Here is a 456,558-nt window from a genome sequence, read left to right as displayed (position 1 = left end):
TCTTCGGCCGCGCCCTTCGCGCCTGCCTTCGCCTTCGCGGCGCCGGCCTTGGCGGGAGCGCTCTTCGCGGTCGCCGCCTTGCCGGTCGTAGCCTTCGCGGCACCGGTCTTGGCCGATGCCTTCTTGGCCGCAGCAGCCGGCGTCTTCGTCGGCGTCACCTCGTCGACGACCTCAGCGGTCTCGATGTCTGCGGTGCTGCGGGAGCGGGTGGTGGTCTTCGTGCCTGCGGTCACGGTTCGCCTTTCACCGGCGGGCGAGTGTCGACGCCCATCAGTCGTGTTCGGACACTAGTAAGACCCTTGTCAAGTCCTTTGTCCTCGAGAAGGCTCGGAGACATCGGTTGACAACGGGTCAGGTCCTCTAGTATCGCATACGTTCTGCGCCCGACATCACGTGCCGTGCGCGAGACACGAGAAAGACAACGAAATCCGGCGCCCGGGTATTCCGTTCAGGACCCGCGCTTGTCGTCGTCCCCGGACGGCCGGCTCGCGAGGAACCGCTCCAGCTCGGCCGCGAGCTCGTCCGCGCTGGGGAGATCCCCGGTGTGGATGATCGGGGTGGCGAGGGTCGAACCCGCCATGTAAGCGTCATACCGCTCCTCGAGGCCCTGGAGCATTCGCGAGAGCTCTTCGCTCCCCTCGACCTGCTCTTCGACCTTCGCGAGGTATTGCCGGTTCTCCTCCCGCAAGTCCTCACCGGTGAAGACGAGTCCGGTCGCGACGGTCAGCGCGTCCAGCGCCGCCAGCGTCGCAGCAGGGAACTCGGTGTCGCCGAGGTAATGCGGCACGAGGAGCACGAATCCCGCGACGGATGCTCCGGCTTCCGCGAAGCGGTACTCCAGAAGGTGTCCGACCGTGGCGGGCACCTGGGTGTGCGGCTGCCACACCGAGTGCGCCTTCGTGAGGTCGCTGCGCGTGCCGCTCACGGTCGTTCCGATCGGACGGGTGTGCGGAACAGGCATCGGGATGGCGTGGACCCAGGTGACGGACGACACGCCGAGCGAGTCGGCCAAACCGAGCACGGTCTGGGAAAAGGATTCCCATGCGAAATCAGGCTCGTAGCCGGCCAGCAGGACGAAGGGCTGCCCCAGCGCGTCGTGCACTAGTGAGAGCTCGAGGCGCGGGGGCCGATAGTCGGTGAGATGGTCCTGGTCGAACGACACGAGCGGGCGTCTCGCGCGGTAGTCCAGCAGTACGTCGTTGGAGAACACCGCGAGGGTGTGGGGCGCGAGGTCGTCGCGGAAGTATTCCACGAGGCGTGCGACGGCGTTCCCCGCGTCCGTGAACCCCGTCAGCGCGATCACCAGCGGCAGCCCGCGCGGAACGGGCGGCGCCGACGCGACGCGTTCGAACAGAGGCTCGGACAGGGGCATGTTCCCACTCTACGAGCCGAGTCCGCGGAGGGCGCGGCAACCGTCCCGCTCAGAGCGAACACACCCGTACCTAGGATGGAGGTCATGTCGTTCCCCGACCTCGTTTACAGTCCGCTGCCGATTCGAGAGACGGAGGACGACGCGATCCTCCTTGCTCTCCCGCCGTTGGAGGGAGACGACCCGGCCGTCGTCGACGAGTGGCCCGGTCTGCGTGAGGCTCTCCTGGCGATCGGGTTCAGCGGCGCCCCGTCGTCATACCACCGGGTGTTCGCACCCGAGAGCACATCCCTCCCGCTCGCGATCGTGGGCACAGGGACGCGACCGGATGCCGCGGCTCTGCGCAACGCCGTGGGCACCGGCATCCGCACCCTCACCGGGTTCGCGAACGTCGCCGTGAGCGCGCCGGCGGCGGAGCCGTCGTCGTGGCGGGCCGTCGCCGAGGGAGCCGCGCTGGGCGGGTATCGGTTCGACGACTACAAGACGTCCGCGCCCAAGCCGCGCGCGGCGCGTGTGACCGTGCACGGCATGGTGGAGACCGTCGATGCGGACCAGATCGCAGCCGTCACCGCCGCGGCTTCGGCCGTCGCCCTGGTGAAGGACCTGGTGTCGATTCCGGCTGAATGGCTCGGCCCCGCCGATTTCGCCGAACGCGCGATCGAAGCCGTCGCGGGCCTTCCCGTCGACGTCGACGTGCTGGACGAGGAAGAACTCGCCGCCGGCGGATATGGGGGCATCCTCGGAGTCGGCCAGGGGTCGGATCGGCCGCCGCGACTCGTCCGCCTCTCGTACTCCCCCGCCGGCGCGGCACGCCACGTGGCGCTCGTCGGAAAGGGGATCACCTTCGACACGGGCGGGCTCTCCCTGAAGCCCCCCGCAGGCATGGTCGGAATGAAGTACGACATGTGCGGCGCCGCGACGGCCCTGGCAGTCCTGAGGGCCGTGGCGACCCTGGGTCTGGCGGTACGGGTGACGGCGTGGCTCTGCATCGCCGACAACATGCCGTCCGGGCGCGCGACGCGCCCGGGAGATGTCCTCAGGATGCTGGACGGCACGACCGTCGAAGTCCTCAACACCGACGCAGAGGGCAGGCTCGTCATGGCCGACGGACTCGTCGCGGCCAGCCGCGAGCATCCGGATGTCATCGTCGACGTGGCCACTCTGACCGGTGCCATCACCGTCGCGCTCGGCACCCGCCACGCCGGTGTCATGGGCGACGACGCCGCCGTGCGCGCGTACCTCGCGTCGTCGGCGCGCGTCGGCGAACCGGCATGGCAGCTCCCCCTGCCCGCCCACATGAAGGAAGACCTCGATTCGCCGATCGCCGACCTTCAGAACGCCAAGATCGGCGATCCCGCGGGTGGTTCGCTCTTCGCCGGCCTGTTCCTGCAGCACTTCGTCGGACCCGTCTCGGATGAGGTCGACGCCCCGCGCATCCCCTGGGTGCATCTGGACATCGCGGGCGTCGGAATGAACAAGGGCGCAGGGTACGGCTTCACGGACAAGGGACCGACCGGGGCCACCGTACGGGCTCTGATCGACTTCGTCGGGACTGATTCGGCAGAGGGAGCATCACGATGACCGAGCACGCATTCGATCTGGTCGTCCTGGGCGGTGGTAGCGGTGGCTACGCGGCGGCGCTGAGAGCGGCAGAGTTGGGCCGCTCGGTCGCTCTGATCGAGCAGGACAAGGTCGGCGGGACCTGCCTGCACCGTGGGTGCATCCCGACGAAGGCTCTCCTGCACGCCGCCGAGGTCGCCGATATGACGAGGGACGCCGCGACTGTCGGAATCCGCGCCCAGCTCGACGGCGTAGACCCGATGGGCCTGCGCGACTACCGCGAGGGCATCGTGGCGAAGAAGTACAAGGGCCTCGAGGGTCTGGTCAAGGCCCGCGGGATCATCGTGGTCCGTGGCGAGGGCAGGCTCGAAAGCGGGCCGGCGGTGCGCGTGGGCGACGACCTGTACCGCGGCACGGACGTCGTCCTGGCCACGGGGTCGTACAGTCGCTCGCTTCCCGGCTTGGAGATCGGAGGCCGGATTCTCACGAGCGAGCACGCGCTGGAGCTCGACGAGATTCCCGAGCGGGTCGTCATCCTCGGAGGTGGTGTGATCGGCGTCGAGTTCGCCAGCATCTGGAGGTCGTTCGGTGTGGACGTCACGATCGTCGAGGCGCTGGATCACCTTGTCCCCAATGAGGACATCACCTCGAGCAAGACGCTGGAGCGCGCCTTCCGCAAGCGCGGGATCACGTTCTCGCTGGGCGTTCGATTCGCACGCGCGACCCAGTCGGACGCCTCCGTGACCGTCACCCTCGAGAACGGCACGGAGTACACGGCCGACTACCTGCTCGTCGCCGTCGGGCGGGGGCCTGCGACGGCAGGACTCGGCTACGAGGAGTCGGGTGTGGTGCTCGATCGCGGCTTCGTCGTGACGGATGAGCGCCTTCGCACCGCCGCTGATCACGTGTGGGCGGCCGGTGACATCGTTCCGGGGCTGCAGCTGGCTCACCGCGGATTCCAGCAGGGGATCTTCGTCGCCGAGGAGATCGCCGGACTTCATCCGGTGCTGGTCCCCGATGTCCAGATCCCGAAGGTCACCTACTCCCACCCCGAAGTGGCGTCCGTGGGACTTTCCGAAGCCCAGGCGGTCGCCGCCCACGGGGTCGACGCGGTCGTCTCATACGAGTACAACCTCGCGGGCAACGGCAAGAGCGAGATCATCGGTACAGGTGGAATCGTCAAGGTCGTCCGCGCAAAAGAGGGTCCGGTGCTGGGTGTGCACCTGGTCGGCGATCGGGTCGGCGAGCTCATCACCGAGGCGCAGCTCGCCGTCGGCTGGGAAGCGCACCCCGAAGACATCGCCCCGTTCATCCACGCGCACCCCACCCAGAGCGAAGCGCTGGGCGAGGCGTTCCTCGCCCTCGCGGGCAAGCCACTGCACGCGCTGTAGCGCGGAGCGCCGCCGCGGCACCGGGTGCCGCGGCAACACTAAGCTAGAAACGAAATCGGCATCCCTGAAGGAGACACCGTCATGAGCACTTCCGTCGTCCTCCCCGCGCTCGGAGAGAGCGTCACCGAGGGAACGGTGACCCGCTGGCTCAAGAAGGTCGGCGACACCATCCAGGCGGATGAGGGCCTGCTCGAGATCTCGACCGACAAGGTCGACACCGAGATCCCTTCACCCATCAGCGGCGTCATCGAAGAGATCCTCGTCCAGGAGGACGAGACAGTCGAGGTCGGAGCAGTCCTCGCCAAGATCGGCGACGGATCGGCCGCTCCCGCCGAGGCACCCGCCCCTGCGGCAGCCGAGCCCGAAGCGGCCCCCGCGCCGGAAGAGTCTGAGGGGTCTGCTCCGGCAGAGCCCGCACCCGCAGAGCCCGCACCTTCGGAGGCTGCACCCGCTGAAGCATCTTCTTCCGCGCAGGGCGGCACGGAGGTCGTCCTTCCCGAGCTCGGTGAGAGCGTGACCGAGGGCACCGTCACCCGCTGGCTCAAGCAGGTCGGTGACAGCGTCGCGGTCGACGAACCGCTCCTGGAGATCTCCACCGACAAAGTCGACACAGAGATCCCTTCGCCGGTCGCCGGCACCCTGCAAGAGATCCTCGTGAAGGAAGACGAGACCGTCGCCGTCGGATCGGCCCTCGCACGAATCGGCGACGGTGCATCGGCGCCCGCTTCAGCTCCCACCGAGTCCGCTCCCGTCGCCGAAGCAGCCCCTGCTGCCGAGACCGCTCCCGAAGCGCCCTCGACGGAGAAGCCGGTGGAGGCCGACAAGCCCGTGGCTCCCGCACCCGCTGCGCCGGCGCCCGCCGCACCCGCTGCGCCTGCGCCCGCGCCCGCCGCACCCGTTGCCGCCACGCCGGCGGCGTCATCCCTTGCAGCGTCCGACGAGGATGCGATCACTTACGTGACGCCGCTCGTGCGTCGCCTCGCGCAACAGCAGGGGGTCGATCTTGCAACGGTGACGGGTACCGGCGTCGGCGGTCGCATCCGCAAGGAAGATGTGCTCAAAGCCGCTGAGGCTGCCTCCGCACCCGCGGCGTCGCCCGCTTCGGCGCCCGCAGCCGCGCCGGCCGAGGTCGAGATCTCGCCGCTGCGGGGAACGACCCAGCCGATGTCGCGCCTGCGCAAGGTGCTCGCGGAGCGCGCCGTCGCATCGATGCAGGCGACCGCTCAGCTCACCACGGTGATCGAGGTCGACGTCACGAAGCTCGCGACCTTCCGCGATCGCACGAAGGGCGACTTCCTGGCCAAGACGGGTGACAAGCTGTCGTTCCTGCCCTTCTTCGCCTTGGCCGCCGCTGAAGCGCTGCGTACCTACCCGGTGATCAACGCCACTGTCGACGGCACCTCCATCGTCTATCCCGCGACCGAGAACCTGTCGATCGCCGTAGACACCGAGCGCGGCCTGCTCACCCCGGTGCTGCGGGATGCGGCCTCGAAGAGCATCGCCGAGATCGCGCACGAGATCGCCGATCTCGCGGCGCGCACGCGCGACAACAAGCTCAAGCCGGACGAGCTCGGCGGTGGCACGTTCACGCTCACCAACACGGGCTCACGTGGCGCGCTCTTCGACACTCCGGTCGTCTTCCTCCCTCAGTCTGCGATCCTTGGGACGGGCGTTGTCGTCAAGCGGCCCGGAGTGGTCTCGGTCGACGGCAAGGATGCGATCTCGGTGCGCTCCTACGTGTACCTGGCCCTCTCGTACGACCACCGTGTCATCGACGGCGCGGATGCTGCGAGGTTCCTCGGGGCGGTCAAGAGCCGCCTCGAGGCCGCGCAGTTCGAGAGCCAGCTGGGCATCTGAGAGCCTCACGCCTTCTTCTCTGCGACGGCATGGATGTCGCGGAGGAGAAGGCGTTCTCGTGCGCGGACCACAACGACGAGCTGGGGTGATGCCTGGGGATCGGCCGCGTCTTCCAGCCGGAGCACGGCCGCTCCCCCGAACTCGTCGAGCAGCGTGATCCGTATGTCCGCGCCCTGCTTGTCCGCCACACCCGCCGGGAACGTCCGCGCCGGATCTTCGATCACGTCCGCGAGACAGCTGAGCTGACCCGCGCACGCCGCACGACGCGTGAGCAGCCCCGACGCCGCTGTCACCCAATCGATCGTGTCGCCCCCCTCACCCGGGGTCTGAGCGGTCATCTCGCCGGTACTCTCGCCACCGGCCGCACGGTCACCGAGTTCCGGGGTGCCCTGCGCCGTCTCGGAGACATCGGGGGGTGCCGACGTCATGGTCGTGGGCACGGGAGAGCTCTCGGCAGTGGCGGGGCCTTCACCGGATGGCCAGACGAGGCCGATGACGGTGATACTCGCGGCGAGCGACGCCGCGAGCAGCCAGGGCCTGCGCCGACGCGTCGTCCGCGGGCGACGCAGACGCCGCCACACCCGCATGGCCGCATCGGAGACGAGCTCGGTGAACTCCGCATCGACGTGCCTGGCGAGGACGTCGGCCCAGCGCGGCGCAGCGGCGCGCTCGGGCTCAGTGGACTCGCGGACACGGGCCGCCTCGCGCGCGTACATCGGAGCCAACGCGCGTGTTGCAAGAGGGCTCGGTGCGGCGATGGCGAACAACGCCGACTCGCACTCCTCGATGTCGCGCAGAAGAATGCGGGGATCGCGCGCGGCGGTCGCAGCATCCGCGACCGCGCGCGCCAGCCAGTCGTCGACGGATGCGGCGAGAGAGTCGAGAATCTCGGAGGTCGTGCTGCCGGTGATGTCGGTCACGAGGACCGGGCACCCCGCGTCTGTGAGCCACCATTCGCCGACCGCGGCGTCATCGCGCCACACCCGGGCCGCCTCAGCCGCGCCGCGCAGCAGGCTGACAGCGAGCGTGACGGTCTCGCCCTCTTCGAGAGCGTCACGCCCACGCCCGCGCCGTGCGAGGAACGTCTCGACTCGTTCGCGACAGATCGGCAGGGCGACGTCGTGCCCGTCCAAACGGCGCGCAACGTCCACCGGAGCGAGGAGATGTCCCCCGGCTTCGGCCCGCCAACCACGCCACGCGTCGCCCAGGTCCGCAGCATCGACGAGAACACAAGACTGGCCGTCCGGCGTGCGGGCGAGTGTTCCCGGCCACGGTGACTCGGGCGGTGAGACGTGCCGCATCAAGCGATAGCCCGCGCGCAGCGCGTCACCTGATGTCTCGCGATCCTCCGTGTGCATGCATCGAGCATGTCGTGGTGGCTGCGTCCTCTTCCTCGTCCGCCAGCGATCTGTGGATGGAGGAACCGAGCGCACGCATGTGCAGGAGCCGACGGGCTGCCCGACGCGAAACGGTACTCTGGATGACATGGCAGCACGTACCGCCGCGCCCGAGAAGCGCCCCGGCTTCTTCTCGCAGCTCCGCACCCTCTTCACATTCACCCGCCAGGCCTACTCATGGCTCCCCTGGCTGCTGATCGCAATCCTTCTTGTCGGCATCGGCATCGGGGTCGGACTCGGCTTCCTGATCCCACCGGTCGCGATCTGGTCGGTGATCCTGTGGGGTGTCACTGGCCTGCTGCTGGGCATCCTGGCGTCTCTCATGACGATGACGCGGCTTTCCACAACAGCCATGTACAAGAAGATCGACGGGATGCCGGGCGCCGCCGGCCACGTCATGTCGACCTCGCTCGGCCGTAACTGGCAGAGCAGCGAGACCCCGGTGGCGATCAATCCGAAGACGCAGGAGGCGGTATATCGCGCGATCGGTCGCGGTGGGGTCGTGCTCGTCGGCGAAGGGTCGCGCGGTCGCCTCACTCGGCTGGTCAACGAGGAACGCTCGAAGGTGCAGCGCGTGGCGCAGGGCGTTCCGGTGACCGTGCTCTACGTGGGGCACGGCGACGACGACGTGACGATCGCCAAGCTCGGCAACGCGATCAAGGCGCTGCCGAAGAAGATCGATCGCGGAACGATGGCCGCCGTGATCAAGCGGATCGACTCCGTGTCGCAGTCCCTCGCCTCCTTGCCGATCCCGAAGGGAATCGACCCGACGAAGGCACGCGCCCCGCGACCGCGCTGATCGGTTCGCCCGGCCTTCTCGCGCGTCATGCGCGAACGAGCACCGTTCCCGCGGCCTTGTCGTGCAACCCGCGCTGGTCGGGATCCCAGATCACGGCGGGAATGACGAGAACGAGCAGGATCGTGCGCACGATCGGGCGCCACAGACCAGTCCAGGCCCCGTTGACCTGCATCACCCTCAGTCCTACGAGGCGATGGCCCGGACTCCCGCCGATCGTGGGGATGAACAGCATCTGCACGATGGCGAAGACGATCAGGGTGGCCAGAGAGTCGTACGCGAAGAACGCGATCGAGATGACGACCGCGCAGGCCCAGTCGATCGCCAGTGCCCCCGCGCGACGACCGAGGCGGGCGATGCTGCCGCGGCCGTTCTGCGGGAGGCCGATCCGTTCGCCCGGATACGACGAATCCGACGTGCGATCGCTCATTCATCGAGCCTACCCGGCGACGCGTAACGTGCCCGAAACATGAGGGATACTGAGGGGCAATGCCGCTTCGATAGCGTCGGGCGAAGCCCGTGCGAACGGGCAGTGATCCCGAATGCCCTACCTCTGGAGAGTTCATGTTCAGTGATTCATCCGAGGTGCTGAAGTTCATCAAGGACGAGGACGTCAAGTTCCTCGATATCCGTTTCACGGATCTTCCTGGTGTGCAGCAGCACTTCAACATTCCCGCCTCGACCGTCGACGAAGAGTTCTTCACCGTCGGTCAGCTGTTCGACGGCTCTTCGATCCGCGGCTTCGCGAACATCCACGAGTCAGACATGCAGCTCATCCCCGATGTGTCGACGGCGTACGTCGACCAGTTCCGGGAGGCGAAGACACTCATCATGATCTTCGACATCTACAACCCGCGTAACGGCGAGATCTACCACAAGGACCCGCGCCAGGTGGCCAAGAAGGCCGAGAAGTACCTCGCCTCGACGGGGATCGCCGACACGGCGTTCTTCGCCCCCGAGGCCGAGTTCTACATCTTCGATGACGTGCGCTTCGAGGTGAAGCAGAACTCGAGCTTCTACCACGTCGACTCGGAAGAGGGCGCGTGGAACACCGGCCGCGAGGAGGAGGGCGGAAACCTCGCCAACAAGACCGCCTACAAGGGCGGCTACTTCCCCGTCAGCCCCGTTGACAAGACCGCTGACCTGCGCGATGACATCACGCTCAAGCTGATCGAGGCGGGCTTCACCCTCGAGCGCTCGCACCACGAGGTGGGCACCGGTGGCCAGCAGGAGATCAACTACCGCTTCGACACGATGGTGCACGCGGCCGACGACATCCTGAAGTTCAAGTACATCGTGAAGAACACGTCGGAGCAGTGGGGCAAGGTCGCGACCTTCATGCCCAAGCCGCTCTTCGGCGACAACGGCTCGGGCATGCACGTGCACCAGTCGCTGTGGAGCGAGGGAAAGCCCCTCTTCTACGACGAGGCCGGCTACGGCGGACTCTCCGACACCGCGCGCTGGTACATCGGCGGCCTGCTGGCGCACGCGCCCTCGGTGCTCGCGTTCACCAACCCGACGATCAACTCGTACAAGCGCCTCGTGAAGGGCTACGAGGCACCCGTCAACCTGGTGTACTCAGCCGGCAACCGCTCGGCTGCGATCCGCATCCCGATCACGGGCACGAACCCCAAGGCCAAGCGCATCGAGTTCCGTGCACCGGATGCCTCGGGCAACCCGTATCTCGCCTTCGCGGCGCAGCTCATGGCGGGCCTGGACGGCATCAAGAACCGCATCGAGCCGCACGAGCCGGTCGACAAGGATCTCTACGAGCTTCCCCCCGAGGAGGCCAAGAACATCCCGCAGGTGCCGAACTCGCTGCTGGACTCGCTCGACGCTCTCGCGGCTGACCACGAGTTCCTGCTCGCGGGCGGCGTCTTCACGCCCGAGCTGATCGAGACCTGGATCGAGTACAAGATCGAGAACGAGATCAAGCCGATCGCAGCGCGCCCGCACCCGTTCGAGTACGAGCTGTACTTCGGCGTTTGAGGCGGACGGCGCCGCATTCCTGACGGTGAGGCCATCCGCTTCACCTCAGTCCTCCCCACGATCGCTGCCCCCCGAGCTCAACTCGGGGGGCAGCACGCTGACCTCTCATGCGGTCAAGATGATGACTGCTACAGCATCCTATGAAGTAGAAAGTCCAATTGATCATTCCGTACCGGTATACCGGGCGTGAATCACCTGATATATCGTGTCCTCTTGTGCCTTTATTTCAGCGCGAATTTCTTTCACTCGATTAAGCGACCTCTCATTTTTCCATATGAGGGACATGTTCACCATCCACTGCTCCGTGCTGTACGCGTTGCGTGTGAAGGTCTTCCAAGTATTCCTCAGAATACGAACGGGATCCCGCGGCATCGCGCTTTTCAATAGGTTGACGATCTCACTCGGCAACGAGGGAAGCTCTGTACTGCCATCTGTAAGAGACTGCCACAGTCCCTTCTTAGCAACCTCTCGCGTTTTATCCGCGAGTCGCAGTTCAGCCTTCCCCGTGACTAATGGAAGCAATGTTTTTCGCCCTTCCTCAAGGTATCGCAGAGGGGCGTCTGTGATTCGACCGTCAGGGAATTCTGTGGTTGCGGCTACCGTCACTCCACGTTCTCTAAGGGGCCTGATATCTTTTAATCGCACTTTCGGCTTCGTCAGCGCCTTGCGGACGGATTTCACGCTAGCCAGGGCGCCGAACGCTCCGACGCCGACCGCGATATCGACGGCGGTCAGTATCGTGGCGGCCTCGTCGCTCATGAAATCGACCACATAGTCGTCGATAAGCACGGCAGTGGCTGTTGCGATGGTGACCGCGTCAGCGACCAAACCGGCGATTGCGAGGCCTGATAGCGAAGCGCCCATCGTATAGGCAGCGGAGACGATGCTGATGGCGGCGAAGACGACGGCCAGCCCGCCGGCGACGCCGTTGATTGGGCCTACGGCGCCGTGGATCGTGTTGACGATGTCGTCCCACATCGGAGTGTTGCCGGTCGGATCCACCATCATGACGGGATTGAGGTGGGCGTAATTGTAGGTGTTGTGCAGTTGCGCGGTATCTTGCGTGGTGAACCGCATCGTGTTCGGGTCGTAGGTGCGAGCCTGAAGGTATTGCTCTCCGCCAGGTGCGGTGTGTTCGGCTGAGTACTGGAACGGTTGGTAGGACACGTTTCCTACCCACCCTGTCGCGCCGTCGCTCCCCACGGACTCCCCCGTGCCCGAAATCGTGGGGGTGCCGTAGTCGGAGTAGCTGTACCGAGTGGTCGGTGTGCCGTCAGCCGCGGTCAACGCCGAGATGCTCCCATGCCTGTCCTGGGTGTAGTAGACCGTCTCTCCCCCCGCAGACTCGCCCGCGGTGGTGCGAGCGTGCCGCGTAGCACCGATCAGATAGGACGCGGTGCCAGCCGGTGAACCGCCTTGGGTGTGGGTGTCGTTGATCAGGGTGGTGTCGTCCCAGTAGAACGCTGCCTCTCCGGGTTCGTCTGCGGCGCCGGTGGTGCTGAGAACGGCGCGTTGCCCGGTAGCCCAGTACCCGGTGGTGAGCGACTCGCCGGTCGGGGTGATCTCGGCGACGCGCTGATTGAGGGCGTTGTACGTGTAGCGGGTGCCGTCCACCGCGCGGGTGAGGTTACCGGCCGCATCGTAGGTCGGCGTGACCGTGGACGATGTTCCGTCCGGATAGGTGGTGGTGAGGGTGCCGATCCGCCCGGTCGGGGTATACGTGAACTCCCGCACCGTCTCCCCCATCTCACCGGTGTCGGGGTCTGCGGTGGTGACCGTCTCACGGGAGATGTCACCGGACACAGTCGCGACGTAGGTCGTGTCCGACGACACCGCCCCCTCGACCGTGTCGCCTTCGTGGACGGTGGAGTGGATGAGCCGATCCTGGGCGTCGTACTCGTAAACGGTCGTCGTCGATCTGGTCGTGCCCGGGTTGTCTTCGCTGAGAGTGGTGTCGGTGCGGCGCGAAAGGCTTCCGCGCTCGTCGTAGGTATACGCGCGAGACTCATGGACAGTTCCGTCCGGTCCGGTCGTGGTCTCGGTCGCGATCTCATTCATCGAGCTGTACGTGTACCGGGTGATGACCCCGTTCCCGCGCGATAGGTCCGTCACCCTGGCGTAGTCGTCATAGGCATATCCCACGCGGCCGATCTCGGCCCCATCCGCATCCGTCTGGACCGCGGTGGTGAGCAACCCCGCCTTGTCGTACCCGTACGACGTCTTGTTCCCCGCGATGTCGGTCGTGGACGCTTTCCGACCGCTGTCGTCGTAAGTGTGGACAACCTGCTCCCCGGCGGGGTAAGACTTACCGGTCGTGTTCCCGAATCCGTCATACGTGTACGCGATCTGTGTGCCGGCCCGATTGGTCGGGTCGAACACCGCCAGCACATTCCCTGTGACCGGGTCATAGTCGAACCCGGTTCGCACCTGCTCACCGATCGGTGACGTGGTTACCGTTTCGATCAGCTCCCGGGTGACCGGGTCGTACGTGTTGACCGTGACGGCCCCGTATCCCGTGGTGGTCTTGGCGACGAACCCATCGGGCGTGTATTCGAACGTAGATACCAGACCATCCTGGTCGGTTTCGGACACCGTCTGCCCGAGACTGTCCAGGGTGCGGGTACCGCCGGAGCGGGACTGGTCACCCTCGGTGAGGGTCTTCTCCACGCTCGTGCCGAACGCGTCGAACCGGCGCTCGGCGACCAAGGGCGCTCCGCCGGAATTCTGGGGGGTGACCGTGGTGGTGGTCGGGTTGCCGAACACGTCGAGATCCGTGCGGGTTGCCGTGGTCCCGTCGGTGGTGGCGGTCTGCCGGCCGAATCCGTCGAACACCGAGGCGATCGTCGGGACGGGCTTCTGGTCGGCGCGGGTGCCGCTGGTCTGAGTGGCCTGTCCGGCCGCATCCATCGTCTGCGTGCTGGTCTGTTCGGCGTCGGAGAGATCCCCGGTCGGGGTCAGCGCGGTGGTGACCGTATGGGCGATGTCGTCGTAGCGGGTGATCTTCGCCAACCCGGTCGGGGCGACAGTCTCGATCTCGCGGCCGAAGACGTCCTGTTTCGTGACCGTGACCGCTCCCCATGCGTCGGTGATCTCGACGATGCCGGGGTTCGGGTATGCGCGGGATTCCACGACCCGTACGTGTCCGTCGACGGGGTGGCCGTCTTTGAGGTTGTCGGTGGTCTTCACGACCCGGCCGAGCACGTCGGTCTCAGTGGTGGTGGCCACCCCGTCGGGGGTGGTCACGACTGTCGCGTTGATGCCGTCCGCTTGCACGGTCGAGTATGCGGTGCGGGCTGTGTTGGCTGCCGGGTCGGTCTGCGCGATGATGCGGCCGGCGGCGTCGTACTCGGCCGTCCCGGTGTTGCCGAGCGCGTCCGTGGCTGCCACCGGCTGCCCCGACAGCAGGTCTGATGTCTGCGACCCGGTGACAGCAAGGGGCGTGCCGGCTGCGACCGTGTCGAGCACGGTCACCGTGCCCGCATCCAGGTCGACATCCTTGGCATGCGTGGTCACCACGGGGGTCCCGTCGCCACCCTGCCCGAAGGCGCGTTCTTCGGACACGAACCCGTCGGCCTGGACGGTGTACTCGACCCGGCCGGTGCGGGTCAGCTCTTCCCCGACCTTCCCAGTGAACGTCTCGGCGACGACGGGGGCGGTGCGTTCCGGGTTCAGCTCGTACCGGGTCTGCGAGACCAACCCATCCGTGGTGGTGACCGTCTCAGACAAGGGCAACCCCACGGGGAGTACTCCCCCGGCCGGGACCATCTCGTCATACACCGTCTTGGTGACCGCACCGTCCACGGCGATCTGCGATGTCGGCCGCCCGAACGTATCGAACTCATACTCCTCCGACGTCGACCGTTCCCGTCCGGCCGCGTCACGGAACGTGACCTCGGTCTCGGTGGGCCGATTGAACTGCTCCGGCAGATCCCACGGCAACGGCACCCCGTCGCCCTCCGTGCCGAGATAGGCGAACCCCTGCTCCTGCAGCACCACCGGCCCGTTCGGAGTCGTCACCTCCACCGACCGGTCGATGAGGAGGTGGGTGGAGTTGTACTCCGAGACCACCCGAGTCGCCCCATCCGACACCACCGTCTGGTACCGGAACCGGCTGTCACCGGAATCGAACACGTCCCGCTCGCCCGCATACACCGGCCACCCCGACGCGACCCCCGACACCGCATCCCACTCCCGCGCCGACAACTCCGCCCCCGTCAGCCCATCAACGACCCGCACCCGATCCACCGCTGAGGACCCATCAGCGAGGGTCTGCCACGCCACCTCCGTGACCGCACCCGAGACCCCCGCGATCCGTGAAATCAACCCGGACGGGTGATACCCCACAGCAGTCCGGCCACCGACCGCGTCAACCACCCCAGTCACCAGCCCCCCATCCAACTCCACCACACCCGCCACCACAGACACCCCACCCACACCACGAGTCACCCGCACCACGGCAGGGTCAGACCAATCCAAACCCGTCACCACACCCACCTGGTCGATGACCCGCTCAAGCCGACGCGACCCATCCCGCGCCCACGTCCAATCCGTACGGTTCCCGAACACATCCACCTGCGCCACCGGATCACCCACCGCACTGAAATACGTCGTCGTCCCCCCGGTCTGCGACAACACGAACCCGTACTCCCGATCCCCCACCGACCCATCCACCCGACCCGGCAACACCCCCACGATCTGCGAAAACACCACATCACCCAACACATACCCCGCCATACCCGACGGCACACTCGCATCCGCGTCATACACCCCACCCGACGCCGGGAACACCTTCACCCCACCGGTCACCCCCACACGCCCCAACCCCGACACCACCCAACCCGAACCAAACCCCACCTGATCGACCCCCACCGACCGGGAATCCCACCGCAACCCCAAACCCTTGATCGGCACATCCAACGAGAGCGACCCCACCCGCTCATCGATCAAACCCTCCACCCCATCACCCAAACCAAACCCACCCACCACCGGCGACACCGAACCACGCCCCTCCCCGTCAGCCGCACGCGCCGACACCACATCCGACCCCAACACCAGACAGGACACCAACACGACAGCAACGCCCACGCCACACACGTTCGCACCACGACGCACACCAAAGACAGACACCACAGCAAGCTCTCCAGACGATAGGTTCTGCGCAATAGTACATCGGTATATTGCGTATCACTCAATCGACATGTCCGTTCGCCGCTCTTCGCCGCGGCACGAAGTGCCCGACGCTCAGCCGTAGAAGAGCTTCTCGAAGATGCGCCGAGCTCGCCGCGTGGTTGCGAAGTACCGCTCCTCGATCTCCGAGGCCGAGCGCGGTGGGTAGCCCAGGATGCGGGCGATCCCGTCGAGCTGCTGCCTGTCGGTGGGGAGCACGTCGCTGGTCTGCCCTGACCAGAGGGTGTTCGCGGAGCGGAGCCTGCTCGCGAGCCGCCACGCCTCCCCCAGCCGCTCTGCCGCGACCGGCGAGAGGAGCCCGGCGGCCTCAGCCGCATGCAGTGCGCCCATCGTCGAGGTGGTCCGCAAGCCGGGGATGCGCGCACCATGCTCGAGCTGGAGCAGCTGCACGAGCCATTCCACATCGCTGAGTGTGCCCGGCCCGAGCTTCAGATGGCGCGCACGATCGATTCCCTGCGGCAGCCGTTCGTTCTCGACCCGAGCCTTGATGCGCTTGATCTCGCGGATCCCGTGCGGATCGACAGTCGCCGGGTACCGCACCGCGTCGGCCAATGCGGTGAAATCTCTGATCAGGTTGACGCTCCCCGCGAAGCCCCGCGCGCGAAGCAGCGCCTGAGCTTCCCACGACATACTCCAGCGCCGGTAGTACTCGGCATAAGCCTCGAGGGATCGCGCGAGCGGCCCGTTCCTGCCCTCCGGCCGAAGATCCGCGTCGAGGTCGAGGGGCAGTCGGAAGTCCTCCGAGCGGCGCCGCAGTTCGGCCACGATATCCAGCGCGAGCCTCTGCCCGCGATCTGGATCCATATCGGGCGCTCGATATACGTACAGGATGTCGGCATCCGACCCGAATCCCAGTTCTCGCCCACCGAACCGACCCATCGCGATGATCGCGAAGTCGAAGTCTCCCGCGTCCGGAGGAACGAGTTCGCGCCGCACCGCCCTTAGTGTCGCCTGGATCGAGACCTCGGTGATCGTGGTGAGGGATCCGGCGACCTCCTCGATGCTCTGCACGTCGAGGAGTCCCCCCATCGCGGTGCGGAGAATCTCCCGCCGGCGGATCGAGCGCACGGCGCGCACAGCGTCCTCGACACCCGAGTGCCGCTGCTGGATCGCTCGCGCTTCATCCTGCAGCAGTACCCCCCGCCGCGGATGCAGCTGCTCCTCGTCATCGAGCCACGCCGATGCCTCCGGGATCCACTCCATCAGCTCGCCGATGAAGCGCGACCCGGCGAGCACCCGCGTCAGGCTCTGGGCCGCAGCGGACGAATCGCGGAGCATCCGCAGGAACCACGGCGAATCGCCCAGGCGCTCGCTGATGCGGCGGAAGGCGAGAAGCCCGTAGTCGGGGTCGGCGCCCTCGGCGAACCATTGGATCATGACCGGCATGAGGTGGCGCTGAATCGTCGCTTTGCGTGAGAGCCCCGAGGTGAGGGCGCCGATGTGCCGCAGTGCGCCCGCGGGATTGCGGAACCCGATCGCGGCCAGTCGATCGTGCGCCTGCTCGGTGGACAGCGAGCGCCCCTCCTCGGGGAGGGATGCCACCGCACTCAGGAGCGGCCGGTAGAAGAGGCGGACATGGATGTCGCGCACTTCGCGCTTGATCGCCTCCCACAGCTCCCACAGCTTCTGTCCGCCGTCGGCGAGCCCGCTCGCACGTGCGAGGATGCGGAGTCCCTCGGGTGTCGCGGGCATCAGGTGGGTGCGGCGCAGCGCGCGCAGCTGCATGCGGTGCTCGAGCACCCGCAATGCCCGGTAGTCGTGGGCGAACACCCCCGCTTCCGGGCGCCCGATGTAGCCGCCCGCGACGAGCACCTCGATCGCGTCGAGCGTGCCCCGCTGCCGGATCCGATCGTCGGTGAGCCCGTGCACGAGCTGCAGGAGCTGGACGGTGAACTCGATGTCACGGATGCCGCCGGGACCGAGCTTGAGCTGGTAGGCGACCTCATCGGGCGGAATGTGCTCGGTGACGCGTTCGCGCATGCGCTGCACGCTGTCGACGAAGTTCTCGCGGGCAGCGCTCGTCCAGATCTTCGGCTGCACCGCTGAGACGTACTGCTCACCGAGCTCGGGATCGCCCGCGAGCGGCCGCGCCTTCAGCAGCGCCTGGAACTCCCAGCTCTTCGCCCACCGGTCGTAGTACGACAGATGCGAGTCGAGCGTGCGCACCAGGGCGCCCTGCTTGCCCTCGGGGCGGAGGTTGGCATCCACCTCCCACAGCGGCGGCTCGATCTCGACGCTCGAGATCCCCCGCATCGTCTGCACCGCCAGCCGAGTGGCGATGTCGATCGCGCGGCTGTCATCGATCGTGTCTTCGTCGGCTCCCCCGACGAAGATCACATCTACGTCGCTCACGTAGTTCAGCTCGCGCGCACCCGACTTGCCCATGCCGATGATCGCCAGTCGCGTGGCCGCGACCTGCTCACGTGGGAACAACCCACCGACTGCCCCTCCGGTCGAGATCCTCGTCCGTGCGACCGCGAGCGATGCCTCCAGCGCCGCGCCCGCAGCATCCGCCAGTCGCGCAGCGACATCCTTCACCGCGCCGACGGGGTCGGCGTGCAGCAGGTCGTAGCCCGCGATCGCGGCGAGAAGTCGCCGGTAGCGCACGCGGAGCGCGACCCATTCCGCCTCGGTCCCGCCCGACGCGAAGCCCTCCACCGCGCCGACGGCCCCGAGGAGCTCCGAAGTGAGCTCTTCGGGAGTGGGCAACCTCTCGCCGGCATCGCGCAGGTGGAGCAGTTCGTCGGGATGCCGGAGGTAGAAATCCGCGAACCCATCGGATGCTCCGAGCAGCGCCCACACGACTCGCGAGCCTCGTTCGGTGCCGAGGACATCTCGCACCGGCGCGGCCGATCGGCGCGCGACTCGGACCATGCCGGCCAAGGCGGCATCCGGGTCAGCCGCGCCTCCTGCCGCCGCGATCAGGTCATGGCGGGGAACGTCGATCGCCGCCTCGAGTTCGTCGAGCAGGGCGTCGACCGTTCCCAGATCGCTGAAGCCGAGCCTGGCGAGCTCGGTGAGTGCCGATGACCGATCGCCGGAGGACATGGGGCGAAGCGGGGTCAGAGCATCTCGAGGTTGCTCTTCAGCTCGAAGGGCGTGACCTGGGAGCGATACTCCTGCCACTCCTTGCGCTTGTTCAGCAGCACGTAGTTGAAGACCTGTTCGCCCAGCGTCTCGGCGACCAGCTCGGACTCCTGCATGTACTCGAGCGCGTGATCGAGACTCGCAGGCAGTGGCGCGTAGCCCAGCGCGCGGCGCTCGGCATCGGTGAGCGACCACACGTTGTCTTCCGCCTCGGCAGGAAGCTCGTAGCCCTCCTCGATGCCCTTGAGGCCTGCCGCGAGCATGAGCGCGTACGCGAGGTAAGGGTTGGCCGCCGAGTCGAGCGCCCGGTACTCGACTCGCGACGACTGTCCCTTGTTCGGCTTGTACAGCGGAACCCGCACCAGGGCGGAGCGGTTGTTGTGGCCCCAGCAGATGAAGCTCGGGGCCTCGTCACCACCCCACAGTCGCTTGTAAGAATTCACGAACTGATTCGTGACGGCGGCGATCTCGTTCGCGTGGCGGAGGAGGCCCGCGATGAAGTGACGCCCGACGGTGGACAGCTGGTACTGCGCGCCCTCCTCGTAGAACGCGTTCACATCGCCCTCGAACAGCGACATGTGGGTGTGCATTCCGCTGCCGGGCTTGCCGCTCAGCGGTTTCGGCATGAACGTCGCGTAGACGCCCTGCTCGATCGCGACCTCTTTGATCACGGTGCGGAACGTCATGATGTTGTCGGCCGTGGCCAGGGCGTCGGCGTACCGCAGGTCGATCTCGTTCTGACCGGGACCGCCCTCGTGGTGGCTGTACTCGACAGAGATGCCCAGGTCTTCCAGCATCCGCACCGACCGGCGACGGAAGTCGTGCGCCGTGCCACCCGGAACGTTGTCGAAGTACCCGGCCGAATCGACCGGCTCAGGGCCGTCCGCACCGTATGCCGACGACTTCAGCAGGTAGAACTCGATCTCGGGGTGCGTGTAGAACGTGAACCCCGCGTCGGCAGCCTTCGCGAGGGTGCGCTTCAGCACGTGGCGGGGGTCGGCGACTGCGGGCTGGCCGTCGGGTGTGGAGATGTCGCAGAACATGCGTGCGGTCGGATCGATCTCGCCCCGCCACGGAAGGATCTGGAACGTCGTCGGATCGGGATGCGCCAGCAGATCGGACTCGTACGAACGCGTGAGCCCTTCGATCGCGGAGCCGTCGAATCCGAGCCCCTCGGTGAAGGCGCCCTCGACCTCCGCCGGCGCGATCGCGACGGACTTCAGCGTCCCCACCACGTCTGTGAACCACAGCCGGACGAACTTGACGCCCCGCTCCTCGATCGTCCGCAGAACGAAGTCACGCTGCTTGTCCATCGCATCCTCTCGGGTGGCCGGCATCGCCGGAATTCAGCCTACTGGTCGGCGTCGCCGCAGTCCGACGGGGACGACGGTCAGCCGTCTTCGCGGGCTTCTTCCTCGGCCCATGCCCGAGAGCGCTCACGCAGGAGCTGGGGCGCCGCGGCGGCCTCTTCCCGGGTGTCGAACGGGCCGGCGCGATCGATCGCGGGCGATTCGAAGCCCTTCTCCACCTCGCCCGTGGTCAGGTTGTACCAGTACTTTTCGCTGTCGCTCGACACGATGACTCCTTCGTAGCCCGCACCCGTCAGGATCCGCTGTCCCGATCCTACCGATCGGCCTGCTCGTCCTGGCTAGGCTGAGCGCATGGCATCGAAGACTGCGGTCGGCGTCGACATCGGCGGTACAGGAATCAAGGCGGGGCTCGTCGATCTCGAGAAGGGGGTGCTGCTGAGCGATCGCATCAAGGTTTCGACACCCGAAGGCGCCGAACCGCCCGATGTGCTCGCGGCCGTGAAGGAAGTGCTCGGCAAGCTCGATGTGACCGACGCCGACATTCCGCTCGGAGTCGCCTTCCCCGCCATCGTCAAGAGCGGACGAACCCTCTCTGCGGCGAACGTGTCGCAGAAGTGGATCGGGTTCGAGGCCGAGAAGTTCTTCGAGGATGGGCTGGGCCGCGACATCCACTTCGCAAACGATGCGGATGTCGCGGGGATCGCCGAAGTGCGCTACGGCGCCGCGAAGGGTCAGGCGGGTCTCACCATCCTCACGACGCTGGGAACCGGTATCGGATCGGCGCTGCTCTACAACGGCGTGCTCGTCCCCAATTCCGAACTCGGTCACGTGCAGCGCGCCAAGCACGGCAAGGATGCCGAGGCATTCGCGGCGTACTCGGCGATGGAACGGGACGAGCTCAGCTGGGAGCAGTGGGCTGAGCGGCTGCAGTGGTACTACTCGTACATCGAGTTCCTGTTCAGCCCGGACCTCTTCGTGGTCGGCGGCGGAGTCTCGAAGCACGCCGACCAGTTTCTGCACCTGCTGGATCTGCGTACGCCCATCGTTCCGGCGGTCCATCGCAACAACGCCGGCATCATCGGTGCGGCCGCGCTCGCGCTCGTGACGGATGCTCCCGAGCTCGCGCAGGCCGAGACACCTCTTGAGGCGGAGCCGGACAGCGCCGCCGGCTGAGAGGGCGAATGGGCCGGCCTGTACGCCGGGTTCTGTCCGGGGGCGTGAGCCCCGTGGACGGTCATCTCTCTCGGCGACACGTTGCCGTGCCGCTCCAGCGGCCTACCCGAGGACTCGGCGAGCCGCGTCAACATCCTCTGTCTGGCCTTGCTCCGGGCGAGGTTTACCTTGCGGGTCGTGTCACCACGACCCCGGTGGTCTCTTACACCGCCGTTTCACCCTTACCGCGGTCCCTCGACATGCGAGGTTCCCCGGCGGTCTGTTTTCTGTGGCACTGTCTCGCGGATCACTCCGGGTGGGTGTTACCCACCGCCCTGCCCTGCGGAGCCCGGACGTTCCTCGGCGCTGCGGCGAACCGCAGCGACGCGACCGTCCAGCCGACCCATTCGCGTCGCCGAGTCTATCCTCGCGACCCGTGCTGGCGATTCCCAGGCGCGATTTCGCGCTGATGGGCTAGCCTGGGGTTGCCGATCTGTCTTCTGGGGAGACAGCGGCATGCCTGGGGAGGCAGTAATCATCATGCGTAAATTCGTTTCAATTCTGGGGATTTCACTTCTGGCCGTACTGGCCGTGCCGTCGGTTGCCTACGCAGCCGATGACGACTATCCGCCGACGCCACCGACCACCGCGAGCCTCTCGGGGTCGACCGCGATGGCCGAGTGCGAGGCGGACACTCCGTGGATCGACTACTCGGTCACGCTGACGGATCCATCCAACGTGTCGACAGGTCACACGGCCGTGCTCTTCATGACGGACGGCACCAACAGCACCGAGATCCCGCTGGGCGAGCTGCAGAACAACCACCTCGAGGGTCGGGTCCTGTGGCCCGGTGCGTCGGTCGGCGCAGACGGACGCGGAAACGGCTGGCCGGGATGGGCGTTCGAGAACGGCCAGTGGGTCAAGACATCGGGCAACTTCGCGTGGACGCGCGGGAGCATCACGGCCGAGATCCGGGTCAACCCGCAGCTGACCGTGGCGCTCTCGTATCCGCCCTCGACGCCCCAGTGCCTGACCGACCCGGCCGGCGTCGCCGCGGTGACGTCCGGATCGCTCCCGGCCACCGGGATGAGCTCCATGGTGCTGCCGCTGGGTGTGGCAGGCGGCGCGATCGTCGTCGTCGGACTGGTCGTGCTGCTGGCTCGACGGCGCTCACGGGCCTGAGTTCGTTCGCACGGGGGTGAGCCGGATCGGGCCGCCCCCGGCGCTCGGCGTGCGCCATCCCCCCACACCGAACCACCCCCTCAGTGCAGAGCCGCCCCTGTGATCGCAGGAGACAGGGGGTGGTTCGGCGGGAAGCGGGTGGCTCGGCGAAGCGGCCATTGACGCTGACGGAGTCTCAGGACTTGTCGGCGGTGTCAGCGATACGGACGTCGAGCGGGAAGTCGATCGGGAACGCACCGAAGAGCAGGGCGGCGGCGGCGTCAGCAGCCTCCCGGACCGCATCGGCCACAGCGGGTGCGGCCGGCTCCGGCACGTGCACGATCACTTCGTCGTGCAGGAACAGTGCCAGATGAGGTCGCCGGGCGAAGACTCGACCGGAACGAATCGCCGCGTCACCTTCACTCGCGAGGGGCATCGCGGCGAGTCGTCCGCGCAGGTCGGCGAGCCATGCCAGCGCCCACTCGGCCGCGGTGCCCTGCACGACGAAGTTGCGTGTGAAGCGGCCGCGATCGCGTGCCCAGCGACGCGCACGGTCCTCATCGCCGCGCGACGAGCCCACATCACTCGCTTTGGCCTGCACGTCGTGCCAGCTCGCCGACGGCGGCGGCGAGGAACGCCCCAGCCATGTCGACACGACCCCACCATCGTCGCCCACGCGTGCAGCCTCGTCGACGAGCGCCATCGCGCGCGGATAGGCGGATCTCAGTCTCGGGAGCAGCCGTGCGCTGTCGCCGGTCGTTGCGCCGTACATCGCTCCGAGGAGCGCGATCTTCGCCTCCGCACGGGTCGCCACCACCCCGCTTTCGACGATGCCGACGTACAGGTCGCGCCCGCGCGCCGCGGTCGCCAGCGCGCCGTCGCTGGCCATGGCGGCGAGCACCCTGGGCTCGAGCTGGGCGACGTCGGCCACGACGAGCTTCCAGCCGGGATCGGCCCGCACCGCCGAGCGCAGCTGCCGAGGCAGCTGCAGCGCTCCCCCGCCCGATGAGGCCCACCGGCCGGTGACCACACCGCCCGGCACGTACACGGGACGGAACCTTCCCTCGTGCACCCATTCGTCGAGCCACGCCCAGCCGTTGGCGGTGTAGAGCCGCGACAGGCGGCGATACTCCAGGAGCGGCGCGATGACCGGATGCTCGTACTCGGCCAGTGCCCATTTACTCGTCGACTCCGCGGGGATGCCGATGCGATGCAGCGACCTCAAGAGCTTCGGCTGGGAATCGAGGCTGGCTGCCGGATCGCCCAGGGCGCTTCGCACTTCGGCGGCGACCTCCTGCATCCGGCGGGGCACCGCACCGGCGACGGGCCGCGGACCGAGCTGATCGGTGAGGAGGCGATCGTGCGCGACCGCATCCCAGGGCAATCCCGCCGCGCGCATCTCGACGGCCAGGAGCGCGCCCGCGGACTCGGCCGCGATGAGGAGCCGGAGCCGTGCGGGGTCGTCGCTCCTCGCGACGGCGATGCGCTGGCGCTCGAATTCCTGCAGAGCGGCGTCCATTCCGTCCGGCGGCCCCGTGGCGAACCCCGAACGGTCACCCTCCAGGGAGAAGAGTGTCGCAGCGGCGTCGAATGCCGTGGGTTCGGCCGGCGCCCCGTCCCACTCATGCGCGGCGCGCAGCGAGGGCGCCTCCCTGACCGACACGGCGTCGCGGAGGATGGCGTGGGCGAGCCTGAGATCGTGACAGCGTCCTACCCGCACCCCATCGGCGAGCAGGCCGGCGTACCACCCGGGGGTGTCGTTCCAGACCCATCGCGGAGCGGCGGCCCCTTCTCGGTCCCGCACCCATGAGGAGAGCGCGTGCGCGCCGAGTCGGGTTCGTGCGATCTCAGAGCCGTCCGCGGCGAGCTCCACAGCCTCGACGTGCTCCCCCGTGGCCCCGCCGGCGCCACCGAGGACGATCCACGCCGTGGCCTCAGGCGCGTCCACCGTCGAGGTCCCGGCGGAAGCTCTGACGCGAGTCCATCGACTCGTTGGCCGCAGCATCCGCCCGGCTGTTGGACGAGCGCGGCACCCACTCGAAGGTCACATCGCGGCCCGCGATCAGCGTCATCGCTTCTCTGGCGAGCACCTGCATATCGGGGTGCTTCACCTTCCACCGGCCCGACATCTGCTCGACGACGAGCTTCGAATCCATCCGCACATGGACGGATGCCTCGGGGTCGCGCTCGTAGGCGGCCCCGAGCCCGGCGATCATGCCCCGGTACTCGGCGACGTTGTTCGTGGCGATGCCCACGTAGACCCCGAGTTCGGTGAGCACAAGACCGGATTCGGGATGGATGACGACCGCCCCACCGGCCGCGATCCCGGGGTTGCCCCGCGATCCGCCGTCGGCTTCGACGATCAGCCGTCTACTCACGCGTCCGGCTTCGCGGAACCTACGAGGCCCGACTCCTCGGTGCGCACCAGGATCGTGCCGCACTCGGGGCACATCACGACCGCGTCCTCAGCGGCGACTCGAAGAGCCTGCATATCGGTGCCCGCCAACACCATCCGGCAGCCCTCGCATGTCCCCCGCCGAAGCAACGCTGCGCCGGAGCTGCGCACAGCCGCACGGTCGTACAGCGCGAGGAGGTCGGCGGGGACCGCGCCTGCGATCGCCGCGCGGTCTCGGGATGCCGCGTCGTACGCCGCGGTCGCCTCGGCGATCACGCGCTTGGCCTCCGCACTCAGCAGAGCCCCCTCGGCATTGGTCTCAGCGATCAGCGCCTCCTGCGCGACGACGGCGGCGTCGGCCTGCTCGAGGCGATCCATCACCTCGAGCTCGGCGTCCTCCAGCTCGCTCTTGCGACGTGCGAGGGACGCGATCTCACTCTCGAGACCCTGCGCCTCTTTCATGTTGCTCGATGTCGCAAGACGATCGGCGTCGCGGGCGGCGCGGGCATCGACGACGGCCACGTCCGACTCGATCCGCGAGAGCTCCGTTCGAAGATCGTCGCGTGTGCCGAGTCGGCGAGCGAGCTCCTGCGAGAGCTCCTGCCGCCGGGCCATGAGGTCGTGGACGCGGGCCGCCTGCGGCGGGTTCTTCCGCGCGTGATCGGACTGGCTCATGCGCGCGTCGAGCTCGGCGAGGTCGAGCAGGCGGCGCTGATCTGCGGGGCTGGCATTCACGTGGGCCCTGCCGGGATCGAACCGACGACATCCACGGTGTAAACGTGGCGCTCTACCAGCTGAGCTAAAGGCCCTCCGTCCCCCAGTCTAGGAGCGTCGAGCCCGATAGCGGTTCCGCAAGGTCGCGCGCGAGAATCCTCGACGCATCCGACTCGCTAGGCTGAGAGGCGGTGCTTTTGTGCATGGCGAACAAGCCCAGCACCCGTGCGGTTGTGAACTCCTGGCATGATCTGCCAGACGACGAAAGGTCTCCCGTGACTGTCCACGATCAGGATCCGTACTCTCAGGGCTCCATCGACAGCGATCCAGAAGAGACCGGCGAGTGGCAGGAATCCCTGCAGCAGCTGGTCGCGGCCAAGGGCCACGGCCGTGGCCGTGAGGTGATGCTGAGCCTGCTGAAGACCTCACACGATCTTCACCTCGGTGTACCGATGGTGCCCACGACGGACTACCTCAACACGATCGCGCCCGAGAACGAGCCCGACTTCCCCGGCGATGAAGAGATCGAGCGACGCTACCGCGCCTGGATCCGATGGAACGCGGCCATCACGGTTCACCGCGCACAGCGACCGGGCATCGGGGTCGGCGGCCACATCTCGACCTACGCGTCGTCGGCGGCGCTGTACGAGGTCGGTTTCAACCACTTCTTCCGCGGCGCCGACCACCCTTCGGGCGGCGATCAGATCTTCGTGCAGGGTCACGCGTCACCGGGCACCTACGCCCGGGCCTTCCTCGAGGGCCGGCTCACCGAGGCCCAGCTCGACGGCTTCCGTCAAGAGAAGTCGGCCTCGCCCAACGGCATCCCCTCGTATCCGCACCCCCGCCTCATGCCGGACTTCTGGCAGTTCCCGACCGTCTCGATGGGCCTCGGCCCGATCAACGCGATCTACCAGGCGATGACCAACAAGTACCTCGCGAACCGTGGCATCAAGGACGTGGGCGACTCCCACGTGTGGGCATTCCTCGGCGACGGCGAGATGGACGAGGTCGAGAGCCGCGGTCAGCTCCAGGTCGCGGCGAACGAGGGGCTCGACAACCTCACCTTCGTCGTCAACGCGAACCTGCAACGACTCGACGGCCCCGTGCGAGGCAACGGCAAGATCATCCAGGAGCTCGAGAGCTTCTTCCGCGGTGCCGGGTGGAACGTCATCAAGGTCGTGTGGGGGCGTGAGTGGGACGACCTGATCGCACGCGACACCGACGGCGCGCTGCGCAACCTCATGAACGTCACGCCGGACGGCGACTACCAGACGTTCAAGACGGAGAACGGCGCCTACGTGCGCAACAACTTCTTCGGTCGCGACGAGCGCGCGCTCGCGCTGGTCAAGGACTACACGGACGACCAGATCTGGAGCCTCAAGCGCGGCGGGCACGACTACCGCAAGGTGTACGCGGCATACAAGGCTGCCGTCGAGCACAAGGGTCAGCCGACCGTCATCATCGCCAAGACGATCAAGGGCTACGGGCTCGGCCCGCACTTCGAGGGTCGCAACGCGACCCACCAGATGAAGAAGATGACGCTCGAGGACCTCAAGCAGTTCCGCGACTCGATGCACATCCCGATCACGGATGCTCAGCTCGAGGAGAACCCGTACCAGCCGCCGTACTACAACCCGGGCCCGCAGGACGAGACGATCCAGTATCTCCTCGAGCGCCGTCGCGCACTCGGCGGGTTCGTGCCGGCGCGCACGGCGACCCACGCACCGCTGACTCTCCCGGATGACGCCGCGTACGCGCTGCCCAAGAAGGGGTCTGGCACGCAGGAGATCGCCACCACCATGGCGTTCGTGCGACTCCTGAAAGATCTGCTTCGGGCGAAGGACTTCGGCCACCGGATCGTGCCGATCATCCCCGATGAGGCTCGGACGTTCGGAATGGACGCGTTCTTCCCGACGGCGAAGATCTACAACCCCAACGGGCAGCACTACACGTCCGTCGACCGCGAGCTGCTCTTGGCGTACAAGGAGAGCCCGCAGGGTCAGATCGTGCACGTCGGCATCAACGAGGCGGGCGCTGTCGCCGCCTTCACGGGGCTGGGTACGTCGTACTCGACGCACGGCGAGCCGCTCATCCCGGTCTACGTCTTCTACTCGATGTTCGGGTTCCAGCGCACCGGCGACGCTCAGTGGGCTGCGGGCGACCAGATGGCGCGCGGCTTCATCATCGGGGCGACGGCGGGGCGCACCACCCTGACCGGCGAGGGCCTCCAGCACGCCGACGGGCACTCGCACCTACTGGCCTCCACCAACCCGGCGACGGTGTCGTACGACCCCGCTTACGGCTACGAGATCGCGCACATCGTGCGTTCCGGCATCGAGCGGATGTACGGCGGCGAGCACCCCGATCCGAACGTGATGTACTACCTGACGGTCTACAACGAGCCCTACGTCCAGCCGGCCGAGCCGGAGAACGTGGATGTCGAGGGCATCGTGCGCGGCATCCACCGCATCTCCGTCGCGGAGGGTGACGGGCCGAGGGCACAGCTCTTCGCGTCGGGGGTCGGCGTGCCGTGGGCGCTCGAAGCGCAACAGCTGCTCCGGGACGACTGGGGTGTGCAGGCGGATGTCTGGTCGGTCACGTCGTGGACCGAGCTGCGCCGCGACGGGCTGGACGCCGACGAGCACAACTTCCTGTACCCGCACGAGGAGCCGCGGACGGCGTACCTCACAGAGAAGCTCAGGGATGTGCCCGGCCCCGTGATCGCGGTCAGCGACTACATGCACGCCGTGCAGGATCAGATCCGCCCGTGGGTGCAGAACAACTTCTGGACGCTCGGAGCCGACGGGTTCGGGTTCTCCGACACGCGGCCGGCGGCCCGGCGCTTCTTCAAGATCGACGGACCCTCGATGGTCGTGCGAACCCTTCAGGCGCTCGCGGCGGAGGGTGCGGTGGATCGCAGCCTCGCCGCTCAGGCGATCGACCGCTACCGACTGCACGACGTGACGGCCGGCACCAGCGGAAACGCGGGCGGCGAGAGCTGATCCCGCACATGGCAGACGGTCCGGCGACGATGGACAAGCCGGAGACGCTCGCGTGGCTGCGACGCATCTCCGGCGACCTCGCCACGGCGACCACCCAGCGGCTCGAGGACTCGCTTCCCTGGTACGCCGAGATGCCGCCGGCGCGCAGATCCGCCGTCGGCCTCGTCGCCCAGGCGGGGATCACGTCGTTCATCCAGTGGTACGACGACCCGAACTCCACTCCGTGGATCGCGGCCGACGTGTTCCTCGCCGCGCCCCGCGAGCTGCTGCGCAGCGTGAGCCTGACGCAGACGCTGCAGCTCATCCGGGTGACGGTCGAGGTCACCGAGGAGCGCCTGCACGGCAAGGGCGAGCACCTTCGCGAGGCCATCCTGCTGTACTCGCGCGAAGTCGCGTTCGCCGCGGCGGACGTCTACGCACGCGCGGCCGAGGCCAGGGGGCTGTGGGATGCCCGCCTCGAGGCGCTCGTCGTCGATTCGATCCTCACCGGCGAGGCCGACGAGGAGCTGCCGAGCAGGATCGCCGCGCTGGGCTGGCACGGTCACGGCGAGGTGTCGGTTCTCGTCGGTACGACGCCCCCGCTCTTCGATGTGGACCAGCTCCGCCGCACGGCGCGCAAGCTCGGAGTGGACGTCCTCATCGGCGTGCAGGGGTCACGGCTCGTTCTGGTCATCGGGCGGGCGGAGACACCCGGACGCGAAGAGGGCGAGCCCGAGCTCGCGTTCGCCGAGATCGCACGCAGGCTCGAGCCCGGCTTCGGCACCGGCTACCTCGTACTGGGCCCCGCCGTGCCGGCCCTGGTCGACGCGGGGCAGAGCGCACGGGCCGCGCTCGCGGGCTTCGCGGTCGCCCGCGCCTGGCGGGGCGCCCCTCGGCCTGTCGAAGCCGACGACCTCCTCCCCGAGCGCGCGCTCGCCGGCGACCCGCTGGCGAAGCAGACGATCGTCGAGCGGATCTTCCGGCCCCTTCAGGCGCACAGCGCCGATCTCGTGACGACGCTCTGGAGCTACCTCGACAACGGTCGCTCGCTCGAGGCCACCGCACGCGAGCTGTTCGTGCATCCCAATACCGTCCGCTATCGGCTGAAGCGCGTCTCTGAGGTCATCGGGTGGGACGCGACAGGTCCGCGCGAGGCGCTCATCCTGCAGACTGCACTGATCCTGGGCTCGATCGGGTCGGACGCGGCGCGCCGGCGTGCCCCGGCGACGCGGCGCAGCTAGGCCGAGAACGAGGGACAACTCCCTCCTCGGCATGTGCGGCTCGCACAAAGCTTCGCGGCATTCTTGTGACACGATCGCCATAATCCGCCGACTCATCCTTGACAGGATGGGATGGTGATCATTGCCGTCTTCCCCGGACAGGGTTCCCAGACGCCCGGTTTCCTCGCACCCTGGCTCGAACTGCCCGGAGCACGCGCACGTGTAGAGGCGTTCTCGGAGTGGGCGGAGGTCGATCTGATCGCTGCGGGTACGACGTGGGATGCCGACGCCATCCGCGACACGAACGTGGCACAGCCGCTGATCGTGGCGGCGAGCATCCTCTCCTGGAACGCTCTGCCGAATCGCGACGGCTTCGGTGGCGTCGCGGGCCATTCGGTCGGCGAGTTCGCCGCGGCCGCCGCATCCGGAATCCTCTCCGATGAGGACGCGCTGCGCCTCGTCGGCATCCGCGGGCGGGCGATGGCTCAGGCCGCTGCCGCCGAGGCCACGGGCATGAGCGCGGTGATCGGTGGGGACGAGGCATCCGTCGTCTCGCGTCTCGAAGAACTCGACCTCACTCCCGCGAACTACAACGGCGGGGGTCAGATCGTGGCCGCCGGCTCGCTCGATGCGCTGCAGGCGCTCGCTGCTGATCCGCCGAAGGGCACGCGCGTGATCGCACTCCAGGTCGCCGGTGCCTTCCACACGCGCTACATGGCACCCGCCGTCGAAGTCCTCCGCGCAGCGGCGGCCGACGTCACCGTCGCCGACCCTCGGGTCACGGTCTGGTCGAACCGTGACGGCGCCGTCGTGGGTTCCGGCGCGGCGTTCCGGGATGCGCTCGTCTCACAGGTCGCCTCACCCGTCCGCTGGGATCTGTCGATGTCGTCGTTCGCCGAAGCAGGGGTTTCGGGCATCATCGAGCTCGCTCCCGCGGGTACGCTCGTGGGATTGGCCAAGCGCGCGCTGCGCGGCATCCCGTCGGTCGCGGTCAAGACTCCCGACGACCTTGCAGCGGCCACGGCATTGCTCGAAGGAGACCCAGAATGATCCTCCGCCAGGCCACCGGGCCCGCGTTCACCCGCATCTACTCGTACGGCGCCGCTCGCGGCGAACTCGTCGTGCCCAACGACGACCTGATCGGTCCGATCGACTCGAGCGACGAGTGGATCCGCCAGCGGACAGGCATCGTGACGCGCACCCGCGCGCTCCACGACACCGACGCGATCGATCTGGCGACGGATGCTGCGACCGAGGCGATCGCCCGTTCGGGCGTGGCCGCGGATCAGATCGACGCGGTCATCGTCGCGACGATCAGCAACCCGAAGCAATCGCCGTCGGTGTCGGCGATCGTGGCCGATCGGGTGGGCTCCAACCCCGCCGCTGCGTACGACCTCAACGCCGCATGCGCCGGCTTCGCGTACGGCGTCGCCCAGGCCGATGCCCTGATCCGTGCCGGATCGGCGCACTACGCCCTGGTGATCGGCACCGAGAAACTCAGCGATGTCGTGGATCCCGCCGATCGCAGCATCTCGTTCCTCCTCGGAGACGGTGCGGGCGCGGTCGTGATCGGCCCGAGCGAAACGCCCGGGATCGGCCCGACCGTCTGGGGCTCGGACGGCTCCAAGGCCGAAGCGGTCGGCATGAACGGCACGCTCACGCAGTTCCGCGACGGGGAGGTCCCCTGGCCGACACTCCGTCAGGAAGGGCCTACGGTCTTCCGCTGGGCGGTCTGGGAGATGGTCAAGGTCGCCCGGCAGGCCCTCGAGGTGGCTGGTGTCGAGGCATCCGACCTCGCCGCCTTCGTGCCCCATCAGGCCAACATGCGCATCATCGACGAGTTCGCCAAGCAGCTCGGACTCCCCGAGACGGTCATCATCGGCCGCGACATCGAGACGACGGGCAACACGTCCGCGGCCTCGATCCCGCTCGCCACGCACCGCCTGCTCGAGGAGCACCCGGAGCTCAGTGGCGGACTCGCGCTGCAGATCGGCTTCGGCGCCGGCCTGGTGTTCGGCGCACAGGTCGTGGTCCTCCCCTGACGGCGAGCCCGCGAACCATAGACTGACTGTCGGCCCCGCCTGGGCCGGCGAACCCCGAGGAACAGGAGAAACCATGGCATTCACCAACGACGAGGTGCTGGCAGGACTTGCCGAGCTCATCACCGACGAGACGGGGATCTCGGCCGACGAGGTCGCCCTCGAGAAGTCGTTCACGGACGACCTCGACATCGACTCCATCTCGATGATGACGATCGTCGTCAACGCCGAGGAGAAGTTCGGCGTGACCATCCCCGACGACGAGGTCAAGAACCTCAAGACCGTCGGCGACGCCGTCACCTTCATCACGTCGAACCAGGCGTAGTACGACCGGTGGGGACGTCACGTCCCCACCGGACCCCACCTGAGGATCCACACATGAACACCCCACGCATCGTCGTCACAGGGATCGGCGCGTCCAGCCCCATCGGCGGGACCGCGCCCGAGAGCTGGGCCGCCCTGTTGAGCGGCGCCTCCGGCGCACACACCCTCGACTACGACTGGGTCGATGAGTTCCAGCTCCCCGTGACGTTCGCCGCGCAGGCCGTCGTGAGGCCGGACACCGTGCTCGAGCGGCCGGAGGCGAAGCGGCTGGACCCTTCCTCCCAGTTCGCGCTCGTCGCCGCCCGTGAGGCCTGGGCGGATGCCGGGAGCCCCGATGTCGAGCCCGAGAGGCTCGGCGTGGACTTCGCCACCGGAATCGGTGGGCTCTGGACGCTCCTGGATGCGTGGGACACGCTCAAGGAGAAGGGCCCGAGGCGGGTCATGCCGATGACCGTCCCGATGCTCATGCCCAACGCTGCCGCGGCCGCGATCTCGATGCATCTCGGGGCCCGCGCCTATGCCCGGACGGTCGCGTCGGCATGCGCGTCGAGCACCGAGTCCGTCGTCAACGCGATGGAGCACATCCGCGACGGCCTCGCCGACGTGGTCATCGCCGGGGGCGCCGAGTCGGCGATCCACCCGATCACCGTCGCCGCCTTCGCCTCCATGCAGGCGCTCTCCAAGCGCAACGACGACCCCGAACACGCCTCACGCCCCTACAGTGTCGACCGTGACGGATTCGTCATGGGCGAGGGTGCCGCCGCGCTCGTTCTCGAGCGCGAAGATCACGCCCTGGCGCGGGGCGCCCGGATCTACGCCGTCGTGGTCGGCGGCGGCGTCACCGCCGACTCGTACCACATCACCGCTCCCGAGCCCGAGGGCCTCGGCGCGTCGCGCGCCGTCCGGCTCGCGCTCGAATCTGCGGGCGCCGGAGTGGACGATGTGACGCACATCAACGCGCACGCCACCTCGACCCCGACCGGCGACATCGCCGAGTACAAGGCGCTCCTGAGCGTCTTCGGCGAACGGCTCCACGACCTTCCGGTCTCGGCGACCAAGGGCTCCACAGGTCACCTGCTCGGTGGTACGGGGGCCCTCGAGGCGATCTTCGCGGTGCTCGCGATCCAGGACCGTGTCGCTCCCCCGACGATCAACCTCACTACGCAGGATCCGGATATCCCGCTCCGCATCTCGGGTGAGCCGACGCCCCTCGGCGCCGGCGACCAGCTCGCGATCAGCAATTCGTTCGGTTTCGGCGGCCACAACGCCGTGGCGGCATTCGCCTCGGCATAGCCCACGACACACGAAGATGCCCCGCGGCGAAGCCGGCCGCGGGGCATCTGTCGTGTCAGACGGGGATTCGATTTCCCGAACTCCGGGGCTGTTCACCGAAGTCGGTAGTGGCGCCTCCGCCGCCTGAAGTCTGCGGGGCGGGTCTCAGCCCACCTTGTGCAGCCAGACGACCGGTGCGTCATCGCTGGCGTGGCGGAACGGTTCGAGCTCCTCGTCCCATGAGGCTCCGAGTGCGATGTGCAGCTCGCGCTGCAGCTCGAACGCGTCGCCGGCGGCGACCTCGATCGCGTAGCGCAAGCGATCCTCGCCGATCACGACATTGCCCGCGGCGTCGGTCTGCGCATAGTGGATGCCGAGACCGGGCGTGTGCAGCCATCTGCCGCCGTCGCTCCGTGCGGACGGATCCTCCGTGACCTCGAAGCGCAAATGCTCCCAGCCCCGGATCGCCGTCGTGAGCGAAGCGCCGGTGCCCACCGGGCCTTCCCAATAGAACTCGGTACGCCTACTGCCTGCCAGCACCGGCTGGTCTATCCAGTCGAAGTTGACCGCGCGCCCGAGCGCGCGACCCACTGCCCACTCGAGGTGGGGGCACAATGCCCGTGGCGCGGAGTGAATGTAGATCACTCCACGCGCCTGTGGTGTCGCCATCATCTCTCCGTTCATCAGGTGCGTCTTCCCCAACGACCTGAACCGGACCATGAAAGCGTGTGTTCGATTGTGTGACCCAATTATCGCCCAGTGATGCGCGGAATCACAAGCGTGTCATTCCGTGTCATGAGATCGGAGAGATATCGCCCGAGCCGGAAGGGTCACCCGCCAGGGGTGAGGAGCCCGTTCTCGTAGGCGAGGATCACCAGCTGCGCGCGATCATGAGCGCGCAGCTTCGTCATCACCCGATTCACGTGGGTCTTGGCGGTGTGCGGCGAGATGGTGAGGTGGCCCGCGATCTCCGAGTTCGAAAGACCGCGCGCCACGAGCAGCAGCACCTCGCGTTCGCGCTCGGTCAGGTGCTCGAACGCCTCCGGTGTCTGGACACCGACCGGCGCTCCGGGACGCACGTAACGGGTGATCAGACTTCGCGTCGCCGTCGGTGACAGCAGAGCGTCGCCGGCATGCACCGCGCGCACCGCACGCGCGATCTCTTCGGGCTCGGAACCCTTCCCGATGAATCCGCTCGCGCCGGCCTGTAGCGCCTGGACGAGATACTCGTCCTCTTCGAACGTCGTCAGGATCAGCACGCGGGTCGTCACGAGGTCGACGTCCGCGCAGATCTGAGCCGTCGCCGCGATCCCGTCGAGCACCGGCATCCGGATGTCCATCACGACGACATCAGGACGGTGGGATGCCGCCATGACGACCGCCTCGGCACCGTCGCGGGCCTCGCCGACCACACTGATATCGCCCTCGCTGGCGAGGATCTCCCCTACGGCGGTGCGGATGAGCGACTGGTCATCCACGACCATGACGGTGATCACGAGCTCACCCCCCGGTCGAGCGGCAATGACGCGTCCACACGGTAGCCGCCCAGGCTCACACCCGTCTCGACGCTGCCGCGGACGGAGCCGACTCGCTCTCGCAGGCCGATCAGCCCGTGACCGCTCAGACCCGTTCCCGCCGCAGCAGCCGAGGTGCCGCCGCCGACCGGATTCGTCACGAGGATGCGGAGCGAGTCCGGATCGTGCGAGATCAGCACATTCGCGCGATGATCGTCGCCGTGTTTGAGGGCATTCGTCAATGCCTCCTGAACGACCCGGTAGGCGACCCGATCGGTCGCCTGCGGGAGCGGACCGGTGGAGCCCTCGACCCGGAGTGTGACCTCGAGGCCGCCGTCGCGAAACTGCCTCAACAGGTCGTCGAGTTGACCGAGGCCGGGTTGCGGAGCGGCCGCGACAGGGGTCGCAGCATCCGACTCATCGATCCGGAGCATGGCCAGCAGCTCTCCGATCTCGGCCAGGACGGTTCGCGAGGCCTCTCTGATCGTCGCAAGCGCCTCGCGGGTCTTGTCGGGTCGTGCATCCAGAGAGGAGGTCGCGACCCCCGCATTGAGACTGATCACGGCGATCTGGTGAGCGACGGCATCATGCAGATCGCGCGCGATCCGAAGCCTTTCGAGCGTGATCCGGCGGTTGGCCTCGGCCTCGTGGGTCTCCTCCGCACGAAGAGCTCGCTCGTGCATCGCGATGATGTACTCCCGACGGGAGCGGGTGGCATCCCCGCTGGCTGCGGCGAATGCGAGCGTCGCGGCGATGGGGAACACGCTGGGATCGAACACACCGTCGATCGCGGTGAGCAGACTGAGCCCGACCATCGCGGCGATCGTGAGGGCCGCCGTGAGGATGGTCTTTCGCCGGGGCGAGCGGTTCGCGACCCCGAAGAGGGCGATCGCCGTCGCGAAGGTCGGCGCGATCGCTTCGGCGCCGCTGAGAGTGGCGACGCCGAAGCACACCACGCAGGCGGCGAGCACCGGCATCGGCCACTTCCGCCGGAGGGGTAGCAGCGCGGCGGGAGCGAGCGAGAAGATCAATGCGATCAGCGTGGGCGCATTCATTCTCGGGATGAAGACGGGCGCTGCCGCCGTCAGGACGATGAGCGCCACAGCGAGGACGTCGCCCATCCACGGCTTCATCCGCGCGAGCTCACGGGGAGGCGCCGCAGTCACTGCGCGTCCGCCGGCCGAGGTCATGGACCCAGTCTGCCGCGGGCGGCCCGCCTCGTCGTCGCCCCGGCGCGGCATCAGGCATACCGCGGACGCGGTATGCAGGTGACGACGACGGGATGATGCGCATTCCGATGCGGGCGACGATGCTCGGAGCATCCCACTTCAAGGAGCTCGCATGACCGCCCCCTTTCTCTCCGTCACGGACGTCCGCAAGTCGTACGGCCGCGGCTCAAACCGGTTCGATGCCCTCCGGGGGGTGAGTCTGGACATCCATCAGGGCGAGAGCGTGGCGATCATCGGCAAGAGCGGCTCGGGCAAGTCCACACTGATGCACCTGCTCGCTCTGCTCGATCAGCCCACCGACGGCACGATCGCACTGGAGGGTGTCGACACCCGTTCGCTGCGGGGTCGCGCTCTCAATCGCACGCGCAACAAGACATTCGGATTCGTCTTCCAGCAGTTCTTCCTCACCGCGAACACGTCGGTGCTCGAGAACGTCGTGCTCCCCATGAAGATCGCGGGCATCGGTCGCGGTGAGCGAAAGCGCCGCGGAATGGCGGCGCTCGAGCAGCTGGAACTGGCGGACAAGGCACGCAACAAGGCGCTCAACCTGTCCGGCGGACAGAAGCAGCGCACCGTCATCGCCCGCGCGCTGGTGAACAACCCGCGCGTCATCTTCGCGGACGAGCCGACCGGAAACCTCGACTCGGCCACCGGCGCCGTCGTCGAAGACATCCTGTTCGACCTGAATCGAGAACACGGCATCACGCTGATCATCGTCACCCACGACGAAGAGCTCGCCGCCCGCTGCGACCGGCGCATTCACATCCGCGATGGACTCATCATCTCGAACGAGGCGTTGGCAGCATGAGAACACTCGATCTCCTCTCTTCCGCCGTCTCGAACACCTTTCGCTCGAAGACCCGAACGATCCTGACGATCCTGGCGATCTTCGTCGGAGCCTTCACCCTCACCGTCACGAGCGGCCTCGGCACCGGCATCAACCGCTACATCGACGAGACGGTGACGTCGATCGGCGCGTCCGACGTGCTGACCGTCACGAAGGCACCGGTATCGAGCGGCGTCGCGAACAGCGGACCCACCGAGTACAACCCCGACGCGATCGCCAGTACCCAGCCGGGGCCTCCCGGATCCACAGTCGTGGCCATGACCCCCGCAGATCTCGACACCCTCTCGGGGATCGAGGGTGTCGAGCGCGTCCAGGCGACCAAGGCGGTGTCGGCCGACTACATTCAGCTCGGCGACGGCACGCGCTACCTCGTGACCGTCGGCTCGCTGGTGGCCGGTCAGACCGTGAACCTGTCGGTCGGTTCGACGCCCGACAACTCGTCGAGCGGTCTGCAGCTGGCCCTCCCCGAGGATCTCGTCGTGCCGCTGGGGTTCGCCGACGCGGATGCCGCCACCGGCGCAACGGTGAAGATCGCCGTCACGGACGCACAGCGTTCACAGCACCTGGTCGAGGCCACCGTCGTGGGTGTGGTGCAGCCGGGCCTCGCCGGCACCGGATCGAGCATCGTGCCGAATCAGGCCCTGACCGATGCGCTCTTCGCCGCCAAGAACGTCGGAGTGGCCGCCGACCAGCAGGAGAGGTTCGCGCAGGCGAGCGTCTGGTTCAGCCCGGACGCCACCACCCAGCAGGTCAGCGACCTCAAGACGCGGCTGGCTGACGCCGGCTACAAGGGCACGACGGTCGCCGATCAGCTGGGTACGTTCAAGACCGTGATCGACGGTATCGTGCTCGTGCTGAACGCGTTCGCGATCATCGCGCTCCTCGCCGCGAGCTTCGGCATCGTGAACACGCTGTTCATGTCGGTCCAGGAGCGCACGCGCGAGATCGGCCTCATGAAGGCGATGGGCATGGGGAGCGGCCGGGTCTTCACACTCTTCAGTCTCGAGGCGATCTTCATCGGCTTCCTGGGAAGTGCGATCGGCGCGGGGATCGGCATCATCGCCGGCACCGCGATCAGTTCCGCTCTTTCCAGGTCGGTCCTGGCTGGCCTTCCGGGGCTGACACTGGTCGCCTTCAATCCGGTCTCCATCGCGACGATCATCCTGATCGTGATGGCCATCGCCTTCCTGGCGGGAACGCTCCCCGCCGCCCGGGCCGCGCGCGCCGATCCGGTCGAGTCGCTGCGCTACGAGTAGCACCCGAAAAGGAAGGCCCAGGTCGATCGACCTGGGCCTTCCGCGTTACGCCGGAACGATCACGCCTCGCTCATGGCGCGGACTTCGGCCTGGCCCTTGGCTGCGTAGTACGCCGCGCGCGCCGCATCCTTCCTGGCCTGCTCGGCGTAGCCGGCATCCAGCACGTCCTGTGCGACCTCGACGCTGTCGACGTGGTTCACGCCGTGATACTTCTCGATGTACGCATCGAGTTCCGGACCGGACGTCCACGACGTGATGAGGCAGTATCGGGGGTCGGTGCCGTTGTGGGTCGCCGCGTGCCAGAGACGCTGGGTGTCGATGATCAGCTGGGCGCCGGCGGGCAGGGCGATGCGCGTCTCGCCCTGGGGATCGGTGCGGTTCTCGCGGAGCACGAAATAGCTCTCGGTGTCGTCCGTGAGGTTGAAGAAGCCGCGGACGACCCAGCCCGTCCCGTCAGGGTTCAGGCGGTTGTTGTCGTCCTGGTGCAGGTTGTAGAGGCATTCCCCGTACGGGGTCGGCTGCAGCTCGATGACACGGCACCGACCGACGTTGGCACCCGGCTCCTGCGCGCGGCGCGTGAGATTCGGAGCCTTCTCGGTCTGCGACTCGATCCAGACGCCGTCCTTGTCGGTGCGCGGCGGCTTGTGGTTCCAGAAGCCATTGCACTCGATGTCGCCGAAAGCGCTGGCGAGCGGCGCGAAGCGCGTGTCGCCGGAGGACTTCCAGTCGTTGTACTCGATGTCGAGCCACTCCTTCGGATCGAGCTCCTGGTTGTAGCGGTCGAGGACGACATAGCCGGTCTCTTCGAGAGCGGCGGACTTGATGTAACCCATGAGGTGGATCGGCCTTTCGTCGGGGGCCAGCACGTTTTAACAGGCCCAACTTAGGCAAGCCTACATCCGGGGTCTGCGCGGCCCCCGAGGGCTCGACCGTGAATAATCGGCACCCGCGTCGGCCCGCATAGGGTAGGTGAGTGCGCGCCGAGAGGCTTGCAGGAGGACCCGAGTGAGACGAGATCATGGGAAGTGCGACCAACGTCGATGCCGTCGCGGTGAACACCATCGCCTGGCTGTCATCCGCCGAGACCACGATCATGGTCCCCGTCTACCAGCGCCAGTATCGCTGGGACATCGGCGGTTGCGAACAGCTGCTCGCCGACGTCCGCGCCGTCGCCGACGGCGATGAACGCACCATGCACTTCATCGGATCGATCCTCTCCACCCAGACTGCAGGCGCGGGAGTCTCAGAGCTCGTTCTGATCGATGGTCAGCAGCGGATCACCACGCTCATGCTCCTCGTCGCCGCGCTGCACCACTCGATCGGCGATTCCGATCCGGAGCTGGCCGCAGAACTGCAACGCGTCCTGGTGTCCGCGTCCGATCCCTCTCACACCAAGCTGCGACCGCACCGCGAATGGGCAGACGTGTTCGAGAGCGTCGTCCTCGACCGCCGCTCCCCCGAAGATGCACAGCGCGAGTCGCGGTTCGACGACAACTACGCATTCTTCCGAAGCCAGGTGGCGCCCGACGAGGCGCCGACGATCTGGCGCGGCATCCAGAAGCTCGAGCACGTGTCGATCACCCTCGGTGCGGGCGCGAACGCGCAGCAGATCTTCGAGAGCCTGAACTCCACAGGTGAGCCGCTGCGCGATCACGAGCTGATCCACAACTACATCCTCATGGGGCTGTCACACACGGAGCAGACCGAGATCGAAGAGCAGTACTGGCTGCCGATCGAACGGGCGACGGGCGAGCAGATCGGAAGTTTCTGGCGCCACTTCCTCATCATGACGTCCGGGCGCGAAGTCACGGTCGCGGGCGAGCGAGGGGTGTACGACGCCTTCCGACAGCGCTTCCCGCGACTGGACGTCGCGAGTCTGCGTGACCGCGCCGCCGAATGGCGCGCGTACGCGGAGGTCTACCGGGTTCTCCTCGATCCGGCTCAGGAGCCCGACGCGGAGATCTCGCGGCAGCTCGGATACGCCAACACCTTCGGACGGGGAATGTACCCGCTGGTGATGAGGGCGTACAACGATTTCCTCACCGGCCAGGCCGATCGCACCCCCACCATCGAGCTGCTCGAGAATGTGCAGGCGCTCCTGCTGCGCAGGACGATCGTCGGGATCGGGAACGACAGACTCGTGGCCCGGCTCTGTCGTGCCCGTGAGACCGGGCCGGAGAGCTTGACGCACGCCATCTCCAGGATCATGCCCTCCGACGAGCGCGTGCGCGTCGCGCTGAAGTACAGCGATCTCCCTTACGCCTCGTATGTGCTCGGCCGCCTTTCGGGCGTCGATCCCCTCGACGGCCTGGAGGTGGAGTACATCTTCCCCCTCGCACCCGGCGACGACTGGACCGGCGACGGTGTGCGCACGTGGTCGGAATTCACCGAGGATGAGCAGAACAGCCATCGCGCCCTCGCCGCGTCCCTCGGCAACCTGGCACTCCTCGAGCAGCACCTGGCCGAGCGCGTCTTCGGCGCGTCGTTCCCCGACAAACGCTCGGTATATGCCCGCAGCGGCATCGACCTCACCAGGGCGGTGGGCGCAGCATCCGCCTGGGGCACCACCATGATCAGCGCACGGACCGCGGAGCTCACCGGCCGGATTCTGGAGATCTGGCGCCGCCCCGAGACGATCCTGATCGACGACGACGGACTGACGCCTGTACTCGACGCGAAGCGACGCCGCGGCTGGCCGCCGGGGTGGGAGCGAGAGTGGGAGTACGTCGAGTATCGCGGTGAGCACTGGGAGGTGCACGATGTGCGGTACTTGTTCAATCGCATCTTCAAGCGCCTCTGGTCCGACTCACGCGATGCCGTGGTGACCTTCAGCGCTCGTCACGGCGGGCCGATCTTCCCTGCACGTGCGTGGGGCGGGCAGTGGGACGTGATCGATGACGAGCACTACCTCTACATGGGCTGGGACTCGAAGTACATGCTGACCGCCGTACAGGGAGTGCTGGACGAGGCCGGCATCGCGCCGGAGGTCTTCGTCAAGTACTCGTACATCGGCGCGGCGATGAACTGACTCGGTAGGGCGGGCGGGACTTGAACCCGCGGTCGTCGGGTTATGAGCCCGCTGCCTTAACCAGCTTGGCCACCGCCCCTCGACCTTCGAGCCTACCGGTGACGCGACAGTGGCTCAGCCCCGGCGCGGCGGATCGTCTGCTTCCGGGCCACGCCAGACCTTCGCGACGACCTCGTTCACCCGAGCCTCACCCGGCCTCTGCGCAGTCTCGGAGGTCCTGTCACTCCCCCGGCCGATCGGCACCTCCTGGCTGTGGCTGGCCACGACCTGCGGATGGAAGCGCGCCAGCTGGACGACGCCCCAGACGGCGAGGGCGCCGGCTGCCACGAACCCGAGGTATGCCCACAGCGGCGCGCCTGACGCCTCGCCCAGTACGAGGAGGCCGATCAGCACGGCGACGATCGGGTCGACGACAGTGAGGCCGGCGATCACGAGGTCCGGCGGCCCGGCGGAGTACGCCGTCTGCACGAAGTAGGCGCCGACAGCGACCGCCGCCAGCAGGGCGACGAGACACGTCAGCGTGAGCCACTCGAAGTCGCCGGCTTGAATCCGCTTGATGACGACCTTGGCCAGCGTCGCGACGAATCCGTAGATGACGCCGGCCGCCATGATGTAGAACAGGGCCTGCGTCCGCTTGCGCAGCCAGATCCAGAGACCGGCGAAGATCACGATGACCACGGCCAGGATGAGCAGGATGGTGATGAGCTGCTCCTGCGTGATCGGGTGCTCCTCTGCGAACAGCGCAGCGATCGTGACGAAGATGAAGATGCCGCCCACGCACGCCGCGATGGCCACGATCGAGCGCCGCGTAGGTCTGACGCCCGAAACGCGAGCGTTCAGCAGCGTGGTGATGACCAGCGCGATCACGCCCAACGGCTGGACGAGGATGAGAGGCGCGAAGGCGAGCGCGCTGAGCTGGCAGACGATCGCGAGGCCGAGCAGCACCGTGCCGATCACCCAGGACGGTCGCTTGAGAAGGGCCAGCAGCTGACCGCCGGTCAAGCCTGAGGTACCGGCCTGCTTCGACAGCCGCTCGACCTTCATGACACCGCGGTGCTGGTACTGCGCCCCTACCGACATGAACACCGCCCCGAGGAGGGCCAGAGGGATGCCGATCAGGATCGCAGGGTCGCGAAAGACGCCGACCAGATGATCGGTGACATCGTTGAGCGAAGCTCCGGCAAGGGGCACCCCTCGACCCTAATCGCACGGATGCCTCGCTAGGCTCAAGGCGTGGCCGTTCTGCCGATTCGCATCGTTGGTGACCCTGTCCTGCACGCTCCCGCTGCCGCGGTGGAGGAGGTGACGGACGAGATTCGTCAGCTTGTCGCCGACATGTTCGAGACGATGGATGCCGCCCCCGGCGTCGGCCTGGCCGCACCGCAGGTGGGAGTGGGACTCCGCATCTTCACCTACAGCTACAACGACGATGAGGGACTCCCCTGGCGCGGCGTCGTGATCAACCCCGAGCTCTGGATGCACCCGCTCGTGCCGGGCGCTCCAGACCCCGACGACGAGTCGGAGGGGTGCCTGTCGTTTCCCGGCGAGCGGTTCCCGCTCAGGCGCTCGGAGCGGGCCGTCGTCACCGGAACCGATCTCGACGGCGCCGAGGTGCGCATCGAGGTCGACGGTTGGCGAGCAAGGATCCTGCAGCACGAATTCGACCATCTCGATGGCGTGATCTACATCGATCGCCTCGATGACAGCGACTGGAAGACCGTGCAGAAGATCGCCCGCAAACGCGGATGGGGTCGGCCAGGGTCATCGTGGACTCCCGGTGTCGACGACATCGACGCCTGAGCAGAACCGGCAGTCAAATGAAGAACGGCCCCGGAGTGGAGTCCGGGGCCGTTCGCTCCCCGGCTTGGACTCGAACCAAGAACCTGCCGGTTAACAGCCGGCTGCTCTGCCAATTGAGCTACCGAGGAATGCGCCCGCCTGCGCGGGCAACTCGAATAGCTTAGCAAACCGGCGGGCGTGCTCGTGAATCGCGGCGGCGTCGGTTCGAGATCAGGAAGCCATCATGCGATGTTCCGGCGCGACACTCGGCGTCCACAGCAGATCATCCGGACCCGAACCGTACGCGATCGCGTGACCGCCCCGGATCACGAGGACCGCCGCGCTGAGATCGTTCGCGACATCGGGCTCATTCGTCACGACGAGAGACGACATGGCGTGCGCCTCGCGACGCCGGATGATCGCATCCCGCGCAGCCTGCCGTACTTCGACGTCAAGGTTCGCGAACGGTTCGTCGGCGATCAGAATGCGCGGCTGGAGCACGAGCGCGCGGGCGAGGGCGACCCGCTGTCGCATGCCGGCGCTGAGTTCATACGGATACTTGGCCGAAGCCCCGAGGGGCAGCTGCAGCTCGTCGAGCAAAGTCGCCACGCGCACGGCCAGAGCCCGGGCGTTCACTCGGCGGTCGCGGCTCGTGATCGGCTCGGCGATCACCTCGGCGACGGTCAGCCGAGCGGGCAACCGCGCTCCGGCGCCCTGGGGCATGTAGCCCACGACGTATGTCAGCGTGCGGTGGGCCCGACCGGGCCGCCGGACAGCGATGCCCTCCACCTCGGCCGTGCCGCCGACGACAGCCAAGCCGGTCTCGTCCGCACCGGCGAGCACCGCAGCGAGGCTGGACTTGCCGGCTCCTGTCGGGCCCATCACGGCGAGCGACGCGGCGCGCAGCAGATCGAACGAGACACCGTCCACAACGCGTGAGCTGCCGCCGGACCGCGCTGACGCACGGGCGACCGAGAGATCGATGCAGCGGATCGCGACGGCATCGTCCGGTCGGTTCGGCATTCCCTCATCCTGCCGTGTGTGCGGCGCGCGCGCCAGCGCTACACGTCGCCGACGAACCGGCGCCGCTCGGTCTCGAGGTCGCGCAGCCGCACGTTGAGGGCGCGTCCCTCTGCGGAATCCGGCGACACGCGCTGGATCGCCCCCCGCAGCTCGGCCTTCTCACGATCGAGCCCTCGAGCGACGATACGTCGCGCGAGATCGGTCGCAGACGCCACCGCATGGGCATCGTCGCGCGCCGGGAACTCCCCCGTGAGCAGTTCGGCCGCCAGCGTCCGGTACGGCTCCCGCACCGACGTGACGGCTTCGACGGCCCACCCCGCGCGCGACATGTCGGCCCCGACCAAACTCTGGCGGACGGCCTCGAGCGCCGGATGCTGGAAGGGGAGCGCGAGCGCGCGCGCGACGAGCTCGGCATCCAATCGATGGCCGAATTGAAGGAACCCCATCAGCGTCTGACGCTCGATGTCGGCCGAACGGGGAAGCGATGCGATCGTGACGCGCAACGCGGGATCGGTCGTTCCCTCGGACGCGCTGGGCGCGCCGGCCGCCCCTCGCGGCGTCGAGGGCGAGGTCGAGGTCGAGCCGGTGCGCGCGGCACGCTCAACGGCGCGCTCGACCTCGGGCAGGTCCAGGCCGAGCCGGCGGGCGAGCACCCGGGTGTAGCCGGGTCGCAACGCCGGATCGCGGATATCGGCGACGATGGGTGCGGCGGCGCGCAAGGCTCCCGCCCGCCCCTCGACGGTGGCGAGGTCGAACCCGGCCAGGCGCTGGTCGATGACGAACTCGAACATGGGGGCTTTGGCGTCCATGAGAGCTCGCACGGCGCCGTCGCCGCGGTGCAGGCGCAGGTCGCACGGGTCGAGTCCACCGGGGGCGACGGCGACGTAGGTCTGCGCGGCGAAGCGCTTCTCGTCGGCGAACGCGCGCAGCGCCGCCTTCTGCCCCGCAGCGTCCGGGTCGAACGTGAAGATCACCTCCCCCGCGGCGGTGTCATCGCCCATGACTCGTCGGAGCACGGTGATGTGGTCGGATCCGAAGGCTGTGCCGCACGTCGCGATCGCCGTCGTGACCCCGGCCAGGTGGCACGCCATCACGTCGGTGTACCCCTCTACCACGACGACCCTGTGCTCGCGCGAGATCTCGCGCTTGGCGAGGTCGAGCCCGTAGAGCACCTGCGCCTTCTTGTAGATCGGGGTCTCGGGCGTGTTGAGATACTTCGGGCCGTTGTCGTCGTCGTAGAGCCGTCGCGCGCCGAACCCGAGAACCTGGCCGGTGACGTCGCGGATCGGCCACACGAGCCGTCCGCGGAAGCGGTCGTACACGCCCCGCTGCCCCTGGGACACGAGGCCTGCCGTGGTCAGCTCCTCCCTCGTGAATCCCTGGCCGATCAGGGCGTCCATGAGCCCGGACCAGCCTTTCGGCGCGTACCCCACGCCGAAGTGCGCCGCGGCACCGGCATCGAACCCGCGCTCGCCCAGGAAGCGGCGGGCGGCATCCGCGTCGGGGGCGAGCAGCTGCGCGCGGAAGTGCTCGGCAGCCGCCGCGTTCGCCGCATACAGCCGCGTCCGCCCCGCCGTCTCGGGCGCCGGGCCCCCATCCTCGTAGTGCAGCGTGAAACCGATGCGGGCGGCCAGTCGCTCGACCGCCTCCGTGAAGGAGAGGTGATCGAGATTGCGCAGGAACGAGTACACGTCGCCGGATTCGCCGCAGCCGAAGCAGTGGTAGAAGCCGACCTGCGGGCGCACGGTGAAGCTCGGGCTGCGCTCGTCGTGGAACGGGCAGAGACCCTTGAGCGAGCCGACGCCTGCGCTCTTGAGCGCCACCCGCTCCCCGATGATGTCGGCGATGTTCGTGCGCGACTTCACTTCGTCGACGTCCGCCTGCAGGATCCGCGGCATCAGAAGCCGTCCAGCGGTTCCGGCAGCGCGTATGTGCTCGGCGGGATGGGCCGGACGCCCGGCACCCACACCCCGAGTTCGGCGACATCGAGGTCGCCGACGAGGCGCCCATGCCACGAGATCGCAGAGCGGTCGGTGAGGCTTGCGACCTGATCGACGATGACACGTCGGCGTGCGGCATCCGAATCGGCTGCCGTGAAATCCGCGGTATGCACGACGTCGAGATGTTCAGGCGCCTCCCACAGCGCGTTGGCGAGCCGCTTGAGAACGCGCCGCTGCTCTTTGTAGAGCGACTTTCGCCCCTCGATCGACACGACGAACGCGCCGATCGTGCCCTTGAGCACCGCCATCTCGGCGGCGATCACGTGAGGCACGACCACCTGGCCTCGATAGCGCGTGAGCGTCGGGGTGTCGTAGGCCTCACGGGTGGCCGCGGTGGCGGCACGTGCGAACCTGCCGATGAGGTCGGATGTCAGATTCTTCAGTATCGCCAGGGAGGAGCGGCTGCCGTCGAAGGCGCGGATCCATTCCGGCATCCGGATCAGCCGGTAGAACGCGTCGGCGAGGTCATCGCGGGTGAAGTCGTACCCCACCCACGTCTGGATCGCGCTGAGGAGCGCGGAATGCTCCCTGACATCCGACAGCCGGCGCGGGTCGAGGTAGCCGTTGACGATCGCGTCTTCGAAGTCGTGCACGGAGTAGGCGATGTCATCCGAGAGGTCCATGACCTCCGCTTCGATGCACCGGACCCGACCGGGAGCGCCTTCGCGCATCCATCGGAAGACGGGCTCGTCGTCGGAGTAGACACCGAACTTGAGCCGGCCGCTCGGATCGGGAACGGGATGCTCCGACGTCCACGGATACTTGCAGGTCGCGTCCAGGCTCGCCCTCGTGAGGTTGAGCCCGAAGCTCAGCCCCTCCTCGTCGACCACCTTGGGCTCGAGTCGGGTGAGGATGCGCAGGGTCTGGGCGTTGCCCTCGAAACCGCCGATGCCCTCCGCCCAGTCGTTCAGCGCTCGTTCGCCGTTGTGTCCGAAGGGCGGGTGACCGAGGTCGTGACTCAGACACGCCGTGTCGACGACATCGGGAGACAGACGCAGCGTCGTGGCGAGTTCGCGGCCCACCTGCGCGACCTCGAGCGAGTGGGTGAGACGGTTGCGAGCGAAATCAGCGGGACTCGCGGGACTGAGCACCTGGGTCTTGGCGGCCAGGCGGCGCAGCGCGGCCGAGTGCAGCACGCGGGCGCGATCGCGCGCGAAATCGTCGCGCTGGGAGCGATGGCGCTCGGGGTGGAAGCGGGCGGCGTCGATCTCGTCGTAGCCGGACGGCCGGCCTTGAGAGACCCCGACCGCCGCGAAGGACTCAACCGCCACTGTGGTCCAGTTCCGCATCCGCGAGGGCGACGGATGCTTCGGCGCCGAGCTCGCGCGACGCGAGCCACCCGTCCGGAAGCGCGGGACGCTTCGGGGTACCTGCGCGGCCCCGCTGACCTTCGGCGGCGGCGCCGGGGTACGGCGCGTCGAGGTCGAGCGTGTCCAGGAGCTCGTCGATCTCGTCGAGAGTCGACGCGGTCGCCAGAGCGGCACGGGTGTCACCCCCGACCGGGTATCCCTTGAAATACCACGCCACGTGCTTGCGGATGTCGCGGCAGCCGCGCCCCTCGTCCTCGAAGAACTCGACCAGGAGCTCGGCGTGGCGCCGGAAGGCTCGCGCGACGAAACCCAGTGTGGCGTCGACAGGTTCGGCTGTCGTGGCGCCGGGACCACCGAGCGCGCGCGCGAGATCACCGAAGAGCCAGGGCCGGCCGAGGCACCCGCGGCCGACGACGACACCGTCGCAACCGGTCTCGGACATCATGCGCACCGCGTCCTCTGCGGCCCAGATGTCGCCGTTGCCCAGAACGGGCACACTCGTCACCGCGTCCTTGAGAGAAGCGATCGCGGCCCAGTCCGCCGTTCCCGAGTAGAACTCCGAGGCGGTGCGGGCGTGCAGCGCGATGGATGCGACGCCCGCATTCTCTGCGATCCGGCCCGCGTCGAGGTAGGTGAGATGGTCGGAGTCGATGCCTTTGCGCATCTTCACGGTGAGCGGGACCTCGCCGGCGGCCTTCACCGCGCCCTCGACGATCTCGCGGAACAGGCCGAGCTTCCACGGCAGCGCGGCGCCGCCGCCCTTGCGCGTGACCTTGGGGACCGGGCATCCGAAATTCAGGTCGATGTGATCGGCGTGGTCTTCGGCGACCAGGATCCGTACGGCCTCGGACATCGTCTTCGGGTCGACGCCGTAGAGCTGGATCGAGCGTGGGGTCTCGGACTCGTGATGGCGGATGAGCCGCATCGTCGTGGCGTTGCGCTCGACGAGCGCGCGCGACGTGATCATCTCGCTCACGTACAGGCCGGCGCCGTACTCGCGGCAGAGCCGTCGAAACGCCGTATTCGTGATGCCTGCCATCGGCGCGAGCACCACCGGCGCATCCAGCGCGATGGGCCCGATGCGCAGCGGCGCGGCGGAAGTCAGGACGGAGGACACCTCACCATTGTCCCAGACCGGTGACCGGCCGGTCCGCATCCCACAGGGCAAGACGCCTAGGCTCACATCGTGGATTCCGCCTGGCCCGACCCGCCGCGTCTCGCGGTGCTCGGTCCCGTGCGCGTCCGCCGAGCAGACGGCGCGATCGTCGAACCCTCGGGGCGGCTCGCACCTGCCCTCCTGATCGCCCTCGCCGCGTCTCCGGCGACGGGTTCCGCCACGGCCGTCTCCGTGAGCGCGCTCATCGACGACGTGTGGGGAGACGCCGCCCCCGCCGGAGCCCACCAGGCGTTGCAGACGCTCGTGTCTCGGACGCGGGCGTCGCTCCCACCGGACCTCATCGTGAGTCGGGCGCAGGGATACGCTCTGGCTCTGGCGCAGCCGGATATCGATCTCGGTCGGGCAATCCTGCTCGCGCGCGACGCACGTGCGCACGTCCGTGCGGGCGATCACCGTGCGGCGCTCGAACTCGTCGGACATGCGCTTGCGCTCTGGACCGGCGAGCCGGGCGCCGATGCCGGCGAGGCACCTTCCGCCGCAGACCTCGCACGACGTGCCGGGAGTCTCCGCGACGAGCTCCTCTCGCTGCAGGCCGAAGCGCTCGTGCGCACAGGGCAGCCGGAGGCGGCGGCGGTGGTGCTCGATGCGCTGGTGGCCGCCCGTCCGCTCGACGAGCAGCGCGTGCGCTCGTTGATGGACGCTCTGGCTGCGGCGGGCCGCCGAACCGAGGCGCTCGCCCTCTTCGCATCCACGCGGGTACGTCTGCGCGACGAACTGGGAGTCTCTCCCGGGCAGGCGCTGGTGGAAGCCAACGCGGCGCTGCTGGCGGACATCGATCGCGACGAGACGCCCCGAGTCTCGTCGGTGCCGACGGCGGCGAATGCGCTGATCGGCCGCGAGGCGGACGTCGCGGCGGTGACGGCACTGCTGAACAGGGCTCGACTGGTCACCATCCTCGGAACGGGAGGGCTCGGCAAGACGCGGCTCTCGCTCGAGATCGCGCGGGGGGTGTCGATTCCTCGAGTGGTGTTCGTCGAGCTCGCGGGCGTCCGCGCGCCGGAGGATGTCCCGCTGGCATTCGCATCCGCCCTGGGCGTCCGAGACGTCGCCGCCGCCCGTCGCCTGGGCGAGGCACGACCCGATGACCGCACGCGCATCCTCGGCTCGCTGCGCGACAGAGCGACGCTGCTCGTGATCGACAATTGCGAGCACGTCATCGACTCGGCGTCGGGCTGGGTCGCCGATCTGCTGTCGGAAGTCGGGGATCTCAGGGTTCTCACCACGACTCGCACCCCTCTCGATATCTCGGGTGAGCACATCTATGCGCTGGAGCCACTCGGATCCGACACGGTGGACGGAGACATCCCTCCGGCGATTCGCCTGTTCATCGAACGCGCTCGAGCCGCTCGCTCTGACGTGCACCTCCCGGTCGACATCGTCGGACGCCTCTGCGCGCGCCTCGATGGTCTGCCGCTGGCGATCGAACTGGCCGCCGCGCGGGTTCGCACGATGTCGGTGGATGAGATCGAGGCGCGACTCGTCGACAGGTTCGCGCTTCTGACGACAGGCAGCCGGAACGCCCCTGACCGCCACCGCACGCTCCGCGCCGTCGTGGAGTGGAGCTGGGATCTCCTCGGCGAGGATGCGAGGGACGCATTCTGCGTGCTCGCCGTCTTCCCCGACGGATTCTCGGGTGATACGGCGCACGCTGTGCTCGGTGATTCGATCGACATCGTCTCCGTCCTGGATTCGCTGGTGACGCAGTCTCTGATGTCGGCGCGCGACTCGCCGGACACCGGAATGGTCCGGTTCCGAATGCTCGAGACGATGCGCGAATTCGGCCTGGCGGAGCTGGAGCGACGCGGCTCGATCGACGACGCCGTCCAGCGGGTGATCGAGTGGGCCGACCGGATGTCACGCTCGCTCTTGAGCAGGTGGAGCGGGCCCGACCAGCCCGCGGTGATCGCGCGTACGCAGGCCGACCAGGAGAACCTCCTGTTCGCGCTCCGTGCGGCGATCGCACGCACTGATCCTTCCGCCACCTCGGGGATCTTCGCCCTGATCGCCTGCATGCTCACCGTGACCGACGGTCACGCCGATGTGGCCGCGTTCGCGCCACAGGTGACCGCCGTGACCGCCGGGTGGACTCCCGACGACGACCACGCCGCGGCCGCAGTCATCGGGATGCTCATCGCCGCCGTCACCGCGGGGATCACGAGCGACGTCCGAGTGGCACTCCGCGCACGCGCGCGGCTCGTTCGGTGGTTGCGCGCCGAAGTGCCGCTTCCCTCGGCGATCGCAGCCGCTGCGCGCGTCGTGAGCGGCGTGCGCCGGCCGGAGCAGGCGCCCGCCCTGCTCGCCGACCTTGCTCTGTCGGACGACCCGGCGACCGCTTTGGTCGGGACCCTCATGAGCGGCCAGATCGCCGAGAACAGCGGCGACACCCCCGCAGCGCGTCAGTTCTACCTCGCGGCGTGGGAGCTGGCCAGTCGGCGCGGCGACGTGTGGGTCGCGGCGATGTGCGCCGGGAGCCTCGCCGCGATCGAGGTGCAGGCGGGTGCCGTCGAGTCGGCGATGGAGTGGGTGGAGGAATCGTCGAAGGGCATGGCGCTCTTGCGCATCGGCGCCGCATACAGCGAGTGGACACGGGCGCTCGTGCTCATCGCCGGGAGCCGCCACCTCGAAGCGCGTGCGGTGCTCGAACGCCTGCAGGATTCCGCCGACGCCCGCGCGAGGCAAGCGGAGTTCCTCGCGGTCGCCCACCTCGGGCTCGCCGAGCTCGCTCGCATCGAGCAGGCGGTCGATCTCGCGTCCGCGGAGTACCGGGCTGCGCGGCATGCGATCGATCAGGAGATGGGCATCCCCAATCCGTGGCGCCTCATCATCCTCGCGTGGGGCGCGATCGCGGCGCGCACGACCGACGGACTCCTCCCCCATGACGAATGGGTGCGCGACGGCGATGTCCTGCGCGCGCTCACGCTCGAACTGGCTGCGGTCCGCAGCGGGATGATCGATCTGCCCGTGCTCGGTGTCGCCGTCCTCGGCATCGCTGCGAGCGAGTCCCCCATCGCGACAGGAGATCCTGCACGCACCGCCGAGCTCGTGGCTCTGGCAGAGCGCCTGGGGCCCCGGGCCGATCTGCCGCTCCTGCGGGTCGATGCGTTCATCCAGGACCTGGAGGCTCGCGGATGGGATCTCCACAGCGCCCGCGAGGCGGCGTCGACACTCACGCGCGAGGAAGCGGCCGCTCGCGCGATCGCGATGATCGCCGAGCGGCCGCTTCCGGAGAGCTGACCTACGCGCGCCGCATGTAGGCGCGCACGGTGAGAGGAGCGAACACCGCGACGATGACGAGCGCACCGATCAGGGTGGACAACACGTCGCCGCTCGCATCGAGGCCACCCGTCAGAGCGCGTGCGGCCGAGACGAGGTGCGAGATCGGGTTGACGTCGACGAACCACTTCAGCGCCGGCGGCAGCGTGTCGGCCGGGACGAACGCGTTCGACAGGAAGGTGAGCGGGAACAGGACCAGGAACGAGATTCCCTGCACGGACGCGGCCGACCTCGCGATCACGCCGAAGAAGGCGAAGATCCAGCTGATCGCCCACGCTGCGACGATGACGAGCAACCCCGCCTCGAGCATGCCCGCGAGACCCCCCGCCGGGCGGTACCCCATGACGTACCCGGTCGCGAAGGTGATCGTCGTGGCGAGCGCGTACCTGACGGTGTCGCCGAGCAGCGCGCCCGCGAGGGGCGCCATCCGTGCGATCGGGAGCGAGCGGAATCTGTCGAACACCCCCTTGTCCATGTCTTCGCGCAGCTGGACGCCGGTCACGACCGAGGTGGTGATGACCGTCTGCACGAGGATGCCGGGCAGGAGGAACAGGAGGTAGTCCGACACGCTCCCCGCGATCGCCCCGCCGAAGATGTACGTGAACATCACGGTGAAGACGATGGGCTGCACCGTGACGTCGATGAGCTGCTCCGGTGTCCGGCGCATCTTGATCAGCCCGCGCGCCGCCATGCTCAGCGCGTTCTGGATCGACTGTCCGACACTGACATGGTTCTTGAGCGACCGGGCAGAGGCCGGAGTGATGGTGAGAGTGGTCATGCGAGGCTCCCTTCGAGCTCGTCTTCGGCGGCATCGGCGGCATCCACCCCGTGGCCGGTCAGAGTGAGGAACACCTCGTCGAGCGTCGGCTTCTGCACGCTCAGTTCGGTCAGATGAATACCCCTCTCGCGGAACTCCAGCAGCAGATCCGCGACGCGGTCCGCGTCGCGCATCGGCGCGGTGAGGCGTCCGGCCTCGGGCGACACGACGGCGGCCACTCCGAGCATCCTCTCGATGGCACTCGCGGCGGCACCCAGATCTGCGGTGTCTCTGATCCGCAGCTGCAGGCTCGATTCGCCGATCGAGGCCTTCAGTTCGTCCGCCGTGCCTTCGGCGACCACCCTGCCCGTGTCGATGACGGCGATGCGATCGGCGAGCTGATCGGCCTCGTCGAGATACTGCGTCGTCAGGAGCACGGTCGACCCGGTCGCGACGAGCTCGCGGATCGTGTCCCACATCTGGCCGCGCGTGCGGGGGTCGAGGCCGGTGGTCGGCTCGTCGAGGAAGATCAGGGGCGGCTGGGCGATGAGCGACGCGGCGAGGTCCAGCCGGCGCCGCATGCCGCCGGAGAAGTTCTTCAGTGGGCGCCGCGCGGCTTCGGTGAGGCCGAACCGGTCGAGCAGTTCCGCAGCCTTCCGGCGAGCGTCGGCGCGAGAGAGCCCGAGCAGCCGGCCGAAAAGCATGAGATTCTCGTTCGCCGAAAGCGTCTCATCGACCGAGGCGTACTGACCCGTGACGCCGATGAGCTGCCGCACGATCTGCGGCTCCTTCACGACATCGTGGCCGAAGATGCGCCCGGTTCCGCCGTCGGGACGCAGCAGCGTCGCGAGCATACGGATCGCGGTGGTCTTTCCTGCGCCGTTGGGTCCGAGAACGCCGTAGATGGTGCCGGTCCTGACCTGGAGGTCGACGCCGTCGACCGCGCGGTTCTTGCCGAACACCTTCACGAGCCCTTCGGCCTCGACGGCCCAGTCAGCAGTGGGAGTGGAAGTTGTCATGACCACAGAATCCGCGGCCCCGCTTACCGATCGCTCACGCGTGGCTGACACGGCCTGACACGCCGCTGACGCGGAGCCCGCCCGTCCGGCGAGACCTAGAATCGGACCATGACGAGCCCTGTGCAGACGGCGATCCGCGACATCCCCTTCACCAAGGCGGACGGGGGTGAAGGCACGCTCTCGGACTTCGGCGACGACGTCGTGATGGTGGTGAACGTGGCCTCGCGCTGCGGTCTCGCGCCGCAGTACGAGACGCTCGAGAAGATGCAGAAAGAGTACGGCGAACGCGGCTTCACGGTCGTGGGCTTCCCCAGCAACCAGTTCCTTCAAGAACTGTCGAAGATGGACGACATCCTCGAATACTGCTCGACGACCTGGGGCATCACCTTCCCCATCGTCGACAAGGTACGCGTGAACGGCAAGAACGCGGCGCCCCTCTACAAGGAGCTCAAGAAGGCCGAGGATGCCGGTGGCTCCGCAGGCCGGGTGACGTGGAACTTCGAGAAGTTCGTCGTGCTGCCGAACGGCGAGGTGCACCGGTTCCGCCCGAAGACGCTCCCCGACGATCCTGCCATCGTGTCGCTGATCGAGGCGAACCTTCCGCGCTGACGCGCGTCAGGTCACGCGTCGACCACGGCGCCTTCGCCCTTGCGCTCCGCCCACACCTGGCGGGCGATCTGGGCGAACGCCTCGGCCGGCTGCGCGCCGCTGACACCGTACTTGCCGTCGATCACGAAGAACGGCACGCCGTTGATGCCGTAGGCGGAGGCCTGCGCCTGGTCGGCGCGCACGTCGGCCAGATAGCGCTCGGTCTGCAGCGCTTCGCGCGCGGCATCCGCATCGAGTCCGACATCGGAGGCGAGAGCCACCAGCTCGTCTTCGCGTCCGAGGTGACGTCCTTCGGTGAAGTACGCCGACATGAGCCGCTCGGCGAGCTCGGCCTGTCGCCCGTTCGCCTTCGCGAAGTGCAGAAGTTCATGGGCCTTGACGGTGTTGGTGTGCTTGAGCAGGTCGAAGCGGTACTCGAGTCCGGCTTGGCCGGCCACTCCGGTCACATTCGACAACATGGCCGCCACCTGGTCCCGCTCCATGCCCTTGTGCGTCGCGAGGAAGTCGAGTTCGTCGCCCTCGAAGTCGACGGGCGTGTCGGGTGACAGCTCGAACGAGTGGAACGTCACATCGACGACGGGCGCGTCGTCGTCGGCGGATACCGCTGCCAGCCCACTCTCGAGGTTGCGCTTGCCGATGTAGCACCAGGGGCAGGCGATGTCACTCCACACGTCGATCTTGATCGCATCCGTCATACCGGACACAACCGCAGGGACGGCCGATCGTATTCCGGATCCGGAAAGTGCCGCGATGAACGCTTCAGAGCTGCGGTGCGTCGACCGCGCCGCCGAACCGGCGGTCGCGATCCAGGTAGAGCTCGATCGCGCGCCACAGATCAGCGCGGGTGAAGTCGGGCCAGAGCGTATCGAGGAAGACGAACTCGGCGTACGCCGACTCCCACAGCAGGAAGTTCGATGTGCGCTGCTCGCCACTGGAACGCACGAACAGATCGACGTCGGGCATGTCCGGCAGGTACAGCCGCTTCTGAATCAGCTTCTCGGACACGGCCGACGGCTTCAGGCGCCCCGCGGCGATGTCGTCGCCGATCGAGCGCATCGCGTCCACGAGTTCGACGCGCCCGCCGTAGTTGACGCACATCGTGAGGGTCAGCACGTCGTTGGATTCCGTCATCCGCTCCGCAAGCTGGAGCTCTTTGATGACCGACCCCCACAGACGCGGCTTGCGGCCCGCCCAGCGGACCCGCACGCCCCACTCGTTCAGCTGATCCCGCCGACGGTGCAGCACGTCGCGGTTGAACCCCATGAGGAATCGCACCTCGTCGGGTGAGCGCGACCAGTTCTCGGTGGAGAAGGCGTACACGCTCAGGTGCTTCACGCCCGCCTGGATCGCGCCCGCCACGACGTCCAGCAGCGCAGCCTCGCCCGCGCGGTGCCCCTCGATCCTGGTGAGGCTGCGGCGATTGGCCCATCGCCCGTTGCCGTCCATCACGATCGCGACGTGCGCGGGCACGGCCTTCGCGGGGAACGCAGGCGGGTACACGCCCGTCCAGTCGAGCGGGCGGTAGGGCACCGCGTCCCGATGCGTGTACGGCTTCGGACTCACCGCGCCCCCTCGACGTGTTCGAGCGAACGGATGCCGCGCTCCAGGTGCCACTGCGTGTACGCGGCGATGAGGCCCGACGCAGCGGCGTTCGTGCCGGGTGCCGCCGCATCGACATCGGTCCACTCCCCTGCGATCAGAGCGGTCAGAAGTCCCCGGGTGGCGAAATCGACCCGGGCGGCACCGACGGGAGCGCATTGCCCGCACACCATTCCGCCGAGCTGGGCGACGAAGGCATCATGCGGCCCCGCAGCACCGCAGCGCGCGCAGTCCGAGAGCCCTGGGGCCCACCCTGACAGAGCCATGGCCCGCAGGAGATACGAATCGAGGATGCTGCGAGAGTTGTGCTCCCCGAGTGCAAGGGCGCGCAGGCCGCCGACCAGAAGGAGGTACTGCTGGGGGGTCGCCTCGGCTTCGTTGAGGCGGTCGGCGGTTTCGACCATCGCATTCGCCGACGTGTACCGGTCGTAGTGGTTGGCGATGTCGGCGCCGTACGAGCCGAGCGACTCGGCCTGCTGCACGATGTCGAGGCTGCGGCCCTCGTACAGCTGCACGTCAGCGACCATGAAGGGCTCTAGCCGCGCTCCGAAGCGCGACGACGTCCGGCGCACGCCCTTGGCGACCGCGCGGAGCTTGCCGTGTCGGCGGCTCAGCATGGTCAGGATGCGATCGGCTTCACCCAGCTTGTGGGTGCGCAGGATCACGACCTCGTCACGGTAGGTGGGCACAGTCCATTATCGACCGCCCCGGCGAGGATGAGCCGGAGGCACGAGGAACGGCGATGCGTCCCGGCATCCCGAATCTGCGTCGCACAATGGATGCGTGGACCAGCCGATCTTCGTGATCCCCCTGTGGGCCGACCTCACCGCCGTCGGCCTCGGGGGTATCCAGGGCGCGCTGTTCGCCTCCGGATTCCGCGGTGACCGCCGCCTCGATCTGCTCGGAGTGGCGATCATCGGCGTCGTGATGGGCATGGGCGGCGGCCTCATCCGCGATCTGCTGCTCAACGTGCAGCCCGTCACGCTGCAGAGCAACTGGTACTTGATCACCGCGACGGTCGCGGCGCTGATCGGGATGCTGCTGGCCGGCGTCTTCCAGCGCTTGAACACGCTCATCGTCGTGCTGGACGCGGTCGTGATCGGCATGTTCGGCGCGTTCGGGACGAGCAAGGCGCTCGCCCTCGGGCTTCCGCTCGTTCCCGCCGTCTTCGTCGGTGTGTGCGCCGCGGTGGGCGGTGGCATCCTACGCGACGTCATGATGGGGCTGCCGGTTGCAATCATGCACGTGGGCTCGCTCTACGCCGTCGCCGCAGGGGCGGGGTGCCTCGTCCTGGCGGTCTCGAGCGCCTTCGGACTGGCGCTCGTTCCCGCCGCCGTCATCGGGATCGCGGTGACCACCGTCATCCGCATCCTCGCCGTCCTCTTCGACGTGTCGCTTCCCGAACAGCGGATGCTGCACCGCCGCAAGGTCGCGGTCGAGACGTCCGCGATCCCGACCGTCCGCCCCTGACGCACCGCGAGACCGGATAGGCGCCACGAGACCGGGGTCTTTCGTCCCTGTTTCGCGGCGCCTATCCGGTCTCGCGGAGGAGAACGGGGGCGGGAGTCAGACCGCGGCCAGCTCGGCGGAGCGCTCGCGGGTGCGGATCGCGCGGTTCACGCCCGACACGATCGCCTTGAGGCTCGCCGTGGAGATGTCGCCGTCGATCCCGACGCCCCACAGACGCTCGCCGTCGACCTGCAGCTCGACGTAGGCGGCGGCCTGCGCGTCGCCGCCGGCGGCAAGGGTGTGCTCGACGTAGTCGTACAGGGCGATCTCGAACCCGCGGGCGCGCACGACCTCCAGGAACGCCGCGATCGGGCCGTTGCCGTGGCCACTGACGTCTTCGACATCATCGCCGTCGCGCAGACGTGCGTGCAGCTCGACGTCGCCGGTCATGTCGCTCGCGGTCCGGGTGCCCAGGAGCTCGAACCGCCCCCAACGTTCTTCGGCGACGGGAGAGGGCAGGTATTCGTCGGTGAAGATCGACCAGATCTGGTCGCTGGACACCTCGCCACCCTCCGAATCGGTCTTGGCCTGGACGACCCCGGAGAACTCGATCTGGAGGCGCCGGGGAAGATCGATCGCGTGGTCGGCCTTCAGAAGATATGCGACCCCGCCCTTGCCCGACTGGGAATTGACGCGGATGACGGCCTCGTACGAACGCCCGAGATCCTTTGGATCGATCGGCAGGTACGGAACAGCCCACTCCAGGTCGTCGACGGTCACGCCGTCGGCGTCCGCGCGGGCGGCCATCGCCTCGAACCCCTTCTTGATCGCATCCTGGTGCGATCCGCTGAAGGCGGTGAAGACAAGGTCACCGGCCCAGGGGCTGCGCTCGTGCACCGGGAGCTGATTGCAGTACTCCGCCGTGCGCTTGACGTGATCGACGTCGCTGAAGTCGATCTCGGGGTCGATGCCCTGGGTGAGCAGATTGATGCCGAGCGCGACGATGTCGACGTTCCCGGTGCGCTCCCCGTTGCCGAACAGGCACCCCTCGATGCGGTCGGCGCCCGCCATGTAACCGAGTTCTGCGGCCGCGATCGCCGTGCCGCGGTCATTGTGCGGATGCAACGAGATGATGACGTTCTCGCGGTGGTTGAGGTGGCGCCCCATCCACTCGATCGAGTCGGCGTAGACATTCGGAGTCGCCATCTCGACAGTGGCGGGCAGGTTGATGATCACCTTGCGGTCGGGCGTCGGCTCGAAGATCTCCAGAACCTGATTGCAGATGTCCACCGCGAACTCGAGCTCGGTGCCGGTGTAGCTCTCGGGCGAGTACTCGTAGAACACGTTCGTCTCCGGGACGGTCTTCTCGTACTCGCGGCAGAGACGCGCCCCCTCCAGCGCGATGTCGATGATGCCCTGCTTGTCGGTGCGGAAGACGACGTCGCGCTGCAGCACGCTGGTGGAGTTGTAGAGGTGCACGATGGCCTGCTTCGCGCCCTTGATCGACTCGTACGTGCGGGCGATCAGGTGCTCCCGCGCTTGCGTCAGCACCTGGATCGTGACGTCGTCGGGGATGACGTCGTCCTCGATGAGGTGCCGCACGAAGTCGAAGTCGGTCTGGCTCGCGCTCGGGAAGCCGACCTCGATCTCTTTGTAGCCCATGCTCACGAGCAGATCGAACATCACGCGCTTGCGCTCCGGGCTCATCGGATCGATGAGGGCCTGGTTGCCGTCGCGAAGATCCACGGCACACCAGCGCGGCGCCTTCGTGATGCGGCGGGACGGCCACGAGCGGTCGGGCAGATCGACCTTCAGCTGCTCGTGGTATGGGCGGTACTTGTGGATCGGCATGCCCGAGGGCTGCTGGGTATTGCGCATTAGGAGCTACTTCCTCGTCTGAATGGGCGGGCCAACGCCGATCGCCGCGACGAGGATGGCCCTAGATCGAGGCCTCGTCGCGGCGGCTAAGAAGGAGCGAGCCTGCACGCATGCGATCAGGATACACGTGTCTTGGCGACGGAACGACCCTGAAGGCCATACGTTCTTGTTGCCCTGACCGCGGACACTACGTCAAGGTGAGGGACGAGCGCCACGTGCCGTACGCGGCCCTGAACGGGAGAATCATGGTCACCGACCTCGTCGTCACCGCCAAGACCGTCATCACGATGGACCCCGCCACCCCCCGTGCGGAGGCCGTCGCCGTCGATACGGGCAGCGGCCAGATCACCGCTGTGGGCACACGGGCGGAGCTGGCTGCGGCCCACCCCGGCGTCGCCGTGCACGATCTCGGCGATGCGACGCTGCTGCCGGGCTTCATCGATGCGCACAACCATCCGATCATGAGCGGGATGCTGTGCCGCGAGCCCGCCCACTGGATCGCCCCCTACGTGGGCTTTCCCCACTACGACGACGTCGCAGCGCTGTTCCGCTCCCTCGAGGCAGATACTCCCGCCGGTGTGGGAATCCTGTTCAACGGCCTCGACCGCACGCTCCAGCATGCGCCCGAACTCACGAACACCGATCTGGACGCGTTCTTCCCCGACCGACCCGTCTTCGTGCTGGACAATTCCGGGCACGAGGGATACTTCAACTCCGCTCTGATCAGCCTGCTCGGCTGGGAAGGCGGCACGCCGCCGGCGGATCCGGTCGGCGCGAGGTTCGGGCGCAACTCCGACGGCACCTCGAATGGTCGATGCTACGAGCTTCCCGCCGTGCTCGCGGTCGCCTCTCCGCTGATGGCCCGTGTGCTCACCGATCCCCTCCTCTCGGCGGCCAAGTGGTATCGCTACATGGCAGAGAACGGCATCACGGCCACGAGCGAGCACACCTACAACGCGAAGCTCCTGCCCGCCATCACCGCGCTCGCCTCACTCCCCGACAGCCCGCTGCGCCTGTCGATCTACCACATGTCGACCGAACCGGACGCGGCCGAGCCCCTGGTGTCGACGGCGCCGACCGACATGGTGCGGAAGGTCGGGATCAAGCTGTGGGCCGATGGGTCGCCGTGGGTCGGCAACATCGCCACGACTTTCCCGTATCTGGACACCCCGACGGTGCGGGATGCCGGCATCCCGCTCGGTCCGGGGGGCGAAGCGATGATGAACTACACCAGGGCGGCGCTGGACGCACTCCTGGATTCGTATGCGGGCGCGGGATATCAGATGGCCTTCCACGTCAACGGCGACCTCGGGCTCGACATCGTGCTGGACGCGTACGAACGCGCCCTGACGAAACAAGGCCTGATCGGCACCGACCACCGGTGGCGTGTCGAGCACGTCGGCGCGGCGCGCGCCGAGCAGTTCCCCCGGGCAGCCTCGCTCGGGGTGGCGGTGTCGATGAGCCCGTTCCAGTACATCTACTGGGGAGACGTGCTCGACGGCACCCTCTTCCCGCCCGAGATCGGGTCGCAGTGGCAGAGATTCGCGGATGCCGTCAACAGCGGCGCGACGGTGAGCTTCCACAACGACGGCACCGTGAGCCCGCCCATCCCCCTCTTGAACGTGCAGGCCGCCGTGACCCGGCTCTCCAGCAGCGGCACGCTGCACGGACCCGAGCAGCGGATCTCGCTCGATGATGCGTTGAAGGCCGAAACGGTCTGGGCCGCCGCGCACATCCGACGCGATGACCTCGGCTCGATCACCCCCGGCAAGCTCGCGGACTTCGTGGTTCTCTCGCGCGACCCGTACGAGGTCGATCCATCGACACTGGCGACCGAGGTCGTCGTGAAGGGCACCTGGCGCGGCGGGCATCCGATCGATCTGGACGCCTTCCTCCAGCAGGTCGCCGCGGTGGATCCTGCCGCGCACCGTGATCTGCACACCCACGCCGTGACCCATCACTGCTGACCCGATGTCATCAGCGACCGCGGCTCCGCCGGTGCGTTCCACGTTCATCCCGTTGGCCTACCTGGGTCTGCTCGCCGGGATCCAGGGTGCCGACCCCAACATCGCGTCGACGGCGCTCCTGTCGGCATCCAACGCCCTGCACATGGGCACGCTCGACGCGATCGCGGCGAGCATCAGCACGCTGATGCTCGCCGCGACGGTCATCACGACCGGCATGATGGCCGATCGCTGGGGACGCAAGCGGGTCTTGATGGCCGCGCTCATCGTGGCGATCGCGGGAGATCTGGTCGTGGCGACCGCCTCGAGCCCGATGATCTACGTCGTGGGGCGCGCGATCGCGGGTGTGGGCCTCGGAGCCGTTTTCGGCGCCTCGTTCGCGTATATCAAGACGTTTGCGAAGCCGGGCGGCCTCGCGTCGGCCATCGGCGTCTACGTCGCGTGCACCGGCGTCTTCGCGCTCGTGCTCACCTTCGCCGGTTCGAGTCTGGTGGGTGTCGACTGGCGCGTGGCCTTCATGTTCATCCCGGCGATGGCGACGCTTGCGCTGATCGGCGGCCTGGTCGTGCTGCCTCGGGACGCCGCTCGCACGGGCGAGAGGTCGCCGTGGGACGCGCTCGGACAGGTGCTGCTGGCCGGAGGGATCGTGCTGTCGCTGTACGGCATCTCGCACGCCACGAACGGAATCGACTCCGTCCTGACGATCGTGCCGTTCGTCGCGGGGGTCGTGCTGCTGGGTCTCTGGGCATGGCGGGAGCGCACCAGCCCGGGGATCCGGTTCTTTCCGATCGCACTGTTCCGCGAGCCGGTGTTCATCGCGGCCGTCCTGGCGGGCCTGCTGTATAACCTGAGCTCGGGAGTCATGCTCCTGGCCTTCAGCAATCTGTTCCAGTACTCGATGGGGGTCACCGGGCTGGCTCTGTCGCTGTCGCAATTGCCCTATCTCATCGCGGGCATTCCCGCCGCCCTCGTGGTGGGCAGGCTCCTGGGATCGGGAAGGTTGTCGCGCAGGGCCGTGCTGATCCTGGGTGCAGCGATCATCGTCGCCGGAACGGTGGTGTTCGGCCTCACAGCGCAGGGGCGACCCGACGACGTGTGGGCCTACGTCCCCGCACTGGTGATCGTCGGCGTCGGCGTGATCCTCCCTTCGGTGCCGTACGGAAGCATGATCCTGGAAGCCGCTGACGAGAAGCACTACGGCGTGGTGTCCTCATCGCGGACCACGATCGGCCAGTACTGGTACTCGCTGGGACTGGCCGGCGCGACGATCGTGCTCGATGGCCTCACACGCGTCGGTGTTCGCGACAAGCTCGGGTCCAGCGCGGTCACTCAGTTGGATGCCTACGCCGCCAGCGGCACGCGGCCCGCCGACACGACGGTGCTCGCTGTCGCGGCCGACTCCTACCTGGATGCCTTCGCGGTGTTGATGTACGGCCTGGCCGCGGTCATCACGGTTGCGGCCGTCGTGATCTTCTTCCTCTTGCGGGCGCGGCCCGCGGGACGGCTTCCGGCGGACGCTCCGGTGACGCATCCGCACCACCCGGTGCGCTGAGCGGTCGCAGCCGCACCTCGTGAAGATCGCCCCGCGATGTATCTGGCCCCGCCGCACCGTGCTCACTACTGTGTGGACAGCGGGCTCGCACGACCCCGCGCGACAGCGAGTGGAGTGCCGCATGGGAGCGACCGAGGCACGGGCCGTCGAGGTGGTCGTGCTCGCACGCGTCTTCGCGGATCCGCGCGGGCGGGCCTACGTCGCCGAGATCCTCCCGCCTTCCGTCGTCGACCTCTTCGACGCGGCCACCCTCGACCCGCAGTGGGCGGCCGCGACCGACCTGACCGCACGCGCCCTGATCCTGGCGCGCGTGCTGCAGAGCACGCCAGACCTCGATGCCCGCTATCAGGCCGACGTCGATGCGGGTCGGATCGGGTTCGGTGCCGGCGAGGACACTGAAGCGGATGCCGCGATCCGGGCCGTGCGGCGCGCGCTCGAGCCGCAGGCCGACATGGAACCACCGAGCGACGGGCTCCTCGGTGGTGATGAGTCCGCCGGCGATGCGTGGGTCCCGGGAGCCACTCCGCCTCCCGCGCCGCCCCCGCCTCCCGCGCCGCCCCCGCCTCACCCGGTACCCGTGCCCGCGCCGCCGTCGGAAGCTCGTCGCGTCCCTCCTCCTCCGGCACCCGCTCCCCTGCCGCCTGCGCCGGACCTCGCACCACCCGCGGTGGGCGGCGACGACGGTCTTGCGGAAGCAGCGGTGTCGACCTGGCTGAACGCCGAACTCGATCAGCCCGATGTCGCCCTGAGCGCCGCGGCCGCCCGCACGCTCGCGGTCTTCTTCGGCGCCCAGAGTACGACCGCGGCAGCTGCCGAGCCGGCGACGGTCACCTTCGCGGCCGGTCAGGCGACACTCGATGTGAGCGTTCAGCTCGTCAGCGACGATTTCACGGTGCCACCGGTCCCCCAGCTGCTGCGTGTGACGCGCGAGGGGACGTCGGTGAATCGCGCACTGTTCGAGATCACTCCGCTGCACCCGGGCCGCTCCACTCTGAGCGTGCTCGTGACGGTGAACGGCAACTTCCTTCAGCGGCTGGAGGTCACCTTCGACGTGGGATCGACGAGTTCGCCCGAGGTCACCAACTTCGGACGACCCGTCGGAGCGGCCAGCGTGCTGGAAGAACGCAGAGCCGCGCTGCAGTTCATGCCCGCCGTCGGCGGATACCAGCTGATCGCACAGCAGGTCTCGCCGGATCCGATCGCCATCCGCATCACCCCCGACGAACTGGGGGCACGCATCGCCGGGGTTCGCGATGTGCTGCTGGCCACGGTCAAGAAGAAGCAGATCGCACTGGAGATGACGATCTCGCCGGCCGACGGGGCGCAGTTCCTGCAGGATCTGGCGTTCGCCGGATTCCGGCTGTTCCAGTCGATCTTCGCCGGCCCCGAGGCGTCGGAGGATCTGAGGAAGGTCGGCGTGTGGCTGCGCGAGAGACTCGCCGGCGATCTGACCACGCTGCAGGTCGTATCGAGTGGATTCCCCGTGCCGTGGCCCCTGATGTACCTGACGGACCGCTTCGATCCTGCGACCCTGTCGTGGGACAACTTCATCGGCATGCGCCACGTCGTCGAGCAGATCCCGATGGCGGAGATCCGCGCGCTGCCCCCGGCGACCTCGATCGACTCGACACCGGACATGGCGGTGCGGGTGCTGTACAACGACAGCATCGACGACAGCATGCCTTCCAAGCCCGTCGCGGCGCAGCGCCAGTACTGGGAGGGACGCGGGGTGGACCTCGCCGAGGGGACGGCCGTGGACGATCTGGTGAAGACAGCGCTCGCACCCAGTGCCACCGACAAGGTCCTCTACCTCTACTGCCATGCGGAAGCAGCAGATGACTCGGATGCTTCGAAGCTGATCTTCACGGGGTCGCAGAGCGTGACTCTGGGTCAGCTGCAGGTCTTCGCTCCCCTCGAGGACGCGCTCCCGAGCCACCCCCTGGTCTTCATCAACGCCTGCGAGTCGGGGACGCTGACTCCGGACTTCTACGACGGGTTCGTTCCCTACTTCCTCGCGAAGGGTGCCCGCGGGGTGATCGGCACCGAGTGCAAGACTCCCGGTCTGTTCGCGAGCGAATGGGGCAAGGCGTTCTTCGACGAACTCTTCGCGGGAAAGCCGCTCGGTGAAGTCGTGCTGGCTCTGCGGAGGCGGTTCCTGACCGACTTCAACAATCCCCTTGGTCTGCTCTACGGCGTGCACTGCGACACCGATACCGTCGTCACTCCCGCGCTCACGGCTGCCTCACCGGTCGTACCCTCTGCTCCCGCTCCCGTCTGATCTCTCGCCGTCCACTGGAGGAACAATGTCACTGCGCAGGATTCCGGGGACTTCGCAGTCCTACCACCTGATCTCATTCGACGGGCACGGCGACGAGGTGAGAGACGCCGACGGCACGATCGCCAGCGAGGTCGCCCTCGCCGCGCTGACCGACCCCGCTGCGGGGATCACCGACGTCTTCATCCTCAGCCACGGATGGCAGGGGGACTACGACGACGCGATCAGCCAGTACGACAGGTGGCTGGGGGCCGCGAATCCGGATGGCGTCGGCGACGGCATCCGTCCTTTCGTGATCGGCGTGCACTGGCCGAGCAAAGCCTGGAGCGATCGCGAGCTCGAGGCCGCCCCGAGCGGCCTGCTCGGCGACGAGCCGCCCGCGGGCGGGATGAGCGTGGCCGATGCCGTGGACGAGTACGCCGCGGCGTTCGGCGACAGCGAGGATGTCCGGGAGGCCCTGACCACCGTGTTGCAGCACGCAGCCGACACCGACCCCCGGCAGGCGATCGGGAAAGACGACGCGCTGCCGACGGAGGTGACCGAGGCGTATCGCACGCTCGCCGCGCATGTCGGCGCGAACGACTCCGACGATTCGCTCCTCGGCGGCGGATGGACGCCCGACGACGCGTTCGAGGCCGTCAAAGCCGACCGTGATGGCGATGACGGGCTTCTGGGCGGGGGCGGGTTCTTCCGCAAGCTCCGGGATGCTCTGCTCACGCCCCTGCGCCAGCTCGCCTTCTGGCACGGCAAGAACCAGGCCCGTGAGTTCGGTGAGCGCGGGGGCGCGCAGCTGCTCCGCGCCATCCTGGCAGCGACTGCTCCTGCCGTCCGCGTCCACCTGATGGGACACAGCTTCGGCACGATCGTCGTCTCGAGCGCCGTGCGCGGCCCCGGAGACGCACCGAGCGCTCCCGCACGCCCGGTGACATCGATGTTCCTCGTGCAGGGTGCCGTCTCGCTCTGGGCGTTCGCCGAGCACGTGCCCGACGGCGTGGGCGGCGGTCGCGGATACCTCGCCGACGTGGTGCGAGGCGAGTTCGTGTCGGGCCCGATCGTGGCGACGACCTCGAAATGGGACTACGCCGTCGGGCGCTTCTACCCCCTCGCTGTGGGGATCGCGGGGCAGTACCTGCTCGGCGACGAACTGCCCAAGTACGGCGGTATCGGAACCTTCGGCATCCAGGGCGCGGGGGCGGTCGATCTGCCCGACCTCGTGCCGGGGTCGACCTCGGACGACACCGCGTTCCGCCCGGGAACGGTCTACAACATCGACGCCAGCCAGGTCATCCACACGCTCGACGGCGCCTCGGGGGCACACAACGACCTTGCCCACGCGGAACTGTCGTGGCTGGGATGGCGTGCCGCGCTCGTCGGTGTGCAACGCCCCGGAGCGTGAGACCGGGCGGCTCCCTCAGAATCCGAGCCGGCCCAGCTGCTTCGGATCGCGCTGCCACTCCTTGGCCACCCGAACGTGCAGCGACAGGAACACCCGCGAGCCGACGAGGGGCTCGATCCCGGCACGCGCCCGCCGTCCGACATCCGCGAGCCGCGAGCCCTTGTGGCCGATGATGATCGCCTTCTGGCTGTCGCGCTCGACGACGATGTTCGCGTAGATGTCGGTGAGGTCGGAGTCGGCACGCGGGGCCATGTCTTCGATCGTGACGGCGATCGAGTGGGGCAGCTCGTCACGCACACCCTCCAGGGCCGCCTCGCGGATGATCTCGGCCACACGGTCCTCGACGGATTCGTCGGTGACGACGTCGGGATCGTAGAGCGCCGGTCCGAGCGGCATGAGTGCCAGGACCTCGTCGGTGAGCACGTCGAGCTGATCGTCGGTCAGTGCGGACAGCGGGATGACGGCGGCCCAGTCGTCGCGGAGCGCATCGACCTCGAGCAGGCGTTCGGTGACCTGGTCGCGGGAGGCGGCATCCGTCTTCGTGACGATCGCGACCTTCTTGGCTCTCGGATAGCCGCTCAGGGATTCCGCGATGCGACGATCGCCGGGTCCGACCTTCTCGGTGGCAGGAACGCAGAACCCGATCACGTCGACGTCGCCCAGCACCTGCTCCACGAGGCTGTTGAGGCGCTCGCCCAGAAGCGTACGCGGCTTGTGGATGCCGGGAGTGTCCACGATGACGAGCTGGCCACCCGGGCGATTGACGATCCCGCGGATCGCCCGCCGGGTGGTCTGCGGTTTGTCGCTCGTGATCGCGACCTTCTCACCGACGAGGGCGTTTGTCAGGGTCGACTTGCCCACATTGGGCCGCCCGACGAACGTGACGAATCCCGACCGCCCTGCAACGTTGTCGTGCTCGGCCTCAGCCACGGCGATCACCCTTCTTCGTTCTTCTGGTCTTCGCGTCGGCAGGTTCGGTCCCGGCGAGTTCGACCTCTTCGGCGCTCGGCGGCGACACCTGGACCTCACCCGTCCGCGGATGGCGGCCACCGAACGCGTCCTCGGCAGCCGTAAGAGACTCGGCCCGCTCGACGAACACCGTCGCGATACCTCGACCCCTGCCGCGCGATGCGCCGCCGGTCATCGTGAGTCCCCCGTACTCGGCGGTCGAGCCGGGTTGCGGGAACCGGCCGAGAGCTTTGCCCAGCAGCCCGCCGATCGAGTCGACGTCGTCGTCGTCCAGCTCGATGCCGAAGAGATCGCCGACCTCGTCGAGGGCGAGGCGTGCGCTCACCCGGTAGTGGCCGGGCGCGAGCTCGACGACCTCGTCCGACCGTGGGTCGTACTCGTCCGCGATCTCGCCCACGAGCTCTTCGATCAGGTCTTCGAGGGTCACCAAGCCCGAGATTCCGCCGTACTCATCGACGACGAGGCACACGTGCACGGCGTCCCGCTTCATCTGCTGAAGGAGCGTCTCGGCCTTCATCGATTCCGGAACGAACACGGCGGGCCGTGCGATCCGGGTGATCGGCGCATCGCGCCAGCCGGACTCGTCACGGAAGCCGAACTGCACCAGGTCTTTCAGGTACAGCATCCCCACCACGTCGTCCGCCTCATCGTCGACGATGGGGATGCGCGACACGCCCTTCTCGAGGAAGATCGCCATCGCCTCGCGGGTCGAGGCGGATGCATCGACGGTGACCATGTCGGTGCGCGGCACCATGACGGCGCGCACGAACGTATCGGTGAAATCGAACACCGAGTGGATCAGCTCGCGGTCGTCCTCTTCGATCAGGTCCTGCGACGCGGCTTCGTCGACCATGCTGAGCAGCTGCTCTTCCGAGGCGAATGAGGCTCCGCGCGCGACACCGGGCGTGACGCGCCTGCCGAGCGCGACGAGCCCATGGGCGATCGGACCGAGAAGGATCCGCACGCCGCGGACGACAGGTGCGGCGCCCCTCAGCAGGCCCTTTGCGTGCTGACGGCCCACCGTACGCGGGCTTGCGCCCACCACGACGAACGAGATGCCCGTCATCAGCACGGCCGCGGCGAGCATCGCCCACCAGATGTTCTCGAAGATGATGGTGAACGCAACGGTCACCAGCACCGCGGCGGCCGTCTCGGCGAGGATGCGGATGAAGACGACCGAATTCTCGTGCGCCTCGGTGTCGTCGGAGATCTTGCTCAGCGACCGTGCGTTGCGCCCGGTCGCGGCGAGCTCGATGAGGTCGGCACGGGAGGTGACGCCGAGAGCGGCGTCCACCGCCGCCATGAGTCCCCCGAAGGCGACCAGCAGAACCGCGGCGAGGAGGAGCAGATACGCCGTCATGCGCGAGGTCGGTGACGCTCGGAGTGCTGGAACCCGACGATCAGGTCCTTCTGCAGCCCGAACATCTCGCGCTCCTCTTCAGGCTCGGCGTGATCGAAACCGAGCAGGTGCAGGAGGCCATGGGTGGTCAGCATGACGAGCTCGTCCATCGTCGAGTGCTTGGCCGCGACCGCCTGGGTCTCGGCCACCTGCGGGCACAGCACGATGTCGCCGAGTAGGCCCGCCGGGGTCGGGGTCTCTTCGGTGCCGGGGCGCAGCTCATCCATGGGGAAGCTCAGCACATCCGTCGGTCCCGGCTCGTCCATCCACTGCAGGTGCAGCGCCTCCATCGCGCCCTCATCCACCAGCACGATCGCGACGTCGGCGTCGGGGCTGACGTGAAGTTCGCGGAGGTTGTACTCCATGAGGCGCAGCAGCACCGTCTCGTCGACGCCGATGCCGGACTCGTTGTTGATGTCGATCGTCATGAGCGCCCTCGCTTCGGAAGATGGTCGCGCGGCCCGCCCGTGCGCGAGGCGCCGCGCCTGTCGGCCCGGCTGGCGAAGTCGGATGCCTCGTCCCGCTCGCGACGGAGGGCGAGGCGCTGCTCGTCGTAGACGGAGTACGCGTCGACGATCCGCCCGACGAGGGTATGCCGGACGACGTCGTCGCTCGTGAGATAGGCGAAGTGGATGTCGTCGATGTCGGAGAGCACCCGCGTGACCAGGCGGAGGCCGGAAGTGCCCTGGGGCAGGTCGACCTGAGTGATGTCACCCGTGACGACCATCTGCGTGCCGAATCCGAGGCGTGTCAGGAACATCTTCATCTGCTCGGGAGTGGTGTTCTGCGCCTCGTCGAGCACGACGAACGAGTCGTTCAGGGTGCGACCGCGCATGTACGCCAACGGCGCGACCTCGATCGTGCCCGACGCCATGAGCTTGGGGACGAGCTCGGGGTCGATCATCTCGTTCAGGGCGTCGTACAGCGGGCGCAGGTACGGGTCGATCTTGTCGGTCAGCGTGCCGGGGAGGAACCCCAGTCGCTCCCCGGCTTCCACGGCGGGCCGGGTGAGGATGATGCGGCTCACCTCCTTGCGCTGGAGCGCCTGCACGGCCTTCGCCATCGCGAGATACGTCTTACCGGTGCCGGCAGGACCGATGCCGAACACGATCGTGTTCTCGGCGATCGCGTCGACGTAGGCCTTCTGACCCAGCGTCTTCGGCCGGATGACCTTGCCCCGCGACGAGAGGATCGCCTCCCCCAGCACTTCGGAGGGGCGCGGGCCGTTGTCCGAACGCAGGATGCGGTCGGACGTCGCCACGTCGGACGGCGCGATGTCATGGCCGGCACGGGTCATCGTGATGAGCTCGTCGACGAGCTGCCGCGCCTTCGCGACGGCCGCCTGCTCGCCGGACAGCGTGATCTCGTTGCCGCGGACATGCACGTCGACGTCGGGATGCTCGCGCTCCACGACGCGCAGAAGACGGTCCTGGGGACCCAGGAGCTGGACCATCGCGACGCCGTCGACGTAGACACGGTCCACCGACGGCTCCGCCGACTGCGCGTGATCGGAGTCAGGCACCGAGCCCCGCTTCCGTCAGCGATCCCGCGAGGACGTGCGCATGCACGTGGAAGACCGTCTGACCCGCGCCCGCGCCCGTGTTGAAGACGAGTCGGAAATCGCCGTCCGCGTGCTCCGCCGCGAGAGTGTTGGCCAGCCCCACGATCTCTGCGAGAAGCGCGGGATCGCCGGCGGCGAGCTCTACCACGTCGCGATAGTCCGCGGACTTCGGGATCACGAGCAGGTGCACGGGAGCTCGCGGCGCGATGTCGCGGATCGCGAACACGTTCTCGGTCTCTGCGACGATCTCCGACGGGATCTCGCCCTCGAGGATGCGGGTGAAGATCGACGGCTCGCTCATAGGGCCAGTCTACCGGGGGCGCTCACCAGCGGCCCAGGGAGGCGTTCAGGACGGCCAGGGCGGCGGGCCCCGCCGTCGAGGTGCGCAGCACGGTGTGCCCGAGCCGGACCGTCTCGGCGCCGACCGCACCGAAGGCTCTGAGCTCCTCGGGGGCGATCCCGCCCTCCGGACCGACGATCAGCACGAGCTCGCGCGGATCGTCGGCACCGATCGATGCCAGCGACTTCGTGGCCGTGGGTTCCAGCACGAGGGCGCGGGATGCCGCGATCCGGCGCACGAGCTCCGCGGTGGCCTGCACGGGGGCGACGTGCGGAACCCACGCGCGATGCGCCTGCTTCGAGGCTTCGCGCACGATCGTCTGCCACCGGAGGCGGCCCTTCTCCGCTTTTGCGGCGTCCCACCTCGACACGCTCCGGGTCGCCTGCCACGGCATGATCTCGTCGACCCCGAGCTCAGTGGCGGCCTGGATCGCCAGCTCGTCGCGATCGCCCTTGGCCAGCGCCTGCACCAGCACGATCCGGGGAGCGGAGGGCGCGACATCCGTTCGTGCCGTGACGCGCACGATGACCTCTCGAGCGGACACTGCTTCGCACGTGCCCTCGAGCCACGCGCCCCGGCCATCGCCGACCGTGACTTCTTCGCCGACGCGCAGGCGGCGGACGGCGGCGGCGTGATGCGCTTCTGGGCCTGTCAGCACGACGGTCTCACCGGGCTGCGCGTCGGTCGGCACGGCAGGGCCGTCGATCCCGCCCAACAGGAAATGCAGCGGCATCCGTCACGCGTTCCGGAAGCGATCGCGCAGCTTCGCGAACAAGCCCTGGTGGAACTCCGCGAGGTGCGGCGCAGGGGCCTTCGTCTTCTTCGCGAACTCCTCGATGAGGGCGCGCTCCTTGGCATCGAGCCGGGTCGGCGTGACGACGTGCACCCCGACTCTCAGGTCGCCGCGCTGGGTGCCACGCAGAGGCGTGATTCCGCGGCCCTTGATCGTCAGCACATCGCCCGCCTGCACGCCCGCGCGTACTTCGAGGTCGACCGGGCCGTCCAGCGACTCGATCGTCGTCGTCGTGCCGAGGATCGCGTCCGACATCGACACCTCGAGGGTCGCGAGCAGATCGTCGCCATCACGACTAAACACCTCGTTGGGCGTCACGGTCACCTCGATGTAGAGGTCGCCGTTCGGTCCGCCGGCGGGGCCGACCTCGCCCGAGCCGGGCAGCTGCAGCCGCAGGCCGGTCTCAACCCCGGCGGGGATGTCGATCGAGACGGTGCGGCGTGCCCGCACCCGCCCCTGACCCTGGCACGTCGCGCACGGGTACGGGATCGTGGTGCCGTGACCCTGGCACGAGCCGCAGGGCTGGCTGGTGACGACGTTGCCGAGCAGGCTGCGGACGGTGCGCTGCACATGTCCGCTGCCGTGGCAGATGTCGCAGGTGACCTCGGTGGTTCCGGGCTGGCAGCACGAGCCCTGGCACGTCTCGCACAGCACGGCCGTATCGACGTCGAGGTCGCGGTGAGCCCCGAAGACGACGTCCCCCAGGTCGAGGGTGACGCGCACGAGAGCGTCCTGCCCTCGCTCGCGGCGCGATCGTGGGCGGCCGGCCCGCTGGCCGCCGGTCGCTCCGAAGAACGTCTCGAAGATGTCACCGAACCCGCCGAAGCCGCCGCCCTGCGCGCCGCCGAACGGCGAGTCGCTGCCACCCATGTCATAGCGTCGACGCTGTTCGGGATCGCTCAGGACGTCATAGGCGTGCGTGACGAGCTTGAACCGCTCTGAGGCGTCCTCACCCGGGTTGACATCGGGATGCAGCTCCCGCGCCAGGCGGCGGTACGCCTTCTTGATCTCGTCGAGCGTCGCTTCGCGCGACACTCCCAGCACCTCGTAGTGGTCAGCCACGGATCGCCTTCCTGCCCGCGCAACAGCGCGGGGATCGTTCGGTCACGGATGCCTCAGCGGGCGTTCTCGTCGTCGTCCAGCATCCGGCTCAGATAGCGCGCGACGGCACGGACCGACGCGAGATTGGAGGGGTAGTCCATCCGGGTGGGGCCGAGCACTCCCACGCGGGCGGTGCCGCCGGTGGCGTCGTAGTCGCTGGTGACCACGGATGCCTCGGACAACCCGAAAGGTTCGTTCTCGCGCCCGATGCTGGCAGCGAGCCCGTGCTCATCGGCGACCATCTCGCCCATCAGACGCAGCAGTGTCACCTGCTCCTCGATCGCCTCGAGCAGCGGGTAGATACTGCCTCGGAAGTCGGATTCGCGGCGCGCGAGATTCGCGGCGCCCGCCAGCAGCAGACGGTCCTGACGGAACTCGTCGAGTTCTTCGGCGAGCACCCGGGCGATCGCCCGTGTCGCCCCATCCGGCGCAGACCCATCCGCTGCGCTCGCCTCGTCGTCGGCGAGGAGAGCGCCCACCCGCTGTGCGCCCTCGCGCACCGAGCGGCGCACGACGAGATCTCCGAAGAGGGCACGCAATCGCACGATGTCGGTGTCGTCCAGCTCGTCGTGCACGAGCGCGAGCCGCTGCGATACACGGCCGGTGTCGGTGACGACCACCACCAGCACGCGCCCACCACCGAGGTTCACGAGCTCGACGTGCGACACGCTCGCCTGCTCGAAGGACGGGTACTGGACGATCGCGACCTGCCCGGTCACCTGCGTGAGTGCGCGCACGGTGCGCATCAGCACGTCGTCGAGGTCGGTCGGCCCCTCGAGGAACGACGAGATCGCGGCGCGCTGCGCATGCGTCAGAGGCCGGAGCTCGGCGAGATGATCGACGAAGACGCGGTACCCCTTGTCGGTGGGCACACGACCGGAAGAGGTGTGCGGAGCGGTGATCAGCTCTTCATCCTCGAGCAGCGCCATATCGTTGCGGATCGTCGCCGCCGACACCCCGAAGGCGTGGCGTTCGACGATCGTGCGGCTGCCGACGGGCTCGTGCGTGTCGACATAGTCCTGCACGATCGCGCGCAGCACCTGGAGACCACGTTCGGTGACCATCTCCCGCCTCCTCCCGCATCTGGCACTCCCACGACCGGAGTGCCAATTCTATCCGATCGGGATGGGCCGCGTCCGAAGACGAGGATCAGGTCGTCAGGGCGCGGACGACCGCGTCGGCGAGAAGGCGTCCACGCAGAGTCAGCACGATGCGCCCGCGCACGGCCTCGCCGCCGTCGATGAGCCCGTCGGCGATCAGGGCGGCCACCGCGTGTCTGCCCGCCATGCGCAGCTCCGACACCGGCATCCCCTCACGGATGCGTGTGCGCAGGAGCACCTCCTCCAGCTCACGTGAGGCAGCGTCGGGGCGCTCCCTGCCAGCGGCCGGCGACTCGCCCGCCGCGAGGCGCTGCGCGTAGGCCGCCGGATGCTTGACGTTCCAGAACCGCGTGCCGGCGATGTGGCTGTGCGCTCCGGGTCCGAAGCCCCACCAATCCGATCCGCGCCAGTACGCGAGGTTGTGGCGGGAGCGATGCTCGCTCCCCCGCGACCAGTTCGACACCTCGTACCAGTCGAATCCCGCGGCGCCGAGCAGTTGATCGGCCAGCTCGTACATATCGGCCTGCAGGTCGTCGTCGGGAGCGGGCACCTCGGCGCGACGAATCTGTCGGGCAAGCTTCGTGCCGTCCTCGATGATGAGGGCGTAGGCCGAGATGTGGTCCGGCTCGAGGCCGACGGCCACCTCTAGGGACCGTCGCCAGTCGTCGAGAGACTCACCGGGGGCGCCGTAGATGAGGTCCACGCTGACATCGAGCCCCGCACGACGCGCGGCGGCGACGGCGGTCGCAACGTTCGCCGGTTCGTGCGTGCGATCAAGGGCCGCCAGCACGTGCGGAACGGTCGATTGCATGCCGATCGACAGTCGAGTGACACCGGATGCGCCCAGCTCGGCAGCAACGGCATCCGTCACCGTGTCGGGGTTGGCCTCGATCGTGATCTCGGCATCCGCGGTCAATCCGAACGCGCCACGCGTGCCATCGAGCATGCGCGCGAGGTCGCCCGCGGGCAGCAGCGTCGGCGTCCCGCCGCCGAAGAAGACGGTGGACGCCGGCCGCAAGGGCGCCGTCGCGGCGAGCACGTCGCGGGCCAGCGACACCTCTCGGAGGAGGGTGTCTGCGTACTCCTCCTGCTTCGCTCCGCGCAGCTCCGTGGCCGTATACGTGTTGAAGTCGCAGTATCCGCACCGCACGCGGCAGAACGGCACGTGCAGATAGACACCGAAGTCGGCCGAGGTGTCGATGCGCACGTCGTCGGGGAGCATCCCGTCCGCCGGCGCCGGCTCACCCAGCGGGAGCGCGGAGCCCATCAGCCGGACGTCGTGTACAGCGGCGAGATCGCCCGGAGGTAGCGAGTGAACAGCGCCCTGCGCCTCCTGCGGGTCAGGGCCGGGAACATCCTGTACATGCCGGCGACGGGCGCATCGAACGCACGGACGGTGAACCACACCTCGTCATTGGCGAGCCAATCGAGCATGAACGACTCTTCACCACTGACGACCGAGTCCCCGACGGTCCCGAGCGCGAAGCCGATGCGGCGGGGCTCCTCGACGGCGAAGATCACGCGTAGCTCGGCATCGGCGCGCATGCCGTCGACTCTGCCGTGCAGGCGGACGGTCGTGCCGCCGCTGACGTACGGCGTCCCGTCGGAGTCGAAGCGCTGATCGGCCTCGAGCCGGCTGGGCGCGACCGGATTGCCCTCGTCATCGAAGCTGACACCGGAGTACATCGGGCCCGACGCCGGGCGCACATCGGTGAGGTGCAGTTCGCCCGAGCGCTGCGCGCTCCACGAAAGGAGCGCATCGCCGGCGGTCGCGAACCTCGCCTCGCCGCTGCCGATCCGCCACGAATCCTCGGCCGGGATGCTGCGCTCCGGTGGGTACTGCATCAGGTCGGGCGCCTGCGTCGCCCCGACGGCGGCGTAGTCGACTGTTCCATCTCGGAAAGTACCGCGGCGCATGAGACGAGCCTATCCAGCCGGAACGCGACCAACCTGAGAGTCGGCGAGATGCGGCCCGTTCGAACTCGTCCACGAGACATGCGTCGACTCCACTATCGTGACATCCACCAGCGGGTCCGACCCTTCGAGGGGGAGTGCAGATGCCGGTATCCGTGACTCGGGCGAGGGCGTCGCTTCGCGCGCTCGCCGTCACCGTGGCGGCCTTCGCTGTGCTGACATCGACGGGCTGCACGATCGTCGGCACGCACCCGCCGTCCTCGCCCACCCCGGCAGCATCCCCCTCCGACCAGACGCGGATCGGCGTCATCGCGGGCAGCGATCCACGGGCCGCAGAGATCACAGGGATCGTCGAGGCGGCGATTCCCGAACTCGCACTGCAGTCGGTGGTGTTCGGCGTTTGGGTGGGCGACGACGAGATCGTGCGCGGCGCCGTCGACTCACCCTCTGCTCCGCTGCCGACGGCGACCGATGCGCTCGTGCGGGTCGGGCAGCCCATGGAGGCGATGCTCGGGACGATTCTGCTGCAGCTCGGGACGGAGGGTGTGGTCGACCTCGATGCTCCGGTCTCACCGTACGTCCCCGAGCTCGTCAATGCCGACCGGATCACCCCGCGGATGCTCGCCAACACCACGGGCGGAACCCCGGACTACGTCACGAACGCCGATTTCATCGCTCGCGTCCATGCCGACCCCTTCGCCCACTACACGTTCAGCGAGCTGCTCGGGTACGCGCAGCAGTCACCCCCGCTGTTCGCACCGGGAACCGGCTGGGCGTATTCGCACACCGAGATGGCTGCTCTCGTTCAGGTTCTCGAGCGGGCATCAGGGCAGTCGCTGGAGGACCTGATGCAATCACGCATCTACGGACCCTTGGGCATGACGCGCAGCTCGGCACATCAGGACAGCGAGATCGGCCAGCCGGCGATGCACGCATACACCAACCAGCGCGGGGTGTACGAGGATTCCACATCCTGGGATCCGACCTGGGGGTTCGACGGAGGGATGAACGCGCCGGTCATCGACCTCGGCCGCTGGCTGCGCGCGCTCAACGACGGAGACCTTCTGACCGCCGCAGACGCAGAGACGTCCCTGGCGCCGGTCTCCGCGGGGCTCGGCGGAATGTCCGCCCAGCGCTACTTCGCGTACGGGTCGCTGGTGGCCGACGGCTGGATCGTCGGCAACCCGATCCTGAACGGCTACCAGGGGTTCACCGCGCAGGAGAGGAATCCTTCTGTCACCATCGTGGTGTGGTCTGCCGTGGCGCCGGCGAACACCGAAACCTCGAACGCTTCTCAGACCATCGCTCAGCGGATCGCCGCGATCGTGAGCGCGACGCCGTTCACGATGTGAACCGCCACGAGGCGACCGTCCGACCCTATTTGGCGTCCTTCTTCTCAGTGTCGCCCGAGAGGGCTGCGATGAAGGCTTCCTGCGGCACCTCGACCCGGCCCACCATCTTCATGCGCTTCTTGCCCTCTTTCTGCTTCTCGAGGAGCTTGCGCTTGCGGGTGATGTCGCCGCCATAGCACTTGGCCAGAACGTCCTTGCGCATCGCGCGGATCGATTCGCGGGCGATGATGCGCGCGCCGATCGCGGCTTGGATCGGCACCTCGAACTGCTGGCGGGGAATGAGTTTCTTCAGTCTCTCGGTCATGAGCACGCCGTAGGCGTAGGCCTTGTCGCGATGCACGATCGCGCTGAACGCATCCACCGGTTCGCCCTGCAGCAGGATGTCGACCTTCACGAGATCGGCCTCCTGATCGCCGCTCGGCTCGTAGTCGAGCGAGGCGTACCCGGCCGTCTTCGACTTCAGGTTGTCGAAGAAGTCGAAGACGATCTCGCCCAGCGGCATGCTGTAGCGGATCTCGACCCGATCCTCCCCGAGGTACTCCATGCCGAGCAGCGTGCCGCGGCGGGACTGGCAGAGCTCCATGATCGTGCCCACGTAGTCCTTGGGCGCCAGGATCGCGGCCTTGACCATCGGCTCGGTGACGCTCGCGATCTTCGTGCCCGAGGGGAACTCGCTCGGGTTGGTCACCGTGTAGGTCTTCCGGTCATCGGTCGTCACTTCGTAGGTGACGGACGGCGCGGTGGAGATCAGATCGAGACCGAACTCGCGCTCGAGACGCTCGGTGATGATCTCGAGATGCAGAAGGCCGAGGAAGCCGCAGCGGAAACCGAACCCGAGGGCGACCGACGTCTCGGGCTCGTAGTTGAGTGACGCATCCGACAGCTTCAGCTTGTCGAGCGCCTCACGAAGGATCGGGTAGTCGCTGCCGTCGATCGGGTACAGCCCCGAGAAGACCATCGGCTTCGGATCGGTGTAGCCGGGCAGCGGCTCTTTGGAAGGCTTGGTCGCGGTAGTGACCGTGTCGCCGACCTTCGACTGTCGCACGTCCTTCACGCCGGTGATCAGGTAGCCGACCTCACCCACGCCGAGTCCCTTGGTAGGAGTCGGCTCCGGGGAGGACACCCCGATCTCGAGAAGCTCATGGATCGCTCGGGTCGACATCATCTGGATGCGCTCACGGGGATTCAGAGAGCCGTCGATCATGCGCACGTACGTGATGACCCCGCGGTAAGAGTCGTAGACGGAATCGAAGATCATCGCCCGGGAGGGGGCATCCGGATCGCCCTTCGGAGCGGGGATCTGCGCAACGACCTGATCCAGGAGCTCTTCGACCCCCATGCCCGTCTTCCCGCTCACCCGCAGGACGTCTTCCGGCTTGCCGCCGATGAGACTCGCGAGCTCCCTGGAGTACTTGTCGGGATCCGCCGCGGGAAGGTCGATCTTGTTCAGCACCGGGATGATCTGCAGGTCGTTCTCGAGCGCGAGGTAGAGGTTCGCGAGCGTCTGCGCCTCGATACCCTGGGCGGCATCGACCAGGAGGATCGCCCCTTCGCACGCTGCGAGCGACCGGCTGACCTCGTACGTGAAGTCGACGTGGCCGGGCGTGTCGATCATGTTGAGCGCGAATGTCTGCCCGTCGACCGACCACGGCATGCGCACCGCCTGGCTCTTGATCGTGATGCCGCGCTCGCGCTCGATGTCCATGCGGTCGAGGTACTGCGCACGCATGTCACGGTCCGAGACGACGCCCGTGATCTGCAGCATGCGGTCGGCCAGGGTCGACTTGCCGTGGTCGATGTGGGCGATGATGCAGAAGTTTCGAAGCAGCTCGGGCGGGGTGGCGGCGGGCTCGAGGGGCTTCAGGGCGCGGGGTGACATGTTCCGACGATTCTACGGGGCGGATGCTGGGCCGCCACGCTGCGTCACACGCTCGCGCGCGAGATCTGACACTGAACCAATCCACTCGCGTGCTAATATTCTGATATCCGCCATGTGGAGACCTTCGAAGGAGAAGTCATTTTGTCAAGAGTTCGAAACACTCTTTTGGGTGCCGCAGCGATGACTTGCGTGGCGCTGCTCGGAAGTGCGGTTACCGCACCCATGGCAACTGCGGCGGAAACCAGCGAGAGCAGCACCACCGGCGGGACATGGGATCCCATCACCGGCGGGACGTGGGACCCGACCAACAACACCAATACGTTTGGTTATGAATTCACGTTCTTGTTCCAGACCATCAATAACCAGACACTCAAATGCCCTGCAGGCTATCGACTTCGACAAACCGACGACTCGCCAGGAAGGATCGTTCCTGCCGGAGTCGAAGTAAAAGAAGACGGCGGGGTTGGCGCCAGTGCAGATCATGCGATGGACCAGTACGGCAACAGCGTCGGCGCTCTCGCAATGTCAATGGGGAACTGGACACCCGCCGAACACTATGTGACAGTCGTCCTCCACTGCGAACCGTTCACACCCACCACCCACACCGTCGAATGGTCGATGACCCTCTCTCACGTGATCGCGAATCTTCGCACAAGATCAGTCAAAGTCGAGTGCCCGGCCGAAGCTCCATACCTGACGAACTTCACGACTACCTCCAAAGGCGTTGGAGGCATCATCGACGATACCTACGCGCCCGAATACCTTCACAAATTGTACAAATCGGGCTTTACGATCCGGAATCTAAAAAACTATCCGCCCTCCCTGGATCCGAATAGCTTCACCATTAGCTTCAACCTTTCCTGCACCAACATTCCCAAAGCCGGCCGGACGTAGTCGGTCAATCACGACGCGTTCGCGGGAGCGGCAAGCAAGGTGTGGATCAGATCGCGGATCTGATCCACACCTTGCTTGGCCCCGGCTTCCGCACCATTACCCGCGCAACACCACGCGAGAAGTCGACAGGGCACGCGTTGAGCTCAGCCTGAGTTCGCCGGAGCTATTCGCCGGGTGCAGGTCGTGCTGGTGCACGGCATCCGCACGTCCGCCACGATGTGGCAAGCGCAGCTGCAGAATGCCGCAGTTCAGCGCGTAGCGCGCCATCGGCCCGCCCCGCCTCGGATGAGGCCTCCCGCCGGGCCCCGCACCGTGAACTCGAGGGTATGCCGAACGCGCAAATCGGGCATCGAGGCGACACGCGGCGCGAGATCGAGCCCGCGCCGTCGCGCGGCGATGGTGCGAACCGGTCGCGATGGCGGTTGCGGGGGGCGGACGAGCCGCGCACGGCTCTTGGTCACGAAACGTTCACGGAGAGAATCGGCGCAACCCCTTGCCGAGCTGTGCGTCTGCTGTGCATGGTGGAGCGGGGAGTCACACGGGGAACCGAAAAGAGCGCCTACCGGAATCGGTGGGAATCGCAGACGAAGGAGTACCCCGAAGTGATACACCCTCTCGGACGGCGCCGGCTCGCGGCATCCGTCATCGCCGCATCAGCCCTCATCGTGTCAGGACTCGCGGCACCGGCAACAGCGCAGGCCGAGGTCGGAACCACGGCCCGCGTGCTGATCAACGAGGTCTACGGTGGCGGCGGCAACAGCGGGGCAACGCTCGCCAACGACTTCGTCGAGCTGTACAACCCGACCGACGTCGCCGTCGACCTGTCGGCCTGGTCGGTGCAGTACGCCTCCGCGGCGGGCGTCACCTTCCAATCGACGCCGCTCACCGGGACGATCGCACCGCACGCCTACTTCCTCGTGGCCGAGGCCGCGGGGGCCGGCGGGACCGCATACACGTTCGACCTGAAGGGCTCTATCCCGATGAGCGCGGCCTCGGGAGTCGTCGCTCTGGTGGGCACCCAGACGGCGCTCACCGGGTGCGGTACAGCCTGCGCGAGCAGCCCCGACGTGATCGATCTCGTCGGGTACGGCGCCACTGCGAACGCCGCGGGCGGTTCTGCAGCGCCGAGTCTGTCGAATACGACCTCGGCATCGCGCAGCGCCGATCACGCCAACACCGCCGTCAACAGCGCCGACTTCACGTCCGGCGCCCCGAGCCCCACCACGGCGGCAGGGCAGGCGGTGCCGATCGTGGTGAACCCGCCTGACCCCGGTCCCGACCCCGTCGTCGCGACGATCGCCGCGATCCAGGGCACCGGGGTCGCCTCTCCACTCGCGGGGCAGACCGTCACCACGCGCGGCACCGTGACGGCGAGCTACCCCACGGGGGGCCTCGTCGGCTACGTCATCCAGACGCCGGGAACCGGCGGCGCTCTGGACCTCACGTCGCATACGGCATCGGACGCGCTCTTCGTCTACTCCCCCGCGGCCCCGATCCAGCCGATCGGCGCATACGTCGAGGTGACCGGTTCCGTCACCGAGTTCGGAGCAACCGCGGGCAACCCTGCGACCCTGACCGAGCTCACCGCCTCGTCGGTGACCGTGCTGACCGACGTTGTCGCCCCGCCGACCCCGGCCACCGTGGCGTGGCCGGCGAACGACTCGCAGCGCGAATCACTCGAATCGATGCTGGTCAGCCCCCAGGGTGCGTTCACCGTGAGCAACACGTTCTCGACGAACCAGTACGGCGAGGTCGGGCTGGCTTCCGGAACCACGCCGCTGCGCCAGCCCACCGACCTTGCTGCACCGGGAACCCCTGAGGCGGCAGCGGTCGCCGCCGACAACGCCGCGCGGGCGGTGGTGCTCGATGACGGCGCGTCGACCAACTTCCTGAGCGCGGCCAACCGCGGGCTCACCCCGGCGTACATCGCCCTGAACGAGCCGCCGCGAGTCGGAGCATCCGTCACCTTCACCGCACCGGTGATCGTCGACTGGCGCAACAGCGCGTGGAAGTTCAACCCCACCGCTCCCGTCGTCGGCGACGGGTCGGGAGTGGACGGCGTGGTGTTCGCGAACACCAGGACCCCCGCGCCGGCGGAGGTCGGCGGCGACTTCTCCGTCGCGTCGTTCAACGTCCTCAACTACTTCACGACCCTCGGCGACCTCTCGCCGAGCTGCAAGCCGTTCACCGACCGTGTCGGCGACGGGGTCACGGTCGACGGCGCCGTCAGCAATGACGTCGTGTGTCTGCCGCGCGGAGCGTGGGACGCCCCCGACCTCGCGCGCCAGCAGGCCAAGATCGTCGCGGCGATCAACGCCCTCGACGCCAGCGTGGTCGGGCTGATGGAGATCGAGAACTCGCTCGTCGTCGACGAGGCCACGGCGACGCTGGTGGACGCGCTCAATGCGGCCGCCGGTGCGGCGAAGTGGGCCTACGTCCCGTCGTCGGCCGACCTGCCCCCGGCGTCGGAGATGGATGTCATCACGAACGCGATCATCTACCAGCCCGCGAAGGTGACACGCGTGGGGGCGTCGCGTGCGCTCGGCACACAGTCAGCAGCCGACGAGGCGTTCGGCAACGCACGTGAGCCGATCGCCCAGGTCTTCCGCCCCGCCGCCGGCGGCGAAGACGTGCTGTTCGTCGTGAACCACTTCAAGTCCAAGGGCTCGGCAGGGCCGTGGCCGGGCGACGCGGACACCGGTGACGGGCAGGGTTCCTCGAACGAGTCGCGTGTTCGTCAGGCGACGGCGCTGCGCGATTGGGTCGAAGAGATCCGGGGTGGTGTGACGAGCGTGGCGCTTGCCGGCGACTTCAACTCGTACGGTCAGGAAGATCCTCTCCGAGTCTTGTACGCGGCGGGATACTCCGATGCGGAACGCGCCCTGGGGATCCAGAAGTCGTCGTACTCGTTCTCGGGACTGTCAGGATCGCTCGACCATGTGCTCCTCAGCGGCCCCGCGCTGACCCGCGCTACGGGCGGCGACATCTGGAACATCAACTCCGGCGAGGCGGTCGCGCTCGAGTACAGCCGATACAACTACCACGGCACCCTGTTCTACGCACCGGACCCGTACCGCTCGTCCGACCACGACCCGGTGAAGGTCGGCCTGGACGCGGGCACGGTCGCCTCGACCACGACACTCGCCCTCGATCGCACGACGTTCGAGTACGGTGCGGCCGGCACGGTGCGCGCCATGGCCACCGTGGCTGCGGACGGAGGCATCGCGGCTGAGGGCTCTGTGGAGTTCGCGGTCGACGGAACCGTGGTCGGCACGGCGGCCCTGGCCGCCGGGTCGGCGACGATCGCACTCGGCCTGCCCGGCTCGCTTCCGGCCGGTGCTCACACGATCGAGGCGCGATTCACCGGGTCGGCCGGCGTCGCCCCGTCGACGTCGGCCCCGGTGACGATCACCGTCGCGCCGGCGCATTCGACCACTTCGCTGCTCGCGCTCCCCCCGCTCCACCTGAACCGGCTTCTGCCCGCGACGCTCGTCGCGCGCGTGACGCTCGGCTCCGGGATCGGGGCGCCGGGCACTGTCGAGTTCCGCGAGGGCTCGACCGTGATCGGCACATCCGCGCTCGTCAACGGACGGGCGACGTTCCGTCTTCCGAACACGCTCGGCCGTGGCATCCACGGCTATACCGCCGTGTTCGTCCCGGCCGACGCGGTGAGCATCGCCGGTTCGACGAGTGCGACGGCACCCGTGATCGTGCTGTGGTGAGGCACGGGGCCGTGTGAGGTTGAGGATCCGTTCGGTACCGGCCGGTCACGTGACCGGCCGGTACCGATGACCCTTCCGCCGGGCGCACTCGCTTAGGCTCGGGTCGTGGTCGTCCAGGTCGTGCTCGTTCACGGCATCCGCACGTCCGCCACGATGTGGCGCGCGCAGGTGCAGCACCTGTCCGATCGCGGCATTCCGGCGAACGCTCTCGACCTCCCTGGCCACGGCACGCGTATGACCGAGGAGTTCACGCTCGACGGGGCCTTCGCGACGATCGACGAAGCAGTCCGGTCCGCGGCCGCGCGCGGTCCGGTCCTGCTTGTCGGGCATTCGATGGGCGGGCTGCTCTCGATCGCCTACACCGGGCGGGAAGAGCGTCCGCCGGTCTCCGGCTTCATCGCCGCCTCGTGCACGGCGATCCCGCGAGGTGCCGGGCTGGCGACATACCGGCTGCTCGCCCGGAGCGTCGACGCCCTGCCGGGGCGGGGAATGTGGCTCGCCGACAGGGTGCTCGACCGCACGCTGCCGCCCGAGACCCGAGATGACTTCGGCGCGGGCGGTTATGCGTTCGACACACAGGATGTCGCGCTGCGCAGTCTCTCGGTGCTCGACCTTCTGGCCGCCCTGCAGCGCATCGAGGTGCCGCTGTGGTTCATCAACGGTCAGTACGACCAGCTCCGGGTGAACGAACGCCTTTTCGCTCGACTGGCTCCGGATGCCGAACTCATCGTCGTGCCGCGTACGACGCATCTCGTGACCGCCATGCGTCCACGAGTCTTCAACGCACTCCTCGACCTGGCGATCGCGACATTGAATGCCCGAGTCTCGGGGGCCGACGGATAGCTGGTAGACTCGGTGATTGGCTTGCGTGTGGGTTGCCCCCTCACGACCGCTGAGCGACAGCCCTCTTCTGCCGCCGGCATCCCATCGATCACTCCCAAACGAAAGACGTCGACACGTGGCGAACATCAAGTCGCAGATCAAGCGCAACAAGACCAACATCAAGGCGACCGAGCGTAACAAGGCCGTGAAGAGCGAACTTCGCACCGAGGTGCGTCGCACGCGCGAGGCGGTCGCCGCCGGCGACAAGGCTGCCGCCGAGAAGGCTCTCGCGAAGGCCACCAAGAAGCTCGACAAGGCTGCGAGCAAGGGTGTCATCCACGCCAACCAGGCCGCGAACCGCAAGTCGGCCATTGCGAAGCAGGTTGCTGCACTCTGAAGCAGGTTGCTGCACTCTGAAGCAGGTTGCTGCACTCTGACTTACTTCCTGTCGAATGCCCGTCCCTGAGGGGGCGGGCATTCGTCATTGTCCGTAGGGTGCGCGCGTCGCGATCACCGTGACAAGGCGCTCGAGTGCGAACACCGGGTCACGTGAGGCGCCTTTGACCTCGGCGTCTGCTCGTGCAGCCGCCTGGATGGCCATTCCCAGCGTCGCGTCGGTCCAGCCCGAGAGATCGCGGCGGGCACGGTCGACCTGCCAGTCCTTCATGCCGAGGCGCGCTGCCAGCGACTGAGACGACTCGCGGATGCCGGCGACCCGTGCCATCGTCCGCAGCTTCATCGCGATCGCGGCGACGAGCGGGACGGGATCAGAACCCGACGCGAGGGCCTGACGCAGCGCAATGAGCGCTTCGCCGTAACGCCCGGCGATCGCGGTGTCGGCGACCGTGAACGCGGATGTCTCGACCCGCCCCCCGTAGTAGCGTTCGACGACCTGCTCGGTGATGTCGCCTGGGACGTCGGCGATCAGCTGCTGACACGCTGCGGCGAGCTCGGTGAGGTCATCAGAGAACGCCGAGACAAGCGTACGCAGCGCGATCGGGGCGATCCGTCGACGAGCCGCGGTGAACTCGCCCGCCGCGAAGTCGAACCTGTCGGAGTCGCGCTTGACCGCAGCGCATGGAATCTCGATGCCACCCCCCTCGCCCGCTCTGATTGCATCGAGCAGCTTCTTGCCCCGTACCGTGGCCCCGCTGTGCCGGAAGACCACCGTCGCGCCGTCCTGCGGATGGGCGAGATAGGAGACAGCCTCGGCGAGGAACGCGTCCGAGCACTTCTCGACGCCCGTGATGCGCACCAGGCGCGGCTCGCCGAAGAGCGAGGGCGAGGTGACGGAGAGCAGGGCGCCGGGGCTGTAGTCGTCGGCGCGCAGGTCGGAGACCTCGAGGCTCTCGTCTTCGGCCCGCAGATAGTCGCGGAGGGCAGCGGTCGCACGTTCGGCGCATACCTCTTCCGGACCGGAGACCAGCACGACCGGGGCGGGCTGGGGGTCTCGCCACGACACCTGCGGAATCGCCGTACGCGCCTTGCTCGCAGGAGCTCTTCGCGCGGTCGTCGCCATTCCCCCAGCCTACTGAGCGGTACCGACAGGCGGCGGCGCCCGCTCGCGCCACACTCCCACGCCCGCGTCGGTACGCGAGACAGCGACGATGCCGCTCTGATCGGTTCGCGCGATCACACACCCCAGCTCTTGTAGAAACGCGAGCGTCACGCTCCGCGGGTGGCCGTAGTCGTTTCCGGCGCCGACGGATATCACCGCGACTGCGGCGTGGATCGCGGCGTAGAGCCGAGGGTCCTGATCCGCACTCCCGTGGTGGGCGACCTTCACGACGTCATACGCGGGGAGAAGCACCCCGGACGCCGCCAGTGCCGCCTGAGACGATTCGGACATGTCGCCGAGGAAGATCGCCGTGGGCATGCCGCTTCCCCGCACTTCGAGCACGACGCACGCGTCGTTGCCCGCGGGAAATGCCCGGCTCAGCGCCGGGGGCCGCGGCCACAACACCCTCCACTCCGCGGCGCCCAGCGTGCCGTGCATGCCTAGGGCACCGGCCGTCGTTTCGGCGCCTCCGGCTCTGAGCCCGTCGACGACCGCCTGATTCGCCTGCGAGGCGGGCGGTCCGTAGATGACGGCACCGACCATACCTCGCACGGCCGCGACGCCGCCCGCGTGATCCTTGTCATAGTGCGTGAGAACGAGGAGGTCGAGATGACCGATGCCGAGGCGCGAGAGACAGCGGGCGAGCGGCTCAGGGGCAGGCCCGGTATCGATCAGTGCATAGCTCGTACCGGAGCGGATGAGGACGGCATCCCCCTGACCGACGTCGCACGCGAGGATCGACCAGTCCTGGGGAAGCGTCCAGCGCCCCGCCACCGATGTCAGAGCGGCCGTGCCCGCAGTCACCCCGATCACCGCGGACAGCAGGGCGATCGAGATCGCATGAAGGGGACGGGCACGACTCCGGAGAGCACCTCGCCCGATCACGATCACGCCGATGGCGATCCCCACTGTCGCGAGGACGGCGACCCCGGCCCACCCCTCCAGCCACGGAACCTGCCCACCGGGGAGCGCCGTCGTGGTCGATGCGGTGGCCGCGATCCAGGATGCGGGGAGCCACGCGATCGCGGCCAGACCCGACTGCAAGAGCGGCACACCGACCGTGAGGCACGCGGCAAGCCCCACGATGGTGGCGACGGGCGCGGCAGGGGCCGCCAGAAGGTTCGCGACCACCCCGTAAAGGGGCACAGTGGGCGTGATCAGGACCAGGAGCGGACCACACGCGAGCTGGGCGGCGAGCGGTACGGACAGGGCGAGCGCGAGGCCCCGGGGCAGGTGGCGCGACAACCCCACCGCCAACGGACGCGCGAACAGCAGGAGCGACGCGGTGGCCGCCGTCGACAGTGCGAACCCGAGCGATCCCGCCAGCCATGGGTCGCCGACCAGCAGCACCGTCACAGCGAGCGTGAGGATCGACATTCCTGCCGCCGGCCTGCCCAACTGCACGCTCAGCATCGCGATCGCGGCCATCGCCGCCGCTCGTACGACGCTCGGCTCGGGAGTCACGAGCACCACGAATCCGGTCAGGGCAGTGAGTCCCGCGACCACCCGGAGGCTCCGACGCAGCCCGGCCAGAGCCGCAGCGGCGAAGGCGAGACCGACGACGATCGCACAGTTCGCCCCTGAGACCGCAGTCAGGTGAGACAGACTCGACGCCTTCATCTCGGCGTCCAGCGCCGGGTCGACCGCCGACGTGTCACCGACGGCGAGCCCTGGTACCAGGCCCGCGCCCGGCTCGGGCAGCCCACGAACCGCGGAGAGGAGCCCGCGACGAAGATCGGATGCCGCGGCCAGCACGCCGTCCGGCGGCTCATCCACCTCCACCCCACGGCCCGCAGAGACTCCCAGCACCTCGCGCTGCCCCGGCCTGGTCGCCCACGCGGTGCCGCGTGCCGTCACCGCAGACCCGACATCCAATGCATCGGGACGATCGACGAGCGCGGGGGCGACGCGGATCGCGACAGGGACATCGAGAGGATGGGAGGTGCTCCCTGCGTCGATCTGGAAGGCCACGGCATCGAATGCGAGCTCCCCGGCACGGTTCTCGACCTTGCCGACCACTCGCGCGTGGACCGCGATCGCCCGCCCCCCGCCGAGTCCGCGGGCCAGGGCGGCATCGCGGTCGGGTTGTGCGAGGGCGACATGCGAAGCGACTGCCGCGCCGGCCGCGACGCTGACGATCGCGACGACGAGCGCACGCATCGCTCCGTCCCCCCTGGTGCCGTCTCGAGACCGAGTCCGCAGCACGAGCGCGCCCAGGATGGCAAAGGCAGCGATCCACCCGCAGAGTGCGGTGACCTGCGCCGCTTCCGGAATCACCGTGATGACCCCCGCCACGATCCAGGCCAGGGCGGCAACGGGCAGCAGGCGGAGCGTTCGCCACCATCGTGCCGTCGAGGTGGGGTTCGCCGACCTCATATCGTCACGAGTTCACGGAGCGACTCGAGCATCTTGTCGCCGATACCGGGAACCGCCAGAAGATCCTCGACACTCGTGAATCGCCCGTTCGCCTCGCGCCACTGGATGATGCGCTCGGCCATCGCGGGCCCGATGCGCGGCAGAGCATCGAGCTGCGTGGCATCCGCGGTGTTGAGATTCACCCGCGGGTCCGTCTGCCCACCCCGCTCCGACGGCGCCGCGGGTGTCGACACCTCGCCGACGGAGGGAACGTGGAGCTGCTCCCCGTCGCTGAGCGGCCGCGCCAGGTTGAGGCCGTTCGTGTCGGCGCCGTCGGCGAAGCCTCCCGCCGCAGCGACGGCGTCGACGACCCGCGCGTCACCGGCCAGCACGTAGAGCCCCGGCGCGACCACCGATCCAGACACGTGCACGTACAGCGCTGCCTCCGGCGGCGCGGAAGGTGCCGCCGTGCTCACGCTCCCGCCGACGGACTGCACCGGCGCACCAGCGCCGCGGAAGATGCCGATGCCGACGGTGACAGCGAGTGCGAGCAGTACGACCACGACGGCGGCGCCGAGCCCCAGTCGCGTGCGCCGCGACGCGGCATCCGGTTCGTCGGGGGCAGTCACCGGACCACGGTAGGTCCGGGTCCGCCCCCATCTGCGCGCAGGCGCCGAAGTCGTGGACGAAGGCGGTGCGCGCAGCACCTGGGGAGGAACTACGTCGTGCTGAAGCTGACGACCTTCGGGGCTCGGACGACCACCCGGGTGATCTCGCGACCGGCCAGCGAACGCACGACCCGCTCATCCGCTCGCGCGAGACGCTCGAGCTCTGCCGTGTCGATGCGGCCCGACACTTCCAGGGTCGCGCGCACCTTTCCATCGATCTGCACGACCGAGGTGACCGTTTCTTCGACCAGGAGCATCGGATCCGCCTGCCGCCACGGCACCAGCCCCACGAACGGCTCGTAGCCGAGGATCTCCCAGAGCTCCTCGGCGGTGTGCGGCGCGAACAGATCGAGAACCATCGTCATGACCTCGGCGGCCTCGCGGACGGCGGGGTCGGTGGGACCGGCTCCGGTGTCGATCGCCTTCCGAGTGGCATTCACGAGCTCCATCAGGCGAGCAACGACGACATTGAACTTGGTCTGCTCGACCAGCCCCGGTGCATCTGCGAGCAGACGATGCGTGACGCGACGCAGAGCCTGGTCGCCCTCCGCCCACACGACGTCCGGGCTGCTGTCGACGTCCTTCGCGACGCGCCAGGCGCGGGCGAGGAACTTCTGCGCGCCGGTAGTCGAGACATCCTCCCAGTTGATGTCGTCCTCGACGGGGCCGGCGAATGCGATCGCGACGCGGACAGCATCCGCTCCGGGGTCCATCATGCTCGAGGCGAACTCGACGAGGTTGCCCTTGCTCTTCGACATCTTCGAGCCGTCCAGCAGCACCATGCCCTGGTTGATCAGGCTCGAGAACGGCTCGGTGAATTCGATCAGGCCCTCGTCGAAGAGCACCTTGGTGATGAACCGCGCGTACAGCAGGTGGAGGATGGCGTGCTCGACGCCCCCGATGTACGAATCGACCGGTGCCCACTTGTTCGCCTCGCGCGAGGAGAAGGCCTCGTTCGCGTCGCCCGGGGCCAGGAACCGCAGGAAGTACCACGAGCTGTCCACGAACGTGTCCATCGTGTCGGGGTCGCGCAACGCCGGTTCGCCGGTCGCCGGATCGACGGTGGCCATCCAGTCGGATGCTCCGCCCAGCGGCGACGTGCCCTTCGGCGTGAGATCGAGCCCCTGCGCATCCGGAAGGGTCAGCGGCAGCTGATCAGCCGGAACGGGAACGATCCGCCCGTCCTGCGTGTGGATCATCGGAATGGGCGTGCCCCAGAACCGCTGGCGCGAGATCAGCCAGTCTCGGAGGCGGAAGGTCTTGGCAGCGCGCCCCGTTCCGGCCGCCTCGAGCTCGTCGATCATCCGCGCGATCGCCGTGCGCTTGGACATGCCGTCGAGCGATCCGGAGTTCACCATCCGGCCTTCGCCGGTCAGGGCGATCCCGGTGACTGCGGGATCGAGCGCATCGAGGGCGCCACCGTCGGCACCCGGATCGATCGGGACGCCGTCGGCGTCGATCTCGATGACCGGGATCGCCCCGGTGATCGGGGCGGTCGTGTCGACCACGACCTTGACGGGCAGGTCGAACGCGCGGGCGAAGTCCAGGTCGCGCTGGTCGTGCGCGGGGACGGCCATCACCGCGCCGTGACCGTAGTCGGCCAGCACGTAGTCGGCGGCCCAGATGGGCAGGCGCTCACCGTTCACGGGGTTGATCGCGTAGCGCTCGAGGAACACGCCCGTCTTGGGGCGGTCGGTGCTCTGCCTGTCGATCTCCGTGATCTTCTGGACGCGCTCGAGGTAGTCCTGGAAACGCATCCGCACGTCGGCGGTCGATCCGGCCACCAGCTCTGCGGCGAGATCGGAATCGGGTGCCACGACGAAGAACGTCGCGCCGTGCAGCGTGTCGGGCCGGGTCGAGAACACCGTGATCTTCTCGTCGCGGCCCTCGATGACGAAGTCGATGTCTGCGCCGACGGAACGACCGATCCAGTTGCGCTGCATCCGGATGACCTTCTGCGGCCACGATCCCTCGAGCTGGTTCAGATCGTCGAGGAGCCGGTCGGCGTAGTCGGTGATCTTGAAGTACCACTGAGTGAGCTTCTTCTTCACCACTTCGGTGCCGCAACGCTCGCAGCGACCGTCGACGACCTGCTCGTTCGCGAGCACCGTCTGGTCGTGGGGGCACCAGTTGACCGGGCTCTCTTTGCGGTAGGCCAGCCCGCGCTCGTAGAGCAACTGGAAGAGCCACTGGTTCCAGCGGTAGTACTCCGGGTCGCTCGTGTGCAGCACACGGCTCCAGTCGTACGACGTGCCGAAGTTCTTCAGGCTCGCCTTCTGCTGCGCGATGTTGGAATACGTCCACTCGCGGGGATCCGCGCCCCGCTGGATCGCGGCGTTCTCGGCGGGCAGGCCGAACGAATCCCATCCGATCGGGTTGAGCACGTTGTACCCACGATGACGCCAGAACCGGGCGACCGTGTCGACGTAGGCGTAGTTCTCGGCGTGCCCCATGTGCATGTCGCCGGACGGATAGGGGAACATCCCCAGCACGTACTTGCGAGGGCGGGTGTCTTCACCGCCGGCGGCGCGGAACGGGTCGCGCTCGGTCCAGACCTTCTGCCACTTCTCCTGGATCGCATAGGCGTCGTAGCCGGTGCCCTCGGAGGTGGGAGCAGCGGGCGGGGAGATCTGCGACAAGGGAGAGACCAATCGTGGGATGCCGGGAAAGCGCGCGGAACGCGTCTTCCAGGTTACCGGACGGCGGCGTTCACCAGCCGGGCGGGAGTTCCGCGCCGATCGCACGGAGCGGCCCGCGCGCCTTCACCCCGACCTCTGCGACCTCGGCCGCGGCGTCCGACCCCCACGTGATCCCTCCCCCGGCACCCACGTACGCGCCTCCGGGGTGGAACACGATCGAGCGGATGATCATCGCGAGGTCGGCGGCGCCGTCGTCGCCGACCCAGCCGAAGCACCCCGCGAAAACGCCGCGCGGCGCGGCCTCCAGCCCGTGCAGGATCGTCATCGCAGAGAGCTTCGGGGCGCCCGTCATGCTGCCGGCGGGGAATGCGGCATCGAGCAGGTCGCCGAGGGTCGTCCCCGGGCGGAGGATGCCCGAGACGGTGCTGACGAGCTGGTGGACCGCCGGATAGCTCTCGACATCGAGAAGACGATCGACCGCGATGGAACCGGCGACGCTGACGCGCGACAGGTCATTGCGCATCAGATCGACGATCATCACGTTCTCGGCGCGTTCCTTCGGGCTCTCCAGAAGCTCCGCTGCGAGGAGTGCATCGCGAACGACATCGTCGCCGCGCGGGCGGGTGCCCTTGATCGGATGCGTGCGGACCACGCCGCCCTGCACCTCCAGGAACCGCTCCGGGCTCGCACTGGCCAGTGCGACGGAGCCGCTGCGAACGAACCCCGCATGATGCGACGCCGTGGCCGCACGGAGCGCCCGGAAGCTCTCCGCCGGGTCGATGTCACCCGCGACGGAGAATCGGGTCGTGAGGCACAGTTGGTAGGCGTCGCCCTCGCGGATGGCATCGCGGCACTCGGCGATGAGATCGGCGTACGCGCCGGGCAGGTGCCGGGCGACGGCCATGCCGCGTGAGCGGGGCGCCGAGGCCGGTGGCGGCGCGGCTCCCGCCCATCCCGCGGCTTCGGTCGCGAGGGTCTCCGCGTCGGCGGCGAAGGCCCAGACGCGGCGGCGGGCATGATCGAACGCGAGGAACCGCTCGGCGCGGAGCCAGACCGTCTGAGGCGCGGCACCGTCCGGGGCGCCCGTCGGGGCGCCGGCGCGGTCCGCGGCGTCGTCGTAGCCGCTCCAGCCCACCCACCCTCCGCGGAAGGGCCCGGCCTCGGCATCCGGTTCGACTCCCCCCTCCGCTCCCGCGGTGAGGTCGGTGAGACGCACCGCATCGGCGTCCGCCTCCGGTCGGCCCGACCCCACCCAGCTCCAGCCGATCGCCGCGTCGGGGCCGGCATCCAACCAGAAGGAATACGGATGCTCCGCGAAACCGGCCTGGAACGCGCGGTCCGGATCCAGCCAGGTGGGAAGCGCCACGGCGGCCAGCGGAGCGATCACATTCCCAGGCTAGAGGAGGGGCGCCCGCCTAGGCTCGGGGTGTGAACGAGTTCCTCACGTGGCTCCTCGACGCCGTGCAGGGTGTCGATCCGCTCGTGCGGACGCTGATCGCGGGGCTCGCGATGCTGCTGGAGACGAGTGTTCTCGTCGGACTCGTGGTCCCGGGTGACACGATCGTGATCGTCGCCGCGACCGCCGTCTCGTCTCCTCTCGAAGGCGTTCTGCTCGGCATAGCGGTGGTGATCGGCGCCTTGATGGGCGAGAGCATCGGCTTCGCACTCGGCCGCTTCCTCGGCCCGCGGATCCGCACCTCCGCTCTCGGCCGGCGGATCGGGGAGGCGAACTGGGAGCGCTCGGAGCGCTACCTCCGCCGGCGCGGTGGACCGGCGATCTTCCTCTCGCGCTTCCTCCCGGTGCTGCACTCGCTCGTGCCCCTGACCGTGGGGATGAGCGGGTACCCATATCGACGATTCCTCGCTTGGACAGCGCCCGCGTGCGCGCTCTGGGCGGGCCTCTACATCACCGTCTCGGCGCTCGCGGCCGGAACCTATCGCGATCTGGCGAGCCGATTGCACTGGGCCGGGTACCTCTTCGTCGGGGTGATCGTGGTCTTCCTGGTGCTCATCTACGTCGCCAAGAAGATCATCGAACGCGCTGAGCGCAAGCACTTGGCCGATGAGCCGCCGGCGTCAGGGCCTGTGCCCTCCGCGGCGGATGGCGGGCACCCGGACGCTCCGGTGCCCGATGGTGCCGTGAGCGACATGGAAGACTGAGGGAGTGTCCCCCGATTCCTCTCCCTCGTCGCGACCGAAGGTGATGTGGTTCGCTCGGCTGGAGTACAGATTCCACTCCTGGCGTGAGCGCCGCGCTCGTCACCGCGGGCTGAGGCCCGCGGTCACCCCGTTCCCGGGGTACGGGGGCGACGGGTGGGTACGCGTCCTCGGGCGCGTCCTGATCGCACCGCCCGCGCCCCGCACCGGCTCCGGCGACTACGCGAGCGTGCGCGGATGGCGCAGCTTCGTCGCCGTTCCCGTCGGATACGCGACGGTCGCGGTCACGATCGAGGGGCACACGCACGATGTGTTCTCCGATCGTGGCGGAGTGATCGACGTCGTGCTGCCCTCTCGACTCGCCTCGGGGTGGCAGACGCTGACGATGACCGTGGAGGGCGGGGCGCCGGTCGAGTCGCGCGTGTTCATCGTCGGAGCGGACGTGCGCTTCGGCATCGTGTCCGACATCGACGACACCGTCATGGTCACGGCGCTCCCCCGTCCCTTCGTCGCGGCGTGGAACTCGTTCGTGGTGGACGAACACGCGCGCCAGCCGGTGCCGGGCATGGCCGTCATGATGGACCGCCTCGTCCGCGACAATCCCGGATCGCCGCTGATCTACCTGTCGACCGGCGCCTGGAACGTGGTGCCGACGCTCTTGCGATTCCTGAGCCGCCACGTGTTCCCGCCCGGGGCGCTGCTCCTCACCGATTGGGGGCCCACCCACGATCGGTGGTTCCGCAGCGGCAAAGAGCACAAGACCACGAACCTGCAGCGGCTGGCGAAGGAGTTCCCGCACGTGCGGTGGCTTCTCGTGGGTGACGACGGGCAGCACGACGACGACATCTACACGAGGTTCACCCGCGAGCATCCCGAGAACGTCGTGGCCGTCGCGATCCGGAGGCTCTCGCCCGCGGAGGCGGTCCTGGCGGGTGGCCGCACCGTCGTCGACGACCACAGCGCGGCGGGAGTCCCGTGGGTGACCGACTCCGACGGCGCCGGCCTCCTCGAGCGCCTCGAAGAGGTGGGCGTCATCAGGAGCGATTCGGGTCCGGCGCGCTGACCGCGTGTCGGAAGCACCGCGTACGCTGGCGAGCATGTGCGGTCGATTCGTGGTGGCGAGTGCGGGTTCGGAACTGGTCGGGATTCTGCGGGTCGACGTCGAGGGCGACGATCTGCCCGCCCCGTCGTACAACGTCTCGCCGACGGATCGTGTGGCCATCGTGCTCGATTCCGCGAAGACCGAGCCGCCGACGCGGCGCCTCGAATCAGCTCGATGGGGGCTCATCCCGGGCTGGGCGAAAGATCCCAAGATCGGTGTCAGGGCCTTCAACGCGAGGTCTGAAGAGCTCGAAGACAAGCCCATGTTCCGCACCGCGCTCGAGAAGCGCCGAGCGGTGGTCCCCTCGACCGGCTACTACGAATGGAAGACCGTCGACGGCGAGAAGACGCCGCACTTCATCCACCCCGCCGACGGCTCACCGCTCTTCATGGCCGGCCTCTACGAGTGGTGGAAGAATCCCGCCCTGCCCGACGACGATCCCGCCCGCTGGGTGCTGAGCTTCACCATCCTGACCCGCGATGCGATCGGCCACCTGGGCTCGATCCACGACCGGATGCCGCTTTTCCTCGACGCCGACTACGCCGACGCGTGGCTCGACCCCACCGTCGACAATGTGCGTGACGTGCTGGACGCCGCAATCGATGCCGCGCCGGCCTTGGCCGAGACCCTCGACGACCACGTCGTGTCGAAAGCCGTCGGCAACGTCCGGAACAACGGCCCGGAGCTGATCGAGCCGGTCGAGGGGTGATCTGCGGGTTCAGTGCCGCGCGACAATCGCAGCGGCATCCGTCCCGCGCGGAAGCACCCCGTACTGCGCGGCCCGGTCCTCGCCGAGGCGCACCGCGATGAACGTCTCGGCGTCGAGCGAGGGCGCGTGCCGCAGCATGAGGGACGACTGGAAAGCCAGAGCGAGCCACTCGCTGAGGCGACGCGCGTCGCGCTGCGCCTCGGACGGTTCGGCGCCCGCGAGCTCATCGAGCAGACGCAGCGTCCGGTCGACATGCGCGTCCAACAGCGGGGACGCGCCCTTGGTCGAGTCCAGCTCGTTGGCGAACGCCAGCGTCGACTCGTTGTCCCGCGTCAGCGCGCGAAGCACATCGAGGGCGATGATGTTGCCGGACCCCTCCCAGATCGCCATGACGGGCTGCTCGCGATAGCGGCGGGCAAGCGGGAAGGTCTCCGTATAGCCGTTGCCTCCGAGACATTCGAGCGCTTCGTAGGCGTGGTGGGGCCCGCGCTTGCTCACCCAGTACTTCGACACCGGCGTCGCGAGGCGCCGGAGGGCCACATCGCGGTCGCCCGCGTCCGACTCGAAGAGCTGGGCGAGCCGCAGGCCCGTGAGCATCGCGGCCTCGGCCTCCAGAGCGAGGTCCGCCAGGACAGCGGTCATGGCCGGTTGATCGACGAGCTTCGCGCCGAAGGCCTCCCGACCGCGCGCATGCCACGTCGCCTCGGCGACGGCTTGCCGCATACCCGCCGCCGAACCGAGCACGCAGTCCAGACGCGTGCGCTGCACCATCTCGATGATCGCGCGAACTCCGCGGCCCGGCTCCCCCACCAGCATCCCGACCGTGCCGTCGAATTCGACCTCGGCCGACGCGTTCGACCGGTTGCCCAGCTTGTCTTTGAGCTTCTGGATGCGAAAGACATTCCGCATCCCGCGCGGGAGGAGCCGCGGAACAAACAGGCACGAGAGCCCCTCCGCTGTGTTGCCCCTGCGGGTCTGCGCGAGCACCAGGAACCCGTCCGACATCGGCGCTGAGCAGAACCATTTGTGACCCGTGATCTGGTACGAGTGTCCGCCCATGTGCACACCGGTCGTCGTGTTGGCGCGGACGTCTGAACCGCCCTGCTTCTCGGTCATCGCCATGCCGATCAGCGCACTGTTCTTCTCTTCGTTCGGCAGCAGCCGCGGTTCGTACTCGCGCGAGTACACCCGCGGGAGCCACTCGTCCGCGACCCAGGGCGAGTCTTTGATCGACGCGACAGCGGCGTGCGTCATCGACACGGGGCACGCGTGGCCCGGTTCGACCTGCGCGAAGAGCATGAACATCGCCGCCCTCGCGACCGACGCGCCCTCACGCGGTTCGGCCCACGCAGACGTGTGCGCGCCGCGCGCGACCGCGGCCGACATCACGCGATGGTACGAGGAGTCGTACTCGACCTCGTCGAGTCGGAATCCCCAGCGATCGTGCGAATACGCGACGGGAGTGTGCACATTCGCGGTATGCGCGTCCTGCTGGAACGAGGTCGAACCGACCAGCGTCCCGGCCTCGCGGAGGTCGGCATCCGCCCATCCCGCTCCCATGGCCTGCACCGCGTCGACGAGCGGGGTGTTGAGCGCGTACTCGTCGATCTCCGTCCGGAACGGAGGCTGGTTCAGCACGTAATGGGGCGATGCTCCGATCACCCGCTGGCCGCGTGAGAAGGAGGTCATGTCGGCTCCTCCTCGAGCATGGGCGCCGCCCAGGCGACCGCTGCCTGCTCCTCCCTGGTGAGCGGGGCGCGCGTGACGAGATCGTGGATGAAGCCGAGCTTCCGCTTGACCGGGGCGACGAGGTCGAACGGATAGAGGTCGCCGAACCCCATCGATCGGTTGATGCGGTTGAACGCCTCGGACATCCAGTCCCAGTCGGACAGGAGCAGGTTCACCGCCTCGTCCTGATAGCTCTCGAGCGGGATCACGTCGGTGTCGCGCAGATTGGTCGCGCTCGCATCGAGATGGATGCCGATGGATGCTGCCGTGGCGAGCGTGCCGGTGATGTGCAGGTAGTGCGCGAAGCTCTCGGCGAAGTCCTCCCAGGGGTGCATCGTCGCGTATTCCGAGATGAACGTGTCGCGCCAGTCGTCGGGGGCACCGTTGGCATAGTGCCGCTTCAGCGCATCCTGATAGCTCGAGCGTTCGTCGCCGAAAAGCGCGCGGCATCGGCGCCACGTCTCGTCGTCGGTGATCAAGACGTTCTGGTAGTAGTGCCCGACCTCGTGACGCAGGTGGCCGAGCATCGTCCGGTACGGCTCGCCCAGCCGCACGCGCAGCGCTTCGCGTCGATCGTCGAGGCTCTCCGCAAGATCGAGCGTGATGATGCCGTTCGCGTGGCCGATCATCACGCGCTGCCCCGACGAGAGACTCGAAAGCAGATCGAAGCCGAGGCCGCCCCGCTTCGTGTACCAGGGCGAGATCGGCAGGCCGAGGTCGCCGAGCTGCAGGATCAGGCGCCGCTTCGCCTGCTCGGTCTTCGCGAGCTTCTCCATCGCGATCGTGTCGTCGGCATCCGGCTGACGCCGCGTGAGACGGCACGACAGGCACTTGCCGTTCGGCGCGTCTTCGCGCACGAGCCAGTTGCAGTCCCACGCACGATTCGAGCAGGCGTACCAGGTCGTCTCTCCGATCTGCACTTGACCACGGCGAAGTCCGTGGAACTGGCGGGTGACCAGGTTGTACGCGACTTCTGCCTCGCAGTTGGGGCAGATCAGCATGTCCAGGTAGAGGAAGTGCCGGCAGTGGGGGCACCGTGGAGCGGAGTTCACGCTCTCACCGTACTGGCCACGCCGTCCGGAGCGGTCGAAACCCGAAGTCGCGCTTACACACACATGCTCCGTGGTCCAGGCAAGGGCCCTCGCCGAAACAGGCTCGCGCGCCGCTGTGCTTCGGCGCGATCCCGTGTTTCGGCGCGATCCGCCGCTGCATACGACGAAAGCCCCGGCGGGTGGCCGGGGCTTCATCGTGTCGCCGAGAAGCGACTCATCACACGGTGGACCTGAGGGGACTCGAACCCCTGACCCCCTGCATGCCATGCAGGTGCGCTACCAGCTGCGCCACAGGCCCGTTTCGCTGCCCTCGCTCGCGCGGGGCAACCCCACAAGATTACTACATCCGGCGGTCGGTGCCGAACCGGCGCCGAGGTCGAGGGGTCGGTTACGCGCCTGTCGCTTCGGCGGGCGCTGCGAGCTCGATGGGGACGACGGGGCAGTCCTTCCACAGGCGCTCCAGGCCGTAGTACATCCGCTCCTGCTCGTGGAACACGTGCACGACCAGGTCACCGAAGTCGAGCAGGATCCAGCGCGCCTCGTTGCGTCCTTCCCGGCGCAGACGCTTGTGACCGGCTTCGAGGAGACGATCCTCGATCTCGTCGGCGATCGCCGCAACGTTGCGTTCGTTGCGCCCGGTCACCAGCAGGAAGATGTCGACGAGCGGAAGCGGCCCCGACACATCCAGTGCGACGAGATCCTCCCCGCCCTTGGCGTCTGCGGCGGTGGCGGCGATGTTGAGCATCGTGCGCGAGTTCTCGGTAGCCACTATCTGAACACTCCCGTGGCGAAAGCCAGGATCAGGACGCCCACCAGCGCGAGGGCGAGAACGCCCGCCGTGATCGCCAGCGTGAGCATGAGTCGGTTTCCCTTTTCGGGGGCAGGCGGACGGATGATCTCGCCATTGGTCTTCACCGTGCTGATCGCAGCGCTCGCGGCGATCGGCGTGGGCGACGAATGCGCCGGCAGCTCACCGTCGATGAGCACAGCATCCGCCTCACGGCCGTCCGCTGCGCCGGGCACGTGCCCCTGCGATCCGAGTCCTTCGGGGAGAGCGAACGTGCCGGTGATGAGCACCTCGCCGGTCGCGGCGATCGGCGACATGAGCGGCGCTCCCTCGCCCTGGGAGAGGATCAAGGCGTTGGGCGTGGCTATCGACCCCGACGCGGCACTCTCGCGTGCGATGAGCTGATCGAAGGACGCCGGTACCGCCGGAGAAGTCACCGGCTCACCGGAGAGAAGCTCCGAGCCGAACTGAGGATTCACAATCGGCCGGTCGGCCTCAGGAGCCTCTGCGAAGACTTCGGCCGCCGCATCCGGTGTCGAGTCCTCCGATGTGGAATCCGCGACCTCGAGGGGACGGTCGGCCGGCACGGCAGGCGCCGCTGCCGCGCTCGCGGCGAGCACCTCGGGGGTGATGACCGGCACCGACGCGGTGCGGATGCGCTCCTGCTGGCGGGCCTGGCGGCGTGTGAGGGGCGAAACTCCCAGGTCGACGCTCGCGTCCGGTGCGGGAGCGGGAGCCACGACGACGGGCTCGGCGGCCCGTGCGAGCGGTGCGACGGGTACGGCATCCGCGGCAGGCGACTCCTCGGAGGCGTCGCGTGCGGTCGGCACAGCGGCATCGGTCGTCGGGGAATCCGCCGCCCCCGCCGTCTCCTCCTGGGGACCCGGCCCATCGCCCGTGACGATCGGGTTCGACGCGGTGTTGCGGATCTCCCGCATCTGCTTGCGGGTCAGCGGCTGGTTGTCCGTCTGCTGGTTCATGCCTTGCTCCGGTAGAGGTGATGCTTCGCGATGTACTGGACGACCCCGTCGGGAACGAGGTACCAGACAGGATGGCCCTTGCGCACGCGCTTTCGGCAATCCGTGGATGAGATCGACAGCGCCGGGATCTCGAGCTGACTCACATCATCGCTGGGAAGCCCCGCGGTGCTCAGCACGTGACCAGGGCGGGATACGGCGACGAAGTGGGCCAGTTCCCACAGTTCATCATGATCCCTCCAACTGAGAATCTGCGCTACGGCGTCGGCGCCGGTGATGAAGAACAGCTCGGCATCGGGACGCTGTGCCTTGAGGTCCTTCAGTGTGTCGATCGTGTAGGTGGGGCCGTCGCGATCGATATCGACGCGGCTGACCGTGAACTGCGGATTGGATGCTGTCGCGATCACCGTCATCAGGTAGCGGTGCTCGCTCTCGGTCACGTCCTGCTTCTGCCACGGGCGGCCGGTCGGCACGAACACGACCTCATCGAGGTCGAAGTTCTGAGCGACCTCGCTCGCCGCCACGAGGTGTCCGTGGTGGATGGGATCGAACGTGCCACCCATGACCCCGATCCTCGGAGCCTTCGTCGAGGTCATACGGTCGACCTAGTGGCCGTGCCCCGCTTCGTGCGTGTCGTTGGCTTGCGCTCGAGCGTACGCATCGGCCTTGTGCGGGTGTCGGTTGGCGACATGGCGGTAGGAGAGTGTCACGAGACCGAGGGCGGCGAAGACGACGATCGCGGTGATCCCGAAGCCGACGGTCTCGAGCGCGACGTTTCCGTGCCCCTCTTCAGCGGCGAGGACGAGGATCGTGGCGAAGGTCATCGGGATTCCGTTTCGGGTTCGTTGACGTGCGGGTTCGACCAGTTTAGGCGCTCACGCCCTGACTTGCCCGGCACCCCGCGCGAGCCATTTGGTGCTGGTCAGTTCGGCGAGCCCCATGGGTCCGCGGGCGTGCAGCTTCTGGGTGGAGATGCCCACTTCCGCGCCGAAGCCGAATTCGCCGCCGTCGGTGAAGCGCGTCGATGCGTTGACCATGACGACCGCGGAGTCGACCTCGGCGAGGAATCGATCCGCGTTCATGCCGTCCTGGGTGATGATCGACTCGGTGTGGTGCGTCGAGTACTGCCGGATGTGGGCCAACGCCTGATCCAGGTCGTCCACGATTCGCACCGAGATGTCGAGACTCAGGTGTTCCGTCGCCCAGTCCTCGTCCGTCGCGGGGACGATTCCGTCCGCGAGGCGGGAGACCTGCTCGTCGCCGTGAACGGTCACGCCCGCACTGTGCAGCGCAGCGACCACGGGCGGGACGAGGCGCTCAGCTGCGCCACGCACCACCAGAACCGTCTCGACGGAATTGCAGACGCTGGGGCGTTGCACCTTCGCGTTGACGACGATGTCGCGCGCCCACTCCAGCGGGGCTGTCTCGTCGAGCACGATGTGCACGATCCCTGCGCCCGTCTCGATCACCGGGACAGTGGATTCGGTGACCACCGTCTCGATCAGCTGCGCACTGCCGCGCGGAACCAGGACGTCGACGATGCCGCGGGCGTGCATCAACTCGCGAGCGCCCTCGCGACCGAAGTCATCGACCGTCTGAACGGCCTCGGGGTCGATGCCCTCGTGCGCGAGCGCTCCGCGCATCACGGCGACGAGCGCGCGATTGGTGGATTCGGCAGCCGAGCCACCGCGGAGCACGACGGCATTCCCCGATCGCAGGGCCAGAGCAGTGATGTCGACCGTCACGTTCGGTCGTGCTTCGTAGATCGACCCCACGACACCGAACGGCACCGACACCTTCTGCAGGCCCACTCCGTTTGCGAGCACCCGCTCATCGAGAACCCGCCCGACGGGATCGGGCAGGTCCGCAACGTCGCGGACGGCCTGCGCGAGCGCGGCGACGCGGCCCTGATCCAAGCGCAGGCGATCCTGCAGCGCCGTCGAGAGCCCCGTCGCGCGGCCTCGCTCGATGTCGTCGGCGTTCGCCGTCACGATCTCGCCCGCAGCGGCTTCGATCGCCGAAGCGATCGCCCGCAGCGCCGAGGCCTTGGCTGCGTCGGAGAGGAGCCCCACCTGCCGCGAGGCGGTCTTCGCCAGGAGCATCCGCTCCTGTGCCGTCGTGGTCGTGGTCGTCATCGGCCCAGTGTATCGGCGGGGAGAGGCGTGCCCGCGGCCGTTCGGATCGGGCCCGTGGCGGACGGCGCACCCGGCTCGGGGTTCGGGTCGAACCAGGTGCCGATCGCGTCGCCGTCAAGGGCACGCGAGACCAGATCGGCACTGGTGACCAGAACCCCGACACCGGATGCTGCGGCCACCCGCGCCGCAGACACCTTGGTCGCCGCTCCCCCGGTGCCGACGCTGTTGACGACGACGGAGCCGAACTCGAACCCGTGCAGGTCGTCGCCGTACGCCACCCGATCGATGGGGATCGCGCCCGGCTCACCGGGGGGGCGCGTGTAGAGGCATTCGATGTCGCTGAGGAGCACGAGCGCGTCGGCGCCGATGAGCTCGGCGACCAGCGCCGCCAGGCGGTCGTTGTCCCCGAACCGGATCTCGTGCGTGGCGACGGTGTCGTTCTCGTTCACGATCGGGAGGATGCGAAGCCCGAGAAGCCGCTCCATGGCCCGCCGCGCGTTGGAGCGATGCGTCGGATTCTCCAGATCGCCTGCGGTCAGGAGCACCTGGCCCGCGACGATCCCGAAGGGGCGCAGAGCGTCCTGGTAGCGATAGATCAAGACGTTCTGGCCGACTGCGGCCGCCGCCTGCTGTGTGGCGAGGTCGCTCGGTCGCGCGTCCAGAGCGAGGAAGGGCATACCCGTGGCGATCGCACCGGACGAGACGAGGACCACCTCGGTGCCGCGGCCGTGAGCGACGGTCAGCGCTTCCACGATCGTCTGGATCTTGCCGGCGTTCTCACCGCTGATCGACGAAGATCCCACTTTGACGACGACGCGCCGCGCGGCACGGATCCCCTCACGGGTCAGAGTCGTCACTCGGGATCCTCTTCGTCGACGTACACCGCCCCGCGCTCGGCATTGAGCTCGGCGCGGGCTTCAGCCTTGGCATCCATCATCTCGTGGTAGCGCTCACGCCGTTCGGAGGTCGTGCGTCGCGGGTTCTGCACCAGACGGGGATCGGTTCCGCGGGGAGCGGTCATCAGCTCGGCGACCGATGACAGCGAGGGCTGCCAGTCGAAGACGACGCCGTCGCCCTCGCCGATGACGACCGTGGCGCCGGGGGCGGCGCCTACGCGGTAGAGCTCCGTCTCGACGCCCAGCTTGTCGAGTCGGTCGGCGAGGTAACCCACGGCCTCTTCGTTCTGGAAGTCGGTCTGGTGCATCCATCGGACCGGCTTCTCGCCGAGAATGCGATAGATGTCGCCGTACGAACCGCCCTCGACGCGGATCGTGAACTCCTTCTTCGCGCCGCGCGGTCGGATCACGACGCGCTCCTGCACCGGCTTGAGCGCTTCTTGCGCGCGATGCTGGGCGATGATGTCGGCGAGGGCGAACGTCAGCTGACGCAGGCCGTCGTGGCTCACCGTCGAGATCTCGAAGACGCGGAAGCCGCGCGCTTCGAGATCGGGCCGGACGAGCTCGGCGAGGTCGCGCCCCTCCGGCACATCGACCTTGTTCAGGGCGATCAGCTGCGGGCGCTCCAGGAGCGGAACCTGGCCCTCGGGAACGGGGTAGGCGGCGAGCTCGGCGAGGATGACGTCGAGATCCGTCAGCGGGTCGCGCCCGGGTTCCAGCGTCGCGCAATCCAGGACGTGCACGAGTGCGGTGCAGCGCTCGACGTGACGGAGGAACTCGAGCCCGAGACCCTTGCCTTCGCTGGCGCCCTCGATCAGACCCGGCACGTCGGCGACGGTGAAGCGGATGTCGCCGGCCTGCACCACCCCCAGATTGGGGTGCAGGGTCGTGAACGGGTAGTCGGCGATCTTCGGCCGCGCCGCAGAGATGGCCGCCACGAGGCTGGACTTGCCCGCGGACGGGAAACCCACCAGAGCGACGTCGGCGACCGTCTTGAGCTCGAGCTGGACGTCACCCTCCCAGCCGGGTGTTCCCAGCAGAGCGAAGCCGGGGGCCTTGCGCTTGGGTGTCGCGAGCGTCGCGTTGCCCAGACCCCCGATGCCGCCGGGCGCCACAACGAAGCGCATGCCGGGCTCGATCATGTCGACCAGGGTCTGGCCGTCCGCATCCTTCACGAGGGTGCCCACCGGAACGGGGAGCTCGATCGACTCGCCGATCGCGCCGGAGCGATGGTCGCCCATGCCGAAGCCGCCGTTGCCGGCCGAGCGGTGCGGTGAATGGTGGTACGACAGCAGGGTGGTGACCTGCGGGTCGGCGACCAGCACCACATCGCCGCCGTTGCCGCCGCTGCCGCCGTCAGGACCGGCGAGCGGCTTGAACTTCTCGCGCTTGACCGAGACGCAGCCGTTGCCGCCCTTGCCCGCGCGCAGGTGCAGCGTCACGCGGTCTACGAATGTGACCATGCGCTTCTCCTGACTTTCGTGGGGTGATGGAGCGGAAACAGAAGGGGGCGAGCCGAAGCCCGCCCCCTCCGCTGAAAGCTGTGTGAACCTCGGATTACTCCGCGGCTGCCGTCACGATGTTGATGACCTTCCGGCCGCCCTTGGTGCCGAACTCGACAGCGCCGGGAGCCAGAGCGAACAGCGTGTCGTCGCCGCCACGGCCCACGTTGGCGCCGGGGTGGAAGTGAGTACCGCGCTGGCGGATGATGATCTCGCCGGCGAGCACCTTCTGGCCGCCGAAACGCTTCACGCCGAGGCGCTGAGCGTTGGAGTCACGACCGTTACGGGTGGAGCTTGCGCCCTTTTTGTGTGCCATGTCCTGAGTCTCTTCCGGTTACTTGATGCCGGTGACCTTGACGCGCGTGAGGTCCTGACGGTGCCCCTGGCGCTTCTTGTACCCGGTCTTGTTCTTGAACTTCTGGATCACGATCTTGGGGCCGCGCTCTTCGCCGAGGACCTCGGCGGTCACGGTGACCTTCGCCAGCTTGTCGGCGTCGGTCGTCACGGCATCGCCGTCGACAAGGAGCACTGCGGCAAGCTCGATCGAGTCGCCGATCTTCGCGGACTGACGATCGAGGACGACGATCGTGCCGACCTCGACCTTCTCCTGCCGGCCACCGGCGCGCACAACTGCGTAGACCACTTCATACCTGTTTCTTCGGGGAGCGCGCGGCTCCGAATGCCTGAGCAAGACTCGGTGCGGAAGCAAGAGTGTCGTCGACGCACCAAAGGAATACTTTACCGGATGCTTCACCCAGGCGCAAAAGGAGCGCCACCCGCGTGTCGTGGCGGGCCTGTGCACGGCTCGCCATGGGTAGCATCACGACGTGTCCATTCTCATCGATGATCCGCGGTGGCCGGCGCACGGACGCCTCTGGGCGCACCTGATCAGCGACGCGAGCCTCGACGAACTGCACGCCTTCGCCGACGCGAACGGGATTCCGCGCCGCGGATTCGACCGCGACCACTACGACATCCCCGAGGAGTCGCACGCGCGCATGGTGGCGGCGGGTGCGCGCCACGTCGACGGGCATGCGCTCGTGCGCGCCCTGATCGCCTCGGGCCTGCGCATCACCGCCCGCGAACGTCGCGGACTCTGAGCGCAGGCCGGACGGTCGTCAGTCCGCGGTCGGGGTGTGGACGACGGGCGTGCCACTGAGCCCCGCCGTGGTCACGCGGCGGCTCCGCGAGCGCCCTTGACCCGGTGCCTTCGGCTCGGGCAGCGCATTGAGCACCGTGTCGAGCAGCTGCTCCTTCTCGGTGCGCGGGGACGACTGCGACGGGCGCTTCTTGCGGGCCTTCTTCGGGCGCTCGACCTCGTCGGGCGCGACGGGGGCCGGTGCCTCCGCCGCGGGAGCCTCGTCCTGCGGGGAATGGATCGTGGATGCCGCGATCTGCGCGAGCGCCGACTTCACACCCTCCGTGATCATGTGCGTGCCGCCGTTGCCGGCCCCGTTCCCGGAAGGCTGCGATGCCCGCGGGCGGCGCGGCCCCCCACCCTGGGGGCCGTTGGACACCCCCTGCGTGCGATGGCGGGCGACGGGGTCGTGGTGCACGACGACCCCGCGGCCCGCGCAGACCTCGCACGGCTCGCTGAAGGTCTCCAGGAGGCCCAGACCGAGCTTCTTGCGGGTCATCTGCACGAGACCGAGCGATGTGACCTCGGCGACCTGGTGCTTGGTGCGGTCACGGCTCAAGCATTCGACCAGGCGCCGCAGCACGAGGTCCCGGTTGGATTCGAGCACCATGTCGATGAAGTCGACCACGATGATGCCGCCGATGTCGCGCAGACGGAGCTGCCGGACGATCTCTTCCGCGGCTTCGAGGTTGTTCTTGGTCACGGTCTCTTCGAGGTTGCCGCCGGTGCCGACGAACTTGCCGGTGTTGACGTCCACGACGGTCATGGCCTCGGTGCGGTCGATCACGAGCGAACCGCCCGACGGCAGCCAGACCTTGCGGTCCAGCGCCTTCTCGATCTGCTCCGTGACCCGGAATGCGTCGAACGGGTCAGCATCGCCCTCGTACTTCTCGATGCGTTCGAGCAGATCGGGAGCGACGCTGGCGAGATAGCTCGAGATCGTCTGCTCGGCTTCGTCACCCTGGATGAGCATCTTCGTGAAGTCTTCGTTGAAGACATCGCGGACGATCTTGACCAGCAGGTCGGGCTCGGAGTGCAGCAGCGCGGGCGCAGAGATCGACTCGATCTGCGCGCTGATGTGCTCCCACTGCGAAGTGAGGCGCTGCACGTCGAGGGTGAGCTGATCCTCGGTGGCGCCCTCGGCCGCGGTGCGCACGATCACGCCGGATGACTCGGGAAGCACCTCCTTGAGAATCTTCTTGAGCCGCGCACGCTCGGTATCCGGGAGCTTGCGCGAGATGCCGTTCATCGCGCCGCCCGGCACGTAGACCAGGTAGCGGCCCGGCAGCGAGATCTGGCTCGTCAGTCGCGCCCCCTTGTGCCCCACCGGGTCTTTCGTGACCTGGACCAGCACACGGTCACCGGACTTGAGGGCGAGCTCGATGCGGCGCGGCTGATTGCCCGTCTCGACCCCGTCCCAGTCGACTTCGCCGGAGTACAGCACGGCGTTGCGGCCGCGGCCGATGTCGACGAAGGCGGCCTCCATGCTCGGCAGCACGTTCTGGACACGTCCGACGTAGACGTTGCCGATCAGTGACGCGTCCTGGTTGCGGGCGACGTAGTGCTCCACGAGCACGTTGTCTTCGAGGACCGCGATCTGCACGCGACCGTTCTTCGAGCGCACGATCATCACGCGGTCGACGGCCTCGCGCCGGGCGAGGAATTCCGCCTCCGTCACGACAGTGCGTCGTCGTCCGGCTTCACGTCCGTCGCGGCGGCGCTGCTTCTTCGCCTCGAGCCTGGTGGATCCCTTGATCCGCTGCGGCTCGGTGATCAGCTCGACAGCGCGCTGGCGCGGCGGGGCTGCGGGCTGATCGGATGCCTCGTCGCGGCCTTCTGCTCCCCCGCGACGACGGTTGCGCCGGCGCGCACTGCTTGGCGCCGCGTCGTCGACGACGACCGCGGGCTCGGGCTTTGGAGGGAGTGCGGCGAACTCGGGAGCGTAGAAGTGCAGCTGCGTGGAGACCGTCGACACGAACACCTCGGGCAGAAGTCCCAGCGAGACGGCGGTGATGACCTCGGGTTCGGCGGGGCTCTCGACAGTCGTCTCGGCGGGCGACTCGATAGCGCCTTCCGCCGCGATCTCGGCAGGGGAACCCGTAGACGCGTCGTCTGAGGTGTGCGGTTCTGTGGGCGACGGCCCCTCGGGCATCTCGATGTCCGGACCTTCGAGGGGCTCGGTGAACGGTGCCTCGGGCGCAGCCGGGGCGTCCGGCTCTAGAGGCTCGACGGAATCCGGCGCGGGAAGCGCAGCATCCGGCGTGTTCTCGGGTTCTGTCTGGTCATTGGTGTCTTCGGCCATCACTGGCGTACTCCCTGCGGACGCACCGCGCGTCGCCCGGCAAAATCTCGTGCGACGGCGGGTCTCGCTGCCGCGAACTCATCTCGGTCTGCAGCCGGCTCACGGGCTCATGCTGCCAGGGGCTCTCGTCGCCCCGAAGTCTTCGTGTGATGCGGAGTGCGGCGCGGCCGCAGAGCATCGACGACCATTATCGCACTTTCGACCGACGAGTGCGCGCCGGACACGTCGGGGCGCGCCCATAGCGCGCAGTGCCATAATCCGAGGCATGCCTCAGCAGCAGACCCACACCCGACCGACCGTGCTCGCCATCTGGCTGATCATCGCGGGTGTGATCGGGTGGATCGCCGCGTTCGCGCTCACGATGGACCGGTTCGCGCTGTTGAAGAACCCCGACGCCGTACTCGGATGCAACCTGAGCGTGCTCGTCCAGTGCGGCAAGAATCTCGAGTCGTGGCAGGGTTCCGTGTTCGGCTTCCCGAATCCGATCCTGGGTCTCGCGGGCTGGGTCGCACCGATCGTGGTCGGCGTCGCGATCCTCGCCGGGGCACGGTTCGCGCGCTGGTTCTGGTTGCTCTTCGAGCTCGGGATGCTGTTCGCCATCGGCTTCGTGATCTGGCTCATCAGTCAGAGCATCTTCGACCTCAATACGCTGTGCCCCTGGTGCATGCTCACCTGGTCGGTCACGATCCCGACGTTCTACGCCGTGACGATCCACCTGTTCCGCGCGGGGATCGTGCCCGCTTCGGCCGGCGTGCGGCGAGGCGCGGAGCGTCTCATGAGCTGGGTGCCGCTGATGACTGTGGTGACCTACGCGATCATCGCGATCATCGCCCAGCTGCGGCTGGACGTGCTCGGCTCGCTGTTCTAGAACCAGATCCCGAGCTCGCGGGCGGCCGACTCGGGGCTGTCGGAGCCGTGCACGAGGTTCTGCTGAACCTTGAGCCCCCAGTCACGCCCGAAATCGCCGCGAATGGTGCCCGGCGCCGCCGTCGTGGGATCGGTGGTTCCCGCCAGCGAGCGGAATCCCTCGATCACGCGGTTGCCGGCGAGCCGGATCGCCACGGACGGCCCCGAGAGCATGAACTCCAGAAGCGGCTCGTAAAAGGGCTTTCCCTCGTGCTCGGCGTAATGTTGTTCGAGCACGTCGCGGTCGGGCTCGACCAGCTTGATGTCGACGAGCGCATAGCCCTTCGCCTCGATCCGCGCGAGGATCGCGCCGGTGAGGCCCCGCGCCACGCCATCCGGCTTCACCAGGACGAGAGTCTCTTCGGTGGCCATGTTCAGTCTCCGTTCGGGATGCCGGGATCCTGCGCGAGTCGCGCATTCCGCGCGTCGAGCGACGCTCCCTTGATCGTCGCATACGCCCACATGCCACCGAAAATCAGTGCCACGATCAGGAAGGCGGGGACCAGGAACGCCGCCAGCGCGACGATCACCTGGAGCACCCACCCCAGGACGATCCCCCAGCGGTGCCGGAGGACGCCGCCCGTGAGCAACATCACGATCGCGAGCACGGTCCCGCCGACGACTCCCCACCACGGCTCGATCGCGTCGGGCAGTGCGCGCAGCCCGAACACGACGAGCCCGCCGAGGAAGACGATCACCGCCTCGGCCGCGAGGACGATCGAGCCGAGCGACTCGGCGGCCCCACGGGCGCGGCGAGGTCGACGGGGCTTCGGCGCATCGGCGCCCCCCGTCGGGTCGGCAGGATCGGCGGATGCGCTCACGCGCTCCACCCCGATTTCCAGTCCTGGGCGCTCGACAGCGTCAGCGCCTCACCGGCGAGCACCACCGACCCGGCGATCACCACGGCGCGGCGGTCACCCGAGGCCGCCCACTCCCGGGCGGCTTCGGCTGCAGCATCCAGGTCACCGTGCACCGTCACCGCAAGGCCCGCCGCCTCAGCGAGATCCGCGAGGAGATCGGGGTCGCTCGCGCGCTCGGACGCGGGGGCCGTCGCGAACACGTGCGCGGCCGATGGAGCGATCGCCGCCACGATTCCGGCGGCGTCCTTATCGCCCAGCACGCCGAGCACGATGCCCCACTCGTCGAAGTCGAACGCTTCGCCCAGGGCGGTGGTGAGGGCACGGACGCCGTGCGGATTGTGGGCGGCGTCGACCAGCACGGTCGGGTCGATACCGACCAGCTGCAGTCGCCCGGGCGAGGTGGCGTTGCTCAGGCCCTCCGCGAGAATGTCGCCCGCGATCGGCTGCGCCGCTCCCCCGATGAGCGATTCGACGGCTGCGATCGCCAGCGCCGCGTTGAAACCCTGGTGCGCGCCGTACAGCGGCAAGTATTCCTCGTCGTAGGTTCCCGCGAGTCCTCGGACGCTGATCAGCTGGCCACCGACGGCCAGGGTGTCGGCGGTGAGGGCGAACTCCGCGCCCTCGAAGGCGATCGTCGCACCGTGGGCGGCGGCCGCTGCCCGGAGGACGGCCTCGGCCGCAGCATCCTGCCGAGCCGAGACCACAGCCGCCCCGTCCTTGATGATGCCGGACTTGACCGTGGCGATCTCGGCGATCGTGTCGCCGAGGCGGTCGGCGTGATCGAGGTCGATCGGCGCGAACACCGCGACGTCGCCGTCGGCGGTGTTCGTCGAGTCCCACGCCCCGCCCATCCCCACTTCGAGGACGAGGACGTCGACGGGCGCGTCGGCGCAGGCGACGAACGCCAGGACGGTCAGGAGCTCGAAGAAGGTGAGCGGGGCATCGCCCGCAGCCTCCAGCTCGGCGTCGACGAGCCCCACGAACGGCTCGATCTCGTCCCACGCGTCGGCCACGGCCGCATCGGCGACCGGTTCGCCGTCGATCATGATGCGCTCGGTGAATCGCTCGAGGTGCGGGCTCGTGAACAGCCCGGTCCGCAGGCCGTGGGCGCGGATCAGGCTCTCGATCATCCGACTCGTCGACGTCTTGCCGTTCGTCCCCGTCACGTGCACGACGCGATACGTGCGCTGGGGATCGGCGAGCAGCTCCAGCACGCGGCGGGTTCGCTCCACTCTGGGCTGGACCCACTGCTCGCCCTGGCGGGCGAGCAGCGCGGCGTAGACCGCATCCGCGCGATCGCGATCGCTCATACGGCGCGCCTCACTCGCGTGACGGCGACATGGAAGCCGCCCTCGTTGGCATACGTACCGGCGGGGACGTAGGTGACGTGCTCGGGCAGCGCTCCGAACACGACCGGATGCCATGTGTCCGGCGGCGCATCGACGGGCATGGGCACGTCGCGCCCCACGACCTGCACGCGGTGCTCGAGCGAAAGCGTCTCGCCCGCCACGTCGGCGATGCCGAACGCCGACGCGACCTGGTCGCCATCGCCCTCATGGGCGAAGAGCAGGTCGAGGCGGATGCGGTCGCTCACGTCGAAACCGGCCGCCTTTCGCGTGTCCTGCACGGCGCGGATGATGTCTCGGGCGAGCCCCTCCGCCTCCAGTTCGGGGGTCGTCGCCGTGTCCAGCAGCACGAATCCATCACCAGGAAGAACCGCGAGGGCCTCTCCGTCCGGTCGGCCGGTCGTCTCGAGAACGAGCTCGTACTCCCCCGGCTCCAGGGCGATCGACCCTTCGGCGGTGTGCGCCGTGACGACTCCCCCCTCGTCCGTCCACGAGCCCGCCTTGGCCGCCTGAATGACCTGCTGCACTCGCTTGCCCAGGCGTGGTCCGGCGGCGCGCGCGTTGACCGACAGCCGGTGGGTGATGCCGTATTCCGCGGCGGCGCCCGACTCCAGCTCGACCAGGTCGACGGTCTTGACGTTGAGCTCGTCGCGCAGGATGTCGTCGAACTGCGCGAGGGATGCCGCATCCGAGAGGACGACCGTCAGTCTCGCGAGAGGCAGCCGCACGCGCTTGCCCTCGCGCTTGCGCAACGCGTTGGCGACCGACGAGACCTCGCGGACGGCATCCATCGCCGTACGGATATCGGCCGACTCGGGGAACGCGCCGGCATCGGGCCAGCCTTCGAGGTGAACGCTCCGGCCACCGGTCAGCCCCTGCCAGATCCGCTCGGAGATCAGCGGAATGAGCGGTGCCGCCACGCGCGTCACGGTTTCGAGCACCGTGTACAGCGTGTCGAAGGCCTGTGTCGAGTCGGCGTCGGCCGTGACGCCGACCCAGAACCGGTCGCGCGAGCGCCGGATGTACCAGTTCGTCAACGCTTCGGCGAAGTCGCGGAGCCGCGCAGCAGCCGTCGTCGAGTCGAGCCGCTCGAGATCGGCGGCGACCTCGCGGACGAGCTCGCCGGTGAGCGCAAGGATGTACCGGTCGAGGACATCGGTGGAATCTGTGCGCCAGGTCGCCTCGTAGCCCTCGCCGTCCTGGCCGCCGGCCGCGTTGGCGTAGGTCGAGAAGAAGTACCACGCGTTCCAGAGCGGCAGCATGAACTCCCGCACTCCCGCCCGGATCCCTTCTTCGGTCACGACGAGGTTGCCCCCGCGCAGGACGCTCGACGACATCAGGAACCACCGCATCGCGTCCGAGCCGTCGCGGTCGAAAACCTCCGAGACGTCCGGGTAGTTTCGCAACGACTTCGACATCTTCTGGCCGTCGCTGCCGAGGACGATGCCATGGCACGACACTCCGGTGAACGCCGGGCGGTCGAACAGCGCCGTCGACAGGACGTGCATGAGGTAGAACCAGCCGCGCGTCTGCCCGATGTACTCGACGATGAAGTCCGCGGGTGCGTGCTCGTCGAACCACTCGTGGTTCTCGAACGGATAGTGGACCTGTGCGAACGGCATGGAGCCCGAATCGAACCAGACGTCCAGCACATCCTCGATGCGGCGCATCGTGCTCCGGCCGGTCGGGTCGTCGGGATTCGGGCGGGTGAGCTCGTCGATGTACGGGCGATGAAGATCGACCTCGCCCGCGGAGTTCATCGGGAGGCGCCCGAAGTCCTTCTCCATCTCAGCCAGCGAGCCGTAGGCGTCGACGCGCGGATAGGCGGGATCGTCGCTCTTCCAGATGGGGATCGGCGAGCCCCAGTACCTGTTGCGACTGATCGACCAGTCGCGGGCGCCTTCGAGCCACTTGCCGAACTGGCCGTGCTTGACGTTCTCGGGCGCCCACGTGATCAGCTCGTTGTTGGCGAGCATCCGGTCTTTGATGTCGGTCACCCGCACGAACCAGCTCGACACGGCCTTGTAGATGAGGGGGTTCCGGCATCGCCAGCAGTGCGGGTAGGAGTGCTCGTAGCTGGCCTGACGGAGCAGCCGGCCGTCTCGGCGGAGCAGGCGGATGAGGGGCGTGTTCGCGTCCATCCAGAGCTCCCCCGCCACGTCCGCGACCTGGGGAAGGAAGCGCCCGCCGTCGTCGAGGCTCATGATGAGCGGGATGCCGGCGGCCTCGGTGACCCGCTGGTCGTCCTCGCCGTAGGCGGGAGCCTGGTGCACGATCCCCGTACCGTCGGATGTCGTGACGTAGTCGTCGACCAGGATGCGCCAGGCCTTCTGCGTTCCCCACGTCTCGGCATCGGCGTAGTAGTCGAAGAGCCGGTCGTAGGTGACGTCCGCGAGGTCCGAGCCGAGCACCGTCTTGACGACGGCGGCACGCGCGGCCTCGGGCGACTCGTACCCCAGGTCTTTCGCGTACCCGCCGAGGAGCTCCTCGGCGAGCAGGTACTGGTGCGACTCGGCTTCGGCGTACTCGTCGTCGCGATGCACGTCGGCCGCACCCTCGGGTCCGCCGGGGACGACGACGTATCGGATGCTCGGGCCGACCGCCAAGGCGAGGTTCGTCGGGAGCGTCCACGGCGTGGTCGTCCAGGCGAGTGCCCGCACCGCAGTGAGCCCGAGCGCTTCGGCCTTCACACCCGTGAGCGGGAAGGTGACGGTCACGGACGGGTCCTGCCGCATCTTGTACACATCGTCGTCCATGCGCAGCTCGTGGCTCGAGAGCGGCGTCTCATCGCGCCAGCAGTAGGGCAGCACGCGATATCCCTCGTAGGCGAGGCCCTTGTCGTACAGCGTCTTGAACGCCCAGAGCACCGACTCCATGTAGGTGGTGTCGAGCGTCTTGTAGCCCCGCTCGAAGTCGACCCACCGCGCCTGACGCGTGACGTAGTCCTGCCACTCGGCGCTGTACTCCATCACCGACGCCCGGGCCTTGTCGTTGAACGTCGCGATGCCCATTCGCTCGATCTCGGCCTTCTCCGTGATGCCGAGCTGCTTCATCGCCTCGAGCTCGGCCGGCAGACCGTGGGTGTCCCACCCGAAGACGCGGTCGACCTTGTTGCCCCGCATCGTCTGGAAACGCGGGAAGAGGTCCTTGGCGTAACCGGTGAGCAGATGCCCGTAGTGCGGGAGTCCGTTCGCGAAGGGTGGTCCGTCGTAGAACACCCACTCGGGCGCGCCCTCGCGCTGCGAGATCGAGGCGCGGAACGTGTCGTCCGCCTCCCAGAAGGCCAGGACCTCCTGCTCGATCGCCGGGAAGCGCGGGCTCGGCACGACGTCATGCACGGCGGTACTTCCCCCGGCGGTGCCATCCGCGGCGGGACCGAATGCGGATTTCGGGTAGCTCATGTCACTCCAGCAGGTTGCGATGCTTCCTGCGAGGACGACTCTCCGGATGAGAGAACCGCGGTACCACCCCGCTTGGCGGATGCCTCGGCATCCACCCTCTTGCACTGCGGCTGTGACGGGCCTGCCCCGCTCGGTTCTACTGAGGACTCGCGCCCGGTTCTTCCGAGAGCTCCCCGGTGATGGCCGGATCGATGCTCGTGCGTCGATTCTAGCCGCGATCCCGCGACCCCGCGCCGCGAGTCCGACCGTGCGCAGGGAGACGTGCCCGAGCGGCATCGCACGCGCCCCGTCTGCCCCATCCGTCACATCCCACCCTGCAGATGGACGCGCGTGAGACGCGTAGCGTGAGGGGATGGCACGACCCGTCACCCCTCTGCCTCCGCGTGTTGCGGCGCCCGACCTGCCTCCGCACCTCCGGCCTGCCCGCCTCGAACCGCGCGGCGATGTGCACGCCGGATCGCTCGACGATCTGACGGGCGACGTCGATGCGCGCACGGCCCACATCGTCGAGAGCGTCATCCGCCGAGCGGATGTCGGATCGCTCACGCTGAGCGGTGCCACCCTGACCGACGTCGCGATCGAGGATCTGAGGGCGGTGGACGCGTCGTTCCGCGAGTCCCGGTGGCAGACCGTGCGCGTGACCGGCGGCCGCATCGGCACCCTCGACCTCTCACGTGCCGAACTGACGGGGGTCGAGCTGCGCGGCATCCGCATCGATTACCTGAACCTCTCGGGTTCGACGGTGTCGGACGTGCTGTTCGCGGACTGCATCATCGGTGCGCTGGACGCACCGCAGTCGACGCTTCGGCGCGCGGCGTTCGAGGGATGCCGCGCCGATGAGATCGACAACCGAGGATGGCGGATCGAGAACCTCGATCTGCGGGGACTCGAAGCCCTGCACTTCCTCGACATGGCCGCTCTGCGCGGGGCGACGATGACACAACGCCAGGTCGAGAACCTCGCGCGTGGTTTCGCGATCGCCGCCGGAGTCGATGTGCGCGACTGAGCCCCCTGATCGCGCCGTGTCGCCCCGTACAATGGAGCGACATTCCACACTCAGGCACGCACACACCGTGCCGCACATATCGCAGGAGACGCCATGACCGACGCGCACATCCCCGACAAGCCCGCCCTCGAGGGTCTCGAAGCGAAATGGTCGCAGAAGTGGGATGCCGATGGCACCTTCCTGTTCGACCGGCTCCGTGCCGCCCAGGCCGGGCGCGCGGGCATCTTCTCGGTCGACACTCCCCCGCCGACCGCGTCGGGATCGCTCCACATCGGTCACGTCTTCTCGTATACCCACACCGACGTGAAGGTGCGCTACGAGCGGATGCGCGGCAAAACCGTGTTCTATCCGATGGGCTGGGACGACAACGGCCTGCCCACCGAGCGCCGTGTGCAGAACTACTACGGCGTACGCTGCGACCCGTCGCTCCCCTACGATCCCGGATTCACCCCGCCCTTCGAGGGCGGCGACAACAAGAGCTCGCGCGCGGCCGATCAGATCGCGATCAGCCGCCGCAACTTCATCGAGCTCTGCGAAACGCTCACCGTCGAGGACGAGAAGGCATTCGAAGCTCTCTGGCGCACACTCGGCCTGTCGGTCGACTGGACGCAGACGTACCGCACGATCTCGAGCGACACGATCCGCACGTCACAACTCGCCTTCCTCCGAGGGCTCGAGCGCGGCGAGGCGTATCAGTCGCTGGCTCCCACGCTATGGGACATCGATTTCCGCTCCGCGATCGCTCAGGCCGAGCTCGAAGACCGCGAGCAGCCCGCCGCGTATCACCGCCTCGCATTCCACGGGCCTGCGGACGACGTGTTCATCGAGACGACGCGCCCCGAACTGCTCGCGGCGTGCGTCGCCCTCGTCGCGCATCCCGACGACGAGCGCTACCAGCCGCTGTTCGGAACGACGGTGCGCACCCCGGTGTTCGGCGTCGACGTGCCCGTGCTGGCCCACCACCTGGCCCAGCCGGACAAGGGCTCCGGAATCGCCATGATCTGCACGTTCGGCGATGTCACCGACATCATCTGGTGGCGTGAGCTCGATCTGCCCAACCGCACGATCCTGGGGCGCGACGGCCGCATTCTCCCCGATGCGCCGGACGCCATCTCGAGTAAGGCGGGGTTGACCGCGTACGCCGAGCTCGCCGGAAAGACGGTGTTCAGCGCCAAGAAGCGCATGGTCGAACTGCTTCAGGAGTCGGGCGAGCTCATCGGCGACCCGAAGCCGTTCACGCACGTCGTCAAGTTCTACGAGAAGGGCGACCGCCCGCTCGAGATCGTTTCGACGCGCCAGTGGTACATCCGCAACGGAGCGCGCGACGCCGACCTGCGTGAGCGCCTGCTGTCACTCGGGCGCGACGTGTCGTGGCATCCCGACTTCATGCGGGTGCGATACGAGAACTGGGTGGGCGGGCTCACCGGCGACTGGCTGATCTCGCGACAGCGCTTCTTCGGCGTGCCGATCCCCGTCTGGTACGGCCTCGATGAGAACGGCGAGCGGATCGACGGCAGCGTCCTCGTGCCGGATCCCGCGCAGCTCCCGGTCGACCCTTCGACGGATGCGCCCCCCGGGTACAGCGCTGCGCAGCGCGGCGTCCCCGGTGGGTTCGAGCCCGAGCTCGACATCCTCGACACGTGGGCGACCTCGTCCCTCACGCCGCAATTGGCGGGCGGGTGGGAACGGGATGCCGAGCTCTGGAACCTCGTCGCACCCTTCGACCTGCGACCGCAGGGTCAGGACATCATCCGCACGTGGCTCTTCTCGACCATGTTGCGCAGCGCGCTGGAAGACGATCGCGCCCCGTGGACGGATGCTGCGATCTCGGGCTTCATCGTCGACCCCGACCGCAAGAAGATGTCCAAGTCGAAGGGCAACGTCGTGACCCCGGCCGACATCCTCGAGCAGCACGGCTCGGATGCGGTGCGGTACTGGGCGGCGTCCTCGCGGCTCGGCACCGACGCCGCCTTCGACCCGCAGAACCCGACGCAGATCAAGATCGGGCGACGGCTGTCGATCAAGGTACTGAACGCCGCGAAATTCGTCTTGTCGTTCCCCGTGCCCGGAGGTGCGGAGGTGACGCACGCTCTGGATGCCTCGATGCTCGCGACCCTCGACGGTGTCATCGCCGAGGCCACGAAGGCGTTGGATGCCTACGACCACGCGCGCGCGCTCGAGGTGACGGAGCAGTTCTTCTGGACCTTCTGCGACGACTACCTCGAACTCGTGAAAGAGCGTGCCTACGACCGCGCCGACGTCGGACAGGCCTCCGCCGCACTCGCACTGCGGATCGCGCTGTCGACGCTGCTGCGACTGCTCGCCCCCGTGCTCGTCTTCGCCACCGAAGAGCCGTGGTCGTGGTTCAACGAGGGCTCGGTGCACACGTCGCCGTGGCCGACGCCGCTCGGCATCGACGGTGACCCCGCCGTCCTCTCGGTCGCGAGCGCGGCGCTGATCAGCATCCGTCGCGCCAAGACCGAGGCCAAGGCATCGCAGAAGACCCCGGTGTCGATCGCCGCCATCGCCGCACCGCCCGCCGCACTGGCCGCTCTGCTGCTCGCGGAAGGCGATCTGCGAGCGGTCGGGCGGATCGCTCGGCTCACCTTCACCGAGGGTGATGAACTGACCGTGACCGGCATAGAGCTCGCGCCGGCGGAGGAGAACTGATGCAGCTGGGAACCCGGTGGACGGCAGGGCAGACCCCTCCGGCTGCGGTGCCCGTCGCGCTCCGCGACGCGATCGCCGCTGTGGACGCGGTCGTCCTGACGAGCACGGACGGATCACCCGCGCCGCGGTGGACGCTGACGTGGCTGGAGAATCGCGCACGCGCCGAACTCGACACGGGTGTGGTGGTGCGACAGGACGCGGACGGCGAGGTCGTCACCGAGCACGACGCCGACGACGAGTTCGCCTGAACCGAGCGTCAGTCTTCGAGCGGTCCTGAGAAGGTGGATGCTCTCAGGATCAACCGTGCGAAGAAGGCGGTGGCGATCAGAGTCACAACCGCCGCGATCAGATAGGGCAGACGCAGGTCGATGCGGGCGATGAAACCGCCGAGGAGCGTGGCGAAGGGGAAGAGCCCCCACGTGAAAGAGCGGATGATCCCGAGGACGCGCCCGAAGATGTCGCCCGGGACGATCGTCTGTCGCAGGGCGCCCCACGGGACATTCCACGTGGAGACGGCGAAGGCCATTCCCGCGTAGGCGATGACCGCGGTGATGACCTCGGGGGCGAGTCCGACGCCGACCAGGAACAGCCCGGCAGCGATGTTCGCGCCGAGCATCACCGCGCCGCGGCCGAAACGCTGCACCAGCGCAGGCGCCACGAGCGAGCCGCCGAGCGCACCGACACCGATCCCCGCGGTCACGAACCCGATCGCCGCGGGCTGCACGTGCATCGTGTCGAGGAAGTACAGGATCGTGGGCGCCTGGGCGAACGAGAAGGCACAGCCGACGATCGACGTGAAGACGACGATCGCGCGCAGATACCGGTGGCGCCACAGGTATGCCGCGGCGACTCTGGCGCTCACCGGATCGCGGGGCGCCTGATCGGCGCGACGCAGTGAGCGCGCGGCCGACAGGGGCAGCAAGATCGCGAGGGCGATCGGAATGATATAGCCGGCCGCGCCCACCCAGAGGGGCAGCACCATCGAAACGGCGAACAGGACGCCGGCGATCGGTGTGGCGATGAAGCTGTCGATCGTGACCTGCGCCGCCTGCATGAAGCCGTTCGCCCTGTCGAGCGCAGGTTTCTCGACGATCGAGGGGATCACCGCATTCGTCGCGTTGTCGAAGAGCGTCTCCCCCACGCCGAACACGAGGGTCGCGACCAGCAGACTCCAGATGGTCATCGTGCCGGTCACCATCATGAGCGACAACGCGAGCGCAACGCCTCCGCGAAGGGTGTTGGCGACGGCCATGATCCAGCGCCGATCAAAGCGATCGACGAGCATGCCGGCAGGCAGTCCGAAGACGAGCCACGGCAGGAAGGCGAGTGCGCCGATCGCGGCGATCGCCACCGGGTCACGGGTGAGAGTCGTAGCGATCAGCGGCACTGCGGTGCGGCCGACACCGTCGGCGAGGTTGCTGAAGGCGGCGGCGGTCCAGAGCTTGCCGAAGTCGGATCCGAGCCGCGGGCGCTTCAGTGGCGACGACGCGCGATCCGTGACGACATCGCTCATCGGGGAAGCATGCCCGCGTACACCATCGCGGCCGCGCTGAGTCGGTGTTCGTCGGTGCGTCTGGTGTGGTCGGATCGGGGCCCGATCATCGTCGTACGTCGCTGCATCCGGGCGATCGCTGCCGCCTCCAGGACCCGAGCCATCCTCAGCAGAGCACGATCCATCGCCGTCGGCCGCCCGTCGACCAGAACGGGGAGTGCGTGCGAGGCGGTCATGGTGGTCATCGATGTGCTCCTTCCTCGGGAAGCGGGAAGACGTCGACGTGCATCGTCACAGGACGCACGCCCTCTCCCCGTTGATCGCGATACTTTCCGACGGTCTCGTCGAGCAGCGCCTGTAGCTTCTCCGCGAGTTCCTGCATCTGCGCCGACGTCAGCCGAGCGTTCGCGGTGGAGATGAGCGACCCGTCCTGCCAGTCCTCCGGCTCACTCTGCAGCCCGCGCGCGGCGTACTGCATGAGCTGCTGGTGCCGGCGGTTCAGGAACTCGGTCATCACCACCTGCGTCGCTGCACGTCCGGACGGAGTCTTCATCGCCTCGGGGTTGGCGAACGAAACGCCGCCGACAGGCCGCTCCCACCAGCGCTCGCGAGCGGTTCCACGCCCATCGACTTCGCGGATGAGGTCGTGCTTGGCCAGAGCGCGCAGGTGATAGCTGGTCGCTCCCGAAGACTCGCCGGTCAGGCTCGCGAGCGAGCTCGCCGTCTGCGGACCGTACTGGCTGAGGATGTCGTAGATCTGCACGCGGAGGGGGTGAGCGAGCGCGCGGAGCGCCCCCGCATCCAAGATGCGGTCGTTGCGGTCGAGCAGCCTCCGGGCATCCGTCTGATCTTGCATGGATACAAAGATAGCTTTGCATTCTCTTCTTTGCAACATATTCTTTGCAAGATTTCATTTGCAACCGCGAGGCACGGATTACGCTGGCTCTATGACGGATGCATCGCTCAACCCCCTCCTGACACCCAGCACCCTCCCCTACGCGCTGCCGCCCTATGGCGACATCCGTCCCGAGCACTACCTGCCCGCCTTCGAGCAGGCGTTCGCCGACCATCGCGCCGAGATCTCGGCGATCACCCGCGTGCGGTCCATGCCGACTTTCGAGAACACGATGGAAGCTCTCGAGCGGAGCGGCGAGCTCCTGGGCAGCGTGGCGCGAACCTTCTACACGGTGAGCTCGGCCGACGCCACTGACGCGATCCAGGAGATCGAAGAGACCCTGGCGCCGCTGATGTCGGCCCATAACGATGCGATCCAGCTGGACGGTGAGCTGTATTGGCGGGTGAAGACGCTCCACGATCACCTCGACACCACCGACCTCGAGCCCGAGCAGCGCTACCTCGTGGAGCGGCACTATCGCGAGATGTCGCAGGCGGGCGCGGGTCTCGATGACGCGGCGAAAGCGCGTCTCACCGAGCTCAATCAGCGCCTGTCGACGCTCACCACGACCTTCGAGAAGAATCTGCTTGCCGACACGAACGATCTCGCCGTGGTCTTCAGTGACCCCGCAGAGTTGGACGGCTTGACCGAAGGCGAACTCTCCGCCGCCGCCCAAGCGGCCGCGGATCGCGGCCTGGACGGGAAGTACGTCGTCACGCTCACGCTCTTCACCGGGCACCCCTACCTGTCCACGCTGACCGATCGCGAGAGCCGCCGTCGGATCATGGACGCCTCCCGGCAGCGCGGCTCGCGCGGCGGAGCGTATGACAATCGCGAAGTCCTCCTGGAGATCGTCCGGCTGCGTGCGGAGCGCGCGCGCCTGCTCGGCTACTCCTCGCACGCCGCCTACGTCACCTCCGACGAGACGGCCGGATCACCAGAGGCAGTGCACGACCTCCTCCGCCGACTCGCCGCACCGGCTGCCCGTAACGCCGCCCGCGAACAGCAGGCACTGCAGGCGATCATCGATGCCGGGGACGCACCGTTCGCCCTCGAAGCGCACGACTGGGCCTACTACACCGAGCGCGTGCGTGCGGCAGAATACGACCTCGATCGCACAGCACTGCGTCCGTGGTTCGAAGCCGAGCGCGTGCTGCGCGACGGGGTGTTCCACGCGGCGACCGAGCTCTACGGAGTCACGTTCACCGAGCGTCACGACCTCGCCGCCTATCATCCCGACGCGCGGGTGTTCGAGGTGCACAACGCCGACGGCTCTGCTCTGGGCCTGTTCATCCTCGACCTGTACACACGCGACTCGAAGCGCGGTGGAGCGTGGATGAACTCGATCGTGTCGCAGTCGCGTCTGCGCGGCACCGCGCCCGTGGTCGTCAACAACCTCAATGTGCCGAAGCCCGCGCCGGGCAAGCCGACGATGCTGACGCTCGACGAGGTCACCACCCTCTTCCACGAGTTCGGCCATGCCCTGCACGGCCTGTTCGCGACCGTGACGTACCCCCACTTCGCCGGCACGGCCGTCTTCCGCGACTTCGTCGAGTTCCCGAGCCAGGTAAACGAGATGTGGATCTACTGGCCCGAAGTGCTGGCGAACTACGCAAAGCACGTCGACACGGGCGAGCCGCTCCCGGCCGAGGTGCTCGAGAAACTGCAGGCCTCAGAGGTCTTCAACCAGGGGTTCGCCACCAGCGAGTACCTCGCGGCGTCCTGGCTCGATCAGGCATGGCACTCGCTGAGTGCCGATCAGGCCGCGACCGACATCGATGTCGCCGCGTTCGAGGCATCCGCTCTGGCCGACATCGGTCTCGATAACCCCGTCGTGCCCACGCGCTACTCGTCGACCTACTTCGCTCATGTCTTCTCCGGCGGCTACAGCGCGGGCTACTACTCGTACATCTGGAGCGAGGTGCTCGACGCCGACACCGTCGAGTGGTTCCGCGACAATGGCGGGCTCGAGCGCGCGAACGGTCAGCGCTTCCGCGACCGGCTGCTCGGCGTCGGCGGCTCGAAGGATCCGCTCCAGGCCTATCGCGAGTTCCGAGGGCGGGATGCTGAGATCGAGCCGCTCTTGAAACGTCGAGGGCTCGCGGACTGAGCCTCGGCGCGGTGCACGGGATCACAGCGCGAGCGCCGCGTAGACCCCCGTGCACCCGCCTTCACCCGGATCGAGGCGAATCCGATCGAACTCGAGCCGCTCAGCCGATCCGGCCCGGCGGGAGCGACGGAAGCCGTCGGGTCAGGCGGTCTTGCGGTTCTCGCGAAGCACCATCGTGGGCGCCTCGCCGTCTTCGACCGACGCACGGGTGATGACGACCTTGGCCACGTCTTCGGCCGACGGAATGTCGAACATGATCGGGCCGAGGACATCCTCGAGGATCGCACGGAGGCCGCGGGCGCCGGTCTTGCGCAGCACCGCCAGATCGGCGATCGCGCGCAGTGCGTCCTCGTCGAAGTCGAGTTCTACGCCGTCCAGCTCGAACATCCGCTGGTATTGCTTGACGAGCGCGTTCTTCGGCTCGGTCAGGATCTCCATGAGCGCGTCCTGGTCGAGCTGATTGACCGACGCGACGACGGGAAGACGACCGATGAACTCAGGGATCAGACCGAACTTGTGCAGATCCTCCGGGAGAACCTCGCTGAAGAGGTTCATGTCGTCGCCCTTGTTGTGCAACGGGGCACCGAACCCGATGCCATGCTTGCCGACGCGACTCGAGATGATGTCTTCGAGACCCGCGAAAGCGCCTGCGACGATGAAGAGCACGTTCGTGGTGTCGATCTGGATGAATTCCTGGTGCGGATGCTTGCGGCCGCCCTGCGGCGGCACCGATGCCACTGTTCCCTCGAGGATCTTCAGGAGCGCCTGCTGCACGCCCTCACCCGACACATCACGCGTGATCGAGGGATTCTCGGCCTTGCGGGCGATCTTGTCGACCTCATCGATGTAGATGATTCCGGTCTCCGCGCGCTTCGTGTCGAAATCGGCGGCCTGGATCAGCTTGAGGAGGATGTTCTCGACGTCCTCGCCGACGTAGCCCGCCTCGGTCAGCGCCGTGGCGTCGGCAACAGCGAAAGGTACGTTGAGCCGCTTCGCCAGAGTCTGTGCGAGGTAGGTCTTACCGCAGCCGGTGGGACCGATCAGCAGGATGTTGCTCTTCGCGATCTCGACCTCGTCCGCCCGCTGCTCGGCCGACTGGATCGTGCCGTGGGCGCGAATGCGCTTGTAGTGGTTGTACACGGCGACCGACAAGGCGCGCTTCGCGTCTTCCTGACCGACCACGTACTCCTCGAGGAAGGAGAAGATCTCGCGCGGCTTGGGCAGATCGAAGTCGGAGACGACTCCGGACGCCGACTCGGCCATGCGCTCTTCGATGATCTCGTTGCAGAGTTCGACGCATTCGTCGCAGATGTAGACACCGGGGCCGGCGATCAACTGCTGAACCTGCTTCTGGCTCTTGCCGCAGAAGGAGCATTTGAAGAGGTCGGCGCTCTCACCGATGCGTGCCATCAGACTCCCCCAACTGACCGCGGGCCGTTCCCCGGACTGATTTCGAGCCTAGCCGCTGATGCGGACAACGGCGGGGATTGCGTCGCACTTGTGGAAAGTCCCCCACCTCGTGCCCCGAGAAACGAGACGGCACCCCGTCGCGAAGGCGACGGGGTGCCGTTCCTGTGGTTCGGTGCGCTACGCGGTGAGCGCCGCCTGGCCGCGCTTGCGGGTCGTGAGCACCTGGTCGACGATTCCGTAGTCCTTGGCTTCCGCGGCGGAGAAGATCTTGTCGCGGTCGATGTCGCGGTTCACCTTCGCGACGTCCTGACCTGTGTGCGCCGCCATCGTCTCCTCCAGCCACGTCCGCATGCGGAGGATCTCGGCTGCCTGGATCTCGATGTCGGAAGCCTGACCGTGGCCGGACTCGCCCATCGCGGGCTGGTGGATGAGGATCCGCGCGTTGGGCAGGGCAAGTCGCTTGCCCGGCGCCCCCGCTGCCAGCAGCACGGACGCCGCCGACGCGGCCTGGCCGAGCACGACAGTCTGGATCTGCGGGGACACGTACTGCATGGTGTCGTAGATCGCCGTCATGGCGGTGAACGATCCGCCGGGCGAGTTGATGTACATGATGATGTCGCGATCGGGATCCTGGCTCTCGAGCACGAGCAGCTGGGCCATGACGTCGTCGGCCGACGCGTCGTCGACCTGCACACCGAGGAAGATGACGCGGTCCTCGAACAGCTTGTTGTAGGGATCCTGACGCTTGTAGCCGTATGCCGTGCGCTCCTCGAACTGCGGGAGGACGTAGCGGCTGCCCGGCATCTGCAGGCCCTGGGGGGCGCTGCCCTGTGACGGCATCGAGCCGAAGGTGGGGGTGATCATCCTGATATCTCTCTCTTTCGCCTTCGGTCCGTCAGGCCGTCGTCCCGGCGCCGCCGACGACGTCGGTCAGGTGTGCACGGATGTGGTCGACGAAGCCGTACTCGAGGGCTTCCTCAGCGGTGAACCACCGATCGCGGTCACCGTCTTCGTTGATCTGCTGGACGGACTTGCCCGTCTGAGCGGCGGTGATCTCGGCGAGGCGGTTCTTCATCGAGATGATGAGCTGAGCCTGGGTCTGGATGTCGCTCGAGGTTCCGCCGAACCCACCGTGGGGCTGGTGCAGGAGCACGCGCGCGTTCGGGGTGATGTAGCGCTTGCCCTTCGTGCCGCTGGTCAGGAGCAGCTGACCCATCGAAGCGGCCATCCCGATGCCGACCGTGACGATGTCGTTCGGGACGAACTGCATCGTGTCGTAGATCGCCATCCCCGCGGTGATCGAACCGCCGGGCGAGTTCACGTACAGGAAGATGTCCTTCTCTTGGTCCTCGGCCGCGAGCAGGAGGATCTTGGCGCAGATCTCGTTCGCGTTCTCGTCGCGCACCTCCGATCCCAGCCAGATGATGCGGTCTCTCAGCAGCCTGTCAAAGACACTCGTTGCGACCAGTGGTTCGGCCATTGTTGCTCCGTTTCGTTGTACGTCTGCGTCGAATCTACCGGCGCGTCGCGGGCGACCCGCCCGTGTTCGCCGTGGGCAGATCAGAGACGAACAGAGGGCGGATGCCGCAGCATCCGCCCTCTGTTCGTCATATGTGGTCGCGACTACTCGGCGGCCTTCTTGGAGCTCTTGCGCGGCTTCTTGGCCGGAGCCTCTTCAGCCTGGATGATCTCGTCGGCGTCGGCCGCAGCATCCGCGAGGTCCTGCGCCTCGTCGACGACTTCTTCCTCTGCCTCGTCTTCGGATGCGACGAACCCGGTCAGGTCGACGGGCTTTCCGTTCGTGTCGACGACAGTCGCCTTGCCCAGCGCGACGGCGAGGGCCTTGTTGCGCGACACCTCACCCACGAGAGAAGGAAGCTGACCGTTCTGCTGGATCGCGTCGACGAACTCCTGCGGCGCCATGCCGTACTGCGCGGCGGACTGGATGAGGTACTGCGTCAGCTCGTCCTGCGAGACCTTGACGTCGACGCGCTCGGCGATCGCGTCCAGGACCATCTGGGTGCGGAACTGCTTCGTGCTCGCCTCGGTGACCTCGGCGCGGTGCACGTCGTCTTCGAGGCGGCCCTCGCCCTCGAGGTGCGTGTGCACCTCGTCTTCGATGAGCTGCGGCGGCACGGGGATCTCGACGGCGTCGAGAAGGGCCTCGATGAAGCGGTCGCGCGCCTGCGAACCCTGGGTGAAGACGGACTGCTGCCCGACCCGCTCCGACAGGCTCTCACGCAACTCTGCAATGGTGTCGAACTCGCTTGCGATCTGTGCGAAGTCGTCGTCGGCGTCGGGCAGCTCGCGCTCCTTGACCGCGGTCACCACCACGGCGACCTCGGCCTCTTCGCCGGCGTGGTCGCCGCCGATCAGGGTGGAGCGGAACGTCGTCTCCTCGCCTGCGGTGAGCGAGTCGATCGCCTCGTCGATGCCCTCGAGCAGCTCACCCGAGCCGACCTCGTACGACACGCCCTCGGCGCGATCGATCTCGGCGCCGTCGATCGTGGCGACGAGGTTCAGCTCGACGAAGTCGCCGGTGGAGGCGGGGCGGTCGACGGTGATGAGCGTGCCGAAGCGCGCACGGAGCTTGTCGAGCTCCTCGTCGATCGCAGCCTCGTCGACAGCGGCCGCGTCGACGGTCACGGTGATGCCCGCGTACGAGGGAAGCTCGAACTCGGGGCGCACGTCGACCTCGACCTCGACGAGGAGGTCGCCGGTGAAGTCCTTCTCGTTCGGCCACTCCTTCACATCGGCGCTGGGGCGACCGATGACGCGGACGCTCTCGGCCTCGACGGCCTGACGGTAGAACGTGTCGAGCCCTTCGCTGACGGCGTGCTCGAGCACGGCGGTGCGACCGACGCGCTGATCGATGATCGGCGCGGGGACCTTGCCCTTGCGGAAGCCCGGGATCTGTACGTCCTGCGCGATGTGCTCGTAGGCGTGCGCGATGCTCGGCTTGAGCTCATCGGGCGAAACCGTGATGGTCAGCTTGACCCGGGTGGGGGTCAGCTTCTCGACGGTGGTGTTCACCATTGCTGTTCGTTCTCCTCTGGTTTCCGCGCGCGTGCGCGGCGGCTGAAGGTGTGGGTTCTGGGGGCCGTGATGTCGGGGCGACAGGATTTGAACCTGCGGCCTCCCGCTCCCAAAGCGGGCGCTCTACCAAGCTGAGCTACGCCCCGGGCAGGGTCGCGCGCGTACGCGGACGCGAAACGGCCCTGAGAAGTCTAGCCGACCCACCTGAGGACGGAACCCGGCCCGCGTCACGATCGCCGCGCGCAGTCCGTTAGACTTTCCTACGCACATCCCGGCCGGATCGGCCGGATGTGGGGCTGTAGCTTAGTGGTAAAGCCTCTGTCTTCCAAACAGATGATGCGAGTTCGATTCTCGTCAGCCCCTCCACATATTTGACCCGGTCAGCGCGGCGATTCCGTCCACGTATGTCCGCGGATCGATCGCACCGGCCATCGCGCACGTGACGACGTACCCCTGGCACAGGCTGAGCATCGACTGCGCCGCGGACTCTGCAAGTGCCCCAGCCGCGGACTCGTCGACGGAGGACCGCCGCGCCCACGGGGTCACCGCCACCCGCATCCCCTCCCGCAGCTGCTGGAGGCGCTGTCCCGCGATCTCGCCCATATCCGGATCGATCGTCGACTCCGCCCAGAGCTGCAGGATCACCTCGATGGGGATCATCTGCGCCCTGAGCCCCTGCAGGATGAACGCCACCGCATCCAGCGGGCCCATTGTGGGGTCCGTCAGCGCACGCTCGGTGAGCGCGCCGACCTGACCGCCGACCACGCGTTCAGCGACGAATCTCGCGATGTCCGCCTTCCCGCTGAAGTGCGAGTAGATGGATCCGGCCGACGCCCCCGACTCGGCGATGATGTCGGCCATCGTCGTGCGGGCGAAACCGTTGCGCTGGATGCATGCGAGCGCCGCGCGGGCGATCTCTGCGCGCTTGGCGTCGCGGTACTCGTTCGTCACCCTCGGCATGTCGTCATCCTCTCACGCTCCATCTTTCAAACAGAACGTTTATTTCGTATAGTGGGTCTCCCGACCGACGTTCACCCTGGGAGCATCCGTGAGCACTTCGACGTCCGACCACACCGATTCCACGCGCCGAACCGCGCACGAGCCCGCCGCCCCGACCGTCCGGCACACCAAATGGGGGCTCGCCGTGGCCTTCGGACTCGCGGGCGCTGTCGTCGTCGCGCTCATCGTGCTGGCCTTCCTCTGGCCCGTCGCCACAGCCGAACCGCGCAACCTTCCGATCGCGATCAGCGGTCCCTCCGCTCAGGTCGATGGACTCGAGGCGGCCCTCGACGAGAAGACCGGTGGGCTCTTCGCCTATACCCGGGTCGATGATCGCGCTGCGGCGGTCGCGGCGATCCAAGACCGCAGCGTCTACGGAGCGATCGTGCTCGGACAGGCTCCCGAGGTGCTCACCGCAGGCGCGGCGAACGTCTCCGTGGCCCAGCAGCTCACCGGGCTCGCGGCCCAGCTCCAGCAGCAGCTCGCCGCCCAGGTGGCCGCAGCCGGCGGAGATGCGTCGCAGGTGAAGGTCGCCGTCACCGACGTGGTCCCGCTGTCGGCGAACGATCCCAACGGGGCCGCGCTCGCCGTCGCCTCCTTCCCCCTCGTCCTCGGGGAGATGCTGGGCGGCATCCTCGTGTCGTTCCTGGTGGTGGGCACCTGGCGTCGCGTGACAGCGCTGGTCGTCTACGGCGTCGCCGCCGGCCTGGCGGTGACCGCGATCCTGCAGCCCTGGTTCGGGGTGCTGCAGGGTGACTTCCTGATCAACGCGCTCGCGCTCGGCCTCGCGATGTTCGCCACGGCGTCATTGATCGTCGGGCTGAACGCGCTCATCGGACGCGCCGGAATCGCGGTGGGCGCGATCCTCACCATCCTGGTCGCGAACCCGATCTCGTCCGCGACGCTCCCCCATCAGTTTCTCGCGGGACCGTGGGGAGACATCGGGCAGTTCTTCGTCCCGGGAGCGGCCTCGACCCTGGTGCGGAGCCTGAGCTACTTCCCCGCCGCCGACACCGCTGCGCAGTGGCTCACACTCGTCGCCTGGGCGGCCGCGGGGCTGCTGCTCAGCATCCTCGGGCACTTCCGCAATCAGGCCCCCGTCGCGCTCCCCGAGTCGGAGCTGGATCCGCTCCCTGCCAACGCGGCCTGAGAGCGCGCATCTCATCCTGTCCGGGCGATTCCCTCGCGCATCGCGACGGGCATGGTTGGTGCCGGGCGCGTTCGCACGACACGGCGGAGCGGGCCCCAGGGAAGGTGGTCGCCATGGTCAAGAATCCCGAGAAGGCCTCGTACCAGCACCGGGGACGCATGCATCCGCGCCGGCCCGCGTCCACCCTGGCCGAGCGGTGGACGATGGTGGACGGCGTCGACATCTTCTACCGCGAATCGGTCAATCCCCCGGATGCACGGGTGATCACGCATCTGCACGGATTCGGTCTGTCCGGCCGATATCTTCTCCCGACGGCCGAACTGCTCGCCGACGAGTTCCACACCCTCGTTCCCGACCTCCCTGGCTTCGGCCGGAGCGCGAAGCCGCGGAATGTGGCCCTCGACATTCCGGATCTCGCCCACGCGGCCGCCCGCTTCCTCGACGCGAAGGACATCGCAAAGACCAGCCTGGTGGGCAATTCGATGGGGTGCCCCGTCATCGTCGAGTTCGCCCGCCGCTACCCCGAGCGCATCGACAGGGCGGTGCTGGTCTCGCCCGCGGGAGGCCTGCACAATCAGCCGCTGCGGCGCGCCGTCGGGCAGCTCGCGAGAGACGGCGGTCGCGAGCCGCGCAAGATGGTCGGGGTCGCGACCCCCGACTACCTTCGATTCGGCGTGCCGAGCACGTTCAAGATGTTCCGGGCACTCACCCAGTACCCCTCCCTGCAGCGCCTCCTCGAGCTGAAGGTGCCGACACTCGTCGTGCTGGGGACGAGGGATCCCCTCCTGCCGGGGCCGGCCCGCATTAAGGAGATCGCGGCCCAGGACGAGAACCACGTGCTGATCGTGGTGCTGGACGGCGCCGCGCACGCCATCAACTTCAGCCACCCGGCGGAGCTCGCCCACGTGATCAGACTGTTCATGGACGACAGGCCGATCGTCGATGTACCCGGTTCTCCGCGCACCCGGATCATCGAACTGCACCGCGGAGCCAATCACCCCGAGGCGAGAGAGGAGAAGTCTTAGCCTTGCGCGGCCACCGCATCGCGGTGATTCGCCGTGTGCGTCCGATAGATCTGCGCATTGCGCAGCAGTCGCTGCTTCTCGTCATCGCTGAGTTCGCGCCGCACCTTCGCGGGGACGCCGGCCACGAGTGACCCGGGCGGCACGATCGTGCCCTCCAACACGACCGCTCCCCCGGCGACAAGACTCCCCTCGCCGATGACAGCACCCGACAACACGACGCTGCCCATCCCGATCAGAGAGCCGTCGCCGATGGTGCAGGCGTGCACGACGGCGTTGTGCCCGACCGACACGTTCTCGCCGATGACGACGGGCTGCCCTGCGTCGACGTGTACCGAGACATTGTCCTGGATGTTGCTGCCCGCGCCGATCGCGATCGACGCGCTGTCGGCGCGGAGGACCGCGTTGTACCAGACGCTCGCACCCTCCGCGAGCCGGACATCCCCGATCACGCGGGCACCCGCCGCGATGAAGGCGGTGGGGTGCACCACGGGCTCGAGCCCGGTGACGGAAAGGACGGAAGAGTCGGGGTCGATCGTCATGACGGGATCCTCTTCATAGGGTGGTCAGGGTTTCTGGGCGGCGAGGGCGGCCTTGATCGCCGCGGTGTACTGGGGCGCGAGCGTGTCCACGAACGACACGGTCAAGTGGTCCTGGTCGCGGTAGAGGTTGGCACCGCCGACGACGGGGAAGCACGTCGTGTCGTCGCAGAACACGTCGGTGAAGTCGAGCAGGGTCACGCCGTCGACGCCGGTCGCGGCATCCCGCAGCGGGTCGTCCTCCGTCAGAAGATCGGTCCGGGCTCCTGTGCAGTCGGCGGCGTCGCGAGTGCGGAGGCACTTGTTCGGATCGGTCTCCCACGCGGGATTGTCGACGACGGTGATCACGGGGATGCCGCGATCGAGAACCTCGTTCCACGCATCACGGTAACCGGCGACCGCTGCCGCGTGAGAAGAGTCGTAGCCCGCACTCGAGTACGGCGTGCTCGAGATCGCCGCAGTGAACACAGCGTCGAGCGGAGCATCCTTCATCGCGGCCGTCACGCCGTTGCGCCAATCGGTGCACGCATCCCCGAACGCGCCTGCGGTCGACAGGGGCGTCGTGTTCCACGGGCACGCGCCCTTGAAATACGTCGTCAGGTGCCACCCGTTCGCGTCGGCCATGCGCTGGAACGTCGAAAGCAGCTGATAGGCGTGACTGTCGCCGACGAGTGCGATGCGCGGTGCGTTCGGATCGCTCGATCCGAACTCGCACGATACCGGCCTCGAATCGTTGAGCTGCACGAAGCACTGCTCGTCGGTCGGGCGATCCGCGCCCGCGAAGCCGGGTGCCGGAAGGACGGTGGTGCCGAAATCGGTACCGGCGCACGACGGGTCCAGAACGACCGCTCCCCCGAAACACGCGGGAGGATCGGCCCGAAGCTGCTCGATCGCCTGTACGCCCTCGCGGTAGGCGGGCGCGTTGATCGCCCACGCGGCGCCGGCGGTCCCGGCCACCAAGACCATGGCGGCGAGCGACGACCAGAGTGTCACCCGGGCGCGTCGCGAGGTGAGCACCTTCCACGAGCGCGCGGGATCTTCAACGAACCGCTTGGTGAGCCACGCCAGGATGAAGCAGATCGCGAGCAGCGCCACCCGATGGTAGATCGTGAGCCCCCAGAACGGTACGGAGGGCGCGATGATGATGAGCGGCCAGTGCCACAGGTACAGCGAGTACGAGATGTTGCCCGTGAACTGCGCCGGACGGATCGAGAGGATCCGGGTGGGGTACCACCAGCGCTCGGTGTTGGACGCCGCGATCACCGCGGCCGCCCCCAGAGCGGGGAGAGCGGCGGCGTAGCCCGGGAACGGCGTCTGCGCGTCGAACGTGAATGCCGTGTACAGCAGGGCGACGATGCCGGCCCATCCGAGCACGAAGCTCGCGACCGGGTTGCGCACGCGCAGAGCCGGTACCAGCGCGATCATCGCCCCGATCCCGAACTCCCACATCCGCCCGAACGTCACGAAATATGCGGGCGCGGGATTCGTGATCGTGAACGCGACGCAGAAGATGAAGGACGCCACGCTGACGGCACCGAGCCCGACGATCACGGCGGTGCGCCGACGGCCCTTGAACCACTTCACGGCGACCCATGCCGCCAGCAGCATGATGAGCGGCCACAGCACGTAGAACTGCTCTTCCAGCGAGAGCGACCAGTAGTGCTGCACCGTCGTGGGGTTTCCCGCGTGGTTCAGGTAGTCGGCCGAGTTGAAAGCGAGATACCAGTTCTCGACGTAGAACGTGGACGCGATGATCTCGCGCACCTCGTTCGGGAGCGCCGAGGTCGGCATCAGATACGCCGAGCCCGCCACGATCGCGCAGAACATCAGGACGAGGAGGGATGCCGGCAGCAGGCGCCGCGCACGACGTGCCCAGAACTGCGCCAGGCGCACCGAGCCGGTCGCTGTGAGCTCCCGCATGAGATGGCCGGTGATGAGGTAGCCCGAGATGACGAAGAAGACGTCGACTCCGACATATCCACCGGAGAGCCGGCCCGGCCAGAAGTGGTAGAGCACGACCAACAGGACGGCGATCGCACGCAGGCCCTGCACGTGCGGCACGAACCGCGACGGTTCGGCGTGCTCGGGCGAGCGGTCGGAGGGCTCGCGACGGACGGTCGCCGACGGGCTGCCGAGGTTCTGGGGGCCGAGCTCGTGGTCTGCGGATGGCACCCCTCGACGCTAGTCGGTGGTTGCCGCATCCCTGACATTTCCGCATGATTCCGCGTAGATAAGCCCAGCCTCAGCTTGCTTGCGGAATGTCACGGCGTGAGTAGCGTTATGTCCATCGCCATAAGAGACGAGCCACGGAGGCACATCATGACAGACACCGAGAATGTCTCACAGACCATTTCGCAGACCGCCAGCAACTCGGACGCCGTGACGGCCACCGCGCAGTTCCTCGCCCCGGTCGTCCTCGGCCTTCAGGCCCTCACGATCAACGGCAAGCAGGCGCACTGGCACGTCCGCGGCGCGAACTTCATCGGCGTGCACGAGCTGCTCGACACGGTCGTCGCACACGCCGGCGACTGGGCCGACCTCGCCGCGGAGCGCATCGTCGCACTCGGTCTCCCGATCGACGCACGACTGGCCGCTGTGGCCGAGAAGGTCGCGCCCACGGCCGTGCCGGCGGGCTTCACGAAGTCGGGCGAGATCGTCCGCGACGTGATCGCCGACATCGACAAGGTGCTCGCCGACGTGAAAGCCGCGATCGACGGCCTCGACGAGTTCGACCTGTCGAGCCAGGACATCGCGATCGAGATCATGCGCGGCCTCGAGAAGGACCGCTGGTTCCTCTTCGCCCACGTCGCCGAATAGAAGGACCGCACGAAGGCCCCCGGGGATGACCCGGGGGCCTTCGTCGTCTCAGCAGTGAGTGAGCCTGCCACCCAGGAGGGTCGCGCTCACGGTCATGGCACGCATCTGCGCGTCGTCCGCGGCGAGCGGATTCCGCTCGCACAGCGCCAGGTCGGCGATCGCTCCGGGCTCTATCCGCGCGCCGGCGGCCGATCCGCCATGGGTGGATGCATCGAGAGCGGTCGCCGCATCCACTCCCTGCTCGATCCGCCACGCCTCACGCCCCTCACGGGTGCGGAAGACGGCCGCCGCGATCGCCGCCCACGGATCCAACGGCGACACCGGAGCATCCGACCCGAACAGGACGTTCGCTCCGCTGTCCGCGAGAGCCCGGAGCGGGTACGCCATGGCGGTCTGCTCGGCCCAGATTGTGTCGGTCAGGTCGCGGTCGTCGATCGCGTGTTCGGGCTGCACGCTCGCACCGACGCCGAGCCGTGCGAAGCGCGGGATGTCGGCGTGCGCGACGAGTTGCGCGTGCTCGATCGTGCCCCACGCGCCGGTCGTGGCGAACGCGTCGAGCGCGTACGAGTTCGCGACATCGCCGATCGCGTGCACGGCGCATGCGAGGCCGGCCCCCGTCGCGCGCGTCATGAGGTCGACGAGTTCCGCGGGCTGCACGTTCAGCAGTCCGTGGTTGTGCGGATCGCCCGGATAGGCGTGCGAGCATGCCGCCGTTCGCGTGCCGAGCGAGCCGTCCGTGATGATCTTGAACGGCCCGACGCGGGCGAGATCGGATGCCGCGCCCCGCGCCGGATCGCCCGTCCGCAGTCCTTCGGCGATGGCCCGGTCGAGCGCGTCGGGGTAGATCCCGAACTCCACCCGAAGGGAATCGAAGCCGCCCTCGAGACGTCGCACCCACGCGGCCTCGTTCCACGCCATATCGAGGTCGACCAGACCGACGATGCCGCGGGACGCGGCATCCCGAGCCATACGCGTCACGAGGGCGTCGCCCACCGCCGGCTCGACCTCGTTCAGGCGCCGCGAGATCTCGAAAGCCGGGCCCTCGCGCAACAGCCCGGATCCGTCGGACTCGAACCCCTCGCGCCGGAGCGCCGCGGAGTTGAGCCACACGCTGTGGACGTCGGCGTTGATCAGGTAGGTCGGGGTCTCACCGGTCGCCGCGTCGAGCACGGGGAGGGTCGGTACGTCGCTCCAGAACGCGTCACGGAAACCAGTGCCGATCCGGCGATCCCCCGCCAGCACGGGGGCCGCGCCCATGATGGCCGCGGCGTGCGCGGCGGACGTGGCATGCCCCAGCGGCTCGCGCTGCGCCACGAGTGCCCATTGGACGACGTGCACGTGGTGGTCCCAGAGGCCGGGGATCAGCCACGCGCCGTCCGCGTGCAGGATCTCACCGCGAGGTCGGAGGTTTCCGGACGGCGCGATGTCGGCGACCACTCCCCCCTCGAGGAAGACGTCGACCGGCTGCTCGGAGAGCACGGAAGTGACCCCTGCCGGAATGCGGGCATCCGTGATCGTCGAGACGGTCTGACCGACCGCGGTCATATGCCCGGCTCCTGTCGACGCGCTGCCATCGCCTCGTGCGCGCGCCGCATCTCGGCGGCCAGGTCGGCGTTGGCATACGGGCCCGACCCGGAGAGCTCGGCCATCACCGTCTCGACGACGTCCGGGGTCTTGTTCTGACTGAGCTTGCGCTTCGCGACCACCTTGGTCGGCGTGAGCCGGAACCCGACGGTACCCCGCTCGAGTCGCTCGATGAAGGGGGCATCGTTCGGGCGCTCCCACATCATGCGCGGCTCGGGCATGGCGCCCTCGAAGCGGGCCACGAGCCTGTCGAGCACCCGCAGGTTCTCTTCGGGGGTGAGGACCTCGGGGATGCCGGTGAGGTGCGCCGACACGAAATTCCACGTCGGCACACTCGGCGCGTCGCCGTACCACCCCGGCGAGATGTAGCCGTGCGGCCCCTGGACCACGAGCATCAGTTCGCGTTCACCCAGTCCGTGGATCAGATCGTCGGGCTTGCCGACGTGACCGACGACCGTGAGATCGTCGCGGCCGTCGTCCAGGAGCACCGCGTAGTGCGAGGCCACCAGTCCGTCGGAGGTGTGACTGACCAGCGTCATCCACGGATTTCGATCGATCAGGCGGCGCAGTTCGGCGACGTCCGTCATCGCGAACGAGGGGTTCTGGCGCATCCCCTCAGCCTAGATCGCGGGTGCGGTCTCGATACGCTCGCAAGCTCGCTCCCCGACCCCGATGGGAGGAATCACTCCCGCTTGTCGAGGACGGAACGCCAGCGAGTGTGCCGGACGCGTTCGCACTGAGGTGAACCGGGTCACGCCTGGCAGGAGGGGCACCAATAGAGCTTGCGGGTCGCCATCTCTTCCACCACGATCTCGGTGCCGCAGACGCGACACGGAAGTCCGGCGCGGTGATACACCCAATGGCGATCGTCTCGGCTCGCCATCGCGGCCCGATAGGCGGCCGGATCCAGGTCGTCCATCGTCATCATCTGGCCGGTCTCGACACCGATCGACAGCAGCCGCACCCAATCGCGCCACAGATCGCGCACGACCTCTTCGCGCACATCGCGTCCGGGCGTATGCGGATTCTGTCGGGCGCGGAACAGGAGCTCGGCGCGGTAGACGTTGCCGATGCCGCTGACGACGCTCTGATCCATCAGGAGCTGACCGATCGGCGTGGGCTTGCGCCGCACGGCCGCCGTGAAGCGCTCCTCGCCCTCCGCGACGTCGTCGACGAGCGGGTCGGGGCCGAGCTTGGCGACCGTCGCCAGCATCTCATCGGGCGTCTGCAGCTCGCATGCCGTGGGGCCGCGCAAGTCGGCGCAGGTCGAGTCGGTCAGAAGTCGCAACCGCACCTGGCCGACGATCGGCGGCGGCCATTCCGGTTCCTGCTCGGGCAGCCCGGTGGTCTGCTCCGACATGCGGACGCGCACGCGGGCGCGCCGTGGGGCTCCGATCGAGGTGAGCGAGTTCTCCCCCGCCGAATCCAGCACGGTGCCGCGCTGGTTGGTCTGCCCCATCCGCCCGTTCGCCGACGCGATGGTCGGATCGACGACGATCTCACCGGCGAAGTCCCACGCGCCGTACATGCCCAGGTGCACCCGCAGCCAGAGCTCATCGTCGAACTCGAGGAACATCTGCTTGCCGACAGCCCTCACCTCGGTCGCGGTGCGGCCGCTGAGGATCGCGGCGCCCTCGGCGAATCGGCCCTGCGGACTCGACGCCGACACCTCGCGCCCGACGATGTTGCGGTCGAACTGCCGGGCGATCCGGTGGACCGAATGCCCCTCCGGCATCAGCCGGCTTCTGGATCGAACGCGTCGACGTCTTCGCCGCCGGTGGGCGCCGGCACGCCCGCGCGAGGGTCGGGCACGAGCGAGCCGTCGGACTCGAACGCGGCGATCTGGGCGATGCGCCGGACGTGGCGCTCCTCGTTCGAGAACGGCGTCGCGATGAAGCGGTCGATGAACGTCGCCGCCTCTTCGAACGTATGCTGGCGCGCGCCGATCGCGATCACGTTGGCATCGTTGTGCTCACGGGCAAGCTCTGCCGTGGCGATGTTCCAGACGAGGGCGGCACGGACACCGCGCACCTTGTTGGCAGAGATCTGCTCGCCATTGCCCGATCCGCCGAACACCACGCCCAGGGCCTCGACACCGGCCTCCTGGTCACGGACGACCGCCTCGGCGGCCCGGATGCAGAACGCGGGGTAGTCGTCGAGCGGCTCGTAGTCCAGCGGCCCGTGGTCGACGATGTCGTGGCCGGCCTCGGCCAGGTGGTGCTGCAGCTGAGTGGAGAACTCGAGGCCCGCGTGGTCGGTCGCGATGTGGATGCGCATGGGGTCGATTCTAGGGATCGGGTCAGGGAAGGATTCCCGCGGCGGCGGGTTTGAAACCGGCGCGCACGTTCTCGCAGCATCCGGGTCGGCAGACGTCGAACCACGGTCCGAGGCTCGTCACGTGCGGACGCTCGGCCGTGGGCGTGCCGTGCAGGCGCTCCTCGACCAGGTCGATGAGCCCCGACACGTACGCGGGGTCGACTCCGGGGGTCGGGGTCCGCACCGCGCGGAGGCCCGCTTCGGCGGCGGCATCCATCGCTTCGGTATCGAGGTCCCACAGCACTTCCATGTGGTCGCTCACGAAGCCGAGCGGCACGATCGCCACAGCTTCGACTCCGTGCTCCGGGAGCGTGGCGATGACATCGCAGACATCAGGTTCGAGCCACGGCTGCGACGGCGGCCCCGAGCGCGACTGGAAGACGAGGTTCCATTCGATCGCCGCGGCGGCCGGGATCTCTTCCGCGATGCCCGCCATGATGTGGGCGGCGACGGCCTCGTGCTGGGCGGCGTACGCGCCTCCGGCGCCGAAGTCGCGGAAGTCGGCATCGCCCTCGCGCGGACCCGAACGCGCGGCATCCGTCATCGGGATGCTGTGCGTCGAGAAGAGCACCCGCACGGCCTGCGGCGGTAATCCCTCGTTCAGAAACCCTTGAACCGCCGCGCGGACGCCTGCCGCGAAGGGTTCGACGAACCCGGGGTGGTCGAAGAACTGGCGCACCTTGTCGATCGTGACGGGGTTGTCCCCTTCGCCGAGGCCCGTCTCGATGAGCACGCGCGCGTAATCCTCGCGGTACTGACGGCAGCTCGAGAACGAGCTGTACGCGCTGGTCGAGATCGCCAGCAGGGTGGTGTGACCGGATGCCGCGGCATCCGTCACCGCTTCGTCGAGGTACGGCGCCCAGTTGCGATTGCCCCAATAGACCGGGAGCTCGATTCCCCGGCGGTCGAGCTCGGCCTCGAGCGCCGACTTGAGCGCGCGGTTCTGGGCGTTGATCGGGCTGATCCCGCCGAAGTGCCGGTAGTGGTGTGCGACCTCTTCGAGGCGTTCGTCGGGGATGCCTCGGCCCCGCGTGACGTTGCGCAGGAAGGGGATCACGTCTTCCTGGCCCTCGGGGCCGCCGAAACCGGCGAGCAGGATGGCGTCGTAGGCCACCGGAGTCTCCACGTGCGCGGCGCCGCCGCGGGCTGCCGCTGAGGCGAACCGAACCTCCACGCTCGAATCGGTTCCGACGGGGTGGGTCTGATCGTCCGGTGCGCTCACGGATCCATCCTGACACCGACCGGGGACCCGAGGCGCCTGTCGGGGCGCTGTCGTAGGCTTGTCAGGTTGTCGCCGGCGCCAGCAGCGCCGTACCGCGGCATCCGACCCTCACCCTCGGGAGCAACTCAGTGCCTGGAGAGAACCTCACCCGCGTCGAAGCCCAGCAGCGCCGCGCGATCGTCGACACCCACTCGTATGAGGTCGCGCTCGACCTCACCAGAGGTGACGAGATCTTCGGCTCACGCACGGTGGTGCGGTTCGCCGCCACCGAGGGCGCGGACACGTTCATCGACCTGATCTCGGGTTACGTGCGCACGATCACCCTGAACGGCCGCGACATCCCGGTGTCGGCACATGTCGATTCCCGGATCGCCCTGAACGGGCTGGCGAGCGAGAACGAGCTCATCGTCGACGCCGATTGCAGCTACACGAACACCGGCGAGGGCCTGCACCGCTTCGTCGACCCCGTCGACGGCGAGGTGTACCTCTACTCGCAGTTCGAGGTGCCCGACTCGCGCCGCATGTTCACGGTCTTCGAGCAGCCCGACCTCAAGGCGACGTTCCAGTTCACCGTCACCGCGCCCGAGCCGTGGCAGGTCGTCTCCAACTCCCCCACTCCCGAGCCGAAGAAGCACGGCGACGGCACCGCGACGTGGCGGTTCGAGCCGACCCCCCGGATCTCGTCGTACATCACCGCCTTGATCGCAGGGCCCTACGAGTCGACGTTCTCCGAGCTCACGAGCGCCTCGGGCCGCGTCATCCCGCTCGGCGTCTACGGCCGCAAGAGCCTGTGGCAGTACCTCGACGCCGACTACATCTTCGACAAGACGCGTGAGGGCTTCGCCTACTACGAAGAGAAGTTCGCCTACCCGTACCCGTTCGCGAAGTACGACCAGCTCTTCGTCCCCGAGTTCAACGCCGGTGCGATGGAGAACGCCGGGGCTGTCACGTTCACCGAGACCTACGTGTTCCGGAGCAAGGTGACGGATGCCGTCAAGGAGCGCCGCGTCGTCACGATCCTGCACGAGCTCGCCCACATGTGGTTCGGCGATCTGGTCACGATGAAGTGGTGGAACGACCTCTGGCTGAACGAATCGTTCGCCGAGTGGGCGTCGACGATCGCCACCGCTGAGGCGACCGAGTGGACGGCCGCGTGGACGACCTTCAACGCGATGGAGAAGACCTGGGCCTATCGGCAGGATCAGCTCCCCTCGACCCACCCCGTGGTCGCCGAGATCAACGACCTCGAAGACGTGCAGGTCAACTTCGACGGGATCACGTACGCCAAGGGCGGATCGGTTCTCAAGCAGCTGGCCGCCTGGGTCGGCATCGAGCAGTTCTTCGCCGGAGTGGCCGCCTACTTCGCGAAGCACGAGTGGGGCAACACCGAGGTCGGCGATCTTCTCGCAGAGCTCGAGACGACGAGCGGACGGGAGCTCGGCACCTGGGCGAAGAAGTGGCTCGAGACCGCGGGCGTCAACACGCTGACTCCCCTCATCGAAGAGGCTCCGGACGGCACCATCTCACGCTTCGCGATCGTACAGACCGCGCCGGCCGACTACCCGACGATCCGCCCTCACCGCCTCGGCGTCGGCTTCTACAGCCTGCGCGGCGACGCGCTCGTGCGGGTGCACCGCATCGAGCTCGACGTCGACGGCGACCGCACCGACGTTCCCGAGCTGAAGGGCATCGCCCGCCCCGACCTCGTTCTGCTCAACGATGAAGACCTCGCCTACGCGAAGATCCGCCTCGACGAGCGTTCGCTGCAGACGGCGATCGATCACCTCGGGGCGATCAGCGACCCCCTCGCCCGCTCGCTGGTCTGGGGTGCCGCGTGGGACCAGACGCGGGATGCCGAGGCATCGGCCAGCGACTATGTCGACCTCGTCCTGCGCAACATCGGGGCGGAGACCGAGTCGACGACCGTCCGAACGACCCTCGCTCAGCTGCAGCTGGCCGCGAACTCGTACGTGTCACCCGAGAAGCGCGACGCCACGCGGGAGAGGGTCGCCGACGGTCTGTGGGCGCTGGCGCAGAGCGCCGAAGCCGGTAGCGACAGCCAGCTCCAGTTCGTCACGGCCTTCGCCAGCGCAGCCTCGACGGCGCAGCAGTGGGAGCGCGTCCGCCAGGTGCGCGACGGTGAGGTGACCTTCGCGGGGCTCGACATCGACACCGACCTTTCGTGGCAGCTCCTTGTTTCGCTCGCCGCCGGAGGTGCCGTCACGGCGGCCCAGATCGACGCCGCCCAGGCGGCCGACAACACCGCGAAGGGCGGAGAGTTCGCCGCGCAGGCGAAGGCAGCTCTGCCGAACGCCGAGGCGAAGTCGATCGCTTGGGAGTCACTCGTCTCGCGCGACGACCTGCCCAACACGATCGTGCGCGCCGCCGCCCTCGGCTTCACCCAGCCCGCCGGCGTCGACGTTCTCGGCGAGTTCGTGCCGCGGTATTTCGACATGCTCCTGCCGGTCTGGAACTCGCGCACGTACCAGATCGCGGCGTACCTCATCACCGGCCTCTACCCTGCCGCGCTCGCCAACGTCGCCCTGCGCGACGCGACGCGTGCCTGGCTCGCGGCGAACGGCGAGGCGGCACCGGCCCTCCGCCGGCTCGTGAACGAGAACCTCGCGGGCGTCGAGCGCGCCCTCGCCGTACAGGAGCGCGACGCGCAGTAGATCCCCCTTGCGATGGACGCGGGACCGCCCGTCGTTTCCGTACGGTGGAGTCATGATCGTTGCAGAAGGACTCACGAAGCGGTTCGGCGATAAGACCGCAGTAGACGACGTCTCGTTCACCGTGCACCCCGGGAAGGTCACGGGATTCCTCGGACCGAACGGGGCGGGCAAGTCGACGACGATGCGCATGATCGTCGGACTCGACCGGCCCACCGCCGGGACGGTGACCGTCGGCGGAGGCGCGTACCGCACCCTGCGGTCGCCACTCACCGAGGTGGGGGTGCTGCTGGACGCGAAGGCTGTGCACACCGGCCGAACGGCCCGTGAGCACCTCCGTGCGATGGCCGCGACGCACGGCATCGGACGCGATCGGGTGAACGAGGTCATCGAGCTCACCGGGATCGGATCGGTGGCGGGCAAGCGCGCGGGGAAATTCTCGCTCGGCATGGGCCAGCGCCTCGGCATCGCGGCGGCACTCCTCGGTGACCCGCACACGTTGATCCTCGACGAGCCGGTGAACGGCCTCGACCCGGAGGGCGTGCGCTGGGTGCGTCAGTTCGTGCGCCACCTCGCGTCAGAGGGTCGCACGGTGCTGTTGTCCAGCCATCTCATGAGTGAGATGTCGCAGACCGCCGATCACGTGATCGTGCTCGGTCGAGGCAAGGTCCTTGCCGACGCCCCCCTCGCCGAGATCGTGCGCGCATGGACGCGGGCGAGCCTCGTCGTCCGCTCGCCCCGACTCGCCGAGCTGGCGCAAGCGGTCGCCGGCCCCGACGTCGTCGTCACACCTCTGGATCCCGGCGCAGCCGAGATCACGGGGATCACCGCCGCAGTGGTGGGAGACCTCGCGGCTTCGCTCGGCATCCCGGTGCACGAGCTGACGCCCCGATCCGGGTCGCTGGAAGATGCCTACCTCGCCCTCACCGGCGAGTCCGTCGAATACAAGACCAAGGAGATCGCATGACCGCCCCCGCCGCCGTCGCACCCGCCCCGACGACACGGTCGCGCTCCGGATCTCGCTACCGCCTGAGCTTCGCGCACCTGTTGAGCAGCGAGTGGATCAAGATCTGGAGCGTCCGCTCGACCTGGTGGGCGCTCGCCGTCGCGGCGGTGCTGTCGATCGGCATCTCGATGCTGATCGCCGCAGCCACCGCGAACTCGCCCTCACCGTTCCCCGCGATCAGCACGATCCTCCTCCCGACGCAGTTCACGATGCTCGTGGCGGGGATCCTCGGTGCGATCGTCGTCACCGGTGAGTACTCCACCGGGATGATCCGTTCGACGCTGACCGCAGCTCCGCGCCGCGGGGCGGTGCTCGTCGCCAAGGCGATCGTGATCTCGCTCATCGTCGCGATCACCACGATCCTCATCTACGCGATCGCGATCGCCGCGACGTCATCGATCGTTCCCCAGGGGATCGACTGGTCCGAGCCCTCGCAGTCGATCGTCCCGCTCATGTACGGCGTCCTCGCGATGGTCGCGTATACCTTGATCGGACTCGGCTTCGGATTCCTCATCCGCAACGGCGCGGGCGCGATCGCCGCGACGGTCGGCGTGCTGTTCGTGCTGCCGATCGTCCTCAGCCTCTTCTCCATCGCCGGCGAAGGGTGGCGCTGGATCGTCGATCTGACAAAGTACCTCCCGTCGAATGCGGGGGGCGCCCTCGCGACACCGGGCGCAGAAGACGTCGTCCCCTCGCTACTCGCCCTCGCGGGCTGGGTCGTCGTCCCCGTGGTGCTCGGCTGGCTGGTTCTCAGGTCGCGCGACGCGTAGTCCGATAACGGAGAGGAGTGCGTTTCTGAACACGTTCAGAAACGCACTACTCTCAGGGTATGGAAGATCCTCAGCATCCCATCGCCGTCATCGCGGGCGCGAGTGGCTTCATCGGCACGGCCGTCTCGAAGGCTCTCACCGAGGACGGCTACGAGATCAGGCTCATCGGTCGCAGCGCCGCCTTCCGCTGGGGTGATCAGGCTGCACTGAGGCGTGCCGTCGATGGCGCGGCACTTCTGGTCAACCTGGCCGGAAAGTCCGTCAACTGCCGTTACACCGATCGGCATCGCGACGAGATCTTCCGCTCGCGCATCGACACGACCCGCGCGCTGCGCGAGGCTGTCGCGGCGGTGGAGCATCCTCCGATCGTGTGGATGAACGCGTCGACGGCCACCATCTACCGGCACTCGACCGACCGCCCGAACACGGAAGCCGACGGACGCGTCGGCGAGGGCTTCTCGGTCGACGTCGCCACCTCGTGGGAGCGTGAGTTCTTTGCCGGCTCACTCCCCCGGACCCGCCGAATCGCTCTGCGCATGGCGATCGTGGTCGGCGACGGGCCCGCCACTCGGCTTCTGTTCGGCCTCGCCCGGCTCGGACTGGGCGGGACGCAGTTCGACGGCTGGTGCCCACCCCATCGCCGATACCGCGGCATCGGCGCGCACCCGACGGGCCCGGATCGAGCGCCGTGGCACCGCACCCACGGGCACCAGCGGTTCAGCTGGGTGCACATCGACGATGTCGTACGCGCGATCCGCTTCATCCGCGACGATGTCCGGCTCGAGGGGGCTGTCAACATCGCGTCGCCGAACCCGACCGACAATCGCACCCTGATGCGCACGCTGCGCAGCGTCGTCGGCGCTCCGATCGGCGTGCCCACCCTCCGGTGGATGCTCGAACTGGGCATGTGGGTGATGCGCTCCGAGTCCGAGCTCATCGTCAAGAGCAGGTGGGTACTGCCCGAGACACTCACGACTTCGGGATTCACCTTCGCCCACCCTGTTCTGGAAGAGGCGCTCCAAGAAGTACATGCCGACAGCATCCGTGGATCGCGCATGAGCCGTGATGAGCCGAGGAGTCAGCCCCATGTCCGCTGACGAGCTGGGGAGAAAGGGCGACCGTACGCGGATGCGCATCCGCACTGCGGCGCTCCGCTCGTTCCGCGAGCACGGCTACGACGCGACGACCATCCGCAGGATCGCGGATGAGCTCGGCCTGTCGGTCGGGGCGACGAACTATCACTTCCCGTCGAAGAACCACCTCATCCAAGAGCTCTACCGCGATGTGCAGGAGGCCCATCGTGCGGCCGCGGAGCCGGCCCTCGCGGTCGAGACGAACCTGATCGAACGCCTGCGGATCGTCTATTCGGTAGGGCTCGATCAGCTCGAGCCGTACCATCCGCACGCCGGCGAGTTCCTCTCCGCGGCCGTGTCGCCGCGCTCGCCCATCAATCCCCTGTCTGAGCAGTCCGCCGAATCACTGACGATCGTGCAGAATCTGTTCATCGAGGCCATCGACGGCGCGGCGGCGACCGGACTCCCCAACGATGTGCGCACGCTCCTCCCCCGCGCACTCGTCCTCGCCCATCTCCTACTTGCGATGTTCTGGGTGTACGACAGCTCGGACGATCGGATACGTACTCGACGGCTGCTCGATCGTGGGCTGGGCCTGTTGAAGACCGCCCTGCCGATGGCACGCCTGCCGATCCTCCGCGGCCTCGTCAAGGATCTGCTGTCGCTGGTCGGCGAGGTGCGGGCCTAGCGTCGAATCGCGACGTCAATCACTCCATGCGCTCGCGCTCTGATGTCGCTACGAAGCAGTGGGACTCGTAGCGGTGATCCGTTCGTCTGCTCCGCGAATCACGAAGGCGACACCGATGAAGGCGACCACGATCGCGATGATCTCGAGCGTGCCGCCGAGCGCGAAGAACGGGCCGGGCGTGCCGTGACCGAGGCCGAAAGTCGAGAAGTCCCACAGGCCGTGGAGCACCATGGCCCAGATCAGGCTGCCGGTCACGCGCCGGAGGATGTAGAAGATCGTGCCGGCGCCGAACGCGAGCCCGACCTGCTGCACCGTCGGGCCGATCGCTTGACCGGTCAGCGCATTCACAAGGTGCATGAGGCCGAACAGCGCGGAGGTGAGCAACCACACCCACACCTCTGAGAGTCGGCTGCGCAGACCAACGATCAGCAGTCCTCGCGTGGTCAGCTCCTCCGTGAAGCCGACCAGGAGAAGGACGATGGATGCCGCGAAGAAGGCCCCGTCGTACGACCCCCAGTCGGTGGATGCGAGGTTGAGCACCAGGGCGACCACCATGAGAAACGGTGCGATGATCGGCCACTTGTGAGCCGACCGGTGCCGGTCGAACAAGGCCGGACGCCACCAGCCGAGGAGGGTGGTGGTGATGGCGAGGAGGATCGCGCTGACGATCAGCGAGAGCCCCGCACCGAGGAAGAGGTTGATGCCGCTCTTGCCGAAGTCGGTGTACGGGATCCCGAAGATCTGCTGCACGCCGAAGACGACGGCGACATAGGCGAGGTAGATGACGACGCCGATCCACACGCGGGGGCGGACACGGTATCGATCAGTGGCGTTCAGAGTCATTCGGACTCCTCGTGCGCCTCGACCTCTCCGAGCAGGTCCTTGAGCCCGAGGCCCCCGATGTTCTGCGCCTCGACCTCGAGGGTGGTGCCCGTCGTCGTGTCGGTCAGACCGATGACCAGGACGGTGCCACGGCGGTGCTTCGTGACCTCGAGGTCTTTGCGTTCGATGTGAGCGACCGGGTGCAGGTTCTTCCAGCCGCCGACCAGCCCGGTGCTCTTGCGCCCGAGAACATAGAGGCGCTCGGGCGACAGCGCCAAGACGAGGGAGGGGTAGCTGCCCCTGGATGCGGCGTTCACCCGCTCGCCGATCATGCCGCCCGCGACACCCCACGCCATCGTGTTGTTCCCGCCGCCTGCGACGCCCGCCGCGGCGCCGAGCACGCCGGCGAACGTGGAACCTCGCGGCATGACAACGGCCACATCGAGAACCTCGTCATCGGGAATCACTGCCTGCGCGCCCTCGCGGGCATGTTCTTCTCTGGACATCGGCTTTCTTCCCATCCGATCGACCGTCGACCCGGATGATCGACGAGTGCTCACCTCCACGCTACGCGAAGAGCAAGACATTCCTGAGCAAAAGACGCGGGCTTGACCGCACCGGCGGGTTGCCCGACAATCCGCCTGGTTGAATGGACGCGGAGGGGGCGTGCGCAAGGATGAATGCGACAGCGCGAGACCGCGGGATGGCGCTGCTGGGGCAATTCAGCGACGCGATGACGCACGTCTTCGATGACGCATTCGGGACGCGCTGGGCCGAGATCGACGACATCCTCGCGATGGCCGTGATCGTGGGCGACCACGGTGCGACGACCCGACAGCTCGCCGACACCAGCGGTCTGGGCAGACGCGCGATATCCCGCATGGTCGCCCGCTTATGCTCGGAGGGATTGGTCGCTACACGGCCATCGGGCAGTGACAGGCGCGCTGTAGAGGTGGTTCTCACCGACCGCGGCGAACGACGCGCAGCGGTGCTGCGCGACTCGATCGATGACTTCTTTCGCGAGAGCACCGAGATCGCCCGCGAGATCAGCGAGGGGCTGCGAACCACCCGGACCCCGCACGCGCGCGCGGTTTCCGTCGACCCGATCGATCTGCTTCAGCGCGTCTGCGAAGCGGGCGTATCGCTCGTGCGCGCCATGCCGGATGCCGCAAACCAGGGACAGCTCGCCGCTCGCCAGCGAGCGGCGCTCGTTCAGATCGCCACTCAGAGCGTCGTACGCCCGAACGACCTTCCGCCCTCCCTCGGAGTTTCGCGAGCGGGTGTGGCGTACATCGTCGACCAGCTGGTCGCCAAGGGATTCGTCCACCGTCGACGCGGAGCCATACCCGAAGACCGGCGAGCCGTCGTCCTTGAGGCCACCGAAGAAGGCGTCAGCGCCGTATACGCCGTGATGGACGCAATCGAACACCAGCGCGACATGCTTTCAGAGCTCTTCGCCGAGGTCGCGCTCTGGCGCCAACGGGCGATCATCCATGTGAGCGACCTCGTCAGGGACGAACCACAGCCGTGAAGTCCACGCCATCACCCGCTCGTCACGGCGGCGGTGCTCAGGTGATCGCGAGCCGCCAGCTACGGCACCATCCGTCTTCCCATACCGTCGACGACTACCTGGCTGCCGCGGGCGTGCACCCGAACTTGCGCCGAAAGGCTCGATGGAACGTGGTGACGTCGTCGAATCCGCATTCCGCCGCCACACTGCCGATGGTCTTCGCCGATGACTGGGGTGCTCTCAATACCGACCACGCCCGCTCGAGGCGTTCGTCTCGCAGCCATGCCGCGAATGTCTCGTGATTTCCGGCGAAAGCCGCTTGAACCGTACGGATGGAGCAGGAGAAGGCCCGCGCGATGTCCTCCGCGGATAGCCGCGGGTCCCGCATCCGCTCTGTCGCAAGGAGCTTGAACTGCTCGAGGCGGTCTGGTCGAGCAGCACCGTCGGGACGTGCAGAGTCGCCGAGGAGTGCGACGACGGCCGACGCCATGCTTGCCGCCACGCGGGTACGGCCGCTGCGGAGCATTTCCGTGACCAGACCCATTTGAGCGGCGACCTGCCGGCCTAGTGCCGCGGTCGCCATCATGTCGTTCACCCGCCGTGTGGCCGCATAGTCCAGCATCAGATCAGACCGAGGAATCCGGAGCGAGAACAGATTCAGGCGCTGGCGGGCGTCGGCCAAGACGTGAAATGGAGCGGTGTTGTCGAGGAGAAGCGCCGATCTGGCCGGCCGGGTCCATTCCTCTCCCCGTTGCCGAAGCCCCCACGGGCCGATGCTGTAGTTCAGGAAGTACGCATCGTCCGGTGTACGCGATACGGACTGACGATCCCGGCGGCCCTGGACGCCCGGAGTGTTGATCCAACCGAGCGACAATCCGCCCAGATCGAACAGGGCGAAATCCGCGTCGAATACTCCGCCCTCAGCCGGGCGGTCCGGGCGGACGCCGACATAGACGTCGGCGATGCCGTCGCAGAACGCGTCGAAGTCGCGCCCGCGGCTCAGACCGCGGGTGGTTCCGGTCACGTACGCCGCGGACCACATTTCGCCTACTGCCACAACTCTGCACCCGACGCCACTGTCGGGCCCCTCCCGTCTGCCTATTGTGGACCTCGGATCAGAGCCGATCAACGTACGAAGGAGCCGCAATGGCGAACGAATCAACCATTCTTCTCGTCCACGGTGCGTGGCACGGTTCGTGGGCGTGGGAGCCGCTCGCGGTGATCCTGCGTTCCCGGGGCTGGGAAGTCAGGACGGTAGACCTCCCCACCGTCCACTCGCAGCGGAAGGCCGACCTTTCCCTCGCCGACGACGCGGATGCCGTCGCCGCTGCGATCGCCGACATCGATGGGCCTGTGACCGTCGTCGCCCATTCGTACGGCGGCGTACCCACCACTCAAGGGGCCACGGATCCTCGCGTGCAGCACATCGTCTACATCGCCGCGTTCGTGCTGGACGAAGGCGAGTCGCTCCTCGCGGCCGTCGGCGGGGTCGCGCCCGATTGGTGGCATATCGACGGCCCGCTCGCCACCGCAGGAGACAGCAGCCAGCCGCCGGCGAGCCTGTTCTACGGCGACCTCGGCGACGCAGAAGCCGCTGAATACTCGGCGATGCTCTTGCCGCAGAGCGTGAAAGCCTTCACCGATCCCGTCTCGACCGTCGCGTGGCGCGACCGACCGACGACCTACGTGATCACGGAGCAGGACGCGATCTTCCCCGTCTTCGCTCAAGAGGCGCTCGCCGAGCGTTCCGGCTCGGCGACGCACCGCCTGGTCGCCAGTCATTCGCCGTTTCTCAGCATGCCCGGAGCCGTCGCCGACATCATCGAGAGCGCCGCTCGGGGGTGAGCTCCCGCGCAGCAATCCGCCCTAGCGGTGAAGCGAGGGGATGATGTGGGCGCCGATGCGACGACCCCACCGCGCGTAGGTGCGAGGAGTGAGGTCGTTCGCGGCATCCAGATCGATCATCGGTGTCCCCGACCGTGCGCAGACCTCGCGGGTCTCTGCGTCGAGCAGTCGTGCGTGCTTCCCCGTGATCCGACGTGCGACGGGTGTGAGCGACCTCGTCAGGTGCATGCTGGCCGCGCTCGTGACGAACACTGACGCCGGCCCCGAAGACGTCAAGAACTCCACCAGTTCGGTCATGCTGCGTTGCCAACTACGGCGACCTGTCAGACAGAAGGCATCGGTCGTCGCGAGCATGAGGACGACCGCGTCATAGTCCGCGAAATCGACTCCGGCAAGACACCCGAGCGTCGAACGAGCGGACGCATCCGGCTGCGCGATGACGGAGACCACGGCTCCGCGTGCGGCGTGTTCTGCGACATAACGTGCCAGAGTGCCGGCGATCCCCAGCTCGTGGATCAGCACGCCGCAACCCGCGGCCGGCCCGTCACCGATGATGAGGATCCGGATCGGATCGACCCCGGGGATGCTGACCACGGCCGGCTCTGCCGGATAGCACCATCCGCGTTGCTGCCGGGTCGATGCTCTGAACAGGCCCCAGAAGAGTGGACCGAGCACCACCTCCGGGTTCTCCCACATCCCGCCGCGACCGGGCGAAGCCCTCCGGGCGGGGGCGCGCCTGGGGTCGACGGCGCGCTCACCGGCGACGAGTGCGGATCGCGGACGGACCGGCATCTGGGGACTCATCGGCTGTCGCCTTTCCGGAGAACGTCGCTTGCCGCTTCTGCGGCGTCTAACCGTATGGACACGAGCACGACGATCGATATCCGATTCGCGCACCAGAGCGTCCGATCTGCGCATGCGCATGCCGTCGGCGCGCAGTGGCGGCGCGTAAGATCCATGGTGGATCAGAGGTGAGCGAGATGTTTGAGAGCCACCGCGTCGCAACCAGTCGCGACGCCGAATCTGCCCGGCAGTCCCTCAGCGAAGTCTTCCTCCCCGTCGACTTCGCCTCGGTACCTGCATCGACGACCTTCGAGATGCACCTCAACGCGCTGACGGTCGGTCGAGTCACGTGTGGCTACATGAGTTTCCGCGATGCCGTGCACATCGAGACGGCGGAGGCCGAGAACTATCACGTCGACATTCCGACGGAAGGCCGAGCGATGATGCGTGCGGGACTCGGCTCGCCGCTGTACGGAACGAACCAGACTGCGGGTATGTTCATGCCGGGGCGTCCGGTGCAGATCCGGAGCGAGGATCGCTTCTCACAGCTCTCGCTGATGATCCCGCGCGACCACCTGCAGCTGGAGCTCCAGAACCTCCTGGGCCGGGAGCTCTCGCGCCCGCTCGAGTTCGGCGGCGAGATCGACCTCGCAACGCAGGGTGCTCAGGCGATGCTGCACGTCGTGCGGATCATCGACGAGGCATCGTCCCAAGCGGGAGGACTGCTGGCTCATCCGCTGGCTGCGCAGAAGCTTGAGCAGGTTCTCATTCACAGTCTGCTGTTCGCGCAGCCGCATAACCACTCGGCCGAGTTGGCCGGCCGCACCCCCTCCGTCGGGACTGAGCCGGTCTCGCGCGCTGCGGAGATCATGCGCGCCGACCTGGGGCATCCGTGGAGCGTCACGGAACTTGCCTCGGCGGTATCGGTGAGCGTTCGCGGCTTGCAGGACGGTTTCCGGCGGTCCCTCGGCACGACGCCCATGGCCTACTTGCGCGACCTTCGACTAGAACGCGTTCATGCGGAACTCGCCGACGCCGTGCCTGCGACACACAGTGTGACCGGAGTCGCCGCGCGCTGGGGTTTCGTCCATCTGGGGAGGTTCGCGGCGGCCTACCGTGCACAGTTCTCGGAGAGTCCGTCTGAGACCCTGCGGTCACGACCCCCGCGGCGCCCGGAGTCGGCTTAGACACCCGTCTCTGCCGGGAGGCGTCCGGATGCGACGGCTCGCCGCAGCAGCTCGAAGTCGGCCTCGGCCACATCGGCGTAGGCGGCCGACCATGCCGTCGTCGCCTCCGCGAATTCCGCGGATCGCCCGAGGTAGCTGACGATCGCGGCCGACGCGGGAGACTGCCCGTGCGCCCGGGCCAGGAGCGAGGCGCAGAGCGCCCCGTACGAGCTGAACTGGTCGGCGTCGAGCTCCGTCAGTTCGATCGATCCCTTCATGTCGCGGAACTGCCGCCAGTAGTAGTCCACGCGGTGACGATCCGCCGAGTCCCCGGCCCAGCCCCGCATCCATCCGACGAAAAGGTCGGAGTTCGCCTGAAGGATCCGCTGGGCGGCGACCACGCGATGACCCTCGATGAAGTCGCTCTCGCCATGGCGGCCGGGAATGATCGACCGCCGGCCGCCGTACGTCGTCAAGACGGACGGCGGGGCCTCCTTCACCTGCAGGAACAGCATGTCGCCGGTCGGACCCTCGACGGCGAGCAGGTAACAGCGGGTGCCGACACTGCCGACACCGACGGCCCGCAACGCGAAATCGACGACGCGGTACTGCTCCAGCAGGAACGCGATGTCTTCGCGCAGGGTCGCACGGTACTGGATGAACAGGTCGGTGACCTCGCCGAGGGTCGCGTGGTCGACGTGGCGCAGGATGGGAGGCTGGTCCACGATGCGGATGCCCCCGTCCACCGAGAACGTCGTCAGGCGCTGCAGGAGACGCTCGGACGTGCGTGCGCGAGCCTTCTTCGCCGCTTTGCGGACCGTTCTGGCGCCTTTCTCCCCGAGGCGGCGAGCGACCGTGGAGGTGTCGACCCGCGTGTAGTAGCGCTCCCGCGTGGAGAGGCGGCAGTACCCCCGCAGCATCTCGCGGTAGGCATCGGCCGCGGCGAAGACTGCGTCGCGGCATGCGTCCTCACCCAGGCCGATGTCGCGCCCGCTGATGTGCACGCTCGCGGTGAGCCGGCGCACGTCCCACTCCCAGGGCGCCACGCCGCCCTCGTCGAAGTCGTTGAGGTCGAACACGAGGGCGCGTTCGGGTGATGCGAAGAACCCGAAGTTCGATATGTGGGCGTCGCCGCAGGAGACCACTTCGAGGTCGGTGGTGGGTGCATCGCGTAGATCGGCGGCCATCACCGCGGCCGTCCCACGGTAGAACGAGAACGGGGATTGCAGCATCCGTCCCACCCGCACCGGCACAAGATCCTTCAATCTCGATGCGTGCTGTTCGTCGAGGATGGCGAGCGGGTTCCGGTCGACGGGGAGGACGAGCTCGGCCAGGCCGCGCCGAGGGATACGCTTGCGCACCGTTCGGCCGACTTCGTGCGCGGATGACCGTCGCTCCTCGTTGCTCATGGGGCACGTTACCGCGTGACGGCAGCCGTCGGAGGGGAATCGTCGAATGATGCCCGCCAGCACCGCATCGAAAGAGCCTGCATCGCGTCGAAAGAGGAGCGGTTCGTGGAGACGGAGGGAATCGCATCGGCACAACGTCGTCGTTCGCCGCCGCGCCCGAGCAGTCCGGTGTCGAGCGACTCACGCCGCACGACCTCCGCCACACAGCAGCGAGCCTCGCGATCTCGTCCGGTGCGAACGTGAAGGCGGTGCAGCGCATGCTCGGCCGCAAGTCGGCGGCCATGACCCTCGACACCTACGCCGATCTCTTCGAGGACGACCTCGCCGACGTCGCGCTCGCCTCAACCAGGGCGCTCTCACCGCTGACGTCGCGCGGATCGTTCAGGTATGAATGTGGGCAAGCCCGAAGAGTGTGGGCAAATCGCGAAACGGCACCGCACACGATCAAACGAAAAGGGCCAGAGACCCGCGTGATTCCGCGGATCTCTGGCCCTCTTCCGTGACAGCGGTTCGTGGAGATGGGGGGAATCGAACCCCCGTCCATCGCTGAGTCTCTGCGCATTCTCCGGGCGCAGTCTGTGAAGGCGTTCTGCTCGGCTCCGACATTTGTCACAGACACCTAAGTCGACGAGCCCAGCCTGGGAAGAGTCCCACGCGACGTCCAGACGCCGTCACGCAGCAAGTCCCCTAGATGACGCAAGGGTCCGTAGCGGGAACGCCTACGGTCTTACGGAGTTCAGGCTCGCTTAAGCAGCGAGGGCGAACTCATTGCGATTTGCATCGGCAATTATATTTTTGCAGAGGTCGTTTACGAGATAACCCTGCATCCTCGGCCCGCTTCTCGCAGATCATAAGACGATGTCGAAACCGATCATCCCCGTGATCCTTCTTTCGAAGGCGGCCGCTGTCACGCTGTTGACTTGTCACACCCGCCACCGAGGTGGCGAGCATCCCAGTCTACAACGGATGCCGCATCCCGCCCATTCCCCCGCGCGCTCCGTCAGACGACGCGGCCGTCGAACCTGAGCTCACCACGAACGATCGAGTCGCCGGAGTGGCTCGGATTTCCGTCGATCTTCTCCTGCGAGATGTCGACCAGCACGTAGTCCTTCAGGTTGACGCCCGCGGGGATCGGGAATGTGCCTTCCGTGCCGTCCAAGACCCCGAGGCTGATGAGCGCCGACGCATCGGCCGTAATCAACCACACTTCCCGGTAGGTGTCGGGCGTCTGCGATGCTTCCAGCGTCACTCGCACGACCTGCTCGCCGTCGCGCTTCTGCTCGACGAGAGCAGAACCTTCGGCACCGGGATGATCGGGAAATGGCGCGAGCGCGGCCTCCGCGACCGGGACGAGCGCCGAGCGCTGACCGAGCGCCCACCCGCCGAGGCCGATCCCTGCGAGCAGCGCGATCGCAGCAGCGAGCGACCAGAACGTGCGTAGTCGCGACGCTCGGGATCGACGGACGGCCCCCGCCGCGACCTTCTCGTCGGCGCCTTCATCGGAGGGCGCACTGAGGTGCAGCTCCTGCGCGATCCGCGTCCACACCACGGGGTCCGGCGTCTCGATCTCGCCGACGTCGATCGTCGCGCGACCGACCTGAACGGCGCGCGTCAGTTCCTGGAGCTCTTCGGCGCACGTGGCGCATTCGACGAGGTGTGCAGAGTCGGCGCGGGACGCGACCGGCTCGCCCATCGCCAGAAGCGCGAGCTGGTCCGGGTCGAGGTGATCATCGGGGCGCGGCATGGGTCACCTCCAATCTGGTTCGCAAGCGGGAAAGACTTCGTCGGATATGGCTCTTGACCGTTCCCAGTGGCATTCCCAATCGCGTCGCGATCTCCTGATGCGACAGGTCATCGAAGAACGCCATGCGTATCACCGTGCGGGCATCGGGTTCCAGTCGCTCCAGCTCGCTGGCCACCAGGATCGTGTCGCCGAGGTCTGCGGTCGGAGCAACGACGAGCTCTTCCGGGCTGACCGTCCGCTGCAGCTGGTCCTGCAGCATCCGGATGCGCGTGCGTGTCTCATGCGTATCGGCGATGCGGCGTTTGGCGATCACGACCAGCCACGTCGACAAGCGACCCTTGTCAGGATCGTACGACCCGCGCGATGTCCACGCCGAGACGAACGTGCGTTGCGTGACATCCTCCGCGTCGCTGCGGTCACCCAGCGATCGCAGGGCCAGCGTGTAGACCACCGGCGACCAGCGTCGGTAGACCTCTTCCAGTGCGCGCTCGTCTCCGGCGGCGAAGCGCATGCTGAGTGCTGCCTCGCGGTGGGGAGGGGATGCGGCATCCACGGCGTCTTCCTCGATCATGTGCGCGGACCGATCATGCGACGGGCTTCGCGATCATGACCACGTTATCCCGGTAGTGACCGGTCGAGGAGTCGAACTCTCCCCCGCACGTGATGAGGACCAGCGCGGGAGGACCCGTCCGTTCGAACAGCGCGGCGGTGGGCAGCTCGGCCTTCGGATAGTAGGTGATGCTCTCGACGGCGTAGCGGAGCATCCCCCCGCCCGTCGTCGCGACGACGACCTCGGAGCCGGCGGGCACGTCACGGAGCGAGGCGAAGGGGCCGATGGGATAGTCCGGCGAGTCGATGTGCGCGGCGATGACGGTATTGCCTTGCCCGGTCGACGGGTCGGGGCCGTAGCGGTACCAGCCCGCGATCGCCGGATCCGGGGGGAGCTCCATGAAGCCGTCACTCTCGACCCCGACCGGAATCACGGGCACGTCGATCCCGATCGCGGAGATCGCGACGCCGACGGGAGGATCGCCCTGCGTCGGGGGCGCGAGCGTCGCCGCCGACCTCGGGATATCTGCCGGTGCCGTCTGTCGAGGGGGCGGAGTCGTCGCCGACTCGCTGACGATGGGCGGCGCGGCGGCCGGCGCGGGCGACGAGCACCCCGACAGCACAACAGCTGTCAGGGCGATCGCGATCAGGGAGGCCTGACTTCTTCTCATCGGCGTAGGGAACTTCCTCGGGGAGAACCGACCGCGGGCAGCGAACACGCGAAGCGTCTGGGGGGGTCGCGCTGCCCGCGGTCGGGGGTCAGGATTCGATGCGGCGGCGGCGGACGATCACGACGGCTGCGACGAGGGCAGCGAGCGCCACGGCGGCTCCGCCGATCCAGATCGCCCGAACCATCTCATCGCGCTGAGCTGCGTAGCCCGCGGTTCCCGAATTGACGCCGCCCGGGTTGGTGTGGGCGACGGTGATCTCCTGCGTGGCGAGCGCGAGGTTTCCGTCTTCGGCGCTTCCCCACGCGTACACGATCGTGAGAGTGCCGTCCTTGATGACCACATCCGCGGGTCCGATCACCGGAGCGGTCGTGCCTGCCAGGGCGACAGCGGCCGAGACGGTCGAGGCGGGGAGCACGAGGCTCGCCTCGTTCGGGTTGGTCAGCCCTGAGACGACGGCGGCGCCGCCGGCCAGGATGTCGACGGCCGGAGCCGCCGCGACATGCCGCACCGTCAGGCGACCCTGACCTGCAGGGGTGGCGCTGATGTCGTTGGTGAAGTTGGTCACCGTGGGGTTGCCGCTCGCATCCAGGTGAGCCACCGCTGTGTAGCTCGACCCCGCCGCGAGGCTGAGGGTGATCGGTCCGAGCACGGGAGCGCTCGCGTCTGCCGCATCCGCTGCCGTGATGGCGACGACGTGGTCACCCGCGGGAACATCGAGCGGCCCCGCGAGGGTGCCCGGAGTGAAGTTGTCGAGAGTGAGCGCACCATCGACGTAGACGTCGACCGTCAGTCCTGGGATGGCGTGGAGAACGGAGAGGTCCGCACTGGTCGACGAGATGGCCTGAGCGGGGGCGACGAAACCGATCGCCGCCACGATGCCGGCCGCGAGGCCGAGAGTGAGTGTCTTGCGCACGAGTTCCTCCTTCAGCGAGCGGCCGATCCGCCCGTCATGGAGTTCTTCCGCCGGAGCGGCCGATTCGGATGCAGGTGGATGCGATTTCTTCGAAGGACCCCGGGCCGCGGCGTAGGGTCGTGCCATGAGTGAAGTCATCATCACCGTCCGCGGCGAACACGAGACGCGCATCGCGCCGGAGGAGGGCGTCGCCCGTATCACTGTCAAGGCCGAGGGCCCCGAGCGGGGCAAGGTGGTCGAGCGCATCGCCGCACTGGCGTTCCCGCTTCGCGACGACCTGAGCGCACGCGAGGAGCAGGGCTCGATCGTCGAGTGGTCGAGCCAGCGAACCACGGTCTGGGCGAACCGTCCATGGAACAACGACGGCAAGCAGCTCGCCCTCGTGCACTACGCATCCGTCGAGATCACGGCGACGTTCAGCGACTTCGCCGCTCTCTCGTGGTGGGTGAGCGACGTGGCCGAGCGCGAGGGCGTGCAGGTCGACGGGGTGACGTGGCGACTGACTCCCGAGACGGCGAAGAAGACGGAAGCCGACGTCGCGACCGAGGCCGTCCGCGTCGCGGTGGATCGCGCCACCGCATACGCCGGAGCGATCGGGCTGAGCGCGATCACTCCGCTCGAGATCGCCGATCTCGGGCTGCTGACCCATGCCGCTCCCGACAGCGGCGGAGCGCCCGCCCCGAAGATGATGCGGGCGATGGCGATGGGCGCGATGGACTCGGGGCCCGCGGTCCAGTTCCAGCCAGAGGACATCGTCGTCACGGGCGCCGTCGAGGCGCGTTTCATGGCACGCTGAGCCCGCCTGCGACCGGATATCTTGGCTCGATGAGCTCCGCGACGATACGCCTCGGGATCGCCGAGCGACTCTCCCGCATGATTCAGCTTCCGACGGTGTCGGCCGAGCTGGAAAAGCGCGGGTCCGCGCCCTTCGACGATTTCGTCGCCCTTCTGGCTGAGCTGTATCCGCTCACTCACGCCCACCTCGTCCTCGAGCGCCACACCGAGTTCGGACTTCTCTTCCGGTGGAAAGGCAAGGGAACAGCATCCGATGGACCACTCGTCCTGATGGCGCACTACGACGTGGTGCCGGTCGACGAGAGCGACGACTGGACCTATCCGCCTTTCGAGGGACGGATCGCCGGTGGCTCGGTCTACGGGCGGGGCGCCCTCGATGACAAAGGCCCCCTCATCGTGATCCTCGAGGCGGTCGAGAACCTCCTCGCCGACGGCTTCACGCCCGCCCGAGACGTGTACCTCTCGTTCGGCGGGAACGAAGAGACCTACGGCGCTGCGGCGCAGGCGATCGCCGACGCCTTCCGCTCACGCGGCATCGTGCCCTGGCTCGTCGTCGACGAGGGAGGTGCAGTCGTCGACTCTCCGCTGCCGTTCGTACCGGGGCGTGCCGCCATGATCGGCGTCGGCGAGAAGGGCGTGCTGACCGTCACGATCACCGCGAGGGGCGAAGGCGGCCACGCTTCCGCTCCCCCGCAGCTCACCGCCGTCGCCCGCATCGCGCGCGCGATCGACCGCCTCGACGCGCGCACGTTCCGCCCGAGGGCACCGAAGGCCATCACCCGGATGCTGTCGCAGTTCGCCGGACAGTCTTCGGGCCCCGCTCGGCTTCTCCTGCGCGTGCTCGGCTCGGTGCCGCCGCTCACGGCGCAGGTCTTCGCACGCCTCGGCGGCGAGCCCGCCGCGCTGGTGCGGACGACCGTCGCGGCCACGATGCAGTCCGGCGGAACGGCCGCGAACGTCCTGCCGTCGCAGGCGTCCGCCACGGTGAACCTGCGGATCGCGCTCGGCGAAACCGTCGCAGGCACTGTGCGGCGGATCCGACGCCGCCTTCGTGATCCGCTCGTCGTCGTCAGGGTCGAAGAGTCCAGCGAGCCATCTCCCGAGTCCGCCACCGACAACGCCCAGTTCGCCCTGCTCGCCGACGCCCTCGCTGCCTCGCACCCCGGCATCCCCGCCGTTCCCTACGTGATGATGGCCGCCACCGACTCGCGCCACTTTCACCGCTTCTCGCCCGCGGTCTACCGGTTCGCCCCCCTGGAGATGTCCAACGCGCAGCGCGCATCGATCCATGGCGTCGATGAGAGCGTCGAGATCATCGCCCTCGAGCGCGGCGAGAAGTTCCACCGGACGCTGATCGAACGCCTGCGCTGACCGGGCGCTACAGTGATCGCACCCGATTCCCCGGCCTACGAAGGAGCACGATGACGCGCGCCAAGACTCTGGGCGCTCTGGCGAGCGTCGTGGGATTCCTCGCCTTCGTCGAGTTCACGAGCGGAATCCTCCAGGGGTACTACACCCCGATGCTGACGAACATCGCCCGCAACCTCGGCATCCACGACGCTGACGTGAACTGGCTCGAAGGCACCCAGCTCATGCTGTCGGCGCTCGTGGTGCCGGCATTCGCAAAGCTGGGCGACATGGTCGGCCACAAGCGGATGCTCTTGATCTCGACCGCCATCACCGCCGCCGCCTCGCTCGTCCTGCCGTTCACGGACGTCTTCGCGGTGTTCCTCGTGGCCTGGGCCCTGCAGGGCTTCTACGTCGTATGGCTCCCCCTCGAGATCGCGCTGATCTGGTCGCGGTCGCGCTCGATGAGCGGACGTTCGGGCATCACGGCGCGCGCCGCGGGCCTGCTCGTGGCAGCCCTCGAGCTGGGTGCGATCACGGGGGCGCTCGTGGGGGGCGCTCTGGTGGACGCGCTGCCGCTGACCGTCGTCCTGCTCGTCCCGGCGATCGCCGTCACGGTGTGCTTCTTCGTGATCTGGTTCGGGGTCAAAGAGTCGCCCGAACCCACGGGCGGCCGCCTCGACACGGTGGGACTCGTCATCATCTCGCTCGCGCTGATCTCACTCACCGGCGGTCTGAGCTTCCTGCGACTGAACGGCGTCGGCGACGTCCTCGCGTGGTCGCTCGTGGGACTCGGCGTGCTGCTCGTGTGGCCCTTCGCCATCTGGGAGCTCCGGCACGACGACCCGCTCATCGACGTGCGGATGTTCCGCTCCCCCGCCCTCGGTCCCGTGTTCCTCACGGCCGGACTCTTCGGCGTGAGCGTGCTCGGCGCGCAAGCTCCTCTCTCGACCTTCGCCCGCACCGATCCGGCGGTGTACGGGTACGGCCTGGGAACATCCGGCTTCGCGACCTCGCTGATCATCGGCATCTACTTGATCGCGATGATCGCCGGTGCGCTGCTGTTCCCGACGATCGCGCGCCTCGTCACCCCCAGAGTGACGCTGATGGGTGCGTCCGTCCTCGTCGCGGTCGGCTTCCTCCTGTTCCTGCCCTTCCACGCCGCCTACCTGCAGCTCATCACCAACATGGTGATCGTGGGCCTGGGGTCAGGGGCGCTCGTCGCTGCGCTGCCGGCGGCCGCGGCATCCGCTGCTCCCCCGACGCAGACGGGCGTCGCGACCGGCCTCACCAACTCGGTCAAGACGATCGGCGGTGCGGTCGCCTCGTGCGTGTTCGGCATCGCCCTCATCAATCACGCCGCGGGCGGAGCCACCGAAGGCACCGCGGGGTCGCTCTCGGGCTACATCACCGTGTGGATCGTCTGCGGTGTGACGGCACTGGCCGCCGCCGTCCTGCTCGCCTTCGTCCCCAAAGAGGCCTTCACCGACAAGGCTGTGGTCGAGGCCGAGAGTCAGCCCGCGGTTCCGTGACGTGAGCGTCAGTCGCCGAGGCGGTTCTTCGAGCGCATCGCGCGCTCGGCCTCACGCTTGTCCTGGCGTTCGCGCAGAGTCTGCCGCTTGTCCCACTCGTGCTTGCCCTTGGCGATCGCGATCTCGACCTTTGCCCGCCCGTCCGAGAAATAGAGCTTCAAGGGGACGAGCGTGTACCCCCCTGCCGAGACGGCGTGCGAGAGCTTGATGATCTCGTCCTTGTGCAGGAGCAGCTTGCGGGTGCGCTTGGTGGCGTGATTCGTCCAGTGACCCTGCGAGTACTCCGGGATGTGCACGGCGTCGAGCCACGCCTCACCGCCGTCGATGTAGGCGTAGCCGTCCGAGAGGTTCGCACGCCCCTGGCGCAGCGACTTGACCTCGGTGCCGGTGAGCACCAGACCCGCCTCGTACGTCTTCTCGATGTTGTACTCGTGGCGCGCGCGACGATTGGTCGCGACGACCTTCTCACCGCGTTCCTTGGGCATGGGGATTCTCCTGGTTCGATACCGGTCCCGGGCGAGGTCCCGGGGCTGCGGCAGCCCACCAGCATACCCCGCGGATGGCGATCGGACGGCGTCAGGCGCGCAGCCAGCGCCGGATCGCGAATCCGGCCGACAGGGCCGCGAGGACGATTCCGAGACCGATGATCACCGGGACGACGATCCACGCATCGCCGACACTCACCCATGTGGTGACGAAGTCGATGCGCGTACTGAGGTACCCGTCGACGCCGAAGTGCACGCCGAGCAGCACGGCTGCGCTCGCGAGCACAGACCCCACGAACGCGGCGATCACCCCCTCGAGGATGAAGGGTGTCTGGATGAATCGATTGGATGCTCCGACGAGCCGCATGATCCCGATCTCGCGCCTGCGCGCGAACGCCGACAGCCGGATCGTCGTCGAGATCAGCAGAACGGCCGCGATCAGCATGAGGGCTGCGATCCCCACGGCGATGTAGGTGGCGACCGTGAGAGCGGAGAAGAGCGGATCGAGATACTGCAGCTGGTCTTTGACCTCCTCCACGCCGGCGGTGCCGGAGAAGGCTTCGATGATCACGTTCGATTGACGCTGGTCGACGAGGTTGATCCAGTACGTCTGATTGAACTGGTCGGCATTCAGGATGCCTGCGTAGTCGCTGCCGAGCAGCGTGAGCGCGTTCTGATAGGCCTCGTCGCTGCTTTCGAACCGCACATCGCGGATGAGGGGAGCCAGAGCCGGTCCGTCGAGCTTGGCCTGCACCTCGGCGAGCTGATCGGCGGTGGCCGCACCCCCCGTACAGGTGTCGGTGGTCGACGTCGCCGTGCACATGTAGACGGCGACCTGGGCGCGATCCACCCAGTACGACCGCATCGCACCGATCTGCATCTGCATCAGGATCGCCGCCCCGACGAAGGTGAGCGACACGAAGGTGACGAGCACGACCGAGATGACCATCGACGCGTTGCGGCGGAGCCCGGTGAATGCCTCACCGAGGATGAGTCCGAGCCTCACAGCGCCGACCCCCGCACAGCGTCCCTCGAGATGTTCGAGCTCATGATGTCGGCCCCACTCCGTGATCTTCGTCCGCATCTCCGCCGAGCCCGAGGCGGTCGGCCACACCGAGGTCGACGAGGTCGAGTTCGGGCAGGTCGACGAGCGGAATCGGCTGAGATGCCGGGTGGGCGGCTTCCCCGGCAGGGTCCTCCGCGGGGGCGACGGATGGCTGCACAGTGTGCGAGAGGGTGGCGGCGACGGATGCGGAAGCCAGCGCCTGCGCCTGGGCTGCGGCATCCGCATCCAGCGCCTCCTGCGCGGCGTCGTGCACCGCGGCACCGGCGGCCTCCTCGGCCGCTTCCACCGCGGCGGCCACAGCGGCGGGGGCGACCGCGCCCTCTTCGCTCACCTCGCGCTGCACCTCGAGCACGGCCGTGAGGGCGGCAAGCGCCGCCGCGCCCTTCACGGGTTCGGGGGCGAGGCTCGGCAGCCCCGACGTGTCTCCGTACCCGCCGTGACGCTCGTCGCGCACCATCTCGCCCATGCTGAGCTCGATCACGCGGCGCTGCATCTGATCGACGAACCCTGCCTCGTGCGTGGCCATCACGACAGTTGTTCCGCCGGCGTTGATGCGCGCGAGCAGCTGCATGATGTCGACGGACGTGCCGGGGTCGAGGTTACCGGTCGGCTCATCCGCCAGCAGCACCTGCGGGCGGTTGACGAGCGCCCGTGCGATGGCGACGCGCTGCTGCTCACCTCCGGAGAGCTCGTGCGGGAAGCGCTTCTCCTTGCCGTCCAGTCCGACGAGGGCAAGGGCTTCGGGAACCGCCTGTCGGATGAAACCGCGCGACGAGCCGATCACCTGGAGCGTGAATGCGACGTTCTGGAAGACGGTCTTGGTCGGGAGCAGGCGGAAATCCTGGAAGACCGCGCCGATGTGCCGACGGAAGTAGGGCACCTTGCCGTTCGAGAGCGTCCGGAGGTCGCGGCCCAGAACCACGACACGCCCGTCGCTCGGATTCTCCTCCCGCAGGATGAGGCGCAGACACGACGACTTGCCCGACCCCGAGGCTCCGACGAGGAAGACGAACTCGCCCCGCTCCACCTCGAAGTCGACATCGTCGAGTGCGGGCTTCGCGGTTCCGCGATATCGCTTGGTGACGTTCTCGAACCTGATCATGGCTCATCGAGCCTACGTGCGGGCCCGTCAGAGGCGACGAGCGACACCCGGCAACGGCATCCTATGAAAACCGTCGCCCGTCGGGTCGGTCAGTCGTCGATGGGGCGCTTGCGCCAGCGGATCCCCGCCGAGATGAAGCCGTCGAGGTCTCCGTCGAATACCGCGGTCGGGTTGTTGACCTCGTAGTCGGTGCGCAGATCTTTGACCATCTGGTACGGGGCGAGCACGTACGAGCGCATCTGATCGCCCCAGCTGGCCGTGATATTGCCCGCGAGGTCCTTCTTGATCGCGGCCTCCTGCTCTTTCTGCAGGATGAGCAGGCGTGACTGCAGTACGCGCATGGCGGCCGCACGGTTCTGGATCTGCGACTTCTCGTTCTGCATCGACACGACGGTGCCGGTCGGCAGGTGGGTGAGGCGCACGGCGGAGTCGGTCGTGTTGACGGACTGGCCCCCCGGGCCCGACGAGCGGAAGACGTCGACCCGCAGGTCGCTCTCGGGGATCTCGACCTCGACGGCCTCGTCCAGCAGCGGGATGACCTCCACCGCCGCGAAGGACGTCTGCCGCTTGCCGGCGGAGTTGAACGGGCTCATCCGCACAAGCCGGTGCGTGCCGGCTTCGACGCTGAGCGTGCCGAATGCATAGGGCGCATCGACCTCGAAGGTCGCGGACTTGATCCCCGCTTCTTCTGCGTAGGAAGAGTCCATGATCGTGACGGAGTACTTGTGCTGCTCGGCCCATCGCAGGTACATGCGCAGGAGCATCTCGGCGAAATCGGATGCATCGACGCCACCGGCCCCGGCCCGAATCGTGACGACCGCGGGGCGCGCGTCGTACTCGCCGTCCAGCAGCGTCTGCACCTCGAGCTGCCCGATGATCGCGCCGAGGTCGGTGAGCTCTTTGCGAGCCTCGTCGGCGGACTCTTCATCGCCCATCTCGTTCGCGAGCCCCACCAGCACCTCGAGGTCGTCGAGGCGACTCTCGATGCTCTGGATGCGCGCCAGCTCGGACTGCCGGTGGCTGAGTGCGCTCGTGACCTTCTGCGCGGCGTCCGGGTCGTCCCAGAGGTCGGGAACCCCCGCCTCTTCGCTCAGCCGAGCGATCTCGGAACGAAGTCCCTCGACATCGACCACCTCGCGGATATCGGCGAAAGTGGAACGCAGCGCCTGGATGTCGGCGGACAGATCGAGTTCGAGCATGGCCCCCCCAGACTAACGTGGATGCACGTGACCGATCGCCCGAACGCAGGCCGCGCCTCCGCCGTCCTCTGGCGGTTCGGCCCGATGATCTACGGGCCGACGGTGCTGTTCGCCCTCGGCGAGGGCGCGATCATCCCCCTCCTGCCGGTGGTCGCCGAGCGTCTCGGTGCCGACATCGCCCTCGCGGCGCTCGTCGCGTCTGCTCTGGTCGTGGGTCAGCTGATCGGAAACCTCCCCGCAGGCTGGGCCGTGGCTCGCCTCGGCGAGCGGTATACCCTCGCGATCGCCGGAGCCCTGGCGATCGTGGGAACGATGGGGATGGTCTTCGCGGTGAACGTCGCCATGCTCGCGTCATCCGTATTCGTCATCGGATTCTGCACGGCTGCGTTCGGACTGGCCCGCCACGCGTTCATGACGACGCGAGTGCCGCTCGCCTTCCGCGCGCGTGCTCTCTCGCTGCTGGGCGGCACGTTCCGGCTCGGAACCTTCGTGGGCCCGTTCATCTCGGCAGGCCTCATCGCCCTGTTCGGCAACATCACGGCGTCGATCTGGTTCTTCACCGCGTGCCTGGTCGCGACGGTCCTCCTCGTCCTGATCGCGTCCGATCCCGAAGAGAGGCTGAAGGCGGACGAGCGCGCCCGGCGGATCACGGATGCCGCGACCTCCGGCGCGACAGTCGACACCGGCGAGCCGATCACCGGCGGTGTGCGCACGGTCGAGCGCCGAGGCGTCTTCCGCACGATGTGGGAGTACCGGGCGGTGCTCTCACGACTCGGCGTGGCCGCAGCGTCCCTCTCCGCCGTGCGCTCGGCGCGGCAAGCGGTTCTGCCGATCTGGGGTGTGTCGCTGGGGCTCGATGCCCAGACGATCGCGATCGTGGTGGGGATCTCCGGCGCGATCGACTTCACGCTGTTCTACGCGAGCGGCCAAGTCATGGACCGCTTCGGGCGCCTATGGGCAGCGCTGCCGTCGATGATCCTGATGGGGCTCGGCTTCCTCGCGCTCGCGTTCACACACGACCTGCCGTCGTCGGCGATGTGGTTCGCGATGTTCGCCGCAGTTCTCGGCGTCGGCAACGGGCTCTCCAGCGGTATTCTGCTGACCCTCGGCGCCGACGTCGCGCCCCGCGACAACCCCGCCCCCTTCCTCGGGTCATGGCGCACGCTGTCGGATGCCGGCGGCGCGGCAGCGCCACTCCTCGTCGCGGGCCTCGCGGCCGTGTCTACGCTGGCAATCGCCACGGGAGCCATGGGCGTGATCGGCCTCGCCGGCGCACTCGCCTTCACCAGATGGGTGCCGCGATTCGTGCCTCGTGCCCGGCCCGACTCGGGCTGAGCGGCCTGCGCGCTTCGTCAGTGCAGCCCGGAACGGCTCGTCGCGGTGGACTCGAGAGCGACTCCCCCCGGGACGAGCAGGGTGATGATCGGCGGATGCCAGGTGGTGGCGACTGTCACGCGGGCTGAAATGCCGTCGAGCGCGGCCGCGGAGACCAGCTCGGCGCCGGTCCCGGCGTCCGCCACGAGCGCACCTGCTTGCGCCTGCACATCCGCGTCGGTGAGATCGGCGGTCGGCCCACCGGCAGCACCACCCGCCAGCGTGAATCCGTCAGAACCCGCCAGTGCGGCGGCATCGGCCAGCGAGTCGAGACGCTTCTGCGCGAGGTACATGCTCGTCGCATCCACGCAGACCATGACGGCCACGAGGGCGAGCACGGCATAGCCGATCGTCAGCAGAAGGATGCTGCCGTCATCGCCGCACGCGTGGGCGAAGGTTCGCGCACGACGGCGGTACGCGCAAGCGCTCACGGCGCGCCCCAGAACTGCGACACTCGCTGCATCGCGGAGGCCTCGACCGGCACCGTCGCCAGGCGGTCCAGACCCAGAACGGGCGGAATCAGCGGAAGAGAGACCTTCGCGGAGAGGGTGACGATGAGCGTCACTCCGGCCTCCGGGCACGCCGCCCCCGCCGGACGGCACGACATCTCGATGCGCACGGAATCGCGATCCAGTCCGTATTCGCCGACGACGGTGGCGAGCGCTGCCCGCGCCCGCGTGGCGGCGGTCACGGCATCGGGAGCGCTCGACACCGAGCGTGCTATGTGCCGCGCGCCGGCTTCGACACCGAGGGACTGCTCTTGAATCAGCCCGAGCGAGACGACGAGGTAGACGACAGGTACAAGCAGGAGTAGCCCGGCGACGATGAACTCGAGGGCCGCTGAGCCCGTCTCTCCGAGTGCGCGCCTCGCAGACTGCGTCTCGCGCACATCCCGCTCCGCAAGGGCTTCGGCCTCATTCGAGCGTCTCGACCGGAGCACGCGCGCTCACCTCCATGGTGCGCGGGATTCCGAGCAGGCCGAGCAGGGGCAGGGCCGCTCGCACAGTGATCTCCACCTGACGGCCTGCTGCAGCATCCACTTCGCGCGCAGCGATGTCGGACGCGTACTCGGCCCCCACCGCCCGAGAGACGATGACCGCCGTGCGCTCGGTGCCGTCGGCGAGCGATGTGTCGGCGAGCGCCGCATGGAACGCGCCCTCCACAGCCGCATCGTGTACGACGTTCCGCACGTAAACGGCGAGGCCGAACTGCAGGACGGCCAGCGTCAGGACGGTGAGGAGCACCCCGACCAGCACGAACTCGACCGGGCTAGAGCCGGCTTCATCGTCGGTGAACGATCGGATGCTGCGCATCGCCTACAGCCCTGACACCCGTGAGATCGCCTGCTGGAAGAGGTCGCCGAGCGCAGGGCCGGCGAGCGCCCAGATCACCACCACCAGCCCCGCGGTCATCAGAGTGATCAAGACCCAGCCCGGCACATCTCCCTGTTCGTCACGGACCGTTTCGCCCCACACCGATCGGATGCGGCTGAGAACGCCGTCCTCGGTCATATTGCTCATGTCATTTCTCCTTCCGACCGCGAACGGTCAACCGATCCCGAGCCGAAGCATGAAGATTCCGGGGAAGACCGCGAACAGGACGCTCAGCGGCAGAATCAGGAACACCAGCGGCACCAGCGCCCCTGCTCGGATGGCTTGCGTTCTGACACCTCTCCGGGGAGGAACATCGAGGGGTCGAGCACCCCGTGGATTGTGATCGCCTGGGGCCGTCCGGCCACGACGTCCGACACGATCACCCGGACATCGAGCAATTCCACGACCTCCCGGCGCATCGCCGGACTCGCGTTCTCAAGACGCCCGCGCGCACGTTCCGCAAGAGCCGCGACATCGGTGATCCGCTGCGCCTGCTCGACTCGGTTCGACGCCATCGCGACCAGCCCGGCCAGGCGCTCACGGAGCTCCGACAGTTCGCCCCGGAGCCGCTCCACGCGGACCAGGTGCTCTGCAGGATCGTCGGCCATCAGATAGAGGTCCTTCGCCCGATCGAGGGCGCGGAGCAGGGTTCCCTCCTGCTTCCGGAGCGCCGCGAGCATCGGGGCCTCGTCGTTCAGGTCGGCATCGTCATCCAGCTCCAGCCACTGCCGTGCGAGCCGCTCCAAGCGCTCCGGGTCGGCCAGCATCGCGGCCAATTCCGCCCACACCGGCTCATCGATCGCCGGGCCCTTGATCTGCGGGCAGGAGCAGCGCACCTGCTCCTTCGACCGGTACCTCCGCCCCGAGCACACGTAGTACGGATTCGGCCGGGACTTCGTGGTCACCCCGTCATAGTGCTTGTCCATGTCGCACGCGCCGAACAGTCGCCCGGTGAGCATCTGCCGCTGCGGTGCCGAGGGCGTCCACGCGGCCTTCCGGTTGACGGCGCGCTGAAGCGCTTGCCACTCCTGCTTCGTGAACACCGGGTCACCGAGCTTCACCGTGACCGTCTCGCCGTACTTCGGCGTGCCGTCTCTGTTGGTCTTCGTGACGTGAGCGTGTGGCCGGTAGCTGCGAGTCGCGGCGCTCCCCCAAGTCGTCTCCCCGGTCCACAAGGTCGGGTTGGTGACGGTCTGCCGGACGGTCTGGTACTGCCAGGTCGCGGCCATCCGCGGGGGCATACCCATGAGGTTGAGCCGCTCGGCCACCTCCGCGGTGGACAGGCGCTCTTTCACGAACAGCCGGTACATCGTCCGGAGCACATCGCGTTGGCGGTCGTCGCGGACAGGCCGGGCATCCTTCTTGAGCCCTTCGAGCTTCCAGCCGAACGGCGGCTTGGAACCCGGCCACCGCCCCATGCGGGCAGCGCTCCGCTGCCCAGTAGCCGTGCGCCCCACGAATGTGTCGCGTTCCATTTCGGCAAACCCCGCCATGAGCGTCCGCATCATTTTGCCCTGCGGGGTGCTCATGTCGATCTGCTCTTTGACGAGCACCAAATCCACGCCCATTTCGGTGAGACGGTCAGTCTCGCGGATGGCGTCACCGGCCTTGCGGGCGAACCGGTCGAGCTTGGAGACGACGACGGCGTCGATCTTGCCGTCGCGGGCGTCCTGGAGCATCCGCCGCCATTCCGGGCGGTTGGAGTCCGTTCCGCTGAGTCCCTCGTCTACGTATGCGGCGACGAGTTCCCAGCCGCGGGCCTTGATCGTGGCCTCGCAGATTTCCTTCTGCTCGGGCAGCGAGGTGTTGTCGACCTGCATGTCGGTGCTGACGCGCGCGTAGTAAGCGGCGCGCTTCCGACCGGTCACCGGGTCACCGCCGCAGCGGGGGTGTATTTACACCACAGAGCTACACGGTCCCGGGATTGACGGTTGCACCGGCGTGTCGTAAACCATGGTGTCGGAATTCGTCCATAGCCTTGTGCCAACCGCGGGAAACGTCTTGCGGCAAGGCGAAGCTCGGCCTCAACCGGGTGGGTCGGAGGGAGGTGATTGATATGACCAAGGGAAAGAGCGGCAGCTCCGGGAGCGGGAACTCCCGGAGCGCCATCACCGGTCGATACGTGAAGCCCAGCACAGCTGCGCGTCACCCGAACACGACGGTGACTGAGAAGCGCGGCAAGAAGTAATTCTTGACCGCTGAAGGTGGGGGCTCGTCCAGTGGACGGGTCCCCATCCGCCTTGTTGCGACGAAACGCTACCGCAGATTCACGTATATCGGCGGACATTCTCATCATTTCGGTGTGTCTGTTGTTACTGGAGTGACTCATCGACCGGCCTCCTGCTCGGCCTTGATGAACACACCCGCTTCCGCGAGGATGCTGCTCGCAGCCACGATCCCGACGGGTTCAGTGATGGTGACCCCGTGAACCTGCGCGACTGCCTCAGCAGCGGGCCAGACCTTGCGCCAGGTGTCGATGGTTTCGATCATCAGGTCCGCGCGGGTCAGCGGTTCGAGTTCTGCGGCGGCGATGCAGAGGTGGCCGATGATCAGTTCCTCGACGCTGATCGAGTCGGGTGGGTCGGTGACGTTGAGGTCAGACATTCCGGGCTCCTTTCCGGCTTCGGAGGCGCTCGGCCTCGCATTCCTTGCACTTCGGTCGTAGCCAGTCGCGGTCGGCGCGAACCCTGTCGAAGGCGGCGAACGGCTTGCTTTCACCACATCGCGTGCAGACCTTCGTGTCTGTGGCAGTCATGGTCACCTCAACCATCAGCGCGTCTCACCAGCGCGGGTGTCGCCTTGATCGAGTTGGGTTACGTAGCTGGGCTCGATTTCGAGGGCTTGGTCGATCTCGGAGGGGATGGGTTCGAACCCGCTGGAGTCGGTGAAGCGTGAGTCGGTCATGCATTGGCCTCCATCTTCTTCACTGCCTTCGCCTCGTCTGCTGCGACCTTCGCCATCAGCCGCTCGGCGGCGTTCCGGAACTTGGCCTGCAGGGGCGCGGAGGGCAGGTTCTTTGCCTCCTGAGCGATGAGCGCCTTTGTGATCGGGCGACCATCAGCAACTTCGTTGACGAGACCCTGCAGCAGCATCGAACAGTGGGCCGCATCATGCCCGCTCCTATAGGACGCTTTCGCAGAGACTGTCTGACCGCATCCGCAGAGGCAGTTCTTGGCTTCGGCGGCGGTGATCTTGGCGTTCATGGGTATCCGATCTTCGTAGGGTTTCCGGGGGTTTGTTTTCTCCCCTTACAAACAATCCAAACACGCGTATGCGTGTCGCCACAATTCCCGAATTTCACTTCGATCTGGGCTTTTATTGGAGAAACTGCCGGAGCTTGGCTTGCAATCCAGGCGTCCCGTGGAGCGCCCCAATCGCATGACTCACATGCAGCTCCCGCCTCCGAACAGCCGCGAGTAGTGCAGCAAGGTGGACTCCGTCATGACCGGAGACATACCAGCCGCCCCTCGTCATGACACCGCAGCCGCACGTACAAGGACCCGGTGCGGGCCGCTTCTTAGGTCGGACACCCTGCTTCCTGTGTGCCCTCACCGGACCGGATTCCCGGACCTGGCCACCCCACACCCCGGCGCGCTCCCCCGCCAGAGATGCGTACGCACCACAGAGCGCGAGCGCTGGACAATCAAGGCACCGGTCGGCGGCAAGCTCCTGGTCTTCGCGATCGTCCGAAGTCCAAGCCTCACCGCCCGGCCCGACACACGGCACCTCCTGACCAGCCGCGACAGCGGCGGCGATCGTCCCCATGAGTCGCGCATACATCTCCCCGGGGTCCGGCGTTGTCTCGCGCGACCTCGGGGGCTCGGTGACGGGTACGGCGGGGGTGCGCGGATCCCACGTCGCCGGAAAGGCGTCCAGCGCGGAAGCCGGTGCCGGGACCGACATACTCACTGCAATCCGCCGCTCACGGGTTCATCCGCGGCGACCCCAGCGCAGCGAACAACGCTTCCTCAGTCGACGTGCCATCCGGCACCGTCATGTTGACGATGTTGGTTGTGCCCGCCAGGACTGGAGCCGTCGACGACACCCGCGACCCCGAGAACAGGCCACCCTCCCTTGGCACCGCGAAAGCCTGCGCGAACATCGCATCCACCTCAGGTTTCACCGCCCCAAGGCCCTGAATCATGCCCTCACCGATGTTGATACCGAACGCCCGGAACACCCGACTGGGACTGTGAATCCCGAACAGGTTCGCGACCGTGTCGATGATCCCGCCGAACGTCGACTCGAACCACGACGACACCGACGACCAGATCGACTTCAAACCGTTCCAAAAGCCGTTCAACACATCGCGCCCGATCGAATACAGCCACTGCCCCGCACCGGACAGCAGCCCGCCGATCGCACCCGGGATCGACTGGAACCACGCCACGATCCCGTTCCACGTGTCGGAGATCACCCGCCCGACCTGAGACCAGATCAGCGACCAGCCGGTGAGGAAATTGCGCACCACCGAGAGAATCCAATCGACTGCGCCCTGCCATACGCCCTGGACCCACGACACGATGCCATTCCAGATCCCGGTGAAGATCGAGCCGACCTGCTGCCAAATGGCATCCCAGTTCTGGACCAAGAACACGATGATGTCGATCAGCCACCCGATGTAGGCCTGCCATACCGTGCGGGCGAACGCGACAATCCCGTCCCAGACCGAGGTGAAGAACGCCGAAATCCCGCCCCACACCTCACCCCACCAGCTGGCGATCCCGTTCACGATGTCCCCGAGCCAGCCGACGAAACCACCCCACACGTCGGTGATCCACGCGGTAGCCGAGTCCCAGTTCTGGACCAGCCAGACGACCGCCGCGACCAGCGCAACTATCCCCACGATGATCCACGTCATCGGGTTGGCAAGCAGCGCGACCGTCCACGCGGTTGTCGCCACGACCGCCGCCCAGATCGCCGGAGCGAACACGACTAACAGCGCCACGCCGATACCCGTCAGCAGCGGCGTGAACTGACCGATGTTGGTGATGAACCAGGCGAGGCCGTTCTGGAAATCGGTGATCGGCCCCTTGACGATCTCCAAAGCTTGCACGAGCTTGCCCTGAATCGCTGCTGAGAGGTTGCCCGCCGCGCCTTCGAACGTCGCGGTGCTCTTGGCGGCTTCCACCGCGATCGGGTCTGTGCCGACCAGCATCAACGCGGCATTGAACTCCTGCGCCGTGATTTGCCCCTCAGACATCGCGTCCCGGAAGTCCCCTGTGAACGCACCCGCTTGGAGCAGTGCGCCCTGCAGCTTCCCCGACGCCCCCGGGATCGCTTCCGCCAGCTGCTGCCAGTTCTCTGTCGTCAGCTTCCCGGCCGCGGTGGTCTGGGTGAGCACCGAGCCGACACGGCCGAACGTCTCAGCGTTACCACCGGCAATCGCGTTGAGGTTGCCGAGGGCGACGGCTAGAGCGTCGGGGCCTTGCACGCCGTTGGAGGCCAACTGTGCGGTGATGTTCTGGATGTCGCTGAGGCTGTAGACGGTGGCGTCGGCGTACGCCTGGGTGGAGGCGAGGTATTGGTCGATCACCGACGAGTCGAGCCCCGCAAACTCCAGGGTCTTCTTGAACTTGTCGGTGGCGTCGGATGCCGAGGCGGCTTCACCCACGAACGAGACCAGGGCGGATGACGCCTGGGAGATGGCGTCAGCGGCGATGTTGCCGAACGCGGATCCGATCGCCGCGCCCCTGGTGGACCAGCTCGAAGTCTTCTTGTCGAAGTCCGAGTCGTCCACTTTCATCGTCGCCACGAGAGTGCCGATGTCGAATGCCATGTCAGTTTTCCTCGGGGGTGTCGGCCTCGCCAGCGTCGAAACGCTCCGGGCCGGTGTCGGTGTTGTCGAAGCGGTCGTCGCCGCTTCTGACCTCGGCGCGCGGACCGCTCTCGCGGCGGCGGTGCATTTGGATGCCCATGTGCGCTTGTCCGTTCTGATGGATGATCTGGGGGAAACTTCGATTCCATCGAAAATTTCTCGATGGCCTCGCGGCAAGACGACACGTCGAGCGAGCGCGAGATTTACCCGGAGTCACGCGGGCCGGGAGTGGGACCCGGCCCGCGCTCCGTCACGCCCTCTGCTGGTCGTGGCCGGCTGCGTGCAGCGCATACCCAAGCGAGTACAGGACGTGCTCACGAGCGAGCCGGTACCCCGGCACCTTCCGATCGTTCTTCGGTGAGCGCATGACCGCCGTGACTGCTTCCAGCAGTAGCCCCAACTGCGCCACTGTGATCTGTCGGCCGTCGAGCAGCGCGACCACTCGCCTGTTGTCGCGGACTTGCGAGGCAATTGTGTCGAGCGCCCGCGTCGTACGGTCCACGTCGTGGTGGAGATGGTCGAGGATGGGGTGATCGCTCATTGGACTCCCCCGGCCTTGTGTGTTCGCGGGTCCATACACATGTTGCCGAGCGCGTTCGAAAGCCGGTAGGCGTCCTCGCGGGTCGGCACGTCGTCGAGGCCGTAGCCAAGCTTCGATGCACAGAGCCGAAGGTAGAACCGGGCGTCATCGACGCTCCCACCGATCCACTGGGTGAACATCACCCAGCCCTCGTTGACCTGCTCGAAGGTGTAGATGAGTTGCGCGATCGTGCGCTGCTCGTACGGCACCCTGGGCATCGGGTCGTCTGGGTGGATGAATCGCTCGCTCTTGATGGTGCTGGTCTTGCTCATGTTGTTCTCCTAGTAGCGGGTGTGCCGGGGCGGCAGCGAGTGACCGCCGCCCCGGCGACGGTGGGTCAAACGGCCCAGTTCTCGATCGCCTCATAGACCTGGCGTCGCAGGGCGTCGAGCGCGAAGAAGGCACCCGCGGCGAACTGCGGGTCGTCGGGCACGCCGATCGCGCCCAGTCCGAGGTTGTAGTCGGCGTGCTCGTTCTCGGACCCGAGCAGATACAGCAGGTGATGTGCCGCGAGCAGCAGCAGCTCGCGCGCACTCTTCTGCTGAGTCTCCGCGTTCCACTCGAACCGTTCGTCAAGGAAGAAGTATCCGGCGGCACGCTCGGACGAGTACGACTTCCTACCCTTGTTGCGAGCCCTCGTCCACACGTCATCATTCACCGCCGCCAGGCGCTTGATCGCGGCGCGGATTTCCTCAGGCGACGTCGGCTCGGTGACGGGCTCGGACTTGATGACCGGAGCGGTCGGGTTGGTAATAGGCATTGCTTGTCCTTCCTAGGACGGTTTGATGGTTGGGTTCGGGTCGGAAGCAGGGCGGCACGGCGGCGACCGGCCACGGCCGACGAAGGCGATCACGGCGCGGTTTCCTGCCGGGACGGTCGCCCCGGCGCAGGCTTGCGAGCCAGATGTGCCTCATGCGGCGTCGGATTCCACGCCCTCTTTGCCCGCCGGTGATGCGCCTTGCACAATCCGTGCAGGTGTACATCGCGCGGGCAGTTCGGCACAAAGCATCCGCGAGCCACAGGAGCCGGACCCCACGTCAGAATCTCCGCGAGGTTGTCGGCCAGCCACGGAGGCAAGTCCGCAGGGACAGCGCGTTCTGAATCGGTCATGATCGACGCTCCTTGCGCGCGAAGGTCGGGAAAGCGGTGGTCAGCTTGTGTCGTCGAGGACTGCCCCGGGAATCTCCCCACTTCCCCGCCCCTAAAAGGGGGGCGGGGAGATTGGTTGGGGCGACTGGCGGGGAGATTCGGGGAGATTCGGGGAGATCCCGTCGTGACGGGCAGAGCGGGCCGGGGAGATTCCGGGGAGGTCTGCTTGGGGAGATTCTGGGGAGATTGCATCAGAACCCCACCTCCGTCATGCCGGACAGCGGCGATTTCGTTTCGGCGTCGGGATGCCCGGCTGGGTACCAGCGCGAGGAGTTGCCGTCACCCTTCGCCCAGCCGATACGGCCCGCTTCGAACATCGCCTTGAGGGTGCGTGTCTCGTCGCCCTTCTGGAACCTGGCCTTGACGGCTCGGAGCGATTCGGTGATCGCACCCGATTTGATCCCGGGCTCGTCTGCGACCAGTGCGAGGATCCTCGGTTCGAGGTCGGCGCTCTTCTGCTGCTGTTTCACGTCACGTCGCGACCCCTCCCCTGTGAGGCTGAGACGGTACGTCTCGGGGTCGAAGGCCAGCTGCACCTCATCGAGGTCCACGTCTCGACCGAGCGCGGCGACGTAGCTGGACTTGTCGCCCTCGGTGCGGTCGCCGCCGCGGAGCCAGATGATCGAATCCGGGTGGTCTTCCAGCGCGGATGCTCCACGCGAGCGGTCGCCGTTCCATCCGGCGTGGACGTTGAGCACGACATCTTTGATGCCCGCCTCCGAGCGCGCGAACACATCAAGGTCGTTGAGGAACGCTTGCACCTGGGTGTTGTCGTTCCCGTTGTCGCCGTAGAACGCGCGGCTGAACGGGTCGACGAACATGAATTCGACGGACCGGTCGCGGAGGTACTTCGCCAGCTCGGCGCGATCCTGCGGGACCAGGAGCGGATTCCGCCGGCCCCTGAGCGTGATGATTTCCAGCTTGTCGTGGTCGAGCCCGATCAGGTTCGCCCAGTGCGCGACCTGCTTCGCAGCGACCTCGAAGTTGAGGATGGCCACGCGACCGGTAACTGGGTCGACGGGGAATCTTCCGAGGAAGTCCGAGCCGGTTATCAGCGAGTGTGCGAGGTTCAGGTTGAAGGTGGTCTTGCCGGTCTTGCGAGCGGCGACGACAGTGGTGAACCCTTCGCTGAGGATCAGTTCGGCGACACGGAACCGCGTGGTGTCGGGGCGTTGCAGAACCTCGCCCAACGACCCGGCGTCGAACGGTTCCGCCGGGTCGAGTGCAGCGAGAGTCCGAGCGAACTCGCCCTTGGCCTCGTGCTCGATGAGCTTGGACTCGACGCGTTGCGCCACCGCCCAGGCGCGCTCCCCCTCTTTCGAGTGCTCGGCATCCCAGATGGACCGCTTGACTTTCTCGATCTCCGCGGTGTCCATCGGCGGTACCTGCCGCGCCGCGAACACGTCCGCGTGGTACGCGAACATTTCGTAGTCGTCGCGATATGTGCGGGCGTAGTGGCCGACCACGGTCGCGAACTGGACGTTTCGACCACTCTCGGAGGACGGATCACGAAGAGCTTCGAGAACCTTCGACGGCCCGAAGTGTCCGCTGCCATTGAAGAGGTCACGGGACGGCGACGGAGGTACCGTCCCTGCCTGCTCGATTCGCTCCCCCGGCAGCTTCGCGCCGTAAGCCGACCAGATCGCGCGGATCTCATCGTCGGTTATGAAGTGTTCGGGCTGGTCGTCCAGCACCGTGTACTCGCCGCCAGTGTCGGGGTGTTTAGTGCCCGGCATCGCAATGTACGAGCCGGGGCCGGTTTTGATATCGACGCCGGTGATGATCTTCCCGGATTTGATCTGCTGGGCAAGCTCGGACCTACCGAGCCGGTAGATCCGGTGGGTGTTGCCGTTGCCCCGGCCGGTCAAGTGCGTTCGCGTCGGCGGCAGGACGTCGACCTCGTAGCCCCCGCTCTGCAGGTCGATGTCGATCACCAGGCGGTCGGTCGTCGCTCCCCCGATACCTGCACCGGGGTGCCCCTCGAACATCACGCGGATCTTGGAGGGGTCGCGACTCGCGTCGTGGACGCCGTGCCCGAACCTGCCGCACTGCCCTTTGCACTTCCCACGGAGAGGGTCACCGTCGGGGTGCGCGTTGGGAATCGCGGGCATCTTGCTGCGGCGCGCGAGCGCGAATGTCGGCCACCCCGCGTCCGCCCATTTCAGGGCCCGAGTGACAGTGTCCTGGTCGAGGATGACGGCTGCGGTCGCGGGGGCCAGCCGTGCTGCGGTGTCCGTGGCGACCTTCATGCGCCACCCCCGGAGAGGTTGGCGAAGGTGAAAAGGAGCGCTGCGTATTCGAGAAGGATCGCGAATGTGAGCAGCCCGTAGCCCCTGCTGGTTGGGTTGACCCGGCGACGGCGGGGCGTCGGCGCGTTCATCGCGACACCTCACTGGCGTCGTTCGTGGGTCCGAACAGCCAGGACAACAGGCGTCGAACGTCTTCCGCGGGAAGCGGTCGAGCTTCCCATTGTGTGATCGGTGAGGTAGCCACCGTGTCTCCCCTACTGGGTCGTCCAGGCGAGCTCTGAAGACGACAAAGCACGCCTGTATCCGGTGAGGGAAAGCCCCGGTCGATTTCTCGTCCTGGACCGATCTAGAGTCAGATCTTCCACAGAGCCGCGGTTGCGACTCCCCGCCGAAGCGGCCTCATGGGATACGGCGTGCAAAGTAGGGTTGCGACACCGCCGCGGGTTGACCCCGCCAAAGGCCAGTGAACTGACCTCTGCCGCAGGGACAGGAACCAGAGCCCCTGCGGTTCATTCGGTACCTTTCGGTGCCGAACGCCGCCGACCTTACACGACAGCGGTACCGCTCGCAATTTCGGAACTACAGGCTTGTAAGCCTCCATAATTCGAGTTGTAGATCTTGAATAATGCCCAGCGGACTCGAACAATTGTGCGAATCTTATCCGCCTGATTGAATCGTTCCGATGGTGGCGGATCGGGTCCGCGCGACCCCAAGTGGCTCAAGTAGCGGGGCTACTGGGGGTCGTTCAGTCCGCATCTCGCCTAGGCGACAAGCGCAAGTATCAGCGGAATCACGATCGTCGCGGCCACCCACGCGATGACGATTCCTGCGATCTTGAACCGCCTGCGTCCTGCAGCCTGACTCTCATCCTTCACGAGTTCGAACGACTTCACCATCTTCCGTACACCCCAAACGGCGAGTGAGAAGAGGCCGACGACGACGACGCTCAGGATGCCAGTCGTTCCTATCGGCGGGAACCCCAAGTTGAACATCCAGACGCCCAATATCGCCGACGTAATGGCCGCCATGGCAAGAAGAACCAACGCACCTGGGCCTTCGTCAAGCCACCAATACCAGGGACGCTGTCGCCTGAACTCCTCCTCCAGTCGTTTGGCAGCGAGGTCGACAAAAATCGGCTCGGGACCTCGGAACTGTGCGTTTGCACGACGCTCGTCGAGGGTCACAACCAGCATGTACTTGCTGACAAGTGAGTTGTAACCCTCGCCGAACGCAATCTCAATTTCCGTCACGTCCTCGACGTCCATATCAGCAATCACATCTTGCGGTTCGCCCGAATGCTGGAGGGACCACCTCTTCTGCTTGGCCTTCATCGTGATCGCGGAGATGCTCTCGACTTCCGAGCGAAGGTTTGCTTCAAGGGCAAGCCATCGGCGCTGCCGCGACTCGTCGTCCGCCTCCCACGCATAATCGACGTCGAACTTCCCGCGACGCGTCGCGATTCCATCAACGAGTTCCGCGAGCTGCTGTTGCCGAGCGTAGTCACGAATGTCGCCAACAGCCTTGACCAGACGATAGAGAGCATCGGGATCACCGACCCATATGCCCTGCGTGACTTCGCCGCGGGCTTCCTGCTTCTTATCGGTCAATGGGCTGATCCTCTCCGGGGATTTACGTCGAAGCCTAGGAGCATCATGCCGACAAGGCGGTTACGACGCGGGATGTGCCCGCCACATGGGACACCAACGTGCGCGACACGTCGGCGCGACCATTGTGCCGTTGGGCTTCGAATGGTTGAGTTGCGCCCGCCGGTCAGTGCTGGCAGTGGTGATGGGGTTCACAGCCCCCGGCGGGTCTCCTCCTGGGCCCGCCGGGGGCGTTCCCATACCGGGTTGAACTAGTCGAACCTATGTTCGATACTTGGCAGATGAGCCCCGCCGAGTGGCACCCGATCCTGACCGCCCAGGAAGGGCCGACCGGTACGTGGCGGATGCTGGACCCGGACGGCCGGGTTTACGGCGTCATCGAGATACGTCGACTCAACAACGAGATTCGGTATCGGGCGAAGCTTGGTGACGAGGTGATCGGCTGGGCGACGTCGTTGAGGCTCGCCACCCACCGGACGCACCTGGAGCACATGCGCCGAAACGGCGCTAGGCGTGGAGCGCCGAACGCGCCCTACTGACCGCGTGGTTTGACAGACAAAATCATCCGGTGCATGCTTAGCCCAGCAAACACAATTCAGCGCGGGTCCCCTGCCGCTCATTGGAAATCAAGACGTGTGCATTCGCATACGTCTACCTTTGAGTGGGAGTGCTGTGGACTTGCTAGAGGCGTTGAGAGTCTTACTCCCCTCCACTCCTGTGTTTGCAGGCGTCTGGCTTCTTATTGTCTTCCTGCGACATCTCAAGGTGGCAGACTTCCTCGCTGAGTGGGTGCGCCCCTGGCTGGGCCTTCGCTGGGCGCGTCGACTCCAAAAGTACGGCGCATCCGATAAGGAAGTGCGCGAGTTTCTCAAGGCGTACGCCCTCAAGGGACAAGGCCAGTCGCCATAGTGAGTCAGCGGCGGCAACGCCACAGCTCCGATGCGACCGACGCCCAGACAGTTCGCGGTGACGTGGGTCGCGAGCGAGGCCACACCCGGAGTCGTCATACCCCACCGATAACCTTGCTAGATGGCGTCATTCTCAGAGCGGCAAGGGTTGAAGGAAGTGAGGTCGCTCGTCCAGCGCGACAGCCTCGACGCGGACACGAGACGAGAGATCTGGAACCTTCTCGCCGTGCTACCGCCCGAGTTCAATAGTTTCTACCGCGACGAGACCGAACGCCAGACCTTAGAGTCACTCTGGATTTGGCATTTTGAGAAAGCTCGCGACGAGATGCCGACGCTGGGGAAAATGTGGGTCTGGATCAAGGAGGCTGTGTACTCAGCCCCGTGGAACGAAGTCCTCGACCTACTCGAACGCTTTGCGAAGTATTGGGAACGCAACGAGACAGGTGCCTCCGCACCGCTTAGACGCGCGTTCGTTAGCGCCCTCAACGACACCTTCGAATCCAACCTGGTCGCGTACCGGGTGATCGGGTTGGAAATCACGCCGGTTGACTCCAACGCCGAAGCTGAGGCTGTCTCAGCGGCGCTCTTGGATGCGGACCCCATAGCGGGAGCGCGTCACGCGCTGGACCGAGCCCTGGAACTACTTGCCGATCGCCAGACGCCCGACTATCCCAACTCGATCAAGGAGTCGATCTCTGCGGTTGAGGCGGTCGTTAGGATGATGACCGGCGAAGGCACGCTCGGCGCCGGACTGTCCAAGCTGGAAGCGGCCGGGCTGAAGCTCCACTCCGCGCTCAAGGGTGCGTGGTCCAAGATGTACGGCTGGACCTCCGATGAGGACGGTGTGCGCCACGGGAGCATCGAAGCCGCGTCCGCTGACCAGGCTCTCGCCAAGTATGTATTGGTGACGTGCTCAGCGTTCGTCTCCTATCTCATAGAAGAGGGTCGGAAGACGGGGTTGCTCAAGTAGCAGGGCGTCGTGCGTTAGTCCGACTCGATACCGCCGATAGCGTATGGTCGTGATCCCGTTCGCAGACTCTTGCTCTACGCCACTAATCTGCGCGATTGACGGCGTCGCCAACGCACTTGATGTTGACCCTTTGCCAGGGTTCTTTCTCACACTGACAGCGACCTTCCTCGGTGCCGTAACCGGTGCATTTGTAGTGTGGCTCCTCTCCCGCGGGCGACAGAAGCAGGACCGAGAGGACCGGAAAGAAGAGCGTAAGCAGGACCGACTAGATCGTGAGGCCGAGCGCGAGCAAGCGCGAATAGATCGCTCGTCAGAGCTGACCAGTGAACGAATGCTGCGACAAATCGAGCGCGAACAGGATCGAGGCTTCAGGGCTCACGAACGATTTGATGTAGCGGTCGCGGCAGTGATCGAACGAATTGGAGCGGCGCAAGCTGCGACGCTTTTGTACAGACACGAATTGAGTGCGGGCGGTGCGGCACTCCCGCCGCACGGTGCGCAAGCGCAGATGCACTCTGCAATTCGCATCGCACAGATGACCGCTACTCACCCCGACGATGTAAAACCCCTGGATGCAACGTTTGCCGTTGTGACGGCGCGCAACGAGCGAACGTCACAGCAAACGGCCCTGAACTACCAAAACGCCGCTGACACACTGGCCGAGTGGCGACGCGGCTTGCTGACCGCCGATCAGGCTGCAGAAAAGATACGACACCGCCCCGCGCCTAGGCCACCTGCCGACGACGAGGCCGACGACCTATCCCGCTAACGCTCCGTGGGGTCTTCCTGGACACGAAAGAGCCGCCGGGCCTTCCCAGGCGTCCGGCGGCTCTCAGGTCGCGGAAGAGGCGCAGGGCGCTCCTACTCGTAGAACTCAGCGTGGTCAGGGTTCGGCGCAAGAGTGTTCTCGCTGTACTTCGCCCGAAGCCCCACCAGCACCATGTCGAGCACCGAAGTAACGCCCTTCATGTCCGGACCGGCCTTCGCATCCTGCACTGTCAGGTCCGCATAAGCCCCCGTATGATTCCGGAGCGCCTGCGAGAGGTACTGACGCTCACGCGGGTTCCTCGACGACTGGAGCAGATCCAGGGTCCGCTCCGTCTCATCGAGGATCCGCTCCGACAGCGCCGCGCGACGGTTCCGCGCGTAATCGCTCATCACTCCCCTGGCGTTCGCCATCGACTCCGGAGTGCCGTTCGACCCACCCCCAACCTGAGCGAACTCAAGGCCGGGCGTGGAGCGGACGATCCGCGAGACGGTCTGCATATGGACGCCGGTCGCGGTCGCCACCTGACGACGGGAATGCCCCTCCCCGACCAGCCGAATTACCTCCGCCTCGACCTCCGGAGCGGTCTTCACGCCCGAGACCACGCTCAGATCACCCCCACGATGTCCGTGGGCTTGGTGGACACCAGCTGGTCGAGACGCGCCGCCTCACGGTCGATTTCGCCCGCAGGGTTCAGTTGTGAGTTCACTGCCAGCACCGCCTCATAACCGTCACGGTCGAACTCGTACAGCCCCTGAATCGAAGCGTTGCCCTTCCCCTCGATCGTGTCTGACAAGAACTGGTGCCACGCTGCCGTCGACCGATACGTCTGGTCGACCACGGTCGCACCCACCGCCTCTTCGTGACCCATCGCGACTAGACGGTCGAACACGAACTCGCGGACATCCTGCGCGAACCCCTCCGGGCTGTTCGTGTTCAGTCCGTAAGCCCAGATTTCGACGTTGTTCGCGATCGCCGCCAGCCGCTCCACCGTGGTCGCGTCGTGCGCGATCTGCTGGATCGTGAGGCCTGCCTTCAGCATTGCCTGCACCTTCGCCCACTCCCGTCCATCGAGCGCGACCTGGTCGGCGTTCGTCGGGGCGAGCTTCGCCAGCACCCCGGGACGGCGATCTGTAAGCAGAGACGGATCGGGCGCTGAAGGGATCTTGCTGACCAGTTCAGCGCGGGCCTTCATAATGTGCGCGTGCCGTTGCCGCACCGTCCCCGTGTTGGTGAGGTCACGATGCGTGTACCTCACCGCCGACGCGATGTCTGAGCGGTACTTGGCGTAAGCATCCTGGAACGCCTTTGTGGATATCGTCATTTCATTGCTTCCTGTTCCCTGGGCGGGCCTCGCGGCCCTGTGGGTTGACCCGGCGACGGTCGCCGCCGGGGGCTTGTGGGCCCGCTAGGCGGCTTCCCGGAGGCTGACCTCGAACGGGAACTTGGGGAGCGTCGGTGCGCTAGGCGCAAGCCCACCAAGTAGGGATGAGCATGTAGATCTCCTTGCGGCCCGCCTGCTCGATGAGAGTGCGCTTAGCGTCTTCTCTCGCATCGACCGCCTGGGCGTGCAGCACGTGAGCCAGAGGCGCGCCGCGATCTATCGCGGCGACGAGATGATCGATGCACCGCGACAGTGAAGGGATCTGGAGATCGCCGGCCGAGCGAGTCAGCGCCTCGGCGAGGGAGGACCCCGTGCCCACGGCGAGGACCACCCCGCGCAACTCGGTGGTGAGGTCTCCGGCGCCGACGGCACCGACTCGGCGAACGGAATCCAGAAGCCCCTCTCCTGCCGCCAGGCAGAGGGCGAGGAACTCCAGGACGGTGGGCAGTTCGTCCTGAATGCGCCCGACGCGCACCCGCGCAGCGCGAGTCAAGCGGTAGTCCGCTGCGATCGCGGCGGTGACGCCGAGAACCGGGGGAAGCAGGACGGCGAGAGCGGAGAATCTGTCGAGCAGTGCCAGGACGACCAGGACCGCGCCACCGACCACGAGACCACCGATCGCCCACACGAGCTGCGTGCCACGGAAGGATGCGACATCCCCCGACAACCCCGCCTGGCGCAGCCGCCGGGTCGTGCCCTCCGAACCGCCGACTACGCCCGCGAATCGATGCTGCACGTTCCGCCAGATCGACGGTGCGTCGAAGGCAGCCGCGCTCGCCCATGCCGTCGTACCTCTCGGGTCGGTCACGTCACGGATGTAGGGCGCGATGCGGCGCGAGAGATTCGCCGCGCCCCATCGCGGTGCGAGCGACACGAGGAGACAGACCCCTGCGCCGAACGTCGTGCCCAGGACGATCGCCGTCGCAAGCTGGGTGAGGGCGAGCGTGTTCAGCCGAACCACCGCCTCGATTCGGGCAGGCGCCCGATCCGGAGCATGATGCGAAAGGCGACCGCCGATACGAGTGCGCCGGCAACGATCAGCACGACGCCGTCCGGGCTGCCGTAGGCCCGGGCACCTTCCGGTCGCAAGGCGAGGAGCGCAAGGATCACCCAGGGTGCGGTGACGCCGAGCACCGCCGCTCCCCGCACCCATGACTGCCGGGCTTCGACCTCGGATCGCAGCGCCGCCTCTGCGCGCACCGACGTCGAAAGGGCCTGAAGGACGGTCGTCAGCTCAGTGCCACCGACCTGACGCGCCATGCGCAGCGTTTCGATGATGCGATCCGCCACCGGATCTGCGAGCGCCTCCTTGAGGCGCACAGCACCGGAATCGAAATGTCCGGATGCCGAAAGATCGCCGGCGAAACGCCCGAAAGCCGGTCGGAGCGCGGACGGCGCCGACTCTGCCAGGCTGGCCACGGCATCCGGAAGCCCCATCCCCGCGCGCACCGATGCGATGAGCAGGTCGCAGATGTCCGGCCAGAGGTTTCGTCGGGCTCGGCGCACGCGCGCGACCCGAGCGCGCAACCACGCAAGCGGCGCAAAGCCGGATGCGACACCCGCGATGCCCGCGAGTACCGGCACAGGGATGACCAGCCAGACGATCGCCGCACTGAGCACGGCGCAACCTGCACTGGCACAGAGGATTCCCCGCGCCGGGACATGCCCGAGGCCCGCGGCTGACAGCAGTCGTGACAGTCGGCTCGGGAGCAGCGAGCCTGCCGGCCTCGAGCGATGCGGCCACAGCCATGGAGACAGCGCGAGCAGGATGCCTGCAGCCAGGAATCCGCCGAGGACGAATGTCATTACGCGTCCCACCGGTAGAGCGTGCGCACATCGATGCCGCCCGCATCGACACCGGCAGGCTCGACGATCTCGATAACCCTCCGGCGGCCGTCGGCATCCCTCACGCAGTGCGCAACGATATGGACGGATGCGGCGACCGCCGGCAGCACGAACCCTGAGTCGATGTTGCGGCCGGCCAGCAAGGGCAGCGCCGCGAGCTTGCTAAGAGCGTCGCGCGCGGAGTTCGCGTGAATCGTCCCCGCCCCCGGAACACCCGTATTGAGGGCGAGGAGCAGATCCAGAGCCTCCGCCTCTCGGACCTCGCCGACCACGAGGCGGTCGGGTCGCATGCGCAGTGCTTCCTTCACGAGGCGCCGGAGCGTGATCTCTCCCGTGCCCTCGAGGCTCGGCTGTCGGCCCTGGAGCGCGACCACATCGGGCGCATCGACGCCCAACTCGAATGTCTCCTCGACCGTGACCACGCGTGTGTCGATCGGGCACTCGCCGATGAGCGCGGCCAGCAGCGTCGTCTTCTCCACTTGGTGCATCTGACGCACCTAGTCAGTGGAGGTGATCGGCGTGGATGTCGAAGGCAAGAGGAACGTTGCGGTGTACGTGCGGGTTGCTCGAACGCGGCCCGTTGGCGGGGGCACGGGGGCGCAGCGACGAGCCATTGAGCGGTACTGCCGCGAGAACAACCTAGTGGTGGCGGTAACGCTGGGGAGAGCCCGTCTGACTGTCGATCGTTCCTCAACGGTGATGCTCCGGGCACTGACTCGGTGCCCGGTCGCGACGTCTGCAAGGCAGGGATTCGATCGGGGTGATCGCCATGCTCTTTAGGGCGACGACCACCAGTAGCAGCACGATCACGGAGCAGGTGCTGGTGTATCTGCGGATCAGTGAGGACCGCACCGGGGAGGAAGCCGGCGTCGAGCGACAGCGGGACGACTGTCTCGCGTTGTGCGCCCGGCTGGGCTTGGACGTCGCCGAGGGCGACGTGTTCATGGACAACGACACGTCCGCCTACCTCGACAAGAAGCGACCGGACTTCGCACGGATGCTCGCCCGGATCAAGCTCGGCCCCTCACGGGTCGTGGTGTGGCACGTGGACCGCCTTTACCGGCGACCCCGCGAGCTCGAGGACTTGATCGACCTCGTGGAGACGCATCCGATCCGCATCGAGGCAGTCATGGGCGGGGCGTTCGACCTGAACACTCACGAGGGTCGGCTGATGGCGCGCCAGCTGGTCGCGATGGCCGCCTACGAGTCCGGGCACAAGGCAGACCGCATCCGCCGCGCGAACCGGCAGAAGGCCGAGCGCGGCGACTGGCACGGAGCGGCCAAGTTCGGCTACGGCACCGGCGGCGTGCTGATCCCCGAGCAGGCCGCGGTCATCCGCGAAATGGCCGACAGGTTCCTGGCCGGCCAGTCCCTGCGATCCATCACCGCATGGCTGAACGAAGAGTCCGGGTTCCCCGCACCGCAGGCCAACACGGGGAAGACGCTCGGCGTGTGGCACGCGACCACGGTGAAGTCGATTCTCGTCTCCGCACGGATCAGTGGACAGCGAGCGTATGAGCCTGGCCGGAGGCACGGCGACGCCCCCAACGGACGGGAGATTCTCGGGCCGGGGAACTGGCCCGCGATCATCACCCCGGAGGAAACGACCCGCATCAGGGCGATGCTCTCTAACCCCGACCGGCGCGTCGGAGCGTCCTCGATCAATCTGCTCTCGGCGATCGCCACCTGCGGCAAGTGCGGGTCAGGACTTGTGTCCGGCAAGAATACCCATGGCCCCTCAGACGCCAAGCGTCGCTACTACCGCTGCATGCCCGTTCCAGGTCACCCCGAACGAGGCGGTCTGTCGGTCAGCGCCTCCGGTCTGGAAGCAGTCGTCAAGGAAGCGGTGATCGCCCGCCTGGCCGCGACCACGCTCCCGGCCGACACTCCCGAGACGGGTGGCGCGGTCGCGGCGGCTATGGGACGCATCCTGGCCGCGCGCGAGCGGATGGAAGACCTCGCCCGTGACTACGGGGCAGGAATGTTGAGCCGCAGCGAGTACCACGCCGGTCGTGTCGCGGCGCAGAGCGCCGTACACGACGCGGAACTTGCTCTCGGAAGGGTGAACCGTGGGTCGGCCCTCAAAGGGCTCCCAATCGGCGATGAGGCGGCTCTGCGGCACGCCTGGGACCACGAGTGGACGGTTCCCCAGAAGCGGGCGATCCTGACCGCGCTGGTCGACAGTCTTGTCGTGCAGCCCTACGCGAACGGTGGTTCCCGCTTCCGACCCGAGCGCGTCGAGCTCACCTTCAAGGCATGACGGCAGGGTGCTGGGTCAGGCCGGATGCTCCATGAGCGCGCAGAGTCGGCCCAGGACTACCGGGTCTTCGACGGCGAACGGCACCCCCGACGCCTCGCATGCCTGTCGCGTCCAGGCCACGACGTCGAAGGTCGGCGGGAGCGGATCGTTCGCGAGCCCTCCGGGAGCGGCATGGTCGGTTCTTGTCTCGCCCATGACGTACAGGTGCGCGCAACTCCCCCGCCTCGACGACGCGCACCTTCATGGTGCGGGCGTCTGCCCGCGGCGAAGAAGCGGAGCAGCATCATGGCGACCCCTCGATACCGGCCGGAGCAGTTCGTCGACTCGGGCTGGGGCTCGGGCACCCCGGAACGCAAGGCGCGGTTCGTGAACTCGCTGCTGCGGTTCATCGCCGACGACTTCCCTCGCGAGCAGTTCACGCGCCCGCTGTATCTGGGGCTCTCGACGCACGGCTACTTCGGTTTCATCGCGCACTACGACATTCACGGATTCTACGACGAGCAGTTGTCGACGCCGGCGAGGCGTGAGCGGTTCCTGAGCGACCTGGCTCGCGACTGCCAGAAGGACGCGCACCTGGACCGCCCGGATCTGTGGAGCGACGTCAAGGCGGTGCTGGCGAGCCGCCTCATGCCAGAAGAGCCGCTGCGCTCCCCACGCCGGCTGGCGCCGGCCTCGTCGTTCGGGGCGCGGCCGACCGCGGCCCGCCCGGACGCCCCGACCTTGTTCTGACGCACGGCGTCAGAGGCCGAACTGCGGTCCTTCACGCTGCGGGGCCAGCGAGCGTTCGACCACGGCGAGGTCGACCACCGCTCGGTCGGGGTCGGCCCGCACCCCGAGCGCGGGCCGGTGAGCGCGGACGGCCTCCACAGTGATCCGCGCCTCCTCGACGGCGGGCGGCTGTTCGCCGCTATCCTGCATCGCGGCCAGCTGTACCTCGACGCGGCTCAGGTCCGTCTCGGCATCGGCGAGGGCAGCCGCATAGCGGAACGGCTGGCCGATGCGTTCCTCGGTCTCCGAGATGGTCTGCTCGGCGACGGCGAGGTCGTCGCGCGCGTGCCCAAGCAGGGTGGGGATGCCCGAGACGCGGTTCTCGATGCGCTGGATCACGCCGACGCCTCCCTCGAGGAACAGCTCGCGGGAGATGGTAAAGCCGCTGCGGGGCACGTCGTCGAGCCTGACCTCCATGAGCAGGTCGCCGAGCATCGGGCGGGTGCCCAGGTGGACGTCGAATCCGCTGATGCGTCCGATGACGCCGTAGTCTCGGGTCGCGTACTTGGGCGCCCACTTCAGGTCGGAGTCGTGCGCCCACCGGGCGAGGGCGTGCCCGGCGTCGACCCGCGAGTCGTAGTGCGTGCCGCGCAGCTCGATGCGGAAGTTGTCGCCGGAGGTGTCGCGGATGCGCGGCACCGCGGCCTCCAGGTGCTCGATGTCGTTCTCGGCGCGCCGCGCGTCGCCGCGGGCACGGTCGCGGGTGTGGATGAGCATCGACTCGTTGCGGTGGTAGGCGCGTTCCAGCCGGCGCAGCCTTGTGACCTCGTTCTGGATCGTGGAGTGCTCCAGCAGCAGCGGGTTGCCGGAGCTGATCGCCTTGGCTTCCGCGGCGGACAGGGCCGAGGAGTCGATCTCCTCGATCTCGCGTGTGTCGAGCCGGCCCCGCATGAGCTGGGCGATGAACGTCGCCTTCCGCTCGACGCCTTGCCACATGTAGGAGTCGAAGGATCGCTCGGTCACGAATCGGACGATCGCGACCTCGGCGTTCTGATTGCCCTGCCGCATGATCCGGCCCTCGCGCTGGGCGATGTCGGACGGACGCCACGGGCAGTCCAGATGGTAGAGCGCGACCGCTCTTGCTTGGACGTTGGTGCCCACGCCCATCTTCTCGGTCGAGCCGAGCAGCACGGCGATGTGCCCCGCGCGGGCGGCGGCGAACAGGCGGGCCTTGTCGGTGTCGGTCTTGGCCTCGTGCATGAACCGGATCGCCTCGCCCGGCATCCCGCGCAGGACGAGCTGGGCGTGCAGCTCGTCGTAGGCGTTCCAGCGGTCGGGGTTCGGCGTGCCGATATCGGAGAACACAAGCTGCAACGCCCCGCGCACCGGCGAGGGCTGCCCGGTGATGACGTCGAGGTACTCGTTGTCGCGCGTGCGCTCCCAGACCCGGTGGATCGCGTCGGCGGCGGCGTCGATCTTCGTCGGGCCGGAGGGTCGGTTGGGGACGATCATGCGAATGTCAAGCGCGGCCTTGCGGCCGTCGGTGGACACGTTGAGCATGTTGTCCTCGTTGGGCGGGACCGCCTTCGCGGCGATCTTCTCCGCCCGCGCGCCCAGGTGCTCGATGAACCGTTCGAGCTCCACGGTCGGCTGCACCGGCACCGTGGCCGGCACCCGCTGCCCGTCGTCGCGGGCAACGAGGTCGGGGGTGGGCAGTTGCAGGTCTTCGGCGGTCTTCACGTCGGCGAAGATCGACCACATCTTGAGCATCTCCGGCACGTTGGAGAACTTCGCGAAGCGGGTTTTCATGCGGAACGTGTTGTTCCCGGTCGGGGCCATCTCCATCTGCGTGACGGTCTGCCCGAACGTCGCCGCCCAGGCGTCGAACGCCCCGATCCCGGCCGCGTCGAGCAGGTCGGGACGCAGGTAGCGCTGCATCACGTATGCCTCGGTGACCGAGTTGGAGATCGGCGTCGCGGTCGCCCCGGTGACGACCCGCTCACGTCCTTGCGAGCGCAGATACTCGAGCTTCATGTGCAGATCGGTCGCCCGGTCCGAGCCCTCAATCGAGGCGTCACGGATGTTGGACTCCGTCGCCAGGTTCTTGTACATATGCATCTCGTCGACGATCACGTAGTCGATGCCGGTGTCCTCGAAGCAGACCCCGACGTCGCGGGCGGTGTCGGTGCGGTCCTTGAGCTTGTTCTCCAGGGCCAGGAGCTTGCGCTGGATGCGCTTGACGCTCATCCGGTCCTCGCCCTCGGCCTGGTCGAGCACCTGCTTGACGTCATCGACCTGTGAGCGGATGTACGCCTGCTGGGTCTCCGTGCGCAGCGGGATCTTCGCGAACGCCCCCTGGGTCAAGATCACGGCATCCCACTCGTTCGCCGCAGCGCGGGCGACGAAGGTGCGGCGCTTGTCCGCGGTCAGGTCACCGCTGGAGACGGCGAGGATTCGCGCCTGCGGGTAAATCTGCAGCCACTCCCGGCCGACCTGTTCGAGCATGTGATTGGGCACGACGACGACGGGCTTGGCGATCAGGCCCATGCGGCGCATCTCCATCGCGCCCATCACCATCTCGGCGGTCTTCCCGGCACCGACCTCGTGGAACAACCCGGCCGAGGGCTCGGCGATCATGCGGGCGACCGCGGCGCGCTGATGCGGGCGCGGCTCGAAGCTCGCCGCCATGCCGGGCAGCGAGAGGTAGTCGCCGGCCTCGCTGTAATCGCGCAGCACGATCGAGTTGAAGCGCCGGTTATACTCGTCCACGAGCGCGGCGGCGCGGGCGGGGTCTTCCCACACCCACTCGCCGAACCGCTCCTGGATGAGGTCGGCCTTCTCCTGCGCGGCCGTCGTCTCGATCGGGTTCAGGACGCGACGGACCTTCCCGCCGACGTCTTCCACCTCGTCGTAGACGAGCAGGGTCTTCTGCTCCATGACGGCCTGGGCGATGTCGGGCGCGGGGCGCCGCTCGGTGCCCCATTCGCTCGTGGACAGCACGCCTGCCCGACCGCCGCGGACCTCCCACATGCCCGGCAGCGAATTCTCCACCCGCACGTCGGAGGTCTTCAGGATCGCGTTGAGGAAGACCTCGTGGATGCGTTCGCTGATCCACACGGCGCCCAGCCGGGCGGTGATGTCCTCCACGCCGAGCGCGGCCGGCAGCACGGCCGTCAGCGCGTCGACGTTCGCCTGGAACGCGGGCTCGTCGGCTGCGCGCGCCTTGGCGGCCTCGAGCTTCCCGCGCACGTCGCCGGACAGGTAGGCGGGGGCGTGAACGAGCTCGCCGCCGACCGGATCGGTGAACACCATCCCGTCCAGCGCCGGACGGGCCTCGTGCTCAGGCATCCCCAGCAGGTCGGCGATGAGGGTCAGGTCGATGCCGCCGGTGCGGTCCAGGCTCACCGCGATCGCGTCGGCGGGCGTCTCCACTCCCTGTACCTCTGGGCGCGGGGCGACGACGCGGCGGGTCATGATCGCCGCCGGAGTGGCCGTCTGCTCGGTGTCGTCGAACTGCTCCAGGGCGAGCACCAGGGGTCCGAACGGGTCGGAGCGCAGCAGCCGGATCGGGGTCGGCACGATCCGCGCGTAGGTGTCGTCCCCGGCCGGGTTCTGGCGCCCGGTCGGACGCAGCGTGTAGCGGTTGAGAGGGCCGTACTTGCCGAGGTACTTCTGGTAGTCGCGTCGCAGCGCGGCCCGCGCCTCGGTGACCTCGGCCGTGTCGTCCACCGTGGCCGATTCCAGGGTTAGCAGGGCCGTGGCGCGGTCGCGCAGCCCGAGGAGGGAGCGCAGCTCGGTCGCCGCCGACCTGGGTACGGCGAACGGTTCCAGCGCGCCGGAGGCGACGGTCGCGAACTCGCCGCCGTCGACCGGGACGATGCTGCCGTCCCACGCGGCCGGCGCCGACGGGGTGAACGCGGCACGGCGGGATTGCTGCGCCTCGGTGCGTTCGCTCATCGTCAGCCCGAGCCGGCGCCCGGCGAACACGATCTCGTCCACGGCGAGTGCCAGTGTGCTCTCCAGCTCGGCGAGGTCGCCGGTGACGGTGAGCGTGTCCGCCCCGTACATGCCCTGCTGCACGCCGACGGTGCCGAGCATCCGCTCTGGCCGGTGGTCGAAGTAGGCGTTGATCTTCACCAGCCGCCCGTCGATGTTGACCGGCGTGACGGTCTCCCACAGGTCGTCGGCTGGCGGTCGGTCGTCCTCGCGGCGGCGGAAGATGAGCAGGTCGGTGAGCACCTCCGTGCCTGCCGCGCGGCGGTGCGCGCCGGTGGGCAGGCGGATCGCCCCGACGAGATCCGCCAGGGCGTTCATCTCCCGGCGCGCGCCGGGGTTCTGCGCGTCCATCGTGTAGTGCGAGGTCAGCACCGCGACGAGCCCGCCGGGCCGGGTCAGCCGCAGCGACTTGAGGATGAAGTGGTTGTGCATCGTCTGCTTGGTGCCGTTGTGGACCGGATCGTGCAGGACGACGCCGGCGAACGGCACGTTGCCGATCGCGGCGTCGAAGTGCGCTTCGGGCATGCGGGTGTCGGCGAACGACTCGGCGCGGATTGTCGCGTGCGGGTAGAGGCCCTGGCTGATCGCCGCGGTCACCGGGTCCAGCTCCACGCCGGTCATCTGCGCCGTCGCCGGTGCGAGGCCGATGAACGTCCCCGCCCCGGAGCCGGGTTCCAGCACGGCGCCGCCGGCGAAGCCGAGCGCGCTCATCGCTCGCCACATCTGCCGGACGATCAACGGGTCGGTGTAGTGGGCGTTGATCGTCGTGCGCGCCGCGGCGTCCCACTCCGTCTCGTCCAGCAGGCCACGCAGCTCGGCGCGCTCGGCGTCCCAGCCGTCCTTGGCCGCGTCGAACACATCGGGCAGCGCCCCCCAGCTCGACCAGCGGGCGAGCACCTGCTGCTCCTCCGCGGTCGCGGCCCGGTCCTCGGCGGCCAGCGTGCGCGCGAGCCGGATCGCGGCGGTGTTCGCCTGGAACCTGGCCTTCTGCCCGGAGGGCGCCAGGTCGTCCTGCGAGGCGGGGACGAACCTGGCTGGGGCGGCTAGCTCAGTTCGCGCAGGAAGCGAATCGTCGCCGCCTCCTGAAGTACCGCCTCGTTCTCCCGCAGGTAGTCCCGCGGCGGCTCGGTCGCCACCAGGCCCTCGAGGAACGTCACCGGCACCGCCCAGTCGGCCGCCATCTGCTCCAGCTCGACCGTCGAGGGCATCAAGTCCGGGGAGTCCTGCATCCGCTCGGCCCAGGTCACGAGGTTGTCGTCTGAGGTCCGGGTCTGCTCCCATTCCTCGCGGGCCTGCTCCAGCGGCAGCTCCGGGTCGCCGATCCACACCAGCTGTGCCATCACGACCTCCTCCGCTATCCGCCGGGCCGTCACCAGCCGGGCGACCTCCTGCAAGTAATTCTGCTCCGAAGAGCGCGTCCCAGCCAGCATCGCCGTCAGGTCCGACACTTCCGCCTGCACCTGAAGGCCCAGGTTCGTGAAAAACTCCTCCGGGTTCTCCAGTGCGTGAAGCCTCGTCGGGGCCGTCTTCTCCCAATGCGCTCGGGCTGCTGCCGCGTACTTGTTCATCGGCGTGTTCCTCCCCGGCCGCCTCGTCCGGCACCTCGGATGCGAGCGCGCCGGCCAGCGACTCGTCGGCGGTGCGCTCGTCCAGCCCCCACAGGTCGAACGCGAGCTGACCCGGGTGCGGGTCGCGGTTGCGGCGCGCGGCCATCAGGTCGCCTCCGCGTCAGGACTGCGCGGCGAGACTGGCATGGATGCTCCCGTGATCGGACGCCGACGCTCAGGGGTGGATCTCGCCCGTGTCCGGGTCGAGGTTGCGGTAGAACTCGTCCTCGGCCGCCCGGCGTCGGGCAACGTCGTCGAGGACGTGCTGCACGAAGTCCGCGTCCCGGTCGGTGATCGGGGTCTCCTCGACCGGCGCGGCGGGTTCCTCGCCGGGCCACACGGTCTGCCGGGTCGGGCGGTCGCGGTCCAGGCGGGTGCCGGATGCGGCGACCCACTCGCGCAGCCGGTGCCGGGCGTCGGCGAAGTCCCGGTGCCAGCCCAGCGGCGCGGAACCGTTCTGCTCCGGGTCGTAGGCGCCCAGCCAGTGCAGGTGCAGGGCGCTCAGTTCCCATACGAGCTCGGGGTGCCGGTGCCACAGCGGCGGGATCACCGCGGCCGGCAGCCCGTAGGTGCGGCGCAGCCAGTTCACCCAGGCGTTGAGCTCCAGCCACTCGGTCTCGGCCTCGTCGGCGGTCAGGATGTTCCAGTTCACCGGGTGCGGCGGCTCCGGCAGCAACTCGGGACCCGCGTCGGGCGCAGGCTCGCGCAGGGTCTCGTCGGGGGTGCTCATGGCAGGCCCGTCCTTCAGAGGGCGACCGCGGTGGACTCTGCGGACGGGCGCTGCGGCGCGTCGCCGATCGGGGCCGGCTTGCGGCGCGGTCGCGGCGAGGGGCGCTCGGCGGCGTCCGCCTCCACGGCCTGCCCGGCGCGTCGGCTGCGGTCGACGCCGTACCGGGTGCGCAGGCTGTCGTGCCCGATCGCGGTCGCGATGAACTCCTCGTCGGGGACCGTCTTCCCGTCCCGCTCGTACGTGAAGGCGTGAACGCGGCCGCTGGCGACGAAGCTGTCGTCCTTTGCGAACTGGGCGTGAGCGCGCTTAGCGGCGGCGCGGAACAGGACGAGGTGGTGGAACGTCGGCTCGAGGTCGGTCGTGGTGCCGTCCGGCTCCACGCGCTGATGCCGCACACCGACCCTGGCGTAGAACCGGGCCTGGCCCTTGGAGGTCGTGGTCAGCTGCGGCTCGGTCGCGATGAACCCGGTCAGTGACTGCTGGGTCTGGATGCTCACGTCGTGCTCCTTGCCTGTCGTGACAGCCGCCAGCCGCGGCCGTTCCCATCAGGCAGGTGCGCGCCCGCTGCCAGTCATGCGGGACGACGCAGCGATGCCTCGATCTCGGCACGGTCGGCCTTCAGCGTCGCGGCGTCCTCGCGGCTCGTCCACGACCGCAGATCGGTGACGATGGGCGGGGCCGAGCGCAGCAGTGTGATCCCGGTGCCGAACGGCAAGGTTCTGATCGTCTCGGGCGGCATCACGGCCACGCGGCGCACGGAGCGTTGCGAGGAGCGCGATCCGCGGTCGCCGATCGTGTCCGAGTGGGTGGTCTCGTCCCGCTCCCCGATGAGGGTCGACAGGTCTTGCAGGTCGCGTGAGCCGGACGCGCCGCCGAGGACGATCTTGACGATGGAGGCGTCCCAGATCGCCGCGGCGGCGTTTTCGCCCCACTTCTCCCGCGCCTGGGCGAGGGATTGCAACACGGGCATGGTCGTGATCCCGGTGCCGCCCCCCTCCGCCATCAGCGTGGGCAGGCTCGGCAGGGGCGCGAGGTTCCCGATCTCGTCCAGCGCGAGCAGCAGCGGCGGGTCCAGGCGAGCGCCGGGTGAGGTCGCGGCCAGGTGCCTGGCGGTCTCCACAAGGTCTTCGACGAACGCGGACACCAGCGCCGAGGAACCGCCGGCGCCCGCGGAGGTCGCCAGCAGGTAGAGCGTCCCGCGCTGGGTGAGGAACGCCGCGGGGTCGAAGTCCTCGCCGGGGCGCGGGGTGACCGCTTCCAGCACGCGCGGGTCGGCCAGGCAGCTCAACGCGAGGGAGACGCCTTGCCAGATCGAGTCGCGGGTGCGGGGGTCGGCGTGGATCATCGCCTCCAGCGACTCGGCCCATCCGGTCGCCGCCTGCGGGTGGGCGGTGAGGATCGCGACGGCCTCGGCGGCGGCAGTCGGGTCCAGGGTCCAGCGGAACAGCTCGGCGGCCCCGCGGCCGTCGAGAGCCGCGGCGTGCAGCAGCGCCTGGAGCGCGGTGCGTGTCTTGCCCTCCCAGAACCCGCCGCCCTCGACTCCGCCCGAGGAAAGCCCGGTGCCGGCGGCCAGGCCCGTCGCACGGATCATCGCCGTCAGCGGGGTCTCGCAGCCGCGCACGGGCGACCAGCGCAGCCCCGCCGGCACGCCTTCGGCCAGGTGCTGCGGGTCGAACACCGCGACGGGGCCGCGCCGGAGCCTTGCGCGAAGCGTTGCGGTGAGGTTGTCGGGTCGGGTCGAGGTGGTCACGACCGCGCCCGGGGCGTCGAGGATGGCGTTGATCGCGACGAACATGCCCTTGCCCGCCCGAGGCGGGCCGATCAGCAGGATGCTGTCCTCCACCGACGCCCACACTTGGCGCCCGTGCGAGCGGCCGAGCAGGTAGCCGACGTCGGCCGGCTTCGGCTCCGAGAGGGACGGGCGAAGCGTGGAGGCGCGGCGCAGAAGCGCCCGGCTGGAGGCGGCCTGGGCGACCTCCGCTCCGGTCGCGGTGCCCTGGATGCGGTGTGGGTCGCGGCGGGTCGTCGTCGAGTGCCGGCGCAGCAGCGACCAGCCCCACCAGCCTGCGACGCCGAGGACGGCGAGCAGCAGGGCCGTGACGATCCAGTAGACGACCGGGTTCAGCCTCGGCGCGCCCAGTGGATCGCCGGGGTCGCCGGGACGCAGCAGCACGCCGAGGCCGGCCTCGATGCCGCCTGCCGGCTGTGGCGCCCCGGTCAGGAACGCCGCGATCGCCCCGGCGACCCGAAGCACCCCGGCGAATCCGGCGACGGCGACGAGTAGGCCGATGCCGAGGTTCGCGAGCAGGTCTTCGGGGCCGCGTCCCGTCGTCGTGCTCACGGGCGGTCCCGGTCGGGATGGTGGACGGACAGGGTGCCGGAGATGCGGCCTAGCAGCAGCACCTCGCGTGTCGGGGCCAGCTCGAGCAGGTGCCGTTGCAGCAGGGCGCGGCCGTGCCCGGTCGGGCCGGCGTCGGAGTGGGCGACGATGACGGCCAGGGCGACGTCCTCGCCGGGCACGAACCCGTCCGCGCTCACCTCGAGCAGCGCAGGGACCGCAGCCGCCGGAGCCGAAGCCTGCTGGGGAAAGGCAGGCTCGGGAGGGGCGAAGCGGCTCCGGCGGCGCGGTGGCGTGAGGATGTCGGTGAAGGTCGAGCCGTCCGCCTCACACACCTCGACGCGGATCGGCCCGTTGAGGGCGGTGGTGAGGTGGTCGGCGAGCGCCCCGAAGGTGTCGCGCCGCAGCGGCGACAGCGCCTCCGGTGGGGTGAGCGGAGCGCCGTCGACCGTGACGGCCAGGGCACCGTCGGGTGCGACGTCGACCCGGACGTGCGGGACGTGGATGATCGGCTGGGCGGTCATCGCCGTGTTGTCGGGCTCGTCGGCCGCGTCGCTGCCGCGCCGGTAGCGGGGCTTCACGCCACGCCCCCGGTCATGCGGGTGGCCGTGTTGAACAGTTCGAGCTCGGCCGGGTGCAGCTGATGCTGCGTGACGTAGGAGTGATCCTTGACTCGCCAGAGCCCTTGCCCGGTGCCGAGGGTGGGCAGCAGTTTCTGCTCGGTGCCGGTCAGCCCGAGGATCTCGCCGGTGACGCCGAGTTGGTCGCTCTCCTGGCGGTAGATAATCCTCGTCTCCGCATTGGCGAGCAGCGAGGAGGCCAGGGCGCGCATCGCCGAGCCGCTGTCGCCTACGTTGTCCAGGTCGGTGAGCTTGTGGAACACGAGCGCATTTGCGATGCCGTAGTGACGGGCGAGCCGCCATTGTGCGTCCATGCGGCGCAGCAGCGGGGCATGGGACATGAGCCGCCATGCCTCGTCGTAGATCACCCACCGTTGCCCGCCGTTCGGGTCCAACAGCGCGGCCTCCATCCACGCCGAGGAGCACGTCATCAGCACCGAGATCAGGGTGCTGTTCTCCGCGACGCGGGATAGGTCGAGGCTGACCATCGGCAGCGACGGGTCGAAGCTGACGGTCGAGGGGCCGTCGAACAGCCCGGCGAGGTCGCCGGCGACGAGCCGGCGCAGCGCGTGCCCGGCCAGACGTCCGTCCTCGGCGAGACGTCCGTCCGGGTCGTCAGCAGCAGCCGGGTTCAGGATGCGGTCCACGACCATCGGCAGGATCGGCGTCTCGGCCGATCGCACGGCGTCGGCCAGGGCGATGTCGATCGCGGTGTGCTCCAGCGGGGTCAGCCGCCGGTCCAGCACCGTCTCGGTCAGCGCACCGATCAGGTCACGGCGGCGTGCGGCGACCTGGGTCGCCCATTCGCTGTCGGACACGTCGGAAGGCCGGTGCCCCTCGTCGAGCGGGTTGAGCCGGTTGCGCAGCCCGTGCCCGAGCACGATCGCCTTGCCGCCGACAGCCTCGGCGACCGCGGTGTGCTCTCCCTTGGGGTCGCCCGGCACGTACACGCGACGTCCGAACGCGATCGACCTCGTGTAGAGGGACTTCACCAGGGACGACTTGCCCGAGCCAACGATCCCGGCCACGACGATGTTCGGGGCCGTGATGACGCCACGCGCGTATAAGACCCACGGGTCGTAGACGAAACTGCCGCCGGAGTAGAGATCCTGCCCGACGAAGACACCGGCGGAGCCGAGGCCGCCTTCGGCGAGGAACGGGTACGCCCCGGCCAGCGTCGCCGAAGTGTCCTGGTGGCGCGGCAGCCGCAACCGGCCGGGGGTGCGCAGCGCCGCCGGGCCGGCCTCCCCGGCAGGCGGGAGGTAGGTGGTGCGTCGGCGTTCGGTACGCTCGGCCTCCCACCGCTGGTGCGCCTGCAGCTTGCGGGCGCGCTGTTGCTCGGCGAGCAGCTCCGCTGCGGCCCGCGCGCGGGCCTTGCGGTGCTTGCGGCGCTCGTTCTGCGGCGAGACGAGCACGCTGGTGTGCAGGCGTCCGTCATCCTGACCGGTCACAGCGCGAGGCCCTGACCGGGCCGTGCGCTCTGCGCGGCAGCACCGAACAGGCGCGGGTCGGCGGGCCGCGTCCGCCCGGCCGGCACGACCGGCGCGGGCTCGGCGAGCGCCGGGTCCGGCGGGGCGTCATGCGTTCGCAGCAGGCTGACGTGCCCGAGGGTCGGGTTGTAGGTCAGCGTGTACTCGGCGACCGTGACCGAGCGGTCCAGCGCCCCGACGGGCGGGGCGTCGTAGACGTACCCGTTGACCAGGGCTGCGTCGGTCGTCTCCCGCCCGTAGTCCCACTGGGCCAGGTGCGCGACGGCCGCGTCGGGTCCGTCCCGGTCGATGAGGGTCAGCACCTCGTCGGCCTCCTCGCCCTGGAGGAACACGACGCTCACCCACCGTGGCGCCGCCTCCGGCGCGCGGGTCGGGCCGTCGACGGCGATCCCGGCCAGGTCGACGCCGGCGGGCTGCCAGGCGATCCGGGAGGCGTGCTGCGAAGCCAGGTCGAGCCGCACCTGCACCTCGTCGAGCGCGTTCGCGGCGAGGTTGAGTGCGTCGGCGGCGGCGAGCGCGTAGACCCGGCCGAGGAACGGGTCGCCGTCGTCGGTGCGGGCGAGCTCATGGGCGTCGACGTGGCTGCGGGTGAGCTGGTCGAGCACCTGCCGCAGCGACCGGGTGCCGGCGATCAGCTCGCCGAGGACCGGGTAGGTGCTGGTCGGCGGCATGTCCCGCGTGGCGTGCGCGAGGCCACGCAGCGCGACGGCGCTCTCCTTGGCGTCCGCGAGCGGGTCGGTCAGAGTCGGCATGGCGTTGTCCTCCGGTGGATGGGCTGTCGGAAGACAGGTGCGCGGGGCCGGTCAGACGGTGCGGCACAGCGGCAGTGCGGCGGCGGCGAACGCGGCCGCCTGCTGCCCGACCAGGCGGCGCGTCTCGCACGACGCCTGGATCGCTGCCTGCTCGAGGGCGGACACGGCGCCCTCCAGCTCGTCGAGGGTCGGCGCGGACACGGCGATCAGGCCCGTGTAGCGCAGGATGCCGTGGCCGCTGGTTAGGTCCGCTTCCTGCTGGAGGACATCCTCGAACTCGGCGGACTGCTGCGCATCCTCGATCTGGCCGATCCGCTGACGCTGGTGTGCGTCGCTGATGTACTCGGTCTTCTTCTTGCGGATGTCGCGGGCGGCCTGGTCGGAGCGGATCGGGGTGGCGATCAGCGAGAACGCGCGCCGCACGCCCGAGGACAGCAGGATCGGGGCGAGGAACCCCGGATACACCAGCGACCGGGGCCATTCGGTGATCCACAGCACCGCGTGGAAAGCGGAGTCTGAGCGCAGGTGCTGCCAGCTCTCGGTGAGTGCGACGGGGCCGGCTGTGGCGAGGTTGCGGCCGAGGTCGCGGTGCCGTTCCAGGGTCGCCGCGACGGCTGGGTCATACGCCGAGCGCAGCATGACGGCGATCTCGCCGGGGCCGGCCCACTCCGAAGGGGTCAGGTCCGCGGCGCGCAACGCAGCGGACAGGGTGGTCATTTCCTGGCGCAGCACGGCGGCGGCGCCCCTCATCCCGCCGCCAGCGGTGCGGATCGCGCGGGCTGCGGCGCGCATGTCGAGCGCGACCGAGAGCGTCGTGGCGTGCAGCTCCCCGGCGGGGCCGGCGCGGTCGATGAGCTCGGCGTACACGGTCGAGGTCCACGAGCCGTCGGCGCGGCCGTGCTCGGACCACCACTCGGCCAGGCCGCTGCCGGAGTCGGGCAGCGTGCGCTCCAACACTTGCACGCGCGCGAGCCGTCCCGACCGGCAGCAGGTCGCCAGCACCCGACCCCAGCCCGTGACGCGGCGCTCCTGCTCGCTGGGGTCCAGCAGCACGAACGCGGGATGGGTTACGGTCAGCACCGCCGTCAGGGTCTGGGCGTGCGGGTCGTGGATCATCGCGGCGTCAGTCGCCGGGTCGAGGTACTCTCGCAGCGCCGCGGCGTCGCCGGGCAGAGCGAGCGTGCCGGCCGGGCGAGGCTTGACGATCCGGGCGCGGAACAGCAGTTGCCCGCCCGTGGTCCGCCAGACCCAGCGCAACGCGATCGGCACCCACTCGATGAGCTTCCGGCCGCCGGCAGGCACCCAGGCCAGCACGGCGCAGAGCAGGCAGATCGGGGCGGCGTAGGCCAGCAGGATGCCGCCGCCCATGTAGAGGGCGACGACGATCGACAGCGCCGCGACGGCGAGGACGAGCAGTTGCGACAGCGACAGGCCCAGCAGCACGCCGCGGCGGGTGAGCCGGCTGAACTTCACGGGGTGCAGCTCGGGTTCGTCTCGATGGCCGCCTCGGGTGCGAGATGCCATGACCTACTCCTTCTTCGCCGGGGGCTGCGGACGGGCCGGCGGGTCGGGCTGCCGTGGCGGCGGCGATGCCGGCGCGGCCGGCCGCGCCGGAGCGGACGGCGGGCTGCTCGGCGGTGCGGCCGGGGTGGGCGCGGTCGGCTCGGCGGCGTCTGCGTGCCCACCGACTGCGGCGGCGACGGCGTTGCCGGCCTTGGGTCCGGCAGTCGCGGCGGCTCCTGCGACCTTCGCGCCGACAACGACGGCCGCGCCGATCGGACCTGCAGCGGCCGCGCCGCCACCCGCCGCGGCCGCACCACCGCCCGCAGCACCCGCGCCGGCGCCTCCGCCCGAGGCGGCGGCGCCACCAGCGGGAGCGGCGGCTCCAGCCTGTGCGCCGGCGCCCGCTCCACCCGCTGATGCGCTGCCACCCCCGGTCCCGCTCGGGGGTGCCCCGGTGGGGGCCGCAGGCCGGCCGCCACCAGAGGGGGCGTCGCCGCCGTCGAGGATCTTCTTCGGGGACGCGCCGTTACCGCCCCCGCTCGGGACCGGCACGGGCCGGTTCATGGCGGACTTGGCCTCCTGTTCGGCCGACATCGCGTGGTACATGTCGAACCCGACGAAGGAGATGAACTTGTAGGTCATGTACGGCGCGAACGCGGCGACGAGCATGAGGACGACGCCGGCGATCGGGTCGCTGATGGAGGCGAGGTCGAGGTCGATTGGTTGGGAGACCTGGGCGACGGCGACGAGGAAGACGACGACGAGGACGAGTTTGGACAGGATCAGGGCGATCACGAACGTCGCCCACTTGCCGAACCAGCCGCGGGTCGCATCCCATGACGCGCCGGCCAGGGCGACCGGGGCGAATACGATCGCGACCAGCAGCAGCGCTTTGCGCACGAGCAGGGAGAACCACACGATCGCGGCGGCGGAGATCGCAAGCCCTGCCAAGAAGATCGTGATGATCGCGCCGACGCCGGGGGCGGCGATGTTGATGCCGGCCAGCGCCCCGCCGAGGAGGGCGATCTTGTCGCCCATGTCTTCCATCGAGTTGCCGGTGGCTTGGACGATGCCGATGCACAACTGGTCGGTGATTTCCAGCAGCGTCCCGGTCAGGGTGAGGACGACGAAGGAGCCGAGCACGGATTTCGCCAGCCCCAGCGCGGCACGGGGCAACGCGCCGGGGTCGCGGCGGATCAGGCCGGTGATGAGCTGGAGGCAGAAGAAGATGAGCATCACGAAGATGGCGACGCCGAACAGCAGGTTGTAGACGCCGACGTACTCGGCGCCGGTGACGTCGACGAGGGTCGTGGTGTCGAACACGGACCACACGGCCTCGAACAGCCATCCCGCGGCGGCGCCCATTGCCTGCGCGAGCCAGTCGAACGGCGCGGCGACCAGGGAGGCGACGCCTTCGCCGACGGCGTCGCAGACGCCGGAGATCACGGGGATGTCGCACACGCTCATGGGCGGCGCTCCCGGTGCGCGCTCGGGCGGCCCGTCATACGCTCTGGCCCACGTTCCAGAAGAAGTTGATGAGGGTGACGCTCGCGCCGCAGATGATCGCCGCGCCGCAGCTGACCAGGACGCCGACCTTGCCGCGGCTGGCGAGGTGGGGGTTGCTGCTGTTCGCGCCGAAGCCCCAGATGATCGCCGAGACGATCAGGGCCAGGACGCTGAGGATCAGGCCCACGGTCATGATCGCGCCGACGATGGTGCGCAGCTGCTCGATACCGGGCAGGCCGGTGCCGTTGGGGTCGATGTCGATCACGGTGGGCTCCTTGACGTTCGCGAGGGATGGGTTCTCGCGAGTCAGGTGCGCGGGCCGTCCCGCGGGGGCGTCAGAGACCGGAGCCGAGGGTGATCAGCCAGTTCAGCCACGCGACGCCGGCGCCGGCGAGCACGGCGGTGCCGAGCGCGACGAGCAGTCCCGTCCGTGCGCGGGTGGCTGTCTGATAGTTGCCGTGTGAGGACGCCAGCGCCCAGGTGATCGCGCAGACGATGAGCATCAGCACGGCGATGATGAGCACGAACATCAGCAGGGCTCCGATGACCTGACGCAGTTCCGTCGCGCCCCCGGTGGCGCCGAAGTCGGGGAACACGTCCATCAGGCCACCCCCGCGCCAGGGCGACATGCAGAGGTGCTGGCGGCGTCCAGGTCGAGCGCGCCATGTTCGGCCAGCCACGGCTCGGAATCAACGGCAGCGGCGTTCGACCCGCCTTCGCGGATCTCGAAGTGCAGGTGGGCTCCGGTGGACTGCCCGGAGGAGCCGACGTCGCCGATGTGCTGTCCGGCCGTCACGGTCTGCCCATCGGTGACGTAGATGGCGTTGGCCCACATGTGCGCGTAGGCGGACGCCACCCGTTGCCCTCCGACCGTGTGCTCGATGACGATGAGGTTGCCGTAGCCGCCGGATGGTCCGGCGTGGGTGACCACGCCGTCGGCGATCGCGAAGATCGGGGTGCCGTCCGCGGCGGCGAGGTCGGTCCCCGTGTGCATCGACCGCTCACCGGTGATGGGGTGGATGCGCATCCCGAACGGGTCGGATCTCACCCAGGTTCCGGTCGGCAGCGGAAACACAATCCTGGTGGTCTCCGGCACGATCGGGGTGGCCGAGCCTCCGCCTCCTCCGCGTGGCGGGGTGGTCAGGACGCGCAGGATCGTCTCGGCCACCGGCCGGTAGTTCTGATAGCGGTCGGGGTAGGCGCTAACCTCGACCGCTTGCGCAGCCTCGCCGGGGTCCATCTGCTGCCAGCCGGGGATGTCGAGCAGCCCGCGCGGGCTCGGGTAGTTGGGGCCGTCAGGTCCGCCGTAGAACGCGCGCGCCTGGTAGTCGGGGTCCATCAGTTCCGCGACGGTTCCCCAGCCGGAGGCGGGTCGCATCTGGAACAGCCCGAGGCTGTCGTGGTCGGCGCCGTTCCCGTCGTTCGGGTAGTCGCCGGACTCGGGATAGGTGCCGGTGTTGGCGAGCATCCGCAGCCGCGATTCGGTCAGGGCAGCCATCAACGCGATGACGACGCCCGGCGCGCCAACGCCACTGGTGCGCCCGCCGACCGTGATGATCGTGGCCGCATGGGTCAGCTGCGTTCGGGTCAGCGTGATCGAGGTGCCGTCCGCCGCGGTCGCGGTCAGCTCCTCCGGGATGGCACCGACCGTCAGGGAGCCGGGCAGGCATGCCGCGGCCTGCATGGCCGGGTTGACCAGTAGCCCGACGGCCAGCAGCGCCGGCGACGGGCCGAGGAAGATCAGCAGCGCGAGGGCGAGGGCGAGCTTCTTCACGCCGATCACCGCAGCGGGTTGTCGAGCTGCGAGAGCCGCAGCAGCCGGCACGGCCCGGTGGAGAACTCCGGCGCCGGTGGGGAGCAGACGATGAACACGGTGAACGACACCGGATGTTCGGAGGTGATCTGCTGCCCGTTCCAGATGCCGGTGCGGTGCCGGGTCGCGTCGATCGTGAACGCGGTGGTGCCCGGTAGCAGTTGGCCGGGCCGGGCCTGCGCGAGTGCGTCCGCCCACCCATCCGGCACGCCGATGCTGTCGATAGTCAGGCTCTGCCGGGTGGCGTAGCCGCGCAGTTGCGCCCAGGCGGAACTCGTCGGCAGGTAGCCGGTGATGTCCGAGGCGAGGCCGTTCTGCTCCCCGGTGCTGGTCTCGACGACCTCGAGCAGGACGTCGGCGATGTCCAGCGGCCCGTAGCCGGCTCCGGCGTCCCAGGTGAACAGGGTGGCCGCGACCGACCGAGCGAACTGCTCTGGGTTATGGGTGAGCCGCACGGCGGCGGGCTCGTCCGCCGTCGGGAATGTCTCGGACGGGTTCGGTGTGGAAGAGGTGCTCGGGGCCGGGGCGGGCGGGGCGTCGCGGCGGGGGCCGGCCAGCAGCCCGTACACGCCGACACCCGCCAGGATCAGCAGCAGGCCGGCGGCGATCAGCGCGAGGATCAGGCGGGTGCGGCGTCCGGGTCGGGTGGTCAGCTCCATGCTGTCCAGGTGCGCGGGGCGTCCCCGCGCTCGCTCAGAGGGCGATCAGACGGTGGGCGCGTGCCGAGCGCATCTGCTCGGCCATCTCGTTCAGCGCGTCGAGCACGGCCTCGAACCCGGCCCACTGCTCCTCGTCGAGCGCGGCGGCGAGCTCGACGGGATCGAAGTGCGAGGTGAAGCCCTGCAAGTCGTCCACGGTGGCGACGAACACCCGCACCGGGTAGCGGGCTGCCTCATCCGGCCCTGCGGCTGTCAGTGTCTGGGCGGGGCGACGCTTGGTCGCCCCGCGGACGCGGGCGAGCGTCTCGGCGGCGACGCGCTCCAGTCCGGCCGCGCGGGTGGTGGCCTGCTGGCTGCGCAAGCGGGCGAGCGCGCGGGCCGCGGCGTCGCGGACCCCGCCGGGCTCGGTGTCGTCCTCGGCCAGACGCTCCAGTTCGGCGAGGGACTGCTCGGCCTGCGCCCGCCGGTAGGCGGGGCTGACGGGTCCGCCCTGGCCGATCGCGTCCAGCCCGGCCTGGGCGGATTCGCGCACGGACGCCGGCTGCGCCGCATCGGCGGCGAGTTCCTCCAGCCGGCCGATCTGCTCCAGCTTCGTGTATCCCTTCTTGCCGGTGACGATCAGCGCCGCCTGCTCGCGGGTGTCACCGGCTTCAGTCTGCGGTGCCGTCGATTCGGCGGCACCGTCTGACCTGGGGTTTCTTCCTTCCGCGGTGAACCTGCTGGCCTCCTGGCGGCGGGCGGCGTCCGCGGCGAGCTCGGCGCGCAGCTCCCGGTACAGAGATGCCTTTTCCAGGTCGGTGTAGTCCAGGCGGAGCTGGTTCTCGTCCTGCTCCGCCAGCAGCAGGGAGAGCTTGTCGGAGATCCCGGTGCGCACCCACACGTTCACGGTCTTCAGCCCGAGGTACTGCGCCGCCAAGTAGCGCCGTCCGCCACAGATGAGCAGCCCGTCAGGGGCGATCGTCAGCGGGTGCAGGAACCCCTGACGACGGATCGACTCGGCCAGGCCGGGGATGTCGCCCTGCTCTTGCCGGTGCCGGTAGCCCATGCGGATCGCGTCGAGCGACCATTCCAGTTCGATGTGTCCCGCGGTCGGGTCGCTCGTGCTCATGTCAGCTCGCCACCGCGCACGGTGATCGGGTTGGCGAGGATGATCGTCAGCGCCAGGTCGTCGTCGGCGGCGATCTCGGCGACCGGATACCCGCGGGTCAGACGCAGCAGCACCCCGCGGCCGGTGTTCGTGGCCACCAGAGTCGGGTCAGGGCTACCAAGCACGACGCGTAGCAGCGTCGTCCACGACACCCGCGGCATATCCAGCAGCGCGCGGGCGTGCTTGTCCCGACGCAACGACTCGTAGGCAGCCCGCCGCGATCCGGTCTCGATGAGCCGTCCGCTGATGTACTCGATCGACGCGCGGGTGACGTCCTCGGGCCAGTCCAACGCGACGAACAAGGCGATGGTCTCCTCGAGGGCGCGGCGGGCCTGCTCGGAGCGGTCGTCGCTCTCGTCGTCCGTGTCCTCGGGCGCCTCGACGCGGAACGCCGGGTGGTACTCGGTGATCGAGGTCTCCCGGTCGGAGAACCGCTCGGCCTCATGGAAGCCGGAGTATTCTGCGCGTCGCGCCTGATGGGTGGAGCACAGCATCCCGGCGGCCTGCTCGTCGGCCTTCAGGGTGATGTCCACGGCGCGGGTGACAACCGCCCAGGGGTCGTCGGCGCCGCGCACCGAGGACGTGCGCATCGCATCGAACGCGGCCGGGGCTGCGTCCTCGGGCTCCTGGCGGTGCTTGCGGGCCAGGCCCGCGTACTTGCGGATCGTGTACTGCATCAGCGCCGCCGCCTCCGGGTCGGTGCGCCAGGCGCCGGGGCCGGCGTCGTGCAGGCGGACGAGCAGGACGCGAAGTCCCTCGCTCGTGGCGAACGCGGGCTGAGTGGTTTGCAGCATGATCGGGCACCTCCTGTACGTCAGGCAGGTACACGGACGCTCCCCAGCGGCCGGCCGGACGCTGGGGAAGCGGTGCATGCTGGGGCTCCGGCCTACTTCAGCTCGAGGGGTTCGAGCGAGGTCTGTGCGGCCGGGGTGTTCACACCGAACGCGGTCACCGGGGCGAGCCGGTGCGAACGCCGCGCGATCCCGCGACGGGACACCGCGACTGCGTTCGACGGCAGCCGGCGGGTCCGGCGTGCCAACTCCGCCTGGAAGTCGATGCCCCGGCCCGAGGCGCGCCCGCTCAGGCTGACGAACAGATCGGTCGGCCGCACCCACGCGACCGTGCTGCGCCCCGACGCCGCAGCCGGAGCCGGTCCCGGAACGGCCTGACGGGACGGGTCGCCATGCACCGCGAACTCGGAGACGTCCGGCTCTGGCCGCTCGATGGGGGCGCGGGTCGGCTGCGAGCCGGCCTCACGCGATTTGTCGTGAGGCGGCTGCGCGTCTCGGATCGCGTCGATCATGGTTGCGTTCCTTCCGTGTCGGCGGTCGCGGTGATGGCTATCGGAGAGGTACGCGCTCCGAGCCACCGTCCGACAGTCGAGGGATGCACGCCGACGTGCCGGGCGATCCGCTTGTTCGACCAGCCCTCATCCCGCAGCACCACCGCGAGCTCCCGCCCGGACGTCGGCGGGTCCGTCTCCGCGACCGGCTCGACCTCGACCGCGAGCGCGGGCTCGGCGACGCTCTGCTCGGACGGGCCGACCGGGCGCGCGCGGGTGAGGACGACGGTGAGATGGGTGATCGCCAGCAGCACCAGCGGCGGCACGGCGGCCACGGAGGCGGCGAGCACCGCCGGCACGTCGGCATCGGCGGCGACAATCGCGTGGATCGCGTTCGCGGTGACCGACACGAGCGCCCCGGCCATCAGCAACAACCACGGATACCAGGCCGTTCGCTGCCCGGCCAGGGCGACGACCGCGACCGTGGCGACGACGATGATGCCGTCCACGATGAGCGGCCACGCCCACGCCTGCGCGTCGTCGATCCCGGAGCGGCGCGCCAGATCCGCCAGCGCCGTGAAGGACAGCCAGAACGCGCCGATCGCGATGAACACCGTGCCCGCGATGGCGGTGCCCACAACGAATCGCCGCACCTGGGGCTGACCGTTCACAAGACCGCCCGGATCGAGGGCTGCACAGCGACCGGGGACATTCCGGCAGGCACGGGCCGGGCCGCGGCCTGCGGGTGTGCGATGCGATACGCGGAGCGGATCGTCGTAGTGATCTCGGGAACCGGCAAGCCGGCGCGTTCGGCGGCCGGCCCAAGGACGGCGTGGGCGTCGGCGGAGGGGACGCCGGCCTCGGCGGCGCGGCACGCGGCCCAGAACAGGGCACGGTTGCGTTCGCCCTCACCGCGCGCGGCAACCCAGCGTGCCAGCCGATCGGGGTCGAGGTCTCCGACGCGCTCCCGCGGCCCCGCCCACGGGACCGGCTCGGGGCGCGGGTCCAGCAGCTCCCGCAAGGCGCGCGCGTCGACCGGCGCGCCGTCGGAGGTCGCGGTGGCGACCACCGTATAGGAGCGCTTCCCAGCCCGCCCGATCACCGTTGAGGGCGGCACGACGATGTAGCCGCCGTCGCCACGGAAGTCGATGTGCGCGGCCGGCGCCTGCCAGGAACGGTGCGGATCGTCCGGGCTTGCCGGGTAGTAGGCGTGCAGCCCGCCGGACGGGGTGCGCACGAGCGCGGCCCATCCGTCGACCAGGCCCTCGCGCTGCGCTCGCCCGAACGCGGCGTATCCGGTTCCGGCCGGGTGGACGTCGACGTCGACCACCTCGAAGCCCGAGACCGCGCCGGTCGGCACGCCGATGTTCGCGGTCGGCCAGCGCCGCCACCACGCGGCCACCTGTCGCAACTCGGCGCTCGCGTCATGGAACCCGTGCTCGGTGCGCGGCTCCTTCCCCAGACGCCGGCACGGGAAGACGGGGACGCCGGCCTGGGCGAACGACCTCGCCGCATCCGACAGCGGCATCGCCGCGGCGGCGCGTAGCACGGCGCCGATGTCCATAGCCGGCCTCCTCCCTACGCCCCCGATACCAGGGCTCGCTTCATGGCTTGCGACTATGAGGTGCGCGAGGTTCACCACGCAGCAGGCAGACGGACGAGCAGCGAGTACGCCCGTCAGGCGCAGCGGTGGACCTGACGTATCAACCCGGCCTACCGGGAGGGCGCGGAGATCGTCTAGGAAAGCCGCCGAATGTGCGCGTCGCGGCGCGAATCACGCGACACCGCACGAGTTACGGGCTCAAGGACCGGAGTGAGGGCGCACACACCACGGCACGACTCGCACGGCATGGCGCCGGTGCAAGAAGGGTGCGGATGCCGCCGGTACTGCGTGGGGGTGATTCCGAAGCGCTTGCGGAACCATACTGCCGCAACTCGCGCGTCGTTCCATCCGACTTGCCGGGATGCATCGGCGATCGGCAGGTCGGTTTCCTCGATCAGTCGCGTGAACTCCGTCAGGCGGGTCTCGATGAGGAACCGCATGGGGGCGACACCGACCTGCTGGGTGAAAACGCGTGTGAGATGGGCGCGGGAGACGGCCACCTCCGCGGCGAGCCTGCCGACCGTCCACGGCTCGGTCATGCGCGAGCGCAGCAGGACGACCGAGCGGCGCACGGGGCGAGCGATTGGCGGCTGCGCGAGCCGGCCGCGCACCGGGAGGACGAACCTCTCGGGCACGGCGCCGTCGTCGGCGAGCAGCGTCGGTAGGGCAATCTCGACGGCGCGGGAGAACAGAGAGATCAGTCGGGTGGTCGCGACCTCCGGTGGCGCGGTCTCGTTCACGAGGCTGATCTGGCGCCACAGCGGTTCGATGCGGTGCAGGATGTCCACGCCAGGCTGCAGCACGAGTGCCGAGCCGTCCCAGGCGTCAGGATGCACGCCCGGACGGACGCGCGTGGTGTCGGCGAGCACCCATCGCATGTGGGAGCGGAGGAAGGACTCGTCGAAGTAGAGCGTCCATAGCCGCACAGTCGGGTCTGGGCGCACTGAGCACCACATGCCGGCCCCGAGAGCCATCGCGTAGCCCGGTGTCAACTCGTGGATGCCTGTGGCTGTCTCAATGTGTGCGGCGCCCTCGAGGACGTGGACGATCTTGGCGTGCCCAAACACGGCGCGGTGGATGCGTTCGGCGCGCACGCTCTCCACCGCCGACAACGGCGGACCGGCCGGCCGGCCAATAACGTAGCCGCGGCCGGTATCGTCACGATCCCGCAGGGGTGGGACCGCATCCCGTCCGATCAATGGCGCCGTCACGCGTTCATCGACACGACCAGTTCCGTGGCCTCCGGAAGGTTGCGCCGTGGTCACGCCCGATAGCCGATGACAGTGGTCATGCCGGTTTCGGCGTGGTAGATGTTGTGGCAGTGGGCGACCCAGAGACCTGGGTTGTCAGCGTCGAAGTCGACGGTGAGGGTCTGCTTGGGCAGGATGATCGACGTGTCTTTCCGCGGGCCGCCACCTTCATGCTGGTAGGTGTGACCGTGTAGATGGAATGGGTGCCACATCTCGGTGTCATTAGTGATCGTGAACCGGACGCGTTCGCCTTCGCGGATCTCGTGCGCGCCGTCGAGGGGCTGATTCATATCGAACCGTCGCCCGTCGATGCCCCAGTCGTATTCGGCCATACCTCCGGTGAGAGTGATCGCCACGGTCCGATCAGGCTGCCGTGAGGACAGCGCAACGCTGCTATCTGACGTCAGCAGCTGTGCGGTCCCGATCCGGCTGCTAGTGAGCTCCGGGATGCTCACATCGGCCGTCGGTGCTGCCGCGGCGCTGCCGGTGCGGATGACGGCGAAACCGCGATCGCGTTTGCCCTCGGCCTGAGCGATGAGGGGGAACGCGCCGTCATCCAGGGTAATGATCGCGTCGTAGCGTTCGCCCATGCCGATGAGGATGCTGTCGACTTCGACCGGTTCCACGGGGAATCCGTCGGTATTGGTGATGGTGAGCGTGTGACCGCCGATGGCGAGGCGGAACGCGGTGTCGCTGCCGGCGTTGATGATCCGCAGCCGCACCTTCTCGCCGGCCCGCCCGGTGAACTGGGTCGGGTCGGCGGGGGGCTTCCCGTTGACGAGGTAGAGGGGATAGTAGACGTCGCCGGCGTCGCCGCCGAGCAGGTCGGAGGTGGCGCCCATGAGGGTGTTGCCCATCCGCATGAACATGTCGCCCATCCCGCCCATGTCGCCCATCCCGGCGGACAGCTCGTCAAGGACGTCGTCGGGGGTGGCGGTGACGCCGTCGAGCCAGTCGTCGAGGATGATGACCCACTCGTCCTCGTACCCGCCGGGCTCGGCGGGGTCCTCGACGATCAGCGCCCCGTACAGGCCACGGTCCAGCTGCACCCCGACGTGGGGGTGGAACCAGTAGGTGCCGGGATCGGGCGCGATGAACTCGTAGTCGAAACTGGCCCCGGCCTTGATGGGCTGCTGGGTGACCGGCGGGACGCCGTCCATGTCGTTGCGCAGCGCGAGCCCGTGCCAGTGCACGGAGGTGTCCGCCTCGAGCTGGTTCCGGACGGTGGCCTTCAGAGTGTCTCCGGCGCCGAGACGGATCACGGGCGCCGGAAGAGACCCGAACGCCCAGGTCGGCGCGGTCGCCCCGGCTAGGTCCAGCACGGTCGGGGCGGCGGTGAGGGTCGCGGTGGTGACCTTCCCGGTGCCGCCGCGGCGCCGCTCGGCGCCTTGGACCTGGGCGCCGTCGGGCTGCACCCAGTTCGCCGCCGGCGCGCAGGATGCCAGCGCGACCGTCGCGACGGCGCCAATGCTGACGCCGAGGAACCCTCGCCGAGTTAGGAGGAAGCGGGGGCGTGGGGCGGGCGACGGGTTCATCGTTGTTTCCTTTCCGGCCGGGAGCGCGGGCCGTGGTTTTCGTCAGGGAGGCCGTCCGGGTCGGACGTCGCATGATCGGCGGAGGCTCGTGGGGCACGATTGCCGGTTGCCGTGACGGCCGAGGGCTCTGAGCGCCTGGATCCGATGGCGAGCAACGCCATTGCGATCAGCACGATCACGGTCCCGATCCAGCCCCACAGGCCCGGGTCCTCGCGCAGGATCAGCAGCGACAGCAGGATCCCGAAGACCGGCACGAGCAGCGTCCACGCGGCGAGGAGGTCGAGCCGGGCACGTCCGATCTCGGTGAACCAGGCGACCGTGGTGGCGGCGGTGCCGACCAGTGATAGGGACAGCAGGGTGAGGATGAACCGGATGTTCCAGTCGATCGTGGGCGGCCCTTCTGTGACGGCTGCGGTGCCGGCGAGGATCGCACCTCCGATGAGCAGCTGAGCTGCCGCCACGACTCGGACGTCTGCGTGCACGATCCGGCCGATGAGGGTGCCGGCGGTGATCGCGGCGGCGGAGGTCAGTGAGAGCCACGCTCCGGTGCCGAGCCCGGAGGGAAGGACGATGATGAGTAGGCCGGTGAAGCCCAGGCCGATCGCGGCGATCGCGGCGGGGGTGGGACGCTCGCGGTAGAGCCACCACGCGGGCAGCAGGATCAGGATTGGCTGCGCGTTGGCGAGCACCGAGGCGATCCCGGTCGACAGTCCGGTCGCGGCGACGAACATCGTCGCGAATGCCAAGGCGATGTTCACCAGTCCGAGGCAGCCGATCAGTGCCCATGTCTTCGGGTCGCGGGGAAGAGGTGCCCGCTGGATGCCGGCGACGGTTGCGAGCGCGACCCCGGCGATGAGGGCTCTCAGTGCCGCGAGCCACAGCGGCGGGGCGTCTTGCAGGCCGACGGTGATCGCGACGAAGCACGACCCCCAGGCGAGCGTGACCCACAGCATCCGCAGCGGTCGGGGGTGCCCGTGCCGGCTGGCGTCCGCGAGGGGGCGGACGACGGTGTTCACGACGACTCTCGCGTGTCGGTCCCGCTGTCGCCCCCGTGGCGTCGATGATTCGAGTCGTGGGCGCCGGTGTGGTGGCGGTGGCCGAACAGGTGCATGGCGGCCATGCCGATGATCGCGACGTAGGGCAGCACTGCGACGACGTGGGGAAGGTGGTCGATGAACAGGTAGATCGCGATCCCGAGCACGGAGATCCCGATGATCAGCCACGCCGTCACAGGCATCCGTCGCCGCGGGTCGCCTTCGCCGGGATGGTCGGCGGGCGGTTGGTGGTCACCGGTCATGGTCGGGCTCCTCCGCCGGTGTGAGGAAGTCCTGGCGCATGCCGAGGCTCTCGTCGGTGAGGCGGATCGAGGTCGCGGCGTCGGGGACGGTGCCCGTCAGCGCGCGGATCGCGTCGATCGTCTCGGGCACGACGATGGCCTCGTTGTAGACCTGGTAGGCGAGGTAGGCCTCGCTGCCGTTCACGGTGACCAGGTCCTCCCACACGGCGACCTCCCACATGTCTCCCCGGGGGCGGCCGAGATCGCGCATCAGCTCGACGGTGGAGTTGAGGGCGACCAGGCCGTCGGACATCCGGATGAACGCGATGCGGGGCGCGGCGCGCAGGGCGTCCAGCACCTCGTCGCGGGTCGCCTCCCGGGTCAGTTGCAGCGTCCAGTAGTGGCTGTGGGTCTGCGTGTGGGCGCCTTTGGCGGCGATGGTGACGACATCGAGTCCGGGGAGCACGGTCTGTGCGTCGGGGCCCTGATGAGAGGGGATGGTCGGTTCTGGGACCATCGTGTTCATGATCCCGCCGAGGTGCGATTCCCACGGGTCGGTGGCGCGGCGGATGAGCACCCCGCGGGCGCGCAGCAGGAGTCCGGCCGCATCCAGCGCGCCGAGGATCCGCACGATGCTGGTGGTGTTGCAGGAGACCACCCGGGTGCTGTCCCTGCCGATGGCGCTGGCGTAGTTGGCTTGGGCGACGAAGGAGTGGCCGGTGGTGGAGTGGGACTCGCCCCCTTGGAGCACTGCCTTGACGCCGAGGGCGCGGTAGCGCTCCAGGTTTCCCGCTGCCACATGCTTGGGGGTGGTGTCGACGACGACGTCGCACTGCGCGAGAAGGTCGTCGAGCACTCCCTGTGCGGGCACGTCGGCGCCCCGCATGGCCTGCTGCGCCTCGATGGTGGAGGCGAACACGGGCAGGCGGTTCGCTGCGGACTTGATCCGCCAGTCAGTGGCGATGTCCGCGACGCCGACCAGGTCCATGTCCGACTGCAGCAGGACCGCGTCGGCGACGCGCTTGCCGATGACGCCGTAGCCGTTGACGCCGACTCGAATGGTGTTCATGTGCGTGCCTTTCTGATGAGGGATGGGAGCCGCGGCGGTCATCGCCGTAGCCGCGTGGTCCAGAGCAGGTAGCCGCCGAGTGCGGTGACCACGCTCGCGCCGGCGCCGATCATGACGCCTTCCCGCGAGCGCCATCTCGTGTTCCCGCTGACGAGTTCGCCGATGCCGTTGATCAGGGCGGCGGTGATCATGCCGGCGATCAGGCGATTGCCGATCCGTTCAGCCCGTCCCACGAGCGGTTCCAGTTCGGCCGCGCGCAGGTGCACCTCGAGGCCGCCGTTCTCCAGCACCCGCCGGAGCTGCTTGAGTGTTCCGGGCAGCTCGAGCAGCAGTGCTCCGGCATCCGCGGATGCCTGTGCCCAGCGTTTCGCCAGGGCGGGGAGGGAGAACTGTCGCTGCACGATCCGCTCCGAGAAGGGGGTGAGCGCCTGCAGCATCTCGAACTCAGGGTCGAGCCGTGCCGCCAGTGCCTCGCCCATCATCAGGACCTTGAACAGCAGAGCGGTCTGCTGCGGCAGCTGGAGGTGGTGGTGTCGCAGCAGGGCGAGCAGCTCTCCGAGCAGGTGGCTGAGGTTAATGTCGGACAGGGGGCGTCCGAGATACCGCGACACGAAGACGTCCAGGGAGCGGCCGAGCTCGCCGCGGTCGGAGGTGTTCTTGGTGATCGAGAGCGCGAGCAGGGCGGTGGCGAGCGCGTTGGAGTCTCCGCGGGTGAAGGCGAGCAGCACGTCGGAGAGCTGCTCGGTGACCTCTTCGTCGAGTTGGCCGACCATGCCGAAGTCGATGAGGGCGATGGATCCGTCGGTTTGGATGAACAGGTTGCCCGGGTGCGGGTCGGCGTGGAAGAAGCGGTTCTCGAACACCATGGTGAGGATGAGGTCTGCGCCTCGCCTGGCCAGCTGGTTCCGGTCGATGCCGGCCGCGTCCAGGGCGGGCGGGTCGTCGACTCGGATGCCGTGCATCCGTTCCAGGGTCAGCACGCGTGACGTGGTCGTCTCCCAGAACACCTGAGGGACGGCGACGTCGGGTGAGTCGGCGAAGTCGGCGGCGAACCGCTCCGCGTTCCGGCCCTCCTGCAGATAGTCGAGCTCGGCGCGCAGCGTGCGGGAGAACTCCTCGACGATGCCCGGCAGGTTGTACTGGCGGGCGGCATCCCACCGCTTGTCGGCGCGCTCGGCGAGGTTCTGCAGGATCTCCAGGTCTTCGTGGATCTGGGCGACCGCGCCGGGTCGGCGGACCTTCACGACGACCTGGGTGCCGTCGTGAAGGGTCGCGGCGTATGCCTGCCCGATCGACGCGGCGGCCAGCGGTTGCGGGTCGAACTGTGCGAAGAGCTGTTCGGGGTCCGCGCCGAGCTCCTCGCGGATCACCGCCTTCATCGGCTCCCAGGCCTCGGGCGGCGCGGCGTCCTGAAGCTTGACCAACTCGGCGAGGTAAGCGGCGGGCAGCAGGTCGTTGCGGGTGGACAGCAGCTGGCCGAGTTTGATGAAGGTCGGTCCGAGCTCCTCGAGGGCGAGTCGGAGGTGTTCCGGACTGGTGTAGGGCTCGTCCCGGCGCGCATGCCCGAGAACGCCTTTGTTGAAGGGAATCCACTTCTCCAGTCCGAGCAGCCCCAGGCCGAGCCCGAGTCCGTGGTGCTCGAGGATGGTGGCGATGCGCCGATACCGGCTCCGATGCGTGCTCATCAGTCGAGGCCTCCTTCGCGGTTGGTCGCGTCGCGGGCCGAGGTGCCCGGGCCGATCGCGAACGTCTTGGTCTGTCCGGCCGAGAGCGGCACGGCGACCGCGCCGACGCGCACGTGGATCGCGGGTGCTGAGCCGGCGTGCACGCGAAGCTCCAGGCTGCGGTCACGGAGCATCACGTCGACGAGGTGGCCGCGGTATCGGATCTGGAACCCGACCCGGGTGAGGTTCGGCGGCAGTCGGGGGGCGAAGACGAGCTCGTCGTCACCGAGGGCCATGCCGGCGAAGGAGCGGACGGGCAGGTCGATGGTGCCGGCCATCGCGCCGAGGTGGATCCCTTCGCGGGTGGTGCCGCCCTGGGAGTCGTCGAGATCGGCGATCAGCGCCTCGCGGAACGCGATCCAGGAGCGGGACGGGTCGATGCCGGCCAGGACGGAGGCGTTCACGACTCGGCTGAGCGTCGACCCGTTGGCGGTGCGGGCGAGGTAGTACTCGACCGTGCGGGTCAGGTCCTGCTCGGAGAACGGGTAGCCGAGCGTGGCGAGCTGCGCCCGGAGCCCGTCGTGACCGAGCAGGTAGACCAGCATGACGACGTCGGGCTGCTTGGCGAGCTTGTACCGGTTGGTGCTGTCGTTCTCGGACTCGAGGATGAGATCGAGCCGGCCGATGTTCCCGTACTCCTCGCGGTAGTGGTCCCAGTCCAGCTCCTGCAGGCTCTCGTAGCCGTCGAACTGGGTGAGGATGCCGTCGCGGTGGAACCCCACCGCCAGTCGTGTGCTGAGCCGGGCCCATCCCGCGATCTCCTCGTCGGTGACGCGGAGCCGGTCGCGGAGGCCCTCGCCGCGGTGCCCGTGGAGCAGGGCGAGTGTCCGGGCCGCTCGCGTGGCGACCCACGAGACGAGGACGTTGGTGTACGTGTTGTCGCGCAGGCCGCTGCCGGGAGCGTCCGGGGCGCCGTCGTGGAACTCGTCGGGTCCCATCACCCCGGCGATGTGGAAGCGGTCGGTGGCAGTGTCGTGCTCGGCGAGCGAGGCGAACAGGCGGGTGACCTCGATGATGAGCTCGCCGCCGCGTTCGGCGAGCCACTCGAGGTCGCCGGTGGCCTGGTAGTGCTGCCAGGCGTTGTAGGCGATGGCGAGGCCGACGTGGCGTTGACGGTGGGAGTTGTCCGGCATCCACCGACCGGAGCGCGGGTTGTAGAGCGCCTCGGGCGTCTCCTCGCGACCGTCGCTGCCGCTCTGCCAGGGGAAGAGGGCTCCGCGGAGTCCGGCGGCGGTCGCCGCGGCGCGGGCGGCGTCCAGTCGCCGCCAGCGGTAGTCGATCAGCGCCCGGCTGATCTCGGGCGTGCGCAGAGCGATCACGGGCAGGACGAACACCTCGTCCCAGAAGACGTGCCCCCGATACCCCTCGCCGTGCAGGCCGCGGGCGGGCACCCCGGCGTCGAGCTCGACGGTGTGCGGCGAGAGGGTCTGGAGCAGGTGGAAGACGTGCAGGTTCAGGATGAGTCGGCTGTGCGTGTCGGCGTCCAGGGTGACCGCGAAGCGTTCCCAGAGTCGCCGCCACGCCGCCGCGTGGCGTTCCCGCAGCGCCTCGACGTCGCCACCGCGTTCGGTGAGCAGGGTCAGGGCGGCACCACCCGGCTCGCTGATGGCCCGATCGTGGGAGGTGTAGATCGCGGCCGTCTTGGTGAGGGTGACCGGTCGACCCTGCTCCAGAGGGATGCGCAGCTCCCGGGTGGGCTGCGATGGCGTGTCGATGCGGTGATCGGTCGCGCTGTCGGTTCCGGTGAGGGTCGTGCGGACGGCGGTGGCGATGTGGACCCGGCTCTGTCGGGTCCGCACCTCGCAGAGGGTGGTGTCGCCGACGTGGCGGAACGTCGGCTGCGTGAGGTGGGTGGCGTCCGATCCGAGGTACGCGGCCACGTTGCTGTTGCGCACGCCGGCGTCGATCCCGGCGCGAAGGGTGACCGTGCCGCTCCAGTCGGGGGCGGTGAGCGTGGTTTCCAGCACGGCAAGGTGAGGTTCGTCCAGGGAGGTGAACGTCGTCTGCACGAAGTCGAGTCGATCCCCGTTCGGAGCGGTGAGGACCGCGCGGCGGACGACCAGGCCGCGGCGCAGGTCGAGCTCGCGTCGTTCGCTGTGCGCGACGACCTGGCCGGTGGACAGCCACGGCCCGCCTCCGATGCGGAGGTCCACCGGAAGCCAGTTGGGCGTGTTGACGAGATGCTCCTCCTCGAGCTCGCGCCCGTGGATGGTGCTCGCCAGTCGGTTGTACACGCCGGCGAGGTAGGTGCCGGGATAGTGGATGCCGTCGTCGTGGTGCTCGGGCCGGGCGCCACGGGTGGCCAGGTAGCCGTTCCCCAGCGCGGTGAGCGCCTCCCGGTGCCCTTCGTGCGCGGGGTCGAAGCCGTCGTAGACCAGCTGCCACGGATCCGTGGTGGAGACGCCCAGGTCGAGCTCGGCGACATCGGCCAGGACGAGGTCGGCGCCCGCGGCCTCGAGCTGCTCCCGCGCTCCGGCGCGGTCGATGCCGACGACGAAGCCGAAGCCTCCGCGCCTCGCGGCCGCTACGCCGGCGACCGAGTCCTCGACGACCGCGGTGCGGGCCGCGGCGACACCCAGTCGCCGGGCCGCCTCCACGAACATGGCGGGATCCGGCTTGCCTTTCAGGTGATGCGTGAGCGCGATCCGGCCGTCCACCACGGTGTCGAAGCAGCCGGCCAGTCCTGCGGCGGCGAGCATCTGCTGCGCGTTCCGGCTCGCGGTGACCAGCCCGACCGGCACGGCCGCGTCCCGCAGGCGATGCAGCAGCGCCGCGGTGCCCGGATAGACGCGCAGCCCACGGGTGCCCAGCTCCGCCAGGAACAGCTCGTTCTTGCGCGCCGCGAGCCCCGCGATCGTCCACGCCGTTGGTGGGTCGTCGGGATCTCCGGCGTCCAGGGCGATCCCACGGGTCGTCAGGTACGCCGATACCCCGTCCTCGCGGGTTCGCCCGTCCACATAGCGGCGGTAGTCGGCGACCGGGTCGAAGGTCGTCTCGGGGTCGTCCACCTGCACACGCGGGTCTCGCAGCACCTCGTCGAACAGCTGCTTCCACGCGGCGGCATGGATCGCGGCGGTGTTCGTGACCACGCCGTCCATGTCGAACAGCACCGCGTCGTAGACGGCATCGAGGTGGTGAGTCCCGTGCTCTGCCGACCGCGGAGTCATCGCGGCGCCTCGCGTCCGGTCATGAGGCGCCGCCGGGCGTCGACGCCGGGGCGAGGCTGCTCGCCTCTGCCGGGGCCGCGGGGGCCTGCTGGGCGGGCAGCCGGAGCCGCTTGAGCAGGAGCGCGTTGACGGCGACGATCACGCTGGAGCCGGACATGCTGATGGCGGCGATCTCGGGGGTGAGCATGATCCCGAACGCGGGGTAGAACACGCCGGCGGCGATGGGCAGCGCGATGGCGTTGTAGCCGATGGCCCAGCCGAGGTTCTGCCGCATCTTCCGCAGCGTGCCCTTCCCGATCTTCAGCGCGATCGCGACATCGAGCGGGTCGGAGCGCATCAGGACGACGTCTGCGGTCTCGATGGCGACGTCGGTGCCGGCGCCGATCGCGATGCCGAGGTCCGCCTGGGCGAGGGCGGGGGCGTCGTTGACGCCGTCGCCGACCATCGCGACCTTCTTGCCGGATGCCTGGAGCTCGGCGATCTTGGCGGACTTGTCCTCGGGGAGCACGTCGGCGATCACGGTGTCGATGCCCAGCAGCGAGGCGATGCGCTCGGCGGTGGGCTTGTTGTCGCCGGTGAGCATCGCCACCTCGATGCCCTGCTCGTGGAGTGCGTCGATCGCGGCTTTCGCGGTGTCGCGGGGGGCGTCGGCGAGGGCGATCACGCCGGCGATCTGCCCGTCGACGGCGAACATGATCGCGGTGCGGCCGCCGTCTGCGAGGGCCTGCTGCTGCGAGACGACCGGGCCGGTGTCGATGCCCTGCGCGGCCATCAGCCGGGCGTTGCCGAGCACCACCTGCTTTCCGTCGACGGTGGCGATCGCGCCCTGCCCGGTGACGTTGCGGAACGCGGACGCGGTGCGACGCGGGATGTTCCGGCTCTCGGCGTATGTGACGATCGCCTTGGCCAGCGGGTGCTCCGACTCCCGCTCGAGCGCCGCGGCGAGGGCGAGTAGCTCGAGGTCGTCCATGCCGATGGGGATGTAGTCGGTGACCTCGGGCTCGCCCTTGGTGAGAGTGCCGGTCTTGTCCAGCACGACGGTGTCGATATGCGCGGCGGTCTCGATGCCGGTGGCGTTCTTGAACAGGACACCACGCTTGGCGCCCAGGCCGGTGCCGACCATGATCGCGGTCGGGGTGGCGAGCCCGAGGGCGTCGGGGCAGGTGATAACGACGACGGTGATCGCGAACAGGATCGCCATCGGCACATCCGCCCCGGCGAGGAACCACACCAGGAAGGTCAGAGTGCCTCCGACGAGGGCGAGCAGGACGAGCCAGAACGCGGCCCGGTCGGCGAGACGCTGCCCAGGGGCCTTGGAGTTCTGCGCCTCCTGCACCAGCTTCACGATCTGCGCCAGCGCCGTGTCGGCGCCAACCTTCGTGGCGCGCACCCGGAGGGTGCCGACGGTATTCACGGTCGCGCCGATCACCTCCGAGCCGGGCGCCTTCTCGACCGGCATGGACTCGCCAGTGACCATCGACTCGTCGATCTCGGACTCGCCGTCCTCGACGACGCCGTCGGTGGGGACCTTCGCGCCGGGGCGGATGAGCATGAGGTCCCCGGGGACGACCTCGGAGGTGGGGATTTCGACCTCCTCGCCGTCGCGGAGGACGACCGCGCGGGCGGGAGCGAGCTCCAGCAGCCGTCGGATGGCGTCGTTCGCGCCGCCCCTGGCGCGCATCTCGACCCAGTGGCCGAGGAGCACGAAGGTGGCCAGCACGGTCGCCGCCTCGTAGAAGACCTCGCCGCCGCCGGTGAGGGTGATGATCAGGCTGTAGATCCAGCCGGCGCCGACGCCGACCGCGACCAGCACCATCATGTCGAGGGTGCGGGCCCGCAGGGCTCGGTAGGCGCCGTCGAAGAAGATCCAGGCCGAGTAGAAGATCACCGGCAGCGACACGATCAGCATGAACACGTCGTCGCGCAGCCCGAACGGGGCCGGCACTTCGAAGCCGATCACCTCCCGGCCGATCGGGGACCAGAGGGTGATCGGGATCGACAGGATCAACGCGACCAGGAACCGGTTGCGCATGTCCCGGATCATCGCGTCCATCGACATGCCGCCGTGATGCCCGCCGTGGCCCATCACATCCTGCGCGCTGCGGCCGGCCGGCTGAGCCCCGTGATCGTGTCCGCCCTCGGTGGCCGGAGCGTGACCGGCATGCGCGCCGGCGTCCATGGCGGAGTGGTCCGCGTGGTCCGCTGCCGGGTGCGGGTGCGGGTGCTCGTGCCCCGCCGGGGTGTCATGACCGGTGGAGACCGCGCGTCCCTCGTGCTCGGCGTGGTCGTGGTGGTCGGCGTGCTCGTGAGGTTCGTGGGCGGGGTCGCAGATGTGGTCCGGGACGGACTGCCCGGCGCAGTGGTAGCCGCATTCGATCACCCACTTCTGCAGGTGCGCGACCGAGGTGGTCTGCGGGTCGTAGGTGACGGTCGCGGTCTGGGAGACCGGGTTCGCGTCGACGGACAGGACGCCCGGCTGGCGGGCGAGGTGGGCTTCGGTGACGTTCTTGGAGGTCGCGCGGATCATGCCGCTGACCTGCAGGGTCACGGTCTTGGTGTCGGTCATCGGATTTCCTTCGCGGTGGAGGGGCGGTTCAGGTCGGTGTCGGGGTGGGGCCAGCGCCAGTCGGCGACGGCGGGGATGTCGGTGCCGTGCTCGCGGGTGTGGGCGCGGGCGCGCAGGCGGGCGTCGACGAGTTCCTGCCGCAGCTGCGCGTGTGTCGCAGCAAGGCCCGGGACGTGGTCGAGGACGTCGATCGCGAGCCGGTAGCGGTCGAGGTCGTTGAGCATGACCATGTCGAACGGGGTCGTGGTGGTGCCCTTCTCCACGAAGCCGTGCACGTGCAGGTTCTGGTGCCCGGCGCGCTTGTAGGCGAGCCGGTGGATCAGCCACGGGTAGCCGTGGTACGCGAAGATCACCGGCTTGTCGGGGGTGAAGATCGCGTCGAACTCCCCGTCCGGCAGCCCGTGCGGATGCTGGTCCTCGGACTGCAGACGGGTCAGGTCGACCACGTTCACGACCCGCACGGACAGGCCCGGGATGTGCTCGCGCAGCAGCGCGGCCGCGGCGAGGACCTCCAGGGTGGGCACGTCGCCGGCGGCGGCGAGCACCACGTCCGGCTCGCTCCCCTCCGTCTCGGTGCCCGCCCACGGCAGGATGCCGAGACCCCGGGTGCAGTGCTCGATCGCCTCATCCATCGTCAGCCACTGCGGGGCGGGCTGCTTTCCGGCGACGACGACATTGATGTATCCGGTGGAACGCAGGCAGTGATCGTACGTGGACAGGAGCGTGTTCGCGTCGAAGGGGAGGTAGACCCGCACGACGTCGGGGCTCTTGTTCAGAGCGAGGTCGATGAACCCGGGATCCTGGTGGCTGAACCCGTTGTGGTCCTGCCGCCAGACGTGGCTGGAGAGCAGGTAGTTGAAGCTCGGCACCGGTTCCCGCCAGGGCACCTCGCGGGCCGCTTCGAGCCATTTGGCGTGCTGGTTGAACATCGAGTCGACGATGTGGGTGAACGCCTCGTAGCAGTTGAACAGACCGTGCCGGCCGGTCAGGACGTACCCTTCCAGCCACCCCTGGCACTGGTGCTCGCTGAGCACTTCCATGACCCGCCCGGTCGGGGCCAGATGCTCGTCCACCGGCAGCACGGTCGCGTTCCACTGCTTGCCGGTGGCCTCGAACACGGGCGGGGCGAGCCGGTTGGAGGCGGTCTCGTCGGGGCCGAAGATGCGGAAGTTGTCCGGGTTGTGCCGGATCACGTCGGCGAGCCATTCGCCGAGCACCCGGGTCGCCTCCCCGGTTTCCGCGCCTCGCGCCTCGGGGTCGACCGGGTGGGCGTGGTCCCGGAAATCGCCCAGGCGCAGCGGGACGGTCAGCTGCCCGCCGTTCGCGACCGGGCTCGCGCTCATCCGCCGCACTCCCGCCGGGGCGACCGCGACCGTGGCGGGGAACGGGGCGCCGTCGGCGTCGAAGAGCTCGTCGGGCCGGTAGGAGGCCAGCCAGTCCTGGAGGATCTGCAGGTGCTCGGGGGTGTCGCGGACCTCGGCGAGCGGCACCTGGTGGGACCGCCAGGTGCCCTCCACGGGGAGCCCGTCGATCACCGGCGGGCAGGTCCAGCCTTTCGGGCTGCGCAGCACGATCGCTGGCCACGCAGGCCGGCCCTCCAGGGTGCCGGCCGCCGCGGCGGTCTTGATGTCCGCGATCCGGTCCAGCACCTCGTCCAGCACGCCGGCGAACCGGGCGTGGGACTCCCGCGGGTCCTCGCCGTCGAAGCCGACGGTGACCACGAACGGCTCGTGGCCGTAGCCGCGCAGCAGCGCGACCAGCTCGTCCTCGGGGATGCGGGACAGCACCGTCGGGTTGGCGATCTTGTACCCGTTCAGGTGCAGGATCGGCAGCACCACCCCGTCCGCGGCGGGGTTGAGGAACTTGTTGCCGTGCCACGCGGTCGCCAACGGCCCGGTCTCCGCCTCCCCGTCGCCGATCACACAGGCGACCAGCAGATCCGGGTTGTCGAACGCGGCGCCATAGGCGTGGACAAGGGAATAGCCGAGCTCGCCGCCCTCGTTGATCGACCCCGGCGTGTCCGGGGACGCGTGCGAGGGGATGCCGCCGGGAAAGGAGAACTGCCGGAACAGCGCCCGCAGTCCCTCCTCGGTGCGGTCGATCCGCGGGTACAGCTCCGTGTACGTGCCGTCCAGGTAGGCGTTGGCGACCATGCCCGGCCCGCCGTGCCCCGGCCCGGTCACGTACAGGGTGTTCAGGTCCCGATCGGTGATCGCCCGGTTGAGGTGGGCGTACAGGAAGTTCAGGCCCGGGGTGGTGCCCCAGTGCCCCAGCAGCCGCGGCTTGATGTGCTCCGCGGTGAGCGGGTCGCGCAGCAGCGGGTTGTCGAGCAGGTAGATCTGCCCGATGCTCAGGTAGTTCGCCGCCCGCCACCACGCATCCACCTCCTCCAGTCGGTCCAGGGTGACGTCGGTGGTGCGGTGGGCCCAACGGGCCGCTGCGGTGCTCATGGTAGGACTCCTCGCGGTTCGCGGCCGAGGCCGCCGAATGTGGTCATGGTGATAGCGGTCATTGTGCGGTCCCTGTCGGGAGGACGACGGTGGTCTCGGTGCCGTGGATCCAGACGACGCCGCGGTCGTCGACGAGCACGACCGCCCCATCTGCGTTCCCGAGCGCCTGGACGGTGCCCGTGGCGGCACCGACGCTGTCCCAGGATCCGGTGCCGGTGAGTCGCCAGAGGGTGCCGTCGGTGTCGACGCCGACCAGCCCGCCCGTGGAGTCCGCCTCCACCAGGTAGAGCGGCGGCGCATCCGCGACGAGGTCGAAGGTGGCGCCCGCATCCCGGCTCTCCTGCAGGCCCTGCCGCGTCGCGGCGTAGAGGGTGCCGTCGGTGGTGACGGTCAGGTCGGCGGCGGGGAGCTCGGCGCCGTCGATCCAGGTGGTCCCGCCGTCGGTGCTGGTGCGGATGGTGATCGAGCTGGACCCGATCCCGTGGATCGCACGGTCTCCGGCGGTGAGGACGTGGAAGTCCTCCTGCCCGGTAAACGCGACCGGCTCCCAGGTGGTCCCGGCGTCGGTGCTTCGGATGAGTCCCAGGTTGTGCTCGCCGAGCTCCGCCGGGGTGTTCGGTCCGGGGTGCCCGGAGGCGTAGAGGACGTCGCCGTCGGCGGTCAGGCCCATCGCGTCGAAGTCCGCGCCTCCCAGGGGGCCGGAGATGTCGCCGGTGTCGGTGAGGGTGTAGAGGCCGATGTGGGTGCCCAGCAGCACGGTGCTCCCGCCGAGGTCGACGATGCCGTGCACATGACCGAGACCCGTGTCCGGGGCGGGTGCCGAGATGGCGGTCGGCGTGGAGGTGCAGCCGGTCAGCAGCAGGCCCGCGGCAGCGGCGACGGCAGCGGCCGTGATCGTGGTGGCGTTGCTGCTCATGCGATCGCCTGGATGAAGAGGATGGTCGCCGCGGACAGGATGATCAGGGCGAGGATGATGCCCACGAAGCACGCGGCCAGAGTCCGGGAAGTCATGATGGGCCTTTCGACGGGCCGGCGCTGTCGGTCAGGACGGATGCGCCGGGCCTCGGGCGGGGCCAGGTCAGGGGTGGTCGGCCCCGCCCGAGGGGTTCGGGTCAGAGGGTGGCGAGGATGTCCTGCATGGTGGTGATCTCGGCGGTCTGTCCGTCGATGATCTGCTGGGCGAGCGCGGCCACGTCCGGGTTCTCGCCGTTGTTCAGCACCATCTGGGCCATGGTGACGGCGCCCTGGTGGTGGCCGACCATGCCCTCGAGGAACAGCCGGGTCGCCTCGACCCCGGTGGCGGCGTCCAGGGCGGCCATGTCGTCGTCGGACATCATCCCGTCGCCGTGGTCCATGCCGCCCATCCCGCCCATCCCGCCCATGTCGGACATGGAGTCGTCGTAGGGGATTCCCCAGTCCTCGAGCCAGCCCTTCATGGTCTGGATCTCGGGGCCTTGGGCGGCTTTGATCTGCTCGGCGAGGGTCACGACCCGCTCGTCGATGCCGTCCTTGGCCAGGATCTGATCGGCCATCTCGATGGCCTGTTCGTGGTGCGGGATCATCATCGTGACGAACATCTCGTCAGCGGAGTTGAACGATGCCTGCTCGGAGGGGGCGGGGGTGCCGCTGGTCATGCCGCCGGGGCCGTGGTCCATGCCGGGCATGGATCCGTCGGTGGGCGCGCAGCCGGCGAGCACGAGCGCAGCGGCGAGCGCGGCGGTGCTCAGCGCGAGAATGCGGAAACGCATGGGTGGGTGTCCTTGTCTAGTCAGTCGAATGGTGAGTTGATTCCCGAGCCGTATGCGGGCACGGCGCAGCATCTCCCGGCACAGCGGCGACGGGAGGGCGGGGAATCAGGTTCGACTGATCGACAGGACGATGAGGGAAGGTGGTCGGGGGTGCGGTAACGCGGTGAGCACATTCCGCCCGTGCAGGCGTAGCAGGGCGAGGACGGTGCCCAGGCGGGCCAGCAGCGCCGGGGCGAGCAGCACGATGGTGGCGGCCAGCAGCGCCAGCACGCACGCCATCATCAGCATCGAATGGTCCGGCATTCCGCCCGAGCTGTCGCAGTCGCCCTCGCAGTGCCCGCCCGAAGCCTCGGTGCCTGTCCCGATGGTGTTCTCGAGCATGCTCCCGGTCGCGACGGTGCCGCCCAGGTCAGAGTCGGGCGCGGCATGGGCGGCTTCGGAGGCCGCTGCGGGGGTGTCGGCGTGCCCGCTGGTGAGCGTGCCGGTGAGGGTGTGCATGGCCAGCAGGCCGGCGATCAGCAGGAGCGCGGTCGCGAAGGTCAGCAGCAGCCGGTGCAGCCCGGATGGGGCGTGCACCAGGGTTCGGATGTGGTTCACCGCCGACCTCCTTCCCGCGTCCAGCGTACCCCGGTGTGCCTGGATCCCCGCCGGCGCCGATCGGGCGCACGGCGGTCCTGCCCAGCCTGGTCGCCCGACCGATGCCTGGCCAGGGGCGATGGTCCCGGATGGGGACCGGTGCGCGGCAACCGGCTCATCGGCGGCCCGTTCCGGCACGGTGGGCCTTCTCCATCAGAGCCAGCAGCCCGAGGGTGTCGTCCTTGATCTGGGTGCGACCGACGACGGCCCAGTTGCGGGCGAGGTGATCGCGGAGATAGTCGAGGATGTGCTCGAGGGGGACGGTGTGCCAGGAGCCGGACCGATGGGGGCGGGCGGTGTTGCCGAACGCGACCGTGCGGATCAGGTGGCCCTCCGGGGCGAGGACCTGCCCGGCCGTCAGCAGCTCCTGGACGAGGGCGGGCGCGTCGGCGGGGGTGCAGCAGCCGAACCGGGCGAACGCGGCCTCCAGCACCGCGGGGTCGCGCATCGCGGGGTTCAGCTTCGGGGCGCCCTCCTTGACCTCGCCGACGATCATGTCCGGCGCCCCGGGGCGGGCGCCGAGGGCCGGGTCGGGGTCGTCGCCGGGGATGTGGTGCAGTCGGATCGCGAGGATGTCCAGGTCGGTGACGGTGCGCGGCCCGTCCGGACCGGTCGCGTCCAGCACCGGGTACTCGGCGACGGTGAAGTACCCGTTCACCCGCAGGTAGGCCTGCACCAGACCGACCGCTGTATCCATCCCGCGCCCCCTTTCCCTGCCGTCGTGGGTCAGGCGGCGTTGGCGTAGCGGGCGGGGTCGCCGTCGAACAGCGGCCCGCACTCGGGGCAGCAGAACCAGTACCGCGCGCCTTCGTAGTCACGGAACAGGCCGCGCTTCTCTGCCCACGCCGGGTCGACCTGATTGCCGGGCATGACCGGGCAGGTGACGAGGTTGGTCGCCCCGGCCGGGGGCTCATGGTGATGGTGCTCGTGGGATCCGTGATCGTGCGCGGCGTGCTCGTGGCCGGTGTGGTGCTCGTGGTCGTGCGTCATGGCGGTCTCCTTGCGTGGGTGTCAGGCGTGGACGGGGGTGGTGTCGCGGCTGGGCGTCAGGACGGTGGGCGTCGGGGCGGGCAGGAGGCGGAAGCGGCGCAGTCGGAGGCTGTTGGTGACGACGAACACGCTGCTGAACGCCATCGCGGCGGCGGCGAGGATGGGGTTGAGCAGGGCGAGCATCGCGACCGGGATCGCGGCGACGTTGTACGCGAACGCCCAGAACAGGTTGCCCTTGATGGTGCCCAGGGTGCGGCGGGCGAGCCGGATCGCGTCCGGGACCAGGAGCAGGTCGCCGGAGACGATGGTCAGGTCCGCGGCGGTGATGGCCGCGTCGGTGCCGGTGCCCATTGCGATGCCGAGGTCCGCTTGGGCGAGGGCGGCGGCGTCGTTCACGCCGTCGCCGACCATCGCGACCACCCGTCCGGATGCCTGCAGCTCGCGGATGGTGTCGAGTTTGCCCTGCGGGGTGACTCCGGCGCGGACGTCCTCGATGCCGGCGTCGTCGGCGATGGTGCGGGCGGCGCCGGGGTTGTCGCCGGTGAGCAGGATCGGGGTCAGCCCGAGCCCGCGCAGTCGGGCGATGGCCTCACGGCTGGTGGGCTTGATGGTGTCGGCGACGCTGATCGCGCCGCGCGCCTGCCCGTCCCACGCCACGACGGTCACGGTGGCGCCCGCGGCCTCGTCGGCCGTGATCGTCGCGGCGAGCTCGTCGGGGATCGCGATCGCCCATTGCCCGGTGATCCAGGTGGCGCGGCCGGCGGCGACCATGCGGCCGTCGACGATGCCCTGCACGCCTTGACCGGCCTCGGCGGCGAATGACTCCACGGCATCCGTCGGGCCGTCGGCTGCGGCGGTGATGGCGCGGCCGATGGGGTGCTCGGAGCCGTGCTCGAGCGCCGCGGCGAACCGGATCAGCTCCGCCTCATCGGTGCCGGGAGCGGGGTGGATGCCGGTGACGGTCATGGTGCCGGCGGTGATGGTGCCGGTCTTGTCGAGCACGACGGTGTCGATGCGGCGGGTCTGCTCGAGCACCTGGGGTCCGCGGATGAGGATGCCCAGCTGGGCGCCGCGGCCGGTGCCGACCAGCAGAGCGGTCGGCGTCGCCAGCCCCAGCGCGCACGGGCAGGCGATGATCAGGGTGGTCACCGCGGCGGTGAAGGCGACCTCCAAGGGCGCCCCCGCGATCAGCCACCCGGCGAACGCGGCCAGGGCGAGGACAATGACGATGGGGACGAAGACGGCCGACACCCGGTCGGCGAGGCGCTGCACCTGGGCCTTGCCGGTCTGCGCCTCCTCGACCAGCCGCGCCATCCGGGCCAGCTCGGTGTCGGCGCCGACGCGGGTGATCTGCACGAGCAGGCGCCCGCCGGTGTTCACAGTCGCGCCGACCACGCGGGAGCCGGGGGCGACTTCGACCGGCACGGACTCGCCGGTCAGCATCGACTCGTCCACCGCGGACATTCCCTCGGTGACGAGGCCGTCGGCGGGGATCTTCTCACCCGGCCGCACCACCACGACATCACCCGGAACGAGCTGTGCGACGGGGACACGCTGCTCAGTGCCTTCGCGGAGGATCACTGCGTCCTTGGCGCCGAGCTCCAGCAGGGCGCGCAGGGCCTCGCCGGACTGCCGCTTGGCACGAACCTCGAGGTAGCGGCCGAGGAGGATGAACACGGTCACCAGCGCGGCGACCTCCAGGTACACCTCGTGGCCACCGGCCTGCGGGGTGCCGACGAAGGTGACGCTCATCCGCATTCCCGGCATCCCCGCACCGCCGAAGAACAGCGCGTACAGCGACCAGCCGAACGCGGCCAGCACCCCGACGCTGATCAGAGTGTCCATCGTCGCCGCCCCGTGCCGGGCATTGATCGCCGCGGCGCGGTGGAACGGCCACGCCCCCCACACCACCACCGGCGCGGCCAGGGTGAGCGTGAGCCACTGCCAGTAGGTGAACTGCAGGGCGGGGATCATCGACAGCACCGCGACCGGCACCGCCAGCACCGCCGAGACGATCAGCCGCTGCCGCAGCGACGCCAGCTCATCGTCCCGCGGGATGGTCTGCTCAGCCGTGTCGGGCACAGGCGGGGCTGGGAGGCTCGCTCCGTACCCCGCCTGCTCGACCGCCGCGATCAGCTCCTCCACCGGCACCGGGGCCTCCGAGTGCACGCGGGCCTTCTCGGTGGCGAAGTTGACCGTCGCCTCCACCCCGGGCAGCTTGTTCAGCTTCCGCTCGACCCGCGTCGCGCACGACGCGCAGGTCATCCCGGTGATGTCGAGATCGACGTCCAGCGTGCTCATGAGGCTGCGGCGAGGCTGTACCCGGCCTCCTCGACCGCCTCCCGCACCCGCTCCGCGTCCACCGGGGCGGTGCTGGACACGGTCACCGTGGACACGCCGCCGGCGTGCAGGTCGACCTCGACGCCGGAGACCCCGTCGATCGCGGAGACCTCCTCGGTGACGCTCCGCACGCAGTGCGAGCACGTCATCCCCTCCACCAGGAACTGCGCCGACACCTCGCCCGATGCCGGTTGCGCCGTCGCGGAGGCGGTGGTGTTGGCCGTGGCGGCGTGGGAGGTGGGGGCGCAACAGGCGCAGCCAACGCCGTTCGTCGCCTGCAGGCCGAGGTCCTGGAATCCTTGTCCGGTCATGTTGTGCTCCTTTCGTGAGCGTGTCGATGCGTGTGGTGTGAACGTTCTAGGAGCGGACCAGCCGCGCGATCGCGGCGTTCGCCTCGCGGAGCTTCTCCTCCGCGATCGGGCCGCCCTGCGCGGTCGCCTGCGCGACGCAATGCCCGAGATGGTCCTCCAGCAGCGTCAGCGCGACCGACTCCAGCGCCTTCGTCGCCGCCGAGACCTGGGTCAGGATGTCGATGCAGTACACGTCCTCGTCGACCATCCGCGCGATCCCGCGCACCTGCCCCTCCGCGCGTCGCAGCCGCGCCAGCAGCGCCTGCTTGTCGTCCACATATCCGTGTGCCATTCCGACCACCTCCGATCCCGATGCTATACCCGCTGGGGGTATAAGGTGCTTTCGCGGTCGGATATTCCCGACCGCACAGACAGGAGGGCGAACGTGACCAGCTGGTACGTGATCACGGGTGGGCCGAGCTCGGGGAAGACCACCACCGTGAATCTGTTGCGCGACCGCGGCTACACGACGACGATCGAGCACGCCCGCCACTATCTCGACCTGCAGCGCATCGCCGGTCGCACCGTCGAGGAGGTCCGCGCCAAGCAGCGCGAGTTTCAGCGCGGCGTGCTGGACATGCAGCTCGCCGAGGAAGCCGCCCTCGATCCCGCCACGACGGTGTTTCTGGACCGGGCCATCCCGGACTCGCTGGCCTACTACCGCTTCCTGCAGCTCGAACCCGACCCGATCCTGGTGGCCGCGCTCGAGCAGGTGGACTACCGCACGACGTTCATCCTGGACCTGCTGCCGCTGGCGCCGGACTACGCCCGCACCGAGGACACCGCCGCCCAGCAGCGGATCCATCACCTGCTCACCGAGGTATACGCGGCGCTGCCGTTCCCGATCGTGCACGTCCCAGTGCTCGGGGCGCAGGAGCGGGTCGACTTCATCCTCGACCGGCTCTAGCGCCGGTCGCCGCTCCCGGGCACCTACTGCCCGGGTGTGGAAGGCAGGACTCCTCATAACATACCCGCCTAGCGTATGCAAGCCGGTCGCCGACCGCTGCGGCCCCGCCTACGGTTCTTCGCAACCGACCCGATACGGGCCGACGAGAAGGAGGACTGAGATGACCATCGCAGATCAGATGCTCCGGACCCACCCGAAGGATCTGGGAGACCTCGATCAGGCGGCACTACTGGCCTGCATTCAGGCCTGCGTCGACTGCGCCCAGGCGTGCAGCGCGTGCGCCGACGCCTGTTTGAGCGAGGACATGATCGCCGACCTCACCAAGTGTGTGAGGACCAACCTCGACTGCGCGGACCTATGCGAGACAACCGGTCGCATCCTGTCGCGGCGCACCGGCTACGACGCGAACGTCACGCGAGCCACCCTGGAAGCCTGCCGCACCGCGTGCGCGGCCTGCGCCGACGAATGCGAACAGCACGCCGGCATGCACGAGCACTGCCGGGTGTGCGCGGAAGCCTGCCGGACGTGCGAGCAGGCCTGCGAGAAGCTGCTCGGCCTGCTGTGAGCGACCACACCCCGCACGAACGGGCCTCGCACACCGGCGGTGCGAAGAGCTACCTCCGCCTGCTCATCGCGCTGGCCCTGAGCCTGGTGGTGATGTACTTCTTCACGTTCGCACTGATCAACGTCGTCGGCGATCTCTACCTGAACATCAGCAACCTCTACATGGCCCTGATGATGGTGTTCCCGATGGGCATCATCATGATCGCGATCATGTGGCGCATGTTCCCGAACAAGCCGCTCAACATCGGGCTCATCGTCGCATTCGCCCTGCTCACGGTCGGCGCGTTCTTCATGGGAAGGGCCGCGACGTTCGTGGGAAATCAGCAGTTCCTGGACTCGATGATCCCCCACCACTCCCGAGCCATCCTGCTCTGCGAACAGTCGAACATCACCGACCCGGAGATCAAAGACCTCTGCGGCGAGATCGTCGAGTCCCAGCAACAAGAAATCGATCAGATGAAGGACATCCTGCAGCGGCTCGGGAACTAGACCGGCCCTGCTGGATCAGCGTCGGGCCGAGTCACCGCGGCTAGAGACTGCCGGGCGATCTCGAGCTCCTCGTTTGTGGGCACGACCAGGACGGCGGTCGGGGAGCGGGAGTCGGAGACCGTCCGCGCCTCCCGCCCCGCCGTCGCGCGGTTGCGCTCGTCGTCGAGGCGAATCCCGAGACGCTCCATGCCGGAGACGGCGGCGGCGCGGGTCGCCGGGGCATTCTCGCCGACACCGCCGGTGAACACGATCGCGTCGGCGCCGCCGAGCTGGCCGAGATAGGCGCCGAGGTAGTGCCGCAGCCGGTGGTGGTAGACCTCCAGCGCCGCGGTCGCGGCGGGATCACCGGCGACCGCGGCCGCGTGAATGTCCCGCATGTCCTCGGTGCCGGCCAACGCGCGCAAGCCGCTCTCGCGGGTCAGCAGCTCCTCGAGCTCGTCCCACCCGAGGCCCGCTCGGCCGAGGGCGATGAGCACTCCGGGATCGACGTCGCCGGCGCGGGTTCCCATGACGAGTCCTGCCAGGGGCGTCAGGCCCATCGAGGTATCCACGGACCGCCCGCCGGCGATCGCGCAGGCGGAGGCGCCGTTGCCCAGATGGAAGACGATCAACCGCAGCTCCGACAGCGGCCGCCCCAGCAGCTCGGCCGCGCGGGCGGAGACGTACTGGTAGGAGATGCCGTGGAACCCGTACCGGCGGATCCGATGCTGCCGGACGAGCTCCGCCGGCAGCGCGTAGACGGCGGCTGCCGGCGGCAGGGTGCGGTGGAACGCGGTGTCGAACACCGCGACGTTCGGGATGCCGGGGAACACGGCACGGGCGGCGCGGATGCCCGCGAGATTGACCGGGTTGTGCAGCGGTGCCAAGACGGCGAGCTCGTCGATCTGCTGCTCCACCTCGTCGGTGATCAGCGTCGCGGAGTCGAACCGGCTGCCGCCGTGCACCACACGGTGGCCGATGACCGCGACGGGTTCGTCGCGCAGCTTCGCAAGCAGATCCCGGATCACGGCGTCATGCGCCGCCGGCTCGCCGCGATCCGTGTCGAGCCGTTCCACGAGGCCGCCCCGGATCGACGCGCCCGACTGCCCGTCGACCAGCTGCCACTTGACCGAGGAGGAGCCCGCGTTCAGCACCAGCACGACGGTCATCCGCAGCTCCCCAGGTGCCTCATCGTCATCGTCGTCGGATTCTACGGGGGCGCGCACCCCACGCCTTGCGCCCTTCGACCAGTCCAGCCTGGCCGCCGCCCCGGCCCCGGATCGCTTGATCGGCTCGAGGCTGTGGCCGCCGCTGGGATTCCGTCGCGTGAGGGCTGTACCCGGAGGGGGTACTGTTGAGGGTAGAAAGGCGGACAGGAATGCGAGGAATCCGGGCGGCGCTGCAACCAGCCGGCGCCACACGTCGCATCGCCTTGCTCGGCTTCGGTGTGGCCATCGCCGTGATCGCCGGCATCCTTGCCATGCATTCGTTGAGCCTGGAGGACAATCAGACCGGCTCCGTCACACCAGCCGTGTCGGTCGGGTCAGCCCAGGCGGAGCCCGTCGCGGCGACCGCGCCAGTGTCGTCATCCGATTCGGAGGGATGCGACACCATCGTCTGCACGCCCGGCCATGCGCTGGGCGCGATCGCCTGCATCCTTGCCTTGCTACTGACACTGTCGCTCCTGATCTTGGTGGATCGGTCCCGTTGGGACGAGCTCCTTGCGCTGCTCCGGCGTCACCTGTCGGTGATGCCGACGCCGCGGGGCCTTGCGTTGCGGGCTGCTCCTTCCCTCGTCACCCTGTCGATTAGTCGCACCTGATCCACGACGTCGCGCCGCGAATGGTGCGCGCGAGAGCTCGGTGCGTGTTGGTTCACTGATTTCGCCGGAGTACGCGCCCGGCTGAACCGCCCCTGGCTGCACCAGGGCGTCACCGCGAGTGGGTGGCTGCGCGAACGTTCACGCACAGCCCTGCCTCTCCGACCTAGCCGCCCGCGGCCGGCGCACCCTCGTCATGGCGAAAGCATGCTTGCCCGCGAGCGCCGGGACGGTGTCGCCGGCGCCGCGGCGGCCACGCCCCCGATCTACGACCCGTGAAGGATCTGATGTTCCGTTCTATGCCCTTCGTCCTCACCGCATTGGTGCTGCTCGCGGTACTCGCTGGTGGTGCGATCCTGTACTTCGCATTGGCGGTCCTCGCATGATCGCGGGTACCGCCGGGCACGACATACCGCCAACCCGTCGCCGCATTCGTGAGCGCGCCGCCGCAGCGCAGCAGGCGGCGCACGCGGCGCGACGACAGTCGCGCGCAAGGTGGCTACGCCGTCGCGGGGTCGCGCTCGTGGCAATGGCCGCGGTGCCCGCGCTTGCCGTCCCGCTGTCGCTCCCTTCGCCGTCCCCGGCCGAGGCTCTCGCTGCGCAGCAGCCGGAGACGGTGAGCTCACAGCCGCAGTCACTCACAGTCGGCGACCGCGCCGCGCCGGTGGTGCTGGACCGCGACGGCTTCTCCGCTAGCGTGCCGCTGCCCGATGGCGCGGAGCCGTATGCGTTCACTGCGGCCACCTTCGTGAACGATCCCGCCTCGCCGGTGCAGTGGCCGTTCACCACCGGGGTCCCGGTCAGTAGCCCGTTCGGCTATCGCATCCCGCCGTGCTCGTCGTGCTCGAGCTACCACAACGGGGTCGATCTGACCCCGGGGATGGGCACCTCGATCCAGGCGATGGCGGATGGAGTCGTGACGGTCGCGACCGACGAGGGCGGCAGTTACGGCACCTATGTGGTGATCCAGCACGAGATCGACGGGCAGCTGGTCGAGAGCCTCTACGCACACCTGATCGAGGGCTCGATCGCGCTTGAGGTGGGGGAGCGGGTTCGGGTCGGGCAGCTGGTGGGTTTGGTGGGTAACACGGGCCTGAGCACAGGGGCGCATCTGCACTTCGAGGTGCGGCCCGACGGCGAACCGGTCGATCCGTTCGTCTGGCTGCCGCCGAGGGTACGGTCGTGATGCCGCTCGACGTGCTGCCGGCCCTGATTCCGAGCCAGGACATCAGCTACATCCAGCTCGGGCCGCTGCGAATCCACTTCTACGCCGTGTTCATCCTCACCGGCATCGTGCTCGCCGTCGTCATCGCGGCGCGGCGGCTGCAGCGCGCGGGGCATCCGCGTGGCGCGGTGCTGGATGTGGCGATGTGGGCGGTGCCGCTGGGCATCGTCGGCGCCCGCATCTATCATGTGCTCACCCATCCGGGCGATTACTTCTATCCGGGCGCGGACCTGCTGCGGGTGCTCTACCTGTGGGAGGGCGGCCTGGCGATCTTCGGGGCCGTGCTCCTCGGCCTGGTCGGGATCATCATCGGCACCCGCCGGGCCGGGATCCCGCTGCTGCTGTTCCTGGATGCGCTAGCCCCCGGCATGCTCGTCGCGCAGGCCGTCGGGCGGCTGGGCAACTACTTCAACCAGGAGCTGTTCGGTCCGCCCACCACGCTGCCGTGGGGGCTGCAGATCGACCCGGGCAGCCCCGCGATCCCGCCCGGCACCCCGGAGGGCACGCTGTTCCAGCCGCTGTTCCTGTACGAGCTGCTGTGGAATCTGCTCGGCGCCGCGGTGATCCTCATCGTCGAGCGCATCCGCCGCCTCGACGGGCACCCCGCAGCGGGGACCGGGCTGAGCCTGGGCCTCTACCTGCTGTGGTACGGGTTCGGGCGGGCCTTCCTGGAGTGGATCCGGCTGGACCCGACCGAGCTGCTGGCCGGCGGGATCAAGGCGAACATCGTCACCGCGGTGATCGCGGCCGTGCTCGGCGTCGGCGTCATCGTCTACGCCCAGTGGCGCACCCGACGGGCCGCGGCCGTACCGGCCGGAAACGAGGCGGTGCATGCCGACGCCGAGTAGCACACCCGAGACGGACACCACCTTGCCGGGCGACCATATCGACCGCGCGGGAGAGTCCCCGAGCGGCCCGCGCCTGGGCGTGGTCGGCTGGTTGCGGTGGGGGTGGCGGCAGCTGACCTCGATGCGCACCGCGCTGATCTTGCTGTTGCTGCTGGCTCTGGCGGCGATCCCGGGGTCGTTGATCCCACAGCGGTCCTCCGATCCCAACGGGGTCATCCAGTTCGACCGGAACAACCCCGGCTGGGCCTGGGCAGTGCAGCTGCTGCAGCTGCATGACGTGTTCGGGTCCGTATGGTTCTCCGCCGTCTACCTGCTGCTGTTCGCCTCCCTCGTGGGGTGTCTCATCCCGCGCATCCGCCACCACGCCCAGGCTCTGCTGGCACAGCCGCCGGCGACACCCCGCAACCTCCAGCGCCTGCCGGCGCACGACCGTCGCCGCGTGGACGGCCCGCCGGAAGATGTGCTGCGCGCCGCGGAGAAGGAGCTGCGCCGCCAGCACTACCGGCTCCGCAGGCTCGACGCGGGCGGGGAGTGTTCGATCGCCGCCGAACGCGGCTACCTGCGCGAGACCGGGAACCTGCTGTTCCACCTCGCCCTGCTCGCGGTGCTCGTCGTCCTTGCGGTCGGCACCGGCTACCGCTTCACCGGGCAGCGCATCCTCGTCGAGGGGCAGACCTTCGCCAGCACGCGGATCGCATACGACTCCTTCACCCCTGGCCGGTTCGTGACCGACGCGCAGATCCCGCAGTTCACCCTCACCCTGGACCGGTTCCGCGTCGACTACGTCGAGGACAATCTCAACGCGCTGGGCATGCCGCGCGACTTCGACGCCCAGGTCACCGTCACCGCAGACGGCACGCAGCAGTCCTCGAGCATCCGGGTGAACGAGCCGCTGTCGGTAGCCGGCACCGACATCTACCTGCTCGGCAACGGCTACGCCCCGACCCTCACCGTCCGCAACCCGGCCGGCGACGTCGTCTTCAGCGACTCGATCCCGTTCCTCCCGCAAGACGCCAACCTCACCAGCCTCGGCGTCGTGAAGGTCCCTGACGGGCTGGCGAAGCAGGTCGGGATGATCGCCCTGTTCTACCCGACCCGCGCGATCGCGCCCGGAGGCGCCTCCTACTCCAGCTACCCCGACCTGCTCGACCCGGTCGTCACCCTGGACGTGTATGTCGGCAACCTGGGACTGGACAGCGGTGTTCCCGTGTCGGTCTACTCGCTCGACACCTCCGCGATGACCCAGGTCGCCGGCCGCGGCACCGCGACCCCGGCCCTCGAGCTCACGCCCGGCACCACCGCCCCGCTGCCGGACGGGCTGGGCACGATCGAGCTCACCAACATCCCGCGATTCGCGTCGCTGGACATCGCCCACGACCCGACCCAGGCGCCCACCCTGATCGCCGCGTCCGCCGCGGTCGCCGGCCTGGCCCTCTCGCTGTTCGTGCCCCGGCGGCGCATCTGGGTGCGCGTCGCCGCCCGCGGCGACCAGACGCAGCTCGAGGTCGCCGCGCTCGCCCGCGGCGACGACCCCCGCCTGCAGTCCACTGTCGACGCCCTCGCCGCCCGCCTTGAAACCGCGCCCCGACCACCCGGAGGATCCGATGACCCCGTTCCTTGACGCCCTGTCCCTGCTGCTGGTGTACTCGGCGATCGCCGTCTACGCGGCCGGCTTCATCGCCTACACCCTCGACCTCGCCCGACGCACCGCCCCGCGCCCCACGTCGGCGCCGGCCAAGGAACGGGTCCTCGCCGGGCCAGCCACGATGCCTCCTGCACCGCCCGGGGCCACGGAGCCCACGACGGAGCCGGCACCCGGCAGGTCGAAAGCGATCCGGGTCGGCTACGCGCTGACCGTGCTCGGCTGGGTGCTCCACGTCGCGGCCACGGTGCTGCGCGGCATCGCCGCCGAACGGGTGCCCTGGGCCAACATGTTCGAGTTCTCCCTGACCGGCACGGCGCTGATCATCGGCACCTTCCTGGCCGTGTCCATCCGGGGTCGCCTCGCGTTCCTGGGGACCGCGGTCCTCGGACTGACCGTGCTGCTGCTGGGCGTGGCGACGGTGAGCTTCTACGTGCCCGTGGTGCCGCTGATGCCCGCACTGCAGTCCGGGTGGCTGGTGATCCACGTCCTGGTCGCGCTGCTGGCCACCGCGTTCTTCGGCCTGGCGTTCCTGGTCAGCATCACCTATCTGCTCAAGTCCCGCCGCCATCCCGAGCAGACGACTCGGCTGCAGCGTCTCCTGGAGGCCACCCCGTCGGCCGAGGACCTCGACCGCCTCGCCTACCGGCTGACCATCGTCGGCTTCATCCTGTGGACCTTCACCCTCATCGCCGGCGCGATCTGGGCCGGGCGCGCCTGGGGCCGGTTCTGGGGGTGGGACGTGAAAGAGGTCTGGACCTTCATCATCTGGGTCCTCTACGCCGCCTACCTCCACGCGATGGCCACCCGCGGCTGGCACGGCCGCCGCGCCGCCGGGCTGTGCATCACCGGCTTCGCCGCCGTGCTGTTCAACTTCGGCGTCGTCAACGTCTTCTTCACCGGCCTGCACTCCTACTCCGGCCTCTGACCACACTCCCGAAAGGACCGCACCCCATGACAAGAAAGACCACCCCGCGCCCGAACAAGCCCGACGACTTCGAGGCCCGCTGGCGCAAGCACCGCCTCCTCGTCCGCCTCGGCCAGGTCCTGATCGGCGCCGGCGCGCTCGTCGCGATCATCCACTGGCTCGCCCACCTCGAAGCGTTCGGACCCGGCCAACCACCCGGCTGGCTCGACCTCGCCGCCGGCTACCCGACCGGGCTCGTCCTCGTCATCGCCGGCGCCATCCTCGCCGGGCGCAAGCGCCCCACCGCCAAGTCCTAGACCACCGGCTCACCACCGCTGCCTGAAAGCCCATAGCCATGCCCCCGAAACCCGACTCCGCCCACCCGCGCCGACGCTGGATCGCGGCACCAGTCGGTGGCAGCCTCGCCGCACTGCTCCTGCTGGCCGGATGCGCCGCCCAGCCGCCCGACATCACCCTCCCGCAGACCCCGAACGGGTACACCTCAGCCGACGACACGGTCGTGGAGATCCCCGCCGCCGAGCGCGACGCCCCGGTGACCTTCGGCGGTCCGCTGGACACCGGCGGCCAAGCCGACTCCACCGACTGGCTCGGCTCGGTCGTCGTCGTCAACTTCTGGTACGCCGCCTGCCCACCCTGCCGCGCCGAAGCCCCCGACCTTCAGGCGACATATGAGCAGTACGCCGACCAGGGCGTCGTGTTCATCGGCGTGAACGTGCGCGACACCGGCGCGACCGCGACCGCGTTCGCCACCGAGTTCGACATCACCTACCCGTCGATCCTGGACGCCGCGACCAGCGACGTGCAGTTCGCGTTCGCCGGCAAGTCCGCCCCGAACGCCGTGCCCACCACGATCGTCCTCGACCGTGACGGACGGATGGCCTCCCGAATCCTCGGCCGCATCCCCTCCCAAGGCACCCTCGCCGCCCTCATCGACACCGCCTTGACCGAGAGCCGCACCCCGTGAACGGCATCGTCGCCAACGGCGAACTCTGGCTCGCGATGCCGATCGCGTTGCTGGCCGGCCTCGTCTCCTTCGCCTCGCCCTGCGTGCTCCCGCTCGTACCCGGCTACCTCGGCTACGTCACCGGCGCATCCACCACCCGCTCCCGCTGGAGACCCCTGATCGGGGCCGGCCTGTTCACCCTCGGGTTCTCGCTCGTGTTCATCGCCTACGGCGTCGCCTTCGGCGCCGTGGGCAGCTGGCTGATCCGCTGGCAGGACATCCTCATCCGCATCCTCGGCGCCGTCGTCCTCATCATGGGGCTGGTGTTCATCGGCCTGCTGCGCGTCTTCCAGCGCACCGCGAAACCCGCCATCAAACCCCCTACCGGCCTGGTCGGCGCGCCGCTGCTCGGCATCGCCTTCGGCCTCGGCTGGACCCCCTGCCTCGGCCCCACCCTCGCCGCGATCTCCGCACTCAGCATCAGCACCGCATCCGCCGCCCGCGGAGCACTCCTGGCCGTCATCTACTGCATCGGCCTCGGTCTGCCGTTCCTCGCCGTCGCCGCCGGCCTCGGATGGGCAACCACCGCCACCGGGTTCCTTCGCCGACACATCCGCGCCATCAACATCGCCGGCGGAACCGCCATGATCCTCACCGGCATCCTCATGATCACCGGACTCTGGACAATGCTGATCTACTCACTCCAAACCCTCATCGGCGGAACGCTCCTGCCGATCTGAGGATCGCGGCTTAGGTTGCATTTGCGTCCACGGACGAGCGAGGTTCCCGGAGGGTTGGCTAACCTCGAAGGAGATCCCGGATTTCATGCGAAGAGGAACTGGTTTCGCCTAAGTGTCAGGATTCCACTGAAGAACATGAAGGGCTCGGACCGCCTGGCGAGGTAGAACGCCGTTGCCGAGCGCGGTGAGCTGTTCGCTGCTGCTCAGCTCGAGGTCGGGGTCGGTGACCCAGCCGTCTGGCAGGCCCATGAGCCATTCCACGAAGCGCGGCGCGGGACGGAGCTGACCGTCATGGTTCAGCACCGCCGGAGCTGGGGCGGGTCGTCCGCTGAGGTGTTCCCATCGTCGGATGGCTCCGGCGTAGTGTCCCCATCGTCGAACAGCTGCTCGATCAGCGGCCACAGTCCGACCGGCTCCTGGCCTCGCCTGCGTCGGGGGCCATTCTGCGCCAGGTCGATGATCTGATGCGAGAGGGCGATCGTGCCGCGTCGGGCTCGCACCTGTTCCAGCGTCTCCCCACCGCGGGCGACGTCCGAGGCTAGCGGGGTGCGGAACAGCGCGCCGAGCGAGGATGAAGATCCGAAATCGGGTGTGTGGTGCGCCGACGTGGGAAGCGGGTAGGCCAACCCAGCGAGCGTCGTACCGGAGGTCGGCCAGATCGCCGAGTACGGCTCCAAGTGCCCGTAGAGGTCGGGCTGGTGCGTCTCCCAGATCCCACGGGTCGGGTTCCATTGCGCGAAGGGCAGCCCGTGTCGCGGGGGTTGCGCGTTCGAGGACTGCGGAGAGGGGGTTGCGTTCATCGTGGTCGTCCTGCGGGTCGGGGCGGCGTGCGGTGGCGGAGAGCAGGCCGCGGACGTTCTCGGCGACGACCCACTCGGGTTGCAGCACGTCGATCGCCGCCGCCATCTGCGCCCACAGGCCCGAGCGGGTGCCCGGTGCGAGGCCGGCTCGCTTGCCGACCGTGGAGACGTCCTGGCAGGGGAACCCGCCGCAAATCACGTCGACCGGCGCGACCTGCCGCCAGTCGACCTGCGTGATGTCGCCAAGGTTGGGGATAGCGGGCCAGTGATGCGCGAACACGCGGGCCGGGGCGGGGTTGAGCTCGGAGAACCAGGCCGTGCGTCCGCCGAGGACGTGCTCGACGGCGAGGTCGAGGCCGCCGTAGCCGGAGAACAGCGATCCGATCCGCAGCGGGGCGGCCGGGGCGGGGGCTGAGTCGGGCATCGAGGTTCCTGTGCGGTCGGCGCGTCCCGGTTGAGGCACTCGCCGGGCTGGTCACCTTCCAGGTGCGCGCGACTCCCACAAGCTCCGCGGCTCCGCCCTCGTCTTCCCGGCGTCGATCGTTCGGCGCGGTGGCCTCGGATCGCGTTGCTGGGAGCACTGTTCGGCGCGGGCGGTCAGCCTGCCTTCGGTCGGCCCACGCCTCTTGCAGACGAGGTTCGGACCCGGCGCGAGCGCCGGGTCCGAAGGCGGTGGTCCCGTTCGCACCTGACGGGCATGACGGTCTCGATGCGGGTGATGAGCGCGGGCGAGGGTTACAAGTACCTGCTCAAGACGGTCGCCGCGGGCGACGGGAACCGTGCCTTGTCGACCCCGCTGACGCGGTACTACCTCGAGGAGGGAACCCCGCCCGGTCGTTGGATGGGCAGCGGCGTGCCTTCGCTTGGCGGCGGCAGGATTGTTTCTGGCGATCAGGTCTCCGAGGTTCAACTTCAGCTGCTCGTCGGCATGGGCCGTGATCCGGTCACGGGCGATCCGCTCGGCCGCGCCTACCAGGACTTCTCGACTGCTGCCGTTCGTGTCGAGGCGCGGATCGCATCGCTGGACCCGAGCCTGGGCCTGGTCGCTCGGGCGGAGGCGATCGCGCAGATCGAGGCCGAGGAAGCTGCGCGCGGGACGCGGCGCGCGGTCGCCGGGTTCGACTTCACGTTCTCGATCCCGAAGGCTGCATCGGTCGTGTGGGCGGTTGCGGACGCCGGCACGCAGGCGATCATCGCCGACGCGCACCATGCGGCCGTTGCGGAGGTGGTTGCGTTCATGGAGCGGGAGATTGCGGCCACGCGCGTCGGCGCAGCCGGACGCGACGGCGCCGTTGCACAGGTCGGCGTCGGTGGACTCATCGCAACCGCGTTCGATCACTACGACAGCAGGGCCGGCGACCCCCACTTGCACACGCACGTCGTGATCTCGAACAAGGTGCAGACGTTGCTCGACGGCAAGTGGCGGTCGCTGGACGGGCGGCCCCTGCACGCGGCGGTCGTCGCCCTGTCGGAGCTGCACGAGGCGGTGTTCGCCGACCATCTCACCCGCGTTCTCGGCGTCGAGTGGGAGGCGCGATCTCGTGGCCGGGACCGGAACCCGGCTTGGGCGATCACGACCGTCCCGGAGTCGCTGATCGCCCTGTTCTCCAGCCGGTCACGGCACATCGACGAGGAAGCCGACCGGCTGATCGAGCGGTACATCGCCGAGCACGGGCGGCGTCCGTCGCCGGCGACGATCGTGAAGCTGCGCGCGCAGGCGACGTTGACGACGAGACCGGACAAGCAGGTGCAGTCCCTCGCGGCGCTGACGGCGCAATGGCGTCGTCGTGCGAGCGCGACCCTGGGCGAGGACGCGACCGAGTGGGCGCGCCGGATCACCGACGCCTCGTCGCCGCCGCTGTTGCGCGCCGACGACATTCCCCTAGACGTGATACGCGAGCTCGGGCAGAGGGTGGTCGAGGTCGTCGGCGAGAAGCGGGCGACGTGGCGACGGTGGAACCTCTACGCGGAGGCCGCGCGGCAGACGATGGGCTGGCGGTTCGCCAGCACGACCGATCGCGACGCGATCGTCGGCATGGTCGCCGATGCCGCCGAGGCGGGGTCGCTGCGGCTGACCCCGCCGGAGCTGGCGAGCAGTCCGGCGATCTTCCGACGCTCGGACGGGACGAGCGCGTTCCGTCCGAAGCACGCCACGGTCTACTCCTCCGAGCAGCTCCTCGCGGCCGAGGATCGGCTGCTCGAACGGTCCCGGATGCTGACCGCGCCCACGCTCGACCTCGCCCAGCTCGAGCGCGTCACCCGCAGGCCCGACCGTCGTGGTCTCGTGCTCGGCGACGACCAGGCCGCCGCCTTGGCGACGGTCGCGGTCTCCGGTCGCGTCCTCGACGTGCTGGTCGGCCCGGCCGGCGCCGGGAAGACGACGGCCATGAGCGCCCTGCGGCGGGCCTGGGAGATGCAGCATGGGCACGGATCGGTGGTGGGATTGGCGCCGTCCGCGGCGGCGGCGCAGGTGCTCGGCGACGACCTTGGGATCGTCACCGAGAACACGGCGAAGTGGTGGCAAGACCACCTCGTGCGTGGCACGACGTTCGCAGCCGGGCAGCTGGTCATCATCGACGAGGCATCCCTCGCCGGGACACTCACGCTGGATCGGATCACCGCGCTCGTGGCACAGGCCGGCGCGAAAGCACTGCTGGTGGGCGACTGGGCTCAGTTGCAGTCCGTAGACGCCGGCGGGGCGTTCTCGATGCTCGTCCACGACCGGGACGACGCCCCCGAGCTGGTCGACATCCACCGCTTCACGCACCGCTGGGAGAAGGCGGCGTCCCTTGGGCTGCGCCACGGCGACGCCTCCGTGATCGACGAGTACGACGCCCACGGTCGCGTCCACGACGGCGACACTGACGCCATGACGGACGCCGCCTACACCGGCTGGCGCGGCGACATGCTCGCCGGGCGCGAGTCGGTGCTGATCGCGGAGACCCACGAGTCGGTCTCCGCGCTGAACCAGCGAGCACGCGCGGACCTGATCCTCGACGGCGCCGTGACGCCGCTGCGCGGCTCGGTCCAGCTGCACGACGGCACCCTCGCATCACCGGGCGATGCCGTCATCTCCCGCCACAACGACCGGCGCTTGCGGGCCGGGCGCGGCTGGGTCCGCAACGGCGACCGCTGGACGATGACCGCCGTGCGCAGCGATGGCTCGGTCACCGTCCGCCGCGCCGGCCGACGCCGCGGCGCGTCCCTGGTGCTGCCGGCCGGCTACGTCCGCGAACACCTCGATCTCGGCTATGCGGTCACGGCACACCGGGCGCAGGGACTCACCACCGACACCGCGCACGCCCTGATCGAGGCGACGACGACGCGGGAGAACCTGTACGTCGCGATGACGCGCGGACGCGACGCGAACCACGCCTACGTCGCCACCGGCCGACCGGACGGCGTGCATGCCGGCCCGCATCCCGGCGACAACACCGCGGCGAGCGCACGCACGGTGCTGTTCGGCGTCGTGCAGCACTCCGGCGCCGAGCTCTCCGCGCACGAGACGGTCACCTCCGAGCAGGAGGCATGGTCGTCCATCCGGCAGATCGCGGCGGAGTACGACACGATCGCCACCGCCGCGCAGCAGGATCGCTGGGTCGCCCTGATCCGCGCCAGCGGCCTCACCGAACGCGAGGCCGAGGACGCCATCGCCTCCGACGCCTTCGGCGCGCTCGCCGCCGAGCTGCGCTACGCCGAGGCCAACCATCACGACGTCGCTACCCTGCTGCCACGGCTGGTCGCCTCCCGCAGCCTCCACGACGCCCAGGACGTCGCGGCGGTCCTGCACGCGCGCCTGTCCGCCGTGACATCCAGGCCAGCCGGCGCGGGCCGCGCCCGCCGTGCGCCACGACTGATCGCCGGGCTCATCCCCGAGGCGGCCGGGCGGATGGACGCGCAGATGCGGCGCGCGCTCGATGAGCGCCGACAGCTCATCGAGGACCGCGCCCAGGCGCTCGCCCGCGCCGCCCTGGCCGAGCACCGGGCCTGGGTCGGGCACCTCGGGCAGCCGCCGGCCCGGCCGGCGCCGCGCGCCCGATGGTGGCAGGCGGCCGCCACCATCGCCGCCTACCGGGATCGGTACGAGGTCACGGCGGACACTCCGCTCGGGCCGGCCCCCGACGCGGCCGCACAGCGACTCGACGCCGCACGGGCGCGCGCCGCTCTGGAGCGTGCCCGCACGCTCGCCGACACGGGCGAGCGCGACACTTGGACACCGCCGGACCCTCGCGCCGAGCGCACCGGACCCGGCCTGTGATCGGCAATGCGCTTCCGATGTCGCACCTGTCGGCGTATTCTGCCTGCAGGCAGTTCCTTTCGGCGCCGTCGCTTGTCGCGAAGGCATGACCGCACCGTCAGCCGGCCGGTCCTTCTAGTTACTCGCTGCCGAGTCACTAGGAGAGGACCGCCCTCATGATCCGGCTACTCTGGACCCTCAGCGTCCGTACCCGTGCGTTCCTGCGCCGCTACATGCCGACCAACATCCTGCTCGACCGGATCCGCACCCGTCGCGGCCTCAAGTGGGGCGTCCCCGCGATGCTCATCGCCGTCCCCTACCTGCTCATCGCAGCGACCCTCGCCGCCGCGGTCGCCGACGGCGGCCCCGGCTGGCTGAACTTCCTAGTCGTGCTGTTCCTCTGGAACGCCGCGAAGTTCGCGTTCATCGGCCCGGTCAGCCTGATCCTGCTGGCCCGGACCCGCCTGCACGAGGCCCGCGCCCGCCGCGCGCAGGCCCGCTACGCCACCGCTTGACAGGACGCTCCCACCCATCTCTGGGCAACCCCTCGCCTAGTGGATAACGGTATTATCCCCTTGTGGGCGAGGTGAGACGACAAGGCGACTCCGGCAGAATGGACGGGTGCCTGAACACGTTCGCCCCGACCTGCCTCCTGCGGTCGGTGACGCCGTGAGCGCGTTCGGCTACGGCGTCCGGGTCGCCATCATCGGCTACATCCACGAGCATGGCCCCGCCACCCGCGGACAGCTCGCCACCGCCCTCGGCCTAGTGCCCAAGACCGTGCAGTTCCATCTCACCGGGCTCACAGCCCTAGGCGTCGTCATACCTGACCCACCCCCTGAACAAGCCCGACGCGGCCAGCGCACGCGCTATGAAATCGACGCCGGTCGAGTGCTGGAGCTGTACGCCGAACTCGGTAAGCATCTCGGCATCGGCGGCTGAACGCTCCCGAGGCGTTTGGCGCTTCGGTCTCGACTGCACGAGTCCCACTCCGACGCTGGACGCGACAGTGCGGGCACGGTCATCGACCGTGCCCGCACTGTGATTCGGGTCAGCTCTGCTCGTCAAACAGCGCCAAGAAGTCTTCGTCCTCCTCTCGCACGTAACCGTGACGCTCGCGGTAGATCGCCAGGCGTCGGCCGAACCACAGTGTGAGGATGCCGGCCAAGGCGAAGATGCCGCCGGCGATCCCGAACGGGAACATCCAATCCCCAGCGCCGGTCAGCGCCAGCGACGGCGGCAGCTCCGGGGTCTTCGGGACGGTCGGCACGGAGACGACGGTTGTGGTCTCGTCGGGCGCTCCGCACAGCCCACGGTGGATCTCATCGCCGTTCGCGTCGAACAGCGTCTCGATCCAGTAGTACGTGCCGGCCTGCTCGAAGACGACAGCCTCGGAGGTGTAGTCGCCTGGACCGTCGAGGGCGATCGGGTCGCTGCGGAACGCGAGCTCGGCGTCCGTGCAGGTCGCGGTCTCCCCGTCCTGCCGGTATGCCTCGAACACGAGCGTCGAACCGTCCGGGACCGTCCCGCTGACACGGGCGAGGTCATGCGCGGGCTCGCCGAGGGTGACCTCGGCAACGGCCTGTGTCGTGACCGTCAGCTGCTCGGGCTGCTCGGTGATGACGGTCGTCTCGCCGGGCGCCCCGCAGGTGCCCTCGACGAGGATCGTCCCGTCCGCGTCGTAGAGCGTCTCGATCCAGTACACGTTGCCGGGCTGGTCGGTCGTGGTCTGGCCCGAGGCGTAGACGCCGGGCTGGGTGACCGCGATCTGCTCGCTCTGGTAGAACGCGCTCGTGCAGTTCGGCTCCGCGTCGGCCGGCTCGGGGCCGTAGGCGCGGAACTGGAGATACGCCCCCTCGGGGATCGTGCCCTGCACCAGGGCGGTGTCCGCGAACGGCTCGCCCACCCGCGCGGTCGCCGTCGCCTGGGTGATGACCGTGACGGGCAGCTCGACCTCCGGCGTCGGCGGGACGAAGAACCTCTCGAGCACGTCGGCCGGCGACGAGCGATACGGCTGCACTCGGTCGTCGCCGTCGAAGGTCGTGACCAGCACGTAGAAGCCGGGCTCAGACGGCTCGATCCGGTCGGCATCGGTGTAGCCGAGCCGGTAGACGCCGTTGCGCGCCGGGGTCGTGATCGAAGTCAGCAAGGGCGCGTCGGACAGGTCGAGGTCGTCCGTAAGCACGGCATCCGTGGCGAACGGCCCATAGACCGTGTGGGTCACCTCGTCGTTGTCGGCCTGCCAGTACCCGTCGCCCGCGAACTGCCCGTGGTTGGCGGGGAAGCCCGTGACCGTCACCGTGTCGAACGCCCTGCCGCCCGGATGGACGTTGTACTCGCGCATCAGCGAGGTCGTCACGATGGGCCAGCGCACCGAGGTCGTCTCGACCGTGATGCCGTACTCGTCGGTCCAGTCCGCCGCGAGGTAGTCACGCACCCACTCCGGCTGTGTCGCCTTGTGCGCCCGCCACACCCAGGTCACGAATCCGCCCTGCGGTGCCACGACCTCCGGCGAGGTGTAAACGCCGGGACCGTCGGCCGTGATCGTCACCGTGCCAAGCGGCACCGCGCCCGTCTCGGCGAGGACGGCCTGCGTCGGCGGCAGGGTGCCCGGCACCTGATAAGCGGTTCCCTCGAACACGACGGGGATGAACGCCCCGTCGCGCTTGAGCCACGCGCCGTTCGCGCTGGACACCGTGATCGTGTCGGTCAGCGCGTCACCGGGCACGGCGAGGTGCTGATCCGCCTCCGACATGGCGACCGGCTGGAACGGCACGACGCTGCTCTCCGGCATCTGCCCGAAGCGATCCGCGAACGAGTCGGTCAGATACCGGCCGTTCACACCCTGTGCCGCCTTGTCGATCGTCCAGACCCAGGTGTAGAAGCCGGACTCGGCCGCGACGACCGTGCCCGGCGAGGTGTACGAGCCCGCGCCGGTCAGCGTGACCGTCTCCTGCCCGGCCACCGGCGCGCCAGCAGGCGCCGCGTCGGCCTCGGCGGGCTGCTCGTCGAACGGGCCGAACAGCGTGCCGGTCGCGGTGATCGGAATCGGCACGCCGTCGAGCCTGATCCACGTCCCCTTGGAGAGCGTCACGAAGAGCTGGTCGGTGAAGGCGTCGCCCTCGGCGACGTAGCGAGAGGACACCTGCGTGGCGATCTGCGGCTGGAAGTCCAGGTCGATCATCGGCGTCTGCGCCTGGACCGACAGCCCGGTCGAAGAACCGGCGACGGCGGCGATGAGGCGCTGCGCGCCCGGTGTCGTGTAGAGGTCGACCTGCGCCCCGTAGCCGGCCGCGGCGACGCTCATGCTCGCCTCGATCCGGTACGACGGCACCCCGTCGGCCGGGGTGCCCGTGATGCCGTACTGCCCGACGCCGAGCGTGCGCGACGACGACCCGTCGACGAACACCGCGCCCGTCAGCGCCGCCCCGCCCTGCAGCGACGCGGGATGAGCGGCGACCGTCACCGTGCCGGCGTACTGGTCCGACATGGCGATGCTCACCGACAGCGACGGATCGGTGACCGCGTTGACGGCGGCCTCCTGCCGCATGACGGCGAGGTTCGCCAGGATCGTGCCGCGCACGCCGACAGGCGCGCGGGCCACGTAGTAGTCATCGCCGGACATCCCGTGGCTGTTGTAGACGCCCGGATCGGCGACCGACCACACATACAGCGCGACCGCCGCCGTGAGATTCGGGTCGCCGGACTGCCCCCACCTGTCCAGCACGTAGTTCAGCTCCGCGAGCTGCTGACGCGAGAGCGAGTCCAGGGAGGTCACCGTCTGCGGCCCCGATGTGGGATCGAACGGGGAGTTCGCGCCGAGGTCGATGCAGTACCCCTGCCTGCCGTCGACGTCCGTGTTGTACGCCCCCAGGAAACCCGAGTCACCGTAGTAGCCCGTCCCCAGGCTGCCCGCGTGAGCCGGCACCGCACCGAGCACGACCGTCCCAGCCAGCACGAGTAGCGCGACGAGGACCGCAGCGAGACGACGGATCACCGCGCCGGGCGGATGCACACCTGGGGGCTCGGGTGGGGATGCGATCGACATTGACATGGGCCGTCCTCCTGACTCTGCAAAGGACGGTGGGAAGCGACCGTCCTCAGAGCAGGTGCGCGGATCGGCCCACGCGACGTCGCACAGCCGCAGCCGAGTTCTGGCCTCTGCGGACGACCTGGCTGTTGCTCAGAGCGCCCGCAACTACCTGGGTCAGAGATTCCATGTGGTATTCGCTGCAATACCCCCTACATTTTCTCCGCTTAAGTAGCCTCTGATCGGGACTTACCCGCTCCTAGAGATGGCCGGAGAATCGCCTGGATTCTCAGCCATCCCTGTAATGGAGCTGCCGGAGCGGGAGCTTGGGAAGGCTGGTTCCGAACCTCGCCCAGAGGCCACTGCAGACGTGTAGTCCCTCTGTGACGTCGCGGTCCTCGTACCGATACATGAGCCAAAGATGAACGTCCACAAGGGGCGGATTCAGTTGCGGGGGCATCAGGTCGCGCGGATTGGGCGGGGGCGAGTAACGGCTGAACGCTGCCGTCAGGTTCCCGGGCGGACCGAATGGGTACATCACGAGGTGCTTATTCGGGTACCCGTCCAGCTTTTCACCTATGGCTCGCACTCCCCCTCGCTGCTCCTTATCGACGATGTGCAATGACTGTCGAATCAACGCCCATGGATCATCGGGCGACGGTGCATGCGTAACAGACCACCTGATCTGATGAGGCTCCGTGTGCGGATGCTGGCAGCGCTGAGCACACATCACTTGGACACCGTCGTCGTAGACCGCGAGTCCGAGGATCGGGACAGGATCTACCCCCGGGAGCAACAGTCACTCGTCGCGAGATGACCAGTGATATTCGCAGCCGGCTTCGACAGTCCACCGAAGGACATCCGCCCTGATCTTGCTGCGCACGTCTCTAGTTGCGCCTCCCAAGATCATGTACGGGATCATCACCCACACGCAGTGCGGCAGTGTCGGCTCCGCCGTCGGAGCGAGGCGTTGTTCTGCTTCGCGAATGGCAGACGGTGTGGTCGTGATCACTTCCGCGACGTGTTTCCCGTCCTCGGATAGCAGGTCGGGCATGTTCGACTTGGAGCCGTCGTCATACAGTCGAAACTCCACACCGAGCTCATCCGACAGCATCAGCCTCGCGTGTTCTTCTTCCCTTCTGGACACCAGCCTCACGCCTTCCTCGCACACACAGCGATCGTCAGGGCGTGCGCCAGATGGGGACGCCCGCGGCTCGCAGCGCCTCGGGCAGACGGTCGTGCACGTCGCGCATTGCCGACGAGAGTGCTTCATAGCCGGCGTGCGTCTCGGTCACCACCTCTTCGAGCACGGGCGGTACGTAGTCCGAGAACGTCGACACGCTCAGGGTCAGCGTTCCCGCGGCCTGGTCGGTCGCCCACGGGTTTACAGACGGCACCCCGCCTTCGATGCTCTGGGGTCGCAGGCGGTGATATCCCGCGTCTCGCCGGGCTGCCAGCGCAGCCCAAGCTGCGCTTTTCACGAGATCGTCCAGCGGCTCGACGAGATCCGCCAGCGCGACCGTTCCCGTCTGCCGGGCAGCCGCCAGGATGTACTTCACTGTCTCCGGATTGAGGGAGAGGTTTGCGAGTCGTCCGGAATCGAACGGCGCCGGGAGGCCGGTCCAGCTAAGCTTCACGTCGAGACCCGCAGCTTTGCTGTGGATGCGGACGACGCGAGCCACCACGTTCACTACGGCATGGCCGGCACTCACAGCCCACAGCCCGGATGCTTCGGCGACTGCACGGCCGGCGATATTGCGATGGTTTGCGGTCGCGGGCTCTGTAGCGGTATCGCGCCAAACCTCAGCATCACGGAGCGCAGCGAACGCGAGTCCAAGCTGCTCACCGGCGGCGGCCGCACGGCCCAACAGATCCGCGAAGTAGCCGTGAGGCAGTCCCTTGCTCACGCCGTGTATTTCTGCCCACTCGTACTGAGCACCCAGCATCTGCCAGTCGTGCGAGACCATCGCTCGTATCCGGTCAGCGTCGGTGAACGGCTTGCCCACGTCGCCGGGCAACAGCGTCCCCACGACCGCGGCCACCACTGGGCCTTTCGACTCCGGCTCACTCATAGAAAACATCGTGACGCGACCGACTCCCCCACCACAACCGATGCCGAGGCCCATGTCGCGTTCGCTGTCATCCCACCGTCGGGATACATAATAGTTGAGACACGTCAAACCATTTCCGTGGTATACTTGTTCTATGGACAACAATTTCGAGGGCTGCGGGAGCGGCTCATGAGGCTCGGCGGGCTGAGCGAAGTGGCGGAAGAACTGGGAGTGACGCCCCAGCGGATCGCTGCGCTGCGACAGCGACCCGACTTCCCGGATGCGGTCGGGGAGATCGCTCAGGGCCCGATCTGGGATCTGGACGTGGTCAAGGCCTGGAACGGATCCGGCCTGCGTCAGAGGAAGGCCGGACGCCCGAAGTCCGACCTCACCGTCAGGACCCTGGGCGGGCGGTTCATCCTCGAACTTCCGGCAATCGGAAGCGGCGGATTCGCCGACGTCTTCCGCGCGACCGACCGGAAGACCGGGAACCTCGTTGCGGTCAAGGTCCTGCGGGACACGGCAACCGTGGACCCGGAGGCGATCAGCCGCTTCAAGCGAGAACTGCGGCTGCTGGAAGGGCTTACCCATCCCAACGTGATCTCCGTGATCGCGCAGGGCGAGACAGACGAGCAGGACGTCTGGTACGCGATGCCGTTGGCGCAGGGCAGCCTGGCGGACTTCATCGAGAAGGTCGACGGCAACCCGCCACTGATCGTGGACATCATGCGCCAGATCTGCGCCGGACTCACATACATCCACAGCAACGGCGTCTACCACCGTGATCTGAAGCCGGCGAACGTGCTCCGTCTCGAGAGCGGCGAATGGGCCGTCTCCGACTTCGGGCTGGCGGTCGAGGCCGAGCGGGGCACCACGCCTCTGACATCGACGCTCCGGGCAGGCATGGGCTCCTGGGTGTACGCAGCCCCCGAGCAGTGGGCGCGAGCGCGCAGCGCCGATCACCGCTCGGACGTCTACAGTCTCGGCAAGATCCTGCAGGAACTCGTGACCCAGGAGTACCCGGTGAATACCGAGATGGCAGCAGGGCCCCTGCGACCCGTCGTCGAGCGCGCCACCGCGAACAACCCTGCCAGCCGGTACGGTTCTGTCGCCGAGTTCCTCGAGGCGCTCGAGCGTTCGCTCGGCACTCACCAGGAGTACGAGACCTGGGAATCGCGCGAACAGACCGCTGAACGACTCCGCGACCGGATGCTGAGCCCGTCGACGACACCGGCCGATCTGATCGAGATGCTCGAGTGGGCCACGCTTCTCGACGAATCCGACGAGGATGACATGAAGGCGCTCAGCCGCGTCCTGCCGTGGTGCACCTCGTCGTCCATCGAGTTCCTGTGGAACCGGGACCGTGGCGCGTTCCGTCGTCTGTTCGAGCGGTTCACCGACTACGTCAAGCGCACAGGCTTCTCGTTCGAGTACTGCGACGTGCTCGCGAACTTCATGCGCCGCGCCGTCGATGTCACCGGCGACTCCAGCATCCTGCGCATGGCGGTCGCCGCCCTTGCCATCCTCGGCCCGGACCACAACCGCTGGCACGTGCGGGACGTGCTGGTCTCAGTCCTGCAGGACGTCAAGTCGGAAGAGATGTCGATGGCCGCCATCGAGGGGTTGCGATCGGTAAGCCGCAACCAGGTCGCCTGGTCGATCACCGACTTCACCGTTCGCACGCTGCCGCCGGCGATCCGGATCGGCATTGCGGACTGGATAAGCGAGGCCAGTTGATGACCCCTCGCACGACCTCAAGGAAGGGGGTGACAGACATGCCCAAGGGAAGACCGGCCGCGTCACGCGGCCACGCGCGCAGCGCCGTCTCGGGACGCTTCGTGGAGCTCAGCTACGCGAAGCGCAACCCGAGAACGACGGTAGTCCACAAGAAGAAGAGCTGAGCGGCTGAGACTTCGCGTGAACCAAGCGGGGCCGCCTTGGAGGGCGGTCCCGCTCCCAGCATAAACAACAACCCATCAGCATCATGTTCGGAGCAGTAAGTGAAGACCGACCAGTACGTCGTCGTGCAGCCCACGGTTGCCGGCAATCCCGAGCTGCGCGAGCCGCAGATCCTCGCCTATGAGGCGATCGAGAACCACGACTTTCAAGCTGCCGACGCCCGCGAGGTGTCGGTCGTCCTGCCAGTGGGGTGCGGCAAGTCCGGACTCCTCGCCCTCGCGCCCTTCGCCGCGAGGTCGAGGCGCACCCTGCTCGTCGCGCCGAACCTGAAGATCGCCGACCAGTTGCTTGGCGACCTCACACCGAGCAACCCGAAGTATTTCTACACGAAGCGGAAGGTCCTCGACCGCGAGCCGTTCCCTGAGCCCGCGGAGATCCGCGGCGCCTCGAGCAACGTCGGCGACCTCGAGGAAGCCGACATCGTCGTCACGAACATCCAGCAGCTGCAGCGCGAGAACAACAAGTGGCTCGCGAAGCTCCCCAGCGACTTCTTCGACCTGATCCTCTTCGACGAGGGCCACCACAACGTCGCCGAGAGCTGGGACGTGCTGCGACGCAAGTTCCCCGATGCGCGAATCCTGAACGTGAGCGCGACCCCGGCTCGAGCAGACGGAAAAGTGATGACCGGCGAGGTCATCTACAGCTACCCGATCTCCAAGGCCGTCGAGAAGGGGTACGTCAAGCGCATCAACGGATACCGGCTGAACCCGACGACGCTGCACTACGTTCGCCACGAGGGAGACGCCGAGGTCGAGGTCTCTCTGGATGAGGTGCGCCGTCTCGGCGAGGAGGATGCCGGCTTCCGACGCAGCATCGTCAGTTCCGAGGCCACCCTCACCACGATCGCCGAAGCATCCATCCGCAAGCTCCAGGAGATGCGAGAGGCCACCGGACAGCCCCGCCTGAAGATCATCGCCTCCGCTCTCAACATGGAGCACTGTAAGCAGGTCGTCGCGAAGTACCGCGAACTGGGGATGCGTGCCGACTTCGTCCATAGCCAGCTCGCGGAGAAGGCGAACGAGCGCATCCACGAAAAGCTCGACAACCACGAGCTCGACGTCATCGTGCAAGTGCGGAAGCTCGGCGAAGGCTTCGATCACCCGTACCTCAGCGTCGCCGCGGTGTTCAGCATCTTCAGCAACCTTGGCCCGTTCATGCAGTTCGTCGGCCGCATCATGCGCACCATCCCCGGCGTGGATCCCTTTGACCCCGTCAACGACGGAGTAGTGGTCTTCCATGTCGGAGGCAACATCACCGGGGTCTGGACAGACTTCCAGCAGTTCGCCGAAGCCGACCAGGCGTTCTTCGCCAACCTGATCGACGAAGACCTCATCGAACCCACCCCGACCCGCGAACCCGGCCCCGGAGGCAACGGCGGAGGCGGCAGCCTTCCGGTGATCACCGCTCAAGACGATGTCCTGCTCGAGAGCCTCACCCTGCTCACCGCCGACCCCAAGGTCGCAGCGGCGCTCGCAGTCCTGAAAGACGCCGGCATCAGCACGGGTGAGCAGTTCGACCGCCTGCAGCGGATCACCCCCACCAAGCAGGCGTCCCGCAAGGCGAAGCGGGCGCTTCTCGACGAGCTCGTGAAGACCGCCGTCGGCAAGCTCCTCGCCAAGCACAGCCTCAAGCACGCCGGCCGCGACTTCGATAAGACCCGTGAGAACTTCAAGGTCGTGAAGTCCGCGATCGACCTCCGGATCAAGAAGACGGTCCCCAGCGGCGCAACCACCCGCAGCGAGTACTCCGCCGCAGACCTGGACCATCTCATCAACGAACTGCCGAAGATCGTCGACAGCGTGGAAGAGGAGTTGCGTCATGGGTAGCCAACGATCCCTGCTCAAATCGCTCACTGCGGGTGTCGCGGGCAAAAAGCACTACTGCAAAGGGAACAAGCGCCACGTCCTCCTCAAGGGCGACCGCATCTTGGTGATCAAGATCGAGCGCGATAGCTTTCACTATTGCCTCGACTGCGGGCTCAAGTTCATCGCCACGGCCCGGAAAGACCTTGCCGCGCTTGAGACCGACCTGCTGGCGACACCATGACATTCGGCCCGCACCCGACAGCCTGGACCTTTGCTCTCGACAAACGATCCACGCACTCGTCGATCGTTGTGACCGGCAATGAGTCTGGCCCGATCTTCATGACCCCTGAGACGGTGTCAGTACACGCCCAGACCTTCCCTCGCACGACGAGTACCCCCGCGAATGTAGCCGCGCTCCTTCAACTGTCCGTCGACCTGCTCGAAACGAGTGTTATCCACTACGAGTTCGCGGCCCTCGCGATGGAGAAGAGTTTGCAGGCTGTCGAGGCCGCTCTTCGTCACCGTTTCACCGCGGGCAAGAACACCACATATAGCCAACTGATTGCACGTTTCCAACGAGAGACTGACCCTGAGTCCGATGTGGTTGAGACGCTGACGTTTGCCCGAGAGTTGAGGAACATGGCTGCGCACCCGATGACTGCCCCGGCCTTTCCGATCGTCGTCACCGTTTCCTCCGTTCGCCGCTCCCACGACCTCGTGGCTGAGATCTTTCCTGAGCTCTGAGGTGCCATGAACGTCGTCCTTTATCGCGTCGCGGACGGCGCCGAGCTGGATGCGTTCCACCGACGGGCTCAGTTATCGGAACGCATGACCGTCGCCCTGCGTCGGGATGAAGTTCCTGGTGCCGGCAGCGTGCGGCTATGCATCGTGCTCGCTGACTCCGATGCGATGGAGTACTCCGACGGGGGCGCCGCCCCGTCCCCTGGGGTGTACATCGTCGGTGCCGGCGTTATGCGACCCGCGGGTCGCGCCACTACCGTGCAGACACGGTATGCATTCGATCCGCTGATCATGTTCGACTTCTTGCTCGATGTCGAGGAATTGCGCGCAGAGATCGATCTCACGACAGACCAGAAGCGCGTCTTCGAGGAGGGGCTCGACGGTCGACTCCTGTCGCCGAAAACCTCGCAGCTGGTTTGGGACGGACTTCTTCGAATCGCGGAGCCCACCCGCGCGAGGCTGAGGTTCTTGTCTGATTCCGTTCGTCCCTTCACGCCCCCAAGCGCTGCAGAAGGGCGCATACTTCTCCAGGAACGCGACGCTGTGATGGTCGCCACGGAGATTTTCGGAGGCAGCACCAATCTTCGAGGGGGCCTGCGATACATGTCGCGGGAGACCTCCTCGGCCCCCTTTCTCGCCCGGCTTGCGGATGCTCATCAGCTTGAAGACCAAGTGATCGATAAGGACGCCCGGAACTTCCTGGACTGGGTTGGCCTCGAGACAGAGCACGCAGCGGCGATGACCTTTCATAGCGGGCAGCGGACGCTGACTGTAGTGAACGCAAACAAAGGTCCGATCGAAAAGGCAACCGGCGCCGATCTCATCTACTACAACCACTCGAACGAATCGTTCGTGCTCGTCCAGTACAAGATGATGGAGCACCGCACCGCCGAGTGGGTCTACTACCCCGACCAACAATTCGAACTCGAGCGCCAGCGGCTCGTTGCAGTGGAGTCGATCCATCAGCAGGCCGCATTCGACTCGTCGAACCACTTGAACTACCGGCTGGGCGCACCCGTCACCTACTTCAAGTTCTGCCGCCGAAATGCGGCATTCGACGTAAACGATCTCAAGCTGATGCCAGGCAGCTACGTGCCCACCGACTATGTCCAATCGCTCATGGCGTCCATGCACGGCGAAAGAGGCGCCGCCCGCATCGTAGAAGGACCACTCAAGGCGAGATCTCTGGGCAACACATCCTTCGCTGCGCTGGTCAGCACGGGACTTATCGGGACACGCGGAACGGCAACCGAGGACCTTGTATCCGTCGTCCAAAACGCTCTCGACGCTGGCCGCAGTATCGTCATCGGGGTGGAGACCGGGGCACCGGACTCATGATCACGTGAACGACTTGAACCTGGACAGGGCCGAACGGGCCGCTGCGGCGGTGTATCTACGGATCTCGCAGGATCGCGCCGGGGTGCGTGCCGGGGTGCTGCGCCAGCAGGAGGACTGCCTGGCCTTGGCGGCGCGGTTAGGTTTCGATGATCCGCCGGTATTCATCGACAACGACGTCTCGGCGTTCGACGGGGGCCGGCGCCCCGGCTATGACGCCCTCATCGCGCAGGTGGAGGGCGGTGTCACCCACATCGTGGTGTGGCATGTCGATCGCCTCTACCGGCAGCCGCGCGAGCTGGAGGGCCTCATCGACCTGGTCGAGCACCATCCGGTGCGGATCGAGTCGGTGCAGGGCGGCGGGTTCGATCTGAACACGAGCGAGGGCCGGCTGATGGCCAGGCAGCTCGTCGCGATCGCCGCCTACGAGTCCGGGCACAAGTCCGACCGGGTCAAGCGCGCGAACCAGCGACTGGCGGAGCAGGGCCGCTGGCACGGGCCGGCCCGCTACGGCTACGGGCCGGGCGGGGTGCTCATCGCGGAGCAGGCCGCGGTGATCCGGCAGATGGCCGACCGCTTCCTCGCCGGCGAGTCGATCCGATCGATCACCGCCTGGCTGAACCGCTCACAGATCCCTCCGCTGCGCGCCGGGAGCGACACGTCGGGGCTGTGGCACCCGTACACGGTGCGCAGCGTGCTGGCCTCTGCGCGCATCTCCGGGCAGCGCGCGTACTCCCCCGGCACCCGCGCGGATCCCGCCGGCGGGCGGGAAATCCTCGGTCCTGGTGATTGGGAGCGGATCATCACCCCGGAAGAGACGGCGCGGATTCGTGCGATCCTCGCCGACCCGGCCCGGCGGCGCACCACGACGGCGCGGCCGAGCCTGTTGGGCGGGATCGCACGGTGCGGTAAGTGCGGTGCAGGCCTGACAATCGCCGGCCACACATCCGCCCCCGGCGCGAACCCAACCCTCCGATACGTCTGCCAGAAGGACCCTTCCCATCCGGAACGGGGCGGTCTGAGCATCAGCGCCCCATTGCTTGACGACGAGGTCACCAGGGGCATCCTCCACCGGCTCGGGCGGCCCCGGCCTGCCTCCGACACCTCGCCGATCAGTGCCCTGGTGGAACAGATCGTGGAGACCAACCAGCGGATCGCACTGCTTGAGCAGGACAGCGCCGCGGGGCTCATCACCCCAAGGGAACGTATGTCCGGGCAACGGGCAGCCGAGGAGGCGCTGCAGGCGGCGCACCGGCAGCTCGCCGCGGCCGGCGCCGTCGGGCTGCTAACGGTGCCGATCGGCGATCCTGCCGGGCTGGAATCCTGGTGGCGGCGCCTGAACGTGGCCGATCGACGCGCGGTGATCACGACGCTGATCCGCAAGCTCACCATCGCCCCCGGCCGCCCGGGTCGCGGCTTCGACCCTGCCCGAATCCGCATCACCTACGCGTCCTGACCTCGCGCCGCTGCGCACCCTCATGCCCCACAGCGGAGTGGCGACCAGGAGTGCGCGGCGGCGCCGGAGCCTGCCATCCAGCCCGACACCGCCCTGATCTACCTACGAATCTCCGCCAACCGCACCAGCGAGCACGCGTCCATACAGCAACAGCGCGACGATTGCACCGCCCTCGCCGCCCGCCTCGGCTACATCCGCACCGTCGAGTTCGTCGACGAAGCGGTCTCCGCCTACGGAGAACGAACCCGCCCCGGCTACCAGCAACTGCTGCAGCGGATCGCGGTTGCGCCGGCGACGGTGGTCGTGTGGCATCTGGATCGGCTCTACCGACGCCCGAACGAGCTCGAGCAGCTCCTCGATCTGCTCGACACCAGCCAAGTGCGGATCGAGGCGGTCCAGGGCGGCTCGTTCGACCTGAACCGACACGAAGGGCGACTGTTCGCGCGGCAGCTCGTCGCGTTCGCGAACTACGAGTCCGCCCACCGGGGAGCTCGCGTCGCCCGAGCCCAGCAGCAACGTGCCGGACGCGGGCTGCTACACGGCGGAAGCCACTACGGTTACCAGCACAACGGCGCGCTCGAGCCGTTCCAGGCCGGGATCGTGCGGCAAATCGTCGACGACTACCTCATCGGGCTCTCCCCCACCGCGATCGCCCACGAACTGACCCGAGACGGTGTGCCCGCCCCACGAGGCGGAAAGTGGAATGGGACAACCGTCAGCGAGATCCTCACCAGCGACCGACTCCACCACCGGCGCTTTCATCGCCCGACCGCGAACCTCATCGTTGCCATCTGGGACCAGCTCATCTCCGACGATGAATCGACGCTCGTCCAGCTAGGACTACTCCTCCCGCCGCGCGATGCAAGCCGCTCCTCAACCACCCTCCTGGGCGGCATCCTGCGCTGCCGAGGGTGCGGTCGGCGGCTGGTTGCTGGGGTGACCCGATTCGGGCGACGGATCTACAGCTGCCGCACTGCGCTCGCCCGATGTCCCGGCCCAACTCTTGATGCCTGCCAGATGGATGAGCAGATCACCATCGCGGCCGTGGAGCAGTTCAGCCACGCGTGGCGCCCTCATGTGCCACCCCCGGAAGAGCTGCTGCAGACTATACGAACTGCCCGCGAGGACCTCGCTTCGTTCGCCATCAGCTTCGGCGCCGGTCGCCTCGACCACAACGGCTACCTGACCATGCGTGATCCGCTCGACCGGGTGTTGACCGTCGGCGGGATCGGCTTCGCCGCGCACCGCCAAGCCCGGGTTCTCCGTCTCGCGACCGCCGAGTTTCACCACCGTTGGGCGACGTCGCTGCCCTTCCGGAGAGCGGTCATTTGCGCCCTACTCCCCGACCTCGACGGCACTAGTCCGCTCGAGCCGCGCGCTGATCTATCCGGGTGAAGGATCGGTGACAAGCTTCAACGTCGGCCGGGGATCGTCGACACCCAGGACTTCGCGCACCCGTGCCGGGTGCCAGCGCAGCTCGCGGGCGAGGTCGATCTGGGCGAAGCCGATTTGATCGGCAAGCCGGGCAGCCTCGGCCAACATCGATGGCATCTCACCCGGGTACGCGTTCACCGGCTCGGAGGCATCCAGTGAGGAGCTGCGCAGCTGGTTCAGCTTCTGATAGCCCCGACGGATCGAGGCGTCGGAGACCGTACCGGTCTCCTTCATCCGCAGCAGCAGCGAATCCACCGACACACCCCAATGTCGCGAGAGCTCATCGAGCCGGGAAAGATTCACCGTCCGCGGCAGCAAGTTCACGATCTGGGAACGTGGCGTCAGAAACTCAGCAGCGAACTGATCGGCTTCACGCTCCTGTTGCTGATCGCCCGGCACAGCCTCGCCATGCAACAGCAGGTGCCCCAACTCGTGGGCAACCGTGAACCGATAGACGAACACCGACTTCGCACGCTCGGGCGTCACCACGATGACCGGGCGAGCCAACCGAGACGTCGAAAACGCACCCACCCGGGCCACATCGGCATTCGCCAGCGTCAGCAGGCTCACGACGATCCCATGCGACTCCGTCAAAGCCACCAGATGCTTGACCGGCTTCACGCCCAGGCCCCAATGCTGGCGAAGCGCCCGCGCCGCGGAAACGGGATCTGCTTGCTGTCGATCCACCGCGGGCAAGTCGACCTCGGGGAACCGAACCTTCTTCTCCAGCGCGAACGTCAGCTCCCAGACCTGCTCAATGAACGCGATCGCCTTGGACCGATCCCGTGCAGTGGTCGAGCGCAGGCTACGGAAATGCGCCTCGGAACCGTCGACACGGCCGATCGGCCGACCCGTCGCGAAGTAGTCCACGGGAACATCGAGCTCACGCGCGAGCACCGGCAGCAAGTCACGACGCGGCGTAACCACCCGCGACTCGTACTGACCGATCGCCGCAGGCGTGACCCCGACAAGCTCGGCCAGTCTCGCCTTCGACAGGCCGGCTGCGAAACGTGCCTGTGTCAGACGGGCCGGATCGAACGCATCAGCGACGGCATCAAGATCGGGACGGTCGGCTGACCCGAGGAGCGAGAACAGGGTGTCACGGTCGTCCATCAGCCTCTCCGTCCACCTCGTCGCCCTTCACCCCCAGATCCGGGCGCGGGATCGGCCCGTCGGAGAACGACTCGTCCGTCAGGTCCACATCCACCAGCGAGCCCGTGCCCACCTCAAGCAGCGACTCCATCGATGCAAAGGTGAGATACCCGTCCCCACCCAAGGTCGCCTCGCCCCAGTCGACGCTGTAGAGCGCGAACGGGTTGCTCGCGTACGGCACGACGACCACGCGGGAATGCGTCGACAGCGCCTCCTCTAGCGCCTTGCTCTCGGTGTCGAGTAGCTCCCGTTCTTCCTCGGTCAACTCGGGGTGCTCGAACTCGATGTCCAGCTGCTGGGACGACTCACGCTCCTCACCGAAGAGGGAGACCCGCGTGTCCGACACGGCGAACGGGCGCGACCCGATGTCCGTGGACCGCTCCCGTGCGAACCGCCACGGGAACAGGATCACCCCGTTGAACGAGACCAGCTTGTAGCCCCGACGCGGAACGATCTCGGCCGAGGGCAGGCGGCCGAGCACAGTGACGAACTCGTCCAGGCACTTCCGCCAGATCTGCCCGTACACGCCGGTGTGCTTCATCTCGGCTTCCGCCTGCGCATTCGCCATCTTCTCGTGGCAGTCACGGATGATGGACGAGATCTGCTCTCGCACCAGCACACCGTCGGCTCCCAGCGTTCGCAGCGCCCACGCGCGCCCCTCGTCGATCGTCACAATAGGCTCCCTTCATCCGGATGCCCAAAATCTACCACATTGCTTTAGTTTTCGACGCCAAACGCTCAAATGGGGCTGTCGCGGGTCGCCGACGCGGTGTCTAGTGGAGTCAGAGATGCCATGTGGTATTACCCGTATGCGTCGCGCCCGAGACGAGCACGCTGCGGCCGTCGATCATCGCCGCTCGGAGGAGTCGCGCCGCAGCGGGCTGTACGGACCCCATCCGGACGAGGGCCTCGAGGGTGCGGAAAGCGGGCAGGAACTTGCGGACGTTCACCGACCAGTGCCTTCTCGTGACATCCGGGATGACCACGTGCAGACGCGATCCGTCCGGCAGCGAAGCATCGACGAAGGGTTGACTGAGGTCGACCCGGCGACCGCTGGCATGCAGCATCCGCTCGACGAGGTCTCGCACGGCGGAGTCGGTGAGGGTGAGCGGCACGCGCTCGGATCGGCCCGCCCGCGCGATGAAGATGCGGTCGGGCGCGTTGATCCACAGCTCCTCGACTTCCGGATCGTCGAGATAGGACTGGAGGGGCCCATAGCCTGCCACCGCGGCCAGAACGTCGCGCACGCACGACGCTTCGTCGTCGACCGTCGCGAAGCCCCGCGCGAGCGCGAAGTCGTTGTGCCTGCGCACCTCTGCGCGTGCGACCTGGGCAGCGACATCAGGCTGACGCGCCGGATCGGTCTGCTCAGACCGCAACCGCTCACGAACCCGCTCGGTCACCACCGAAAGCGCACTGGGCGACACCGTCACTGAACTCATCGCAGCATCCTCGCAAGAACGCGAGAGGAGCCGTGGAAGTTATCCACAGCCCGGCGGCGGGGGTTACTGCGGCGCGGTGCGGTGCGGCGTGACTGATTGGCCGCGCCATGGCTGTACTGACCCGGATCGTTGTCGACGTTGGAGGGACCTCCGCAGTCGAGTGGGAGCTGTCCCGGTTCCCGTCGAGTCCGCGGGGGCCTCTCGTGGCCACGCTGATGCTCGGCTGGCTCCGGCCGGCAGGTTAATCACGATTCAGCGCATCAGAGCGGGGCGTGCGGTCGCGCATGTCGCGGCGGAGATGCGTATCTCGCGCACGACCGCGTGACGGTGGTGCGCGGGTCCCAGGAACACGGCCCGACAGGTCTGCAGGATCGTTCGGGCGTCGCTCATTCGCACCCGCGCAGGATGGGGCATGCGTGGAGACGCGGGTGCGGATCATGCGTCGCCTCACCGGTCGCGGTCCGGTGTTCATCGCGGGCAGGCTCGGCCTGCAGGCTTCGACCGTGGGGCGGGTGCTGCGCCGTCACCAGACCCCGCTCGTGCGGGAGTCGGACGCAGTCACCGCGACCGTGATCCGCGCGACCCGCCGGTCCGCGGAACGGTATGAGCACAGCCATCCGGGCTCGCCCTCGCCGTGCGGGTCGAACGTGTTATCAGCGACAACGCGTTCACCTACCGCCACTCCACCGCATTCCGCACGGTGATCGAGCACCACGACATCGCAGAGAAGTTCCTCAAACCGCCTCTCACGCACGCCGCAACCTCGATGCGCGCTTTGCGCCGTCCGAAGGCTTATCCCGGTAGTGCGCTTTGGAAGACGAATGACGAGAGTGCCCAACCGATGAGGGTCAAAACCACACCAGAGACCGGAATCCACACGAGACGGAAAGACCTCGGCAGCTCGCTCCGACGTCTCCCGAGCACGAGAAGGGCTAGGCCGCTCGCCACCAAGAGCGTGATCGCGTAAGCAAAGAACACATTTCCTGCCGCCCAGAGGAGATCGAAATCACAGCTTTCCCCAGAACACGCGGCCACGCTCAGCCTTTGCAACCAGACAACAAGGCTGGCTGCTGCCGCAACGGCGAGTTGCACAGCCCACCAGGCAGATGCAGCGTCGTAGGGAGAGTGAGCTCGCGGGTGAGTCATCGTTCAAACGTACATAGACCTAGAACGACGTCGTCAGGTATTGGATCCACTCTTTCGCATCCCATGCATTGTCCGTTCCAGCATTTGCGTGGACTTCTGCGGCGTTCGGTCCATCGCTGCCGGCACACCAGTAGTCATCTGTGCTGCACCAGGATCGAACTTTGTACACCCAACCTTGGGTACCCCCGGGTGGGGGCCAACCCCAGTATCTGTAGGACGCAATCTCTTCCTGCTGTTCGGTAAGGATTCCCCCAAGCCGCCCCCAGCCTGTCGTTGTCGAATTTGGCGCGTTGTATGCCTTGTTCGGTACGTAGTATGGATCCGCAATATCTGCCACCGCCATGATTGCCACTCTGGCGCGGGCGGCGAGATTGGGGCTACCGTCGTAGGCGGTCGTGAGGGCGGCCAGAGCGACCGCCCCGCCCTGCGAGTATCCGACGATGACGATCGCCGGAGTGTACGACCCACACTGCTCAACCAGCCAGTTGATCTCGTCGACAAGGGTATTGCGTCCTTGCCTGACACTGCCGAAGAAGGACGCACCGCCACTGGCCGGGTAGTTGAGGGCGACGAAGTACAGCGGCACCGTGCCGAAGTTGATGAGATGCGAGCGGAGAACCTCTACTCCGCCATATCCGCCTGAGTTGTATGCGCGTCCGCCGTGAATCGCACCCGCGCCCGCCGGAGTATCCGTTCCTCGAATTCCGATGAAGACTCCGTAGTCGCACATGTTGTTCGCGGCCACCGCGTTGGCCGGCGCGGCTCCTCCTACTCCAAAGCACATCAGAAGTGCGGCGCACAGCGTTGCGACGAGACCACTCCAACGGGATCGCGACGCTCGCTCATCTCTCACTCTCTCCTTCAATCGCGTGTCTCCTCATCTATCGCGAAGCCCCGCGCGAGCGCGAAGTCGTTGTGCCTGCGCACCTCTGCGCGTGCGACCTGGGCAGCGACATCAGGCTGACGCGCCGGATCGGTCTGCTCAGACCGCAACCGCTCACGAACCCGCTCGGTCACCACCGACAGCGCACTGGGCGACACCGTCACGGAACTCATCGCAGCATCCTCGCAAGAACGCGAGAGGAGCCGTGGAAGTTATCCACAGCCCGGCGGCGGGGGTTACTGCGGCGCCGACAGACCCAGCACGGGGTACAGCACGGAGAATCCGGCTTGGAGGCCGCCGTTCAAGCCGTCGATGACGTGTCCGGCGCCGGGTATCTCCACGTAGGTCACGGTCATGCCCGCCTCCTTCGCAGCAGCCGACACCTTCTGCGCCGCGGGTATGAAGCCGGGGTCGTTCCCACCCACGGTGAAGACGGCAGTGACTCCTGCGTACGTTCCCGCACCCGCCGCGAGGATGTTCACGGGTTTCGAGGCCTCGAACTTCGCGGCGTCGCCACCGTAGATGTTCGCGATCACGTCGTCGACATCCTCCGATCCAGGGAACTCCTCCCCCGATATGTCGAGGATGTTCTTGAAGACGTCCGGCTCCTCAGCGCCATACTTGATCGCACATCCCCCGCCGTTCGAGTAGCCGGCGATGACCCAGTACTTCGGATCCTGGAGGATGGGCAGATTCTTTTTCGCCCAGTTGACGACATCCGTCTTGATGTACGTCTCCGCGTTGCCATAGGCCTGCGAGTCCGCGCACGCCGGGTCGTTTCCGTTTCCGATCTGATCCGCAACCACGACGATCGGGGCGAGGCCCTTGTTCTTGGCAGCGAAGTCGTCCAGGACAGCCCCGATGTAACTGGGATCGGGATTGCCCGGATAGCCCATCATCATGATCACGAGCGGGAGAGCGGGAGCATCCTTCACCTGCGCCGCCGGCGGCAGATAGATCCCGGCTGGGCGAGCATCGAAGCCCGAGGTCGTGGCGGGGATGACCTGAGTGCCCTGCGTGCCCTTCTCCGGCATGTCCGCCGGCGGGGTCCACGATTTGTAGAGCGGTCCGGTGGTGGTTTCACTCGGCTTGGGGCTCGGGAGCGGAATCGCATTGCCGGAAACGATTCCGAAGATGCTCCCAAAGGTCGCATTCAGTCCGTAGAACGCATTGACACCGATGAGCCCCGACAGAGCGAACCAGATGATCGCGAACGAGGCGACGACCTTCCGCCAGACTTTGGAGTCCCACAGGCTGACGACGGCGAGACCCATCGCGGCGAGGGTCCCCACGGCCCACACCCCGACAGCGTGCGGAAGCGGAGACCCCAGGGCGTTGGTGGCGTTGACGAGCAGATAGATCCCCAGGCCGAGCCCCGCGCCGATACCCACGCCGAGCACGGCGGTCAGCAGCCATCGGGGTGTGATCCTGCGCGCCAGCAGGGTGATGATCAGCGCCACCGAGATGGCGTAGACGATCCATGGGACCGGCCCGTCGATGACGGGAAGTCTCCACAGAACGTCCAAGGCGCACTCCTACGGGCAGACGCGGGCGATATCACGCTATCGTCCCGCGAGCGGAATCCGGGCATTTCATCGCCGCAGCGAAACCGGCTTCCCACAGTCACCGCACAGGGTCACAAGTAGACTGATCGCACCCGCGGGAGTGGTGAAACTGGCAGACACGCAGGATTTAGGTTCCTGTGCCTCCGGGCGTGTGGGTTCAAGTCCCACCTTCCGCACGACGGGGGCTCACTCCTGCTCTGACCGCCGACCCTTACGACCGACGGGAATCACCGTGCACCACATCGCTCTCATCCCCTGGCTCGACCCCACTGCGATCATTCAGGGCGCCGGTCCGTGGGCGCTGCTGGTGGTGTGCTTCATCGTGTTCGCCGAGACCGGTCTGCTCATCGGATTCCTGCTGCCGGGCGACACCCTCCTGGTCATCTCGGGCCTGCTCACCCACACGAACAACATCTTCGGCGTCAACATCTGGGTGGTGAGCCTGCTCATCGCCTTGGCCGCGTTCATCGGCGGCGAGGTGGGGTATTGGATCGGCCACAAGGGCGGGCCGGCGATCTTCGAGAAGCGCGACTCGGGTCTGTTCAGCGTCAAGAACGTCGAGCGCACGAACGCGTTCTTCCTCCGCTACGGCGCTCTGGCCGTCATCCTCGCGCGCTTCGTGCCGATCGTTCGCACCTTCGCACCCGTCGCCGCCGGCATCGGCCACATGAACTGGCGCAAATACTCGCTGTACAACGCCGTGGGGGCGATCCTCTGGGGCTTCGGGCTCACGATGCTCGGCTATGCGATCGCGTTCGTCCCGTGGATCGCCGATCTCGTGACGAAGTACATCGACATCATCCTGTTGGTCGCGGTAGGTGGCACCGCGATCGTCACGCTCATCCACTACCTCAACGAGCGGCGCAAGACCAAGAAGGAGCGCGCGACGATCACGGACGCGCAGGCCGAGGCTCTCGCGCTCGATCCCGAGGTCTTCCAGCGCGGTCCTGAGCACCACGACGGCCCCGCCGTCGGCGGCGAGACTCCGCGCCCGTAGCGCGGGTCACGAGGCCTTCGCGGCCTTCTTCGCCGCCGGCTTCTTCGCGGCCGTCTTCTTCGCGGGTGTCTTCCCCGATCCCCGATCTGTCTTCGGTGGCGCCGACGCCGGCGCATCCGCTCCCCCTTCGCGGGCGGCGCGCGAGCGCTCCACGCTCGCGCGCAGCGCCTCCATGAGGTCGATGACCTCGCCGCCCGTGTCTTCCTTCTCGTGGTCGGCGAAGGTCTCCGACGTGTCGAGCGCGTCACCCTTCTCGATCTTCGCGTCGATCAAGGTGCGCAGCTCTTCCTGATATTCGTCGACGAACTCGGACGGGTCGAAGTCGCTTGCGAAACTCTCGACGAGGGATGCCGACAGCTCGAGCTCTTTCGCCGAGATCCGCACCGACTCGTCCAACGCCGGGAATGCAGCCTCGCGCACTTCGTCTGCCCAGAGCAGGGTCTGCAGCACCAGCACGTCACCGCGGACGCGAAGGGCGGCCAGTCGGGTCTTCTGGCGGAGCGAGAACCGCACGATCGCCGTACGGTCGGTCTGCTCGAGCGTCTTGCGCAGAAGCACGTATGCCTTCGGCGAGACCGAGTCGGGCTCGAGGTAGTACGCACGATCGAGGGTGAGCAGGTCGACCTGCTCTGAGGGGACGAACTCGACCACATCGATCTCGCGGCTCTTCTCGGCCGGGAGCGAGTCGAGGTCTTCCTTCGTCAGGATGACGGTTCGCTCGCCGTCGTCGTAGGCCTTGTCGATGTCGGCGTAGGGGACCACCTCACCGTCGATCTCGCAGATGCGCTGGTAGCGGATGCGTCCACCGTCCGCACTGTGCACCTGGTGCAGCGAGACATCGTGGTCTTCGGTCGCGCTGTACACCTTGACCGGCACGTTCACCAGCCCGAAGGTCAGCGCGCCCTTCCAGATCGCTCTCATCACACCAGTACACACCGGTCACACCGGTCGCGGCTAGTCCGCAGGCGCCCCCGGACGGCAGGATGGGTTCATGGCTGCTGGCGGGGGTGCGAGTGAGCAGCTCGTACGCGTCGGCGGCCGGCGCCTGCGCGTCACCAATCTCGACAAGGTGCTGTACCCGGAAACAGGCACGACCAAGGGCGAGGTGATCGACTACTACACGCGCATCGCCCCCTTGCTGATTCCGCACGTGATCGGCAGGCCCGTGACCCGCAAGCGCTGGGTGGAGGGGGTGGGAACCCAGGACCATCCCGAACCCGTCTTCTTCGCCAAAGACCTCGAGCGCGGCGCGCCCGCGTGGGTCAAGCGGGCGCCGATTCAGCACTCCGGTGGCGCGAAGGACTATCCGTTGGTCGGCGACGTGCCCACGCTGGTGTATCTCGCCCAGGTCGCGAGCCTCGAACTGCACGTTCCGCAATGGCGCTTCACGCCCGAGGGCGAGCGCGGCGACGCCGATCGGCTCGTCCTGGACCTCGACCCCGGACCCGGCGTGGGGCTGGCCGAATGCGCCATCGTCGCGGGCTGGGCCCGCACGATCCTGACCGATATGGGCCTCGAGCCCTATCCGGTGACGTCGGGAAGCAAAGGTATCCATCTCTACGCCGCACTTCCGCCCGGGCAGTCCACCGAACGCGCCTCCGCGCTCGCGCACGAGCTCGCCAAGGCGATCGAGTCCGACCACGTCGACCTCGTCGTCAGCTCGATGAAGAAGGCTGACCGTGCGGGCAAGGTGCTGATCGACTGGAGCCAGAACAACGGCGCCAAGACCACGATCGCGCCGTACTCCCTCCGCGGGCGTCCGCATCCCACCGTCGCAGCCCCCCGCGACTGGGACGAGCTCGCCGACCCTCACCTGCGGCAACTGTCGTTCGATGAGGTGCTGGCCCGGATGGACGAGATCGGCGACCCGATGGAGGCACTGGGTTTCCACTCCGGCGGCCGGGACGCCGAGGTCGGGCCGCTCTCGGCCTACATCTCAAAACGCACCGCAGGGCGCACCCCCGAGCCCGTGCCGACGAACCCCCTCGGCGAGACGCCCCACGGCGAGAAGCCGACGTTCGTCATCCAGGAACACCACGCGACCGCGTTGCACTGGGACTTCCGTCTCGAGCACGACGGCGTGCTCGTCAGCTGGGCGGTGCCACGCGGAGTCCCGCACTCGTACACGCGCAACAACCTCGCGATCCAGACCGAAGACCACCCGATGAGCTATGGGTCGTTCGAGGGTTCGATTCCCGCCGGCGAGTACGGCGGCGGGTCGGTCACGATCTGGGACGACGGGCGCTACGACCTCGAGAAGTGGCGCGACGACGAGATCATCGCCACCCTCGAAGGCCGTCCGGGCGGCCCGCTCGGCCGCGTACGCCTCGCGTTGATCCGCACCACCGGCGAGGGCGAGAAGTCGAGCTGGCTGCTTCATCGGATGAAGACGGATGCCGACGGCCGTACGCAGCCGGACGGCACCGTCGTGGTGGCCAGCCCACAGGGCGACGAGCCCGATCCGCACGACGAGCCCACCGCATCCACTTCTGAAGGACCGGCTCCGACGCCCGCCACGTGGCCGCCGCACGCGGAAGACCTCCGCCCCATGCTCGCGACGTCCTCGACGCGGGCTCTGGCCCGGGCAGCGGCGAGCCGGTGGGGTGGACAGCCGTGGGTCGAAGCCAAATGGGACGGCATCCGTGCTCTCGGGGTCTGGGACGGCGCGCGCCTGCGCCTCTTCGCCCGCAGCGGCAACGAACTCACCCACCGCTACCCGGAGCTGACCGAGGTCGACCTCGGTCTCGGCACCGATCGTGCGGTGCTGGATGGCGAGCTGGTGGCGCTCGAGCCCGGCGGGCGCCCGAGCTTCCCGCTCCTTCAGACGCGCATGAACCTGGAGCGGCCGGGCGACATCGCCCGCGAAGCGCAGCGGACCCCGGTGCGCTACTACTTGTTCGACGCGCTCGTCGAGGGCGACCGCGATCTCACGACGCTGCCGCTGCGCGAACGCCGTGAGGTGCTCGAAAGGGTGGCCGCGGCATCCCTCCCCGTCGTGGTGCTGCCGCCGGTCTTCGATGATGTGGATGCTGCGCTCGACGCGAGCGATCAGCTGCGCCTCGAAGGCGTCGTCGTGAAGGATCCGCGGTCGGCATACCTTCGTGGAGGCCGATCGGAAGCCTGGCTCAAGGTCAAGATCACCCGCACGCAGGAGGTGGTGATCGCCGGGATCCGCCCGGGCAAAGGCGGCCGAAGCGGCACGTTCGGCTCGCTGCTGCTCGGCATTCCCGGCCCCGACGGCCTGCAGTACGCCGGGCGTGTGGGGAGCGGATTCAGCGACTCGACCCTCTCGACGCTGCTCAAGAAGCTCACCCCGCTCCGCACCGACGAGAATCCCCTCATCGGGGTGCCCGCCCTCGACGCGAGCGACGCCCTCTGGGTGCGCCCCGAACTGGTCGGAGAGGTCGAGTTCGGCGAGTTCACTCCGGGCGGGATCCTGCGGCACTCGCGCTGGCGGGGCCTTCGGCCAGACAAGTCTTCGTCGGAGGTCGTCCGCGAGGACTGAGATCTCAGGCGTGCTGGGCGTCGTCGTGCTCGATGTGCCCCGCGGGCTCGAGCTGGAAAGTGCTGTGCTCGACATCGAAGTGACTGTCGAGGCATCCCTGCAGTTCGCTCAGGATGCCGGCGGCCCGGCCGTCCGCGAGCGCCGCCTCTTCCACCACGACGTGAGCGGTGAAGACCGGAGCCCCTCGGGTCAGCTGCCAGACGTGCACGTCGTGGACGGCGACGACACCGGGCGTTCCGAGGATGTGATCGCGGATCTCCTGCACCTGCACGCCCTTGGGCGCGCCCTCGCTGAGCACCGAGGCGACTTCGCGGAGGAGCCCGATCGCGCGGGGCACGATCATCCCGGCGATCAGCAGCGATGCGATCGCATCGGCGGGCGCCCATCCGGTGAACACGATGACGATCGCCGCAACGATGACAGCGGCCGAGCCGATCATGTCGCCGAGCACCTCGAGATATGCCCCGCGGACGTTGATGCTCGTCCGCTGTGCTGCGCTGAGGAGCCACATGGCGACCGCGTTGGCGATGAGCCCGACCACCGCGACGATGAGCATCAGGCCGCCGGCGACCTCGGCTTCGCCGGGGTGCAGCAGGCGCAGCACCGCCTCGACGCCGATCCAGACCGAGAGCACGATCAGGATCACCCCGTTCGCAAGTGCCCCGAAGACCTCAGCGCGCTGATACCCGAAGGTGCGCCGGTCGTTGGCGGGTCTTGCCGCCACCGTACTGGCGATCAGCGCGATCACGAGGGCCGCGGCATCCGTGAACATGTGCGCCGCGTCAGCGAGGAGCGCGAGCGACCCCGAGAACGCCGCCCCGACGACCTGGACGATCATCACGACGGACGTGATCGCGAGCGAGACGGCCAGAAGGCGTCGGTTGCTCGCGCCGCGGATGCCGTCGGTGCTCGGCGCGTGATCGTGCATGAGGCAAGGCTAGAACGTCGCAGTGACGATCAGGGGGCTTTCGGACAAGACGGGAATGAGTCCGGTTCTCAACAGGTGGGCGCGCTCACTGCTCACGGCTCGCGGCCGATCGGGTGGCGGTGATCAGCGAAGCTGCGACGTCGAGCATCGGCCCGGAATCCGGATCCCGCGTCACCGGCCGACCCCGTGAACCCAGGAGCATCCGCAGCACGATCCCGGTGATGGCGGTGGCCACGAGCGCACCGAGCGTGCCGAATGCGGCGAACCCCCGGTCGCCCTCGACGGCGAGAGTGCTGATCGCGGCGCCGATCGCCCATGCCGCGGCGGTCACTGCGGCCCAGATCCCGGTCGTCCGGCCTCGGTGACGAAGAAGGAAACCTTGGATGATCCCCACCAGGATGCCCGTGAGCGCCGCTCCGGCGATCACCGACCCCAGCGGTGCGATCACGAACGAGATCAGGATGTCCAGCGATGTCCCGACGGAGATCGCGAGGGCGGTCCCCGCGAACCATCGCCATCCCGCGCGGCGCCCGAGCGCCAGCCACTGCGCACCGCCGACGAGTGTTCCGATGATGAGACCCGCGGCGAGACCGGCCAGCGGATCACGCGCGGGGCCGAAGACAGCCGCGGTGATCACCCCGCCCAGGGGGAAGGCGAGGAACGTGATCATCCATCGCACGAGCGACATCGCGCCTCCATCGGCATGCGCATCCGTACCCGCACGCTACCCCTCCCGGGCGGCGAAAGGTCAGAGCGTCGCCAGCAGAGGCACGAGAGCGGTGAACGCGCGCGACCGATGCGATGCCGCGTTCTTCTCCTCCGGCGACCATTCACCGACGGTGCGCTCGGCATCGGGATGCTGTCCGTCCGGGATGAAGATCGGGTCGTAGCCGAATCCGCCCCCGCCCGAGGCGGCCGCGGCGAGCCGGCCCGGCCACCGGCCTTCCACGACATGCTCGGTTCCGCCGGGGGTCACGACGGCGATCGTCGAGACGAAGGAGGCCGTGCGGTGCGGATCGGCGATGTCCGAGAGCTGGTCGAGCAGCAGGGCGAGGTTGGCCCCGGCGTCCTTCGCGTGTCCCGCCCAATAGGCCGAGAACACGCCGGGCGCGCCGCCGAGCACGTCGACGCAGATGCCGGAGTCGTCGGCGAGGGCGACCAGACCGGTGTGCGCCGCCGCGGCTCTCGCCTTGATGAGGGCGTTCTGGGCGAAGGTCACGCCGTCCTCGATCGGCTCGGGGCCGTCGTACCCGATCACCTCGAGGTCGGGGCGCGTCGCCGCGACGATCGCTTGGAACTCGTCGACCTTGTGCGGGTTGTGCGTCGCGAGGACGATGCGGCCCGGCACGTGCTACTCCCCCGCAGCGAGCGACGCGGCCTGCAGGTCGCGGAGGTCGGCGCAGCCGGCCACGCCCAGCTCGAGCAGCGCATCGAGCTCGCGCTTGTCGAACGGCGCACCCTCAGCGGTGCCCTGCACCTCGACGAACAGCCCACGGCCCGTGACGACGACGTTCATGTCGGTCTCGGCCCTGACGTCCTCGACGTAGGCGAGATCGAGCATCGGCTCGCCATCGATGATGCCGACGGAGACCGCGGCCACCGAGTCGATGAGCGGTGTCGCCTTCTGACCGATGAACTTCTTCGCGCGGCCCCACTCGATCGCGTCCGCGAGTGCGACGTACGCACCCGTGATCGCCGCGGTGCGGGTTCCCCCATCGGCCTGCAGCACGTCGCAGTCGATGACGATCGTGTTCTCGCCCAGCGCCTTCGTGTCGACGACGGCGCGCAGCGCGCGGCCGATGAGGCGAGAGATCTCGTGCGTGCGCCCGCCGATCTTGCCCTTCACGCTCTCGCGGTCGTTGCGGCTGTTGGTGGCCCGCGGCAGCATCGCGTACTCGGCGGTCACCCACCCCTTGCCCTTCCCGGTGAGCCAGCGCGGCACGCCGTTCGTGAACGACGCGGTGCACAGCACCTTCGTGCCGCCGAAGCTGATCAGCGCCGACCCTTCGGCGTGCGCGCTCCAGCCTCGTTCGATCGTGATCGGCCGGAGCTCGTGGACGGCGCGGCCGTCCGCACGGATGATGTCGGTCATGGTCTTCCTTTCATAGGACGGCTCACCTGTCGCGACACGCCCGTCGGCGCGCGGCTCGTAGGCGTGTCGTGTCAGGTGAGCCGTCCTCGGGCGGGGGTAGGAGAAGGTGCGGATGCTGTGGGACGGGCGGGCAGGTCGATCGCACCCGTCTGCACGAGCTGGACTTCGCTCACCTCGCGCCCCATGAGGCGGTGCGCAAGGCGCAGGAACTCGGCGGCCGAATCGCCGGTGGCTTCGTAGACGTGGCGGGCGACAGCATCCGGACCGGCAAGGAGATCGCGACCGACCAGCTGCCGATACACGTCCTTCGCCGTCTCGGTGTCGCTCGAGACGAGCGACACGTCCGGACCCATCACGTAGCTGATCGCTCCCTCGAGAAACGGGTAGTGCGTGCAGCCGAGCACGAGCGTATCGACGTCGGAGTGCCGGAGCGGCGCGAGGTACTCCTCCGCGACAGCGAGGACTTCGGGTGAGTCCGTGACGCCTGCCTCGACGAACTCGACGAATCGAGGGCACGCCTGCGCGAAGACGGTGAGACGCGCGTTGACCTCCAGCATGTCCTGGTAGGCGCCGGAGCCGATCGTTCCCGCGGTGCCGATCACACCGATCCGACCGTTACGCGTCGTCGACATCGCCGTGCGTACGGCCGGGCCGATCACCTCGACGACGGGGACGTCGTAGCGCTCGCGCGCGTCGCGCAGCATCGCCGCCGAAGCCGTGTTGCAGGCGATCACGAGCATCTTCACACCCTGATCGACGAGGGAGTCGAGGATCTCGAGCGAGTAGCGGCGGACATCGGCGATCGGCTGGGGACCGTAGGGGGAACGAGCGGTATCGCCGATGTAGAGCATCGATTCGCGAGGCAGTTGAGCCGAGATCGCCCTCGCCACGGTGAGTCCCCCGACACCGGAGTCGAAGATCCCGATCGGCGCGTCATCCACGATCACCCACCCTACCCGCGCCGCGATCGCCGCTCCGCGGTTGCAGCCGATCAGTAGGCTCGCTGCATGAGCCCGCAGCGCCTGCAGAGCACCGCCCTCCACACCGACCGGTACGAGCTCACCATGCTCGATGCGGCGCTCCGCGACGGCACCGCCGAGCGCCACTGCGTGTTCGAACTGTTCGCCCGGCGCCTCTCTGCCGGCCGCCGCTTCGGCGTCGTCGCCGGCACCGGGCGACTGCTGAGCCTGATCCGTGATTTCCGATTCGGCGACGACGAGCTGCGATACCTGCGTGACAACCGGATCGTGGACGCTTCGACGATCGACTATCTCGCGGGATACCGCTTCACCGGCTCGGTCGAGGGCTACCGGGAGGGCGAGCTGTACTTTCCCGGCTCCCCCATCCTGACGGTCGAAGGCACCTTCGCCGAGGCCGTCATCCTCGAGACGCTCGCCCTCAGCGTGCTCAATCACGATTCGGCCGTCGCGACCGCCGCGGCACGGATGAGCATCGCGGCGGGCGATCGGCCCCTCGCCGAGATGGGATCGCGTCGCGCCGGCGAGAGGTCGGCAGTCGCGGCGGCCCGTGCCGCCTACATCGCCGGATTCGGCGCGACGTCGAACCTCGAGGCGGGGCGCACGTGGGGCATCCCGACGATGGGAACCGCTGCGCACTCGTGGACACTGCTCCACGACACCGAGGAAGAGGCGTTCCGCGCGCAGATCGCCGCGCTCGGTGCCGGTACCACCCTCCTCATCGATACCTATGACATCCAGGAAGGCGTCGCGACCGCTGTGCGGGTGGCCGGGCACGAACTCGGCGGCGTACGCATCGACTCGGGTGACCTGCCGCTCGTGGCAGCCGCGGTGCGCGCCCAGCTCGACGAGCTCGGCGCGACGGCGACGCGCATCACCGTCACGAGCGACCTCGACGAATTCGCGATCGCCGCACTCGCCGCCGCACCCGTCGACGCCTACGGGGTGGGTACCTCCGTCGTCACGGGGTCGGGGACTCCCACGGCGGGGATGGTCTACAAGCTGGTGGCGCGACAGGATGCTGTCGGTTCGTGGATCTCGGTCGCCAAGGCGTCGCAGGACAAGGGGTCGAAGGGCGGCCGCAAGGCCGCGTTCCGGACCCTCGATGCCGGAACCGCGACGAGCGAGCTGATCGCCGTATCAGATGGTTACGAACAGATCGCCACGGCGGCCCAGTACCCCGACTCGCGCGATCTGCGGGTGCCGCTCATCGTCGCCGGCGAGATCGACACCGCTTTCGAGGGACCTTCGGGCGTCAGCGCTGCGCGCGCTCACCACGCGCGAGTGCGCGAGGAACTGCCCGTGCGGGGCCTCGCGCTCAGCCGTTCGGACCCTGCGATTCCGACGGTGTTCGTCGACGCAGACCCGGTGAGAAGTCAGCCGACCATCGATTCGTAGATCTCTTTGCAGGTCGGGCACACCGGGAACTTCTCGGGGTCGCGCCCCGGCGTCCACTTCTTGCCGCAGAGCGCGCGCACGGGCTTCCCGGTGATCGCCGACTCGAGGATCTTGTCCTTCTTGACGTAGTGCGAGAACCGCTCATGATCGCCCGGCTCGACGTGCTCTTCGCGAAGGAGCTCCTCGAGCTCGCGGTCGAGGGTTGCGGTGCCCCCCTGGTCGGGGCGGTCGAGGGGGGTGCTCATGGTCAGTCAGTTTAGCGGCGACAGAGCTAGGTGGACTCGGCGAATTCCATCAGGCGGGCACCGCTGCGGCGGAAGGCCACGGATCCGATGACGACGCCGATCACCAGCGCGCCCAGTCCGATGCCCGCACCGACCCACAGCGCGGTGATCGCCGCGTCGACGTCGACGGTCAGTGCCAGCCAGGCCCACCAGAACGCGGGGGCGCTGAGCACGATGGCACCGACGAGCACGAGCCCCTGCGCGAGTGCGCTCGCCGACCCGGCACGCTGCGGCTGCTGGAAGGGGCTGTCGCCCGGCCGCGCAACGGCGTAGGGCGAGACCACCGACGAGATGCTCGAGAGCCCGAGACCGCTGAGGAACAGCGCGGCACAGACACCGACCATCGCGGGGAGCATCGCCCACCGGCCGTGCACCAGCACGGCCAGGGGGATCGCGACCGCGAGCACGGGCACCGCGATCAGCAGAATCGGCACAAGACGACCAACCCGGTCGGACACGCCCTTCACCCCGCTCGCGACGTGCATCCAGATGGCGGTCGAATCGTAGGCGAGGTCGTTGTGCGGCAACCAGCCGAAGAAGAGGGCAGCGATCGGCACGGGGACGAGGGCGACGATCGACATCGGGACGCCGACCACGAGCAGCGGCACCATCGCGAGCGCCGCGGTGATCGGCACGACGATGATGTTCACGAGATACCGGCGGTCGCGGAACCAGTAGATCAGGCTCCGCGCGGCGACGCCTCCGCCCGGCGTGCCCGGGGCCACGGCGAACCAGCCGAGCCCTCCCCGCTCGCGCACCGACACCGGGCGCTCCGTCGTGGTGAGGACCCTCTGCACGAGCCAGCCCCACGCCGCCGCGAGCACGACGACCGTGGCGAGCGAGATCACGACGCTCCCCCACGCGGATGAGGCTCCCTGGCCGATACGGGCAGGGAACGCGATCGCGGCGCCGAGGGGTGTGAGCGAGAGGGCCGCTACCGCCTCACTCAACTGAGTCGGAACGGTGCCTCGCCACTCGAGTGACGCGAAGAACACTCCGACCGGCACGACCACGACCAGGATCGCAAGGGCGAACACGCCGCTCAGCTCTCTCGAACGTCGATCGCGAAGGAACAGCGAGGTGAGCGCCATGCAAACCCGAGCGAGCAGGGCACAGGTGAGGATCGCCAGGATCGCCCCGATCACGCCGATCGGCCACGCGACCCCGTGCGCGCTCCACACCAGGACGAGGCACACCGCGAGGGCCGTCAGAACCATGATCGGCACGCTGACCAGCCCCGCCAGTGCGAGGATCGTCGCAAGGCGGCCCGAGGGCAGTCCGAAGGCTGTGAAACGACGCGGGTCCAGCGGGTCGGTCGCTCCCACCACCAGCGGTGCCAATGCGAATCCCAGAGTGACTGCCGAGCCGCCGAGCACGGTGACGGCGAGCACGACCTCGATCGGCGCGGTTCGCAGCGACAGGAGTCCCCAGCAGGTCACGACGGTGGCGGCAACGAGCATCGCGATGCCGATGCTCATGCGGATCACGTGCGCCCGATCACCCCGCAGCGCACCGAACAGGAGCGCCGCCCTCAGTCGGAGAACGTATGCAGCCACTCGAGGCCTTCCACGTCGCTGAGCCCGCCCGCGAGTTCGATGAAACGCTGCTCGAGCGTGAGCTCGCCACGCACCTCGTCGATCGTCCCTTCTGCGAGCACCTGACCTGCGACGATGACCGCGACGCGCGAGCACACGCGCTCGACGAGGTCCATCCCGTGGCTGGAGAGGACCACGGTGCCGCCGTGCGCGACGTAGGTGCCGAGGATGTCGAGGATGATCGCGCTGGAGACCGGATCGACGGCCTCGAACGGCTCGTCCAGCACCAGAAGACGCGGCGAATGGATCATCGCGCCTGCGAGCATGACCTTCTTGGTCATGCCGGCCGAATAGTCCGAGACGACCCTCCCCAGAGCATCCGTCAGATCGAATGCTCTCGCAAGGTCGGCCGTCCGGCTCTCGACGACCGCAGGAGATAGTCCGCGCAGCACGCCGTAGTAGTACAAGAGCTGACGCCCCGTCAGACGATCGAACGTGCGGAGGCGATCGGGGAGCACGCCCATCATGCGTTTCGCCGCCCCCGAGCGGTCCGTCGCGTCGATGCCGTTCACCGTGATCGTTCCGCGTGTGGGGCGCAAGAGTCCCGCGATCATCGACAGGGTGGTGGTCTTCCCCGCACCGTTCGGGCCCACCAGACCGTAGAACGTGCCGGCGGGGACCGTCAGGTCGATGCCGTCCACCGCGCGCGTCTCGCCGAAGAACTTCGTCACGCCCCGCACCGCGAGGGCCGGGGTGGCCCCCTCACCCAGCGGTTCGGAGATGTGCTCGGCATCGAACACCATGGCAAGGGCAGCGACACCCTCACCGGCGGCGCGCGGTGCCGACGCTTCGGGCGAGAGATCCTCGATCGGGGCGTCCTCGATCGTGACACCGTCGATCGCGGCATCCTCGATTGCGACGTCCTCGGTCACGACGTCCTCGGTGACGACGTCCTCGGTCACGACGTCCGCAGTGACGACGTCCTCGGTGACGACGTCCTCGGTCACGACGTCCTCGGTCACGACGTCGACGGTCGGGACGGTGTCAACGGCGGCGACGTCCGCGCCGACGGACGGATGCTCAGCACCGGCAGTCTCCGCGACGCTCTCGGTCGGCGGCTCGACGTCGGCCGTCTGCGCGGCGACGACCAGCCCTTCGATGATGGCAACATTGTCGGGCTCCGCATCCCCGGCGTCCTCGACGAGGGGCGGGTCAGGCTCGACGACCGCGCTGTCCGGTTCGGCGGGTGAGTGAGCGTCGGCTTCACGCTCGAGGACGTCCGAGTCCATGGTCACGTCGAGGTCGGCCGATTCCTGGACCGGAGCGTCGGCCGACGCCGCGACAGCCTCCGCGACCGGGTCGGGCGGGACGGACTCCGGGAGCGGCGGGCGCGGCGGCACGACGATACCCGCCGCGAGGTCGGCGGGGAGAGGGGGTGGCGGCCCGGGGTCGACGACCTTCGGGGTCGTCGCGCGCGGACGCCGCGGTTTCGCGGGCGCTTTCGCGCTGTTGGCCGTCGTAGGACGAGGAGGGCGCGGCGCACGCTTCCGGGGGGGCGTCGACGTCGCCGCCTTCTTGGCAGGGGGTGGCGGCCCGTCGGGGGCCGACACGTGATCGGACTCCTCCTCTGAAACGGATGCCTCGTCCGCGCTGCCCTCCTTCGCCTCGGCGACTTCCGCGGCCACCGCCGCCGAGATGCGCGGCTTGGGTGGCAAGTCGGTGATCCGGCCACTGTCCGAACGCGCGCCTTCGACAACGCTGTCCGGTTCATCCGGATATGCGTCCTGCGGCATCGGCAGAGAGGCTGTCACCGGACCAACTTACCAAGCGATCTTGATACCTCTACCGCGGGCGACGCACGAGCATCCTCGACGCGCGCCGTCAAGCCCAGGCGGCTCCCATCGCCCGCCCGTAGGATCGCCGTGATGGCCGAGAAGGTTCACCGCATACACACGCTGCCCGACGATTCGCCGTGGGTGGGCGGTATTCCGCCTGCCGGCTCGGACGAGCATCCGCGCGTCATCCGGGCGCTCGATCGCGTGATGGCGATCCAACGCCCCGTGGTCCTCGCACATTTGCGGAGCATCAGGCTCCGTCACCCGCACGCGTCCGCGGCGGAGATCGTCCGCATGCTGGAGCGGCGCTACCTCACTGCTGTCACCACCGGCGGTGCGGCCGTCGGAGCCACCGCCGTGGTGCCCGGGATCGGCACGGGGGTGACGCTCGCACTCAGCGGTGTCGAGACGGTCGGATTCCTCGAAGCGACCGCCCTCTTCGCGCAGTCCGTCACCGAGGTGCACGGCATTCCGATCGAGAATCCGGACCGGGCGCGGGCTCTGGTGCTCACGCTCATGCTGGGCAAAGAGGGGATCGACCTCGTCGCTCAGCTCGCGGGACAGGCGACCGGCAAAGGGGCCCCGCGCGATAAGTACTGGGGCGAGCTGATCACCAAGACCCTCCCTCGCGTGGCCGTCGGCCCGCTCGTGGATCGACTCAAGACCGCGTTCGTCCATCAGTTCGCGGCGAAGGGCGGCGCGTCGATCGTCGGCAAAGCGCTTCCGTTCGGGATCGGCGCAGTGATCGGCGGGACGGGGAACCACATCCTCGGCCGGAGGGTCTTGGTCAACTCGCGGCGAGCGTTCGGTCTGCCGCCGCTCGTGCTTCCCGCAGACCTCGAGCCTCGCCCGGGAGCGCTGCCGCTGGAGCGCGCCACCACGTACGGACTCCGGCGCGCGGGCGGCGCGATCGCGGGTGGCGTCACGCGAGGAGTGTCTGCCGTGGGCGGCGCGAGTCGTTCGGTCGGTCGGGCGATCACCCCGAGGCGGAAGAGTTCCGGCAGTCATGAGATCGACCCCGGATCACCAGGGACATCCGTGCCGACGGCACCGCGCGCGGAGCCCGACGACGTGGGCGCCTGACCGATCCGTCGGGTCGCATCGCCTCCTCCCCCGAACTCTTTCGAAACGTCTCATCCACAGCTCGGCCCGATCACCGCTTCCACGCCCCTCCACGCGTCGGATGCCGCGCCTACCGTCGCCCGCATGCCACGAGCCATCGAACCCGACGAATTCCGCCCTCCGCCCGCCTACCGAGTACCCTGGCGCGTCCATCATGTGTATGAGAAGCACCCCCTCATCACGAATGTGAGCGCAGCCGCGACGGACTTCGTGCGCGTTTTCATCGACGGCGCACACGTCACGGTCGACACGCAGCTCTGGGGTCAGATGCTGCCGGGTGAGACGGCCGAGCTGTGCCTCTGTGATCTCGATCTGGAGGACGTGGTGGTCACCATCGCGTGGTTCCGCCCCGAAACCGGTGTCGAGTACCTCTGGCGGTTCGTGCTGTGACCGGCGACAACGGGTCCCCCACGCGCATGAAGAGGCAGAATGGACCCACTATGGGCCTCTTCGCATCTCGTCCCGAAGAGCCGACCGAATGGGCCGGCCTTCCCTCCGAACCGTTCGAGCAGTCCGCCACGGAGAGTATCGCGGATGGTGCGACGTCGACGACGTCCGCGTCGCTTCTGATCGGGATTCCCGTCGAGTCCGTGGTGATCCCGCTCCCTTCCGTGGGAGAGACCGCGGAGCACGACCAGGGCTGAGGCTCGTCAGAGCGAAGGATCGAGAACGAGCTTTCCCGTCGTCCGACGCGCGCGGAGGTCCTCGTGCGCACGGCGCGCCTGCGACAGCGGGTACTCGCCCCCGGCGATGACCCGCAGAGAGCCGTCTTCGACGAGGCCGAACAGCTCTGTCATGACGCGGGGCATGAGCCCGGGCACGGTGAACGCGTGGGGAAGCCACATCCCCCCGACGGTCGTCGAGTGGGCCAGCAGGCTCGTCGGCGCGATCGGCGCGGGCGCCTGCCGAGACGCCATTCCGTAGAAGGCGAGGCGGCCGAAGGGCGCCAGCGCCGCGACGCTCTGATCGGTGATCGAACCCCCCGTCATATCGAGTACCACGTCGACCCTCCGGCCGCCGTTCGCCGACCGGAGTGCTGCAACCAGGTCGGGCGTGTTCGCGTCGATCGCAACGTCCGCTCCGAGCGAGAGGGCCAGCTCACGCTTCTCCGGCGTACTCGCCGTCGCAATGACGTTCCGCGCCCCGAGCGCCTTCGCGAGCTGCACGGCGAGCGAACCCACCCCGCCCGCTCCGGCGTGAACAACCACGGTCTCCCCGGCCTCGATCCGCGCAGTCCGGCGCAGCAGGAGCCACGCCGTGGCGCCCTGAACGATCAGCGCCAGAGCGCTGACGTCGTCGACACCATCCGGAACCTCGAAAGACTGTGATTCGAGAGCAGCCGCGCGCTCGGCATATCCGCCGCCGTCGACGAGCGCCACGACGCGTCTTCCGTCGTCAGTGCGCCCGACCACCTCTCCGCCAGGCACCATCGGCACGGTGCTGCGCGACAGGTAGGTGTTCTCCGCCTGATGCGTGTCCGCGTAGTTCACCCCGGCCCGATCGACGTGGACGAGGATCTGCCCCTCCCCGACCCGCGGCTCGGGAACATCCGCGGGGCGGAGGACTTCGGGACCGCCGAATTCGAGAACCTGGATAGCGCGCATGCGTTCAGCCTGTCACGTTCACGCGCGGGGCTCAGCGATCATGCCGCGCGTGGGCTCAGCTTCTCCTGGAGGAATTCGAGCACTCGGTTCACGCCCTCCTCCTGACGATCGCCGGTCAGCACGGAGTGCCCCTTTCCTTCGAACTCGACCGCGATGAAGCGGTCGCCGAGCTCGCGGGCCAGAGTGTCGAATCGGGTGCCGGTCGCGGCATCCGTCCGATAGCGCAGGCCCAGAACCTCGCACCCGGCTGCGGCCTTGCCCTTCACCGCTTCCATGTCAGCGGGGCTCAGCCCCAGGTCGGCTCCACGCTTCGCCCCGACGGCGAACGGCAGCGAGGGTTCGGCGAGCACAGGTGCGATCACCGGTGCATCGGCCATCATCGCGAGCGCGAACCCGCCCGTGAAGCACATCCCCACGACCCCTACTCCTTCTCCCCCGGTCTCGTCGTGGAGTCGGCGGGCCAGTGCCCGCAGCCAGCCGGCGATCGGGCTCGTCCTGCCGCGGGCGAACAGGCTGAACTCGCGTCGCACGCAGAACTGGGTGATGTCGCCGAGCACATTCCGCGCACTGAAGCCCGCGCCCGGCGTCCCGAATAGCCTCGGCAGCAGCACGGTGTGGCCACGCGCGACCACCTCTTCGGCGAAGCGGATGAGCGCGTCGTCGATCCCGGGGATCTCATGGATCACGATGACGCCCGGGCCGCTGCCCTTCCGCCACACTTCACGCGTCTCGCCGACGAGCGTCAGGTCGTCGTGGGTCCAGCTTTCCAGTGCCTGCATGGCCTCATCGTGGCACGTCTTGCGCCGGTTAGCCTCGTAGGGTGACCATCGCCATCGCCCTGCTCCTGTTCGCCAACGCGGTCTTCAACGTCGTCGCGTGGCCGCAGTTCCTCCGCCGGGTCGCGAACGATCCGCGATCTCGCGATGCTGCGGGCAGGGCGACCCCGTTTCTGCGGGTGCACATGATTCTGGTGGCGATCGCACTGGTGCTCGCCGCGGCATCCCTCGCCGGCGGAATCTGGATACTCGTCGCCTGAGCGATCAGCCTCGTTCGGCGACCGCCAGCACATCGTCGTAGATCGACAGGGCCCGACCGACCTCGTCGGCGGTCACCACGCACGGCGGCACCACGTGGATGCGGTTGTCCTGCACGAAGGGCAGCAGCCCGCGCGTGAACAAGCCCTTCTTGATCTGCCCCATCGCACCGGCCGACAGCGGAGCGCGCGACGCGCGGTCCGAGACGAGCTCGATCGCCCAGAACACGCCTTCACCGCGCACCTCGCCGATGAGCGGATGCCGCGACTCGAGGTCGCGAAGCCCTGGACCGATCGCATCGACGCCGATGCGGTGCGCGTTCTCGACGATTCCCTCCGCCTCCATCGCGTCGATCGAGCCGACGATCGACGCCATCGCGAGCGGGTGCCCGCTGTAGGTGAGGCCGCCCGGGAAGACCGTCTCATCGAAGTCGGCGGCGATGTCGTCCGAGAGGATGACCCCGCCCACGGGCACGTAGCCCGAGTTGACACCCTTCGCGAAGGTGATGAGGTCGGGCACGACGTCGTATCCGTCGAACGCGAACCAGCGACCCGTGCGTCCGAAGCCCGCCATCACCTCATCGAGGATGAGGACGATGTCGTAGCGGTCGGCGAGCGCGCGGACGCCGGCGAGGTACCCGGGCGGTGGAACGAGAATGCCCGCGGTGCCGGGCACCGTCTCCAGGAGGATCGCAGCGATGCCGGCGGGGCCCTCGGACTGGATCACCCTCTCGAGATGGCGCAACGCTCGCTCGGCCTCCTGCTCGGGCGAATCCGACCAGAACTCGGAGCGATACGGATACGGGCCGAAGAAGTGCGCGTGGCCGTAGGCGTACTCGTTGGGGATGCGGCGCCAGTCCCCCGTCGCGACGATGGCGGCACCCGTGTTGCCGTGATACGAGCGGTATGTCGAGAGCACCTTGTCTCGGCCGGTGTGCAGCCGCGCCATGCGGATCGCATTCTCATTCGCGTCGGCGCCACCGTTCGTGAAGAAGACCTTCGAGAACCCCGACGGCGCGTGGGCGGTGATGCGGCGCGCTGCTTCACCCCGCACGAGAGCGGCAGTGGACGGGGCGACGGTGGTAAGCAGATCGGCCTGCTCGTGGATGGCCTTGACGACCGCGGGATGCTGGTGCCCGATGTTGACGTTCACCAGCTGGCTCGAGAAGTCGAGCCATCGATTCCCCGCGTGGTCCCAGACGGTGCTGCCCAGCCCGCCCGCCAGCACCGGTGGGTCCAGCAGCGCCTGCGCCGACCAGGAGTGGAAGACGTGTGCGCGGTCGAGCTCACGGGCGCGGACGTCGAGTTCGGGGTGTGGCGTGTCGCTCATGCAGTGATCCTCTCACTCACGCCGTGGCTCCACGACGTGCACTCACGACTTGGCGGTGATGTGATCCGACAGCGCCGGGATCACCGTCTCGCCGTACACGCGGAGGGTCTCCTCCTTGTTGTCGTGCTGAAGATACCCGGCGAACTGCGTGACGCCGATCGCGCGCAGTTGCTCGAGCTTCGCGATGTGCTCGTCCGCCGTACCGAGGATGCAGAACCGGTCGACGATCTCGTCGGGAACGAAGTCGACGTGGTCGTTCTCGGCTCTGCCGTGGCTGTTGTAGTCGTAGCCCACGCGACCTTCGATGTACTCGGTGAGCTCATGCGGCACACCGCTCTCGTCGGCATGATGCCCGTACTTGGCCACGATGTCCGCCACGTGGTTTCCCACCATCCCGCCGAACCACCGGCACTGGTCGCGCATGTGCGCCCAGTCGTCGCCGATGTACATCGGCGCGGCAACGCAGAACGCGATCGAGTCGGGGTCGCGGCCGACGTCGGCTGCAGCATCCCGCACCGTCTTGATCATCCAGGCCGCGACATCGAGGTCGGCCAGCTGGAGGATGAAGCCGTCACCCACCTCGCCGGTGAGTTTGAGCGCGAGCGGCCCGTACGCCGCGACCCACACGTCGAGCTCTGAGCCGCGACTCCACGGAAACTGCAGGGTCGCGCCGTTGTATTGGACCGAGCGCGAGTTGCCGAGCTCGCGGATCACATGGATCGACTCGCGAAGCTCCTTCATGGACACGGGCTTGCCGTTCGTCACCCGGACCGCCGAGTCGCCGCGGCCGATCCCGCAGATCGTGCGATTGCCGTACATCTCGTTGAGGGTCGCGAAGACGGATGCGGTGACGGTCCAGTCTCTCGTCGCGGGGTTCGTGACGAACGGACCCACGGTCACCCGTCTGGTCTCGGCGAGGATCGCCGAGTGGATGACATACGGCTCCTGCCACAGCAGGTGGGAGTCGAACGTCCACACGTGGGAGAAGCCGTGGGCCTCGGCCAGCTTGGCGAGCTGCACCGTGCGGGCTGCAGGCGGGTTGGTCTGGAGAACGACGCCGAAATCCATCGGGTGACCCTTCCGGTCGGTCAGCGGGTGAGAAGAGCGACGCTCGTGTCGGGTCAGGTCAGGTACTGGCTGAGACCGCGCTTGATGTACGCGCCGTCGCCCTTGGTGCCGACGTAGCCGGTCTCGTCGACGATCACCCGGCCCCGGCTGAGGACGGTGTCGACGTGCCCGTCGATCTCGAAACCCTCCCACGCGGAGTAGTCCATGTTCATGTGGTGGGCTTTTCCGAGGCCGATCGAGGTGTGTCCGTTCGGGTCGTAGACGACGATGTCGCCGTCTGCGCCCGGTTGGATCACGCCCTTCCTGCCGTACATCCCGAACATGCGCGCCGGCGTCGTCGAGGTGATCTCGACCCATCGGGAGAGCGAGATCCGGCCCGACACGACTCCCTGGTACATCAGGTCCATGCGGTTCTCGACACTGCCGATGCCGTTGGGGATCTTGGAGAAGTCGCCGATCCCCATGTCTTTCTGATCCTTCATGCAGAACGGGCAGTGGTCGGTCGAGACCATCTGGATGTCGTTCGTGCGCAGAGACTGCCACATGTGATCTTGATGACCTTCGTGCTTCGAGCGGAGCGGAGTAGAGCACACCCACTTCGCGCCCTCGAAGTCACCCCACTGCTGGCTCCACGCCCCGAGCTGGTCCTCCAGCGAGAGATACAGGTACTGCGGGCAGGTCTCGCCGAACACGTTGAGGCCCCGGTCGCGGGCGGCGGCGATCTGGTCGACAGCCTGCTTCGCGCTCACGTGCACGACGTAGAGGGGCGCCCCGGTGAGATCGGCGATCATGATCGCTCGGTGCGTCGCTTCCTCCTCGGCCTGCCACGGGCGGCTGGTGCCGTGGAAGAACGGTGTGGTATTCCCCGCCTCGAGGGCCTGCTTCACGAGCACGTCGATCATGGCGCCGTTCTCGGCGTGCATCATCATGAGGGCGCCGTTCGAGGAGCCCTTCTGAAAAGCGCGCAGGATCTGGCCGTCGTCGCTGAGAAACACGCCCTTGTAGGCCATGAAGAGCTTGAAGCTCGTCACGCCCTCCTCGATCAGCTCGTCCATGGCCGTGAGACTCGAGTCCTGCACGTCCGAGAGGATCTGATGGAAGCCGTAGTCGATCGCGCAGTTGCCCGCCGCCTTCTCATGCCATGCGTGGTACTGGTCGAGGATGTTCTGGTCGGGATACTGCACCACGAAATCGACGATGCTCGTCGTGCCGCCCCATGCGGCAGCTCGTGTGCCGGTCTCGAAAGTGTCGGACGCGAACGTGCCGCCGAAGGGCATCTCCATGTGCGTGTGCGCGTCGACACCACCCGGGATCACGTACTTGCCGGCCGCATCGATGACCCGATCGACGTTGCCCTCGATGTCGAACCCGAGAAGCATCGACCCGGGTGCCAGAACGGCCGCGATCGTCTCACCGTCGATCAGTACGTCTGCCGCCCCGGTGCCGGTCGCATTGACGACAAGGCCGTTCTTGATCAGCGTCTTCGCCATGTGCGGATGCCTTTCCTGAGCGTTACGGCCGGGTGATCGACGTGTACGAATCCGGCCTGCGATCCCGGTAGAACTGCCAGTCGTCGCGCATCTGCTGGACCATGTCCATGTCGAGGTCGCGGATGAGGACCTCCTCGTCGGTGCCCGACCCGCGCTCTCCGACGAAGTTGCCACGGGGATCGATCACCTGGCTCGTGCCGTAGAAATCGACGGCGAGCTCGCCGTACTCGTTGTCCTCGCGGCCGACCCGATTCGGCTGGAGCACGAAGTAGCCGTTCGCGACGGCGGCCGCGGGTCCTTCGACCTCCCACAGGCGGTTGGACAGCCCTGGCTTGGTCGCATTGGGATTGAAGACGATGTGCGCGCCATTCAACCCGAGCTCGCGCCATCCCTCCGGAAAGTGCCGGTCGTAGCAGATGTAGACGCCGATCTTTCCGATCGCCGTGTCGAACACCGGGTAGCCCAGGTTGCCCGGCCGGAAGTAGAACTTCTCCCAGAACCGGTCGAGGTGCGGGAGGTGATGCTTGCGGTACTTGCCGAGGATCGTGCCGTCGGCGTCGACAACGACCGCCGTGTTGTAGTACACGCCCGTGATGTCTTCCTCATAGATGGGGAGGATCATCACCATGCCCAGTTCTGCGGCGAGCGCGGCGAAGCGGGTGACGATCGGCCCGTCGGCGGGCTCGGCGTAGCGGTAGTACTTCTTGTCTTCGGTGATCCCGAAGTAGGGGCCGTAGAACAGCTCCTGGAAGCAGATCACCTGCGCACCCTCAGCCTTCGCCTGACGCGCGAAGCCCTCGTGCTTATCGAGCATCGATGCCTTGTCGCCTGTCCAGGTCGTCTGGGTGATGGCCGCACGTACGATCGCCATGTCTCCTCCGTTGCTGTCCCTCCCGAACGTACACCGGAGCACCCGCACGACACCACGACCGCGCAGGTTGCCGCCACGCCTCGACAGAGTCGCGAGTGCGCAATAGCCTCGAAGCATGGACAGCACCCTGGCGTGCCTGGCTGCATGGATGCCGCGCCAACGCTGGTACGCCGCCAAGGGACGCACACCCAACCTCCGATTCATCGCATCATGGGACCTGCCGGGAGACGACGCGAGGGTACGCGTACGCACTCTGCTCGTGGCCGATGAGGTCTCGCTCCCGCCCGTCCTCTACCAGGTGCCCGTCGTGGCTCGCGCGACGGCCGCTGTCGCCGACGCGGTCGGGGTGATCGGCAGCCCTGAACCGGGAACCACTCTCATCGACGGGCCCACCGACCTGGCCTACACGGACGCACTCCGGGAGCTCGTCACGGTGGGCGGCCACGGAAGAGGGTTCCGCACGATCGCGGTCGGCAGGCCCGCTCCTTCGGCGCCGCCGACGGGTTCCGCCTACACCGCGCGCGTCCTGAGCGGTGAGCAGTCGAATACGTCGCTCATCTACCTGCCGGACGGCGATGGCACCGCCATCATCTGCAAGATCTTCCGACAGATCCATGCCGGGCTGAACCCCGAGATCGAGCTCCAGACGGCGCTCGCAGCGTCGGGATCGCCCTTCGTGCCCCGTGCGATCGGGTCGGTCGACGGCGAATGGCCGGACCCGGCATCGGCGTCGGGAGCCGTGCGCGGATCGCTGGCTTTCGCGCAGGAGTTCTTCTCCGGCGTGGAGGACGCCTGGCGTGTGGCGTTACGCGCCGCCGACGTCGGCGAGGACTTCGCCGATCGCGCACGCGAGATGGGGATCGCCACAGCGAGGGTGCACCTCGACCTCGCCGCCCTGTTCCCGACCGTCGCCCCTCTGCCGGCGGACCGTGAGGCGATCGCCGCCGTGTGGCGGCGGCGCCTGTCGACCGCTATTGCAGAGGTGCCTGCCCTGGCCCCGCACCGCGACGACATCAGTGCCGCCTACGATCGCGCAGTGGGGTCTGTGTGGCCCGTGCTCCAGCGCGTCCACGGTGACTACCACCTCGGACAGGTGATCCTCGTTCCGGGTCGCGGCTGGGTTCTCCTGGACTTCGAAGGCGAGCCGTTGAGGCCCATGAGCGAGCGCGTGCGACCGGACATCGCTCTGCGCGACGTCGCGGGAATGCTGCGGTCCTTCGATTACGTGGCGGGCTCGATCCGGCTCGATCAGCCCGACCGGTCGCCCGTGGCCGCACGGGAATGGGCATCGAGCGCCCGGAGCGCGTTTCTCGACGGGTATGCCGCAGCATCCGGTCTCGACCTCGGCGATTCCATGGCGCTGTTGGAAGCGCTCGAGCTCGACAAGGCCGTGTACGAAGCGACCTACGAGGCGCGCAATCGTCCCACCTGGGTTCCGATCCCCCTTCAGGCCGTCCAACGACTCCTGGGGACCGGGAGTTCGCCGACGGTCTCGTCGTCGGCGGCGGAGGGCCACACGCGCTGATGCACGCAACGCCACCCCGGCGAGCGGGGTGGCGTTGCGTGCACCCGTCCGGCGGGCGAACGTGCTGCTACGGAGCGAGGGTTCCGAGTGTCACGTCTACCGTGTTGCTCTTGCCTCCGCGGACGTACGTGACGGTGGCCTTGCTCCCGGCGGCGGCTGCACGGACCTGTGCAGTCAGATCGGTCGCATCGGTGACGGGAACCCCGTTGAACGCGGTCACGACGTCACCGACCTGGAGTCCGCCTCCCGCGGCGCCCCCGCCCGCGGTGACCTCGGAGATGTAGGCACCGGTGGTCGTGGCATCCGCCACGGATGCGGCATCCTTCACCCCTGCCCCCAGCAGACCGTGGGTCGCACTTCCCGTGGCGATGATCTCGTCGGTCACGCGCTTGACGATGTCGGAGGGGATCGAGAACCCGACACCGATCGAGCCCGACTGACTGGCACTCGACGTGCCGCCCGCCGTCGCGATCGCGACATTCACGCCGACGAGCTTGCCTTCGCCGTTCACAAGCGCGCCGCCCGAGTTGCCGGGGTTGATCGCCGCGTCGGTCTGAATGACGGCGATCTTGATCGTCGTGGTCGGCGTCTGACCGGTCGACCCCTGGCCGTTGTCGAACAGGAAGGGACCGTTCTGCCCGTTCTGACCGCCGGAGTCGCCCTGCGTGTTGTCGCCCGTGCTCGGGGCGGCGGACGAGGCGATCTCGATAGAACGGTTGAGCGCACTGACGATGCCGGTCGTGACGCTGTTGGAGAGACCGAGGGGTGCGCCGACGGCGACGGCCTGGTCGCCGACGTTCAGCTTGGCGGAGTCCGCGAATTCGATCGGAGTCAGTCCGGATGCGTCGGTGAGCTTGATGACAGCGAGGTCGTACGTCGGGTCGGTGCCGACGACGGTGGCGTCGTAGACGCGGCCGTCCGACGTGGTGACCCTGATCGTTGCATTACCCGACGCACCGTCGAGGGTCACCACGTGCGTATTCGTGGCGACATAGCCGTCCGAGGTCAGCACGACACCCGAACCGGTGCCGCCCGAGCTGCCGCTGGACGCCTCGATCGTGACGACGCTGGGTACGACCTTCGTGGCGATGGCGGTGGTGGCATTCACGGAATCCGTGTTGTTCACCGTGACCGTCGTCGGACCGGCCGGGGCCGCTGTTGTCGAGCTGCTCCAGAGGTTCACTCCGGCGTACGCACCACCGAGGCCGGCTGCACCGCCCACGAGGGCTGCCGCCACGATCAGGCCGACGACCTTTCCGGCACCCGACTTCTTGGGCGGCGCGCCGGTGGTCGTGGTGTTCGCACCCGCGACCGGTACGGTCGGCTGGGTCGCGGTCGGCTGACCGGCGTGGACGCCGAACGCCTGGCCGTAGGCATAGCCGGGGGTGGGCTGCGCGGGCTGACCCGCGTAGCCCTGCTGGCCCGGCTGGTACTGCGGGCCGGGCTGGTACGGCTGACCCTGCTGGCTGGGCTGGTACGCCCCCTGGTACGCCTGCGGCGTGCCCTGGTAGGCCGGGTACTGCGGCGGCTGCGGGGCGGGTGGCTGCGGGGGCACGGGCTGCGCGGCAACGGGCATCACAGGAGGCGTCGGCGCCTCGTTCGCGTCCGGCGCGACGGATGCGGCTGGGGCAGCGGCGGCTTCCGGCGCCGGAACTGCGGATTCGGTCGACGCCGCGTCGGACGGCGCGGCGGGAAGCGATTCGTCGGTGGATTCGGGAGTGGACTGTTCCGGGCGGTCGCCCTGGTTCTCGCTCATGGTGTTCTCCTTCTGGCAGGCACACATCAGGTTGTCAACGATGTCTGTGTGTTCCCTATGCCGAGGATGGGACTGCGGTATGCGAGTAACGTGAGCGCGATGCAAGAAATCCCCGGCGCGTGGCGCCGCACCTCAGCAGGCGCCGGACTGCTTGCTCCCGACGGTTCGGCCCGCCCCACCATCTTCGCGGAGATGAGCGCCCTGGCGGCCGCCACGGGGGCGATCAACCTCGGTCAGGGCTTTCCCGATGAGGACGGACCGGATGCGGTTCTCACCGCCGCGCGCGACGCCATTGCGCACGGGGTCAACCAGTACCCGCCGGGTCGCGGGATCCCCGATCTGCTGTCGGCCATCTCGGAGCACCAGCTCCGCTTCTACGGGCTCCGCATCGATCCGCACCGCGACGTCATCGTGACCGCCGGCGCGACAGAGGCTCTCGCGTCGACCCTGCTGGCCCTGATCGACGGACCCGACGACGAGGTGGTCGTCTTCGAGCCCTACTACGACTCGTACGCCGCGTGCGTCGCACTCGCGGGCGCCCGGCTCGTGACTGTTCCCCTCCGATGGCCGCACTTCCAGCCCGACCTCGACCAGCTCCGCGACGCCGTCAGCGACCGCACCCGGATCATCCTGGTCAACGACCCGCACAATCCCACCGGTGCGGTCTTCACCGCGGAGGTCCGCGACGAGGTCGTCCGCCTCGCTGAGAAGCATGACGCGGTCATCGTGACCGACGAGGTGTACGAGCACCTCATCTTCGACGAACCTCACGTGCCGATCGCGACTCTTCCGGGCGCATGGGAGCGCACGCTCACGATCTCATCCGGAGGCAAGACCTTCTCGACCACCGGGTGGAAGATCGGGTGGGTCAGCGGTCCCTCGGCCCTCGTGGATGCAGTCCTGGCGGTCAAGCAGTTCCTGACCTATGTGAACGGAGCACCGTTCCAGCCCGCGATCGCGACCGGACTCCGGTTGCCCGACACCTACTTCGCAGCGATCGCCTCCGCGCTGCGGGCCAAACGCGACCTTCTCGGCACGGGTCTGCGCGCGGCAGGCTTCGAGGTGTCGGTCCCGAGTGGCTCGTACTTCACTGTCGCGCGGATCCCCGACCGGGGCGACGGCCCGGCCGACGCGGCCGACTTCTGCCGCGCCCTCCCCGCCCGCGCGGGTGTCGTGGCGATTCCTCTGACCGCGTTCGCCGGTCCGGAGCATCGCGGTGACTACGCCGAGCTCGTCAGGTTCGCGGCGTGCAAACGGGTCGAGGTCCTCGAAGAGGCCGCGGCACGGCTGGGCGCAATGCTCTGAACGCCCCTCAGTCGCGCGGGGCCACCACGAACCGGCGCAGCGTGAGCGCGGGGTTGACCCTGCGCACCCGTGCGATCGCTTCGGAGTCGAGGTGTGCCACGGCGACGTCGGTGGGAGTGCCGATCGCCGCGATCTCGACCCCCTGCGGGTCCACGATCATCGAATTGCCCACGCCGAGCGGCGGGGGGTGGTCGGATGCAGCGACGAAGAGCGTGTTCTCGATCGCCCGAGCGTGGATCAGCGTGCGCCAGTGGTGCTCTTTGAGCGGCCCGCGCACCCACTCTGCCGGCACGAGGATCGCGTCGGCTCCGGCATCCGCGATCCTTCTCGCCGACTCGGGGAACCGCAGGTCGTAACAGGTCATGAGTCCGAAGCGCATGCCGTCGACCTCGAAGGTCTCCGGAGGCTCTATCGCGCCGGGCTCGATCCAATCCGACTCACGTTGCCCGAACGCGTCGTACAGGTGGAGCTTGCGATAGGTCGCCAGCACCCTGTCCGCGTCGACGGCGACGACGGCGTTGCGCACTCGGCGCTGGTCGGCACCGCGCTCGATCAGGCCGGAGACGATCACGACCCCGTACGTGCCGGCGATTTCGTGGAGGCCTGTGACGAATGATCCGTCCAGACCTTCGGCGTGCGTGCGGAGCGTTTCGTCGAACGGGTCGACGAAATAGCTCGAATACTCGGGGAAGACCACCACCCGGGCACCGCGACCGGATGCTCGGGCCACGAGTTCTCCGATATGAGCGAGGTTCACCGACGGATCGGCGGTGGGCGCGAACTGCGCGATCGCCAGGGCGGTCATCGGGCGCCTTTCGTCGAATTGCGGATGCGGATGATGATCGGTGCCACCACCCACAGTACGGCGACCAGGACTCCGAGGATCACGATCACGATCACGGCCGCCGGAGCGCCCACCACGACGTCGAAGACGAAGGCGACCACGCCGACCAGAAGCAGCGCCACGGCGATCAGGGACGCGACGAGCGCGACGTGCCCGTACATGACGACGTGCGCCTTGGCATGTTGCCGGAAGACGAGCCGGTGCAGGGCGACCGGCGCAAGTGCGAAGATCGCCGCCACCGTCGCCAGGACGACGAGCGTGAGATAGACGACGCGCTGCGGGTCCGTCAGACCGGCGAAGGACGGCTGGAAGGCCAGGGCGAGCAGGAATCCCGTAAGGATCTGCGTTCCGGTCTGCAGCACTCGCAGCTCCTGCAGGACCTCGTTCCAGTTGCGATCCGCTCGCTCGACGGCCGTCTCGTCGCGCCCGTCGACCAGGTCGTCCACACGCTGCTCGCGGTGGTCGTCACGGCGCGGGGTGGACATTCCCTCATCCTCGCCCGCCGCGGGCTGCCACGGCAACCTGCGTATGCGTGTGCCGCCTAGCGCCGGTAGGCCGTCACGCTCTCGGACAATCGCACCCTGTCGCCCTCGGTGTTCGTCTCGCCGATCGCGATTTCCAGCCCCTCGTCGATCGTCAGGGCGATCGGTCCGTCCGACCCGGACGGAGATGCGCTGTCGGAGCACGTGACCGAGTCGGGCGAGCCTGCGCCCCTTCCCGAGCCGAAACCGAGGATGCAGACGCCGTCGTAATCGGCCGGCCGCGCGACGGCGATGAAGTGCCCGTCGATCACCGCGATGAACCGCACGGTCGCCGGATCGACTCGCTGATCGCCGACGAGGAAGCGCGCGGGCACCATGTCTTCGTCGGTCTGCACGGTGTCGAACTCGGGCAGCGTGCGCGGAGCGGACGCACCGGCCCACGCTGATCCGCCCCACGCTGATCCGGCCCACACCCCGAGCGCCAGCGTCGCGGCGGCTCCGGCGGCGACCGCCAGCCAGCCGACACGTGACAGGCCGCCGACCGGTTGCCCAGGATGTGGGTGAGTAGACGCCGGCGGTTCGCCGGCCTCGGGATCACCCCCTGGCCCCGGCTCGGGCGGATCGGCGGTGGCCGGCGATGGCTGGAGCGTCGGCCGGTCAGCGGCATCGCTCCGTTCGGCGTCCTCCAGTTCTCGCAGCCGACGCAGGTCGGCGTCTGTGACCGCACCCTCCTCGTCGGGCCCGTACACCTTCCGCCGAAGGTCCATCAGCTCGCGGTCGTCGTCTTCGCTGGCCGGCATCCAGCCAATATGCCACGGCCTGAGCGGTGCGGGACCGCCGCACCGAGGACGCGAGGGCGCTCGAGGGTCGTACGACGAAGGCCCCGGGGGTACCGGGGCCTTCGTCTTTTCGTTGCGGGGACAGGATTTGAACCTGCGACCTCTGGGTTATGAGCCCAGCGAGCTACCGAGCTGCTCCACCCCGCGGCACAAGAATCGAGCTTAGCACGCGATCTCAGCCCGCGTCGACACGGGTGGGCTTTGCGTGACGGGCGTCGGGGTCGATCGCGACGCTCATGTCAGCCATGAACCGAACGATGACCTGGAGTTCTTCGGTGGTGTACTCGTCGGCGACACCGCGCATGGCGCGCAGATTCTCGCCGAAATGACGGAAGAAGGAGGTCTTCGATTCGTCCGTGAGAACCACGACGCGAGAGCGTCGATCGCGTGGGTGCGCGCGCCGCTCGAGGTGGCCCGACGCAGTCAGGCGGTCGAGGAGCTTGGTGGTCGAGGCGGTCGAGATTCGCAGATGCCTGGCCAGTTCATGGGGACTGACGGTCTCGTCACGCTGCTCGCGCATGATGAGCATTCGCAGAGCCGCGAGGTCGGTGGCGTTGATCGCCATGTCGTCCTTCATCCCGCCGTTCATGCGGTCGATCGCGTCGCTGAAAGCACGCACGCCCTGCAACGCCTCGATCACCGCGCGGTCGTGCTCCGATTCAGCGACCCAAGGTCCTGTCATGTGGACACCCCCTCCCGCCGCTTGTATTATCGTCTCACTGCCATCGCTAGAAAAACTAGCGATTTCAGCGAGCAAGATGGAGACACCGTGACTGATGCCGACATTGTGATGGACTCCGACTCGGTGGTTCTCCTGGATGACGCAGGCCGTGAGATCGGAACGGCACCGAAGAGCAGTGTGCACAGCACCGACACGGCATTGCACCTCGCATTCTCCTGCTACGTGCTGAGCGATGAGGGCAAGCTGCTCGTGACCCGCCGCGCGCTCTCGAAGACCACGTGGCCCGGCGTCTGGACCAACTCGTTCTGCGGTCACCCCCGGCCGGACGAAGCGATGATCGCCGCCGTCGAGCGCCGGGCCGACTTCGAGCTCGGGATCACCCTGAGCGAGATCGAGCTCGCGCTCCCCCAGTTCCGCTACCGCGCGGTGGATGCGAGCGGGATCGTCGAGCACGAGGTCTGCCCGGTCTACATCGCCCGCACCTCCGACGCCCCCGCCCCGAACCCGCTCGAGGTGGCTGACACGGAATGGGTCGATCCCGCCGACCTCGCCGCATCCCTCACCGCCACCCCCTGGGCGTTCAGTCCGTGGCTGGTCCTCCAGGCTCCGCAGCTGCGCATGTTCGGGATGACGCTGCCGACGGAGCGTCGACGAGCATCATGATCGTCCTCGCCGCGGATCCGACCGCTCGCGTCGCCATCGACGAGACGATCGACACGGCCCTGGCGCGCATCCGCGTCCGGTCTCAGGAGCTCGGCGACGGCGCGGCCGCACTCGCCGAGGCGATCACACGCGCGGCGGCGGGCGGCAAGCGATTTCGCCCTGCGCTCGTCGTGGCGGCCTTCGAAGCGTTCGGCGGCGACGCCGCATCGACGCCGGCGCTCTACCCCGTCGCCGCCGCCTTCGAGATCCTCCACACCGCGTTCGTCGTGCACGACGACGTCATCGACCACGACACCGAACGACGCGGCATCCCCGACGTCGCCGGAGAGTTCCGACAGCGCGGACGGATGCGTGGGGCGGATGCCACGGGTGCGGCCCTGCTGGGAGATGCGGCCGCCATCCTGGCCGGAGACCTGCTGCTGCACGAGGCGGCGCGCCTTCTCGCCCTCGCCGACACCACGCCCGCCGTGCGCGGGGAGCTCATGGACCTGCTCGACGACGCCGTGTTCGTCTCGGTCGCCGGCGAGCTAGCCGACGTCGAGCACGCGGTCGCGTGGGACCACGCCGACTCGGACGCCATCCTTGCGGCCGCACACGACAAGACCGCCGTGTACTCGTTCAGCGCGCCGCTGCGCGCCGGAGGGGCTCTGGCCGGAGCTTCCCCCGAAGCCCTCGCCGCCCTGGAGCGGTTCGGGGGTCGACTCGGCCTCGCGTTCCAGCTCGTGGACGATCTGATCGGCGCGTTCGGCACGTCGAGCCAGGCGGGGCGGGCCACCGGCGGTGATCTGCGCGAAGCGAAGCGCACTCCACTTGTCGCGATGGCCCGCGACACACCCAGCTGGCACCTCGTCAACGATGCGTTGGCCCTCGCCCACACCGGACCGATCGCGGTGCGCGAGGCCCAGCGGATCCTCGACGAGAGCGGCGCGCGCGAACGGCTCGTCGACGTGATCGACGAGACCCTTGCGTCCGCGCGCGAGGAGGCATCGTCCGCTGCGCTCCCCGCAGAGGTCTGCGGGCTGCTGCGGAGTCTCACGACCATGGTCGCCGGGAGGATGCCGTGACGGCGCACCCCACGGGCCTCGCCCTCTACGACAAGACGGCGCGGGATGCCGCGGCCGCCGTGATCGCGTCCTACTCGACGTCATTCGGAATGGCCAGCCGGCTGCTCGGGCCGCGCGTCCGCCCGCACGTCCGCAACGTCTACGCGCTCGTCCGCGTCGCGGACGAGATCGTCGACGGACCCGCGGCCGCCGCGGGACTCTCCCCCGAAGCCGAACGGTTCGTGCTCGACGAGCTCGAGGCTGAGACGCTCACGGCCGTGGACCGGGGCTTCAGCGCCAACCTGATCGTCCACGCGTTCGCCGCGACCGCGCGCGAATGCGGCATCGGCGCCGACCTCATCCGGCCTTTCTTCGCGTCCATGCGCACCGACCTCACGACGCACACGCACGACGCGGCCTCGCACGACGAGTACGTGTACGGATCAGCCGAGGTGGTCGGGCTGATGTGCCTCCAGGCGTTCGTGAACGCGGGGCGACAGCATCCCGTCGTTCCCGCCGATGACCTCATCGACGGCGCGCGACGGCTGGGCGCGGCATTCCAGGACGTCAACTTCCTGCGCGACCACGCCGACGACTCGGAGGGGCTGGGGCGCGACTACCTGGGCCTCGGCACGGCAGGGCAGACGCGCGCGAGCGTGCTCGACCGCATCGACGGCGACCTCGCCGCCGCCTCGGCGGTGATCCCGCGCCTACCCGCGGACTGTCGACGTGCCGTGGCCGTCGCGCACGATCTGTTCGCCGAACTGGCCACCAGGCTCCGTCGTCAGGGTGACTCCGGCACGCGCGTACGGGTCCCCGACCCGGTCAAGGCGGTTCTGGCCGCACGCGCCGTCCTGGGCCTCTCGCCCCGAGGGGCTCGCGCGTGAGCCGGCGGTCGAGCGGGCGCCCTCTGGGTGCGCGCAACGTCGTCGTGATCGGCGGTGGCATCGCCGGGCTCGCGACAGCATGCCTCCTGACCCTCGACGGGCACCGTGTCACGGTCCTGGAGGCGCGCGACGAACTCGGCGGACGCGCCGGCACGTGGGAACGCGACGGGTTCCGGTTCGACACCGGGCCGAGCTGGTACCTCATGCCCGAGGTGTTCGAGCACTTCTTCCGCCTCATGGGAACGACTGCCGAGCGAGAGCTCGACCTCGTCCCCCTCGAGCCTGCCTACCGCGTGTACACCGAGGGGGCGGACGCCCCCCTCGACATCCGATCGGGGCGCTCCGCCGCGACCGGACTGTTCGAGTCGGTCGAGCCCGGCGCCGGCGAACTGCTGGACGACTACCTCGACTCCGCCGGAGACGCGTACGAACTCGCCGTCACGCGGTTCCTCTACGACACGTACGAGACGACCGCGGGGCTCCGCGACCCCGCACTCCTGCGGCGCCTGCCGCAGCTCGCTCCGCTCTTGACCAGATCGCTCGCCTCGTACATCGACACGAGATTCACCGATCAGCGCCTGCGCCAGGTCCTCGGCTACCCCGCCGTGTTCCTCGGCGGTTCGCCGTACGGGGTACCGAGTCTCTACCACCTCATGAGCCACCTGGACCTCGACGAAGGAGTCCTCTACCCCCAGGGCGGCCTGACCACGGTCATCGAGGCGGTCGAGCGACTCGCTCGGGCGGCCGGCGTGCAGATCCGCACGGGCGCAGACGTCGTCGCCATCGAGACGACCAGCCCAGGCAGGTCGGGTGCGGTGGCCACCGGCGTCCGTCTCGCGGACGGATCGATCGTCGCGGCCGACCTCGTCGTCTCCACCGCAGATCTGCACCACACCGAGACTGCGCTCCTCCCCCGCGCTCTGCAGACCTATCCCGAGACGTGGTGGGCGAAGAAGACCCCGAGCCCCGGAGCGCTGCTGATCATGCTCGGAGTGCGGGGCGGCATCCCCCACCTTCCCCACCACACCCTGCTGTTCACGGCGGACTGGCGGGCGAACTTCGAGGCGATCTTCGGCGAGGACGCGCACATCCCCGACCCGGCGTCGATCTACATCTGCCGGCCGAGCGCGACCGACCCCGCCACCGCTCCGGCGGACTCCGAGAACCTGTTCATCCTCGTCCCGATCCCGGCAGACCCGGCCCTCGGCCACGGCGGCGTCGACGGCGACGGCGATGCCCGCGTGGAGGCCGCTGCCGATCGCGTGATCGAACAGATCGCGGAGTGGTGCGGCATCCCCGATCTCGCAGAGCGGATCGTCGTTCGCCGCACGGTCGCCCCGGGCGACTTCGCCGATGACCTGCACGCATGGCGAGGCAACTCGCTCGGACTCGCCCACACTCTCGGGCAGAGTGCGGTGTTCCGCCCGCGGAACGCGTCGAAGCACGTCGAGGGCCTCTTCTACGCCGGCGCGTCGACGCTCCCCGGAATCGGTCTGCCCATGTGCCTCATCTCGGCGGAGCTGGTGCTCAAGCGACTTCGGGGCGACCACACGCCCGGCCCCCTCGCCGAGCCGATCGTCGCTGTGCCCCAGCCGTGAGCCGGTCATGACCCAGGTTGCGACGTGCCCGGAATCTATCTGATCGCAATCCTCGTGTCCGCCGCGGGGATCGTCGCGATCGACGCTCGTCTGTCGCTCGCGTTCTGGCGGGCACCGGTGCGCACCACCGTGTCGATCGTCATCGGCACGACGTTCTTCCTCGTCTGGGACGCCGTCGGGATCGCGACAGGCGTGTTCGTCAAGGGTGGGAGCGCCCTTCTCCTCGGCATCGATCTGGCGCCGCAGCTTCCGATCGAAGAGCCCTTCTTCCTCGCCTTCCTGTGCTACCTCGCTGTGGTCGCATCGGGCTGGGCGAACCGGCGGCTCGCGCGGAGACCCGGGCGCTCGGCACCGGGTGATGAGGACGGACGAGATTCATGACCTATCCGCTCATCGTCCTCCCCTTCGTCATCGCCACACTCGTGGTGACACTGTGCACGGTGCGGCGACCGGCTTTCGGGCGCCGGATGCTGGCATCCACCATCGCCGCGGTGATCCTGGTCGTCCTGACCGCCGTCTTCGACAACCTCATGATCGCGGCCGGGCTGTTCACCTACCCGACCACGCACGTGAGCGGCATCCGCATCGGGCTCGCACCGATCGAAGACTTCTCGTACCCCCTGTGCGCCGCGTTCCTCGTGCCTGCGCTCTTCACCCTGATCGGCCGCCGGCCGCGGAAGCCGCGGGTGACATGATCGAGCATGTGGATTCGCCCCCCGAGAAGCTGAGAGCAGGATCCGTCCTGCGCGAGCTCTTCATCGCGTCGCGGCCGGTCAGCTGGATCAACACGGCCTACCCGTTCGCGGCGGCCTACCTCCTGACCACGCGGCACATCGACCTGACCCTCGTCCTCGGCACGATCTTCTTCCTCGTGCCGTACAACCTGGCGATGTACGGCATCAACGACGTGTTCGATTACGAGTCCGATCTGCGCAACCCCCGCAAGGGCGGTACTCACGGCGCCGTGCTCGATCGGCGGATGCACCGCATCACACTGTGGGCTGCCGCGCTCACCTGCATCCCCTTCGTGGTCTACCTCGTGATCGTCGGCTCACCGCTGTCGTGGCTGGTGCTGGCCATCAGCCTCTTCTTCGTCGTGTTCTACAGTGCTCCCCCGCTGCGGCTGAAAGAGGTGCCGTTCGCCGACTCGGCGACCAGCAGCATCCACTTCTTCTCACCCGCCGTGTACGCGCTGGTGCTCGCGGGCGCACTGTGGACCCCGCAGCTCGCGGCGATCATCGTCGCGTTCGCGCTCTGGGGTGTGGCGTCGCACGCGTTCGGAGCGGTGCAGGATGTCGTGGCCGACCGCGAGGCCGACATCTCCTCGATCGCGACCGTGCGCGGGGCGCGCTGGACGGTCTGGTTCGCCCTCGTCTGCTATGCCGCGGCGGGCGTGGCGATGCTCATCACGGCATGGCCCGGGCCGCTGGCCGCACTCCTCGTCCTGCCGTACCTCGCGGCCGTCTGGCCGTTCCGCCGGATCACCGATGACACGGCGTCCGACGCGACGAGGGGCTGGCGTCGATTCCTCTGGATCAATCAGATCGCCGGATTCGGCGTCACCCTGCTGCTGATCTGGTTCTGGCTGCTGACGGGCTGACGGCCGGGGTCGGACGAAGAACCCCGCACGACGCAGGTGCGGGGTTCTTCGTGGAGGCCGGATCAGCCGCCGAGGGCGATGAGCTGCTGGACCGCTGCCGTCAGGCGCGCATCGGCTTCGCCATACGCCGTCCAGTTGCCCGCCTGCAACGCGGCCTGCCGATCGATCATCGCCTGGGACGCCGCCTGGAGCGCGGCCTGATAGGCCACGGATGTCGACGGCGACGGCGACGGGGACGGGGACGACGTGTCGCCCGGTGTCGGGGTCGCCCCAGGAGTCGGGGTCGTCTGGTCGCCGGGCTGGACGGTCTGGTCTCCTGCTGCGGCTCCGGAACTACCGCCGAAGAGCGTGTTCAGGGCGTCATTCAGCGTCGCCTCGAAGGCGACCTGCGTACCGAAGGCGACGAGCACCTTCCTCAGCTGCGGCAGCTGAGTCCCCGTCGAGGCCTGCACGAAGACGGGCTGGACGTAGAGGAATCCGCCACCGACCGGCAGGGTGAGCAGGTTGCCGTTCAGCACCTGCGACTGGCCCTGTTTGAGCAGGTTGATCTGCGACGAGATCAACGGATCGGAGTTGAACGTGTTCTGCACCTGCCCCGGGCCGGGGATCGTCGTATCCGCGGTGATCTCGAGCATCCGCAGTTTGCCGTAGTCGGCGCTCTTGGTGCCCGCATCCGCACCGGCGTTGGAGTCGACGGCGAGATAGCCCATCAGGACGTTCCGCGAGTTGGCGCCCTCTGACGACGGGATGAACGACGTGAACATCGAGTACGCCGGATCGGTCTGCCCCGGCATCTGCATCGTCAGGTAGTACGGCGGCTGCAGGCGGTTGGGATCCTGCGGGTCGTCCGGTGTGGCCCACGCGTTGTCGCGCTGGTAGAAGGACTGCGCGTCGTCGACGTGGTAGACCCCGAGCATAGAGCGCTGCACCTTGAACAGATCGGTGGGGTACCGCACGTGGCTCATGAGCTGGGCCGACATGTCGCTGATCGGCTTGAGGGTGTTCGGGTAGACCTTCTGCCACGTCTGCAGGATCGGGTCGGTCTCGTCCCACGCGTAGAGCTTGACGCTGCCGTCGTAGGCGTCGACCGTGGCCTTGACCGAGTTGCGGATGTAGTTGATGTTGTCGAGGGCGAACCGCGGTGTGGGGTTGTTGGTGTCGGCGATGGCTGAGGCGAGACTCACGGTCGTCGAGTACGGGTAGGTCGCGCTCGTCGTGTAGCCGTCCACGATCCATACGATCCTGCCGTCCACCACGCTCGGGTACGGGTCGCTGTCGAGCGTCAGGTAGGGCGCTGCCTTCTGCACGCGGGTCACGGGATCGCGGTCGTACAGGATCTGCGAGTCCTGGTTGATGTAGTCCGAGAACAGGATCTGCTCGGACTGGAACTTCAGCGCGTACAGCAGCCGATCGAACACGTTGCCGACGCTGGGTCCGCCGTTTCCGGTGAACGTCGTCTTGGTCTCGTTCGCCCCGTCCTTGCCCGACGGGTAGTCCAGCTCGATCGGATCGGTCGTGCTCGGTGCACCCACGATCGAGTACGGCGGCGAGTTCTCGCCGAAGTACACGCGCGGCTCGAACGAATCCGACGAAAGGAACCCACTGGCAGGGATCCCGCTCTCCAGGAAGACCGGGTCGCCGTCCACCGTGCGCTCGTTGCCCTTGGCGACGACGAGTCCGTAACCGTGCGTGTAGACGAGCGCGGTGTTCTGCCATGACGCCGCCTGACCCAGCGCACCGAGGTTCAGGTCGCGCACCGACACGATCGTGTCTTGCGACTGCCCGTCGATCGTGTACCGATCCACGTCGAGCGGATCCTTGAACTGGTAGTACGACCGGTACTGCTCGAGCTGCGCGACGGTCGGGTTGATGATCGCGGGGTCCATGATGCGGATGGATGCGGTCGTCTCGGCGTCCGAACGCAGCTGCCCGGCCGAGGCGGTGGTGACCGCGTCGTAGTCGCTCTTGACGAGACCGTCGATGCCGTAGGCGGCCTTCGTCATGTCGATGTTGCGCTGGTAGTACTCGCGCTCGAGTGCGAGCTGGTTGGGCTTGACCTGGAACGTCGTGACGATCCACGGGTAGCCGACGCCGAGCACGATCGCCGAGACGACCAGGAGCGCCGTGGCGATGAGCGGATAGCGCCAGCGCCCGATGAGCGCGGTCACGAAGAACAGGATGGCGACCAGCACGGCGACGATCGCGAGGATCGTCATACCCGGGATCGTCGCGTGAACCCCGGTGTAGCCGGGGCCGGTGATGCGATCACCGGGCTCGACGAGCGTCTTGTAACGATCGAGCCAGAGGCTCACCCCCTGCACGAGGATGTAGAGCCCGGCGATCACGGCGAGCTGGATGCGGGCCGATTTCGAGATGCGCAGCTCGCGCTGACCGATCCGCACCGAACCGTACAGGTACGACACGATGGCCGTCACGAAGAGGCAGATCAGGAGCACCGCAGATGCGAAGCCGAGGAGCGAGCTGTAGAACGGCATCGCGAACATGTAGAAGCCCGTGTCGAGACCGAACTGCGGGTCGGTGACGGACGTCTGGACGCCGTTGAACCAGAGCCATGTCGTGTCCCACTGGGCGGACGCGGCGAAGCCCGCGAAGAATCCGAAGAAGACCGGGATGCCCCACATCGCCAGGCGACGGAGCGGTTCTACCACTTCCTGGTAGCGGTCCAGCTGCGAGCTCAGCCGGGCGTACACCGGCCGCAGGCGGTAGGCCAGCTGGATCGCGAGCCAGACCGGCACGGCCATGCCGAGGAACCCGACGACGAACATGATGACGCGCGCCGTCCATTGCGTGACGAGCACCGAGTCGAACCCGAGCTGGCGGAACCACAGCCAGTCCGTGTACAGGTTCGCGAAGATGAAGAACGCCACGACCAGTCCGACGATGATCGCGAGCGAGATCGCGATGATCCGGCGAGTGCGGTGCGGGGCGGCTGGCCCTGCGGCAGATGAGGCTGGAGAGGACGACGTGGTCACCGTCTCATCCTAGGTTGGCCGTTCTGGGCATATGCCGAGGAAGCGCTATGGGGACTCACGGTTACGCAACGTTCGCGCATCGATCGCGATCGTGCTCGTCAGCTGGTCGTGCTGGTGGCGGTGCAAGTGGGCAGTGCATCGAGGTCGCCTCCCGATGAGATCGTCTGGAGCACCTTCATCGAATCGGACAGAGTGGCGACCGAGAACACTCGCAAACCCGGCGGAACATGACCGACGACCTCGTCGCAGTTGGACGCCGGCGCGAGGAACCACTGCGCTCCCGCACCCTTGGCACCCCAGAGCTTCTGCTGGATGCCACCGATCGGTCCCACCGTGCCGTCGGCGGTGATCGTGCCCGTCCCGGCCACGTTCTGCCCCCCGTTGAGCTCGCCGGGAGTGAGCGTGTCGATGATGCCGAGCGCGAACATCATCCCGGCGCTCGGACCTCCGACATTGTTCAGCTGGATAGTCACGTCGATCGGGAAGACGTAGTCGTTGACGAGGGTCACCCCGATCAGCCACACCTGCTCGCCGTTGGAATCGGCCTGCTTCGGCGTGACCGAAACGGTCTGCGCGACCCCGTTGCGCTCGATGTCGAGGCTGACGGGCGCGCCGTCGCCCGCATTGACGATCTGGCGCAAGGTCATGGCATCGGTGACTTTCTGGCCGTTCGCGGACAGGATGACATCGCCCTCTTCGAGCACGCCCGCCGCTGCCGACCCGTCCACGATCGAGTGCACCGTCAGGTCGGCCGTGATCGTGTAGCCGAGTTCGGTGAGCGCGGCCGCGGTGGCCTCCTTCTGCGAATCGACCATCATGGCGGCGCTTTCCTGATTCCGCTGATCCGTGCTCTGACCGATCGGGAAGATCGAGTCGATCGGCAGAACGGCGCGGGACGGATCGAACCATGCCGAGGCGAGCTCGAACCACGACGGCGTCCGCTCGCGATTTCCCACGACCTGCACGGTGAGGAGGTCCAGGGCACCGGCGGTCGGGTATGTCTCGGCACCAGAGATCGAGATGAGCGGCACCTCCGAGCCGTCTGTGCTCTGCACCGTGCCCAGCGTGTTGTAGACGGGACCGGGCTGCTGGATGACGTACGCGGTGGGCAGGAACGTGATGACCAGCAGCACAACGAGGGCGACGGCCAGTGCCCAGACTCCGGCCACCGTCGACCGGCCCATCCTCCGCCGCGGGGCAGGGGTGATCGTCACGTTCTCGTCGAACAGCGCCACGGGAGCCCTTTCTTTGCCTGGTCGTTCGCGACCGGCGTAAGCGAGGAAGGTCTCGGCCGGGAGGTGCGATGATCCGTGCGACTAGCGTAGATGGAGAGGTCTTGACCTGGCTGAAAGGCGGCTGAAGTGGCGGATGAGGATCGCAGTCCTGAAGAGGAGTTCCAGGAGCTGATCCGGCAGCTGTTCGGCGGCTCCGGTGGAGAGATCGACCCGGAGCAGCTCGAGCGGCTCGCGGGCATGCAGATCGATCCCGCGATGATGCGGGCGGTCATGCAGCAGCTGCAGGGCGCCTTCGCGGCCGGCGGGACCGACGGCGGAATCTCGTGGGATGCCGCCAAGCGACAGGCCCTCCACATCGCCAACCAGGACGGCCTCGGCGTCACCGACGGGGAGCGCACCGACCTCGATCAGGCGTTCGCGCTGGCCACGCTCTGGCTCGGCGAGGCGACCGCGATCTCAGAGCTTGCCACGCCTCCCCGCGCCCTGACTCGCGGCGGATGGGTCGAAGAGACGCTGCCCGTCTGGCAGGAGCTCGCCGAACCCGTCGCCACGAGCATCGCCGACGCGCTCACGGCAACGCTGAGCGAGCAGGCTCCCGAAGAGATGCAGGACCTCGTGAAGGGCGCGGGCCGCCTGATGCGCACGGTCGGCGGATCGCTCTTCGCCTCGCAGCTCGGCCAGGTGCTCGGGCGGCTCTCGACCGAGGTCGTCAGCGGCGGAGACGTCGGCATCCCGGTGATGCCTGCCGGTGAGGCGGCGATCCTGCCGCAGAACTTCGCGGATTTCGGGCGAGACCTCGAGATCCCCGAAGACCAGCTCGCGCTGTACATCGCAACTCGAGAGCTCGCGCACGCGCGCCTGTTCCGTCATGCCCGCTGGCTTCGGCTGCACGTCATGTCACAGGTGAACGACTTCGCGCGGGGCATCCACGTCGACACCGACGCGCTGGAGGAACTCGCCTCCCGTTTCGATCCGTCCGAACCGGAGGAGCTGCGCCGCGCGCTCGAGAGCGGTGCGCTCATCCCTGCCCGGTCGGACGCACAGAACGCCGCGCTCGCCCGGCTCGAGAACCTGCTCGCCACGATCGAGGGCTGGGTGGATGTGGTCACGGGAGCCGCAACGTCACGGCTGCCGTCCGCCGATCGGATCGCCGAGGCGGTCCGCAGGCGTCGCGCGGTCGGCGGCCCCGCCGAACAGGCGCTCAATTCGCTGGTCGGCCTCGAGCTGCGCCCGCGCCGGATGCGAGAAGCGGCCGCCATGTGGCGCGCCGTGACGGATGCCGTCGGCATCGCCGCACGGGACGCCCTCTGGGACTACCCCGACCTCATGCCCACCTCCGACGACATCGACGATCCGGCAGCCCTCGTCGCACGGCTCGAGGCACGGGCGCGCGGCGAAGAACCGGTCCGCGACGAGTTCGACGACGCGCTCGACCGGCTTCTGGCCGGTGAGGGCGACGGCGGCATCGATTCCCCCGGGCAGGACGACCAGGGCTCGGACGACCCGAAGCCGGTCTAGCACCCGCTCCTCCCCAGGCGCCCTGTCGGGGGCCTGGGCGGCCGGCTCTGTGGACAGTCGTGCCGACGCATGCGACGGCGGGCATGATCGGGGGATGCCCCGTGTCGACCCCGATCATCCTCCGCTCTGGCGCAGTCCCTCGAGCCTGCAGTTCGGCGCCGACGCCGTCGTCGTGATCGACGACCCGAAGCCGTGGCAGCAGCGGCTCGTGCACGAGCTCGTACGCGGTGTGCCCGACGAGGCCTTCGAGGCGGTCGCGCACGTATCCGGAGCGACGCTCGCGCAGGCGCGCGAACTGCTCAGCCAGCTCACGCCCGCGCTGACACGCGCGCAGTCCTCACATCCGGGTGCGAATCACGTCGTGACAGTGCAGACGTCCGAGCACCACCCGCCCGCCGTCGCCGACGAGATCGCACGCGCCGTCGCGTGCGCAGGATGGAGCGTCCAGAAGTCGACCTGGTACGGCGCGCCCCGCGAACCACCGCCCGACGCAGGACCGCTGATCGTCGTGGGTGACCATCTCATCGAGCCACGCCGCGTCACCCCGCTGATGGCGAACGACATCGTCCACCTGCCGATCGTCTTCACCGCCGGCCGCGTCGAGATCGGGCCACTCATCGTCCCGGGGGTGACCGCGTGCCTCGCGTGTCTCGCCGCCCGTCGACGGGACACCGACCCGTCGTGGCCGCTCATCGCCGCGCAATTGGTCGGGCGACCGGGCCCCTCCATCGAGTCCGCGACCGCGGGCGAGGCCGGCCTGGTCGCCGCGCGGATGCTCAGCGCGCTCGGCGAGGTCCCTCGAGTGGGGCACTCCCTGACCCTGCACGGCGATTCGCTGCGCCGGACGTGGCGCGCGCATCGACCGCACGAAGACTGTCTGTGCTGCTCGTCCCCGTGCCGATCTCCTGGAGGAACCGCGACGGCGATCGCTCCCGTTGTCCCTCACCCCGAGACCACGACATCGAGAGCGTTCGCCCGGCCCGCGTGATTCCCACGTAGGCCAGTCGCCGCTCTTCGTCGATCTGCTCGAAGGTCGTCGCATAGCTGATCGGGAGGAGGCCTTCGGCGACCCCGAGCAGATGCACGTGATCCCACTCCAACCCCTTCGCGGCGTGGAGTGTCGCCAGCGTGATCGTGCGCATCGCCGGTTCGTGCTGCGCCCGCGCCCTCGCCATGAGGTCGTCGGTGAACGCACGGAGGGTCGTGCCGGGGGGCGCCTCCTCGGCGAGGCGAGCGAGCGCGGAGCGCGCCTCCCATGCGTCTCTGAGCGCACCTCCCGCCGGGGGCGGCTCCTCGGTCAGACCGAGCGAACGCAGCACGTCCCTCACCCCGTCGAGGAAGCCGCGTTGCTGCGGAGCAACGGATGCTCCGCGGAGTGCCATGACGGCCTGGCGCACTTCCGGGATGTCGAAGAAGCGCTTGCCACCGAGCACGGTCGCCGCGAGCCCCGCATCGGCGAGCGCCCGCACAAGCTCGGCGGACTGCGCATGGGCGCGGTACAGGATCGCCATCCGTCGCGGGTCCACTCCCGACCGGACCCGGGCGGCGATCTCCGCGGCCACGCCCTTCGCTTCGGCGACCTCATCCGGATAGGCCGTGACAGTCGGCGGCGCGATGTCCATCGTCCTGCCGGGCGGCCCCGAGGGCGCAGGCTGCAGGTGGAGCGCCCCGGGCCGGTCGCGCATGAGCGCGTTGGCCACCGCGAGGATCGACGCGTCCGATCGGTAGTTCGTCTCCAGGCGCACGACGTGCGCATCGTCGTAGCGGCGATCGAAATCGAGAAGGAAGCGCGAGTCCGCACCCGCGAACGAATAGATCGTCTGGCTCGCGTCGCCGACGACGCAGATGTCACGGCGATCGCCGAGCCACAACTCGAGCAGGCGGTGCTGCAGGGGCGAGACGTCCTGGAACTCGTCGACGGTGAAGTGACGGTACTGCTCGCGGACCGCCGCAGCCACGTGGGGCTCTGCCTCGATCATGCCCGCGCACGCGAGCAGGACGTCTTCGAAGTCGAGCTGGCGACGTTCGTCCTTGAGCTTCTCGTACGCGCGCTGCAGGTCGGCTACTCGGCCGGCCTCGAGCCTGCCGACGCCCCCCGGCCGTGCAGCCGCGTGCGCCTCGATGCTGCGCATCGTCACCTTGCGCCACTCGATCTCGCTCGCCACATCGCGCAGAGTCGCCGTATCTGGCTGGATGCCGATCGTGTCGGCCGCATGCGCGAGGAGGCGGACCTTGTTGTCGACGATCGTGGGCGCCGAATCCCCTGCGAGCGTCGGCCAGAAGAAGTTGAGCTGCGCCAGGGCCGCGGCATGGAATGTGCGGGCCGCGACGCCTTCCACGCCGAGCGCGCGCAAGCGGCCGCGCATCTCGCCGGCGGCCTTCGAGGTGAAGGTCACCGCCATCACCCGACCGGGCGAATACGCGCCGGTGTCGACGCCATGAGCTATTCGATGCGTGATCACCCTGGTCTTGCCGGTGCCTGCACCGGCAAGCACGAGCACGGGTCCGCGCAGCGCTGTCACCGCCTCGAGTTGGCGCTCATCCAGACCGTGGAGGGCGCTTTCGCTCATGACCGGCTCTTCCTCACGAGGCTCCCCCGAGCCAGTCGCTGATGAGCTGTCGGGCGATGGATGCCGGACCCGGCAGAAGCAGGTCGCCGGTGCCCGCCAGGCCCGCCGCGATCTCGCTGCGATCGAACCACCTGACCTCGACGATCTCTTCGCCGTCGGCGAGCGCGGTGTCGTCATCGGCCGCCGTGGCGTGGAACCCCACCATGAGAGACCGGGGGTACGGCCATGCCTGAGATCCGCGATAGCGGACGTCCACCACATCGATGCCGGACTCCTCGCGCACTTCGCGCGACACCGCCGCCTCGAGCGACTCCCCCGCCTCGACGAAGCCCGCGAAGCACGAGAATCGGTTCGCACCCCACATCGCGTTGGATCCGAGCAGCAGGCGATCCGGATGCTGAGCGCTCGCGACGGCGACGATGACGGCGGGATCCGTGCGCGGGAAGTGCTCGCGTCCGCAGTTCGGGCAATGCCGCGCCCAGCCCGCGTTGTGCACCGTCGTACGGGTCCCGCAGAACGGGCAGAAGGGTGCGTCCAACAGCCAGCGCCCGAGGCTCAACGCCGCCACGAAGAGTCCGGCGTCCTCGGCGGTCAGCTCGCCGCCGACCGCACGGAGAGATCCCCACTCCCGCGGCCCGGGGAGCGGCTGGGCGGCCTCGCGCGCGAACACGGCGGTGAGGACGGCGTGACGGCCTGTGGTGCGGCCGAGGAACGCCCACTCTGCACCCTCGGGGACCTCACCGGGAGGGACGAACAGAAGTCGTCCGGCTCCGGCGAGGGGAGCAGCATCGCCGTGCAGCACCAGCACGCGGGTGGCAGCATCCGCCCTGAGACGATCGACGAGGCCATCCTCGGCGCGCTCCTCGCCCGCGCGGTCCAGGCCCGGCCGCGCCAGCGGCGGCGGCACGATGGGGGGCACCTGATCCTCGTGCGCCGTCATCCGAGACCTCTCTGCGTCGGTCGACAGCTTGGTCGACTAGCGGGCGTGGCGCGAGGCCGGGCGGGCGCACCCGACCTACCCTGGGCTCATGGCACGCTCTCCTCTCACTCTAGCCGCGTCGGTCGCTTCGGCCCTGCCGAGAGTCGGGGTCGTGGGTGTCGGGGCGTTGACCGAGGGTTCGACGGGACGATACGACTCCGCGGTCGCGGAACTCGATGACGGACGCCGCGTCGTCGTGCGCGCTCCGGTCGATGCAGAGGTGGCCGTGGAACTCGCGGCGGAAGTGCGAGCGCTCCGCGCGCTGACCCCAGGTGTGCGCGGACTGCTGCCGTTCCGCGCGCCCGAGGTGCTCGGCGAAGCAGGCCTGCAGAACGCCCGGGCGGTGGTGGTCGATTTCCTCCCTGGCTACCGCGTCGATGCGGCGCACCTGCCCCCCGGCCGTGGTGCCGCCACGTCCATCGGCGAAGCTCTTGCTGCTCTGCACGGACTGCCCCTGTCGATCGTGCGCACCGAAGGGCTCCCCGCCCGCACTCCTGCCCAGACCCGCGACGAGGCGGCGCGCCTCGTCGATCGCGCAGAAGCCACCCGACGCGTCCCGTCCCGGCTGCTCGGCCGATGGCGGCGGGCGATCGCGGCCGACGAGCTGTGGCGGTTCGAATCCGCCGTCGTACTCGGCGGAGCAGGCGCCGCGTCCTTCCTCTTCGAAGACGTCGTGGGCTTACCGACCGTCACCGGCGTGCTCGAGTGGCACGGCCTCTCCGTCGGCGATCCCGCCACGGATCTTCAGTGGCTCGCTTCCGCTCCGACCGCCGCCGCAGACGTGTACGACGCGTACGCGCAGCGCTCCCGGCGCGCACCGGATGCGCTGCTGCGGGAACGCGCACGCCTGTACGCCGAGCTGGAATTCGCCAAGTGGCTCGTCCACGGCGCCGAGATCGGACGCGACGAGATCATCGACGACGCCGTCGCCCTGCTCACCGCGCTGTCCGATGGCGTGCTGGATGAGGACCTCCTGACGGATCCCGCGCTCGGCGTCGACGATGCCATCGCGCTTCTGGACCGCGTGCCGGAGGCGGCACCCGCGACCGGCGACATCTCGATGCAGACCGACGCGTACGACCCCGAGGAACTCTCCCTCTGGATCGCCGCCGAGGGTGAGACGGGCGCCGTGCAGGGCTCGGACAGCGGTTCGTTCGCCGGCTCTTCGGCCTCGGAGGATGAGCGCTTCCCCTCGAGCGGGACCGAGAGTCCCGACGAGAACTCGACCGCCCCGATCGATCCGCTCCCGATCGACATCGCGACGTGGGCGTCGACAACCGGATGGGACGGCAGCACCGCCGCGCGCGGCCGGACCGAGGGCGCCGCCGACGCATCCCCCGCGGAGCCTCCCCCCTCCGACGACGACGATGTGCAGGCCGACAACGACAGATCGGCCGAGTCGGCCCTGCGCCGCTGGACGGCCGAGCAATCCTGACCCGAGACCTCGCCCGTTCCGTCAGCCTCGCAGGACGAGGTCGTCCGCGACGTAGTAGAGGGCGACGTCGATCTCGTCCACGGGTACGCCGTGCTTCGCATGGTAGGCGCGGCGGTACAGCTCGAGCTGCAGCATCCGCGCCTCGCGCTCCGCAGCCGTCGTCGGTGGCCGGCCGGTCTTCCAGTCGACGATCTCGATCCGATCCCCACGATCGGCACGGCGATACACGGCGTCGAGCTTGCAGATGATCACGTGCGGCAGGCCGTCCAAGTCGGTGACGGTGAAATCGATCTCGGTCTCGACCTCGATCGGGCGCAGAGCCGCCCATTCCGAGCGCTCGAAGATCTGCTGAAGGCGTGCGAGGTCTGCGGCATCCTCAGCCCCGCCGCCCGTGGCCGAGGGACCGTCCTGGCCACCCTCCCAGAGCGCGTCGCTCTCCCAGAGGGCATCGTCGAGCGACGTACCGGACCCGGCGATCCCCGAGCGGTTCTCGACCCACGCGTGGAAGAGGGTGCCGAGTCGTGTCTGCCGATACGGCTTCTCGGGAAGAGGCCGCTCGATCGCCGCCACGGTGCCGGCGTAATCGGAGACGAACTCCTTGTAGCGCGACGCCGGGATACGGGTGGGTGCTGTTCCCGCCGCAGGAGCGCGGCGCGCGGCCCGCTCGGCCAGCAGGAGGGCGAGGTCGGTCTCAGGAGCGACCCGCTCGGCACGCTGTGCGGCGCGTACGGCCTCGGCCGCGCGCATCACAGCGGGGCGTCGCGAGCCGAGCGGATCGATCGGCCAGCTCAGGACGCGCCGCTCCCCCGTGTACGGGTTATCGCCGGGCTCGTCGAGGCGCAGATCGACTCCGAGCGCTGTCGCCATCTCGTCGAGGAACGCGCTCCGTTGGCGCGGACGCTTTGTCCCGGACCACGGCGAACCCGTCAGGAGCAGGTGATCACGGGCACGCGTGACGGCGACATACGCAAGGCGCCGGTCTTCGTCGAGCTGACGGGCTCGGTTGGCCGAGATGAAATCGTCGATCGCCGTGCGCAGATCCTGCTGGGTCGGCGCGACCTCCGCTTCCCACGCAAGGCGGGGCAACCACTGCGCGTCACCTCGGAACGCATACGGCAGGATGCCGAAGTGGAGCCAGCCCCGACTGTCGCGCGGAGCACTGGGCAGCTCGTCCTTGACGAGACGGACGACTGCCACCGCGTCCCATTCGAGTCCCTTCGAGCCGTGGATCGTGAGCAGCTGGACGACATCGTCTTCGGGCGGTTCGGTGCGCGGCGCGAACTCGTCGAGCTGCTCGGCATGGTCGAGCCAGGCGAGCAGGCTCGACAGCGACCCCGACTCGTCCGCCGCCAGGAAGGCGTGCAATTCGTCGACGAACGCCCGCAGCTGCGCTGATGCGATGCGAGCCGGCCCGCGGGCCTCGTTCGCCGCGAGCTCGATATCGAGCCGCAGCTCGAGTTCGATGAGCCTCACGAGCTCGGGGACGGGCAGTGCGATCGCCTGACGCAGACCCGCGAAGACGGATGCCGCCTCTCGCAGCCGCTCGCGCGCTGCGGGCGTGAACGGCTCGAGCCAGCCGTGGTCGGCCTGGTGGCGCAGCACGAAGTCCAGGGCGTCGACCAGCGACGCGTTGTCGTCACCGGCACCGGAGCGCACGCGCTCGGCGACCTCGGGGGTGAGCGGAGCAAGGGCGGAGTCGTGCCGGGCGATGCGCCGCGCCAGCTCGGCCAGTGCCCGGAGGTCCGCCAGCCCGATCGACCAGCGGGGTCCGGCGAGCAGGCGGATGAGCGGCGAGCCGGCCGACGGATCGCTGATCACGCGCAACGCCGAGACGACATCCACGACCTCGGGAGTGGAGAGAAGGCCGCCCAGGCCCAGGATCCGGTGCGGGATTCCGCGCCGTCCGAGTGCGTCGCCGAATCGCACCATGTGCTTCTTGCTGCGGAACAGCACCGCCCCGGTCGTCCGAGCGCCGGTCGCCGCGCGCTCGGCGCGCACGCGCTCGAACCACTCCGCCACACGGTCCGCCTCGGCATCCAGATCGGTCTCGAACGCGATCTGCACATCGCCTGACGGGGCCAGCGGTCGCGGGAGGAGCTCCCCGACCGGGATGGTCGCCACCGAGGCCAGGGGCTCCAGCACCGCGTTCGCCGCCTGCAGCACGCGGGCGCTGTTTCGCCAGCTCGTCAGCAGCGAGTAGGTGGCCGACGGGCGATCGGGTGAGAAGGCGGCCCCGAACCCCCCGAGATTGCCCGCGCTCGCGCCCCGCCACCCGTAGATCGCCTGGTGGGGGTCGCCCACCGCCATGACCGCCGTGCCTCCGAAGAGGGTGGCGAGCAGATCGGTCTGCGAGACCGACGTGTCTTGATACTCGTCCAGCAGCACGACGCGATACTGCGTCCTCAGCTCCTGGCCGACGGACTCGTGGCTGCGGACGACCTCGAGCGCGCCCGCGACCTGGTCGGAGAAGTCCAGGACACCGAGGCGGCGCTTCTGTGCCGCGTAGGTTCGCGCCAGATCGGTCAGGAGGGGCAGCGCACCGACCTTCTCGGCCGCCTCGACGACGTCGGCGTAGACGACCGTGCCCTTTCTCGTGGAGGGGCGATCGAGCACGCTCGCGAATCGCTCGGGGAAACCGGCGAGCTCATCGAGCGACACGAGATTGTCGACGCTGTCGCGAGCGATCCGGAGCGCTCCGTCGATGATGCTCCGCACCGCCTCTCCGCGGCTCTCGAGCCTCGGATCGTCCGAGGCGAGGACGACGCGCCGCATGAGCAGCCACGCGGCCGATTCCGAGAGGATCGCCGCCTCTGCATCCCAGCCGATGCGCACGGCGTTCTCCCGCACGATCCCGTCAGCGAAGCTGTTGTAGGTCGAGATGTTCGGGCGATGCAGAAGAGCATCGGACGCTGCAGCATCCCCCTCATCGATCGTCTCCCCGCGGTCGGGCAGGCCCGCCGCGAGCCGGTCGAGCGCGGCGTGCCTCGCCGCGTCCTTCGCCGAACCGCCGCCGGAGTCATCTCGCTCGATCCGGGCGAACACGTCAAGCGCGCCCGCCTCCCACAGCGCGGGGAGCGCGGACAGCAGCCCGCGCCGCTCGAATTCGGCCAACCGACCGAGGCGTTTCTGCACGCGCTCGGCCAGCTCACCCGCCGCCTTGCGGGTGAACGTGAGGCCGAGCACTTCGTCACGTCGCACGATGCGGTTCGCCACCAGCCACACGACGCGCGCCGCCATCGTCTCGGTCTTGCCGCTGCCCGCCCCGGCCACGACGAGAGCGGGCTCGAGCGGCGCCTCGATCACGGCGGTCTGCTCGGCCGTCGGCGCGAACTGACCGAGGGCCGCCGCGATGACCTTCGCGGAGAGGAGGACCGCCGATTCGGCGTGACTCACGAGGCGCTCACCGCCCCGATCGTGTGGATGCGACACAGTCCGTACGAGTGCTCGTCGCGGCAGTGCTCCTCGTAGGGCGCCTCGAAGCTCGTCCCGCGCATGACCGAGACCGCGGACTGGATGCGCCCGATGAACGCCGCCCGTCGCTCATCGTCGAACGGCGGCTGCCGCGGCGTGACGTAGTCGGCGCGCGAGGTGGGACGCAGCACGAGCAGCTGCGCCCCGCCGGGAGGATGCCCGACCGCCTCAGGGATCGCACCCGCCTCGAACGCGAGCTGATACGCGGCGAGCTGGGGGTTGTCGAGCACTTTCGCATCAGTCTGCGGCTCACGCTTACCCGTCTTCAGGTCCATGATCACCACGGTGCCCTCGGGAGTGAGCTCGACGCGGTCGATGTAGCCCGAGAGGACGACACCGTGCTCGAACTCCTGCTCGTCATCGACGGGGATCGCCACCTCGAAGTGGGGCTCGGCACCGATGAGACGGCCGCCCGCGTCGTCGAAACGACGCAGATAGAGGTGCAGACGGCGCACGAGGTCGCGGGCACGCGTGCGTTCGGCGCGATCGCGCCATTCCGCCTCGAACGACAACTCGCCCCAGCGATCCTCGACGATCCGCCAGAGGCTCTCCTCGTCGGTGCCGTCGGCGTGTTCGAGTGCGGCGTGGATGATCGTGCCGATGCCGGCCGTCGTACCGCCCGGGTCGCCGCCGAGGTCGCCGATCACCCAATTGAGCTCGCACTCCTCCAACGTGTGCAGCCGCGAGGGCGACACCCTGACGTCCTCGTGCGCCAGGTCGCGCAGGGGTGCGTGGGAAGTGGCCGCGGGGACGCCGTACCAGTGCTCCGGGTCAGCGCCGGGAACCGCCGCGTCGGCGAGCAGGGCGAGCTGCCCGGAAGCGCGCGAGACAGAACCATCTCGAGCGCGAACACCCGCCGGGTCGGTGAGTGCGCGGCGGTGCAGCGCGACGAGCCCACGGAGCGAGAGCGGATGCTCCATCGCACGCGTCGCACGCTCCGGCGTCGGGAGGAACTCGAAGAAGGCGCTCGGCCCGGTGTCGTCGTCGTCGACCGCCGTCACGATCAGGCGCTCCTGCGCACGCGAAGCCGCCCGGACGAAGAGTCGCAGTTCGTCGTGCATCGCGGAGCGGCGCCGGTCAAGGATGCCGGGAGCAGGCGCATCGTCTCTGGTCGCCGCATCCGCCAGCCGCCAGGTGTCGAGCAGGCTCCCCCGCAGACGCGTGTTCGGCCAGACGCCGTCCTGAACGCCCGCCACCACGACGGTGTCGAACTCGGCGCCGAGCGCACCGGCGGGTGTGAGGATGCGCACCGAGTCGACCGGCGGCGGAGCGGCCAGACGGTCTTCGGCGACGTCACTGTCGAGGATGCCCCGCAGGAACGCGCGGGGGTCGGCATCGCGCCCACGCTCGACGAACCGTTTCGCCGCCTCGAACAGGGCGACGACCGCATCGAGGTCGCGCCCGGCCTGTTCGGCGAGCGGGCCGCCGCCGCGGGCGGCCTCACTCCACGCCCGCTCCAGCCGGCTCTGGTCCCACGCCGTCCAGAGGAGCTCGTGGATCGTCGCACCGGCCGCGTGCGCCTCGCGCAGCGCCGAGAGGCTGCGGGCCACTCGTGCGGCCCGCCGCGCCTCGCGCGTGTCGACCAGGTCGAATTCGAGCGGCTGGGCCAGCGCCGAAGCGATGAGCTCCGTGCCCGAGCGCTCCCCGCCCGCTGCCAGTTCGGCGTGCCGCATCGCGGTGCGCAGGCGTCGCAGCTCGATCGGGTCGAGTCCGCCGTACGCGCCGAGGAGCGCGTCGGAGAGCTCGTCGGGCGTCCAGGTCGCTGCGTCTCGCGTCGCAAGCTCGACGAGTCGCAGCAGGTCGCGCACCGGCCGCAGCACGCCGAGGGCACGACCGGGTCCACTGGCCCTGGCGGGCACCTCGCGGGCCGCGAGCTCGGCCTCGAGGGCGGCGACCTGGCGGGTGTCGTGCGCGATCACCGCGAGCTTTCCCCACGCCACGCCGTCGTGCACATGGCGTTCGCGCAGCAGCCGGGCGATCGCGTCGAACTCTTCGGATGCCGAGCGCAGCGTCAGCGTGCGCACCGACCCGTCCGTCGCCTCGGCCGACGGCGGCCGGCGATGCGCGACCACCCCCACCGCCCCGATGCGCTGCGTGATCGTGCGGACGAGATCGATCTGACCTCGCGTACCGCGATGCGCTGTCGCCAGCACGAGAGGATCACCCAGACGCCGGGCGATCCGGGCGAAGTTCTCGGGCGTCGCGCCGCGGAAGACGCCGGAGCCCACGTCGGGATCGCCGAAGGCCATGACGGCAAGGCCGCGGGCCGCACACGCCTCGATCAGCTCGACGCCGCCGAGGGTGAGCTCCTGCGCGTCATCGATGAGGATCACCTCGATCCGGCCGGCCGCTCCGAGCTCGGAGGCAGCGCCCCGCGGCGCCGTGCGCAGGATGCCGACAGCCTCGCGGACCAGCCCGGCCGCATCGCGATGGGCACCGCGCATATCGGCGCGCACGCGCAGATACTCGGTGAAGAACGACGCCAGTGACAGCCAGGCATCGACCCCCTGCTCGCGCCCGAGCTCGGCCAGACGTGCGGGCTCGATGCCCAGAGTGGTGCACTCGCTGAGGAAGGTGCGCACGTCTGTGCGAAATCCACGAGTGGACCGGATGCTCGGGCCCATCCACTCGGGCCACCGCGAACGGCCGTCGCGCTCATCGTCGGCATCGCCGTCCAGCAGGTCCTGAACGAGCTGATCCTCATCTCCGCCGGTGAGGAGCTGCGGTGGTTCGCTGCCGCGGAACACCTCGGCGGCGCGAACGAGCTGGAACGCGAACGACGACACCGACCGCGCGATCGGACCGCTCGTGGCGCGGCCGACCACGAGCGCGAGGCGATCGCGCAGCGCGGTGGCGGTCTGACGCGAGGGTGTCAGCACGAGGATCGCGTCGGGATCCACCCCCGCGGCGGCGAGAGCTGCCACGCGTGCGACGAGCGTCTCGGTCTTGCCCGTGCCGGGTGCGCCGGCGACGACGGCCGAGACATGCGGGGGCAGTGCGACGACCGTGCGCTGGTCGTCGTCCAGCCGTTCGATCATCCGGCCACGCTATCGCGACGCGCCGACACGGCAGCGGCGCCGCCGTGCCGCCCCACTGCGCGGCGGCACGGGCGAGGCACTCCCGCCCGGCCCGAACCGCGTTCGCCGAGAGCGTTCAGGGCACGACCGGACGGCCCGCCGGGGTGTCGTAGAGTTGCCATGCGCCAGGCAGATCCGAGTTCTCGGACATCGCCGGGAAGGCAGAAAGGCAGAAACCGTGGAGATCCGCATCGGCATTGCGAACACCGGCCGTGAGCTCAGCTTCGAGACGAGCGAGCCGGCAGACGCCGTCAAGAAGTCGGTCGCGACCGCACTCGACGCCGGCGCCACCCACGTCACGTTCAGCGACACCAAGGGCAACTCTTACATCGTGCCCACGAGTGGTCTCGCCTACATCGAGCTCGGCACCGAGGAGTCGCGCCGCGTCGGTTTCGTCGCCTGATGCAGATCCTCCTCGCCCTCATCGTCGGCGCCGTCTTCGGGATCGCCGCGCACTACGCCGCGCCCGGGCGCGACACGCGGGGCGTGGCGGTGGGCCCCGTGATCGGAGCCATCGTGGGCGGAGTCGTCTGGCTGATCTTCACGTGGGCGGGCGTCGGAATCGACAACCCATGGATCTGGCTCGTCTCATTCATCGCACCGTTCCCGATCGTGTATCCGATCCTCCGGGTGCTGGGCGGCGTGCGCAGGGCACGCGACACCCGCGAGCGCGCGAGACTCCGGATCTCTTAGACCGGTCACCCGGGTGCGCTCATGGCGTGGGCGATCCGCATGCCGCGACCACGTAGTCGAACAGGGCGCCTCGCTGGGCGTCGCTCGCGACGAGCGTGAGCGTGCCGGTCGCGGCGGGTTCGCCGAGAAGTTCGGCCGTCGTGTCGAACCGGGTCCCGACCTTGTCCTCGGCGATCGCGTGCAGATCGCATCGGGCCGGCACGGCCTCCAGCAAAACGCTCGCCGTGTGGCCGGGCTCGACCGTCGTGGCCGGTTCCCACGTCCAACCGCCGCCGGCGGGCTGCAGGAGCGTCGTGCTCTTGACCGAATCGAGGCGGATCCCCTGATCGCCGTGCACGGTCGCGGTCACCGTCAGTACGGCGACGAGCCCGGCATCCGTCGTCTTGGTGGTGACATCGGTGATCTCGACGGATGCCGTCGCAGCGAGCTTCTGCGCGAAGCACTCAGCCGCCTGGTGCCTGCCGAGGAAACCGTACGGATCGTCGACGGCGTAGTCCGCGGACGTCGCACCGGCCGGAGTGGTGAATGCGATCCGGGCGGTCCCGGTCTCGGCGGGATCCCCCGCGCAGTCGGTGCCGGGGACGGCGAAGGTGACTGATCGCTTCGATCCGGCGGGAATCCGCAGTTGGCCGGACCACGCGATCGCGTCGGTGAGACTCGACGTCGAGTACGAGACGCTCGCCAGCGAGATCGCATCCGAGCCGGCGTTGGCGATCACGATCGAAGCCTCACCCTTCGCGATGTAGAGGCGATCCTGATTGATCGACACGCTCACGCCCGTCGGCGCGGGGAGCGGCGTCGGCGCATCCGTCGGCGTACAGCCGGTCAGGGCTGTGCCGAGCAGCGCACACGCGGCCAGGCCCGCCCCTATGCCCCTCATCGTGCGCCGCTGACGTGTGGCCCGCATCGCTTCTGACCGGCTTCGCTACTCTGACCGGCTTCGCTAAGCCGCGAGGCCCATCGCGTCCATGCGACGGGAATGGGCCGACATGAGCGCCGTGAAGACGGGCTCCACCTTCTTCTCATCGGCGACCTCGAGCGTGGAGGGCCGCAGCGCTGCACGCGCGATGAGCAGGGTGTCACCGACCAGGCGTCTGCCCCACAGGGCGAGCAGCGAGCGCCACTGCGGGTCGCTGCCGATCGTGGCGCCGATGATGTCGACGATCGCCTGCCGGTCATCGTCGGCCTGCAGGATGCGTGCGACCTTTCGCCCGGTATCGCCATAGCTGGCGGAGAGCGACAAGTAGAAGTCGTCCAGCATCCCCGCCGTGATGTGCACCGAGAGCATCGTCTCCTGCGGACGATCGCCGTGCGTGGCGCGACGGAATGCGTCCAGCGGCTCGCGGAACGGAAGCATGAGTGATGTCGGGTCGTCGCCGCGCTCGCGGATGAGCGCGATGAGGGCTTCGTGCTTGGTGAGCGCCGCACCCGCCGCGCGCGAGAGCGATTCCTTCTCGGCGAGCTCGGGGGTGGAGGCGATCAGTTCGCTCAGTGTCTCGAAGTAGCCCAGTTGAAGGTACGCGGCCTGACCGAGGAAGGTGTCGACCTCTGGCGCGAGCTCTGCGAAGTCGACGCGAGTCGCATCGCCCTGGTCGCCCCGGGAGCGCAGACTGAGCACCCGGTCCGCGGGGCGGCGCTGCCAGAACCACTTCACCACGCCCACAGCCTAGCCGCCGACCTCCCGCCGTCACGCGGTGGCGCCACGTGATTCACAAGCGCGGGGATGCCGTCATTCCGGCGATCCGTGCAAAGCCCGGTATCGTTGAGCTGTCCCGGCATCGGATCGGGCCCCCGCGCCTGTGGCTGAGTGAAGGGCGTGGAACCTTCACCCCGGCGGCATCTCACCGCCAGACAGGCTCATATCGTGACGACCTTCGCCGAACTCGGCGTCGATCAGGACATCATCGATGTCCTCGCCAGCAAGGGCATCGTCGATGCCTTCCCCATCCAGGAGCAGACGATCCCGCTGGGCTTGCCCGGTCAGGACATCATCGGCCAGGCCAAGACCGGAACGGGCAAGACCTTCGGATTCGGCATCCCCGTTGTGCAGCGCCTCGGACCCAACCCCGAACACGGCGTGAAGGCGCTCATCGTCGTTCCGACCCGCGAGCTGTGCGTGCAGGTCTACGAAGACATCGACATGCTCACCTCGGGCCGCAGCACGAGCGTGGTGGCCATCTACGGCGGCAAGGCCTACGAGGGCCAGATCGAACAGCTCAAGGCGGGCGCGCAGATCGTCGTCGGCACCCCCGGGCGACTGATCGACCTCAACAACCAGCGCCTGCTCGATCTCTCGCACGCGACCGAGGTCGTGCTCGACGAGGCCGACAAGATGCTCGACCTCGGGTTCCTGCCCGACATCGAGAAGATCTTCCAGAAGGTGCCGGCCATCCGCCACACCCAGCTGTTCTCGGCGACGATGCCCGGTCCGATCGTCGCTCTGGCGCGTCGCTTCATGTCGAACCCGATCCACATCCGGGCGACCGATCCCGACGAGGGCCTGACCCAGGCAAACATCCGCCACCTCGTCTACCGCGCGCACTCGCTCGACAAGGACGAGGTCATCGCCCGCATCCTGCAGGCCGAAGGTCGCGGCAAGACCGTCATCTTCACCCGCACCAAGCGTGCCGCTCAGCGCCTCTCGGACGAGCTGGGCGACCGGGGGTTCAACACCGCGTCGGTGCACGGCGACATGAGCCAGGAGGCGCGTGAGCGCTCGATGGCCGCGTTCAAGGCCGGCAAGAAGGACGTGCTGATCGCGACCGATGTGGCCGCGCGCGGCATCGACGTCGACGACGTCACGCACGTGATCAACCACACGATCCCCGACGATGAGAAGACCTACCTGCACCGCGCGGGCCGCACGGGTCGTGCAGGCAAGACGGGCATCGCCGTGACGTTCGTCGACTGGGACGACCTGCACAAGTGGGCGCTCATCAACCGCGCGCTCGAGTTCGGCCAGCCCGAGCCCACCGAGACCTACTCGTCGAGCCCGCACCTGTTCTCCGACCTCGACATCCCCGCCGGCACCAAGGGGCGCCTCAGCACGGCACCCCGCACCCAGACGGTCAAGACGCAGGATGCCGGGCGCTCGGCCGGCTCGGATCGCTCCGGGGGACGCGACGGAGACGCCAGCCGTCGCCGCCGCCGCACCGGCGGATCGACCGGCCCCGCCTCCGCGCCCGCGGCCACGACGACCGAGGTCATCGCCGTGCACGGCGCGAACGACGCCAACGACGGCGAGGGCACGCATGACGGCGGCGGCAACGAGCACCACGACGGCAATGCCGCTCCGCGGCGCCGTCGCCGTCGCCGTGGCGGCTCACGTCCGAGCGGCGCCCCCGCGGGCGCCTGACGCTCAGGACTCTCGCACCGACGCAGGAGATCTCACCGCGACAGGACGGTTCACGCCGATTCGTCCTGCGCCGGTGAGATCTCCTGTTCTCGTGCGGTCGGCGGCGAGCCGGCGGGAGCCGTGACGGATGCCGGCACACGGGCCGCTATGGTGAAACCGCGGCCGGGATGACGCATCCTGCCCGCATGTCCTCGTCACATCATTCGAAAGGCACACACCGTGCGATTCATCGAAGCCGTCACCACGACCGGCTACCAATATCAGGGCTTCTGGGGCTCCTTCTGGGACATCATCTGGTGGTTCCTGTGGATCTTCGTCTTCGTCGCCTACCTCTTCGTGCTCTTCGCGATCTTGGGAGACCTGTTCCGCGACCACAAGCTGAACGGCTGGTGGAAGGCCGTATGGATCGTCTTCCTGGTGTTCTTCCCTTTCATCACCGCGCTGGTGTACCTCATCGCGCGTGGCCGGGGAATGGCCGAGCGCGGCCAGGCTCAGGCCAAAGCGCAGCAGGAGGCTCAGGCGGCGTACATCCAGTCCGTCGCAGGCGGCGCCGCGGCATCGAGCCCCGCAGACGAGATCGCCAAGGCCAAGACGCTCCTGGATGCAGGGACGATCACCCAGGCCGAGTACGACCAGATCAAGACCAAGGCGCTCGGCTGATCGCTCGCCGTTGCCGCCCGGAGGCGCCCTCGTCTATGCGTAGACGGGGGCGCTTCCCGTTGCACGAGAGATGAGACGGGCGACCATGTCATCGGCCGTCGTGTTCTCGCCCGGCAGGTTCGGCTTGCCCGACCCGTGGTAGTCGCTGGACCCCGTGACGATCAGGTCGCGCTCGACGCAGAGCCGACGCAGCGTTCGCACGCCCGGTTCGAGGTTCTCACGGTGGGCGAGTTCGAACCCGCCGAGGCCTGCTTCCAGCATCCGCTCCATCAGGGTCATCGGCAGCAGACCGGCGCGTCCCGCGGGGTGGGCGATGATCGCCACGCCCCCCGCGCCTGTCACGAGCCGGACCGCGGTGACCGGGTCAGGGGCATACAGCGCGACGTAGTAGTCGCCCGCTGGACTCAGGATGCTCGCGAACGCCTCCGTCCGATCGTGCACGTGCCCACGCGCGACGAGCGCATCGGCGATGTGCGGACGTCCGACCGTGGCCCCGTCCGACGTCTGGGCCACGATGTCGTCCCAGTCCAGGTCGTAGTCGCGCGAGATGCGATCGGCCATGGTGCGCGCGCGATCGAGCCGCGACGAGCGGATCCGATCGGTCATCGCCCGGAGGGCGGCGTCATCCGGGTCGATCAGATACGCGAGCACGTGGACGCTCCGCCACTCGTACTTGGCGGACAGCTCCATCCCCGGGATGAAGGTCATTCCGAGGGATGCCGTCGCCTCGGCCGCCTCGGCCCACCCCGACGTGGTGTCGTGATCGGTGAGCGCCACCGTCCGAAGTCCGTACCGATGCGCCGAGGCCATGACCTCGGCCGCCGACTCGGTGCCGTCCGAGTGCACGGAGTGCAGGTGCAGGTCGCTCGGCCCTGCGAATCGCTGCATCCCCTCCACCCCCCGAGCGTACCGCCCCCCGCTCGCCCCCCTCTTTCACTCCGCGAGACCGGATGGGCGGAACGAGACCGGGCGCATCTGTTGCGGTCTCGTGGCGCCCATCCGGTCTCGCGGAGGGAGAGAACAGGGGCGGTACGCCGGGATCTCCCAGACTGCTGACATAGATTTGCGGCGTGCTGCGCCTGCTCGGAATACTCTTCGCCCTGCTCTGCGCGGCCGCGGCGGCGATCCTCACCTGGCCGCAGTTCTTCCACCTGGAGCGCACGTTCCCGATCGCTCAATTGGTGTCGTTCCGAGGTCTGGTCGCCCTGGGGTTCGCGGCCCTCATGCTCGTCGCCCTGCTCCTGGCGATCATCAGGCCGATCCGCGCATTCGCGCTCTCACTCGCCCTCATCGCGCTGGTCGCCGGCGGAGCCAACGGCGCGATCGTGTTCTCGCGCGGCATGGGCACCGACGCACTGCCGGCCAAGACAGAGGCCAGCGTCCGCGTGATGACGTGGAACACCGCGGGAACGGCCACCTCGCCGCAGGAGATCGCGCAGATCGCGGTGGCGATGGATGCCGACATCGTGACGCTCCCCGAGACGACGATCGAGACCGGGGAACAGGTGGCGATCGCGATGCGCGACCTCGGGCACCCCATGTGGGCGCACCACGCCGCCAATCCGTCGACCCAGTGGGATGCGGGTTCCACGACCCTCCTCATCTCGCCGAGCATGGGCAGCTACTCCGTCATCGAGTCCTCACAGGACGGGACGAGCAACACCTCCACCGTGCCCAGCGCCGTGGCGATGCCGACGACCGGCGACGGTCCGATCGTCGTGGCCGCGCACGCCGTCGCGCCGAGGCAGAGCTACATGCAGGATTGGCGGAGCGATCTGCAGTGGCTCGCCGATCAGTGCGCCGCCGACAACGTGATCATGGCCGGGGACTTCAACGCCACGCTCGACCACATGAGCGGGCTCGGCACAGACGGCGGCGCTCTGGGGCGGTGTCACGACGCCGCAGCGGAGACGGACAACGGCGGTGTCGGTACGTGGACGACCGCGTTTCCTGCGCTCCTGGGCGCGCCGATCGATCATGTGATGGCGTCGGCGAACTGGCGGGCCACCGGCTCGGTCGTCCTCCGCAACCTCGATGCGTCGGGCAGCGACCACCGCCCTCTCATCGTCCAGCTCGAACCCGCCGGCTGACACGCGCCGGCCGCGGAAACCCGCGCACCGGCTCGACACACGCGCGCGGCCGAGTGGGACAATGAGGGCATGAACACCTCAGGCGACAGCACGATGGCGACCGGCACGACCGAGGCACTCGCGGAGGCAGGGGCGCAAAGCGACGCGCCGCAGCCCAACGCCGTCACCAACCGGCGCCAGCCGTTTCCGAAGGGCTTCCTCGACACCATTTCGACGGGGTGGGCCGAACGGCCGGAGACACTCCCGCCGCAGCGCGTGCAGGCGCCGTTCGCCGCCGCTCGCCGCGACGTCGTCTCGGCGGCTTTCCCGGGCAAGCGGCTCGTCGTGCCGGCGGGCGAGGTCAAGGTGCGCAGCAACGACACGGACTACCCTTTCCGCGCTCACTCGGCCTTCGCCCACCTCAGCGGCTGGGGATCGGACTCCGAGCCGGGCGCCGTTCTCGTCTTCGATCCGAACGATGCCGGAGGGCATGACGTCACCCTCTACTTCCGCGAGCGGGCAGACCGGACGACGACGGAGTTCTACGGGGATGCCTCGATCGGCGAGTTCTGGATCGGCCCACGACCCGCATTGACCGGAGTGGCGGCCGACCTCGGTGTCGCCACCGCGCACATCGACGGTTTCGAAGAGCGCGAGGACGACCTCGTCGTCGACGAGGACGCCGGCCTCACCCGCTTCGTCTCGGAGCTCCGCCTCACCAAGGACGACTACGAGATCGCCCAGATGCGATCGGCGGTGGAGGCGACAGCGCTCGGCTTCGACGACATCGTCGCCGACCTTCCGCGCATCATCGCGCACCCCCGCGGCGAGCGTGTCGTCGAGGGTGTCTTCCACCAGCGCGCCCGCACCGACGGGAATGGGGAGGGATACGACACGATCGCCGCCTCCGGCCCGCACGCGTGCTATCTGCACTGGACGCGCAACGACGGCCCTGTCGTCGCCGGCGACCTGATCCTCGTGGACGCCGGGGTCGAGGTGGACAGCCTCTACACCGCCGACATCACGCGGACCATCCCCGTCAGCGGCACGTTCACCGCCACCCAGCGGCTGGTGTACGAGACGGTGCGCGAGGCCGCCGACGCCGCGTTCGCCGCCGCCCAGCCCGGCGTGAGATTCCGTGCCGTGCACGATGCGGCCATGGCGGTCATCGCGGCGCGGACGGCCGAATGGGGCCTGCTGCCGGTCACGGCGGAAGAGGCGCTCGACGCGGATCTCGGTGGTCAGCACCGGCGCTACATGGTGCACGGCACGAGCCACCACCTCGGAATCGACGTCCACGACTGCGCGCAGGCCCGCCGCGAGATGTACTACGACGGCGTCCTCGAGGCGGGCATGGTCTTCACGATCGAGCCGGGGCTGTACTTCCAGATCGACGACCTCACGGTGCCCGAAGAGTTCCGTGGCATCGGAGTGCGCATCGAAGACGACATCCTCATGACCGTCGACGGGCCGGTGAGCCTCTCGGCCGACATTCCGCGCACCGCCGACGAGGTCGAGGCCTGGGTGTCGCGGCTGCGCAGCGAGTGACCTCCCCGCGCGGGTTCACGTCCCCGGCCGGTTTCACGTCTCCCGACGAGTTCACCACCCGCCCGACTCTGGAGGGCACGTTCGGGATGTCAGCATCCACGCACTGGCTCGCGACGGCGAGCGCGCAGGCCGTCCTGGAGCGGGGAGGGAACGCGTTCGACGCCGCGGTGGCGGGCGGCTTCGTCCTGCATGTCGTGGAGCCGCATCTGAACGGTCCCGGCGGCGACCTCGTCGGGATCTTCGCGACGGCGGCGGACCCGGCGACTCCGGTCGTGCTGATGGGCCAGGGACCGGCGCCCATGGGAGCTTCGATCGCACACTTCCGCGCCGAAGGACTCACCTCGGTCCCCGGGGCCGGTGGCCTCGCTGCCGCGGTCCCCGGTGCCGTCGACGCATGGTTGACTCTCCTGCGGGATCACGGCACGTGGGAGCTCGCCGACGTCCTCTCGTTCGCGATCGGCTACGCGCGGGACGGTCACGCGCTCTCGCCCACCGCGGCCGCGACGATCGATCGGGTGGCAGACCTCTTCCAGCAGGACTGGCCGTCATCCGCGGCGCTGTGGATGCCGGAGGGCACCGCTCCCGCCGCAGGAACGATCGTCCGCAACCCGGCCTACGCGGCGGTTCTCGAGGAGCTCGTCGCCGCCGGCACGCGCAGCCCCGATCGCGCGTCGCGCATCGATGCCGCGCTGCGCGAATGGCGTCGCGGGCGCGTCGCCCACGAGGCCTCCGACTTCTTGGCGCGAGCCCACCGGCACTCCGACGGCCGCGATCATCCGGGCGTCATCACCCCGGCTGATTTCGCCGGATTCAGCGCGGGATACGAGCCGGCGGTCTCCGTCGAGGTGTGGGGCCACACGGTCGCGAAGGCAGGAGCGTGGACGCAGGGCCCTGCCCTCCTGCAGACGCTGCTGATTCTGGAAGGGCTCGAGCCATCGGCGATCGACCCCGCGACGGCGGAGGGAGCTCACGCGATCGTCGAAGCTCTGAAGCTTGCCCTCGCCGACCGTGACGCGTACTTCGGCGACGGTGACGTGCCCCTTCCGGAGCTGCTGGAGCCTTCCTACCTCGCCGCGCGCCGCGCGCAGATCGGAGCGGCGGCCTCGCGCGAATGGCGTCCGGGCGCGGTGGGCGGTCAGGAGCCGTTCCGGCCTCCGCTGCGAGAGGACGGCGCCGCGCCCGCTTCCGCGGGAACCGGTGAACCGACGGTCGCGCGATCCGGCGAGACCCGCGGCGACACATGCCACATCGACGTCGTGGATCGCTGGGGGAACATCATCGCGGTCACACCGTCGGGCGGATGGCTGCAGTCCTCGCCGACGATCCCGACACTGGGCTTCTGCCTCGGCACGCGACTCCAGATGACGTGGCTGGATCCCGCCTCCCCGTCGGCGCTGCACCCGGGGCGGCGACCGCGCACGACGCTCACCCCCACGCTCGTGCTCCGAGACGGTCAGGCGGTGATGGCGATGGGCACCCCCGGCGGCGATCAGCAAGAGCAGTGGCAGGTCCCTGTGCTGGTGCGCGTCCTGGTCGGCGGGTACTCGCCGCAGCAGGCGATCGACGCGCCGAGCCTGCACACCACTGCCCTCATCGACTCGTTCTGGCCGCGCACGTGGCAACCGGCCGGTGTCGTTGTGGAAGCGCGGATCGGCGAGGTCATCATCGACCAGCTCGAGGCCCGAGGCCATGTCGTCACGCGTGCGGGCGAATGGGCACTGGGCCGCGTCTCCGCGGTCGGCATCGATCGCGACCGGGCGACCGTGTGGGCGGCAGCCAATCCACGCGGCATGCAGGGGTACGCCGCGGGTCGCTGACCCCCCTCGCCGCTGTCCGTCCGTGTCAGACCCGGTCGCGCAAGAACGCCGCGACCACCGCCGCGAGCTCTTCGCCGATCTCATCGGCCGGGCGCTTGCGGCCCTTCACCTCGAAGGAGTGTCCGCCGCCCTCGATCCACACGATGTGCGCGTCCTGACAGGACCAGACAGCCTCCTCCAGCTGTGCGCGCGGATCGATGAACGGGTCGTTCGTGCCCTCCACGAACAGCTGGGGCGCGGCGATCGACGGAAGATGGGCCACGCGCGGTCTGGACGGGTCACCAGGCGGGTGCAGCGGGTAACCGAGATACACGAGCCCCGCGGGATCGATCACGCCCTCGGCCGCAGCCATCGACGCCATCCGGCCCCCATACGACTTCCCCGCCGCCCAGAACGGCACACCGGGCACGAGCTCGCGGGCACGCGCCTCCAGCGCGCCCCACGTGGCGATCGCGTGCGCGGGCGGCCCCGGCATCCGTCGTCCCGCCTCGAGATACGGAAAGGTGAACCGAGTTGTTGCGACGCCGTGAGATCGCAGCCCGCGCGATACACCGAGAAGGAACGGATGCCGCATCCCCGCGCCGGCACCGTGGGCGAGACCGACCACGGCCCACGGATCGTCGGGAGCGTCGATGTCGACGGATACCTCCACGACCCCGCCGGGCAGGGTCACGGCGAGCCGCTCGTCCACGAGCGGCTCAGCGGGAGGGTGTCGTGTGGTCGGACTGATCGGCGGCGGGCTCGGCAGCACCCTCGTCCGGTGCAGGCACAGCCTGCTCCGGGGGTTCCGGCGCGCGCTCCGCAGGATCTTGCGGCGCGCGCTCCGCAGGATCTTGCGGCACCCGCTCGCCGTATCGCGGGCGCTCGGGCTCATGTTCCGCCCGCACGTCTGCCGGCGGGGTCGGAGCCGTTCCCCCGGCGGGCGGACGCGGAGCGGACGGCCTCGCGGGCACAGGCGCGTTCTGCGCACCGAGGATCTGCCGCGCGCGATGGATCGCGCTCGCCGATACCGCGATGTCGTAGCTGTCGGCGGTCACCTGCATAACCGACGCGAAGTCTCTGCGCCGACGGACGAAGGAGTACGACACGATGCTCAGCAGCATCCCGATCGCGATACCTACGAAGAGCACGCCGACGAAGACCTGGATGGGAACCGACGGCGTTCCGAGCACCACGATCGCGGAGAAGAAGAGGCCCAGGAGCACACCGTTGATGGCGCCGGAGCGCGCGGCTGCGGCGTAGCCGAGTCGGCCGGTGACCCGTTCGACCGATCGCAGGCCCTGGCCGACGATCGCGATCTCTCTGGCGGGAACCTCGCCGGCGATGAGCGCCGACACGGCCTTCTGCGCCGCCTCGTAGGTCGGGTAGGTAGCGATCGTCTCGCCGACCGCACCGCGCCCCTGGGGAATTCGAGGGCCCATCATGCTCATGCCTCCATCTTCGCACGCGCCCCTATGACCACTCCGAGCGGGCCCGCGAGGATCCCACGTCACCGGGCTACGCTGGAGCGGTGAGCACGCAGAGGGTTTTCGTCGCACGCCTGGCCGGCTGCGCCGTGTTCGATCCCGTGGGTGATCGTCTCGGCAAAGTCCGCGATGTCGTGGTCATCTATCGAAAAGATGACCCGCCCCGCGTGATCGGCCTGATCGTCGAGATCCCCGGCCGCCGCCACGTCTTCGTCTCCATCGGGCGGGTGACCTCGATCGCGACAGGTCAGGTGATCACGACCGGCCTGATCAACGTGCGCCGTTTTCAGCAGCGCGGCGGCGAGGTGCGCGTGATGGCCGAGATGCTGGGGCGCCGTGTGTCGCTCAGCGGGACCTCCGGCGAAGCCGTGATCGAGGACGTCGCGATCGAGCGGGACCGTCTCGGGCAATGGGACGTCGGACAGCTGTTCCTGCGCCATCCCAAGACCAGCGCCTCACCCTTCGCGAAGGGCACGACCTCGTTCGCGATGTGGTCGCAGGTCCGCGAGCAGCAGCTGCCCGGCGAGTCGCAGTCCGCCGAGCAGCTCGTCGCGAGCTACTCGGAGATGAAGCCCGCCGACCTGGCCAACACGCTCCTGGACCTTCCGGAGGAACGGCTGTTCGAGGTGGTCGACGAGCTCTCGGACGATCGGCTGGCCGATGCCCTCGAAGAGATGCCGGAAGAGGAGCAGGTTCACATCCTCGAGTCGCTCGGCGACGAGCGCGCCGCCGACATCCTCGACGCGATGGAGCCGGACGATGCGGCCGACGTTCTCGGCCAGCTCACCGAGGAACAGCGCGAAGAGCTCCTCGAGCTCATGGAGCCCGAAGAGGCGGAAGACGTCCGTGCGCTGCTGAAATACCTCCCTGATACGGCAGGCGGGCTCATGACCCCCGAGCCGATCGTGCTGTCCGCCGACGCGACCGTCGCAGAAGCGCTGGCGCTCATCCGCCGCCACGAACTGCACCCCGCACTGGCTGCGGCCATCTTCGTGACTCTCCCGCCGTACGAGACACCCACCGGCCGCCTGCTCGGGACGGTGCATTTCCAGCGGATGCTGCGCTACCCGCCGCACGAGCGCCTGGGCGCGATCATCGACGACACCCTCGATCCGGTTCCCGCATCGGCCTCCGCGACGGAGGTCGCCCGGATGCTGGCGAGCTACAACCTCGTCTCACTGCCGGTGGTGGATCAAGCGCGCCGCCTCGTGGGCGCGGTATCGGTCGACGACGTGCTCGACTACCTCCTTCCCGAGGACTGGCGCTCGCACGATGGCGATGACGACGTCACCACGCCTGCCGTGCCGCCCACCACGGCCTCCATTCCGAGGCGGCGCTGATGGCGCGCACCTCGCGGCAGCCCACGCTCGATGCGCCGCGCGGGCGCACCGGCATGCTGAGCCGCAACCCGCAGCCCTCCAGCGACCGGTTCGGGCGGTTCTCCGAGGCCTTCGCCCGCGCAATGGGAACGTCGGGCTTCTTGATCGGGATGACGATCTTCGTCACCCTCTGGCTGCTGTGGAACACCCTCGCCCCCGTCGACATGCAGTTCGACCCGGTGGCGACCAACTTCACGCTGCTCACGCTCATCCTGTCGCTGCAGGCCTCCTACGCCGCCCCACTCATCCTCCTCGCGCAGAATCGGCAGGACGACCGCGACCGGGTGCAGATCGAGCAGGACAGGCAGCGGGCCGAGCGCAACCTCGCCGACACGGAGTATCTGGCCCGCGAGATCGTCGCCCTCCGGATGGCGGTCAACGACTTCCATCATGAGGTCATGACGAAGGACGTGCTGCGTGCAGAGCTCAAGGCGCTTCTGGAGCGTCTGGACGAGCCCGGGGCGCAGAAACGGTGACGCGCGCAGAAATGACCGGCGACCGGTGACGGACGATACGGCCGACCTCGTCCGTCACGCCGTCGGCGCCGTCGTCGATCCCGAACTGCGCCGGCCACTGGCCGAGCTCGACATGGTCCGCGGGATCGGTGTCGACGGGAGTGTCGCGCGCGTCGAGATCGCCCTGACGATCGTGGGATGCCCCGCGGCGTCGCGCATCGAGTCGGAGGTGCGGTCGGCCGCGGCATCCGTCCCGGGGATCTCGCAGGTGGATCTCACTGTCGGCGTCATGTCACCCGACGAGCGGCACGCCCTCACCGACAGACTCCGGGGCGGTCGCGCAGCAAGGCAGATGCCGTTCGGGCCTGGTTCGCTCACGCGCGTGATCGCCGTCACCAGCGGCAAAGGAGGTGTCGGCAAGTCCACCGTCACCGCGAATCTCGCCGTCGCCCTGGCCGCGCGAGGCCTGGCCGTGGGCCTGGTCGACGCTGATGTGCACGGGTTCTCGATCCCCGCCTTGCTCGGGCTCGTGGACGCCGACGGGCTCCCGCCGTCGCCGACCCGCATCGATGACCTGATGCTCCCGCCCGTCGCCCACGGGGTGAAGGCGATCTCGATCGGCATGTTCCTCAGGCGCACGACGGACGGCCCGCTCGGCGCCGTCGCGTGGCGCGGTCCGATGCTGCACCGCACCGTGCAGCAGTTCCTCACCGATGTCTACTTCGGCGACCTGGACGTGCTGCTCTTGGACATGCCGCCGGGGACGGGGGATGTCGCGATCTCGGTCGGGCAGCTGCTCCCCCAGGCCGATGTGCTCGTGGTCACGACGCCGCAGTCGGCGGCATCCGATGTCGCCGTCCGCAGCGGCCTCGTCGCCCGCCAGACCGGTCAGCGCGTCATCGGGGTCGTCGAGAACATGGCGGCCATGACCCTCCCCGACGGCACGACGCTCGATCTGTTCGGCGCAGGCGGCGGGGCGCAGGTCGCGGGCGCGCTCTCGTCTGACGGCGAGGATGTCCGCGTGCTGGCGTCGATTCCTCTGAGTCCTGCGCTGCGCGCAGACGGTGACGATGGCATACCCGCCGTCCTCGCCCATCCGGACGACCCGGCGGCGGCCGCGATCACCTCGCTCGCGGCCGAACTGGCCGCCCAGCCTCGCGGCCTTCAGGGCAAGGCCTTGCCCTTCTCCCCGCGCTGACGGACGACCCGCGCCGCAGCTGCTCAGGTCGCCTCGGAATCGAACGGGGTCGAGACCGCGCGCGAACCATCGCCGCGGTCCATGGCCGCCGCGCCCGCTGCCGTCATGGCCGCCGTCACCGAAGCCGCTGTCGCTGCCGCTTTCACCGTGGGGACGGGCGCGTCATCCAGAAGCGCCTCGCGGATGATCCGGCGGGGGTCGTACTGCCGCGGGTCGAGCTTGCGCCAATCGACGTCGTCGAACTCGGGGCCCATCTCTTCCTTGACCCGGCTCCGAGCGCCACGGAGGAAATCCCGTGCCCGTCCAGCCCAGTGCGCGAGGCCCTCGGCATACCGGGGCAACCGTTCCGGGCCGATGAGGACGGCCGCGATCACGCCGATCAGCAGGAGCTTCTCGATCGTGAGCCCGAAGAACATGCCTTCAGATTACCCGCCGCGCCTGAGGTGTTCCCTATGACTGCCCGCGTAGTCTGGGCAGCGGAGGAGCACGCATGGCTGGATACGACGCGAACGACAGATTCGCCGCCGAGTCCGTCGTCGAGCCCGATCACATCTCACGCGCCAGGGCGCACGCGCTGGAGCTCGGCGCAGCCCCTGTGAGCGCCGCCGTGGGAGCTCAGATCGCCGTGCTCTCGGCAGCATCCGCAGCCCTGAACATCGTCGAGATCGGCACAGGTGCCGGCGTGTCGGGGCTCTGGCTCCTGCACGGGTCACCGCGAGCGACGCTGACCACGATCGACAACGAGCCCGAGCACCTCGGCGCGGCGCGTCAGGCGTTCGCCGACGCTCGGATCCCTCCCGCCCGCGCGCGCTTCATCACCGGCCGTGCGGCGGATGTCCTCCCCCGCATGAACGAGGCTTCGTACGACATCGTGCTGGTGGATGCCGACCCCGAAGGTGTCATCGAGTACGTCGAGCACGGACTGCGTCTCGTTCGCCCCGGCGGAACGGTGCTCGTGCCGCGTGTGCTCGGCGGGGGCGCCGTGGCCGACCCGGTCCGCCGCGACCCGCAGACGACGGCGTACCGTTCACTCATCCTCGAGACGCAGTCATCGCCTGCCGTGATCGGCGCGCTCTCCATCGTCGGCGAGGGACTGCTTCAGCTGACGACGATCCCCGACCCGCGCGACTGAGGGCTAAAGGTCCCGGCCCGAAGGCACCGGCCCCCCGCAACGACGGAACGGCCGGTCAACCGACCGGCCGTTCCACGAATCGCGTGCTCAGAGATCAGGCAGGTGCGACAACCCCGCCCAGCACGTCGTAGAGCTCCTTGGCTTCGGCGTCATTCACGGAGACGACAAGGCGTCCGCCGCCTTCGAGCGGCACCCGGACGATGATCAGACGCCCTTCCTTCACGGCCTCCATCGGTCCGTCTCCGGTTCTCGGCTTCATCGCTGCCATCGTGGCTCCCTTTCCTCGTAGGTCTGCACATTAAGTTTATCGTGCGCTGAGAGTCCCGGAGTTCCGCGGCGGTGTTGGTTCAGGGGATCTGCCAATACGTGTTCCCGAGCGCGTACATGTTGTAGATCCACCACCACTGCCCGAGAAGGCAGGCGGCGAGGACGCCGACCCGCCACACTCGGGAACGCGGCATCGCAGCCGCACCCCACAGGGGCGAGATCGGCAGCAGCAGGCGGAAGAGGCTCGACTGAGGGAAGAACACGACGAGCAGGTATCCGAGGTAGCTCGCGATCCACAGCCGCAGCTCCACTCCGAGTCGGCGTACGTGCGGTTCGAAGAGCAGGAGCGCGGCGACAGCCATCACGGCCACCGCGAGCACCACGTATCCCGTCACCTCGCCCAGCCCCCACGAACCGAACCAGAACGCGGCACCGCGAAAGAACCCGTCGAACGGAACGAACCCGCTGTCGCCGCCAGCCAGCCAGTTCCTCCGCCACGCGAGCTCGGTCGCGAGGTATGCGCCCGAATCGCCCGTGACGATGCCGGCGATGACCTGCCAGGCGAATCCGACCACCACGGCCAGTGCACTGAGCGCAACGATGTGCACGGTCTCGCGCACACCGAGCGGCTCGGTACGGCGTCGAATCCACCGTGAAATGCCGAACAGCCCCAGGAAAAGAGCGAAGGCGAGCACGCCGGGCCTCGTGAAGCCCATGAGCGGAATCAGCAGGTAGAGCCACCCGTACCGCCGGCGCTGCACCAGGAGAAGTGCCAGAAACAGCCACAGCAGGAAGAGCGACTCCGCGTAGCCGACCTGGAACATCGCCGCGAGCGGGGCGGACGCGAAGAAGGCAACCGCCCACATCGCGGTCTGCTCGTCGACGGCCGCCCGCGAGCTCCCGGACTCGCCTGCAGCGGCGGGACGCAGCATCCGATAGAGAACGAGACAGGCGAGGTACCCCGCGACGAGCGAGATCACGACAGCGGCAGCACCCCACGAGCCGAACACCGCCCCCAGCGCGGAAGACAGGTACGCGTAGACCGGCATGAACGCCCACTGGTTCTCGGCGACGGCACCCGTGGCGGTGAGCGGGAGCGTAGCGGGGTAGCCGTTGATCGCCGTGAACCAGTACCACTGCGCGTCCCACCCGACCATGAGATCGCCGATGCGGGCGTCCGGGCCGAATCGAGAACCGACCCCCGACAGCGCGGCGGCCAGCAGGAGGAACCCGGTCGTGACGATCCGTGCGCCCACGTAGAGCACCGCGATCCGCGCCGCGACGGGCAGCGCGCTCCAGCGACGCTTCTGCGTGCGCTCAGTCAGGAGGCCGTCAGCCACGACCGGAGTCCGCGTTCGACATCCTCGATCTGGGAGAGCGGCACGCGCTCCTCGTCGTGGTGCGCGAGCTGAGGATCGCCGGGACCGTAGTTCACGGCGGGGATCCCCATCGCCGAGAACCGGGCGACGTCGGTCCAGCCGTACTTCGGTTTCGGAGCGGATCCGACGGCCGCGACGAATTCACGCGCGAGGGGGGCGTCCAGCCCCGGCCGCGCACCGGGTGCGACGTCTACGACATCGACATCGAAGCCGGAGAAGACGTCGCGGACATGTTGCTCGGCGTCGATGGGACTCAGACTCGGGGCGAATCGGTAATTGACCTCCACCTCGCAGAGGTCGGGGATGACGTTGCCCGCGATGCCGCCGTGGATCCGGACGGCGTTCAGTCCCTCTCTGTACTCGAGACCGTCGACGGCGACCTCGCGCGGGCGGTACTCCGAGAGCCGCTCGAGAACGGCCCCGGCCCGGTGGATCGCGTTCTCGCCGATCCATGCCCGTGCGCTGTGGGCCCGTACGCCCCGCGTGCGCACGATGGCCCGCATGTTGCCGTTGCAACCGCCTTCGACCTGAGCGCCCGTCGGCTCCCCGAGGATCGCGAAGTCTCCGGCGAACAGGTCGGGCCGCATGCGTGCCAGCCGGGTCAACCCGTTCAGATCGGCATCCACTTCTTCATGGTCGTACCACATCCACGTCAGGTCGACGCGGGGATCGGTCAGCTCGGCGGCGAGCTTCAGCTGCACCGCGACACCGGCCTTCATGTCGACCGTGCCCCTCCCCCACAGGTACGGCTGACCGTCGATCTCGATATCGCGCGTGGGCAGGTTGCCGTTGATGGGCACCGTGTCGATGTGGCCCGCGATGACGACCCGCTGTGCCCGGCCGAGCATCGTGCGCGCGACGATCGTGTCTCCGTCGCGTGAGACTTCGAGATGGGCGAGAGCGCCCACCGCCTCGTCGATCAGGTCGGCGAGTGCTCGTTCGTCACCGGACACACTGGGGACGTCGCAGATCGCGCGGGTGAGATCGATCGACGACGCGGAGAGGTCGAGCTGCGGCATCCCCCGAGTCTACCGACCGGGTCCCACGCCCATCCGTTCGCTACCGTGGGTGCATGAGCGATGAGAGATGGATCTGGGGAATCGGGCTGGCGACGGCATCCGCCGATGGAACGATCTTGGATGCCTGGTTCCCCGAGCCTCAGGTCGGGCGGCTGCCGCTCGGCTTCGACCCGGCGATCCCGCCCGCGCAGCTCGAGCAGCTCGCTGTGCCCGACGACCGCCGTGGCGTGACGGTCAACACGCTCGCGATCGAGGTCGATCTGGATGCGCCGCCGTCATCGACCCCTGATGCCTACCTTCGGCTGCACGCCCTGTCGCACCGACTCGCTCTGCCGAACACCCTGAACCTCGACGGCATCTTCGCCCACCTGCCGAACGTGGCGTGGACGACCGCGGGTCCGATGCACCCGGACGACCTCACGCGTCTGCGACCGTTCCTCCTGCGCGACGGCATTCAGGTGCAGGGACTCGACAAGTTCCCCCGGCTCCTCGACTACGTCACGCCACCCGGCGTGCGTATCGCCGACGCCTCTCGCGTGCGGCTGGGCGCTTATCTGTCGCCGGGCACGACGGTGATGCATGAGGGTTTCGTGAACTTCAACGCCGGCACGCTCGGCTCCTCGATGGTGGAGGGCCGGATCTCGCAGGGTGTCGTCGTCGGGGACGGCAGCGACATCGGCGGTGGGTCCTCCATCATGGGCACGCTGTCGGGCGGCGGCGCTCACCGTGTCTCGATCGGGCGACGCACACTGCTGGGTGCGAATGCCGGCATCGGCATATCCCTCGGTGACGACTGCGTCGTCGAGGCCGGCCTCTACGTCACGGCCGGCTCGAAGATCGTGCTGGCGGACGAAGCGCCGCGGCACGACGGATCGCTCCCGTCGGTCAAGGGGGCGGAACTCTCGGGGCGAGACGGAATGCTCTACCGTCGCAACTCGCTCACCGGCGCGATCGAAGCGGTGCGCCGCACGGGCGTGGGGGTCACCCTCAACGAGGCGCTGCACGCGTAGAGTCGCACCAACCTTTCCGAGGAGGAACGCCCGTGAGCAAGCGCATGCCGAAGAAGCTCTACGAGTCGGAACTCATGCGACTGCAGGCGGAGCTCGTCGACATGCAGGCCTGGGTGCAGCAGAGCGGGGCTCGGGTCGTCGTGCTCTTCGAGGGCCGCGACGCAGCGGGTAAAGGCTCGACCATCAAGCGCGTGTCGGAGTACCTCAATCCGCGCGTGACGAGGATCGTCGCGTTGCCTACTCCGAGCGAACGCGACAAGACGCGCTGGTACTTCCAGCGATACGTGCCGCATCTGCCCGCCGCCGGTGAGATCGTCCTCATGGACCGCTCCTGGTACAACCGGGCCGGCGTCGAGCGGGTCATGGGCTACTGCACCGATGCACAGTACGAGCGGTTCCTGCGGCAAGCACCGATCTTCGAGCGGATGCTGATCGAAGACGGCATCCTTCTCCTCAAGTACTGGTTCAGCGTCTCCGACATCGAGCAGGAGAAGAGGTTCCGATCGCGCGCCGAAGACCCGATGCGGCGCTGGAAGCTGAGCCCGAACGACGTCTCGTCGATCACGAAGTGGGAAGACTACTCGCGAGCCAAGGACGCGATGTTCGTCCACACCGATACCCCTGAGTCTCCCTGGTTCGAGGTGGACAACGAGGACAAGCGCCGCGGCCGCGTCAACATGATCGCGCATCTGCTCTCACAGATCCCCTACGGTCCGGTTGCGCGCGAGGTGGTCGATATCCCGGCGCGCCCGCCCGCGGGCACTTACAACCGCCCCCCGCAGAAGTTCAGTTCGCACGTCCCCGACTACGCAGCGACGGTCGAGGCACGCAAGAAGCGCTGAACCCGAGGTTCACGGTGCCCGTGCCACGAACTGACAACCGGGCTTGCCAATGATCCCGTTTCGTTTAATATACTAGTATGAGTATTCTGATCGCGAGTGCGCTCGCTCTTGCCAGTATCGTCCCAACGGTTGCGCCGGCTGTCGCGCCCGAGCAGGACGGAGTGTGCGGAGCACACGCCGCCTCCTGGGTCGGGGCCAGCTACACCGGCACCAGCGCAAAATTCGACTCCACCGCCACCTTCGACCTCGAGCTCGGGACGGCGGGTGACCTCGTCACGACGAAGGTCGCCACCGGAACGTATTGGGGCTCAGCCGAAGTCGATTTCACGACATCCGGGTCGAATCAGGGAATGCAGATCTCCCCGAGCGGCGCTTTCTCGTGGACCACATACGAAGACACCCCCGACGGACGCGTCCCGGTATCCACACAGAGCGTGCAGGCCAAGAGCTGCGACGCGGACGGGATGGTCACCATCGCATCGGTCAGTGTGTCGGGAGGCTTTCTGGGGCTGTTCAGCTTCGAAGGTGACCTTCAGCGCCGCTGACCCCACGACGGGTCGCCCCCCTGCCAGGTGTCGGGGCGACCCCGCGACCCTCGGTAGAGCTCGGCGCTCTGGACTGGCTACGCTTCTCTGGTAGCCACATTGACGGAACCAGTACTCGAGCGCGCGGCGGCACCGTCAGGTGCGCGCCTGCGGGCTGCGTCGGCGATCCTCGGCGCGACCGCGCTGATCGCCGTCCTCACGGCGCTCATCGTCCTCGCCCGCGCGGGTGGCGACACCGCGACGGCGTGGCCCGTCACATGGGAGCTCCAGAACAGCGACAACGGCGTGCTCTTCCAGTATGTCCACGACATGCTCACGGGGCGCACGCTCGACTGGAGCTTCTCGCCCCAGGTGTACGTGTTTCCTGAAGTCCCGATGAGCGTCCTCGCCTACGTGCTGGCAGGTGGCTCGGTGCAGGCGTACTTCGTGTTCGTCGCCGCCATCAACAACGCCGCGCTCTTCCTGGGACTGTACCTGCTGGTGCGCCTGCTGCATCCGTCGGAGCGACAGGCTACGTGGCTCGCGCGCGCGGGGATCGCGATGCTCCCGCTCCTGATCCTCCCGCTCCTCGGAACCAGCTGGCTGCAGTCCTACCATCTCGCGCCCACGTACTACTTCGGCATGTACCTCCTGGTGATCGCCGCCCCCTCGTTCTACCTCGTGAGCTCGACCCGGTCGCGCGTTCTGCTCGGTGCAGCGATCGTCCTGACCGCAGCATCCAATCCACTCGCCCTCGTCTTCTGCGTGCCTCCCCTGATCCTCGTACTGCTGGTCCGCAGTGTCCGGCACGGCTTCCGCAGCACGCGACGTGCGGCCGCGGTGTCGGGCATTCTGCTGCTCACGGCACTCGCCGTGCGGGTCGTCTTCTTCTCGAGGCTGCAGGGCACCTCCCCGCTCAACTACATCGACCTCGATGCCTTCCTCGGCAGGCTCGGTGACCTTGAGCCTCACTTCGCGCTCATGGTGGCGGACACGACGACGCGCATCGTTCTCACCGTGGGCGCCCTGTGCGCGGTCGCCTGCCTGGTGTTCGCGATCGTGGGTGCGGTGCGCTATCTGCGAGCCGACCGCAGCGCGGTCCCCACCGACCGGGCCCTGGTCGGCCTCTACTTCGGCCTGGTCCCACTGGCAGGTCTGTCGGCGACGGCGGCACTGTTGATCACTCACTACCTGTACGCGTGGCTCGTGCTCATCGGCCCGATGGTCTTCGTGCTTCTGGCGGTGCCGCGACGGTGGGTGCCTCGCGTGGCGCCGATCGGCGCGGGCGTGCTGCTCGTCACCGGCATGGTGACGGGCGCTGTGTCCGGAGTCGCCGGCTCCGGCGACTATCTGACGGCTCGCAGCGCCGAGACCCAGTGCCTCGACGAGAACCTGCCCGCCGGTGTCGAGCTCGGCTACTCGACCTTCTCCGATGCGCGACGCCTGTCGTTGACCTCCGAACGCCCGTTCCGTCTGATCCAGATCACGGCCGATGCGCAGCCCTCGTATTGGTTGACCAATCGGACCTACGCCAAGACCGAGGGCGGCCAGTTCTTCTACATCAACGATCACGGCGACGAGGCCGCGATCAGCACTGCCGTGATCACGGGCCTGTTCGGCAACCCGGACAGCAGCTTCGGCTGCGGTCCGGGTCAGACCGTGCTCGTATACAGCGAGCCGAGCAAGCTCGCGGCGATCAAGACGTTCTACAACGAGAATCCGGGAACCTAGCCGCCGGCTGCGCGATCCCGCTCAGACGAGGATCAGCGACAGCGTGTACGTCCACACGCAGATGACGGCCAGCATCCCGAGGCTGTAGCCGATCGAAGCGCGCAGGATCTCGCCCTCCCGGCCCGACAAGCCGACCGCCCCCGCCGCGATCGCGATCGACTGCGGAGAGATGACCTTCGCGGTCGTCCCGCCCGCCGTGTTCGCGGCGATGAGCAGATCGGGCTGCACGCCGATCCGCTCGGCGGTCGCGACCTGGAGCGGTCCGAAGAGCGTGTTGTTGTTGACGACCGACCCGGTGAGGAACACACCGATCCACCCGATGATCGGCGCGAAGAGCGGGAAGAGCGAGCCGACGCCGGCGAGCGCCGCCCCGATACTTGCCGATCCCCCGGAGTAATTCGCGATGTTGGCGAGCACCAGGATCAGCGCGATCAGCACGAGCGCCTGCCACAGCTCTCGCAGTGTCTGACGAAGTTCGTGCCAGAGGTCGCCCCATTTCAGCGACGGCGTCGTCAAGAACGACACGATGACGGCGAGGAGGATCGCGGTGCCGGTGGCGTTGAGCGGCGTGAAGTCCCACGTGGTGGCGACCACGGTTCCGTTCGCGGTCGTGACGTCTCCGGTGAGGCCAGGGATCGGGAATGTGAACACCGCGCCTGCGAGCGGTCCAGCTGCCGCGAAGAGCTGCTTGAACCACGGGATGCTCCACACGAGGATGAACCCGGTCAGGATGTAGAACGGGCTCCACGCGATCGCGATCTCGCGGACGGTGTGGCGTTCGGCGGGCGGTGCCTCGCCGCCGTCCTCGCGGAAGACGTGCTTCGGGCGCCAGACGCGCCCGAAGACGAAGAGCGCGACCATCGCCGCCAGGCCGGCGCCGAGGTCGGCGAGTTCGGGGCCGAGGAACCACAGCACTCCGGCCTGCACGCCGCTGAAGACGATGCTCACCACGAGCGCCGCGGGCCAGGTCTCACGCAGGCCCCGCCACCCGTCGAGGATCACCACCAGCAGGAACGGCACCAGCAGCGTGAGCGGCTGCAGAACCAGCACCATCGTGCGCGACAGGTCCATCACGTCGATGCCGGCGACCTGCGCGCCGACGATGACAGGGATGCCGATCGCCCCGTAGGCGCCCGCCGCGACGTTCGCGACGAGCGAGACCATCGCCGCCTTGACCGGCTTGAAGCCGAGCTGCACCAGGAGCGCTGCACAGATCGCGATCGGCACACCGAAGCCCGCAGCACCCTCGAGGAACGCGCCGAACGCGAAGCTGATGAGAAGCACCTGGATGCGCTGGTCGGGCGAGACACCCGAGATCGACGCGCGGATCACGTCGAAGCGGCCGCTCGCCACGGCCAGCCGGTAGAGCCACACCGCCATGACGATGATGTAGGCGATCGGCCAGATCGCGGTGAGCAGCCCGATCAGGCCAGATCCGGCGACGCCGGATGCCGGCATCCCGAACACGACCATGGCTACGACGATCTCGACCACCACCGCGATGATGGCGGCGATGATGCCCTTCAGCTTGAAGACGACTAGGCACACCAGGAAGACGAGGATGGGGATCGCGGCAACGAGCGCGGAGAGCCACACACTCCCGAGCGGGTCGATGTTCTGCATCCACATGGGAGAGCTCCGTCTCGTCGGTCTCGCGCGCAGGCGATGGTGAGGCCCACGCGCCACGATAGCGAGTCATCGGCGACTGAGCCCGCACCGCCGCCGGATCAATCCGGCTCGGCGATATCGCGCACCCGCCCTCCCCCGCACGAACACAGGCGATCGCGCGAGAACAGGAGGTTCTGCGCAGGATCGTCCTGCCTCCGTGCGTTGTCCTGTGTCGGTGCGGGCTCGGCGGTGCGGGGGCGCGGTCAGTCGCGGAGACGTACCGACAGGCAGGTGACGCAGCCCTCGAGCTTCTCGAACTCCGACACCGGCGTGGTCAGAACCTCCAGGCCGCGGCCGCGCAGCAGCGCGGCGGTCGCGGGAGCATCGTCCGACATGAGAACGGTCGATTCGTCGAGCACGACGACCGCGGTGCCGTGCTCTTCGGGTACTGCAAGGAATCGGTCGAACATCGACGGGTCGTCCACGAGCGGCTCGAACCCGATGATCGTGCCGTCCGGCAGCGCCGTGATCCCGGACTTGAGGTGCAGCACCTTGGTGACGGGCACCTGCACCACCGTCCACCCCCGTGGCTCCAGCGCGGCGCGCAGCTGCGCGATCCCCTCGGAGTTCGTGCGCAGCGACGCTCCGACGTAGACGGTGCGCCCGACCTTCAGCACATCCCCTCCATCGAGCGTGCCGGGTTCGACGATCTCGACGGCATCCAGACCGGATGCCGCCACCACCGCCTGCACCGTCGGCTTCTCGCCCCGTCGCGATTCCGCGCCGGCGCGGGCGAGCACCGCCAGATGGTCGAACACGATCACCGCATCTTCGACGAAGACGCCGTCGGGCTGAGCATCCGCCGCGGGGATCTCGATGATCTCCCACCCGCGCCCGCGGAACACCTCGAGGTACCACTGCCACTGTTCGCGAGCACGCGCAGGGTCGACCTCAACCCTGTCGAGATGGGTCAACTCACCGTCGGCGAGTGCCGGAGACGGTGGCCGGACCAGCAGCCGCGCCACTCAGCGCGCGCCCGGATAGTCGCGCGCGGGTGCGCCCACGTACAGCTGCTGCGGGCGACCGATCTTGGTCTGCGGGTCGGACTGCATCTCACGCCAGTGCGCGAGCCAGCCGGGAAGACGCCCGATTGCGAACAGCACCGTGAACATGCGCGTCGGGAAGCCCATCGCCTTGTAGATGACACCGGTGTAGAAGTCGACGTTCGGGTAGAGGCGACGCTCCTTGAAGTAGTCGTCTTCGAGCGCGAGCTGCTCGAGCTCCTTGGCGAGATCGAGCAGCGGGTCGCTCACGCCCAGCGCGTCGAGCACTTCATCGGCCGACTCCTTGACGAGGCGCGCACGCGGGTCGTAATTCTTGTAAACGCGGTGGCCGAAGCCCATGAGCTTGACCCCGTCCTCCTTGTTCTTGACGCGTTCGACGAAGCGCTGCACGCTCTCACCCGAGTCTCGGATCTGCGCCAGCATTTCCAGAACCGCCTCGTTCGCACCACCGTGCAGGGGTCCGTAGAGAGCGTTGATGCCCGCCGAGATCGACGAGAACTGGTTCGCCCCGGTCGAGCCGACCAGGCGCACGGTCGAGGTGGAGGCGTTCTGCTCGTGATCCTCGTGCAGGATCAGGAGCCGCTCGAGCGCGCGGGACATGACCGGGTCGATGTCGTAGATCTCGGACAGCACCCCGAAGTTGAGCTTGAGGAAGTTGTCGACGAATCCCAGCGAGTTATCGGGATACAGGAACGCCTGGCCGATGCTCTTCTTGTGCGCGTAGGCCGCGATGACGGGGAGCTTCGCGAGCATCCGGATCGTGTTCAGCTCGACGTGCTCGGGGTTGTTGGGGTCGGACTCGTCTTCGTAGTACGTCGAGAGGGCGGCTGTGGCCGACGACAGCACCGACATCGGGTGTGCCGTCGTGGGAAGCGACGAGAAGAAGCGCTTGAGGTCTTCGTGGAGCAGAGTGTGATGGCGGATGCGCTCATCGAACGCCGCGAGCTCGTCTGCCGTCGGCAGCTCGCCGTAGAGGAGGAGCCACGCGACCTCGAGGTAGGTGCTGTTCTTCGCGAGCTGCTCGATCGGATACCCGCGGTAACGCAGGATGCCCTTGTCTCCGTCGATGAAGGTGATCGCGGACTTCGTCGCAGACGTGTTGACGAATCCGTAGTCGAGGGTCGTGTGGCCCGTCTGGCGGGTGAATGTCGAGATGTCGACACTCGCCGCGCCGTCCGTCGCAGGCAGCACGGGGAACTCCGCCGTCCGGTCGCCGATGGTCAGGGTGGCCTTCTGCTGGATGTCCGCGTCGCTCACGGCGCCTCCTTGCGATCTCTGGGTCGATCCGGGGTGTCGTCGGCCGGCCCGAAAGGCCCGAAGGGGCCGATCCGAGTGCCGTGGCGATGACGGAGGATGGCCCGCTACCGCGTCTTTACAGCCTAGTGGCCGCATCGACCAACCATCGCAACTGCCAAAGCCCTGGGGACTCTCATGGAGGAAAGGTCCTAACTCCGCGCGGCGGACCCGGTTGCGTGGCCTTCCCCTTCGCATCCGGCATCGCCCATTCCCATCGGCACCAGCCTGTTGCGTGTCGCGGTCGGCGTGTAACATACTGGTATGCACAAATCCCGCCTGCTCTCTTTCCCCGCGGCAATCGCTTCCATCACCATCGCAACGTTAGGCGCTGTGGCACTCGCTCCGCTGAGTGCCAGCGCCGACTCGTCCCCGCCTCCGGCCGATTCGTCGACTGTGTGCGCCGAGCGGGTCACCTTGAATGACGGGTGGTTGCCCGGATCAATCGACACGTCGTTGCCGGGATCAGAGGTTGATGAGCTTGCACAGCCGGATCTGCCTCCTGTGTATGACTACACGTATGAGAGCGACCAGTACGGATACCTCACACATGAGCAGTACACGGTGGCAGGAACGTTGTGGGTGCAGCGGTGGTACACCTACCACGAGAAGAACAGTCGCGTCGCGACGATGGCCGTCCAGTACGGACCCGGCTACCCTGCCGACGGTCCTCGTGAGCTGAGCTATGCGTACGACTACGACTCGACGGGTCAACTGACCAGCAAGGTGACATCGGTGGACGGTCAGCTCTGGGTCACGCGCTCGTACGGATACGACCGGTTCGGCCGGACTGACGCGATGGCAGTCCAGTACGGATCGGGATATCCAGTCCCTACCACCGGTCCGCTCGCAGGCCTTCAGAGCCTCGCCTACAGCTACGAGTACGACGATCTGACCAGAGTGCACGGTACGACCATCTCGACCGGTGCGGCACCGGACCAGCCGTGGGTTCAGTGCGGCTACACCTACACCCCGGCAGACTCGTTCAACAAGTCATCGATGGCCGTGTCGGTCGCGTACGCCACCGACACACCGATCCCCGCCGAAGGTCCTCTTGCAGGACATCGTGAGCTCACGTATGTCTACAAGGCCTGGTTCCAGTCCGCTCCCCTCCTCGAGTCCATCCGCGCCGGCCTCACCGCTGACGGTGAGGTCCTCGAGCGCTTCGACACCGTTCGATAGGCATCACCCACCGCGGGCGGCCCCGCTGACCATCATCGGAGGACGATGGTCAGCGGGGCCCGGCAGGTGCGCTCAAGCGGGCGGCGGCGGCGGCGATCCGCTCGTCGGTCGCCGTGAGCGAGAACCGCACGTGCTCGGGGAAATGGCTGCCGTAGAAGTGCCCCGGTCCTGCCAGGATCCCGAGCCGTGCGAGCCGCTCGATGCTCTCCCAGGCGTCACGCCCCTCGGTCGCCCAGAGGTACAGACCCGCCGTGCTGTGGTCGATCCGGAACCCCGCCGCCGCGACAGCCGGCTTGAGCACCGCACGGCGCTGCCGGTACAGCTCCTTCTGCACCGCGACATGCGCATCGTCGCCCAGCGCGGCGACCATCGCGGCCTGCACGGGTGCCGGCGGCATCAGGCCCAGGTGCTTGCGCGCCGTGAGCAGCTGCTCGACGATCCGGGGATCACCGGCGAGGAACGCAGCGCGATAACCTGCAAGATTGGACTGCTTGCTCAGCGAGTACACGGACAGGACGCCGCGTTCATCGTCATCGATGATGTCAGGGCGCAGGATGCTGGGTACGGGCTCGTGGGCCCACTGCGCGTCCCACCCGAGCTCCGCGTAGCACTCGTCCGACGCGATCACCGCGCCGAGCTCGCGTGCGCGACGCACGGCGACGCGGAGGGAAGGGGCATCCCACACGCGGCCGTCGGGGTTCCCGGGAGAGTTGATCCAGATCAGCTTCGTGCCCACAGGCCAGTGCGCGGGGTCGTCGATCGCCACGGGCGTCGCGCCGATGAGGCGTGCGCCGACCTCATAGGTGGGGTACGCCGCACGGGGGTGCACGACGATGTCGCCAGGGCCGAGATCGAGCAGGAGCGGGAGCAGCGCGACGAGCTCCTTCGACCCGATCGTGGGCAGCACGTGCGCAGGCGTCAGACTCGGCACAGCACGTCGCCGCGCGTACCAATCGACGATGGCCTCGCGCAGGGCCGGGGTTCCCACAGTCTGGGGATAGGCATGGGCGTCGGTCGCCGCACGCAGCGCCTCAGCGACGATGTCAGGCGTCGGGTCGACCGGAGAGCCGATCGACAGGTCGACGATGCCGTCGGGGTGGGAGCGGGCCAGCGCCGCGTACGGAGCCACCGCGTCCCACGGGTAGTCTGCGAGGTCCGAGACGCCCATGTCAGCGGGCCCGGCGCGCGATCACTCGGGAGGTCACTCGCCCTGCGGCGGGAGTGCAGCGATGATGGGGTGGTCGGAGTGGATCACGCCGACCTTGGCGGCGCCGCCCGGAGAGCCGACCTCATCGAAGAACTCGACATTGGCCTTGTAGTAGTCAGACCACTCTTCCGGCAGGTCGTCTTCATAGTAGATCGCCTCGACGGGGCAGACCGGTTCGCATGCACCGCAGTCCACGCACTCGTCGGGGTGGATGTAGAGCGACCGGTCGCCCTCGTAGATGCAGTCCACCGGGCACTCGTCGATGCAGGCGCGGTCCTTCACATCGACGCACGGGAGGGCGATCACATACGTCACGGGTTCAGTCTAGTTGGGCTCGCGCCGAGCTCGGCGACGTGCTCGCCCGGTGTCGCGGCCACCTCGGCGTCACCCCGGCGGATGCCGGAGAGGTCGGGCCACGCGACGACGAGGGCGACGAGCACGGGCACGGCGATCGTCCAGACGATGCCCACCGGGAATGCGTCGGGGGCGGCGGCCGGAACGATCACCGATCCGCCGGGGCCGCGGCCCGAGAAGACGAGGGTGGTCAGCATCATGCCGATGCCCGTTGCCAGCGCCGCCCAGCGGTCGGAGGTGAGCAGCCGCACGGCCGCGAGGAGCGCGGCGCTGCCGATCACCGCCAGCGCCAGTCCGAGCGGGAACCAGTCCAGCATGTAGGACTGGGCGATCGTGCCCGCCAGTCCGTAAACACCACCGACGATGAGCGCGATGATCCACGAGCCGAACCGAGACCAGGAGAATGCCACGGCGCCAGTCTAGGTCGCCGGTCGCCGAGCAGCCTGGGAAGCGAGGACGCACGCCGTCACGACGCGAGGCCCCACAGTCGCAGCACGGCGGCGACCACAGCGGCCGCGATCACGACGACGAGGAACGGGGCTCGCACGAGGAGGAGTCCCCCGGCCACCAGAAGGGCCGGGATGCGTGCATCCACGACGATCTCCTGCCCTGACGCGAGGGTCTGCACCCCGACGAGCGCAGCCAGGAGCGCGACGGTGAGCAGATCGGCGATCCGGGCCGGCCGGGGCGCCTCGAGCAGCCTCGGGGGGACGAGATAGCCGAGCCCCTTGAGCGCGACGCAGATGCTCGATGCCAGGAGGACGGCGGTCCAGAGAGTCACGGCAGCCCCTCGCGCTCCGGGACGTCGTCCGGCTCGTCCTCGCCCCACCTGTGAACACGCGCGGCCACGTCGGCGCTGCGGCGTCCGAGCCAGTTGAACCACCCGACGATGATCGCCACGATCGCTGCGACGAGGACGGGCACTCCGGGCATGAGCACCGGAGTGAGGGCGACCGCGACGACCGCGGCAGCGACGCCGACGGCGATCGCCTGAAGCTGACGCAGTCGCGGCCAGAGGAGTGCCAGGAATGCGGCCGCGGCCGCAGCATCCAATCCGTACGCTCTCGGGTCGCCCAGCACATCACCGAGGAGCCCGCCCGCGAGTGTCGAGAGGTTCCAGCCGATGTAGATGCCGAGGCCCGTCACCCAGAAGCCCACGGTGCGGGCTCTGGATGTCGTCTGGGCGAGCGCCACAGCGGTCGACTCATCGATCGTGAACTGCGCGGCGGCCGCCCGCCGCCACGCACCCGGGCCGATGACCGGCGACATGCGCATTCCGTAGGCGACGTTGCGGACGCCCAGGAGCGACGCAGAGGCGACAGCGGAGGGAAGGGCGACGAGCCCGCCGCCGCTGAAGACGCCGACGAAGGCGAACTGCGATCCACCCGTGAACATGAACAGGCTCAGGACGCACGTCTGCCAGATGTCGAGACCGGATGCCACGGCCAGCGCGCCGAACGAGATGCCGTACGCGCTCGTGGCCAGCGCCACGCCCAGCCCCGACCGCGCAGCGCGCCGTGCAGACGGGTCAGGCTCAGCGGGGGTGGAGCGCGACGTCACCGCCCGAGCTTATCGAGCGTGCGTCCCTGGCCCACGTGGCCGATCCGACATCCGTGGCCGCATTCCTGCCACCGCGGACCCTCCGGGGTCAGGCGCTCGCGTTCGCGTCCTGACGCTTCAGGCGGGCCGTGGCGCGCGCGCGCTCGGTCGCATCGAGATTCACCTTGCGGATGCGCACCATTTCAGGCGTGACCTCGACGCACTCGTCCTCGCGGGCGAACTCGAGGCTCTCCTCGAGCGAGAGCTGACGCGACGGCGTCATCGACTCGAACGTGTCGGAGGTCGACTGACGCATGTTGGTCAGTTTCTTCTCCTTCGTGATGTTCACGTCCATGTCGTCGTTGCGCGAGTTCTCGCCGATGACCATGCCCTCGTAGACCTCCTGCGTGGGCTGCACGAAGAACGACATGCGCTCCTGGAGGGCGATGATCGCGAAGGGGGTGACGACGCCGCTGCGGTCCGCGACGATCGATCCGTTCTGACGCGTGACGATCTGGCCGGCCCACGGCTCGTAGCCGTGCGAGATCGCGTTGGCGATGCCCGTGCCGCGCGTGGTGGTGAGGAATTCGGTGCGGAAGCCGATCAGGCCGCGCGAAGGCACGACGAACTCCATCCGCACCCAGCCGGTGCCGTGGTTTGTCATGTTCTCCATTCGACCGCGGCGGGTGGCCAGCAGCTGCGTGATCGCACCGAGGTAATCCTCAGGGGCGTCGATCGTCAGGTGCTCGAACGGCTCGTACGTCTTGCCGTCGACCTTCTTGGTGACCACCTGGGGCTTGCCCACGGTGAGCTCGAAGCCCTCACGGCGCATGTTCTCGACGAGGATCGCGAGAGCCAGTTCGCCGCGGCCCTGCACCTCCCACGCGTCGGGGCGTCCGATGTCGACGACCTTGAGCGAGACGTTTCCGATCAGCTCGCGGTCGAGCCGGTCCTTCACCAGCCGCGCGGTGAGCTTGTGCCCCTTGACCTTGCCGGCCAGCGGCGACGTGTTCGTGCCGATCGTCATCGAGATGGCCGGATCGTCGACGTGGATCTGCGGGAGCGGACGCACGTCGTCGGGGTCGGCGATCGTCTCCCCGATCGTGATGTCGGGGAAGCCTGCGATCGCGACGATGTCGCCGGGCGCGGCGCTCTCAGCCGGGTAGCGCTCGAGCGCGCGCGTCTTCAGCAGCTCGGTGATGCGCGCGTTGCTGGTCGTGCCGTCGGCGCGCACCCAGGCGACCGTCTGGCCCTTCTTGAGCGTGCCGTTGAAGACGCGAAGCAGGGCGAGACGACCGAGGAACGGGCTCGAGTCGAGGTTCGTGACCCACGCCTGCAGCGGAGCCTCGTCGTCGTACGAGGGGGCGGGGACGTGCTCGAGGATCGCCTCGAAGAGGGGCTCGAGGTCGTCGTTGTCGGGAAGGCTGCCGTTGGCGGGCCGATTGTGGGATGCCGCGCCCGCACGCCCGCTCGCATACACGACGGGCACATCCAGCAGGGCGTCGACATCGAGGTCGGGAACGTCGTCGACGAGGTCGGACGCGAGCCCGAGGAGGAGGTCGTGCGACTCTTCCTCCACCTCGGCGATGCGCGCGTCGGGGCGGTCGGTCTTGTTGACGAGGAGAATGACGGGAAGCTTGGCCTCGAGAGCCTTGCGCAGCACGAAGCGCGTCTGCGGGAGCGGCCCTTCACTGGCGTCGACCAGGAGCACGACGCCGTCGACCATCGACAGGCCGCGCTCGACCTCGCCCCCGAAGTCCGCGTGACCGGGCGTGTCGATGACGTTGATCGTCACGGGACCATCCGTGGCGTGGGCGCCCTTGTACGTGATCGCCGTGTTCTTGGCGAGGATCGTGATGCCCTTCTCACGCTCGAGATCGTTCGAGTCCATCGCGCGTTCGTCGACGTGCGCGTGCTCGCCGAACGAGCCGGTCTGACGAAGCATGGCATCGACGAGCGTCGTCTTGCCGTGGTCGACGTGGGCAACGATCGCGACGTTGCGGAGGTCTGAACGGTGGGCGCGCGCCATGAAAGGTCCTTGCAGATTGGGGATTCGCCCGAAAGAGGGCTCACTCATTCTACTCGGTCGCGCCTGACCGACTCCCGACGGGAGATCCCACGCGGCTCCGGGAGGGTGCTCGCACCCGTGCGCGGCGCCCTGGGTGGCCGGTCAGGCCGCTCCGCGGGCCTCGCGGCGCTCGCGCTGGATCTCCGGGTCCGGCACGGGAACGGCCGCGATCAGACGCTTCGTGTAGTCCTCGCGGGGATTGCGCAGAATCTGATCGCGTGTACCCACCTCGACGAGCTTTCCGTGCCACATCACCGCGATGCGATCGGCCAGCGCGTCGATCACAGCCAGGTCGTGGCTGATGAAGAGGCATGCGAAGCCGCGCTCGCGCTGAAGTTCGCGCAACAGCTCCAGCACGGTCGCCTGCACCGAGACATCCAGTGCGCTCGTGGGTTCGTCGGCGACGAGGACGTCGGGATTCAGCGCGAGCGCCCGCGCGATGCCGACCCTCTGCTTCTGGCCACCCGAGAGTTCGTGAGGGAACCGCGACGAGTACGCCCACGGAAGGCGCACCGAATCCAACAGGTTGCCGACGCGCTTGTCGAGGGCGGCACCCTTGACCCCCTCGGAGAGGAAGATGGGCTCGCCGATCGAATCGCCGATCGTCATGCGCGGATTGAGCGAGCTCGACGGGTCCTGGAAGACGATCCCGACCGTCCGGTGCAGCTCGTGGATGAGGTTCCGGTTGGCGTGGGAGATGTCCAGGCCCGCGACTTCGAGACGGCCGGAGTGCACGGGGAGGAGGCCGATCGTCGCACGCCCGATGGTCGTCTTCCCCGAACCGGATTCGCCCACGAGTCCGAGCACTTCACCCTTGTAGATGTCGAGGGTGATCTGATCTGCCGCCCGGAACGCGGGAACCCTGCCCCGCTTGGGATATTCGATCGCGACGTCGGTGAACGACACGGCGATCGGTCGATCGGTCGGAGCGGCCACGACCGGTGCCGGATCGTCCTCGCTCGCCACGGTGATGCGCGGAACGGCGGCCAGCAGCGCCTGCGTGTAGGGATGCTGAGGGTCGGCGAAGACCTCCGCGACGGTACCGGTCTCGACGATCTCACCGGTGCGCATCACCGCGATGCGATCGGCCATGTCCGCGACGACGCCCATGTCATGGGTGATGAGGAGGATCGCCGAGCCCATCCGCTGCTGCAGCTTGCGCATGAGGTCGAGGATCTCGGCCTGCACGGTGACATCGAGAGCGGTCGTCGGCTCATCCGCGACGAGGAGCACCGGGTCGCACGAGAGCGACTGCGCGATCATGGCGCGCTGCCGCTGACCGCCCGACAGCTGATGGGGGTAGGAATCGAACGCCTTCACCGGGTCCGGGAGCTCCACGAGGCCGAGCAACTCGATCGCTCGCACCTTGCCCTGCGCGGGAGACATGCCGAAGTGCTGACGCAGCGTCTCGACGATCTGGAATCCGACCGTGAGGACGGGGTTGAGCGCGGTCATCGGCTCTTGGAAGATCATCGAGATCTGCTTGCCGCGGACGTCCTGCAGCTGGCGGGGCGAGAGGCCGCGTAGCTCACGGCCGAGCAGCTTCGCGCTGCCCGAGACCCGCGCGTTGTTGGGAAGCAGCCCGAGCAGTGCGAGGGAGCTGACGCTCTTGCCGGAACCGGACTCCCCGACGATGGCGAGGACTTCGCCGGCAGCGATCTGATAGCTGACGTGCTTGGCGGCGGGAACCCAGACGTTGTCGACGCCGAAGTCCACCGACAGATCTGTGACCTCCAGCACCGGGGCGAGCTGGGTGGGACCGGACATCTTCGGGCCGTAGCCGACTCCGGAAACGTTCATCGACGGGATCCTTCCTTCGAGCTGACAACGCTCCGTGCAGACGAGGACGCGGCGTGATCGCCGGCCGGTGGTGCGACGATGGACGGATGGAAAGCAGCACGCCCATCGTCTACCGCTCGCGCACGAGCACCGTCATCGCGGTCATCGCATGGGTGATCCTCGCTGCCTCCGGCATCGCCACGATCGTCACCGCGTTCGATTCCGCGAGAGCCGTGTACGCGCTGGTCCCCCTGGCGCTGATCGCCCTGCTGGTCTATGAACTGCTCTGGCAGCCGCGCGTCGTGGTCGACGATGACGGCGTCGTCCTGGACGACCTGTTCCACACGGTGTCGATCCCGTGGACGTCGGTCATCGCCGTCGAGACGCAATGGGCTCTGACCATCGTCACCCCGAAGCGGCGCTACCGCTCGTCCGCGGCGCCCGCGCCCGGATTCATCGCGCGACCCCATCTGGGTCGAGACAGCACGAGTCCCGAGGTGGGGCGCGACGGCGGAGTGCGCAAGTCCGACGCCCTCGGCACCGATTCGGGTGACGCCGCGTACATCGTCAGACGCCGCTGGCTCGATCTGGTCGAAGGCGAGCGCATACCCATCGGTCGCGCCGACACCGACCGACCGAGCGTACGACTCCACTCCGCGACGATGATCGCCGTGGTGCTCCTGGCCGCGGCGAGCGTTCCGGCTCTGCTCGCGCTGTAGCAGCGTCACAGTCCTCGCTCCGGCCGCTTGTCTTCGATGTCGGGGCGACGGTCCACGGGGTCCTCTGCCGCAGCATCCAGCAACGTCAGCGGCTCGTCGGGCTCCGGAGCGTCCTTCGTGCGGCGGATCGAGAACCTTCTGCTGCGCGGATCGAACGCTTCGCGAAGGGCGTCGCCGAAGATGTTGGCCGAAAGCGCCAGCGTCACGATGAAGATCGCCGGCCACCAGAACAGCCACGGACGAACCGTGAACGCGGACTGATTCACGCCGATCAGAAGACCGAGAGACACGTCAGGTGAGCGGATGCCGTAGCCCAGGAGCGAGATCGCCGCCTCCAGGAGGATCGCCGCCGCCGCCAGCAACGACCCCGAAACGATGATCACACCGGTCGCGTTGGGCAGGATGTGCCGGAAGATGATGCGCGCATCGGAGGCGCCCGCGACGCGCGCGGCCTCGACGAACTCACGCTCGCGGAGAGAGAGGAACTCACCGCGCACGAGACGGGCGATCACCATCCAGCTCACGAAGCCGAGCATGATCCCGAGTACCCATACGCCCACCGCACCGGCCCAGTTACCCACGACGGCAGCGATGATGATCGCGGGGATGACGATGAAGACGTCGGTGATGCGCATGAGCACCGAGTCGACCCAGCCGCGGTAATAGCCCGCGATGGCTCCGATCGTCACGCCGACGATCAGCGCGATACCGGTGATGAGGATCATCGCGACGAACGAGTTCTGGATGCCTCGCATCGTCATCGCGAAGTAGTCGCGGCCGATGCGGTCCTGTCCGAAGGGATGGTCACCGAGAGAGAACGGGAACAGCTGGAGCGTCGGTTCGCCGCCGTTCACGATGCCCGTCGACAGGTCGTAGTAGTTGTACTGCCACCACCCGGGGATCGGCCCGAGGCCGATCGCGGAGGTCGCGAAGATGACGACCGCGAGCAGGACGATGAGCGCGATCAGCCCGGTGCGCTGGGCGAGGAAGCGCCGCAGGACGAGACGGCCTTGGCTGACGGAAGGCTTGCGGTCGAGTTCGTCGACCGTGCTGGGCAGCGATGCGGACATCAACGGACCCTCACTCTCGGATCGAGCGCCGCGTATGCGAGGTCGGCGAGGAAGTTGAACAGGATCGCCATCACGGCGATGACGAGGAAGTACCCCATCACCGGGTATATGTCACCTGGCCCCAGAGATCGTTGGAACAGCGCGCCCATACCGGGTATCGCGAAGATGTACTCCGTGATGATCGCGCCACCGAGGAGAGCGCCGAGGTCGGTGGCGATGAGGGTGGTGATGGGGATCAGGACGTTGCGGAAGGCGTGACGCACGACCACCACACGCTCGGGCATTCCCTTGGCGCGCGCGGTTCGCACGTAGTCCTGGCTCAGCACCTCGATCATGCCCGCTCGCGCGTACCTGGTGTACCCGGCGAACGAGATCGTGAGCAGCGAAAGCGTGGGAAGCAGCAGGTGGAAGAACACGTCCAGGCCCGTGCGCCACATGTTGTCCGGATCATAACCGGGAGTGGACGAGCCCACCGTCGCGATCGGGCGTCCGCTCATGTCGTCCATGTATCCGGGGAAGGACTGCATGAAGCGGTCGACGAGGATGAGCATCCCGATGAGCAGGGCGACCAGCATCCCGAGCCGGATGTTCTGCCTGCGGTCGTCGCCGCCGACCAGGAAGCCGGTCAGCGCGCCCACGAGGAGGGCGACGACCGCGAGGATCACGATCGTGCCGGGCGTGGAGATGTCGAAGAGGGGCTGAAGGAGGAAGTAGGACGCGATCCCGGCGACGGCGACGATGCCGGCCGTGAGGAGCGCCCGCCGCTGGTGGAGACCAGCCAGGAGGGCCGTCAGCCCGATCGCGATGCCTGCACTGAACACGATGATGCCGATCGGCCCGATGCCGGGAGTGAGGAACCACCCGGTCAGGCTCATCCAGAGCAGCATGCCTGCAGTGATCGCGAAGCTGATCCCGAACGAGATCAGGCGCTTGCGCCGGTTGCCGCCGATCACGGATTGCACGATGATCGCCACCACCACGCCGATGATGATCGCGACGATGATCGGGATGACCGGATCCTGCAGGAAGTCGTTGAAGCCGATGGCCACGAAGGTCTTGAGCATCGCTGCGGCGAGGAACGACGGCAGCGAGTAGAGGAACAGGCTGAGAACGGTGAACGAGCCGTCGAAGCCGCTGTTCTCGCGAAGGGCGGAGAGGATGCCCGTGGCGATGCCGAACAGGATCGCGAGGATGAGCGCTGCGGTCACCATCTGCACGGTCGCGACCATGGCGGTCGGGAGGATGTCGGTGACGGGCGCGCCCTGGAAGGTCTGACCGAGGTCGCACTGGGCGACGAACGGCACGAGGCATTTGCCTACGCCGGCGAGCCACATCAGCCAGCGGACGGGGGGGATGACGTCGAGGTTCGCGATCTGGATGCGCGCCTGGATCAGCTGCTCCTTGTTGGGGAGGCTGGACGAACGCAGATCCTCGAGAGGATCGGTCGAATAGGCGACCAGGTTGAACATCACGAACGATGCCGCGATCAGGATCAGGATCGAGACCCCGACTCGACGGAGGATGAAACCGGCCACAGGCGCTCACTTCGACGTGGGACGGACGGGATCCCTTGCGGTGTCCCGCCCGATCATATGGGTATACGGGCAAACCGGGGTGTCATCGGGAATCAGATCCCCGATGACACCCCGGCGGAGGTACTACTTGGAGTTGGTGCTGGTCTTGACCGACCACTCCCAGTTGTTCCAGATCGGGCCGGTCTGGTTGCCCATGTACTGCACGCCCTCCAGCTTGCTGCCGACGCCGTAGATGCCCGCGGCCTGGAACAGCGGCAGACCGTAGCCCTCGGTGAAGGCGGTCTTGTCGATGCTCAGCAGGAGCGTCTTCAGCTTGTCGGGGTCGAGCGTGGTCTGCGTGGCCACAGCGTCGTCGTTCGCAGCGGTGAACTTGTTGTAGTTTCCGCCGCCGTCCGAAGCGAACAGCTGCGGGATCTGCGCGGTGCCGATTCCGGGGCTGATCCAGCCGAACAGCGATGCGTCGTAGTTACCCGCCGACAGGAGCGTCGACCACTTGGGGTCACCGCCGTCGACCACGTTGAAGCCGGCCTGTGCCGCCGAGGCCTGGATGGCCTGGAACTCGTCGACGCGGTTCGGGTTCTTCGTGTTGTAAAGGATCTTCACGGTCGGGGTCTTACCCGCGAGAAGCTCCTTCGCCTTGGCGATGTCGACCTTCGAGTACGCGTCCGAGCCGTTCTGCGCGACCGAGTCGGCGTAGTCCGCCTGGTTGGGAAGCCAGATCTGCGAGTCGAGCACCTTCGCGTCGGGGTTGACCGGCGTGACGATCGCGTCGAGGATCTGCTGGCGCGGGATCGTCAGCAGGAAGGCCTGACGGACGGTTGCGTCGCTGAAGGTCTCGGAACCGAAGTTCAGGTCGAGGTGGTCGTAGCTGACCTGGTCGCCCGTGAGGACGGTGGCGCCACTGACGGCTTCGAGCGACTTCTTCGTGTCGGCGGAGGCCTGCGGGTAGACGAGGTCGACCTCACCGTTCTGGAGTGCGGTCACCTGCGCCGCCGAGTCGCCGATCACTCGCATGACGAGCTTGTCGATCTTCGGCGTGTGGTCACCGACGTAGTTCGGGTTGACCGAGAACTCGAGCGACTGGCCCGGCGTCCAGGCGGACAGGACCCAGGGACCGCTCGAGACGAGAAGGTCCTTGTCGGTCGGGAACGACGTGATGTCGTAGCCGGTGTTGACGAAGTCAGCCGCCTTCTTGAGCGTGTCGTTCGCCGCAACGGGAGCCTTCGGGTCGCCCGCGGGCAGACCCTGGAGCAGCTTGGTGAGGTCGCCGGCCGTCGAAAGACCGGCCTTCTTGGCGACCACGTGCGCCGGCTGCGCGATGGGGCTGAAGATGCTCCAGTCGACGTACGGCTCCGAGTACACGAGCGTCATCGACATGTTGTCGTCGCCGACGGTCGGGAACGCCGTGGAGTCGATTCCGGCCGTCGAGCCCGCGATGGCGAAGTACTGCGTGCCGGCGGTCACGTTGCCATCGGCGTCCAGGGTCGCGTCGTCGTAGTGGCCCGACGCGATCGCCCATGCGAGCACCATGTCGTCAGCGGTGATGGGCTCGCCATCCGACCACTTGAGGCCGCTCTTGAGCGTGTACTTGACCGTGAGCGGGTCATCCGAGGTCTTCTCGTACGTTCCGAACGAGGTGTCCGCGACGACGTTGAAGTTGTTGTCGGGGTAGAGGAACGACCCGGTCGTGAGGTAGACGTACTGTCCGTTGGTGTCGAGGTTGCCCTGGGGCGTATTCGAGTTGAGCGACGTCAAGTCGTTCACGATGGCCATGGAAACGGTGCCGCCGGTCCGCGGCGCGGTGGTCGAGCTTCCGCCGCCGCCGGAAGTGCAGCCGGCAAGCGCGAGCGCACCCGTGACGACGACCGCCGCCAGTACGCCCAAGCGTGACTTCTTCAATGTTCCTCCTGTGCAAGAGATGAACGTGCCCACGGCGAGCTGTTCGCTCACCCGGGTCACAGATAGGGAAACACTAGGTAAATCGTGAGGCTTGGTCAAAACAGCTGGCGGAAACGTTACATATCCTTAACTCAATCGAGACAGGCTTCAACAATTTGCCCGTGATCGATCCATTCGCTGTACAGAGCCGACAAACGTCAGGGCGCGGGCGATGCGGCCGAGACCGACCAGCGCCAGAAATTCCACAGCGGCCCGGCCGGTCCCGCCATGAAGCTCACTCCGGCCACGCGGTCCGAGTGGGCGATGATGCCGGGATGCTGGAACAGCGGCAGCCCGTAGTGGTTCTTGAAGAGCAGCGCGTCGACCTTGATGCTCGCCGCTTCGACGGCCTGCGGGTCGGTCATGGTCTGCAGGCTCAGGCTCAGCTTGTTCACCTGCGGGATGTTGACTCCGGTGTCGTTGTTCGCACCTTCGGACGCGAAGACACTCGGAATGAGGCCGTTGTCGACCGCCTGCGACGCCGATACCGCGATCACGGCGTCGTATCCGTCCCCGCCGAGCTCGGACCGCCATTGCGTGGTGCCGACATCCACCACCTCGAATCCTGCTTCCGTCGCCGCGGCGCGAGTGGCGGCGAACACGGCCGCCGACTGCGGATCGCCGGTGTCGTAGAGGATCCGCAGCGTCGGAGTCCTCCCGGCGAGCAGCGTCTTGGCGCCCGCGAGATCGACGTCGGCGTAGGCGTCTGATCCATTCTGGCTGACGGCACTCTTGTACTGCTCGGACTGGGCGACAGGGTAGACGAGAGAGTTCAGTGGCGCGCCCTCAGGATCGACGGGGTGCACGAGCTCATCGACGAGATCCTTCCGAGGCACCACCTTCAGCAGCGCCTCCCGCACATCGGGATCGGTGTACGCCCCCGCGTACTGGACGTCGAAATGGGTGTACGCGAGGAGTCCGCCGGAGAGCACTTCGGCGCCCTCGATCGCCTGCAGGGAGTCACGCGTCTCTCCGGTGGCGAGGGGACTGATGATGTCCAGGTCGTGGTCGCGGAGCCCCTCGACGAGCTCATCCGTGCCGAGCGAGAAACGGTAGATCAGACGCGAGAACTTTGGCGTACGGCTGCCGTGGTAGTTCGGATTCGCGACCAGGGTCATCGACGTTCCGGGTACCCACGATTCCACGACGAAGGGTCCGTTTGAAACGTAGAGCGCGGGATCCGAGGGAAGAGACGTCGCCGCGAAACCCTTGTTCCACACATCGGCCGCGGCGAGAAGGGTCGCGTCCGGGGTCTCGGGCTTCGTCGGAATGCCCTTCGGGGTGGTCCTGATGGCGGCGAGCAGTGACTGCGCCGTCAATCCGGCCTTCTGCGCCACGACGTGCAGCGGCTGGCTCACCAGCCAGTTCACATTCCAATCGGGCGTCGGCAGGTCATACGTGAGGGTGAGCGTGAGCTTGTCATCGCTGACGACCGGCACCGCGGTATCGCGGAATCCCGACGGCGTCGAGGCGGGTGTGAAGTACCTGGTTCCGCTGACGATCTGTCCGTCGGAGCCGAGCGTCGCGTCGTCGAAGTAGCCCGAAGAGGCAGCCCACCCGAAGAGAAGATCATCCGCCGTGATCGGCTGACCATCCGACCACTTCAGATCCTTGTTCAGTGTGTACTTGACGGTCAGGGGATCGTCGGAGATCTTCTCGAGCGTGCCGAACCCGTCGTTCTGCACGATCTGAAGCGTGTCGTCGAGGTATCCGAACGTCTCGTGCGTGGCGTAGTAGATCTGCGCGTTTATGTCGGTGTCCTGCTGTGCCGCAGCCGGATTGAAGCTCGTCAGCTCGCTCGCGGCACCGATCACGACCTGCGGGTCCGGTCCCGGGTCGGGTGTCTCGACCCGGGTCTCGGTTCCCGTGCACCCCGCGAGCGAGATCACCAGCGCCAGCACGGTACCGCTGACCGCGAGCATCCGCCGCCGGTCGGCTGTTGACCGCACAGTCCCCTCCGATCCACCCCACAGTGCCGGCGCACCTGCGGTGCGCGCGAACTCGTGGGTAACTCGACCCTAAACAAGTCATCGAGTGCGGTCAAAAGCCGCAGGTTCGGCAGAAGCCCACGATTCGTGTGGCACCCTGACGGGGTGCGATCCTCTCGACCCGACGAAGACGTGGACCCGTCCCCGATGAGCGACCCCGCTCGCTACGAGCGGACGCGACTGATCTGGGAAGTGTCCCTCGTTCTGGCGATCACGGTGGGCCGATCGGCGCTGTACTCGGTGATCTCGCTCGTTCGCTCGAGCATCCAGGCCCTTCAGCAGGGTCAAGGACTCGGTGACCAGGGCACGACACTCAACCCTCCTCAGGATGCCACAGCGTTCTGGGACATCCTGTACCAGGTGCTGGACGTGGGGTTCTCCCTGGCTCTGGTGGCTCTGGTGGTGTTCCTGCTCTGGGAGCCGGCGAGCAATGCGCTGCACCGCATCGGGCTCGACTTCCGTCACTTCGGCAGCGACGCGGCGCGTGGCTTCCTGCTGGCGGCCGTGATCGGGATTCCCGGGCTCGGCCTCTATGTCGTCGGCCGGCTGCTGGGCGTGACCCTCAACGTGTCCGCGTCGCCCCTCGATGCCGCATGGTGGACCGTCCCGCTCCTGGTGCTTTCGGCGCTCCGGGCGGGGCTGACCGAAGAGGTCATCTTCATCGGCTATTTGTTCGACCGCCTGCGCCGCTTCGGCTGGTCGTGGTGGGCGATCATCCTCTCGACGGCCGCGCTGCGCGGCGCCTACCACGCGTATCAGGGCGTCGGGGCGATCATCGGCAACTTCGCGATGGGGGTCGTCTTCGGATGGTGCTACCGCCGATGGGGCCGGGTGATGCCCCTCGTGATCGCCCATACCCTTCTCGACATCGTCGCCTTCGTCGGCTACCCCCTCGCGGCCGCGCTGTGGCCGGGCGTCTTCGCCCCCGCCTAGCCTCTCCCCCCTCGCCGCGCCCTCGCGAGTCCGCGAGACCGGATAGTCGCCGCGAGACCGGGGGCATCTGTCGCCCTTTCGTGGCGTCTATCCGGTCTCGCTGATGATGACGGGGGCGGGGGGGTGGGGGCGCCGGTTCCTGCACAGGAGCGACGAGATGCGCGTCATCCACTGATCGGGGTCGACGGGGTCGATCGAGCGAGCGGCACGTCCACACTTTCGGGATGAGTGACGTGATGAACTTTTCGGTCGCGGATGTCAGACCTTGCCCGATCCCGTTGATCCGAGCCCGGACGATACCTCGACCCGGCGTCCTCGTCGCGCGGGGCGAACTCACGTCGGTCAGGTACGGCGTCTACACGGCAACCTCGGAGTGGCGCGCTCTCGCGCCGTGGGACCGGTACCTCGCACGAGTGCATGCGGCGGCGCTGACGATGCCAGGGCTCACCTTCAGCCACGAATCAGCGGCGGTGCTGCTCGGTCTGCCGATCTTCGGCGAGCCGCCGGACGTGCATGTGCTTCGGGACCCCGCCGCGAGTTCGGGCAGCTGGAAGGGTTTGCGCATCCACACCGCCTCGACGCCGCGGCAGGTGATGACGCTCGGCGGCATCCAGCTCACCTCCTGGGCCGAGACTGCCGTCGACATCGCGCGAACCCGTCATTGCGCGACGGCACTCGCGGTGGTGGATGCTGCGCTCCGGGCAGAGCCGGGACTCAGCGTCGAACACCTCGTGGCTGTGAACGCGTCCCGGCAGAGCAGCCGCGGACGTCGTCGTGCGCGCTGGGCTCTGCACCGGGGCGATGCTGCCGCAGACGGCGCTCTCGAGTCGGTGAGCCGCGCAGCGGTCGAACTCCTCGGTTTTCCTGCGCCGGAGCTTCAGGTCCTGTTCCTCGTCGACGGTCAGCGGTACTACGTCGACCACTACTGGCGCGACGCGCGGATCGTCGGCGAAGCCGACGGGCGCCTCAAGTACGACCCTCCGGAGCGGGATGCCGCGCAGGCCGTGTTCGACGAGAAGCGCCGCGAAGACGGCATCCGCCGGATGGTGAACGGATTCGCGAGGTGGGGGTGGGACGACGTCCGCGCTCCCGAACGCCTCCGGAAGATTCTCTTGTCTGCCGGTCTTCAGCCACTCACCCCCGCGGAGCCGGAGCCTCTCGCAACGCTCCGCGCCGCGCTGTCCCCCCGGCAGATCCGCGAGACCGGATAGTCAGCACGAGACGATGTGCATCTGTCACCGTTTCGTGGCGCCTATCCGGTCTCGCGAACAGGAACGAGCAAGAGAGGGGATCAGGCGAAGGCCTCGATCGGCGGGCAGGCGCACACGAGGTTGCGGTCGCCGTACGCCTGATCTATCCGGCGTACGGGGGGCCAGTACTTCGTCCGCACGAGGGTGTGCACGGGATAGACCGCGACCTCTCGGGAGTAGGGATGCTGCCACTCCCCCTCGATCACCGCCTGAGCCGTGTGCGGGGCGTTCACGAGCGGGTTGTCGTCAGCCGGCCACTCCCCCGCGGCCACCGCCAGCGCCTCGGCCTTGATCGCGATCATCGCCTCGACGAACCGGTCGAGCTCGGGCAGGTCCTCGGACTCGGTCGGCTCGACCATGAGGGTACCGGCGACCGGGAACGACATCGTCGGCGCGTGGAACCCGTAGTCGATCAGGCGCTTGGCCACATCGTCCACCGTGATCCCCGTCTCCTCGCGGAGCGGACGCAGGTCGAGGATGCACTCGTGCGCGACGAGTCCGCCTTCGCCGGTGTACAGCACCGGGTAGTGCTGACGCAGGCGCGCAGCGATGTAGTTGGCCGAGAGGACCGCCGAGGCGGTCGCGTCGCGCAGACCCGCGGCCCCCATCATCCGCACGTACGCCCACGAGATCGGCAGGATCCCGGCCGACCCGTGCGGCGCCGCGGAGACGGCTCCGCCGTCGAATGCGAACCCGCCGGCGTGGTCGGATCGCTGCGAGAACGAGTGCCCCGGCAAGTACGGCGCGAGGTGCGCCTTGGCAGCGACCGGCCCGACGCCGGGCCCGCCGCCGCCGTGCGGGATCGCGAACGTCTTGTGGAGGTTCAGGTGCGAGACGTCTCCGCCGAGATCGCCGAACCGCGCATAGCCGAGCAGGGCGTTGAGGTTGGCGCCGTCGACGTACACCTGCCCTCCGGCGTCGTGCACGGCCTGGGTGATCGCGAGTACTTCGTGCTCGTACACTCCGTGGGTCGACGGGTAGGTGATCATGAGAGCGGCGAGCTGGTCGGCGTGCTGGCCGATCTTGGCGTGCAGATCGTCCAGATCGACGTTCCCGGCGTCGTCGCACGCGACGACGACGACCTTCATCCCGGCCAGAACGGCCGATGCCGCGTTCGTGCCGTGCGCCGAGGACGGGATGAGGCAGACGATGCGATCGAGGTCGCCGTTCGCGCGGTGGTAGCCGCGGATCGCGAGGAGACCGGCGAGCTCGCCCTGCGATCCGGCATTGGGCTGGAGCGACACCGCGTCGTATCCGGTCATCTCGGCCAGCCACGTTTCGAGCTGCTCGATCATCGCGAGGTAGCCGTGCACGTCAGCCTCGGGCGCGAACGGGTGCACGCGCGCGAACTCGGGCCACGACACGGCCGCCATCTCGGTCGCCGCGTTGAGCTTCATGGTGCACGACCCGAGCGGGATCATGCCACGATCGAGCGCGTAGTCACGGTCGGCGAGCTGCTTGAGATAGCGCATCATCGCCGTCTCGCTGTGGTGGCTGTTGAAGACGGGATGCTGGAGGTACTCGTCCTCGCGGAGCAACGTGGCCGCGACCCCCGCGAGCGGGGTGGCCCCGGCGAAGGGGACGACGCGCTCACCCTGCTCGCCCGCGCCGAGGAATTCGCCCTCCGGAAGCCCGAAGGCCCACGCGACGGCGGCGAGATCACGGGGGTCGGTGGTCTCGTCGACCGCGATGCCTACGGTGCCGTCGTCGACCCAGAACAGCTGGTACCCCCGCTCGCGGGCACGCTCGATCACGCGCCGCGCGGCGCCCGGAACGTGAACGCGGATCGTGTCGAAGAACGAGTCCGACGCGAGCCGCAGGTCGTACGAACGCAGGGTCTCGGCGAGAGCCTGTGCCTTCTGAGCGACCTCGCTCGCGATGGCGCGCAGGCCGGCCGGTCCGTGGTAGACCGCGTACATGGCCGCCATCACGGCCAGCAGCACCTGCGCGGTGCAGATGTTCGACGTGGCCTTCTCGCGGCGGATGTGCTGTTCGCGCGTCTGCAGCGCGAGGCGGTAGGCGGGGTGGCCCGCGGCATCCTGAGACACGCCGACGAGCCTGCCCGGCAGCTGCCGCTCGAGCCCCTGCTTCACGGCCATGTACCCGGCGTGCGGACCGCCGAAGCCCAGCGGGACGCCGAAGCGCTGCGTCGTCCCGACCGCGACATCCGCGCCGAGCGACCCCGGCGAGCGCAGCAGGGTGAGCGCGAGCAGGTCGGCGGCGACGACCGCAAGGCCGCCGGCGAGGTGAACCGCGTCGATGACGCCTGACGGATCCCAGACGTTGCCCGACGCACCCGGATACTGCACGAAGACACCGAACAGCGCATCGGGGAGCAGGGCACCGCCTGCCAGGTCGAGCTCGACGAGTTCGATCCCCACGGCGTCCGCGCGCGTGTGCAGGAGCGCCTTCGTCTGCGGCAGGGCATCGGCGTCGACGACGAACACGGGCGACGCCGACTTCGAGGCGCGGCGGGCCAGCAGCATCCCCTCGACGACCGCGGTGGATTCGTCGAGCATCGACGCGTTCGCGGTCGTGAGGCCGGTCAGGTCGGTCACCATCGTCTGGAAGTTGATGAGCGCCTCGAGGCGGCCCTGCGAGATCTCGGGCTGATACGGCGTGTACGCGGTGTACCACGAGGGGTTCTCGAGCACGTTCCGGGAGATGACGGAGGGGGTGAACGTGTCGTAGTAGCCGAGCCCGATCATCGGACGGGCCGTGCGGTTCTGCGACGCCAGCTCGCGGAGCTCCGCCAGCGCCTCTGCCTCGGTGGCCGCGACGGGGATGCCGCTGGTCGTGCGCGGACGGACGTGGATGGATGCCGGGACCGCCGTCTGCACGAGGGCATCGACCGAGTCGTAGCCGACCGCCTCGAGCATCGTGCGCTGGGCGGCGGCATCCGTTCCGATGTGACGTGAGGAGAAGGCCGTGCTCATGCGCCGGTCAGCTCCACGTACGCATCGCGGTCGAGCAGCTCGCCCAGCGCGGAGACGTCCACGCGGAGCTTGACGAGCCAGCCGTCGCCGAACGGGTCGGAATTGACCAGCGACGGGTCATCGACCACGGCGTCGTTGATCTCGACGACCTCGCCGGTGAGCGGCGCGTAGAGCTCTCCGACCGACTTGGTCGATTCGATCTCGCCGCACACTTGACCGGCTGACACACTCGATGCGGCGGCGGGCAGATCGACGAAGACGACGTCGCCGAGCTTGTCGGCCGCGAAGTCGGTGATCCCGACAGTTGCCACATCGCCGTCGAGGGCGATCCACTCGTGCTCGGCGGTGTACTTGAGGGCGCTCAGATCGGTCATTTCTTCCTCCGGTAGAAGGGCAGGGCGGTGACGGTTGCGGGGATGCGGGTGCCGCGCACGTCGATGGACAGGATGGTTCCGGGAGCACTCGACGATGGCGCGACGTATGCCATCGCGATGGGGTGGCCGAGCGTAGGGCTGAGGGCACCGCTCGTGATCTCACCGACGGGCTCGGCGGTCGCCGAGGCCGACGCTTCGTCGTACACGGCGTAGCCGGCACGGCCGGCGCGCTTTCCGTCCGACACCAGACCGACGAGCACGGGGGAATCCGGGGCCGGCCCGGCCGCCAGGCCTTCAGCGCCGACGAAGTCGTCTTTGTCGGCCGCGACCACACGGCCGAGGCCCGCCTGCGCGGGCACGATGTCGCGCGAGAGCTCATGACCGTACAGCGGCATTCCCGCTTCGAGCCGGAGCGTGTCGCGCGCGGCGAGCCCGGCCGGAACCAGCCCGAGCGGGGCGCCCGCCTCGAGCACCGCATCCCACAGATCACCGGCGGCGGCAGAGGGAACCAGCAGCTCGAACCCGTCCTCGCCCGTGTACCCGGTGCGGGCGATGAACAGCGGGACGCCCCGGAAGGATGCCTGCGCCCAGGCGTAGTAGCCGAGCTCGGCGAGCGGCGGCGATACGTCGGCGACACCATCCGTCGCCTCGACGATGCCCCGTGCGGCCGCACCCTGCACCGCGATCAGGGCGCTCTGATCGCTGACGTCCTCGATCTTCGCCTGGTCGCTTCCGGCGATGTACCCGAAGTACGAGACGCCGCGGCTCGGTTCGGCGACGAAGGCTGCTGCGACCGGCGCGCGGCGCGCGCGCTCGGCGAAGGCGGTGGCCACCGCATCCCGATTCCCGGCGTTGGCGATGACGAGATACCTGTCGGACGCGATGCGATAGACGATGACGTCGTCGACGATGCCGCCGTCGTCGGCGAGCACGAGCGAATACTTCGCGCGTCCGTCGTTCATCGTGGACAGGCGCCCGGCGAGGGCGTAATCGAGGAAGGCACCCGCGTGCGTGCCGGTGACGAGGAACTCGGCCATGTGCGAGATGTCGAACAGGCCGGCCGCCTCGCGCACCGCGCGATGCTCCGCGAGGTCGGAGGTGTAGCGGACCGGCATCATCCATCCGCCGAAGTCGGTGAAGGATGCGCCGAGCGCCTCATGGCGGTCGCGAAGCGGGGTGAAGCGGGGGTCTGGCATGAGTTCTCCCGGTCTCGTGCGGGGAGGCGTCGGACGACGCCTGTGAACTCCCCCTCTGTCTTGGGCCTGAGAGCTTCGCGGAGGCATCGAATGGATGCTTCTGCTTTCACCGTGGGCGGATGACGAGCCTTCGCTCGACATCGCTTTCCAGAGCGGCCGGACACGCGCGGTACGCGGACCTGAGAGATTGGCGGGGAGGCTTGCTCCTTCGGTGCTCGTTCCCGGAGGAACGGGGCTCTCCCGCGAGTGACATACGGCCTGTCTTCAGTTGCGGGACCAGCATAGCGGCCGGCCCCCCGCGCGGGCGTACTCCGAGGGACCGCCGCGGGTCAGGGGCGAGCGGGCGCCGTCGTGCAGACCCCAGAAGGGACGGCATCCACGAGCCCCTCGGCCTGCGCCACGACCGGCAGCAGCTCTGCGGGGGTCATCGCGTACCCGCGGTTCTCGTCGTTCTGGTCGCGGGCGAACACGACGCCTGCGACCTCGCCCGCTCCCGTGAGCAGGGGCCCCCCGGAATTGCCGGGGCGTACGACGGCGTTGAGCGCGTAGATCTCCCGCGAGTGGGACGAGTTCGAATAGATGTCCTCCACGTCGGTCGTGCCGACCGAGAGCACCTGTGCGTTCACCGAGGTGAACGGCCCGCCGTACGGATACCCCTGGACCACGGCAGCAGCCCCGGGCGTCAGCGTCGGGACGATCGGGAGCGCGGGTGCGCCGAGGTCGGGAACGGCGATCACCGCCAGATCGCCGACCGGGTCGAAATAGACGATGGTGCCCTCCCGCGCATCCCTCCCCGGAAGCTGCACGACGGGCCGCTCGACTCCCGCGACGACGTGCGCATTGGTCACGACCCGATCGGGCGCGATCACGAACCCCGAACCCGTCGAGCTCGTCGCGCACGCATAGGCGACGCCCGAGATGAGCCCGACGGATGCGGCGGCCTGCGTCAGGGCGGGATCATCGAGCACGACCGGCGCAGCGGTGGGCGCGGCATCTCCGCCGAGCAGCGCGGCGATGCGCGGGATGCCGTCGTCGAGCGCGGCGGCACGCAGCTGGGCCAGCGTCGCATCGATCGGGTCAGGTGTCAGCTGCTCGATCGTCTGCAGGACTCGCGAGGACGCGATCGCGGACGAGATGCCCGGCGAACCCGTCGCGGCCACACCCGCGCCGACGAGCGAGATCGCCAGCGCCGCAACGACCACGCTCGCGACGCCGCCGAGGATGCGATCGATCACGCGCAGGGGCGCGGTGCGGTCGACACCGCTGCGGATCGCCCGCCCGATCGCCGCGCCGAGTCCGACGCCGATACCGAGCAGGAGCATTCCTGCGATCAGCACGGCGAACGGTCGGAACGACTGCGCCGGCCAGGCATCGTTGACGATCGGCATGAGCCAGAGCGCGGCGAGGCCGCCCGCGACCAGGCCGAGGAGCGCGCCGAGACTGGCGATCGCGCCGCTCGCGATGCCGGCCGCGAGGGCTGACAGCAGCAGGACGATCAGGATGATGTCGACGACGAGCACGGCGGCCTCTCGGGATGCGGATTGCGCGCATCAGCGTACGCAACATCCCTGTGAGATCGCGTCTGTCCACAGCGAGCCGAAGAGCGGGCGGTTTGCCTTCTGGTCCGAGCGACTCTAAGATCGACCACGGGAGTTAAAGTCACTATGACACGAACAGCATCCGGCACGGTGGACACCGTCGATTCGGCCGCTGCCGCGCGCAGCACCGCTGACGACGTGACGCGCGTCGCGGTCTCGACCGTGATCTTCAGCCTTCGCCGCGACGAGGGCGACACGTGCCCGTCGGTCGTACTCCCCCTGGTGCGCCGCACCCGCGACCCGTTCGAGGGCGATTGGGCGCTCCCGGGAGGATGGCTCGACTCATCCGAGAGCCTCGACGCCGCAGCATCCCGCACCCTCGCCGAGACCACAGGGCTGACCCCCAGCTATCTCGAGCAGCTGTACGCGTTCGGCGATGTGGATCGCTCCCCCACCCGCGTCGTGTCGATCATCTACTGGGCGCTGCTGCGACCGGACGAGGTCACGGCGGCCGTCGCAGAGGAGAACGTGTCGTGGTTCGACGCGTCCGACCTGCCTCGCCTCGCCTTCGACCACAACGAGATCGTCGAGTACGCGCTCTGGCGCCTTCGCAACAAGGTGGGTTACAGCCGCATCGCGCACGGTCTTCTTGCGGACGAGTTCACCCTCGCCGACCTCCGCGAGGTGTACGAGGCCATCCTCGGGCGCCGCCTCGACCCCGCGAACTTCCGCCGTCAGGCCGAGGGCTCGCACGCCATCACCCCCACCGATCGGTTCCGCACCGGCAGTCACCGTCCCGCGCGCCTTTACCGGTACGACCACGACGTCGAGCTCGCCGACCGCGGACCGCTCGTCGCCCGTCACTGAGCCCCACCCCCTAGGAGTCACAGAAATGGCCGCCACCCTCCTCACGATCGAGCCTCGGCCGATCGACCCTTCCGTCGATCACGAGATCCAGGCGATCGTCGCAGGCGCCTCCACCGCCGAGACGTGCAACACCGACCTCGCCGCTGCGCCGTGGGCTTTCGACGACCGGCCGGGCTACGGCCCCGGATCGTCGATGGGCGATGTGATCCCCACCGGCTCGCCGCGTCAGGGCGAGCTTCCGAGCGAGTACCGCGAAGCATCCGCGGAAGAGCTGGACGCCCGTATCGTCGCCGCGAAGCGGACGCTCGGCGATCGGGTGGTCGTGCTCGGGCACTTCTACCAACGCGAAGAAGTGATCGCCCACGCCGACTATGTGGGCGACTCCTTCCAGCTCGCGAACGCCGCGAAGGCGCACCCCGAGGCCGAGGCGATCGTCTTCTGCGGCGTGCACTTCATGGCCGAGACGGCCGACCTGCTCTCCGGCCCCGACCAGGCGGTGATCCTCCCCAACCTCGCGGCGGGGTGCTCGATGGCCGACATGGCCGACATCGACCAGGTAGAAGAGGCCTGGGAGCAGCTCGCCGAGATCTATGGAGACATGGATGCGGTGGACGCCGAGGGTCTCGTGCCCGTCATCCCGGTGACGTACATGAACTCGTCGGCTGCGATCAAGGGCTTCGTCGGTCGCCACGGCGGGATCGTCTGCACATCCTCGAACGCCCGCACGGTGCTCGAGTGGGCCTTCGAGCGGGGGCGCCGTGTGCTGTTCTTCCCGGACCAGCACCTCGGGCGCAACACGGCCAAGGCGATGGGGGTACCGCTCGCGCAGATGCCGATGTGGAATCCGCGCAAGCCCCTCGGGGGCAACGACGTGCAGGCGCTCGAAGACAGCCGGGTCATCCTGTGGCACGGCTTCTGCTCGGTGCACCGCCGGTTCAGCGTCGACCAGATCGCCAAGGCGCGCGCCGACTACCCCGGCGTGCGGGTGATCGTGCACCCGGAGTGCCCGATGGACGTCGTCGATGCCGCCGACGAGTCCGGGTCGACCGATTACATCCGCAAGGCGATCGAGGCGGCGACCGAGCCGACGGTCTTCGCGATCGGCACCGAGGTCAACCTCGTGCAGCGCCTCGCAGCCGAGCATCCCCAGCACACGATCTTCTGCCTCGACCCGGTCGTCTGCCCGTGCTCGACGATGTACCGCATCCACCCCGGCTACATGGCCTGGGTGCTCGAAGGACTCGTGGAGGGCCGCGTGCTCAACCGCATCACAGTGCCCGGGGATGTCGCGGAGCCCGCACGCGTCGCCCTCGAGCGGATGCTGGCGGCCAAGCCGCCCGAGGCGCCCGCCGCAGCCTGGGAGAACGCGTCGTGACCGCCGCTCCCCTTCACGCGATCGTCGTCGGGAGCGGCATCGCCGGGCTCACCGTCGCGCTCCACGCCGTACAGCACGGGTGCCGTGTCACGCTCGTGACCAAAGACGTCCTGGAGCACGCCAACACGCGCTACGCCCAGGGCGGCATCGCCGGCGTGATGTTCGACGACGACAGGGTCGAGGACCATGTGCACGACACCCTCGTCGCCGGCGCCGGCCTCAGCGATCCTGCCGCGGTGCGCGTGCTCGTGGAAGAGGGTCCCACCCGCATCCGGGAGCTCATCGCGCTCGGCGTCGCGTTCGACCGAGCGGCGGACGGCCAGTACGTGAAGGGCCTGGAGGCCGCGCACTCGTACCCGCGCATCCTCCACTCCGGTGGGGATGCCACGGGCACCGCGATCGAGAAGGCTCTGGTTGCCACGCTCCGCGCCAGCGACGTCCGGGTGATCGAGCACGCGTTCCTCGTCGACCTCGTGGTGCGCGACGGTCGCGTGCGGGGCGTCCAGCTCCTGGTCGGCGACCACGTCGCCACAGCGACCGGCCCCGCTGTGGAGGGATATCGCGAGACGGTCGACGCGGACGCGGTCGTGCTCGCGACGGGCGGCGCGGGCGAGCTCTACGCGCACACGACGAACCCGGCCGTCGCGACCGGCGACGGGATCGCCGCGGCGCTGCGGGCCGGAGCAGATGTCTCCGACCTCGAGTTCTTCCAGTTCCATCCGACCGTTCTCGCGGTGGGGGACTCGTTCCTCGTGTCCGAGGCCGTACGGGGCGAGGGGGCGACGTTGATCGATGAGCACGGGCGACGGTTCACGTTCGACGCCCACCCCGACGGCGAGCTCGCCCCGCGCGACGTCGTCGCACGGGCGATCGCCCATCAGATGGAGCTCCAGGACGGGCGCCCGGTGTACCTCGACGCGACGGGGCTCCGACCCACCGAAGCCGAACGGGCCGAGTTCCTCGCCCGCCGCTTTCCGACGATCGATCGAGCCGTGCATGAACGAGGGCTGGATTGGGCGAAGGAGCCCATCCCGGTCACCCCGGCCGCCCACTACCTGATGGGCGGCGTCACGACCGATCTTCACGGCCGGACGACGATCGCCGGCCTGTACGCCGTCGGCGAGGTCGCCCGCACCGGCGTCCACGGCGCGAACCGGCTGGCCTCGAACTCGCTGCTGGAGGGCGCCGTGTTCGGAGCGCGTGCGGGCGACGTGATCGCGGCGGACGCCGCATCCGGAACCTGGCCCTCGGCGGCGCCAAGGGCCGCTCACCCGTCGCGAGACGCCCTGGTCGTCGCCCTGGATGAGCGTGTCGCGTCCGGCGAGCGGACACCTTTCTCTCGCACGGCGCTGCAGCAGCTCATGTGGGAGGACGCGGGGCTCGTGCGAGACGACGAGGGACTCGCTCACGCGGAGGCGGTGATCGCCGAGTGGCGGGCCGCGGCTCGTGGTCCCGTGACCGAGGCGGAGTACGAGGACGAGAACCTCCTGCTCGTCGCCGACCGTCTCGTCGCCGCTGCCCGCGCCCGCACAGACTCGGTCGGGGCCCATTACCGGCGCGATGCAGCGGTGAGCACCGCAGACGACCGGATGGTGGCGGCGGTCGCCGCAGGAGGAGCAGCCGGATGCTGACCCGCGCCACGATCGACCGCGTCGTCGCCGCTGCACTCGAGGAGGACGCCCCCTGGGGCGATCTCACGAGCGAGACCCTGATCCCGGAATCGGCCGTCGCCGAGGCCGTGCTCGTGGGCCGCGAGGGAGGCATCTTCAGCGGCGGTGAGGTCTTCGCCGCCGCGTTCCGCCTGACGGACCCTCGCGTCGAGGTCGACCTGGTGGCGGAGGACGGGTCGAGGTTCGAACCCGGCGAGACGCTCGCGGTCGTGCGCGGACCGGCGCGGTCGGTGCTCACCGGCGAGCGCGTGGGGCTCAACTTCGCGCAGCGGATGTCGGGCATCGCGACGCTCACCGCCCGCTACGTCGCCGAGGTCGCGCACACCGGAACGCGGATCGTCGACACCCGCAAGACGACGCCGGGCCTGCGCGCCTTCGAGCGCCATGCCGTGGTCGACGGCGGGGGACGCAATCACCGGTACTCGCTGTCGGACGCGGTCATGGCGAAGGACAACCACCTCGCGGTGCTGACCCAGCGAGGGCTCTCGGTGACCGAGGCGCTGGAGACGGCGATCGCGCGGCTGCCCCACACGACGCACGTCGAGGTCGAGGTCGACCGGCTCGATCAGATCGAGCCGGTTCTCGCCGCCGGTGTCGGCACGATCATGCTCGACAACTTCTCGCTCGAGAACCTGAGGACGGGCGTCGCACAGATCGCCGGTCGAGCCACCGTCGAGGCATCCGGCGGGGTGAATCTCGACACAGTGCGCGCCATCGCCGAGACAGGGGTCGATGTGATCTCGGTCGGAGCACTCACCCACTCGGCGCGGGCGCTCGACCTCGGGCTCGACATCCGCATCCTCGAGGCGCCCGCAGCGTGAACGATCCGAGCGCAGCCATGAGCCGGCGTTCATGAGCATGCTGTACCTCGACAACGCCGCGACCACCCCGGTGCGCGCCGAGGTGCTCGAAGCGATGATGCCCTTCCTCACCCACCGCTTCGGCAATCCGTCGAGCCACCACACAACGGGCGAATCCGCCGCCGAGGCTCTCGACGACGCGCGCGCCCGAGTGGCCCGCGTGCTCGGGATGCGGCGATCCGACGTCGTCTTCACGTCCGGCGGCACGGAGGCCAACAACCTGGCGGTGAAGGGGATCGCGATCGCCGCTCAGATCGGACGCGACGCCGGTCACCTCATCACGACGCCGATCGAGCACGAATCGATCCTCGAGTCGGCGTCGTATCTGATGCGCGTGCACGGGTTCGGTGTCACGCACGTGCCCGTCGATTCGTCGGGACGGATCGATCCCGGCGCGGTGGCCGCGGCTGTGCGCGGTGACACCGCGCTCGTGTCGTTCGGCTACGCGAACAACGAGGTGGGCACGGTGCAGGATGCCGCGGCGATCGTCGCCGCCGTCCGCTCCGTTTCACCCAGAGCCGCCGTGCACATCGACGCGGTGCAGGCGGCGGGGTGGCTTCCGCTGTCGATGGCGGAGCTCGGCGCGGATGCGATCTCGATCGCGGGGCACAAGCTCGGCGCACCCAAGGGCACCGGCGCGCTGGGAGTGCGCGGTCGCATCCCGATCGAGCCCCTGCTGCACGGCGGCGGTCAGGAGAACGGGCGGCGCAGCGGCACGGAAGACGTGGCAGGGGCGGTCGCCCTCGCCACCGCGCTCGACCTCGCCGAGGCCGAACGCGATGCGGATGCTGTGGCCGTCGCCGCGCTGCGTGACGCGTTCATCGCGCAGGTGCTGCGGACCGTTCCCTCGGCGGAGCTCACGGGCGACCCTGTGCACCGTCTCCCGGGGACGGCGAGCTTCACCTTCGCCGGGACGAGCGGCGAGGCGGTGCTGCTCGAACTCGAACGTCGCGGCGTCGTGTCGTCCAGCGGCTCCGCCTGCGCAGCAGGAAGCGACGAGCCCTCGCACGTGCTGCTGGCGATGGGCATCCCCGCCGGGCTCGCGCAGACCGCCGTACGCTTCACGTTCCCGCATGGCCTCCGGACGCCGCTGGATGCTGTCGCGGCCGCCGTCGCGTCATCCGTAGCCGCCGTCGGCTCCTGAGCCGCCGGCCGCGCGCCGGTCCGCATGGGCCGAGATCTCCGCACCGACCGTAGAATCGGCCGGGTGAGCACCCGACCCGCGGTCACCGTGATCGTGCCCGGATTCGATGTCGGCGACTACGCCGCCGAAGCCCTCGACTCGCTTCGCGCGCAGACCATGCCGGACTGGACGGCGATCCTCATCGACGATGCCTCCGACGACGCGACGGGCGACATCTTCGAGGAGGCGGCCGCCGACGACGCGAGGTTCCGTGTCGTGCACCACGACCGTCGACGCGGGCTCGGCGCGGCCCGCAACACAGGCCTCGACCTCGTCGAGACGCCATTCGTCGGTTTCCTCGACGCCGATGACCGCATGACCCCGCGCGCCCTCGAGCGCCTCGTCGGCACTGTCGCGGCGAGCGGCAGCGATCTCGCCGCCGGCGCCTACGTGCGGCTCCGGCCCGAGCCCGGCGGCGCCTACTCACCCGGGGTCGTGCAGCCATGGGTCGCCGCCGCGACAGACCCGGCCCGCACGGGCACGACCATCGACCTGCACCCCGAGGCATCCGGCAACATCGTCGCGTGGTCGAAAGTGAGCCGCATCGATCTCTGGCGCCGCAGCGCACTGCGCTTCCCCGTCGGCAGACTCTACGAAGACCAGATCGTCGCCCAGCGGCTCTACTCGCACGCGCGGGCGTTCGACGTCATTCCCGACGTGGTCGTGGAGTGGCGTGAGCGCGCGGACGGCAGCTCGATCACGCAGCGCAAGGACGCTCTGCCCGTGCTGCACGACTACCTCGAGGCGATGGCCGGTGGTATCGCCGTCCTGGATGCTGCGGGCCACTCCGCTGCGGCGAGCGCAAGGGTGCGGCTGATCCTCGCGATGGACGTACCGCCCCTCGTGCAGATCGCCCGTACGCATAGCGACGACGGGTACCGCAGGGCACTCGGCGCGTTCCTGCGCGACCTCACGGCCCGCCGCGACACCGGCCGGTCAGCCGGGCCGGTCGCACCGGAGGTCGCGGCGGCGCTGCTGTGGTGAGGAGTGCGTCCCGCCCTCAGCGGCGGGCCTCGCTGTCCCGCGCCCACGCCTGATCACCCGATGGAGAGTCCGGATCGAGTCTCGAATCGTCAACAGCCCCGAGCTGGGCGGTGTCGAACGGCGGGACATCGAACGCACCGGTATCGCGAGCCACCAGATCCGCGCCCTCGCCGGCGCGAAGGCCCTCCTGAGTCGCGTCGTCGTGGCCAGGGATCGCCTCCTCGATCTCGAGCACGCGCGAGGTCGCCAGTTGCTGAGCGGCGAGCTCGGCGTAGAGGCCACCCGACTCGATCAGGGTCGCATGCGTTCCCGATTCGATGATCCGGCCGGCTTCGACGACGTGAATGACATCGGCGTTGATCACGGTGGAGAGCCGGTGCGCGATCGACAGTGTCGTCCTGCCCCGGGCTGCCGCATCCAACGCCTCCTGCACGACGCGCTCCGAGACGGTGTCGAGGGCTGAGGTCGCCTCATCCAGGAGCAGCACCGGCGGATCTTTCAGGAGGACCCGCGCGATCGCGATGCGCTGCTTCTCGCCGCCGGAGAGACGATAGCCGCGCTCACCCACCACGGTGTCGTACCCCTGCTCGAAGCTCTCGATGACGTGGTGGATGTTGGCCGCGCGACACGCGTCCTCGATCTCTTGCTGCGTCGCGTCCGGCTTGGCGTAGCGCAGGTTCTCACCGATCGTCGCATGGAACAGATACGTCTCCTGCGACACGATTCCGACGGCGTCGATGATCGACTCGTGCGTGAGGCGGCGCACGTCCTCCCCCGCGAACATCACCGAGCCGGCGGATGCCTCGTACATGCGAGGTGTCAGGTAGATCACGGTCGTCTTGCCCGCTCCGGAGGGCCCGACGAACGCCACGTGCTGCCCGGGCTCGACGCGGAAGGACACACCGTCGAGCGTCGGGCGACTGTCTTCGGCCGCGTCCGGGTACCGGAAGACGACGTCGCGGAACTCGACCGAGCCCTGCGGACCGGGCGCTGCGGAGGCCGGGATCGCGTCCGGTGCGTCCTGGATCGCCGGCGTCAGATCGAGGTACTCGAAGATGCGGGCGAACAGGGCGCGCGAAGTCTGCAGGTCGAGCGCGACCCGCATGAGTGCCATGAGCGGGAACAGGAGGCGCGCCTGCACGGTGGTGAAGGCCACGATGACACCCGCGGTGATGTCGGCGCTCCCCCCGGTGATGAGGAACCCGGCGACGAGATAGATGATCGCGGGCACGGAAGACATCAGAACGCTGACGATGCCGAAGAACCACTGGCCGCTCATCGTCTGGCGCACCTGCAGACGCACCTGGTTGGCGGTCTCGCTCTCGTACCGGGCTTCCTCGGTGCGCTGGCGGTTGAACGACTTCGACAGCAGGATGCCCGACACGCTCAGCGTCTCTTGGGTGATCGCGGTCAGCTCGGACAGCGACTCCTGGGTCTCGCCCGCGATCCTGGCACGGACGATGCCCACGCGTCGCTGGACGACCGCGAGGATCGGCAGGAGGATCACGGCGATGATCGTCAGTCGCCAGTCGATCAGGATCATGGCGACGAGCGATGCGATCACCGTGACGAGGTTGCCGAGGATGCTGGTGAGCGTCGAGGTGAGCACCCCGGCTACTCCGCCGACGTCGTTCTGCAGCCGGGATTGGATCACCCCCGTCTTCGTGCGGGTGAAGAACGCGAGGTCCATGCGCTGCAAGTGCGAGAACAGGCGCATCCGCAGGTCACCGGTGACCCTGTTTCCCACGGAGGCCGTCAACCACGTCTGCCCGATGTTGATCCCCGCCGACGCCACGAAGAGCGCGATCATCAGGACGACGAGCTCGACGAGCAGGGCGATCTGGGGCCCGCCGGAGGGCGGGAACAGGGCCTGGTCGAAGATGCGCTCGATCACCAGCGCGGGGATCACACCGAGAGCGGCGCTGATCACGACGAGGAAGCCCGTGACCACGAGGGTGCCGCGGTAGGGACGGAACAGCGAGAAGATGCGACCTCGAAGGTTCGGGATCTTCGGCGCGGCCGCGTTCGCGCGCTTCTGCGCGGCCGGGTCGACCATCCCGCCGCGTCCGCCGCGCATCCCCATGCTCATCCGGTCAGCGTAACCCCGCTCCGGTCTGCGGGCGCCGCGCAGGTGTCTGCGTCGCGGGGCAGTTGTGGATAACCGACTTCGGGCGGCCCCCGCTCGCTAAGGTCGGCACATGACCGACTCAGCTCGCCCTGACGGCGTGGCGCACACCACCCGTAAGACCTTCAGCCGCACCACGACCGTTGCGATAGACATCGATGCCGCTCGCGACAAGGTCTGGCGCATTCTGACCGCCGCGAAAGACTACCCGGCGTGGAACTCCACGGTCGTTTCGCTCGCGGGCGACATCCAGCCCGGCGGAAGACTGCAGCTCGTCTCCACGCTCGACCCGACAAGGACTTTCACGTTGAAGGTGAAGGAGTTCACCCCCGGCGAAAGGCTCGCGTGGGGCGATGCGCTCGGCACGCGTGTCTACACCGTGGCCGAGCGCCCCGGCGGCAAGACGACGGTCACGATGACCGAGAAGATCGGCGGACCGGTGTTCCCGCTCTTCGCATCGAAGATCCCGTCCTTCGACGAGAGCTTCTCCGCGTTCGCGGCGGACCTCAAAGCGGTCGCGGAGCGCTGAGAGAACCGCGCATCGTCTAGAGGTTCGAGACGAGGTTGATCACCGAGGCGAGGATGACGGCGCCGAAGAGATAGGCGAGCATCGTCTGCGCGATCACGATGCGGCGCAGTTCGTTCGACTGCAGGTTCGTATCGGCGACCTGATATGTCATGCCGAGCCCGACGGCGAAGTACACGAAATCGGTGTACATCGGGTCTTCGTCCTGGTTGAAGCTCATTCCTCCCACCGGTTCGGCGTAGTACACCCGCGCCACGCGCAGCATGTAGTCGAGCTGGATGAGCGCCCACGACGCCACGACGCTGCCGAGCGCGATGCCGGCGAGGACGAATGACTCGGGGCGACCGAGGGTCGACGATTCCAGGAGCACGGCGGCGACGGCGCCCAGGCTCGCGACGCTGCCCACCACCGCGATCAGCCTGGCCGTCTGGCGCCCCGGCGCCTCCTGACGGGCGTGCGTCCGTGTCTTCTCGGCATTCATCGGCCAGACGACCACGAGAATCGCGATGTCGACCACGAGGGCGCCGAATCCCCATCCAGCGAGAAGACCCGCGGCGAGCCCGAGGACGCCTCCGACCCCGAATCCCACGATCAATCCGCAGATCACCCCCAGCGCGAGGCGTCGGATCGGTTCAGGAATGGCGCGCATGCACGGATCGTGTCACGCGGATCGGGAATCGCATGTCACCGCACGCCGTTACCCTCAAACGAGCGGCATCGACACGGTGGCGCGACCGCCACGAGGAGCCCCTTTCGATGACTGCCGACACCGACAGCCTGCGCACCGTCCACCCGTCGTCAGCGATTCGCACGACATCGGGGATCAGTGCGCGTGATTCGCGCGTGATCTGGCTGCTCCTCGGCGCGGCGTTCGTGGTGATCCTCAACGAGACGATCATGAACGTCGCGATCCCGCACCTCATGGTCGACCTGAACATCACCGCGCTCGCGGCGCAGTGGCTCACGACGGCGTTCATGCTCACGATGGCCGTCGTCATCCCGATCACGGGCTTCCTGCTGCAGAGGTTCACCACCCGTCAGGCCTTCATCGGCGGCATGACCCTCTTCTCCGCCGGGACGCTGACCGCATTCGTCGCGCCCGGCTTCGAAGTGCTGCTCGTGGCACGCGTGATCCAGGCATCCGGCACCGCGATCATGATGCCGCTCCTCATGACGACGATCATGACGCTCGTGCCGGCTCATGCCCGCGGGCGGATGATGGGCCGCGTGTCGGTGGTCATCTCGGTGGCTCCCGCGATCGGCCCCACCCTCTCGGGAATCATCCTGGAGACACTGAACTGGCGCTGGATGTTCGGACTTGTGCTGCCCATCGCGCTGGTGATGCTGCTGATCGGCGCGAAGTGGGTGACGAACGTCGGTGAGACCCGCAAGGCTCCGATCGACGCGCTCTCGATCGTGCTGTCCGCGCTCGGGTTCGGCGGCATCGTCTACGGCCTCAGCCAGATCGGCGGCGCCGCAGCGCACGGATCGGGTGCGGATGCTGCGGCGAGCGCAGCGGCGATGTCGCTGTGGATCTCGCTCAGTGTCGGCGTCGTGGCACTCGCTCTGTTCATCTGGCGGCAGCTGCGTCTGCAGCGAACCGACAGTGCGCTCCTGGACCTCCGGGTGTTCAGCTCCGCGAACTTCTCGATCGCGATGGCGCAGATGTTCGTGCTCTCGCTCGCATTCTTCGGCGCCCTCACCGTACTGCCGATCTATCTGCAGAACGTCGTCGGCGTCTCGCCCCTCGAGACCGGCCTCATCGTGCTGCCGGGCGCGCTCATCATGGGCTTCACCGGGCCGCTCATCGGCCGCATCTACGACCGCTGGGGTACCAGGGTGCTGATCATCCCGGGGTCGATCCTGGCCGCGGCCGTGCTGTGGTTCTATTCGACGCTGACGGAGTTCACCCCCGTGTGGGTCATCGTCGCCGGGCAGGTGCTGCTGTCATTGGGGCTCGCGATGTCGTTCACGCCACTGTTCACCGCGTCGCTCGGCTCGCTCAAGAAGCGCTTCTACTCCTACGGCAGCGCCGTGGTCGGCACCGTGCAGCAGGTGGCCGGAGCGACGGGTATCGCGATCTTCATCACCGTGATGTCTGCGGTGACCGCCGGAGCCCAGAGTGCCGGCACCGCCGACATCGCCGCCCAAGCGGCCGGCGTCCGCGCGGCGTTCCTCGTGGGAGCGATCGTGTCGCTCCTCACGGTGGTGGGGTCGTTCTTCGTACGCAAGCCCGCCGATGACCCCGAAGGCGAGCAGCACTTCGCTCACTGACCTCGGCCGTCCGACCCCGAATCAGATCGAGCAGGAGCCTCCACCGCAGCACTGCCCGGCGGCGTCGGAACGAGGATCGGTGGCCGTCTTCTCTCCATCGATGGCGGCATCGACGTCGGCGGGCTTCTCAGCCACCGTCGGCTGCAGCACGATGAGGGGCACGAGCTGGGGCGTGGTCATCGTTCCAGCCTAGACCCGCGGCCGAACGCGGGCACGGCGGCCGCCGGGACGAGGTCAGTGATGGACGAAAGCTTTGAGCACGGTGAGGACGAGTCCGAAAGCGGCAGTCAGCAGCGCTCCGCCGGTTCGCGCCCAGAAGCTCGTCGACCAACGCGCAACAGCGATCCAGCCGACCAGCGCGAGCAGGACGACATTGACGACGAGCGCGGTCGTCAGGGCCAGCTCGTCGTCCACGACCTCGGCCGACCCCGCCAGCAGGAGGACGAGGGCCGGCACCGAGACCACGAGCATGCCCCGGGCCTTGTACATCGCGTCGCCGATGGCGCGCCACAGATTGTGGTTGGCACGGTGGCGGGCGTAGAGCGCCAGTGCCTGAGAGTAGACGTGGGCGATCCAGAACACGACGACGGTGACCAGCACGGTGAAGAATGCCGCCCACGGCTGCCCCTGGACCTGCGCACTGATCACGATCATCCCCGACACGAGGATGAGCCCGTAGATCGCGTCCTCGGTGAAGAGCGCGCGTGCGAAGTGCCGCACGGGCGAGAGGCCCGCCTCGGCGTCCGCATCCATGCGACCAGGATAGGGCGCGTGCTGCGCGGCGTCGTTCATGCCAGAGCGACGCCGTTCGTCTGGCACGTCGGGCAGTAGTGGGCCGCTGCCCCGGAGAACGTGAATTCGCGCACGGTGTCACCGCAGACGGGGCAGGCCTCGCCCGGTCGGCGATGCACGCGCATGTTGGCGCGCTTGTCGTCCTTGAGTGCCTCGGGGGCGAGGCCGCGCCGCTCCAGGACCGCAGAAGACAGGATGCTGCGCATCGCGTCGTGAAGCCGGTCGATCTCCGCCGTGGAAAGCGCCGCCGCATGTACGACCGGCGAGAGCCTCGCCGCGTGGAGGATCTCGTCGGAATAGGCATTGCCGATCCCCGCGACGGCCGACTGATCCTGCAGGAGAGCCTTGAGCTGCTTGCGACGCCCCGCCAGGATCGCGCCGAGTGCGTCGCGCGAGAACGCGTCGTCGAGGGGGTCTGGCCCGAGCTTCGCGACCGCCGGGACGGCTCGTGGATCGGCGACGACGAAGATCGAGAGCGCCTTCCACTGGCCGGAGTCGGTGAGATCGAACCCCGGTGACTCTGCGGGGCCGGCGGGGCCGAGGTCCGGCCCGTCGCCGCTGAGGCGGATCCGCGCCATCAGGGTCGCATCGCCCGCCCGCTTCGTGCCGACGGGCACCGTGTCATGCCAGAGGAGCCAGCCGTCGTGACCCCAGTGGACGACGAGGTGGACGGGGTCGCCCACACCTTCAGCACTGATGTCGATCAGCTTGCCCCGGCGGACGACGCCGGTGATGCGGCATCCGATCAGGGGGTCTGTGGAGGGCGACTTCAGGGCCTTGGGGAAAGCGATGTCGACGCCCGAGATCTCGCGTCCGACGATGCGATCGGCCAGGAACTCGGCAAGCGCCTGCACCTCGGGAGATTCGGGCATGCGCTCATGATTCCACGAGCGGCGGACAGCCGGCGCAGCGCCCCCTCGCGGTCAGGATGGACGGACTCCCGCCATGCCGCCGTCGACGGCGAGGAGCGTTCCGGTCGTGGACGACGACGCCGGCGAAGCGAGGTAGGCGATGGCCTGGGCGACCTCGTCGGCGCTCACCAGACGACCCATCGGCTGGCGCGCGCGCAGAGCGGCAGAGGCCGCCTCGCGGTCATCGGCTGCGTCAAGGAGTCGCCCCACCCACGGGGTGTCTGCTGTGCCGGGCATCACAGCGTTCACGCGGATCCCCTCACGGACGTGGTCGGCGGCCATCGCAAGGGTCAGGGCGGCCACCGCGCCTTTGCTCGCGGAGTACACGACGCGCTGCGGCAGGCCGATCCACCCTGCAACCGAGCACGTGTTGACGACCGCCGCTCGTGTCGATCGCCGCAGGTGCGGCAGGGCCGCCCTCGTCACGCGGGCGATGCCCACCACGTTGACGTCGAGGACACGATGCCATTCGTCGTCTTCGTTCGCGGCGATGTCGCCCACCGCGCCGATACCGGCATTGTTGATAACGATGTCGAGCGCTCCGAAGTGGTGCACCACGCGCGAGACGGCAGCATCCACCTGGACGCTGTCCGACACATCGCACGTCAGCGCGAAAAGCGACCCCGGCACTCCCGTGACGTCACGATCGAGTACGGCGACCCGAGCGCCACGCGCCGCGAGCAGCACCGCCGTTGCGGCGCCGATCCCGCTGGCACCACCGGTCACGATCGCCACGGCTCCGTCGAACTCCGTCATCGCCCCACTCCCTGCTTCTCGGTCACATCACTGCTGTTTCAGTGCGATTCGCGTACCACGCGGTCGCCGCTGGACCCCACGAGGAAGTCGAGGTCGGCGCCGGTGTCCGCCTGCATCACGTGGTCGACGTACAGCTTCGCCCAGCCGCGCACCGGGGCGGCGTATGCCGACACGCTCGCGCGCGCCTGACCGCGGGCCTGCAGCTCTCGCTCGTCGACGTCGACGCTGAGGCTGCGCTTCTGGACGTCGACGGTGACGATGTCGCCGGTGCGGATGAAGGCCAGCGGCCCTCCTGCGGCGGCTTCCGGAGCCACGTGGAGGATCACCGTGCCGTAGGCCGTTCCGCTCATGCGCGCGTCGCTGATGCGCACCATGTCGCGGACGCCCTGGGCCAGGAGCTTCCGCGGGAGCGGCATATTGCCCACTTCGGGCATTCCGGGGTAGCCGCGCGGTCCGCACCCGCGGAGGACCAGCACCGAATCGGCCGTGACCTCCAGCATCGGATCATCGATCCGGGCGTGCATGTCTTCGATCGAGTCGAACACGACCGCGGGCCCGACATGCTGGAGCAGGTGGGGCGAGGCTGCGGAGGGCTTGATGATCGCGCCGCGGGGGGCGAGGTTTCCACGGAGGACGGCGATCCCGGCATCGGCCAGGAGCGGAGCATCCCTCGAGTGGATGACGGCGTCATCGTAGACGGGACGATCGTCGAGGTAATCGACGAGGGGTCTGCCGGTGACGGTGATCGGCTCGGCGTGCAGCAGGTCCTTGACCTGCGCCAGCACCGCCAGTACCCCGCCCGCCCGATAGAGGTCGTCCATGAGGAACCGTCCGCTCGGCTGCAGATCCGCGAGGACCGGCACGCCCCCGCCTGCGGCGTCGAAATCGTCCAGGGTGAGGTCGATGCCGAGGCGACCGGCGATCGCGAGGAGGTGCATGACGGAGTTGGTGGACCCGCCGACGGCCGCGACGGCGACGATCGCGTTGAGGAACGCCTCTTTCGTCATGATGTCGCTGGGCCGTCGGCCGGCTGTGACGAGCTCGACGATGAGACGCCCCGTGTCGTGCGAAAGGGAGAGCAGCCGCGCGTCCGCCGCGGGAGTGCCCGCGAAACCCGGAATCGTCATGCCGAGAGCTTCGGCGACAACGGCCATCGTCGATGCCGTGCCCATCGTGTTGCAGTGGCCCTTGCCCCGGATCATCGACTGCTCGGACTGCAGGAACTGCGCGTGCGATATCGTCCCGGCCCGCGCCTCCTCGCTCAATCGCCACACATCGGTGCCGCAGCCGAGCGCCTCGCCCCGGAAGTGCCCCGTGAGCATCGGGCCCCCGGGCACGACGATCGCGGGGATGTCGACGGATGCCGCGGCCATGAGCAATGCGGGAATGGTCTTGTCGCAGCCGCCCAGCAGAACGAGTCCGTCGATCGGGTTCGCGCGGAACATCTCCTCCATGGCCATCGCCGCCATGTTCCGCCACAGCATCGCCGTGGGCCTGACCTGGGTCTCGCCCAGCGAGACGACCGGGAGGTTGTACGGGACTCCGCCTGCTGCCCACACGCCGTTCTTCACCGCCGCGGCGACCTCGTTCAGATGCATGTTGCACGGGGTGAGATCCGACGCGGTATTGGCGATCGCGATCTGCGGCCTCGTGCCGTCCACGGAGTCTTCCGGGTTGCCGCGCCGCATCCACGCACGGTGGATGTACGCGTTGCGATCGTCACCCAGATACCATTCCGCACTGCGGAGATGATTCATCGTCGAACCCCATTCACCGACGCGTCGAATGGTTGGCTAATATTCCGAATCATGCCACAGCCCTCGCGCGCCGACCCCGACTGCTCACGATGAGCAGGCGGTGATGCGCGCTCTCGTCGTCTCCTCGCCCCGGAGCGCCGCCGTGCAGGACGTGCCCGACCCCGTCCCCGCCCCCGGGCAGCTGCTCGTCGATGTGGAACGGGTCGGCATCTGCGGCACGGACGTGGAGCTCTATACGGGCGAGATGGCCTACATCGAGCAGGGGCACACGCGCTTTCCCCTCCGTCTCGGGCACGAGTGGACCGGCCGCGTCTCGGCTGTGGGTGACGCCGCCGACGCTCCCTGGCTCGGCAAGCGGGTGACGGGCGACACCATGCTCGGCTGCGGTCACTGCGAGTACTGCGCCGCAGGAAACCACCACGTCTGCCCGAACCGTGCCGAGGTCGGCATCCGCGGCGACTGGGCCGGCGCGCTGGCGGAGCGACTTCTCATCCCCACGCGATTCGCCTACGAGATCCCGGAGCACGTCAGTCTCGCGGCGGCGGCACTCGTCGAGCCCGGTGGCAACGCGCTGCGCGCCGTTCGTGCCGCAACACTCGAGCCGGGCCGCCGCGTGCTCGTGCTCGGCTCGGGAACCATCGGGCTGCTCGCCGCGCAGTTCGCGCTCGCCGAGGGTGCCGCGGTGCATGTCGGCGGTGTCCGGGCTTCGTCCCTGGCCCTCGCCGAGTCGCTCGGCGTCGCGCACACCTCGACGATCGACGACCTCATCGATTCCGCGCCCCACCGGTTCGACGCTGTCATCGATGCGACGAGCAACGATCGCATGCCCGCGCTCTGCGTTCGGCTCGTGAAGCCCGCCGGGCGAGTGGTCTGCATCGGTCTGTCGTCCACACCGAGCCTGGTCGACACCCGCGACATCGCGCTCAAGGACGTCACGGCCGTCGGCATCCTCTCCGCTTCTCCGGGGCTGGCGGGTGCGATCGAGAGCTTCGCCCGCAGCGCCGTCGTCCCGGACGCGCTCGTGAGTGAGGTGGTGGCGCTGGAGGAGGTCCCCGCGAGACTCGAGGGACGACGCGGCCCGAATGCCGGGCCGGGGCCGAAAGTGCACGTCGACCCGCGACGGATCGTCTGACCCACCAGGATGAGCGACATCGAGATGGCCACGATCGCGGCCGGGACGGTCACGCTGCACGACGCTCGGCGCAAAGCCGGGCGCGACGTGCAGCTGGAGCCGTTCGAGATCGGCGTCTACGCCGTGACGCAGGCGCAGGTCGCCGAGCTGCTCGGTGAGACCGCCGAGCACCCCCGGCGCCCCGCGACCGACGTGAGCTGGCTCCGCGCCATCCGCTTCTGCAACGCAGCGTCGGAGTGGGAGGGTCTGGACCCTGCCTACACGTTCGACGGCGAAGACGTGACCTGGCACGTCGATGCCGACGGGTACCGGCTGCCGACCGAGGCAGAGTGGGAGTACGCGTGCCGCGCGGGCTCGACCGCCGCGCACTACGGACCGCTCGCCGAAGTGGCCTGGACCAGCGCCGACGGCGTGACCGCACCGCAGAACGTCGGCGGCAAGCTCCCGAACCTGAACGGGCTCTTCGACACACTCGGCAATGTGTGGGAATGGTGCTGGGATCTTCTCGATCCCGCGCGCTACGACGACTACCGGGTGTTCCGCGGGGGCGGTTTCGCCGACGACGCCTGGAGCGTCCGGGCGTCGACCCGTCGCGGAGGCGCCCCGCGGATGCACCACGAGGACGTTGGCTTCCGGGTGGCGCGGGGCGGCTTCGACGGTTCGGACGCAGCCCAAGGGTGGTCAGCCGCGGTCGACCGAGAGCGCGCGGCCGGCGACGGCCCGCTGCCGCGCGGGTGGACGCCTCGACGCTGACGGCCTAGACGGCGGGCTGTACATCCGGAAGGACGGCGGGCTTCGGAGGGAGCCGGATCTGCCACACCCGGCGACTCCTGTCACATCCGTCCTTCGCAATGCACGCGTCTACCGGTGGCCCGCGTGATCCGCGTGATCGGAATGAAAGTGTTGCGGAGCGTGTCGCGAGAGTCGCGGACTCGGATGATGGGATGAAGGTGTGCACCTCCGACGTCCCCTCGTTCTCCTGATCGCCGCAGTATTGCTTCTCCCTGGGTGCACGGCAACGTCCGCAAATCCCACCAGTCCCTCGCCGTCGGGACCCGTGACGACGTCACCGTCCCACACCCCTACGCCGGCTGCGAGCGCCACCGCCGAGGCGGTGGTGACGTCACTTGACGGCCTGACCGTCGTAGGAGCCGACGGCAAGACGATGGCGTCGGTCGCCTTCACGGATGGTCCCGCGATCGTCGCACTTTTCAACGAGCTGCTCGGAAGCTCACCGGCCGGCACCCGCGATGCACCCGACGCGAAGTATCAGTTCGCCCAGACGTACTACGACTGGGGAGGGGTGAGGGCGGTCGTTCCCGACGAAGCCCAGTCGCGCACCCACGTCGCCTTCACCACGTCCGAGGTGAACGGGGTGCAGCTCACCGCGATCGGCGGCATCCGCCTCGGAATGTCTCGCGCCGACGCCGTCGCGCGGGGCGCGCAGGAGTCGTCGTTCGACGGTGACGGCGATGGCAAGGGGGATTTCCTCCAGCTCGACGCTCGTGCCGTAAGTGGCACGAACTCGCTGACAACGCCCGGGGCGGTCGGCTCGGACTTCATCCTCATCCTGCTGGATGGTGACGCGGTCGTCAGCATCCAGTCCGGCGGAAACGACTACGGCGACCTCTAAGCATCGGTCGGCGATCAGCTGACGCGTGGAAGCGGCCGCGCCACCCGTGGGCGCCGTTCAGCCGGCGGCCCGGCGCACGTGCTCCGCGATCGTCTTCTCGGTCTCCGGGGTGAGGGCCAGCAGTGCGAACGACGTGACCCACAGGTCGCCGTCGTCGAGCTGCGCTGCCTCTTCGAACCCGAGGGTCGCGTAGCGCGAGGTGAACTTCGATGCCGCCTTGAAGAAGACCACGACCTTGCCGTTCTCATCGGCATACGACGGGAACCCGTACCAGGTCTTCGGGAAGAGCTGCGGAGCGACGTCGGTCACGATCCGGTCGATTCCCTCGGCCAGCACGCGATCGGCGTCCGGCAGCGCGGCGATCGCGTCGCGCACCGCCTTCTCGCCCGCTGCCCGGGTCGCGCCCGCCTTCTCCTGCGCTCGCAGCTCGGCGGCACGTTGCTTGACGGCGTCGCGCTCCTCCTTGGACAGCCCCGCGGTCTTTTCAGCCATGTGATGCTCCTCGTCGATGTCGATGGGCCGTTCCGGGCCTGAGAACACGCTACGACGCGCGACCACACCGCACTTCTCGAATCCTGACCGATCTGTGCGAAGCCCGTCGCAACCCCGCTCGGCGATACGGTGAACGCGTGTCCATCCACCGAGCGACCGTGAGTTCGAACATCGACCCCGAAGGCGAGGGCCGCCTGCAGGTGAGCGACCCGGCGACCGGATCCACGGCCTGGGCTGCGCGAGTCTTTCCGATCGCCGCGTTCGTGGCTCAGGACGTGCCGATCGGCGCCGAAGTGTGGATCGCATACGAGGGGGACGACCCCGCGCAGCCCGTCGTACTCGGGCTGGTTCATGCCCCGTCCCGTCGGGATGCGCTCGCGCGCGACCTCGAGGCGCTGGGCGACGCGTGGGACCGCGGCCATGCCGCCGGCGCGATCGACGCGGACGCCGATGGGGATGGCACCGGCGCGGGCGCCGCATCCAATCCCTACCGGTAGCGGCGATCACGCCTGCAGCTGCGAGAGCAGCTCGAGGTTGTCCGTCGTGCCCGACAACTCCACGATGCGGCCGTTGCTGACACGGTACATCGCGAACTCCGCGACGTTCACGTGCCGGCGAGTGGGCGCGATGCCGCGGAAGATCCCGGCGTGCGTGCCCGTCGCCCTGAGGTGCACGGCCACCCGATCGTCTTCGACGATCAGCTGGATGCGCCGCCAGCGCCAGTCGGGGAATCCGTGGAACAGATCGGCCAGGTCGCCCAGCCACGCATCGACGCCGCCGGGCAGGTGCGCGCGCCGCACCGCCGGGTCGATGAAGGAGCCAATCGCGTCGAGGTCGTGCCGGTTGCAGGCGTCCAGGTAGTCGGCATACCACTCCCGCATCTCCCACGTCTCCACGTGCTCATTATCGGTGGGGTCCGCGAGGATGGATGCCGTGAGACTCGCTCTGATCGGCAGCGTGCTGTGGGTTGCCGGTGTGATCGCCGTTGCGACCGGCGTCCTCCCCGTCGCCGACGCGCTGGGCATCGCCGACCGCGTCTGGCCGATCCTCCTGTTCGTCGTGGCGATCACGGTGGTCGCAGAACTCGCCGCGACCGCGGGCGTGTTCGATGTCGCCGCCGACGCGCTCGCCCGCGTCGCCCGCGGGCGCACGCTGGTGCTGTGGATGCTGGTGGTCGTGCTCGCCGTTGCCGCCACATCGCTGCTCTCACTCGACACCACGGCGGTGCTGCTCACTCCCGTCGTGATCACGATCGCGCGGGCGCACCGACTCGACGTCATGCCCTTCGCCTTCACCACCGTCTGGCTCGCCAACACGGCGTCGCTCGTGCTGCCCGTATCGAATCTCACGAATCTGCTCGCCGCAGATCGGCTGAACGCGAGCCCCGTGCAGTTCGCCACTGTCCTGGGACTTCCGGCGCTGATCGCGATCGTCGTGACCGTGCTGCTGCTCTGGCTGTTCCATCGCCGCGGGCTGCGCGGGCGGTACCCGGCAGCGCCGCGCCCCGCGATCGCGGACCGCGTTCAGCTGACCGTCGCGGCGGCGATCGTCGTGGTCCTGCTGCCGCTCCTGGTCAGCGGCATCCCGCCATGGATCCCGGCGACGGCAGCAGCCGCACTCCTCGTGATCCTGTTCCTCTGGCGATCGCCCCGCGTGATCACGGTCACGCTCGTGCCCTGGCAGCTCGTCGTCTTCGCCTCCGGCCTGTTCCTCGCGATCGCCGCGCTCGAGGCCGCGGGGTCGCGCGCACTCCTCGAGGTCATCGCCGGCACCGGCAGCGATCTGCCGTCGCTCTGGCAGCTGGCGGGAGTCGGGATGCTGGGCGCCAACGCCATCAACAACCTTCCGGCCTACCTCGCGCTCGAGTCGGTGGCCGACGCGCCGGCGCGTCTGGCGGCACTGCTCGTGGGAGTGAATGCGGGGTCCCTGATCACGCCGTGGGCGTCGCTCGCCACTCTTCTCTGGCACGAGCGCCTGCAGGCGCTGGGTGTGGACGTGGTCTGGCGCCGTTATGTGCTCCTGGGCCTCCTGGCGGCGCCCGTCATCGTCGCACTCTCGGTCATTCCGCTCGCGTTCGCGTAGGGACCCTGCGCGTACCGCCGCACGGGCAGAGAAGCGGCCGGGGACCGCGCACGCGCTCCCCGGCCGAAAGCGCCGCTACTTGAGGGCGTCCTTCACGTTCTCGCCGGCCTTCTTCACGGACGCCTTCGTCTGGTCGGCATCGCCCTCGGCCTCGAGCCGCTCGTTTCCGGTGACCTTGCCGGCCGCTTCCTTGGCCTTGCCGGTGAGGTCTTCCGCGGCGTTCTTGATCTTGTCGTCGATGCCCATACTGGTCTCCTCTGATCGCGGTCACCGCGGGATTTCTTCGCGGCCCGCATCCCATCTCACGCCGGCCGCCGGGGTCCGCAAAGGGGCTTGACGAAGGGCAGGCGATCGGCAAGTCGCCAGCGACGGCTCACCACCAGGCTCTGCCGCGGAGCATCCCGCCGAAGTCCTCCGGTGAGCCGCGCCCGGTCTGCCGCGAGCCGAGATAGCTCTCTACGACCGCACGCCCGAGGTCGTCGAGTTCCGGCGCCACGACGCTGCCGCCGGCACGGCGGGCGAGAGCCTCCATGAACCGCGCGAGGCCCGGGTCGTCTCCCAAGCGGAAGAAGGTCGTCTGAGCGCCGAGCCTCTGTACGTTGTCGAGCTCGCGCACGGTCACAGCGACCGTGCGCGGGTCGGGCGGGTAGTCGAAGTAGGTCGTGCCGTCGGGCTCGAGGTGTGACGTCGGCTCGCCGTCCGTGACGACGAGCAGCACGGGTTGAGCCGTCGGGTGCCGCCGGAAGTGGCGCTGAGCGAGCAGCAGCGCGTGGTGCAGGTTCGTTCCCTTGTCCCACACCGACTCCTTCGCGGTGAGCTGCTCGATATCGATCACCTCGGCATAGCGCGCGAACGCGATCAGCTGGAGATCGTCTCCGCGGAACCGACTCGTGATGAGGTGATGCAGCGCCAGCGCGGTGCGCTTCATCGGAACCCAACGCCCGTCCATCTCCATCGAGAACGACGTGTCGACCAGCAGCGCGACGGCAGCCCGCGTGCGGTCCTCGGTTTCGACCACCTCCACATCGCGCGTCTCGAGTCGCACCCCGGCGGTGGTGTCTCCACCGTCGGCGACGGTGCGCAACACGGCGTTCGACACGGTGCGGGGGATGTCCCAGGCCTCGGTGTCGCCGAAGGCCCACTCCCGGGTCGAGCCCGTGCGATCACCCGCTGCGCCGGTGCTGCGCGTCTCACGGCGACCCGTACGCCCGGACTGACGCGTCGCGATATCGCGCAGCAGGGCTCTGCCGAGCTGCCGCATCGCACGGGGTGTCAGGCGCAACGCTCCATCGGACGCCCGGTGCAGCATCCCGGTGTTCTTCAGCTCCTGCTCGAGGTCGCGAAGGGCCCGCGCGCTGACGGCGGCATCGTCGCCGACCAGGCGGGCGAGTGCGTCGACGTCGACGTCGTCCATCCGCGCTCCGGGATAGCTCTGACTGAGCTGGTCAGCCAGCGAATCGAGGTCCGAGAGGTCCTGCATGATGCCCGTCGCCTCGCCGAGACCGGTCGGCTCGTCACCGGAGAAGGATGCGGAGCCGCCCCAGTCCTCGCCGGGTCTGAGTGAGCGCAGGTTGTCGTCGAGCTGGGTGAGTGCCTGCAGGAGCTCCGGTGAGCCGAAGGCCTGAGCCGCGAGCTGCATGAGCTCTTCGCGCTGCTCGGGGGTCATCGAGTTGAGCATGCGCTGGGCCGCCGCGGAGCGCTCGGCGAGCGCATCCAGGAGCTCATCGAGGTTCTGCGGGTTCTCGGGGAACTGTGCGCCGTGCTTTCGCATGAACTCGTCGAAATCCTCGGGGGTGTCTTCGCCGAACCGACGCTTCTCGAGGAGCGCATTCAGGTCGGTCAGCATGTCGCGGACTGCCTGGCGATCGGCATCCGTCGCACCCTCGAGTGCGTTCTTCATCCCGGCGAAGCGCTGGTCGAGCAGCTCACGGCCGAGGAGCTCCTTGATCTGCTCGTAGTCGGCGCGGGCGGCGGGGCTGCTCCAGTCGTAGTCGGCGAGGTCGCTGACGGCCGCGGGAGTGCTCGGCGGCAGGTTCTCGATGCGCATCTGAGCGAAGGAGCGAGCGTCGTCGTCCATCTCGACGTCGGTGGCGAGGCGCTTTCGTTCCTCGAGCAGAGCGTGGTCCAGGAGCTTCCTGACCTCTTCGAGCGTCCCGTCGAGGCGGTGCCGCCGGGTCAGCTCGGCACGCTTCTCGCGCACTCGCCGTGCCAGCTCGTCGAGGCCCTGCCTGTCGCGACTGCCGCGACGCAGGTATTCGCGCATCGCGCGTTCGGCCGACGTCCCCGACATGACGTCCCGCCCGATGGCTTCCAGAGCCTCCTGCACCTCGACGGGAGGCGCGAGCGGATCGGGCCCTCCGTCATAGGCCCCGTACCTGTTGGTGTGCGCCGGTGCGCGGTGGAATCCGCGAGCCATCAGCTCGCCTGCTCAGCCATAGACCGTCTCCCCCGCGGCGCTGTCCTTGCTGATCCGGCGTTCGAGGTAGAGCGACTCCAGGAGCAGCTCGAGGGCGCCGGCGCGCTCGCCCGGCGTCTGCGCACCGAACCGCTCGGCGACCCGGTCATACAGATCGGACTCGCCGAGGATCGGCATCGCGGCGAGCACATCGGCGGCCGGAACCTGCTCGCCCGTCATGACCGTCGCACCGTCGTGGAGAGCGTCGACGAGCCCTCGCGAATCGATCCCGCGCAGGTGCGCACGTGCCGTCTCGATCACCGCCGTGCGCAGCAGGTGCTCCAGGATGGCCCGTTCGCGGCCCTCCTCACCGGTCTCGAACTCGATCTTTCCCCCGAGCACGTCCACGGCGGTCTCCAGATCGACCGGCCGCGCCACGCCGACCTCCTCGTGCTGGCGCGTCGCGCGGTGAAGCGCGGCCGCAGCGATCGTCTCGGCGCCGGCGATCGCGAAGCGCGCCGATACTCCGGCGCGCTGATCGACAGCATCCGACTCGCGAAGGTTGCGGGTGAACCGTGCCAGCACTTCGAGCAGATGCTCGGGAACCTCGGCGACCAGGTCGGCCTCCTGCCGGATCACCGCGATCTCCTCCTCGATCGTCTGGGGGTAGTGCGTGCGGATCTCGGCGCCGAATCTGTCTTGCAGCGGCGTGATGATGCGCCCGCGGTTCGTGTAGTCCTCGGGGTTCGCGCTGGCCACGACGAGCACATCGAGATCGAGGCGCAGCACGTAGCCGCGGATCTGGATGTCGCGCTCCTCCATGACGTTCAGCAGCGACACCTGGATGCGTTCGGCGAGATCGGGCAGCTCGTTGATCGCGACGATCCCGCGGTGGCTGCGCGGGATGAGTCCGTAGTGGATCGTCTCGGGATCGCCCAGGGAACGGCCCTCGGCGACCTTGATCGGGTCGACGTCGCCGATCAGATCGGCGACCGAGGTATCGGGGGTCGCGAGCTTCTCGGTATACCGCTCGGACCGATGCCGCCACGCGATCGGCAGGTCGTCGCCGAGCTCCGACGCGCGGCGCCGGGATGCCGGAATCACCGGATGGAACGGATGCTCCCCCAGCTCCGACCCTTCGATGATCGGGCTCCATTCGTCGAGCAGTCCCGCGAGGCTGCGGAGGACACGCGTCTTGCCCTGGCCTCGTTCGCCGAGCAGCACGACGTCGTGCCCGGCGAGCAGTGCGCGCTCGAGCTGCGGGATCACCGTGGTGTCGAATCCGTGGATTCCCGGCCACGGATCGGTGCCGTTCGCAAGAGCCGAGAGGAGGTTCTCGCGAAGCTCGACGCGCAGCGGCCGGTAGGTGTGGCCGGAGGCGCGCAGCGCCCCGACCGTCATGATTTCGGGCGGCGGTGCCATGACGTGGGCTGATGTCATGACGAGAGAGTAAGTCTCGTCGCGAGGCCTGAGGGCCGGATGCGGCAAACTTCAACGCCTTGACAGTGTCGTGTCCGTGTAGGTGGGATGGGTTGATACCGTCGAATCGTTACGTCGCGCCCCGACGCGCCGGGGGCATTGACAGTTCGTTCCCGAAGTATTCTCCGAGACCTGAAACTGAGGCATGTCCCCACTAAATATCAAGAAGCTGGTTCCCCGAGGCATCAGGCTCCGAAGCAAGATGCGATGGAAGAACGGGCGATGGCGCCTCGCGACCACCGACCGGGTGTTCCTCGAAGACGTCATCGTCCCCTTCTTCCTCGCGGACGACGACGTGCGCCATGTCCTGGACATCGGCGTCGCCTGGTACACCCGCTCCTACCCTCGCCTGTTCAAGGGCAAGGACTACTGGACCGTCGACATCGATCCGGAGAAGCAGCGCATCGCCGGGCAGAACCACCGCACGGTGTCGGCTACGCAGCTCGATTCGGCCTTCGACCCCGAAACCTTCGATCTCGTCGTGTGCAACGGGGTGATCGGGTGGGGGGTCAACACTCCCCCTGCCGTGACGCAGGCGCTCGACGCGTGCGCGGCCGTCATGCGACCGGATGCGTGGCTCGTCGTGGGCTGGAACGACGTCGAAGGACACCGCGTACCCGGACTCGAGGCGCTTTTCGACGCGCGCTTCCGCCGGGTCGACTTCCCGCCGGTCGGCGCCGACCACTTCATCCCTGAAACGCCATACGGTCATCGTTTCGAGTTCTTCCGGAAGCGTTGACCCATGGCACTCACCGACGACGAACGTTCGATCGAGACGATCGCCATGTTCTGGGCTCATTACGACGACGACCTCGTCTTCGCCAATCCCACGCTTCTGCGGGCGCTCGCCGAGGGGCACCGTGCACACACGTTCTTCTTCACGGGGTCGGACGCGGGCAAGGGCGTGTCGGAGTATGCCGAGGGTCGGGAGCGCGGCATCCGCGCCGCGTACGACACGATGCGCGGCGCGGCCGGTCCCTGGTCTGATGAGACGCTCGTGCTGGCCAACGGCCTCTTCCTCACCGTCACCCGCCCGGACGGTGATGACCGGATCTCACTGTCGTTCCTCCGGCTGCCGGACGGCGGTCTGCGTGGCGGCGGCTACGCCGCCACCGGCTGGCACAGCCTTCCGAAGGTGCTGAACGGTGAGCTCTCCGAGATCCGGACGATCGACGACAGGCAGTCGGTCACGCTCGATCAGCTCCACAGCACCGTGGCCGAGCTGGTCGCGCTGCACAAGCCGACGATCGTGATCACCAATTACCCCGGCTTCGAGGATCCCGATGGAGACGATCACCCCGATCACCAGACGGTGGGCCGGGTCGTGTCCGCGGTGGTCGAGACCGGCATCATCCCGGCGGACATGGTCCGCTACGCGATCGGTTATCCGAGCGCACGGCGCCCCGCGAACATCGATCCGGAACTGCTCGACCGCAAGCTCACGGTGTTCGCCGCCTACGGGGCGAACGATCCCGTCGTGACACGGCCGGAGGCCCGGGACTACCTCGGCGTCCGCGGCTTCGGCGAATGGCTGCAGCGCGAATACCTCGTGCCGCACAGCGAGATCGGCGCGCGAGCGGAAGGATGAGCGACACCATGAGAGCGATCGTGTACTCCCGGGCCGGTGATTCGTCTGTCCTCTCGCTCGCCGATCAGGATCTTCCGGTCCCCGGACCCGGGGAGGTCCGGGTCAAAGTCGCCGTATCCGGCGTCAACCCCACCGATTGGAAGGCCCGCGAAAGCGGCGCCGCCTTCGCCGAGGTCGTGCCGAACCAGGACGGCGCGGGCACGGTCGACGCTGTCGGGGACGGGGTGGGAGATCTCTCGGTCGGAGACCGGGTGTGGATCTACCTCGCCCAGCACGGCCGACCGACCGGGACAGCCCAGGAATACACGGTGGTGCCTTCTCATCGAGCGGTGCGACTGCCCGACGGCGTGGGATTCGACGTCGGGGCGAGCCTCGGAGTGCCCGCCATGACGGCACACCGCGCGCTCACAGTCCACGACTCCGGCCCCGATCGCCTGTATCCCGGCGCTCTCGATGGCCGCGTGGTTCTCGTTGCCGGGGGCGCCGGCGCCGTCGGCCATGCCGCCATCCAGCTCGCCGTCTGGGCCGGTGCGACCGTCATCGCGACCGTCTCGAGCGAAGCGAAGAGCGCCTTGGCCCGTGCCGCCGGAGCGCATCACGTGGTGAACTATCGGGACGCGGATGCTGCCGCCCAGATCTCCTCCGTCGCCCCGAGCGGCGTCGACCACATCGTGGAGGTCTCGATCGCGCAGAACGCCGACCTCGACGGCGAGGTCATCGCCAATCACGGATCCCTGGCGTTCTACGCCGACAACGGGGGCGATCGGACGACGCTTCCCGTGCGCCCCGTCTTCGCCAAGAACGTACGCATTCAGGGCCTGCTTCTTTACACGGTCGGCGATGGCGCCCTCGCCACGGCTGCCGGCGACATCACCGCCGCGCTGGTGGATGGGGCGCTGCCGGTCGGCGCGCCTGCAGGGCTCCCCCTGACGTGGTTCCCGCTCGAGCAGACGGCGCAGGCCCACGACGCTGTCGAACACGGCGCCGTCGGCAAGGTGCTGATCGATGTCTCCGGGGGCAATCACTGAATCTCGGAACGTCAAGCCCGTTGCCATCCGGTCGGCCCGCCATCACGGTGGGAGGGTCAACCACCTACGAGAGAGCGATCACATGACCTCCGAACGTCAAGAGCAGCCGTCCGATGAGCCGTCGACCGACGTGCTCGCCGAACCGAGCACCGAGAAGGAGCCCGGCCAGGAGCCGAAGGGCGGCGGAGCGGATGAGCATCCCGACCACGAGGCGGTCGGTGTCGGCGTGATCGCGAGCGAGGTCCCGGGCCACACGGGTGAGCACGTTCCGAATGCGGGCGAGCCGAGCATCCCCGAACTGGAGGATGACGAGACGATCGCTCCGCGGCCCGAGGAAGAGGCGGCCGACCTCGTGCGGGCAGAACCCGACGTGCACGACCACAGCAGCCACCCGGAGTGACGCCGGGCGCCGGCCAGCTAGACCGCGCTCGGCCCGTACCCGCGTCCCCACCGGAGCATCCATGACTCGGGGTCGGTGAGCTGCTCGAACCCGAACTGCTCGTAGAGGCCGTGCGCGTCTTCGGTGAACAATGCGACGCGTTTGAGTTCCAGCGGCTCGAGATCCTCGATGATGCCCGCCATGATCCGTTTCCCGACGCCTCGCCCGCGGGACTCGGGATCGACGAAGACGTCGGCGATCCACGCGAACGTCGCGCCATCGGTGATCGCTCGGGCGTAGCCGAGCTGGCGTCCGTCGCCGGCGTCGAACACCCCGTAGTTGCGTGAGCCGGCCATCGCGCGCTCGTGCGCCTCACGGGTTCGGCCGCGTGCCCAGTACGACTCTTCGGAGAGCCAGCGATGCACCGTTTCGACGTCGATCGTCGAGATGTCGGATGAGAAGCTCAGTTGACTCGGCATGTGATCGATCTCACCATTGCCGGCGCCCGGCCGGAGCGTGCCGCAGCAGGTTCCGTGGCCTGTTGCGACAGGACGGCTGCCTACACTCGATTCGTGCCCGACATGCCCGCCGCAGAGGTCGTCATCGATGAACGACTGGTGCGCGATCTCCTCACGGATCAAGCGCCGCACCTGCTCACGACGGGACCACGTGTATGGCGTGTCGCCGCGGGATGGGACTCCGAGGTGTGGCGAGTGGGCGACGACGTCGCCGTACGGATGCCGCGGCGCGCCGTCGCTGCGCCACTCGTGCGTCATGAGCAAGAGGTGCTGCCGTCGATCGCGGTGCGCATCGCCGCCGCCGGCCTCGACGTCGCGATCCCGACACCGATGGTCCACGGCCGACCGGCGGCCGGCTACCCATGGCCGTGGTCGGTCGTTCCGTGGTTCACCGGGGACGTCGGACTGGTCGTCCCCCCATCGGACCGCGGGCCGTGGGCGGTTCCGCTCGCCCGTACCCTGATCGCCCTGCACTCGCCCGCCGAAGAGGACTATCCTCCCAACCCCTTCCGCGGGGTCCCTCTCGCAGACCGTGACGTGGCGGTCGAGTCGCGCATCGCATCGCTCCGCGTGCTCGGTGTCGAATCCTCATTGGTGGATGCCGCGGCCCGCTGCTGGCGCCGTGCGATGCAGGCTCCGACATGGGCCGGTCCGCCCGTCTGGATCCACGGCGACCTGCACCCGGGCAACCTGGTGTCGCGGGGTGGCGAGCTGGTGGCAGTGATCGACTTCGGCGACGTCACCGCCGGAGACCCCGCGTACGATCTCGCGATCGCATGGCTCGCCTTCGATCCGGCGTCCCGCCGCACGTTCACCGAGGCCGCCGGCGCCCGCTATGACGCGGCGACATGGACTCGCGCCGCCGGATGGGCTGCGGCGATGGCCGTTCTCCTCGTCGAACAGAGCGATGACAATCCGCTGTATGCGCGCTGCGGGCTCGCGGCCCTGCACGAGCTGGCGGGCGATCGGACGGACCGGACGGAAGACGGCGAGGTCGCGCAGCGCTGAGCGCGCCATGAAGCAGGTCGTGCTCGTATCAGCGCCCTCACACGCGCCTCTCTCCCACCGAGGGATTCTCGCGAGGGAGCAGACCATGGGCTGGACCGTGCACGATCTTCATGCGGACGCTCACGCGCCCCTGGCCGCAGGCGCCGCGACCGCCTACCTGCTGCGCACCGAGGGTACCCGGCACATCGTCTATCGAGCCTCGGGTACCCCCGACGCCTCGGCGCCCGGCACCTCGGGGCATCTTTGGGAGCTGTACGCCGGAGCCGACGGGGTATGGCATCCGAAAGACATCACTGACGAAGCGGATGCGCCGCTGGCGAGCGCTCCCCCGACGTCGTACGCGTTCGAAGACGAGGGCAGCCAGCACGTGCTCTACCGCACCGACGACGGGCGACTCCACGAGCTGTACCAGGACGACGGGTGGCACCACAGCGATCTCACGGATGCCGCGCATATCGCCCCCCGTGTCGTCGGGCAGGCGCACGGGTGGGCGTCGGTTCCGCTGGCGATGCAGTTCGTGACCTTCCGCATGACGGACGGCCACGTCCACGTGCTCAGCCGCCCATCCGGCGACGGTGCCGACTGGTCGCACGCGATGGTCACCGCCCCCCATGATCCGGTCTGCGCGGGAGACCCGACGGGCTATGCGTTCCAGGGTGCCGTGTACATCACGTATCGCGATCCCGATGGGAGCCTGTACGAGATCTCGCACTCCGGCTCGTCCGGCTGGTCCGCGCCGCAAAGTCTGTGGGCGAACCTGCCGACGCTGCCCCCGGCGTTCCCCGTCATGCCGCGAGCTCTGGGCGATGCCCCTTCCGGATTCGGTGACGAGGCCGCGGGCACACGGCATGTGCAGTTCCTCGCAGATCGCGGCCGGATCTGCGAGTACTCGTTCGACGGCTCGGCATGGTCGCTGACCGACCTCACGGACGTCGCATTCACCGCCCGCTTCGGCCTGCAAGGCTATCCACCGGTGGGGTACCTGTTCGCTTCGGCACCGCACGCGCCCCGGGCGACCGAGCACTGCATCTACGTCGGGGCCAGCGGTGACGAATTGTGGGTGCAGGAGCTCTGGCGGTTCTCGGGGCAGGACTGGAGCACGGGCTTCTCGATGCAGGTGGGCGACCTCCCGGGCGCGCCCACCGCGTTCGCCGACTCAGACGACGGCACGCAGCACATCGTCTTCACCGACGTCGATCAGAGGGTGATGGAGCTGCGCTGGACGGCCCCGCGGATCATGCGTCCCCCCGGGGGCCCAATCCAGATACGGCCAGCCCCGGAGGCGTGAGAGCCCGTCATCGCGGGTCGCGATCCAGCGAGCCGATCATCCGCCGGAGGATGCTGAGGGCCGCGGCCTGCTCGTCGGCGCCGATGCCCTCGAGCATCCTGATCTCGACCGATCGCACGGCGGCCGTCGCGCCCTCGAGGCTCTGGCGGCCCAGGGGCGTGAGACGTGTCGGGAGAACCTTGCCGACCGGCGCCTCAGACGGCCGCGTCACGAAGCCGTCACGCTCGAACGCCTGCAGGAGCACGTTCATCGACTGCCGCGTCACGAACGCCCCGCGTGCGAGCTCGGAGTTCGACAGGCCCGGGCGCTGTGCAAGGAGCTCGAGACACGAGTACTGCGTGACCGTCAGCCCGAGCGGCTTCAGCACCGCCTCCATGGCAACGCGGAGCGCACTGGATGCCTCTTTCAGCAGGTAGCCCAGGGACGTCTCGAGATCGATGCCATCCTCGGTTTGACTCATGTCAGTATTCTGACATAGATTCAGTGATGTCAGACAACTGACACAAACTGAGGAGACCACCCATGCCCGTCACCGGCCCCGACTTCATCTCACTCCAGGCTCGCGACCTCGACGCGTCACAGGCGTTCTACGAGCGATACCTCGGACTCGTCCGCTCCCCCGCGGGTCCCCCGCACGCCGTCGTGTTCCAGACGGCCCCCGTCGCGTTCGCCCTGCGTGACGTCGTCACCGGCACCGACCTCGACTCCGTCGCGCAACCCTGCATCGGCGCCGCGATCTGGCTCCACGCCACCGACGTGCAAGATATCCACGACGCCCTCGTCGCCGACGGTCACCCGATCGTCTCTGAGCCCATCGACGGTCCGTTCGGTCGCACGTTCACGTTCGCCGACCCCGATGGTTACCGCATCACCCTGCACGACCGCGCCTGAACCCACCGGCCCATCCCCCAGGCGGGGTTGCGCGTCCGAGGTCGCGACCGCGCGGGGCCTCATTCGTGCTCCGGCAGCAGCGGCGTCGACCAGCCGGGATCGCGGCCGAGCTGAGTGGCCCGCGCCACCGAGGCCGCCCCGAACCGGTCGCGGACCGCATCGAGCACGGTGTCGAGCCGCGCTCCGTCATCCCACTCGATCGGCAGTTCGGGTTGGATGCTGTCGACCCGCCCCAGCTGCGACAGGGAGACCCCGATGAGCGTGATCCCCCGCGCCGCGATGTCGGGCTGTGCCGCTTCCAACAGGCCTCGGGCGACCGTGAGCAGGAGGGCCGTTCGGTCGGTCGGAAACCTGACCGTATGCGATCGGGTCGCTCTCGTGAAGTCGCCGAACCGGAGCCGCAGCACGACGGTGCGGCACACGCGATCGTGCTCGCGCAACCGCCGGGCGAGCCGGTCGATGATCTGAGTCAGGAAGAGGTCGAGTTCGTCGGGCGTGCGCGGGCGAGTCCCGAGTGCGCGCTGCGAACCGATCGATCCTCGGCGGCGCGTCGTGTCGACGGGGCGCGGATCGCGGAGCCGGGCGAGCGCGTGCAGGTGCGCACCCGCGGCTTTGCCCAGCAGCCGCTCGGCGGCTGCGGACTCGAGCTCGGCCAGCTGACCGACCGTGCGGATGCCGAGCCGGTGCAGCTTCTCCGCGGTGACGGCCCCCACTCCCCACAGGCGCTCCACCGGCAGCGGGAGCAGGAACTCCTCCTCCCTGTCGGGTTCGACCACGAGCAGCCCGTCGGGCTTGCTCACGGCACTCGCCACTTTGGCGAGGAACTTCGTGCGCGCGACCCCGACCGAGATCGGCAGGCCCACCTCGACACGCACCCGCTCTCGTAAGCGCGCGGCGATCTGCTCCGGCGTTCCCGCGATACGTCGCAGGCCGCCGACCTCGAGGAATGCCTCATCGATCGAAAGACCCTCGACGAGGGGTGTCGTATCACGGAAGATGGCGAACACGTCTCGACTGGCGGCAGAGTAGGCCTCCATCCGCGGCGGGACGATGACCGCATCCGGACAGAGATCCCTCGCCTGCCGGCCCCCCATCGCGGTCCGCACTCCGCGAGCCTTCGCCTCGTAGCTGGCGGCGAGCACGACACCACCGCCCACGATGACAGGCCGGCCGCGGAGCGCAGGGGCGTCGCGCTGCTCGACGGATGCGTAGAACGCGTCGAGATCGGCGTGCAGCACGGAGGCCTCACCGCGCATCGCGTCCTCCCGCCGATCGTCCGTGCAGCGGATCGTCGCACCTACCGACGACATCGCACACAAGGGCGGACGTGAGTGTCGACGGCCCCGCTTACTCTCCTGCCATGCCGGAACGGATCGAGCTGTGGTGGGCGCGACGCCAGTTCTCCCGTGGCGCCGACATTCCCTACCCGGTCGGCACATACCGCGCGGCGTGGGCCGCGTTCCCTGCCCTGATCCGGCAGTATCACCCCGATCTGAACGCCGGGATCACCCTCAGCCAGATCCCGCCCGCCGCCGATGTGCTGCTGCTGTGGCAGTGCGAGTCGGGCCACAGATTCGCCGCCACCCCCGACGAGCAGCGCTCACGACCCGGCCGCCGGCGCCGACGCTCGGCCTGGTGCCCCGAGTGCTCCGAGCTCGCACGCGGGCCCGTCGCCCTACCGATGCGAGAGATGGTCTCGCTGCCTTCGACGCCGTCTTCCGGCGCGGTTGCCTCGGCCACACCCCCATCATCGACTGGCTCGCCACCGTTGCGTGCACGGCGCACGAAGCCACCCCTCGCCGTCTGCCCGAAGACGCCCGACCTGCCGGTCGGCGAGCCGTTCACAAGCTCCTGCGCCCCACGGCCGGCATCCGCGGCCGAGGCCCAGGTGCGGGCCGACCTTTTCGGCCGGCTCGCCGTGACGCCGGGCTTCACGGCGGTGCGGGTCGCACGCCCGTTCTTCCAGCACCTGGAGGTCTGGCCCGACATCCTGCTGCCCGAGCTGCGCATCGCCATCGAGTACGACACGATCGGGCGGCACGGCCTCGAGCACGTCGGCGAGCGAGAGGCGTCGGATAGACGCAAAGACCGAGCGCTGCGCAACGCCCGATGGGAGGTCGTTCGCATCCGCACCGGCAAACTGCAGCCCATCGGCCCGTTCGACCTTCAGCTCACGCAATGGAACGCGCGCGGGCTCGGCCTTCTCCTCGATACCCTGCGAGAGATCCGGGGCGCGCTTTTCGTCGATCCCTACCTCGACTGAATGCCGGGCTCAGTCCCAGTCGAGATACTCCTCGATGATGAACGCGGTCTGGATCGGGTGCGTCAGGGGGAAGTCGTGACCCGCCCCGTCGAGGTTCTTGACGCTCGCGCGCTCGGGAGCTGTCGCCTGCAGACGCTCGCCGTGGGACGGGGGCGTGACCTCGTCGTCGGAACCCTGGATGATCAGCACCGGAACGAGCGGCGCCAGCGCGACCTGGTCCTCCTCGACCCCGAGCAGCAACAGGCCGTTGGACCGGTCGGTGTGGGCGGCGACGAACGCACCGGCGACGTTCCTCCCGCCGCGATAGCCGCCGATCCAGGTGTGCGCGAGACCGAGGTGGTCCAGGACGGCGACCACGTCGTCGACCCGCGCATCCACGTCCGTCGAATCACCGCGTGACCCGATGCGCACGACGTGGAACCCCGCCTCTTCCACGAGGTAGTGCGAGATGACGCTCAGGCCGTCGCCGCCCAGGTCGCCGTCGGACAGGAGCACGAGCGATACAGGCCCCTCGCCCTCCACGGCGAACGGCACGCTGCGGCCTTCGGGCTCGAAGATCTGAGTGTCGGTCATATCGGGAGTCCTCTCGATGCGGGTCAGTTGTTGAAGCGGAACTCCACGACATCGCCGTCGCGCATCACATAGTCCTTGCCCTCGAGGCGCGCCTTGCCTCGCGAGCGGGCCTCGACGATCGAGCCGGCGTCGATCAGGTCGTCGAACGAGATCACCTCGGCCTTGATGAACCCCTTCTCGAAGTCCGTGTGGATGACACCGGCCGCCTGCGGCGCCTTCCAGCCCTTGCCGATCGTCCACGCGCGCGCCTCTTTCGGCCCCGCGGTGAGATAGGTCTGGAGCCCGAGCGTGTCGAAGCCGATCCGGGCGAGCTGGTCGAGGCCTGATTCGTCCTGACCGGTCGAGGCGAGCAGCTCCGCCGCGTCCTCCGGGTCGAGGTCGATCAGCTCGGACTCGATCTTGGCGTCGAGGAACACCGCGTGCGCGGGGGCGACGAGCGCTTCGAGCGATGCCTTGGCCGCAGCATCCGTCAACACCGCCTCGTCGACGTTGAAGACGTAGATGTAGGGCTTGGCGGTCAGCAGTCCGAGCTCTCGGATCGCACCGAGCTCGATATCGGATTGCGAGAGGAGCGTGCCGCGCTCCAGCGCGTCTTTCGCGGCGACCGCTGCCTCGAGCACCGACGGGTCGGTCTTCTTGCCCTTCACCTCTTTCTCGATGCGCGGGATCGCGCGCTCGAGCGTCTGAAGGTCGGCGAGCATCAGTTCCGCATTGATCGTCTCGAGATCGTTCTTCGGATTGACGCCGCCCTCGACGTGCACGACGTCGTCATCGGTGAACCCGCGCACGACCTGCGCGATCGCGTCGGCCTCGCGGATGTTGGCGAGGAACTGGTTGCCCAGCCCTTCACCTTCGCTCGCGCCGCGGACGATGCCGGCGATGTCGACGAACGACACGGTCGCGGGCAGGATGCGCTCCGAGTGGAACACCGCGGCGAGCTTCGTCAGACGCGGGTCGGGCAGGTTCACGACCCCGACGTTCGGCTCGATCGTGGCGAACGGGTAGTTCGCCGCGAGCACGTCGTTCTTGGTGAGCGCGTTGAAGAGGGTGGACTTGCCGACGTTGGGCAGGCCGACGATGGCTATCGATAACTGTGACATGACGCGAACGAGCCTACCGGCGTCGTGAGCGGCCACCCGCGACGCGTAGTGATCGCCGGTCAGCACGACGCGTTCACCTGGTCGCCGCGACACCTCACTATGCTCCCCGGCCATGAACCGACTCGCCTCGCTCAGCATCGTGCCCCTCGTCGCCCTCGCGCGCCCGGACTATCTGCGCAACGTCGACGAACTCGCTGCGTGCGCGAGCAGCCCACAGCGCTCTCCCGCGGAGCGCGCCTATCTCGACGGGACTTTTGCGGCCGTCAGCGAAGCTGGCCTGGACGGCGGCGATGAGGAGACATTCCTCGAGTTTGGCCGCACCGTGTGCGACGACTGGTCATCCAACTATCCAGACAACACGCGCGAGCAGAACGTGCTCGGCTCGCAGGCGACAGTGAGACTATCCCAGCCCGACGAAGCCAAGGCATCGGTCAGCGTCGCAGCCGTCGCGCTCGCATCGCAGTACCTCTGCCCCGAGTAGCACCAACAACGAAAGACCCGCTCCACCGACCCCCGGGGGGCCAGTGGAGCGGGGTTCGTCGCCGGAGGGTCAGTACGTGAATGCGGGCATGGTGGAACATTGACACCCACTCGGCGCGGATCGTGTCCGCGGCCGACCGGCTGCCGCCCATGAGTTGCAGGAACATCACCCCGTCGCCCTGGATCTGGCATCGCCATTTCTCGGCGGTCCATTCGGCGGCTAGATACTCCCTGGCAACCAGACGGTCACCTGCTGCGTGCGACGCACAGATAACTTGTGGGAATGCCAGTCGACGGCAGTTTCGACACGCTGACTCTGTCGGCTCGGTCGGCGATCTCCTTCGCCGTCATGATTGCCGATACGAGAGAAGGAACTGCGACTCCCGCAGACTTGGTCGTCGGGATCGCCCTCGAATCAGGTTCCACCGGATACCAGTTCCTTCACCAATTTCCGCGATTGATTCAGGCCATCGATACGCGCGGCGCGCACGTACGACCTCAAGCGCCGCGGAGTCCTTTCGCGACTCCCGAACTGGTGTCGCATATCCGGCGCGCCTTGGAGGTCGCACGCGTGGCAGGGGGGCCACCAGGTACCGGCCATCTGCTCTACTCGATGGCGGAAACTCATCCCGGTACGCAGCGACTCATCCGATCCGCCGGAGTCTCAGTTCGCAGGTTCCGTCGGCAGCTTTGGGCAGTTCTCATCGACCCGACACCACCGCTCGAGACGCCGACGAACATGGTAGAGATCACTTCCGAGGCCGTGCTTCCAGGCGGCGTCCCGATCGTGTGGGATCTCGTCACGGGGTTCGAGGTGGATCGCGATGTATTCCCCGGCGACTACGCGTTCGACGTCCACCTGATCGCCGGGCCCGAGGCGGGTGTGGGTCGCCGTACCCGTGCAACCCATCCGAACGGCCTCGCCCTCGACGCCGAGGTCGTCTTCTACGAGAAGCATTCGCGGTTCGTCGAGCAATCGCGTATCGGCGGAGCGATCTGGTGCACAAGCGAGATTTCGTTACTCGCGCTGGAAAATCGGACCCGCGTCACCATAATCGAGCACTTGCGTCTCGAAACCGGCAATGTGATTGCAATCGCTGCGGAGCGACAGCACTTTGTCATGTTCCGTGATTGGTACCTCTCGCGGCTTCAAGAGATGCTGGAGGGAGGATGGCCCGACTCAGTGGCACTCCCCCAAACCCCCATGCCGGCACAGGTGAAGCCCACCTCCTAGGTTCATCCGTCGCCGGCTGCGCATGCAAGTTCGGCGACCCGCGGACGCCTTGGTGCCCAGCCACCGTCGACCAATGACACAAGGGCCGCTCCACCCCGCCCCCTGAGGGCCAGTGGTGCGAGTCGGTCGTGAAGGATCGTCAGTAGCTGAATGCGGGCATGGTCGGGAACATCGATACCCATTCGGCGCGGATCGTGTCTGCGGCCGAACGGCTCCCGCCCATGAGTTGCAGGAACGTGGCCCCGTCGCCGTGGATCTGACATCGCCATTGCTCAGCGATCCACTCGGCGACGTTGGTAGCTCCGTAGAGTGCGGACGGGATGCTCGGGCTCACGGTTTGCCAGGTGGCGGCGAACGGTGCGCGATGCCGCAGCGCTGAATTCGGCGCCCACGGTTCGCCTCGGAATCGGTGAAACGTGGTGTCGATGTGGTGCCCGAACTCGTGCACGAGCGTCAGCGTGACGGGCTGATCGGATCGCACCGCGACCCGTTTACTCGTCATGTGCAGATCCGTTGCCTGCCCTGTCTCATACAGTGCGCCATACGACGCTGAGAACCCGGGCCACCGACCCTCGCCTGTCACGAGCCAATCGACCGACCCGACCCTGTACCCGAACCGCACCAGGTCGCCCGACTCGTCGATCAGTGACGAAATGAACTCTTGCCGGATCACGAGCGGGATCCGCGCGAATTCGGCTTCCCACTGCGACAGCGACCATGTCGCCCCCGCCTCGGCGTACTGCACGGGGAACACCGGTGATGGGACCGGCACACGCGAGCCCGGTGTGCTCTGCACGATCATCACGTGTACTCCCAGACCGCCTGCACGACAGCATTACCGGGCCGCGTCGCGCCGGCCCCGGGAACAGCGCTGATGTCGACCGAGAGAAGCTGACTCGCGGGGATCACCGCGGGGTCGAACGCCTGCACAGTCGCCACCCGACTACCCGCGGCGACGGTCACGGCGCCCACCTGTGACCCGTTCGCGAGCAACGCGGCTGTCACCGACCCGCCACCTGTCCCGAGTATGCCCAGCGTGATAGTCAGGCTCATTAGCCGGATCTCAGCGGGCGGCGACGGCACGTAGAACGCTCCGCTTCCGACGACCAGCGTTCCCGCGAACGCGAACGACTCCGACTGCGGCCCGCCCCCACCGCCACCCGGGATCAGGCCCGGGTCGATCTTCCGCGTCGTGGGATCTACGAGCGCGACGATTCTTTCGGTCATTGGTCACGCCCTCCTAGTCAGTCGCCGCGATGATTGCGGCGTTCGTGGTGGCCGAATCAACAGTGTTCGTGAACACCGCCCGGTACCGAGTGAATGTGCCAGCAGCGCGCACGGTGAACGTGTACGACGTCGAATTGGCTCCCGCGATGTCCGCCCATGTCGTGCCGCCGTTCGTCGATACCTGCCACTGCACCGAAGGCGTAGGCGATCCGGTCGCCGCAGCTGTCAGCGTCCACTCGTCGCCCGAGAGAACAGAGCCCGAAGCCGGATGCAATGTGATCACCGGAGCGCCCGAACCGCTCGAGGACACGGTCACAGAAGCAGCCGTCGTCGGCACACTTCCGCCCGCGTTGGTGAACACCGCGCGGAACAGCACCCCGCTGTCACCCACCGACAGAAGCGGCGTGACGTACACCGCCGACGTCGCGCCCGCGACGTCGTTCCATGTCGTGCCGCCGTTCGTCGACTTCTGCCACTGCACGCTCGGCGTCGGCGACCCGGTCGCCGCCGCGTTGAACGTCGCCGCAGCACCCGCGCTCACGCTCGCCGGGACCGGCTGCACAGTCACGACCGGTGCGACGACCGGTGCCGGCGCGCCGATGGTCAGGATCCCAGCCCCCGGGATCGTCGGGTGGTCGATGAGCGTCACATCCTCGGGGGGATTCTCGGCAAGGTAGGCGGCGACCGAGGCGGCGACCGAGGCGGCGACCTGATCCGGGGTCACTGAAGGATGCTCGAGCATGTAGGCCGCGACCACACTCGACACAGCCTGCGTGAATGACGGTGTCGGCACGGTCGGTTCCAGCGTCCGCGGGTCCACATCCTCGAGCGCCGACGCGGCCACCTCGCCCGAGGTGTCCGTCACCAGAATCCACCGCTCCGGCTCCCCCTCGACCCCGTCAGCGAACACGTGCCAGGCGCCCGGCGACAGCGACACGACAGCGACCCCAGCGACGAGCGGAACAGCGAACTCCTCTGTTGTCCGCACCCGCCCTGCACCACGCACCGCGACCGGCAAAGACAGTCGCAGCTGCGCCGAGGCGGGCGCATCCACCCCCGACGCGGTCGGCACCGTGTACTCGAATCTCACGTCAGGCATTTCGTCCCCTTCGTTGTGTCATGTGACCGTGAGCGTCGCCGCGCCGGTCCAGTCGTCGCCGGTCGCGTTCGTCACGTTGCACCGGTATTGCTTGCCCGAGTCTGCGGGCACGGTTGCGGGGGTCGTGTACGTCGCCGACGTCGCACCCGCGATATCGACCCACCCAGATCCGCCCGGCACGAGCACCTGCCACCGGTACCCCGCCGCGCCGGTCGCCGCCACCGTGAAAGCCGCGGTCGACCCGGCCGACACCGAACGGTCGGCCGGCCCCGACGTGACGCGCGGTATTGCTCCCGGGATCTGCCGCAGCCCATAGACCCCGGTCATTCCGTTCTCGACGGCCCGGTCAATCGTGAGCTTGATCGCGGTGATACGCGCCACGAACCCGGGCACGCGGCCCCGCCAATCCGTCACCCGCACAGGGTCGCCGATCTGCCACCGCGGATCCGCGGGCACGGTCACATCGGCGATCTGCGCGCGGGGCTGCGCCGTGTCGGCGAGCATCGCGTCGAGGAACGCCCGCGCAGGCACGGCATCCTGCCTCCAAACGCTGTCGGAGAATTGGTGCAACCGGATCCCCCACGACCCCACTCCGCCCGCGTTCGACCGGTCCACGACCTCGTCAAGCGCGTTCGACGGGTCGTAGGTGTACCCGTTGATCCAGAACCCCGGATCCCCTGCCTTGAGTCCGAACTGCGTCCCTGCCGATACGAAATCAGCGGGCCACGCGGCGTAAAGCTGGAAGGCGCTGTCGTTGCGGAACGTGACTCGCCACGACTTGATACCCACGTTGGTGATCCACGCCGTCACCTGCCCGCCCGTGTACCGAGACAGGCCGTTCTCGCCGTAACAGAGCACCATCCCGACCGGCACATTCAGCGCCGCCCCGGTCGCCGTGATGATCGCCACCTGCTGCCCGTCGACCACGTTCGGCTGCGATGCCGACACGATCACCGACGACGTGCCGACCGGGACCGAGAGCACCGAATCCGCGATCAGCGACGGCACGACATCGACCGTGCCACGACCCGAGTCGACACCGACGACCCGTTTCACCTTCGCTGTCGCCCGAGTAAAGACGCTGTCCATCGACACCGATGCGTGAATGTCGTCGATCAGGTCGATGCCCCACGTCGCGACAGGCGACGTGTTCGCCGCGAGATCCGCCCGCGACTTGAAGAAGAATCGACCCGCCTCTGAGAACCCGACCATGCCGAGCTCGGCCTGAGCGATCTCCTGCAACACCTCCCACGATGCGCGCCCGTCAACATCGGGGATGCTCATGAGATCGAGAGCACCAGTCGATAGATCAGCATCCGGCGTGAACGTCATAATCGACGGCGTCGGCACCGCGTTGTACGCGCCCGCGTTCCAGTGCGCGGCGACACCCTGCATCGCACCCGGCGACCAGATCACACAGTCGATGTCGGTCGTCGGGAGCGCGCCCGCCCACACTGACGTCGTCGACAGGACCGATACCCCGTCGACCCACACCTGCACATAGGCGCGGGGAACGACCTCGAAGGCGACGTGATGCCACCCGTTCGCGATCGATGCGGACGCGACAACGGAAGACGTCGAGGGATCCGGGCGCCACACGACGCTCAGGGAACCCGACGCGACCTCGAGCGTCACGGCTGCACCCACGTAGGACTGGATCCTCAGAAGCTCCTGCGACATGCCAGAGGCGAACAGCACGAAAGCCTCGACCATCGTCACGGATCCGGAGAACGCACGTCGAGTCGCGAAGTACCCGCGGATGATCTCGGCTGACGAATCCGGCATCGACCCGAATCGACCAGGGACGAGCCACGGCGACGTCACGTTCGACTGGCCGAGAGGGGCCGTCCATCCGACATCCGCGAGCCAGCCGCCCACCCCGGGCACGGACAGTTCACACCCGGCGCGCGGTGCCGGCGTCATCCGGATACCGTTCGTGTGCAGGATCGATGTCACGACAGCCTGCGTGTTCGTCGGATGCCGGAACGCTGCGCCAGTCGCCGATCGACGCCCGTAGCTTCCATACGGGCGTAACAGAACGGGAGCGGTCAGGCGTTCGCTCGAGTCCCGCGCAGTCAGCGTCAGCGCACCTGATCCTTCCGACGCATCGAGATCGGCGACACGCCCCGTGAACACGGGAACCTTGATCCCGCCGTACCCGGCCTTCACGCTCGACGCGGAATTGAGCCATGCCTCGGCATCTCGCATCGGCGACGGCGCACCGGGCGCGTACGCGTCACCCTCGATCGTGAGCGTCGTCGACACACTCCCGACAACATCGGACGCCTCCTCGGGGAGCTCGCCCGACATCTGCCGGTCAACCGTGATCCGCTCACCCCAACCGGTCGCCGCGGCGACGTCGACACCCGACGTCGCCGCGGCAGCCTCCACCGTGAGCGTGTCGATCGAACGTGCCGCGATCGCCGCATCGAATCCAACCGGTGCCGTCTGCATTGCTACCTCCGCTTGCGAGCCGCGCGAATGACCGCCTCGAGAATGGTCCGCCCGTCGATCGAGAAATTCACCGGCACGACGACGTCACCGCCTCCACCCAGCCCGTAATCGCCAGCCCGCGACAGCGGTACGACTGCCTCGGGACCAGCCTCACCGATCAGGGCCAGCGTCGGGCCGAGCGCGATCCCACCCGCCGCGAGCGCGGGAACGACGATCTGTGGAAAGCTGACCCGCTGCCCTCCGATGAACGGCACCCACCCGGGAACCTCGAAGTTGATCGCGCCAACCGTGTTGTTCCACAGCCACGCGAACGCGGTCGCGACCCCGTGACCGATCTGCATGATGCCGTTTCCGGCGAACTCGAACGCTGACCCGATCGCGTCGGGGATCCCGCCGAAGAAGTCCGAGATCTGACGCCCGCCGTTCTCGAAGGCACCCATCAGGTTTGACCACGCCTCACCGATCCACTTCGTGACGCCGTCCCAGTTCTGCCACAGCCAGATCCCCGCGGCCACGAGCAGACCGATCGCGGCGATGATCGCGATGATGATCCATGTCACCGGGGAGGCAAGCCACGCGACATTGTTCGCGGTCTGCGCAGCCGTGTTCGCGATCGTCGCCGCGGTGCCGAAGATCGTCGCACCGCGGAACAGCGACAGCAGTCCCGTGACGCCCGCGAGCAGTGACCCGGCCTGCGCGATGCCGGGGCCGAACGCCATTGCTCCGGCCGTGAGCTCGCCGAGAGGCCCACCCGCCTCGACCATTGAGCGCATCCAACCCTCGACGCCGCGTTTCATGGTGTCGATTCGGTTCTGCGCCGTGTCGTTGAGGGTGTCGCCCATAGCCTTCGTTGCGCCGTCGACATCGCCGAGCCCGCCCGTGACGCCATGCAGCGAACCGAGGAACTTCGGGATTCCGTCGACCCCGAGATCCTCGAGCGGTGTCCCAAAGAGGGTGATTGCGGCGTTCGCCCGGGTAGCCGGGTCGTCGATCCGCTCGAGGCCGAGCACGATCGTATTGAACGCGTCGGCCGATACCTCGCCGCCCGCCAGCAGCATGTTCGCGTACTCCTGCGAATTGAGACCCAGCATGTCGTACACGCCCTGCGTCGCGGACGACATATCGGTCGCCCGGATCGCGAACTCCTTGATCGCGTCGCCGGTCTTGTCGATCCCGTACATGCCTTTCTGCGACGCGGCGACCAGCATCGACATCGACTGCTCGCCGCTGATGCCCATCTGATTGAACATGCCGCCGTATTCGTCGACTGCGTCGAGGAGATCCCCGCGCAGTTCCTTCGGCACTTTCTGCATCGACAGGGTGAGCAGATCGAGCGCCTGCCCAGCGTCGACCGCGAGGCCCTGCGTCACCATCTGCCCGGCGATCTGAGCCGATCGACCCACGTCCTGCTCGAACGCCTTCGAGAAGTTGATGACGTCGGCCGTCATCGCCTGGATATCTGGGGCGCTTGCGTTCCGCATTCCGCCGATCGAGCTCACCACGGACTCGACCGCCTCGGAGATGTCCGACGCCTCGCCGTAGTTCTGCGCGAACAGATCCCCCGACACCTTGCCCATGCGGGCCGATTCCTCGGCGGTCAGACCGAGGCTCGCCGACACCTTCGCGTTGGACGCGCCCGAGTCGAGAGCGCCGCCGATGACGTCAGCGACACCCGCCGCACCCCACGCCGCCGCCACGGCCGACGCAGCGCCCTTCGCGGACTTCTCGAAGCTGTCCCAGCCCTTGTCGGCGTCGGAGTTGTCGACTACCAGATTGAGAATGAAATCCTTCGCCGAACCGGCCACGTCTTACCTCCTAGCTCGGCGGACCTCGTCCGCGTATTCCTTCTCTCGTGCGATCTGCTCGTCGCACGAAAGTGCGTACGACACCCACAAGTCGTAGGGCAGATCGCCCACGTTGAAAGGCGTTATCCCCGGCCAGTACTGCGCGTGACTGATCGTGAGGATGCGATTCCGAACCTGCTCGGCGACGCTGCCCTCGGTCGCCTCGAGCCGACCTACTCGGGGGTCGACGCCTCCACGTCGGCCGCGTCGTCCGCGGCCGTTTCGGCCTGCGGAGGGTTTGCGTCTTCCTTACCCTCGCCCTCGGGTTCCGGGTCGGGCAGGTACTCCCCGAGATCCTCGAGCGGCCCGTCAATCAGGTCATCCCACTTCACGCGAAATCCCGCGTTGTGCTGCGTGAGGAATGACAAGATTACGTTGCCGAGAATGTCAGCCTCTTCGACCGCTTCCCGGATGCTCGAGATCTCTTTGATGCCCGACTGCCGCTGAAGCTCGATGATGTCGGACACCCGCGCCTTGCTGAGCGGCTTTGCGACCAGTTCGCGACCGCCGACTTTGAGAGTCGCCATGACTCCCCCTCTCTGTGATTGTGGGCCGCTCACTCGAGCGGGATCTGCTTGAATGCCTGGTCTGCGATGTCGTCGATGCGCCGCACCATCCCGGCCGCACCGCGGTACGCCGGTCCCCAGAAGTACGGCTGTCCCTGCTGGTACACGAACTCGTCGCGGCCGAACACGCGGTGCCGGAACTTCTTGGACTGCCAGAACGCGGACCCGTTCTCACGGGCGCCGGTCGTCTGCACGCGAACCTCGGTGCGGGTCTTGCCGAGCACGACGCGCGTGCGCAGCCCGGCCTTGATTCCCTTACGCAGCCCGGTCGACCGGCCGCTCGAGCGCACATCCTGCTCGCGATATGCGTTCAGGGTGCGAAGCCCGAGCTTGCCCGTCTTCTTGTTGCGTCGGATCACGACTCGTTTCCCCGCGGCCCGGATGCCGCGGGGCAACGGCCCGTCGAGGATCGCCGACTGTTCGGCGATTACCTCGTCGCCAGTGGTGCGCAGCAGCTTTCGCGTCCCGCGCATGAGCGCCGGGCTGAACTCCTTGACTGCGTCGAGCCGTTTCCGCAGCTTGTCCTGATCTACGGCGAGATCCGCCGTCACCCTGTGCTGCACGACCCGACCCGCCTACGGCGTCGTGTCCGCAGTGCGGTACACGATGAAGATCGGCTGCGACGCGGTGCCGTTGTCGAACGCCTCGAAGTCGATCGACTGCGTGATCACGTCACCACCGTTCGACGTCGGCACCTCGCCCTTGAGCTTGATCGCTGGCATCGCGATCTGAAGCACGTTCGACCCGCTCGTGAATGTCAGGATGAGAACGAGCGGCGTCTGAGCGAGGTACGCATCACGCAGCACATTGTCGGTGTACTCAGCGGTGATCTTTCCCGTGATCTCGGGCTTGCCGAGCACGGGTGGGCGCGAGCGCAGCCCTGCACCGCCGAGGTTCCATCCCTTCTTGTCGAGGTTGCGTGCCACCTTCAAGGAGAAGTCGGAGATGTTCACGGCGGGGATCGCGTCGCCCACGGCGAGTGTCGTCGCCCCCGGCTCCGTGAGCGACCCGCCAACCTGGATCGAGCCGTGCACGAACGAGAACAGGGTGTCGTCAGACGGGTACGACGCCGCCGTCGCACCCGTCGTCAGCATCTTGAGGATCGTTGCCGACAGCTTCACCGAAAGGTACGCGCCCTCTTTCGCGCTGATCTCGAGCGAATCGAACACGCATCCCCGGAACGTGTGCACGTTCGAAGCCCCGCCCCCGATCGGCGGTAGCGCTTCCTGGATCGCGTACGACGCGACAGGGTCAGTCGTCGAAAGGGTGTGCACCTGCTGGTACAGCCCGGTCGAAACGAGCGTGTTAGTGACGGCTCCCATCACGGCGTTCAGCAGGAACCCGAGCCCGCGCGTCGGAGCATCGAGCTCGATGTCGGTCGACCCCTCGAATCCGGAGATCGACTGCCGCGACGTCCGGGCGACACCCTTCGTGGGCCGCAGCCCCGAGCCTTTGATGGTCTTGACGTCGTACTTTGCTTTGGCCTCAGACTCGAAGAATCGAGTAACCGCGGAGGGGCTCCCGTACGTCGTCTCTTTGCCCATGCCCACCGAGAAATCAAGCTGCTGCGTCATTCGCCCGCTCCCTTCTTGCGCGTCTTCGACTGATCCGGCTCGGCGATCGCGACCGGTTCGACGGCCTCGCCATCCGACATGTACGCGTCCCACTCGGCCACCACGGCGGGGGGTACCTCGACACCCTCGAACGTGCCGACCTGCCCGACGAACATGCTCGCCAGTTCGTCAGGCACCTCGAACTCCTCGCCGGACTTGACGCCCCTCAGACCCAGCACGTCGATGTCGAGCGCGCCGAGCGGGCTCACATTCTTGAACTTCGCCATATCCCCTTTGTCCCCTTCTCTATGCGGCCCGCACGCGATGCGCGCAGATGAATGTCGCGGCGATCTCCACCTGAAAGCCGCCGTCGATCTCGGCGCCCACCCAGTCGGCAGACCCCGGCAGGCACCATGCGACGACGCCGCCCAGTTCCGTGTTCTCGCCTGCCGACACGTACGTCGAGATGAGGCGCAACAGGTCGTCAGCCCGCGTGAATGCGGCGACGACGGCGGCCTCGGTGTGCCCCGGCTTGAATGCGCCGACGTTCAATGTGAGCGTTATCGTCTCGTCACGCTGCCGTCGCGGGCCGACCGTCTTCGGGTCGACGTCGACCCCGATCGTTTCGCCCATCGCGACCCAGTCGTTATGCCCCGGCTGACCGAGGAACCCGGCGTCGATGTCGACCTTCGTCTCGTCGGCGAGCGCGGCCCGCACAGCGGCGAGCAACCCCGCCCGGGCCGTGTATGCCGCGGTCGACGCGCTGATCGTGCTCACGGCGTCTCAACCGGGTAGAGCCGATCAGGGTAGTCAGCGAGCATCCCAGCGACCACGCGCGGGAGATCCACACCGCCGACACCCTCGCTCGGATCGATCTCGTCACCAGTCTGACGACCGGTGCGGTTCGTCCGCTTGTCCTGGGTCCACCACAGTTTCGCGAGCTTGCGCGCCGCGAGCAGGAAAACGACGGGAACTTTCCCGTCGACCTCGTGTCGGGTCGGCTCAGAGCGACGCCCCGTCTTCTTGTCGATGCGTTCGCACGCGGCCGACATGTACAGCGTGAGCTCGCCGGCATCATCCTGCCCGACCTGATAGTCGAGCGCCTTCCGCAGATCCGCAGCGCCCAACGGCCAATTCGATGCCATGCGATCCCCCTCCTTGAAACGCCGAGAGGGGCCACCACCCGAATAGGTGCGGCCCCTCTCGGCGAATCCGTTGCTACTTCTCGTCGGCGGGCAGCTTCGCGTACCCGTTCGCGATGTACAGCGCGGCCTCGTCGGCGGGCAGCACGATCGACTCGCCGGGCGCGGGCCACGGCTCACCGTCGCGCAGGCCCGAGATGCCGATGACCATCACGACAGTCACGCCCTCGGGCTCGACCGCCTCGACCTCGGCTGCGGCGGCATCCGACGCGGCCGACGCCTCGGCCGCGGCCTTCGCCTCGGCCTCGAGCGCGGCGGCATCCGCCACCTTCGCGGGGGTCATGCCGCGTTCCCGATGAAGTGCTTGACCGCCGACGGGTCCATGAGACGACCATCCGCGCGGAGCACACCACGGAACGCGGTCTGGTCCGAGCCGAACAGTGCCTGGTCGGAACGCTCGACACGCACGCCACCGACGACGCGCACCCAGTAGCGGGAGAAGTCGCCGTAGAACATCGACTTCGCACCGAGCCCGGTCGACGCGACGAACGGGTCGCGGAACACGGGCGCGCCGAGCAGCTGCGCGGGCGCTCCGGTCTGACCGTTCGGCTCCCACAGGTAGCGACCCGAGCCGTCCTTCAGCTTGCGGATACCCGCAACCGCGGAGTTGGACGCAACCCAAGCCGCGTTCGCCTGGTACGGCGCGAGCACCGATTCCTGAAGGTCAATCAGGTTGTCCCACGACGGCGCACCCGCGACCCCGGCCCCACCGGTCACACCGAGAGTCGTGACCGTCGCGATACCCGCGGGCTGCGCCGTTCCCGTTCCGGTCACGAGATCCTGACCGAGCAGGACGGCGATGTTCTCGCCGACGAGCCGGGTCGCGAAACCCTCGATGTCGAACAGCGCATCCAGAATGAGCTCGTTCGAGATCCCGACGTACTCGCCGTACTTCTTGGTGCCGAACGCGATCTGCCCGAAGGTCGGGTCGGTGCCACCGATCTGCGTTCCCTCGGTCGCCGCCGCCGCGGCACCGAACGACGTGAGACGCGGGAGCGTGACCGACTCACCCTTCTCCGTGACGAACACGTAAGCACCCGCCGCGTAGATCCCGGAGAACTGCCGCAGGGGCTCGATGAGCCGCGCGAGGAACGATGCCCCCACCGCGTTCCCACCCGCCGACGCGGTGCCCACGGAGAGCGCCCGGGACTCCGAGAACGAGCGCACCTCCTCAGGCGTCGGGACGTACTCGAGGCCCCGCTCCTCGCCGCCGAGGATCTTGCGGATGTTCTGCGCGAAGTCGGCGAGATCGGCCGCGGGGCCGAACGCCGAACGGTTCCCGAGCAGCTCGCCCGCGAACTGCATCGCCCGCTGCTCGAGATCACGCTGCTGCACGAGCAGCGTGATCCGGTCGTCGAAGCTGTCGAAGTCGCGCGTCAGACGCTCGAACTTCTCGTGCTCCTCACCGGTCAGCGCGCGCTCGGCGGCGATGTCGGCGAGCGGCTTACCCTCCGTCTCCCACGCCCGCTTCTGCTCCTCGGCGAGGGACTTGATTCGTTCCTGGATGCTGGTCATCCGGATCTCCTTTCTCAGATCCCGCGCTTGCGGGGTCGGTTCACGAGCGCGGGATGCGTCTCGCGAGTCATGGTTGCCGCGGCCGATCGGACCGTGGCTTCCCGCTCACCGGGCTCAGCCGGTGCGGGGGAAAGGGATGCGCGCGCGGCCTCGAGATCGAACGCGCGCTGCATCTGCGCGGACGCGCCCCAGTAGGCCGGATCGGCGACGGGCGCGACGTCGTGGAGCGTTGCGCGCAGCACCGTGCGGATGAACCGGCCGTCTGCGTCCTCGCGGTAGTCCGCCTCGAGCGCCGAGAACGCGAACGATGCGAATACGTAATCGCCGCGCTCAGCGAGCTCGGCGACGTCGCGGCCGGCGTTCGTGTTCGGCAAATCGATCTCGAACCGCAGACCGATGTCGTCGATGAACAGCCGCAGTGTTCCCGCGTTCGTCGTACCGAGCAGCAGTCGGCTGTCGTGCTCAGCGCGAGCGATCACCCGCGTGTGCAGTTTCAGGTCGAGCGCGCCGCCTTCGATCGGCGCGCCGAACGCGCCAGGCGCGATCTCCTCGAACCACCCGCCGAGATCCCGCGAGATCTGATCGAACACGGCTGCGTAGCCGCCCAAAATCCCAGGGCTCGACGAGCCTTCCGGCGCGGCGCGGAACTCGACCGGCCGGTCGATGACGCGCCGTTCGATAACTGCTCCTGACATGGTCATGCCCCCTCTGTGATGGATGTCGAGATCGACTGAGCGAGCGATTCCGACTCGCTCTTGGTCGTCGCGTAGTGCTTCTGCCAGTCGTCGATCTCGTCAGTCGTGAGCCCTCGCCGACCGAGATCGCGGCGTGCTTCGGGCAGCGTGATCGTGCCGTTTCGTAGCTGCTCCGTATATGCGCGCATGAACTCGAGCAGCGACGGCCGCTCGAGACGCGATAGGTCGTACGTCACTTCCTGGTCGGGCTTGAGGATGTCTGTCTGCGCGGCCTCTGCGCGCCCCGAGATCCCGCCGAGCGTCTCGATCCGGAACGACCTCTGATCCATCTCGAGATTCGAGTACGTGCGCGATGACCCCGACTTACCGCCGACCTTTTCGGGCGGCACCCCGTAGATGATCGCGATCTCGGTCGCCGACGCCTCGATCGTCTGCAGGAACTGCGCCTGCTCGGGCGGGATCATGATCGGCTTGTAGTCCCACTCGCCCGGGAGAGCGACCGGCTTACCCTCGCTCGCCGCACGAATGAAGTCGTCGCGGGCCTCAGCGAGGTTCTGCCCGCCCTTCGCCCCCTTGGCTTGGAGAATGGCGGGCGGCATCGCCGACTGTTTGAACCATCGGCGCCCGTACTGCCGGGCGAGATCCGCCCACTCGAACGACGCCGCGAATTCCTCGATCGGCGACAGCCCCTCGACTGAACCGGCGCGCGTCTGCTCCCGCACGTGCAGCAGGATCCCGCCCTGCTTTACCAGCGTCACCTCGCGCCCGAGCAGCCGATAGATCGGGAGCAACGGATTCGAGTCGTCGACTGTCACGAAGTCTTTCGGGATCCACTGGCAGTACCGACGTGCGGAGTCGACCACGGCGTAGGCGTTCCCGCGCGACTTGAGCTCGGTCACCATCTGGATTTTCGAATCCCAGCGGCTCATCGTCGGGGACGGGTCAGAGAGGATGAGCGGTGTCGCCACCGGCTCGCGCTCCCCCTTGCGCGTCTCGGTCACTGTGACCGTCGACTGCGCCCATTGATCCGCGATATACCGAATCGCCGCGTACGCCGCCGCCTGCCGGCGCGCAGCACCACGCCCGAGCGATTGCCACGACGGCCCCCACACATCCTCGGCCGACAGATCGCGAGTCTCGGGGCGCGAAAACACGCTCATCGCCGCCACCGCCGAGGGATCGCCGGGTACACGACCAGCAGAAGCGCCAGGCCCGCGGCGATCAGACCGGCCGACAGCGACCACAGGCCGATGCCCACCACTATCAGCAACATCCCCACGACCTCGAGCACGTCCTGCCACTCGGCGGCGAGGAACGCGACGACGGCCACGAAAGCCGCCGCGACCACCTCGAGCGGCTTCCTACGTTCGGTCATGACGCCTCCTTCTTGATTCCGTTCGCGTTGCGGAACGCGGCGACCGGGTCGTATGCGAGATCCGGGAACAACGTCGCGAGCATCTGCCGCGCGTATGTCACCGTGACCAGCGCCGAGATAGGGCGCATTGACTTGCTTCGGGTCCACCGCCACCCGTCGCCGAACTTCTGCACCGCGGCCTCTTTCAGCGCGTCGGTGATCTCGTCCTGCCCGGTGTGCCGTACCGCACGGGTCACGACCGCGTCGAGCAGGCCAGGACCGGCCGCAGCTATGTCGGTATCCGCCATAAGCCGCGCGTCGATGCCGTGCTCTCGCAGCTTCGGAATCAGGAACCCGGCCGTCTTGAGCTCGACGTACACGGGGCCGTCAGCCTCTTTGACGAGAGCGAGGATGCCGGGAAGGTCGGCGCCCGCGTGCCCGTCGATAATCCAGTCGCCCTCGGGGTCGTCATAGTCGATGACGCGCGGCGCGTCGGCGAGCACCTCGAGATGAATCGCGCCGTCGTCGCGAGCGGCGGCAACACCGATCGATGCCCACGCCGAGTCGGGTGAAATGTCGATCACGTACACGACCTCGGGCCGCGTCGCCGCCGAATCTGGATCGGCGACCGCCTCCCACCGGGCCTTCGGGATCTTCCACTCGACCGACAGATCGTCAGACCACCAGTTCAGATACGGGCGGAAGAATCCGTCTTTCAGGTTCTCGCGCTCCGAGATGACGTTCGCGATTGTCTGCGTGAACCCGAGCGCAGGCATGCAACCCCAGTACGTCATCGGGTCGTCCGGGTCGGCGTCAAGGGGGGCCGAGTATTCGATGAACAGCGACCGATACCGGCCGTCGTTCAGCAGCCGAGGGTCGGCGCGGAGTAGCTCGGTGCGGGCGTGGCCCTGCTCCCGTTTGTTGAACAGGAACGGCGACTTCCGCGCGGAGTACCCGGCCGTCGAGATCCACAGTCGTTGCGCGTCGGGTACCGCGATCATCGCGGGTGAGATCGCCTGCTCGAGCCGGTCATCCTTCTGAGCGAACAACTCGTCACCGATGCCGAGCCCGAGCGTCGAACCATGCCCAGCCGATTCGGTCGCCGCGTCAATCGACCACTTCGACCCGTTCCTGAACAGCATGTGATGATTGCCGTTCGTCGCCCGGAGCGTCGTCCCACTGCGGGACGGCTGCAACAGCTTCCCGATCGGCGATCGCTTGATCCGGTAGTGCTGCTCCTCTTGCAGCTTCTCGAGCGCCTTCGCGTATGTCTGCGCGATATACAAGATGTACTGCCGCTCGGGCCACATGAGCGCCCGATGCACACCCCACGGGATGATGATCGTCGTCTTACCCGACTGCCTCGGGATGATGATGACAATCTCGCGGTACCAGAGCAGCCCGAACGAATCGACCTCGAACGCCGTGTCGAGAATCTCCCGCTGCCACGGCATCGGCTCCTGACCGAGCACGCGCATAACTCCGACGACCTCAGCCCCGCGCGTCTCTCGTGCAGGGTTACGCGGCGTTGCCCACCGCGGAACCGTCTCCACCCCGGGCGGCATCCCGGATCGCGTCCATGACTGCGGCGGCATCGTTGGCGCCCCCGTCTCCCTCAGCGTCAGCGAGCGCGAATCGCATAGCCTCGATCGCCGGCTTGATGCTGCGAGCGTTGGTGTTCGGGTCGTCGAGGATGCGGGCGGCGGTGAACACCATCGCGAACCGCGTCGCCTCCGCGTCTCCGTTCGGCTCCCCCAGCTGCGCCCGCACTGCCGACTCGACCGGCCCGTCGACAACGACCCGATACCCCGCGTCGCGAATCCAACCCGCGGCGAGCACCGATGCGGTCGCAGCGTCGCCCCTCGCCGCCCACAGCGCCTCCTCGATCAGCTGCGCAAGAGCATCGCCGGCATCTGGTCGGCGCGCCGTGGTCGCTCTAGAATCTGTAGGGCGCGGAGGGGATGTAGGGCGCGCCCGCTCCGGGGGCTCGACAGCGGGCGCCCTCCCCTCCCGCTTAGCTTTCGCTGCTCGATACTTCGCGGTGTCATCGGCCTTCCACTTCCGGCACTTGTCGCACCCGCATTTAGCGCGGTATCTCGCACGAGTACCGTGCGGCGGGAGCGGCTTCTTGTCGGACACGCGCCCTCCGCTCTCCGCCTCTCTGAGCGGTCAGGAATCGACCACGTGCCACGGCGCGGCCGACACCCGTATCTACCGCCAGCGCGGCACGTGCGCCCTACACGGCCCTACATCGAACGAACGAACCGGGGAGAGAGATATTTTGGTGACCCGCGGGTGAAGAGGGGTGGGGGGCCCGCAAAAAATGTGTTGATCCCGCCCGGGCGGTCAGGTGCCACGTCGACCCGCGTTCGCCCACCTCGACGAGCGGACGCCGCGCGGGATGGACGGCGGTCGATCGCGGCGGGCCGAGTTGCAGCATTGGTGAGCAGGCCGAAGATTGGACAGGTCCCACGTGCCACCCTTCGAAGCTGGCACCACGTGGTCGAGGGACGGGCCGAGCCGATGCCTGCCACCGAGATCATGGCGGATCGGGCCGAGGGTGCCACGGCACAGCCAACACACCGACTCGGGCGGGCACACGATCGCCAACAGACGCGCGTACTCACCCGGGCTCAGCTTCTCGGCATGATGAGGCACCCCGGCCCCCGTTCGAATTTCAGCCCCTCGACAGGCCGTTCACCCTGAGAGAGTAGAGTCTGCGCGCACTAACCCGACTGTGCGAAGGGGAACACCATGTCAGAAGACAAGGTCGCCGATGAGGCGAAAGCGATCGTCGAGATAACCGAACGCCTGCGCGAGCGGTTCCCCGACGCCTCGCCTCAGAGCGTGGCCGACGCAGTCGAGGCCGCACGAGCGTCATTCAGCGAATCCAAGGTCCGCGACTTCATACCCGTCCTCATCGAACGAGATGCCAAGCAACGCCTCAAAGCCGCCCGCAGTCAGTAGCGATCTCGACTCATCCGCTCAACGCGAGACACCGCGACCTCGGGCTGCTGCACACTCACCGCGACAGGGGACGGCACGATGCGCGGTGTGTCCGGGATCACAGCGAACGTGACAGCGCCCGCGAGCGCCGCGCTCAGACCCGGCCCGGCCAGGCCCACGTACCCGGACCGTCGCCCTCAGGACGCGACGTCACCCACAGGGTGCGCGGACCATCGAGGAACACCTGACCGTTCACGCCGACCGACCAGACGCGGACGATCAGCATCGGGAGCACGTCGCCCACGCGATGCTGATTCGTGTGCGGGTCGAGCTCCCCGATCGCCGCAGCATCCTGCGCCGTCAGCGTGTAGAGCACGACGCGGCCCGGAGTCGCCTCGCGGTGGGCCGATATCGCCTCGTCGCCCCGCAGGTACCTCTCGAACTCTTTCGCTGCCTCGACGTACGTCGTGTTCCCCCGCTCATTGTGCGGGGTCTCGATCGCCATAGCCAGCGCGAGCTTCCGGATCTCGAGCGGGCTCACGACGTCGCCCCGATGAAGCGAACCCGGTCCCCCGGGTACTCCGACGTGACCGTGTACGGGCCGAGCGCGTCGAGGATCTCGCGCGTGAGCGGCACGGTCGACAGAATTAGGTCGAATCGTGTGCCGCGGAATGACAGCAGATCCGCGAAGACATCAAGGATGTCGACGCGGCCGATATTCAGGTCAGTGATCGGTCGCAGCGACTCGAGCGGTGCGACCTCTGGCGCGTACACACCGACCGCCCAGCCGCGCACGGCGAGATCCGCTGACAGCGTGGCCGCATCGGCGTCGGCGAGCTTTGGCGCGATCACGTAGCCGTATTTCTCGGCGACGGACGCGAGCACCGCATGACGATCGGCCTGAGCAGGAACGATCGACGAGCCAGCGTCTGCGATCGTGCCGACGTTCATCATCTGCACAGCGGCGACCAGGATCGACGCGACGGCGGTAGCAACCTGCACGATGACGCCCGATGTCTCCGGGGTGAACAAGTTGAACGCGACACCCGCGCCACCGATCGCCAGGCCTAGCGCGTACACCACACCTCGGCCCGTCTCATTGAGCCACGTGTACCAGTCGGACGGACGCAGCAGCGCGAGGCCGATCAGGCCCTGCGCGGCGAGCAGTAGCGATGCGACGAGCGCCGCCAACGCCGTACCCTGATCCGCGGTCGTCGCCCCCAGCATCACCAGCACAGTGATGATCGACGCGACGAACGCCTGAATCGCGGCCCGTCGCGTCTCAGTGAACCAGCCCGCCAGACGGGCGAAGAAGTCTCGCATGATGTCCCCTCTCGAATCGTTACCGGGGCAGGCCGTCAGGCCACTCCGGGAGCGGCACACCGTGCGCCGCCATGTGGTCGCGCTGCACGCCGAGGAACGCGCGGTAGCCGCGGTTCTCCGTCTCGAGGCGATCGAGTCGCTTGTCGGTCGCGTCGCGATACCGGCCGAGCTCCTCCTGCAACTGATCGATCAGCGCGTTATCGGCCGTCGACTTGTTCGCCTCGGCCTGGATGGATGCGGCACGCTTCTGCGTGCGCGACGACAGCAGGTGACCGAGCACAGCCCCGAGCGCGGTCAGCGCCACACCCGACAGCGTCAGAACCGCGATCAGCACAGGCTCAGACACCCGATCACCCCCAGATGCTCAGGCACACCTGAATGAACAGGGGAGCGAATGCGAGACACAGTGCGATGCCCGCGGCGATACCGGCGAGCGCCGGGAGCATGCGCCCACCCGCGCGACGACGGGCGGGCGCGTGCCGGAAGGCTGTTCTCACAGGGCCAGGAAGTTCTCGTGCTCGGCGCGGACAGCAGCGGCCCGCATGTTCGGCCCCCAGAGATCGTCGTTATCCGAGTAGCCCCACCTCGAGCGCAGCCAGGTCGCGAGCGACCCGCCGTGATTCTGATCGAGGAACGCCTGAAGTCCGCTTTGCGATCCGCCACCCCAGCGGTTGTCCATCCAGGATTCCTGCGCCTGATTCGCCCCGTACCCGTACAGGTGCGCGATCTTCTGCAAGCCGTTGACGTACTCGAGCTCGGCGAGATCCGCGACCGTCGCCGTGTGATAGCTCGGATTCGGGGCCGGGGTCGTCTCGGCGACCCACTCCGGATAGCGCTTCTCGTGGCCGGCCTGCGTCTGCCCGCCCCAGTAGCCGTCGATCTCGCCGTCATACCAGCCGCGCCCCTTGAGGTACGTCTGGTAGCGCTTGATCGCGGCCTTCGTCTTGCCCTCGGAACCGTCCGGGAGTGTTTCGACGAAGATCCCGTCGACGACCAGCGATTCGCCCTGAGCCGCGTTCAGGAACGCCTGCTCGAGCGCGACAGTCTGATCGAACAGCGTGGCACCGTCGTTGTCGTCGCCGACCCGCGCCTCGAAGTCGATCGTCGCCCAGGTGCCGAAACGGATCGGCATGTTCTCCCAGAGCGTCTGGTGCACGTGCGCGCCGACACCCCAGTCCGAGCCCCACGCCGACGCGCCAGTCTTTCCGACCGCGTCGCCACGCTTGCCCCGCTGCCCTTCGCTCACCCAGATCTCAGAGAGGTGAATCGAGCTCGTCGGCGAGCCGTCGCCGAGCAGCAGGCTCAGACGGCGCCCCTCGGGGCCGTCATTGCTGTGATCGACTCCGATCACCTCGAAATCTTCGGGCGCGTACAGCGTCGTGCCGTACGCGACTCCGTAATCGGTGCCTGGCTCGGTCGACGGTGTCGGCCGGTCTTTGTGGTCTTCCCACGAACTGCTGACGTAGCTCGATGCTGTCGGCCGCTGATAGCCGCCCTTGATATCTGTCATGGTCGTGCCCTCCCCTGAAACGACGAAAGCCCCCGGCGAGTGCCGAGGGCTGAATGTTCGTGTGGAGCGGGCAGGCCGCACGCGTGCAGTCGGCGAGGCGCGACCTACGCCCACCCGCTCCCCCGGTCATCACGCCGGGCTCGTGCCGCGCATTGTCACTGCATCCGCGGTTGCATCCCCGGTTTGCACCCCGGGAGTAGAAGGGAGCGTGAGCGGCGACCGGTTCCCACCACGGCCGATCGCCACCCACGCATACGCCGCCAGCACACGGCATCCGACCCCCGCCATTGGGGACGACTACGCCCCACCGTCGACCGCCGCTCGTGATGCGCGCCACCCCGTCACTCAAGACGTGGGCGCGGGCTAGAGGTTGAGAGCGCGTGACTGGCGGGGCGGATCCGCAGCAGGGGCACCCGCGCGGAGACAAAGTCGGAAACGACGAAACCCCCGACCAGATCGGCCAGGGGTTTCGGTGGGGACAGCTCCCGCTATGCGGTCAGCTTAACACATCGACTCTCACGATTCTCACGATCTCACGCGGTACGCCGAGCCTGAAGATTCGTCATCGTCAGGCCCGGTTCGACGTCGCCGACCACTCGCCCCGTTGCCGGGTTGTAACGCACCGTGCCGACCTTCTGCCCGTCGACCACCACCACTACATCCCGCGACTCGTGCTGCGCCTTCCGGCGCGTCCGTACGCTCTTCTCGACTTCGACCAGCACCGACTCGCGGATCCTACCCATCAGCGGAGTCAGCAGCCCCTCGCTGATCCATCGGTAGATCGTGGCCTCCGAGCGACCGACCCGTGCGGCTGACTCCTTAATCGATAGCCACTGACTGACGTCAGTCATGATCCGGCCCTCGCAGAGCGTAGGGAATGCCATGCTCGTCGACTCGCCACGTCCCCGGGACACCCCTGAACTCGGCGTAGCGCGCGTATGGCTCGCGGTCGACCGCTGCTTTGAGGCGCTCGAGATCCTCGGCGTGCTCGGCGTTCGACTCCGCCTGCCAACGCGCGCGCTCAATCTCGGCTTGTCTTTCTGCCTCCGCCTTGCAGTCCGCACAGAGTCGCGGCTGCCTACGAGAGTCCGTACGGTTCTTCATGTTCCACGTCACAGTCGCCCCGCATTCGCCCGCGCAGGGCTTTTCGAAGGTGCCGTTCCCGACCTCGTTGTTTACGAGCGCCTCCCGCAGGCGCATCGGACGCGCGATCTCGGCAACGTGAATGTCTGGATATCCCCAGTACAGCCGCCGCGCGAGATCGTTGTCGAACCTCTCCTCGGCGAGTTCCGCGAAATGACCGATCCGCGCCAGATGGTGACCGATCGCGCGGGCGATCGCTTTCGCCTTCGCCTGTGCCGCGTCGCGTTCAGCGATCACGGCATCCAGCACCTCAAGCTCACTTGACAGCTGTGCATACTCGTCAACCAGTCGCGCCTTGTCGTCTGTCGTCATGGGGTCATTCTCTCGCCCTGTCACTTTGTCCACCACGAGCCCGTTCAAGTGCTTGATGCATTCGTCGCCTAACGTGGCCGTGTGGAATTCATCGGCGCGACCCCCTTCCTTGTCGCGTGGGTCGTCGTAATAGTGGGCGTGCTCGTCTTCATCACTGGACGCGCGATCATTGCGAATCGAGCCGCGCGAACCACGCCGCCGCCACTGACTCACCCGGCCACCCCCGGGAAGATCTCCCACGCCCGAGCGACCCCGCCCGACCCGGCAAACAGATCCGAGAACTCGTCCTGAGGCTCTGCGCCCAGCAGATCGAACACCCACCGGCAGAACTCGGCAGGCTTTGCGCCGATCACCCGGCCATCCGGGAGGGCACATCGCGAGCACATCCTGCAATGCGCGCGCCGACGTCGACAACGCCCACCCGTCGAACTCGCACAACTGCGCGATCAGCGCCGGGTGATCGACCTCGCCCGCGAAGTCCGGATGCCGGCCGTAGTACCGGCGCGACAGCCCCGGATACGGCGGGTCAGCGTACGCGAGGCGCAACACGTCATCGCCGACGGCGGGCGCGACGCCTACGCCCGGCGTGAACCGGTGCCGAGCCTGACGACACCGCACCGAGCAACACACCGAATCGACTCGCTTCGATGCCGCGATCGGTCCACGACACCACGCACACTCCCTCATGCGGTAGCGTCCGCCCCATGACGATCAACCGCCGAGCCTTCGACATCTCCGTTCCAGGGCACCCGCCGTTCACCCTCTACGACGCGGAAGGCATCGGCTTTCAGGCCCAGATCGACAACGGGGGCGATTTCGACTTCACTCCCCCGGGCTGGGATGACCCGATCCGCGTCGGCGCGCACGCGACCATCCGCACCCGGCTCGTCCAAGTCCCCACTTTCGACTGAGCCTCGGCGGTCGATCATCCGAACCCACTTCACCGCGACCGCCGACACCTGCACGAGCTCGACCCGAAGCTTCGCAGGGTCAGACTCGGCGAGCGCCTCGAAGACCTCCTCGAGCAGGATGTCGCGCCACGTGAGATCGCCGGATGATGCGCGAGCATCGGTCGAGTGTTTGAACGTGTCGGCGAGAGACGACGCGGCGGCGACTCGGAACGGCCCGTATCCGTATCCGGGGTTGTCGGCACCACCGAGCACGAGCGGGTGCGAGTTGGGGCCGGTGCCGTCTGCGCGATCGGTCGGCGTCCCCCACTTGCGATCCTGACGGGCGCGCTCGGCGACGGCGTCGGCGAACACGACAGCGTCCGGCGACTCGTCTCCGTCCTCACCCGAGATCGCCGAGCTGATCGCCCGAATCACGTCGACCGCCCGGCACGCCCATGCGAACGTACGACCCTGATCCCACTTGTCGCCCTCGAACTGCACCGACAGCGTCGCGAGCTCCGCCCGCAGAGCGAGCACCCGCATGACCGCCTCGCCGCCCGCCAGCGCGTACCCGTGAGCCTCCCCCTCGTCGAACCCCTCGAGGTACGCGCGATGCGCTGTACTGCGACCGGGGACCACCCGAGCCGCCTCGTCATTCGTGATCGTCATGCTGCTACGCCCTCTCCCCTTCGCTGTGCGGCAACCGCCTGCACATCCGCTTCCCAGTACCGACCCATTTCGCCCGTGAGATCCCCGGACTTGACCCACCCGCGTACCGTGCCCGTCGTGCGACCGACGAGCTTCGCCGCCTGCGTCAACGTCAGCCGGCGCGGATCATGCGGGAGTGGCTTCGCCTCCGGGATCTCTTCGGCGAACGCCTCAGCCCAGAACCCGCCGTCGTCACGGTCTGTCTTGTCGAACGCGCACGACTTGCACGCGTACCTCGCCGACATCCCGACCCGCCGCGGCGGCATCACCAGCACTGTCTTCGACCCGCAGTCAGGGCACGGGGTCGTCGCCCACCGTGCCCGGTTATCCTCGAGCGACCACCGGGCGAGGCCGTCAGCGACCGACCACCACGGGACCGGCGCCCGCAGATCATGACGGGTCAGCACCGCGTCACCGAGCAGCTTCACATCGACTGTGTTCACCAGTCGTTCGAAGTCCGCGAGGATCACGTCGGCACACCCGGCCGCGTCGTCATACGCTGCCGCTGCGTCGATGCCAGCCTCGAGCCCCATCGCCCGCCACCCCTGATCCGGGAACTGCACGCGCAACGCCCACTCCCGAAGTGTCTTCATAATGTCGTTCGATGAGTCGATGAGATCCGCCGACACTGGGGCCGGGATATCCGGACGCGACCCACCCGTCGACACCCGATCGTAGACAGCGGCCTTCGTCGGGTCGGCGATCGACCGCAGATGCCCGATCAGATCGGCGGCATCCTCGAGGTGACGGCGCAGCGACCGATAGCACCGGTCACAGATCAGCGCCCCCTTCCTCGCCTCCACTGGCACACACCCCGAGCACGAATCGTCACCGTCATCACCGAAGCTCGGGCATACCGCGAAATGCATATCCGGGATCCCGCACCCCCGGATGCATGGGCGCTCAGGCATGCCCGCGGTCCGCGACCCACCGGGCGAACCGCTCGACCAGCCACACACCGATCCCGGCGAGCACGAGCGGCCAGATCAGCGCGCAGATGAACGCGATCCCGACGTCGTCGACCGGCGTTCCGCTACGACGGTCACCGTCGAGCACCACCAGCACGACCCACGTCGCCACCACTCCCACGAGATACCCGATCAGCACCACCGAGAGCACGGTCACGACGTCGCCCCGATCTCACGCATCGCGACTCTCAGCCGCTCGATCTCCGCGTCATACTCCCGCTCGGCCACAAGACGCCGGTCGACCTTCCGACGCGAAACCCGCCCCTCAAGGTTTAACCGAGCCACACGCCTACTCGTGAGCGGTCGCGCGAGGAACGCGGCGAGCACCTCGTCAGCGACCTTGCACCGGCCACCCGTCGGGACTGTCTCAGAATGAATCGTCATCGTTGTGCCTCATCTCCCAGCGGCGAATATCGAGGAATCGCTTGTTTCGTAGTCGGGCGTTCTGACAGGCGATGCACGGCTCGAGGATCCCGCCAGGGTGATCGGCGCAGAACGGATCCGGGGGCAGCACCTCGCGGGACATCCGGGGAGTCTCGCGCTCTCGCTCGCTCTCGCCCTCTCGCTCTCCCCCGCGCTCCCGCTCGCCCTCCCTCTCCCCCGCCGCGAGCGTCTCGCGAGGCTCTCGCGAGCGCCTCGCGAAGGGTGGGGGCTCCGGTATCGCCGTGTCCCCAGCGCGGTCCACACGCCCCCACACGACGAACGCGTAACACGACCGCCCGCCGTGCTCGTACAGGCAGATCACTTCGGCCTCGGCCAGGATCAGCAGATGATCGACCAGAACCGACTCGGTCACCTCCGACGTCTCGGGCCACACATCCGCGAGGATCTGCCGGAACTCCACGAACCCCCGCCCGTGGTCGTCGGCGTGCATCCGCAGCCCCTCCGCGGTCACCCTCACCAGCGGCGACAGCTTCCGGGTCGACTCGAACGCCTCGACCGTCATCGTTCGCGGCCTGGTCAATGTCATAACGGATCGTGCCTCTCAGAATCGCGTCGACAGCGCCCGGGAGATCCGCGGCCGCGACGCGGTAACACTCGGTGAATCCGCGCTCCCGGCGCAGGATCGGCTCAGCGCGTGCAGCGGCCGCGGTCGGGAACGCGCGCGGCCACGACTTCGCGAGCTCGGCGAGCGCGTACCGCTCCCACCCGGCCGGCGAGTCGCGCATGAGCATGAGTACCTCGGCGCCCGTCTCGACCATCTGACGCACCCGCGAATCACGCCACATGATGCCGACCTTGAGCACCTGACGGGCAGGCCAGTACACGGCGTACACAGTTCCGCGGCTCGGGCGTCTCATCGCACGCCCGCCTTCGACTCGGCGGCGGCCGCGGCTCGGGCTTCCTTGTGCAGCACCGACACCTTTGAGCACAGCCCGTGTTTGTCGAGCTTGATCGCCCGCTGACCGCACAACCAACATTCGGGATAGCCGACGTGAGTCCGATCGATCCGCGCCATCGCGTCGAGGTGAACTGTCGTCACCCGCTCACGCTGCGACGGGTCCAACTGCCAGCCCTTCTCGGTCGTCGACCAGCCGCCGTCTTTCATGCCGCCCACGGGAGCGCCTCTCGAGACTCGATCCATTGCGCCTCGTACTGCTCGAAAGTGACTCGCGGAAGGCTCTCCCAGTGTTCGAGCAACTCGTCCGACGCGTACGCGCGTGCCCTCACACTCGGCCCCCCGAATAACGACATCGGGTCGATTCCGGCACGCCGACCGCGTCGGTTCACTAGACGATCGTTCGTCGCCGTCGCGGCTCTCTCGTACGCGGCGAGCAGCAGCAATTCGTACTCGGCGCGACACTCCCGCCACTCGGCGAACGCCGCCGCGATTAGCTTGCTCACGCATCACACCGCCGACCCGATAGGGTGCGAAACGTGCCCGAACTCCTCAACCATTGGCTCGTTCAGGGGCTTGTGGTCGCGCTCGTTGCCTGGTTGATCGGGCTTGTGATCAAGCCATCCCGTGAGTGGATGGGTCGGATGGCGCGTTCGGCGTGGCGTGCGCTCCGCGACATCCGCGTCACTCGTGAAACGACCGTGCAGCGCCGTGTCGACGCGGCGACGGAAGCGCGGGCATCTGAAGTCAGCAGTGCGCAGCCGCCGGGCGTGACGCCGAAAGCCCGCCGCGCACCCTGGTCTATCCGCGCCGACCATGACCGGGTGCGCGGCTGGACGCTCACGAACCTTACTGATCAAACTGCGGCGCACGTGAGCCTGTTCGACCCGATCAGCGCATTCAAGTTCGAAGGCGCCGCCCCGCAATGGATCGCTATCCATCCAGGCGAAAGTCAGCCATTCGAAGGCCACATCGCGAACGACAACGCGCTCACCTTCGGCGGCGGCATGCGCATCGAATGGACGGACCCACACGGCGATAATCGAACGGCGCACATCGTCCCGCGTCGCTGAGCGGAGCCGGCAGCGAGATCCTCGATCGACTGCGGGCTCAGCGACGGAAAGCCATCGCCCGAGAGGGTCGAAACCGTGCGCGGATAGTGCAGACTCCGCCCCGTGAAACACGACATCCTCCGGCCCTGCCCCGTGACCGCCGCGGACGCCGTCGAGCCGTATGGCCTCGACGACGCCCTGCTCGACCGAGCTCACGCCGCCATCTCCTGGCCGCGCGGCGCCTCGACCGGCTCCCACCCGCCCTCGTCATCGAGCAGCACCCACCCGCGCACGGCGTGACGCATCGGGATCTCAGACGGGCGACGGATGCCTGTCTTAATCGCGAACCCGAGCGCGTACGCGCGGCCTCGCCGCTTCGTCTCCGTGTCGCCGTGACATCCGGTCGTCCCCGTGCCGCACATGAGCCCACCGTTCGAAGCGAGCACCAGCCACGGGCGACGGCCGCGCTTCCCGCCACCAGTGCCGCGCGCCTCCCTGTGCTGAACCGACCAACCGTCAAAGGCCTCGGCCCGACGCTCACGCCGCAGCTGCACACCGCAGTCGACGCACCGACCCTGATCGCGATCCCAGATCAACTCGACAACATCGGGAGCGAACTCCCCCGCGGTCATCGCTGACCGCCGCCCCGGCGACCGGAGTCACGTTGACCCCGGGACTGCGCCTTCCGAGACACCGTCTTCCCGGATGCCTGCTCGGCCTCGGCGAGCGCCCGCGAGATCGCAGTGTCGCGCTGCGGTGTCGGCGGTCGCGGCGCGGGCATCGGGCGCGACTCGACAACTGGTACCCGAGCCACGGTCGGCGCTTTTGGCACGCTCGCCACCTTCTCGGCGCGCGGGAGGGGCACGGCCGGGATCGCAGCCGCGGCCCGTAGCTCAGCCTTTCGCTGGCGACATGCTCGCTCGAGCGCCGCTGTCCGGTGTCCCTTTGCCAGCGCCCACACCGCGTCGACGTCAGCCTCGGTTTCGGTGAGCTTGAGGGCGAGGAAGATCGCCGGATCTCCCTCGTCCGACCTTGCCCACGGGTCAGCCGGAGGTGGCGCGCTGGGCTGCGTCTCGGCCGCGATCAGCGGTGCGAGGATGTCGGCGAATACCACCCGGTAGCCGTGGCGCTCGGCCTCGCCCCCGAATACGGCGGTCGGCTTCCGGTCGCGGGTCGCGTTCCACTCGGGATTGTTCTCCATCTCGTCGGCGTACTCGTCCCAGACGATGACGACCTCGCGCGGTGCCTGCCCCTTCCGGGTGACGGTCACACGGGCTGCGACCGGGTGATCGTTCCCGATGTGGAAGGGCGACCATGACGACAGCGACGTCGCGTCGGCGAGGAACTGTGGCCCATCGATCCCCACCAGTTCGCCAGAAGCTTGCACAGCGGCGCGAACCTCCTCGAGCTTCATGCGGCCAATCCCTTCCGCGCGCTCACGCGCACGTTTCCGTATTTGATTTCGGTCGTTCTGTGTCCTACGGAGATCGCCGCGGCGGCGAGCGCATCGCATTCGACGAACGTCAGTGCGGCGTATTCCTCGGCGTCTCTCGCCTGCTGTCGCAGCCCTTCGAACGCGGCAAACCCCTCGGGGTCCGCCGCTTTCCACCGCTCCTCGTCGAGCACCCGCACCTCGTCGGTCGTGCGCACGATCTCGGCCCGTGTGCCCGTAGCTCGGACGGTCTTCTCGCCCTGCGCCTCGAGCCAGGGATCGATCACGGCTCGCGCCGACTTCCGTTCGCGCTTCGCGTGTGACTCGATCGCCGCGAAGCGTGCGTCGACCGCGAGCGCGTCGTCGACCTCGTCGGGGATGTCGTCGAGCTCGGGCGCGCCGGCATCCCGCCATGCGAGGAACAGATCGGCCTCGGCGGCGAGCCGAGCGATCCGGGCCTCGTGATCTCTCCGATGCACCCACATGTGCCGGGGATCGTCTAGGGTCGGTTCACCGTCCGACCCCATGACCTCCCACACGTACAGCCAGTGATCGGCCCCGAGTACCCACATGCCGAACAGCATCTGGTCGAGATGATCTGCGGGGATCTGGTCGCTGTCCCACGACGCATCGTGCGACTTCACCTCGACACCGAACAGGCCGGCCTCGTCGGCGTCCCACCCGAGCCCGTCAGGCGTCGCACCGTGCAATAGGTGCACCGGGTGACCGTAGAGGGCCGTGTTCGGGCGGATGCCGCGACCGGGCGCGATGTGATGCGCCGCGAAGTGCAGCAGTTCCGGCTCTCGAACGTGCCCGCGGCGCGTGTGGGCGTTGCCGCGGAACTTGCGACCGTTCAGCTTCTCGTCGAGCACCTGGCGGTGCGTGCCGCGACCCCCCTGCGCGATCCGGTGAATGTCGGAGGCCGTCACCATCCCGTCGCGCCCGTCGTGCCACTCCTCCTCGGGAGCGCCCTCGGCGACGACGACGCGCAGCGCTTGACCGGTCACGACTGATCCCCGATCGCGGATCCCTCGACTGGTATCAGTCGCGAGCCTGCCGGGCCGTCGCACCGGACGCACCACCACGCCCTACGCTTCGCCCCATCCATGCGCGCCGCGACCAGATCACGCCCGCACCATTTGCAAGTCATTACCGATCACCGCCCGGGATGATGCTCGGCAGCGGGTGCGTAGCGGCAGCAGACGCCGCGGACTTCGGCGCGGCGGGCGGCGGGGATGCGGCAAGCATGGGCAGGGACATATCGACTCCTCAGTCGGGAATTCGGGCAGGACGAAACATCGCCCGTGCGGCGAAAAGGTTGACGTTTCAGATCAGGCGTGAACGGATGCGAGCGCCCACACGTGCGCGCGTCGCTTGTGGGTCGGGCCGGGCAGGAACGTGGCCGGGACAGCCGAGATCAGGCGCCGCCGCGTGAGCTCGGCGCGCGCCGACCGGAGTCGCTGCGGCGTGTACGTCGACCCGAGTTGCTGCGCGAACGTGACCATCGTGTGATCGGGCATCGCTGGCATCCCGTCGCCCGCCGCGATATGGAACACGGCGAGCACCTCCATCTGGGATCGCTGCAAGTCGGTATCGGCGACCGCCTCGGCCGACGTCACCGGGTCAGCGTCCCGGGAGCGGAGGGTGACGCCCATCACACACCGGCCGTCACGGGCTCGTCGTGGCACCCGCAGCCGCGGCACGCGCCCGACTCCCCGCACGCGTCATGCTTCCCATCGCGGCAATCGAACGACGACCCCGGCCCGCCGAGCGGCTTCGGTGGGTGCATCACATCGAACGCGACGACCCGATTCAGCGCGGCGACCGCATCCTCGGCCACGACCGCCACGTCGTACGCCGGGCCGCCACCATGCACCAGGAAGTGCACCGCGAGCCCGCGCATCTCGTCCCGCACCGCGCGAAGCGCCTCCCGGTCACGACCCCTCGCGGCGAGCTTGATCCGCTCCCGAGCCTGAGCGAGCACCAGACGCGTGCCCGGCACCTGCGCCACCGTTGCGAGCGCGGTCATGATGTACCAGCCCCGATAAGCTCGCGCTTATGGCGACGCAACTCCACTACTACGGTTCCGTCTTCGATCTCACCGAAGACACTGACGATGACCTTTGGAGTCGCCTGATCGACGGCTACCTCGAACAGTCCCGACGCGTGCACGGCATGCTCACCATCCGTTTCGAACTCAACGGCGGCGGGTACGTCTCCCTTCGACTCGGCCCCGATACCCCGCTGGGCGTTGTCCAGAACTGACCTGTACCTCAGCCGTGCAGTCCCACACGGCTGACACGAGATCAGAGTGCCGGTCGGGTGATCCGGGCAGAACGGGCTCGGCGCGCTCATCGGTTCACCCGGCACGTGTGGATGTGCTCGAGGTTGTCGGCGTCGAACTCGTCAAGCTGCTCGAGGGTGGCGCCCTGCGCCAATTCGGACACGAGCCCGCACGGGCAGCGGAACGTCGCAATCGGCTGACCGGCGATCCGGTCATGCTTAGCGAACAACCGCACCTCCACCGAGTCGGATCGGGCCGTCACGTCTGCGACCACCACCCCTCCTCGGTCTACGTCGCCGCGGGTCGCAGCGTCTGCGTCGAATAAGGAGTCCAGAGTGAGAACCGTCATGATGTGCCCTTCATGGTTTGGTGATTCGATGTAGGGGTGGATGTTCAAGTGACGCGAGAGCAGGCGATAGAAGCCGCGGCGAGGATCCTCCTTGAGGCGGTGATCCGCATCGAGACGGATCGCGCGATCACCGCCGCCACGGCTACGCGGCGTTCGCGAGTTGTGGAGGCGCGGCCTCCAGGCGCGCGATCGCGCGATCTTCGGCAGCATCCCGAAGGATGATCGCTGCGGCTAGAAGCCGCTCCTCAGGGGTCATGCCGCCAGCGCTCCGACCAGCGATTCCTCGCCCGCGCGGCGAATGTCCTCGGGCGTGACGCCGAAAGCATCCGCTATCGCCCAGATATCGGACTGATTGAGAGAAGCCGGGTCGGCGAGCTTTCGGTAGAGCGAGGTCTTGGAGAGGCCGACGCGCTGCACCCGGTCGGCAAGCCACTTACGATCGCGCCGCCCGGCCGAGTGGTCGGAAAGGTATTGGTCGATGCCGGCCGCCAATTGCCGGATTCCTTCATGCATCTTGGTGTCCGCACTCAGATTCTTGGTCACGGGAACAAGATAGCAACGGATTGGTACCCAGAGCAGCATTTCTTGGTGCTGAGACAAAGATTGTGACAAGACACAACAAAGTTGTTGATTGGCTACAGGGCACTCACATTTGGTCAGAATGGGCCTATAGTTGGCGCTATGACCAAGATCACGGACCCGCGAGCCCTGGCAATGGCGGCGCAGTTACGCGCCGAAATCGCAGCCAGCGAATACGGCAATGCCGCATCGTTCGTCCGTGCACTCAACGACACGGGCACCCCCACCGACTACACGACCTTCTACAACCGCACCCGAGGGAAGGCAGAACTCCCAATGAGTGTGCTGTTCCCGTCTCTCGACCTTCTCGGGATCACGTTCGATCAGTTCGTCAATCGGGCCATGAAGCGGATCGCAACGTGAGTCACGCCCCGCACATCTCGTCGAGGTACTCCACCGCGGTCGGGCAGATCCGCCCGACGCGCATGACCGGACAAACCCTCTCACACGGGCGCCCGAGCCCACATACCGTTCTTTCTGTATCTCGGCGAGTCGACCCAGACAGCACAGCATCCATGAAACCAATAACCGTTCTCCGGGACCCCCTGCCCCGATTGCGACGGGATCCTAGTTCAACCGAACTAACGAACAGTTTCGGGGTGAGCGTGAACCTCCCCCCGCTACGTTCAGCGCGTGAAGAGTGCGGCAGCAATCAGTCGCGCCGTAGCCGAGATCCTGCGCGATCATGCCGAGCAAACGTTCGTGACTCAGACCGAACTCGCTCGACGAACCGGTATCTCACAGTCGCAGATCTCGAAGCTGTTCCGCGCAGAACGCCCAATGACGATCGGGCAACTCGCAGAGCTGTGCGATGCGCTGCACTTGTCGATCGCCGCCGTCGTCGGGGAGGCATCCGCCGACTGACCAGCGCGAACGGGATCGAGCATTGACCCCCGAACCTACGCTCCGACTGGTCGCGCCACCCGCGCGCCGCCGCGGTATCGGCGCGATCCGCGTCTCAAAAGCGCGCGAGGAGATGACCTCGCCCGAGAACCAGCGCTACATCATCGAAGCGTTCGCCGAGCGCGAGAACATCGAGATCGTCGAATGGATCGAGGGCATCGACGAATCCGGCTCGAGCGCGAAATCCGCTTGGTGGGCGCGCCTGAGCTACGGGTGCGCACAAGTCGAGGCTCACGCCGCCGACGTCCTGATCGTGTGGCGGGTCGACCGCGCCGGCCGCAAGAAACTCAAATGGGCAGTGGCCGAGGAACGGATCGAGAACGCGGGTGGGCGCATCCTCTCGGCGACCGAGCCGAACGACCAGTCCCCCGCGGGCAGGTTCGGCCGGAACGTGCTCATCGATCACGGCGTGTTCATCGCCGAGTCGATCGGGGCGACATGGAAAGAAGCGCTCGAGCGTCGCGTACGCCACGGCCTAACCCCGAACGGGCAGCGCCACTATGGCTACACCTACGCCCGCGGATCCGGGTACGAGATCGATCCCGTCGAGGGGCCGAACCTCGCCGCGATGTATCGCGCGTACGCTGCGGGCGACGCCGCTCGCGACATCGCCGAGCGGTACACGACGCCGGGCGCCGAACCGGGCTCAGACGGCGCACACGCCCGATACGCGCGATGGAACACCGCTTCCGTCCTCCGACTGCTCGACTCCGGGTTCGGGGCCGGATACGTCCTATTCCGCGGCACCCTCCACGAAGGCGCACACCCGCCCGTGATCGACGCCGACGAATGGATCCGCTATCGGCACGCCCGCGACCAGCGACGCCGCCGCCCCCGCGCCGAGCGATCGCCCTATATCTACTCCGGGTTCATCTACTGCCACTGCGGCAGCCGCATGGGCGGCCGAACCGACCACGGCCGACCCCGCTACGCGTGCACCGACTCAGCGCAATACACGCGCCACGACGACGCTTCGCTCGCCGCCCACGTCATCGACGACGCTGTGCGCGAATGGCTCGCCGGTGAACGCGACCGGATCAACAAAGCCGCCCGCGAGGCACCGAAGCGCCCGCGACTCGTCGTCGACCCAGCGAAAGAGATAGCCGCCCGCATCGCGGCCGAGCGCCAGCGCCTCGACGCCGCGACAGCGCGCTATTTCGACAACCCCGGGGTTGTGTCCGACGACGCGTTTCAGCGGTACAGCGCGAACGCCGAGACGAAGATCGCGGCGCTCGAGGTGGATCTGACCCGCGCCTCAGCACAGGCCACAGTGCGCCCGATCGTCATCATCGGCGACCTCGTCGACCAGTGGGAAGAAAACACCATTGAGCAGAGGCGCGAGGCTCTGCGGCTGCTCGTCGACCGCATCACCGTTCAGCGTCCGGGTGTTGTCCCGCGAGTCGTGGTCGATTCCGCACTCACGCGGAGTTAGAGGCAGTCATCGGACGATGCCGATAGTGAGAGCCACGGGCATCCAGTCTACGTGGGCGGATCTCGGCGCCTCGGATCACGGACGGACGTAGCGGAACGACGCCGTGACATACGGCAGTTCGATCGATGTCCGCCCCGCGGTCTCGGGATGACGATCGAGCACAGCTCGCACATCCCCCTCCACCGCGCGCTGCTCGGTCGCCGACAGCAGTTCGAAATAGCTGCGCGAGCGCACGTCGCTCACGATCTCATCCGGGCTGCAGACCCGCACCCACTCGACGAGCGACCGCTCCGGCGCACTGAACGGCGGGCCGACCTCCGGGTCCTGGGGCTGGCCGCGGAAGTGGTCGCCATCGGCCCTCATCGCCGCGCCCAATTCGCGGACCCAGGCGACCCGCTCGTCGCGGAGATTCCAGACGAGCCCGAGCCGGCCGCCCGGACGCAGTACGCGCGCCGCCTCGATCGAGGCGGCCGGCAGGTCGACCCAGTGCCACGCCTGTGCGAAGACGACGGCGTCGGCGGAGGCGTCGGGCAGGGGCATCCGCTCTCCCGAGCCCGTGACGGCTCGCACTCCGGGCACCGCGAGCCGCAATTGCTCGAGCATGCGCGCAGACGGTTCGACGGCGATGACGGTGCGCGCTCCGTCATCGAGCAAGCGTGTGAACAGGCCCGTCCCGGCACCGACGTCCACGACGACCGACGCGTCCGCATCGACCAGCCAGTCGACCGCAGCCTTCGGGTACGTGGGCCGAGCGACGGCGTACAGCGCCGCGACACCGTCGAAGTCCGCTGGATCGTTCACGTCTGATCACCGTCAGGGTCGACGCGCCAGCGCATGAGCACGTTGCCCGACTCCGGCCACACCTGCGTGCCGAGCAGCTTGAGCGCGACGGCGGGCCGCTCATCGAACAGCGACACTCCCCCGCCGCCGATGAGGGGGAACGTCACGAGGTGCAGCTCGTCGACGAGTCCTGCGCGCATGAGATCGTTCCAGAGCACACGGCCGAGAAGGATCAGGATGCCGCGTCCTTCGCTCTCCTTCAGCGCCGCGACTTCGGCTCGGGCGGCGGCGACCGGCAAGATGCGCGTGTGCGCATACGGTTGGAGGTCGGCCTCGGTGATCGTGTCGGACACGATGATCTTCTCGACGGCCAGGAACAGCTCGGCGAACTCGCGGCGGATGTCGGTCGCATCCGGATCACCGGGCACGTTCGCCCAATAACCGAGGTTGCCCAACGCCGAGCGCCTCCCGGACAACAGCACGGTGTCCGACTCGCGCAGGAGGGCGGTCGTGTGGAAATCGAACGAGTCGGCACCGGAATAGTCGGGATGCTGGTGCTCGAAGAACGACGCGATGTCGTGGTCGTCGTCTTCGTACTTGCCGTCGACGGTGACGAAGTTGCAGACGGTCAGCGTGCGCATGGGTTCCAGGCTAGGGTCGCACGGCCCGGAATGCCCGAGTCACGTACGGGAGCTCGATCTCTCCACCGCTCGAGAGTTCGGGAAGCTCATCGAACAGGTCGAGCAGGTCGCCCTCGATGCGCGCGCGATCATCCGCGGTCGCGGTGATGAGGTAGCTCCGCGAACGTGCCATCGCGAGAAGGCGATCAGCGGTCATCGGCCGTGACCATTCGAACCGCGCCTCCTCGAGGGGGCCGAACGGTGCGGTCACCCGTGGGCCGCCCTCGGACATCATGATCTCGGCGTTGCTCTGATGCATGATCTCCGTCATGCGCGCGACCCATTCGGCTCGGTCGTCGCGGATGTTCCAGACGAGGCCGAGCACACCGCCTGGCCGGAGTGTGCGCCCGACCTCGGCAGATCCTGCGACCGGATCGACCCAGTGCCACGCTTGACCGAGCACGACGGCATCGAGCGAACCGTCCGGCACCGGGATCTGCTCCGCCGTGCCCGCGAGGGTCGGCACGTCCGGCAGCTCGGCGCGCAGCGCCGCGAGCATGTCGGCGTCCGGGTCGACGGCGATCACGTCGGCGCCGGTCTCCGCGAGGACGCGCGTGAGTTTGCCCGTGCCGGCGCCCACATCGGCGGCGCGGAGGGGGTTCCCGGTGATCGTCGCGGGCTCCAGCATCCACGCCACCGCGGCGAGCGGGTAGCCCGGTCTGCCGGCTTCGTACTCGCCCACCATGCGCCCGAACGAGGTCGACATGTCTTCACGACTGGCCATGCACCGAGCCTACGACCCGGGCGATTCATGCTCGACGCCGGGTGGATGCTGCGGCCGATCGCCGAGCGACCCATTCCGGCCCGCTCAGCCCGAGGTGCGCCTCCGCGGGCGGGAACCGGGTTCGACTCACCCCCGGCGCGCCTCGCCGTCGCGCGCCGCCCCGGGGGTGAGTCTCGAGGGGTGCCCCTGGACTTCACCGCGATCGACTTCGAGACGGCGAACTCCAGCAATGCGTCGGCCTGTGCCGTCGGGCTCACGCGCGTACGCGACGGCCGTGTGGTTGACAAGGCGGGCTGGCTGATCCAGCCGCCGCCCGGCCACGACGTGTTCTTCGAGATCAACACGGGCATCCACGGTCTCCGCGCCGAAGACGTCGCCGGCGCGAAGCGCTGGACCGAGCAGCTCGACGACATCACGGCGTTCGCCGGCACCGACGTCATGGTCGCCCACAACGCCGGGTTCGACATGATGGTGCTGCGCCGTGCATGCGAAGCCACCGGCGACGAGTGCCCGCCGTACCGCTACGTCTGCAGCCTTCAGGTGGCTCGCAAGACGTACGAGCTCGACTCCTACCGGCTGCCGTCGGTGGCCGCGGCGGCCGGCTTCCTCGAGTTCCCGCACCACGATCCGATCGCCGATGCGCTCGCGTGCGCGCACATCATGATCGACGCCGCTCGCATCGTGGGTGCGACCGACATCGAGTCGCTCGCGACGCTGGCGGGCGTGCGAGTGGGCCAGATCCGTGTGCCCGCCCCCGAGCCGATCCTCCCGGATTTCGCGACCGCCGTCGCCTGACCCCCCCTGCCCCCCCGGGTCTTCTTCAGCGAGACCGGATAGGCGCCACGAGACCGAGCGCGTCCGTCACTGTCTCGTCGCGCCTATCCGGTCTCGCGAATGTGAGGCGGGGCGATGTCGGGGGGTCGCGGCACCATGACGGTATGGATGCACTCACCCTCGCCCTCGGATGTCTTGCGGCAGGCCTCTTCGCTGGATGGTTCGCCGGCCTCGCACGTGGGGCGGTGCGGTCGGGGCGCGAGCGCACCGAGCTGACCGCGCGCCTCGCGGCGTCCGACGCCGCCGGGCACGCCCTGCGGCTCGACCTCGACCGCCAGCTCGCGCTGTACCGCGAGCTCTCCGGGCAGACCCGAGCCGACCAGGCCGCGCGCGACGAGCGCGAGCGACGCGAACAGGCCGTCCTGCGCGCGCTCGCGCCCGTGCAGGACTCGCTGCGGACGATGCAGCTCAAGGTCGACGACCTCGAACGCGACCGGCACACGCAGTTCGGCGCCGTCGCCGAGCAGCTGCGGCACGCGAACGAGTCGGGCGAGGCGCTGCGGGCGACGACCGAGTCGCTCGCGAGCGCTCTGCGCTCGGGCGCGACACGCGGCGTGTGGGGCGAGACGCAGCTGCGCCGCGTCGTCGAGGCCGCCGGACTCACGAGGTACGTCGACTTCGACACGCAGAGCGCGGTGGTGTCGGATGCCGGAGCCGGCCGCCCCGACATGGTGATCCGTCTGCCCGGCGACAAGTCGCTGGCCGTCGACGCGAAGGTGCCTCTCGACGCCTACCTCGAGGCATCCAGCATCCCCCTCACAGCGCAGGGCGAGGAGGGCGCGCGCCGACGCGCGCTTCTCGGCCGCCACGTCAAGGCGGTGCGCGCACACGTCGATGCGCTCGCCAAGAAGACGTATTGGGCGGGGCTCAGCTCCAGCCCTGAGTTCGTGGTGTGCTTCATCCCGAGCGAGTCGTTGCTCGCATCCGCACTCGAGGAAGACCCCGCGCTCCTCGACTACGCGTTCGGCAAACGCGTCGCCCTGGCCTCGCCCGTCAATCTCTGGGCTGTGCTGAAGACTGTCGCCTTCACGTGGACCCAGCAGGACGTGTCGAAGGAAGCGCGAGAACTGCTCGCCCTCGGCACACAGCTGTTCGACCGTCTCGCTGGCCTCGCCGGTCACGCCGACGATCTGCGGCGGGCGCTCGAGCGGACGGTCGACAGCTACAACCGGTTCGTCGGTTCGCTCGAGTCGCGGGTGCTCGTGACCGCGCGGAAGTTTCCGGGCATCGATGCGACCAAGCTCGACGCGGTCGCAGCGCCGGCAGTCATCGAAACCGGGGCGCGGCGGATGACGGCTCCTGAGCTGCTCGATGGCCTGGAGGATTTTGCCGCGACGGACGGGCGCGAAGGTCTCGAGAGTTTCGACGCCCGAGACGGGGAAGATCCGGATGACGGGGAGGGCGCGGCCAATCCGCTCGTCGCCGATGTCGGTGCCCTACGGGGCAGGCTCACTGCACCCGACGAATGAGGCGAAGGGTCACGCGCCGCCCGGCACGAAGCTGAGAAGCGCGATCACGGCAGCCGAGACGCCCACGAAGGCGCCGATCATCCACCACGCGCTGGGCTGGTGACCCTCATCACGGCGCACCCGGAAGAGGACATCGGGGCGTCGGGCCGGATCGACGGCGTCTGCGATGACGGCCTGCGCGCCGGTCTGCGGAGCAGAGTTGCTCGTCGGTGCGGCTGCGGACATCGTGCATCTCCTCGGTCTCAGAATGCTCTGAGTCAGCGTCGACTCCGGAGTCGATTCTGCCAGAGAAGCCTGAATACGGGGTCACATCCGCATCACGATGGCGAGTCACGCGACGCGAGGGCGAGTCACGCGACGCGAAGGCGAGTCACGCGGCGCGAGGGCGAGTCACACGGCGCGAGGGCGAGTCACACGGCGCGAAGGCGGAAAGGCATAGACATAGACGCGGGTCGCACACCGAGTGCATCAACTTCGGAGATCTGCAGTGTTCCGGAGCGCATCCGGCCCAGGCATCCGAAGCTGTGCAGATCGCCGAGATTCGAGCGACCCTTCCGGAGGCGGGGCGATACGCTCGGCCTACCGGTCGCGAATCACAGCCACTTCGACGTGAGATGCTCCGAAACGATGCGCCGCAGGGTGCCGGAGCGTCCGCGCAGCACGACGCTCTCGCTGTAGATGAAGTCGCCCTCGCGTCGCACCCCGGCCACGAGCTGCCCGTCGGTGACCCCCGTTGCGACGAAGATCGTGTTGTCGCCCTTCACAAGCTCGTCGGCCTCGTAGACGTAGCCGTCGAGCTTCAGTCCGGCATCCGCGCCCTTCTGGGCCTCGTCGTCGTCGCGAGTCCAGAGCCGGCCCTGGATGTGACCGCCGAGCGCCTTGATCGCGCACGCCGTGACGATGCCCTCGGGGCTGCCGCCGATGCCGGCGCACATGTCGGTGCGGGCGTTGTGGCGAGCCGCGTTGATGCCGCCCGCCACGTCGCCGTCGCTCATCAGCCGTGTTCCGGCGCCCGCTGCGCGGATGTCGGCGATCAGCTTCTCGTGGCGGGGACGATTCAGCACCGACACGACGATCTCGTCGACGGGCTTGCCGAGCGCCTTGGCGAGGAGGCGGATGTTCTCGCCGATCGGGAGTCGGATGTCGACCACGCCCACTCCCGCGGGGCCGGTGACCAGCTTGTCCATGTAGAACACGCTCGAGGCGTCGAGCATCGCGCCGCTGTCTGATACCGCGATGACCGAGAGGGCGTTCTGGCGGCCTGCGGCGGTAAGAGAGGTCCCGTCGATCGGGTCGACCGCGACATCGCACGCCGGCCCGCGGCCGCTGCCCACCTTCTCGCCGTTGAAGAGCATCGGCGCCTGGTCTTTCTCGCCCTCCCCGATCACGATCGTGCCGTCGAAATCCACGGTGCTGAAGAACGCGCGCATCGCGTCGACCGCCGCGCCGTCGGCGGCGAGCTTGTCGCCCCGCCCGATGAACGGCACGGCGCGGATCGCCGCCGCCTCCGTCGCGCGCACGAGTTCGAGTGCGAGGTTGCGGTCCGGATGCAGGGGGCCCAAGTCGGCCGAGATGCTCACCATGCGGTCAGCCTAATCAGCGCACCCGGCGCGGGACGGCCATGCGGAGCGCCCCGTCGTGAAGGAATCGCCGTTCTTGCCGGGCAGGAAAACCCTGCACTCTCTGCGGAGGGCGGAGGCGGCATCGCGGTTGCACGGCCGTCTCGTCAGCGGCTCCTTCGCTAGAGTGACCGTGAACCCCTCCAACGACCAAGGAGCACGTCATGCCCGTCGCCACCCCCGAGCAGTACGCCGAGATGCTGGACCGCGCGAAGGCCGGCGGCTTCGCCTACCCCGCGTTCAACGCCTCCAGCTCCCAGAGCGTGAATGCCATCCTGCAGGGCCTCACGGAAGCCGGATCCGACGGCATCATCCAGGTCACCACCGGCGGCGCCGACTACTTCGCCGGCCACACGGTCAAGGCGCGCGCGACCGGCGCGCTCGCCTTCGCGAAGTTCGTGCACGAGGTCGCCAAGAGCTACCCCATCACGGTCGCCCTGCACACCGACCACTGTCCCAAGCCCGCGCTCGCCGACTTCGTGCTCCCGCTCATCGCAGAGTCGGAGAAGGTCGTCGCCGACGGCGGCCAGCCGATCTTCCAGTCGCACATGTGGGACGGCTCTGCCGTGCCGCTGGCTGAGAACATCGAGATCGCGAAAGAGCTGCTCCCCCGCCTACACGCGATCAACGCGATCCTCGAGGTCGAGATCGGCGTCGTCGGCGGCGAGGAGGACGGCGTACAGCACGAGGGTTCGAACGATGCGCTGTACACGACGGTGGGCGATGTGACCGCCGCCGTCGAGGGCCTCGGTCTCGGCGAGCAGGGCCGCTGGATCGCCGCCCTCACGTTCGGCAACGTTCACGGCGTGTACGCACCCGGCAACGTGAAGCTGCGACCCGAACTTCTGGGCGAGATCCAGGAGGGCATCGCGGCGAAGTTCGGCACCGGGCCCAAGCCCCTCGACCTGGTCTTCCACGGCGGAAGCGGATCGACCGACGAAGAGATCGCACTCGCCGTGAAGAACGGCGTCGTCAAGATGAACATCGACACCGATACGCAGTACGCGTTCACGCGCGCCGTCGCCGGCTTCATGTTCGCCAACTACGACGGAGTGCTGAAGGTCGACGGCGGCGTCGGCAACAAGAAGGCCTACGACCCCCGCGCGTGGGGCAAGATCGCCGAATCCGCAATGGCGGCCCGCGTCGTCCAGGCCACGAAGCAGCTCGGCTCGGCGGCTCAGTCCAAGAGTTGATTCGACGCCGTCTCACCAGCAGCAGTGGATGCCTCGACCCGCACGGGTCGAGGCATCCGCTGTTGGGTCATCCACTGCGGCGGCAGGCTCATCCGGCCGGAGTGCCGGGCAGGTCGTAGCGCATGAGAACCCGCCCGTCGGTGATCGTCCGGATCTCGACGGAACGGATGGATGCCGTATCCAGATCCGTGCCCGCGCTCACGCGCGCCGTCGACCCCGGCAGCGCGCGCCACGTCGATACCGTGGAGACCGATCCGTCGGATCCGACGACGGCCAGCGCATATGGCCTGCCCTCTTCGGGGCCGTGGGAGCCGGCATCGGTATAGCGGCAGTCGATGTCGATCTTCGTACCCCATGCGACGTCGGTGAGCCGCACGGATGCCTCGAGCGGTGCACCGCTCACGTCCTCGAACGCGAACGCCGGGGCGGGGGGATTCAGTGACGAGATCGTGACGGGGATCGCCACCGCGGCGATCACGAGGACGACCGCGGCCGCGGCCGACACGATCCAGAGCGTGCGCCGCCGACGCCGCTCGCGGGCGTGCGCCATCGAGGCGATCCCCTCGCGCAATGCGATCGCCGGGCCCTCCGGTTCGTCGCCCGAGGCGAGCGACAGTGCTCGCGCAGCCGGAATCCGCGAAAGGAGCCCGACCGTGGGCGCGAGCTCGCCGATGGCGTGACGGCATTCGTCGCATGACTCGAGGTGCGCTTCGAAAGCACGACGATCCGTGGTCGAGAGCGCGCCCAAGACGTAGGCGGCATCCCATTCGGCGAAGTGCGCGTGTTCGGGATTCATCGCGTCACCCCCCTCTCCTGCAGTGCGAGCCGCATGGCTCTCAGCCCGTAGTGCAACCGCGATTTCACAGTGCCCTCCGGGATGTCGAGCTCGACAGCGGCCTGGGCGACGCTCCGGCCGCCGAAGTACGTGGTGACGACGGCAGCACGGTGATCCGGGCTGAGCGTCGACAAGGCCTCTTCGATGAGGATCTGCTCGAAGAGGGCATCGGTGTCGTCGTCTCTCGCGTGCTCGGGCAGATCGGCAACAGGATGCTCGTGCCGCCGCCGCGCGCTCCGCGCTTCGTCGATCACGAGGTGGCGGGCGACGGTGATCATCCATGCCCGCATGGTCGAGGGCTCCTGGGCCAGGATGCGCGGGTTCCGCCACGCCCGGAGCAGAGTCTCCTGCACGACGTCGTCCGCCCCCGCGCGATCCCCCGTGAGACTCACGACATAGCGCCACACGGGCGCGGCGTGCGCGTCGAAGAGTGCGCCCAGGCGCTCATCGTCGTCTCGCGGCACCGGCCTCACCCCTCTCATGGGAGTACACGATGCGCCGACCCGCACGGTTCATCAGCAGCCGCAGGTTCAGCCGGTCTTGAGCAGTGAACTCGTGATCGCCGGATCGTTCAGGAGAGGGACCATGAGGCACGTGGTCAGCACGATGAAGCTGATGGCCGCGCCCACGACGGGAACCCACCACACGGTCCGGCCGTGGCGGGCACGCACGAAGACGACGAGCGCGGTGAGGATCCAGCCGACGGAGAAGGCGATCGCGCCGATCAGCCCCCATGTCCGCCCTTGATCGAGGTTCGTGAAGTCGCCGCTGATGCCCGCGAGAGTCATGAACTGCTGTGCGAACGCGGAGAAATTCACGGACTGGATGCTGGTGAGCACCACCTGCACGAGCCCATAGCCGAGAAGCACCATCGCGACGATCACATCGATGCGTCGCCGGCCCGCGCGGGAAGCGGCAGCGGCGTCGATGTTCGGCGGAAGGGGCACCCACGCGGGCGCGGGGGCGTGCGGGTCACCCGTGGGATGCGGTCGCAATTCGACGCGTTCCGGGTCCTGCCCCGTCTCGAGTGCATAGGTCAGATCGGGCTGCTGGATACGCGCCCGCTGCTCTTCCGGTGTCGCATACTCGCCGTACTCAGGGCGGGGGCGGGCAGAGCCGGATGGCGCAGCGTCAGGACGCGAATTGTCGTCGCTCATCCGCGACCCCGCCCACCGAGCGCACGGTCGTCGCGGCGCCCGGAAGAATCCTGCCTGAGCTCCTTGGGGAGCGAGAAGAGCAGATCCTCCTCGGCCGTGCGGACCTCCTCGACCGAGCCGTAACCGGCACCGGCGAGTTCGGCCAGCACCTCCTGCACGAGCACCTCCGGAACCGACGCGCCGCTGGTGACGCCCACGGTCTCGACGCCGTCGAGCCACTCCTGGCGCATCTCGTCGGCGTAGTCCACGCGGTAGGCGGCCTTCGCGCCGTATTCGAGCGCGACCTCGACCAGACGAACGCTGTTGGACGAGTTGGCGGACCCGACCACGATCACGAGGTCGGCATCCTTGGCGACCTTCTTGATCGCGACCTGGCGGTTCTGGGTCGCGTAGCAGATGTCGTCCGACGGCGGATCGTGCAGCTCGGGGAACCGCACCCGGAGCCGGCGGACGGTCTCCATCGTCTCGTCGACCGAGAGCGTGGTCTGAGACAGCCAGACGACCTTGGAAGGATCCTTCACCTCGATCGTGTCGGCGTGCTCCGGGGAGTTGACGATCGTCACGTGCTCGGGCGCCTCACCCGCGGTGCCCTCGACTTCCTCGTGACCCTCGTGGCCGATCAGCAGGATCTCGAAATCGTCGCGGGCGAATCGCACCGCCTCGCGGTGCACCTTCGTGACCAGCGGACAGGTCGCATCGATCGCCTGCAGTCCGCGATCGGATGCCGCGCGCACGACAGCGGGCGAGACGCCGTGGGCGCTGAACACGACGTGTGCCCCCTCGGGGACCTCATCGACCTCTTCGACGAAGATCGCGCCCTTCTGCTCGAGTTCGGCGACGACGTGGATGTTGTGCACGATCTGCTTTCGCACGTACACCGGCGCGCCGAAGCGCTCCAGTGCCTTCTCGACAGCGATCACCGCGCGGTCGACGCCGGCGCAGTATCCGCGGGGCGAGGCCAGCAGGACCTTCTTGAGCCCGTCGACGGGGATATCCTGGAGGCGCTCGCGCCGCCGCGGAACGCGGGGGACGGGCATTCGGACAGCCGGAGTGCTCACGTGTCGAGTCTACGGGGCCTCCCGGTGCGCGGGCTGAGCGCCCGCCGGCCGACACCTCTCGCCCCTCCGATCAGCACACGAAAGGCCTCGATGACGACCTTCCAGCCGGCCGTCGCCCCGGGCCAGGCGCCCCCGCCCGATTCCGTGCATCCTCGAGACTCGAGTCAGGCGGCCCCGACATCGGTTTCACGTCTGAACGAGACGATCCGGGGCTTCGTGGAGAAATGGGGCTCGGTCTGGGTCGAGGGTGAGATCACCTCGTGGAACCAGCGCGGCAGCAACGTCTTCGGCCGTATGAAGGATGCCGCCACCGACGCGACGATCTCATTCCGGATCTGGTCGAGCACGCTCCAGCGACTCCCCGACGACCTCAAGCTCGGCGACCACGTCATCGCGTGCGTGAAGGCCGACTACTTCGTGAAATCCGGCGACTTCACGTTCGCGGTCTCGGCCATGCGGCACGTCGGACTTGGTGATCAGCTCGAGAAGCTCGAGCGTCTGCGTGCGCAGCTGCGCGCAGAGGGCCTGTTCGACGCCGCGCGGAAGAAGCCGCTGCCGTTCCTCCCCGCCGTGATCGGCCTGATCACCGGCGAGAAGTCGGATGCGGAGAAAGATGTCCACCGTATCGCCGAGCTGCGTTGGCCGCAGGTACGGTTCCGCACTGCGTATGCCGCCGTGCAGGGAGACCGCTGCGTCCCCGACACGATCGGCGCCCTCAAGGCCCTCGACGCCGATCCGCAGGTCGATGTCATCATCATCGCGCGCGGCGGTGGCGATCCGCAGACGCTGCTCGGCTTCAGTGACGAACGGATGCTGCGTGCGGTGGCCGCAGCATCCACTCCCGTGGTCAGCGCGATCGGCCACGAGAACGACCATCCGCTCCTCGACGACGTCGCCGACCTGCGCGCCTCGACCCCGTCGGATGCGGCCAAGCGCGTCGTGCCCGACGTCGCGGAGCAGCGCGCGCTGGTCGGACAGCTGCGTTCCCGCCTGACATCGCGGCTCACCCAGCGCGTCACGCACGACATGGTCCAGCTCGAACAGCTGCGCTCCCGTCCGGCCCTGCGGGCGCCGGAGTCGATGATCGACGCGCGCGCTCAGCAGCTGTGGCTGCAGCTCGTTCGCGGCCGAGACCTCGTGGACCGCCGGCTCGAGGCGCAGGAGCGGCGGACTTCCGAGCTGCGTTCGACGCTGCGCGCGCTCTCCCCCGCCTCCACGCTCGCGCGGGGGTACGCGATCGCGCATCTGACGGGGGGCGCGATCGTCCGCGATGCGGCGCAGGCGCCCGCCGGCGAGCGGATCATCGTGACGGTGGGCCGGGGCTCGCTCGCGGCGCGGTCCGAGGGCGAGGTCGCAGAATCGGCAGCGACGGAATAGTCGGCTGATCCGCATGCGCGTACTGACATTTTGATATATTGCAGCCATGATCATCATCGCTGCTCTCACACTCGCCACCGCCGCCGCATCCGGAGCACTTTCACACGCAGACGTCAGCGTGCCGGATCCCGCCGTGGAGACGACGGTCACGGAGACCTTCACTCTCGACGGTAGCGACATCTTCAACTGGAGTCCTGACCACATGGTCCAGCTGCAGTGCCCCGATACACACCCCCTGCGCAGAGCCCACGAGTACCACCCCAACTCGGGGTGGCGCATTCCTTTCGGGTTGCAGATCAGCGCCGGTGGCGATCACGTCGACGCCGCGATCCTCGGATATACGACCCTGAACTTCACAGACCTCTCCAAGCCCGGGGTAGACGGAGTGGTCGGCTCGGTCGCCAACTGGTCGGCCTTCTCCAGGACCGTCACGGTGACGCTCCACTGCACCGTCAGGGACCTGGACGCCACCCTCGGCTGACTCATCGCACCGAAGCGCACATTCCGGGGCGGAGCGACCGGGCCTTCAGACCGGGCGCGACACCGACCTGATCGAGGGCCGATCTAGAATGGAGACCATGAGCGGGTCTGACGTACGCGGCACCGAGGTCTCGGAGCTGTCGTTCGAGCAGGCCCGCGACGAGCTCGTCCGCGTCGTCGCAGAGCTCGAGCAGGGCGCTCCCACGCTCGAAGAGTCGCTCGCCCTCTGGGAGCGCGGCGAAGCGCTCGCCGCGCGATGCGAAGACTGGCTGCTCGGCGCGAAACGGCGGTTGGATGCTGCGCGCGGCGCCACGACCGCACAAGACGCCGTCTCTCCCCGCCGGGAGGCATGATGGCGTCGGGACCGCGCATCGTCGCCGAGCTGGGTCGCCCGGAAACCCCGGACGAGACAGCCGCCCGCAAGGCCGAATCCTCGCGCGTATACCGGTCGAGTCAGACGGTGCGAAATCTGATCGCCGCCCTCCTGGTCACCCTGGCCGTCGTCGCCGTCATCGTCTTCGCCGTTCCCCGCGGGACCCCCGCTCCCGCGGCTCCGATCGATGTGGCGGCCGTGGCGACGAGCGTCGGCTCCGGCCTGCAGCGCACCGTGATCACGCCGAAGGTGCCGACGGAATGGATCGTCAACCGGGCGGCCGTCGAAGGCGATGCAACCGCGGCCTGGACGATCGTGTACGTTCCGGACGCAGCCCAGGGCTTCCTGCGGGTTGCGCAGGGATTCGATGCCGACCCTGCATGGCCTACGCGCGTGCTCAGCGGCGCCTCGATCGACGGAAACACCACGATCGACGGGATCGTGTGGGACACCTACCGGATCTCGGATCCGTCGCGAGCGGGCAATGTGTCTGCCGCCATGAGCACTGTTGCGGGGCCGGACACGATCCTCATCTATGGGTCGACCGACGACGCAGCGATGCGCACGGCGGCGGCCGGCGTTGCCGACCAGGTACGAGCACTGCGCGAACAGACGAGTGGAGCCAACGGATGAGCCTCGACCGCCCTACCCCCGGAACCGCGTGGGCCGACATGCAGAGCGGAAACGTCCGCTTCGTCGACGGCACGCCCGAGCATCCGCGTCAGGACATCGAGAGACGGCATTCCATCGCTGCGGCTCAGAAGCCGCGCGCCGCGCTGTTCGGCTGTTCCGACTCGCGCCTGTCGGCCGAGATCATCTTCGACATGGGACTCGGCGACCTCTTCGTGGTGCGGAACGCGGGCCAGGTGATCTCGGACTCCGTCGTCGGCAGCCTGGAGTACGCCGTCGCCGTGCTGGAAGTGCCGCTGATCGTCGTCCTCGGCCACGACGAGTGCGGCGCGGTCAACGCCGCGATCGACAGTACCCGCGTCGACGCTCCCAGCCTCCCTCCGCACATCTGGCGCCAGATCGCGCCGATCGTACCTGCCGTGCGCCGCGTCATCCGCGAGACCGCCGTCGATGGTGTGCCGACCGGCGATATCGACGGCGAACGGGTGGGCCGCGAGCACCTGCGCGACACCGTCGCCGAGCTGCTGCACTCGTCGGAGCTCATCAGCGACGCGATCGCCGAGGGCCGCCTGGCGATCGTGGGGGCGAACTACCGACTCGGCGAGGGCACGGCCGTGCCCGACATCATCGTTGGCGACGCGAACGACGCGGGCGCCGGAACCGGAGGAACGAACACGTGAGCGACATCGAGTACCGCATCGAGCACGACACCATGGGCGAGGTGCGGGTGCCCAAGGATGCGCTCTACGCCGCACAGACACAGCGCGCGGTAGAGAACTTCCCGATTTCGGGTGACAGCATCGACCCGGCGCAGATCGTGGCGCTCGCCCGCATCAAGAAGGCTGCGGCGCTGGCCAACAAAGACCTCGGCGTGCTCGACGGCGACGTCGCCGACGCGATCGCCTTCGCGGCCGACGAAGTCGTCGCCGGCGGTTACTTCGACCAGTTCCCCATCGACGTCTACCAGACCGGCAGCGGCACGTCGTCGAACATGAACATCAACGAGGTGCTCGCCTCGCTCGCCTCGCGCAAACTCGGCTCACCCGTTCACCCGAACGATCACGTCAACGCTTCACAGTCCTCCAACGACGTCTTCCCGACATCTGTGCACGTCGCGGTGACCCAGGCGCTCATCGACGATCTCATCCCCGCGCTCGACCACCTCGCCGTGTCCCTCGAGGCGAAGGCGGAGTTGTGGAAGCACGCCGTCAAGGCCGGCCGCACCCACCTCATGGACGCCACGCCGGTCACCCTCGGCCAGGAGTTCGGCGGCTATGCCCGCCAGATGCGCCTCGGGATCGATCGCGTACAGGCCGTGCTCCCCCGCGTCGCCGAGGTACCCCTGGGCGGAACAGCTGTCGGCACGGGCATCAACACACCGCTCGGCTTCCCGCAGAAGGTCATCGCACTGCTCGTGGCCGAGACAGAACTGCCCATCACCGAGGCCAAGGACCACTTCGAGGCTCAGGCGAATCGCGACGGACTGGTCGAGGCATCCGGCGCGCTGCGCACCATCGCGGTCTCACTCACCAAGATCAACAACGACCTGCGGTGGATGGGCTCGGGCCCGAACACCGGACTCGGTGAGCTGCACATCCCGGATCTGCAGCCCGGGTCCTCGATCATGCCGGGCAAGGTCAACCCGGTCGTGCCCGAAGCCACCCTCATGGTGTGCGCCCGGGTGATCGGCAACGACGCCACCGTTGCGTGGGCCGGCGCATCGGGGATCTTTGAGCTGAACGTCGCGATTCCCGTGATGGGCACCGCGCTCCTCGAATCCATCCGGCTCCTCTCGAACTCGATGCGAATCCTCGCCGACAAGACGATCGACGGGCTCGAAGCGAACCTGGACCGGGCCGCCGCGTTCGCCGGGATGTCGCCGTCGATCGTCACGCCGCTCAACAAGCTCATCGGCTACGAGGCCGCGGCGAAGATCGCCAAGCATGCGGTCGCGAAGGGAATCACTGTCCGTGAAGCGGTCATAGATCTCGGATACGTGGAGCGGGGCGAACTCACGAGCGAGCAGCTGGATGAGAAGCTCGACCTCCTTTCGATGACCCACCCGGGATAAACAAGGCGCTCTCTCGGCTTGCCGGGGCCATAATCATGGGGTGACTCGCACGCCCAGGACTGTCTCGGCGCGCGTACGGATTCTGGGGGCAATCCTCGCCGTGGCGTGCGTCGGGCTGGCGATCGTGGGCAGCGTGACCTTCCTCGTGCAGCGGGAGAGAGTGCTGGCTGAGATCGATGACCGTCTGACCTCGCAGATCGCGAGCCTTCAAACTGTCGCCGGTACCAACACCGACAGCACCGCGCCCCCCTCAGACGGTGCGCCCACGGCGACCGAGAACCTCGACATCGATCACTACACCACGGTGGTGGAATACCTCCGAGTCGCCGTCGCACGCCTCGTGCCCGGCCGTAACGAAGCATCGGTCGGCATCCTCGACGGTCAGGCGCGCTACCGCCCGGCCACCCTCTCGGGGTTCGACATCTCGCAGGATCAGGCGCTGATCGACCGGGTCGTCGCAGAAACGACTGCAGCGGGCGGCGCGGTGCGCGGCACTGCCGTCACCGACCAGGGGTCGCTGCGGTACATCGCCGTCCCGGTGTCGATGGCGGGCGACGATCACCAGGGCGTCTATCTGCGGGCGGTGCAGCTGGACGCCGAGCTCGCGCCGGTGACGCTCTCGATCATCACCTATGGAATCGCGGCCGGAATCGTTCTGGCCGCCATCGGAGTGGTGGGCTGGTTCGTCGCGGGACGCCTGCTCTCCCCTCTTCGGCAGCTGCGCGATACCGCAGACTCGATCACCCTCAACGAACTGGGTGCGCGGCTCCCCGCCCAGGGAAATGACGACATCACCGACCTGACCCGCACGGTGAACTCCATGCTCGACAGGCTCGAAGGCTCCGTCGACACGCAGCGCCAGCTCCTGGATGACGTGCGACACGAGCTCAAGACTCCGATCACGATCGTCCGAGGGCATCTGGAGCTGATGAATCCCGGGGACCCGGCGGACGTGCGAGCCACACGAGAGATCGGGATGGCGGAACTTGATCGAATGACCCGCCTGGTCGACGACATCGATCTGCTCGCCGCGGCCGAAGACGACCAGTTCTCGATGTCCGACGTCGAGGTCGAAGCCCTCACCGATCGCGTGAGCGAACTCGTGTCCGTGATTCCCGGTCACGACTGGAGCGTGCAGCAGGTCGGCTCGGCCCGCATCAGCGGTGATCAGGACCGACTTCTCCAGGCATGGCTCCAGCTGGCGGACAATGCCGCGAAATACACGCCCGCTGACTCGCCGATCGAGATCGGCAGCACGATCGTCGCGGGTGAGGCGCAACTCTGGGTCCGAGACCACGGCCCCGGCATCCCACCCGCAGCCCGTCACCGGATCTTCCGACGCTTCGATCGCGCGCACGGCAAGCGCTCCATCGGCGGTTCGGGACTGGGGCTCGCGATCGTCGATGCGATCACCAAGGCGCACGGCGGGCGATGCACCGTCACCGACACAGAGGGTGGCGGTGCCACCTTCACGATCCACGTGCCCATCGGCACGACAACGGCGCTTCCCGCACCCGTGCGCGCCGGTGACGTCGTACTCCAGCGGGAGGCCGCCGAATGACGCTGATACTCATCGCGGAGGACGAGCCGAACATCGCCGCCTTCATCAGCAGGGGCCTTCGGGCCTCCGGCTATTCCACGACCATCGTGGAGGACGGTGCCGAGGCGCTGGAGGCCGCCCTCGACGGCAGCGCCGATCTTGTTCTGCTCGACATCGGTCTGCCCACCATGGACGGCTTCGAGGTTCTTCGATTGCTGCGCGCGCGGGGATCTTCGATCCCGGTCATCATGCTCACTGCGCGCTCCAGCACCCGCGACACCGTGGAGGGTCTGGACGCCGGGGCGAACGACTACGTGCCGAAGCCTTTCACGTTCGAGGAGCTGCTGGCACGGGTGCGCTCGCGGCTGCGCGAGACGAGCGCGAACACCGCGATCGTCATCACGCAGGGCGACGTCGCGCTCGACGTGCGAAGCCGGCGTGCGACCGTGAACGGCCGTGAGGTCGAGCTGTCCTCACGGGAATTCGCGCTCGCCGAGCAGTTCCTCTCCAACCCGGGTCGCATCCTCAGCCGCGAGGAGCTGCTGAGCAGCGTATGGGGCCTGGACTTCGATCCCGGATCCAACGTCGTCGACGTGTATGTCCGCTACCTGCGCGGCAAGTTGGGCGTCGAGCACATCACGGCGATCCGCGGTGTCGGATACCGCTGGGACTGACCGCGCGAGCGCAAGTCAGTGAGCACCACTCGCGTCGACGCACGAAGAAGCCCCCGGTGCTGGGGGACACCGGGGGCTGCGGGGCGCGGAGCTGGGGGAACTCCGGCCTCGTCAACCGCGCCTATCCGGGGAGGAGGGCGATTGATCCTTCTTCGATCCGTCACGCGACCACGATGAGCCGGAATCGGATGGGGAACCCGCACCGGGTGCGGGGGTCTGCGAGGCGCGCCAGCGGGCCTCGAACTCTGTCATCTGATCATGATTGCGCGCCACCCACCGAGCGATGTCGGCGTCCGACCACCCTCGGGTACGCGCCCACTGGACGAGGCGATCCCACCCGCCCGATGCGGCCGCGCCGGCGAGGAAATCCTGCTCCGGGGTCTCGACGACGGTCGGAGCGGCCGGCACCGATGCGTCGGTGGAGACCGTGCCGGAACCCGAGGACGCCGAGGGAGCGACGTCTTCTGGAGCGGGCGCCGGCACGGTCTCAGCCGAGGGGGCGGTGGTCGAGGGATCGGGGGTCGCGGGGGCGGCAGTCGTTGCCGCCGGGCTGGGCATCGCAGATGGGGCGGGGGCTGGAACGTCGATGCGAGCGAGGGCGACCCTGGTCCCGGCGCTGTCGGCCAAAGCGGCGGAATTGGTCACGGCGACGGCGCACACGACAGCGATGCTCGCCGCCACGGTGGCTACGCCACCGACGGCCAGCCGCATACGTGCGCCCATCTCGATCCCTCCGACTCATAGGCCCCCAGGGGGTGTATCCATGTTTGCAGAGCAGACACGCAAAACACCGGTCGAAGCGATGAGACTCTTCTCATCTCCGTCTCCGGATGACCGGCTGCAAGCCAGTCCTCCAGCACGACGAAGGGGCCGGGATGCCGCATCCCGGCCCTTTTCGAAGAGACGATCACATTCGATATACTGGCGTATTAGAACCTTCCCTGTGCTGAGATTGTGATGTCTTCGTGTTCAGATTCGACCCTTTCGATGTAGGCGTCGGCGTGGTGCTGGCGACGTGCTTGGTGCTGGGGTCGGGTGTGGTGTCGGCGAGTGCGGCTGAGGGTGATGGGGCTTCGGTGTCGCCGGTGGTGGGTGGGTTTGGTTTGGGTGATGGTGTGGAGGGTTTGATCGATGAGCGGGTGGGGTCGTTCGCGTTCGATGTGCGGTCGTCGGGGGTGGGGTTGCGGTGG

The 456,558-nt window shown here is 68.2% G+C and carries 431 protein-coding genes, 8 tRNA genes, 2 other RNA genes, 2 pseudogenes and 2 riboswitches (1 of these 445 only partly in view); of the genes and pseudogenes, 161 read left to right on the top strand and 282 right to left on the bottom strand.

Annotation, left to right across the window (positions count from 1 at the left end; genetic code table 11):
- Positions 1-233, bottom strand: the beginning of a protein-coding gene (locus F6B43_RS02180; protein ID WP_150447285.1) for an RNA polymerase sigma factor. 1,180 nt of this gene lie to the left of the window's left edge; only the first 233 of its 1,413 coding nucleotides appear in the window; the start codon lies at positions 231-233; its stop codon lies beyond the left edge, outside the window.
- A gap of 215 nt (positions 234-448) precedes the next feature.
- Positions 449-1,372, bottom strand: coding sequence for a proteasome assembly chaperone family protein (locus F6B43_RS02175; protein ID WP_150447284.1), 924 nt, complete (start codon positions 1,370-1,372; stop codon positions 449-451).
- 84 nt (positions 1,373-1,456) lie between these two features.
- Here F6B43_RS02175 and F6B43_RS02170 point away from each other — a divergent pair, with 84 nt between their 5' ends.
- The 3 genes from F6B43_RS02170 (at position 1,457) to sucB (ending at position 6,177) form a co-directional block, all read left to right on the top strand.
- On the top strand, positions 1,457-2,950 hold the full coding sequence (locus F6B43_RS02170; RefSeq protein WP_150447283.1) for a leucyl aminopeptidase: 1,494 nt from the start codon (positions 1,457-1,459) through the stop codon (positions 2,948-2,950).
- Positions 2,947-4,320: a dihydrolipoyl dehydrogenase gene (gene lpdA, locus F6B43_RS02165; protein WP_150447282.1), complete on the top strand. Its 1,374-nt coding sequence runs from the start codon at positions 2,947-2,949 to the stop codon at positions 4,318-4,320. Before F6B43_RS02170 ends, lpdA begins: the two co-directional genes overlap by 4 nt.
- Before the next feature lie 81 nt (positions 4,321-4,401).
- Entirely contained in the window at positions 4,402-6,177 is a 1,776-nt protein-coding gene (sucB, locus tag F6B43_RS02160; protein ID WP_150447281.1) for a 2-oxoglutarate dehydrogenase, E2 component, dihydrolipoamide succinyltransferase, read from the top strand.
- A 5-nt stretch (positions 6,178-6,182) separates the two neighbouring features.
- Here sucB and F6B43_RS02155 read toward each other — a convergent pair whose 3' ends face one another.
- Positions 6,183-7,535 carry a hypothetical protein gene (locus F6B43_RS02155; RefSeq protein WP_150447280.1) on the bottom strand — a complete coding sequence of 451 codons (1,353 nt, stop codon included), beginning with the start codon at positions 7,533-7,535 and terminating at the stop codon, positions 6,183-6,185.
- A gap of 127 nt (positions 7,536-7,662) precedes the next feature.
- Here F6B43_RS02155 and F6B43_RS02150 point away from each other — a divergent pair, with 127 nt between their 5' ends.
- Entirely contained in the window at positions 7,663-8,373 is a 711-nt protein-coding gene (locus tag F6B43_RS02150; protein WP_150447279.1) for a DUF4191 domain-containing protein, read from the top strand.
- Positions 8,374-8,398: 25 nt separating this feature from the next.
- Here the strand turns inward: F6B43_RS02150 and F6B43_RS02145 are convergent, their stop codons facing one another.
- Positions 8,399-8,800 carry an RDD family protein gene (locus F6B43_RS02145; RefSeq protein ID WP_150447278.1) on the bottom strand — a complete coding sequence of 134 codons (402 nt, stop codon included), beginning with the start codon at positions 8,798-8,800 and terminating at the stop codon, positions 8,399-8,401.
- Between the two features lie 134 nt (positions 8,801-8,934).
- Here F6B43_RS02145 and glnA (F6B43_RS02140) point away from each other — a divergent pair, with 134 nt between their 5' ends.
- Positions 8,935-10,359 carry a type I glutamate--ammonia ligase gene (gene glnA / locus F6B43_RS02140; protein ID WP_150447277.1) on the top strand — a complete coding sequence of 475 codons (1,425 nt, stop codon included), beginning with the start codon at positions 8,935-8,937 and terminating at the stop codon, positions 10,357-10,359.
- Positions 10,360-10,521: 162 nt separating this feature from the next.
- On the opposite strand, the gene F6B43_RS02135 is transcribed toward glnA (F6B43_RS02140), so the two are convergent.
- The 4 genes from F6B43_RS02135 to F6B43_RS02120 form a co-directional block, all read right to left on the bottom strand.
- Positions 10,522-15,315, bottom strand: a complete 4,794-nt coding sequence (locus tag F6B43_RS02135; RefSeq protein ID WP_150447276.1) for an RHS repeat-associated core domain-containing protein — start codon at positions 15,313-15,315, stop codon at positions 10,522-10,524.
- 285 nt (positions 15,316-15,600) lie between these two features.
- The gene (locus F6B43_RS02130; protein ID WP_150447275.1) at positions 15,601-18,594 is read right to left on the bottom strand and encodes a bifunctional [glutamine synthetase] adenylyltransferase/[glutamine synthetase]-adenylyl-L-tyrosine phosphorylase; all 2,994 of its coding nucleotides are present in this window, start codon (positions 18,592-18,594) and stop codon (positions 15,601-15,603) included.
- Between the two features lie 14 nt (positions 18,595-18,608).
- A complete protein-coding gene (gene glnA / locus F6B43_RS02125; RefSeq protein WP_150448364.1) occupies positions 18,609-19,946 on the bottom strand; it encodes a type I glutamate--ammonia ligase in 1,338 nt (445 codons plus the stop codon).
- A gap of 77 nt (positions 19,947-20,023) precedes the next feature.
- The gene (locus F6B43_RS02120) at positions 20,024-20,209 is read right to left on the bottom strand and encodes an SPOR domain-containing protein (RefSeq protein ID WP_150447274.1); all 186 of its coding nucleotides are present in this window, start codon (positions 20,207-20,209) and stop codon (positions 20,024-20,026) included.
- A gap of 85 nt (positions 20,210-20,294) precedes the next feature.
- Here F6B43_RS02120 and ppgK point away from each other — a divergent pair, with 85 nt between their 5' ends.
- Complete coding sequence (ppgK, locus tag F6B43_RS02115; protein ID WP_150447273.1) at positions 20,295-21,116, top strand: polyphosphate--glucose phosphotransferase; 822 nt, start codon at positions 20,295-20,297, stop codon at positions 21,114-21,116.
- A gap of 5 nt (positions 21,117-21,121) precedes the next feature.
- Here the strand turns inward: ppgK and rnpB are convergent.
- Positions 21,122-21,501, bottom strand: an RNA gene (gene rnpB / locus F6B43_RS02110) — RNase P RNA component class A.
- 134 nt (positions 21,502-21,635) lie between these two features.
- Here rnpB and F6B43_RS02105 point away from each other — a divergent pair.
- A complete protein-coding gene (locus F6B43_RS02105; protein ID WP_170285535.1) occupies positions 21,636-22,277 on the top strand; it encodes an LPXTG cell wall anchor domain-containing protein in 642 nt (213 codons plus the stop codon).
- Positions 22,278-22,452: 175 nt separating this feature from the next.
- Here the strand turns inward: F6B43_RS02105 and F6B43_RS02100 are convergent, their stop codons facing one another.
- The 4 genes from F6B43_RS02100 to F6B43_RS02085 all read right to left on the bottom strand — a co-directional run bounded on the left by F6B43_RS02100 (position 22,453) and on the right by F6B43_RS02085 (position 25,460).
- Positions 22,453-24,204, bottom strand: a complete 1,752-nt coding sequence (locus F6B43_RS02100) for a bifunctional 3'-5' exonuclease/DNA polymerase (protein ID WP_246159751.1) — start codon at positions 24,202-24,204, stop codon at positions 22,453-22,455.
- The gene (locus F6B43_RS02095) at positions 24,191-24,634 is read right to left on the bottom strand and encodes a reverse transcriptase-like protein (RefSeq protein WP_150447270.1); all 444 of its coding nucleotides are present in this window, start codon (positions 24,632-24,634) and stop codon (positions 24,191-24,193) included. Before F6B43_RS02095 ends, F6B43_RS02100 begins: the two co-directional genes overlap by 14 nt.
- Positions 24,631-25,386, bottom strand: a complete 756-nt coding sequence (locus tag F6B43_RS02090; protein ID WP_150447269.1) for a zinc ribbon domain-containing protein — start codon at positions 25,384-25,386, stop codon at positions 24,631-24,633. The genes F6B43_RS02095 and F6B43_RS02090 overlap by 4 nt, the downstream gene beginning before the upstream one ends.
- A gap of 1 nt (position 25,387) precedes the next feature.
- Positions 25,388-25,460: transfer RNA gene (locus F6B43_RS02085), tRNA-Val, on the bottom strand.
- A gap of 180 nt (positions 25,461-25,640) precedes the next feature.
- Here F6B43_RS02085 and aceE point away from each other — a divergent pair.
- The 6 genes from aceE to F6B43_RS02055 all read left to right on the top strand — a co-directional run bounded on the left by aceE (position 25,641) and on the right by F6B43_RS02055 (position 33,222).
- A complete protein-coding gene (gene aceE, locus F6B43_RS02080; protein WP_150447268.1) occupies positions 25,641-28,367 on the top strand; it encodes a pyruvate dehydrogenase (acetyl-transferring), homodimeric type in 2,727 nt (908 codons plus the stop codon).
- Positions 28,368-28,375: 8 nt separating this feature from the next.
- Positions 28,376-29,587, top strand: coding sequence for a PucR family transcriptional regulator (locus F6B43_RS02075; protein WP_150447267.1), 1,212 nt, complete (start codon positions 28,376-28,378; stop codon positions 29,585-29,587).
- A gap of 114 nt (positions 29,588-29,701) precedes the next feature.
- Complete coding sequence (locus tag F6B43_RS02070) at positions 29,702-30,616, top strand: ACP S-malonyltransferase (RefSeq protein ID WP_150448363.1); 915 nt, start codon at positions 29,702-29,704, stop codon at positions 30,614-30,616.
- A complete protein-coding gene (locus tag F6B43_RS02065; RefSeq protein WP_150447266.1) occupies positions 30,613-31,608 on the top strand; it encodes a beta-ketoacyl-ACP synthase III in 996 nt (331 codons plus the stop codon). Before F6B43_RS02070 ends, F6B43_RS02065 begins: the two co-directional genes overlap by 4 nt.
- 73 nt (positions 31,609-31,681) lie before the next feature.
- Entirely contained in the window at positions 31,682-31,930 is a 249-nt protein-coding gene (locus tag F6B43_RS02060; RefSeq protein ID WP_013586517.1) for an acyl carrier protein, read from the top strand.
- Positions 31,931-31,983: 53 nt separating this feature from the next.
- Complete coding sequence (locus F6B43_RS02055) at positions 31,984-33,222, top strand: beta-ketoacyl-[acyl-carrier-protein] synthase family protein (protein ID WP_150447265.1); 1,239 nt, start codon at positions 31,984-31,986, stop codon at positions 33,220-33,222.
- 144 nt (positions 33,223-33,366) lie between these two features.
- On the opposite strand, the gene F6B43_RS02050 is transcribed toward F6B43_RS02055, so the two are convergent.
- From F6B43_RS02050 to F6B43_RS02040, 3 genes are all read right to left on the bottom strand, one after another.
- Positions 33,367-33,870 (bottom strand): DUF3145 domain-containing protein, encoded by a 504-nt coding sequence (locus tag F6B43_RS02050; protein ID WP_150448362.1) that lies wholly within the window; start codon positions 33,868-33,870, stop codon positions 33,367-33,369.
- 161 nt (positions 33,871-34,031) lie between these two features.
- On the bottom strand, positions 34,032-34,697 hold the full coding sequence (locus F6B43_RS02045) for a response regulator (RefSeq protein ID WP_150447264.1): 666 nt from the start codon (positions 34,695-34,697) through the stop codon (positions 34,032-34,034).
- Positions 34,694-35,905 (bottom strand): sensor histidine kinase, encoded by a 1,212-nt coding sequence (locus F6B43_RS02040; protein ID WP_170285534.1) that lies wholly within the window; start codon positions 35,903-35,905, stop codon positions 34,694-34,696. The genes F6B43_RS02045 and F6B43_RS02040 overlap by 4 nt, the downstream gene beginning before the upstream one ends.
- A 151-nt stretch (positions 35,906-36,056) precedes the next feature.
- Here F6B43_RS02040 and F6B43_RS02035 point away from each other — a divergent pair, with 151 nt between their 5' ends.
- Together F6B43_RS02035 and F6B43_RS02030 are read left to right on the top strand one after the other, a co-directional pair.
- Positions 36,057-36,752: an ABC transporter ATP-binding protein gene (locus F6B43_RS02035; RefSeq protein ID WP_150447262.1), complete on the top strand. Its 696-nt coding sequence runs from the start codon at positions 36,057-36,059 to the stop codon at positions 36,750-36,752.
- Positions 36,749-38,047 carry an ABC transporter permease gene (locus F6B43_RS02030; RefSeq protein ID WP_150447261.1) on the top strand — a complete coding sequence of 433 codons (1,299 nt, stop codon included), beginning with the start codon at positions 36,749-36,751 and terminating at the stop codon, positions 38,045-38,047. Before F6B43_RS02035 ends, F6B43_RS02030 begins: the two co-directional genes overlap by 4 nt.
- Positions 38,048-38,106: 59 nt before the next feature.
- Here F6B43_RS02030 and F6B43_RS02025 read toward each other — a convergent pair whose 3' ends face one another.
- Complete coding sequence (locus tag F6B43_RS02025) at positions 38,107-38,880, bottom strand: hypothetical protein (RefSeq protein WP_150448361.1); 774 nt, start codon at positions 38,878-38,880, stop codon at positions 38,107-38,109.
- A gap of 185 nt (positions 38,881-39,065) precedes the next feature.
- Between F6B43_RS02025 and F6B43_RS02020 the strand changes: the two genes are divergently transcribed.
- Positions 39,066-41,075, top strand: a complete 2,010-nt coding sequence (locus F6B43_RS02020) for a DUF262 domain-containing protein (protein WP_150447260.1) — start codon at positions 39,066-39,068, stop codon at positions 41,073-41,075.
- 5 nt (positions 41,076-41,080) lie between these two features.
- Here F6B43_RS02020 and F6B43_RS02015 read toward each other — a convergent pair.
- Together F6B43_RS02015 and F6B43_RS02010 are read right to left on the bottom strand one after the other, a co-directional pair.
- Positions 41,081-41,154: transfer RNA gene (locus F6B43_RS02015), tRNA-Ile, on the bottom strand.
- A gap of 35 nt (positions 41,155-41,189) precedes the next feature.
- On the bottom strand, positions 41,190-42,266 hold the full coding sequence (locus F6B43_RS02010) for a DMT family transporter (RefSeq protein WP_150447259.1): 1,077 nt from the start codon (positions 42,264-42,266) through the stop codon (positions 41,190-41,192).
- A 42-nt stretch (positions 42,267-42,308) separates the two neighbouring features.
- Between F6B43_RS02010 and def the strand changes: the two genes are divergently transcribed.
- Entirely contained in the window at positions 42,309-42,875 is a 567-nt protein-coding gene (gene def / locus F6B43_RS02005) for a peptide deformylase (protein WP_150447258.1), read from the top strand.
- 55 nt (positions 42,876-42,930) lie between these two features.
- Here def and F6B43_RS02000 read toward each other — a convergent pair.
- The 5 genes from F6B43_RS02000 to dusB form a co-directional block, all read right to left on the bottom strand.
- Positions 42,931-43,003 (bottom strand) — tRNA-Asn (locus F6B43_RS02000).
- Between the two features lie 82 nt (positions 43,004-43,085).
- Positions 43,086-43,877, bottom strand: a complete 792-nt coding sequence (locus F6B43_RS01995) for an ATP-binding cassette domain-containing protein (RefSeq protein WP_150447257.1) — start codon at positions 43,875-43,877, stop codon at positions 43,086-43,088.
- Between the two features lie 38 nt (positions 43,878-43,915).
- Positions 43,916-45,775: a DNA primase gene (gene dnaG / locus F6B43_RS01990; protein ID WP_150447256.1), complete on the bottom strand. Its 1,860-nt coding sequence runs from the start codon at positions 45,773-45,775 to the stop codon at positions 43,916-43,918.
- A complete protein-coding gene (locus tag F6B43_RS01985) occupies positions 45,775-47,148 on the bottom strand; it encodes a deoxyguanosinetriphosphate triphosphohydrolase (protein ID WP_246159749.1) in 1,374 nt (457 codons plus the stop codon). The genes dnaG and F6B43_RS01985 overlap by 1 nt, the downstream gene beginning before the upstream one ends.
- Positions 47,138-48,343: a tRNA dihydrouridine synthase DusB gene (dusB, locus tag F6B43_RS01980; RefSeq protein ID WP_150447254.1), complete on the bottom strand. Its 1,206-nt coding sequence runs from the start codon at positions 48,341-48,343 to the stop codon at positions 47,138-47,140. Before dusB ends, F6B43_RS01985 begins: the two co-directional genes overlap by 11 nt.
- Before the next feature lie 30 nt (positions 48,344-48,373).
- Between dusB and F6B43_RS01975 the strand changes: the two genes are divergently transcribed.
- A complete protein-coding gene (locus F6B43_RS01975; RefSeq protein WP_170285533.1) occupies positions 48,374-51,598 on the top strand; it encodes an ATP-binding protein in 3,225 nt (1,074 codons plus the stop codon).
- A 1-nt stretch (position 51,599) separates the two neighbouring features.
- Here F6B43_RS01975 and F6B43_RS01970 read toward each other — a convergent pair whose 3' ends face one another.
- Complete coding sequence (locus F6B43_RS01970; protein ID WP_150447252.1) at positions 51,600-52,415, bottom strand: ABC transporter permease; 816 nt, start codon at positions 52,413-52,415, stop codon at positions 51,600-51,602.
- Positions 52,412-53,413, bottom strand: coding sequence for an ATP-binding cassette domain-containing protein (locus F6B43_RS01965; protein WP_150447251.1), 1,002 nt, complete (start codon positions 53,411-53,413; stop codon positions 52,412-52,414). Before F6B43_RS01965 ends, F6B43_RS01970 begins: the two co-directional genes overlap by 4 nt.
- Before the next feature lie 108 nt (positions 53,414-53,521).
- Here F6B43_RS01965 and F6B43_RS01960 point away from each other — a divergent pair, with 108 nt between their 5' ends.
- Positions 53,522-54,022 carry a glutathione peroxidase gene (locus F6B43_RS01960; protein ID WP_150447250.1) on the top strand — a complete coding sequence of 167 codons (501 nt, stop codon included), beginning with the start codon at positions 53,522-53,524 and terminating at the stop codon, positions 54,020-54,022.
- 11 nt (positions 54,023-54,033) lie between these two features.
- Here F6B43_RS01960 and F6B43_RS01955 read toward each other — a convergent pair whose 3' ends face one another.
- The 3 genes from F6B43_RS01955 to recO form a co-directional block, all read right to left on the bottom strand.
- Entirely contained in the window at positions 54,034-54,717 is a 684-nt protein-coding gene (locus F6B43_RS01955) for a DsbA family oxidoreductase (RefSeq protein ID WP_150447249.1), read from the bottom strand.
- Between the two features lie 64 nt (positions 54,718-54,781).
- Complete coding sequence (locus tag F6B43_RS01950; RefSeq protein ID WP_150447248.1) at positions 54,782-55,585, bottom strand: isoprenyl transferase; 804 nt, start codon at positions 55,583-55,585, stop codon at positions 54,782-54,784.
- The gene (recO, locus tag F6B43_RS01945) at positions 55,582-56,310 is read right to left on the bottom strand and encodes a DNA repair protein RecO (RefSeq protein WP_150447247.1); all 729 of its coding nucleotides are present in this window, start codon (positions 56,308-56,310) and stop codon (positions 55,582-55,584) included. The genes F6B43_RS01950 and recO overlap by 4 nt, the downstream gene beginning before the upstream one ends.
- Before the next feature lie 94 nt (positions 56,311-56,404).
- On the opposite strand from recO, the gene F6B43_RS01940 reads away from it, so the two are divergent.
- Entirely contained in the window at positions 56,405-57,091 is a 687-nt protein-coding gene (locus F6B43_RS01940; RefSeq protein ID WP_150447246.1) for a trimeric intracellular cation channel family protein, read from the top strand.
- A 96-nt stretch (positions 57,092-57,187) separates the two neighbouring features.
- Here F6B43_RS01940 and leuA read toward each other — a convergent pair whose 3' ends face one another.
- Positions 57,188-58,948 carry a 2-isopropylmalate synthase gene (gene leuA / locus F6B43_RS01935; protein WP_150447245.1) on the bottom strand — a complete coding sequence of 587 codons (1,761 nt, stop codon included), beginning with the start codon at positions 58,946-58,948 and terminating at the stop codon, positions 57,188-57,190.
- 197 nt (positions 58,949-59,145) lie between these two features.
- On the opposite strand from leuA, the gene F6B43_RS01930 reads away from it, so the two are divergent.
- The 4 genes from F6B43_RS01930 (at position 59,146) to F6B43_RS01915 (ending at position 66,135) form a co-directional block, all read left to right on the top strand.
- On the top strand, positions 59,146-60,915 hold the full coding sequence (locus tag F6B43_RS01930) for an amidohydrolase (protein WP_211367984.1): 1,770 nt from the start codon (positions 59,146-59,148) through the stop codon (positions 60,913-60,915).
- A 4-nt stretch (positions 60,916-60,919) separates the two neighbouring features.
- A complete protein-coding gene (locus F6B43_RS01925; protein WP_150447244.1) occupies positions 60,920-62,464 on the top strand; it encodes an MFS transporter in 1,545 nt (514 codons plus the stop codon).
- A 121-nt stretch (positions 62,465-62,585) separates the two neighbouring features.
- Entirely contained in the window at positions 62,586-64,742 is a 2,157-nt protein-coding gene (locus F6B43_RS01920; protein WP_150447243.1) for a CHAT domain-containing protein, read from the top strand.
- Between the two features lie 25 nt (positions 64,743-64,767).
- Positions 64,768-66,135, top strand: coding sequence for a hypothetical protein (locus F6B43_RS01915; RefSeq protein WP_150447242.1), 1,368 nt, complete (start codon positions 64,768-64,770; stop codon positions 66,133-66,135).
- Positions 66,136-66,150: 15 nt separating this feature from the next.
- Here F6B43_RS01915 and era read toward each other — a convergent pair whose 3' ends face one another.
- From era to F6B43_RS01865, 10 genes are all read right to left on the bottom strand, one after another.
- Positions 66,151-67,065: a GTPase Era gene (era, locus tag F6B43_RS01910; protein ID WP_150447241.1), complete on the bottom strand. Its 915-nt coding sequence runs from the start codon at positions 67,063-67,065 to the stop codon at positions 66,151-66,153.
- Positions 67,058-68,464 (bottom strand): hemolysin family protein, encoded by a 1,407-nt coding sequence (locus F6B43_RS01905; protein ID WP_150447240.1) that lies wholly within the window; start codon positions 68,462-68,464, stop codon positions 67,058-67,060. Before F6B43_RS01905 ends, era begins: the two co-directional genes overlap by 8 nt.
- Positions 68,461-68,931 carry an rRNA maturation RNase YbeY gene (gene ybeY / locus F6B43_RS01900; protein ID WP_150447239.1) on the bottom strand — a complete coding sequence of 157 codons (471 nt, stop codon included), beginning with the start codon at positions 68,929-68,931 and terminating at the stop codon, positions 68,461-68,463. The genes F6B43_RS01905 and ybeY overlap by 4 nt, the downstream gene beginning before the upstream one ends.
- Entirely contained in the window at positions 68,928-69,956 is a 1,029-nt protein-coding gene (locus F6B43_RS01895) for a PhoH family protein (RefSeq protein ID WP_150448359.1), read from the bottom strand. Before F6B43_RS01895 ends, ybeY begins: the two co-directional genes overlap by 4 nt.
- A 61-nt stretch (positions 69,957-70,017) precedes the next feature.
- Positions 70,018-70,365 (bottom strand): HIT domain-containing protein, encoded by a 348-nt coding sequence (locus F6B43_RS01890; RefSeq protein ID WP_150447238.1) that lies wholly within the window; start codon positions 70,363-70,365, stop codon positions 70,018-70,020.
- Positions 70,366-70,387: 22 nt separating this feature from the next.
- Positions 70,388-71,137, bottom strand: coding sequence for a 16S rRNA (uracil(1498)-N(3))-methyltransferase (locus tag F6B43_RS01885; RefSeq protein ID WP_150447237.1), 750 nt, complete (start codon positions 71,135-71,137; stop codon positions 70,388-70,390).
- A gap of 3 nt (positions 71,138-71,140) precedes the next feature.
- Positions 71,141-72,259 (bottom strand): molecular chaperone DnaJ, encoded by a 1,119-nt coding sequence (gene dnaJ, locus F6B43_RS01880; RefSeq protein WP_150447236.1) that lies wholly within the window; start codon positions 72,257-72,259, stop codon positions 71,141-71,143.
- A 53-nt stretch (positions 72,260-72,312) separates the two neighbouring features.
- The gene (gene hrcA / locus F6B43_RS01875; RefSeq protein WP_150447235.1) at positions 72,313-73,362 is read right to left on the bottom strand and encodes a heat-inducible transcriptional repressor HrcA; all 1,050 of its coding nucleotides are present in this window, start codon (positions 73,360-73,362) and stop codon (positions 72,313-72,315) included.
- Positions 73,363-73,447: 85 nt separating this feature from the next.
- The gene (gene hemW, locus F6B43_RS01870; RefSeq protein ID WP_150447234.1) at positions 73,448-74,665 is read right to left on the bottom strand and encodes a radical SAM family heme chaperone HemW; all 1,218 of its coding nucleotides are present in this window, start codon (positions 74,663-74,665) and stop codon (positions 73,448-73,450) included.
- Positions 74,665-75,315: a DUF1990 domain-containing protein gene (locus tag F6B43_RS01865; protein WP_150447233.1), complete on the bottom strand. Its 651-nt coding sequence runs from the start codon at positions 75,313-75,315 to the stop codon at positions 74,665-74,667. Before F6B43_RS01865 ends, hemW begins: the two co-directional genes overlap by 1 nt.
- Before the next feature lie 140 nt (positions 75,316-75,455).
- Between F6B43_RS01865 and F6B43_RS01860 the strand changes: the two genes are divergently transcribed.
- Positions 75,456-76,664 (top strand): serine hydrolase domain-containing protein, encoded by a 1,209-nt coding sequence (locus F6B43_RS01860; RefSeq protein WP_150447232.1) that lies wholly within the window; start codon positions 75,456-75,458, stop codon positions 76,662-76,664.
- Between the two features lie 25 nt (positions 76,665-76,689).
- On the opposite strand, the gene lepA is transcribed toward F6B43_RS01860, so the two are convergent.
- Positions 76,690-78,543: a translation elongation factor 4 gene (gene lepA / locus F6B43_RS01855; RefSeq protein ID WP_150447231.1), complete on the bottom strand. Its 1,854-nt coding sequence runs from the start codon at positions 78,541-78,543 to the stop codon at positions 76,690-76,692.
- Between the two features lie 114 nt (positions 78,544-78,657).
- Between lepA and F6B43_RS01850 the strand changes: the two genes are divergently transcribed.
- From F6B43_RS01850 to rpsT, 4 genes are all read left to right on the top strand, one after another.
- On the top strand, positions 78,658-79,437 hold the full coding sequence (locus F6B43_RS01850) for a hypothetical protein (protein ID WP_150447230.1): 780 nt from the start codon (positions 78,658-78,660) through the stop codon (positions 79,435-79,437).
- Between the two features lie 602 nt (positions 79,438-80,039).
- Positions 80,040-83,159, top strand: a complete 3,120-nt coding sequence (locus tag F6B43_RS01845) for an ExeM/NucH family extracellular endonuclease (RefSeq protein ID WP_246159747.1) — start codon at positions 80,040-80,042, stop codon at positions 83,157-83,159.
- Positions 83,160-83,264: 105 nt separating this feature from the next.
- A complete protein-coding gene (locus F6B43_RS01840) occupies positions 83,265-84,002 on the top strand; it encodes an alpha/beta fold hydrolase (RefSeq protein WP_150447228.1) in 738 nt (245 codons plus the stop codon).
- 115 nt (positions 84,003-84,117) lie between these two features.
- Complete coding sequence (gene rpsT, locus F6B43_RS01835) at positions 84,118-84,378, top strand: 30S ribosomal protein S20 (protein ID WP_150447227.1); 261 nt, start codon at positions 84,118-84,120, stop codon at positions 84,376-84,378.
- A gap of 84 nt (positions 84,379-84,462) precedes the next feature.
- Here the strand turns inward: rpsT and holA are convergent, their stop codons facing one another.
- The 5 genes from holA to F6B43_RS01810 all read right to left on the bottom strand — a co-directional run bounded on the left by holA (position 84,463) and on the right by F6B43_RS01810 (position 92,588).
- Positions 84,463-85,500 (bottom strand): DNA polymerase III subunit delta, encoded by a 1,038-nt coding sequence (gene holA, locus F6B43_RS01830; protein WP_150447226.1) that lies wholly within the window; start codon positions 85,498-85,500, stop codon positions 84,463-84,465.
- Positions 85,501-85,509: 9 nt separating this feature from the next.
- Positions 85,510-87,915 carry a ComEC/Rec2 family competence protein gene (locus F6B43_RS01825; RefSeq protein WP_150447225.1) on the bottom strand — a complete coding sequence of 802 codons (2,406 nt, stop codon included), beginning with the start codon at positions 87,913-87,915 and terminating at the stop codon, positions 85,510-85,512.
- Entirely contained in the window at positions 87,912-88,523 is a 612-nt protein-coding gene (locus F6B43_RS01820) for a ComEA family DNA-binding protein (RefSeq protein ID WP_246159746.1), read from the bottom strand. Before F6B43_RS01820 ends, F6B43_RS01825 begins: the two co-directional genes overlap by 4 nt.
- A gap of 89 nt (positions 88,524-88,612) precedes the next feature.
- Complete coding sequence (gene leuS / locus F6B43_RS01815) at positions 88,613-91,213, bottom strand: leucine--tRNA ligase (RefSeq protein WP_425486785.1); 2,601 nt, start codon at positions 91,211-91,213, stop codon at positions 88,613-88,615.
- Positions 91,214-91,271: 58 nt separating this feature from the next.
- Positions 91,272-92,588: an anthranilate synthase component I family protein gene (locus tag F6B43_RS01810; protein ID WP_150447223.1), complete on the bottom strand. Its 1,317-nt coding sequence runs from the start codon at positions 92,586-92,588 to the stop codon at positions 91,272-91,274.
- A gap of 41 nt (positions 92,589-92,629) precedes the next feature.
- Between F6B43_RS01810 and F6B43_RS01805 the strand changes: the two genes are divergently transcribed.
- From F6B43_RS01805 to F6B43_RS01795, 3 genes are read left to right on the top strand one after another with little or no spacing between them, the layout of a single operon-like run.
- Positions 92,630-93,361 (top strand): DedA family protein, encoded by a 732-nt coding sequence (locus tag F6B43_RS01805; protein ID WP_150447222.1) that lies wholly within the window; start codon positions 92,630-92,632, stop codon positions 93,359-93,361.
- Between the two features lie 43 nt (positions 93,362-93,404).
- Positions 93,405-94,421 carry an App1 family protein phosphatidate phosphatase gene (locus tag F6B43_RS01800; protein ID WP_150448357.1) on the top strand — a complete coding sequence of 339 codons (1,017 nt, stop codon included), beginning with the start codon at positions 93,405-93,407 and terminating at the stop codon, positions 94,419-94,421.
- 34 nt (positions 94,422-94,455) lie between these two features.
- Complete coding sequence (locus F6B43_RS01795) at positions 94,456-95,169, top strand: SOS response-associated peptidase (RefSeq protein ID WP_150447221.1); 714 nt, start codon at positions 94,456-94,458, stop codon at positions 95,167-95,169.
- 9 nt (positions 95,170-95,178) lie between these two features.
- On the opposite strand, the gene F6B43_RS01790 is transcribed toward F6B43_RS01795, so the two are convergent.
- The 12 genes from F6B43_RS01790 to rplU all read right to left on the bottom strand — a co-directional run bounded on the left by F6B43_RS01790 (position 95,179) and on the right by rplU (position 104,889).
- A complete protein-coding gene (locus F6B43_RS01790) occupies positions 95,179-96,858 on the bottom strand; it encodes an acyl-CoA dehydrogenase family protein (RefSeq protein ID WP_150447220.1) in 1,680 nt (559 codons plus the stop codon).
- Positions 96,855-97,949 (bottom strand): zinc-binding metallopeptidase family protein, encoded by a 1,095-nt coding sequence (locus tag F6B43_RS01785; RefSeq protein ID WP_246159745.1) that lies wholly within the window; start codon positions 97,947-97,949, stop codon positions 96,855-96,857. Before F6B43_RS01785 ends, F6B43_RS01790 begins: the two co-directional genes overlap by 4 nt.
- Before the next feature lie 225 nt (positions 97,950-98,174).
- Positions 98,175-98,247, bottom strand: a tRNA-Ala gene (locus tag F6B43_RS01780).
- 90 nt (positions 98,248-98,337) lie between these two features.
- Positions 98,338-98,721, bottom strand: coding sequence for a ribosome silencing factor (rsfS, locus tag F6B43_RS01775; RefSeq protein ID WP_150447218.1), 384 nt, complete (start codon positions 98,719-98,721; stop codon positions 98,338-98,340).
- A complete protein-coding gene (locus F6B43_RS01770) occupies positions 98,718-99,716 on the bottom strand; it encodes a hypothetical protein (RefSeq protein ID WP_150447217.1) in 999 nt (332 codons plus the stop codon). The genes rsfS and F6B43_RS01770 overlap by 4 nt, the downstream gene beginning before the upstream one ends.
- Complete coding sequence (nadD, locus tag F6B43_RS01765; protein ID WP_150447216.1) at positions 99,713-100,309, bottom strand: nicotinate-nucleotide adenylyltransferase; 597 nt, start codon at positions 100,307-100,309, stop codon at positions 99,713-99,715. Before nadD ends, F6B43_RS01770 begins: the two co-directional genes overlap by 4 nt.
- Positions 100,310-100,318: 9 nt before the next feature.
- Positions 100,319-100,537 carry a hypothetical protein gene (locus tag F6B43_RS01760; RefSeq protein ID WP_150447215.1) on the bottom strand — a complete coding sequence of 73 codons (219 nt, stop codon included), beginning with the start codon at positions 100,535-100,537 and terminating at the stop codon, positions 100,319-100,321.
- Positions 100,538-100,588: 51 nt separating this feature from the next.
- On the bottom strand, positions 100,589-101,848 hold the full coding sequence (locus F6B43_RS01755; RefSeq protein ID WP_150447214.1) for a glutamate-5-semialdehyde dehydrogenase: 1,260 nt from the start codon (positions 101,846-101,848) through the stop codon (positions 100,589-100,591).
- Positions 101,845-102,705: a glutamate 5-kinase gene (gene proB / locus F6B43_RS01750; RefSeq protein WP_150447213.1), complete on the bottom strand. Its 861-nt coding sequence runs from the start codon at positions 102,703-102,705 to the stop codon at positions 101,845-101,847. Before proB ends, F6B43_RS01755 begins: the two co-directional genes overlap by 4 nt.
- Positions 102,702-104,207: a GTPase ObgE gene (gene obgE, locus F6B43_RS01745; protein WP_150447212.1), complete on the bottom strand. Its 1,506-nt coding sequence runs from the start codon at positions 104,205-104,207 to the stop codon at positions 102,702-102,704. The genes proB and obgE overlap by 4 nt, the downstream gene beginning before the upstream one ends.
- 94 nt (positions 104,208-104,301) lie before the next feature.
- Positions 104,302-104,562 carry a 50S ribosomal protein L27 gene (gene rpmA / locus F6B43_RS01740; protein ID WP_150447211.1) on the bottom strand — a complete coding sequence of 87 codons (261 nt, stop codon included), beginning with the start codon at positions 104,560-104,562 and terminating at the stop codon, positions 104,302-104,304.
- An 18-nt stretch (positions 104,563-104,580) separates the two neighbouring features.
- On the bottom strand, positions 104,581-104,889 hold the full coding sequence (gene rplU / locus F6B43_RS01735) for a 50S ribosomal protein L21 (protein WP_211367981.1): 309 nt from the start codon (positions 104,887-104,889) through the stop codon (positions 104,581-104,583).
- 184 nt (positions 104,890-105,073) lie between these two features.
- On the opposite strand from rplU, the gene F6B43_RS01730 reads away from it, so the two are divergent.
- The gene (locus tag F6B43_RS01730) at positions 105,074-105,346 is read left to right on the top strand and encodes a DUF4031 domain-containing protein (protein ID WP_150447210.1); all 273 of its coding nucleotides are present in this window, start codon (positions 105,074-105,076) and stop codon (positions 105,344-105,346) included.
- A gap of 18 nt (positions 105,347-105,364) precedes the next feature.
- Here the strand turns inward: F6B43_RS01730 and F6B43_RS01725 are convergent, their stop codons facing one another.
- A complete protein-coding gene (locus F6B43_RS01725; protein ID WP_150448355.1) occupies positions 105,365-107,686 on the bottom strand; it encodes an Rne/Rng family ribonuclease in 2,322 nt (773 codons plus the stop codon).
- A 265-nt stretch (positions 107,687-107,951) separates the two neighbouring features.
- Here F6B43_RS01725 and F6B43_RS01720 point away from each other — a divergent pair, with 265 nt between their 5' ends.
- Positions 107,952-108,554, top strand: a complete 603-nt coding sequence (locus F6B43_RS01720; protein ID WP_150447209.1) for a vitamin K epoxide reductase family protein — start codon at positions 107,952-107,954, stop codon at positions 108,552-108,554.
- Here F6B43_RS01720 and ndk read toward each other — a convergent pair.
- Genes ndk through ileS form a run of 4 tightly spaced genes read right to left on the bottom strand, consistent with a single transcriptional unit; the run spans position 108,551 to position 114,199 of the window.
- Entirely contained in the window at positions 108,551-108,964 is a 414-nt protein-coding gene (gene ndk, locus F6B43_RS01715; protein ID WP_150447208.1) for a nucleoside-diphosphate kinase, read from the bottom strand. The two genes, F6B43_RS01720 and ndk, sit on opposite strands and share 4 nt — an antisense overlap.
- Positions 108,965-108,966: 2 nt before the next feature.
- Positions 108,967-109,413 (bottom strand): DUF4233 domain-containing protein, encoded by a 447-nt coding sequence (locus F6B43_RS01710; protein WP_150447207.1) that lies wholly within the window; start codon positions 109,411-109,413, stop codon positions 108,967-108,969.
- On the bottom strand, positions 109,410-110,762 hold the full coding sequence (locus F6B43_RS01705; RefSeq protein WP_150447206.1) for a bifunctional folylpolyglutamate synthase/dihydrofolate synthase: 1,353 nt from the start codon (positions 110,760-110,762) through the stop codon (positions 109,410-109,412). Before F6B43_RS01705 ends, F6B43_RS01710 begins: the two co-directional genes overlap by 4 nt.
- Entirely contained in the window at positions 110,759-114,199 is a 3,441-nt protein-coding gene (gene ileS, locus F6B43_RS01700; protein WP_150447205.1) for an isoleucine--tRNA ligase, read from the bottom strand. Before ileS ends, F6B43_RS01705 begins: the two co-directional genes overlap by 4 nt.
- Positions 114,200-114,551: 352 nt before the next feature.
- Between ileS and F6B43_RS01695 the strand changes: the two genes are divergently transcribed.
- The 3 genes from F6B43_RS01695 (at position 114,552) to F6B43_RS01685 (ending at position 118,123) form a co-directional block, all read left to right on the top strand.
- Positions 114,552-115,205 carry a pentapeptide repeat-containing protein gene (locus F6B43_RS01695; RefSeq protein ID WP_150447204.1) on the top strand — a complete coding sequence of 218 codons (654 nt, stop codon included), beginning with the start codon at positions 114,552-114,554 and terminating at the stop codon, positions 115,203-115,205.
- Positions 115,206-115,298: 93 nt separating this feature from the next.
- Complete coding sequence (gene valS / locus F6B43_RS01690) at positions 115,299-117,875, top strand: valine--tRNA ligase (protein ID WP_150447203.1); 2,577 nt, start codon at positions 115,299-115,301, stop codon at positions 117,873-117,875.
- Positions 117,875-118,123, top strand: a complete 249-nt coding sequence (locus tag F6B43_RS01685; RefSeq protein ID WP_150447202.1) for a hypothetical protein — start codon at positions 117,875-117,877, stop codon at positions 118,121-118,123. Before valS ends, F6B43_RS01685 begins: the two co-directional genes overlap by 1 nt.
- Positions 118,124-118,131: 8 nt before the next feature.
- Here F6B43_RS01685 and F6B43_RS01680 read toward each other — a convergent pair whose 3' ends face one another.
- The 3 genes from F6B43_RS01680 to F6B43_RS01670 are packed head-to-tail and all read right to left on the bottom strand — an operon-like array spanning position 118,132 to position 120,223.
- A complete protein-coding gene (locus tag F6B43_RS01680) occupies positions 118,132-119,388 on the bottom strand; it encodes an MFS transporter (protein ID WP_150447201.1) in 1,257 nt (418 codons plus the stop codon).
- Positions 119,385-119,612, bottom strand: a complete 228-nt coding sequence (locus F6B43_RS01675; protein WP_150447200.1) for a hypothetical protein — start codon at positions 119,610-119,612, stop codon at positions 119,385-119,387. The genes F6B43_RS01680 and F6B43_RS01675 overlap by 4 nt, the downstream gene beginning before the upstream one ends.
- A complete protein-coding gene (locus F6B43_RS01670) occupies positions 119,609-120,223 on the bottom strand; it encodes a winged helix-turn-helix domain-containing protein (RefSeq protein ID WP_150447199.1) in 615 nt (204 codons plus the stop codon). The genes F6B43_RS01675 and F6B43_RS01670 overlap by 4 nt, the downstream gene beginning before the upstream one ends.
- A 91-nt stretch (positions 120,224-120,314) precedes the next feature.
- On the opposite strand from F6B43_RS01670, the gene F6B43_RS01665 reads away from it, so the two are divergent.
- Complete coding sequence (locus F6B43_RS01665; protein ID WP_150447198.1) at positions 120,315-122,372, top strand: M3 family metallopeptidase; 2,058 nt, start codon at positions 120,315-120,317, stop codon at positions 122,370-122,372.
- Positions 122,373-122,513: 141 nt separating this feature from the next.
- Here F6B43_RS01665 and clpX read toward each other — a convergent pair whose 3' ends face one another.
- The 5 genes from clpX to F6B43_RS01640 all read right to left on the bottom strand — a co-directional run bounded on the left by clpX (position 122,514) and on the right by F6B43_RS01640 (position 126,964).
- The gene (gene clpX, locus F6B43_RS01660) at positions 122,514-123,782 is read right to left on the bottom strand and encodes an ATP-dependent Clp protease ATP-binding subunit ClpX (protein ID WP_150447197.1); all 1,269 of its coding nucleotides are present in this window, start codon (positions 123,780-123,782) and stop codon (positions 122,514-122,516) included.
- Positions 123,783-123,959: 177 nt separating this feature from the next.
- Positions 123,960-124,646 carry an ATP-dependent Clp protease proteolytic subunit gene (locus tag F6B43_RS01655; RefSeq protein WP_281349486.1) on the bottom strand — a complete coding sequence of 229 codons (687 nt, stop codon included), beginning with the start codon at positions 124,644-124,646 and terminating at the stop codon, positions 123,960-123,962.
- 31 nt (positions 124,647-124,677) lie between these two features.
- Positions 124,678-125,262, bottom strand: coding sequence for an ATP-dependent Clp protease proteolytic subunit (locus F6B43_RS01650; protein WP_150447196.1), 585 nt, complete (start codon positions 125,260-125,262; stop codon positions 124,678-124,680).
- A 143-nt stretch (positions 125,263-125,405) separates the two neighbouring features.
- Positions 125,406-126,818, bottom strand: a complete 1,413-nt coding sequence (gene tig, locus F6B43_RS01645; RefSeq protein WP_150447195.1) for a trigger factor — start codon at positions 126,816-126,818, stop codon at positions 125,406-125,408.
- A gap of 72 nt (positions 126,819-126,890) precedes the next feature.
- Positions 126,891-126,964 (bottom strand) — tRNA-Pro (locus F6B43_RS01640).
- 146 nt (positions 126,965-127,110) lie between these two features.
- Here F6B43_RS01640 and F6B43_RS01635 point away from each other — a divergent pair.
- Positions 127,111-127,184, top strand: a tRNA-Gly gene (locus F6B43_RS01635).
- On the opposite strand, the gene F6B43_RS19990 is transcribed toward F6B43_RS01635, so the two are convergent.
- A complete protein-coding gene (locus F6B43_RS19990) occupies positions 127,173-127,778 on the bottom strand; it encodes a TetR/AcrR family transcriptional regulator (protein WP_150447194.1) in 606 nt (201 codons plus the stop codon). The genes F6B43_RS01635 and F6B43_RS19990 overlap by 12 nt on opposite strands.
- Before the next feature lie 88 nt (positions 127,779-127,866).
- Between F6B43_RS19990 and F6B43_RS01625 the strand changes: the two genes are divergently transcribed.
- Positions 127,867-128,967 carry a hypothetical protein gene (locus tag F6B43_RS01625; RefSeq protein WP_150447193.1) on the top strand — a complete coding sequence of 367 codons (1,101 nt, stop codon included), beginning with the start codon at positions 127,867-127,869 and terminating at the stop codon, positions 128,965-128,967.
- 113 nt (positions 128,968-129,080) lie between these two features.
- Positions 129,081-129,992, top strand: a complete 912-nt coding sequence (locus F6B43_RS01620) for an alpha/beta fold hydrolase (RefSeq protein ID WP_246159744.1) — start codon at positions 129,081-129,083, stop codon at positions 129,990-129,992.
- Here the strand turns inward: F6B43_RS01620 and F6B43_RS01615 are convergent.
- Entirely contained in the window at positions 129,989-130,531 is a 543-nt protein-coding gene (locus tag F6B43_RS01615) for a gamma carbonic anhydrase family protein (RefSeq protein ID WP_150447192.1), read from the bottom strand. The genes F6B43_RS01620 and F6B43_RS01615 overlap by 4 nt on opposite strands.
- Positions 130,532-130,555: 24 nt before the next feature.
- Positions 130,556-132,700, bottom strand: a complete 2,145-nt coding sequence (locus tag F6B43_RS01610; RefSeq protein ID WP_150447191.1) for an acyltransferase family protein — start codon at positions 132,698-132,700, stop codon at positions 130,556-130,558.
- A gap of 147 nt (positions 132,701-132,847) precedes the next feature.
- Between F6B43_RS01610 and F6B43_RS01605 the strand changes: the two genes are divergently transcribed.
- Positions 132,848-133,345, top strand: coding sequence for a Dps family protein (locus F6B43_RS01605; protein ID WP_150447190.1), 498 nt, complete (start codon positions 132,848-132,850; stop codon positions 133,343-133,345).
- 48 nt (positions 133,346-133,393) lie between these two features.
- Here F6B43_RS01605 and F6B43_RS01600 read toward each other — a convergent pair whose 3' ends face one another.
- The 5 genes from F6B43_RS01600 to F6B43_RS01580 all read right to left on the bottom strand — a co-directional run bounded on the left by F6B43_RS01600 (position 133,394) and on the right by F6B43_RS01580 (position 138,419).
- Positions 133,394-134,890, bottom strand: a complete 1,497-nt coding sequence (locus F6B43_RS01600) for an amidohydrolase (protein ID WP_150447189.1) — start codon at positions 134,888-134,890, stop codon at positions 133,394-133,396.
- The gene (locus F6B43_RS01595; protein WP_150447188.1) at positions 134,887-135,540 is read right to left on the bottom strand and encodes an FMN-binding negative transcriptional regulator; all 654 of its coding nucleotides are present in this window, start codon (positions 135,538-135,540) and stop codon (positions 134,887-134,889) included. The genes F6B43_RS01600 and F6B43_RS01595 overlap by 4 nt, the downstream gene beginning before the upstream one ends.
- A gap of 140 nt (positions 135,541-135,680) precedes the next feature.
- Positions 135,681-136,664, bottom strand: a complete 984-nt coding sequence (locus F6B43_RS01590; protein WP_150447187.1) for an Fpg/Nei family DNA glycosylase — start codon at positions 136,662-136,664, stop codon at positions 135,681-135,683.
- Positions 136,664-137,206, bottom strand: a complete 543-nt coding sequence (locus F6B43_RS01585) for a ribose-5-phosphate isomerase (protein WP_150447186.1) — start codon at positions 137,204-137,206, stop codon at positions 136,664-136,666. Before F6B43_RS01585 ends, F6B43_RS01590 begins: the two co-directional genes overlap by 1 nt.
- A 22-nt stretch (positions 137,207-137,228) precedes the next feature.
- Positions 137,229-138,419: a ferrochelatase gene (locus tag F6B43_RS01580; RefSeq protein WP_425486810.1), complete on the bottom strand. Its 1,191-nt coding sequence runs from the start codon at positions 138,417-138,419 to the stop codon at positions 137,229-137,231.
- A gap of 176 nt (positions 138,420-138,595) precedes the next feature.
- Here F6B43_RS01580 and pepN point away from each other — a divergent pair, with 176 nt between their 5' ends.
- From pepN to F6B43_RS01555, 5 genes are read left to right on the top strand one after another with little or no spacing between them, the layout of a single operon-like run.
- Positions 138,596-141,139, top strand: a complete 2,544-nt coding sequence (pepN, locus tag F6B43_RS01575) for an aminopeptidase N (RefSeq protein ID WP_150447184.1) — start codon at positions 138,596-138,598, stop codon at positions 141,137-141,139.
- Between the two features lie 52 nt (positions 141,140-141,191).
- A complete protein-coding gene (locus F6B43_RS01570; RefSeq protein ID WP_150447183.1) occupies positions 141,192-142,103 on the top strand; it encodes an ABC transporter ATP-binding protein in 912 nt (303 codons plus the stop codon).
- The gene (locus tag F6B43_RS01565) at positions 142,100-142,912 is read left to right on the top strand and encodes an ABC transporter permease (protein WP_150447182.1); all 813 of its coding nucleotides are present in this window, start codon (positions 142,100-142,102) and stop codon (positions 142,910-142,912) included. The genes F6B43_RS01570 and F6B43_RS01565 overlap by 4 nt, the downstream gene beginning before the upstream one ends.
- A 59-nt stretch (positions 142,913-142,971) precedes the next feature.
- Entirely contained in the window at positions 142,972-144,009 is a 1,038-nt protein-coding gene (locus F6B43_RS01560) for an epimerase (RefSeq protein WP_150447181.1), read from the top strand.
- Complete coding sequence (locus tag F6B43_RS01555) at positions 143,999-144,673, top strand: TetR/AcrR family transcriptional regulator (RefSeq protein WP_150447180.1); 675 nt, start codon at positions 143,999-144,001, stop codon at positions 144,671-144,673. The genes F6B43_RS01560 and F6B43_RS01555 overlap by 11 nt, the downstream gene beginning before the upstream one ends.
- 48 nt (positions 144,674-144,721) lie before the next feature.
- Here F6B43_RS01555 and F6B43_RS01550 read toward each other — a convergent pair whose 3' ends face one another.
- Together F6B43_RS01550 and F6B43_RS01545 are read right to left on the bottom strand one after the other, a co-directional pair.
- The gene (locus F6B43_RS01550) at positions 144,722-145,516 is read right to left on the bottom strand and encodes a CPBP family intramembrane glutamic endopeptidase (RefSeq protein ID WP_150447179.1); all 795 of its coding nucleotides are present in this window, start codon (positions 145,514-145,516) and stop codon (positions 144,722-144,724) included.
- Entirely contained in the window at positions 145,513-146,001 is a 489-nt protein-coding gene (locus F6B43_RS01545) for a hypothetical protein (RefSeq protein ID WP_150447178.1), read from the bottom strand. Before F6B43_RS01545 ends, F6B43_RS01550 begins: the two co-directional genes overlap by 4 nt.
- A gap of 170 nt (positions 146,002-146,171) precedes the next feature.
- Here F6B43_RS01545 and F6B43_RS01540 point away from each other — a divergent pair, with 170 nt between their 5' ends.
- On the top strand, positions 146,172-147,026 hold the full coding sequence (locus F6B43_RS01540) for a MarR family winged helix-turn-helix transcriptional regulator (protein WP_170285532.1): 855 nt from the start codon (positions 146,172-146,174) through the stop codon (positions 147,024-147,026).
- A gap of 94 nt (positions 147,027-147,120) precedes the next feature.
- Here the strand turns inward: F6B43_RS01540 and F6B43_RS01535 are convergent, their stop codons facing one another.
- Entirely contained in the window at positions 147,121-148,029 is a 909-nt protein-coding gene (locus F6B43_RS01535; protein WP_170285531.1) for an AraC family transcriptional regulator, read from the bottom strand.
- Between the two features lie 122 nt (positions 148,030-148,151).
- Here F6B43_RS01535 and F6B43_RS01530 point away from each other — a divergent pair, with 122 nt between their 5' ends.
- Positions 148,152-148,850 (top strand): alpha/beta hydrolase, encoded by a 699-nt coding sequence (locus F6B43_RS01530; RefSeq protein ID WP_150447175.1) that lies wholly within the window; start codon positions 148,152-148,154, stop codon positions 148,848-148,850.
- A 21-nt stretch (positions 148,851-148,871) separates the two neighbouring features.
- Here the strand turns inward: F6B43_RS01530 and F6B43_RS01525 are convergent, their stop codons facing one another.
- Positions 148,872-149,654 (bottom strand): SGNH/GDSL hydrolase family protein, encoded by a 783-nt coding sequence (locus F6B43_RS01525; protein ID WP_150447174.1) that lies wholly within the window; start codon positions 149,652-149,654, stop codon positions 148,872-148,874.
- Between the two features lie 176 nt (positions 149,655-149,830).
- Here F6B43_RS01525 and F6B43_RS01520 point away from each other — a divergent pair, with 176 nt between their 5' ends.
- The gene (locus tag F6B43_RS01520; protein WP_150447173.1) at positions 149,831-150,820 is read left to right on the top strand and encodes an AraC family transcriptional regulator; all 990 of its coding nucleotides are present in this window, start codon (positions 149,831-149,833) and stop codon (positions 150,818-150,820) included.
- Here F6B43_RS01520 and F6B43_RS01515 read toward each other — a convergent pair.
- Positions 150,817-152,208 carry a DUF2252 domain-containing protein gene (locus F6B43_RS01515; protein ID WP_150447172.1) on the bottom strand — a complete coding sequence of 464 codons (1,392 nt, stop codon included), beginning with the start codon at positions 152,206-152,208 and terminating at the stop codon, positions 150,817-150,819. The genes F6B43_RS01520 and F6B43_RS01515 overlap by 4 nt on opposite strands.
- A 173-nt stretch (positions 152,209-152,381) precedes the next feature.
- Between F6B43_RS01515 and F6B43_RS19805 the strand changes: the two are divergent.
- Positions 152,382-152,711: pseudogene (locus tag F6B43_RS19805) on the top strand (tyrosine-type recombinase/integrase); the annotation flags it as partial.
- Positions 152,712-152,718: 7 nt separating this feature from the next.
- On the opposite strand, the gene ssrA reads toward F6B43_RS19805, so the two are convergent.
- From ssrA to F6B43_RS01485, 5 genes are all read right to left on the bottom strand, one after another.
- Positions 152,719-153,087, bottom strand: a transfer-messenger RNA (tmRNA) gene (ssrA, locus tag F6B43_RS01505).
- Positions 153,088-153,208: 121 nt separating this feature from the next.
- On the bottom strand, positions 153,209-153,952 hold the full coding sequence (locus tag F6B43_RS01500) for an anti-sigma factor (protein WP_150447171.1): 744 nt from the start codon (positions 153,950-153,952) through the stop codon (positions 153,209-153,211).
- Entirely contained in the window at positions 153,936-154,523 is a 588-nt protein-coding gene (locus tag F6B43_RS01495) for an RNA polymerase sigma factor (protein WP_150447170.1), read from the bottom strand. Before F6B43_RS01495 ends, F6B43_RS01500 begins: the two co-directional genes overlap by 17 nt.
- A 13-nt stretch (positions 154,524-154,536) precedes the next feature.
- The gene (locus tag F6B43_RS01490; protein ID WP_150447169.1) at positions 154,537-155,172 is read right to left on the bottom strand and encodes a class F sortase; all 636 of its coding nucleotides are present in this window, start codon (positions 155,170-155,172) and stop codon (positions 154,537-154,539) included.
- A gap of 88 nt (positions 155,173-155,260) precedes the next feature.
- The gene (locus F6B43_RS01485) at positions 155,261-156,085 is read right to left on the bottom strand and encodes a DUF4397 domain-containing protein (protein ID WP_150447168.1); all 825 of its coding nucleotides are present in this window, start codon (positions 156,083-156,085) and stop codon (positions 155,261-155,263) included.
- Between the two features lie 124 nt (positions 156,086-156,209).
- On the opposite strand from F6B43_RS01485, the gene F6B43_RS01480 reads away from it, so the two are divergent.
- From F6B43_RS01480 to F6B43_RS01470, 3 genes are read left to right on the top strand one after another with little or no spacing between them, the layout of a single operon-like run.
- Positions 156,210-156,881 (top strand): SIMPL domain-containing protein, encoded by a 672-nt coding sequence (locus F6B43_RS01480; RefSeq protein WP_150447167.1) that lies wholly within the window; start codon positions 156,210-156,212, stop codon positions 156,879-156,881.
- Between the two features lie 29 nt (positions 156,882-156,910).
- On the top strand, positions 156,911-158,251 hold the full coding sequence (locus F6B43_RS01475) for a M20/M25/M40 family metallo-hydrolase (protein ID WP_150447166.1): 1,341 nt from the start codon (positions 156,911-156,913) through the stop codon (positions 158,249-158,251).
- Positions 158,252-158,301: 50 nt separating this feature from the next.
- Positions 158,302-159,759, top strand: coding sequence for an MFS transporter (locus F6B43_RS01470; RefSeq protein WP_150447165.1), 1,458 nt, complete (start codon positions 158,302-158,304; stop codon positions 159,757-159,759).
- A gap of 8 nt (positions 159,760-159,767) precedes the next feature.
- Here F6B43_RS01470 and smpB read toward each other — a convergent pair whose 3' ends face one another.
- The 4 genes from smpB to prfB form a co-directional block, all read right to left on the bottom strand.
- Complete coding sequence (smpB, locus tag F6B43_RS01465; RefSeq protein WP_150447164.1) at positions 159,768-160,244, bottom strand: SsrA-binding protein SmpB; 477 nt, start codon at positions 160,242-160,244, stop codon at positions 159,768-159,770.
- Between the two features lie 91 nt (positions 160,245-160,335).
- Complete coding sequence (gene ftsX, locus F6B43_RS01460; protein WP_150447163.1) at positions 160,336-161,250, bottom strand: permease-like cell division protein FtsX; 915 nt, start codon at positions 161,248-161,250, stop codon at positions 160,336-160,338.
- 40 nt (positions 161,251-161,290) lie between these two features.
- Positions 161,291-162,412: a cell division ATP-binding protein FtsE gene (gene ftsE, locus F6B43_RS01455; RefSeq protein WP_150447162.1), complete on the bottom strand. Its 1,122-nt coding sequence runs from the start codon at positions 162,410-162,412 to the stop codon at positions 161,291-161,293.
- Between the two features lie 89 nt (positions 162,413-162,501).
- The gene (gene prfB, locus F6B43_RS01450) at positions 162,502-163,611 is read right to left on the bottom strand and encodes a peptide chain release factor 2 (RefSeq protein WP_150447161.1); all 1,110 of its coding nucleotides are present in this window, start codon (positions 163,609-163,611) and stop codon (positions 162,502-162,504) included.
- A gap of 21 nt (positions 163,612-163,632) precedes the next feature.
- Here prfB and F6B43_RS01445 point away from each other — a divergent pair, with 21 nt between their 5' ends.
- A complete protein-coding gene (locus F6B43_RS01445; RefSeq protein ID WP_150447160.1) occupies positions 163,633-164,946 on the top strand; it encodes an MFS transporter in 1,314 nt (437 codons plus the stop codon).
- 17 nt (positions 164,947-164,963) lie between these two features.
- Here F6B43_RS01445 and F6B43_RS01440 read toward each other — a convergent pair whose 3' ends face one another.
- The 17 genes from F6B43_RS01440 to F6B43_RS01380 form a co-directional block, all read right to left on the bottom strand.
- Positions 164,964-165,416: a pilus assembly protein TadG-related protein gene (locus F6B43_RS01440; protein WP_150447159.1), complete on the bottom strand. Its 453-nt coding sequence runs from the start codon at positions 165,414-165,416 to the stop codon at positions 164,964-164,966.
- Positions 165,413-165,925 carry a TadE family protein gene (locus F6B43_RS01435; RefSeq protein ID WP_246159743.1) on the bottom strand — a complete coding sequence of 171 codons (513 nt, stop codon included), beginning with the start codon at positions 165,923-165,925 and terminating at the stop codon, positions 165,413-165,415. The genes F6B43_RS01440 and F6B43_RS01435 overlap by 4 nt, the downstream gene beginning before the upstream one ends.
- Complete coding sequence (locus F6B43_RS01430; protein ID WP_150447158.1) at positions 165,900-166,298, bottom strand: TadE/TadG family type IV pilus assembly protein; 399 nt, start codon at positions 166,296-166,298, stop codon at positions 165,900-165,902. Before F6B43_RS01430 ends, F6B43_RS01435 begins: the two co-directional genes overlap by 26 nt.
- Positions 166,299-166,301: 3 nt before the next feature.
- Positions 166,302-166,496: a hypothetical protein gene (locus F6B43_RS01425; protein ID WP_150448351.1), complete on the bottom strand. Its 195-nt coding sequence runs from the start codon at positions 166,494-166,496 to the stop codon at positions 166,302-166,304.
- Between the two features lie 104 nt (positions 166,497-166,600).
- Complete coding sequence (locus F6B43_RS01420; RefSeq protein ID WP_246159742.1) at positions 166,601-168,226, bottom strand: recombinase family protein; 1,626 nt, start codon at positions 168,224-168,226, stop codon at positions 166,601-166,603.
- 457 nt (positions 168,227-168,683) lie between these two features.
- The gene (locus F6B43_RS01415; protein WP_150447157.1) at positions 168,684-168,962 is read right to left on the bottom strand and encodes a hypothetical protein; all 279 of its coding nucleotides are present in this window, start codon (positions 168,960-168,962) and stop codon (positions 168,684-168,686) included.
- A 165-nt stretch (positions 168,963-169,127) separates the two neighbouring features.
- Complete coding sequence (locus tag F6B43_RS19985) at positions 169,128-169,262, bottom strand: hypothetical protein (protein WP_281349484.1); 135 nt, start codon at positions 169,260-169,262, stop codon at positions 169,128-169,130.
- The gene (locus F6B43_RS01410; RefSeq protein WP_150447156.1) at positions 169,259-169,561 is read right to left on the bottom strand and encodes a hypothetical protein; all 303 of its coding nucleotides are present in this window, start codon (positions 169,559-169,561) and stop codon (positions 169,259-169,261) included. Before F6B43_RS01410 ends, F6B43_RS19985 begins: the two co-directional genes overlap by 4 nt.
- Before the next feature lie 112 nt (positions 169,562-169,673).
- On the bottom strand, positions 169,674-170,123 hold the full coding sequence (locus F6B43_RS20085; protein ID WP_425486783.1) for a WhiB family transcriptional regulator: 450 nt from the start codon (positions 170,121-170,123) through the stop codon (positions 169,674-169,676).
- 157 nt (positions 170,124-170,280) lie between these two features.
- Positions 170,281-172,137, bottom strand: coding sequence for a phage tail protein (locus F6B43_RS01405; protein ID WP_150447155.1), 1,857 nt, complete (start codon positions 172,135-172,137; stop codon positions 170,281-170,283).
- A 1-nt stretch (position 172,138) separates the two neighbouring features.
- Complete coding sequence (locus tag F6B43_RS19515) at positions 172,139-172,276, bottom strand: hypothetical protein (protein ID WP_170285529.1); 138 nt, start codon at positions 172,274-172,276, stop codon at positions 172,139-172,141.
- Between the two features lie 150 nt (positions 172,277-172,426).
- Positions 172,427-172,717 (bottom strand): hypothetical protein, encoded by a 291-nt coding sequence (locus F6B43_RS01400; protein ID WP_150447154.1) that lies wholly within the window; start codon positions 172,715-172,717, stop codon positions 172,427-172,429.
- Positions 172,714-173,028 carry a hypothetical protein gene (locus tag F6B43_RS01395; RefSeq protein ID WP_150447153.1) on the bottom strand — a complete coding sequence of 105 codons (315 nt, stop codon included), beginning with the start codon at positions 173,026-173,028 and terminating at the stop codon, positions 172,714-172,716. Before F6B43_RS01395 ends, F6B43_RS01400 begins: the two co-directional genes overlap by 4 nt.
- A 65-nt stretch (positions 173,029-173,093) precedes the next feature.
- The gene (locus tag F6B43_RS01390) at positions 173,094-173,516 is read right to left on the bottom strand and encodes a hypothetical protein (RefSeq protein WP_150447152.1); all 423 of its coding nucleotides are present in this window, start codon (positions 173,514-173,516) and stop codon (positions 173,094-173,096) included.
- Positions 173,517-174,096: 580 nt separating this feature from the next.
- Positions 174,097-176,154: an AAA family ATPase gene (locus tag F6B43_RS01385; RefSeq protein WP_150447151.1), complete on the bottom strand. Its 2,058-nt coding sequence runs from the start codon at positions 176,152-176,154 to the stop codon at positions 174,097-174,099.
- A complete protein-coding gene (locus F6B43_RS19980; protein WP_281349483.1) occupies positions 176,151-176,285 on the bottom strand; it encodes a hypothetical protein in 135 nt (44 codons plus the stop codon). Before F6B43_RS19980 ends, F6B43_RS01385 begins: the two co-directional genes overlap by 4 nt.
- A gap of 630 nt (positions 176,286-176,915) precedes the next feature.
- A complete protein-coding gene (locus F6B43_RS01380) occupies positions 176,916-177,761 on the bottom strand; it encodes a hypothetical protein (RefSeq protein ID WP_150447150.1) in 846 nt (281 codons plus the stop codon).
- A gap of 278 nt (positions 177,762-178,039) precedes the next feature.
- Between F6B43_RS01380 and F6B43_RS01375 the strand changes: the two genes are divergently transcribed.
- From F6B43_RS01375 to F6B43_RS01365, 3 genes are all read left to right on the top strand, one after another.
- Positions 178,040-178,297, top strand: a complete 258-nt coding sequence (locus tag F6B43_RS01375; protein ID WP_150447149.1) for a hypothetical protein — start codon at positions 178,040-178,042, stop codon at positions 178,295-178,297.
- A 490-nt stretch (positions 178,298-178,787) separates the two neighbouring features.
- Positions 178,788-179,636 carry an AbiJ-NTD4 domain-containing protein gene (locus F6B43_RS01370; RefSeq protein WP_150447148.1) on the top strand — a complete coding sequence of 283 codons (849 nt, stop codon included), beginning with the start codon at positions 178,788-178,790 and terminating at the stop codon, positions 179,634-179,636.
- A 49-nt stretch (positions 179,637-179,685) separates the two neighbouring features.
- Complete coding sequence (locus F6B43_RS01365; RefSeq protein ID WP_150447147.1) at positions 179,686-180,405, top strand: hypothetical protein; 720 nt, start codon at positions 179,686-179,688, stop codon at positions 180,403-180,405.
- Between the two features lie 92 nt (positions 180,406-180,497).
- Here the strand turns inward: F6B43_RS01365 and F6B43_RS01360 are convergent, their stop codons facing one another.
- The 5 genes and pseudogenes from F6B43_RS01360 to F6B43_RS01340 all read right to left on the bottom strand — a co-directional run.
- Complete coding sequence (locus tag F6B43_RS01360; protein ID WP_150447146.1) at positions 180,498-180,995, bottom strand: helix-turn-helix domain-containing protein; 498 nt, start codon at positions 180,993-180,995, stop codon at positions 180,498-180,500.
- 14 nt (positions 180,996-181,009) lie between these two features.
- Entirely contained in the window at positions 181,010-181,726 is a 717-nt protein-coding gene (locus tag F6B43_RS01355; RefSeq protein ID WP_150447145.1) for a hypothetical protein, read from the bottom strand.
- 139 nt (positions 181,727-181,865) lie between these two features.
- Positions 181,866-182,747 (bottom strand): type II secretion system F family protein, encoded by an 882-nt coding sequence (locus tag F6B43_RS01350; protein WP_246159741.1) that lies wholly within the window; start codon positions 182,745-182,747, stop codon positions 181,866-181,868.
- Positions 182,735-183,592 (bottom strand): type II secretion system F family protein, encoded by an 858-nt coding sequence (locus tag F6B43_RS01345; protein ID WP_150447144.1) that lies wholly within the window; start codon positions 183,590-183,592, stop codon positions 182,735-182,737. Before F6B43_RS01345 ends, F6B43_RS01350 begins: the two co-directional genes overlap by 13 nt.
- A pseudogene (locus F6B43_RS01340) lies at positions 183,592-184,104 on the bottom strand (ATPase, T2SS/T4P/T4SS family); the annotation flags it as partial. The gene F6B43_RS01345 and the pseudogene F6B43_RS01340, both read right to left, overlap by 1 nt.
- 296 nt (positions 184,105-184,400) lie before the next feature.
- On the opposite strand from F6B43_RS01340, the gene F6B43_RS01335 reads away from it, so the two are divergent.
- Complete coding sequence (locus F6B43_RS01335; RefSeq protein WP_100345892.1) at positions 184,401-185,891, top strand: recombinase family protein; 1,491 nt, start codon at positions 184,401-184,403, stop codon at positions 185,889-185,891.
- Between the two features lie 15 nt (positions 185,892-185,906).
- On the opposite strand, the gene F6B43_RS01330 is transcribed toward F6B43_RS01335, so the two are convergent.
- The gene (locus tag F6B43_RS01330; RefSeq protein ID WP_100345578.1) at positions 185,907-186,086 is read right to left on the bottom strand and encodes a hypothetical protein; all 180 of its coding nucleotides are present in this window, start codon (positions 186,084-186,086) and stop codon (positions 185,907-185,909) included.
- Between the two features lie 90 nt (positions 186,087-186,176).
- Between F6B43_RS01330 and F6B43_RS01325 the strand changes: the two genes are divergently transcribed.
- A complete protein-coding gene (locus tag F6B43_RS01325) occupies positions 186,177-186,620 on the top strand; it encodes a hypothetical protein (RefSeq protein ID WP_100345579.1) in 444 nt (147 codons plus the stop codon).
- Positions 186,621-186,629: 9 nt separating this feature from the next.
- Here F6B43_RS01325 and F6B43_RS01320 read toward each other — a convergent pair whose 3' ends face one another.
- From F6B43_RS01320 to F6B43_RS01145, 36 genes are all read right to left on the bottom strand, one after another.
- Positions 186,630-191,492 carry a helicase-related protein gene (locus tag F6B43_RS01320; RefSeq protein ID WP_211294559.1) on the bottom strand — a complete coding sequence of 1,621 codons (4,863 nt, stop codon included), beginning with the start codon at positions 191,490-191,492 and terminating at the stop codon, positions 186,630-186,632.
- Positions 191,493-191,638: 146 nt separating this feature from the next.
- Positions 191,639-192,163 carry a hypothetical protein gene (locus tag F6B43_RS01315; protein ID WP_100345580.1) on the bottom strand — a complete coding sequence of 175 codons (525 nt, stop codon included), beginning with the start codon at positions 192,161-192,163 and terminating at the stop codon, positions 191,639-191,641.
- A gap of 214 nt (positions 192,164-192,377) precedes the next feature.
- A complete protein-coding gene (locus F6B43_RS01310; RefSeq protein WP_150447142.1) occupies positions 192,378-192,932 on the bottom strand; it encodes a hypothetical protein in 555 nt (184 codons plus the stop codon).
- Between the two features lie 14 nt (positions 192,933-192,946).
- Complete coding sequence (locus F6B43_RS01305; RefSeq protein ID WP_100345582.1) at positions 192,947-193,429, bottom strand: single-stranded DNA-binding protein; 483 nt, start codon at positions 193,427-193,429, stop codon at positions 192,947-192,949.
- Positions 193,430-193,503: 74 nt separating this feature from the next.
- Positions 193,504-195,273, bottom strand: coding sequence for a type IV secretory system conjugative DNA transfer family protein (locus tag F6B43_RS01300; protein ID WP_100345583.1), 1,770 nt, complete (start codon positions 195,271-195,273; stop codon positions 193,504-193,506).
- Positions 195,270-195,851 carry a hypothetical protein gene (locus F6B43_RS01295; protein ID WP_246159740.1) on the bottom strand — a complete coding sequence of 194 codons (582 nt, stop codon included), beginning with the start codon at positions 195,849-195,851 and terminating at the stop codon, positions 195,270-195,272. Before F6B43_RS01295 ends, F6B43_RS01300 begins: the two co-directional genes overlap by 4 nt.
- The gene (locus F6B43_RS01290; RefSeq protein ID WP_150447141.1) at positions 195,848-197,341 is read right to left on the bottom strand and encodes a TraC family protein; all 1,494 of its coding nucleotides are present in this window, start codon (positions 197,339-197,341) and stop codon (positions 195,848-195,850) included. The genes F6B43_RS01295 and F6B43_RS01290 overlap by 4 nt, the downstream gene beginning before the upstream one ends.
- Entirely contained in the window at positions 197,338-198,132 is a 795-nt protein-coding gene (locus tag F6B43_RS01285) for a hypothetical protein (RefSeq protein WP_100345594.1), read from the bottom strand. The genes F6B43_RS01290 and F6B43_RS01285 overlap by 4 nt, the downstream gene beginning before the upstream one ends.
- A 51-nt stretch (positions 198,133-198,183) precedes the next feature.
- Positions 198,184-199,656, bottom strand: a complete 1,473-nt coding sequence (locus F6B43_RS01280; RefSeq protein ID WP_100345595.1) for an SCO6880 family protein — start codon at positions 199,654-199,656, stop codon at positions 198,184-198,186.
- Positions 199,657-199,659: 3 nt separating this feature from the next.
- Positions 199,660-201,102: a conjugal transfer protein TrbL gene (locus F6B43_RS01275; RefSeq protein WP_150447140.1), complete on the bottom strand. Its 1,443-nt coding sequence runs from the start codon at positions 201,100-201,102 to the stop codon at positions 199,660-199,662.
- Between the two features lie 34 nt (positions 201,103-201,136).
- Positions 201,137-201,406, bottom strand: coding sequence for a DUF6112 family protein (locus F6B43_RS01270; protein WP_045249057.1), 270 nt, complete (start codon positions 201,404-201,406; stop codon positions 201,137-201,139).
- A gap of 70 nt (positions 201,407-201,476) precedes the next feature.
- Positions 201,477-201,743: a DUF6112 family protein gene (locus F6B43_RS01265; RefSeq protein WP_100345897.1), complete on the bottom strand. Its 267-nt coding sequence runs from the start codon at positions 201,741-201,743 to the stop codon at positions 201,477-201,479.
- On the bottom strand, positions 201,743-202,915 hold the full coding sequence (locus F6B43_RS01260; RefSeq protein ID WP_245861741.1) for a M23 family metallopeptidase: 1,173 nt from the start codon (positions 202,913-202,915) through the stop codon (positions 201,743-201,745). The genes F6B43_RS01265 and F6B43_RS01260 overlap by 1 nt, the downstream gene beginning before the upstream one ends.
- A gap of 5 nt (positions 202,916-202,920) precedes the next feature.
- Positions 202,921-203,613 (bottom strand): hypothetical protein, encoded by a 693-nt coding sequence (locus F6B43_RS01255; RefSeq protein ID WP_211294560.1) that lies wholly within the window; start codon positions 203,611-203,613, stop codon positions 202,921-202,923.
- A gap of 34 nt (positions 203,614-203,647) precedes the next feature.
- Positions 203,648-204,721: a ParB N-terminal domain-containing protein gene (locus F6B43_RS01250; RefSeq protein ID WP_150447139.1), complete on the bottom strand. Its 1,074-nt coding sequence runs from the start codon at positions 204,719-204,721 to the stop codon at positions 203,648-203,650.
- Positions 204,718-205,554, bottom strand: coding sequence for a hypothetical protein (locus tag F6B43_RS01245; RefSeq protein ID WP_150447138.1), 837 nt, complete (start codon positions 205,552-205,554; stop codon positions 204,718-204,720). Before F6B43_RS01245 ends, F6B43_RS01250 begins: the two co-directional genes overlap by 4 nt.
- A 92-nt stretch (positions 205,555-205,646) precedes the next feature.
- Positions 205,647-206,063, bottom strand: coding sequence for a hypothetical protein (locus F6B43_RS01240; RefSeq protein WP_150447137.1), 417 nt, complete (start codon positions 206,061-206,063; stop codon positions 205,647-205,649).
- Complete coding sequence (locus F6B43_RS01235; protein ID WP_150447136.1) at positions 206,060-206,680, bottom strand: DUF2637 domain-containing protein; 621 nt, start codon at positions 206,678-206,680, stop codon at positions 206,060-206,062. The genes F6B43_RS01240 and F6B43_RS01235 overlap by 4 nt, the downstream gene beginning before the upstream one ends.
- A gap of 29 nt (positions 206,681-206,709) precedes the next feature.
- On the bottom strand, positions 206,710-207,606 hold the full coding sequence (locus F6B43_RS01230; protein WP_150447135.1) for a bifunctional DNA primase/polymerase: 897 nt from the start codon (positions 207,604-207,606) through the stop codon (positions 206,710-206,712).
- Between the two features lie 173 nt (positions 207,607-207,779).
- Entirely contained in the window at positions 207,780-208,739 is a 960-nt protein-coding gene (locus tag F6B43_RS01225) for a helix-turn-helix transcriptional regulator (protein WP_150447134.1), read from the bottom strand.
- A 167-nt stretch (positions 208,740-208,906) separates the two neighbouring features.
- On the bottom strand, positions 208,907-210,430 hold the full coding sequence (locus F6B43_RS01220; protein ID WP_150447133.1) for a multicopper oxidase family protein: 1,524 nt from the start codon (positions 210,428-210,430) through the stop codon (positions 208,907-208,909).
- Positions 210,427-211,446, bottom strand: coding sequence for a DMT family transporter (locus F6B43_RS01215; RefSeq protein WP_150447132.1), 1,020 nt, complete (start codon positions 211,444-211,446; stop codon positions 210,427-210,429). Before F6B43_RS01215 ends, F6B43_RS01220 begins: the two co-directional genes overlap by 4 nt.
- Positions 211,443-211,727, bottom strand: a complete 285-nt coding sequence (locus tag F6B43_RS01210; RefSeq protein WP_033107642.1) for a DUF2933 domain-containing protein — start codon at positions 211,725-211,727, stop codon at positions 211,443-211,445. Before F6B43_RS01210 ends, F6B43_RS01215 begins: the two co-directional genes overlap by 4 nt.
- The gene (locus F6B43_RS01205) at positions 211,717-212,775 is read right to left on the bottom strand and encodes a type II glyceraldehyde-3-phosphate dehydrogenase (RefSeq protein ID WP_033107657.1); all 1,059 of its coding nucleotides are present in this window, start codon (positions 212,773-212,775) and stop codon (positions 211,717-211,719) included. The genes F6B43_RS01210 and F6B43_RS01205 overlap by 11 nt, the downstream gene beginning before the upstream one ends.
- 38 nt (positions 212,776-212,813) lie before the next feature.
- The gene (locus F6B43_RS01200; RefSeq protein WP_150447131.1) at positions 212,814-214,460 is read right to left on the bottom strand and encodes an ABC1 kinase family protein; all 1,647 of its coding nucleotides are present in this window, start codon (positions 214,458-214,460) and stop codon (positions 212,814-212,816) included.
- Positions 214,460-217,666 carry an HAD-IA family hydrolase gene (locus tag F6B43_RS01195; RefSeq protein ID WP_150447130.1) on the bottom strand — a complete coding sequence of 1,069 codons (3,207 nt, stop codon included), beginning with the start codon at positions 217,664-217,666 and terminating at the stop codon, positions 214,460-214,462. The genes F6B43_RS01200 and F6B43_RS01195 overlap by 1 nt, the downstream gene beginning before the upstream one ends.
- 19 nt (positions 217,667-217,685) lie before the next feature.
- Positions 217,686-220,232, bottom strand: a complete 2,547-nt coding sequence (locus tag F6B43_RS01190) for a heavy metal translocating P-type ATPase (protein ID WP_150447129.1) — start codon at positions 220,230-220,232, stop codon at positions 217,686-217,688.
- Positions 220,229-222,682, bottom strand: coding sequence for a phosphoketolase family protein (locus F6B43_RS01185; RefSeq protein ID WP_150447128.1), 2,454 nt, complete (start codon positions 222,680-222,682; stop codon positions 220,229-220,231). The genes F6B43_RS01190 and F6B43_RS01185 overlap by 4 nt, the downstream gene beginning before the upstream one ends.
- A gap of 58 nt (positions 222,683-222,740) precedes the next feature.
- Positions 222,741-223,598 carry a F510_1955 family glycosylhydrolase gene (locus F6B43_RS01180; protein ID WP_150447127.1) on the bottom strand — a complete coding sequence of 286 codons (858 nt, stop codon included), beginning with the start codon at positions 223,596-223,598 and terminating at the stop codon, positions 222,741-222,743.
- Positions 223,599-223,794: 196 nt separating this feature from the next.
- Positions 223,795-224,430: a DUF305 domain-containing protein gene (locus F6B43_RS01175; RefSeq protein ID WP_036302052.1), complete on the bottom strand. Its 636-nt coding sequence runs from the start codon at positions 224,428-224,430 to the stop codon at positions 223,795-223,797.
- A 105-nt stretch (positions 224,431-224,535) separates the two neighbouring features.
- Entirely contained in the window at positions 224,536-225,027 is a 492-nt protein-coding gene (locus tag F6B43_RS01170; RefSeq protein WP_150447126.1) for a DUF6153 family protein, read from the bottom strand.
- A gap of 154 nt (positions 225,028-225,181) precedes the next feature.
- On the bottom strand, positions 225,182-225,763 hold the full coding sequence (locus F6B43_RS01165) for a hypothetical protein (RefSeq protein WP_021065011.1): 582 nt from the start codon (positions 225,761-225,763) through the stop codon (positions 225,182-225,184).
- Between the two features lie 29 nt (positions 225,764-225,792).
- The gene (locus F6B43_RS01160; protein ID WP_021010667.1) at positions 225,793-226,056 is read right to left on the bottom strand and encodes a YHS domain-containing protein; all 264 of its coding nucleotides are present in this window, start codon (positions 226,054-226,056) and stop codon (positions 225,793-225,795) included.
- 21 nt (positions 226,057-226,077) lie between these two features.
- The gene (locus F6B43_RS01155; protein WP_021065010.1) at positions 226,078-228,357 is read right to left on the bottom strand and encodes a heavy metal translocating P-type ATPase; all 2,280 of its coding nucleotides are present in this window, start codon (positions 228,355-228,357) and stop codon (positions 226,078-226,080) included.
- Complete coding sequence (locus F6B43_RS01150) at positions 228,354-228,707, bottom strand: heavy-metal-associated domain-containing protein (RefSeq protein WP_150447125.1); 354 nt, start codon at positions 228,705-228,707, stop codon at positions 228,354-228,356. Before F6B43_RS01150 ends, F6B43_RS01155 begins: the two co-directional genes overlap by 4 nt.
- 46 nt (positions 228,708-228,753) lie before the next feature.
- Positions 228,754-229,038, bottom strand: a complete 285-nt coding sequence (locus F6B43_RS01145) for a metal-sensitive transcriptional regulator (protein WP_036297866.1) — start codon at positions 229,036-229,038, stop codon at positions 228,754-228,756.
- Between the two features lie 93 nt (positions 229,039-229,131).
- On the opposite strand from F6B43_RS01145, the gene F6B43_RS01140 reads away from it, so the two are divergent.
- The 3 genes from F6B43_RS01140 (at position 229,132) to F6B43_RS01130 (ending at position 230,706) form a co-directional block, all read left to right on the top strand.
- A complete protein-coding gene (locus F6B43_RS01140; protein WP_246159739.1) occupies positions 229,132-229,653 on the top strand; it encodes an AAA family ATPase in 522 nt (173 codons plus the stop codon).
- A gap of 160 nt (positions 229,654-229,813) precedes the next feature.
- Positions 229,814-230,218 carry a four-helix bundle copper-binding protein gene (locus F6B43_RS01135; protein WP_138172296.1) on the top strand — a complete coding sequence of 135 codons (405 nt, stop codon included), beginning with the start codon at positions 229,814-229,816 and terminating at the stop codon, positions 230,216-230,218.
- Positions 230,215-230,706 (top strand): DUF305 domain-containing protein, encoded by a 492-nt coding sequence (locus F6B43_RS01130; protein WP_246159738.1) that lies wholly within the window; start codon positions 230,215-230,217, stop codon positions 230,704-230,706. The genes F6B43_RS01135 and F6B43_RS01130 overlap by 4 nt, the downstream gene beginning before the upstream one ends.
- On the opposite strand, the gene F6B43_RS01125 is transcribed toward F6B43_RS01130, so the two are convergent.
- Positions 230,703-231,854, bottom strand: coding sequence for an acetate kinase (locus F6B43_RS01125; protein ID WP_150448346.1), 1,152 nt, complete (start codon positions 231,852-231,854; stop codon positions 230,703-230,705). The two genes, F6B43_RS01130 and F6B43_RS01125, sit on opposite strands and share 4 nt — an antisense overlap.
- A gap of 209 nt (positions 231,855-232,063) precedes the next feature.
- Between F6B43_RS01125 and F6B43_RS01120 the strand changes: the two genes are divergently transcribed.
- The 8 genes from F6B43_RS01120 to F6B43_RS01085 all read left to right on the top strand — a co-directional run bounded on the left by F6B43_RS01120 (position 232,064) and on the right by F6B43_RS01085 (position 238,830).
- Positions 232,064-232,507: a DUF6153 family protein gene (locus F6B43_RS01120; protein ID WP_150447124.1), complete on the top strand. Its 444-nt coding sequence runs from the start codon at positions 232,064-232,066 to the stop codon at positions 232,505-232,507.
- A gap of 379 nt (positions 232,508-232,886) precedes the next feature.
- A complete protein-coding gene (locus F6B43_RS01115; protein WP_170285528.1) occupies positions 232,887-233,690 on the top strand; it encodes a M23 family metallopeptidase in 804 nt (267 codons plus the stop codon).
- Positions 233,690-234,577, top strand: coding sequence for a prolipoprotein diacylglyceryl transferase (lgt, locus tag F6B43_RS01110; protein WP_150448345.1), 888 nt, complete (start codon positions 233,690-233,692; stop codon positions 234,575-234,577). The genes F6B43_RS01115 and lgt overlap by 1 nt, the downstream gene beginning before the upstream one ends.
- Positions 234,561-236,198 (top strand): cytochrome c biogenesis protein ResB, encoded by a 1,638-nt coding sequence (gene resB / locus F6B43_RS01105; RefSeq protein ID WP_100345617.1) that lies wholly within the window; start codon positions 234,561-234,563, stop codon positions 236,196-236,198. Before lgt ends, resB begins: the two co-directional genes overlap by 17 nt.
- The gene (ccsB, locus tag F6B43_RS01100; RefSeq protein WP_100345618.1) at positions 236,182-237,147 is read left to right on the top strand and encodes a c-type cytochrome biogenesis protein CcsB; all 966 of its coding nucleotides are present in this window, start codon (positions 236,182-236,184) and stop codon (positions 237,145-237,147) included. The genes resB and ccsB overlap by 17 nt, the downstream gene beginning before the upstream one ends.
- Positions 237,148-237,173: 26 nt before the next feature.
- Positions 237,174-237,443 (top strand): hypothetical protein, encoded by a 270-nt coding sequence (locus tag F6B43_RS01095; protein WP_100345619.1) that lies wholly within the window; start codon positions 237,174-237,176, stop codon positions 237,441-237,443.
- A gap of 38 nt (positions 237,444-237,481) precedes the next feature.
- On the top strand, positions 237,482-238,111 hold the full coding sequence (locus tag F6B43_RS01090) for a TlpA family protein disulfide reductase (RefSeq protein ID WP_150447121.1): 630 nt from the start codon (positions 237,482-237,484) through the stop codon (positions 238,109-238,111).
- Positions 238,112-238,146: 35 nt separating this feature from the next.
- Positions 238,147-238,830, top strand: a complete 684-nt coding sequence (locus tag F6B43_RS01085; protein WP_150448344.1) for a cytochrome c biogenesis CcdA family protein — start codon at positions 238,147-238,149, stop codon at positions 238,828-238,830.
- A gap of 108 nt (positions 238,831-238,938) precedes the next feature.
- On the opposite strand, the gene F6B43_RS01080 is transcribed toward F6B43_RS01085, so the two are convergent.
- Positions 238,939-240,054, bottom strand: a complete 1,116-nt coding sequence (locus tag F6B43_RS01080; RefSeq protein WP_150447120.1) for a DNA cytosine methyltransferase — start codon at positions 240,052-240,054, stop codon at positions 238,939-238,941.
- Positions 240,055-240,327: 273 nt separating this feature from the next.
- On the opposite strand from F6B43_RS01080, the gene mobF reads away from it, so the two are divergent.
- From mobF to F6B43_RS01065, 3 genes are all read left to right on the top strand, one after another.
- Positions 240,328-243,888, top strand: a complete 3,561-nt coding sequence (gene mobF / locus F6B43_RS01075; protein WP_100345623.1) for a MobF family relaxase — start codon at positions 240,328-240,330, stop codon at positions 243,886-243,888.
- A gap of 155 nt (positions 243,889-244,043) precedes the next feature.
- Positions 244,044-244,382: a sulfate permease gene (locus F6B43_RS01070; RefSeq protein ID WP_100345624.1), complete on the top strand. Its 339-nt coding sequence runs from the start codon at positions 244,044-244,046 to the stop codon at positions 244,380-244,382.
- 106 nt (positions 244,383-244,488) lie between these two features.
- Positions 244,489-244,809, top strand: coding sequence for a helix-turn-helix domain-containing protein (locus tag F6B43_RS01065; protein WP_150447119.1), 321 nt, complete (start codon positions 244,489-244,491; stop codon positions 244,807-244,809).
- A 109-nt stretch (positions 244,810-244,918) separates the two neighbouring features.
- Here the strand turns inward: F6B43_RS01065 and F6B43_RS01060 are convergent, their stop codons facing one another.
- From F6B43_RS01060 to F6B43_RS01050, 3 genes are all read right to left on the bottom strand, one after another.
- Entirely contained in the window at positions 244,919-247,921 is a 3,003-nt protein-coding gene (locus tag F6B43_RS01060; protein ID WP_150447118.1) for an RHS repeat domain-containing protein, read from the bottom strand.
- Between the two features lie 775 nt (positions 247,922-248,696).
- Positions 248,697-249,044, bottom strand: a complete 348-nt coding sequence (locus F6B43_RS01055) for a hypothetical protein (RefSeq protein ID WP_150447117.1) — start codon at positions 249,042-249,044, stop codon at positions 248,697-248,699.
- Positions 249,045-249,078: 34 nt separating this feature from the next.
- On the bottom strand, positions 249,079-249,969 hold the full coding sequence (locus tag F6B43_RS01050; RefSeq protein WP_150447116.1) for a hypothetical protein: 891 nt from the start codon (positions 249,967-249,969) through the stop codon (positions 249,079-249,081).
- A gap of 168 nt (positions 249,970-250,137) precedes the next feature.
- On the opposite strand from F6B43_RS01050, the gene F6B43_RS01045 reads away from it, so the two are divergent.
- The 8 genes from F6B43_RS01045 (at position 250,138) to F6B43_RS01010 (ending at position 258,639) form a co-directional block, all read left to right on the top strand.
- On the top strand, positions 250,138-251,685 hold the full coding sequence (locus F6B43_RS01045) for a serine/threonine-protein kinase (protein WP_100345629.1): 1,548 nt from the start codon (positions 250,138-250,140) through the stop codon (positions 251,683-251,685).
- Positions 251,686-251,723: 38 nt separating this feature from the next.
- Complete coding sequence (locus tag F6B43_RS19975; RefSeq protein ID WP_281349480.1) at positions 251,724-251,849, top strand: hypothetical protein; 126 nt, start codon at positions 251,724-251,726, stop codon at positions 251,847-251,849.
- A gap of 99 nt (positions 251,850-251,948) precedes the next feature.
- Positions 251,949-253,733 carry a DEAD/DEAH box helicase gene (locus F6B43_RS01040; protein ID WP_100345630.1) on the top strand — a complete coding sequence of 595 codons (1,785 nt, stop codon included), beginning with the start codon at positions 251,949-251,951 and terminating at the stop codon, positions 253,731-253,733.
- Positions 253,726-253,953, top strand: a complete 228-nt coding sequence (locus F6B43_RS01035) for a hypothetical protein (protein ID WP_100345631.1) — start codon at positions 253,726-253,728, stop codon at positions 253,951-253,953. The genes F6B43_RS01040 and F6B43_RS01035 overlap by 8 nt, the downstream gene beginning before the upstream one ends.
- The gene (locus F6B43_RS01030) at positions 253,950-254,456 is read left to right on the top strand and encodes a hypothetical protein (protein WP_150447115.1); all 507 of its coding nucleotides are present in this window, start codon (positions 253,950-253,952) and stop codon (positions 254,454-254,456) included. The genes F6B43_RS01035 and F6B43_RS01030 overlap by 4 nt, the downstream gene beginning before the upstream one ends.
- A 6-nt stretch (positions 254,457-254,462) precedes the next feature.
- A complete protein-coding gene (locus F6B43_RS01025) occupies positions 254,463-255,791 on the top strand; it encodes a hypothetical protein (protein ID WP_100345633.1) in 1,329 nt (442 codons plus the stop codon).
- A gap of 4 nt (positions 255,792-255,795) precedes the next feature.
- Positions 255,796-257,244 carry a recombinase family protein gene (locus tag F6B43_RS01020; RefSeq protein WP_157802982.1) on the top strand — a complete coding sequence of 483 codons (1,449 nt, stop codon included), beginning with the start codon at positions 255,796-255,798 and terminating at the stop codon, positions 257,242-257,244.
- Between the two features lie 75 nt (positions 257,245-257,319).
- Complete coding sequence (locus F6B43_RS01010) at positions 257,320-258,639, top strand: recombinase family protein (RefSeq protein WP_343030085.1); 1,320 nt, start codon at positions 257,320-257,322, stop codon at positions 258,637-258,639.
- Here F6B43_RS01010 and F6B43_RS01005 read toward each other — a convergent pair.
- The 6 genes from F6B43_RS01005 to F6B43_RS00980 form a co-directional block, all read right to left on the bottom strand.
- The gene (locus F6B43_RS01005; protein ID WP_100345636.1) at positions 258,628-259,791 is read right to left on the bottom strand and encodes a helix-turn-helix domain-containing protein; all 1,164 of its coding nucleotides are present in this window, start codon (positions 259,789-259,791) and stop codon (positions 258,628-258,630) included. The two genes, F6B43_RS01010 and F6B43_RS01005, sit on opposite strands and share 12 nt — an antisense overlap.
- A complete protein-coding gene (locus F6B43_RS01000; RefSeq protein ID WP_150447111.1) occupies positions 259,778-260,503 on the bottom strand; it encodes a hypothetical protein in 726 nt (241 codons plus the stop codon). The genes F6B43_RS01005 and F6B43_RS01000 overlap by 14 nt, the downstream gene beginning before the upstream one ends.
- Before the next feature lie 109 nt (positions 260,504-260,612).
- On the bottom strand, positions 260,613-261,272 hold the full coding sequence (locus F6B43_RS00995) for an ATPase, T2SS/T4P/T4SS family (RefSeq protein WP_150447110.1): 660 nt from the start codon (positions 261,270-261,272) through the stop codon (positions 260,613-260,615).
- A gap of 1,165 nt (positions 261,273-262,437) precedes the next feature.
- Complete coding sequence (locus F6B43_RS00990; RefSeq protein WP_170285526.1) at positions 262,438-263,163, bottom strand: cutinase family protein; 726 nt, start codon at positions 263,161-263,163, stop codon at positions 262,438-262,440.
- Between the two features lie 116 nt (positions 263,164-263,279).
- Positions 263,280-263,474 carry a hypothetical protein gene (locus F6B43_RS00985; RefSeq protein WP_246159737.1) on the bottom strand — a complete coding sequence of 65 codons (195 nt, stop codon included), beginning with the start codon at positions 263,472-263,474 and terminating at the stop codon, positions 263,280-263,282.
- 63 nt (positions 263,475-263,537) lie between these two features.
- Positions 263,538-264,827, bottom strand: coding sequence for an alpha/beta hydrolase (locus F6B43_RS00980; RefSeq protein WP_150447108.1), 1,290 nt, complete (start codon positions 264,825-264,827; stop codon positions 263,538-263,540).
- Positions 264,828-264,960: 133 nt separating this feature from the next.
- Here F6B43_RS00980 and F6B43_RS00975 point away from each other — a divergent pair.
- A tRNA-Leu gene (locus F6B43_RS00975) sits at positions 264,961-265,042 on the top strand.
- A gap of 56 nt (positions 265,043-265,098) precedes the next feature.
- Complete coding sequence (locus tag F6B43_RS00970; protein ID WP_150447107.1) at positions 265,099-265,863, top strand: DedA family protein; 765 nt, start codon at positions 265,099-265,101, stop codon at positions 265,861-265,863.
- Positions 265,864-265,869: 6 nt separating this feature from the next.
- Here F6B43_RS00970 and ku read toward each other — a convergent pair whose 3' ends face one another.
- Complete coding sequence (gene ku, locus F6B43_RS00965; protein WP_150447106.1) at positions 265,870-266,784, bottom strand: non-homologous end joining protein Ku; 915 nt, start codon at positions 266,782-266,784, stop codon at positions 265,870-265,872.
- A 70-nt stretch (positions 266,785-266,854) separates the two neighbouring features.
- Between ku and F6B43_RS00960 the strand changes: the two genes are divergently transcribed.
- On the top strand, positions 266,855-269,368 hold the full coding sequence (locus tag F6B43_RS00960; RefSeq protein WP_150447105.1) for an ATP-dependent DNA ligase: 2,514 nt from the start codon (positions 266,855-266,857) through the stop codon (positions 269,366-269,368).
- A gap of 4 nt (positions 269,369-269,372) precedes the next feature.
- Here F6B43_RS00960 and F6B43_RS00955 read toward each other — a convergent pair whose 3' ends face one another.
- The 5 genes from F6B43_RS00955 to murI form a co-directional block, all read right to left on the bottom strand.
- Positions 269,373-270,296 (bottom strand): cation diffusion facilitator family transporter, encoded by a 924-nt coding sequence (locus F6B43_RS00955; RefSeq protein ID WP_150447104.1) that lies wholly within the window; start codon positions 270,294-270,296, stop codon positions 269,373-269,375.
- Positions 270,297-270,381: 85 nt separating this feature from the next.
- Entirely contained in the window at positions 270,382-270,984 is a 603-nt protein-coding gene (locus F6B43_RS00950) for a hypothetical protein (RefSeq protein WP_150447103.1), read from the bottom strand.
- Positions 270,985-271,044: 60 nt separating this feature from the next.
- Entirely contained in the window at positions 271,045-271,644 is a 600-nt protein-coding gene (gene rdgB / locus F6B43_RS00945; protein ID WP_150447102.1) for an RdgB/HAM1 family non-canonical purine NTP pyrophosphatase, read from the bottom strand.
- A gap of 3 nt (positions 271,645-271,647) precedes the next feature.
- Positions 271,648-272,388 carry a ribonuclease PH gene (rph, locus tag F6B43_RS00940; RefSeq protein ID WP_150447101.1) on the bottom strand — a complete coding sequence of 247 codons (741 nt, stop codon included), beginning with the start codon at positions 272,386-272,388 and terminating at the stop codon, positions 271,648-271,650.
- A 71-nt stretch (positions 272,389-272,459) separates the two neighbouring features.
- A complete protein-coding gene (gene murI, locus F6B43_RS00935; RefSeq protein ID WP_150447100.1) occupies positions 272,460-273,329 on the bottom strand; it encodes a glutamate racemase in 870 nt (289 codons plus the stop codon).
- A gap of 66 nt (positions 273,330-273,395) precedes the next feature.
- Here murI and F6B43_RS00930 point away from each other — a divergent pair, with 66 nt between their 5' ends.
- A complete protein-coding gene (locus tag F6B43_RS00930; RefSeq protein ID WP_150447099.1) occupies positions 273,396-274,763 on the top strand; it encodes a nicotinate phosphoribosyltransferase in 1,368 nt (455 codons plus the stop codon).
- Here F6B43_RS00930 and F6B43_RS00925 read toward each other — a convergent pair.
- Genes F6B43_RS00925 through F6B43_RS00915 form a run of 3 tightly spaced genes read right to left on the bottom strand, consistent with a single transcriptional unit; the run spans position 274,742 to position 278,393 of the window.
- Positions 274,742-275,008: a DUF3039 domain-containing protein gene (locus F6B43_RS00925; RefSeq protein ID WP_150447098.1), complete on the bottom strand. Its 267-nt coding sequence runs from the start codon at positions 275,006-275,008 to the stop codon at positions 274,742-274,744. The two genes, F6B43_RS00930 and F6B43_RS00925, sit on opposite strands and share 22 nt — an antisense overlap.
- A 26-nt stretch (positions 275,009-275,034) precedes the next feature.
- A complete protein-coding gene (locus tag F6B43_RS00920; protein ID WP_150447097.1) occupies positions 275,035-276,603 on the bottom strand; it encodes a hypothetical protein in 1,569 nt (522 codons plus the stop codon).
- On the bottom strand, positions 276,579-278,393 hold the full coding sequence (locus F6B43_RS00915; protein ID WP_246159736.1) for an ABC transporter ATP-binding protein: 1,815 nt from the start codon (positions 278,391-278,393) through the stop codon (positions 276,579-276,581). Before F6B43_RS00915 ends, F6B43_RS00920 begins: the two co-directional genes overlap by 25 nt.
- A gap of 114 nt (positions 278,394-278,507) precedes the next feature.
- Between F6B43_RS00915 and F6B43_RS00910 the strand changes: the two genes are divergently transcribed.
- The 3 genes from F6B43_RS00910 (at position 278,508) to F6B43_RS00900 (ending at position 280,183) form a co-directional block, all read left to right on the top strand.
- The gene (locus tag F6B43_RS00910) at positions 278,508-279,500 is read left to right on the top strand and encodes a hypothetical protein (protein WP_246159735.1); all 993 of its coding nucleotides are present in this window, start codon (positions 278,508-278,510) and stop codon (positions 279,498-279,500) included.
- 123 nt (positions 279,501-279,623) lie between these two features.
- Positions 279,624-279,929, top strand: coding sequence for a hypothetical protein (locus tag F6B43_RS00905; RefSeq protein WP_150447096.1), 306 nt, complete (start codon positions 279,624-279,626; stop codon positions 279,927-279,929).
- A 50-nt stretch (positions 279,930-279,979) separates the two neighbouring features.
- Positions 279,980-280,183 (top strand): hypothetical protein, encoded by a 204-nt coding sequence (locus F6B43_RS00900; protein ID WP_170285515.1) that lies wholly within the window; start codon positions 279,980-279,982, stop codon positions 280,181-280,183.
- Between the two features lie 6 nt (positions 280,184-280,189).
- On the opposite strand, the gene F6B43_RS00895 is transcribed toward F6B43_RS00900, so the two are convergent.
- Both F6B43_RS00895 and F6B43_RS00890 read right to left on the bottom strand, forming a co-directional pair.
- On the bottom strand, positions 280,190-281,143 hold the full coding sequence (locus F6B43_RS00895) for a quinone oxidoreductase family protein (RefSeq protein ID WP_150447094.1): 954 nt from the start codon (positions 281,141-281,143) through the stop codon (positions 280,190-280,192).
- 38 nt (positions 281,144-281,181) lie between these two features.
- Positions 281,182-281,922, bottom strand: a complete 741-nt coding sequence (locus F6B43_RS00890; protein ID WP_150447093.1) for a dienelactone hydrolase family protein — start codon at positions 281,920-281,922, stop codon at positions 281,182-281,184.
- A gap of 41 nt (positions 281,923-281,963) precedes the next feature.
- On the opposite strand from F6B43_RS00890, the gene F6B43_RS00885 reads away from it, so the two are divergent.
- Positions 281,964-282,179 (top strand): SCO4848 family membrane protein, encoded by a 216-nt coding sequence (locus F6B43_RS00885; RefSeq protein WP_150447092.1) that lies wholly within the window; start codon positions 281,964-281,966, stop codon positions 282,177-282,179.
- A gap of 4 nt (positions 282,180-282,183) precedes the next feature.
- Here the strand turns inward: F6B43_RS00885 and F6B43_RS00880 are convergent, their stop codons facing one another.
- Genes F6B43_RS00880 through F6B43_RS00865 form a run of 4 tightly spaced genes read right to left on the bottom strand, consistent with a single transcriptional unit; the run spans position 282,184 to position 286,935 of the window.
- On the bottom strand, positions 282,184-283,506 hold the full coding sequence (locus F6B43_RS00880) for an aspartate aminotransferase family protein (protein WP_150447091.1): 1,323 nt from the start codon (positions 283,504-283,506) through the stop codon (positions 282,184-282,186).
- A 42-nt stretch (positions 283,507-283,548) separates the two neighbouring features.
- Positions 283,549-284,574 carry a TIGR03842 family LLM class F420-dependent oxidoreductase gene (locus tag F6B43_RS00875; RefSeq protein ID WP_150447090.1) on the bottom strand — a complete coding sequence of 342 codons (1,026 nt, stop codon included), beginning with the start codon at positions 284,572-284,574 and terminating at the stop codon, positions 283,549-283,551.
- Positions 284,575-284,627: 53 nt separating this feature from the next.
- Entirely contained in the window at positions 284,628-286,064 is a 1,437-nt protein-coding gene (gene hydA / locus F6B43_RS00870; RefSeq protein WP_150447089.1) for a dihydropyrimidinase, read from the bottom strand.
- Between the two features lie 22 nt (positions 286,065-286,086).
- Complete coding sequence (locus tag F6B43_RS00865) at positions 286,087-286,935, bottom strand: nitrilase-related carbon-nitrogen hydrolase (protein WP_150447088.1); 849 nt, start codon at positions 286,933-286,935, stop codon at positions 286,087-286,089.
- Positions 286,936-287,050: 115 nt separating this feature from the next.
- On the opposite strand from F6B43_RS00865, the gene F6B43_RS00860 reads away from it, so the two are divergent.
- On the top strand, positions 287,051-288,460 hold the full coding sequence (locus F6B43_RS00860) for a maltokinase N-terminal cap-like domain-containing protein (protein WP_150447087.1): 1,410 nt from the start codon (positions 287,051-287,053) through the stop codon (positions 288,458-288,460).
- 67 nt (positions 288,461-288,527) lie between these two features.
- Here the strand turns inward: F6B43_RS00860 and F6B43_RS00855 are convergent, their stop codons facing one another.
- Positions 288,528-290,216: a S1C family serine protease gene (locus F6B43_RS00855; protein ID WP_150447086.1), complete on the bottom strand. Its 1,689-nt coding sequence runs from the start codon at positions 290,214-290,216 to the stop codon at positions 288,528-288,530.
- A 99-nt stretch (positions 290,217-290,315) separates the two neighbouring features.
- On the opposite strand from F6B43_RS00855, the gene F6B43_RS00850 reads away from it, so the two are divergent.
- Entirely contained in the window at positions 290,316-291,521 is a 1,206-nt protein-coding gene (locus tag F6B43_RS00850) for an aminotransferase class I/II-fold pyridoxal phosphate-dependent enzyme (protein WP_150447085.1), read from the top strand.
- A 7-nt stretch (positions 291,522-291,528) separates the two neighbouring features.
- Here the strand turns inward: F6B43_RS00850 and F6B43_RS00845 are convergent, their stop codons facing one another.
- From F6B43_RS00845 to F6B43_RS00825, 5 genes are all read right to left on the bottom strand, one after another.
- Complete coding sequence (locus tag F6B43_RS00845; RefSeq protein ID WP_150447084.1) at positions 291,529-292,326, bottom strand: carbon-nitrogen hydrolase family protein; 798 nt, start codon at positions 292,324-292,326, stop codon at positions 291,529-291,531.
- A complete protein-coding gene (locus F6B43_RS00840) occupies positions 292,323-292,850 on the bottom strand; it encodes a DUF6328 family protein (protein WP_150447083.1) in 528 nt (175 codons plus the stop codon). Before F6B43_RS00840 ends, F6B43_RS00845 begins: the two co-directional genes overlap by 4 nt.
- Positions 292,851-292,906: 56 nt before the next feature.
- A complete protein-coding gene (locus tag F6B43_RS00835; protein WP_150447082.1) occupies positions 292,907-293,647 on the bottom strand; it encodes a hypothetical protein in 741 nt (246 codons plus the stop codon).
- Between the two features lie 112 nt (positions 293,648-293,759).
- A tRNA-Met gene (locus F6B43_RS00830) sits at positions 293,760-293,833 on the bottom strand.
- A 28-nt stretch (positions 293,834-293,861) separates the two neighbouring features.
- Positions 293,862-294,368 (bottom strand): MarR family winged helix-turn-helix transcriptional regulator, encoded by a 507-nt coding sequence (locus tag F6B43_RS00825; RefSeq protein ID WP_150447081.1) that lies wholly within the window; start codon positions 294,366-294,368, stop codon positions 293,862-293,864.
- Between the two features lie 105 nt (positions 294,369-294,473).
- On the opposite strand from F6B43_RS00825, the gene idi reads away from it, so the two are divergent.
- Genes idi through F6B43_RS00790 form a run of 7 tightly spaced genes read left to right on the top strand, consistent with a single transcriptional unit; the run spans position 294,474 to position 300,159 of the window.
- Positions 294,474-295,031: an isopentenyl-diphosphate Delta-isomerase gene (gene idi, locus F6B43_RS00820; RefSeq protein ID WP_150448342.1), complete on the top strand. Its 558-nt coding sequence runs from the start codon at positions 294,474-294,476 to the stop codon at positions 295,029-295,031.
- Positions 295,028-296,095: a polyprenyl synthetase family protein gene (locus F6B43_RS00815; protein ID WP_150447080.1), complete on the top strand. Its 1,068-nt coding sequence runs from the start codon at positions 295,028-295,030 to the stop codon at positions 296,093-296,095. The genes idi and F6B43_RS00815 overlap by 4 nt, the downstream gene beginning before the upstream one ends.
- Entirely contained in the window at positions 296,092-296,961 is an 870-nt protein-coding gene (locus F6B43_RS00810; RefSeq protein WP_150447079.1) for a phytoene/squalene synthase family protein, read from the top strand. The genes F6B43_RS00815 and F6B43_RS00810 overlap by 4 nt, the downstream gene beginning before the upstream one ends.
- On the top strand, positions 296,958-298,559 hold the full coding sequence (gene crtI, locus F6B43_RS00805) for a phytoene desaturase family protein (RefSeq protein ID WP_246159734.1): 1,602 nt from the start codon (positions 296,958-296,960) through the stop codon (positions 298,557-298,559). The genes F6B43_RS00810 and crtI overlap by 4 nt, the downstream gene beginning before the upstream one ends.
- 24 nt (positions 298,560-298,583) lie before the next feature.
- Positions 298,584-298,940, top strand: a complete 357-nt coding sequence (locus F6B43_RS00800; RefSeq protein WP_150447078.1) for a lycopene cyclase domain-containing protein — start codon at positions 298,584-298,586, stop codon at positions 298,938-298,940.
- Positions 298,937-299,254, top strand: coding sequence for a lycopene cyclase domain-containing protein (locus F6B43_RS00795; RefSeq protein ID WP_150447077.1), 318 nt, complete (start codon positions 298,937-298,939; stop codon positions 299,252-299,254). Before F6B43_RS00800 ends, F6B43_RS00795 begins: the two co-directional genes overlap by 4 nt.
- Entirely contained in the window at positions 299,251-300,159 is a 909-nt protein-coding gene (locus tag F6B43_RS00790) for a prenyltransferase (protein WP_150447076.1), read from the top strand. The genes F6B43_RS00795 and F6B43_RS00790 overlap by 4 nt, the downstream gene beginning before the upstream one ends.
- A 62-nt stretch (positions 300,160-300,221) precedes the next feature.
- Here the strand turns inward: F6B43_RS00790 and F6B43_RS00785 are convergent, their stop codons facing one another.
- Positions 300,222-303,152: a UPF0182 family membrane protein gene (locus F6B43_RS00785; RefSeq protein WP_150447075.1), complete on the bottom strand. Its 2,931-nt coding sequence runs from the start codon at positions 303,150-303,152 to the stop codon at positions 300,222-300,224.
- Between the two features lie 98 nt (positions 303,153-303,250).
- On the bottom strand, positions 303,251-304,387 hold the full coding sequence (locus tag F6B43_RS00780; protein ID WP_150447074.1) for a YlbL family protein: 1,137 nt from the start codon (positions 304,385-304,387) through the stop codon (positions 303,251-303,253).
- Between the two features lie 126 nt (positions 304,388-304,513).
- Here F6B43_RS00780 and F6B43_RS00775 point away from each other — a divergent pair, with 126 nt between their 5' ends.
- Positions 304,514-305,905 carry a zinc-dependent metalloprotease gene (locus tag F6B43_RS00775; protein ID WP_150447073.1) on the top strand — a complete coding sequence of 464 codons (1,392 nt, stop codon included), beginning with the start codon at positions 304,514-304,516 and terminating at the stop codon, positions 305,903-305,905.
- A gap of 776 nt (positions 305,906-306,681) precedes the next feature.
- On the opposite strand, the gene F6B43_RS00770 is transcribed toward F6B43_RS00775, so the two are convergent.
- Positions 306,682-308,475 (bottom strand): ATP-dependent helicase, encoded by a 1,794-nt coding sequence (locus tag F6B43_RS00770; RefSeq protein ID WP_150447072.1) that lies wholly within the window; start codon positions 308,473-308,475, stop codon positions 306,682-306,684.
- 13 nt (positions 308,476-308,488) lie between these two features.
- Positions 308,489-309,415, bottom strand: coding sequence for an NAD(+) diphosphatase (nudC, locus tag F6B43_RS00765; protein WP_150447071.1), 927 nt, complete (start codon positions 309,413-309,415; stop codon positions 308,489-308,491).
- 88 nt (positions 309,416-309,503) lie between these two features.
- On the opposite strand from nudC, the gene F6B43_RS00760 reads away from it, so the two are divergent.
- The gene (locus F6B43_RS00760; protein ID WP_150447070.1) at positions 309,504-310,889 is read left to right on the top strand and encodes a phosphotransferase; all 1,386 of its coding nucleotides are present in this window, start codon (positions 309,504-309,506) and stop codon (positions 310,887-310,889) included.
- Between the two features lie 21 nt (positions 310,890-310,910).
- On the opposite strand, the gene F6B43_RS00755 is transcribed toward F6B43_RS00760, so the two are convergent.
- Together F6B43_RS00755 and F6B43_RS00750 are read right to left on the bottom strand one after the other, a co-directional pair.
- On the bottom strand, positions 310,911-314,282 hold the full coding sequence (locus tag F6B43_RS00755; protein ID WP_150447069.1) for an ATP-dependent helicase: 3,372 nt from the start codon (positions 314,280-314,282) through the stop codon (positions 310,911-310,913).
- Positions 314,279-317,398, bottom strand: coding sequence for an ATP-dependent DNA helicase (locus F6B43_RS00750; RefSeq protein ID WP_150447068.1), 3,120 nt, complete (start codon positions 317,396-317,398; stop codon positions 314,279-314,281). The genes F6B43_RS00755 and F6B43_RS00750 overlap by 4 nt, the downstream gene beginning before the upstream one ends.
- Positions 317,399-317,615: 217 nt before the next feature.
- On the opposite strand from F6B43_RS00750, the gene F6B43_RS00745 reads away from it, so the two are divergent.
- Together F6B43_RS00745 and F6B43_RS00740 are read left to right on the top strand one after the other, a co-directional pair.
- Positions 317,616-317,840 carry a DUF3107 domain-containing protein gene (locus tag F6B43_RS00745; protein WP_150447067.1) on the top strand — a complete coding sequence of 75 codons (225 nt, stop codon included), beginning with the start codon at positions 317,616-317,618 and terminating at the stop codon, positions 317,838-317,840.
- Entirely contained in the window at positions 317,840-318,130 is a 291-nt protein-coding gene (locus F6B43_RS00740) for a hypothetical protein (RefSeq protein ID WP_150447066.1), read from the top strand. The genes F6B43_RS00745 and F6B43_RS00740 overlap by 1 nt, the downstream gene beginning before the upstream one ends.
- Positions 318,131-318,149: 19 nt before the next feature.
- Here the strand turns inward: F6B43_RS00740 and F6B43_RS00735 are convergent, their stop codons facing one another.
- Both F6B43_RS00735 and F6B43_RS00730 read right to left on the bottom strand, forming a co-directional pair.
- Complete coding sequence (locus F6B43_RS00735) at positions 318,150-319,010, bottom strand: hypothetical protein (RefSeq protein WP_150447065.1); 861 nt, start codon at positions 319,008-319,010, stop codon at positions 318,150-318,152.
- 63 nt (positions 319,011-319,073) lie between these two features.
- Entirely contained in the window at positions 319,074-319,787 is a 714-nt protein-coding gene (locus F6B43_RS00730) for a ferritin-like fold-containing protein (protein ID WP_150447064.1), read from the bottom strand.
- Positions 319,788-319,994: 207 nt separating this feature from the next.
- On the opposite strand from F6B43_RS00730, the gene F6B43_RS00725 reads away from it, so the two are divergent.
- Together F6B43_RS00725 and F6B43_RS00720 are read left to right on the top strand one after the other, a co-directional pair.
- Positions 319,995-321,485, top strand: a complete 1,491-nt coding sequence (locus F6B43_RS00725) for a DEAD/DEAH box helicase (protein WP_150447063.1) — start codon at positions 319,995-319,997, stop codon at positions 321,483-321,485.
- Positions 321,486-321,704: 219 nt separating this feature from the next.
- A complete protein-coding gene (locus F6B43_RS00720) occupies positions 321,705-322,145 on the top strand; it encodes an SHOCT domain-containing protein (protein ID WP_150447062.1) in 441 nt (146 codons plus the stop codon).
- A 33-nt stretch (positions 322,146-322,178) separates the two neighbouring features.
- Here the strand turns inward: F6B43_RS00720 and F6B43_RS00715 are convergent, their stop codons facing one another.
- Complete coding sequence (locus tag F6B43_RS00715; protein ID WP_150448340.1) at positions 322,179-323,033, bottom strand: PHP domain-containing protein; 855 nt, start codon at positions 323,031-323,033, stop codon at positions 322,179-322,181.
- A gap of 182 nt (positions 323,034-323,215) precedes the next feature.
- Between F6B43_RS00715 and F6B43_RS00710 the strand changes: the two genes are divergently transcribed.
- From F6B43_RS00710 to F6B43_RS00700, 3 genes are all read left to right on the top strand, one after another.
- Positions 323,216-324,235 (top strand): endonuclease/exonuclease/phosphatase family protein, encoded by a 1,020-nt coding sequence (locus F6B43_RS00710; RefSeq protein WP_150447061.1) that lies wholly within the window; start codon positions 323,216-323,218, stop codon positions 324,233-324,235.
- Between the two features lie 69 nt (positions 324,236-324,304).
- A complete protein-coding gene (locus F6B43_RS00705; protein WP_150447060.1) occupies positions 324,305-325,762 on the top strand; it encodes an aminopeptidase P family protein in 1,458 nt (485 codons plus the stop codon).
- A gap of 86 nt (positions 325,763-325,848) precedes the next feature.
- On the top strand, positions 325,849-327,579 hold the full coding sequence (locus F6B43_RS00700; RefSeq protein ID WP_150448339.1) for a gamma-glutamyltransferase family protein: 1,731 nt from the start codon (positions 325,849-325,851) through the stop codon (positions 327,577-327,579).
- A gap of 25 nt (positions 327,580-327,604) precedes the next feature.
- Here the strand turns inward: F6B43_RS00700 and F6B43_RS00695 are convergent, their stop codons facing one another.
- Positions 327,605-328,270 (bottom strand): alpha/beta hydrolase family protein, encoded by a 666-nt coding sequence (locus F6B43_RS00695; RefSeq protein WP_150447059.1) that lies wholly within the window; start codon positions 328,268-328,270, stop codon positions 327,605-327,607.
- Between the two features lie 7 nt (positions 328,271-328,277).
- Complete coding sequence (locus tag F6B43_RS19795) at positions 328,278-329,009, bottom strand: YflT domain-containing protein (protein WP_246159733.1); 732 nt, start codon at positions 329,007-329,009, stop codon at positions 328,278-328,280.
- 80 nt (positions 329,010-329,089) lie between these two features.
- Between F6B43_RS19795 and F6B43_RS00685 the strand changes: the two genes are divergently transcribed.
- From F6B43_RS00685 to F6B43_RS00675, 3 genes are read left to right on the top strand one after another with little or no spacing between them, the layout of a single operon-like run.
- Positions 329,090-330,385, top strand: a complete 1,296-nt coding sequence (locus F6B43_RS00685) for a magnesium transporter MgtE N-terminal domain-containing protein (RefSeq protein ID WP_150447058.1) — start codon at positions 329,090-329,092, stop codon at positions 330,383-330,385.
- Positions 330,385-330,900, top strand: a complete 516-nt coding sequence (locus tag F6B43_RS00680; protein WP_150447057.1) for a DUF1003 domain-containing protein — start codon at positions 330,385-330,387, stop codon at positions 330,898-330,900. The genes F6B43_RS00685 and F6B43_RS00680 overlap by 1 nt, the downstream gene beginning before the upstream one ends.
- Positions 330,901-330,925: 25 nt before the next feature.
- Positions 330,926-332,077, top strand: a complete 1,152-nt coding sequence (locus tag F6B43_RS00675) for a P-loop NTPase (protein WP_150447056.1) — start codon at positions 330,926-330,928, stop codon at positions 332,075-332,077.
- A 23-nt stretch (positions 332,078-332,100) separates the two neighbouring features.
- Here the strand turns inward: F6B43_RS00675 and F6B43_RS00670 are convergent, their stop codons facing one another.
- Positions 332,101-332,493, bottom strand: coding sequence for a twin-arginine translocase TatA/TatE family subunit (locus F6B43_RS00670; protein WP_246159732.1), 393 nt, complete (start codon positions 332,491-332,493; stop codon positions 332,101-332,103).
- A gap of 74 nt (positions 332,494-332,567) precedes the next feature.
- Here F6B43_RS00670 and F6B43_RS00665 point away from each other — a divergent pair, with 74 nt between their 5' ends.
- Positions 332,568-333,209 carry an O-methyltransferase gene (locus F6B43_RS00665; protein ID WP_150447055.1) on the top strand — a complete coding sequence of 214 codons (642 nt, stop codon included), beginning with the start codon at positions 332,568-332,570 and terminating at the stop codon, positions 333,207-333,209.
- Positions 333,210-333,303: 94 nt separating this feature from the next.
- On the opposite strand, the gene F6B43_RS00660 is transcribed toward F6B43_RS00665, so the two are convergent.
- The 3 genes from F6B43_RS00660 to dapE all read right to left on the bottom strand — a co-directional run bounded on the left by F6B43_RS00660 (position 333,304) and on the right by dapE (position 335,874).
- Positions 333,304-333,477, bottom strand: coding sequence for a DUF3117 domain-containing protein (locus F6B43_RS00660; protein ID WP_127095811.1), 174 nt, complete (start codon positions 333,475-333,477; stop codon positions 333,304-333,306).
- Between the two features lie 79 nt (positions 333,478-333,556).
- Positions 333,557-334,816 (bottom strand): hypothetical protein, encoded by a 1,260-nt coding sequence (locus F6B43_RS00655; RefSeq protein ID WP_246159731.1) that lies wholly within the window; start codon positions 334,814-334,816, stop codon positions 333,557-333,559.
- Positions 334,798-335,874, bottom strand: a complete 1,077-nt coding sequence (gene dapE, locus F6B43_RS00650; RefSeq protein WP_150447054.1) for a succinyl-diaminopimelate desuccinylase — start codon at positions 335,872-335,874, stop codon at positions 334,798-334,800. Before dapE ends, F6B43_RS00655 begins: the two co-directional genes overlap by 19 nt.
- 53 nt (positions 335,875-335,927) lie before the next feature.
- Here dapE and dapD point away from each other — a divergent pair, with 53 nt between their 5' ends.
- The 4 genes from dapD to F6B43_RS00630 all read left to right on the top strand — a co-directional run bounded on the left by dapD (position 335,928) and on the right by F6B43_RS00630 (position 339,981).
- Complete coding sequence (gene dapD, locus F6B43_RS00645; RefSeq protein WP_150447053.1) at positions 335,928-336,884, top strand: 2,3,4,5-tetrahydropyridine-2,6-dicarboxylate N-succinyltransferase; 957 nt, start codon at positions 335,928-335,930, stop codon at positions 336,882-336,884.
- 44 nt (positions 336,885-336,928) lie between these two features.
- Complete coding sequence (gene ppk2 / locus F6B43_RS00640; RefSeq protein WP_150448337.1) at positions 336,929-337,726, top strand: polyphosphate kinase 2; 798 nt, start codon at positions 336,929-336,931, stop codon at positions 337,724-337,726.
- Positions 337,727-337,803: 77 nt separating this feature from the next.
- A complete protein-coding gene (locus F6B43_RS00635) occupies positions 337,804-338,271 on the top strand; it encodes a hypothetical protein (protein WP_150447052.1) in 468 nt (155 codons plus the stop codon).
- Positions 338,272-338,370: 99 nt separating this feature from the next.
- Positions 338,371-339,981, top strand: a complete 1,611-nt coding sequence (locus F6B43_RS00630) for a hypothetical protein (protein ID WP_150447051.1) — start codon at positions 338,371-338,373, stop codon at positions 339,979-339,981.
- Between the two features lie 21 nt (positions 339,982-340,002).
- Here F6B43_RS00630 and F6B43_RS00625 read toward each other — a convergent pair whose 3' ends face one another.
- From F6B43_RS00625 to F6B43_RS00615, 3 genes are all read right to left on the bottom strand, one after another.
- The gene (locus F6B43_RS00625) at positions 340,003-341,610 is read right to left on the bottom strand and encodes an L-lactate permease (protein WP_150447050.1); all 1,608 of its coding nucleotides are present in this window, start codon (positions 341,608-341,610) and stop codon (positions 340,003-340,005) included.
- A 242-nt stretch (positions 341,611-341,852) separates the two neighbouring features.
- Positions 341,853-342,614: a dimethylargininase gene (gene ddaH / locus F6B43_RS00620; RefSeq protein WP_150447049.1), complete on the bottom strand. Its 762-nt coding sequence runs from the start codon at positions 342,612-342,614 to the stop codon at positions 341,853-341,855.
- Positions 342,615-343,910: a citrate synthase gene (locus tag F6B43_RS00615; RefSeq protein ID WP_150447048.1), complete on the bottom strand. Its 1,296-nt coding sequence runs from the start codon at positions 343,908-343,910 to the stop codon at positions 342,615-342,617.
- A 540-nt stretch (positions 343,911-344,450) separates the two neighbouring features.
- On the opposite strand from F6B43_RS00615, the gene F6B43_RS00610 reads away from it, so the two are divergent.
- Positions 344,451-345,128, top strand: a complete 678-nt coding sequence (locus F6B43_RS00610) for a hypothetical protein (protein ID WP_150447047.1) — start codon at positions 344,451-344,453, stop codon at positions 345,126-345,128.
- 49 nt (positions 345,129-345,177) lie between these two features.
- Here the strand turns inward: F6B43_RS00610 and dapC are convergent, their stop codons facing one another.
- The 7 genes from dapC to F6B43_RS00575 form a co-directional block, all read right to left on the bottom strand.
- On the bottom strand, positions 345,178-346,296 hold the full coding sequence (dapC, locus tag F6B43_RS00605) for a succinyldiaminopimelate transaminase (protein WP_150447046.1): 1,119 nt from the start codon (positions 346,294-346,296) through the stop codon (positions 345,178-345,180).
- 33 nt (positions 346,297-346,329) lie between these two features.
- Positions 346,330-346,650 (bottom strand): ferredoxin, encoded by a 321-nt coding sequence (fdxA, locus tag F6B43_RS00600; protein WP_150447045.1) that lies wholly within the window; start codon positions 346,648-346,650, stop codon positions 346,330-346,332.
- On the bottom strand, positions 346,647-347,099 hold the full coding sequence (locus F6B43_RS00595) for a histidinol dehydrogenase (RefSeq protein WP_150447044.1): 453 nt from the start codon (positions 347,097-347,099) through the stop codon (positions 346,647-346,649). Before F6B43_RS00595 ends, fdxA begins: the two co-directional genes overlap by 4 nt.
- A gap of 56 nt (positions 347,100-347,155) precedes the next feature.
- On the bottom strand, positions 347,156-347,470 hold the full coding sequence (locus tag F6B43_RS00590; RefSeq protein ID WP_150447043.1) for an AzlD domain-containing protein: 315 nt from the start codon (positions 347,468-347,470) through the stop codon (positions 347,156-347,158).
- Positions 347,467-348,249, bottom strand: a complete 783-nt coding sequence (locus F6B43_RS00585; protein WP_150447042.1) for an AzlC family ABC transporter permease — start codon at positions 348,247-348,249, stop codon at positions 347,467-347,469. Before F6B43_RS00585 ends, F6B43_RS00590 begins: the two co-directional genes overlap by 4 nt.
- 88 nt (positions 348,250-348,337) lie before the next feature.
- The gene (gene typA, locus F6B43_RS00580) at positions 348,338-350,257 is read right to left on the bottom strand and encodes a translational GTPase TypA (RefSeq protein WP_150447041.1); all 1,920 of its coding nucleotides are present in this window, start codon (positions 350,255-350,257) and stop codon (positions 348,338-348,340) included.
- Between the two features lie 141 nt (positions 350,258-350,398).
- On the bottom strand, positions 350,399-352,096 hold the full coding sequence (locus F6B43_RS00575; RefSeq protein ID WP_150447040.1) for an ABC transporter ATP-binding protein: 1,698 nt from the start codon (positions 352,094-352,096) through the stop codon (positions 350,399-350,401).
- 86 nt (positions 352,097-352,182) lie between these two features.
- Here F6B43_RS00575 and F6B43_RS00570 point away from each other — a divergent pair, with 86 nt between their 5' ends.
- Positions 352,183-352,794, top strand: coding sequence for a PH domain-containing protein (locus F6B43_RS00570; protein WP_150447039.1), 612 nt, complete (start codon positions 352,183-352,185; stop codon positions 352,792-352,794).
- A gap of 5 nt (positions 352,795-352,799) precedes the next feature.
- Here F6B43_RS00570 and F6B43_RS00565 read toward each other — a convergent pair whose 3' ends face one another.
- The 4 genes from F6B43_RS00565 to F6B43_RS00550 form a co-directional block, all read right to left on the bottom strand.
- The gene (locus F6B43_RS00565; protein ID WP_150447038.1) at positions 352,800-353,864 is read right to left on the bottom strand and encodes an ABC transporter permease; all 1,065 of its coding nucleotides are present in this window, start codon (positions 353,862-353,864) and stop codon (positions 352,800-352,802) included.
- Positions 353,864-355,399 carry an ABC transporter permease gene (locus F6B43_RS00560; protein WP_170285525.1) on the bottom strand — a complete coding sequence of 512 codons (1,536 nt, stop codon included), beginning with the start codon at positions 355,397-355,399 and terminating at the stop codon, positions 353,864-353,866. The genes F6B43_RS00565 and F6B43_RS00560 overlap by 1 nt, the downstream gene beginning before the upstream one ends.
- 123 nt (positions 355,400-355,522) lie before the next feature.
- On the bottom strand, positions 355,523-357,298 hold the full coding sequence (locus F6B43_RS00555) for an ABC transporter family substrate-binding protein (RefSeq protein ID WP_150447037.1): 1,776 nt from the start codon (positions 357,296-357,298) through the stop codon (positions 355,523-355,525).
- A gap of 197 nt (positions 357,299-357,495) precedes the next feature.
- The gene (locus F6B43_RS00550; RefSeq protein ID WP_150447036.1) at positions 357,496-359,286 is read right to left on the bottom strand and encodes an ABC transporter substrate-binding protein; all 1,791 of its coding nucleotides are present in this window, start codon (positions 359,284-359,286) and stop codon (positions 357,496-357,498) included.
- A gap of 186 nt (positions 359,287-359,472) precedes the next feature.
- Here F6B43_RS00550 and F6B43_RS00545 point away from each other — a divergent pair, with 186 nt between their 5' ends.
- Positions 359,473-360,258: a CPBP family intramembrane glutamic endopeptidase gene (locus F6B43_RS00545; RefSeq protein WP_150447035.1), complete on the top strand. Its 786-nt coding sequence runs from the start codon at positions 359,473-359,475 to the stop codon at positions 360,256-360,258.
- A 224-nt stretch (positions 360,259-360,482) separates the two neighbouring features.
- Positions 360,483-361,469, top strand: a complete 987-nt coding sequence (locus F6B43_RS00540) for a hypothetical protein (RefSeq protein ID WP_150447034.1) — start codon at positions 360,483-360,485, stop codon at positions 361,467-361,469.
- Positions 361,470-361,549: 80 nt separating this feature from the next.
- On the opposite strand, the gene gcvP is transcribed toward F6B43_RS00540, so the two are convergent.
- The 4 genes from gcvP to F6B43_RS00520 all read right to left on the bottom strand — a co-directional run bounded on the left by gcvP (position 361,550) and on the right by F6B43_RS00520 (position 367,534).
- Positions 361,550-364,444 (bottom strand): aminomethyl-transferring glycine dehydrogenase, encoded by a 2,895-nt coding sequence (gcvP, locus tag F6B43_RS00535; protein WP_150447033.1) that lies wholly within the window; start codon positions 364,442-364,444, stop codon positions 361,550-361,552.
- The gene (gene gcvH / locus F6B43_RS00530; protein ID WP_150447032.1) at positions 364,441-364,818 is read right to left on the bottom strand and encodes a glycine cleavage system protein GcvH; all 378 of its coding nucleotides are present in this window, start codon (positions 364,816-364,818) and stop codon (positions 364,441-364,443) included. The genes gcvP and gcvH overlap by 4 nt, the downstream gene beginning before the upstream one ends.
- Positions 364,815-366,014: a glycine cleavage system aminomethyltransferase GcvT gene (locus F6B43_RS00525; RefSeq protein WP_150447031.1), complete on the bottom strand. Its 1,200-nt coding sequence runs from the start codon at positions 366,012-366,014 to the stop codon at positions 364,815-364,817. Before F6B43_RS00525 ends, gcvH begins: the two co-directional genes overlap by 4 nt.
- A 48-nt stretch (positions 366,015-366,062) precedes the next feature.
- A riboswitch (glycine riboswitch) is annotated at positions 366,063-366,170 on the bottom strand.
- 1 nt (position 366,171) lies between these two features.
- A riboswitch (glycine riboswitch) is annotated at positions 366,172-366,267 on the bottom strand.
- Between the two features lie 76 nt (positions 366,268-366,343).
- Complete coding sequence (locus F6B43_RS00520) at positions 366,344-367,534, bottom strand: MarP family serine protease (protein WP_150447030.1); 1,191 nt, start codon at positions 367,532-367,534, stop codon at positions 366,344-366,346.
- Between the two features lie 144 nt (positions 367,535-367,678).
- On the opposite strand from F6B43_RS00520, the gene F6B43_RS00515 reads away from it, so the two are divergent.
- The 6 genes from F6B43_RS00515 to F6B43_RS00490 all read left to right on the top strand — a co-directional run bounded on the left by F6B43_RS00515 (position 367,679) and on the right by F6B43_RS00490 (position 374,491).
- On the top strand, positions 367,679-368,419 hold the full coding sequence (locus F6B43_RS00515) for an NUDIX hydrolase (RefSeq protein ID WP_150447029.1): 741 nt from the start codon (positions 367,679-367,681) through the stop codon (positions 368,417-368,419).
- A 25-nt stretch (positions 368,420-368,444) separates the two neighbouring features.
- The gene (gene nadA / locus F6B43_RS00510; RefSeq protein WP_150447028.1) at positions 368,445-369,794 is read left to right on the top strand and encodes a quinolinate synthase NadA; all 1,350 of its coding nucleotides are present in this window, start codon (positions 368,445-368,447) and stop codon (positions 369,792-369,794) included.
- A complete protein-coding gene (gene nadB / locus F6B43_RS00505) occupies positions 369,791-371,425 on the top strand; it encodes an L-aspartate oxidase (protein WP_211367973.1) in 1,635 nt (544 codons plus the stop codon). Before nadA ends, nadB begins: the two co-directional genes overlap by 4 nt.
- On the top strand, positions 371,419-372,285 hold the full coding sequence (gene nadC, locus F6B43_RS00500) for a carboxylating nicotinate-nucleotide diphosphorylase (RefSeq protein ID WP_150447027.1): 867 nt from the start codon (positions 371,419-371,421) through the stop codon (positions 372,283-372,285). Before nadB ends, nadC begins: the two co-directional genes overlap by 7 nt.
- A 37-nt stretch (positions 372,286-372,322) precedes the next feature.
- Positions 372,323-373,468, top strand: coding sequence for a cysteine desulfurase family protein (locus F6B43_RS00495; protein ID WP_150448334.1), 1,146 nt, complete (start codon positions 372,323-372,325; stop codon positions 373,466-373,468).
- Between the two features lie 63 nt (positions 373,469-373,531).
- The gene (locus F6B43_RS00490) at positions 373,532-374,491 is read left to right on the top strand and encodes a glycosyltransferase family 2 protein (protein ID WP_246159730.1); all 960 of its coding nucleotides are present in this window, start codon (positions 373,532-373,534) and stop codon (positions 374,489-374,491) included.
- Positions 374,492-374,507: 16 nt separating this feature from the next.
- Here the strand turns inward: F6B43_RS00490 and F6B43_RS00485 are convergent, their stop codons facing one another.
- Positions 374,508-376,580, bottom strand: a complete 2,073-nt coding sequence (locus tag F6B43_RS00485) for an ABC transporter ATP-binding protein (protein ID WP_150447025.1) — start codon at positions 376,578-376,580, stop codon at positions 374,508-374,510.
- Between the two features lie 109 nt (positions 376,581-376,689).
- On the opposite strand from F6B43_RS00485, the gene F6B43_RS00480 reads away from it, so the two are divergent.
- Positions 376,690-377,145 (top strand): SRPBCC domain-containing protein, encoded by a 456-nt coding sequence (locus F6B43_RS00480; protein WP_150447024.1) that lies wholly within the window; start codon positions 376,690-376,692, stop codon positions 377,143-377,145.
- Between the two features lie 16 nt (positions 377,146-377,161).
- On the opposite strand, the gene F6B43_RS00475 is transcribed toward F6B43_RS00480, so the two are convergent.
- Complete coding sequence (locus F6B43_RS00475; protein WP_150447023.1) at positions 377,162-377,791, bottom strand: DUF1345 domain-containing protein; 630 nt, start codon at positions 377,789-377,791, stop codon at positions 377,162-377,164.
- Positions 377,792-377,898: 107 nt separating this feature from the next.
- Between F6B43_RS00475 and F6B43_RS00470 the strand changes: the two genes are divergently transcribed.
- The gene (locus F6B43_RS00470) at positions 377,899-379,416 is read left to right on the top strand and encodes an MDR family MFS transporter (RefSeq protein ID WP_150447022.1); all 1,518 of its coding nucleotides are present in this window, start codon (positions 377,899-377,901) and stop codon (positions 379,414-379,416) included.
- 21 nt (positions 379,417-379,437) lie between these two features.
- Here F6B43_RS00470 and F6B43_RS19510 read toward each other — a convergent pair whose 3' ends face one another.
- Genes F6B43_RS19510 through F6B43_RS00450 form a run of 5 tightly spaced genes read right to left on the bottom strand, consistent with a single transcriptional unit; the run spans position 379,438 to position 383,632 of the window.
- A complete protein-coding gene (locus F6B43_RS19510; RefSeq protein WP_170285524.1) occupies positions 379,438-379,596 on the bottom strand; it encodes a hypothetical protein in 159 nt (52 codons plus the stop codon).
- A 54-nt stretch (positions 379,597-379,650) separates the two neighbouring features.
- Positions 379,651-380,169 carry a hypothetical protein gene (locus F6B43_RS00465; RefSeq protein ID WP_150447021.1) on the bottom strand — a complete coding sequence of 173 codons (519 nt, stop codon included), beginning with the start codon at positions 380,167-380,169 and terminating at the stop codon, positions 379,651-379,653.
- Between the two features lie 35 nt (positions 380,170-380,204).
- Positions 380,205-381,080: an Fpg/Nei family DNA glycosylase gene (locus tag F6B43_RS00460; RefSeq protein WP_150447020.1), complete on the bottom strand. Its 876-nt coding sequence runs from the start codon at positions 381,078-381,080 to the stop codon at positions 380,205-380,207.
- 51 nt (positions 381,081-381,131) lie between these two features.
- Positions 381,132-381,875: an SDR family NAD(P)-dependent oxidoreductase gene (locus tag F6B43_RS00455; RefSeq protein WP_150447019.1), complete on the bottom strand. Its 744-nt coding sequence runs from the start codon at positions 381,873-381,875 to the stop codon at positions 381,132-381,134.
- Between the two features lie 38 nt (positions 381,876-381,913).
- Complete coding sequence (locus tag F6B43_RS00450) at positions 381,914-383,632, bottom strand: IlvD/Edd family dehydratase (RefSeq protein WP_150447018.1); 1,719 nt, start codon at positions 383,630-383,632, stop codon at positions 381,914-381,916.
- Positions 383,633-383,735: 103 nt separating this feature from the next.
- Here F6B43_RS00450 and F6B43_RS00445 point away from each other — a divergent pair, with 103 nt between their 5' ends.
- The 3 genes from F6B43_RS00445 (at position 383,736) to F6B43_RS00435 (ending at position 386,397) form a co-directional block, all read left to right on the top strand.
- A complete protein-coding gene (locus F6B43_RS00445; protein ID WP_150447017.1) occupies positions 383,736-384,764 on the top strand; it encodes a zinc-dependent alcohol dehydrogenase in 1,029 nt (342 codons plus the stop codon).
- A gap of 9 nt (positions 384,765-384,773) precedes the next feature.
- The gene (locus F6B43_RS00440) at positions 384,774-385,517 is read left to right on the top strand and encodes a formylglycine-generating enzyme family protein (RefSeq protein WP_150447016.1); all 744 of its coding nucleotides are present in this window, start codon (positions 384,774-384,776) and stop codon (positions 385,515-385,517) included.
- A 364-nt stretch (positions 385,518-385,881) separates the two neighbouring features.
- The gene (locus tag F6B43_RS00435) at positions 385,882-386,397 is read left to right on the top strand and encodes a hypothetical protein (RefSeq protein WP_150447015.1); all 516 of its coding nucleotides are present in this window, start codon (positions 385,882-385,884) and stop codon (positions 386,395-386,397) included.
- 57 nt (positions 386,398-386,454) lie between these two features.
- On the opposite strand, the gene F6B43_RS00430 is transcribed toward F6B43_RS00435, so the two are convergent.
- Complete coding sequence (locus F6B43_RS00430) at positions 386,455-386,889, bottom strand: hypothetical protein (RefSeq protein WP_150447014.1); 435 nt, start codon at positions 386,887-386,889, stop codon at positions 386,455-386,457.
- 137 nt (positions 386,890-387,026) lie between these two features.
- Here F6B43_RS00430 and F6B43_RS00425 point away from each other — a divergent pair, with 137 nt between their 5' ends.
- Entirely contained in the window at positions 387,027-387,386 is a 360-nt protein-coding gene (locus F6B43_RS00425; protein ID WP_150447013.1) for a phage baseplate assembly protein V, read from the top strand.
- A 6-nt stretch (positions 387,387-387,392) separates the two neighbouring features.
- Here the strand turns inward: F6B43_RS00425 and F6B43_RS00420 are convergent, their stop codons facing one another.
- Positions 387,393-387,785 (bottom strand): ester cyclase, encoded by a 393-nt coding sequence (locus F6B43_RS00420; protein WP_150447012.1) that lies wholly within the window; start codon positions 387,783-387,785, stop codon positions 387,393-387,395.
- Positions 387,786-387,813: 28 nt separating this feature from the next.
- On the opposite strand from F6B43_RS00420, the gene F6B43_RS00415 reads away from it, so the two are divergent.
- The gene (locus tag F6B43_RS00415) at positions 387,814-388,971 is read left to right on the top strand and encodes an SLC13 family permease (protein WP_150447011.1); all 1,158 of its coding nucleotides are present in this window, start codon (positions 387,814-387,816) and stop codon (positions 388,969-388,971) included.
- Positions 388,972-389,046: 75 nt separating this feature from the next.
- On the opposite strand, the gene F6B43_RS00410 is transcribed toward F6B43_RS00415, so the two are convergent.
- From F6B43_RS00410 to F6B43_RS00400, 3 genes are all read right to left on the bottom strand, one after another.
- The gene (locus F6B43_RS00410) at positions 389,047-389,217 is read right to left on the bottom strand and encodes a CsbD family protein (protein WP_150447010.1); all 171 of its coding nucleotides are present in this window, start codon (positions 389,215-389,217) and stop codon (positions 389,047-389,049) included.
- A gap of 127 nt (positions 389,218-389,344) precedes the next feature.
- Positions 389,345-391,387, bottom strand: a complete 2,043-nt coding sequence (locus tag F6B43_RS00405) for a vWA domain-containing protein (protein ID WP_150447009.1) — start codon at positions 391,385-391,387, stop codon at positions 389,345-389,347.
- Positions 391,388-391,399: 12 nt separating this feature from the next.
- Positions 391,400-392,788, bottom strand: a complete 1,389-nt coding sequence (locus tag F6B43_RS00400; RefSeq protein WP_150448333.1) for a sigma 54-interacting transcriptional regulator — start codon at positions 392,786-392,788, stop codon at positions 391,400-391,402.
- Positions 392,789-393,047: 259 nt separating this feature from the next.
- Between F6B43_RS00400 and F6B43_RS00395 the strand changes: the two genes are divergently transcribed.
- From F6B43_RS00395 to F6B43_RS00380, 4 genes are all read left to right on the top strand, one after another.
- Positions 393,048-393,584 (top strand): class I SAM-dependent methyltransferase, encoded by a 537-nt coding sequence (locus tag F6B43_RS00395; RefSeq protein ID WP_170285523.1) that lies wholly within the window; start codon positions 393,048-393,050, stop codon positions 393,582-393,584.
- A gap of 3 nt (positions 393,585-393,587) precedes the next feature.
- Positions 393,588-394,433 (top strand): PIG-L family deacetylase, encoded by an 846-nt coding sequence (locus tag F6B43_RS00390; protein WP_150447007.1) that lies wholly within the window; start codon positions 393,588-393,590, stop codon positions 394,431-394,433.
- An 8-nt stretch (positions 394,434-394,441) separates the two neighbouring features.
- Entirely contained in the window at positions 394,442-395,461 is a 1,020-nt protein-coding gene (locus tag F6B43_RS00385) for an NADPH:quinone reductase (protein ID WP_150448332.1), read from the top strand.
- Positions 395,462-395,543: 82 nt separating this feature from the next.
- Positions 395,544-395,861: a hypothetical protein gene (locus tag F6B43_RS00380; RefSeq protein WP_150447006.1), complete on the top strand. Its 318-nt coding sequence runs from the start codon at positions 395,544-395,546 to the stop codon at positions 395,859-395,861.
- Positions 395,862-395,878: 17 nt separating this feature from the next.
- Here the strand turns inward: F6B43_RS00380 and F6B43_RS00375 are convergent, their stop codons facing one another.
- Positions 395,879-396,319, bottom strand: a complete 441-nt coding sequence (locus tag F6B43_RS00375) for a GNAT family N-acetyltransferase (RefSeq protein ID WP_150447005.1) — start codon at positions 396,317-396,319, stop codon at positions 395,879-395,881.
- Positions 396,320-396,421: 102 nt separating this feature from the next.
- Here F6B43_RS00375 and F6B43_RS00370 point away from each other — a divergent pair, with 102 nt between their 5' ends.
- A complete protein-coding gene (locus F6B43_RS00370; protein ID WP_343030084.1) occupies positions 396,422-397,366 on the top strand; it encodes an aminoglycoside phosphotransferase family protein in 945 nt (314 codons plus the stop codon).
- Between the two features lie 85 nt (positions 397,367-397,451).
- Entirely contained in the window at positions 397,452-398,654 is a 1,203-nt protein-coding gene (locus tag F6B43_RS00365; RefSeq protein WP_150447003.1) for a hypothetical protein, read from the top strand.
- A gap of 7 nt (positions 398,655-398,661) precedes the next feature.
- Here F6B43_RS00365 and F6B43_RS00360 read toward each other — a convergent pair whose 3' ends face one another.
- Positions 398,662-399,114, bottom strand: a complete 453-nt coding sequence (locus F6B43_RS00360; RefSeq protein ID WP_150447002.1) for a MarR family winged helix-turn-helix transcriptional regulator — start codon at positions 399,112-399,114, stop codon at positions 398,662-398,664.
- A gap of 62 nt (positions 399,115-399,176) precedes the next feature.
- Between F6B43_RS00360 and F6B43_RS00355 the strand changes: the two genes are divergently transcribed.
- Entirely contained in the window at positions 399,177-399,545 is a 369-nt protein-coding gene (locus F6B43_RS00355) for a VOC family protein (protein ID WP_150447001.1), read from the top strand.
- A gap of 59 nt (positions 399,546-399,604) precedes the next feature.
- On the opposite strand, the gene dinB is transcribed toward F6B43_RS00355, so the two are convergent.
- The gene (gene dinB, locus F6B43_RS00350) at positions 399,605-400,801 is read right to left on the bottom strand and encodes a DNA polymerase IV (RefSeq protein WP_150447000.1); all 1,197 of its coding nucleotides are present in this window, start codon (positions 400,799-400,801) and stop codon (positions 399,605-399,607) included.
- A gap of 104 nt (positions 400,802-400,905) precedes the next feature.
- Between dinB and F6B43_RS00345 the strand changes: the two genes are divergently transcribed.
- Entirely contained in the window at positions 400,906-401,808 is a 903-nt protein-coding gene (locus F6B43_RS00345) for a zinc-ribbon domain-containing protein (protein WP_150446999.1), read from the top strand.
- A gap of 9 nt (positions 401,809-401,817) precedes the next feature.
- Here the strand turns inward: F6B43_RS00345 and F6B43_RS00340 are convergent, their stop codons facing one another.
- Both F6B43_RS00340 and ychF read right to left on the bottom strand, forming a co-directional pair.
- Entirely contained in the window at positions 401,818-402,381 is a 564-nt protein-coding gene (locus tag F6B43_RS00340) for an alpha/beta fold hydrolase (RefSeq protein ID WP_150446998.1), read from the bottom strand.
- A gap of 23 nt (positions 402,382-402,404) precedes the next feature.
- Positions 402,405-403,481, bottom strand: a complete 1,077-nt coding sequence (gene ychF, locus F6B43_RS00335; RefSeq protein ID WP_150446997.1) for a redox-regulated ATPase YchF — start codon at positions 403,479-403,481, stop codon at positions 402,405-402,407.
- Positions 403,482-403,593: 112 nt separating this feature from the next.
- On the opposite strand from ychF, the gene F6B43_RS00330 reads away from it, so the two are divergent.
- Both F6B43_RS00330 and F6B43_RS00325 read left to right on the top strand, forming a co-directional pair.
- A complete protein-coding gene (locus F6B43_RS00330) occupies positions 403,594-403,962 on the top strand; it encodes a DUF732 domain-containing protein (protein ID WP_150446996.1) in 369 nt (122 codons plus the stop codon).
- Positions 403,963-404,244: 282 nt separating this feature from the next.
- Complete coding sequence (locus tag F6B43_RS00325; RefSeq protein WP_150446995.1) at positions 404,245-405,195, top strand: hypothetical protein; 951 nt, start codon at positions 404,245-404,247, stop codon at positions 405,193-405,195.
- Between the two features lie 139 nt (positions 405,196-405,334).
- Here the strand turns inward: F6B43_RS00325 and F6B43_RS00320 are convergent, their stop codons facing one another.
- From F6B43_RS00320 to F6B43_RS20080, 19 genes are all read right to left on the bottom strand, one after another.
- Entirely contained in the window at positions 405,335-406,000 is a 666-nt protein-coding gene (locus F6B43_RS00320; RefSeq protein ID WP_150446994.1) for a hypothetical protein, read from the bottom strand.
- Complete coding sequence (locus F6B43_RS00315; RefSeq protein ID WP_150446993.1) at positions 405,997-406,422, bottom strand: hypothetical protein; 426 nt, start codon at positions 406,420-406,422, stop codon at positions 405,997-405,999. The genes F6B43_RS00320 and F6B43_RS00315 overlap by 4 nt, the downstream gene beginning before the upstream one ends.
- A gap of 13 nt (positions 406,423-406,435) precedes the next feature.
- Positions 406,436-407,521, bottom strand: a complete 1,086-nt coding sequence (locus F6B43_RS00310; RefSeq protein WP_150446992.1) for an immunoglobulin domain-containing protein — start codon at positions 407,519-407,521, stop codon at positions 406,436-406,438.
- Positions 407,522-407,539: 18 nt separating this feature from the next.
- Positions 407,540-409,975 carry an immunoglobulin domain-containing protein gene (locus F6B43_RS00305; protein WP_150446991.1) on the bottom strand — a complete coding sequence of 812 codons (2,436 nt, stop codon included), beginning with the start codon at positions 409,973-409,975 and terminating at the stop codon, positions 407,540-407,542.
- Between the two features lie 2 nt (positions 409,976-409,977).
- On the bottom strand, positions 409,978-411,780 hold the full coding sequence (locus F6B43_RS00300; protein WP_150446990.1) for a phage tail tape measure protein: 1,803 nt from the start codon (positions 411,778-411,780) through the stop codon (positions 409,978-409,980).
- Between the two features lie 212 nt (positions 411,781-411,992).
- Positions 411,993-412,346 carry a hypothetical protein gene (locus tag F6B43_RS00295; protein WP_150446989.1) on the bottom strand — a complete coding sequence of 118 codons (354 nt, stop codon included), beginning with the start codon at positions 412,344-412,346 and terminating at the stop codon, positions 411,993-411,995.
- 29 nt (positions 412,347-412,375) lie between these two features.
- Entirely contained in the window at positions 412,376-412,948 is a 573-nt protein-coding gene (locus tag F6B43_RS00290) for a hypothetical protein (RefSeq protein WP_150446988.1), read from the bottom strand.
- Between the two features lie 12 nt (positions 412,949-412,960).
- Entirely contained in the window at positions 412,961-413,959 is a 999-nt protein-coding gene (locus tag F6B43_RS00285; RefSeq protein WP_150446987.1) for a phage tail tube protein, read from the bottom strand.
- Positions 413,956-414,225 carry a hypothetical protein gene (locus tag F6B43_RS00280; RefSeq protein ID WP_150446986.1) on the bottom strand — a complete coding sequence of 90 codons (270 nt, stop codon included), beginning with the start codon at positions 414,223-414,225 and terminating at the stop codon, positions 413,956-413,958. The genes F6B43_RS00285 and F6B43_RS00280 overlap by 4 nt, the downstream gene beginning before the upstream one ends.
- Positions 414,226-414,244: 19 nt before the next feature.
- On the bottom strand, positions 414,245-414,715 hold the full coding sequence (locus F6B43_RS00275) for a hypothetical protein (RefSeq protein WP_150446985.1): 471 nt from the start codon (positions 414,713-414,715) through the stop codon (positions 414,245-414,247).
- A complete protein-coding gene (locus tag F6B43_RS00270) occupies positions 414,712-415,083 on the bottom strand; it encodes a head-tail connector protein (protein ID WP_150446984.1) in 372 nt (123 codons plus the stop codon). The genes F6B43_RS00275 and F6B43_RS00270 overlap by 4 nt, the downstream gene beginning before the upstream one ends.
- A gap of 73 nt (positions 415,084-415,156) precedes the next feature.
- Positions 415,157-415,423, bottom strand: a complete 267-nt coding sequence (locus tag F6B43_RS00265) for a hypothetical protein (RefSeq protein ID WP_150446983.1) — start codon at positions 415,421-415,423, stop codon at positions 415,157-415,159.
- Positions 415,420-416,655 (bottom strand): phage major capsid protein, encoded by a 1,236-nt coding sequence (locus tag F6B43_RS00260; RefSeq protein WP_150446982.1) that lies wholly within the window; start codon positions 416,653-416,655, stop codon positions 415,420-415,422. Before F6B43_RS00260 ends, F6B43_RS00265 begins: the two co-directional genes overlap by 4 nt.
- Before the next feature lie 14 nt (positions 416,656-416,669).
- The gene (locus F6B43_RS00255; RefSeq protein ID WP_170285521.1) at positions 416,670-417,350 is read right to left on the bottom strand and encodes an HK97 family phage prohead protease; all 681 of its coding nucleotides are present in this window, start codon (positions 417,348-417,350) and stop codon (positions 416,670-416,672) included.
- Positions 417,351-417,352: 2 nt separating this feature from the next.
- The gene (locus F6B43_RS00250; protein ID WP_150446980.1) at positions 417,353-418,510 is read right to left on the bottom strand and encodes a phage portal protein; all 1,158 of its coding nucleotides are present in this window, start codon (positions 418,508-418,510) and stop codon (positions 417,353-417,355) included.
- Positions 418,507-418,725 carry a hypothetical protein gene (locus F6B43_RS00245; RefSeq protein WP_150446979.1) on the bottom strand — a complete coding sequence of 73 codons (219 nt, stop codon included), beginning with the start codon at positions 418,723-418,725 and terminating at the stop codon, positions 418,507-418,509. The genes F6B43_RS00250 and F6B43_RS00245 overlap by 4 nt, the downstream gene beginning before the upstream one ends.
- Positions 418,722-420,176: a terminase large subunit domain-containing protein gene (locus F6B43_RS00240; RefSeq protein ID WP_170285520.1), complete on the bottom strand. Its 1,455-nt coding sequence runs from the start codon at positions 420,174-420,176 to the stop codon at positions 418,722-418,724. The genes F6B43_RS00245 and F6B43_RS00240 overlap by 4 nt, the downstream gene beginning before the upstream one ends.
- A gap of 46 nt (positions 420,177-420,222) precedes the next feature.
- Entirely contained in the window at positions 420,223-420,543 is a 321-nt protein-coding gene (locus F6B43_RS00235) for a hypothetical protein (protein ID WP_150446977.1), read from the bottom strand.
- A gap of 507 nt (positions 420,544-421,050) precedes the next feature.
- Complete coding sequence (locus F6B43_RS20080) at positions 421,051-421,200, bottom strand: hypothetical protein (protein ID WP_425486809.1); 150 nt, start codon at positions 421,198-421,200, stop codon at positions 421,051-421,053.
- A gap of 258 nt (positions 421,201-421,458) precedes the next feature.
- Between F6B43_RS20080 and F6B43_RS00225 the strand changes: the two genes are divergently transcribed.
- Positions 421,459-421,671, top strand: coding sequence for a three-helix bundle dimerization domain-containing protein (locus F6B43_RS00225; protein WP_150446976.1), 213 nt, complete (start codon positions 421,459-421,461; stop codon positions 421,669-421,671).
- Positions 421,672-421,804: 133 nt separating this feature from the next.
- On the opposite strand, the gene F6B43_RS00220 is transcribed toward F6B43_RS00225, so the two are convergent.
- From F6B43_RS00220 to F6B43_RS00170, 12 genes are all read right to left on the bottom strand, one after another.
- Positions 421,805-422,191 carry a hypothetical protein gene (locus tag F6B43_RS00220; protein WP_211367967.1) on the bottom strand — a complete coding sequence of 129 codons (387 nt, stop codon included), beginning with the start codon at positions 422,189-422,191 and terminating at the stop codon, positions 421,805-421,807.
- Complete coding sequence (locus F6B43_RS00215; protein ID WP_150446975.1) at positions 422,188-422,973, bottom strand: hypothetical protein; 786 nt, start codon at positions 422,971-422,973, stop codon at positions 422,188-422,190. Before F6B43_RS00215 ends, F6B43_RS00220 begins: the two co-directional genes overlap by 4 nt.
- 19 nt (positions 422,974-422,992) lie before the next feature.
- Positions 422,993-423,319, bottom strand: a complete 327-nt coding sequence (locus F6B43_RS00210; RefSeq protein ID WP_150446974.1) for a hypothetical protein — start codon at positions 423,317-423,319, stop codon at positions 422,993-422,995.
- Between the two features lie 147 nt (positions 423,320-423,466).
- Complete coding sequence (locus F6B43_RS00205; protein ID WP_150446973.1) at positions 423,467-424,483, bottom strand: M23 family metallopeptidase; 1,017 nt, start codon at positions 424,481-424,483, stop codon at positions 423,467-423,469.
- Positions 424,484-425,016: 533 nt separating this feature from the next.
- The gene (locus F6B43_RS00200) at positions 425,017-425,334 is read right to left on the bottom strand and encodes a helix-turn-helix transcriptional regulator (protein WP_150446972.1); all 318 of its coding nucleotides are present in this window, start codon (positions 425,332-425,334) and stop codon (positions 425,017-425,019) included.
- Complete coding sequence (locus F6B43_RS00195) at positions 425,327-426,151, bottom strand: hypothetical protein (RefSeq protein WP_150446971.1); 825 nt, start codon at positions 426,149-426,151, stop codon at positions 425,327-425,329. The genes F6B43_RS00200 and F6B43_RS00195 overlap by 8 nt, the downstream gene beginning before the upstream one ends.
- Positions 426,148-426,291 (bottom strand): hypothetical protein, encoded by a 144-nt coding sequence (locus tag F6B43_RS19505; RefSeq protein WP_170285519.1) that lies wholly within the window; start codon positions 426,289-426,291, stop codon positions 426,148-426,150. Before F6B43_RS19505 ends, F6B43_RS00195 begins: the two co-directional genes overlap by 4 nt.
- 330 nt (positions 426,292-426,621) lie before the next feature.
- Complete coding sequence (locus F6B43_RS19725; RefSeq protein ID WP_211367964.1) at positions 426,622-427,497, bottom strand: hypothetical protein; 876 nt, start codon at positions 427,495-427,497, stop codon at positions 426,622-426,624.
- Complete coding sequence (locus F6B43_RS00185; RefSeq protein ID WP_211367961.1) at positions 427,494-428,129, bottom strand: IS1 family transposase; 636 nt, start codon at positions 428,127-428,129, stop codon at positions 427,494-427,496. The genes F6B43_RS19725 and F6B43_RS00185 overlap by 4 nt, the downstream gene beginning before the upstream one ends.
- A gap of 310 nt (positions 428,130-428,439) precedes the next feature.
- Entirely contained in the window at positions 428,440-428,661 is a 222-nt protein-coding gene (locus F6B43_RS00180; protein WP_150446969.1) for a hypothetical protein, read from the bottom strand.
- Positions 428,662-428,871: 210 nt separating this feature from the next.
- Entirely contained in the window at positions 428,872-429,474 is a 603-nt protein-coding gene (locus F6B43_RS00175; protein WP_150446968.1) for a hypothetical protein, read from the bottom strand.
- 327 nt (positions 429,475-429,801) lie between these two features.
- A complete protein-coding gene (locus F6B43_RS00170; RefSeq protein WP_150446967.1) occupies positions 429,802-430,062 on the bottom strand; it encodes a hypothetical protein in 261 nt (86 codons plus the stop codon).
- A 320-nt stretch (positions 430,063-430,382) separates the two neighbouring features.
- Here F6B43_RS00170 and F6B43_RS00165 point away from each other — a divergent pair, with 320 nt between their 5' ends.
- A complete protein-coding gene (locus tag F6B43_RS00165; RefSeq protein WP_150446966.1) occupies positions 430,383-430,916 on the top strand; it encodes a hypothetical protein in 534 nt (177 codons plus the stop codon).
- A 191-nt stretch (positions 430,917-431,107) separates the two neighbouring features.
- Here F6B43_RS00165 and F6B43_RS00160 read toward each other — a convergent pair whose 3' ends face one another.
- The 5 genes from F6B43_RS00160 to F6B43_RS00140 form a co-directional block, all read right to left on the bottom strand.
- Positions 431,108-431,527 (bottom strand): hypothetical protein, encoded by a 420-nt coding sequence (locus F6B43_RS00160; RefSeq protein WP_150446965.1) that lies wholly within the window; start codon positions 431,525-431,527, stop codon positions 431,108-431,110.
- Positions 431,524-432,309 (bottom strand): hypothetical protein, encoded by a 786-nt coding sequence (locus F6B43_RS00155; RefSeq protein WP_150446964.1) that lies wholly within the window; start codon positions 432,307-432,309, stop codon positions 431,524-431,526. Before F6B43_RS00155 ends, F6B43_RS00160 begins: the two co-directional genes overlap by 4 nt.
- Positions 432,306-433,334: a YqaJ viral recombinase family protein gene (locus F6B43_RS19720; RefSeq protein ID WP_211367958.1), complete on the bottom strand. Its 1,029-nt coding sequence runs from the start codon at positions 433,332-433,334 to the stop codon at positions 432,306-432,308. The genes F6B43_RS00155 and F6B43_RS19720 overlap by 4 nt, the downstream gene beginning before the upstream one ends.
- A 324-nt stretch (positions 433,335-433,658) precedes the next feature.
- Positions 433,659-433,946 carry a hypothetical protein gene (locus F6B43_RS00145; protein WP_150446963.1) on the bottom strand — a complete coding sequence of 96 codons (288 nt, stop codon included), beginning with the start codon at positions 433,944-433,946 and terminating at the stop codon, positions 433,659-433,661.
- A gap of 35 nt (positions 433,947-433,981) precedes the next feature.
- Positions 433,982-434,356: a hypothetical protein gene (locus F6B43_RS00140; RefSeq protein WP_150446962.1), complete on the bottom strand. Its 375-nt coding sequence runs from the start codon at positions 434,354-434,356 to the stop codon at positions 433,982-433,984.
- Positions 434,357-434,385: 29 nt separating this feature from the next.
- On the opposite strand from F6B43_RS00140, the gene F6B43_RS00135 reads away from it, so the two are divergent.
- Entirely contained in the window at positions 434,386-434,592 is a 207-nt protein-coding gene (locus tag F6B43_RS00135) for a hypothetical protein (RefSeq protein WP_150446961.1), read from the top strand.
- An 86-nt stretch (positions 434,593-434,678) separates the two neighbouring features.
- Here F6B43_RS00135 and F6B43_RS00130 read toward each other — a convergent pair whose 3' ends face one another.
- On the bottom strand, positions 434,679-434,960 hold the full coding sequence (locus tag F6B43_RS00130; protein WP_150446960.1) for a hypothetical protein: 282 nt from the start codon (positions 434,958-434,960) through the stop codon (positions 434,679-434,681).
- A gap of 252 nt (positions 434,961-435,212) precedes the next feature.
- Positions 435,213-435,503 carry a helix-turn-helix domain-containing protein gene (locus tag F6B43_RS00125; RefSeq protein ID WP_150446959.1) on the bottom strand — a complete coding sequence of 97 codons (291 nt, stop codon included), beginning with the start codon at positions 435,501-435,503 and terminating at the stop codon, positions 435,213-435,215.
- Between the two features lie 138 nt (positions 435,504-435,641).
- On the opposite strand from F6B43_RS00125, the gene F6B43_RS00120 reads away from it, so the two are divergent.
- The 3 genes from F6B43_RS00120 (at position 435,642) to F6B43_RS00110 (ending at position 437,874) form a co-directional block, all read left to right on the top strand.
- On the top strand, positions 435,642-435,902 hold the full coding sequence (locus F6B43_RS00120) for a hypothetical protein (protein WP_150446958.1): 261 nt from the start codon (positions 435,642-435,644) through the stop codon (positions 435,900-435,902).
- 270 nt (positions 435,903-436,172) lie between these two features.
- Entirely contained in the window at positions 436,173-436,403 is a 231-nt protein-coding gene (locus F6B43_RS00115) for a helix-turn-helix domain-containing protein (protein WP_150446957.1), read from the top strand.
- A 22-nt stretch (positions 436,404-436,425) separates the two neighbouring features.
- On the top strand, positions 436,426-437,874 hold the full coding sequence (locus F6B43_RS00110; RefSeq protein WP_170285517.1) for a recombinase family protein: 1,449 nt from the start codon (positions 436,426-436,428) through the stop codon (positions 437,872-437,874).
- Between the two features lie 75 nt (positions 437,875-437,949).
- On the opposite strand, the gene F6B43_RS00105 is transcribed toward F6B43_RS00110, so the two are convergent.
- From F6B43_RS00105 to F6B43_RS00095, 3 genes are read right to left on the bottom strand one after another with little or no spacing between them, the layout of a single operon-like run.
- Positions 437,950-438,675 (bottom strand): class I SAM-dependent methyltransferase, encoded by a 726-nt coding sequence (locus tag F6B43_RS00105; protein ID WP_150446955.1) that lies wholly within the window; start codon positions 438,673-438,675, stop codon positions 437,950-437,952.
- The gene (locus tag F6B43_RS00100; RefSeq protein ID WP_150446954.1) at positions 438,672-439,295 is read right to left on the bottom strand and encodes a dihydrofolate reductase family protein; all 624 of its coding nucleotides are present in this window, start codon (positions 439,293-439,295) and stop codon (positions 438,672-438,674) included. Before F6B43_RS00100 ends, F6B43_RS00105 begins: the two co-directional genes overlap by 4 nt.
- Positions 439,296-439,305: 10 nt before the next feature.
- Entirely contained in the window at positions 439,306-440,058 is a 753-nt protein-coding gene (locus tag F6B43_RS00095) for a class I SAM-dependent methyltransferase (RefSeq protein ID WP_150446953.1), read from the bottom strand.
- Positions 440,059-440,238: 180 nt separating this feature from the next.
- Here F6B43_RS00095 and F6B43_RS00090 point away from each other — a divergent pair, with 180 nt between their 5' ends.
- Together F6B43_RS00090 and F6B43_RS00085 are read left to right on the top strand one after the other, a co-directional pair.
- On the top strand, positions 440,239-440,853 hold the full coding sequence (locus tag F6B43_RS00090) for a 3'-5' exonuclease (protein ID WP_150446952.1): 615 nt from the start codon (positions 440,239-440,241) through the stop codon (positions 440,851-440,853).
- Between the two features lie 143 nt (positions 440,854-440,996).
- Positions 440,997-442,361: a DNA recombination protein RmuC gene (locus F6B43_RS00085; protein WP_150446951.1), complete on the top strand. Its 1,365-nt coding sequence runs from the start codon at positions 440,997-440,999 to the stop codon at positions 442,359-442,361.
- Between the two features lie 9 nt (positions 442,362-442,370).
- On the opposite strand, the gene F6B43_RS00080 is transcribed toward F6B43_RS00085, so the two are convergent.
- Together F6B43_RS00080 and glpX are read right to left on the bottom strand one after the other, a co-directional pair.
- On the bottom strand, positions 442,371-442,586 hold the full coding sequence (locus tag F6B43_RS00080; protein WP_150446950.1) for a UDP-N-acetylmuramyl pentapeptide phosphotransferase: 216 nt from the start codon (positions 442,584-442,586) through the stop codon (positions 442,371-442,373).
- Between the two features lie 368 nt (positions 442,587-442,954).
- Complete coding sequence (gene glpX, locus F6B43_RS00075; protein ID WP_150446949.1) at positions 442,955-443,944, bottom strand: class II fructose-bisphosphatase; 990 nt, start codon at positions 443,942-443,944, stop codon at positions 442,955-442,957.
- A 200-nt stretch (positions 443,945-444,144) separates the two neighbouring features.
- Here glpX and fbaA point away from each other — a divergent pair, with 200 nt between their 5' ends.
- Positions 444,145-445,173, top strand: coding sequence for a class II fructose-bisphosphate aldolase (fbaA, locus tag F6B43_RS00070; RefSeq protein WP_150446948.1), 1,029 nt, complete (start codon positions 444,145-444,147; stop codon positions 445,171-445,173).
- A gap of 88 nt (positions 445,174-445,261) precedes the next feature.
- Here fbaA and F6B43_RS00065 read toward each other — a convergent pair whose 3' ends face one another.
- The 4 genes from F6B43_RS00065 to F6B43_RS00050 are packed head-to-tail and all read right to left on the bottom strand — an operon-like array spanning position 445,262 to position 448,202.
- Entirely contained in the window at positions 445,262-445,969 is a 708-nt protein-coding gene (locus F6B43_RS00065) for an anti-sigma factor family protein (protein ID WP_150446947.1), read from the bottom strand.
- Positions 445,966-446,490 carry a sigma-70 family RNA polymerase sigma factor gene (locus F6B43_RS00060; protein WP_150446946.1) on the bottom strand — a complete coding sequence of 175 codons (525 nt, stop codon included), beginning with the start codon at positions 446,488-446,490 and terminating at the stop codon, positions 445,966-445,968. The genes F6B43_RS00065 and F6B43_RS00060 overlap by 4 nt, the downstream gene beginning before the upstream one ends.
- A 48-nt stretch (positions 446,491-446,538) precedes the next feature.
- On the bottom strand, positions 446,539-447,165 hold the full coding sequence (locus F6B43_RS00055) for a DUF6264 family protein (RefSeq protein ID WP_150446945.1): 627 nt from the start codon (positions 447,163-447,165) through the stop codon (positions 446,539-446,541).
- Complete coding sequence (locus F6B43_RS00050) at positions 447,162-448,202, bottom strand: 4-hydroxy-3-methylbut-2-enyl diphosphate reductase (protein ID WP_150448329.1); 1,041 nt, start codon at positions 448,200-448,202, stop codon at positions 447,162-447,164. The genes F6B43_RS00055 and F6B43_RS00050 overlap by 4 nt, the downstream gene beginning before the upstream one ends.
- 111 nt (positions 448,203-448,313) lie before the next feature.
- Here F6B43_RS00050 and xseA point away from each other — a divergent pair, with 111 nt between their 5' ends.
- The 8 genes from xseA to F6B43_RS00010 all read left to right on the top strand — a co-directional run bounded on the left by xseA (position 448,314) and on the right by F6B43_RS00010 (position 455,368).
- Positions 448,314-449,600 (top strand): exodeoxyribonuclease VII large subunit, encoded by a 1,287-nt coding sequence (xseA, locus tag F6B43_RS00045; RefSeq protein WP_150446944.1) that lies wholly within the window; start codon positions 448,314-448,316, stop codon positions 449,598-449,600.
- 46 nt (positions 449,601-449,646) lie between these two features.
- Positions 449,647-450,081, top strand: coding sequence for a hypothetical protein (locus F6B43_RS00040; RefSeq protein ID WP_150446943.1), 435 nt, complete (start codon positions 449,647-449,649; stop codon positions 450,079-450,081).
- 97 nt (positions 450,082-450,178) lie between these two features.
- Positions 450,179-450,433, top strand: a complete 255-nt coding sequence (locus F6B43_RS00035; RefSeq protein WP_150446942.1) for an exodeoxyribonuclease VII small subunit — start codon at positions 450,179-450,181, stop codon at positions 450,431-450,433.
- Positions 450,433-451,086 (top strand): DUF4245 family protein, encoded by a 654-nt coding sequence (locus F6B43_RS00030; RefSeq protein WP_150446941.1) that lies wholly within the window; start codon positions 450,433-450,435, stop codon positions 451,084-451,086. Before F6B43_RS00035 ends, F6B43_RS00030 begins: the two co-directional genes overlap by 1 nt.
- Positions 451,083-451,763 (top strand): carbonic anhydrase, encoded by a 681-nt coding sequence (locus F6B43_RS00025; protein ID WP_150446940.1) that lies wholly within the window; start codon positions 451,083-451,085, stop codon positions 451,761-451,763. Before F6B43_RS00030 ends, F6B43_RS00025 begins: the two co-directional genes overlap by 4 nt.
- Entirely contained in the window at positions 451,760-453,154 is a 1,395-nt protein-coding gene (locus tag F6B43_RS00020) for a class II fumarate hydratase (protein ID WP_150446939.1), read from the top strand. The genes F6B43_RS00025 and F6B43_RS00020 overlap by 4 nt, the downstream gene beginning before the upstream one ends.
- A gap of 40 nt (positions 453,155-453,194) precedes the next feature.
- Positions 453,195-454,715 carry a sensor histidine kinase gene (locus F6B43_RS00015; protein ID WP_211367955.1) on the top strand — a complete coding sequence of 507 codons (1,521 nt, stop codon included), beginning with the start codon at positions 453,195-453,197 and terminating at the stop codon, positions 454,713-454,715.
- Positions 454,712-455,368 (top strand): response regulator transcription factor, encoded by a 657-nt coding sequence (locus tag F6B43_RS00010; RefSeq protein ID WP_150446938.1) that lies wholly within the window; start codon positions 454,712-454,714, stop codon positions 455,366-455,368. The genes F6B43_RS00015 and F6B43_RS00010 overlap by 4 nt, the downstream gene beginning before the upstream one ends.
- Before the next feature lie 111 nt (positions 455,369-455,479).
- Here the strand turns inward: F6B43_RS00010 and F6B43_RS00005 are convergent, their stop codons facing one another.
- Positions 455,480-456,091, bottom strand: coding sequence for a hypothetical protein (locus F6B43_RS00005; RefSeq protein WP_150446937.1), 612 nt, complete (start codon positions 456,089-456,091; stop codon positions 455,480-455,482).
- Between the two features lie 278 nt (positions 456,092-456,369).
- Between F6B43_RS00005 and F6B43_RS19715 the strand changes: the two genes are divergently transcribed.
- Positions 456,370-456,558, top strand: a 189-nt coding sequence (locus F6B43_RS19715) for a hypothetical protein (RefSeq protein ID WP_211367952.1), incomplete at its 3' end; no start/stop codon positions are given.

It is taken from the genome of Microbacterium rhizomatis, from assembly GCF_008710745.1.
GTDB lineage: Bacteria > Actinomycetota > Actinomycetes > Actinomycetales > Microbacteriaceae > Microbacterium > Microbacterium rhizomatis.
Note: the sequence above shows the minus strand (reverse complement) of the source record. Positions and strands in the feature narration are given on the sequence as shown.

What these genes read in the sequence shown, in the direction of transcription:
- F6B43_RS02175 (WP_150447284.1), bottom strand. Translation starts at nt 1,372, where the DNA reads ATGCCCCTGTCCGAGCCTCTGTTCGAACGCGTCGCGTCGGCGCCGCCC.
- F6B43_RS02170 (WP_150447283.1), top strand. Translation starts at nt 1,457, where the DNA reads ATGTCGTTCCCCGACCTCGTTTACAGTCCGCTGCCGATTCGAGAGACG.
- lpdA (WP_150447282.1), top strand. Translation starts at nt 2,947, where the DNA reads ATGACCGAGCACGCATTCGATCTGGTCGTCCTGGGCGGTGGTAGCGGT.
- sucB (WP_150447281.1), top strand. Translation starts at nt 4,402, where the DNA reads ATGAGCACTTCCGTCGTCCTCCCCGCGCTCGGAGAGAGCGTCACCGAG.
- F6B43_RS02155 (WP_150447280.1), bottom strand. Translation starts at nt 7,535, where the DNA reads ATGCACACGGAGGATCGCGAGACATCAGGTGACGCGCTGCGCGCGGGC.
- F6B43_RS02150 (WP_150447279.1), top strand. Translation starts at nt 7,663, where the DNA reads ATGGCAGCACGTACCGCCGCGCCCGAGAAGCGCCCCGGCTTCTTCTCG.
- F6B43_RS02145 (WP_150447278.1), bottom strand. Translation starts at nt 8,800, where the DNA reads ATGAGCGATCGCACGTCGGATTCGTCGTATCCGGGCGAACGGATCGGC.
- glnA (WP_150447277.1), top strand. Translation starts at nt 8,935, where the DNA reads ATGTTCAGTGATTCATCCGAGGTGCTGAAGTTCATCAAGGACGAGGAC.
- F6B43_RS02130 (WP_150447275.1), bottom strand. Translation starts at nt 18,594, where the DNA reads ATGTCCTCCGGCGATCGGTCATCGGCACTCACCGAGCTCGCCAGGCTC.
- glnA (WP_150448364.1), bottom strand. Translation starts at nt 19,946, where the DNA reads ATGGACAAGCAGCGTGACTTCGTTCTGCGGACGATCGAGGAGCGGGGC.
- ppgK (WP_150447273.1), top strand. Translation starts at nt 20,295, where the DNA reads ATGGCATCGAAGACTGCGGTCGGCGTCGACATCGGCGGTACAGGAATC.
- F6B43_RS02105 (WP_170285535.1), top strand. Translation starts at nt 21,636, where the DNA reads ATGCGTAAATTCGTTTCAATTCTGGGGATTTCACTTCTGGCCGTACTG.
- F6B43_RS02075 (WP_150447267.1), top strand. Translation starts at nt 28,376, where the DNA reads ATGGCAGACGGTCCGGCGACGATGGACAAGCCGGAGACGCTCGCGTGG.
- F6B43_RS02065 (WP_150447266.1), top strand. Translation starts at nt 30,613, where the DNA reads ATGATCCTCCGCCAGGCCACCGGGCCCGCGTTCACCCGCATCTACTCG.
- F6B43_RS02060 (WP_013586517.1), top strand. Translation starts at nt 31,682, where the DNA reads ATGGCATTCACCAACGACGAGGTGCTGGCAGGACTTGCCGAGCTCATC.
- F6B43_RS02055 (WP_150447265.1), top strand. Translation starts at nt 31,984, where the DNA reads ATGAACACCCCACGCATCGTCGTCACAGGGATCGGCGCGTCCAGCCCC.
- F6B43_RS02050 (WP_150448362.1), bottom strand. Translation starts at nt 33,870, where the DNA reads ATGGCGACACCACAGGCGCGTGGAGTGATCTACATTCACTCCGCGCCA.
- F6B43_RS02040 (WP_170285534.1), bottom strand. Translation starts at nt 35,905, where the DNA reads ATGACCTCGGCCGGCGGACGCGCAGTGACTGCGGCGCCTCCCCGTGAG.
- F6B43_RS02035 (WP_150447262.1), top strand. Translation starts at nt 36,057, where the DNA reads ATGACCGCCCCCTTTCTCTCCGTCACGGACGTCCGCAAGTCGTACGGC.
- F6B43_RS02030 (WP_150447261.1), top strand. Translation starts at nt 36,749, where the DNA reads ATGAGAACACTCGATCTCCTCTCTTCCGCCGTCTCGAACACCTTTCGC.
- F6B43_RS02025 (WP_150448361.1), bottom strand. Translation starts at nt 38,880, where the DNA reads ATGGGTTACATCAAGTCCGCCGCTCTCGAAGAGACCGGCTATGTCGTC.
- F6B43_RS02020 (WP_150447260.1), top strand. Translation starts at nt 39,066, where the DNA reads ATGGGAAGTGCGACCAACGTCGATGCCGTCGCGGTGAACACCATCGCC.
- F6B43_RS01995 (WP_150447257.1), bottom strand. Translation starts at nt 43,877, where the DNA reads ATGCCGAACCGACCGGACGATGCCGTCGCGATCCGCTGCATCGATCTC.
- dnaG (WP_150447256.1), bottom strand. Translation starts at nt 45,775, where the DNA reads ATGCCGCGGATCCTGCAGGCGGACGTCGACGAAGTGAAGTCGCGCACG.
- dusB (WP_150447254.1), bottom strand. Translation starts at nt 48,343, where the DNA reads ATGCGGACCGGCCGGTCACCGGTCTGGGACAATGGTGAGGTGTCCTCC.
- F6B43_RS01970 (WP_150447252.1), bottom strand. Translation starts at nt 52,415, where the DNA reads ATGACCACTCTCACCATCACTCCGGCCTCTGCCCGGTCGCTCAAGAAC.
- F6B43_RS01965 (WP_150447251.1), bottom strand. Translation starts at nt 53,413, where the DNA reads ATGACAACTTCCACTCCCACTGCTGACTGGGCCGTCGAGGCCGAAGGG.
- F6B43_RS01960 (WP_150447250.1), top strand. Translation starts at nt 53,522, where the DNA reads ATGACGAGCCCTGTGCAGACGGCGATCCGCGACATCCCCTTCACCAAG.
- F6B43_RS01955 (WP_150447249.1), bottom strand. Translation starts at nt 54,717, where the DNA reads ATGACGGATGCGATCAAGATCGACGTGTGGAGTGACATCGCCTGCCCC.
- leuA (WP_150447245.1), bottom strand. Translation starts at nt 58,948, where the DNA reads ATGCGCAATACCCAGCAGCCCTCGGGCATGCCGATCCACAAGTACCGC.
- F6B43_RS01925 (WP_150447244.1), top strand. Translation starts at nt 60,920, where the DNA reads ATGTCATCAGCGACCGCGGCTCCGCCGGTGCGTTCCACGTTCATCCCG.
- F6B43_RS01920 (WP_150447243.1), top strand. Translation starts at nt 62,586, where the DNA reads ATGGGAGCGACCGAGGCACGGGCCGTCGAGGTGGTCGTGCTCGCACGC.
- F6B43_RS01915 (WP_150447242.1), top strand. Translation starts at nt 64,768, where the DNA reads ATGTCACTGCGCAGGATTCCGGGGACTTCGCAGTCCTACCACCTGATC.
- F6B43_RS01905 (WP_150447240.1), bottom strand. Translation starts at nt 68,464, where the DNA reads ATGACGGCGTATCTGCTCCTCCTCGCCGCGGTTCTGCTGGTCGCCTTC.
- ybeY (WP_150447239.1), bottom strand. Translation starts at nt 68,931, where the DNA reads ATGACGATCGACATCAACAACGAGTCCGGCATCGGCGTCGACGAGACG.
- F6B43_RS01895 (WP_150448359.1), bottom strand. Translation starts at nt 69,956, where the DNA reads ATGGTCCAGCTCCTGGGTCCCCAGGACCGTCTTCTGCGCGTCGTGGAG.
- F6B43_RS01890 (WP_150447238.1), bottom strand. Translation starts at nt 70,365, where the DNA reads ATGAGCGAGCCGTCGATCTTCACCCGCATCCTCGAGGGCGAGATCCCG.
- F6B43_RS01885 (WP_150447237.1), bottom strand. Translation starts at nt 71,137, where the DNA reads ATGCCGCTGCATTTCCTGTTGGGCGGGATCGACGGCCCTGCCGTGCCG.
- hrcA (WP_150447235.1), bottom strand. Translation starts at nt 73,362, where the DNA reads ATGGTCACCGAACGTGGTCTCCAGGTGCTGCGCGCGATCGTGCAGGAC.
- hemW (WP_150447234.1), bottom strand. Translation starts at nt 74,665, where the DNA reads ATGGGCTCCGCGCTCCCGCTGGGTGAGCCGGCGCCGGCGGACGGGATG.
- F6B43_RS01865 (WP_150447233.1), bottom strand. Translation starts at nt 75,315, where the DNA reads ATGCGCCGCGGTACTTTCCGAGATGGAACAGTCGACTACGCCGCCGTC.
- F6B43_RS01860 (WP_150447232.1), top strand. Translation starts at nt 75,456, where the DNA reads ATGCCGGTATCCGTGACTCGGGCGAGGGCGTCGCTTCGCGCGCTCGCC.
- lepA (WP_150447231.1), bottom strand. Translation starts at nt 78,543, where the DNA reads ATGTCACCCCGCGCCCTGAAGCCCCTCGAGCCCGCCGCCACCCCGCCC.
- holA (WP_150447226.1), bottom strand. Translation starts at nt 85,500, where the DNA reads ATGGCGACGACCGCGCGAAGAGCTCCTGCGAGCAAGGCGCGTACGGCG.
- F6B43_RS01825 (WP_150447225.1), bottom strand. Translation starts at nt 87,915, where the DNA reads ATGAGGTCGGCGAACCCCACCTCGACGGCACGATGGTGGCGAACGCTC.
- F6B43_RS01800 (WP_150448357.1), top strand. Translation starts at nt 93,405, where the DNA reads ATGTGGTTCGCTCGGCTGGAGTACAGATTCCACTCCTGGCGTGAGCGC.
- F6B43_RS01795 (WP_150447221.1), top strand. Translation starts at nt 94,456, where the DNA reads ATGTGCGGTCGATTCGTGGTGGCGAGTGCGGGTTCGGAACTGGTCGGG.
- F6B43_RS01790 (WP_150447220.1), bottom strand. Translation starts at nt 96,858, where the DNA reads ATGACCTCCTTCTCACGCGGCCAGCGGGTGATCGGAGCATCGCCCCAT.
- F6B43_RS01770 (WP_150447217.1), bottom strand. Translation starts at nt 99,716, where the DNA reads ATGAACCAGCAGACGGACAACCAGCCGCTGACCCGCAAGCAGATGCGG.
- nadD (WP_150447216.1), bottom strand. Translation starts at nt 100,309, where the DNA reads ATGACCTCGACGAAGGCTCCGAGGATCGGGGTCATGGGTGGCACGTTC.
- F6B43_RS01760 (WP_150447215.1), bottom strand. Translation starts at nt 100,537, where the DNA reads ATGACCTTCGCCACGATCCTCGTCCTCGCCGCTGAAGAGGGGCACGGA.
- F6B43_RS01755 (WP_150447214.1), bottom strand. Translation starts at nt 101,848, where the DNA reads ATGACGACCACGACCACGACGGCACAGGAGCGGATGCTCCTGGCGAAG.
- obgE (WP_150447212.1), bottom strand. Translation starts at nt 104,207, where the DNA reads ATGGTCACATTCGTAGACCGCGTGACGCTGCACCTGCGCGCGGGCAAG.
- rpmA (WP_150447211.1), bottom strand. Translation starts at nt 104,562, where the DNA reads ATGGCACACAAAAAGGGCGCAAGCTCCACCCGTAACGGTCGTGACTCC.
- F6B43_RS01725 (WP_150448355.1), bottom strand. Translation starts at nt 107,686, where the DNA reads ATGGCCGAAGACACCAATGACCAGACAGAACCCGAGAACACGCCGGAT.
- F6B43_RS01720 (WP_150447209.1), top strand. Translation starts at nt 107,952, where the DNA reads ATGCCTCAGCAGCAGACCCACACCCGACCGACCGTGCTCGCCATCTGG.
- ndk (WP_150447208.1), bottom strand. Translation starts at nt 108,964, where the DNA reads ATGGCCACCGAAGAGACTCTCGTCCTGGTGAAGCCGGATGGCGTGGCG.
- F6B43_RS01705 (WP_150447206.1), bottom strand. Translation starts at nt 110,762, where the DNA reads ATGAGCGATCGCGATCGCGCGGATGCGGTCTACGCCGCGCTGCTCGCC.
- ileS (WP_150447205.1), bottom strand. Translation starts at nt 114,199, where the DNA reads ATGAGCTACCCGAAATCCGCATTCGGTCCCGCCGCGGATGGCACCGCC.
- F6B43_RS01695 (WP_150447204.1), top strand. Translation starts at nt 114,552, where the DNA reads ATGGCACGACCCGTCACCCCTCTGCCTCCGCGTGTTGCGGCGCCCGAC.
- valS (WP_150447203.1), top strand. Translation starts at nt 115,299, where the DNA reads ATGACCGACGCGCACATCCCCGACAAGCCCGCCCTCGAGGGTCTCGAA.
- F6B43_RS01685 (WP_150447202.1), top strand. Translation starts at nt 117,875, where the DNA reads ATGCAGCTGGGAACCCGGTGGACGGCAGGGCAGACCCCTCCGGCTGCG.
- F6B43_RS01680 (WP_150447201.1), bottom strand. Translation starts at nt 119,388, where the DNA reads ATGAGCGATGTCGTCACGGATCGCGCGTCGTCGCCACTGAAGCGCCCG.
- F6B43_RS01675 (WP_150447200.1), bottom strand. Translation starts at nt 119,612, where the DNA reads ATGACCACCATGACCGCCTCGCACGCACTCCCCGTTCTGGTCGACGGG.
- F6B43_RS01670 (WP_150447199.1), bottom strand. Translation starts at nt 120,223, where the DNA reads ATGCAAGATCAGACGGATGCCCGGAGGCTGCTCGACCGCAACGACCGC.
- F6B43_RS01665 (WP_150447198.1), top strand. Translation starts at nt 120,315, where the DNA reads ATGACGGATGCATCGCTCAACCCCCTCCTGACACCCAGCACCCTCCCC.
- clpX (WP_150447197.1), bottom strand. Translation starts at nt 123,782, where the DNA reads ATGGCACGCATCGGTGAGAGCGCCGACCTCTTCAAATGCTCCTTCTGC.
- F6B43_RS01655 (WP_281349486.1), bottom strand. Translation starts at nt 124,646, where the DNA reads ATGATCACCCCCACCTTCGGCTCGATGCCGTCACAGGGCAGCGCCCCC.
- F6B43_RS01650 (WP_150447196.1), bottom strand. Translation starts at nt 125,262, where the DNA reads ATGGCCGAACCACTGGTCGCAACGAGTGTCTTTGACAGGCTGCTGAGA.
- tig (WP_150447195.1), bottom strand. Translation starts at nt 126,818, where the DNA reads ATGGTGAACACCACCGTCGAGAAGCTGACCCCCACCCGGGTCAAGCTG.
- F6B43_RS19990 (WP_150447194.1), bottom strand. Translation starts at nt 127,778, where the DNA reads ATGCCGAGGGTGACGAACGAGTACCGCGACGCCAAGCGCGCAGAGATC.
- F6B43_RS01620 (WP_246159744.1), top strand. Translation starts at nt 129,081, where the DNA reads ATGGTCAAGAATCCCGAGAAGGCCTCGTACCAGCACCGGGGACGCATG.
- F6B43_RS01615 (WP_150447192.1), bottom strand. Translation starts at nt 130,531, where the DNA reads ATGACGATCGACCCCGACTCTTCCGTCCTTTCCGTCACCGGGCTCGAG.
- F6B43_RS01605 (WP_150447190.1), top strand. Translation starts at nt 132,848, where the DNA reads ATGACAGACACCGAGAATGTCTCACAGACCATTTCGCAGACCGCCAGC.
- F6B43_RS01600 (WP_150447189.1), bottom strand. Translation starts at nt 134,890, where the DNA reads ATGACCGCGGTCGGTCAGACCGTCTCGACGATCACGGATGCCCGCATT.
- F6B43_RS01595 (WP_150447188.1), bottom strand. Translation starts at nt 135,540, where the DNA reads ATGCGCCAGAACCCCTCGTTCGCGATGACGGACGTCGCCGAACTGCGC.
- F6B43_RS01590 (WP_150447187.1), bottom strand. Translation starts at nt 136,664, where the DNA reads ATGCCGGAGGGGCATTCGGTCCACCGGATCGCCCGGCAGTTCGACCGC.
- F6B43_RS01585 (WP_150447186.1), bottom strand. Translation starts at nt 137,206, where the DNA reads ATGCGCATCCACATCGCGACCGACCACGCGGGCCTCGAGTTCTCCACT.
- F6B43_RS01570 (WP_150447183.1), top strand. Translation starts at nt 141,192, where the DNA reads ATGATCGTTGCAGAAGGACTCACGAAGCGGTTCGGCGATAAGACCGCA.
- F6B43_RS01565 (WP_150447182.1), top strand. Translation starts at nt 142,100, where the DNA reads ATGACCGCCCCCGCCGCCGTCGCACCCGCCCCGACGACACGGTCGCGC.
- F6B43_RS01560 (WP_150447181.1), top strand. Translation starts at nt 142,972, where the DNA reads ATGGAAGATCCTCAGCATCCCATCGCCGTCATCGCGGGCGCGAGTGGC.
- F6B43_RS01555 (WP_150447180.1), top strand. Translation starts at nt 143,999, where the DNA reads ATGTCCGCTGACGAGCTGGGGAGAAAGGGCGACCGTACGCGGATGCGC.
- F6B43_RS01550 (WP_150447179.1), bottom strand. Translation starts at nt 145,516, where the DNA reads ATGACTCTGAACGCCACTGATCGATACCGTGTCCGCCCCCGCGTGTGG.
- F6B43_RS01545 (WP_150447178.1), bottom strand. Translation starts at nt 146,001, where the DNA reads ATGTCCAGAGAAGAACATGCCCGCGAGGGCGCGCAGGCAGTGATTCCC.
- F6B43_RS01540 (WP_170285532.1), top strand. Translation starts at nt 146,172, where the DNA reads ATGAATGCGACAGCGCGAGACCGCGGGATGGCGCTGCTGGGGCAATTC.
- F6B43_RS01530 (WP_150447175.1), top strand. Translation starts at nt 148,152, where the DNA reads ATGGCGAACGAATCAACCATTCTTCTCGTCCACGGTGCGTGGCACGGT.
- F6B43_RS01525 (WP_150447174.1), bottom strand. Translation starts at nt 149,654, where the DNA reads ATGAGTCCCCAGATGCCGGTCCGTCCGCGATCCGCACTCGTCGCCGGT.
- F6B43_RS01520 (WP_150447173.1), top strand. Translation starts at nt 149,831, where the DNA reads ATGTTTGAGAGCCACCGCGTCGCAACCAGTCGCGACGCCGAATCTGCC.
- F6B43_RS01515 (WP_150447172.1), bottom strand. Translation starts at nt 152,208, where the DNA reads ATGAGCAACGAGGAGCGACGGTCATCCGCGCACGAAGTCGGCCGAACG.
- F6B43_RS01500 (WP_150447171.1), bottom strand. Translation starts at nt 153,952, where the DNA reads ATGCCGCGCCCCGATGATCACCTCGACCCGGACCAGCTCGCGCTTCTG.
- F6B43_RS01495 (WP_150447170.1), bottom strand. Translation starts at nt 154,523, where the DNA reads ATGATCGAGGAAGACGCCGTGGATGCCGCATCCCCTCCCCACCGCGAG.
- F6B43_RS01490 (WP_150447169.1), bottom strand. Translation starts at nt 155,172, where the DNA reads ATGAGAAGAAGTCAGGCCTCCCTGATCGCGATCGCCCTGACAGCTGTT.
- F6B43_RS01480 (WP_150447167.1), top strand. Translation starts at nt 156,210, where the DNA reads ATGAGTGAAGTCATCATCACCGTCCGCGGCGAACACGAGACGCGCATC.
- F6B43_RS01475 (WP_150447166.1), top strand. Translation starts at nt 156,911, where the DNA reads ATGAGCTCCGCGACGATACGCCTCGGGATCGCCGAGCGACTCTCCCGC.
- F6B43_RS01470 (WP_150447165.1), top strand. Translation starts at nt 158,302, where the DNA reads ATGACGCGCGCCAAGACTCTGGGCGCTCTGGCGAGCGTCGTGGGATTC.
- smpB (WP_150447164.1), bottom strand. Translation starts at nt 160,244, where the DNA reads ATGCCCAAGGAACGCGGTGAGAAGGTCGTCGCGACCAATCGTCGCGCG.
- ftsE (WP_150447162.1), bottom strand. Translation starts at nt 162,412, where the DNA reads ATGATCAGGTTCGAGAACGTCACCAAGCGATATCGCGGAACCGCGAAG.
- prfB (WP_150447161.1), bottom strand. Translation starts at nt 163,611, where the DNA reads ATGCTCGAACTCGATCTGTCCGCCGACATCCAGGCGCTGCGTTCCACT.
- F6B43_RS01445 (WP_150447160.1), top strand. Translation starts at nt 163,633, where the DNA reads ATGCACGTGACCGATCGCCCGAACGCAGGCCGCGCCTCCGCCGTCCTC.
- F6B43_RS01430 (WP_150447158.1), bottom strand. Translation starts at nt 166,298, where the DNA reads ATGCGCAGCATCCGATCGTTCACCGACGATGAAGCCGGCTCTAGCCCG.
- F6B43_RS01425 (WP_150448351.1), bottom strand. Translation starts at nt 166,496, where the DNA reads ATGACCGAGGACGGCGTTCTCAGCCGCATCCGATCGGTGTGGGGCGAA.
- F6B43_RS01415 (WP_150447157.1), bottom strand. Translation starts at nt 168,962, where the DNA reads ATGTCTGACCTCAACGTCACCGACCCACCCGACTCGATCAGCGTCGAG.
- F6B43_RS19985 (WP_281349484.1), bottom strand. Translation starts at nt 169,262, where the DNA reads ATGACCGACTCACGCTTCACCGACTCCAGCGGGTTCGAACCCATCCCC.
- F6B43_RS01410 (WP_150447156.1), bottom strand. Translation starts at nt 169,561, where the DNA reads ATGAACGCCAAGATCACCGCCGCCGAAGCCAAGAACTGCCTCTGCGGA.
- F6B43_RS20085 (WP_425486783.1), bottom strand. Translation starts at nt 170,123, where the DNA reads ATGGGGACGATCGCCGCCGCTGTCGCGGCTGGTCAGGAGGTGCCGTGT.
- F6B43_RS01405 (WP_150447155.1), bottom strand. Translation starts at nt 172,137, where the DNA reads ATGGCATTCGACATCGGCACTCTCGTGGCGACGATGAAAGTGGACGAC.
- F6B43_RS19515 (WP_170285529.1), bottom strand. Translation starts at nt 172,276, where the DNA reads ATGGGCATCCAAATGCACCGCCGCCGCGAGAGCGGTCCGCGCGCCGAG.
- F6B43_RS01400 (WP_150447154.1), bottom strand. Translation starts at nt 172,717, where the DNA reads ATGAGCGATCACCCCATCCTCGACCATCTCCACCACGACGTGGACCGT.
- F6B43_RS01395 (WP_150447153.1), bottom strand. Translation starts at nt 173,028, where the DNA reads ATGAGCAAGACCAGCACCATCAAGAGCGAGCGATTCATCCACCCAGAC.
- F6B43_RS01390 (WP_150447152.1), bottom strand. Translation starts at nt 173,516, where the DNA reads ATGCCTATTACCAACCCGACCGCTCCGGTCATCAAGTCCGAGCCCGTC.
- F6B43_RS01385 (WP_150447151.1), bottom strand. Translation starts at nt 176,154, where the DNA reads ATGAAGGTCGCCACGGACACCGCAGCACGGCTGGCCCCCGCGACCGCA.
- F6B43_RS19980 (WP_281349483.1), bottom strand. Translation starts at nt 176,285, where the DNA reads ATGAACGCGCCGACGCCCCGCCGTCGCCGGGTCAACCCAACCAGCAGG.
- F6B43_RS01375 (WP_150447149.1), top strand. Translation starts at nt 178,040, where the DNA reads ATGAGCCCCGCCGAGTGGCACCCGATCCTGACCGCCCAGGAAGGGCCG.
- F6B43_RS01370 (WP_150447148.1), top strand. Translation starts at nt 178,788, where the DNA reads ATGGCGTCATTCTCAGAGCGGCAAGGGTTGAAGGAAGTGAGGTCGCTC.
- F6B43_RS01355 (WP_150447145.1), bottom strand. Translation starts at nt 181,726, where the DNA reads ATGACGATATCCACAAAGGCGTTCCAGGATGCTTACGCCAAGTACCGC.
- F6B43_RS01345 (WP_150447144.1), bottom strand. Translation starts at nt 183,592, where the DNA reads ATGACATTCGTCCTCGGCGGATTCCTGGCTGCAGGCATCCTGCTCGCG.
- F6B43_RS01335 (WP_100345892.1), top strand. Translation starts at nt 184,401, where the DNA reads ATGCTCTTTAGGGCGACGACCACCAGTAGCAGCACGATCACGGAGCAG.
- F6B43_RS01330 (WP_100345578.1), bottom strand. Translation starts at nt 186,086, where the DNA reads ATGGGCGAGACAAGAACCGACCATGCCGCTCCCGGAGGGCTCGCGAAC.
- F6B43_RS01325 (WP_100345579.1), top strand. Translation starts at nt 186,177, where the DNA reads ATGGCGACCCCTCGATACCGGCCGGAGCAGTTCGTCGACTCGGGCTGG.
- F6B43_RS01315 (WP_100345580.1), bottom strand. Translation starts at nt 192,163, where the DNA reads ATGAACAAGTACGCGGCAGCAGCCCGAGCGCATTGGGAGAAGACGGCC.
- F6B43_RS01310 (WP_150447142.1), bottom strand. Translation starts at nt 192,932, where the DNA reads ATGAGCACCCCCGACGAGACCCTGCGCGAGCCTGCGCCCGACGCGGGT.
- F6B43_RS01285 (WP_100345594.1), bottom strand. Translation starts at nt 198,132, where the DNA reads ATGCCGACTCTGACCGACCCGCTCGCGGACGCCAAGGAGAGCGCCGTC.
- F6B43_RS01280 (WP_100345595.1), bottom strand. Translation starts at nt 199,656, where the DNA reads ATGGCATCTCGCACCCGAGGCGGCCATCGAGACGAACCCGAGCTGCAC.
- F6B43_RS01275 (WP_150447140.1), bottom strand. Translation starts at nt 201,102, where the DNA reads ATGAGCGTGTGCGACATCCCCGTGATCTCCGGCGTCTGCGACGCCGTC.
- F6B43_RS01265 (WP_100345897.1), bottom strand. Translation starts at nt 201,743, where the DNA reads ATGGACGTGTTCCCCGACTTCGGCGCCACCGGGGGCGCGACGGAACTG.
- F6B43_RS01255 (WP_211294560.1), bottom strand. Translation starts at nt 203,613, where the DNA reads ATGGAGCTGACCACCCGACCCGGACGCCGCACCCGCCTGATCCTCGCG.
- F6B43_RS01250 (WP_150447139.1), bottom strand. Translation starts at nt 204,721, where the DNA reads ATGAGCACGAGCGACCCGACCGCGGGACACATCGAACTGGAATGGTCG.
- F6B43_RS01245 (WP_150447138.1), bottom strand. Translation starts at nt 205,554, where the DNA reads ATGCTGCAAACCACTCAGCCCGCGTTCGCCACGAGCGAGGGACTTCGC.
- F6B43_RS01240 (WP_150447137.1), bottom strand. Translation starts at nt 206,063, where the DNA reads ATGATCGACGCGATCCGAGACGCGCAGCCGCCTCACGACAAATCGCGT.
- F6B43_RS01230 (WP_150447135.1), bottom strand. Translation starts at nt 207,606, where the DNA reads ATGGACATCGGCGCCGTGCTACGCGCCGCCGCGGCGATGCCGCTGTCG.
- F6B43_RS01220 (WP_150447133.1), bottom strand. Translation starts at nt 210,430, where the DNA reads ATGAACCCGTCGCCCGCCCCACGCCCCCGCTTCCTCCTAACTCGGCGA.
- F6B43_RS01210 (WP_033107642.1), bottom strand. Translation starts at nt 211,727, where the DNA reads ATGACCGGTGACCACCAACCGCCCGCCGACCATCCCGGCGAAGGCGAC.
- F6B43_RS01205 (WP_033107657.1), bottom strand. Translation starts at nt 212,775, where the DNA reads ATGAACACCATTCGAGTCGGCGTCAACGGCTACGGCGTCATCGGCAAG.
- F6B43_RS01200 (WP_150447131.1), bottom strand. Translation starts at nt 214,460, where the DNA reads ATGAGCACGCATCGGAGCCGGTATCGGCGCATCGCCACCATCCTCGAG.
- F6B43_RS01195 (WP_150447130.1), bottom strand. Translation starts at nt 217,666, where the DNA reads ATGACTCCGCGGTCGGCAGAGCACGGGACTCACCACCTCGATGCCGTC.
- F6B43_RS01190 (WP_150447129.1), bottom strand. Translation starts at nt 220,232, where the DNA reads ATGACCGACACCAAGACCGTGACCCTGCAGGTCAGCGGCATGATCCGC.
- F6B43_RS01185 (WP_150447128.1), bottom strand. Translation starts at nt 222,682, where the DNA reads ATGAGCACCGCAGCGGCCCGTTGGGCCCACCGCACCACCGACGTCACC.
- F6B43_RS01180 (WP_150447127.1), bottom strand. Translation starts at nt 223,598, where the DNA reads ATGAGCAGCAACGCCACCACGATCACGGCCGCTGCCGTCGCCGCTGCC.
- F6B43_RS01175 (WP_036302052.1), bottom strand. Translation starts at nt 224,430, where the DNA reads ATGCGTTTCCGCATTCTCGCGCTGAGCACCGCCGCGCTCGCCGCTGCG.
- F6B43_RS01165 (WP_021065011.1), bottom strand. Translation starts at nt 225,763, where the DNA reads ATGGATACAGCGGTCGGTCTGGTGCAGGCCTACCTGCGGGTGAACGGG.
- F6B43_RS01160 (WP_021010667.1), bottom strand. Translation starts at nt 226,056, where the DNA reads ATGACGCACGACCACGAGCACCACACCGGCCACGAGCACGCCGCGCAC.
- F6B43_RS01155 (WP_021065010.1), bottom strand. Translation starts at nt 228,357, where the DNA reads ATGAGCACGCTGGACGTCGATCTCGACATCACCGGGATGACCTGCGCG.
- F6B43_RS01150 (WP_150447125.1), bottom strand. Translation starts at nt 228,707, where the DNA reads ATGACCGGACAAGGATTCCAGGACCTCGGCCTGCAGGCGACGAACGGC.
- F6B43_RS01145 (WP_036297866.1), bottom strand. Translation starts at nt 229,038, where the DNA reads ATGGCACACGGATATGTGGACGACAAGCAGGCGCTGCTGGCGCGGCTG.
- F6B43_RS01135 (WP_138172296.1), top strand. Translation starts at nt 229,814, where the DNA reads ATGACCATCGCAGATCAGATGCTCCGGACCCACCCGAAGGATCTGGGA.
- F6B43_RS01125 (WP_150448346.1), bottom strand. Translation starts at nt 231,854, where the DNA reads ATGACCGTCGTGCTGGTGCTGAACGCGGGCTCCTCCTCGGTCAAGTGG.
- F6B43_RS01120 (WP_150447124.1), top strand. Translation starts at nt 232,064, where the DNA reads ATGCGAGGAATCCGGGCGGCGCTGCAACCAGCCGGCGCCACACGTCGC.
- F6B43_RS01115 (WP_170285528.1), top strand. Translation starts at nt 232,887, where the DNA reads ATGATCGCGGGTACCGCCGGGCACGACATACCGCCAACCCGTCGCCGC.
- lgt (WP_150448345.1), top strand. Translation starts at nt 233,690, where the DNA reads ATGCCGCTCGACGTGCTGCCGGCCCTGATTCCGAGCCAGGACATCAGC.
- resB (WP_100345617.1), top strand. Translation starts at nt 234,561, where the DNA reads ATGCCGACGCCGAGTAGCACACCCGAGACGGACACCACCTTGCCGGGC.
- ccsB (WP_100345618.1), top strand. Translation starts at nt 236,182, where the DNA reads ATGACCCCGTTCCTTGACGCCCTGTCCCTGCTGCTGGTGTACTCGGCG.
- F6B43_RS01095 (WP_100345619.1), top strand. Translation starts at nt 237,174, where the DNA reads ATGACAAGAAAGACCACCCCGCGCCCGAACAAGCCCGACGACTTCGAG.
- F6B43_RS01090 (WP_150447121.1), top strand. Translation starts at nt 237,482, where the DNA reads ATGCCCCCGAAACCCGACTCCGCCCACCCGCGCCGACGCTGGATCGCG.
- F6B43_RS01085 (WP_150448344.1), top strand. Translation starts at nt 238,147, where the DNA reads ATGCCGATCGCGTTGCTGGCCGGCCTCGTCTCCTTCGCCTCGCCCTGC.
- F6B43_RS01080 (WP_150447120.1), bottom strand. Translation starts at nt 240,054, where the DNA reads ATGCCCGACTCAGCCCCCGCCCCGGCCGCCCCGCTGCGGATCGGATCG.
- mobF (WP_100345623.1), top strand. Translation starts at nt 240,328, where the DNA reads ATGACGGTCTCGATGCGGGTGATGAGCGCGGGCGAGGGTTACAAGTAC.
- F6B43_RS01070 (WP_100345624.1), top strand. Translation starts at nt 244,044, where the DNA reads ATGATCCGGCTACTCTGGACCCTCAGCGTCCGTACCCGTGCGTTCCTG.
- F6B43_RS01060 (WP_150447118.1), bottom strand. Translation starts at nt 247,921, where the DNA reads ATGTCAATGTCGATCGCATCCCCACCCGAGCCCCCAGGTGTGCATCCG.
- F6B43_RS01050 (WP_150447116.1), bottom strand. Translation starts at nt 249,969, where the DNA reads ATGAGTGAGCCGGAGTCGAAAGGCCCAGTGGTGGCCGCGGTCGTGGGG.
- F6B43_RS01045 (WP_100345629.1), top strand. Translation starts at nt 250,138, where the DNA reads ATGAGGCTCGGCGGGCTGAGCGAAGTGGCGGAAGAACTGGGAGTGACG.
- F6B43_RS19975 (WP_281349480.1), top strand. Translation starts at nt 251,724, where the DNA reads ATGCCCAAGGGAAGACCGGCCGCGTCACGCGGCCACGCGCGCAGCGCC.
- F6B43_RS01035 (WP_100345631.1), top strand. Translation starts at nt 253,726, where the DNA reads ATGGGTAGCCAACGATCCCTGCTCAAATCGCTCACTGCGGGTGTCGCG.
- F6B43_RS01030 (WP_150447115.1), top strand. Translation starts at nt 253,950, where the DNA reads ATGACATTCGGCCCGCACCCGACAGCCTGGACCTTTGCTCTCGACAAA.
- F6B43_RS01025 (WP_100345633.1), top strand. Translation starts at nt 254,463, where the DNA reads ATGAACGTCGTCCTTTATCGCGTCGCGGACGGCGCCGAGCTGGATGCG.
- F6B43_RS01005 (WP_100345636.1), bottom strand. Translation starts at nt 259,791, where the DNA reads ATGGACGACCGTGACACCCTGTTCTCGCTCCTCGGGTCAGCCGACCGT.
- F6B43_RS00995 (WP_150447110.1), bottom strand. Translation starts at nt 261,272, where the DNA reads ATGAGTTCAGTGACGGTGTCGCCCAGTGCGCTTTCGGTGGTGACCGAG.
- F6B43_RS00985 (WP_246159737.1), bottom strand. Translation starts at nt 263,474, where the DNA reads ATGAGTTCCGTGACGGTGTCGCCCAGTGCGCTGTCGGTGGTGACCGAG.
- ku (WP_150447106.1), bottom strand. Translation starts at nt 266,784, where the DNA reads ATGAGAGCGATCTGGAAGGGCGCGCTGACCTTCGGGCTGGTGAACGTG.
- F6B43_RS00960 (WP_150447105.1), top strand. Translation starts at nt 266,855, where the DNA reads ATGGCTGCTGGCGGGGGTGCGAGTGAGCAGCTCGTACGCGTCGGCGGC.
- F6B43_RS00955 (WP_150447104.1), bottom strand. Translation starts at nt 270,296, where the DNA reads ATGCACGATCACGCGCCGAGCACCGACGGCATCCGCGGCGCGAGCAAC.
- F6B43_RS00950 (WP_150447103.1), bottom strand. Translation starts at nt 270,984, where the DNA reads ATGTCGCTCGTGCGATGGATGATCACGTTCCTCGCCTTCCCCCTGGGC.
- rph (WP_150447101.1), bottom strand. Translation starts at nt 272,388, where the DNA reads ATGACCGACATCATCCGTGCGGACGGCCGCGCCGTCCACGAGCTCCGG.
- F6B43_RS00930 (WP_150447099.1), top strand. Translation starts at nt 273,396, where the DNA reads ATGAGCCCGCAGCGCCTGCAGAGCACCGCCCTCCACACCGACCGGTAC.
- F6B43_RS00925 (WP_150447098.1), bottom strand. Translation starts at nt 275,008, where the DNA reads ATGAGCACCCCCCTCGACCGCCCCGACCAGGGGGGCACCGCAACCCTC.
- F6B43_RS00910 (WP_246159735.1), top strand. Translation starts at nt 278,508, where the DNA reads ATGGCCGAGAAGGTTCACCGCATACACACGCTGCCCGACGATTCGCCG.
- F6B43_RS00905 (WP_150447096.1), top strand. Translation starts at nt 279,624, where the DNA reads ATGCCACGAGCCATCGAACCCGACGAATTCCGCCCTCCGCCCGCCTAC.
- F6B43_RS00900 (WP_170285515.1), top strand. Translation starts at nt 279,980, where the DNA reads ATGGGCCTCTTCGCATCTCGTCCCGAAGAGCCGACCGAATGGGCCGGC.
- F6B43_RS00895 (WP_150447094.1), bottom strand. Translation starts at nt 281,143, where the DNA reads ATGCGCGCTATCCAGGTTCTCGAATTCGGCGGTCCCGAAGTCCTCCGC.
- F6B43_RS00890 (WP_150447093.1), bottom strand. Translation starts at nt 281,922, where the DNA reads ATGCAGGCACTGGAAAGCTGGACCCACGACGACCTGACGCTCGTCGGC.
- F6B43_RS00880 (WP_150447091.1), bottom strand. Translation starts at nt 283,506, where the DNA reads ATGAGCGACACGCCACACCCCGAACTCGACGTCCGCGCCCGTGAGCTC.
- F6B43_RS00875 (WP_150447090.1), bottom strand. Translation starts at nt 284,574, where the DNA reads ATGGATTTCGGCGTCGTTCTCCAGACCAACCCGCCTGCAGCCCGCACG.
- hydA (WP_150447089.1), bottom strand. Translation starts at nt 286,064, where the DNA reads ATGGCGAAGACGCTGATCAAGAACGGCCTTGTCGTCAATGCGACCGGC.
- F6B43_RS00865 (WP_150447088.1), bottom strand. Translation starts at nt 286,935, where the DNA reads ATGGCGATCGTACGTGCGGCCATCACCCAGACGACCTGGACAGGCGAC.
- F6B43_RS00860 (WP_150447087.1), top strand. Translation starts at nt 287,051, where the DNA reads ATGGACAGCACCCTGGCGTGCCTGGCTGCATGGATGCCGCGCCAACGC.
- F6B43_RS00855 (WP_150447086.1), bottom strand. Translation starts at nt 290,216, where the DNA reads ATGAGCGAGAACCAGGGCGACCGCCCGGAACAGTCCACTCCCGAATCC.
- F6B43_RS00850 (WP_150447085.1), top strand. Translation starts at nt 290,316, where the DNA reads ATGCAAGAAATCCCCGGCGCGTGGCGCCGCACCTCAGCAGGCGCCGGA.
- F6B43_RS00845 (WP_150447084.1), bottom strand. Translation starts at nt 292,326, where the DNA reads ATGACCGCCCTGGCGATCGCGCAGTTCGCGCCCACCGCCGATCCGTCG.
- F6B43_RS00840 (WP_150447083.1), bottom strand. Translation starts at nt 292,850, where the DNA reads ATGTCCACCCCGCGCCGTGACGACCACCGCGAGCAGCGTGTGGACGAC.
- F6B43_RS00835 (WP_150447082.1), bottom strand. Translation starts at nt 293,647, where the DNA reads ATGCCGGCCAGCGAAGACGACGACCGCGAGCTGATGGACCTTCGGCGG.
- F6B43_RS00825 (WP_150447081.1), bottom strand. Translation starts at nt 294,368, where the DNA reads ATGACAGGACCTTGGGTCGCTGAATCGGAGCACGACCGCGCGGTGATC.
- F6B43_RS00815 (WP_150447080.1), top strand. Translation starts at nt 295,028, where the DNA reads ATGATCGTCCTCGCCGCGGATCCGACCGCTCGCGTCGCCATCGACGAG.
- F6B43_RS00795 (WP_150447077.1), top strand. Translation starts at nt 298,937, where the DNA reads ATGACCTATCCGCTCATCGTCCTCCCCTTCGTCATCGCCACACTCGTG.
- F6B43_RS00790 (WP_150447076.1), top strand. Translation starts at nt 299,251, where the DNA reads ATGATCGAGCATGTGGATTCGCCCCCCGAGAAGCTGAGAGCAGGATCC.
- F6B43_RS00770 (WP_150447072.1), bottom strand. Translation starts at nt 308,475, where the DNA reads ATGAGCGAAAGCGCCCTCCACGGTCTGGATGAGCGCCAACTCGAGGCG.
- nudC (WP_150447071.1), bottom strand. Translation starts at nt 309,415, where the DNA reads ATGACGGCGCACGAGGATCAGGTGCCCCCCATCGTGCCGCCGCCGCTG.
- F6B43_RS00760 (WP_150447070.1), top strand. Translation starts at nt 309,504, where the DNA reads ATGGCACGCTCTCCTCTCACTCTAGCCGCGTCGGTCGCTTCGGCCCTG.
- F6B43_RS00750 (WP_150447068.1), bottom strand. Translation starts at nt 317,398, where the DNA reads ATGATCGAACGGCTGGACGACGACCAGCGCACGGTCGTCGCACTGCCC.
- F6B43_RS00740 (WP_150447066.1), top strand. Translation starts at nt 317,840, where the DNA reads ATGCAGATCCTCCTCGCCCTCATCGTCGGCGCCGTCTTCGGGATCGCC.
- F6B43_RS00735 (WP_150447065.1), bottom strand. Translation starts at nt 319,010, where the DNA reads ATGAGGGGCATAGGGGCGGGCCTGGCCGCGTGTGCGCTGCTCGGCACA.
- F6B43_RS00715 (WP_150448340.1), bottom strand. Translation starts at nt 323,033, where the DNA reads ATGCAGCGATTCGCAGGGCCGAGCGACCTGCACCTGCACTCCGTGCAC.
- F6B43_RS00705 (WP_150447060.1), top strand. Translation starts at nt 324,305, where the DNA reads ATGAACACCTCAGGCGACAGCACGATGGCGACCGGCACGACCGAGGCA.
- F6B43_RS00700 (WP_150448339.1), top strand. Translation starts at nt 325,849, where the DNA reads ATGTCAGCATCCACGCACTGGCTCGCGACGGCGAGCGCGCAGGCCGTC.
- F6B43_RS19795 (WP_246159733.1), bottom strand. Translation starts at nt 329,009, where the DNA reads ATGAGCATGATGGGCCCTCGAATTCCCCAGGGGCGCGGTGCGGTCGGC.
- F6B43_RS00680 (WP_150447057.1), top strand. Translation starts at nt 330,385, where the DNA reads ATGGCGCGCACCTCGCGGCAGCCCACGCTCGATGCGCCGCGCGGGCGC.
- F6B43_RS00670 (WP_246159732.1), bottom strand. Translation starts at nt 332,493, where the DNA reads ATGTTCTTCGGGCTCACGATCGAGAAGCTCCTGCTGATCGGCGTGATC.
- F6B43_RS00665 (WP_150447055.1), top strand. Translation starts at nt 332,568, where the DNA reads ATGGCTGGATACGACGCGAACGACAGATTCGCCGCCGAGTCCGTCGTC.
- F6B43_RS00660 (WP_127095811.1), bottom strand. Translation starts at nt 333,477, where the DNA reads ATGGCAGCGATGAAGCCGAGAACCGGAGACGGACCGATGGAGGCCGTG.
- dapE (WP_150447054.1), bottom strand. Translation starts at nt 335,874, where the DNA reads ATGCCGCAGCTCGACCTCTCCGCGTCGTCGATCGATCTCACCCGCGCG.
- dapD (WP_150447053.1), top strand. Translation starts at nt 335,928, where the DNA reads ATGAGCGATGAGAGATGGATCTGGGGAATCGGGCTGGCGACGGCATCC.
- ppk2 (WP_150448337.1), top strand. Translation starts at nt 336,929, where the DNA reads ATGCCGAAGAAGCTCTACGAGTCGGAACTCATGCGACTGCAGGCGGAG.
- F6B43_RS00635 (WP_150447052.1), top strand. Translation starts at nt 337,804, where the DNA reads ATGAGTATTCTGATCGCGAGTGCGCTCGCTCTTGCCAGTATCGTCCCA.
- F6B43_RS00625 (WP_150447050.1), bottom strand. Translation starts at nt 341,610, where the DNA reads ATGTGGATGCAGAACATCGACCCGCTCGGGAGTGTGTGGCTCTCCGCG.
- dapC (WP_150447046.1), bottom strand. Translation starts at nt 346,296, where the DNA reads ATGGGCGTCTCGGACCTCGCAGACTACCCGTGGGACGCGGTGGCTCCG.
- typA (WP_150447041.1), bottom strand. Translation starts at nt 350,257, where the DNA reads ATGGCGCGCGCCCACCGTTCAGACCTCCGCAACGTCGCGATCGTTGCC.
- F6B43_RS00575 (WP_150447040.1), bottom strand. Translation starts at nt 352,096, where the DNA reads ATGAACGTTTCCGGAGTCGGCTACGGCCCGAAGATGTCCGGTCCCACC.
- F6B43_RS00570 (WP_150447039.1), top strand. Translation starts at nt 352,183, where the DNA reads ATGGAAAGCAGCACGCCCATCGTCTACCGCTCGCGCACGAGCACCGTC.
- F6B43_RS00565 (WP_150447038.1), bottom strand. Translation starts at nt 353,864, where the DNA reads ATGTCCGCATCGCTGCCCAGCACGGTCGACGAACTCGACCGCAAGCCT.
- F6B43_RS00545 (WP_150447035.1), top strand. Translation starts at nt 359,473, where the DNA reads ATGAGCGACCCCGCTCGCTACGAGCGGACGCGACTGATCTGGGAAGTG.
- F6B43_RS00540 (WP_150447034.1), top strand. Translation starts at nt 360,483, where the DNA reads ATGAGTGACGTGATGAACTTTTCGGTCGCGGATGTCAGACCTTGCCCG.
- gcvP (WP_150447033.1), bottom strand. Translation starts at nt 364,444, where the DNA reads ATGAGCACGGCCTTCTCCTCACGTCACATCGGAACGGATGCCGCCGCC.
- gcvH (WP_150447032.1), bottom strand. Translation starts at nt 364,818, where the DNA reads ATGACCGATCTGAGCGCCCTCAAGTACACCGCCGAGCACGAGTGGATC.
- F6B43_RS00525 (WP_150447031.1), bottom strand. Translation starts at nt 366,014, where the DNA reads ATGCCAGACCCCCGCTTCACCCCGCTTCGCGACCGCCATGAGGCGCTC.
- F6B43_RS00515 (WP_150447029.1), top strand. Translation starts at nt 367,679, where the DNA reads ATGACACGAACAGCATCCGGCACGGTGGACACCGTCGATTCGGCCGCT.
- nadA (WP_150447028.1), top strand. Translation starts at nt 368,445, where the DNA reads ATGGCCGCCACCCTCCTCACGATCGAGCCTCGGCCGATCGACCCTTCC.
- nadC (WP_150447027.1), top strand. Translation starts at nt 371,419, where the DNA reads ATGCTGACCCGCGCCACGATCGACCGCGTCGTCGCCGCTGCACTCGAG.
- F6B43_RS00495 (WP_150448334.1), top strand. Translation starts at nt 372,323, where the DNA reads ATGCTGTACCTCGACAACGCCGCGACCACCCCGGTGCGCGCCGAGGTG.
- F6B43_RS00485 (WP_150447025.1), bottom strand. Translation starts at nt 376,580, where the DNA reads ATGAGCATGGGGATGCGCGGCGGACGCGGCGGGATGGTCGACCCGGCC.
- F6B43_RS00480 (WP_150447024.1), top strand. Translation starts at nt 376,690, where the DNA reads ATGACCGACTCAGCTCGCCCTGACGGCGTGGCGCACACCACCCGTAAG.
- F6B43_RS00475 (WP_150447023.1), bottom strand. Translation starts at nt 377,791, where the DNA reads ATGCGCGCCATTCCTGAACCGATCCGACGCCTCGCGCTGGGGGTGATC.
- F6B43_RS00470 (WP_150447022.1), top strand. Translation starts at nt 377,899, where the DNA reads ATGACTGCCGACACCGACAGCCTGCGCACCGTCCACCCGTCGTCAGCG.
- F6B43_RS19510 (WP_170285524.1), bottom strand. Translation starts at nt 379,596, where the DNA reads ATGACCACGCCCCAGCTCGTGCCCCTCATCGTGCTGCAGCCGACGGTG.
- F6B43_RS00465 (WP_150447021.1), bottom strand. Translation starts at nt 380,169, where the DNA reads ATGGATGCGGACGCCGAGGCGGGCCTCTCGCCCGTGCGGCACTTCGCA.
- F6B43_RS00460 (WP_150447020.1), bottom strand. Translation starts at nt 381,080, where the DNA reads ATGCCCGAATCTCCCGAGGTGCAGGCGCTTGCCGAGTTCCTGGCCGAT.
- F6B43_RS00455 (WP_150447019.1), bottom strand. Translation starts at nt 381,875, where the DNA reads ATGACGGAGTTCGACGGAGCCGTGGCGATCGTGACCGGTGGTGCCAGC.
- F6B43_RS00450 (WP_150447018.1), bottom strand. Translation starts at nt 383,632, where the DNA reads ATGAATCATCTCCGCAGTGCGGAATGGTATCTGGGTGACGATCGCAAC.
- F6B43_RS00445 (WP_150447017.1), top strand. Translation starts at nt 383,736, where the DNA reads ATGCGCGCTCTCGTCGTCTCCTCGCCCCGGAGCGCCGCCGTGCAGGAC.
- F6B43_RS00440 (WP_150447016.1), top strand. Translation starts at nt 384,774, where the DNA reads ATGAGCGACATCGAGATGGCCACGATCGCGGCCGGGACGGTCACGCTG.
- F6B43_RS00430 (WP_150447014.1), bottom strand. Translation starts at nt 386,889, where the DNA reads ATGGCTGAAAAGACCGCGGGGCTGTCCAAGGAGGAGCGCGACGCCGTC.
- F6B43_RS00415 (WP_150447011.1), top strand. Translation starts at nt 387,814, where the DNA reads ATGGATGCCGTGAGACTCGCTCTGATCGGCAGCGTGCTGTGGGTTGCC.
- F6B43_RS00410 (WP_150447010.1), bottom strand. Translation starts at nt 389,217, where the DNA reads ATGGGCATCGACGACAAGATCAAGAACGCCGCGGAAGACCTCACCGGC.
- F6B43_RS00405 (WP_150447009.1), bottom strand. Translation starts at nt 391,387, where the DNA reads ATGGCTCGCGGATTCCACCGCGCACCGGCGCACACCAACAGGTACGGG.
- F6B43_RS00400 (WP_150448333.1), bottom strand. Translation starts at nt 392,788, where the DNA reads ATGGCACCGCCGCCCGAAATCATGACGGTCGGGGCGCTGCGCGCCTCC.
- F6B43_RS00395 (WP_170285523.1), top strand. Translation starts at nt 393,048, where the DNA reads ATGCGATGGAAGAACGGGCGATGGCGCCTCGCGACCACCGACCGGGTG.
- F6B43_RS00390 (WP_150447007.1), top strand. Translation starts at nt 393,588, where the DNA reads ATGGCACTCACCGACGACGAACGTTCGATCGAGACGATCGCCATGTTC.
- F6B43_RS00385 (WP_150448332.1), top strand. Translation starts at nt 394,442, where the DNA reads ATGAGAGCGATCGTGTACTCCCGGGCCGGTGATTCGTCTGTCCTCTCG.
- F6B43_RS00380 (WP_150447006.1), top strand. Translation starts at nt 395,544, where the DNA reads ATGACCTCCGAACGTCAAGAGCAGCCGTCCGATGAGCCGTCGACCGAC.
- F6B43_RS00375 (WP_150447005.1), bottom strand. Translation starts at nt 396,319, where the DNA reads ATGCCGAGTCAACTGAGCTTCTCATCCGACATCTCGACGATCGACGTC.
- F6B43_RS00370 (WP_343030084.1), top strand. Translation starts at nt 396,422, where the DNA reads ATGCCCGCCGCAGAGGTCGTCATCGATGAACGACTGGTGCGCGATCTC.
- F6B43_RS00365 (WP_150447003.1), top strand. Translation starts at nt 397,452, where the DNA reads ATGGGCTGGACCGTGCACGATCTTCATGCGGACGCTCACGCGCCCCTG.
- F6B43_RS00360 (WP_150447002.1), bottom strand. Translation starts at nt 399,114, where the DNA reads ATGAGTCAAACCGAGGATGGCATCGATCTCGAGACGTCCCTGGGCTAC.
- F6B43_RS00355 (WP_150447001.1), top strand. Translation starts at nt 399,177, where the DNA reads ATGCCCGTCACCGGCCCCGACTTCATCTCACTCCAGGCTCGCGACCTC.
- dinB (WP_150447000.1), bottom strand. Translation starts at nt 400,801, where the DNA reads ATGCGCGGTGAGGCCTCCGTGCTGCACGCCGATCTCGACGCGTTCTAC.
- F6B43_RS00345 (WP_150446999.1), top strand. Translation starts at nt 400,906, where the DNA reads ATGCCGGAACGGATCGAGCTGTGGTGGGCGCGACGCCAGTTCTCCCGT.
- F6B43_RS00340 (WP_150446998.1), bottom strand. Translation starts at nt 402,381, where the DNA reads ATGACCGACACTCAGATCTTCGAGCCCGAAGGCCGCAGCGTGCCGTTC.
- ychF (WP_150446997.1), bottom strand. Translation starts at nt 403,481, where the DNA reads ATGTCACAGTTATCGATAGCCATCGTCGGCCTGCCCAACGTCGGCAAG.
- F6B43_RS00330 (WP_150446996.1), top strand. Translation starts at nt 403,594, where the DNA reads ATGAACCGACTCGCCTCGCTCAGCATCGTGCCCCTCGTCGCCCTCGCG.
- F6B43_RS00325 (WP_150446995.1), top strand. Translation starts at nt 404,245, where the DNA reads ATGCCAGTCGACGGCAGTTTCGACACGCTGACTCTGTCGGCTCGGTCG.
- F6B43_RS00315 (WP_150446993.1), bottom strand. Translation starts at nt 406,422, where the DNA reads ATGACCGAAAGAATCGTCGCGCTCGTAGATCCCACGACGCGGAAGATC.
- F6B43_RS00310 (WP_150446992.1), bottom strand. Translation starts at nt 407,521, where the DNA reads ATGCCTGACGTGAGATTCGAGTACACGGTGCCGACCGCGTCGGGGGTG.
- F6B43_RS00305 (WP_150446991.1), bottom strand. Translation starts at nt 409,975, where the DNA reads ATGCAGACGGCACCGGTTGGATTCGATGCGGCGATCGCGGCACGTTCG.
- F6B43_RS00295 (WP_150446989.1), bottom strand. Translation starts at nt 412,346, where the DNA reads ATGGCGACTCTCAAAGTCGGCGGTCGCGAACTGGTCGCAAAGCCGCTC.
- F6B43_RS00285 (WP_150446987.1), bottom strand. Translation starts at nt 413,959, where the DNA reads ATGACGCAGCAGCTTGATTTCTCGGTGGGCATGGGCAAAGAGACGACG.
- F6B43_RS00280 (WP_150446986.1), bottom strand. Translation starts at nt 414,225, where the DNA reads ATGGCGAAGTTCAAGAATGTGAGCCCGCTCGGCGCGCTCGACATCGAC.
- F6B43_RS00270 (WP_150446984.1), bottom strand. Translation starts at nt 415,083, where the DNA reads ATGGCATCGAATTGGCCGTTGGGCGCTGCGGATCTGCGGAAGGCGCTC.
- F6B43_RS00265 (WP_150446983.1), bottom strand. Translation starts at nt 415,423, where the DNA reads ATGACCCCCGCGAAGGTGGCGGATGCCGCCGCGCTCGAGGCCGAGGCG.
- F6B43_RS00260 (WP_150446982.1), bottom strand. Translation starts at nt 416,655, where the DNA reads ATGACCAGCATCCAGGAACGAATCAAGTCCCTCGCCGAGGAGCAGAAG.
- F6B43_RS00255 (WP_170285521.1), bottom strand. Translation starts at nt 417,350, where the DNA reads ATGTCAGGAGCAGTTATCGAACGGCGCGTCATCGACCGGCCGGTCGAG.
- F6B43_RS00250 (WP_150446980.1), bottom strand. Translation starts at nt 418,510, where the DNA reads ATGAGCGTGTTTTCGCGCCCCGAGACTCGCGATCTGTCGGCCGAGGAT.
- F6B43_RS00245 (WP_150446979.1), bottom strand. Translation starts at nt 418,725, where the DNA reads ATGACCGAACGTAGGAAGCCGCTCGAGGTGGTCGCGGCGGCTTTCGTG.
- F6B43_RS00225 (WP_150446976.1), top strand. Translation starts at nt 421,459, where the DNA reads ATGTCAGAAGACAAGGTCGCCGATGAGGCGAAAGCGATCGTCGAGATA.
- F6B43_RS00215 (WP_150446975.1), bottom strand. Translation starts at nt 422,973, where the DNA reads ATGCGAGACTTCTTCGCCCGTCTGGCGGGCTGGTTCACTGAGACGCGA.
- F6B43_RS00205 (WP_150446973.1), bottom strand. Translation starts at nt 424,483, where the DNA reads ATGACAGATATCAAGGGCGGCTATCAGCGGCCGACAGCATCGAGCTAC.
- F6B43_RS00200 (WP_150446972.1), bottom strand. Translation starts at nt 425,334, where the DNA reads ATGACTGACGTCAGTCAGTGGCTATCGATTAAGGAGTCAGCCGCACGG.
- F6B43_RS19725 (WP_211367964.1), bottom strand. Translation starts at nt 427,497, where the DNA reads ATGACGATCACGAATGACGAGGCGGCTCGGGTGGTCCCCGGTCGCAGT.
- F6B43_RS00185 (WP_211367961.1), bottom strand. Translation starts at nt 428,129, where the DNA reads ATGAAGACACTTCGGGAGTGGGCGTTGCGCGTGCAGTTCCCGGATCAG.
- F6B43_RS00175 (WP_150446968.1), bottom strand. Translation starts at nt 429,474, where the DNA reads ATGACATTGACCAGGCCGCGAACGATGACGGTCGAGGCGTTCGAGTCG.
- F6B43_RS00160 (WP_150446965.1), bottom strand. Translation starts at nt 431,527, where the DNA reads ATGACCGCGGGGGAGTTCGCTCCCGATGTTGTCGAGTTGATCTGGGAT.
- F6B43_RS00155 (WP_150446964.1), bottom strand. Translation starts at nt 432,309, where the DNA reads ATGAAGCTCGAGGAGGTTCGCGCCGCTGTGCAAGCTTCTGGCGAACTG.
- F6B43_RS00140 (WP_150446962.1), bottom strand. Translation starts at nt 434,356, where the DNA reads ATGACCGCGCTCGCAACGGTGGCGCAGGTGCCGGGCACGCGTCTGGTG.
- F6B43_RS00135 (WP_150446961.1), top strand. Translation starts at nt 434,386, where the DNA reads ATGGCGACGCAACTCCACTACTACGGTTCCGTCTTCGATCTCACCGAA.
- F6B43_RS00130 (WP_150446960.1), bottom strand. Translation starts at nt 434,960, where the DNA reads ATGACGGTTCTCACTCTGGACTCCTTATTCGACGCAGACGCTGCGACC.
- F6B43_RS00120 (WP_150446958.1), top strand. Translation starts at nt 435,642, where the DNA reads ATGACCAAGATCACGGACCCGCGAGCCCTGGCAATGGCGGCGCAGTTA.
- F6B43_RS00100 (WP_150446954.1), bottom strand. Translation starts at nt 439,295, where the DNA reads ATGCGCACGCTGACCGTCTGCAACTTCGTCACCGTCGACGGCAAGTAC.
- F6B43_RS00095 (WP_150446953.1), bottom strand. Translation starts at nt 440,058, where the DNA reads ATGGCCAGTCGTGAAGACATGTCGACCTCGTTCGGGCGCATGGTGGGC.
- F6B43_RS00085 (WP_150446951.1), top strand. Translation starts at nt 440,997, where the DNA reads ATGGATGCACTCACCCTCGCCCTCGGATGTCTTGCGGCAGGCCTCTTC.
- F6B43_RS00080 (WP_150446950.1), bottom strand. Translation starts at nt 442,586, where the DNA reads ATGTCCGCAGCCGCACCGACGAGCAACTCTGCTCCGCAGACCGGCGCG.
- glpX (WP_150446949.1), bottom strand. Translation starts at nt 443,944, where the DNA reads ATGGTGAGCATCTCGGCCGACTTGGGCCCCCTGCATCCGGACCGCAAC.
- fbaA (WP_150446948.1), top strand. Translation starts at nt 444,145, where the DNA reads ATGCCCGTCGCCACCCCCGAGCAGTACGCCGAGATGCTGGACCGCGCG.
- F6B43_RS00065 (WP_150446947.1), bottom strand. Translation starts at nt 445,969, where the DNA reads ATGAATCCCGAACACGCGCACTTCGCCGAATGGGATGCCGCCTACGTC.
- F6B43_RS00060 (WP_150446946.1), bottom strand. Translation starts at nt 446,490, where the DNA reads ATGAGAGGGGTGAGGCCGGTGCCGCGAGACGACGATGAGCGCCTGGGC.
- F6B43_RS00055 (WP_150446945.1), bottom strand. Translation starts at nt 447,165, where the DNA reads ATGAGCGACGACAATTCGCGTCCTGACGCTGCGCCATCCGGCTCTGCC.
- F6B43_RS00050 (WP_150448329.1), bottom strand. Translation starts at nt 448,202, where the DNA reads ATGCCCGTCCCCCGCGTTCCGCGGCGGCGCGAGCGCCTCCAGGATATC.
- xseA (WP_150446944.1), top strand. Translation starts at nt 448,314, where the DNA reads ATGACGACCTTCCAGCCGGCCGTCGCCCCGGGCCAGGCGCCCCCGCCC.
- F6B43_RS00040 (WP_150446943.1), top strand. Translation starts at nt 449,647, where the DNA reads ATGATCATCATCGCTGCTCTCACACTCGCCACCGCCGCCGCATCCGGA.
- F6B43_RS00035 (WP_150446942.1), top strand. Translation starts at nt 450,179, where the DNA reads ATGAGCGGGTCTGACGTACGCGGCACCGAGGTCTCGGAGCTGTCGTTC.
- F6B43_RS00030 (WP_150446941.1), top strand. Translation starts at nt 450,433, where the DNA reads ATGGCGTCGGGACCGCGCATCGTCGCCGAGCTGGGTCGCCCGGAAACC.
- F6B43_RS00025 (WP_150446940.1), top strand. Translation starts at nt 451,083, where the DNA reads ATGAGCCTCGACCGCCCTACCCCCGGAACCGCGTGGGCCGACATGCAG.
- F6B43_RS00010 (WP_150446938.1), top strand. Translation starts at nt 454,712, where the DNA reads ATGACGCTGATACTCATCGCGGAGGACGAGCCGAACATCGCCGCCTTC.
- F6B43_RS00005 (WP_150446937.1), bottom strand. Translation starts at nt 456,091, where the DNA reads ATGGGCGCACGTATGCGGCTGGCCGTCGGTGGCGTAGCCACCGTGGCG.